Consider the following 461373-nt stretch of genomic DNA (forward strand, 5'->3'; position numbering starts at 1 on the left):
CTCGGCGACCTCCACGTAGCCCTCGTACGGAGTGACCATGAAGCAGGTGTGGGTGAAGTCGGCGAGCTGCGCGGAGGCGCGGCGTACGACGGCCTCGGCGGACGCGCCGACGGACGTCACGGCGATTCCCGAGCCGAAGTCGATGAGCCGGTTCCCGTCGACGTCCTCGATGATCCCGCCGCCCGCACGCGCGGTGAAGACCGGCAGCACGGAGCCCACGCCCTGCGCGACCGCGGCGGTACGGCGGGCCTGCAGTTCCTGCGACTTCGGACCGGGGATGGCGGTGACGATCCGGCGCTCCTGCGGAAGTGCGCTCATGAGGGGCTCCTGGGGGTGTGCGGCCTTACGGACTCTTGCCTTCTTTTCTCGCAGGTTAGGGCCGGGAGAGAGGGGTGGGCATGCTCCATGTGGGCGCTGTCGGGAATTCGGGTTGTCCGCGTTGGACATGGCGGGGGCGGGCGGACGGCCATCACCGGGTTCGGTTCCGCTGCCCGCCCGCGGCCGCGTAAGCGGTGAACTCCCTTGGCGGGGGCGTTAGATTGACCGCTGAGGACGGAACGGCTGGTCAGGGAGCGAGGGCGATGGACAGCGACGGGACGCACGACGCACGGGGCACGCACGCCAATCCTGTGCCGCGTCCGGCGGGGCCACCGCAGGTTCCGGCGATGCCGGCCCGGCCCCCCGCGGCGCCGGATGTGCCACCGCGGCCGGACGGGTCGGCGTTCCTGACATGGCTGCGGGCACCGCGGCCGGAGGTGGCGCCGGGCGTGTGGCGGTTCGGGCACCGGCCCCGGCCGGAGGAGGAGCCCGAACTCATCCCCGCCCGCCAGCTGGTCAGCGGCGCGGTGATCGCCTTCCTCGTCGGCTGGCTGATCTGGTCGCTGCTGTGGAACGGCTACCTCGGCGGCTGGTGGCTGCTCCCGCTCTACGCGATGATCCCCGGCTCCTGGGCGCAGCCCCACAGCTTCGCCTCGGTCGTGGTCGTCTACGCCTACTACGTGCTGATCGCCCTGGTCATCATGATCGGCGTCGGCAGGCTCGGACGGTGGGGGGAGATCTGGCGCCGCTACGGCCCGCCGGCCTGGAGCAGCCGGTCGGCGCCCCGCACCGAACGCCCGCCCGCCCCCGAACAGGACCCTGCCGAGTGGCCCCAGCTGCGCGCCGCCGGAGCCGTCGACGCCGCCGAGCGCCTCGCCGGCGAGGCCCGCTCCGGGCTGATGCGGGACGTGGACCACGCCCGGATCGTGCGCGCCTGGCAGGGCGTGCGCAGCGGCCGGCACACCCTCGCCGCGTTCACCGGAGCCGTGCTCAAGGACGGGGCCGCCGCCTGTCTGCACCCCTCCGGGGAGCGTGACCTGCCGGCCCGGCTCTCCCGGCACGACCTGCTGACCGGGCAGGTACGGCTCGGTATCGCCGCCGACGACCCCCGCAACCCGTACGCCTACCGCGGCGCCGGACTCGGCCTCGACCCCGGGCTGCTCGGCACCTCGCTGCTCGCTGTCGGCCCGGCCGGCTCCGGCAAGACCGGCACCGTGGTGCGGCCGCTCGCCGAGTCGCTGTGCCTGCACGCCCTCGCCGGACGGGCCGCGGTCGTCGTGGTCGGCGCGGCCGGCGCGGGGCTCGGACCGGTCGACGCGTACGACGTCGTCGTACGGATCGGGCATCCGGAATCGGAGTACGACCTGGACCTGTACGGCGGGAGTGGCGACCCCGACGAGGCCGCGGCAGTGCTTGCCGAGGCGCTGGTCGGGGATCTCGCCGATCCGCACCCCGGCAGTGACAGCCGTCGGTCCACGACCGTGCTCGCCCAGCTTCTGGGACCGTTCCGGGCGGTGCACGGCCGCTTCCCCTCCGTGCCGGAGCTGCGGCAGCTGCTCGACGGGGCGCCCGGTCCGCTGGACACGCTGCGTACGGCGCTGCAGGGCTCAGGGCAGGAGTCGCTGCTGCGTGAACTGGACGCGCGAGAGCGGCAGTCGGGGCACCCCGGTGATGTGGCGGCGGTGCTCGCGGACCGGGTGGCGCTGCTCGACCGGCCCGCCTTCGCCACGTTTTTCAAAAGCTCAGCCTTCGACGCGTCCGGACAGTCCAAGCCCTTCTCCCTCAAGGCCCTGGACCACCCGGTGCGGGTCCGTATCGATCTGCCCGAGCGCGGGCACGCGGACGCCTCGCGGATGCTGGCGCGGCTGGTGCTCGCACAGTTCACGGCGAGCGTGGCGATGCGCGAGGACCGGTCGCTGTTCGCCTGTCTGGTGCTGGACGACGCGTCCGGGGTGGTGACCCCGGAGGCGGTGCGCGGGATCCAGCGGCTGCGGTCGGCGAACGCCGGCGCCGTGCTCACCCTGCGCTCCCTGGACGACGTACCGAGGCCCTTGCGCGGTCCGCTGCTCGGCTCCACCGGATGCCGGATGGCGCTGTCCGGGCTCACTCCGTGGGACGGCCAGGACTTCGCCGAGGTGTGGGGCAAGGAGTGGACCGAGGCGCGGGACGTCACCGACCGGCAGATCATCGCCGAGACCCCGGCGGGGAAGGCCCTGCACGTGCTGCGCCGGGTGATCACCGGCAAGGCGCCGACCCAGCGGGCCGTAACCGTCCGACAGGTCGAACGCGAGCGGTGGTCGGCGTCCGAGCTGGCGCACGGAGTGCCGCCGGGACATGCGGTGCTGTCGCTGACGAACGTGAAGGGCGAGCACGCGCCACCGCTGCTGGTGGATCTGAGGGGGTAGGCCCCTCCTTCACCTGTTTCTTGCGAGGAGGCCCCGGCGTTCACGCCGGGGAGGAATCGCATCCGGGTGTCGCGACGCGGAGCGTCGCCGCATCCGGTTCGGGGCGCGGAGCGCCCGCGGCTGTCGGCACCGCCGAGGTGATGCGAACGCGTGTACCCGTGATCGCTGGTCGGGGTGATGGCCGGGGAATCATGGTCCGTGTGTGCGGCTGTCGTACGAATGGTCCTTCGGAGGGTTCGGGACGGCGCGGTGTCCCGGCCCAGGACCATGAGGGGGCGAGATGGCGCGGGTGGAGGCGACTGCGGAGGCCGGGCATGCCCGGTACACCTTTCGGCTGCGCCTGTCGTCCGCCGCCCGTACCGCCCTGGCGGCGGAGTGGGACCGATGCCGTTGGGTGTGGAACGAATGCGCCGCCAAGTCCAGGGCCATACACCTGCACAACAAGGCCACCGGGCAGAAGGCCACGTGCGGTCCGGCTCAGCTCGACAGGATGCTGACCGAAGCCCGCGCCCGTACGCCCTGGCTGCGGGAGGGCTCGTCGGTTGTCCAGCAGCAGGTCATCCGCGACTTCGGCCGCTCCCGCACCAAGGCACAGAAGGACATCAAGGCGCGCCTGCCCATGGCGCGTCAGGCCGGGATGCCGAGGTGGAAGACGAAACGCGAGGCGCTGCCGTCCCTCAACTACACCCGGCGCGGGTTCCGGTTGAAGGACGGCCGGCTGCACCTGGCGGGTGGCATCGTCGTGACGGTGGTGTGGTCGCGGGAACTGCCGGCCGAACCGTCCTCGGTACGCGTCTACCAGGACAGTCTCGGACACTGGTATGGCTCGTTCGTCGTCCCCGCCCAGGTCGAGCCCCTGCCTCGGACCGGCCGTGTACTCGGCGTCGACTGGGGCGTGAAGGAGACCGCGACCACCACATCCGACGCGCACGACCTGCCGCACGCCGAGCACGGCAAGAAGGCCAGGACGAAGCTGACCCGGTATGACCGGATGATGGCCCGCCGCAAGCCGAAGAAGGGCCGGCCCGGGTCGAAGGGCTACCACGAGGCGAAGAAACTGCGGGCGAAGGCGCACAAGAAGGTTGCGAGGCAGCGTCAGGACACCGGCCGCAAGTGGGCCAAAAAGGCTGTCCGCGACCACGATGCCATCGCTGTCGAGGACTTCCGTCCGAAGTTCCTCGCCAGGACCACGATGGCCCGCAAGGCCGCTGACGCCGCCATCGGCGCCACCAAGGCCGCTCTGATCGCGATGGGCCGCAAGCACGGGCGGGACATCCGCCTCGTCCACCCCGCGCACACCACGATGGACTGCGCGCACTGCGATGCGAGAGCCAAGCATCGCCTGCCGCTGGGTGAGCGCACCTACACCTGCACCGTGTGCGGAAACGTGTCCCCGCGGGACAAGAACTCCGCACGCGTCATGCTCGTCCGGGCTGGTCTCAACCCGGCTGGCGCTGATGGCGTAAGACCTCCTGGAGCGCTGCTCCAGGAGGCAGCCTGAGCCAGGAATCCCCTTCCCTTCAGGGAGGGGAGGATTCAAAGCACGCGGTGACCGTACGGTGAGGCAGAATCGGCAGAGGCCGTTCATACGTGGCGGCCAAGAGATCACCCTGTTCGACTGGTCTCCGCAGACTGTCCCGCCGACCTGAAGGCCTCATGCCCCCGACGCTCGCCTCGCTCGTCCACCACTCCGCGCTCAAGCTGACCGTGCGCGCGGGCGAGGACCGCCTGGACGTGCCCGTCCGCTGGGCACATGTCAGCGAGCTGGCCGACCCGGTGCCCTACATGGAGGGCGGGGAACTGCTGCTGATCACCGCGCTGAAGCTGGACGCGGAGGACCCGCAGGCGATGCGGCGGTATGTGAAGCGGCTGGCGGGGGCCGGGGTGGTGGGCCTCGGCTTCGCCGTCGGCGTCAACTACGAGGAGACGCCGAAGGCGCTGGTCGACGCGGCTCAGGAGCAGGGGCTCCCGCTGCTCGAAGTGCCGCGCCGCACCCCCTTCCTTGCCATCAGCAAGGCCGTGTCCGCCGAGATCGCCGCCGACCAGTACCGGGCGGTGACGGCGGGCTTCGCCGCGCAGCGGGAACTGACGAAGCAGGCGCTGACCGACGGTCCGGAGGGCCTGCTCTCCTCGCTCGCCTCGCAGGTCGACGGCTGGACGGCGCTCTACGACGCCTCGGGCGCCGTCGTCGCCACCGCACCGGAGTGGGCGGGCCGGCGCGCCGCACGCCTCACCGCGGACGTGGAGCGGCTGCAGGAGCGGCCGGCGCCGGCGTCCTCGGTGGTCGGCCCTCCGGACAACGAGGACCGCGTCGAACTGCACTCCCTGGGCACCGGGCGGCGGCCGCGGGCGGCGCTCGCGGTGGGCACCGCGGCGGCCCTCGGCACGGCCGAGCGGTACGCGGTCCACTCGGCGATCGCGCTGCTGACGCTGACGACGGAACGCTCCAGGTCGTTCCACGCGGCGGAACAGCGGATCGGCGCGGCGGTGCTGCGCATGCTGCTGGCGGGGGAGCCGGACCATGCGCGTGCCGTCGCGGGCCACCTGTACGGAGGTCTCCTCGACGCCCCCTTCCGGATGATCGTCGCCGAGGCGGCCACGCGGGCCGCCGCCGACCCCGCAGATCCGCTCGCCGCGCTCGCCGAGACCGTGGAGTCGGCGGCCGCGCGCGCGGGGGAGCCCGTACTGGTCGTGCCCGAGGGAGAGCGGCTGATCGTGCTGGCCCCCGACGGAGGTGCGGCGGTCGCCGCGTGCGGTGAGTGCGCGGCGGTCCTGGGGGCCGCGCGGGATCCGGCCGGCGGTGACGGGGACGAGGTCGTGGTGGGGCTGTCGGCGCCCGTGGGGCCGATCGCGGCCGCGGCGGCGTACAAGCAGGCCGAGCAGGCGTTGTCGGTGGCTCGGCGGCGGGGACGGGTGTGCGTGGCGCACGAGCAGTTGGCGGCCGGATCCGTGCTGCCCCTGCTCGCCGACGATGCGGTGAAGGCGTTCGCGGACGGGCTGCTGCGCCCGCTGTACGAGCACGACGCGACCGGGCGGGGCGATCTGGTGGCCTCGCTGCGGGCATGGCTCTCCCGCCACGGCCAATGGGACGCGGCGGCGGCCGACCTGGGGGTTCACCGGCACACCCTGCGCTACCGGATGCGGCGCGTGGAGGAGATCCTCGGCCGGTCGCTGGACGACCCGGATGTACGGATGGAACTGTGGCTGGCCCTCAAGGCGACATCGGTGGGTGGGTGACTCCAGCCCGAAATCAGCCCCTTTGGCGTTTGAGGAGCGGGGGTCCGGGGGTGGAGCCCCTGGGAGGGGAGGGGAGGGGAGGGGACGGGACGGGTAAGGGACGGGTAGGGGCGGCGGGCGAAAGAACCCCCAGTGCGCCCCGCGCGCACCCCCGTGCACTCACCACCGCGCCAAACCGGCGCACCCCAGCCCCCGACCAGTACGCCCCGGACAAGCGCACCCCCGACCCCTCCGTCCTACCGTGGACCCACTACCACCCCGCACACCCCCTAACGCGGAAGGGCCGGACCCGCACATGCCCCAGAGCAACGTCGCAGCCACCACCGCCTTCTGGCTCGCCGGCCGCCAGGCCACCGGCGAGGACACCTTCGACGTCACCTCCCCGTGGGACGGCCGGCTCGTCGGCAAGGTGAGCGTGCCGAGCGACGCCCAGGTCGAGGAGGCCGTCGCCGCCGCCCACGCCGTCCGCGAGGACTTCGCCGCCACCCCCGCGCACGTCCGCGCCGCCGCCCTCGACCACGTCAGCCGTCGGCTCGGGGAGCGCACCGAGGAGATCGCCCGGCTGATCTCGGCGGAGAACGGCAAGCCGATCAAGTGGGCCCGTGGCGAGGTCGGCCGGGCCGTCTCCGTCTTCCGGTTCGCCGCCGAGGAGGCCCGCCGCTTCAACGGCGGCGAGGCCCAGCGCCTCGACACCGACGCCGGCGGTCAGGGCCGTCTCGCCCTCACCCGCCGCTTCCCGAAGGGCGTCGTCCTCGGCATCGCGCCCTTCAACTTCCCGCTCAACCTCTGCGCCCACAAGATCGCGCCCGCGATCGCCGCCGGTGCGCCCATCATCCTCAAGCCGGCGCCCGCCACCCCGCTCTCGGGCCTGGTCATCGGCGACCTGCTCGCCGAGACCGACCTCCCGGCCGGGTCCTGGAGCATCCTCCCGGTCGCCAACGACAAGATGCCGGCCCTGGTCCAGGACGAGCGCCTGCCGGTGATCTCCTTCACCGGTTCGGAGAAGGTCGGCTACGCGATCATGGACTCGGTTCCGCGCAAGCACTGCACGCTGGAGCTGGGCGGCAACGGCGCGGCCGTCGTCCTCGGAGACTTCGCGAGCGACGCCGACCTCGACTGGGCGGCCACCCGCATCGCGACGTTCTCCAACTACCAGGGCGGCCAGTCCTGCATCTCCGTGCAGCGGGTCATCGCGGACGCCTCCGTGTACGACCGCCTGCTGCCGCGCATCGTCGCCGCCGTCGAGGCCCAGGTCACCGGCGACCCGGGTGACGACAAGACGGACGTCGGCCCGCTGGTCAGCGAGGACGCGGCCAAGCGCGTCGAGTCCTGGGTCAAGGAGGCCGTCGAGTCCGGCGCCACCCTTCTCACCGGTGGCGACCGCGACGGCGCCTCCTACGCCCCGACCGTCCTCACCGACGTACCGGCGGACGTCACCCTCTCCTGCGAGGAGGTCTTCGGACCGGTCCTCACCGTGCAGAGGACGGACGGCGAGGCCGAGGCCTTCGCCGCGGCCAACGACTCCAAGTACGGCCTCCAGGCGGGCGTGTTCACCCACGACCTGCAGGCCGCCTTCCGCGCCCACCGCGCCCTGGAGGTCGGCGGTGTCGTCATCGGCGACGTCCCCTCCTACCGCGCCGACCAGATGCCGTACGGCGGTGCCAAGCAGTCCGGTGTGGGGCGCGAGGGCGTGAAGTTCGCGATGGACGACTACACGTACGAGCGCGTGCTGGTCCTGACCGGACTCGCGCTCTAGCTAATGGGAACCATTTTCATATAGGCTCCCGAAGGGGCCCGGCACCGATGCCTTCCGGTGCCGGGCCCCTTCTTCAGTCCGGCCTTCTCCGGACCCTCAACCGGAGAAGCCGACATGCGCAAGCCGCAGGGGGCCGCGCAGCCCGAGGTGTACGTCGCGCACGCCCTCGGCGACGATGCCGGCGCTGAGCGTGGTGTAGGCGTACAGGTCGTCCGGATCGGCCGCGTCCGGTGTCAGCGCGGCGAGCACCGCGCCCCCGTCCAGGGACAGTTCCACGACGCCCTCGCCCGCCACGGTGACCGTCACCTCCGTGACACCGTCCCCGAAGTCGCAGTCGCGATAGATCAGTTCGGCGCTCCGGTCCGGGAGCGGCGTCACCGCGTCCCCCGACGTCTTCGTACGGTCGACGATCGCGGCGCCGCTCTGCTCGTCGAAGTCGGCCGCGTTCAGGCCCTGCCGGAGGACCGGGCGCGGGGCGTCCGGCTCGCCGTCCAGGATCACCGTCGTACGCAGGCGGATGTCCTCGCTGGAGGCGCCGGCCAGGAGGTCGTACGGGCCCGACTGCAGGCGCCATCCACCCCGGGCCACGTCCCAGAACTCGAAGGCGGACAAGGGGACTTCGAAGGACAGCTGCTCCCGCGCGCCGGGCGCCAGCGTGATCCGGCGGTGGGCGAGCAGCTCGCGGCGCGGGCGGGGGAGCGTCGGCTCGACGGCGCGCGTGTAGAGCTGTGCGACCTCGTCGGCCGTGACGTCACCGGTGTTGGCGACCGTGAAGGCGACGTGCGCCGTCCCGCCCTCGACCCGCACCGACAGGTCGGAGTAGGCGAACGACCCGTACGACAGGCCGTGCCCGAACGGGAACAGCGGCGTCCCCTCGAAGTACAGGTAGGTCTGGCGGCCGCCGATCACGTCGTAGTCGAGGAGGTCGGGCAGGTCGGCGTCGCTCTCGTACCAGGTCTGCGGGAGGCGGCCCGCGGGGGAGACGTCGCCGGACAGCACGCGGGCCAGGGCCGTGCCCGCGGCCTGGCCGCCGTGCGCGGTCCACAGCACCGCAGGGAGGGCGGCGGTCTCGACGGCGTACGGATACGCGGAGATCAGCGCGAGCGCCGTGTTCGGGTTGGCGGCACGGGCGGCGCGCAGGATGCGCTCCTGGTGGGCGGGCAGCCGCAGCGTGGTGCGGTCCTCGGTCTCGCGGCCGTTGATGTGCGGGTCGTTGCCCGCGACCACCAGCACCACGTCGGCCTGCGTAGTGACCTGCGTTACTGCGTCCTCGCCGCTTTCGGTCACGATGAGCTCGAACGTTTCCGGATTCTCGTCGGCAACCTTTACTCCGTCCGCGGCGACAGAGACGTGACGACCCGTACCGATGTGCCTGAGGAGGTGCCCGCTTTCATGAGGTTCCAGCCGGAATGTCTCCTGTACGATCCAGCCGCCCGGCTGGTCCGCGGAGGCACGTACGTAGCCGTCCTCGGCCACCGAGAGATAGCGGCCGTCGGGGGCGCGCAGCGTGAGGACACCCTCGCCCCAGTCGACCAGGGCGAACTCGGTGCCGGCGGGGTCGGTGGTGAGCGGGGGCAGGTCGGTGCGGCCCGCGAGCAGCGCCGGGTCGAGGGCACCCTCGGCGCCGCGCACCTCGTCGGTGGCGCCTACGGCCGCGGGCACGTGCACGAACGCACCGGAGGACGTCTTCAGGAGCACCCGGTCCACGCCCTCCGCGAACTCCACCTGCTCGGTGCCGAACCGCTCGTACAGGCCCTCCAGCGGGGTGGAGCGGTGGATGAGGGTGCCGCTGTACCAGTCGCGTTTGCATTCGTCGGCGAGCAGGCCGACCACGGCGAGGCGGGTGCCGGGGGCCAGCGGCAGCAGTCCGTCGTTCTTGAGGAGCACGACCGCCTGCTCGGCCGCCTCCTGGGCGAGCGCGCGGTGGTGCGGGGTGTCGAACTCCGCGGTGAGCGCGTGCGGGTCGTAGGCCTGGTCGAACTCGCCGAGCCGGAAGCGGACGGAGAGCTGGCGGCGGACGGACAGGTCGATGTCGGCCTCGGTCAGCAGCCCGTCCGCATACGCCTTGCTGATCCGCCCGACGATCTGCGAACTGTCCGTCCCGTGATCGGTGAAGCTGTCGACCCCCGCCCGCAGCGAGGCCGCCGTCGCCTCCTCGTGGGTGTCGTAGTAGTGCTCGTGGTCGACCAGGTTCGAGGGCGCGCCCGCGTCCGAGCAGACCAGCAGATCCTCGTCGGTCCAGGCGCGCAGGTGCTCGCGCAGGTACGGGGAGACGTGGTTGGGGCGGCCGTTGACCAGGTTGTACGCCGGCATCACCCCGGCGACCCCGCCCGCCTCGACGGTCTCGCGGAAGGCGCGCAGGTCGTACTCGTGCAGCACGCGGGGGCGGACCGAACTCGACGCGGTGGACCGGTCCGTCTCGTTGTTGTGGGCGAGCCAGTGCTTGAGGACGGGGGCCGTGCGCCAGTAGGTCGGGTGGTTCCCGCGCAGTCCGAGGGTGTACGCGGTGGCGATGGCCGACGTCAGTTTCGGGTCCTCGGAGTAGCCCTCCTCGTTGCGGCCCCACAGGGGGTGGCGCAGGAGGTTCACCGTGGGGGCCCAGACGTTGAGGCCGACGCGGTCGTCGTGGGCGCGCAAGGCGCGGATCTCCTTGGACACCGCCTCGCCGACCCGGCGTACGAGGTCCGTGTTCCAGGTCGCGCCGAGGCCCACGGCCTGCGGGAAGACGGTGGCCGGCCCCATCCAGGCGACACCGTGCAGCGCCTCCTGCCCGGTGCGGAAGGCCTCGATGCCCAGGCGTTCCACCCCGGGCACGAACTGGTGCAGGAAGGAGATCTTCTCGTCGAGCGTGAGCCGCTCCAACAGGTCGTCGATGCGCTTCGCGAACGGCAGTTGCGGGTCGCGGAACGGTGGCGTGGGCGGCGTGTGTGCGGTCACGTGGGGATCCCCTTGGGATGGAGCGGCATAGCCTTTCGAAGCGCTTCGATGCTCATTGGACGTACGGCCGTGTGTCAAGAGACGCTCACCGTCACTTCAAGGGACACATAAGAAAAGGTCAGTTGAGACAGCTCGGAGGAATCTTGGAAGCGACCCTTGTGCACCCCCAGGTGTTCACCTAACCTCACACCACATCGAAGCGCTTCGACTACGAGGCCTCAGGGCATTGATCGTAGGGGCGCTTCAGCTCAGCCAGTTCCAGTCAAGACACCGCAGCCGACGGCCACCGCCGGGTGTCCTGGTGCGCCATGAAGGGTTGACGCAATGACGCCGAACGCCGCTTCCGCTTCCTCCGGGCCCAGCCGGAGAAGCTTCCTCGCCTCCACCGCGGTCGCCACCGCAGCGGTGGCGGGCGGGATGCCTCTGCTTGCCGCGTGTGGGAGTTCGAACGGCGGGTCGGGCGGGGGCACGACGTCGGGGAAGAACGCGAAGAAGATCCTCCCGGCCTTCGTGGCCAGCAATGTGGTGACGCCGGACATCCCGTCCAAGAACGGCTCGGCGATGGGCTTCACCCGCGAGCTGGCGATGGCCGACCTCAAGACGTCCGTGCCGAAGAAGCTCGGCAAGGGCGGCAAGGTGACGATCATGTCGCCGTTCTGGGGCTCGCCGCCGAAGCAGAACAACCCGTACTACACGTCGATGAACAGCCTGATCGGCGTCGACGTCCAGTGGCAGAACCAGGACGGCAACACCTACGACCAGAAGCTCGGTGCGGTCCTCGCCTCCAGCGAAGTCCCCGACGTGGTGGTCATCCCCGGCTGGAACATGGGCGGCAAGATACCCAGCGCCATCACCAGCAAGTTCGCCGACCTGTCCCCGTACCTGTCCGGGGACAAGGCCAAGGATTACCCGAACCTCGCGGCGATCCCGACGGACGCCTGGCAGCGGTCGATCTTCGGCGGCAAACTGCGCGGCCTGCCCCAGCCGGGCCCCTACGTCACGGGCATCATCCCGCTGTACCGCAAGGACATCTTCGACAAGGAGGGTTACAGCCTTCCCAAGTCGGCCGACGAGTTCACGGCCCTGTGCAAGGAGATCACCAACGCCAGGGCCAAGCGCTGGGCCTGCGGCGACATAAAGTGGACCGCCTTCGAGATTTTCGGCGTGCTCTCCGGCTCGGAGAAGCCCCTCGGCTGGAACCTCGCCGACGGCAAGATGACCTACCGCATCGAGACCCCGGAGTACCTCGAAGCGCTGGAGTGGGCCCGCAAGCTGTTCGCCGCCGGGTACGTCCACCCCGACTTCAAGCTGGGCAAGGGCCAGGCCACCGACCCGGGCAGCAAGTTCGGCGCCGGCGAGTTCCTGATCTGGGAAAACAACATCACCAGCTGGTGGGGGCAGCAGTCGGCCCAGGCCACCCAGAACCCGGACTTCAAGATCTGGGGCATGGACCTCTTCGGCCACGACGGCGGCAACCCCACCCTGTGGGCCGAGCAGCCGGCCGGCATCTTCGCCTTCGTCAACAAGAAGGCATCCGAGTCCGTCATCCGGGACGTGCTGGCCGTCGCCAACGTCACCGCGGCGCCGTACGGCACCAAGGAGTGGATGATGACCAACTACGGGGTCGAGGGCACCCACTACACGCTGAAGAACGGTGTGCCCGTCAAGAACGACAAGGGCAACAACGAGGTCCTCAACGCCTACGTCATGGTCGCGAGCCCCGCCGCGACCATCGCCCACCCCGACTACCCGGACATCACCAAGGCCAGCGTCGAGTGGCAGCAGCGGATGGGCGCCTGCACCAAGAAGTCGTCCTTCTGGGGCCTGCAGATCACCGAGCCCGCCCGCTACACCAACCTCTCCAACGACTTCGAGCAGCTCGAGGACGACGTCGTCCGCGGCCACAAGAAGATCAGCGACATGCAGCAGGCCGTCTCCGACTGGAAGAAGCAGGGCGGGGACAAGCTGCGCGACTGGTACAAGAAGCTGCTCGACGACAACGGCTCGGCGAACTGACCCGGTACCGAGGCAAGGAGAACGACCGTGTCCCACAGCACGGTGCCTCGCACCAGGGCCGAGGCGAAGACGAGTCCGACGAAGACCCCGGTGGAGTCCGGCGACGCCACCGGTTCCCGGAAACGGGCCGGAAAGCTCGGCTTCCGGCTGAGGTTCAGACGCGACCGCGTGCTGCTGCTGATGACGCTGCCCGCGCTGCTGCTCCTCGTGGTCTTCAACTACGTGCCGATCCTCGGCAACATCGTCGCCTTCGAGGACTACGACCCCTACGTCAGCGACAACGGCATCGTCTCGATGCTGCACAGCCCGTGGGTCGGCCTCGCCAACTTCCAGCAGATGTTCCAGGACTCGGCCTTCTGGGACGCCGTCCAGAACACACTGGTGCTGTTCATCCTCCAGCTGGTGCTGTTCTTCCCGATCCCGATCCTGCTCGCGCTGCTCATCAACAGCGTGGTCAGGCCCCGGGTGCGGGCGTTCACACAGGCCGTCCTCTATCTGCCGCACTTCTTCTCCTGGGTGCTGGTCATCGCCGTCTTCCAGCAGATGTTCGGCGGCGCCGGGATGCTCTCCCAGCTGCTGCGGGAGCACGGCCACGGCGGCATCGACATCATGACCAACGCGGCCACCTTCAAGTTCCTGATCACCGCGCAGAGCGTCTGGAAGGACGCCGGCTGGGGAATCATCGTGTTCCTCGCAGCGCTGGCCTCGGTCTCCCCGGACCTGTACGAGGCCGCCGCGATGGACGGCGCCGGCCGCTGGCGCCGCATGTGGCACGTCACCCTGCCCGCGCTGCGCCCGGTCGTCGCGCTCCTGCTCGTCCTGCGGGTCGGGGACGCGCTGACCGTCGGCTTCGAACAGATCCTGCTGCAGCGTGACGCCGTGGGGCCGGGGGCCGCCGAAGTCCTCGACACCTTCGTGTGGTGGAACGGCGTCCGCAACCAGGACTTCGGTTACGCGGCCGCCGCCGGACTCGTCAAGGGCGTGGTCAGCATCGGTCTGGTCCTCGCCGCGAACAAGGTGGCCCATCTCATGGGCGAGCAGGGGGTGTACAAGAAATGACCGCGGTCATCGACGAACCGGCGAGCAGGACGTTCAGGTGGGAGGCCCCTGAGCGGCCGGCCTGGGAGGAGGAGCCCTCCAAGGCGGGCGTGGCCGGCAAGGGCGTCGTGCTGGGCCTCGCCTGCCTGGGCGTCCTCTTCCCGCTGTGGATCGTGATCGTCACGAGCCTCTCCAGCAAGAAGACGATCACTGAGGCCGGCGGTCTGGTGATGGTCCCCAAGGACATCACCTTCATCGCCTACAAGGAACTGCTCAGTGGCGGCCAGGTGACCCGCGCGACGATCATCAGCATCCTCGTCACCCTCGTCGGCACGGTGTTCTCGATGACGGTGTCCGTGCTGTGCGCGTACGGCCTCTCCCGGATCGGCTCGCTGGGGCACCGGTGGATCCTGATGATCCTGCTGGCGACGATGTTCTTCAGCGCCGGTCTCATCCCGACGTATCTGCTGGTGCAGTCGCTCGGCCTGACGGATTCGTATCTCGCGCTGATCCTGCCCAGTGCGCTCAGCGTGTTCAACATCCTTGTGCTGCGCGGTTTCTTCATGGGGATCTCGCAGGAGCTCACCGACAGCGCGCGGATCGACGGGGCCGGGGACTTCCGGATTCTGTGGCAGATCGTGATGCCGTTGTCGCGTGCGGTGCTGGCGGTCATCACGCTGTTCTACGCCGTGGGGTACTGGAGCGCCTGGTTCAACGCGTCGCTGTACCTGAACAACCAGGACATGATGCCGCTGCAGAACGTCATGATCCAGCTGGTGCAGAAGCAGGAGGCGCCGGTGGGACTGGGGCAGGCCATCAGGACCGGGCAGCTGTCCGGGCTTGCTGTGCAGATGGCGGTGATGGTGATGGCTCTGCTGCCGGTGGCCGTGTTGTCGCCGTTCGTGCAGCGGCACTTCAAGAAGGGCATGCTCACCGGCGCAGTGAAGGGCTGAGTGGTCGCCCACCGGGCAGGGCTCTTCGGTTGTTTGTTCGGCGGCCGCCGGCCGGTTGTGGCTGGTCGCGCCCACGCGGCTGAGTCGCAGATCGATGCAGCACCGCGCCCTTGAAGGGGCGCTCCCCCATCCCCCTCTTTTTCCAGAGCAACGAGGTATGTGTCATGCACGCGTCCCGCCTCACCAGACGTGCCCTTCTTGCCGGGACCGCAGCCGGTGCCGCGCTCGCCGCCGTACCGTTTCTGCCCGGCCGGGCGCACGCCGCCGAAGCTGAAGCCGGGGCCACCCCCGCCTACCGCTGGCGCAATGCCGTGATCGGCGGCACCGGATTCGTCACCGGTGTGCTGTTCCACCCCGCCGTCCGCGGCCTCGCCTACGCCCGTACCGACATCGGTGGTGCCTACCGCTGGGACGACCGGGCCGGCCGCTGGATCCCGCTGACGGACCACGTGGGCTGGGACGACTGGAACCTGCTCGGCGTGGAGGCCATGGCCGTCGACCCGGCCCACCCGAACCGGCTGTACCTCGCCCTCGGTACGTACGCGCAGTCCTGGGCCGGCAACGGGGCCGTGCTGCGGTCCGAGGACCGTGGGGCGACCTGGAAGCGCGCCGACCTCACCGTGAAGCTCGGTGCCAACGAGGACGGGCGTGGCTGCGGGGAGCGGCTGCTGGTCGACCCGCGGGACAGCGACACCCTGTGGCTCGGCACCCGGCACGACGGACTGCTCAAGTCGACCGACCGGGGCGCCACCTGGACGGCTGTGACCTTCCCGGCCACGGCCGGCGCCACCGGCCAGGGAGTCGTCCTCCTCGTCGCGGCGGGCCGTACGGTCTACGCCGGCTGGGGCGACTCCGACGGCACGGTCGGCAAGCCCAACCTGTTCCGCACGTCCGACGGCACGACCTGGGAGGCCGTCCCCGGGCAGCCCACCGGTACCGCCGCCAAGGTCCCGATCCGGGCGGCGTACGACCGGCACACGCACGAGCTGTACGTGACGTACGCCGACGCCCCCGGCCCCAACGGCCAGTCCGACGGCAGCGTGCACAAGCTGCGTACGACGGACGGCAAGTGGACCGACGTCACGCCGGTGAAACCCGGCGGGGCGACCAGCGACGGCGGGACCGACTCCTTCGGCTACGGCGGGTGCGCCGTCGACGCCCGCCACCCCGGCACCGTCGTCGTCTCCACCAACAACCGCTGGTCGCTGATCGACACCCTGTACCGGACCACCGACGGCGGCCGCACCTGGAAGTCCCTGAAGGACAAGGCCGTCCTCGACGTCTCCGAGACCCCCTTCCTCACCTTCGGCGCCGACAAGCCCAAGTTCGGCTGGTGGATCCAGGCCGTCGGCGTCGACCCGTACGACTCGAAGCACCTCGTCTACGGCACCGGCGCCACCCTCTACGGCACGCGGGACCTCAAGCACTGGGCCCCGCAGATCCGCGGCCTGGAGGAGACGTCCGTACGTCAGTTGGTCTCGCCCCCGGTCGGGGAGGCGCACCTGATCAGCGGGCTCGGGGACGTCGGGGTGATGTACCACGAGCGGCTCACGGCCTCGCCGTCGCGCGGCATGGCCTCGAACCCGGTGTTCGGCACGACGACGGGGCTCGCGCCGGCCGCCGCCAAGCCGTCCTACCTGGTCCGGGCGGGCTGGGGCGACAACGGCAACGGCGCCTACTCGAACGACGGCGGCAAGACCTGGGCACCCTTCAAGGCCCAGCCGGACGTGGCCAAGTCCGCGCCGGGCCCGATCGCCACCAGCGCCGACGCCAGCGTCCTGCTGTGGTCCTTCGGCACGGCCAACCCGGGCTACCGCTCGGCCGACAAGGGGGATACCTGGTCCGAGGTGGCCTCCTTCCCGAAGGGTGCCGTCCCGGTCGCGGACCCGGTCGACCCGGCCCGCTTCTACGCCTTCGACACCACGACCGGCACACTGCACGCCAGCACCGACGGCGGCCGGACCTTCGCCGCGCGGGCCACCGGCCTGAACTCGGGCGACAGCGAGTTCCAACTGGCCGTGACCCCGGGACGCTCCGGGCATCTGTGGCTGAGCCTGAAGTGGAACGGCCTGTACCGCTCGACCGACGGCGGTGCGACCTTCACCAAGGTGAGCAGCTGCTGGGCGTCGTACACCCTCGGCTTCGGCAAGGCCGCCCAGGGCGCCTCCTACCCGGCGCTGTACATGGTCGGCTCCACCGAGACCATCACCGCCGTGTACCGCTCCGACGACGAGGCGAAGACCTGGACGCGGATCAACGACGACCAGCACCAGTGGGGCTACACCGGCGCGGCCATCACCGGCGACCCCCGCATCCACGGCCGTGTCTACCTCGCCACCAACGGGCGCGGAATCCAGTACGGAGAGCCCGTCTGATGCCCCCGAACTCCCAGCCCGGCCTGAGTGACGCCACCCGTGGCCGCATCCTCTTCGGCGGTGACTACAACCCCGAGCAGTGGCCCGAGGAGACCTGGCTCGAGGACGTGCGGCTGATGAAGGACGCCGGCGTGAACTCCGTGACCCTCGGCGTCTTCTCCTGGGCGAAGCTCGAACCCCGGCCCGGGGCGCGGGAGTTCGGCTGGCTGGACCGGCTGATGGACCTCATGCACGACAACGGCATCGGCGTCGTCCTCGCCACCCCCACCTCCTCGCCCCCGCCCTGGCTGGGCCGCCTGCACCCCGAGACCCTGCCCCGCGGCGAGGACGGCCGCACCGAGTGGTGGGGCGGCCGGCAGCACTTCTCTCACTCCAGCGCCGCCTACCGCCGCTACGCCGCCGCCATCACCGAGGACCTCGCCGCCCGCTACGGCGGCCACCCCGCCCTCACCATGTGGCACATCAACAACGAGTACTGCACCTACGACTGGGGCGACGAGGCCGCCGCCCGCTTCCGCCGCTGGCTGCAGCAGAAGTACGGCACCCTCGACACCCTCAACTCCGCCTGGGGCACCGCCTTCTGGAGCCAGGGCTACGGCGACTGGGACGAGGTCCTGCCACCCCGGCACGCGCACTACATGAAGAACCCGGGCCAGGTCCTGGACTTCAAGCGGTTCACGTCCGACATGCTCCTGGAGTGCTACGTCGCCGAGCGGGACATCGTCCGCCGGCACACCCCGGGCCATGTCCCCGTCACCACCAACTTCATGCCGCTGTGGGTCGGACAGGACGCCTGGCGGTGGGCGGGGGAGGAGGACGTCGTCTCCGTCGACATCTACCCCGATCCACGCGACCCCCTCGGCGCCCAGCACGGCGCCCTCGTCCAGGACATGACCCGCTCGCAGGCCCGCGGCCCCTGGATGCTGATGGAACAGGCGGCGGGACCGGTCAACTGGCGCGGCGTCAACCACCCCAAGCCGCACGGTCTCAACCGCCTCTGGTCCCTCCAGGCCGTCGCCCGCGGCGCCGACGCCGTCTGCTACTTCCAGTGGCGCCAGTCCCGGCAGGGCGCGGAGAAGTTCCACTCCGGGATGGTCAGTCACGCGGGGGAACAGGGCCGTACGTACCAGGAGGTCAAGCAGCTCGGCTCCGAACTCGCCAGGATCGGCGAGGAAGTGACGGGCAGTCACAGCAGCGGCGACATCGCGATCCTCCACGACTGGCACTCCTGGTGGGCCGGCGCCCACGAAGGCCGTCTCTCCACCCAGGTCGACTACACCCAGGTCCTCACCACCTGGCACCGCGCCCTCTGGCAGGCCCACCTCACCACCGACTTCGCCCACCCCGAACACGACCTCACCGCCTATAAGTTGGTCGTCGTCCCCCAGCTGTACGCCCTCACGGACGCGGCGATCGACAACCTCCTCGCCTACGTCCGCGGCGGCGGCACCCTCGTCTGCGGCTTCCTGACCGGCGTCGCCGACGAGGACGACCGGGTGCGACCCGGCGGCATGGACCCGCGCCTGCGCGAGCTCCTCGGCATCCGCACGCTGCACGAGTGGTGGCCGCTGGACTCGGGGGAGAGCGCCGAGACCGACGGCTTCCGCGGGACCCTCTGGTCGGAGGAGATCGAGAGCGCCGAGGACACGGCCGTCGAAGCCCGGTACAAGGGCGGCGAACTCGACGGACTGCCCGCCGTCCTGCGCAGGGGCCGTGCCTGGTACGTCTCCACGCTCCCCGAGCCGCACGCGTTGCGCACTCTCCTCGCCCAGGTCGCGGCCGACGCGGGCGCCCGCCCGGTCCTCGACGGCCTGCCCGACCGGGTCGAGGCGGTCCGCCGCGGCGATCTGCTCTTCGTCCTCAACCACGGGCGCGAGACGGTGACCGTGCAGCTGCCGGGCACCCACCACGACCTGCTGACCGGGGTGACCGTCGAGGACGAACTCGCCCTCGGCCGGTACGGCGTGGCGGTGTTGCGGCCATGAACCTCGTCCACGGAACCTGGGAGCCCCGCCCCGCCGGCCGCTGGGAGGACGGCTTCCTGAGCGGGAACGGCCACCACGGCGCCCTGATGTTCGGCGACCCGAACGACGAACGGATCGTCGTCACGCACCACACCCTCGTCCGCCCGAACAGCGGCGAGCAGGCCCGCCCGCCTCAGCTCGCCGCCGAACTGCCCGCCCTCCAGGACCGGTTGCTCGCGGGCGACCTGTACGCGGCCGAAGGCTTCACCGACGGCCGCGACCTGCAGTGGGTGCAGCCCTTCCACCCCGCCTTCCGGATACGGCTGCGCACGGCGCCCGGCGAGGAGCCGCGCCGCTACCGCCGCTCTGTCGACTTCACCACCGGCGTCGCCGAGGCGGTGTGCGAGGGCCGGTGCAGCCGCGTCTTCGTCTCGCGTGCCGACGACGTGATCGTCCAGCAGATCACGGCCCCCGACGTCGACATCGCCCTGGACCACCGGCTGCCGAGCGCACCCACGGGTCTCGCCGTCGGCGACGGGGCGGTCCTCACCGCTGAAGGTGCCCTGCTCACCCTGCGCGTCCGCTACCCCGGCACCGACACGGCGTACACCGGAGTGACGCTCGTCGCGATCACCGGCGGACGCGCGACCCTCACTCCCCCCGGCGTACGGGTCACGGGCGCGGAGTCGGTCCTGCTGCTGACCCGGGTGCTGCGGCACACCGGCGAGCTGGACGCGACGCCCCACACCCGCGCCCTGCGCGCCCTGCTGCCGGACGGCGAGGATCCGTACACCACCCTCCTGGACCGCCACACCGCCCTCCACCGCACCGCATACGAGCGTGTCACCCTCGACCTGGACGCGGACCCCGCCGAACGCGCCCTGCCCGGCTCGGAGTTGCTCGCGCGCCCGGACAGTTCCGCCCTCCTGGAACGCCTCTTCGCCGCCGGCCGCTACCACCTGCTCTCCGCGAGCGGCCTGTTCCCGCCCCGGCTGACCGGCCTGTGGACCGGCGCCTGGAACACGGCGTGGTCGGGGGCGTTCACCAACGACGCCAACCTCAACCTTCAGACGGCCTCCGCGGCCGCCGCCGCACTCCCCGAAGTGACGGAAGCACACGCCTTCCTGATCGCGCGTCAGCTTCCCGACTGGGCCGAGAACGCCCGCGCGGTCTTCGGCGCCCGCGGCGTCGTCGCCCCCGCCCATACCGACGGCGAGTCCGGACTGACGTACCACTTCAGCCGCGAATACCCCCTGCACCTGTGGACGGCGGGCGCCGACTGGCTGCTCAAGCCGCTCGTCGACCACGACGAGACCCGTGGCGAACGCGACCCCCGCACCGCCCACGCACTCGCCCAAGTCGCCCTGTTCTACGAGGACTTCCTCACCCGGACCGAGAAGGACGGCAATCTGGTCGTCGTCCCGTCCTACTCGCCCGAGAACCGCCCCGCGAACGCGAGCTGGGGCGCGGTCAACGCGGCCATGGACCTCTCGGCCGCCCGGCACGCCCTGCTGACGGCTGCCGCCTACCACCCGCAGACCCCCGAAGCCGACCGCTGGCGGGCCCTCGCCGACCGTCTCCCGCCCCACCGCGTCAACGCCGACGGCGCCCTGGCCGAATGGGCCTGGCCCGGCCTCGACGACACCTACGACCACCGTCACCTCAGCCACCTCTACGGCGTCTGGCCGCTCGACGAGATCAGCCCCTACGACACCCCGGACCTCGCGGCCGCCGCCCACCGGGCCCTCGAACTGCGCGGCGCCGAGAACGACTCCGCCCACGGCCATCTGCACCACGCCCTCGTCGCCGCCCGCCTGCGCGACGGCGAACGGGTCGCGCACGCCCTCGGCCAGGTCCTCAAGGGCGACTTCTTCCACACCTCCCTGATGAGCGCCCACTACCCGAACCGCGACGTCTACAACGCCGACGCCGCACACACCCTGCCCGCCGTGCTGATCGAGACGCTCGTGCAGTCGACCCCGGACCGCCTGGTCCTGCTGCCCGCGCTCCCGACGGACTACCCGAAGGGCCAACTTCTCGGCGTCCGTACCCGGTTCGGGGCGGAGCTCGACCTCACCTGGAACCCGCACGAAGCGACCGCGGTGCTGCGCCCCACCCGCACCCACCGCGTCGAACTCAGGACCTTCTCCGGTACCCGACCGCTCGACCTCGTCGCCGGAGAAGACCACGTCCTCCCCCTGGGAGCGTGGTAACCACCCCCGCATTTCCCCCCACCCATGGAAGGGACACCATGGCAGAAAACATTTGGCGCAAGGCCACCATGGCCGTGCTGGCCCCGGCGATGGCCATAGGCGCCACCGTCGGCCTCGCGTCCGCCCCCGCCTCCGCCGCCGTCTGGAACACCTGCGACCAGTACGGCAGCACGAGCCTGGACGGCTACATGCTCTACAACAACATCTGGGGCTCCGGCGCCGGCAGCCAGTGCATCTGGGCCAACTCCGGCACCAACTGGGGCGTCGTGGCCAACCACCCCGACACCGGCGGCATCAAGTCCTACCCCAACTCCGACAAGGTGATCAACAAGTCGATCACCTCGCTCCGTTCACTGTCCAGCAGCTACAACGTCAGCGTGCCGTCGTCCGGCGCGTACGAGACGGCGTACGACATCTGGGACACCAACCACAAGTACGAGATCATGCTCTGGATGAACAAGACCGGAGCCGTCGGCCCGCTCGGCACCTCGCAGGGCAACGCCACGCTGGGCGGTCACACCTGGACCGTCTACAAGGGCAGCAACGGCTCCAACGACGTGTTCTCGTTCGTCCGCACCTCCAACTCGTCCTCCGGCACCGTCGACGTCCTGCCGATCCTGAAGTGGATCAAGGACACCAAGGGCTGGTTCGGCGATGTGACCATGGGCGACTTCCAGTTCGGCTTCGAGATCACGTCCTCGTCCGGCGGCCTGAACTTCACCGTCAACAACGCGACCGTCAGCAGTAGTTGAGTCATCTGCCGGCCGAGTCGTCGACCGACAGAGTGAGGGTGGCCGTTCCGGGCGCGCGACCGGGGCGGCCACCCGCCGTTCACCGGCGTGGGGTTGGATGGCGCCATGCACATTGCCACCCCCCTCCGGTACGTCGTGCCCGCCGGCGCCGCACTCCTGCTCTCCGCCGCGCCCGCCTCCGCGACCCCCGCACCGGTCTCCCCACTGCAGCCGGTCACCTCCCTCGCCGCCGAACGCCTCGCCACCGCCGACCTCGTCGCGGCCGCGAAGTGGGGCACCGACAGCCCCATCGACGATCCGGCCCGCGAGCAGGTCGTCCTCGACTCCGTCGCCGCCGAGGCCCAGCGGACAGGGGCCGACCCCGATGAGGTCCGGCGCATCTTCCGCGACCAGATCGAGGCGAACAAGGTCGTCCAGCGCGGCCTGTACGCCCGCTGGGAGGCCCATCCCGAGCAGGCGCCGACCACCAAGCCGGACCTGAACGTCGTCCGCGAGACCATCAACCGCATCAACACGGACCTCGTCCAGGCCGTCGCCGACTCCACGCCACAGCGCACCGCGCCGACCTGCCGGCCCGAACTCGCTCTGGCCGTCGTAGAGGTCCACCACGACAAGCACCCGGACCTGCTGCACACCCGCGCGCTGGTCCGCTCCCTCGTTTCCGTCTGCAGGGACTGACGCGGAAAAATGCGGCTGGTTCCCCAGGTGAAGGGGGGCCGGCCGCGCCCCTGACGGGGCGCGGGGAACTGCGCGACCAGCCACGACGGTGCCGCACCCGCCCGAGGGCAGGGCGCGGCACCCCCTGCGACCGGCTATTCCGCCAGCGGCAACTGCGCCCCGTCCCGCAGGAACAGCGGGATGCGGTCCAGCGGGGCGTCGACCGTCACGGCCGCACCGCCCTCGTACGTCTCACCGGTCCACGCGTCCGTCCAGGTCGCACCCGCCGGGAGATAGGTCGTACGGGCCGTCGCGCCCGCCGTCAGTACCGGTGCGACCAGCAGGTCCCGGCCGAAGAGGTAGGCGTCGTCCACCGTCCAGGCCGTCTGGTCGTCCGGGAACTCCAGGAACAGCGGCCGCATCACCGGCAGCCCCTCCTCGTGCGCCTCCCGCATCACGTCCAGCACGTACGGCTTCAGACGGTCCCGCAGCCGCAGGTAGCGCTCCAGGATCGCGCCCGCCTCCTCGCCGTAGGACCACACCTCGTTCGGGCCGCCGGTCATCTCCGGGCCGAGCGGCATGCCCGGGTCGCGGAAGCCGTGCAGACGCATCAGCGGGGACAGGGCGCCGAACTGGAACCAGCGGACCATCACTTCGCGGTACGCCGGATCGTCAGGGTCGCCGCCGTGGAAGCCGCCGATGTCCGTGTTCCACCAAGGGATGCCGGACAGGGCCGTGTTGAGACCGGCCGCGATCTGGCGGCGCAGCGTCGGGAAGTCGGTGCCGATGTCGCCGGACCACAGGGCGGCGCCGTAGCGCTGACTGCCCGCCCAGGCCGAGCGGTTGAGGGTGATGATCTCGTCGTCGCCGGAGCCGGAGGCCTGCAGGCCCTCGTAGAAGGTGCGGGAGTTCTCGGCCGGGTAGCTGTTGCCGACCTCCAGGCCGGGGCCCGTCCAGTAGCGCAGGTTCGCCTGGAATCCGGGCTTGAGCTCCGGCTCGCAGGCGTCCAGCCAGAAGGCCGTGATGCCGTACGGCTCCAGGTAGTTCTCCTTGACCCTGGACCACACGAACTCACGGGCTTCGGGGTTCGTGGCGTCGTAGAAGGCCACCTGGACGGTGGAGGCGACCTCCTTGTCGGGCCAGTCGGCGTGCGCCATCGGGCCGTACTGGGTGCCGATGAAGTATCCGCGCTGCTCCATCACCGGGTGGTTCTCGCTCAGCGGCGACACGGACGGCCACACGCTCACCACCAGCTTGATGCCGAGCTCCTCCAGCTCACGCACCATCGCCGCCGGGTCCGGCCACTCGCTCGGGTCGAACTTCCACTCGCCCAGGTGCGTCCAGTGGAAGAAGTCGCAGACGATGGCGGTGATGGGCAGACCCCGGCGCTTGTACTCCCGTGCCACCGCGAGGAGTTCGTCCTGGGTGCGGTAGCGCAGCTTGCACTGCCAGAAGCCCGCCGCCCACTCCGGCAGCATCGGCGTACGTCCCGTCACCGCGCTGTAGCGGCGCTGGCCGTCGGCCGGGGCGCCCGCGGTGATCCAGTAGTCGATCTGGCGGGCCGAGTCGGCCACCCAGCGGGTGCCGTTGTGCGCCAGCTCCACGCGGCCGATCGCCGGGTTGTTCCACAGGAGGGTGTAGCCGCGGCTGGAGGAGAGCACCGGGATGCCGACCTCGGCGTTGCGCTGGACCAGGTCGAGGACCAGGCCCTTCTGGTCGAAGCGGCCGTGCTGGTGCTGGCCGAGGCCGAACAGCTTCTCGTCGTCGTAGGCGGCGAAGCGCTGCTCCAGGCGGTGGTGGCCGCCTCCGACGGCGGTGTAGAGGCGGGAGCCCGGCCACCAGAAGTGGGCGCGTTCCTCCGCGAGGAGCTCGAAGGAGTCCTCGCTGCGCAAAAAGCGGATCTGGCCCTCGGCGTCGACGTGGACGGTCAGCGCGCCCACGGTCAGCTGTCCTTCCGCGTCACCGATCCTCAACGAGCTCTCGGTGTCCGGCGGTTCGTCGAGCAGGGCGCCCGGCAGCCCGTCCAGGACCGGTCCGCCGAGCCGCGTCCGCACCCGGACCGCGTCCGGACCCCAGGGCTCCACACGTACCGTCTCCTGGCGGCCGGTCCACTCCAGGGCGCCGCCCCGCTCGCGGAACGTGCCGATGGTGGGAGACGACTGCGCAAGACTGACCTTGGGCTGAATTTCGGCAGGCTGATTCACGAGGGGTGCTCCTGAAGGGATGCAGACAGGGGCGTGCCGCGCGGGCACGGTTCGGGGGCTGTCAGGAACCCGACGGGGCCGGGCCGGTGCTGGCCCGGACCGTCAGCTCGGGGGAGATCAGAACGACTTCGTCGGTCCCGTGGCCGTCGAGCTTGACGACCAGACGCTCCACGGCGTGCCGGCCCATCTCCTGTGCGGGGATGGCGACGGACGTCAGCCGCACCGATGCCTGGACGGCGACCTGGTCCGGACAGACCGCGACCACCGACACGTCCTCCGGCACGGCACGGCCCTGCTGGCGCAGCAGGCCGAGCAGGGGCTCGACGGCCTGCTCGTTCTGCACGACGAAGCCAGTGGTGCCCGGGCGCTCGTCGAGGATGCGGGCGAGGGTGACGGCCATGGCGTCGTAACCGCCCTCGCACGGCCGGTGCAGCACCCCGATGCCCAACTCCCGTGCCCGGGAGCGGAGTCCGTCGAGGGTGCGCTCGGCGAAGCCGGTGTGCCGCTCGTAGACCCCGGGGGCCTCGCCGATGACGGCGATGTCCCGGTGGCCGAGCATCGCCAGATGCTCGACGCACAACGCGCCCGTCGCCTTGAAGTCGAGGTCGACGCAGGTCAGCCCGCTGGTGTCGGCGGGCAGCCCGATGAGCACGGAGGGCTGGTCGGTGCCGCGCAGCAACGGCAGCCGCTCGTCGTCGAGTTCGACGTCCATCAGGATCATCGCGTCGGCGAGCCCGCTGCCGGTGACCCGGCGCACGGCGTCGGGGCCCTCCTCGCCGGTCAGCAGCAGGACGTCGTAGCCGTGCGTGCGGGCCGTGGTGGCGACCGCGATGGCGATCTCCATCATCACCGGCACGTACATGTCGGTGCGCAGGGGGACCATCAGCGCGATGATGTTCGACTTGCTGCTGGCCAGGGCCCGCGCGCCCGCGTTCGGGTGGTAGCCGAGTTCGCGGATGCTCTGCTCGACCCGCTGCCGGGTGGTCGTGGAGATGGACCGCTTGCCGCTGAGGACATAACTCACCGTGCTCGCCGAGACTCCGGCGTGCTGGGCGACCTCGGCGAGGGTGACCATCCAGCTCTCCCAGCGGTGTGAAGCGCTTCGACAGCGCGTATTGCGAGTATGGGCGGGTGAGGGTGGTTCGACACTAGCTCTACCGGAGGTAGGTGTCCATAGGTCGTCGAAGCGCTTCGACACCTTTCTTTTCCGAGGTGTCGTTTCTGCGGGCGCGGCGGCCTCTCCGGCTCCCGGCGGCCACGGGAAAGCCGTACCCCGAACCGTCCCCCGGAAGGCCCGCCGATGCAACACCGCCGCACCGGGTGCCGCAACCGTGCTGCATCACATCCGCCGGCACCCGTCTGGCGCAACCCCTCCGGCGACGACGGACAGGTCTCCGGAACCGGGTCCGGCACCCGGCTCCTCAAGGGTGCGGGCCGGCTGGACACCGGAGCGTACTCCGTCAACATCGGCCGAACGGCTGCGCAAAGGGTGGTGGGGGCGTCCGGGATCGGGTACATACGATCGAGTAGCACCCGTCGGTAGCCAAACGGCCCATGATCCCGATTCGCGGCGAGGTGACCCTCATGTCCGCCAGCCCCACCACCAAACCCACCGTCTCCGAACGGGAGGCCCGCCAGGTGGCGGAGGCGGCCCGGGAACAGGAGTGGCGCAAGCCCAGCTTCGCCAAGGAACTGTTCCTGGGCCGCTTCCGGCTCGACCTGGTCCACCCGCACCCCATGCCCTCCACGGAGGCCGTGCAGAGCGGCGAGGAGTTCCTCGCCAAGCTCCGCGACTTCTGCGAGACCAAGGTCGACAGTGCGCTGATCGAGCGCGAGGCCCGCATCCCCGACGAGGTCATCAACGGCCTCAAGGAACTCGGCGCCCTCGGCATGAAGATCGACACCAAGTACGGCGGTCTCGGTCTCACACAGGTGTACTACAACAAGGCGCTCGCGCTCGCGGGTTCGGCCTCCCCCGCGATCGGTGTGCTGCTGTCGGCGCACCAGTCGATCGGCCTGCCGCAGCCGCTGAAGCTGTTCGGCACCCCCGAGCAGAAGGAGCAGTTCCTGCCCCGGTGCGCCCGCACCGACATCAGCGCCTTCCTGCTGACCGAGCCCGACGTCGGGTCCGACCCGGCCAGGCTCGCGACGACCGCGGTGCCCGAGGGGGACGACTACGTCCTCGACGGGGTGAAGCTGTGGACGACCAACGGCGTGGTCGCCGACCTGCTGGTCGTGATGGCCCGGGTGCCGAAGAGCGAGGGCCACAAGGGCGGCATCACGGCGTTCGTCGTGGAGACCAACTCGCCCGGCATCACCGTCGAGAACCGCAACGCCTTCATGGGCCTGCGCGGGATCGAGAACGGCGTCACCCGCTTCCACCAGGTCCGGGTCCCCGCCGCTCACCGCATCGGCCCGGAGGGTGCGGGCCTGAAGATCGCACTGACCACCCTCAACACCGGCCGCCTCTCCCTTCCGGCCTCCTGCGTGGCCGCCGGGAAGTGGTGTCTGAAGATCGCCCGTGAGTGGTCGGCGGCCCGCGAGCAGTGGGGCAAGCCGATCGCCCACCACGAGGCGGTCGGGTCCAAGATCTCCTTCATCGCGGCGACGACCTTCGCCCTGGAGGCCGTACTGGACCTGTCCTCGCAGATGGCCGACGAGAACCGCAACGACATCCGTATCGAGGGCGCGCTGGCCAAGCTCTACGCCTCCGAGATGGGCTGGCTGATCGCCGACGAACTCGTCCAGATCCGCGGCGGCCGCGGCTTCGAGACGGCGGCGTCCCTGGCCGCCCGCGGCGAACGGGCCGTCCCGGCCGAACAGGTCCTGCGCGACCTGCGCATCAACCGCATCTTCGAGGGCTCGACCGAGATCATGCACCTGCTGATCGCGCGCGAGGCCGTGGACGCCCACCTCTCGGTGGCCGGCGACCTCATCGACCCGGACAAGTCCCTCCAGGACAAGGCGAAGGCGGGCGCGAACGCGGGCGTCTTCTACGCCAAGTGGCTGCCTAAGCTGGTCGCGGGACAGGGCCAACTCCCGGGCACCTACGGCGAGTTCCGCCACGAGGTGGACCTGTCCCGGCATCTGCGCTACGTCGAGCGCAACGCCCGCAAGCTGGCCCGCTCCACCTTCTACGCCATGTCCCGCTGGCAGGGCCGCATGGAGACCAAGCAGGGCTTTCTGGGCCGCATCGTCGACATCGGCGCGGAGCTGTTCGCGATGAGCGCGGCCTGCGTACGGGCGGAACTCCTGCGCAGCCAGGGCGAGCACGGCCGCGAGGCCTACCAGCTGGCCGACGTCTTCTGCCGCCAGTCCCGCATCCGCGTCGAGGAACTCTTCAACCGCCTGTGGACCAACACCGACGACCTCGACCGCAAGCTGGTCAAGGGCATCATGTCGGGCACCTACAAGTGGCTGGAGGAGGGCATCGTCGACCCCTCGGGCGACGGACCGTGGATCGCCGCGGCGGACCCGGGGCCTTCCGAACACGAGAACGTCCACCGCCCGATCCGGTGATCGATCCATGACGGGACGTCCCTCTCGGCCCCCCGTGCGGGGGATGAGGGGGACGCACTGTCCTCACACACGGTCCTTACGGCAACAATGGAGGGATGAGCGACAGTCCAGCCCCCTCAGGGTCTCTGCCCCACGCCCTGGCCGACCCGCACCTCGTGTACGACCCCGTGGCGGGCGACGGCCCGAAGGACGTGGTGATCCTCGGCTCCACCGGCTCGATCGGCACCCAGGCCATCGACCTCGTGCTGCGCAACCCCGACCGGTTCCGGGTCACCGGGCTCTCGGCCAACGGCGGCCGGATCGCCCTTCTCGCCGAGCAGGCGCACCGGCTCCGGGTGCGGGCGGTCGCGGTCGCCCGCGAGGACGTCGTACCGCAGCTGCGCGAGGCGCTGGCCGGCCTGTACGGCGCGGGAGAGCCGACGCCCGAGATCCTCGCCGGTCCGGAGGCGGCCAACCGGCTCGCCGCGTCCCCCTGCCACACCGTCCTGAACGGCATCACCGGCTCCATCGGCCTCGCCCCGACCCTCGCCGCCCTGGAGGCGGGCCGCACTCTCGCGCTCGCCAACAAGGAGTCGCTCATCGTCGGCGGCCCGCTGGTCAGGGCGCTGGCCAAGCCCGGGCAGATCATCCCGGTCGACTCCGAGCACGCGGCCCTGTTCCAGGCGCTCGCGGCCGGCACGCGCGCGGATGTGCGCAAGCTCGTCGTCACGGCGTCCGGCGGCCCCTTCCGCGGCCGTACGAAGGCCGAACTGGCGAACGTCACCGTCGAGGACGCCCTCGCCCACCCCACCTGGGCGATGGGCCCGGTGATCACGATCAACTCCGCGACCTTGGTCAACAAGGGCCTGGAGGTCATCGAGGCACACTTGCTGTACGACATTCCCTTCGACCGCATTGAGGTCGTCGTGCATCCCCAGTCGTATGTTCACTCGATGATTGAGTTCACCGACGGATCCACGATCGCCCAGGCGACGCCTCCCGACATGCGCGGGCCCATCGCCATCGGCCTCGGCTGGCCCGAGCGCGTCCCGGACGCGGCGCCCGCCTTCGACTGGAGCAAGGCGTCCACGTGGGAGTTCTTCCCGCTGGACAACGACGCTTTTCCGTCGGTGAACCTCGCCCGGCACGTGGGACGGCTCGCGGGCACCGCCCCGGCGGTGTTCAATGCGGCCAACGAGGAGTGCGTCGAGGCGTTCCGCGGCGGCGCACTGCCGTTCAACGGGATCATGGAGACCGTCACCCGGGTCGTCGAGGAGCACGGCACCCCGCGTACGGGAACCTCACTCACCGTGTCGGACGTCCTCGAAGCGGAGACCTGGGCCCGGGCCCGGGCCAGGGAACTGACAGGACAGACGGCGACCGCGGAGGCGCGTGCATGACGACCTTGATGATGATCCTCGGCATAGTCGTCTTCGCGTTCGGCCTGCTGGTCTCGATCGCGTGGCACGAGCTGGGGCACCTGTCCACGGCCAAGCTCTTCGGCATCCGCGTGCCCCAGTACATGGTCGGCTTCGGCCCGACCATGTACTCGCGGAAGAAGGGCGACACCGAGTACGGGATCAAGGCCATCCCGTTCGGCGGCTACATCCGCATGATCGGCATGTTCCCGCCCGGACCCGACGGCAGGCTGGAGGCCCGCTCCACCTCGCCCTGGCGCGGCATGATCGAGGACGCCCGCTCGGCGGCCTTCGAGGAACTGCAGCCGGGCGACGAGACCCGCCTCTTCTACACCCGCAAGCCCTGGAAGCGGGTCATCGTGATGTTCGCGGGCCCGTTCATGAACCTGATCCTGGCGGTGGTGCTGTTCCTCACCGTCCTCATGGGCTTCGGCATCTCCCAGCAGACCACCTCGGTCAGCTCGGTCTCCCAGTGCGTCATCGCCCAGAGTGAGAACCGCGACACCTGCAAGAAGGGCGACGCGGCCTCCCCGGCAGCGGCGGCGGGCCTGAAGGCCGGCGACAAGATCCTCGCCTTCAACGGCGTCAGGACGGACGACTGGAACAGGCTGTCCGACCTGATCCGCGAGAGCCCCGGCAAGAGCGTGCCGATCGTGGTCGAGCGCAAGGGCGAGGAAGTCACCCTCCACGCCACGATCGCCAGCAACCAGGTCGCCAAGAAGGACGCGAGCGGGCAGATCGTCGAGGGCAAGTACGTGAGCGCCGGCTTCCTCGGCTTCAGCGCGGCCACCGGCATCGTCAAACAGGACTTCGGCCAGTCCCTGACCTGGATGGGCGACCGCGTCGGTGACGCCGTCGACTCCATCGCGGCCCTGCCCGGCAAGATCCCCGGCCTGTGGGACGCGGCGTTCGGCGACGGCAAGCGAGCCCCGGACTCCCCGATGGGCGTGGTCGGTGCGGCCCGTGTGGGCGGCGAGATCTTCACCCTGGACATCCCGGCCACCCAGCAACTGGCGATGTTCGTGATGCTGGTCGCGGGCTTCAACCTCTCCCTGTTCCTCTTCAACATGCTCCCGCTGCTGCCGCTGGACGGCGGCCATATCGCGGGTGCGCTGTGGGAGGCGCTGCGCCGGAACCTGGCCAGGGTGCTGCGCCGGCCGGACCCCGGCCCCTTCGACGTGGCGAAGCTGATGCCCGTCGCCTATGTGGTGGCCGGGATCTTCGTCTGCTTCACCCTTCTCGTCCTCGTCGCGGACGTTGTCAACCCAGTGAAAATCACCTAGTCACATGGAGTTTGCGGCGGCCTGCGACGCTCTGTCGCAGGCCGTCTTCCATTGAGTGGGTTTACGGCCGTGCGGGTCCCCCTGCCGAGTGGTTCGAGGTGGGGGAGTGCTGGGGCCTTTGCATGTGCCGTAATCTCGAAGCCTGGAGCCCGTTGTTCCGGGACCGGACCTTGATCCACGACTTGGGGTTGCACAACAGATGACTGCGATTTCTCTCGGCATGCCGTCCGTTCCGACCAGGGTTGCCGAGCGTCGGAAGAGCCGGCAGATCCAGGTCGGATCCGTGGCGGTCGGCGGCGACGCCCCCGTGTCGGTGCAGTCGATGACCACGACCCGTACGTCGGACATCGGGGCCACCCTTCAGCAGATCGCCGAACTCACCGCGTCCGGCTGCCAGATCGTGCGGGTGGCCTGTCCGACGCAGGACGATGCGGACGCGCTCGCCACCATCGCCCGCAAGTCGCAGATCCCGGTGATCGCCGACATCCACTTCCAGCCCAAGTACGTCTTCTCGGCGATCGAGGCCGGGTGTGCGGCGGTGCGGGTGAACCCCGGCAACATCAAGCAGTTCGACGACAAGGTGAAGGAGATCGCGCGGGCCGCCAGGGACCACGGCACCCCGATCCGGATCGGGGTCAACGCGGGTTCACTGGACCGGCGTCTGCTGCAGAAGTACGGCAAGGCGACCCCGGAGGCGCTGGTCGAGTCGGCCCTGTGGGAGGCGTCCCTCTTCGAGGAGCACGACTTCCGGGACATCAAGATCTCGGTCAAGCACAACGACCCGGTCGTGATGATCGAGGCGTACAAGCAGCTCGCCGCCCAGTGCGAGTATCCGCTGCACCTCGGTGTCACCGAGGCAGGTCCGGCCTTCCAGGGCACGATCAAGTCGGCCGTCGCCTTCGGCGCGCTGCTCTCGCAGGGCATCGGCGACACGATCCGCGTGTCCCTGTCCGCGCCTCCCGTGGAGGAGGTCAAGGTCGGCCTCCAGATCCTGGAGTCCCTGAACCTCAAGCAGCGCGGCCTGGAGATCGTCTCCTGCCCGTCCTGCGGGCGGGCCCAGGTCGACGTCTACAAACTGGCCGAGGAGGTCACCGCGGGCCTGACCGGCATGGAGGTCCCCCTCCGCGTCGCCGTCATGGGCTGCGTCGTCAACGGCCCCGGCGAGGCCCGCGAGGCCGACCTCGGCGTCGCCTCCGGCAACGGCAAGGGCCAGATCTTCGTCAAGGGCGAGGTCATCAAGACCGTCCCCGAGTCCAAGATCGTGGAGACCCTCATCGAAGAGGCCATGAAGCTGGCCGAGCAGATGGAGGCGGCCGGCGTTCCCTCCGGTGAGCCCGAGATCTCGGTCGCCGGCTGACCTGCCCCGACGCGTGTCATACGGCCCCGTGCGACGTCCTCGTCCACGGGGCCGTACCGCGTCCGCGCCCTCCGCCCACGCGAGCGAACCCGCCCTCACCGACGGTGACTTCACCACGTACACCGACAACAAGGGTGTGCTGCCCGGATCAAGGACTGCGCACTGCCCGTGAGTGACGGCGGGGCGACGTGGTGTGATATCGGGGACGGTGTGCCCGAAAGCGCCACGGCACACGGTTCGTCGGCCTCGGGCAGGGGGCTCCCCACTCGCCATGTCCGCCTCGGCGTACCCGCCACCCGGTCCGCCGCCACCGTCCCGGACTTCTACCGACAGCCGCACGTCGACGAGATGCAGATCGGCTTCGGCCACCCCGTGAGTCACGGCTTACACCCCTGCTCCACCGCACCGTCCCATCGGGGCGGCGCGGCACAAAATCGGCGGGTACAGTGCGGAGATCAGCAGAACCTCAGGGTGAGGGCCCGCATGTGTTGACGCAGACCACCTCACGGGTGCTCGAACCGAGCGACCTGGACGCCGCGCTCGCCGTCCTCGACCGCGAGCCGGTCACGAACGCCTTCGTGACGTCGAGGGTCCAGGTCGCGGGCCTCGACCCGTGGCGGCTCGGCGGCGAGATGTGGGGCTTCTACGAGGAGGGCATGCTGACCTCCCTGTGCTACGCGGGCGCCAACCTGGTCCCGATCTGCGCCACTCCGCGCGCCGTGCGCGCCTTCGGCGACCGCGCGCGCCGGGCAGGCCGCCGCTGTTCCTCGATCGTCGGCCCCGTGGACGCCACCACCCTGCTGTGGCGGCTGCTCGAACCCAGTTGGGGCCCCGCCCGGGAGGTCCGGTCCCACCAGCCGCTCATGGTCACCGACTGCATGCCCGCCGACATGGCCCCGGATCCCTACGTCCGCCGCATCCGCAAGGACGAGATGGAGACGATCATGCCGGCGTGCGTGGCGATGTTCACCGAGGAGGTCGGCGTCTCGCCGCTCGCCGGGGACGGCGGGCTGCTGTACCAGTCCCGGGTCGCCGAACTCGTGGGCTCCGGCCGCTCCTTCGCCCGCCTCGACGAGCACGGCAAGGTCGTCTTCAAGGCGGAGATCGGCGCGGCGACCGACCGGGCCTGCCAGATCCAGGGCGTGTGGGTGGCCCCCGAGTACCGGGGACGCGGGATCGCCGCGCCGGGCATGGCCGCCGTGCTCCGGTACGCACTGGCGGATGTGGCCCCGATCGCCAGCCTCTACGTCAACGACTTCAACACTCCGGCGCGAAGGGCATACCAGCGGGTGGGCTTCCAGGAGGTCGGCGCGTTCATGAGCGTCCTGTTCTAGAGCACGCTTCACGCTGCTGTTCTGACGCTCGGACGATCCCTGTACGCTCCCCACATGCGTCTTCCCGGTCACGGTCACCGCCGCCACCCCGACGACATCGTGATCGGCCCCCTGGACCTCTCGGCCCACGTCGACGAGGCCCTGGCCGTCCAGGCCGTCGCCTTCGGTCTCGGCGCGGACGAGGTGGCCGTACGCCGTCAGATCGTGCTGCGTCACATGACCTACCCCGGTGCGAGGGCGCTCGGCGCGACCGCCGCAGGACGCCTCGTCGGCTTCGTCTACGGCATGCCCAACGACCGCGCCCACTGGTGGTCCACCGTCGTGGAGCCCTACGTCCGGGCGCGGGGACACGAGGACTGGCTCGACGACTCCTTCGTCATCACCGAGCTGCACGTCCACCCCGGCCACCAGAACCTCGGCATCGGCCGCACCCTGATCACGAACATCACCGGCGCCGCCGCCGAGCCCCGCTCGATCCTGTCGGCGATCGACGGGGACAGCCCGGCCCGCGGCCTCTACCACTCCCTCGGCTACGAGGACCTGGCCCGCCAGGTCCTCTTCCCGAGCGCCCCGAAACCGTATGCCGTGATGGGCGCCCATCTGCCCCTGCGGCGCCGCTAACCGATTTCCACCGGAACCGGCCCCCCGGCTAACCTCCTTGCCATCACCCTTACCCGGCAGGAGTACGAGAACCATGGCGAACGCACCGGTCCAGCGCATGTCCCAGTTGATGGCCAAGACGCTGCGTGACGACCCGGCGGACGCCGAGGTGCTCAGCCACAAACTCCTCGTCCGCGCCGGCTACGTCCGCCGCACGGCCGCGGGCATCTGGTCCTGGCTCCCCCTCGGCAAGAAGGTCCTCGCCAACGTGGAGCGGATCGTCCGTGAGGAGATGGACGCGATCGGCGCCCAGGAGGTGCTGCTCCCCGCCCTCCTGCCCCGGGAGCCGTACGAGGCGACCAGCCGCTGGGACGAGTACGGCGCCGAGCTGTTCCGCCTCCAGGACCGCAGGGGCGGCGACTACCTGCTCGGCCCGACCCACGAGGAGATCTTCACCCTGCTGGTGAAGGACCAGGCGTCCTCCTACAAGGACCTGCCGGTCATCCTCTACCAGATCCAGAACAAGTACCGTGACGAGGCCCGTCCGCGGGCCGGAATCCTGCGCGGCCGCGAGTTCCTCATGAAGGACTCCTACTCCTTCGACACCGAGGACGAGGGCCTGGCCCGGTCCTACGCCCTGCACCGCGAGGCCTACGAACGGATCTTCGAGCGCCTCGGCCTCGACTACCGCATCTGCGCCGCGACCGCGGGCGCGATGGGCGGCTCCAAGTCGGAGGAGTTCCTCGCCCCGGCCGAGGCCGGCGAGGACACCTTCGCGGACTGCCCGAACTGCGACTTCGCGGCCAACACCGAGGCGATCACGTACGAGTTGAAGCCGGTGGACGCCAAGGGCGTGGCCGCCCTGGAGGAGATCCCGACCCCCGACACCCCGACCATCGAGACCCTCGCCGCCCACCTCGGCGTCGAGGCCTCCGCCACCCTCAAGAACCTCCTGGTGAAGGTCGACGGCGAGATCGTGGCGGTCGGCGTCCCCGGTGACCGCGAGGTCGACCTGGGCAAGGTCGAGGCGCACTTCGCGCCGGCGGCAGTCGAGATGGTCACCGAGGCGGACTTCGCGGGCCGCCCGGACCTGGTCCGCGGCTACGTCGGACCGCAAGGACTCGGCGAGAAGGTCACGTACATCGCCGACCCGCGCGTGGCCCCCGGCACCTCCTGGATCACCGGCGCCAACAAGGACGCCACGCACGCCAGGAACGTCGTCGCGGGCCGTGACTTCGAGGTCGGCGAGTACGTCGACGTCGTGGTCGTCCAGGAAGGCGACCCGTGCCCCAAGTGCGGCACCGGCCTGAAGCTCGACCGTGCCATCGAGATCGGCCACATCTTCCAGCTCGGCCGCAAGTACGCCGACGCCCTCAAGCTCGACGTCCTCGGCCAGAACGGCAAGCCGGTCCGCGTCACCATGGGCTCCTACGGCATCGGCGTCTCCCGCGCGGTCGCGGCGCTGGCCGAGCAGACCGCCGACGAGCAGGGCCTGTGCTGGCCGGCCGAGGTCGCCCCGGCCGACGTGCACGTCGTCGCCGCCGGCAAGGCCCAGCAGATCGAGCTGGCGCTGGAGGTCTCCGAGAAGCTGCGGGCGGCCGGCCTGCGCGTCCTGGTCGACGACCGCGCCGGGGTCTCCCCGGGCGTGAAGTTCACCGACTCCGAGCTGATCGGCGTACCGAAGATCCTGGTCGCGGGCCGCCGCGCCGCCGAGGGTGTCCTGGAGCTGAAGGACCGCAGGAGCGGCGAGCGCGAGGAGCTGACCGTGGACGAGGCGATCGCCCGCCTCACCGCGTAAGGACACTCCTCAGGCCGTCCCCGACCGTAGGGCGTGACACAGCGTCACTGCGGCGGGGACGGCCCGGCTCTCAAGGCGACGGCGGCGTAAGCGCCCCTCCAGGGGGCGGGGCTGCATCGACATGCGGCTTCGCCGCGGGGGCGCGAACAGCCACAACGAACACGTACGGAACGGCGAACTCAGAGCCACCCGGCGAATTCCAGCAACAGCTCGGCATCCCTCGGCCGCCCCACCCGAAGCGCACGCACCCCCGACTCCACGGCCCGGAACAGCGTCCAGCCCCGCAGCCGCTCCTGATCCACATCCAGCGACTCGGCCAAGCGCTTCACCCGCCGCCGCGTCGTCGCCGCCCCCGACGGCGAGGCGATCAGGTCCTCCACCCGATCCCGCACCAACCGCGCCAGGTCGAACGCGCACTCACCCACCACCGGATCGGGCCCCACCGCCAGCCAGGGCATCCGTTCACCAGCGAGAACCTTGCTCTGCCGAAAGGTCCCGTGCAGCAGCCGATCCTCGGGCGGCGCCACCAGCAACTCCTCGCGCGCCCCCACCGCGGCATCGACCAGCACCGCCACCTCCGCCACCGCGGACGCCGTCACCCGCATCGCCTCCGCCTGCCGGCCGGTTCGCTCGGCGACGGTCTCGAAGGACTGACCGGCCGGCGGCTCGACCCACAGCCGCCGCAGCGTGCCCGCCGCCTCCAGCAGTGCCTTCGCCTCGGGCAACGACCGCACGGACACATCCGGATGCAACCGCTCCAGCAGCAGCACACCCTGGACCGGGGGCTCGTCCAGCAGCTGTACGGCACCCGACCCGCCCCAGTGCGCGAGAGCGCGCCGCTCGCTCTCCGGGCGGGCCCGGCGGGGGGCCAGCTTCAGCACGGCAGGGGTCGCGTCCGGCCGCCGCACCAGCACGACCAGGCTGCTGCGCCCTCCGGGCACCTGTACCCGCTCGACCGTCAACTCGCGCAGTGCGACGGCCTGCTGGGCCGCGTCGGCCAGCTTCTCCAGCCAGTCGTCGCCGTCCGGTGCCGTCTCACCGAGCGCCCTGACCAGACGCTGCGGCGGTGCGAAAACCATGCGCGAGTCGTTCCCTTCCAGTACGCGTCACGCCGTCGGAGCCGGCGAGGCCGAGGCGGTGGCCGCCCGCTCGGCGAGCCCAGGGAAGGCTACGCTCTCGCCGTTCCAGCGCACCGCCCGCACCGCCGCCTCCCGCAGTGCCCCGGCCGCAGAGCGCCGCCGCTCGCCCCCCGTCGCCCGCACCAGGTCGGAGTACACCCCGGCCACCCGGTTCTCCAGCTCGGCGGCGAGCCGCACGGCCGCGGCCGAGTCCTGCACCGGGAACGGCAGCGCGTAACCCGGCGCCGCGGCGACCGGCGTGCCGCCCAGGTCCCGTACCTCGCGCACCAGTGCGTCACGCCGGGCCCGGTGCGCGTCGTACGCCGAGCGGGCCTCCACGCGCCGGTCCGCGCCGATCCGGCCGCCGACGACCCCGTAGCCGTACACCGCGGCGTGCTCGGCGGCCAGCGCCGCCTGCAGGGCCTTCAGCTCCTTCTGGTCGCTCACTTGGCACCCTCCGTCAGCAGATACGCGTGCGCAGCCCCGGCCGCCGCCACCGAGGCCAGCAGCCGCGCCAGCTCGCCCGGCACGTCCAGGAGCGCCGCCGTCCGCCGGTCGGCAAGCGCACGCTCGGCGGCGGCCAGCTCGGCGAGGGCGTCCTTCTCGCTCACCGGCGCGGCGGCCGAGGGGGACGCCGATGTCTCCGAGGCCGGTGTCGCCGCTGCCGAAGTCTCCGGCGCCGTGCGGGAGGAGGCCTTACGGACCGTGCCCCCGAACGCCTCCGTATGGCGTGCGACCTCCGCCCGCAGCGGTCCCAGCCGCTGCGACACCGCAGGATGCGCGGCGATCACGGCGTCGTACCGCCCGAGCATGCCCACGCTCTCCCGGGCCGCACGCGCGCGTGCCTTCTGGATGACGGACGGGCTGCCACCGGTGCTCTCCTCGGAGTCTTCGGAACCGCTGGAGCAGCCCACCAGCAGGGCGGCGCCGGCGGCCGAGGCGAGCAGCGATCTTCTGCGCGGCCCCGAGGGGGTGCGCGGTGCTGGGGGGTGTGGCACGGGAGACGTCCTCGGGGAGCTCGTACGAACACACGGGCGGGAAGGGCCGCCGGTGATCACGGTACCCGCGCATCCCCTCGACGCACGTCACCGCCTCGACTGCCCAAGAGACGCCCGCCCCACCGGAGGTACACGTGGGCGGCAACACGCTCTGCGACCGGATACCCTTTGACCAGACACGCGACCTTCCCACAACAGCACACGCGGCCGAGGAGTCACCCGGATGAGCACCACCCAGAGCGAGAAGCTGCGAGAGCTTCTGGAACCGCTCGTCAGCTCAGAGGGGCTGGATCTCGAAGAGATCGCAGTGGACTCGGTAGGACGCAAGCGGGTGCTGCGCGTCGTCGTCGACTCCGACACGGGTGCCGACCTCGACCAGATCGCCGATGTGAGCCGCGCGCTCTCGGCGAAGCTCGACGAGAGCGACGCGATGGGCGGGGGCGAGTACACCCTCGAGGTCGGAACCCCGGGCGCGGAGCGCCTCCTCACCGAGCACCGGCACTATCTGCGCGCCCTGGAGCGGCTGGTGAGGTTCCAGCTGGCCGACGGCGACGAGCTGGTCGCCAGGATCCTGAAGGTCGACGACGAAGGCCTCGACCTCGAAGTACCCGGAGTCAAGGGCCGCAAGGCCACCAGCCGCAGACTCGCCTTCGAGGACGTCGAAAAGGCGCGTGTGCAGGTCGAGTTCAACCGCAAGGACAAGAAGGAAGAGGAGGCGTAGCCGTGGACATCGACATGAGTGCCCTGCGGGGCTTGGTTCGGGAGAAGGAGATCTCCTTCCCCCTGCTGGTCGAGGCGATCGAGTCGGCCCTCCTCATCGCCTACCACCGCACCGAGGGAAGCCGCCGCCACGCGCGCGTGGAGCTCAACCGGGAAACCGGCCACGTGACGGTGTGGGCGAAGGAGGACCCCGAGGACCTCGAAGAGGGCCAGGAGGCCCGCGAGTTCGACGACACCCCGTCCGGCTTCGGCCGTATCGCCGCGACCACGGCCAAGCAGGTCATCCTGCAGCGGCTGCGCGACGCCGAGGACGACGCGACGCTCGGCGAGTACGCCGGCCGCGAGGGCGACATCGTCACCGGAGTGGTCCAGCAGGGCCGCGACCCGAAGAACGTGCTCGTGGACATCGGCAAGCTCGAGGCCATCCTGCCGGTGCAGGAGCAGGTGCCGGGCGAGTCGTATCCGCACGGGATGCGGCTGCGGTCGTACGTCGTACGAGTGGCGAAGGGCGTCCGTGGCCCGTCCGTCACCCTGTCGCGCACGCACCCCAGTCTGGTGAAGAAGCTCTTCGCCCTGGAGGTGCCGGAGATCGCCGACGGGTCCGTGGAGATCGCCGCGATCGCCCGCGAGGCGGGCCACCGCACCAAGATCGCCGTCCGGTCCACCCGGTCCGGGCTGAACGCCAAGGGCGCGTGCATCGGCCCCATGGGCGGGCGGGTGCGCAATGTCATGGGCGAACTGAGCGGTGAGAAGATCGACATCGTCGACTGGTCGGACGACCCTGCCGAAATGGTCGCGAACGCGCTCTCGCCGGCCCGGGTCTCCAAGGTCGAGGTCGTCGACCTCGCCGCCCGCTCCGCGCGCGTGACCGTGCCGGACTACCAGCTGTCGCTGGCGATCGGCAAGGAGGGGCAGAACGCCCGCCTCGCGGCCCGGCTGACCGGCTGGCGGATCGACATCCGCCCGGACACCGAGCAGCCCGAGGACCAGCGCGGGGAATAGATCCAAGCCGCGGATGGCTTAGATCACGACAGTTGTATGCGCGGAACTGTTCGATTCTTGCCCCAAAGGGGTGAGGTCGTCAGGGGGAGGTAGACTTAGGAGTGTCTGGCCGGACGCGCGCCCGCGCATGCCCTGAGCGCACCTGTGTGGGGTGCAGGCAGCGAGCGGCCAAGAGGGATCTGCTGCGCATCGTGGCGGTCGAGGGTGAATGTGTCCCCGATCATCGCGGTACGCTGCCCGGCCGGGGTTCGTATGTGCACCCCGCCCAGGTCTGTCTCGACCTGGCGGTACGCCGCCGGGCGTTCACGCGGGCGTTGCGCGCCCCGGGAGCGCTCGACACAAAGGCGTTGCGCCTCTATGTCGAGCAGGCAACACCGTAAGACGCGTCGCACGGAACCCCCGTGCGGCCCTGGTACCCCGCGAGTTGGAAGTAGGTCGAGATTGCGATGAGCACTCGATGAGCACGCGATGAGTACGCCCATGAAGTAGCGACGGTCCGGACGCAACCCGGACCTAAAAGGAGCGAAGTGGCTAAGGTCCGGGTATACGAACTCGCCAAGGAGTTCGGGGTGGAGAGCAAGGTCGTCATGGCCAAGCTCCAGGAACTCGGTGAATTCGTCCGTTCGGCGTCTTCGACCATCGAAGCGCCCGTTGTCCGCAAACTGACGGACGCCCTCCAGCAGGGCAACGGAGGCGGCAAGTCCGCCCCCGCACGCAAGGCTGCCCCGGCTCGTCCGGCAGCCCCCTCTCCCGCGCAGGCAGCCCGTCCGGCCGCCCCGCGCCCGCCGGCCCCCAAGCCGGCCGCCGCCGAGAGGCCCGCGGCTCCCGCCGCGCCGGCCGCTCCCGGCCCCCGTCCCACCCCGGGCCCGAAGCCCGCGCCGCGGCCCGCCCCGGCGTCCCCGGCTCCGACGACGCCCGAGTTCACGGCACCCCCGGCGGCTCCCGCCGCCCCGGCTGCCTCCTCCGGCTCCGGTTCCGCCCCCCGTCCGGGCGCTCCGCGTCCCGCCGGCCAGGCTCCGCGTCCGGGCGCCCGCCCGGAGCGTCCCGGCCAGGGTGGCCAGGGCCGTAGTGACCGCGGCGACCGTGGTGACCGCGGCGACCGCCCTGCCGGTCCGCGTCAGGGTGGCGGCGCTGCGCGTCCCGGTGCCCGTCCGGCCGGTCCCCGTCCGGGCAACAACCCGTTCACCTCTGGTGGTTCCACCGGCATGGCGCGCCCCTCGGCGCCCCGTCCCGGCGGTGCCCCGCGTCCCGGCGGCCAGGGCGGTCCGGGTGCCCCCGGCGGTGCTCCGCGTCCGCAGGGCCAGGGCGGCCCGCGTCCCCAGGGCGCCTCGGGCGGTCCCCGTCCGCAGGCTCCGGGCGGCTCGCGTCCGACTCCCGGCGGCATGCCTCGCCCGCAGGGCGGCGGCCCCCGTCCCGGCGGCGGCCCCGGCGGTAACCGGCCGAACCCCGGCATGATGCCCCAGCGTCCGGCTGCCGGCCCGCGTCCCGGTGGCGGTGGCCCCGGCGGCCGCGGTCCCGGTGGCGGTGGCGGCGGTCGTCCCGGTGGCGGCGGCGGCGGTCGTCCGGGTGGCGGCGGCTTCGCCGGTCGTCCCGGCGGTCCCGGTGGCGGCGGTGGCGGCTTCGCCGGTCGTCCCGGTGGTCCCGGTGGCGGTGGCGGCGGTTTCGCCGGCCGTCCGGGTGGTCCCGGTGGCGGTGGCGGCGGTCGTCCCGGCTTCGGCGGTCGTCCCGGTGGTCCGGGTGGCCGTGGTGGCACGCAGGGCGCCTTCGGCCGTCCCGGCGGTCCCGCGCGTCGCGGTCGCAAGTCGAAGCGGCAGAGGCGCCAGGAGTACGAGGCCATGCAGGCCCCGTCGGTCGGCGGCGTGATGCTGCCTCGCGGCAACGGACAGTCCGTCCGCCTGTCGCGCGGTGCGTCCCTCACCGACTTCGCCGAGAAGATCGGCGCCAACCCGGCGTCGCTCGTCGGCGTGATGATGAACCTCGGCGAGATGGTCACTGCCACGCAGTCCGTCTCCGACGAGACGCTGAAGCTCCTCGCGGACGAGATGAACTTCGTCCTCGAGATCGTCAGCCCCGAGGAGGAGGACCGCGAGCTGCTCGAGTCCTTCGACATCGAGTTCGGCGAGGACGAGGGTGGCGAGGAGTTCCTCGTCGCGCGTCCGCCGGTCGTGACCGTCATGGGTCACGTCGACCACGGTAAGACCCGCCTTCTCGACACCATCCGCAAGACGAACGTCGTCGCGGGCGAGGCCGGCGGTATCACGCAGCACATCGGTGCCTACCAGGTGGCCACCGAGGTCAACGGTGAAGAGCGCAAGATCACCTTCATCGACACCCCGGGTCACGAGGCGTTCACCGCCATGCGTGCCCGTGGTGCCAAGTCGACCGACATCGCGATCCTCGTGGTGGCGGCCAACGACGGTGTGATGCCCCAGACGATCGAGGCGCTGAACCACGCCAAGGCGGCCGACGTGCCGATCGTGGTCGCGGTCAACAAGATCGACGTCGAGGGTGCCGACCCGACCAAGGTGCGCGGTCAGCTCACCGAGTTCGGGCTGGTGGCCGAGGAGTACGGCGGCGACACGATGTTCGTCGACATCTCCGCCAAGCAGGGCCTCAACATCGAGAGCCTGCTGGAGGCCGTGGTCCTCACCGCGGACGCCTCGCTCGACCTGCGGGCCAACCCGGAGCAGGACGCGCAGGGTATTGCGATCGAGTCCCACCTCGACCGTGGCCGCGGTGCCGTCTCGACGGTCCTGGTCCAGCGCGGCACGCTGCGCATCGGCGACACGATGGTTGTCGGCGACGCGTACGGCCGTGTCCGGGCGATGCTCGACGACAACGGCAACAACGTCGAGGAAGCGACTCCGTCGACCCCCGTCCTGGTCCTGGGTCTCACCAACGTCCCGGGCGCAGGCGACAACTTCCTGGTCGTCGACGAGGACCGCACGGCGCGTCAGATCGCCGAGAAGCGTGCCGCTCGTGAGCGCAACGCCAACTTCGCCCGCCGGGGTGTCCGGTTCTCCCTGGAGAACCTGGACGAGGCCCTCGCGGCCGGTCTGGTGCAGGAACTCAACCTCATCATCAAGGGCGACGCGTCCGGTTCGGTGGAGGCTCTCGAGTCCTCGCTGCTCCAGCTCGACGTCGGCCAAGAGGTCGACATCCGCGTCCTGCACCGCGGTGTGGGTGCGGTCACCGAGTCGGACATCGACCTGGCGACCGGCTCCGACGCCATCGTCATCGGCTTCAACGTCCGCGCTGCGGGCCGCGCGGCGCAGATGGCGGAGCGCGAGGGCGTAGACGTCCGGTACTACTCGGTGATCTACCAGGCCATCGAGGAGATCGAGGCGGCCCTCAAGGGCATGCTCAAGCCGGAGTACGAGGAGGTCGAGCTCGGCACGGCGGAGATCCGCGAGGTCTTCAAGTCGTCCAAGCTGGGCAACATCGCCGGTGTCCTGGTCCGCTCGGGCGAGGTCAAGCGCAACACCAAGGCGCGCCTCGTCCGCGACGGCAAGGTCATCGCGGAGAGCCTCAACATCTCCGGTCTGCGTCGCTTCAAGGACGACGTCACCGAGATCCGCGAAGGGTTCGAGGGCGGTATCAACCTCGGCAACTTCAACGACATCAAGGTCGACGACGTCATCGCGACGTACGAGATGCGCGAGAAGCCGCGCGTCTGATCCCAGCACGCGATCGGGGCCGGTCGGCGGGGCAGTTCCCTCAGGGAATTTCCGTCGATCGGCCCCGGCCGTTGCGTGTACGGTTCCCGTATCGGCGTCGAAGCGTGGCGCCCGTACCCCGAACCGGCGGGACATCCGGATACACATGTATGTGGGGACTCTGTCCTTCGACCTGCTCCTCGGCGACGTCCACTCGCTCAAGGAGAAACGCTCTCTCGTCCGTCCCATCGTGTCCGAGCTCCAGCGCAAGTACGCGGTGAGCGCGGCGGAGACGGGCAATCAGAACCTCCACCGCAGGGCCGAGATCGGGCTGGCGGTGGTCTCCGGGGACACGGGACACCTCACCGACGTACTGGACCGCTGCGAGCGGCTGGTCGCCGGACGGCCCGAGGTGGAACTGCTCTCGGTTCGGCGCAGGCTCCACAGCGACGAAGACTGAAGCAAGAAGTAAGCACTTAAGGAGACGGACCAGTGGCCGACAACGCGCGTGCCAAGAGGCTGGCGGACCTCATCCGAGAGGTGGTGGCCCAGAAGCTGCAGCGCGGGATCAAAGACCCGCGGCTCGGCTCGCACGTCACCATCACGGACACCCGGGTCACCGGTGACCTGAGGGAGGCGACCGTCTTCTACACGGTGTACGGGGACGACGAGGAGCGGGCGGCCGCGGCCGCCGGCCTGGAGAGCGCCAAGGGCGTCCTGCGCTCCGCGGTCGGCGCGGCGGCGGGCGTGAAGTTCACGCCGACGCTGGCCTTCGTGGCGGACGCCCTGCCGGACACCGCCAAGACGATCGAGGACCTCCTCGACAAGGCGCGCCAGTCCGACCAGCAGGTGCGCGAGGTCTCGGCGGGCGCCGCGTACGCGGGCGAAGCCGACCCGTACAAGAAGCCGGGTGAAGACGAGGACGACACCGCCGAATGACCCAGAGGAACCGGACGCCCGACGGGCTTGTCATCGTCGACAAGCCGTCGGGCTTCACTTCGCACGACGTGGTCGCCAAGATGCGCGGGATCGCGCGCACCCGCCGCGTCGGGCACGCAGGCACCCTCGACCCCATGGCGACGGGCGTGCTCGTCCTCGGCGTCGAGAAGGCCACCAAGCTGCTCGGTCACCTCGCGCTGACCGAGAAGGAGTACCTGGGCACGATCCGCCTCGGGCAGACGACGGTCACGGACGACGCCGAGGGCGAGATCACGAGGTCGCTGGACGCCTCGAAGGTCACCCGGGAGGCCGTCGACGCCGGGATCGCCAAGCTGACCGGCGACATCATGCAGGTGCCGTCGAAGGTGAGCGCGATCAAGATCGACGGTGTGCGCTCGTACAAGCGGGCGCGGGAGGGCGAGGAGTTCGAGATCCCGGCCCGGCCGGTCAAGGTCTCGTCCTTCGCGGTGTACGACGTGCGTGACGCCGTCGCCGAGGACGGCACCCCGATGCTGGACCTGGTGGTGTCCGTCGTCTGCTCCTCCGGCACCTACATCCGGGCCCTGGCCCGTGACCTGGGCGCCGACCTGGGCGTGGGCGGACACCTCACCGCCCTGCGCCGCACCCGCGTCGGCCCGTACAAGCTGGACTCGGCCCGGACGCTGGACCAGCTGCAGGAGGACCTGACCGTGCTGCCGATCGCCGAGGCGGCCGCGGCCGCGTTCCCGCGCTGGGACGTGGACGAGAAGCGGGCCCGGCTGCTCACCAACGGCGTGCGTGTCGAGATGCCCGAGGAGTACGCGTCGCGCGGCCCGGTCGCCGTCTTCGACCCCGAGGGGCGCTTCCTGGTGCTCGTCGAGGAGCAGAAGGGCAAGGCGAAGAGCCTGGCCGTTTTCGGCTGAGGCTCGGATAGGGCAGGCGGCAGGCGGGGAACCGGGGAACCGGGGAACCGGGGAACGGGGACACCGAGGCTGCCCGCCCGTGGAGCGGCGATCACGGGGTTGCGCCGCCGCTCCACGGTCCCCCTCGGTTCCCCCACCCCTAGGGTGTATCCACCGACCCCCGTCTGTTCACCCGTGCGGGCAGGCGCTCGGAGTGAACCGAGGGAGCGGAAGGGGGCGCGTTCGCCGTGCGATCTGTCCCGCTGATCACCGCGCGCCTAACGTCGACGTGAGGGCACAGGTGTACGGCGGGGAGGTTCGGCCATGGCGGGACGGGGCCCGCGGACCGGGGGCGGAAACCGGCAGGGGGAGGGCGCGCGGACCGGACATTCCGGTGATGCGGACCAGCCGCCCGCCGGTGACGACGCGCTGGTCCGCATCCACGACCTCGCCGGCCGCCCCCGCGGCACCGGCTTCGTGGCCGACCACCACGGCACCGTCATCACCAGCCACGAGGCTGTCGACGGTCTGCCCAGGCTCGTACTGCATGCCGCCGGTGACCGCACCTGCCTCGTGACGGCCGACGCGGTGACCGCGCTGCCCGCCCTGGACCTGGCCCTTGTCCGCACCGAGGGCCTCGGCGTGGACCCACTGCCGGTCACGGTGCGGGACCGGGTCGAGACGGGCACCTATGTGCGGATCGCCGCCGGATGCTGGCGTGAGGCGCGGGTACTCGGTGCCGCCTCCGTGACGTACGCGGCGACAGACCGCTTCCATCTCCTCGACGGCGCACTGGAGTTGGCGATCGGCACGGCCGGCCGGGACGCGCTGCGGCTGGGCGGCGGGGCGGCCGGGGGGCCGGTGCTGGACGCCGGGACCGGCGCCGTCGTCGGCGTTCTCGGCACCGCGCTCCACTCCGGCCGGCGCGACGGCGGATTCGCCGTCCCGCTCCTCCCCGCCCCGAGCGGCCCGCTCGCCGACCTGCTCGCCCGGAACGCGGAGACGGTGCCCGCGTACGGACCCGACCTCAACCTGGCCGGCGTGCTGGAGCTGACGGCCACCTCCGTGGGGCAGGACGGCCCGCCGGGGACACTGGCGGGTTACGTCGGCCGGGCGGACGCTTCGGTCGAGCCGGTCGAACGGGCCGCGGCAGCACGGGAGTTCACCGCCTTCGCGCAGAGCCGGGCCACCGTCCTCGGCCTCGTCGGAGCACCGGGCAGCGGCCGTACGACAGAACTGGTGTCCCTCGTCGCCCGCCGCAACCGGGGCCCCGAACCGGCCCCCACGCTGTGGCTGCGCGGCGCCGATCTGGAGGACGACGACACCTCGATCGCGGACGCGGCCCGCCGGGCGCTGGCCCGCGCCGCCCGCATCGTCACCGCGTCCGGGACGACGGCTGTCGCGGACCTCGGCGACATCACACCGGAACGCCTGGCACAGGTGGCGTTCGCGGCGGACCGTCCCCTGCTGCTCCTCCTGGACGGCCCCGAGGAGATGCCGGCGGTCCTCGCGCACCACCTGCGGAAGTGGACGCAGGGGACGGCGAGTTGGCTGAGGGAGACGGGGGCGCGGTTGGTGGTGGCGTGCCGGGAGGAGTACTGGGAGGGGGCGGGAGCGGAGTTTCCCGCGGAGTTGCTGTTCGGCGGGTCGGTGGTTTCAGCACGTCCGGCGTCTGCGGACGGTGCCGCTCGGCCGGCGGCGGAGGGCCGGGGGCACGGCCTGGGGGAGGGGACGGGCGGGGGCGGCGAGGGCGGCCGTATCGATCAGGGGCTCCGCCGCGGGCCCTGCGTCCGTCTCGGCGACCTGGAGGACGACGAGGCCCGAAAAGCCCGCGCACGCTACCGCATCCCCGAAGGCACCCTCGCCGACCCCGACACCCGCCACCCCCTCACCCTCCGCCTCCTCTCCGAGGTCCGCGCCGCCCTCCCCGACGCCCCGCACGCACGCGTCGACCGCGACGACGTCTTCTCGGCCTACCTGGACCTGATGTGCCTGCGCATCGCCGTCAGGCTGGCCGCCGAGAACGGCCTGCGCGGCACGGCCGTACGCCGCCTCGCCGCGAAGGTCTCCGGCCAGATCCACGAGGCCGCCCGCCGCAGCCTCGGCCCCGGGCAGGGCGAGCTGGACCGGGAGGCGTTCGAGGCGGTGTTCCCGTGGGGCCAGGCTCCCGCGCGGCTCGGCGGCGGCAGCGGCTGGGCGTCCGCCGTCCTCACCGAGGGCCTTGTCATCCCCGCCGGCACCGGCTACCGCTTCGCCCACGAGGAACTCGCCGACTGGATCCAGGGCATGCACCTCGACCTCGACGAAGCCCTGCGCGCCCTGGTCCACCGCAGCAGCACCCCGGACGCCGCCCACCCGGTCTCCGTCCCGCACCATCGCATCGGCCCGGTCGTCCAGGCCCTGTTGCTGGTCGCCCGGCAGTACGGCGCCCCCCAACTCGCCGCTCGGCTGGAGGAGTTGGCGCACGCTCTGGAGAGGGACCCGCACTCCTGGTGGGCCGCCCGCCTGCTCACCGAAACCCTGCTGCGCGTACCGGACGCCACGCCGTACCTGGCGGTCCTGCGGCTGCTCGCCGACCGGCTCGCAGCGGCACGCGGGCAGGGCCGCCCGGAGGCACGGGGTCAGGAGCGCCCCGATCCGCGAGGGCCGGGCCGTCCGGATGCCAGGGAACGGGAGCGTCCGGACCTGTGGGGACAGGGCCGTCCGGATCCCCGGGGACAGGAGCGTCCGGACCCGCCGGAACAGGAGCGCCCGGATCCCCGGGAACAGGACCGCCCCAATCCCCGTGAGACAGACGGAGATGACCGTCCCGGCCCCGCTGTCGCGAATGCCTTCGCGCCCGGCTTCTGGACCGCCCTGGCGATTTCGCGGACCGAGTGCTTGGAGTTGCTTGGCGTCCTCCTCCTCGCCGACGGCCCGCAGGACACCGCCCCCCGTTTCCTGGACGCCGCGAGCGACCTTCTCGCCGCCGACGCCACCGCCGTACAACCCCTCCTCACACGCTGGTTCGACGACGACCGCCCGTTGCCCGCGACCCCGCACGCGACCGTCGCGAACGCGGCGCAGGCGCTGTTGCACACCTATCGGCATCTCGCCCTGGACGACCTGACCGAGGTACTCGTCGAGTGTGCGCACCGGAAGGCGGACGAGTTGCTCGCCGTGCTGGCCGAGGACGAGCCGTCGGCGGTCTGCCGGGCCGTCGACCGGTGGGCGCACGACGAGCGGCCCGCGCGCCGGGTGGCGGCGGTGGCGTACGGCCTGCGTGCCACGCCCCACGTCCGCACCGAGGCCGACCGCGAACTGCTGCGCTACGCGGCCCTCGCCCTGCTCGCCCGCCCCGCCGACAGTTCCCTGCACGGCGGCGCGCTCGCCCTCCTCGTGCGGGACCCACGCACGCGTGCCCGCCATCTCCCGCAGGCACTGCGGCACTTCGCGGCCGGCGACCCGCACTTCCCGCCGAGCGCACTGGTCCCCGCCCTCGCCACGCACCCGGAGCCGGTCCTGGACGCCTTCCGCGACCGGCTGCGCAGGCCGGACGCCGGTCAGGCGCTGCGCACGCTCGCCGACGTCACCACGCCCTCGCTCGCCCGACGGGTCGCCGCCCTCGTGCACGAGGCCGTGGAACGGCGCCCGGAGACCGCCGTCGACGTGGCCGCGTACGTCGACCGGCGCCTCGACCAGGGGCCGTCGGCCAGGGCCGTGCTCTTCCCCCTGGTCACCGGCCTTCTGGACGGCGGTCCGGAAGAGGTCAGGGCCGCACTCGCGGCCGTACTCGCCGCTCCCGGCACCCCCGCCTCCCGCCTGCAGCGCCGCGAACTCCTCGACCTCCTGCTGGCCCACGAACGGGCCCCCGCCGTCCTGGAGGCCCTGCTGCGGGCGGCAGGCCGGTGCGGCGGCGAGGACGTACGCGAGCTCGTGCACCGCAGCGGTCTGCTCCTCGTCCGTACCCCGGACGGCGCGGCCCGGTTCGACCGCGCGCTGGTCGACCTCGGCCGGCAGGTCCCCGGCTTCGCCGCCCGCATGGCCGGCTGGCTGACCGACACCCCGCAGACCTGGGCGGCGGTGGTGGGACCCGGCACCCGCCGCATGATCGAGAACCTGTCCGGCGTACGAGTGTCCGTCTGAGCTGTGCTCCCGCGTGCGTCGGGTCACAGCCCCCATGCCGATGAGGGCGGTCCGCGCCCGGCATGGCACCCTTAGACCTGCGTAAGAGGTCGGTAGACACGGACACGGGTTCGAGGAGCGGTCACAGTGCAGCGCTGGCGTGGCTTGGAGGACATCCCCGAGGACTGGGGGCGCAGCGTCGTCACCATCGGGTCCTACGACGGCGTCCACCGCGGGCACCAGCTGATCATCCGGCATGCCGTGGACCGCGCCCGGGAGCTGGGCGTTCCCTCCGTGGTCGTCACCTTCGACCCGCACCCCAGTGAGGTCGTGCGCCCCGGCAGCCACCCGCCGCTGCTCGCCCCGCACCACCGCCGCGCCGAGCTGATGGCCGACCTGGGCGTGGACGCGTTGCTGATCCTCCCCTTCACCACCGAGTTCTCGAAGCTCTCGCCCGCCGACTTCGTCGTCAAGGTCCTGGTCGACAGGCTGCACGCCAAGGCGGTCGTCGAGGGCCCGAACTTCCGCTTCGGCCACAAGGCCGCGGGGAACGTCGAGTTCCTCGTCGAGCAGGGCAAGGTCTACGACTTCGAGGTCGAGGTCGTGGACCTGTACGTGACCGGTACGGCGGGCGGCGGCGAGCCCTTCTCCTCGACCTTGACCCGGCGCCTGGTCGCCGAGGGCGACGTCGAGGGCGCCGGTGAGATCCTGGGCCGCCCGCACCGGGTGGAGGGCGTCGTGGTGCGAGGAGCTCAGCGCGGCCGTGAACTGGGCTTCCCCACGGCCAACGTCGAGACCCTCCCGCACACCGCGATCCCGGCCGACGGCGTGTACGCCGGCTGGCTGCACGCCCAGGGCGAGGTGATGCCGGCGGCGATCTCCGTCGGCACGAACCCGCAGTTCGACGGCACCGAGCGCACAGTGGAGGCGTACGCCATCGACCGCGTGGGCCTGGACCTGTACGGCCTGCACGTGGCCGTCGACTTCCTGGCCTTCGTGCGCGGCCAGGCGAAGTTCGAGTCCCTGGAGGCCCTGCTCGAACAGATGGCCGAGGACGTGAAGCGCTGCCGGGAGCTGGTGGCGGCCGCCGAATAGCCGTTCCTACGACGCCGAAGGGCGGCCGGAGCCTCACAGGCTCCGGCCGCCCTTCGGCGTTCACCGCTACTGCTGGGGCGGCGGGGGAGGGGTCTGCCCGTCCGGCTGCTGCGGAGGCTGCGGGTAGCCGTAACCGGGCTGCCCGGGGTGCTGCGGGTACGGCTGACCCGGCTGCTGCGGATAAGGCTGGCCGGGCTGGCCGGGCTGGCCGGGCGGATACGCCTGTCCGGGCTGCGCGGGCGGTTGACCCGGCTGGGGGTAGGGCTGACCGGGGGCGTACGGCTGGCCGGGCTGGGGCGGCTGGGGAGCCTGCGGATACGGGCCCGGCTGCCCCGGAACCGGCGGCTGACCGGGGACCTGCTGTCCAGGCATTGGCTGCCCGGGCATCGGCTGGCCCGGCATCGGCTGGCCCGGAGCGTACTGCTGGCCCGGCAGCGGCGGGGCGGCGACCGGCGGCGGGTTGCCGTCACTCGTCCACAGCCCGTGCATCTGCTGGTGCCGTACGAAGTCCTCGGCGACCATCGCCGCGAGGTTGAAGTACGACTCCCGCACCTTCGGCCGCATCATGTCGAGGTCGACCTCGGCACCGGCGGCCAGATGCTCGTCGAACGGCACGACCACGACACCGCGGCAGCGCGTCTCGAAGTGGCTGACGATGTCCTCCACCTTGATCATCTTGCCGGTCTCGCGCACACCGGAGATGACGGTGATGGACCGTGAGACGAGGTCGGCGTATCCGTGCGCGGACAGCCAGTCCAGCGTCGTACTGGCACTGCTCGCACCGTCCACCGACGGCGTCGAGATGATGATGAGCTGGTCGGCGAGGTCGAGCACACCGCGCATGGCGCTGTAGAGCAGACCGGTGCCGGAGTCGGTCAGGATGACCGGGTACTGCTTGCCCAGCACATCGATGGCCCGCCGGTAGTCCTCGTCGTTGAACGTCGTGGAGACGGCCGGGTCGACGTCGTTGGCGATGATCTCCAGGCCGGACGGCGCCTGGGAGGTGAACCGCCGGATGTCCATGTACGAGTTGAGGTGCGGGATCGCCTGGACGAGGTCACGGATGGTGGCCCCGGTCTCGCGGCGCACGCGGCGGCCGAGCGTACCGGCGTCCGGGTTGGCGTCGATCGCGAGGATCTTGTCCTGCCGCTCGGTGGCGAGGGTGGAACCGAGGGCGGTGGTCGTGGTCGTCTTGCCGACACCACCCTTGAGGCTGATGACCGCGATCCGGTAGCAGGACAGCACGGGCGTCCGGATCAGTTCGAGCTTTCGCTGCCGCTCGGCCTCCTCCTTCCTCCCGCCGATCTTGAACCGGCTCGGCGCCGCCGCCGGACGCCCGCTCTTGGCCTTCTGCTTCTTGCTGATCAGCCGGTCGGAGGACAGCTCCACGGCAGCGGTGTAACCCAGCGGCGCGGCACCGGGGTTGGTCATCTGCCGCTGATCGTGCTGAATGGGCTGGGGCCAGGCGGCACCGGCACGGGGATCGACGGGCTGTGGCGCCTGCGGCGCCTGCGGCGGCTGCGGTGCATGTGGCGCTTGCGGCTGCTGCTCGGCGAAACCCTGCGGCGGCTGGGGCTGAGGGGCGTGTGGGGGCTGCGGTGCCTGCGGGGCTTGTGCGTTGGGCTGGGGCTGCCCCTGGGCGGGTGCGCCGGGGTAAGGGAAGCCGTAACCGCCGGGCTGGGCTTGCGGGTTGGGGGCCTGCTGGGTGAACGGCGTGCCCGTGGCCGGTGCGCCGGGGGGCGGGAAGCCGTAACCGCCCGGGGTGTCGGGGGCCGGTGGGGCGGGCTGGGGCTGCCCCTGGGCGGGTGCGCCGGGGTAAGGGAAGCCGTAACCGCCGGGCTGGGCTTGCGGGTTGGGGGCAGGCGGGGTGGTCGGTGCGGATGCGGGCGCACCGGGGTGGGGGAATCCGTAGCCGTCGGGGTCGTTCGACGCGGGGGCCGGGGCGCCGCCGGGATGGGGGGCCTGCACGTTGGGCTGGGGCTGTCCCTGCGGAGGGAAGCCGGGGTAGGGCTGTCCCTGCGGGGGCACGCCGGGCTGCGGCTGGGCCTGCGGCGGCATGCCCGGCTGCGGCTGGGCCTGCGGGCTGGGCGGCTGCGGGAAGCCGTAACCGCCGGGCTGCGCCTGAGGGTTGGGGGCGGGCGGGCTCGTTGGTGCGGGTGCGCCGGGGGGCGGGAATCCGTAGCCGTCGGGGGCGTTCGGCGCGGGGGCCGGGGCGCCGCCGGGATGGGGGAAGCCGTAGCCGCCCTGCGGGTTGGGCGCGGGGGCCGGTGCCGGGTTCGGTTGGTTCCAGGCCGCGGGGGCGGGCTGCGGGGCCTGCGGCTGGAAATGCGGCTGTTGCGGCGACAGGGGCTGCTGGGGCGGCTGTGCCTGAGCCGCCGCGGGCTGCGGCTGCGCAGGCGCCGACGGGTCCTGCGGCTGAGGCTGCTGCGGTTGTGCCGGCCACTGGGCCGCCGACGCGGGGGCCGCCGGCTGGTACGACGGCGGCAACGGCGGGAGCCCGCCCTGCGGTGCCGGCGGTGGAGCCCATGCGGTCGGCGCGGCCTGCGGCGCGCTCTGCGGGGCGTCGGCCGCGCTCGGCACGGCGTCCTGGGGCTCACTGCCCTGAGACACCGCGTCCACGGGTACGACGTCGTCGGGCTCGGCGTCCTCACGCACCGCGTCCTCGGTCACTGCGTCCTCGGTCACTGCGTCCTCGGTCACTGCGTCCTCGGTCACTGCGTCCTCGGTCACTGCGTCCTCGGTCACGGCATCCGAAAGCCCGGTGTCCTGAGGCTCGGTGTCCTGAGGCTCAGTGCCATGCGGCGCTGCGTCCTCTGGCCCGGCCACCGCATCCGCCTCCGCGTCGACGGCAGCCGCCTCGTCCGCTTCCTCCGCCCCGTCCGCCTCGCCCGCACCGGTTTCCTCGGGCTCGATCGCCGAAGGCGCTGCCTCCTCGGAGGGTTCGCCGCCGGCTTCCAAGGAGCTGGAGGAGACCCCGAGTTCGACGGCGTCGGCCGAGTCGGACTCCCCGACCGCGTCGGCCGAGTCGGAGTCCTCCCTCTCATCGTCGTCGACGACCTCGTCCGCGGCGCCGCTCTCCGCGTCCGCGGACGTGTCCGTCACCTCGACGTCACCGCCCGAGGCGCCGGCTGCGGTGTCGGCCTCCGCACCCTCGTCCGCGGCGCCGTCGTCGACGGATCCGTCAGCCTCGTCAGGGACCGCGCTCCCGGTGCTCTCTGCGCTTACTCCGTCGTCCTCGTCCGTCGGCTCCACCGAAGGTTCGGCAGCGGCCGCGGCGGCGCGCTCCGCGATCTCCCGCTTCAGAGCCACGGAGGAGAACCGCATGGTGGCGCCGCTCTCCAGGTCGCCGTTCCCGGCCTCGTCCCCGGAGTCCTCCGCGGAAACGGAAGCCGACGGAGCTGCCGGAGGAGCCACCGGGGGCTCGCCCGGCGCAGCCGGAACTCCCCACTGGGCCTGAAACCCACCGGCAGGAAGGTTCGGTACGGCGGTGGGCGACGACGCATCGCCGGTCGGCTGAGGCTCGAACCCACTCCCCACCGGAAGCTTGGGCATCGCCCCCGGACCACCGCTCGGCGGTCCGGGCGGCGCGGGCGGCGGGTACGGCGCACCCGCGGCAGGAGCCGTCGGCGGTGTGTAGGGAGCCCCCGGCGCGGGCGCCGCAGCAGGGGGCGCGAACGGAGCCCCCGGAGCAGGCGCCGGAATGGAGGCCGGGCCGCCGGACGAAGGAGGCTTCGGCATGGAATGAGCCGGCGGAGTCAGCCCCGGAAGCGAGGAGATCGAGAAATCGGAGGGGGAGCCGGCAGCAGCGGGCGCCCCCGGAACAGCGCCAGGACGGCCCGGAACAGCGCCAGGACGGCCCGCAGCGGCGCCGGTGGCCCCAGGCGCGCCGCCCGCTCCGGACGCCGTAGAACCGGATCCGGCCGCACCGGACCCGCCGGTTCCCGGCTCACCGGCCCCGCCCCCCGCACCGCCGCCCGCGCCCTCGGACGCGTTCTGCGTGTACCAGGCGGGCGGTGCGTAGTCGATGGTGAACTCGCCCGTCGTCTCGATGGCGGACTCCACGTCGGGCTGGTCATCGCCGGGTGTGGCCCAGCCCCCGCGGATCCCGTCCCGATCGCTGCTCACAATTCCTCCTGGTGTGGTCGAGCACCCTCATGCCGTGCAGGGGCGACCATTGCTTGTCGTCCTGTGTCGTTCCGAGGTCGTCCGATTCCACCGGCTTTCCCCCTGAGTGCCGCCACCCGGTCCACGGGTCTGGCGACGCGCCCTCACCCCAGCCTAATCACCAGAAGCCTCACCCCGGCAGGCCCGTCCACTCCTGAGCGCCTGACCACTGCGTCACAACCAGCCCAGAAGTCGCCTACACAGCCTACGTATTGGTGAACAAACCGGGCGATAATCGTGAACCCACTGCACAGAACGTGAAGAGAAGTGGTCGCGGAGCCCCGAACCGCCATGGTCCCCGAACTGCCTTACCCAGCAAGGTCCCTGACCGCGTCCGATCTCACCCGGTCGCGCGAGTGATCATGCCGCCCGGCACAGCAGGGGCGCTTCGGTGACCACTTCACCCCGACGCCGGGGCCGGGGGCAGGACCCGCGCCGTGATCCGCCTGCAGAGCGGCACCTACGTGGGCGAGTGCTCCTACGACGACCACCTCAACACCGAGGACCGCCCGGCCATCGCCGTCAGCGACGGCCAGGTCTTCCTGCGCAGCAAGGACTCGGGCGAGCCGATCAACTCCAACTCGACCATCGGCTTCGGCCTGGCGACCGGGAACACCACCAAGAAGTTCGACTCCGGCCCCGGCTCGCTCCTCTGCCCGGTGCGGATGAGCGGCGACGAGCTGCTCGCCGTGCGCGTGACCGACCAGCACGTCATACCCTCGGGACGCCTCGGCCTGGACCCGCAGAGGGACACCGAGACCCCGCACCTCTACCTCTACTTCGACCTGCCGGAGGAGGCCGAACCTGATGACGATGACGGAGTACAACGACATCGTCGTCCAGGACGGCCGCCTCTTCTTCGGCGTCAAGAAGGCCGACGGCCCCGCCAAGGGGTAGCCCCGGTGGGTGTATCTCGTCCTCGGCATCGAGACCCTCGCCGTGAAGGAGCAGAGACCGCGGCGGTCCCCGACGCCCGCGACGGGGCGGCCCCGCCACCCCGTCGAGTGACGTCTCTACGCGTCCGCCGCCCGGTCCCCGTCGTGCGGCGCCGGCTCCAGGTCGAACTCGCCGTCCCGCGCCCCGAGCACGAAGGCCTGCCACTCGGCCTCCGTGTACCGCAGAACGGTGTCCGGGTCGAGCGACGAGCGCATGGCCACGGCCCCGGCGGGCAGGTAGGCGATCTCGACCCGCTCCTCCTGCTCCTCGGTGCCGGGCGCGCTCTGCCACTCAACGCCGGAGATGTCGAGCGCGTACAGCTCATCGCGCTCCCGCTCCTTGCGCGCCTTGATCTGCTCTTCCGTCTCCGCCATGCCCCAGCGACCCCTTCCCCGCATACGCGTTCCCCGCGTATGCAAACGATCTGTTCGCTCACACTAGTGGCCGCCCCCGCGCCGCCCTCCGGCTTTCCACACCCGGCCAAAGGCGCCCTGACTGCCTGGTACCCTGAGTGACGGCCGTTTGTGTACGCACCCCCGGAGCCCCGCCGGTTCACCTGGCGGCCCCGGAGGCAGCGCCCAGCGGATCCCCGCCTCCCGAGTAACGGAAGCTCCCCCGAGACAAAGACCGGGGGCACTCGGTGGCCACACAGACTACAAGGAGTACGCGTGTCGCTCGACGCCGCTACGAAGAAGCAGATCATCACCGAGTTCGGCCAGAAGGAGGGCGACACCGGCTCTCCCGAGGTCCAGGTCGCCATGCTCTCGCGCCGGATCTCGGACCTGACCGAGCACCTCAAGACGCACAAGCACGACCACCACTCCCGCCGTGGTCTGCTGATCCTGGTCGGTCAGCGCCGTCGCCTGCTGCAGTACCTGGCGAAGAAGGACATCCAGCGCTTCCGTGCGCTGGTCGACCGCCTGGGCATCCGCCGCGGTGCGGCGGGCGCCAAGTAAGACGCCGTGAGGGGAGCGGTTCCCGGAAGAGTGGGGACCGCTCCCTTTGCCGTACGTACGGAAACGTGCGGAGTGTCACTGCCGCTTTGTAGTGTGGTAGCACAACGCAATACGCACGACACCACAGAGTGATGGGCCGTACCCGGAGGGGTAGGCCGCCATCACCAAACGAACGAGGAGAAGCGCTGCCTCGCCGCCGCCGGTCCTCGGTAGTGGCCCCCGGGAAAGCGACCCGGGTGCTTCGATCGAAGACCGGCCCGCACCAGACGGAGCGCTTCTCCGCAACCGTCCCCCTGCCACACGGGCACGAGGGACGAAAGACGACAAGTAACGGAGAAAACGCTAGTGGAGAACGAGACCCACTACGCCGAGGCCGTCATCGACAACGGCTCCTTCGGCACCCGCACCATCCGCTTCGAGACGGGCCGCCTGGCCAAGCAGGCCGCCGGCTCCGCCGTGGCGTACCTGGACGACGACACCATGGTGCTGTCGGCCACCACCGCCTCCAAGAACCCCAAGGACCAGCTCGACTTCTTCCCCCTGACGGTGGACGTCGAGGAGCGGATGTACGCCGCCGGCAAGATCCCCGGCAGCTTCTTCCGCCGTGAGGGCCGTCCCTCCGAGGACGCCATCCTCACCTGCCGCCTCATCGACCGCCCGCTGCGCCCGTCCTTCAAGAAGGGCCTGCGCAACGAGATCCAGGTCGTCGCCACCATCATGGCGCTCAACCCCGACCACCTGTACGACGTCGTGGCGATCAACGCCGCCTCCGCGTCCACGCAGCTGGCCGGCCTGCCCTTCTCCGGCCCGATCGGCGGCGTCCGCGTCGCGCTGATCAACAACCAGTGGGTCGCGTTCCCGACGCACTCCGAGCTCGAGGACGCCGTCTTCGACATGGTCGTCGCCGGTCGCGCCCTGGAGGACGGCGACGTCGCGATCATGATGGTCGAGGCCGAGGCCACCGAGAAGACCATCACGCTGGTCGCGGGCGGCGCCGAGGCGCCGACCGAGGAGGTCGTCGCCGCCGGTCTGGACGCCGCGAAGCCCTTCATCAAGGTGCTCTGCAAGGCCCAGGCCGACCTCGCGTCGAAGGCCGCCAAGCCGACCGGCGAGTTCCCGATCTTCCTCGACTACCAGGACGACGTCCTGGAGGCGCTCACCGGCGCCGTCAAGCCCGAGCTCGCCCAGGCACTCACCATCGCCGGCAAGCAGGAGCGCGAGGCCGAGCTGGACCGCGTCAAGGGCCTGGCCGCCGAGAAGCTCCTGCCGGAGTTCGAGGGCCGCGAGAAGGAGATCTCCGCCGCGTACCGCTCGCTCACCAAGCAGCTGGTCCGTGAGCGCGTGATCAAGGAGAAGAAGCGCATCGACGGCCGCGGTGTCACCGACATCCGCACGCTGGCCGCCGAGGTCGAGGCCATCCCGCGCGTGCACGGCTCCGCGGTGTTCGAGCGTGGCGAGACCCAGATCCTGGGCGTCACCACCCTCAACATGCTCCGCATGGAGCAGCAGCTGGACACCCTCTCCCCGGTGACCCGCAAGCGCTACATGCACAACTACAACTTCCCGCCGTACTCCACCGGCGAGACCGGCCGCGTCGGCTCCCCCAAGCGCCGCGAGATCGGCCACGGAGCGCTCGCCGAGCGCGCCCTGGTGCCGGTCCTGCCGACGCGCGAGGAGTTCCCCTACGCGATCCGCCAGGTCTCCGAGGCGCTGAGCTCGAACGGCTCGACGTCCATGGGCTCGGTCTGCGCCTCCACCATGTCGCTGCTGAACGCCGGTGTGCCGCTGAAGGCCCCCGTCGCCGGTATCGCCATGGGCCTGATCTCCCAGGAGATCGAGGGTGAGACGCACTACGTCACCCTCACCGACATCCTCGGTGCGGAGGACGCCTTCGGCGACATGGACTTCAAGGTCGCCGGCACCAAGGAGTTCGTGACCGCCCTCCAGCTCGACACCAAGCTGGACGGCATCCCCGCGTCCGTCCTGGCCGCCGCTCTGAAGCAGGCCCGTGACGCCCGCCTCCACATCCTCGACGTGATGATGGAAGCGATCGACACGCCGGACGAGATGTCCCCGAACGCCCCGCGGATCATCACCGTCAAGATCCCCGTGGACAAGATCGGTGAGGTCATCGGCCCCAAGGGCAAGATGATCAACCAGATCCAGGAGGACACCGGCGCCGAGATCACGATCGAGGACGACGGCACCATCTACATCGGTGCCCAGGTCGGCTCGCAGGCCGAGGCCGCCCGCGCCACGATCAACGGCATCGCGAACCCGACCATGCCGGAGGTCGGCGAGCGCTACCTGGGCACCGTCGTGAAGACGACGACCTTCGGTGCGTTCGTGTCGCTGCTCCCGGGCAAGGACGGTCTGCTGCACATCTCGCAGATCCGCAAGCTCGCGGGCGGCAAGCGCGTGGAGAACGTCGAGGACGTTCTCGGTGTGGGCGCCAAGGTCCAGGTCGAGATCGCCGAGATCGACTCCCGCGGCAAGCTCTCCCTGATCCCGGTCATCGAGGGCGAAGCGAGCGACGACAAGAAGGACGACACCGACCAGTGACGTCGAGCAGCTCCACGGCGACGGCCCGCACCTCTTCGGAGGCGCGGGCCGTTGCCCGTACCCAAACCCTGATCAAGGGCGAGAACGGCATCGGCACGGTCCGCAAGACCACCCTCCCGGGCGGACTGCGCATCGTCACCGAGACCCTGCCCTCGGTGCGCTCCGCGACCTTCGGCATCTGGGCACACGTCGGCTCCCGCGACGAGACGCCGTCCCTGAACGGCGCCACGCACTACCTGGAGCACCTGCTCTTCAAGGGCACCACGCGCAGGTCCGCGCTCGACATCTCCTCCGCGATCGACGCGGTCGGCGGCGAGATGAACGCGTTCACGGCGAAGGAGTACACGTGCTACTACGCACGCGTGCTCGACGCCGACCTGCCCCTGGCCATCGACGTCGTCTGCGACATGCTGACCGGCTCGCTCATCGTCGAGGAGGACGTCGACGTCGAGCGCGGCGCCATCCTCGAAGAGATCGCGATGACCGAGGACGACCCGGGCGACTGCGTGCACGACCTGTTCGCGCACACCATGTTCGGCGACAACCCCCTCGGCCGCCCGGTCCTCGGCACGGTCGACACCGTCAACGCCCTCACCGCCGACCGCATCCGGCGCTTCTACAAGAAGCACTACGACCCGACCCACCTCGTGGTCGCGGCGGCCGGCAACGTCGACCACAACAAGGTCGTACGGCAGGTCCGCGCGGCCTTCGAGAAGGCGGGCGCCTTCAGGAACGCCGAGGCGGCCCCCATCGCCCCGCGCGACGGCCGCCGCACGATCCGCACCTCGGGCCGCGTGGAACTCCTCGGCCGCAAGACCGAACAGGCGCACGTCGTCCTCGGCATGCCCGGCCTGGCCCGCACGGACGACCGCCGCTGGGCCCTCGGCGTGCTCAACACGGCGCTCGGCGGCGGCATGTCGTCCCGCCTGTTCCAGGAGGTCCGCGAGAAGCGCGGCCTGGCCTACAGCGTGTACTCGTACACCTCGGGCTTCGCCGACTGCGGTCTGTTCGGCGTCTACGCCGGCTGCCGGCCCTCGCAGGTCCACGACGTGCTGAAGATCTGCCGCGACGAGCTGGACCATGTTGCCGAGCACGGCCTGTCCGACGACGAGATCGACCGCGCCATCGGTCAGCTGCGCGGCTCCACGGTCCTGGGCCTCGAGGACACGGGCGCGCTGATGAACCGTATCGGCAAGAGCGAGCTGTGCTGGGGCGAGCAGATGTCCGTCGACGACCTGCTGGTCCGGATAGCCTCGGTCACCCCGGACGACGTCCGCTCGGTCGCCCGCGAGATCCTGGGACAGCGTCCCTCGCTGTCGGTCATCGGCCCGCTCAAGGACAAGCAGGCGGCCCGTCTGAACGACGCCGTCGCCTGACCATCTCCCGGACCTCCGGGACGTTCAGAACTCCGTTAAGGAAGCAAGAAGATGAGCAAGCTGCGTGTGGCGGTTCTCGGCGCGAAGGGCCGCATCGGTGCCGAGGCGGTACGGGCCGTCGAGGCGGCCGAGGACATGGAGCTGGTGGCCGCCCTCGGCCGGGGGGACAAGCTGGAGGCGCTGGCCGAGTCCGGCGCCCAGGTCGCGGTCGAACTGACCACCCCCGCCTCGGTGATGGAGAACCTCGAGTACTGCGTGGGCCACGGCATCCACGCGGTCGTCGGCACGACCGGCTGGACCGACGAGCGCCTCACGCAGCTGAACGGCTGGCTGGCCGAGTCCCCGCAGACGGGCGTCCTCATCGCGCCCAACTTCTCCATCGGCGCCGTCCTCACGATGAAGTTCGCACAGATCGCCGCTCCCTACTTCGAGTCGGTCGAGGTCATCGAACTGCACCACCCCAAGAAGGTGGATGCCCCCTCCGGCACCGCCACGCGCACGGCACAGCTCATCGCCGAGGCCCGCGCGAAGGCCGGTTCGGCCCCGGCACCGGACGCCACGGAGACGGCCCTGGACGGGGCGCGCGGAGCCAGCGTCGACGGCATCCCGGTGCACGCGATCCGGCTGCGCGGCCTGCTCGCCCACCAGGAGGTACTGCTCGGCGGCGAGGGCGAGACCCTGACCGTCCGGCACGACTCCCTGCACCACAGCAGCTTCATGCCGGGCATCCTGCTCGGCGCCCGCCGCGTGGTGACCACCCCGGGCCTGACCTTCGGCCTGGAACACTTCCTGGACCTGGGCTGACACCGCCATGCGAGCCAAGCTCTCCTACGCCATAACGGCCGCCGTCCTGGTCTTCTACTTCGTCCTGGTCGGCAGCCGCGGCGTCATGCTCATCCAGTCCGGCACGATCCTCACCGTCACCTTCGGTGTCGCGGTCCTGATCCTGCCGGTCATCGGCCTGTGGTTCCTGTGGAAGAACACCCAGTTCGTCCGCAAGGCCAACGCCCTCGCCGCCGAACTGGACGCCGCGGGCGGACTGCCCGTCGACGAACTCAGGCGCACGCCCGGCGGCCGTATCGACCGCGACTCGGCCGACGAGGTCTTCGCCAAGCGCAAGGCCGAGACGGAGGCCGCTCCCGACGACTGGCGCAGCTGGTTCCGCCTCGCCGTCGCCTACCACGACGCCCGCGACACCCCACGCGCCCGCAAGGCCATGCAACGTGCCATCGCCTTGCACGACGGCAGAACGGTCGAGGCCTGAAGCACACCGCGGCCGTACGCCGAAGGGGCCGGCCCGCACACACCGCGGGCCGGCCCCTTCGTACGAACACCGGTCAGTCGCGCCTGTGCTCCGCCGCCCATGCCTCGATGGTGTCCGCCGCCCGGTCGAACGATCCGGCCCGCGCAAGGAAGTCGGCGCTGTGCGTGGTCAGCAGCACCGGCGCGTCCTGCGCCGCGCGGTCATTGCGTACGAGGACCAGCGCCTGACCCTGCACTGTCCGCGGCAGCCCGAGCCAGCGCACCGGCTGCTGCACCGTCCGCACGGCGACGATCCGGTCCCAGGGGGTGGTACGCGTGCCGAAGAAGCTCACCTGGCGCAGGCCGCGCGTACTCACCCATGCGCCCACGCGCAGCAGTCGCAGGGCGACCACGATGGCGGCCAGCGCGATGCCGAAGACCACAGCGGCCTCCGGGGCCGGTGCGGTGAACGCGATGATGACCGCGGCGAACAGCACGAACGAGGCGAGCAGCAGCCAGAGCGCCGCTGCGCCCACCCGCCAGGGCCCCGGACGGTAGGGGCGCCGCCAGCGGTCGCGGTCGTCGAACGGCAGCGCGATGTCGTCGGCTGTCTCGAAAGCGCGGTCGGCCGTCAGGAAGGGCAGGGGCACGGTTGGTCCTCACTCAATCCATGCATGGGCTGTGCCCGGTGAGGTTATCCGGCAGTGTCCCCGCTCACCACTCCTGGGGGGCCGGACGAGTCAGTGCCCCTGGGACGCCTGTGACTGCTGAGCCGGTGTCGAAGCGGGGGTGGACAGCGCCGGCGCCCCGAGGACCAGGGAGCCCACGAGTCCGGCCACGATCGTGAGTCCCAGCAGCCAGCGCCCGGCTATCTGACCGGCGGAGGCCCGCTGGCGGGGCGGGGGAGTGACATTGCTGTGGAACCTGTCGGCTTCGGCGACAAAGGCGAACGGGACGGGCTCACGCCGGCGGAACATCGGTGGTGCGTCTCCCCTCGGGGATCGAACGAATCACTGTCATCAACACAGACGAGCGATTGCCCCAAAAGGTGCCCGGTTTCACCGAATTCACAGAACTTCGCCGGCGTATGTCGTGTCCCGCTACCGAACGCCCCGTTGTCAGGGCCGTGCCGTGCCGTGCCGGCACGCGCGGGTCCCGCCGTGGAGTGGGCGCTGCCTGAGCGACGTGGCGGAAGGATCCTCCGAGCCGTGACCGAGACCCCTGCCGCCGACCACGTCCCGTCCTTCCCGCAGCGGGAGATCGAGAGGGGCGGCGAGAAGACGGGGGCCCAGTGGGCCCGGCTCGTGCCGCTGACGCACGCCGCCTTCAACACGAACGGCCGCGTGGCGCCGTAGCACACCCCCGTTCCCCAAACCGGGCACAGATGTACGGGTCGGCCTCGCGAAGTGTCCGTATTGCGGCATTTGGAGAAGTTCATCTAGCCTGATCAAACGGACCCGGTACTGCTTGAACCCCCGAGCAGGCAGTACCGGGCTCCGCATTTGTCCGGACTTATCCCGCACCCCAAGGGCAGACCACTCATTGAGCAGCGAGTAGCGTGTTACCCATGGCTCCGACCTCCACTCCGCAGACCCCCTTCGGGAGGGTCCTCACCGCCATGGTCACGCCCTTCACGGCGGACGGCGCACTCGACCTCGACGGCGCTCAGCGGCTCGCCACCCACCTGGTGGATGCAGGCAACGACGGCCTGATCATCAACGGCACCACCGGCGAGTCCCCCACGACCAGCGACGCGGAGAAATCGGATCTCGTACGGGCCGTACTGGAGGCGGTGGGCGACCGCGCGCACGTCGTGGCCGGAGTCGGCACGAACGACACCCACCACAGCACCGAGCTCGCCCGTGCCGCCGAGAAGGCCGGCGCCCACGGCCTCCTGGTCGTGACGCCGTACTACAACAAGCCCCCGCAGGAAGGCCTGTACCGGCACTTCACGGCCGTCGCCGACGCCGCCGAGCTGCCGGTCATGCTCTACGACATCCCGGGCCGCAGCGGCGTGCCGATCAGCTCCGAGACGCTGGTCCGCCTCGCGGAGCACCCGCGGATCGTCGCCAACAAGGACGCCAAGGGTGACCTCGGCCGCGCGAGCTGGGCCATCGCGCGCTCCGGCCTCGCCTGGTACTCCGGTGACGACATGCTGAACCTGCCGCTGCTCTCCGTGGGCGCGGTCGGTTTCGTCTCGGTCGTCGGCCACGTGGTCACACCCGACCTGCGCGCCCTCGTAGACGCCTTCGTCTCCGGCGACGTACAGAAGGCCACGGAGATCCACCAGAAGCTGCTCCCGGTCTACACAGGCATGTTCCGCACCCAGGGAGTCATGACCACCAAGGCCGCCCTCGCCCTCCAGGGCCTGCCGGCGGGGCCCCTGCGGGCGCCCATGGTCGAGTGCACGCCCGAGGAGATCGCCCAGCTCAAGATCGATCTTGCTGCGGGCGGGGTACAGCTCTGACACCAGACTTGGCACACAGGCTTCACAACTGAATAAGCGGGCCGGTGCCCGCACCCCACAACAACAACTGCTCATGCACGAACGTCATGCGTGCCACGTGCCCATTGGTACGTGGCGCGTGTGGTGAGGAGAGTCTTTTGAGTCATCCGCATCCCCAACTCGGCCTGCCCGCGCCGCTTCCCGAAGGTGGCCTGCGGGTCACCCCGCTGGGCGGTCTCGGCGAGATCGGCCGGAACATGACGGTCTTCGAATACGGAGGCCGCCTTCTGATCGTCGACTGCGGCGTGCTCTTCCCCGAGGAGGAGCAGCCCGGAATCGACCTGATCCTGCCGGACTTCTCGTCCGTCAGGGACCGCCTCGACGACATCGACGGCATCGTCCTCACGCACGGCCACGAGGACCACATCGGCGGCGTCCCCTATCTCCTGCGCGAGAAGCCGGACATCCCGCTGATCGGCTCCAAGCTGACCCTGGCCCTCATCGAGGCCAAGCTCCAGGAGCACCGCATCCGTCCGTACACCCTGGAGGTGGCTGAGGGCAACCGCGAACATGTGGGCCCCTTCGACTGCGAGTTCATCGCGGTCAACCACTCCATCCCGGACGCCCTGGCGGTCGCCATCCGCACCCCCGCCGGCATGGTCGTCCACACCGGCGACTTCAAGATGGACCAGCTCCCGCTGGACGGCCGTCTCACGGACCTCCATGCGTTCGCGCGACTGAGCGAGGAGGGCATCGACCTGCTCCTCGCCGACTCGACGAACGCCGAGGTTCCGGGCTTCGTCCCGCCCGAGCGCGACATCTCCAACGTCCTGCGCCAGGTGTTCGGGTCCGCCCGCAAGCGGATCATCGTGGCGAGCTTCGCCAGCCACGTCCACCGCATCCAGCAGATCCTGGACGCGGCCCACGAGTACGGCCGCAGGGTCGCCTTCGTCGGCCGCTCGATGGTCCGCAACATGGGCATCGCCCGGGACCTGGGCTATCTGAAGGTCCCGCCGGGCCTGGTCGTCGACGTGAAGACACTGGACGACCTGCCCGACAGCGAGGTCGTGCTGGTCTGCACGGGCTCACAGGGTGAACCGATGGCGGCCCTGTCCCGCATGGCCAACCGCGATCACCAGATCCGCATCGTCGACGGCGACACGGTGATCCTGGCGTCGTCCCTGATCCCCGGCAACGAGAACGCGGTCTACCGCGTGATCAACGGCCTGACCCGCTGGGGCGCGAACGTCGTCCACAAGGGCAACGCCAAGGTGCACGTCTCGGGCCACGCGTCCGCGGGCGAGCTCCTGTACTTCTACAACATCTGCCGCCCGAAGAACCTGATGCCGGTCCACGGCGAATGGCGCCACCTGCGCGCCAACGCCGAACTGGGCGCCCTGACCGGAGTCCCGCACGACCACATCGTCATCGCCGAGGACGGCGTGGTCGTCGACCTCGTCGAGGGCAAGGCGAAGATCTCGGGCAAGGTCCAGGCGGGTTACGTATACGTCGACGGGCTCTCGGTCGGCGACGTGGGCGAGCCGGCCCTGAAGGACCGGAAGATCCTCGGCGACGAGGGCATCATCTCGGTCTTCCTGGTGGTGGACTCGTCAACGGGCAAGATCACGGGCGGTCCGCACATCCAGGCCCGCGGCTCGGGCATCGACGACTCGGCCTTCGGCGGCGTGATCCCGAAGATCACCGAGGTACTGGAGCGCTCGGCTCAGGACGGAGTGGTGGAGCCGCACCAGCTGCAGCAGCTCATCCGCCGCACCCTCGGCAAGTGGGTCTCGGACACCTATCGGCGCAGGCCGATGATCCTCCCTGTCGTGGTGGAGGTCTGACAGGCGTACGACCTCTCGTACGCCTGAACTAGGAGCGGGGCGCCTCGATTTGCATCGGGCCGCCCCGCTCCAGTACGTTTGCGGCACCGCCTGAACGGGAACCCGGACGCTTCGCGTACCGGAAGCAGTCCCGATCGGGGCGGGAAATCCGACTCAGAATCTCTGATAAAGTCGGGACCGCCGGAAAGGGAAACGCGGAAGCGGGATCCTGGAAAGCGCCGAGGAAATCGGATCGGGAAACGGTCTGATAGAGTCGGAAACGTAAGGCCGAAGGGAAGCGCCCGGAGGAAAGCCCGAGAGGGTGAGTACAAAGGAAGCGTCCGTTCCTTGAGAACTCAACAGCGTGCCAAAAATCAACGCCAGATATGTTGATACCCCGTCCGCCGGAATTATCCGGTGGTCGAGGTTCCTTTGAAGTAAAACACAGCGAGGACGCTGTGAACGGCTGGGCTTATTCCGCCCGGCTGTTCCGCTCTCGTGGTGTCATCCCGATGACGGGAGAACATTCACGGAGAGTTTGATCCTGGCTCAGGACGAACGCTGGCGGCGTGCTTAACACATGCAAGTCGAACGATGAAGCCCTTCGGGGTGGATTAGTGGCGAACGGGTGAGTAACACGTGGGCAATCTGCCCTTCACTCTGGGACAAGCCCTGGAAACGGGGTCTAATACCGGATATCACTGTCACTCGCATGGGTGGTGGTTGAAAGCTCCGGCGGTGAAGGATGAGCCCGCGGCCTATCAGCTTGTTGGTGAGGTAATGGCTCACCAAGGCGACGACGGGTAGCCGGCCTGAGAGGGCGACCGGCCACACTGGGACTGAGACACGGCCCAGACTCCTACGGGAGGCAGCAGTGGGGAATATTGCACAATGGGCGAAAGCCTGATGCAGCGACGCCGCGTGAGGGATGACGGCCTTCGGGTTGTAAACCTCTTTCAGCAGGGAAGAAGCGAAAGTGACGGTACCTGCAGAAGAAGCGCCGGCTAACTACGTGCCAGCAGCCGCGGTAATACGTAGGGCGCAAGCGTTGTCCGGAATTATTGGGCGTAAAGAGCTCGTAGGCGGCTTGTCACGTCGGGTGTGAAAGCCCGGGGCTTAACCCCGGGTCTGCATTCGATACGGGCTAGCTAGAGTGTGGTAGGGGAGATCGGAATTCCTGGTGTAGCGGTGAAATGCGCAGATATCAGGAGGAACACCGGTGGCGAAGGCGGATCTCTGGGCCATTACTGACGCTGAGGAGCGAAAGCGTGGGGAGCGAACAGGATTAGATACCCTGGTAGTCCACGCCGTAAACGGTGGGAACTAGGTGTTGGCGACATTCCACGTCGTCGGTGCCGCAGCTAACGCATTAAGTTCCCCGCCTGGGGAGTACGGCCGCAAGGCTAAAACTCAAAGGAATTGACGGGGGCCCGCACAAGCAGCGGAGCATGTGGCTTAATTCGACGCAACGCGAAGAACCTTACCAAGGCTTGACATACGCCGGAAAGCATCAGAGATGGTGCCCCCCTTGTGGTCGGTGTACAGGTGGTGCATGGCTGTCGTCAGCTCGTGTCGTGAGATGTTGGGTTAAGTCCCGCAACGAGCGCAACCCTTGTCCTGTGTTGCCAGCATGCCCTTCGGGGTGATGGGGACTCACAGGAGACCGCCGGGGTCAACTCGGAGGAAGGTGGGGACGACGTCAAGTCATCATGCCCCTTATGTCTTGGGCTGCACACGTGCTACAATGGCCGGTACAATGAGCTGCGATACCGTGAGGTGGAGCGAATCTCAAAAAGCCGGTCTCAGTTCGGATTGGGGTCTGCAACTCGACCCCATGAAGTCGGAGTTGCTAGTAATCGCAGATCAGCATTGCTGCGGTGAATACGTTCCCGGGCCTTGTACACACCGCCCGTCACGTCACGAAAGTCGGTAACACCCGAAGCCGGTGGCCCAACCCCTTGTGGGAGGGAGCTGTCGAAGGTGGGACTGGCGATTGGGACGAAGTCGTAACAAGGTAGCCGTACCGGAAGGTGCGGCTGGATCACCTCCTTTCTAAGGAGCACTTCTTACCGATCCCTCCGGGGTGAGGTCAGAGGCCAGTTCATCGGCGAACGTCCGACGGTGGTTGCTCATGGGTGGAACGTTGATTATTCGGTCCGGTTCTCGGGTCGGAGGCTGTGAGTACTGCTCTTCGGAGCGTGGAAAGCATGATCTCCGGGCGGGAGTCGGGTCGGGCACGCTGTTGGGTGTCTGAGGGTGCGAGCGTTGCTTGCCCTTCTGATGCCGGCCCCAGTGCACTCGGACTTAGGTTCGGGGTGGTGGGTGGCTGGTCGTTGTTTGAGAACTGCACAGTGGACGCGAGCATCTGTGGCCAAGTTTTTAAGGGCGCACGGTGGATGCCTTGGCACCAGGAACCGATGAAGGACGTGGGAGGCCACGATAGGCCCCGGGGAGTCGTCAACCAGGCTTTGATCCGGGGGTGTCCGAATGGGGAAACCCGGCAGTCGTCATGGGCTGTCACCCTTGCCTGAACACATAGGGCAAGTGGAGGGAACGCGGGGAAGTGAAACATCTCAGTACCCGCAGGAAGAGAAAACAACCGTGATTCCGGGAGTAGTGGCGAGCGAAACCGGATGAGGCCAAACCGTATGCGTGTGAGACCCGGCAGGGGTTGCGTATACGGGGTTGTGGGATCTCTCTTTTGCGGTCTGCCGGCCGTGAGACGAGTCAGAAACCGTTGATGTAGGCGAAGGACATGCGAAAGGTCCGGCGTAGAGGGTAAGACCCCCGTAGTCGAAACGTCAACGGCTCGTTTGAGAGACACCCAAGTAGCACGGGGCCCGAGAAATCCCGTGTGAATCTGGCGGGACCACCCGTTAAGCCTAAATATTCCCTGGTGACCGATAGCGGATAGTACCGTGAGGGAATGGTGAAAAGTACCGCGGGAGCGGAGTGAAATAGTACCTGAAACCGTGTGCCTACAAGCCGTGGGAGCGTCGGAATGTGCTTGCACATTCTCGTGACTGCGTGCCTTTTGAAGAATGAGCCTGCGAGTTTGCGGTGTGTTGCGAGGTTAACCCGGGTGGGGAAGCCGTAGCGAAAGCGAGTCCGAATAGGGCGGTATAGTAGCGCGCTCAAGACCCGAAGCGGAGTGATCTAGCCATGGGCAGGTTGAAGCGGAGGTAAGACTTCGTGGAGGACCGAACCCACCAGGGTTGAAAACCTGGGGGATGACCTGTGGTTAGGGGTGAAAGGCCAATCAAACTCCGTGATAGCTGGTTCTCCCCGAAATGCATTTAGGTGCAGCGTCGTGTGTTTCTTGCCGGAGGTAGAGCACTGGATAGGCGATGGGCCCTACCGGGTTACTGACCTTAGCCAAACTCCGAATGCCGGTAAGTGAGAGCGCGGCAGTGAGACTGTGGGGGATAAGCTCCATGGTCGAGAGGGAAACAGCCCAGAGCATCGACTAAGGCCCCTAAGCGTACGCTAAGTGGGAAAGGATGTGGAGTCGCACAGACAACCAGGAGGTTGGCTTAGAAGCAGCCACCCTTGAAAGAGTGCGTAATAGCTCACTGGTCTAGTGATTCCGCGCCGACAATGTAGCGGGGCTCAAGCGTACCGCCGAAGTCGTGTCATTGCAGCAATACTCCCAACGGAGGCTGTGATGGGTAGGGGAGCGTCGTGTGCCGGGTGAAGCCGCGCCGGAAGGCAGTGGTGGACGGTTCACGAGTGAGAATGCAGGCATGAGTAGCGATTCACACGTGAGAAACGTGTGCGCCGATTGACTAAGGGTTCCTGGGTCAAGCTGATCTGCCCAGGGTAAGTCGGGACCTAAGGCGAGGCCGACAGGCGTAGTCGATGGATAACCGGTTGATATTCCGGTACCCGCTGTGAAGCGTCAAACATTGAATCAGGCGATGCTAAGTCCGTGAAGCCGTTCCGGACCCTTCGGGGAATGGAAAGTGGTGGAGCCGATAGACCAGACTTGTAGTAGGTGAGTGATGGGGTGACGCAGGAAGGTAGTCCAGCCCGGGCGGTGGTTGTCCCGGGGTAAGGGTGTAGGCCGTGCGGTAGGTAAATCCGTCGCACATGGGGCTGAGACCTGATGCCGAGCCGATTGTGGTGAAGTGGATGATCCTATGCTGTCGAGAAAAGCCTCTAGCGAGTTTCATGGCGGCCCGTACCCTAAACCGACTCAGGTGGTCAGGTAGAGAATACCGAGGCGTTCGGGTGAACTATGGTTAAGGAACTCGGCAAAATGCCCCCGTAACTTCGGGAGAAGGGGGCCATCACTGGTGATTGGATTTACTCCATGAGCTGGGGGTGGCCGCAGAGACCAGCGAGAAGCGACTGTTTACTAAAAACACAGGTCCGTGCGAAGCCGTAAGGCGATGTATACGGACTGACGCCTGCCCGGTGCTGGAACGTTAAGGGGACCGGTTAGTGCGCTTTCGGGCGTGCGAAGCTGAGAACTTAAGCGCCAGTAAACGGCGGTGGTAACTATAACCATCCTAAGGTAGCGAAATTCCTTGTCGGGTAAGTTCCGACCTGCACGAATGGCGTAACGACTTCTCGACTGTCTCAACCATAGGCCCGGTGAAATTGCACTACGAGTAAAGATGCTCGTTTCGCGCAGCAGGACGGAAAGACCCCGGGACCTTTACTACAGTTTGATATTGGTGTTCGGTTCGGCTTGTGTAGGATAGCTGGGAGACTGTGAACTCTGGACGCCAGTTCAGGGGGAGTCGTCGTTGAAATACCAGTCTGGTCGTGCTGGATGTCTAACCTGGGTCCGTGATCCGGATCAGGGACAGTGTCTGATGGGTAGTTTAACTGGGGCGGTTGCCTCCTAAAGAGTAACGGAGGCGCCCAAAGGTTCCCTCAGCCTGGTTGGCAATCAGGTGTTGAGTGTAAGTGCACAAGGGAGCTTGACTGTGAGACCGACGGGTCGAGCAGGGACGAAAGTCGGGACTAGTGATCCGGCGGTGGCTTGTGGAAGCGCCGTCGCTCAACGGATAAAAGGTACCCCGGGGATAACAGGCTGATCTTCCCCAAGAGTCCATATCGACGGGATGGTTTGGCACCTCGATGTCGGCTCGTCGCATCCTGGGGCTGGAGTCGGTCCCAAGGGTTGGGCTGTTCGCCCATTAAAGCGGTACGCGAGCTGGGTTTAGAACGTCGTGAGACAGTTCGGTCCCTATCCGCTGCGCGCGCAGGAATATTGAGAAGGGCTGTCCCTAGTACGAGAGGACCGGGACGGACGAACCTCTGGTGTGCCAGTTGTTCTGCCAAGGGCATGGCTGGTTGGCTACGTTCGGGAGGGATAACCGCTGAAAGCATCTAAGCGGGAAGCCTGCTTCGAGATGAGTATTCCCACCCACTTGATGGGGTAAGGCTCCCAGTAGACGACTGGGTTGATAGGCCGGATCTGGAAGCCCAGTAATGGGTGGAGGTGACCGGTACTAATAGGCCGAGGGCTTGTCCTCAGTTGCTCGCGTCCACTGTGTTGGTTCTGAAACCACGAACAGCCCCGTTACCGGTGATGGTGATGGTGTGGCAGGTTCGACAGTTTCATAGTGTTTCGGTGGTTATAGCGTGAGGGAAACGCCCGGTTACATTTCGAACCCGGAAGCTAAGCCTTACAGCGCCGATGGTACTGCAGGGGGGACCCTGTGGGAGAGTAGGACGCCGCCGAACAATCATTCAAAGGGTTGGATCCTGAACTTCGGTTCGGGGTCCAACCCTTTTTTGTTCTGCGTCACTTGAAGTTCACGTTGCGCAACCACTATCCGAGGCATGGGTACTGCTGCAATGCTCAGGGCCGCCGGCGTGGGTGTCGGTGACGAGGTCGTCGTGCCGGCCTTCGGGAACGCCGAGGTCGCCGGAGCGGTCGCCCTCGCGGGTGCGCTGCCGGTGTTCGCCGACATAGATCCGTTGACGTACTGCCTGGACGCCTCCGCTGTCGAGGCGGCCGTAACTCCGCGGACGGCGGCGATTGTTGTCGTACACCGCTTCGGTCGGCCGGCTGACATCACGCGGCTGCATGGCGTGGGACAGCGGCACCAGCTGCTGGTGCTGGAGCAGGGCGAGTCAGAGGCGCCGTACGACGAGATCGCTCAGCGACGGGAGCGTGCCGCTTATCTCGACGCCAAGTTGAGGGGCGTACGAACGCCCGACGGTGGTGACGGGCACACCTACCAGCAATACGTCGTCCGGGTGCCCGGGAACGGTCGTCCGGACCGGGATGCCTTTGCCCGGGCCGTGCGGTCCAGGGGAGTTGAGTGCCGGGTGCCGGTGAAGACGCCCGTGCACCGGCTGCCGGAATTCCGTCGCTGCGTGTCCCTGCCGGAGACCGAGCGTGCGGCCGATGAGACCCTCGCACTGCCTGTAGACGCCGCGTTGACGAAGCGGGACATGCAGCGGATCGTCGGCGCGTGCAATGCACTGGGCGGACTGCTCCAGCCTGCTTTCTGAGCGGTTGGGAGCAGGTGTCTGTTCGGGGTATGATCTATTCCGTTGCCGCGAGGGAAACCTCGTGAGGCAACAGGCCCCTATAGCTCAGTCGGTAGAGCGTCTCCATGGTAAGGAGAAGGTCAACGGTTCGATTCCGTTTGGGGGCTCCAGCTGGAAGGCCCCGCCCAATTGGACGCTGACTCTGTCGGGGATCTTGAGGATCTCCGGCGGGGCAGCATGATCAACGGGCGTCCTCGGATCTGTTCAGGACCGATGCAGATGTCGAGGTGCCCGTTGTCGCTCCGTGCCCGTTCTGGTGAGCAAGTCCCTTCTCTGACCGTGCGGATGGCGCGAGCGAGCAATCCGGGCGGTACGACGGCGATGTGGGTGAGAGACCACCTGGGCAGGCTGTGGCGTGACGAGGACTTCGCCGACTGGTACCCGCGTGACGGGCGCCCGGGGCTCTCACCCGCCCAGCTGGCCACCGTCTGCGTGCTGCAGTTCCTGCTCGGCCTGTCGGACCGGCAGGCGGCCGAAGCGGTTCGCTGCCGCATCGATTTCAAGTACGCGCCGGCCATGGAACTGGACGATCCCGGCTTCCACCACAGCGTGCTGGCCGACTTCCGCGACCGTCTCACCGAGGACGGCCGAGCCGACCGTCTCCTGGACCTCGCGCTCGCGCGCCTGAAGGAGGCCGGTCTCGTCCGCGAGCGCACCACCCAGCGCACGGACTCCACCCACGTCTTGGCCGCGGTGCGCGACCTGACCCGCCTGGAACTGGTCACCGAAGCTGTCCGCGCCGCGCTGGAAGAGCTGGCCGGCATAGCTCCGCACTTGCTGACCGGCTTGGTCGACGAGGAGTGGGGGCGCCGCTACGGCCGCCCGGTCCGTCTGGGCAAGAACCCCACCCGCCCCAAGACCAGGATCCTCGCCACTGGCAACGACGCCGCCCGGCTAATCGGGCACCTCGGGCAGCACGGGCCGGAACGCCTGTCCGGGCCCCGGGTCCAGGCCCTGCGGCAGATCATGGTTCAGAACTACTACCGCGACGGGGCCGGCCGCCTGCGCTGGCGCACCGCCGAGGACGGCGGGCTGCCGCCCTCGGCCGTCGCGGTTGTCTCGCCCTACGACCCGACGGCCCGCTACGCGCGCCGCGGACATGTCACCCGCTGGAGAGGGTTCGTCGCACATCTCACCGAGACCTGTTCTCCTGACGGCGTCAACGTGATCACCGATGTGGCGACCACCGACGCCACCAGCTACGACGCGAAGGCTCTGCCCGGCATCCACACCCGGCTCAAGCGCCGCGGGCTGCTGCCCGCCGAGCATCTGGTCGACGGCGGCTACACCTCCCTGGTCCATCTGGAACAGGCAGCCCGCGAACACCAGGTCACGGTCACCGGACCACTGCCGGTCAACACCACCCGCCAGAACCGCAGGAACAACGGCTTCGGCCGCGACGACTTCCACATCGACTTCGACCGCCGGCAGGTCACCTGCCCGCAGGGCGAGACCAGCGCAGGATGGCACGGCCCCTACCCGACCTCCTCACCCACCGCGGCACCTCTGATCGTCGCACGGTTCACCAAGAGCCAGTGCCGTCCCTGCCCGGTCCGCACCCGCTGCACGACCACCGCCGACAGCGCCCGGAGCGTGGGCTTCCCCCCGCGAGAACTCCGCGACCTGCAACTCCGCGTCCGCGCCGAACAGCAGACACCCGAATGGCAGGCCCGCTACGCGGTCCGCTCCGGAGTGGAAGGCACCATCAACGAGCTCGCCCACGGACACGGCCTGCGCCGCTGCCGCTACCGAGGACAGCACAAAGCCCACTTACAGCACGTGTTCACAGCCATCGCCGCGAACATCGAGCGCCTCAGCCGACGGCCGCCAACCGGAGAAGCACCTCCGTCCCGGCCGCCGACCGCCTTCCAGAACTACTTGGACCAGCACGGAATCACCCGGCCAAGGTCTTGGCGGTCCGCCAGAGACTGAGCAGACCGCCAAGATCCCGACAGAGTCAGCGTCCAATTGGGCGGGGCCTTCTTCGTGTTCCGGCCTCTGTCAGTCCTTGTGGAGGCCCGGGACTCGCATGGCCAGGATCGCCATGTCGTCGGACGGGGCGTCGGATGCGAAGCGTTCCACCGCGCGCATGATGCGGGCGGCAACCGCGCCCGCCGTCAGGCCCGTGCAGGTGGTGAGGACATCGCTGAGGCCGTCGTCGCCCAGCATGCGGGTGCCCTCGCGGCGCTCCGTGACGCCGTCCGTGACGCACAGCAGGACATCGCCCGGGTCGAGGGTGACCGTCTGCTCGTAGAGCTCCAGGTCCTCCATGACGCCCAGGAGGGGCTGGGGTTCGGCGGCCGGCTCCACTGTGCCGTCCTGCCGCAGGCGGAGCGGGAGGGGGTGTCCGGCGCAGACCACCTTCAGTTCCGCGCTGCCGTCCTCCTGCGGTCGCATCTCGCCGTAGAGAAGCGTCAGGAAGCGGCTGCGGGCGCCCTCGTCGAGAATGGCCGAGTTCAGTCGTTCCAGCACGGCCGGGCCGCTGAGGCCCTCGCGGGCCAGCAGGCGCAGGGCGTGCCGGGCCAGGCCCGTGACCGCGGCCGCGTTCGGGCCCGTACCGCAGACGTCGCCGATGGCGAAGCCGTAGGCGCCGTCGCTGATCGGGAAGAGGTCGTAGAAGTCACCGCCGACCTCGTTGCCCTCGCCGGCCGCGCGGTAGATGACCTCGACCTCGACGCCGTCGATCTCCGGGAGTTCGGGCGGCAGGAGGCTGCGTTGGAGGGCCTGGCTGATGGCCGTGCGCTCGGAGTAGAGGCGGGCGTTGTCGAGGGCGAGCGCGGCTCGGCGGCTCAAGTCCTCGGCCAGTTCCAGGATTTCCTGGCGGAAGTGTTCGTCGGTGGGCTTGCCGAGCGTCAGCATGCCGATGACGCGGTTGCGGGCCACCAGGGGGAGCACGACTGTCTCACCGCCCACCGCGGAGGCCGTGGCGAGCGTGGGGCCGATGCCCGAGGCGATCTGACGGGTCGGACCGCCGCTGAGGCCGAGGCTGCGCATGGAACTGCGCAGCGCTGCCTGGTGGGCCACCTCGCCGGGGGCGGACCAGACGCGGGCACCGGGGGTCGGTACCGGGTCCGGCGGGGGGACCTTCGAGAGCAACGACTTGATGCCGTCGATGAGTTCCTCGTCCTCGTGCAGGACGTACGACAGATATGGCTCTGAGGCCTGGTCGGCGATCGTGTAGACCGCGCACCAGGTGGCGAGTGTGGGGACCGTCATCTGGGCCATCAGGGCCAGGGTCTGGTCGCGGTCAAGGGTGCCGGCCAGCAGGTCGGAGGCCTCGACGAGGAAGCTCAGGGAGCCTCGGCGCAGGCGTTCCAGTTCGCCGAGGCGGGCCGACTCGACCGCCAACGCGATGCGGTCCGCGGCGAATTGGAGGCGCAGGGCCTCCTCGTTCGAGTATCTGCCGGCTCCCTCCGCCGCGACGCCGAGGGAGCCGGTGAGCCGTCCCTCGACCTTGAGGGGGACCGTGACGACCGAGCGCATGCCCGTGCCGCTGAGAAGCGGGACCGCGCCGGGCACGGCCGCCAGGTCGTCGTGGACCGCCGGCATGCGGGCCGAGCCGTAGCGGCCGGGGCCCGCCTCGACGGGTACGCGTGCGAAGCGCTGGCGGGCGGAGGGCAGGCCTGTGGAGGCGCGGACCTCCAACTCCGTTTCGTCGTCCGTCGCGAGGAGCAGGAAGGCGGAGTCGGCGTCGAGCATGTCGCGGGCGCGCTCCACCGTCCGCTGGAGGAGGCCGTCGAGGTCGTCCGGGGCCGGCGAGCCGATGAACACCTCGAACGGGTCGGAGCTCTGGCCGTCGGAGGCGGTCGCCGAGTCGGAGGACGGGATGCGCAGCGGGGTCTGCAGGACGGCCCGTTCGTGTTCCCCGACGAGGAGGCAGACCGTGGACGGCTCGCCGCCCGTGTCGCGGACGCGGAGGTGGGAGGCGTACACCGGAGTGACGCGGCCGCTGGCGCCCCTTATGCCGTAGCTGCCCTCCCAGCGGGAGAGCTGGAGCGCCTCCACGATCCCCGTGCTGGTGCCGGGAGTGTGCGGCCAGGCGGCGAAGTCGGTGAGGGGCTTGCCGGTGACCTGTTCGGCCGGGTAGCCGAAGAGTTCCTCCGCATCCTCGTTCCACGACGTGATCGAGCCGGTGCGGTCGATCTGGATGACCGCCACGCGGACCCGGCCGTCGGCGAGGGGGAGGAGGTCGGAGGGGAGTGAGGGGCCCGCCGCGCGCGTACCGACAGAGCGCTGGGGAAGGTCCAGGTGGAACCAGACCTGCTTCTGCGTCGGCGTGTAGTCGACGCCCCAGCGGCCGGCGAGCGCCGCGCACAGCTGGAGCCCGCGGCCGCCCTCGCGGTCGGGGCTGCCCATGTTGACGGGATGGCCCTGGAGGGGGATCTCGCGCTCCGGGTAGCGGTCGGCCACCTCGATCCGTACACCCTCGTCACTGCGCAGGCACAGCACGTCCGCGGACGTGCCGGCATGCACCACGGCGTTGGTCACCAGCTCGCTGGTGAGGACCACGGCGTCGTCGACGATGTCGGCGAAGCCCCAGCCCTGAAGGGTGTCGCGGACGAAGGAGCGGGCGGTCGCTACCGATCGTCCGACGGGCTCGAAGCTGGCGGCCGCGCGCGCGGTGATCACAGAACTCCTCGTCCGGTTGTCGACGGGCAGGGCTGCCTGGCCGACCGGCTCGTGCCGCTGATGCGGCAGGCCGCCCGTCGGCCGGGGGTCCGGGGGCTGTCCCCCCGGGATCAGTCCGGTGGTCATGTTGTGCGGCCGCCCCTCCGATGCCCGCTCGTGCTCGTGCCACCGCCCAGGCCGGACGGACCGGCGCGGCTGGACAGCCGCATGCAAGGTTACTTACCTTCGCCGTCCATGCGGATGCCGGTCTGCAGTGTTTCCGCCCAGAGGGTGTGCGGACGATGTGCGAAGCTGCCGAACTGTTATGGCCGGGTTCAGGCAGGGTGAAACACTGGGCAAGCTTCTTGTGAAGGTCCGGGCAGGCTGAGTGTCTACCGCGCATGGCGGGCAGCAGCCCGTGGTGTGGCCTGGTTGCATCCGGCAGAACTACGCAGCAGTAACCGGTGCGGCGAACGGTAGTACCGGACCACGGCAGTAACGGTCGACCCCTGCGGGAGGGACACAGTGGAGTCTGGCGCAGCGACGCGGGGCACTAAAACGCGCGCGAAAGGCGGACAGTCCCTGAGTAACCAGCGTAAACCGCGTGGTGGGACCACCGCGGTGGACACGGCGGCCATGAACCGGCTTTTGGCGGCTCTCGTGGCGATGCGCGACGGGAACTTCCGTAAACGGCTCACGGTGTCCGGTGACGGCGTGATGTCCGAGATTGCGGCGGTTTTCAACGAGGTGGCCGACCGTAATCTGCATCTGACGGGTGAGCTGTCACGGGTGCGGCGCATGGTGGGCCGTGAGGGCAAGCTCACCGAGCGGCTGGAGACGGGCGCCTACGAGGGCTCCTGGGTGGCCGCCATCGAGGCGTCCAACGCGCTCGTGGACGACCTCGTACGGCCCGTCTCCGAGGTCGGCCGGGTGCTGTCGGCGGTGGCGGAGGGTGATCTGTCGCCGCGCATGGAACTGCGGACGCAGGCCCAGGACGGGACCGGGCATCCGCTGCGGGGGGAGTTCCTCAAGGTCGGACGGACCGTGAACAACCTCGTCGACCAGCTGTCGACGTTCACCGACGAGGTCACGCGCGTGGCCAGCGAGGTGGGCACCGAGGGCAAGCTGGGCGGTCAGGCACGCGTGCGTGGCATGTCGGGTTCGTGGAAGGACCTCACGGACTCCGTCAACACGATGGCGTACCGGCTTACGGCCCAGGTGCGGGACATCGCCCTGGTGACGACCGCGGTGGCCAAGGGCGACCTGTCCCGGAAGGTCACGGTTCACGTCGCCGGCGAGATGCTGGAGCTCAAGAACACCGTCAACACGATGGTGGACCAGCTGTCGTCCTTCTCCTCCGAGGTGACGCGAGTCGCGCGCGAGGTGGGCACGGAGGGCGAACTCGGTGGTCAGGCGCAGGTGCCGGGTGTGGCCGGTGTGTGGAAGGACCTCACCGATTCGGTGAACCTCATGGCCGGCAACCTGACGGCCCAGGTGCGCGGTATCGCACAGGTCACCACCGCGGTCGCCAACGGTGACCTGTCGCAGAAGGTCACCGTGTCGGCACGCGGTGAGGTCGCGCAGCTCGCGGACACGATCAACCAGATGACCGAGACGCTGCGGATCTTCGCGGACGAGGTCACGCGCGTGGCCAACGAGGTCGGTGCCGCGGGGCAGCTGGGCGGTCAGGCGAACGTGCCGGGCGCGGCGGGCACGTGGAAGGACCTGACGGATTCCGTCAACACGGTGTTCCGGAATCTGACCATTCAGGTGAGGGATATCGCGGCCGTCACGACGGCTGTGGCCAACGGTGATCTCTCCCAGAAGGTCACGGTCGACGTGGCCGGCGAGATGCTCGAATTGAAGAACACCGTCAACGGCATGGTCGACCAGCTGTCGTCGTTCGGCTCCGAGGTGACGCGTGTGGCCCGTGAGGTCGGCGTCGAGGGTGAGCTGGGCGGGCAGGCGCAGGTGCCGGGCGCGGCCGGAACCTGGAAGGACCTGACCGACTCGGTCAACACGGCGTTCCGCAACCTCACCGGGCAGGTGCGCAACATCGCGCAGGTGACGACGGCGGTCGCCAACGGTGATCTGTCGCAGAAGGTCACCGTGGACGTCTCCGGCGAGATGCTCCAGCTGAAGAACACCGTGAACACGATGGTGGACCAGCTGTCGTCCTTCGCCGACCAGGTGACCCGGATGGCCCGGGACGTGGGCACGGAGGGCCGCCTCGGCGGGCAGGCGGTCGTACCGGGTGTGGCCGGTACGTGGAAGGAGCTCACCGACTCCGTCAACGGCATGGCCGGGAACCTGACGGCCCAGGTGCGCAACATCGCGCAGGTGACCACCGCGGTCGCCCAGGGTGACCTCTCCCAGAAGATCGACGTGGACGCGCGCGGGGAGATCCTGGAGCTGAAGAACACCATCAACACGATGGTCGACCAGCTCTCCGGGTTCGCCGACCAGGTGACCCGGGTGGCCCGTGAGGTGGGCACCGAGGGCCGCCTCGGCGGGCAGGCGCAGGTGCCCGGCGTGGCCGGTGTGTGGCGGGACCTGACCGATTCGGTGAACGGCATGGCCGGGAACCTGACGGCCCAGGTGCGCAACATCGCACAGGTCGCGACGGCGGTGGCCCGGGGTGACCTGTCCCAGAAGATCACCGTGGACGCGCGCGGGGAGATCCTGGAGCTGAAGAACACCCTGAACACGATGGTCGACCAGCTGTCGTCGTTCGCGGAGGAGGTCACCAGGGTCGCCCGCGAGGTGGGCACGGAGGGCCAGCTGGGCGGTCAGGCCGAGGTGCAGGGTGTCTCCGGCACCTGGAAGGACCTCACGCAGTCCGTGAACTTCATGGCGAACAACCTGACCATCCAGGTGCGCAACATCGCCGAGGTCACGACCGCGGTCGCCAAGGGCGACCTGTCCAAGAAGATCACTGTTGACGCGAAGGGCGAGATTCTCGAACTCGTCACGACGGTCAACACGATGGTTGACCAGCTGTCCAGCTTCGCCGAGCAGGTGACCCGGGTGGCCCGTGAGGTGGGCACCGAGGGCATCCTGGGCGGCCAGGCGCACGTTCCGGGTGTCACGGGCATCTGGAAGGACCTCAGCGGCAACGTCAACCTGATGGCCAAGAACCTGACCATGCAGGTGCGCAACATTTCCCAGGTCGCGGCGGCCGTCGCCAACGGCGATCTGACGCGGACGGTGACGATCGAGGCGCGCGGCGAGGTCCAGCAGCTCGCCGACACCTTCAACACCATGGTGAAGACGCTGAGTTCGTTCGCCGACCAGGTCACCAAGGTGGCCCGCGAGGTGGGCACGGACGGCATTCTCGGTGGTCAGGCGCATGTACCGGGCGTGGCGGGTACCTGGAAGGACCTCACGGACTCCGTGAACGGCATGGCGTCCAACCTCACCGGTCAGGTGCGCAACATCGCCATGGTCACCACGGCCATCGCCAAGGGTGACTTGACCAAGAAGATCGACATTGACGCTCGCGGCGAGATTCTTGAGCTCAAGACGACGATCAACACGATGGTTGACCAGCTGTCCAGCTTCGCCGAAGAGGTCACCCGAGTCGCCCGTGAAGTGGGTACGGAGGGCCAGCTCGGCGGTCAGGCACGCGTGCGTGACGTGGACGGCACCTGGCGCGACCTCACGGAATCCGTGAACGAGATGGCCGGGAACCTGACCCGGCAGGTGCGCGCCATCGCGCGCGTGGCGACCGCGGTGACCCGCGGCGACCTGAACCTGAAGATCGACGTCGACGCGTCCGGCGAGATCCAGGAACTGCAGGACTACATCAACAAGATGATCGCCAACCTGCGCGACACCACGATCGCCAACAAGGAACAGGACTGGCTGAAGGGCAACCTGGCCCGTATCTCCGCGCTGATGCAGGGCCGCCGCGACCTGCAGGACGTGGCCTCGCTGATCATGAGCGAGCTGACGCCGGTGGTCTCCGCGCAGCACGGTGCCTTCTTCGTGGCGATGACGCCCGTCGACGGCAAGGAACTCAGCCCCGGGGGCGAGGACGCGTACGAGCTGCGGATGCTCGGGTCGTACGGCTACTCGATGGGCTCCATGCCGACGTCGTTCCGGCCCGGCGAGGCGCTGATCGGGACGGCCGCCGAGGAGAAGCGCACGATCCTGGTGGAGAACGCGCCCAGTGGCTACCTGAAGATCTCCTCAGGCCTCGGCGAGGCGCCACCCGCGCAGGTGATCGTCCTTCCCGTGCTGTTCGAGGGCAAGGTGCTCGGCATCATCGAGCTGGCTTCCTTCACCCCGTTCACGCAGATCCAGAAGGACTTCCTCAACCAGATCGCCGAGATGATCGCGACCAGCGTCAACACCATCTCCGTCAACACCAAGACGGAGCAGTTGCTGAAGCAGTCGCAGGAGCTGACCGAGCAACTCCGTGAGCGGTCGGCCGAGTTGGAGAACCGGCAGAAGGCCCTCCAGGCGTCCAACGCGGAGCTGGAGGAGAAGGCCGAGCTGCTGGCCCAGCAGAACCGCGACATCGAGGTGAAGAACACCGAGATCGAGGAGGCGCGGCAGGTCCTGGAGGAGCGCGCCGAGCAGCTCGCCGTGTCGATGCGCTACAAGAGCGAGTTCCTCGCCAACATGTCGCACGAGCTGCGTACGCCGCTCAACTCGCTGCTGATCCTCGCCAAGCTGCTCGCCGACAACGCGGACTCCAACCTCACCCCGAAGCAGGTCGAGTTCGCCGAGACCATCCACGGCGCCGGCTCCGACCTGCTCCAGCTGATCAACGACATCCTCGACCTGTCGAAGGTCGAGGCGGGCAAGATGGACGTCTCCCCGACGCGCATCGCGCTCGTCCAGCTCGTCGACTACGTCGAGGCCACATTCCGGCCGCTGACGGCGGAGAAGGGCCTGGACCTGTCCGTACGGGTGTCGCCTGAGCTGCCCGCCACGCTGCACACCGACGAACAACGGCTGCTGCAGGTGCTGCGGAACCTGTTGTCCAACGCGGTGAAGTTCACCGACTCCGGCGCCGTCGAGCTGGTCATCCGGCCCGCGGGCCGGGATGTGCCCATGGCGATCCGGGAGCAACTGCTCGAAGCCGGGTCGATGACCGATCCGAACGCGGATCTGATCGCGTTCTCGGTGACCGACACCGGTATCGGTATCGCCGCCAGCAAGATGCGGGTGATCTTCGAGGCGTTCAAGCAGGCGGACGGCACGACGAGTCGCAAGTACGGCGGTACCGGGCTCGGCCTGTCGATCTCGCGGGAGATCGCGCAGCTGCTCGGCGGTGAGATCTACGCACAGAGCGAGCCGGGGCGTGGATCGACGTTCACGCTGTATTTGCCGCTGCATCCGAGCGAACTGCCGCCGCAGGGCTACCAGCAGGCACTGCCCGCCCTGGCGGCCGGCGACCTGGTGGTCGCCGCGGATCTTGCCCAGCGCGCCGAGGTGGAGATCGAGACGCCGGCCGAGGTGAAGTCGTACCGCGAGACGCAGAACGGCGCCGCGGCGCTCTTCAGGCGCCGCCGCAGGTCCGGACTTGATGTCGTCCACCGTCTGGCGCCTCAGGAGCAGTGGTCGGCCGCGGAGCAGAGCACGGCGCCCGTTCCGCACCGCGGGATCCGCTTCGGCGGCCAGAAGGTGCTGATCGTCGACGACGACATCCGCAACGTGTTCGCGCTGACCAGCGTGCTGGAGCAGCACGGGCTGTCGGTGCTGTACGCCGAGAACGGCCGTGAGGGCATCGAGGTCCTGGAACAGCACGATGACGTCGCCGTCGTCCTGATGGACATCATGATGCCGGAGATGGACGGCTACGCGACGACCACGGCGATCCGCAGGATGCCGCAGTTCGCGGGCCTGCCGATCATCGCGCTGACCGCGAAGGCGATGAAGGGCGACCGGGAGAAGGCGATCGAGTCGGGAGCCTCCGACTACGTGACCAAACCGGTCGATCCCGATCATCTGTTGTCGGTGATGGAGCAGTGGATGCGGGGGGAGTGACGGGAACCATCGACGTTCACGCGGAGTTGCTGACTCAGTGTGGCCGAAACCGTGTAGAAGTACGGGATCCGGGGAACCTTCTGGTCTCCCGCTACGTTTCTGCTATGTGCACAGTGACATCACGGTGACAGGGTGTGGCGACGGGCGGGGTGCGGCTACGATGACCGGCACAAGGACGGGCGGCGAAAGGGAGTCGTCCCCAGGGGCGGCACCCGGTGCACATCCGGGGCGAGGAGGGCGGGCCATGGTGCAGAAGGCCAAGATCCTCCTGGTCGATGACCGGCCGGAGAATCTGCTGGCGCTGGAGGCCATCCTCTCTGCGCTCGATCAGACGCTGGTGCGGGCATCGTCCGGGGAGGAAGCGCTCAAAGCGCTGCTCACGGACGACTTCGCGGTCATTCTGTTGGACGTCCAGATGCCGGGAATGGACGGTTTCGAAACAGCCGCCCACATCAAGCGGCGAGAACGGACCCGGGACATCCCGATCATCTTCCTCACCGCGATCAACCACGGCCCCCACCACACCTTCCGGGGGTACGCGGCCGGTGCGGTCGACTACATCTCCAAGCCGTTCGACCCGTGGGTGCTGCGGGCGAAGGTCTCGGTGTTCGTCGAGCTGTACATGAAGAACTGCCAGCTCCGGGAGCAGGCGGCGCTGCTGCGGCTCCAGTTGGAGGGTGGCGGCAAGGCCGCGGCCGGCGACGCCAAGGAGCCTGCCGGACTGCTCGCGGAGCTGTCGGCGCGGCTCGCGGCGGTCGAGGAGCAGGCCGAGGCGCTGTCCAAGCAGCTCGACGACGAGTCGGCGGACGCTGCGGCCGTGGCGACCGCGGCTCATCTCGAACGCAAACTCACGGGATTGCGGCGGGCGCTGGACGCCCTGGAGCCGGGTGCCGGCAGCGCATCGTCGGTGCCGTCGCAGAACTGACGTTCAGGCGCGGACCAGTTGCGCATGAGGACGCGTCAGCTCCGCGCCCGTTCCAGGGCGACACGAACGGGTGAAGCAGTGGGCACACGTGTCCGTCGCCGTCTCCACCGGTAACCTCACATCTATGGCCTCACGTCCCTCCGCTGCCAAGAAGCAGCCCGCGAAGAAGGCGGCGGCTCCGGCGAAGAAGGCTGCTGCGAAGAAGGCTCCGGCGAAGAAGGCGCCCGCCAGGAAAGCCGCGGCGAGGAAGTCGGTGCCGCCGCCGAAGCCGGCACCGAACCCCACCGGTGGCATCTACAAGCTTGTGCGCGCCCTCTGGTTGGGCGTCGCTCACGCCGTGGGCGCCGTGTTCCGCGGCATAGGGAACGGCGCCAAGAACCTCGACCCCGCACACCGCAAGGACGGCGTCGCCCTGTTGCTCTTCGGCATCGCACTGATCGTCGCCGCGGGCACCTGGGCCGATCTGCGCGGCCCCGTAGGCGACCTCGTCGAGATCCTGGTGACCGGTGCCTTCGGCCGTCTCGACCTGCTCGTGCCGATACTGCTCGCGGTCATCGCGGTCCGTTTCATCCGCCACCCCGAGCAGCCCGAGGCCAACGGCCGCATCGTGATCGGTCTGTCCGCGCTCGTCATCGGCGTGCTCGGCCAGGTCCACATCGCGTGCGGCGCGCCCGCCCGCAGTGACGGCATGCAGGCCATAAGGGACGCAGGCGGTCTCATCGGCTGGGCTACGGCCACCCCGCTGACGTACACGATGGGCGAGGTGCTCGCCGTACCGCTGCTCGTGCTGCTGACGATCTTCGGTCTGCTCGTCGTCACGGCCACCCCGGTCAACGCCATCCCGCAGCGGCTGCGGCTCCTCGGCGTGAAGCTCGGCATCCTCCACGACCCGGAGGACGACGAGCTCTCGGACGACGAGCAGCGGTACGACGACCAGTGGCGCGAGGCGCTGCCCGCGCGCCCCCGCAGGCGTGGACCGGCCCCGGAGGCGTACGACCCCGACGGTGCCGAGCAGGAGGCGCTCTCCAAGCGTCGCGGCCGCCCCAGGCGCTCCGCGGTGCCGCAGCCGGACATGGGGCGTCAGATGGACGCCGTGGACGTCGCCGCGGCGGCCGCTGCCGCGCTCGACGGTGCGGTCATGCACGGGATGCCGCCCTCGTCGGTCGTCGCCGACCTCACCCAGGGGGTGCGGGTCGGGGATCGCGAGGACTCCACACCGACACCCGTTCCGAGGCCCGTCCCGGCAGCGCGCCCCAAGCAGGAGAAGCTGAAGGGCGAGGTCATGGACCTCACCAAGGCGGCGCCCGAGCAGGTAGACGACCTGCCGCCGCGGGCCGAGCAACTCCAGCTCTCCGGAGACATCACCTACTCCCTGCCTTCGCTCGACCTCCTCACGCGCGGGGGCCCCGGCAAGGCGCGCAGCGCCGCCAACGACGCGGTGGTCGCCTCACTCACGAACGTCTTCTCCGAGTTCAAGGTCGACGCCGCGGTCACCGGCTTCACGCGCGGCCCGACGGTCACGCGCTACGAGGTCGAGCTCGGCCCCGCGGTGAAGGTCGAGCGGATCACGGCGCTGACGAAGAACATCGCGTACGCCGTCGCCAGCCCGGACGTACGGATCATCAGCCCGATCCCAGGCAAGTCCGCGGTCGGCATCGAAATCCCCAACACCGACCGCGAGATGGTCAATCTCGGCGACGTGCTGCGCCTGGCGGCGGCCGCCGAGGACGAGCACCCGATGCTTGTCGCGCTCGGCAAGGACGTCGAGGGCGGCTATGTGATGGCCAACCTCGCGAAGATGCCGCACGTCCTGGTGGCCGGTGCCACCGGTTCCGGTAAGTCGTCGTGCATCAACTGCCTGATCACGTCGATCATGGTCCGCGCGACTCCCGAGGACGTGCGCATGGTCCTCGTCGACCCCAAGAGGGTCGAGCTGACCGCGTACGAGGGCATCCCGCACCTGATCACACCGATCATCACCAACCCGAAGCGGGCCGCCGAGGCGCTCCAGTGGGTCGTACGGGAGATGGACCTGCGGTACGACGACCTGGCGGCGTACGGCTACCGGCACATCGACGACTTCAACGAGGCCGTGCGCAACGGCAAGGTGAAGTCGCCGGAGGGCAGTGAGCGGGAGCTGCAGCCGTACCCGTACCTGCTGGTGATCGTCGACGAGCTCGCCGACCTGATGATGGTCGCCCCGCGCGACGTCGAGGACTCGATCGTGCGCATCACGCAGCTCGCGCGCGCGGCCGGCATCCACCTCGTGCTCGCCACGCAGCGGCCGTCGGTCGACGTGGTGACCGGTCTGATCAAGGCGAACGTGCCCTCGCGGCTCGCCTTCGCCACCTCCTCGCTAGCCGACAGCCGCGTCATCCTCGACCAGCCCGGTGCCGAGAAGCTGATCGGCAAGGGTGACGGGCTGTATCTGCCGATGGGTCAGAACAAGCCCACCCGTATGCAGGGTGCTTTCGTGACCGAGGACGAGGTCGCCTCCGTCGTCCAGCACTGCAAGGACCAGATGGCGCCCGTCTTCCGGGACGACGTCACCGTGGGCACCAAGCAGAAGAAGGAGATCGACGAGGAGATCGGCGACGACCTCGACCTGCTGTGCCAGGCGGCCGAGCTGGTGGTCTCGACACAGTTCGGGTCGACGTCCATGCTCCAGCGCAAGCTGCGCGTGGGCTTCGCCAAGGCAGGCCGGCTCATGGACCTCATGGAGTCCAGGGGCATCGTGGGGCCGAGCGAGGGGTCCAAGGCTCGTGACGTTCTTGTGAAGGCTGACGAGCTGGACGGAGTGCTCGCGGTGATCCGCGGGGAGGCTTGAGAGAGAGCCTGAACGGGCGTGGCGAGCGATGCCCGATCGTGACTCACCCGTAAGGGATCATTGAGCAACCGTTTCCCTTCGGCGTACGTCAAGTTGAGGGAAGCGACAAGCGCACACCCCATCATCGGCGTGTCCGGCCATACCGATGGGCTACAAAGTCCCGCCGCCCGGTTGCCCCACCCATTTGTACCCCCCATAGACTGAACCTCCAGCACAGGTGGCTTAACGCTCGAAAGGCGCCCCCGTGTCCATCGGCAACTCCCCTGAAGACGAGCGTCCGTTCGAAGACGATCGCGAGGAAGCCCGCCTCTCCGTCGGCCATGCCCTCCGGCAGGCGCGGATTGCGGCCGGGCTGACCGTCGACGATGTCACCAACGCCACCCGGGTCCGTATCGCCATCGTGCACGCCATCGAGGCGGACGACTTCGCCCCTTGCGGCGGCGACGTCTACGCCCGAGGCCACATCAGGACCCTGGCCAAGGCTGTCCACCTCGATCCGGCCCCGCTGATCGCGCAGTACGACGCAGACCACGGCGGCCGCCCGGCCCCGACGCCGGCAGCCCCCCTCTTCGAGGCGGAACGCATCCGCCCCGAGCGGCGCGGACCCAACTGGACCGCGGCCATGGTCGCCGCGATCGTCGCCGTGGTCGGCTTCGTCGGGTTCACCGCCTTCAAGGGTGGCGACGACGGCGGAGCGAAGACGCAGGTCGCCGAGGGATCCACGCCCACGACCAGCAAGGCCGCCTCGCCCACTCCCAAGAGCGGCAAGACCGACAACCCCAAGTCCGCCCCCTCGGACAGCGCCATCGCGGCCGCTCCCCAGGACAAGGTGACCGTCCAGGTCAGCGCCGCCGACGGACGCAGCTGGATCTCGGCCAAGGACCACAACGGCCGGCTCCTGTTCGACGGACTCCTCAAGCAGGGCGACTCCAAGACCTTCCAGGACAGCGAGAAGATCAACCTCGTCCTCGGTGACGCGGGCGCGATCCAGCTCTACGTCAACGGCAAGAAGATCGAGGACGACTTCCAGCAGGGCGCGGTGGAGCGCCTGACGTATACGAAGGGCGACCCTCAGGTCGGCTGACCGGATGTGAGCACGGACGGGGCCGGCCGGCCAGGCCAACCCCGTCGACATGGGCTGTCAGTGAGACAAAGTAGTCTTGAGCGCATGCCTGAACGCCGTACCGTCGCACTTGTCACCCTTGGCTGCGCCCGTAACGAGGTGGACTCGGAGGAGCTCGCAGGCCGCTTGGAGGCGGACGGCTGGGACCTCGTGGAGGACGCCGCACAAGCGGATGTCGCCGTCGTCAACACCTGTGGCTTCGTCGAAGCCGCCAAGAAGGACTCCGTCGACGCCCTTCTGGAGGCCAACGACCTCAAGGGTCATGGCAGAACCCAGGCCGTCGTGGCGGTGGGCTGCATGGCCGAGCGGTACGGCAAGGAACTCGCCGAAGCCCTCCCCGAGGCGGACGGCGTGCTCGGCTTCGACGACTACTCGGACATCTCCGACCGTCTGCAGACCATCCTGAGCGGCGGTGTCCACGCCTCGCACACCCCCCGCGACCGGCGCAAGCTGCTGCCGATCAGCCCCGCCGAGCGCCAGGGGTCCGCGGCGGACGTCGCCCTGCCGGGACACGGGCCGGCCGCACCGCTGGCGCCCGCCGATCTTCCCGAAGGCCTCGCTCCGGCCTCCGGTCCCCGCGCGCCCCTGCGCCGCCGGCTGGACGGCGCCCCGGTCGCCTCGGTGAAGCTCGCCTCCGGCTGCGACCGGCGCTGCTCCTTCTGCGCCATCCCGTCCTTCCGCGGCTCCTTCATCTCCCGCCGCCCCAGCGATGTGCTGAACGAGACGCGGTGGCTGGCCGAGCAGGGCGTCAAGGAGATCATGCTGGTCTCCGAGAACAACACCTCGTACGGCAAGGACCTGGGCGACATCCGCCTGCTGGAGTCGCTCCTGCCGGAGCTCGCGGAGGTCGACGGCCTTGAGCGCGTACGCGTCAGCTACCTCCAGCCGGCCGAGATGCGCCCCGGGCTGATCGACGTCCTGACCTCGACGCCGAAGATCGCCCCGTACTTCGACCTGTCCTTCCAGCACTCCGCCCCCGGTGTGCTGCGCGCCATGCGCCGCTTCGGCGACACCGACCGCTTCCTGGAGCTGCTCGACACCATCCGGAGCAAGGCTCCCCAGGCGGGCGTGCGCTCCAACTTCATCGTGGGCTTCCCGGGCGAGAGCGCGGACGACCTGGCGGAGCTGGAGCGGTTCCTGAACGGCGCGCGGCTGGATGCCATCGGCGTCTTCGGCTACTCCGACGAGGAGGGCACGGAGGCGGCGACGTACGAGAACAAGCTGGAGGAGGACGTCGTGGCCGAGCGGCTGGCACGTGTCTCCCGGCTGGCGGAGGAGCTCGTCTCACAGCGTGCCGAGGAACGCGTCGGCGAGACCCTGCACGTCCTCGTGGAGTCCGTGGACGACGAGGGTGTGTACGGCCGCGGCGCGCATCAGGCACCGGAGACGGACGGCCAGGTGCTGCTCACGAGCGGCGAAGGTCTGAGCGTCGGCCGTATGGTCGAGGCGAAGGTGGTCGGCACGGAAGGTGTCGACCTGGTGGCCGAGCCGCTGACGGGCTCGCTCGGGTGTAGTGAGGAGGCGGGCAGATGACCGGAGTACCGGCATCGGCGGCGAACGGCTCCTCCGGCACTCAGGGCGTACCCGCGAGCGCGGCCTCGGGTGGAGCCCCCGGTGTCGTCTCCGGCGCTGCGTCCGGTTCCGTTTCCGCCGACGCGTCCGATGCATCCGACGTGACGTCCGGCAGCGGGAAGCCGGCGCGCGGCGGGAAGGTCGTGGCCGCGGCCGTCAACCAGGCCAGCGTCTGGAACATCGCCAATCTGCTCACCATGCTCCGGCTGCTCCTGGTGCCCGGCTTCGTCGCGCTGATGCTGGCCGACGGCGGGTACGACCCGGCATGGCGCTCGTTCGCCTGGGCCGCCTTCGCCATCGCCATGATCACCGACCTGTTCGACGGACATCTGGCGCGCACGTACAACCTCGTCACCGACTTCGGGAAGATCGCCGACCCCATCGCCGACAAGGCGATCATGGGAGCGGCCCTGATCTGTCTCTCCTCGCTGGGCGACCTGCCGTGGTGGGTGACGATCGTCATCCTCGGCCGGGAACTCGGCATCACGCTGCTGCGTTTCCTGGTCATCCGGTACGGCGTCATCCCGGCGAGCCGGGGCGGCAAGATCAAGACGCTCACGCAGGGCGTGGCGGTCGGGATGTATGTGCTGGCGCTGACGGGCTGGCTGGCCACCCTGAGGTGGTGGGTGATGGCAGCGGCCGTCGTCCTGACCGTGGTGACCGGACTCGACTACGTAAGACAGGCCATTGTGCTGCGCAGGCAGGGCATCGCCGAGCGCAGGGCCGCTCTGGAGGAGACGGACGCGTGAATTCCGCAGCCGCCGAACTGGTGAGACTACTGACGGTGAGGGGCGAGACCCTGGCCGTCGCCGAGTCGCTCACCGGTGGACTGGTTGCGGCGGACATCACAGCCGTCCCCGGGGCGTCCAAGGTCTTCCGCGGCTCGGTGACGGCCTACGCCACTGAGCTGAAGCACCGGCTGCTGGGTGTCGATGCCAGCCTGCTGGAACAGCGCGGAGCGGTGGACGCGCAGGTCGCGGCTCAGATGGCGGTGGGTGTGCGCAAGGCGCTCGGCGCCGACTGGGGTCTCGCGACCACCGGCGTCGCCGGTCCGGAACCGCAGGACGGGAAGGCTGTGGGGACGGTCTTCGTGGCCGTGGACGGCCCCTTCGCCGCGGATTCCGGTTCTGCCGGTGGCGGAAAAGTAGCGGCCCTGCGGTTGAACGGCGACCGTGCGGAAATTCGTATGGAGAGTGTACGGAGCGTACTCGCACTGCTCCTCGAGGAGTTCGCGAGCGAACAGACCGGAAATGAGCTGGCACAGGATACGGAACAGAACGGGGGGTTTTGATGTTTGCAGCCCTGAGTGAACACGACATCGCTCCCCGCACGGCCGCAGCGCGAGGCGGTACGGTGGGGCGTGAAGGATGCGGCTACGCGGTCCGAGGAGGGAGCCACCGATGATTCTGCTCCGTCGCCTGCTGGGTGACGTGCTGCGTCGGCAGCGCCAGCGCCAGGGCCGTACTCTGCGCGAAGTCTCCTCGTCCGCCCGAGTCTCACTCGGCTATCTCTCCGAGGTGGAGCGGGGGCAGAAGGAGGCTTCCTCCGAGCTGCTCTCCGCCATCTGCGACGCGCTGGACGTACGGATGTCCGAGCTCATGCGGGAAGTGAGCGACGAGCTCGCTCTCGCCGAGCTGGCCCAGTCTGCTGCGGCCACCGAGTCTGTGCCCGCGCCGGTTCGTCCGATGCTGGGTTCCGTATCGGTGACCGGCGTGCCACCGGAACGGGTGACCATCAAGGCGCCCGCCGAAGCGGTGGACGTGGTCGCCGCGTGACATTCACGCGCGTGACTGCGTGAACCGACCTGCACGTGCAAGGCCCCGGCCGGGGCTTCTCCAGGAAGAACTGGAGGGGTGCGGTCGGGGTTTTCGTGTTTCCGGGGTGCCTTCCACGGCCGACCGGGTCCGTTTGCCGGTGTGGCCCGGGGCGGTCATGGTGGATGCCTGCGGTTCGGTGCGCCCGTGTGCCGTCGGTGCGCCCTCCCAGTGGGTGACGGCCGCGGTCTAGCGTCGGGGCTGGAGGTGGCGTCCATGGCACGGCCGACAGTACGCCGGGGGGCGGCTCTCGGGCTCGGGATGCTGTGGTGGTGGGCGGTGCTGCGACTGGCCTTCGCGCCCGGTGCCGGGGCGGTGGAGGGCGCGGTCGCGGCCGGCGGGTGGGGGCTGAGCCTCCTGCCGGTGCACTGTGTGCCGAAGTCGCGGGCGGCGGGAGCCGTCGGGGCGGGGCGATGGCGGGGTGCCTGGCGGGCGGCCCGGGCTACCACGGCATCGCCACCCCGCCGTTGGGACGCAGGATCTGGCCCGTTGTGAAGGCCGAGGCGTCCGAGGCCAGGTACAGCACGGCGTGGGCGACGTCTTCCGGTTCGCCGACCCGGCCCAGCGGCGACATACGGGCCATCAGTGACTCGGTCCGAGCCTGCGCTTCGGCCTCGTGGCGGTCGGTCATGGGCGTGCGGATCCAGCCCGGCGCTACCGAGTTGACCCGGATCCCGTACCGGCCCACCTCGTTCGCCAGCGTCTTGGTCAGCTGGACGACCGCCGCCTTGGCCGCGCCGTAGCAGAGCAGGCCCGGGCGGCCGGTGTCGACGGCGCCGGAGGCCATGGTGATGATGCTGCCGCCGGTCTGCCGGTCGAGCATCAGACGGGCGGCCTCCTGGCAGGCGTACAGCACCCCTTTGAAATTGACGCTCAGGACCTGGTCGAGGTCCTCGTCCCGGGTCTCCAGGACCGTGCTGCTGTGCATGATCCCGGCGATCGCGGCCATCACGTGCAGGCGCTCGCAGGACTCCACGGCCCGGCTGAGCTGCGCCCGGTCGGTCACGTCGAGCCGGTGGGTATGGACGGTGCCGCCGCCGTCCTTGATCAGGGTCGCCGTCTCGTGCAGGCCGTCCGCGTCGCGGTCGGCGCAGTGAACGGTGGCGCCCGCCTCGGCGAGCAGCACGGCCGAGGCGCGGCCGATACCGCCGGCGGCCCCGGTGACGAAGGCGGTGCGTCCGGTGAGTTCGTACGCATTGACGGGCATGAGGGGACGGTACGAGGGTTTCTGACGGGTCGTCAATTAGTTGTACGGCGTGGAGTTCCGCCGGGTCGGGTGGTGCTCGGCGCCGGGCCCGTCTGGCAGTTCGGGCACCAGTAGGTGGGGCGTTCGCGGGAGCCGTCGCCCTGGTCGGCCACGCGGACGGAGGCGTGGCAGCGCAGGCAGGGGCGGGGAGCCCGGCCGTACACGAAGAGGTCCTGGCCGCGGCGGCCCGTCGTCGTGCGGACCGGGCGGTCGCGGTTGGCCTCCAGGAGCCTCTTGGCGAGCTCCGGGAGCTTCGCGGTGCGGTCGGCGGGCAGTGCGCCGACGGGGAGCCAGGGGGTGGCACCGAGCAGGAAGCAGAGCTCGCTCTTGTAGACATTGCCGATGCCGGCGAGGTTGCGCTGGTCCAGCAGGGCCTCGCCGAGGGGGCGGGCGGGGTCGGCGAGGACGTTGGCGAGCGCCTGCTCGGGGTCCCAGTCCGGGCCGAGGAGGTCGGGTCCTAGGTGGCCGACGGCGCGCTGTTCGTCGGAGGTGCGGAGGAGTTCGAGGACGGGGAGGCGGTAGCCGACGGCCGTGCGGTCCGCGTTGCCCAGGATCACGCGGATCTGGTGGGACGGGCCGCCGGTCCAGCGCCGGCCGTTCGCGAACACCTTCCAGGAGCCGTCCATCCTCAGGTGCGAGTGGAGCGTCAGACCGCCCTCGATGCGGGTCAGGAGGTGCTTGCCGCGCGGGGTGACGTCGAGGACGGTACGGCCGGTGAGGTCGGCCGTGGCGTACTTGGGCACCCGGAGGTCGCTACGGGTCAGCACCTTGCCGGCGAGGGCATCGTGCAGGCGGCTCGCCGTCTGCCAGACCGTGTCTCCTTCGGGCATGGGTCAAGGGTGGCACGCGTGGGAGGCGTAGCGCAGGGGTCGGCTACCGGCAGGAGTGGGCCTGGCACGGCGTGGTGCCCTCACAGCCCTGCGGGGCGGGCTCATGCGCGTAGCCGCAGGCCGCGGGGGGTCGCGATGAAGCCTGCTCCTTCCAGGAGGGCGCCGATGGGGGACGTCAGGGCCGAGACGCCGTTGACCCGCTCCACCGTGACCGTGCCGAGGGAGCCTGCTCGCGCCGCTGTGGACAGGGCCTGGGCGGCTGCTTGCAGGCGCGCATCGTCGGCCGCGGCGCTGTCCGGGTCGGTGGGCCAGGCGAGCAGTGTCTTGCCGCCGCGCTCCATGTAGAGCGTCAGCTCGCCGTCGACCAGCACCACCAGGGAGCCCGCCTTACGGCCCGGCTTGTGCCCCGCGCCGGTGGGGGGTTCTGGCCAGGGGAGCGCCGCGCCGTACGCGTTCGCCGGGTCGGCGGCGGCCAGGACGACGGCCCGGGACTCGGGGGAGGGGCGGTGGCCGGGGAAGGCGGAACCATAGGCACCGGGGGCGGAGCCCGGGCCGCCGCGGGGGCCGCCTGCGCCGGGGGCGGCGTAGTCGCGAGGTGAGGTGTACTCGTCGCGCGAGCTGGGGGCCGGGGGGAAGCCGGAGTCGTCGGTGAAGCCGGTGAGCTCGAACCCGGGACCGCCGCGGCGGGCAGCGTCGCCGGTCGGGGTGTTGCCGTCCGCCGACTCGAAGCCGGCGGTCCAGTCGAAGGCGTCGGGATCGTCCGGATGGTCCGGGGCGTGAGGTGTGTGGCCGTGGCGCGTGTGGCCGTGGGGCGTGTCGGCATCGGGGGTGTGGTCGCCGGGAGCGGTGAAGGCGTGGGGCGAGCCGAAGGGGGCGGGAGGGAAGCCGCCCGGGGCGCCGTCGGCGGACGGCTGCGGCAGGGCCTCGCCGCGGTCACGGGCGTTCGACACCGCGCGCAGTCGGTCCACCGCGCCGTCCATCGCGAACTGTGCCGCGCCGAGCCCCTCCACCACATAGCCACGCCGCGCCTGGCCGCTCTCCTCGAACGCGGACAGGATGCGGTACGTCGCCGAGAAGCCGCCCTCGATGCCCTCCGCGGAGACTGCTCCCCGGGTGACCACGCCGTGCCGGTCGAGAAGGGCGCGGGCGACGGCGTGTGCGCGCACGGTCGGGTCCGCTTCGCGTGGCGGGAGCAGGGACCAGCGGCCGGCCACGGTCGGTGGCCCGCTGCGGGAGGCGGGGCGCGCGGCGGCAGTGAGGGAGCCGTAACGTCCGCGCGGGACGCTGCGCTTGGCGCGGTGGGCCGTGGAGCCGGCGGTGCGGCCCGAGCCCAGCAGCGAGCGCATGGGGGTCAGCGTGTCGTTCGTGAGGTGTCCGGACCAGGCCAGGTCCCAGACGGTGTCGGCCAGTTGGGGGTCGGTGACGTCGGGGTGGGTGGTCGCGCGGACCTGGTCGGTGATCTGGCGGAAGAACAGGCCGTAGCCCCCGGAGAGGGCGTCCAGGACGGACTGGTGGAGCGCCGTCAGCTCCAGGGGGTGCGGTGGGGGCAGGAGCAGGGGAGCCGCGTCCGCCAGGTAGAGGGAGACCCAGCCGTCCTTGCCGGGGAGGGCCCCGGCACCCGCCCAGACGATTTCTCCGGCGGCGGTGAGTTCGTCGAGCATCGCGGGCGTGTAGTTGGCGACACGGGACGGCAGGACCAGCTTTTCCAGGGCCGACGCGGGCACGGACGCTCCCTGCAACTGTTCTACGGCACGCACCAGTCCGTCGATGCCGCGCAGCCCGTGCCCCTTGCCGATGTGCTGCCACTGCGGGAGGAACTGGGCGAGCGCGGCCGGGGCCACCGGCTCCAGCTCGTGCCGCAGTGCGGCAAGGGAGCGGCGACGCAGACGGCGCAGCACGGCCGCGTCGCACCACTCCTGGCCGATGCCAGCCGGGTGGAACTCCCCTTGTACGACACGGCTGTTCGCGGCGAGGCGCTGCAGTGCGCCCTCCGTGACCGCCACGCCCAGGCCGAAGCGGGCTGCCGCGGTGGTCGACGTGAAGGGGCCGTGGGTGCGTGCGTAGCGGGCGAGGAGGTCGCCGAGCGGGTCCTTCACCGGTTCCGTGAAGGCCTCCGGGACGCCGACCGGCAGGGCTGTGCCGAGGGCGTCACGCAGGCGCCCCGCATCCTCGATCGCCGCCCAGTGGCCGGCCCCGGCGACACGTACCTTGATCGCGCGGCGGGCGCGGGCCAGCTCCTGCGCCCATGGGGGCTCGGCGCCCCGCTCGACCAGCTCGGCGTCGGTCAGGGGGCCGAGCAGGCGCAGGAGGTCGGCGACTCCCTCGGCGTCCTTGACGCGCCGGTCCTCGGTGAGCCACTGGAGTTCCCGCTCCAGCTCGGTCAGCACCTCGGCGTCGAGCAGCTCGCGCAGCTCCGCCTGGCCCAGCAGCTCGGCCAGCAGCCGGGAGTCAAGGGAGAGGGCGGCGGCGCGGCGCTCGGCGAGCGGCGAGTCCCCCTCGTACAGGAACTGGGCGACGTATCCGAAGAGGAGGGAGCGGGCGAAGGGGGAGGGCTCGGGGGTGGTGACCTCGACCAGGCGGACCTTGCGGGACTCGAGGTCGCCCATCAGCTCGACCAGCCCGGGTACGTCGAAGACGTCCTGGAGGCACTCGCGGACCGCCTCCAGGACGATCGGGAACGAGCCGAACTCGCCGGCCACCTGGAGCAGTTGGGACGCGCGCTGGCGCTGCTGCCACAGCGGGGTGCGCTTGCCCGGGCTGCGGCGGGGCAGCAGCAGCGCGCGGGCGGCGCACTCGCGGAAGCGGGACGCGAACAGCGCGGAGCCGCCCACCTGGTCGGTGACGACCTGGTTCACCTCGCCCTTGTCGAAGACGACGTCCGCAGCGCCCACGGGCGCCTGGTCGGCGTCGTACTCCGTGCCCGCCTTCATCGGCTTCTGGTCGAGCAGGTCCAGGCCCATGAGGTCGGCGTCGGGCAGACGCAGGACGATGCCGTCGTCGGCGTGCATGACCTGGGCGTCCATGCCGTACCGCTCGGAGAGCTTGGCGCCGAGCGCCAGGGCCCAGGGGGCGTGCACCTGGGCGCCGAAGGGGGAGTGCACGACGACCCGCCAGTCGCCGAGCTCGTCACGGAAGCGCTCGACGACGATCGTGCGGTCGTCCGGGACGTGGCCGCAGGCCTCGCGCTGCTCGTCCAGGTACGACAGGACATTGTCCGCGGCCCAGGCGTCCAGGCCCGCCGCGAGGAGGCGCAGTCGGGCGTCCTCCTTGGAAAGCGAGCCCACCTCGCGCAGGAACTGGCCCACCGCGCGGCCCAGTTCGAGCGGCCGGCCCAGCTGGTCGCCCTTCCAGAAGGGGAGTCGGCCCGGCACGCCCGGCGCGGGGGACACCAGGACGCGGTCGCGGGTGATGTCCTCGATGCGCCAGGAACTGGTGCCGAGCGTGAAGACATCGCCCACCCGGGACTCGTAGACCATCTCCTCGTCCAGCTCGCCGACCCGGCCGCCGCCCTTCTTGGGATCGGCTCCGGCGAGGAAGACCCCGAAGAGGCCGCGGTCGGGGATGGTGCCCCCGGAGGTGACGGCGAGGCGCTGGGCACCGGGGCGGCCGGTGATCGTGCCGGCGACGCGGTCCCACACCACGCGCGGGCGCAGCTCGGCGAACGCGTCGGACGGGTAGCGGCCCGCGAGCATGTCGAGGACCGCCGTGAACGCCGACTCGGGAAGCGAGGCGAAGGGGGCGGCGCGGCGGACCGTGGCGAGAAGGTCGTCGACCTGCCAGGTGTCCAGCGCCGTCATCGCCACGAGCTGCTGCGCCAGCACGTCCAGGGGGTTGGCGGGGACCTTCAGGGACTCGATGGAACCGGTGCGCATGCGCTCGGTGACCACGGCCGCCTGGACGAGATCGCCGCGGTACTTCGGGAAGACGACGCCGGTGGAGACCGCGCCCACCTGGTGTCCCGCGCGGCCGACGCGCTGCAGGCCGGAGGCGACGGAGGGCGGGGACTCGACCTGGACGACGAGGTCTACCGCGCCCATGTCGATGCCCAGTTCGAGGCTCGAGGTCGCGACCACGGCGGGCAGGCGGCCCGCCTTGAGGTCCTCCTCGACGAGGGCGCGCTGCTCCTTCGAGACCGAGCCGTGGTGGGCACGCGCGATGACGGGCGGCGCGCCCTGCGCCGCTCCGGAGCCGCCCATGAGTTCGGCCGGGGCGTGGTGCTCGTCCAGAGGTTCGCCGGTGGCCCGCTCGTACGCGATCTCGTTGAGCCTGTTGCACAGGCGCTCCGCGAGGCGGCGGGAGTTGGCGAACACGATCGTGGAGCGGTGGGCCTGGACGAGGTCGGTGATCCGCTCCTCGACGTGCGGCCAGATCGACGGGCGCTCCGCGCCTTCGGATCCCTCGGCGACCGGTGAGCCACCCAGCTCGCCCAGGTCCTCGACCGGGACGACGACCGAGAGGTCGAACTCCTTGCCTGACTTCGGCTGGACGATCTCCACCTTGCGGCGCGGCGAGAGATAGCGGGCGATCTCGTCGACCGGGCGGACCGTCGCGGAGAGGCCGATGCGGCGGGCCGGCTTCGGCAGGATCTCGTCCAGCCGCTCCAGGGAGAGCGCGAGATGGGCGCCGCGCTTGGTGCCCGCCACCGCGTGCACCTCGTCGAGGATCACCGTCTCGATGCCGGTCAGCGCGTCGCGCGTGGCCGACGTCAGCATCAGGAAAAGGGACTCCGGGGTGGTGATCAGAATGTCCGGAGGCCGGGTGGACAGGGCGCGGCGCTCGGCGGGCGGGGTGTCGCCGGAGCGGATGCCCACCTTCACCTCGGGCTCGGGCAGCCCCAGGCGCACGGATTCCTGGCGGATGCCGGTCAGCGGGCTGCGGAGGTTGCGCTCGACGTCGACCGCGAGGGCCTTGAGCGGTGACACGTACAGGACGCGGCAGCGCTTGCGGGGATCGGCCGGCGGGGGAGTCGAGGCCAGCTGGTCCAGGGCGGCGAGGAACGCGGCCAACGTCTTGCCCGAACCGGTGGGGGCGACCACCAGCACGTCCGAACCCGCACCGATGGCCCGCCACGCGCCCGCCTGGGCCGCGGTGGGCGCGGAGAACGCCCCCGTGAACCAGCCGCGGGTCGCGGGGGAGAAGCCGTCGAGGGCTCGGTGTGCGGAGCTGACCATGCGTCCATCCTGCACCCGACCACTGACAACTGCTCTGACCTGGGCAGACGGCGGATCGAGCCGATCTGGGGCACGGCCGCCCGCCGTGCGGGCCGTGAACCGCCCGCGGCGAGGGCAGGCGCTCTGGAGAGGCCGCTGGTCAGGCGTCTGGCCGCGCTGCTGCCGGTGGCCCTGCTGGCCGCGCTCACGGCCCGGCAGACCTTCGCGGACGGGCACGCCCTGGTGCTCGACGCGAGGGCCGCGTGGCTTGGCGCGGCGGCTCTGGCGATGGTCCTGCGCGCTCCGTTCCTGCTCGTCGTGGCGGCGGCCGTGGAGGTGAGCGCCGGGGTGCGGGCCATGGGGGGGTTGACGGCCTTTGTGGTCAGCCGACGGGGCGTCCGTGAGCCCTCAGGGTGCGCAGCGCCTCGATGGTCACCATGGGGCGTGCTTCCAGAGCTGTGCCCGGCGCCCACTGGCGCCAGTTGACCGGCCAGCCGCCGTCCGACTCCTGCGCGTCCGCGAGGAAGTCGAGGGAGCGTGCCATCTCGGCATCCGTGAACCACGCGCGCGCGAGGGAGCCGGGAGTTTTCGCGTAGTCGTGTGGAAAGCGGCGCTCGCCCGGGGCGTAGCCGGGCGCGACCGGATAGGCGGCGAGGTCGTCCGGGTCCAGCACCGCGAGGCGGTGGTCGCGCACCAGGCGGCCGAGGCGGTCGGCGGCCGCCTCCGCGCGCGGGCGGTCGGGAGTGGAGTCCAGGAAGGCCACGGCGGCCTCGATCTCGTAGGGGTGGGACTTCTCCAGCGACTCGACCGTCTGCCAGCAGAAGTCCGTGGCCCTGAACAGCCAGGCGTGCCACACCTCGTTGCGGTGCAGCAGGCCCACCACCGGCCCCGTGGCGAGGAGTTCGCTCGGCGGATCGTCCACGATCGGGATGAACGGAGCCGCCGGATAGCCGCGCTGGCCGGGGTGGATCGCCGGCAGGGCGCCGTCCGCCGTGGAGACGGACGTCAGATAGCGGCACACGCGCTCCACACGCTGTCCGCCGCAGCGCCCGATGGAGTCCAGGACACGCAGCGCGTGCGCGGTGTGCAGCGGCTGGCTGACCGGGCCGCGCAGATCGGGCTCCAGCGCGTGGCCGTAGCCGCCGTCCTCGTTGCGGTAGGCGTCGAGTGCCGTTTCCACCGGGTCGGCGCCCCCGTTCAGGAAGTGGTGGGCGAAGAGGCGCTGTTCCAGCACGCGCGCGGTGAGCCAGACGAAGTGCTCGGCCCGGAAGAGCGGCGAGCGTGCCGGGGGCGTGGCAGGGACTGGGGAAGCTCCTGTTTCGGACATGCGTCAGACCGTAGGGCGGAAAGCGGTCTCGGCAAGCGGTCCCGGCTCAGGCCCACCCCCAGGGGCGGGATACTGGAGTCATGCGGTTGACGGTCTTCTGGCAGCGGATGGCGGAGCACTTCGGTCCGGGATACGCAGACACCTTCGCGCGCGACCACGTGATGGCGGAGCTCGGCGGTCGAACGGTGCATGGGGCGCTGGACTCCGGGTGGGACGCGAAGGACGTGTGGCGCGTTGTCTGCACGGTCATGGACGTCCCGAGTGAGAAGCGCTGATCGGGCACGAAGATCGCTGGACGGTAGTTGATTGTCAGACGAGTGGGTGAGACTTGGTCCGTGGCATCCACTGACGAGTCCGGGCAGACGGCCCAGCACGCATCTCCGTTCGGCACGACGCCGCCCGGCCTGCCCCCGGCCGACGCCGGTCCTGGCGGGCGCATGCCGCGCTGGCTGCCGCGTGCCGCGGTGCTCGTGCTCGCCCTCTACGCCGCTCTCCAGCTGGGCACTTGGGCCTTCCACCAGCTCACCGGCCTGCTGATCAACATCCTCATCGCGTTCTTCCTGGCCCTCGCCATCGAGCCCGCGGTGAGTTGGATGGCCTCGCGCGGCCTGCGCAGGGGGCTGGCCACCGGCCTTGTCTTCCTCGCCGTGATGATCATGGCGGCGGGCTTCGTCACACTCCTCGGCTCCATGCTCGCGGGCCAGATCATCAAGATCGTCGAGGATTTCCCGGCCTACCTCGACTCCGTCATCCACTGGATCAACATTCACTTCCACACCGATCTGAAGCGGGTGGACGTCCAGGAGGGCCTGCTCCGCTCCGACTGGCTGCGCAACTACGTGCAGCACAGTGCCACCGGGGTTCTGGACGTGTCCGCCCAGGTACTCGGCGGCCTCTTCCAGCTGCTGACGATCGCACTGTTCTCGTTCTACTTCGCGGCCGACGGCCCCCGGCTGCGTCGCGCGATCTGCTCCGTACTGCCGCCCACACGGCAGGCCGAGGTGCTGCGCGCGTGGGAGATCGCCGTCAACAAGACCGGCGGCTACATATACTCGCGCGGCCTGATGGCGCTCATCTCCGGTGTGGCGCACTACATCCTGCTGCAGATCCTGGGCGTGCCCTATGCGCCCGTGCTCGGTGTCTGGGTGGGCCTGGTCTCCCAGTTCATCCCGACCATCGGCACGTATCTCGCGGGCGCCCTGCCCATGCTGATCGCCTTCACCGTCGATCCCTGGTACGCACTGTGGGTGCTGATCTTCGTCGTGGTCTACCAGCAGTTCGAGAACTACATGCTGCAGCCCAAGCTGACCGCGAAGACCGTCGACATCCACCCCGCCGTCGCCTTCGGTTCGGTCATCGCGGGCACGGCACTCCTCGGCGCAGTCGGCGCGCTGATCGCCATCCCGGCGGTCGCCACACTGCAGGCGTTCCTGGGGGCGTACGTGAAGCGGTACGCGGTCACGGACGACCCGCGTGTCCACGGGCACCGCAGAGGGGGATCGGGGCGCGGCCTGTTCACGCGCGCGGGACAGCTGTGGGCCCGGCGGCCGGGGGCCGACGGGACCGGAGAGGGCGGACAGGGCGGACAGGGCGGACAAACCGAGCTGGCGGAGTCCGGCGCGGGCTCCTCCGCAGGGACGCCGGAGTCCGGCGGGGCCTCCTCTCGAGAGCCGGCGGAGTCGTAGAGGGCCGGCGTGGGCCCGAGGCGCGGTCGGACGGGCAGGCACAAGCGGCTCAGTACGTGAGGACGGCCCACACCCCGGCGCCGATGACGGCGACGACGTAGCAGCCGGTCGCCGTGGCCACGATGCGCCGCCGGATCTGCTCGCTCCAGGAGGTGCGGGACAGCAGCCAGGCCAGCGCCGGCAGGACCAGGACCGCATGCAGGCTGACCCCGTGCAGCGGCTTGAGCGGCGCCGTCGAGTGGTACGCCGCCTCCTGGTGCCCGGTACGGGTGAGTCCCACACCGCGCGCGATCATCGCGGCGCCCGTAGCGAGCGCGACGAGCAGGATCGCGAAGCCGGAACGAACCGCCGCTGCCATCCCCGCGGGGCCCGAGGGCCGGTGCCGGAACGAGGCGAGGGCGAACACGGTGAGCAGCACCACGAGGACGCCGCCGCCCACCGCGAGCATCATGGACACCGCGGTGTCGAACGGCGTCTCCATGTCCAGGTGCGAGGGCACCCGGCGCCAGGCCTGAAGGGTGATACCGCCGACTTCCACGACGCAGTCGGCGGCGAAGACGGTGAGCAGTAGGGCGCGCAGCCGTGGAGCGACGCGCAGATACGAAGTGACCCAGGTGACCGCGATCAGGGTCGCACCGAAGGACAGCCCGAAGGTCACGGGCTTGCGCCAGGAGACGGGCCCGTCCCACGGGCCGCCGTCGACGGCGAACACCGCCAGGTGCACGAGGCCGGAGATGACCAGGACGAGGCCGACGGCGTGGCAGAGGCGTTCCGCCGGTCGCAGTCCGGCCCGCCACGTCGTCGGGGCCGACGGCCGCGCAGGCACCGCTTCCGCTGTCATCGGACCTGCGCTCCTGTCCGCCGGGTGCTCTTCTCGGTCTCCGTCTGCATGCCTTCAGACTCGCGTCGCCGCGCGGTCAGGTCATCGTCCGGCAGAAGACACCCGTCATACGCCAGGAGAAGTACCCCGACCTCGCCTGGGGCCGGGGCCCCAACTCGGCGCGGCCACAGTCTCGGAGGTGTCGCGTGGTGCGCTTGACACAAAAATCGAACATCCATTCTTATGGAAGTTCCGGCGAGGCTCTCTGCGGGCAATTCGACATGGTTTTGACGGAGAAGTGCCCGAGTTATCCACAGGCTGGACGGGCGTCGGGGCGCATTGTCAGTGGCAGGCGTTAGCGTCTTTGACGTGAAGCGATCGACTCAAGCAAACCGGGTGGAACCCATGGCAGGAACCGACCGCGAGAAGGCGCTCGACGCCGCGCTCGCACAGATTGAACGGCAATTCGGCAAGGGCGCGGTCATGCGCATGGGCGAGCGGCCGAACGAACCCATCGAGGTCATCCCCACCGGGTCGACCGCACTCGACGTCGCGCTCGGCGTCGGTGGCATCCCGCGCGGCCGTGTGGTGGAGGTGTACGGACCGGAGTCCTCCGGTAAGACGACCCTGACCCTGCACGCGGTGGCGAACGCGCAGAAGGCCGGCGGCCAGGTCGCCTTCATCGACGCGGAGCACGCCCTCGACCCCGAGTACGCGAAGAAGCTCGGCGTCGACATCGACAACCTGATCCTGTCCCAGCCGGACAACGGCGAGCAGGCCCTGGAAATCGTGGACATGCTGGTCCGCTCCGGCGCCCTCGACCTGATCGTCATCGACTCCGTCGCCGCGCTCGTCCCGCGTGCGGAGATCGAGGGCGAGATGGGCGACAGCCATGTCGGTCTGCAGGCCCGTCTGATGAGCCAGGCGCTCCGGAAGATCACCAGCGCGCTCAACCAGTCCAAGACGACCGCGATCTTCATCAACCAGCTCCGCGAGAAGATCGGCGTGATGTTCGGCTCCCCGGAGACCACGACCGGTGGCCGGGCGCTGAAGTTCTACGCCTCGGTGCGCCTCGACATCCGCCGCATCGAGACCCTGAAGGACGGCACGGACGCGGTGGGCAACCGCACCCGCGTCAAGGTCGTCAAGAACAAGGTCGCGCCGCCCTTCAAGCAGGCCGAGTTCGACATCCTCTACGGGCATGGCATCAGCCGCGAGGGCGGTCTGATCGACATGGGCGTGGAGAACGGCTTCGTCCGCAAGGCCGGCGCCTGGTACACGTACGAGGGCGACCAGCTCGGCCAGGGCAAGGAGAACGCGCGCAACTTCCTGAAGGACAACCCCGACCTGGCCAACGAGATCGAGAAGAAGATCAAGGAGAAGCTGGGCGTCGGCGTGCGGCCCGAACAGCCCACCGCCGAACCGGGGGCGGACGCCGCCGCCGTCTCCGCCACCGCGGACGACGCCGCGAAGACGGTGCCCGCACCGGCGGCCAAGGCCGCCAAGACCAAGGCACCGGCTGCAAAGAGCTGACGTGACACGGCGAACCGACTGGGCCGAGTACGTCCACTTGGATGCTCCGCGTGAGCGAAGGCGGGGAGGCGACGGGGATTACGACGGGCCGGGCGACGAGGCGTACTCGTACGACCCGGCGCACGGCACGGACGGGGGCCGGGGCCGCATCGAGTCGTACAGCTCCGACGCGTCGTACTCCGACGCGTCGCACGACGATGAACAGAGCGGCGGGGAGCGGCCGGACGACGACCGCTCTGCGTTCGGCTCCGACGCATACGGCGGCGGCTCGCGCCGTCGCGGCAGTGGGTCCCACGGCGGTGCGGGGGCCCGTGGTGCGGGCGGTTCCCGAGGGCGTCGGCAGCGACGTCGCGGCGAGTCGTCCGGTGAGGACGGGGGCTCCTCCTCCTCGTCGAGGGCCGAGCAGGAGGAGTCCTCAGGGGACCCGGTCGAGCGGGCACGGGCGATCTGTCTGCGCCTGCTCACCGGGACCCCGCGGACGCGCAAGCAGCTCGCCGACGCCCTGCGCAAGCGCGAGATTCCCGACGACGTGGCGGACGAGGTGCTGTCGCGGTTCGAGGAGGTCGGGCTGATCAACGACAGCGCGTTCGCGGACGCCTGGGTGGAGTCCCGCCACCACGGCCGAGGACTGGCCCGGCGGGCGCTGGCCCAGGAGCTGCGCACCAAGGGCGTCGACTCCACACTGATCGACGCGGCCGTCTCGCAGCTCGACTCCGAGCAGGAAGAGACGACCGCGCGCGAACTAGTCGCGCGCAAGCTGCGTTCCACGCGCGGCCTCGACCGCGACAAGCGGCTGCGCCGCCTTGCGGGCATGCTCGCCCGCAAGGGCTACCCCGAGGGCATGGCCCTGCGGGTGGTCCGGCAGGCGCTGGAGGAAGAGGGCGAGGACACGGAGTTCCTGGGGGACGAGGGGTTCTGAAGACGAGGGTTCTGAGCGGGCCAGGGGCTGTCAAGACGGTGACCACACGAATGCGTGCCGTGCCGTACTCAGTGAAGCGCGACCATCAGGGGCCCGGCGCTGCCGCCCTGGTCCGCCACCAAGCCATGGTGGACGCCACTGAGCACCGGCGTCCACGACGAACGACCGCGACGAACCGCCTACGACGTCACCGGCAGCCCTGCCGCCCTCCACGCCTGGAAGCCGCCGACCAGATCGGTTGCCCGCGTCAGCCCCAACTGGTGCAGAGACGCCGCAGCGAGGCTCGACGCGTACCCCTCGTTGCAGATCACCACGATCCGCACGTCGTGACTCGTGGCCTCGGGCAGGCGATGACTGCCCTGCGGGTCGAGGCGCCACTCGAGTTCGTTGCGCTCGACGACGAGGGCACCCGGAATCACGCCGTCCTGCGTGCGAAGCGCGGCGTAACGGATGTCCACCAGTAGGGCCTCGCCCGCCCGGGCGGCGTCGTACGCCTCTTTCGGCTCGATCCGCTCGTAGCCCTCGCGCACCCGCTCCAGCAGCTCGTCGATGCCGACGGGCTGTCGCCTCTCGCCGCTCGCTTGCCCGTGGGCCGAACCGCCGCCGCTCACTGCCAGTCCTCCGGGCGCTCGACCTGCTCCAGACGCAGGACGGGGCCCACCCGGCTGTAGCGGCGGATCTGTGGCAGCGGCGGGTAGTAGGCGTGGACGGAGACCGCGTGCCGCTCGGTGGACTCGTTGAGCACCTCGTGGACGTGATGACGGCCGAAGGCGCGGCCCTGGCCGGCCGCGAGCCGCCGCTCCCGGTCCACGCCGTCGCTGAGTTCGAGAGTCCTCCAGCCGTCGGCAGGCAGCCGGGCGGTGAGCGAGTTCTCCTTGAGCTCACCGGCCGCCGTCAGGAAGGCGCCGACGGAATCGGCGTGGTCGTGCCAGCCGGTGCCGGTGCCGGGCGGCCAGCCGATCAGCCAGGCCTCGCTGCCGCCGGGCCCGTCCAGACGCACCCAGGTGCGGCCCTCGGGGTCGAGAGGGAGCGAGGCGATCAGCTCGCGATCGGCGGCCATACGCCGAACGAAGTCGAGGAGGTCCGCCTGTGTCGGAGCCTGTGAGGGCGCGGAGGCAGGTGCGGAGGCAGAGGGAACCGGAGAGGGAGAGACAGACACGTGACACCGTCCTGAAGGGCATTCGCGTGGGAGCGCGCGCCAGCAGTGGGGCGCGCAGGAGGAGAGGGATGCGAATTCAGCAGGACGGGCGACACACGCAGCCCGCGTAGCGGACGAGGTCCATATGGACCCTCCGCCACAGGCGCACAAGGGTGTCGGTCACGATCCGGAGTACACCATTGGCGGGGCAGAGCGGTCAACTCACCGTCACTATGTGGACCCCAGGGTGACGGTGAGTGGGGTCACTTCATGGCCGAGCCGACCGTGGCCTCGGTTTTCGCGGGGCCTCCCAGCGTCGCCTCCGCCGCCGCGTAGAGATCGGCCGGCCGCACACCGCCCAGCGCCGAGACCAGATGGCCGTCGGGCCGGACCAGCAACACGGTGTGGGCGGCCGCGCCGGGATAACTCTCGGCGACCAGCAACTCGGCGGGGTACGGCAGCGCGGACACCGCGGCCGCCAGGCGGGGCATGATCCCGGCCGTCACCCAGTGCTTGCGTTCCCACACCCCGGTGCCCGGCGCGATCAGCACCACCAGCAGTGCACCGCGCCCGAGCCGGTCGCGGAGCCGTACGAAGGAACCGTCCTCGGCGGTGACCCGTACATCGGTGATCGCCGCACCGGGCGCCGTAGCCACGGGGACCTCCGCTTCGAGGTGCCGGGGCGCGAGCGGCGAGCCGTCGTACGCCCCCGGGGCACCGAGCGCCCCGCGCCCCAGATGACCGTCCGCGAGCAGGGCGTCGTGGCCACGGGTCGAGCCGGGCACGTACGCGCGCAGCCCTCCGCCGCCGCGCAGTAGCGGCAGCACCTGGTCGGCGGCGCGCAGCCGGCCGGCGACGATCCCGCGCCGCTCCGCCTGGTAGCTGTCGAGCAGCGCCTCGTGCGGTCCGTGGTGCCAGGCGAGCGCCAGCTTCCAGGCCAGGTTGTCGGCGTCCCTGAGCCCCTCGTCCAGTCCCTGCGTGCCCAGCGCACCGAGCAGGTGCGCGGCGTCCCCGGCGAGAAAGACCCGGCCGACGCGCCACCGGCGGGCAAGCCGGTGGTGGACGGTGTGGACTCCGGTATCGAGGAGTTCGTACGCCGGTGCCGAGCCGCCCTTCCAGCCGGCGAGCGTCTCCCGGACGCGCGCCAGCAGCAGCTCGGGGGTGACCAGGTCCTTTCCCGGCGGCAGCAGCCAGTCCAGGCGCCACACGCCGTCCGGAAGGGGGCGGGCGGTCACTTCACCGGCCGAGGGCGTGGACGTCCGCCACGGCGGCATCCGATGGAGCAACGCTTCGTCCGTCCACGGAAGTTCCGTGCGCAGTGCGGCCACGGCGTGTCGCTCCACCGCCGTACGGCCCGGGAAGCGGATGTCCTGGAGTTTGCGCACGGTGGAGCGCGGGCCGTCGCAGCCGACCAGGTAACTGCCGCGCCACCAGGTGCCCCGCGGGCCGCGGGTGTGCGCCGTGACCCCCGAGGGCTCCTGCTCGACGCTGTCGAGGCGGCTGTCCACGGCGAGGTCGACGAGCCGTTCGGCGGCCAGGGCGGTGCGCAGGGCGCCGGTCAGGACGTGCTGGGCGATGTGCAGCGGCGCGGGCTCGGCGGCGTCGCCGAACGTGACCTCGCGCATCACCTGCTTGCGCCGCAGAGACCGCCATCCGGCCCAGTGCGCCCCCTCGCGCGCGAGCGGCACTCCGGTCAGCCGTTCCAACAGGGCGGCGGTGTCCTCGCGCAGGACCACGGTGCGCGCGGGGCGCGGATCGTCCTTGCCTGGCCCCTCGTCCAGCACTACCGAGGGCACTTCCTGACGGGCCAGCGCCAGGGCGAGCGTGAGCCCGACAGGCCCCGCTCCGACGATGATCACCGGGTCCACGGCGCGGCGCCCCCTGCCCGCGGCGGCGTCCTGACGGACCGATGTGAACAGGAAGGTGGAGCAGGGTGCACGATCACAGAACGTATGCAACCCATTGTCGTTGTTTGCGTCAAGTGACGGAGGCAGCGGCGATCAGGCCACTGCCTCCGTGCTGCTCATGCCGTGTGACTGCTCATCAGGTATAGGTCTTGCTGCCGGGGAGGCCGCCGCCTTCACCGCCGGTCCCGTAGGTGCCGCCGATCGCGGCGGGATTGACCTCCACCGTGTCCTCGCCGAGGACCACGCCGGTGCTCTTCTTGCTGCGCCGCAGCCTGCGCTCCAGCCGGCTCGCGAAGCTGGTGAGGAGGAAGTTGACCACGATGTAGATGATCGCCACTCCGATGAAGCTCTGAATGACGTCGGCGTAGTTGGCCGCGAACGTGCTGCGCGCGTTGAGCAGCTCCGTGTAGCCGATCATCACGCCGCCCAGCGCGGTGTCCTTCACGATGACCACCAGCTGGCTGACGATGGCCGGCAGCATGGCCGTCACCGCCTGCGGGAGCAGGATGCTGGTCATCGTCTGGCCCTTGCGCAGACCGATCGCGTGCGCGGCCTCCGTCTGCCCCTTGGGGAGCGCCAGGATGCCGGCCCGGACGATCTCGGCGAGGACCGAGGCGTTGTAGAGCACCAGCGCGGTGACGACCGCGTACAGGGGTCGGTCCGCGCTGCTGACGTTCCCGGAGCGGGCGTAGACCTCGTTGGCGAACAGCATCAGCAGCAGCACCGGGATGGACCGGAAGAACTCGACGACCACGCCGGCCGGGACCCGCACCCACCGATGGTCGGACATGCGCGAGATGCCGAAGAACGCGCCCAGCGGGAGCGCGATGACCATGGAGAGCGCGGCGGCCCTCAGAGTGTTGCCGAGGCCGGGCAGCAGATACGTGGTCCAGGCCTCGGACGTGGTGAACGGCTCCCACAGGGACCACTTCAGCTGTCCCTTGTCGTCCGACTTCTGCCAGACCCACCACAGCAGCAGGGCGAGCAGGACGAGGAAGACCACCGAGAGGAGCAGGTTGCGCCGCTTGGCCCGGGGACCGGGGGCGTCGTAGAGGACGGAGGTCATCGCTTCACCGCCAGTCGCTTGCTCAGCCAGCCGAAGAAGAGGCCGGTGGGCAGGGTCAGAACAACGAATCCGAAGGCGAAGACCGCGGCGATGGCCAGTGTCTGGGCCTCGTTCTCGATCATCGACTTCATCAGGAAGGCGGCCTCGGCCACGCCGATCGCGGCGGCCACGGTGGTGTTCTTGGTCAGCGCGATCAGCACGTTGCCCAGCGGACCGATCACCGAACGGAACGCTTGCGGCAGCACGACGAGCCGGAGGGTCTGACTGAAGCTCAGCCCGATGGCCCGGGCCGCCTCGGCCTGACCCATCGGCACGGTGTTGATGCCGGAGCGCAGCGCCTCGCACACGAAGGCGGCGTGGTAGGCGACGAGACCGAGCACCGCGAGCCGGAAGCCCTGGGCGTCGAAGTTGTCGGCCGCGCCCAGCGTCATGCCGTAGATGTCGGCAAGGCCGAGCGAGGAGAAGACGATGATGACCGTCAGGGGGATGTTCCGGACGATGTTGACGTAGGCCGTGCCGAATCCGCGCATCAGCGGGACCGGACTGACCCGCATCGCGGCCAGCAGGGTGCCCCAGACCAGGGAGCCGACGGCGGACAGGACGGTGAGTTTCACCGTCATCCAGAAGGCCCCTAGGACGTCATAACCTTGAAGAAAGTCGAACACGATCTCCCGCGCTTCCGGGTGGGTGGCGTACGAGGAGGGCGTGGCGCACCGCCGCCGTGATCGCGGCGGGCGGCGGCGCGCCCGAGGAGCCCTGCGGTGGGCCTGGGCCGGGAACCGGCCTTACTTGACGATCACGCCGATCTTCGGCGCGGGCTCGTTCTTGTAGCCGGCCGGCCCGAAGTCGGCGTCGACCGCCTTCTGCCAGGACTTGTCGCTGACCATCGCCGTCAGGGCGGCGTTGATCTTGTTGACGGTCGCGGTGTCGCCCTTCTTGACGCCGATGCCGTAGTTCTCGTTGCTGAGCTTGAGCCCGGCGAGCTTGAACTGGCCCTTGTACTTGTCCTGCGCGGCGAAGCCCGCGAGGATCGAGTCGTCGGTGGTCACCGCGTCGACGGCGCCGTTCTGCAGCGCTGCGATGCACTCCGAGTAGCCGCTGTACTGCTTCAGCTGGGCCTTCGGAGCGATCGTGTCGTGGACGTTCTGCGCCGAGGTGGAACCGGTCACGGAACACAGCTTCTTGCCGTTGAGGTCCGTGCCCTTGCTGATGTCCGAGTCCTTCTTGACCAGCAGGTCCTGGTGGGCCAGCAGGTAGGGACCCGCGAAGTCGACCTTCTGCTTGCGCTCGTCGGTGATCGAGTACGTGGCCGCGATGAACTTCACGTCGCCGCGGGCGAGGGCGTTCTCACGGTCGGCGCTCTTGGTCTCGATCCATTCGATCTGGCTGGGCTTGTAGCCGAGCTTGCCCGCCACGTACGTCGCCACGTCCACGTCGAAGCCGGAGAATGATCCGTCCGGCTTCTTCAGACCAAGGCCGGGCTGGTCGTACTTGATACCGATCTTGATCTTGCCGCCGCCGCCGCCGCTGCTGGAGGAGCCGCTGTCCTTGTTGTCGCTCGACCCACAAGCTGTGGCTGCCACGGCAAGGGCGAGGACGGCTGCCGAGGCGGCGGTGACCTTGCGGAGCTTCATGATGAACATCCTTTGGCTGGTGAGGTGATGCGGACCGGCGAAGCGATGCGGGCCGGCGGTGGCTGGGCGGGGCGAACCGTCAGTGGTGAAGGATCTTCGACAGGAAGTCCTTGGCGCGGTCGCTGCGCGGATTGCTGAAGAACTGGTCTGGCGCAGCCTCCTCGACGATCCGGCCGTCCGCCATGAACACCACGCGGTTTGCAGCCGATCGTGCGAAGCCCATCTCATGGGTGACGACGATCATGGTCATGCCGTCCCGGGCGAGCTGCTGCATGACTTCGAGGACCTCGTTGATCATCTCCGGGTCGAGGGCCGACGTCGGCTCGTCGAAGAGCATGACCTTGGGATCCATGGCCAGGGCCCGCGCGATGGCGACGCGCTGCTGCTGGCCGCCGGAGAGCTGCGCGGGGTACTTGTCCGCCTGAGTGGCCACGCCGACGCGGTCCAGCAGGGCCCTGGCCTTGTCCTCGGCGTTCTTCCTGTCGGCCTTGCGGACCTTGATCTGGCCCAGCATCACGTTCTCGAGCACGGTCTTGTGCGCGAAGAGATTGAAGGACTGGAAGACCATCCCGACGTCGGCGCGCAGCCGGGCCAGCGCCTTGCCCTCATGGGGCAGCGGCTTGCCGTCGATGGCGATCGAGCCCGAGTCGACGGTCTCCAGACGGTTGATGGTCCGGCACAGGGTGGACTTGCCGGACCCGGAGGGCCCGATGACCACGACGACCTCGCCGCGGGCGATCGTCAGATCGATGTCCTGGAGTACATGCAACGCGCCGAAATGCTTGTTGACGCTCTTCAGGACGACCAGCTCGCCGGTTGCGGCCGCGTCTTCCTTGGCCACCGATACTTCGGTCATGGCTCTCTGGCTCCGTCCTCCTCGGTTGCGGAGGACAGTAGTGACGCCCGACGACCAGCGTCATTACATCTGAGGGGAATCTGAGCATCACGATCTGATAGCAATCGGACACGTGTCGTAGCAGTTGGCGCCCGGTCGCGTATCGGCCGGGTAACTAAAGCGGCGTGCAACCGGAACCCGCTTGACGCCGTTGTCGTCCATCAGCGTGACTGCCTTGGTGCACGCGCGCGCGTGCCCGGGTTTTGTATCCATGCTGATCGTACGGCCGATGAACCGAAGGAGGCCCGGATGAGACTGCTCCTCGTCGAGGACGACAACCATGTCGCCGCCGCTCTTTCTGCGGTTCTGGCACGGCACGGTTTCGACGTCACGCACGCGCGTAGCGGCGAGGAAGCTCTCCAGGCGCTGGTTCCCGAGAGTGACGGCTTCGGCGTCGTACTGCTCGACCTGGGGCTGCCCGACCAGGACGGCTACGAGGTCTGCGGCAAGATCCGCAAGCGCACCAGCACTCCGGTGATCATGGTCACCGCCCGCTCCGACGTCCGCTCCCGCATCCACGGCCTCAACCTCGGCGCCGACGACTACGTGGTGAAGCCGTACGACACCGGAGAACTGCTCGCCCGGATCCACGCCGTCAGCCGGCGCACCTCCCACGAGGACGCCGCCGCGGGCGCCGAGAGCGGGCTGCGTCTCGGATCCGTGCTCATCGAGCTGCCCACCCGTCAGGTCAGTGTGGACGGTTCGGTCGTCCAACTGACCCGCAAGGAGTTCGACCTTCTCGCCCTCCTCGCGCAGCGCCCCGGAGTCGTCTTCCGCCGGGAGCAGATCATCAGCGAGGTCTGGCGCACCAGTTGGGAGGGGACCGGGCGCACCCTGGAGGTGCACGTCGCGTCCCTGCGCGCCAAACTGCGCATGCCGGCCCTGATCGAGACCGTACGAGGCGTCGGCTACCGGCTCGTCGCCCCGGCCTCGTAGCGTGCACGGGTGCGTACACGTCTTCTTCCGCTGCTCATCGTCCTGATGGCGGCCGTGCTGCTCGCTCTCGGCATCCCGCTCGCCGTGAGCGTGGCCGCCGCTCAGCAACAGAAGGTCGTCGTCGACCGGATCGACGACACGGCACGCTTCGCGTCCCTCGCCCAGTTCGTCACCGACGCCTGCAGCTCCACGCGGTCGTCGACGGACGAACGCCAGGAAACCCTGGAGAGTGAACTCGCCAGCTACTACGGCGTCTACGGAATCCGTGCCGGCGTGTTCTGCCGCACCGACATTCCCATGGCCCAGGCGCCGGAGACCTTCTTCCTGCCCGAGACAGGCGTCGTGCGCGACGCGTTCAACGAGGCGAAGCTCAGCCGCCGCAGCCATGACCCGAAGCAGGTGTGGCCCTGGCAGCGCAGCCGTCTCGTCGTCGCCTCGCCGGTGATCCGGGACGGCGACGTCGTCGCGGTCGTCGTCACCGACTCGCCCACCGGACAGCTGCGATCCCGGATCCTGCACGGGTGGCTGATCATCGGCGTGGGCGAGATCGCCGCGATGCTGCTGGCCGTAGGCGCCGCGCTCAGGCTGACCGGCTGGGTACTCAGGCCTGTACGCGTACTGGACGCCACCACCCACTCGATAGCGAGCGGACGGCTGAAGTCGCGGGTCGCGGCCGCGGGCGGACCGCCGGAACTCAGACGCCTGGCCCGGTCGTTCAACGAGATGGCGGACAACGTCGAGGACGTCCTGGAGCAGCAGCGCGCCTTCGTCGCCGACGCCTCGCACCAGCTACGCAACCCCCTTGCCGCGCTGCTGCTGCGCATCGAACTGCTCGCACTCGAACTGCCGGAGGGCAACGATGAGATCGCGTCGGTCCGCACCGAGGGAAAGCGCCTCGCGGAGGTCCTCGACGACCTGCTCGACCTGGCCCTGGCCGAGCACAACGAGGCCGACCTCCGGGTCACCGACATCGGCGCGCTGACCGCCGAGCGCGTCGCGGCGTGGACGCCGACCGCCGAGGCCAAGGGTGTGCGCCTCGTGGGCAGTTGCCCGCCGACCACGGCCTGGGCCGACCCGGTCACTCTCTCCAGCGCCCTGGACGCGGTGATCGACAACGCGGTCAAGTTCACGCCCGAGGACGAGTGCGTCGAGGTGACGGTCGTGGCCGACGGCGACGTCTCGACCGTCGTGGTCACCGACAACGGCCCGGGTCTGACCGACGAGGAGCTCGCCCGCGTCGGCGACCGCTTCTGGCGCAGCGGCCGCCATCAGAACGTCAAGGGTTCCGGCCTCGGTCTGTCCATCTCGCGCACGCTGCTCGCGGCGGGCGGCGGATCCATCTCGTACGGCCGCCACGAGCCGCACGGACTGACGGTCACCGTGTCAGTACCGAGGAACACCCCCACGGCCTGACGAGCAGCTCCGGGGCCGGCTCGGCGGCCCGCCCCAGGGCTTTGACGATGACCCAGGGCTGCCGCCCCCTCCAGGGCTGCCGGCCCCCTCCAGGGCACGACGTCGGCCCCCTCCAGGGCTCGACGATCTGCCCTGAGCCGCGACGACCTGCCCAGCTAGGGCTTGACGGACCGGTAGTAGCGCCGGGCGCCCTCGTGCAGGGCCAGCGGGTCGGTGTAGATCGCGGTGCGCAGGTCGACGAGCTGCGCGGAGTGCACGCGCGTGCCGATGCCGTCGCGGCTCCTGATCACCGTGCGGGTCACCCACTCGGTGAGCCGGGGGTCCATGTCCTTGCGCGTCATCAGCAGGTTGGACACCGCCAGTGTCGGCACGGCGACCCCGTTCTGGACGCTGGGGTAGGCCGACTCCGGCATGTTGGTGGCGCGGTAGTAGCGGGTTGCGCCGCCCTGCTCGTGCAGCTTGGCGACAAGGTCGGGGCGGATCGGCACGAAGCGGAAGGTGAAGCGGTCGGCGAGCTGCTGCAGGCCCTGCGTCGGCAGCCCGCCCGACCAGAAGAACGCGTCGATCTTGCCCTGTTTCAGCCCGTCCGGCCCGGTGTCGATGCCGTCGGCGAACGGAGTGATGTCCTTCGTCGCATCGATACCGGCCGCCTTGAGCACCCGGTCGGCGATCAGCCGCACACCTGAGCTGGGCGGCCCTATGGCCACCCGCTTGCCCTTCAGGTCCGCGACGGACTTGATGCCCGAGTCGCGCCCCACGACGAGCTGCACATAGTCGTCGTACAGCCGGGCGACCCCGCGCAGCCGATCGGCGCCGGGATTGCCCGCGAGTTCGTACGTCTCCACCGCGTCGGCCGCGGCGATGGTGAAGTCGGCGCGGCCGTCCGCCACGCGCCGGACGTTCTCCTGCGAACCGTGGCTGGTCTGCAGCTTCACCTTCAGGTTCGGCATGTCCTGGTCGAGGGCGGTGCGCAGGAGCTTGGCGTACTGCTGGTACACCCCGGCCTGTGTTCCCGTGCTGATCGTGATCGTCCCGCTCGGAGCCGCCTCGCCCAGGGGCAGCAGCCACCACAGAAGCAGCCCGAAGGCGACGAAGCCGGCGGCGGCGCCCTGCAGAGCCCGGCGCCGGCCGAACCGGGGGAACAACTTGGACATGCGAGGGATCCTGCCAGCCGGTACGCGATGCTGACCAGGGCAGGGGTCACAACCCGATCACGAAGGGGCGTTGTCAGTGGTGGTCGATAGGGTCGCCGCATGAGCTCATCGCCCGCCGACCTGGTCCGCCAATTCCACCTCGCCGTCGGGTTGGCCGTCCGCGGCACGCCCACCGAGGTCTCGCCCGCCCTGGCGGCCCACCGCGGACAATTGCTCGAGGAGGAGGCTGCGGAGGTCGCCGAGGTCTCGGTCACGGGCCCGCTCGACAAGCTGGCACACGAACTGGCCGATGTCGTCTACGTCGCCTACGGCACGGCCCTGGTCCACGGCGTCGACCTCGACGCCGTGATCGCCGAGATCCACCGCTCCAACATGACCAAGCTGGGCCCCGACGGCCTGGTCGCCCGCAGAGCCGACGGCAAGGTCCTCAAGGGCGAGCACTACGAGGCACCGGACGTGTCGGCGGTGCTGCGCCGGCAGGGGTGGGTGCCCGACGGCGCGTGATCCCGCGGCGTGCCCGCGGCGCCGTCAGTCCCGTCCCACCGACACGCTCGCTTCCGCCGCCCGGGAGGCGTCCGTACGGGCCGCCCGGCGCTCGCTCAGGCGCCGGGCCAGCGGCTCCGTGTAGCGCGCGGTGAGGGGGCCGAGGACGACCAGAATGAGGACGTAGGCCGTGGCCAGCGGGCCCAGGGACGGCTCGATCCCGGCACTCACCGCAAGCCCGGCGATGACGATCGAGAACTCGCCGCGTGCCACCAGCGCCCCGCCCGCACGCCAGCGGCCCCCGACCGAGATCCCGGCCCGCCGAGCCGCCCAGTATCCGGTGGCGATCTTCGTCGCCGCCGTGAGCAGAGCCAGCGCGAGCGCGGGCAGCAGTACGGGCGGGATGCTCGCCGGGTCGGTGTGCAGCCCGAAGAACACGAAGAAGACCGCGGCGAACAGGTCACGCAGCGGGCTCAGCAGGATGTGCGCGCCCTCCGCGACCTCCCCCGACAGTGCGATGCCGACGAGGAAGGCACCGACCGCGGCCGACACCTGGAGCTGCTGCGCGAGGCCCGCGACCAGGATCGTCAGACCCAGCACGACGAGCAGCAGCTTCTCCGGGTCGTCGTTGGAGACGAACCGCGAGATGACGCGTCCGTAGCGCACGGCCACGAAGAGGACCAGCCCGGCCGCCCCCAGCGCGACGGTCAGCGTCACGCTCCCGGCCAGCAGCCCGGCCCCGGCCACCAGCGCCGTCACGATGGGCAGGTACACCGCCATCGCGAGGTCCTCCAGCACGAGCACGCTGAGGATCACCGGGGTCTCCCGGTTGCCGACCCGGCCCAGGTCGCCGAGCACCTTCGCGATGACACCGGACGACGAGATCCAGGTGACACCGGCCAGCACCACGGCGGCCACCGGCCCCCAGCCGAGCAGCAGTGCCGCGACCGCGCCCGGCACGGCGTTGAGCGCGCAGTCGACCAGGCCCGACGGATAGTGCGCCTTGAGGTTGGTGACCAGGTCACCGGCCGAGTACTCCAGGCCCAGCATCAACAGCAGCAGAATGACGCCTATCTCGGCGCCGATGGCGACGAACTCCTCGCTGGCCCCGAGAGGCAGCAGACCGCCCTCCCCGAAGGCCAGCCCGGCCAGCAGGTACAGCGGGATGGGGGAGAGCTGGAAGCGGCCCGCGGCCCGGCCGAGGAGGCCGAGGCCGAGAAGGATGGAACCGAACTCGATCAACAACACGGCGGAGTGCACCCGTTCACTCCCGCCCGAGTATCGCCGCGGCGGCGTCCACGCCCTCGCGGGTGCCGACGACGATGACGATGTCAGCGCCCGCCAGCCGGAAGTCCGGCGTCGGCGACGGTATGGCCTCGGCCCGGCGCAGCACCGCCACCACGGAGGCCCCCGTCTCGGTCCGCATCCGTGTGTCGCCGAGCACCCGCCCGTTCCAGCGCGAGGCCGTGGCCACCTCGATCCGCTCGGCGACCAGGCCCAGGTCGGAGGTGTACAGCAGGCTCGCGCTGTGGTGGGACGGCCTCAGCGCGTCGATCAGGGCGCCCGCCTCGGAGCCGGTCAGCCGCAGCGACTGCGCACAGGACTCGGGATCGTCGGCCCGGTACACGTTCACCGTGCGCGCGCCGTCGCGGTGCGCCACCACGGACAGATGGCGTTGGTCGCGGGTCACCAGGTCGTATTGGACCCCGATGCCCGGCAGCGGCGTCGCCCTCAGTCGTGGCGCAGACACGTTTCTCTCCTTGTTCCGGTTGTTCCGGTTGTTCCGTTGGCACGGTCGTGGTCTGCCGGTGATCAGCCCCGGCCCGTTGGCATGCTTCCATCCGCCCGTACGGTGGCGACATGGGTGACGTGACGGATATACGCGGCCGGGGGCCTACGGCGAGGCTGGCCGAAGCCATGCCGGGATCACCTGTGAGGAGAGGCAGGACCGTGTCGCTGTTCTGGCGGATCTTCTCCCTCAACGCCGCGGGCCTGATCGCTGCCGCAGCCCTGCTGCTGGGCCCGGTCACCGTCTCGACCCCAGTCCTGCCCGCCGAGGCGCTGGTCGTCGGCGTGGGTCTGGCAGCGCTACTGGCCGGCAACGCGATCGTGCTGCGCCTCGGACTCGCTCCGCTACGACGGCTCGGCCGGGCCATGGCCACCGCGGATCTGCTGCGCCCCGGTGCCCGCGCGGTCGTCGCCGGTCCGGCGGAGGCGACCGAGCTGATCACCACGTACAACACGATGCTCGACCGGCTCGAGAGCGAACGCGCGGCCGGCGCCGCCCGTGCCCTGTCCGCACAGGAGCGCGAGCGGCAGCGGATCGCCCGCGAACTCCACGACGAGGTCGGCCAGACCCTGACCGCCGTGCTCCTCCAGCTCAAGCGGGTCGCCGACCGGGCGCCCGAGGAGCTGCGCGGTGAGCTGGGCCAGGCACAGGAGGCGACCCGGGCGGGCCTGGACGAGATCCGCCGCATCGCCCGTCGGCTGCGTCCCGGAGTCCTCGAGGAACTCGGCCTGGTCAGCGCCCTGCGCTCGCTCGCTGCCGAGTTCACCACACACGGACTGACGGTGCGCCACCACGTCCCTGGCGGCCTGCCCACGCTCACCGAGGAGTCGGAACTGGTGGTCTACCGCGTCGCCCAGGAAGGGCTCACCAACACCGCACGGCACTCCGGCGCCGACCGCGCCGAGGTCCGGCTCGGGCCGGTCGCCGACGGCGTCGAACTCCTTGTGCGCGACAACGGCAAGGGCCTCGGTACGGCCGCGGAGGGCGCCGGAATACGCGGCATGCGCGAACGCGCGCTGCTCATAGGCGCCGGCCTCTCGCTCGAACCGGGCCCTGAGGAGGGCACCGACGTCCGCCTGCGCATACCGGTCACCGCGGGCGGCCGCCGATGACGTCCCCAACGATCACGTCCCCGCCGCCGACGTCCCCCGCGCGCGTGCTGCTCGCCGACGACCACGCGCTCGTACGCCAGGGAGTGCGCCTCATCCTGGACGGCGAGCCGGATCTGACGGTCGTCGCCGAGGCCGGGGACGGGGCCCAGGCGGTGGAGCTGGCACGCGCGCGTGAGGTCGATCTGGCCGTCCTGGACATCGCCATGCCCCGCATGACCGGCCTCCAGGCGGCCCGAGAGCTCTCCCGCCGCCTGCCCGGCCTGCGCATCCTCGTCCTGACGATGTACGACAACGAGCAGTACTTCTTCGAGGCCCTCAAGGCCGGCGCCAGCGGCTACGTCCTGAAGTCCGCCGCCGACCGCGACCTGGTCGGGGCATGCCGGGCGGCCGTGCGCGACGAACCGTTCGTGTACCCCGGAGCCGAGCGGGCCCTCGTCCGCTCCTACCTGGACCGTCTGCACCGGGGAGAGGACCTGCCCGCGCGCGCGGTCACCGAACGCGAGGAGGAGATCCTCAAACTGGTCGCCGAGGGGCACACCTCGAAGGAGATCGGCGAGCTGCTCTTCATCAGCGCGAAGACGGTCGAGCGCCACCGCGCGAACCTGCTGCACAAACTCGGCATGCGCGACCGCCTGGAGCTCACCCGCTACGCGATCCGCGCGGGCCTCATCGAGCCATGAGCCCCTGGTTGTCCACAGGCCGACCTGAGGCACTCCCGGCACCGCCTACCCTTGTCACATGAGCAGCATCGACCGGAGCCAGGCAGTGGGCGTGAAGACCTACGAAGTCCGCACCTACGGGTGCCAGATGAACGTCCACGACTCCGAGCGGTTGTCCGGACTGCTGGAGCAGGCCGGATACGTACGCGCACCCGAGGGCGCCGACGGTGACGCGGACGTCGTCGTCTTCAACACCTGCGCGGTCCGCGAGAACGCGGACAACCGGCTGTACGGCAACCTCGGCCGCCTCGCCCCGATGAAGACGAAGCGGCCCGGCATGCAGATCGCGGTCGGCGGGTGTCTCGCGCAGAAGGACCAGGACACCATCGTGAAGAGGGCGCCCTGGGTGGACGTCGTCTTCGGCACGCACAACATCGGCAAGCTGCCGGTCCTGCTGGAGCGGGCGCGTGTGCAGGAAGAGGCCCAGGTCGAGATCGCCGAGTCCCTGGAGGCGTTCCCGTCGACCCTGCCGACGCGGCGCGAGAGCGCGTACGCGGCGTGGGTGTCGATCTCCGTCGGCTGCAACAACACCTGCACCTTCTGCATCGTCCCCGCCCTGCGCGGCAAGGAGAAGGACCGTCGCACCGGTGACATCCTCGCCGAGATCGAGGCCCTGGTCGGCGAGGGCGTCTCCGAGATCACGCTGCTCGGTCAGAACGTCAACGCGTACGGCTCCGACATCGGTGACCGTGAGGCCTTCAGCAAGCTGCTGCGCGCGTGCGGCACCATCGAGGGCCTGGAGCGGGTCCGCTTCACCTCCCCGCATCCGCGCGACTTCACGGACGACGTGATCGCCGCGATGGCCGAGACCCCGAACGTGATGCCGCAGCTGCACATGCCCATGCAGTCCGGCTCGGACACGGTCCTGAAGGCGATGCGCCGCTCGTACCGGCAGGAGCGCTACCTCGGGATCATCGAGAAGGTGCGTGCGGCCATCCCGCACGCCGCCATCACGACCGACATCATCGTGGGCTTCCCCGGCGAGACCGAGGAGGACTTCGAGCAGACCCTGCACGCCGTCCGCGAGGCCCGGTTCGCCCAGGCCTTCACCTTCCAGTACTCCAAGCGCCCCGGCACCCCGGCCGCGACCATGGACAACCAGATCCCCAAGGAAGTCGTCCAGGCGCGTTACGAGCGTCTCGTCGCCGTCCAGGAGGAGATCTCCTGGGAGGAGAACAAGAAGCAGGTCGGCCGCACCCTGGAGCTGATGGTCGCCGAGGGCGAGGGCCGCAAGGACGGCGCCACCCACCGCCTCTCCGGCCGCGCCCCCGACAACCGCCTGGTCCACTTCACCAAGCCCGAGCAGGAGGTGCGCCCCGGGGATGTGGTCACGGTCGGGATAACGTACGCCGCCCCGCACCACCTCCTCGCCGAAGGCGCCGTCCTCGACGTGCGCCGCACGCGCGCGGGGGACGCCTGGGAGAAGCGCAACTCGGCTGAGGCGGCGAAGCCGGTGGGCGTCATGCTGGGCCTGCCGAAGATCGGCGCCCCCGAGCCGCTGCCGGTCGCGACGGGAAGCGGCTGCGGCTGCGACTGACCGGAGCCGAGCGGTACGACTTGCTGATGATGTGGACACGGGGGACGTGCTGATGCCTCGATGGGCGTTGCTGCTGGACAAACCGCCTGGTGAGGGGCCGTACCGCAGACAGTACGAGCTGATGGCGACGATCGACGGGACGCGCGAGGAGGCCGAGACACGGTTCGGGGAGCTGGTACGGCTCTACCAGCCCCGGCATCCGATGTACCCGCTGCGGATGCGGCGGTTCCGCACCGGCGACGGCTGGATGCTGGTCGGGGACGGCTCTTCCGGCGGTGTGTTCACCTACCACTTCATGCTTACCGAGCTGGAATGGGACTCAGGACCGATCACGTACTGAGGCGTACCCTCCCGATCATGCTTGTCGCTGCCGCCGTCTGCCCCTGCCCGCCGCTTCTCGTGCCCGAGGTCGCCGCGGGCGCCGCACCCGAGCTGGTGGTCGCCCGTACCGCGTGCACGGACGCGCTCGGCGTGCTCGCCGCCGCGCGGCCCGACCTCCTGGTGGTCGTCGGGCCCTCCGAACAGAGCGGACGTGGCACGCATCCGCAGGGCACGCCGGGTTCCTTCCGCGGCTTCGGCGTGGATCTCGGCGTACGGCTCGGTCAGGACACAGGTGCGGAGTCCGGGCGCGAGCTGCCGCCGTCCCTCGCCGTAGCCGCGTGGCTCCTGCAGCGCACGGGGTGGTCCGACGCCCCGATCGAGGGACTCGGCGTGGGCGAACCTCTGGCGGCCGAGCGGTGTATCGACGTCGGAAGAGGAATCGCGGCCCGGGCGGGGCGGGTGGCGCTGCTGGTGATGGGCGACGCCAGTGCCTGCCGCACGCTCAAGGCGCCCGGTTACCTCGACGAGCGCGCGGCACCCTTCGACGCGGAGGTCGCGCGTGCGCTGGGGGCTGCGGACGTGGCGGCCATCACGTCAATCGACGCCGAGCTGGCCTACGAACTGAAGGCATCGGGGCGGGCCCCCTGGCAGGTCCTCGCGGGCGCGGCCGAGGGCGCGGACCTCGCCGGCGCGCTGCTGTACGAGGACGCGCCGTACGGGGTGGGATACGTGGTCGCCACCTGGTCGTAGCGGCGACGCGCGGTCCGGCCTCGTAGACGCGGGAGCGGCAACGCACGGGTCTGGCTTCGTAGACGCGGCAGGCCGGGGGAAACGGCGGACGAAGGCCAAGGCATACAGCGGACGGAGTCCGGGGCAAACGGCCCACGGAGGCCAGGCCGAACGGCGGACGGCCGGGAGCCCTCGGGCCCCGCGGCCGTCCGTCGCTGTGCCGCTCAGGAAGCCGGCGGTGGGGAGTCCGGCGGCGCGCTCGTGCCGCCCCCCGTCCCCGTGTCGTCCTTGTGCGCGAGTCGGTCCATGGCGCCCTTGGCCTTGCCGGTCCCGGTCCGGATCCTGTCGCTGTACTTGCCCTTGGTCTTCTCGTCGACCGCCTTCGCGGCCTTGTCGAGACCGTGCGTGACCTTGTCCCCGTGCTGCTGCGCGAGGCCGGAGACCTTGTCCTTGGCCGGGTTGAGCTTGGCCTTCAAACTGTTCAGGAGACCCATGGTCCACCTTCCGTCGTTCCCGGGCTCCGTGCGCCCCAGGGCACCGCGGCCGATGGCGAGAGGCAAAGCGCGCGGACCCGAAGGCTGAGCGCGGCCGGCCTCTCGTCACCGGCGCGCCCCTTCGGCTCACTCGCGCGCGGGCCTGTTACCTGTGGGCGTCCTCACCGGCCTCGCTGTCGGCCGCCTTCTCGGCGGACTGCTGCTGGGGGATCTCGACACCCTCACCGGAGGCGGCCTCGTCGGTCTCCGGCTCAGCCGGCTCGACCTCGGTGCGTTCCTCGGCCTCGGCCGACCCCTTCGCCTTTGCCGCCGTCTCCTCTGCCGCGGGTTCGGCCGTCGGTGTGCCGGCCTGTGCCTCGGCGGTTGACGCCTCCTCCGTGGTCTTCGACCTCCGGAGAAGTCGATCGAAAACGCCCATATCCACTCCATACGTTACTCATGCGGGCGAAATCCCGCGTCGTCCGGTGCGTCCGTTTGCGTCGCCCGGGTCGCCGTCTCCTGGAAAGCGACGGCGAGAACCTCGCAACGGGCAACGACCTCGGCCCCGCGTCGTCACGTAACTCGTTCGAGGAGAGCCTCGGGGGTTTGCGAGACTGATGCAGTGAGCACCGCACCCCCCGCCCCCCGAGTCATCGCCGTCGTCGGACCGACCGCGGCAGGAAAGTCCGATCTGGGCGTTTTTCTCGCCCGGCAGCTCGGAGGCGAGGTCGTCAACGCCGACTCCATGCAGCTCTACCAAGGGATGGACATCGGAACCGCCAAGCTGACGCCCGAGGAGCGCGGCGGCATTCCGCACCACCTCCTGGACATCTGGGACGTGACGGTCACGGCGTCCGTCGCCGAGTACCAGAGGCTGGCCCGCGCGCGGATCGACGCCCTGCTCGCCGAGGGCCGCTGGCCGATCCTGGTCGGCGGCTCCGGCCTGTACGTCCGCGGGGCCGTCGACAACCTCGAGTTCCCCGGTACCGACCCCGAGGTCAGGGCCCGCCTTGAGGAGGAGCTCACGCTGCGCGGCTCCGGGGCGCTGCATGCCCGTCTCGCCGCCGCCGACCCCGGGGCGGCGCAGGCGATCCTGCCCAGCAACGGCCGCCGTATCGTCCGGGCCCTCGAAGTGATCGAGATCACCGGGCAGCCCTTCACCGCCAACCTCCCCGGACATGACTCGGTCTATGACACGGTCCAGATCGGCGTCGACGTGGCCCGCCCCGAGCTCGACGAGCGCATCGCCCGCCGGGTCGACCGGATGTGGGACGCGGGGCTCGTGGACGAGGTGCGCGCGCTGGAGGCGCAGGGCCTGCGCGAGGGGCGTACAGCCGCCCGCGCGCTCGGCTACCAGCAGGTGCTCGCGGCGCTCGCCGGGGAATGCACCGAGGACGAGGCGCGGACCGAAACCGTGCGCGCCACCAAACGCTTCGCGCGCCGCCAGGATTCGTGGTTCAGGCGCGATCCGCGGGTGCACTGGCTCAGTGGGGCTGCGGCGGATCTCACAGAACTTCCGCACCTCGCGCTGGCGTTGGTCGAACGACCGGTCACAGCCTGATCACGTCATGGCATCGGGACGCTCCGGCCGCCGTCCGGGCCTCGGGCGCCGTGCCATCATCGAGCTTCGATCGACCAAGTGGAGTCCTAGTTGGGAGGGCGCGTGGCGATGGAGGCCAGCCCTCGCGACACCGCACAAGGCACCGAGCCCCTCACTGCCGAGAGCGGTGAACCGGAGCAGGACGAGGACCGTCTGAGCCCCGACGGGCCCGAAGAGACGCAGGGCGGAGTGACCGCCGACGGCCCCGAGCCCGACGAGATGTTCGCCGGTGGCCCCGAGGTCGAGGTCGAGCTGCGTCCGCAGCGCCGGCTGCGCATCTGGCAGCTCGCCCCCATCGTCGCCCTGGCCGCCGTCGGCTCCCTGATGTTCGCTTTCCCGCTCGCCTTCGACTTCGGTGACAGCGGGGCCGTGATCGCCATGCTGGGGCTGCTGATCTGCTCCTGCGCGGCCGGCTGGGGAATGACGGCCGCCCGCCGGGTCGGTTACACCTGGCCCGGGCTGCCGCAGCGCGGATCCGGGCGGCGCCCGGACTGGCGGGTGGTCCTCGCGTATGTCGTCATGGTGGCCGCGGTGGTGGTGCTCGCGGTGTGGCGCGTGGCCCGGCTGCGCTGACCTGCACGCGCGCGTGGCCGACGGCTGAGGCCACCGAGGGCGCCGGGGTGGCGCGTACCCACCCCGTACGATCGAGGAATGAGCACGCGGATCGCCTTCCTCAAGGGGCACGGCACGGAGAACGACTTCGTGATCGTCCCGGACCCCGAGAACGCCATCGACCTGCCCCCTGCCGCCGTCGCCGCCCTGTGCGACCGCCGGGCGGGCATGGGCGGTGACGGCCTGCTGCACGTGGTGCGGTCCGCCGCGCACCCCGAGGCGCAGGACATGGCGGCCGAGGCCGAGTGGTTCATGGACTACCGCAACGGCGACGGCTCGATCGCCGAGATGTGCGGCAACGGCGTACGGGTCTTCGCGCACTACCTCAAGCGCGCAGGTCACGTCGGCGAGGGTGATCTCGCGGTGGCCACGCGCGGGGGCGTGAAGAGCGTGCACATCGCGAAGGACGGTGACATCACCGTCGGCATGGGCAAGGCACGCCTCCCCGAAGGGGAGGTCACGGTGAGCGTCGGCGAGCGCAGCTGGCCCGCACGGAACGTGAACATGGGAAACCCGCACGCGGTCGCCTTTGTCGACGACCTCGCGCACGCCGGCAACCTGTTCACGCCGCCGCCGTTCAGCCCGGCCGCCGCGTACCCGGACGGGGTGAACGTCGAGTTCGTGGTCGACCGCGGCCCCCGGCACGTCGCCCTGCGCGTGCACGAGCGCGGCGCCGGCGAGACCCGTTCGTGCGGCACGGGCGCGTGCGCCGTGGCCGTGGCCGCCGCCCGCAGGGACGGCGCCGACCCGGCCGTCACCGGGAGCCCGGCGACGTACACCGTCGAGGTGCCCGGCGGGACCCTGGTGATCACCGAGCAGCCCGACGGCGAGATCGAGATGACAGGCCCCGCCGTGATCGTGGCCGAGGGCGAGATCGATGCCCAGTGGCTGGAAACACTCGCCCGTTGATTCTGCCGCGGCTCGGGATCGCAGGCGTGTGCGCCGGGTGGTGCACGCGTCAACTACCGATACAGCGACCGGGCGTTCGAAACCACGGCCGTCCGCCTGTCATATGGCGCGAAATCGTAAACCTACGGGCCCTCGCTCGATTGGGTGATCCGTTTCACGCTCGGCGAGAGGCGGTCAGCCGCACGTGATGGGCTCGGTAGCATCAAGCACCGGCCCGGACGGGGGACCGTTGCCATCCCCTGAGCCGTGTCCGCCATGGGGCACCCCGTCCGCCGGTCCACGCAGCCGGAGGTGCCCATGAGTGCGGAGGCCACGAATCCCGCGACCCCAGGTCCGGTAACAGGCTCGGCGGCGCGCTGGCGAGCGCGGATCGACCTGCGCCGCCTGGGCCGTGCCGCCCTGCTCGGTCCCGCCACCCGTGACCGGCTGCCCAGCGCCATCGGCCATGTAGTCGAAGCCCACCGGGCCCACTATCCCGGCGCCGACCTCGACCCCCTGCGCCGCGCCTATGTGCTCGCCGAGTCCTCGCACCGCGGCCAGATGCGCAAGAGCGGTGAGCCGTACATCACACACCCGCTCGCGGTGACCCTGATCCTCGCCGAACTGGGCGCCGAGACCACGACTTTGACGGCCTCCCTGCTCCACGACACCGTCGAGGACACGGACGTGACGCTCGATCAGGTCGGCGAGGAGTTCGGGGCGGAAGTCCGCTACCTCGTCGACGGCGTCACCAAGTTGGAGAAGGTCGACTACGGCGCCGCCGCCGAGCCCGAGACCTTCCGCAAGATGCTCGTCGCCACCGGCAGCGACGTCCGTGTGATGTCGATCAAACTCGCCGACCGGCTGCACAACATGCGCACCCTCGGTGTGATGCGCCCCGAGAAGCAGGCGCGTATCGCCAAGGTCACCCGCGACGTGCTCATCCCGCTCGCCGAGCGGCTCGGCGTCCAGGCGCTCAAGACCGAACTGGAAGACCTCGTCTTCGCGATCCTGCACCCCGAAGAGTACGAGCACACGCGGGAGTTGATCGTCGACAACGCCTCCCGCGCCGACGACCCGCTCGCCGAGATCGCCGACGAGGTACGAGGCGTCCTGCGCGATGCCGACATCCCGGCCGAAGTCCTCATCCGGCCGCGGCACTTCGTCTCCGTCCACCGTGTCGCCCGCAAGCGCGGCCAGCTGCGCGGCGCCGACTTCGGCCGCCTGCTGGTGCTGGTGAACGAGGACGCGGACTGTTACGGCGTACTCGGCGAACTCCACACCTGTATGACGCCCGTCGTCTCGGAGTTCAAGGACTTCATCGCCGTTCCCAAGTTCAACCTGTACCAGTCCCTGCACACGGCGGTCGCCCACGCGGACGGCCAGGTCGTCGAAGTCCTCATCCGCACCCACCAGATGCACAAGGTCGCCGAAGCCGGCGTCGTCGCGCTGGGCAATCCGTACGCTGCCCCTTCGGAGGAGCAGTCCCCGGCCGACGGCGAGCGCGTCGACCCCACCCGCCCCGGCTGGCTCTCCCGCCTCCTCGACTGGCAGGAGGCCGCACCCGATCCCGACACCTTCTGGTCCACCCTCCGCGAGGATCTCGCCCAGGACCGTGAGATCACCGTCTTCCGTCCCGACGGTGGCACGCTCGGCCTGCCCGAGGGCGCCAGCTGCGTCGATGCCGCGTACGCCCAGTACGGCGAGGACGCGCACGCGTGCATCGGTGCCCGCGTCAACGGCCGCCTGGCGACGCTGAGTACGGTGCTGCGGGACGGCGACACCGTCCAGCTCCTGATGGGACAGGACCCGGCCTCCGAGCCCTCCAGGGAGTGGCTGGAGCACGCCCACACGCCGGCCGCCCGGATCGCCATCCAGCGCTGGATCGCGACCCACCCGGCGCACGACGACGTGCCGGAGGGGGAGCGGGCCGAGGGGCTGGAGAGGCCGCAGGAGAACGAGGAGGGGCCCTCGGCCGCTTCCAGGCCCGCCGGGCCCGCCGTCGAGGGGTCGCCCACAGTCGAGGGGACCAACCGTCCGACCACCGCCGACATCACCGTCGACCAGCCCGGTGCGACGGTACGCCTCGCCGGCTGCTGCACGCCGGTACCGCCCGACGAGGTGACCGGATTCGCCGTACGCGGCGGTGTCGTCACCGTCCACCGCGTCGAGTGCGCCGCGGTGGAGCACATGAAGAGCGGGGGGCGTGCGGAGGTCGACGTGCGCTGGGGGGACACCACCGAGTGCCGGGTCACCTTGCTGGCCGAATCGTTCAACCGCCCCCACCTGCTGGCGGATCTGACGGAGGCCATGGCCCTCGAAGGCGCCGAGATCGTCTCCGCGACGGTCGAACCCCCGACCCAGCAGCGCGTCCGCCACACCTATACGGTCCAACTCCCCGACGCTGCCCAGTTGCCCGCACTGATGCGGGCGATGCGGAACGTGCCGGGTGTGTACGACGTGAGCCGGGCGCAGACGCCGGGGGTGTGAGAGGCGCCCGGGGAGGCTTCGCGCCGCGCGAAGCCCGCCCGCGCCGGCCGGAGCCGCACACCTGCACCCGATCTACCCGTTCGGGTGGGTCGGACGCGAGTCGTCGCTGTCCAGGGGCCGCGCGCTGATAGCGGTGATCCATGCCGCTCACCCTCCGTTCCCAGGCCGCACACACCGGCGACGACGACACCCGGGCCGACACTCCGGCCCGCCTCCGCCGTCAGCCCTGGAACTCCCGCCGCCTGAAGGCGACCGCACTGCTCGCCTCCGCCGTCTCCGTCTGCCTCCTCGCCGCGAGTGCGCCCCCCGCCCCCCTGGGCGTCGGCGACCGCCTCTTCCCGAACCTCGGCAACCCCGGATACGACGTGGCGTCGTACGACCTCTCGTTCACCTACTCCGGCACCAACAGCAAGCCCCTCCAAGCGGTCACCACCATCAACGCCCAGGTGACCAAGGACCTCGATCATCTCAACCTCGACTTCGCGCACGGCAAGGTCGAGTCGGTCGCGGTCGACGGTGAGCCGGCCAGGTTCGCCGCCGCCGGTGAGGATCTCGTCGTCACGCCCGACGCACCGCTGCCCGAGGGCAGTTGGACGCGGATCACTGTGCGGCACACCAGCGACCCCGTGCCCGCCAAGGGCCAGGACGGCGGCTGGGTGCAGACCGCCGACGGGCTGGCGATGGCCAACCAGGCCGACGCCGCGCACCTGGTGTTCCCGTGCAACGACCACCCCTCCGACAAGGCACTGTTCACCATCCGGATCACTGCCCCGGACGGCTACACGGCCGTGGCCAACGGTCTGGAGACCGACAGGGAGCGCGTCGGCAAGGCGACCACCTGGACGTACCGGACCCGGCACCCCATGGCCACCGAACTCGCCCAGGTGTCCATCGGCCGCTCCACCGTGCTGCGCCGCACCGGACCGCACGACCTGCCCGTACGCGACGTCGTGCCCACCGAGGATCGCAAAGAGCTCGAACCGTGGCTCGCCGAGACCCCCGACCAGATCGCCTGGATGGAGAGCAAGGTCGGCCGCTACCCCTTCGAGACGTACGGCATTCTCATGGCGGAGGCGTCCACCGGCTTCGAACTCGAGACGCAGACGCTCTCTCTCTTCGAAAGAGAGCTGTTCGCCGGGCACACCTACCCCAAGTGGTACGTCGAGTCGATCATGGTGCACGAGCTGTCCCACCAGTGGTTCGGCGACAGCGTCAGCCCGAGCAGCTGGTCCGACCTGTGGCTCAACGAGGGGCACGCCACCTGGTACGAGGCCCTGTACGCGGAGGAGAAGGCCGACAGGCCCATGGAGAAGCGCATGAAGGCCGCGTACGCCGCCTCCGACGGCTGGCGGGACGCAGGGGGCCCACCGGCCGAGCCCAAGGCGCCCGACCCGGGACAGAAGATCAGCATCTTCCGGCCGAACGTCTATGACGGAGCCGCCCTGGCGCTCTACGCCCTGCGCCAGGAGATCGGCCACACCGCCTTCGAGCGCCTGGAGCGCAACTGGGTGAGCCTGCACCGCGACGGCACGGCCACGACAGCCGACTTCGAACGGCTCGCCTCCCAGATCTCCGGGCGCGACCTGAGCGGCTTCTTCAAGGCTTGGCTGTACGGCAAGAAGACCCCGCCGATGCCCGGCCACCCGGACTGGACGTCGACGGCGCCCGACGCCAAGGCCCCGAAGGACGGCAAGGCGGCCAAGGCCGCGAAATAAGGCGATGACGAGACGAGGCGTGCCGTGGGACCATCATCAGGTCCGCGGCTCGGATGCCGGGAATCTCCCGGGCCATCCGAACGTTGTGACCTATGAAGGAATCCCCATCGACGTAAGGATCCAATGACCTCCTCTTCATCCCCTTCCCAGGACCAGGACACTGAGCGCTTCGCGCACACCTACCCCGAAGGTCTTCGGGCCGATGCCCTGATGGAAGAGGACGTCGCCTGGAGCCACGAGGTCGACGGAGAGCGGGACGGCGACCAGTTCGATCGCTCCGAGCGCGCGGCTCTGCGCCGCGTGGCGGGCCTCTCCACCGAACTCGAGGACGTCACCGAGGTCGAGTACCGCCAGCTCCGTCTGGAGCGGGTCGTGCTCGTCGGCGTCTGGACCACGGGGACCGCACAGGACTCGGAGAACTCCCTCGCGGAGCTCGCAGCCCTCGCGGAGACCGCGGGCGCGCTGGTGCTCGACGGCGTGATCCAGCGCCGTGACAAGCCCGACGCGGCCACCTACATCGGTTCCGGCAAGGCCACCGAGCTGCGGGACATCGTCATCGAAACGGGCGCGGACACCGTCATCTGCGACGGTGAGCTCAGCCCGGGTCAGCTGATCCACCTCGAAGACGTCGTCAAGGTCAAGGTCATCGACCGTACGGCCCTGATCCTCGACATCTTCGCCCAGCACGCCAAGTCCCGGGAGGGCAAGGCGCAGGTGGCTCTGGCGCAGATGCAGTACATGCTGCCCAGACTGCGCGGCTGGGGTCAGTCGCTGTCCCGTCAGATGGGCGGCGGCAAGGGCGGCGGCCTCGCCACCCGTGGTCCCGGTGAGACCAAGATCGAGACGGACCGGCGACGGATCCGCGAGAAGATGGCGAAGATGCGCCGGGAGATCGCGGAGATGAAGACCGGCCGCGAGATCAAGCGCCAGGAGCGCAAGCGCAACAGGGTGCCGTCCGTCGCCATCGCGGGCTACACCAACGCCGGCAAGTCCTCGCTGCTCAACCGCCTCACGGGCGCGGGTGTCCTGGTCGAGAACGCCCTGTTCGCGACCCTGGACCCGACCGTCCGCCGGGCGGAGACCCCGAGCGGCCGCCTGTACACGCTGGCGGACACCGTCGGCTTCGTCCGGCACCTGCCGCACCACCTGGTCGAGGCGTTCCGCTCCACCATGGAGGAGGTCGGCGAGTCCGACCTGATCCTGCACGTGGTGGACGGCTCGCACCCGGCCCCGGAGGAGCAGCTGGCCGCTGTGCGCGAGGTGATCAGGGACGTCGGCGCCTCCGGCGTACCCGAGATCGTCGTGATCAACAAGGCGGACGCGGCCGACCCGCTGACGCTCCAGCGGCTGATGCGGATCGAGAAGCGTTCCATCGCGGTCTCGGCCCGCACCGGCCAGGGCATCGCACAACTGCTCGCGCTCATCGACAACGAGCTGCCCAGGCCGTCGGTCGAGATCGAGGCGCTGGTGCCGTACACCCACGGCAAGCTGGTCGCCCGCGCCCACGACGAGGGCGAGGTGCTGTCCGAGGAGCACACCCCGGAGGGCACCCTGCTCAAGGTCCGGGTGCACGAGGAACTGGCGGCCGACCTCGCGCCGTACGTTCCGGCGCCACTCGCCTGAACGCTCGTGGGAAACCGGTTCGAGAGCCGCCGTGCAACAACGACTCTCGAACCGTCGTAGAACGGCCCGAAGGCCCGCACCCTGGAACTCAAGTCACAGGGAGCGGGCCTTCGGCTTCTGGACGGGTCACTGACCGCCGTAGGTCCTGCTCATGTTCTGGTAGAGCGCTTCGGCGTTCCTGCCGAGCTGCGGGCCCGCGAGCCAGGTGTCGTCGGACGGGCCGATGGACGTGTTCGACACCAGTTCGGTCTTGCCGTTCACCACACGGAACCAGCCGCCACCGGACGAGCCGCCGGTCATGCTGCAGCCGATGCGGTACATCGTCGGCAGCGACGTGCTCAGCGAGAGCCGGCCCGGCCTGTCGATGCACTTGAACATCTTCAGACCGCTGTACGGCGGAGCCTGCGGGTAACCCCAGGCGCCCATCTGGCTCACCTCGGTCGCGGACGGCGCCGAGAAGTCGACGTCGAGCGCCGCACCGACCGTCTCCTCCAGCGACTTGGAGCCCTGCTCCGGCTTCACGTGCAGGATCGAGTAGTCGTACGCGGCACCCGCGCCGCCCGTCTCCGAGCCGCCCTTGATCCATTGGTTGGAGGTCGAGGCCCAGTCCGCCCACCACTGGCCGTACGGAGCGATCTGCGAGCTGTCGGCGCTGCTCAGCTCGGACTCCGACTTGCCGAGGTCGTTGTAGGCCGGCACGAAGGTGATGTTGCGGTACCAGCCGCCGTTCTCGCCGGCGTGCACGCAGTGGCCGGCCGTCCACACGAGGTTCGACCTGCCCGGGTGGTTCACGTCCTTGATGACCGTGCCCGAGCAGACCATCGAGCCCTCGGGGGAGTCGAAGAAGACCTTGCCGACCGGAGCGGCGTGCTGGTGGTACGGCGTCTTCTCCGCCGTTGCCTCGACCCGGGCCGGATCCGGGTCGCTCACGCCCTGGTCGGCGGCCGCGTCCTTCGTCGAGACCGTCTTGTTGGCCTCCTTCGCGGACTTCATCCGCTCCGGCTTCCACAGGCCCTTGATCACCGGGTTGACGAAGTCCTTGGCTTCACTGAGCCACTTGTCCTTGTCCCAGTTCTTCCAGCCGCCCTTGGCCCACTGGTCGACGTCGATGCCGTGGTCCTTGAGCTTGCTCGCGATGTCGGCCGGGACCTTGATCTTGCCGTCGCCGGTGGCGGACGCCTGGGACGAGGCGGCGTCGGGCTTGTTGCTCGCCTTGTCGTCGCCCGAGTTGCAGGCGGTGGCGGTCAGCGCCAGGGCGGCGGCGAGGCCGGTGGCGACGAGCGCGGTGCGCCGCCCGCGCCGTGACGAGGCGGGCGTACGTGTGGAACGCATGGTGCGGTAACCCCCGTTGGAGCGTGCATGTCGTGTTCTTGTCAGTTCTGTGCCGCTTCCCAGCGAAGCCGACCCGGGAGCGACACCCCACTATGCCTGTGGAGTTGAGGGCGAACGGGGATGGGGTGGTGAAGGTTTCCGTGAGGCACCCCAGCCCCGCCCGTACCTATCGGCCCGTCACCGGCCCGCGAACTTCTTGCTCACCGAGTCGTACACGCCCTTGGCCACGGCACCCAGGCGCGGGCCTGCCAGCCAGCCCGAACTCACCGGGCCGATCGAGGTGTTGGACACGAGCGCCGGCTTGCCGTCCGATCCGGCCGCCACCCAGCCGCCGCCGGACGAACCACCGGTCATGGTGCAGCCGATGCGGTACATCGTCGGATCCGAGGCGTTGATCGACAGCCTGCCCGGCTTGTCGGTGCACTGGTACAGCTTCTGGCCGTCGAACGGCGCGGCGGCCGGATAACCGGTCGCGGTGATCCCGGCGACCTTCGGCACGGCCGGGGCGTTGAAGTCGACAGGCAGCGCCGCACCGACCGTCTCCTCCAGCGACTTGCCGTTCCCACCCTTCTCCGGCGTCACATGGATGACGGAGTAGTCGTACGAGGCACCGTTGCCGCCCGTCTCGCCACCCTGCTCGATCCACTGGGCCGAGGTCTGCGCCCAGTCGCCCCACCAGACGCCGTACGGAGCGGCCTCCTCCTTGGTGGCGTTCTGCAACTGGCCGGCCGTCTTGCCCGAGTCGTTGTACGACGGCACGAACGCGATGTTGCGGAACCAGCCGCCCTTCTTGCCGGCGTGCACGCAGTGGCCCGCTGTCCAGACGAGGTTCGACTTGCCGGGGTGGGCCGGGTCCTCCACGACCGTCGCAGAGCAGACCATCGTGCCTTCGGGGGAGTCGAAGAAGACCTTGCCGGCGGTCGCCGCGTTGGCGTGATACGTAGGCGCCACGGCCTTCGCGTCCACCGGCGCCGGCGTCGGGTCGGTCACGCCCTGGTCACCGGAGAGGTCGTTGTCGTCGACGCCCTTGTCCGGGTCGTCGGCGTCCCGCATCCGCTTCGGGTTCCACAGGCCCTTGATGATCGGGTTGACGAAGTCGTCGGCCTCGCGCAGCCAGTCGTCCTTGTCCCAGTTCTTCCAGGCCCCGTGCTTCCACTTGTCGATGTCGATCCCGTGCTCTTTGAGCTTGTTCCTGAGGTCGTCCGGGATCTTGATCTTGCCGTCGCCGGAACTCGCCCCGTCGGTGGCGGAGGCGGAGGCTGACGCCTGGCCGTCGGCCTTGGTGTCGCCCGAGTTGCAGGCGGTGGCGGTGAGCGCCAGCGCCGACGCGAGGGCAACGGCGGCGAGAACGGGGGAGACTTTGCCGCGGGCACCCCTTCCCCGGCGAACGGTGATCAACGGCCGTATGGATCGCATGCTCTGACTCCCCCTGGGGTGAACTGAAACAACTGGGCGCTACCGCCGTGATCCCGCGCCCGGCGCAGGTGATCTCACGCGAACGCTGATCTCACGGCTCCTTGGAACGGCCTCACACACTATGCGCTCGCTGTGGGGGACTTCCCACGGAACGGCAACGGTTCCGTCACGGCAAGGATCTTGAAGCAACCCGTAACCCCGTGAGCCATCGGCGGTTGGTAGCGGTGGGGGTTCTGCTGTCCGTGTGCGGTCCCCTGGTGGGAGGACAGGGAGTCGTGGCCGAGTCTGCTTGCGGCGGGAGTACGCCCGAGGGATCTCCTGGGCGGCATGGTGTAGGTGCGGTGTCCGCGACGGCGCGGGGCGTGCACGAGGGGATCCTCCGGCGCCAGTCGGCGCGCGAATCGGCGGCGCGCACCTATGCGCGCGCCCTGCCGATCGTGCCCGTGCGGGCCCGGGGACTGACCATCGAGGGTGCCGACGGCCGCCGCTACCTCGACTGCCTCTCCGGCGCCGGAACGCTCGCCCTCGGCCACAATCACCCCGTCGTGCTGGAGGCCATCCGGAAGGTCCTCGACTCGGGTGCCCCGCTGCACGTCCTCGACCTGGCGACACCCGTCAAGGACGCCTTCGTCACCGAGCTGTTCCGCACCCTGCCGTCCGGACTCGCCGACCACGCGCGCGTGCAGTTCTGCGGACCGGCGGGAACCGACGCCGTGGAGGCCGCGCTCAAGCTGGTCCGCACCGCGACCGGCCGCGCCGGAATCATGGCCTTCACCGGCGCCTACCACGGCATGACCGCCGGAGCGCTCGAAGCATCCGGGGACGCCTCACACACGCGGGTCGCGCGCCTGCCCTATCCGCAGGACTACCGCTGCCCGTTCGGCATCGGCGGCCCACAGGGCGCCGAACTCGCGGCCCGCTGGACCGAGTCCGTCCTCGACGACCCCAAGTCCGGTGTACCGCACCCCGCCGGCATGATCCTCGAACCCGTCCAGGGGGAGGGCGGGGTGATTCCCGCGCCGGACGCGTGGATGCGGCGCATGCGGGAGATCACGGCGGCCCGCTCCATCCCGCTGATCGCCGACGAAGTCCAGACGGGAGTCGGACGTACGGGCGCCTTCTGGGCGGTGGAGCACAGCGGCATCACCCCCGACGTGATGGTGCTCTCCAAGGCCATCGGCGGCAGCCTTCCCCTTGCCGTGGTGGTCTACCGCGAGGACCTCGACGTCTGGGAACCCGGCACCCACGCAGGCACCTTCCGCGGCAACCAACTCGCCATGGCCGCAGGTACGGCCACCCTGACCTACGTCCGCGAAAACCGCCTGGCCGAACGAGCGGCGACCCTCGGATCTCACCTGCTGAACCAACTCGCGACTCTGGCCGGGGAGTTCCCGTGCATCGGAGAAGTGCGAGGGCGGGGGCTGATGATCGGGGTGGAGTTCGTGGGTGGTGAGGCGGGTGGTGGGGGCTTTGGTGGCAAGGAGGCCGGTCACGGGGGCTTTGGTTGCGGGGAGCCCGGATGGAGGGGGCTGAGTGGTACGGGATCCAGTGATGGGGCCGATGTGCCGTCACCCGAGCCGGTTGGGGTTCTTGACGGCGGGGTGACTGAGGCAGCGATGCGAGGTCCCGGCGCGGACGGCCCGCGCCCCGCTGCTCCCGAACTCGCCGCCGCCGTCCAACGGGAGTGCCTGCGACGTGGCCTGATCGTCGAGTTGGGTGGCCGACATGCGAGCGTCGTGCGGCTGCTCCCACCACTGACGATCAGCGACGAACAGGCAGCAGCGGTACTCGACCGACTGGCCGACGCGGTGGAGACGGCAGCCCGCGAGTTCGGGAGCGGTCGGGCAAGGGCCGGTACGACCACTCACGCAGCCACGCGCTTATAGGCCCTCTCGACAGCAACCTCTGTGTCCTCACCCTCACTTGGCCCACAGCCCGTACGACGAAGGCCCGCCTGCCACCGCACGGGCCAGAACCACCCACGAGGATCACCTTGATTCCCACCCCCACCCCCACCCCCACCCCCACCCCCGCATCCGGCGCCGGCTCTCCCACGCTCGACGGAGGTCCCGACGTCGCATCTCCCTCCCATGAGATGAGATCCGACCCGGCGATGCCACCGGTGCCTTGTCGGGAGGGATGGGTCGTGGAGCAGGCGCAGGCGCAGGCGCAGGAGATGGAGCGGGTGCAGGGGCGGGAGCAGGAGAGAGTCCCGGAGCAGCGGAAAGCCCCTGTCGCCGAGTTCCCTCGCCGGGTCCGCGCTGACCTCCTGGAGCACTCCGACCCGGGCACCGCGGCCGAGGTAGCGGCCGTCGAGAACCTGCTGCGCTGCTGGGTGCGCGAATCCGGCATCCAGGCCCCCGACGACGGCACACTTCGTATCCCCCTGCGAGCCAGTGGCACTGCCCTATGCGCCCCGGTCCACTACTGGTCCCCGACGGGATGGCACCGCTTCGGTCTCCCGTCCCTCGCCGACGCCCCCGAACAATCCCCGCCGGCCGACGCGGTCACAGTCGCCGCACTACTCGCCAGGGAGACGCCCGAACGCGGGTACGACACGCCGGCCCAATCCGTGGCTCCGGGGGCTGCAACTGGGCTTGGGGGGTTGCCCCTTGCCTCCTCGGGTTCTGTGACGGTCACCGGATCAACGGCTCCTGCGCCAGTTTCCGCGCCCATGACCAGCACGCCGCCGGCTCCGGGTGCGGAGCCCGCGAAGACAACCGGCACGCCATGGGCGCTCGCCCCGGGACCTGCGGCGACGACCGGCGCCCCATTCCCTCGTGCCTCCATGTCCGCCCCGCCGGCTCGTCCCCCATCGGCTGCCGGCCCCACATTCACCCCCACGCCCGACCTCGTCGTCCGCGTCGCCGACTCCCTCCGTCGCACCGCCACCTTCATCCACGAGCGTCGCCAGTGCCCTTCCGACGGTCCCGACCTCTTCCTCGCGGCCGAGCAGGCGCTCCTGCTCGGGCATCCACTGCACCCGACTCCGAAGAGCCGCGAAGGTCTCTCCCAAGCCGAAGCGTGCCTGTACTCACCGGAGTTGCGCGGCTCCTTCCCCCTCCACTGGCTCGCGGTCACTCCTTCCTTGCTCGCCACGGACTCCTCCTGGACGGAGCGCGGTCGCCGTGTTCCCGCGCCACAGCTCATGGCAAGGCTCTCCGAAACTGAGCCGGCCCGGCCCGATGGCTACGCCCTCCTGCCACTGCACCCCTGGCAACTACGCGAGGCCTGCCAACGTCCAGAGATCACGGCCCTGTTCGACGCCGGACTCCTGCGCGACCTCGGCACGCTTGGTTCCCCATGGCACCCCACTTCCTCCGTACGCACCGTCTATCGGTCCGGCTCCCCAGCCATGCTCAAGCTGTCGTTGGGCCTGCAGATCACCAACTCCCGCCGCGAGAACCTCCGCAAGGAACTGCATCGCGGCGTCGAGGTCCACCGCCTACTGCGCAGCGGACTGTCCGGGCAGTGGCGGGCCGCCCACCCGCAGTTCGACATCGTCCGCGACCCGGCCTGGCTGGCGGTCGACACACCCGAGGGCAACCCCGTACCCGGACTCGACGTGATGATCCGGCACAACCCGTTCAGCCCGTCGGACGACGTCTCCTGCGTGGCAGGGCTCGTCTCGCCCCGGCCTCAGGCACAAACAGGCAACAGCAGCCCGGCGGGCATGGCGCGCCACCATCCGAAGCCGGAGTCGCAGCCCCTGTACTCACGACTGGCCACGGTCGTCACGCACCTTGCCGGCCGAACCGGTCGCCCTCGTGAGGTCGTTGCCACCGAGTGGTTCATGCGCTATCTGCAACAGGTCGTCCGGCCCGTGCTGTGGCTGGACGCGGAGGCAGGGATCGCCCTGGAAGCCCACCAGCAGAACACGCTGGTCCTGCTGGACGCCGACGGCTGGCCCGCGGGCGGCCGCTACCGCGACAACCAGGGCTACTACTTCCGCGAGTCCAGGCGCGCGGAACTCTCCGAGCGACTGCCCGGTATCGGTGAGCGCAGCGACACCTTCGTGTCCGACGAGGTCACCGACGAGCGTTTCGCCTACTACCTGGCGATCAACAACGTGCTCGGCCTCATCGGTGCCTTCGGTTCCCAGCGTCTCGCCGACGAACGGCTGCTGCTCGCAGCCTTCCGCCGTTTCCTCAGCGACGTCGCCTCCGGACCCGCCCGGTTGCACACCTCACTCCCAGCCCACCTGCTGGACTCACCGGTCCTGCGCTGCAAGGCCAATCTGCTGACCCGGCTGCACGGCCTCGACGAACTCGTCGGCCCGGTCGACACCCAGTCCGTCTACGTCACCATCGCCAATCCCCTCCACTCCTGACAGCCGATGCCGACACCGCCGATCATCATCAACTCCCTTCCGTACCTGAGGAACATGCCCCACCTCACATTCTGAGAGGAGCGTCGCCGTGCCTCCCACCGACGCCAGCGCACACGCAGTCACCGCCCCCAGCACCGACACGGGCGCGGATACGAGCCCCCGTACGGCTGACGGCAGTACCGGCCCGGGCACGGACAGCGAGGACACGCTGGATCTGCGTCTGCCGGACGAGCTGGTTGCGCTCTTCGCAGCGGAGGCCGACTCAGGCGAGGCACGGAGTCGGCACGAAGCGATGACTTCGCCCGTCCCTTCGGTCACCGTGGCCGTCGACGACCTCCTCGACCGTGTCGCCGGCTGGGGGCCGGTCGTCACTCCCGTGGGTATGTTCCACCTAGTCCCCGTGCGAGTAGAGCGGGACCTGCCGCTGATCAGCCGCTGGATGAACGACCCCGCCGTAGCGGAGTTCTGGGACCTGTCCGGCCCACAGACCGTGACCGAGAGCCACCTGCAGGCCCAGCTATCCGGTGACGGGCGGAGCGTGCCCTGCCTCGGAGTGCTGGAGGGCACACCTATGAGCTACTGGGAGATCTACCGGGCAGATCTCGACCCACTGGCCCGCCACTATCCCGCTCGACCTCATGACACCGGAATCCACCTCCTCATCGGCGGCGTCGCCGACCGTGGCCGAAAGCTCGGCAGCACCCTGCTCAGATCCGTGGCCGACCTCGCGCTCGACAAGCGGCCTGCCTGCCCACGCGTCATCGCGGAACCCGACCTTCGCAACACCCCCTCCATCGCAGCCTTTCTGAGCGCCGGCTTCCGGTTCTCCGCCGAGGTCGACCTGCCCGCCAAACGGGCCGCCTTCATGGTCCGAGACCGGTCCTTGCGTAATCTGCTATGACGCCGTGCCACAGCGTCGTCACTCTTGGTACACCGCTCAGCCCGATCCGGTTCCCATCACCGTCGAGCCGATCTCCGACCGCGTCGATCGCAGCCGATCGCCCACCCCGTCGATCGCTCACCGAGCGGATCACTCCCGAGCGGATCGCTCAGGCGCCGTGGCGGCCTTCCCCGCGCCCAGCCGCTCTCTCGCACCCGTCCGACCCGCCCAAACCTGGCCCGACCCGCTCTGCCCTGCCCCGGCCCGCCCAGGCCCGCCCAGATCTGGCCCGGCCCACGGCTCCACCACGCTTCATCCCGCACCCCGCCATCCGCCCCGACCGCCCCCGGCGGTCCGCCCCACCTTCCCAGGCAATCCTCCCGACCTCACCTGAGGAGTACTCGGTCTTGATCCGGCCCCTCGCCCCCGCTTTGATCACCCGTTTGTCAGTGCCGGGTCGTAGGGTGGTCGCGCTATGACGAAGCCCTCACTCCCCGAACTCCTGCATGCTGCCGTCACTGCCGTTGGCGGTACGGAGCGCCCCGGCCAGGTGACTATGGCCGAAGCCGTCGCGGAAGCGATCGACGACGGTTCCCATCTGCTGGTCCAGGCCGGCACCGGCACCGGAAAGTCGCTGGGCTACCTCGTGCCCGCGCTTGCGCACGGGGAGCGCGTCGTCGTGGCGACGGCCACTCTCGCCCTGCAGCGCCAGCTCGCCGAGCGGGACCTGCCGCGCACCGTCGAGGCACTGCACCCCTTGCTGCGCCGCCGCCCGGAGTTCGCGATGCTGAAGGGCAGATCGAACTACCTCTGCCTGCACCGTCTCCACGAGGGCGTCCCGCAGGACGAGGAGGAGGGACTCTTCGACCAGTTCGAGGCGGCCGCGCCCACCAGCAAGCTGGGTCAGGACCTGCTGCGGCTGCGCGAATGGTCCGACGAGACCGAGACCGGGGACCGCGACAACCTCACGCCCGGAGTGTCCGACCGGGCCTGGGCGCAGGTGTCGGTCTCCTCCCGGGAGTGTCTGGGTGCAACGAAGTGCGCATACGGCGCCGAGTGCTTCGCCGAGATGGCCCGTGAGCGTGCCAAGCTCGCAGAGGTTGTCGTCACCAACCACGCACTGCTCGCGATCGACGCCATCGAGGGCGCCCCGGTCCTGCCGCAGCACGAGGTACTGATCGTCGACGAGGCACACGAGCTGGTCTCCCGTGTCACCGGAGTGGCCACGGGCGAACTCACGCCCGGCCAGGTCAACCGAGCGGTGCGCCGCGCGGCGAAGCTTGTCAACGAGAAGGCAGCCGACCAGCTCCAGACCGCCGCCGAGGGCTTCGAGCGGCTGATGGAGCTGGCTCTGCCGGGCCGTCTGGAGGAGATCCCGGAGGACCTCGGGTACGCGCTCATGGCGCTGCGCGACGCCTGCCGAACGGTGATCTCCGGGATCGGCGCGACCCGCGACAAGTCCGTCCAGGACGAGGACGCGGTCCGCAAGCAGGCGCTCGCGTCCGTGGAGTCGGTGCACGACGTGGCGGAACGGATCACCAACGGCTCCGAGTGGGACGTCGTCTGGTACGAGCGCCACGACCGCTTCGGTGCCTCGCTGCATGTCGCCCCCATGTCCGTCTCGGGCCTGCTGCGGGAGAAGCTCTTCGCGGACCGCTCCGTGGTCCTGACCTCAGCAACGCTGAAGCTGGGCGGCGACTTCAACGGCGTCGGCGCTTCCCTCGGACTCGCTCCTGAAGGCACAGAGGGAGAGGACCTGCCGCAGTGGAAGAGCGCTGACGTCGGCTCGCCCTTCGACTACCCCAAGCAGGGCATCCTCTACGTCGCCAAGCATCTGTCGCGCCCCGCGCGGGACAGCGACCGCGCGGACATGCTGGACGAGCTGACGGAGTTGATCCAGGCAGCGGGCGGGCGCACCCTCGGCCTGTTCTCCTCCATGCGGGCCGCACAGCTCGCCGCCGAGGAACTGCGCTCCAGGATCCCGGAGTTCCCGATCCTCCTCCAGGGCGAGGAGACGCTCGGCGAGCTGATCAAGAACTTCGCCGCAGACCCTGAGACCTGCCTGTTCGGCACGCTGTCGCTCTGGCAGGGCGTCGATGTCCCGGGCTCCAGCTGCCAGCTGGTGGTCATGGACAAGATTCCGTTCCCGCGTCCCGACGACCCTCTGATGAGCGCCCGCCAGAAGGCGGTGGAGGACGCGGGAGGCAACGGCTTCATGGCGGTCGCAGCCACGCACGCCGCGCTCCTCATGGCCCAGGGCGCCGGGCGCCTCGTACGGGCGTCGGGCGACCGCGGCGTGGTCGCCGTACTGGACCAGCGGCTGGCCACCGCCCGCTACGGAAGCTATCTGAAGGCGTCGCTACCGGAGTTCTGGTACACGACGGACCGCGACCAGGTCCGCAAGTCGTTGGCGGCGATCGACGCGGCGGCGAAGAAGACAGAGGCCGAATGACAGAGGCCGATGCCCGAGGCCGAACGAACGAGACCCGATAACCGAGGTCGAATGATCGAGGCCCAACGACCGAGGCCAAGTGAACAGACCCCATGACCGAGGCTTAATGATCGGGTCGGCCTGTCGCGAGTCGTGGCAGGCCGGCACCGATGCAGAGCCCCCTGGCGGCAGGGCCCGCCGACGGGGCCCGGACAGCACAGGGCCCCGGAACCGGCGCAGGGGTCCCGGGGCCCGGTCAGAAGGCGGTTCCGCACGAACCGCCCGCCGCAGCCGTCACACGCGCCGCAGCACTGCCACCACCTTGCCGAGGATGGTCGCGTCGTCGCCGGGGATCGGCTCGTACGCCGCGTTGTGCGGGAGGAGCCAGACGTGGCCGTCCTCGCGCTTGAAGCGCTTGACGGTGGCCTCGCCCTCGAGCATCGCGGCGACGATGTCACCGTTTTCGGCGACGGGCTGGCGGCGCACCGTGACCCAGTCGCCGTCGCAGATCGCGGCCTCGATCATGGAGTCACCGACGACCTTCAGCACGAACAGCTCTCCGTCACCGACCAGCTGGCGGGGGAGAGGGAAGACGTCCTCGACCGACTCCTCGGCGAGGATCGGGCCGCCGGCGGCGATACGGCCCACCAGCGGGACGTACGACGCGGCGGGCTTGCCGGCGGTGTCGGTGGGCTGCGCGGAGGCGCCCTGGTCGGAGCCGCGGACCTCGTACGCGCGCGGGCGGTGTGGGTCGCGGCGCAGGAAGCCCTTGCGCTCCAGTGCCATCAGCTGGTGTGCGACCGAGGAGGTGCTGGACAGTCCGACCGCCTGGCCGATCTCCCGCATCGACGGCGGGTAGCCGCGCCGCTGTACGGAATCCCTGATGACCTCGATCACCCGACGCTGCCGGTCGGTGAGCCCGGAGCTGTCCGCCCGGATGCCTGGAGGTCGGCCCGGCAAGGAGCGCTTGTGCCCCTCGGGGCTCACGGGTTCATTCATCGCATGCACCGGCTCGAGTTGGCCCTGGGAGCGGTCCTGGGCAGTGATGGTGGCACTGTCTGCGGTCGTGGTCACGTCGGCCCCTCTCGATGGTCTCCCTGCTGGACAACGGTAGTTGCTTTCGAAAGGTTGCGCCAAACACACGTTCGAGTGAAAAACCGCGAACCGCCTGGCTTGATCATGTGTCTGGGTGTATGGCTGACGCGGCACCTGGCGGACAAAGGGGCTTATTCTTGTACTCTTCACCGCCGAGGTGCTGACCTCGTGAGTTCCTGCCCCAGTCTGCCATCCGGTATCCCGTCAACCGGGGACCGGTGGCCATCTCTGCGGGAGCCCCACGGGCCCTCCCTCTGGCGCCCACGTTATCTCCGCATGTGCGGCAAGGGTACGGCTGAGCACCTGCGGATCCCCTCGGCCACGGCGCAGTGGCACATGCCCATGCGCACGCGACACGCGCGCATGACGTGTATGTATCGGCCAATCCCTACATCTAGTGGTTGGATTTCAGCAGCAGCCCAGAAGTTGTGGTCCCCCGGGTCTTCAGGCTCCTGGCGATCGCCTATGCTTGGGGCTGCTTCGAGGGGCCCGTGAGGCCCTGCGAGGCTATTGAGTCTGCTGTGAGGAGGGTTGGGAGTTCATGCACTGCCCCTTCTGCAGGCACCCTGACAGCCGTGTCGTCGACAGTCGTACGACCGACGACGGCACGTCCATCCGCAGGCGCCGCCAGTGTCCGGACTGCTCCCGTCGTTTCACGACCGTGGAGACGTGTTCGCTCATGGTGGTCAAGCGGTCCGGAGTCACCGAGCCTTTCAGTCGCACCAAGGTCATCAACGGCGTGCGCAAGGCATGCCAGGGGCGGCCTGTCACCGAGGACGCACTCGCCCAGCTCGGCCAGCGGGTCGAGGAGGCGGTGCGGGCCACCGGAAGCGCCGAACTGACCACCCACGACGTGGGTCTGGCCATACTCGGCCCGTTGCAGGAGCTCGACCTCGTCGCGTATCTGCGATTCGCCTCCGTCTACCGGGCGTTCGACTCGCTCGATGACTTCCAGGCCGCCATCGCGGAACTCAGGGAGGGGACGCGACCCGCCGCCGCGGACAACGACGACCGCGAGGACACCGCTGCGGGGAGCCAGGAAGACGACCGCGGGCGCGGAGGGACTGCTGAGGTCCCCGAGCCCGCCCACGCCGCCGACTGACCGAGGGCTGGAACGGGGCCAAGGCGCCGGAACCGGCCGCGAGGCGGCGATCGAAGACCTGTTGCGGGCGGCAGTGCGAGAAGCCCGCAGCATCAGACACAACACCGTGCCACGGGAACATCGGGGCACTTCAGGGCGTTTCAGCCCGTAGAGGGAGGCGGCATGACAGAGACGGCGAGCGGTCCGGCACGGAGTTCCCGCGCCAAGGGCGTCAAGGCGACCAAGGGACTGCGTATCGAGCGCATCCACACCACTCCTGGCGTGCACCCGTACGACGAGGTGGCCTGGGAGCGCCGTGACGTCGTCATGACCAACTGGCGCGACGGCTCGGTCAATTTCGAGCAGCGCGGCGTCGAGTTCCCCGACTTCTGGTCGGTGAACGCGGTCAACATCGTCACCAGCAAGTACTTCCGCGGTGCTGTCGGCAGCCCGCAGCGTGAGACCAGCCTCAGGCAGCTGATCGACCGCATCGTGAAGACGTATCGGAAGGCCGGCGAGGACTACAAGTACTTCGCCTCGCCCGCCGATGCCGAGATCTTCGAGCACGAGCTGGCGTATGCCCTCCTGCACCAGATCTTCAGCTTCAACAGCCCCGTCTGGTTCAACGTCGGTACCCCGCAGCCCCAGCAGGTCTCCGCCTGCTTCATCCTGGCGGTCGACGACTCCATGGAGTCGATCCTCGACTGGTACAAGGAAGAGGGCATGATCTTCAAGGGCGGCTCCGGTGCCGGCCTGAACCTCTCCCGTATCCGCTCCTCCAAGGAGCTGCTCTCCTCCGGTGGCAACGCCTCCGGCCCCGTCTCCTTCATGCGCGGCGCCGACGCCTCCGCCGGCACCATCAAGTCCGGTGGCGCCACCCGCCGTGCCGCCAAGATGGTCATCCTCGACGTAGACCACCCCGACATCGAGGACTTCATCGAGACCAAGGTGAAGGAAGAGGAGAAGATCCGCGCGCTGCGCGACGCGGGCTTCGACATGGACCTCGGCGGTGACGACATCACCTCCGTGCAGTACCAGAACGCCAACAACTCGGTCCGCGTGAACGACGAGTTCATGAAGGCGGTCGAGCAGGGCGGCAAGTTCGGTCTGCGTGCCCGGATGACCGGCGAGGTCATCGAAGAGGTCGAGGCCAAGTCCCTGTTCCGCAAGATGGCCGAGGCCGCCTGGGCCTGCGCCGACCCGGGCATCCAGTACGACGACACCATCAACCACTGGCACACCTGCCCGGAGTCCGGCCGTATCAACGGCTCGAACCCCTGCAGCGAGTACATGCACCTGGACAACACGTCCTGCAACCTCGCCTCGCTGAACCTGATGAAGTTCCTGAAGGACGACAGCAAGGGCAACCAGTCCTTCGACGGCGAGCGTTTCGCGAAGGTCGTCGAGCTCGTCATCACCGCGATGGACATCTCCATCTGCTTCGCGGACTTCCCGACCCAGAAGATCGGCGAGAACACGCGCGCGTTCCGCCAGCTCGGCATCGGCTACGCCAACCTCGGCGCCCTGCTGATGGCGACCGGTCACGCCTACGACTCGGACGGCGGCCGCGCCCTCGCCGGGGCCATCACCTCCCTGATGACCGGCACGTCGTACAGGCGCTCCGCCGAACTCGCCGCGGTCGTCGGCCCGTACGACGGCTACGCGCGCAATGCGAGCGCACACAACCGCGTCATGAAGCAGCACGCCGACGCCAACGCCGTGGCCGTCCGCATGGACGACCTCGACACTCCGATCTGGGCCGCCGCCACGGAGGCCTGGCAGGACGTGGTGCGCCTCGGCGAGAAGAACGGTTTCCGTAACGCCCAGGCGTCGGTCATCGCGCCGACCGGCACCATCGGTCTCGCGATGTCCTGTGACACCACCGGTCTTGAGCCCGACCTCGCCCTGGTCAAGTTCAAGAAGCTGGTCGGCGGCGGCTCGATGCAGATCGTCAACGGCACCGTCCCGCAGGCCCTGCGCCGCCTGGGCTACCAGGAGGAGCAGATCGAGGCGATCGTCGCCCACATCGCCGACCACGGCAATGTCGTCGACGCCCCGGGCCTCAAGCACGAGCACTACGAGGTGTTCGACTGCGCCATGGGCGAGCGCTCCATCTCCGCGATGGGCCACGTCCGCATGATGGCCGCGATCCAGCCATGGATCTCCGGCGCCCTGTCCAAGACGGTCAACATGCCGGAGTCGGCGACCGTCGAGGAGGTCGAGGAGATCTACTTCGAGGCCTGGAAGCTGGGCGTCAAGGCGCTCGCCATCTACCGCGACAACTGCAAGGTCGGCCAGCCGCTCTCCGCCAAGACCAAGGACAAGGAGAAGCCCGCGGCCGACACTGTCACCGAGAAGGCCGAGGCGACCATCCGCGAGACGGTCGAGAAGGTCATCGAGTACCGCCCGGTCCGCAAGCGCCTCCCGAAGGGCCGTCCCGGCATCACCACGTCCTTCACGGTCGGCGGCGCCGAAGGCTACATGACGGCCAATTCCTACCCGGACGACGGCCTGGGAGAGGTCTTCCTGAAGATGTCCAAGCAGGGTTCGACCCTCGCGGGCATGATGGACGCCTTCTCCATCGCGGTCTCCGTCGGCCTCCAGTACGGCGTGCCGCTGGAGACGTACGTCTCGAAGTTCACCAACATGCGCTTCGAGCCGGCCGGCATGACGGACGACCCGGACGTGCGGATGGCCCAGTCGATCGTCGACTACATCTTCCGTCGCCTGGCGCTGGACTTCCTGCCCTTCGAGACGCGCTCCGCGCTCGGCATCCACTCCGCCGATGAGCGTCAGCGCCACCTGGAGACCGGTTCGTACGAGCCTTCCGACGACGAGATGGACGTCGAGGGCCTGGCCCAGTCGGCGCCGCGCACCCAGGAGCTGAAGGCCGTCGCCATGCCGCGTGCCGAGGTCGAGGCGGTCAAGCCCGCCCCGATGCAGGCCCACACCAGCGCCGAGCTGGTGGAGATGCAGCTGGGCATCCAGGCCGACGCCCCGCTGTGCTTCTCCTGCGGCACGAAGATGCAGCGGGCCGGCTCCTGCTACATCTGCGAGGGCTGCGGGTCGACCAGCGGCTGCAGCTGATTTTGGGCCAAGTTGCATCGGATGCAACGGGCTGATTGTCCGTTGTAGTCGGCAGGTCGGCTGGATTGAACGCGGTTGTCCTCTGGCTTTGTAACCAGAGCCAGGGGATCACCCAGATTCGTCTCAGCCGCTGTGCGTTGGCGGCTGAAACGGCGAACGCCCAGCCTTGTAGGGGCCGGGCGTTCGTTGCGGCACCGAACTGATGTCAATGCGCTGGGTGAGATCACGCATGAGATCAGCTTCCGGGTCGCGATGCAACTTTGACCCGGAGGGGGGTGTTGATCATTTCAAAGAATCCTCGTCAGACTGGCGCAAAGGCCGCTTCGGCCGCCGCCAAAACGCTGACCAGTAAGAACGCAACCAAGGCGGAGAAGTCCGCTGCGGCGAGCGCGCTGTCGCAGGCGCCTAAGAGCACCGGCCAGACCGGCGCGAAGGCTGCCTCGGCAGCCGGTAAGACGCTGGCCAGCAACGGGGCGACGAAGGCGGAGAAGTCTGCTGCAGCCAGCACGCTGGCGCAGACGCCGCCTCGCCCCAAGAAGAAGTGAAGCGCGGATGCCCGGGGCCTACACCTGGGCATCCGCCCCGTCGGCTGATGCTCTCGATGCTTGGCCTACCGAGTTCGAGGCGAGCTGACTCTTGCCCTCGGGTCGCATCAACCTCAACAATGTTGCAGTGAATGCAACGGAGCCCCGTGGGGCACAGGACGGTAGCCTGGCTGGCTCTGCCCGCCTGGAACTGATCGACGGCGTCGTCCATCTCGTCCCCGAGAGCGCGATGCTGGAGGCCATGTTGCAGGGCTGGGCGCGTCAACAACGCGCCCGGTTCCTGAACGAGGACGGGACTATCAAGCCGCGCCAGGCGATGGTTCGGCGGCTGGTCGACTTCACCAACGAGTACCCGTGGCAGTGGCAGCCGGCTGACGCCGAGGCGTTCATCTCGCATCTGCGGTCACCCAATCGCAGTCGGCCGATCGGCATGTCGACCGGCCGGGGCTACGAGACGACGCTCGCTCTGTTCATGGGCTTCATCGCTGACCGCCGGTACGGCTGGGCGGCGGAGTGCCTGGAGCGGTTCGGCCAGGCGCCGCAGCAGATCTTCCACGAGGACAACCGCGTTGCCCATGTGGCCGAGTACGAGGGTCAGCCGGGCAGACGGCCGCTCACCTACGACGAGATCCAGGCGCTGTTCGACGCCGCCGACGGCCGAGCTGAGGAAGTCCAGACCCGAGGCCGCAAGGGCGCACTGACTGCGATGCGGGACTCCGCCCTTCTCAAGACGATCTATGCCTATGGTCTGCGGCGCAACGAGTCCCGGATGCTCGACCTGCCTGACCTGCGGCGAGCCCAAAAGCGGCCCCAGTACGGCAAGTATGGCGGCATCTACGTTCGCTACGGCAAGGCGTCCAAGGGCAGTCCGCCCAAGCGCCGCACGGTGCTGACGGTCAAGGAGTTCGACTGGATCGTCGAGGTGCTCGACCGCTGGGTCACCGAGATCCGTCCCGCCTTCTCGCCCGGCAAGCTCTCCGCGCTCTTCGTCACCGAGCGCTCCGGCCGGATGTCCCTGCGCGGCGTCAACAAGGCGTTCACCACGGCCAGGGACGCCGCTGGCCTGCCGCCCGAGCTGGACTTGCACTGCCTGCGGCACTCGAACATCACGCACCTCGTCGAGTTCGACTATCCCGAGAAGTTCGTATCTATCCAGGCCGGCCACGACCACGCCAGCACGACCGCCATCTACACCGGCGTGTCCGACGAGTACCGCAACCGCGTGATTCAGCGCGCGCTGAAGGACCGCCACCCCGACCTCTGGGAGACCGAATGATCAAGAAGATGGGGATCGACTGGAACCTGCGCAAGCTCATGGCCAGCCGCGACATGTTCCAGACCACGGACCTGGTCCCACTGCTCGCCGAACGCGGCGTCCACCTCTCCCGTGAGCAGGTATTCCGGCTGGTCACCCAGCCCCCGCAGCGACTGTCGATGGACACCCTCGCCGCACTCTGCGACATCCTCCACTGCACCCCGAACGACCTGATCGAAGTCCAGCCGGTCAACGCCCAGGTCAGCAAGGCCGTCGGCGACACCGTCCGCCCCCTGCCGCAGGTCCGGCGGACCACCATCCGTCGCCCAGGCGAGTGAGCCGCACGCGCGACCAGCGCCGAGCCGAGGAACGCCACGACCGCCGGGGCCGGATCGCCAGCGCGCTCACCACCTCCTTGCCCGGCCTGGACGTGGAGGCCGCGGCGGCAACGCTGAAGGCGGCCAAGGCCGACCGCGGCGTCGCCCTGCGGGAGCTCGACGAGCACTTGGCAGCCCACCCGGACGCGCTCAGTTCCGGCGATCCGCGCTGCCCGGCCGTGATCGTCCGCCTCGCGCAAGCCCTGGTTGCCGCCGGGCACACCGGTGCTACCCCACCCACATGCTCGGACTGCCGACGCACCGGCATCCCGCTGCCCCGCAGCGGCCCCGACGGCCGGATCTGCCAGGCATGCGCTGCCCGAAGCCCCCGGAACAAGAAGCCGTGCGCGCGCTGCGCGCGCACCGCCCGGATCTTCGCCCGCCGTGACGAAGGCGGCATCTGCTACTCCTGCTACCGCACAGACCCGCAGGTCACCGAGGACTGCGTCGGCTGCGGACGCCGGCGGATGCCTGTCACCCGCCGGCCGGACGGCCAGCCGCTCTGCGAAGCCTGCTGGACCCCGCCCGCGCACACCTGCACCGCCTGCGGGAGGGTCGGCCAAGCCCAATCCCTCGGCCCGGCCGGTGCGCTATGCACGACCTGCTACCGCCGCCTTGCCCAGCCTCGCCGGACCTGCGGCAACTGCGGCAGGCACCAGCAGATCGTCCGCCGTGCCACCGCCCACAGCCCCGATCTGTGCTGGAACTGCGCGACCCCGCCCGCCGCCTCGTGCTCCGTTTGCGGCCAGGTCCGGCCCTGTCCCAAGAACTCCCAGGGGCAACTCGTCTGCCGCACCTGCCGGCCCCGCGCCACCACCATGTGCTCAGCCTGCGGACATTCCCGCCCCGCCCACGCTCACTGGCCCCGCGGGCCGGTCTGCGGCGCCTGCTACGTCCGCATCCTCGACCACCCCGAGCAGTGCCACCGCTGCGACGAACGGCAACCCCTGATCGGGCAGGACGAGAGCGACCATGGGATCTGCGGGCCATGCGCCGGGCTGCCCGGCATCTACACCTGCCCGACCTGCGGCAACAGCGGACGTCTCTACGCCGACGGCCGATGCCCCCGCTGCATCCTCTCGGTCCGCCTCGAAGAACACCTATCCGGGCCTGACGGCCAGGTCCCGACCCAACTCCGGCCGCTAAGAGACGCGTTGGCAGCCGCCGAGACTCCCCGCGGCGTCCTGTCCTGGCTGAAACGGAGTCCGAACGCCCGCCTGCTCGGCGAACTCGCCACGAGCGGCAAGCCGGTCAGCCATGACGTCCTGGACGAACTCCCGCCCAGCCGTTACGAGCACTACGTCCGCCAGACCCTGGTCCACACCGGCGTCCTGCCGGAACGTCACGAGGACCTCGACCGAATCCCCGCCTGGTTGGATCAGCTCCTGGCCGACCAGCCCGCCAAACACGCCGCCCTGATCCGGCCGTTCGTCCACTGGTTCCTGCTCAAGCGGGCCCGCCGCCGGGCCACCCACCGAGGACGTCCTGCCATGGCCGGCTCCTACCTCCGCACCCGGATCCGCGTCGCCCTCGAACTGCTGACCTGGCTCGACGAGCGGCAGTTTGCCTTCGGGGACCTCACCCAGGACCGCCTCGACCAGTGGCTCGCGGACGGCAACACACGCAACTACTCCATCCGCTACTTCCTGAGCTGGGCCGCCAAACGCGACCTGCTGCCGGAACTGACCGTCCCGGCCATCCCCCGCCAGGAGCCCGCGAGGATCCTGGACGAGGACGAGCGCTGGCACCAACTCAGCCGCCTCCTGAACGACACCGCGCTGCCCCTGGACGTCCGGACCGCCGGCGCCCTGGTGCTGCTGTTCGGGCTGCCGACCTCACGCATCCGCCTCCTCCACACCGAGCACCTCGGCGAGCACGACGGCCAGACGCACCTGGCCGTCGGTTCGCCCCCGCTGTTGGTCCCGCCGAAGCTGGCCGTGCTGCTGAATCAGCTCGCCGAAGCCCCTATCAGGCAATCCAGGATCAGCGCCGATGCATCAGGGCCGCGCTGGCTCTTCCCCGGCCTGCTGCCAGGGCGCCCGGCCGGACCGTCCGGGTTCAGCCGCAAACTCCTGGACCACGGGATCGATGCCCGACCCGCACGCAACGCGGCCCTCATCGCGCTCCTGGAGGACGTCCCGCCCCCGATCCTGGCCGACCTCCTCGGCCTCCACATCAACACCGCCGTCCGCTGGGCCGACATCGCCCGGCGCGACTGGACCGACTACCTCTCCGCCCGCGACAGCACCCTCACAGATGAGCCGGGCCCGGCAGAAGCGTGAGTCCTCGCACCCCCGCCGCAGTCACCGTCTAGTCAGGAGCCAGAATGGGATTTTCCGAGCTAATCGCTTACCACGTCCTACCGATCGCACGCGCTCAGCGCCTGGCGGATGGCAACTACGCCCGGCCTCAGTGGGTCGGCACCGGCTTCACCTTCGGCGAAGGCACCTTTGTTACCTGTTGGCACTGCGTCGGCGCGGACCTCGCCGACGACGAGGTCTACTTCGCAGCTGGGCGAGAGCGCGGGAACCAGCAGAGCCACCGCAGCTGGCCGATTGAGTTGCGGCAGCTCGCACGCGACGTCAACGGAGCCGATCTTGCCCTCGCGCGGATCGATCCATGGTTCTTGCCCCGGCTGCCCCTCGCCGCCGAACCGCTGCAATGGGGTGATGACGTCGTTGCCCTCGGCTTCCCCCACACCCTGGACACGACCGACGCGGACACCGGGGACAAGCGAATCGAGACCCACGCCCGTGTCTTCAAGGGATACGTCACGCGCCTGTTCCATGACGAATATCAGCGCCAACCCGTCGTTGAACTGAACATTCCCGCGCCGGTGGGGATGAGCGGCGGCCCGCTCTTCAAGGCACAGCAGCCCATGTTTCGGGGCGGCCCGGCGCCGGATCCGTTCGAGTGCTCCGGAGTGATCTTCGGCGAACACTCGCTCCACACGCCTGACGGCATCCACCGGCATGGCACCGCACTCCTTCTAGACACCCTCCGGAACGCCAGCGGGCCTGCCACCGATGGTCTTCCCCTCGCCCAGTACCTTGAGCGACCCGACGCCAAAGCCTCCATGCCCGTGAATACTGCACCCTCCGAATAAGTGCTCGTCCCCGGTACACGGGCCGGGGCCACGCCCCGCCCGACAGGTAGTCCCTGAAGAGGAGGGGGCGCCGACCACGGTCGGTGCCCCCTCCTCGCCGTACGGCGCCGTACGGCGCCGTCAGGGCCGGCGGGCCTGGCCCATCGTTCTCGTGAACGTCGCCGGGTCGTCGTCGTAACCGTGGATGCCGGGGTGGAAGGTCCAGTCGCCGGATCCGTCGCGCAGGAACTCCCCGATGGTCGCCGCCGTCGCTCCGAGGACGCCGCCGAAGTCGTCCTCGGCCAGGACGGTGTAACCCTCGCGGATCCGCAGGCCGGGGTTGATCACGCCGACGAAGGTCCGGTGCACCGAACGCTGCTGAATGACGACACCGATCACCACGCGCGCGTATCGGCCGTCCAGCCGGTCCAGCTCCAGCGTCATGACCTCGTCCCAGCCGAAGCCCTTGCCGTCCTTGCTGTCCCGGTTGAGGTAGATGGTGCCGTCGGGGGAGCGGCTGTCGAAGTGCACCACGTAGGTGGGCTCACCGTACGGATCGTCCGCCAGGTAGGTGGCCGCGACGATGTCCAGATCCGTGGGCGGCTGTCCCGTCGGACTCGGATCCCACTTCAGTGAGACTTCGGCCTTACGTATCCCCTTGTTGAGGCCGTTCACCAGTCTTCCCCTTCCCCGTTGCCCGTGCGTTGTCTCCGCCCCTAACTGCCGGACGGACAAGGCCGGTTGTCCATCCTGCCACGCGCGCGTGCACGTGTGCCGCCGAGCTGTGCGGCTGAGCGTGACCAACGCCATGGTCCGTGGCCTTACCATGGCGCGGTGCTGGTCAAGTGGATTCGCTGCACCGTGGTGGACCGCCGCGGCTTCGAGCGGGGGCAGCGAAAGTGGGCGGGGCTTCTGGGGGAGCCGGGGTTTCGGGGACAAGGTGGTGGCTGGAGCAGGGGACGGACAGGGGTGGCGCACATCTTCGCCTTCTGGGAGAGCCGTGCGTTCTACGACTCCTTCATGGCGCGTTCCCACGACCGCCTGGCGGCGGCCCAGTCGGGCACCTTCAAGAATGCCCAGGTCAAGCTCTTCGACTACCGCTTCGATGTGAAGACCGGCTTCGAACCGCGTTTCACGGACGCCGACCTGGTGCGGGTCGCCCTCTGCCGAGTCCACGAGGACCGTGCCGAGCACTTCATGTTGATGCAGGAAAAGGTCTGGAATCCTGCCATGGCAGGCTCTCCGGGCATGATCAGAGGCCTGTTCGGCGAGGCGCCGGGGCACGAGTTCCTGGTGCTGTCGATGTGGCGATCGGCCGCCGAACACGGCAAGTACCGTACGGAGCGCGTGGAGCGGCTCGCCCTTCGGGCGCAGACGGAGGCGGACGTCGCGTCGCTCACGGGTGACATCGTCGAGCTGGAGCCGACCTGGACGGTTTGACGCTTTGGGTTTGAAATCCGGACCCGCTGATCGTGCGCCCAGGTGTGGCCTGTGGTGCAGGAAATGTGTGACCTGCGCCGTATAGAGGCCCTACGAGTGCTCGATCGGCCGTCATCCGATCTAGGGTTTTGGCATGGCACGACCACGGCGCATCGTCCTTGTCCGGCACGGAGAGTCAACGGGCAATGTTGATGACACCGTTTACGAGCGTGAGCCCGACCATGCGCTGGCGCTGACCGAGCGCGGCTGGCAGCAGGCCGAGGAGACCGGCAAACGGCTGCGCGATGTCTTCGGCCGCGAGCGCGTCAGCGTGTACGTGTCCCCGTACCGCCGCACGCACGACACCCTGCGTGCCTTCCATCTCGACCCCGAGCTCATACGGGTGCGCGAGGAGCCCCGGCTGCGCGAACAGGACTGGGGAAACTGGCAGGACGGCGACGACGTACGCCTCCAGAAGGCCTACCGGGACGCCTACGGCCACTTCTTCTACCGCTTCGTGCAGGGGGAGTCCGGCGCCGACGTGTACGACCGGGTCGGCGGCTTCCTGGAGAGCCTGTACCGCAGCTTCGAGGCACCCGATCACCCGTCCAACGTGCTGCTCGTGACCCATGGCCTGGCCATGCGGCTGTTCTGCATGCGCTGGTTCCACTGGACGGTCGCGGAATTCGAGTCACTGTCGAATCCCGGGAACGCCGAGATGCGGATGCTCGTTCTCGGGGACGACGGCAAGTACGTGCTTGACCGGCCTTTCGAACGCTGGCGAGATCCGGAACCGTACGGGATCACCGGATAGAGTGGCAGAGCCATGACCCCCGATTCCTCTCCCGACGGGCGCCTGGACCGCGCCCTGGCGAGCCTGCGTGGACTCGCGGTCGGTGATGCGCTGGGCTCCCAGTTCTTCGTCCCGGCGAACTACCCCCTGCTCAAGAGCCGAGAGCTGCCGCCCGGGCCCTGGCAGTGGACCGACGACACCGAGATGGCCTGCTCTGTGGTCGCTGTCCTCGCCGCCCACCACCGCATCGACCAGGACGAGCTGGCGCACTCCTTCGCCGAGCACCACGACTTCGACCGGGGGTACGGCCCCGCCGTCAACCGCCTGCTGCGGCTGGTCCGGGAGGGCGGCGACTGGCGTGAACTCGCCGCCGAGCTGTTCAAGGGACAGGGGTCGTGGGGCAACGGGGCGGCGATGCGGATCGCCCCGCTGGGCGCCTGGTACGCGGACGATCCGGAGCAGGCGACCCACCAGGCGGAGATCTCCGCCTACCCGACGCACCAGCACCGCGAGGCTGTCGTGGGCTCCATGGCGGTTGCCGCGGCCGCCTCGCTGGTTGCCGCTCCCGGCGGCCCGCCGAGCCCAGAGGCACTCCTCGACGGCGTGGTCGCACTCATCCCGAAGAGCGCGGTCGGCGCGGGCCTGCGACGCGCGCGGGACATGCTCGACTACGACGACGCCGGCACCGTCGCGGCCGTCCTGGGCTGCGGACGGCGTACGTCTGCCCATGACACCGTGCCCTTCGCCCTCTGGTCGGCCGCTCGGGCCCTCGGCGACTACGCGCACGCGTTCTGGACGACCGCGCAGGTCGGCGGTGACGTGGACACGACCTGCGCCATCGTGGGTGGTGTGATCGCCGCGGGGAAGGTGGGGATGCCGCCGACCGAGTGGGCGGACCTGACCGAGGAACTGCCGGACTGGATCCGAACGGCTGGGTGACGCCTGCCTGGGTCTTTTCCGCGCGGGAAAGCGAGCCGGGCAGAGGCTCCGGCGGGAACTCTCTGTGGATATCGGGAACTCTGTGTAATCGCCTGTCCGTTGTTCTGGCAGCAAGCGTGTGGCACACGCGTCGGCATGTGCGCAGGACACGCGAGGGTTCCCGGGGGTGGTCATGCGGTTCGTGGTGGTGCTGGTGGCGTTCTTGGCCCTCATGTCGCTGCGCTCTGCAGGGAGAGTGCGGATGGCCGGACCGGCGTCCTTGTCATCGGTCCCCTGGACCCGGTCCGGCCATCCGCCGCTGGATGCAGGCGCGGGCGGGTCAGCCGGCCGGCAGTCCCGCCGTGCCGGCGAGCGCGTCCAGGTCGCTCTTGCGGACCCGGATCACGAACCAGGCCGTGCCGAGAGCCAGTACGGCCATGGCCGCGGCCGCCACGAAGCCCATCGAGATGCCCTACGCGAGCACCGCGTGCCCCCACGTGCCGGGCAGCTGATGCGACTTGGCGAACTCAGCCTTCTGCTCCGCCGATCCGTTCGCGAGGAACTTCGGCAGCTGCTTCTCGGCCTCGTCCCTGCTGGCGGAGCCGAAAACCGTCGTCAGGATGGACAGGCCGAGCGAACCGCCCACCTGTTGCATCGCGTTGAGCAGTCCGGAGGCCGCACCCGCCTCGTGCTGGGCGACACCGGAGACCGCGGTGACGGTCAGCGTCACGAAGTTCAGGCCCATGCCGAAGCCGAACACCAGCATCGGGCCGAGCACCCCGCCGGCGTAGGAGCTGTCGGAGCCGATGAGGGTCTGCCAGGCCAGTCCGATCACCGCGAGAGCCGAGCCGGTGAGCATGAACGGCTTGGGCCCGAGCACGGGCAGGAACCGCTGCGACAGACCCGCGCCGAGCGCGATCACGACCGTCACCGGCAGGAAGGCGAGACCGGCCTGGATCGGGGTGTATCCCAGCACGTTCTGCACGAACAGCACGATGTAGAAGAACATGCCGAACATCGCCGCAGCCAGGCTGAGCATGATCACGTACGTGCCCGAGCGGTTGCGGTCGGCGAACATCCGCAGTGGGGTGATGGGCTCCTTGGCCCGGGACTCGATGAGCGCGAAGGAACCCAGCAGGACCACGGCGGCGGCGAAGGAGCCGATGGTCAGACTGTCCCGCCAGCCCTCGTCCGCCGCGCGGATGAAGCCGTAGACGAGGGTTGCCATGCCGGCTGTCGAGGTCGCGGCGCCCGCGATGTCGAAGCGGCCGGTGTGCCGTTCCGACTCGTTGATGTACATCGGTGCGAGCACGGCGATCAGTGCGCCGATCGGTACGTTGACGAAGAGCACCCAGCGCCAGTCGAGCCACTCGGTGAGCATGCCGCCCGCGAGGAGGCCGATCGCGCCACCGCCCGCGGAGACCGCGGCGAAGACGCCGAAGGCCCGGTTGCGCTCCGGACCCTCGGGGAACGTCGTGGTGATGAGCGCCAGCGAGGTGGGCGACGCGATTGCGCCGCCCATGCCCTGCAGGACGCGTGCCGCCAGCAACTGCCAAGGTTCCTGGGCGAGTCCGCCGAGCAGCGAGGCAAACGTGAACAGCAGGATGCCCGTCATGAGGACCCGGCGGCGGCCGAGGATGTCACCGGCCCGGCCGCCCAGAAGCAGCAGACAGCCGAAGGTGAGTGTGTAGGCGCTGACCACCCAGGTGAGGTCGGTGGTGCTGAACTTCAGTGCGTCTTGAATGTGCGGGAGCGCGATGTTCACAATCGTCGCGTCCGGAACAACCGGTTCGTGTGTTCTGAGGTTCCGAGTTCAGCTCGCGGGCTGAGAAAGCAGGGCCGGGAAGGGCGGAGGTCTCCTACGGGGCCTCCGCCCTTCGCTGTGCAGCACCAGTCGCCCGGAGGGGAATGCGAAATAACGCCCTGACCTGAGCTCATCGGTCGGGTGAAACCCGCTTGGGGGAGTGATGGGCGCAGAAGGTCGCACGGACAGGCAGCGCGCGCCGTACGCTCGAATCATGAGTGCCGACATTGGCAAACGGCTTCAGGGAGTTCGCAAGCGGCGCGGCCTGACGCAGCGTCAGCTAGCGAGTGAGTCCGGCGTATCCCTGTCCTTGATCAGGAAGCTGGAGCAAGGGGAGCGTGCTGACACACGCCTGGAGACCGCGCGCCGACTGGCGCAGACGCTACGGGTGCCGACTACCAGCCTCATGGCCGATCACGAGGAAGAGCGGCAGACGGCGCCTGGAGCCGGTGATCGGTGGGAGGCTGTCCGGCGTGCGCTAGTGGCTCCTGTGCGGGCGGACGGGGTGGCCGAAGAGCCGACCGTGACAGGCGGGCAAGAAGCCCTGGAGTCGGCGCTCCCGCTCTTTTCTGGTGATCGTTTCGCAGAGTTGAGCGTGATCCTTCCGCCCTTGCTGCGGGATGCTGATCTCATTGCCGAGAGTGGTCCCGAGGGGCGTGCAGTGCGTGTGCGGCTGTCGCAGTTGACGGGCTGGCTGCTCACCCAGACGAGACAGTTCGAGGCGGCGGACGTCGCCTTGTCCCGGTCCCTGGAGGAGTCCTCGGACCGGCTTCAGGCGGCGGCGACAGTTAGCACACAGTGCTGGCTTCTGCTGAGGCGTGGTCGCCTGGCTGAGGCGCGGGAACTGGCGACCCGGTGGGCGGATGAGGTGGAGCCGCGCATCTCGCGGGCGACTCCAGCGGAGCTGAGCGCATGGGGCTGGTTGCTGCTGCGGGCCTCCGCTGCGGCGATCCGGGACAACCGGCCCGGAGAGGCCGAGGATGCTTTGCGCTACGCCAACTCGGCAGCGGTGGCGATGGGGCGGGAGTTCGCTCCGCGTGACGACTTCTTGCAGGCGTTCGGCCCGGTCACGGTGACCTTGAAGCGCGCCGAGAACGCAATGATCGTCGACAAGCCGGACTTGGTACTCAAGCTCTCGGCGCGCATCCCGACCGGCGGCATGCGGCCCACGTCCAACAACCGCAACCGTCACCTCCTCGACGTGGCAGAGGCGCATGCTCGCTCGCGCGACTACGTGAAAACGGTCGAGGTCTTGCAGCGCATCCGGGCGGACGCTCCTCAGTGGCTGCCCAACCAGCGGTACGCGCGCGACATCTTCGGTCGGGTGATCGCTCGTCGGCGGACCCTCACCACCGACATGCGGGAGCTGGCCGACGCAATCGGCGTACCCGTGTGACGTGGTGTGGTACTTCGGGGCGATGCCGCGCCAAAGTGCCATTGAGGTGTATTCCTTCCGCTACGTAGCGTCATTGCCATGGCGACTCAAGGAACAACAACAATGGCAGGCATCCCTGAGCGCGGCGAGCTGGTGTACGACCCGGTGACGCGCAGAGTCGGGGAGTACCAGGACAAGGCCGGTCCGTACGCGATGCTGCGGCCGGTCGGCGGTGGCCGTGAGTGGGAGGCGGACCCGGACCAGATCCGTCCGGCCACCGCTTCGGAGCGGCTGAGCGCAGGTGTGAAGGCGGCCAACGAGCGGACGGGGCGGGGTCTGTGAGTGTGCGCTCGGTGATCCGTGAGGAGACGTGGACGCTGACGCCGGACCGTGAGCCGGATGCGGAGCCGACCACGTACGCGATGGCGTGTGCGGTGTGTGAGGAGTCCTCGGATGCCAGTGAGGACTTCGCTGATCCGCAGAGCTGGGTGCTGAAGCACTGCGGACAGAACCCGTCGCACCACACCTTCCGCGAAAGCATCGTCCGTCCGTGGCGCACCTGGCGGCACTCGTGATGCGCCGCACCCTGGGCGTGTTAGCCCGCTTCACCGGTCCGCTGATGATCGTCATGATCTCGGGTTCGTGCGGCTTCGTCCTGGGCGTCACCTTCGCCTCCAGCCCCGCACTTCCCTAGTCTCCCGTCCCCGCCGGGCGTAGCCGATTTGAGGTCTCCCCCACTCAGAGGAGCCCTGGCGGGGGCGGGTCTTTGCCCAGGTCATGGCGCGGTTTGGGCACGCCGCCGGCCGTAGAGGCTTTGGGCGGGAGCTGCCATGGGGCGAGTGAACAGGGGGCCTTACGCTCGCCAGCGGATCGGGCAGTCCTTGGAGCTGCCCGCAATAGCCCGATCGGCCCCCTGTTCTTCGAGGCTCGCCCCATGGTGGCTGCCTAAAGCCTCGTAGGCCGTCGGCCCCCAGCCCAAGAGGGTCTGTGCCGTGTACCGGCAGCTTGTCCATGTTCGGTTGCTGAGTGAGGTGTGTATGAAGCGTTGTGATGATTGGTTCGCGCCCCCGCCGGAGACACAGACGATGGCGTGTCGCCTGGCGGGAGTGGAGTTGGACATCGACATGAAGTTGGTGTTGGAGTGCGAACTGTGGGCGGGGCACGAGGGGCCGGATCATGCGGCGGGGATCGTGGAGGCGCAGGAAGAATCTGGCCGTATGACCTGGGTGTGGTGGCGGTCCGGAGTGGAAGTGCGTGATACGTGTCCGGTGTATCGGTTCGGGGATGAGGACCGGGTGGACAACGATGCGTGCGGTCTGTTCGCGGGGCACGAGGGCGACCACAGTTGGCCGGAGCTGGCGTGAGGGCTGGCCGGTGAGTGGCGGTGGCCCGGATCGGTGCCGTGGGTGCTGGAGGCTGTGAGCCTCGGGTCGTCGTCCATGGCGTCGGGGTGGGCGAGTTGGGCTGTGAGGAACTGGCTCACGCTTTTCGGGTCGCCGTGGTGTGCGCCGGGGCGGCGGCGCCCCGTACCGGACCGGCCGAAGGCCGCATGCCGGGACGGGGTGCGGCAAGCCGCCCCGGCGGCGCGCCGAAGGCGCGCCCTGGAAGAAGTAAAGCCAGATTCCGCCACGTCCCGAACCGCTGCCCGCTCCCGTCTCCTCATGGCGCATGGCCCGAAGCGCAACCGGCCGGATAGGCAAACACGGCTCGCCGCTACCGGGATCCTCCGCCCAACTCGGCCCCTGACAGACCCTCAGATCCCTCTAGTGCAAAGGCAATTCACTTGCGCCCTGCGGAGAGAACGTGTCGGCTGACGGAATTCTCATTCCGGTCGATTTCGGTATGGGTTCCGGAAGTTCCCACCAGCCCGGTGGGGTTCATCACGGAAAAATAACAGGCCCCTGGCTGCGGTAACTCATATCATTCAAAGGCAAGTTGACTGCGCCTGACCCGGGCGTATGCACGATACGCGCCCTGTAAGCGCAAAGGAGAGAAGCCATGAACACCCGTTATCTACTTCCTGACTTGAGTCTCTGGAGGCCGCGTCATGTCTGCCGCATCCTGCAACAACAGCACACCTGCAATCCGCCCGTCCGCCGCATCGTCCGCTCCGGCCGGGCGTTCCGACGTCCTGGCGCGCGAACTACGTCTGCAAGCTCTCTCAGAGGCGGACCGTGACCTTATACGCCTCCTGAAGGATCCGCTCTTTTCGCGTTGGAAGGAGCAGATCAAAGCGATTGGCGGCTGCGCCAACCCGATTTACCTGTCCGGCTCGACGGTCACCCATGATGCGGTCACGGGTGAGGTGCTCTCGTCCTATTCGACGGACGGGGAGCCTGGCGAGCGGCTGGCGGTGCGCTGCCGTAACCGGCGTGCCTCGGTGTGCGAGCCGTGCGCGTACCTGCATGCCGGGGACACCTTCCAGCTCGTTCGCGCGGGCCTGTCCGGCGGCAAGGGCGTGCCCGATGCGGTGCGGGATCGTCCCCGGCTGTTCGTCACCCTGACCGCCCCGTCGTTCGGGCCGGTGCACCGGGTGCGCGAGGGGGATCGGTGCCGCCCCCGCCGGGATGATCCGCGCTGCGAGCACGGACGGCGGCAGGGCTGCGGCCTGGTGCACACCGAGGATGACCCGCCGGTCGGACTGCCGCTGTGCCCGGACTGCTACGACTACGTCGGCCATGTGCTGTGGCACGCGCACGCCGGGCGGCTGTGGGACCGGTTCACCACCGCCGTACGCCGCTACCTGGCCTCGGCCGGTGGGGTGCCGCGCTCCAAGCTCGGTGAGCACCTGGTGGTGTCCTTCGCCAAGGTCGCCGAGTTCCAGCGGCGCGGGGCGATCCACTTCCACGGCATCGTGCGGATGGACGGCACGGACGGTCCCGCCTCATCCGCTCCGGCCTGGGCGACAGAGGACGTGCTCTTGGACGCGGTCGAGCAGGCCGCCGCGTCCAGCTTCGTCACGGTCCCGGACTCCGGCGCCTACGGCACGGAACGCGTCGGCTGGGGCGGGCAGTTCGACGCTCACCCCATCCGTCCAGTCGCAGAAAATGACAACCCGTCAGATTCGGCGGTCGCCGGATACGTGGCCAAGTACGTCACGAAGGGAGCGGCCGACACGGGCGCCGGACTGGACTACCGGGTCACCAGCCTGGAGGACATCCGCGCGGCGGTCGTCAACCGCCACGTACGGGCCCTGATGGGTACCTGCTGGCGCCTGGGCGGCCTGGCCGAACTGGAACACCTCCGGCTGCGGTCGTGGGCTCACGCCCTCGGCTATCGGGGCCACATCCTCACCAAATCCCGCCGCTACTCGACCACGTACGGCGCACTGCGCGAGGAACGGGCCGACTACCGAAAGGGCGACACCAAACCCACACGCAGCGCGGACACGGTCACGGAAGCGGCGTGGCGTTACGTCGGTTCCGGCTACACCCGTGGCGAAGCTGACTTTGCCCTCGGCATCGCCGAAGACATCGTCATAAACCGCGAACTCGCCCGAGAGGCGATGGACGATGAAAAGCGGGGGTGGGTGCTGTGAGTAGTGCCAGCAACAGGCCGCCGCGTGGGCCAAAGGTCACGGTGAAATGGCGAGAGGCTGAGTGGGGGCCGGCGGAACGGAGGCGCCTTGCCCGGTTGCTCTTCAGTCGGTTGCATGAACGAGAGGTCGAATCGCGTGCAAGAAAGCTGAGTTGATGCAAGCGAATTTCAACGTACGTAGGATCTAACGGCTAGTCTGGCCTTACAAGAGAACGACCCCGGGAGCGTTGGCAGGCGCTTCCGGGGTCGGGCCAGCGGTGAGGCTGGCCTGCCAGTCGTGAAGGGACTGACATGACGCATGCTCTCACGTCCGCGATAGACGTTGTGGACACGGCCGTCAGTGGCCCTCGGCTCCGCGCTGTTGACTACCTTCGGGTGTCGACTGAGGACCAGGCCAAGGGATACGGCATCACCTACACGGGGAAGAAAACCGCTCGGTACATCGAGCGGAAGGGATGGCGCCACGCCGGGACCTATGCCGACGAGGGAGTGAGCGGGAGCCTCGAAGCGCACGAGCGAGATGGCCTCAAGCGGCTCATGGAGAACGTGCGTGAGACTCCCCGTCCCTTCGATGTCGTGGTCGTTGCTGAAGGCCGCGCGATCGGGCGCACGGGCCGTGCATTCTGGCGCTGGGTCTGGGAGTTGGAAGACCTTGGCGTCTACGTCGCGGTAGTTAAAGGCGACTACGACAATACGACCGCCGACGGTCGCAAGAAAATGCGCAAGGATGCAGATTACGCCGAAGAAGAGCGCGAAGTAATCCGCGATAGGACGCAAGGCGGACTGCAAGAGAAAGCAGAAGAGGGCGGCTACACGGGCGGGACTGTTCCGTACGGGTGGCGAATCAAGAACAAAGGAGTGAAGGGGGATAGTCGCCTCGTTCTCGATGTTCAGATGGATGGCGATTTCCTACATGGTGAGGCTGTCACGCTCCGTCGCGCTTATGCCCTAGTCGTTGATTTTCTAATGACCTGGGAGGAAGTCGCGGGGAAATTGAATCTGGAAGGGTTGCTGACCCGTTCCGGTGCGCCGTGGTCCAGTGAGAACCTGAAATCCCGGTTGATGTCTCGTGCGGCGCTGGAAGGGGTTCAAGTATTCCGGGACGTCAATTCTAGGGACTCTCGATTCGGGCGAGGGGTAAAGGTTGACTCTGAAGGAAGCCCGGTCTATGGGAAGACGGTAACTATCCAGTTGGATCCCGTTTTTACTGATAGTCAGGTCAAGAAGCTTCTGAAAGTGGCGGAGCGGATAGGGAAGCGGCGCGCTCCTCGGGCAGACAAGCTCAGTTATCCGCTTTCCATGCGGATCGATAGCCTCTGTGGCTCCTATTACGTCGGCCGTGTGCAGACTTCCACGGGAAAGCGCACCTATGTTTGTTCAGGGAAACAGGCGAAGTATGCGGGGGCGCCCGTCTGCAAGTGCAGCCAGATTGACGCTGACCAGATCGAGGCTGAGGTTTGGGGGCGTGTTACCAGGCTGCTAGCCAAGCCTGATGAGTTGATGAGCTACGCCGCTGATTGGGTAGACATGACGCTAGGGAACCAATCGGCTCACGAGGATCGGATTGAGGGGCTGGATCGAAGTATTTCGGTGCAGAAAAACGCGATTGCTACGGTCATGGGAACGACCGCAACGCAGGCGGCTGAGATGGGGCTTGAGGGAGAAGCGGCAAAGGAACTCGTCACGCAGGCGGTCAAGCCTTTGAGTGAGGAACTGGGGCGACTCTCAAAGCTCCGAGAGGAAGCGGTGGCATGGCAACTGGAAACGCAGGCTGCCGAACAACGGGCGCGAGATCTGTACTCTCTTGCTGATTTGGCCCGAACCGAGATGCCCAACATGCCGCACGAGGATCAGGCTAACGTGCTTGATTTGGCTGACGTCAGGGTGAAAATCCAGAGCCGCGTGCCGGTTAAAAAGGCTCGCGCGGAGTGCTCCGTTGGTTCGTGGTTCCGTGACTCGGCGCTCGAAATTCCCGTGAGTATTTCTGATGAGGAGTGGGCTCGGATTGAGCCGCTGGTGAAAAAGGCAGGGCGCGGGTCGGGAAAGGCAACTGACCTGCCGCTCAGGGATGCAATCGAGGCCATCCTGTGGAAGGCGCGCACGGCGGAAGGCTGGAAGGCTGCTGCGGAGCGGATGAGCCGTGGGGCGGGCAAGTCCCTCATGGGCCGCTGGAGTAGGTGGGCGCAAGACGGGACTTGGGGTCGAGTGGTCGCCGCTCTGGCCGGTGCACAGGCGGTCCCAGTGCCGGACGTCTCCAACGCCGTTGAGCTACCTGACCTGGAAATCTCCGGGGCCGTTGAGCCTCGCCTCCTTTTGGAGGACTCTGAGAGTCATGACCAGATGGACGCGTCGAGTACCACCATGAGTTGGCAGGCCGCGATGACTGCGAGCGCGATGCCGGGATGCCCGTTCCGGCGAGCCGCACCTGGCTTCTGGTCCTTGATCAACTGAGAGGTTGTCACTATGGGTCCCCCACGAATGCGTTAGTGAACGCTCGCGTTCACTGTCGCGCCAACGGTAGTGAGTCCCCAATAGTGAACGCAAGCGTTCACTTAAATTGGTGTTGCGTGGCGAATCCCCCGATGCTGCCGCGTGGTGCACCCTCGCTCCCGGACTCCCCGCTCCCCCTGCTCGCTGGAGACACTCAGATGGTTACCTCGCGCTGGACGGCCGCCCCCGCTCAGGCGGCCTCCCTCCGTCGGCGCGGCGCCGTGCTCGAACGCGCGATCCTCGATGCCGCCCTGGAGCGACTCAGCACGGTCGGCTGGAGCGGCCTCACCATGGAGGGCGTCGCCGCCGGTGCCCAAACCGGCAAGGCCGCTGTCTATCGCCGCTGGCCGTCCAAGGAGGATCTCGTGGCGGACGCGCTGCAGGCCGGACTGCCACGTCTTGACCAGGCACCCGATCTCGGCAGCGTCCGTGAGGATCTGCTGGCGCTGAGCCGGGACGCCCGGGATGCGATGTTCTCCCGCTCCGGTTTGGCGTTTCGCTCGGTGATTCACGAATGCGACCCGATCCAGGCGGAGCGCTTCCATGCCGTGATCTTCGACGGGATCGTGGAGCCCACCGTCGAACTTCTCCGCGAAGTCATCACCCGTGGCATAGAGCGGAACGAGGTCCGCCCCGATGCCGCGAACAGCTACGTCCTCGATGTCATCCCGGCCACCATGATGTACCGCTCCAAGATGCGCGGGAGCGAATGGGGTGATCGTGATCTCGAGGAAATGGTCGACCAGTTGATGCTTCCGTTGCTGCGGCCGAGCGGTGGCTGAGAGGTGGCCGAGTACGGGTCGTGGAGGTCGTGGCGCCGCTGAGGGAAACCGGGGTGTCGCCGGATGATCCGCGGGGCGTAGGCTTAGCAGGCCATGCCGTACGAAGCACCCACTCACACCGTCGAGCGCTCCCTTCGCGCCACGACCGGAGCGAAGATCATTGCCGGCGTCGACGAGGTGGGGCGCGGTGCGTGGGCCGGTCCCGTCACGGTCTGCGCGGCGGTCACCGGTCTGCGCCGGCCCCCCGAAGGCCTCACCGACTCCAAGCTGCTCACCGTCAAGCGGCGGACTGTGCTTGCCGTGGAACTGCGGAAGTGGGTGTCCTCGTACGCCCTGGGGCACGCCTCCCCGGAGGAGATCGACGATTTCGGCATGACCGCCGCTCTGCGTCTGGCGGCGGTGCGCGCCCTTGAGGCTCTGCCGGTCCGTCCCGACGCGGTGATCCTCGACGGGAAGCACAACTATCTCGGTACTCCCTGGCAGGTCCGTACGGTGATCAAGGGTGATCAGTCGTGTGTGGCGGTCGCGGCGGCCTCGGTGATCGCCAAGGTTCAGCGCGACAAAATGATGGCCGAACTGGGTATCGACCATGCAGACTTCGGTTTTGCGGCCAACGCCGGGTATCCGTCGCCCGTGCACAAGGCCGCACTGGCGGAGCGGGGCCCCACCCCGTACCACCGGTTGTCGTGGGCGTATCTTGATGCGCTGCCCCAGTGGCGGCATCTCAAGAAGGTCCGCAGTTGGGCGGACGGAGGCGTTCCGAAAATCGAGGGTCAGCTGGGCTTCGATTTCTGACGATTCCGCTCGCACTCATGTGCCACCCGCCGATGCGAGCCGTACCAGTGTTTGATAAAAATCAGCTCATGCCTCTCATTCCCGAGGAGCCTCAGATTCACGAGAGTGCCCAGGGTCCCCGCGTCACTCCGGCCAGTGGCCGCACCGCGCCGACCCCCCATCCTGTACCCGGCCCCCGTCCCGCGGCTCCGCCGCGCCCCGGTCGTCCTGGTCCGCTCCGGCCCACGCCGCCGGTGCAGCGCACGTCGCATGACGTGGCCGCGGTGAAGCCCGGACCCTCGGTCCCGGCTGCTCCGGCCGCCTCCGTCGCGGCTTCGACCACCCCGCAGATCCAGCTGATCCCGGCTTCGGCTGACGGTGCGCTCGACGCCGCCGAAGAAGCCGTGGACCTGCTTCTGGACTCGGGGCGCACCCCCGGCGACGTACTGGTGATCACCACCGGCGAACAGCACCCGTGGGCAACCCACGAGCTGTCGTTCGGTGAAACCTCCTACTGGGCGCAGCACGACGCGGGCGACGACGTTTTCTACGCGGACGCGTCTGCAGCCGGTCGCACAGCCTCGCGCCCCGTGGTCGTGGTTGCTGTCAACGGCGGTTCCGGCGCTGCCGCTGTCACTGTCCTGCCGCTGGCCCTCGCTCGGGCCGGAGCCTTGCTGATCGTCTGCGGAGATCCGCAGCAGATCAACTCGGTGCTGGGCGCGGGCGTCTGAGTCCTTTCCGGTACGTCCGCGCGGACGTACCGGAGCGACGTGGGCGCCGCTCCGGCGGCATCGGCACAGCGGGTCTTTTGGCGTGCGCAGAGCACCGGGGAGCCAGGTGTATGCGTGTGTCCGCCGGGCCGTGGCGTGCGACGAGCCGAGGGAGAGCCGGCGCGCGGGTCCGTAGTCCCTCGCTCGTGACCATGAAGCGCGATGCCCCGTCCTGAGCGGGGGCTGCTCGGAATGCCGCCGGCCCTGACTCTCGGACACGGCTTCCCTCTGCGACTCCCCCCGACTGGTGTGCCTTGGACGTTGCGGACCGGGGGGAGCCTTGCCGACCGCGAGACAGAGTCCGGCCGTGTCCTCAGCGGGCTGCCGCGCGGCGCAGTACCTCCGAAGCGGCACCGCCGGTCCGTGGCAGCAGCGGCGGTGCTTCTGACATGCCGAAGGGCTCCGGTGACGAGTCCGCGCTGGGGCGGCGGCCGCCGCGGCCCTCGCCGAGGACCTGCCAGCCGTCCCGGGTCAGAGTGATGTACGCGCCGCAGCGCAGCCCGTGCAGAGTGCACGCGTCGCGCAGGCCCCACATCCAGGCGCCGTCTTCTTCGGTCCAACGCGCGTCGCCCTCACGGCAGTAGAGCAGCACGGCGGTGCGCACCGGTGTGCGGCGCCGCAGGTCGTGGGGGATCACGCGGCGCAGCTGGGCGAGCAGTGTGTTGCGGAACAGCCAGCCGTCGGCCGGAGCCGGTCGGCGCGTGAACGAGGCGCTCGCGCAAAGGCGTTCGTCCGGGTCGAGGACAGCCACGATCGCAGTCGCCGGCCTGGGATGGTGCCGGGAATGGAGGCCGCTGACGACTTCCCGGGGATTGCGCAGCAGGGGGATTCCGGCTGCGGCCCACTCTGCGGGTTCGAGCATGCGGGTGAGAGGGTTGGCGGATGCGGCGGACAGGTCGGCAGACGTCGACGTGGATGCCGCCGATGACGGAGCGAATCCGAAGGTCACGGTCCTCCCTTCGGCTACGCGCCCACACTGCGGGCGGGGTTTTGTTCAGGGGAGCGCACGCCGCAGCAGAGCCCTACCGGACCACGGACGAGCCGTGCGGGGAGCGGACTCCAATTCTTGCTGTCGAACTGGGATGCGGCAACGAGCAATTGGGGCCACTGACCGGAATCTGATGGTGTGTGGTTTATATCCCTACCCAGGGTGTCGCGTCGCGACGCGTGAGACGACCGTTCATCTCACGTTCGTACACCGTTGGGACGGAAGCGGTCCGGGGCGGTGGCCGGCGGATGTGCGGTGCCACGCGGCAGTCAGCCTGAACGGCCAGAACCAGGGGCAACACCCCCTGGGCACCGGCACGTCGGAGCGTGCGGGCCGCGACTGCGAGCGTCCAGCCGGTCTCGGTGAAGTCGTCCACGAGGAGGACGGGGCCGACAGCCTCGGCGAGCGCGGAAGCCAGGGCCGTCGGCACGGTAGCGTGCCCTCCAGTGCCTTCAAACGCTGAACGCTGTTACCGCGGGACACGCGGGGCTCGCCCGCGTAATTCACGGAGCCCAGCAGCGGCAGCCTGTCGACCTCCGCGATGCGCTCACCCAGGGAGTTGATCAGCTGTGGGCGGGTGCGGGAGGCGATGTTGACCACTCCCACCGGGCGCGGTTGCGCGTCCGCAGCTCCCGAGGCCCAGCCGTCACGGCCCTTGGCCCAGTCGGTGAGCACGCCCACGAAGGCCTTCGCCACTTCGTCCGGCACGGGTCCGTCCGGGACCTGCGGCGCGAGCATGGGGCGCAGCCGGTCGCTCCGGCCGATGCCCGACATGCGGCCCAACGCCCGCCTCGGGACGGCCTGTTCGCCGTACCGGGATACGTCCCTTGAGGCCGACGCCGATCGCTGGAAGGCCGGTCGGCCCCATGCGGCGCGGCTTCACCCTCGACGCCCGCCCGGTCGAGATCGATGCCTGCCGCGTCCATAGCGGTCACGGAGATGTCCGTGGTGAATCGCGCGCCCGCGCAGTTGTCGCAGCGGCCGCAGGGCTTGGCGCCCTCGTCGTCGGGCTGACGCGGCAGAAATTGCATACGGCAGAGCGTCGTCGAGGCGTACTCGCTCATCGCCTGCTGCTCGGACTTGCGCTGCCGCGCGACCCACTCGTATCCCTCGGCCTCGTAGCTTCATGGCCGCCCGGCCGCGATCCAGCCGCTCCAGACCCGCTTGACCGCCCGTCCGGGTCGAGAACCGCGTTCGCCGTGGCTGTGGGCGCGAGCAAGGGCACTCCCGGCGGCAGATCGCCGAGCATGGTACGCAACCGTCGGCAGTCTGTGGCGGACGCACTCTTCGTAGGCGCTTTGCCACGGTGGGTGGATTCGCTGATTGTCAGTGCCATCGGGTTGCATGGGGGTATGGACACCCTCGCGCTGCGCACTGAAGCTGACGCCATCCTCGCCGAGCTGATCGGCGCCCCGGGGAGTTCGGCGCGGTTGCGGGAGGACCAGTGGCAGGCAGTGGCGGCTCTGGTGGAGGAGCGTCGTCGTGCGCTGGTGGTGCAGCGCACCGGTTGGGGCAAGTCTGCTGTGTATTTCGTGGCCACCGCGCTGTTGCGTCGGCGCGGGGCCGGCCCGACGGTGATCATTTCGCCGCTTCTGGCGTTGATGCGTAACCAGGTCGAGTCGGCGGCGAGGGCAGGGATCCAGGCACGCACGATCAACTCGGCCAATCCCGAGGAGTGGGAAACGATCTACGGCGAGGTGGAGCGCGGTGAGACCGACGTTCTCCTCGTGAGCCCGGAGCGCCTTAATTCCGTGGATTTCCGCGATCAGGTGCTGCCGAGGCTCGCGGCCACGACTGGTCTCCTGGTGGTCGATGAGGCGCACTGCATTTCCGACTGGGGGCATGATTTCCGTCCGGACTACCGTCGGTTGCGGACCATGCTGGCGGAGTTGCCGGCGGGGGTGCCGGTGCTGGCCACGACGGCGACCGCGAACGCGCGGGTGACCGCGGATGTAGCGGAGCAGCTGGGCACTGGGAGCGGGGACGCCCTGGTGCTGCGAGGGCCGCTGGACCGGGAAAGTCTTCGACTGGGAGTGCTGGAACTGCCGAATGCTGCGCATCGGTTGGCCTGGCTGGGGGAGCGGCTGGGGGACCTGCAGGGTTCGGGGATCATCTACACGCTGACGGTGGCGGCGGCGGAGGAGGTCGCGGCGTTCTTGCGGCAGCGTGGGTATCCGGTGGCTTCCTATACGGGGAAGACGGAGAACGCCGAGCGGCTGCAGGCGGAGGAGGATCTGCTGGCGAACCGAGTGAAAGCGCTGGTGGCCACGTCCGCACTCGGTATGGGCTTTGACAAGCCCGACCTCGGTTTCGTGGTGCACCTGGGGTCGCCCTCGTCCCCGATCGCCTATTACCAGCAGGTGGGTCGTGCAGGGCGTGGTGTGGACCATGCCGATGTGCTGCTGCTTCCGGGTAAGGAGGACGAGGCGATCTGGGCGTACTTTGCTTCGGTGGGTTTCCCGCCGGAGGAGCAGGTGCGGCGCACCCTGGATGTACTGGAGCAGGCGGGCCGTCCGCTGTCGCTGCCTGCGCTGGAGCCGTTGGTTGATCTTCGGCGTTCGCGTCTGGAGACGATGCTGAAGGTCCTGGACGTGGATGGTGCCGTCAAGCGGGTGAAGGGCGGCTGGACGGCGACGGGGCAGCCGTGGGCGTACGACGCGCAGCGGTATGCCTGGGTCGCCAAGCAGCGGGAGGCTGAGCAGCAGGCCATGCGGGACTACGTGTCGACCACGGGGTGCCGCATGGAGTTCCTGCAGCGGCAGTTGGACGACGAGAAGGCGGTCCCGTGCGGTCGTTGTGACACGTGTGTGGGGCCGTGGCTGGACCCTGCGATTTCTTCCGCGGCTCTTGCGGCGGCGACGGGCGAGCTGGACCGGCCGGGCGTCGAGGTCGAGCCCCGCAAGATGTGGCCGACCGGCCTCGCCGCGGTCCGCATGGACCTCAAGGGCCGTATCCCCGCGGGACAGCAGGCCCTCACCGGGCGGGCACTGGGCAGGCTGTCGGACATCGGCTGGGGCAATCGCCTACGGCCGATCCTGTCGGCTCAGGCAGCAGACGGACAGGTTCCCGAAGACGTGCTGAACGCTGTCGTCACGGTGTTGGCAGACTGGGCCCGCTCGCCGGGCGGCTGGGCCAGCGGCGCGCCCGACGCGGTGGCGCGGCCCGTGGGGATCGTCGCCATGCCATCCCTCAGTCGCCCCCAGCTGGTCGGCTCACTGGCCGAGGGCGTGGCCCGGGTCGGTAGGCTCCCGCTGCTGGGCAGCCTGGCCCACACCGCGCAGGCGGATGAGCATGCGGCGCATCGCAGCAACTCCGCGCAGCGGCTGCGCGCGCTGGCCGACTCGTTCACCGTGCCCGACGAACTCGCCGCCTCTTTGGCCGGCACGCCCGGTCCGGTCCTGCTCGTCGATGACTACGCCGACTCCGGCTGGACCCTGGCGGTAGGCGCACGTCTCCTACGTCAGGCTGGCGCCGACCAGGTGTTCCCGCTTGTCCTTGCGTTGGCCGGGTGAGCGAACCAAGGGTTTACCGCTCGGAGTCAGGCCCGAAGAGCGACTCTGGCCTGTACACCCTGTGCGCTTACGAATTATCGTTGGTGGTTCGAGTGCGATTTCGTTTTGCCGGTCGCGCACAGACTCGCTACCGTTTTCCTCTGCGACGAGGGCGTTGTGGCCTTCGCTGACGCGTCGCTTGACCATGGACCACAAGTGCTCTCGCGTGGTGCCGACCGTGCCGAAGCGCTTGGACAGCCACGGAAAGTCGCCCTCCTCAATGAGGATCTCGCCGACCGCCTCCTCCCCGGCGAAGCTGCCAGATATCCGCCTCGTTCCATAACCGCAACCACCCCTCCACGCTCTCCGACCGATACCGCGGAGCCTTCCACGCAGGTCTGAGACAGCCCGCAGGACAGCACTGATCATCAGGGTCCGGCGGCCTCCGGCTGCCGGACCCCCAGACTGTCGCTCATTGCTCCCAGTCCTCCCCGCTTCGCTGCCAAGCGAACGAACTGGGGCGACCAGCAGCCCTGGCCGAATTCACCCAGCCCCATCAGATCCGGATACCTAGTCTGGGAAATGGCCCGTAGGGACTCATGGGATGAGGAGTTCACACTCCTTGATGACCAGTACTGTTCCGTCCTCGCTGAAGACCCGACATTCTCCCTTGACGGTGACGGTGACGCCCAGGGGGACGCTTCGTACAATCCGGAATGATTCCTTGATTCGGTGGTCAAATGGCAGCACGAAGATGGCGAGGTGGGGTCCTCCGGGGACATCTGACACTTCCACCACCGGCGTACCATACTGGCTTTCGCCCGTCCGGATCGAGATTCCCTCGAGAGTGAGGAACTTCCCATAGTAGGCACGCTCGGCGGCGGCGCGATCTGCGGTGAATTCGTTGTGGAGGTCTCGAATCTTCATTGTTTGCTGCCTTCTCTAGTGGCGCGTGATCCTGCTGGTCTTGTTCGAGTTGTCGTCGACTGGTGCTCCGCGCTTGAGATCTTCTGACGTTCGGCCTTCTTTAGGATGTCGCCTGCTGCCGTAATCCAGGTGAATGGGCGGGCGCGGTCGTTCCAGCCGTCGTTGTAGGTGCGGAGCTTGGCGTTGAGGTCTTTGACCGAAGTGCCACGGCGGCTGCCTGGCGGCGGAAGTGGTGGGGTCGCACCGGGCGCCTCCCGTGCACGGTGACGACGCTCGGGGCGATCGGCTTTCTGACGGTCGGCTTCGCCTGCAACATGGTTCCGACGCCGTTCGGTTGAACCACGTGGAACCGAGGCGGGCGGCATCAGCGCCAGGAGACAGGACTGCGGTAGCCGGCCACAAGCTCAAGGCGGCGCCAGCGGGCCTGCGGGCGGCGGTTGCCATGGGCGAACCGCGGAGTGGTGGCACGCTGCGCGGCGGTGCGGGCTGTCAGAACCGCGATCAGCGCGGCGAGTTCCTCTGGAGTGGCATCGCCGTGGATGATGCGGAGGTCCCCCTGGTCCATCTGCTGCTCCTTCGGTGCGCCTCACTGGGGTGGGTTGCCGTGCTTGCGGGCAGGCAGGTCCGCGTGCTTGGTGCGGAGCATCTGCGGGGAGCGGATGAGCCCCTCGCGGGTGGCGGCGGGGTCGATCACGTCATCGACCAGGCCGCGCTCGGCGGCGTAGTAGGGGTGCATCAGCTCGTCCTTGTACTGCTGCACCATCTCCACGCGCTTGGCCTCGGAGGTGCTGGGAGGTGCGTTCGGAGTCGGTGCCCGGGAGGGGCAGCGCGGCTTCTACCCGCCGACGCAGGTCGAGGCCGGTGAACGGGCCAGCCGCGCTGATCACGCCGTCGGGGCGGACCAGGACGGCGCCGGGGGAAACGCAGTCCTGGTCCGCGCAGGTCCGCCGGGGGCGGACCCGAGAGCCGGACGACGAGGGGCCCGCCGTCCGGAGTCGTGGGTTCGAGGCCACCGCCGGTGGCCGTCGCCGGAGCTTCGGGCGCGCGGTCACGCGACGCTCGAGCAATCAGCCGACCGGCGTCTCGCTGGTCGAGATGAGCCTGTGGTACTCCTTGGCGTCCAGGATGAGGGTCTCTTCCGACGGGTCGAAGATCATGCCGTAGACGGCGTGAACACCCTGATAGTCGAGCTGGCAGAACTCCAGCGTCTGCGTGACCGGGGCGAGGTACTCGTCGAGGGACCGTCGGGCGAGGCCTTCCGCTGCGTAGGTCTCCTGAGTGCTGCCGACCGTGACGGCCAGCCAAGCCTTCTTGCCGCTCAGCGCGGAGGCGGAACCGTCGAAGGTGAAGGCGAAACCGTGAACCAGCACCGCGTCGAACCAGGCCTTGAGAATCGACGTCACGTTGTACCAGTAGACCGGGAACTGGAGAACGATGGTGTCGTGCTCGCGCAGCAGCTGGTGCTCGCGTGCGACATCGATGTTGAAATCGGGGTAAGTCTGGTAGAGGTCGTGGACGGTGACGTTGTCCAAGTCCTTTATCTCGGCGAGCCGGGCGGCGTTGGCGCGGGATTCCGTGAGGTTCGGGTGGGCGACAATGACGAGGGTGCGATTTGTGGTCACTGACTGTTCCATTTCTCATGTAGGACGCGAACCCGTGCGAACAGGTCGGCTGTGGCCGCGGTCATGCGTTCTTCTGGAGCGATTTGAAAGGGCGATCGCTGTCGGAACAAGCGGCTGCGTCTCTTAGTAAAGGCGGTCGGTGGTCCGAGCGGCATTTATCACGCAAGATTGACGGACTCGTTCCACCGGAGACGGTCCGGGTGGTGGATGTTCACGCTCACCCCGTGCCCTGCGCCGGAATAAGGGCCCACACGGTCACGGCCTGACGGTGTCGAGTTCGGCGATCGCCTCGGCGGGCAGCTGCAGGTCAGCCGCGGCGATGTTCTCCCGCAGGTGAGCGACGCAGGAGGTTCCGGGGATCAGCACCGTCGACGGCGAGCGCTGCAGCAGCCAGGCGAGCGCCACCTGCTGCTCGGAGGCGCCAAGGCGTCGGGCGACGTCGCGCAGGGCCCGTGACCGCAGTGGGTGGAATCCGCCGCCAAGGGGGAAAAACGCGGCGTAGGCGATGTCCTCCTCGGCGCAGCGATCGACGAGGTCGTCGTCGGCGCGGTCGACCAGGTTGTACTGGTTCTGCACGGTGACCACGGGGGCGATGGCCTGGGCCTGGGTGAGCTGGGCGTCGGTGATCCCGCTGAGGCCGAGGTGACGGATCAGGCCCTGCTCACGCAGGCCGGCCAAGGTGCCGAACGGCTCGGCGACGGAGGCCCCGTCACCGTCGAATGAGGCCGTGCGCAGGTTGACCACGTCCAGGGTCTCCAGGCCGAGGTGCCGGAGATTCTCGTGGACCTGGGCCTTGAGGTCGGCGGGGTCCAGGGAGGTGATCCAGCCGCCGTTGGCGCTGCGGCGGACGCCGACCTTGGTGACGATGTGCAGACCGGCCGGGTAGGGGTGCAGGGCCTCCTTGATCAGTTCATTGACGACAGTCGGCCCGTAGAAGTCGCTGGTGTCGATGTGGGTGATGCCGAGCTCGACCGCTGCGCGCAGCACGGCGATCGCCTGAGTGCGATCCTTGGGCGGTCCGAAGACACCGGGACCGGTCAGCTGCATCGCGCCGTATCCCATCCGAGTGATGCTCAGGTCGTCGGCGAGGGTTAACGTCTGCAGGGCGGGGATACTCATCCGAAGGCCTCTCGGGTCTGATCGCGGCATTGTTGCGGACCGCTCGGCGCGTCCATTGGGGAAGTTTCCGTATTTGCGGCGGAGGCAGGGACGCGGCCGGGTGGCCAAGGGCGCGGGCCCCTGGCCACCCGACCGGTAGAAGACGAGCGCCGCGCCTGATGCATTCACGGCCGCGCCCAAACTTCCTGAAGCAGCATTCAAGCACTATCGGTACACCGGCGGTTCATGCGACGGACGCTGCCGGATTGCTTCCGGCAGCCGCCTTGACGGTGTCACCCTGCGGGAAATTTCGGACCGTCGCGAAGTTGAACGCCTTGTCGCGAATGGTGATTGTCCACGAGAGCCCAGACCTCTCGCCCACGGTAAGTCCCAACACGATGAGCGGCATGTGCCATTCGTACTTCACGAGCGTGCCTTGGTCCGCATGAGCGTCCGAGCCGTCGTGCGCCGATACATTGCCGTAGTTGTTGACGGCGAAGACGTCGGCCGTGGCAATCATCTTCCCGATTCTGGTCTGGCCGGCTTCGATGAAGTCTTCTCGCCGCTCGACGCGAGACAGCAGGTCCATCTGCCGCTGCTCCTCGGCGCGATAGTAGTCACGGATCTGGACTCCCGTGCTTTGCGCGATGACGCTTCGCGGCACCGTCAGGAACTGAAGCGAGTTGCCAAGGGGCAGCTTCGGCGAGTAAAGACTGTTCTTGAGGACGAACATGTTTGCGCTGTCGCGGTCAAGGAAATCCGCCCTCATTTTTTCCAAAAAGGGGCCGATCTTGACCGGCGAGTCAGAGCCTTCGGTGAACGTGACGGGGAGTTCTTTGCTCGCGCCGGAGGGAGAAGTCTGGGCGGGCGGCAAGAAGTCTGCCAGCTCATCAGCCCGGATCCCCAGCTCTGCGAGGCCTTGGGTGATCTGGAAGCCGTCCTGCCGAGTCTTCAGGGTCCTCATCAGCGCCTGATGGAATCGGAAAGTCTTGTATCCGTCTTGCAGCGGAAACGGCACGCACGTAAAGACGCCCTGCAGGTGCGGGTCGGATCGGTAGGTGACGGAAGCGAGCAGAAAGCTGTCGTAGTAGCTTTCGTACTTTTCCGCGAGGAGGCCTTGGAAGGACGAGAGGGGGAAATCCTCAGGAGTGTCGAAGGTCAGCTCCACCAGGTGGCACTTGGAGAAGAGCGGATTTCCCCGAAAGAAGTGCGTCATGGCCTCCTCGAACTCGGTGAGATCGAAGGCCCTGTCAACCTTGTACGTGGAGAGCGCCGGAAAGAACTGTGACGCATCAATGAACGGGAACGTGGTCAGGGAGAGCCGAAGGACTTTGTCGGCGATGGAGAGGGACATTGGGTTTCCTCCATTAACTGGTGTGTGCCGGGAAGCGCCGTCGGCGATTTCTCGTGAAAACGCGCCACATGGTGCCCGGGGTGCACAATGTTGTCGGCGGTTCAAGCAAGTACTGGACTTTCAGGAATTTCTCGGCCACGACCATGTCCGTTTCGGCTGCGGCGAGCACCTTGTCCATGTAGGAGTTGATGAGCCGCACGGGAAGTGGTCTCGCGCCTTCGATCTGAGGCAGGGCCAGGTCACTGCCGGTCGCCATCTTCCAGGCGACGCCGATGGGTTTGGAGGCCTTGCGGAAGAATCGTTGCCCGACCTGATCCAGGTCACCGCTCAGCGAGTCACGCAGCGCCATCGCCTGGAGCGAGGCCACCGTCATCCCCTGGGCGTAGATGGGGTTGAAGCTGGATATCGCATCGCCCACCACCAGCAGCCTGCGCGGGAATCGGGTCAGCTTCTCATAGCGACGGCGCACGCTCGCCGGGAACCGGTGCGCGGAAATCTCGCTGAGCGGCTCAGCGTCGCGGATCGCCGCGAAGACGTGTTCGGGAACCAACGGCCTGGCGAACTCCACCCACCCGGCGGGGTCGGTCGGCGGATGGTGGTCGCGGTAACCGATCAGCGTCAGGACCCAGCGGCCGTCCTCTTCCTCCAGGAATTCCGCGCCCTTGGGGCTCCCCGGTGCGTGCCCGATGATCACGACCTTCTCACGGCCCATCGAACCAGGGGCCGGCCGCAGATACCGGCTGGTGTACATGATGTCGACGTCGATACGCTCCTCGAGCGGCGGCTCGTATCCCATCTCGACCAGCCACTTGGTGGTCCGTCCGGACCGGCCGGTCGCGTCCACCACCAGGTCCGCGGGGATCACGTCCTCAGAGCCGCTGCTCACGTACCTGACACGCACACCGGTGACAGCGCCATTGTCCGGGGTGGTCTCAAGGCCGGTGACCTGGCACTCGTCGATGAGCTTGATCTTCGCGAGATCCCCGATCCGGGCGCGGAGCCGACTCTCCAAATGCGGCCGGCTCGGCTGGTAGGTGCGGGACAGGTCGGCGTACGCGCCGTCCATGCACAACAAGTGCCCGCCCAAGCTCATCCGCAGCTCGGCAGGTCCGTCGATGACGGGCGCGCCACCGGCGACGAAGTCGTCGAGTATCCCGGGGAACAACTCCTCGAAGATCTTCGCACCCTTGGAGAGCAGGCCGTGAGCGTGGCGGCCCTGCGGCACACCTCGCCGCTGAGTCCGCTGCCCCTCCGGCAGCTGGTCACGCTCTACCACCGTTACCCGGTCGAATGCCTCGGAGAGCACCCGGGCGGCGAGTAGACCCGAGATACTCGCTCCCAGCACCACCGCATGTTCACCGATACGCTTCACTGGAATTCCTTCTGGTTGGGCAAGTGTCTTGTGTGGGGTATGCCATGCAAGATATGGGTGATCGCGGCCGATGCTCGGGCGATAGTTTCCCGAATCCTTCGGTATGGAAATCGCCGAGGTATGCGGTGCGCAGCGCCCCGCGAACATAAGTGCCCGATAGGTTTGGCCACCGCACGGGGCGCAGTATTGGCTTATTCGTTCCACCGAGCGCGGCTCGCGTGGCCGAAATTCACGTCGGATGCGAGGCTCCAGCGCGCGCCGACGGCCAGGCCGGCGGCACGGTCCGGGCACCGGTGCCGGTCCGGAGCTCCGGCCTGCCGGTAGTAGTGGTCGCGGGCGTCCCTCATATAGGGGAGAGGAGTGCAGGCCGACGGGCGGGCCGACTCCGGGACGGTCGACTGGCTGGCCGTCGCTCTGAGCCCCGCTCGGTGCACCGCGGCTCGGAACTCGTAACACGATCATGGTTGCGCCTCGTTGATCCTTCGCCAGTAGATAAGGGGGATGCGAGTGAGTCGCGGAGGCCGAGGCGTAGTGCTCAGCGGGTGGCGAGGCGCTTGAACTGATGGAGCGGGGCGAAGGTCCGCTCGACGACGTAGCGGAGTTTGCCGAGGCCGCGGATGCCGGGCTCGCCTCGACGGGAGATGACAGGCAGGACCGGACGCCGGGTCAGCTCGCGTCGGACGTGCCGACTGTTGTCACCCTTGTCACCGGGAGGGGACTCGGGCCGCGGACGGGTCGGCCAGGGCGAGTGCCTGGGTGATGTCGGGGACGTGGCCGCCGGTCGTGATCACTTTCAGCGGCGTGCCGCTGCCGCCGCGGATCAGGTGGTGTTCGCTGCCCGACTTGCCGCGATCGACCGGCGACGGATCAACCCCGGCACCCCTCTTTTCGCCCGCACGCGGGAGAAGTCCACGCAGGCGCGCGTCCAGTCGATCCGCCGGGCCGCGTGCAACTCCGCGAGCAGTATCCGGTGGACCTGGTCGAACACCCCCGCTTCCGTCCACCGGCACAGCCGGCGCCAGCAGGTCTGCCCCGAGCCGAAGCCCAGTTCAGGCGGCAACTGCTGCCAGGTGATGCCCGTGAACAGTACGAACAGGATCCCCTGCAGGCACAGCCGGTCGTCCACCGGCCGCGGTCCCGGGGAGCGCTCCGGCCACGGCGGCAGGACCGGCTCGATCAGCGCCCACAGCTCGTCATCGACCATCCACGGTGCACTCACACCACCACAACGGACGAATCGTCACACCGGGCACGGCCCACCAGCCCACAGCCACAAGATCGTGTTACGAGTACTCGGGCAGAGTCGCGCCCGCCATGGAGCAGATCCTTCAGACGGTGATACCGGCTGGAATTTTTCGGTCAGACAGCGGCGATCGGCTTCCCGTACCAGCCAGGGTATGAACAAGATTCCGCCTACCCGCCGTGCGCGGGAGGGGGGCTCAACGGAAATCTCATGAACCAATCCATGATTATGCTGTTTCGGCGTCGTCATGACTGGTTTTGTCTGCCTGCCCTTTTGTGCGCGTGGTGATCCCGCTTTACTTCGGCACTACAGGAAGAGCCAATGGTCGACATCACCGGCACCGCTGAAACCACCGATACGTTGTCCAGGTCCCGCGGCGACGCGGAACTGCGAGCGAGCAACCGTGCGATCGTGAAGCAGTACATGAATACCCGCGGGGAGGATCGCCTGCGTCGGCACCTTCTGTTCACCGAAGACGGCACCGGTGGTCTCTGGACGACCGAAACCGGGCAGCCGATCGTCATCACGGGCAGAGACCGACTGGGTGACCACGGCCAATGGTCGCTCAAGTGCTTCCCCGACTGGGCCTGGACGAACGTCGAGATCTTCGACACGCAGGACCCCAACCAGTTTTGGGTCGAATGCGACGGCGAGGGAACGATCCGCTTCCCCGACTACCCCGACGGCCACTACCGCAATCACTTCCTGCACTCCTTCCTGTTCGAGAACGGGAAGATCAAGCGCCAGCGCGAGTTCATGAACCCCTGCCAGCAGTTCAGGGCTCTGGGCATCGCCGTCCCTCAGGTCAAGCGGGCCGACATACCGACCTGAACGCCTTTCGCCGGGCGTCTTCTTATCAATCAATGGAGAAGGTCGTTATGGGAAACATCCTTGCCGACATCGAGAGATCCCAGGCGCGCCATCAGCCCGATTGGGACAATCCCGCACAGGTCGAGCTCGTACGAGCGATGCTGTCATCCGTCACACCGCTGGTGACCGCGGCGCAGGTAGAGAACTTCCGCTCCCACCTGGCCCGCGTCGCCACGGGCGAGACGCAGGTGCTACAGGCCGGGGATTGTGCGGAGGACCCGGCCGAGTGCACCGCCGGGCACATTCAAGGCAAGGCCGGACTCATCGACCTGCTCGCCCAGACCCTGGAGACCGCCACCGGCAAGCAGACGCTGCGGGTCGGGCGGATCGCAGGGCAGTTCTCCAAGCCCCGCTCCAGCCAGGTCGAAAAACTCGGCGATGACGAACTGCCATCCTTCTTCGGGCACATGATCAACGGGCCGGAGCCCACCCACGAGAGCAGGCGTCCCGATCCACTGCGCATGCTTACGGGCTACATGGCGGCGCGGGAGATCACGACGCAGCTCGGGTGGGTCGGATCAGCACCTCGGCTTGGCGGGCCGGCTGTCTGGACCAGCCATGAAGCGCTGCTCCTGGACTACGAGATGTCGATGCTCCGAGAGCTCGACGGCGGTCGGCACCTGCTCGGCTCCACCCACTGGCCGTGGATCGGCGAGCGGACCCGGCAGATCGACGGCCCGCACGTCGCACTGCTCGCCCAGGTGGCCAACCCGGTTGCCTGCAAGGTCGGCCCGTCAATGACCGCCGGCGAGATCGTCGAGCTGTGCGACCGGTTGGACCCGGAGCGGGAGCCGGGCCGGCTTTCACTCATCGTGCGCATGGGCGCCGACCTCGTCGCTGACAGGCTGCCCCGGCTCGTCGAGGCTGTGCAGTCGGCCGGGCACCCGGTGATCTGGCTCAGCGACCCGATGCACGGGAACACCGATTGCGCGGCTGACGGCACCAAGTACCGGCTTGTGGAAACCGTCGCCCGGGAAGTCCGCGGCTTCCGGCGGGTCCTGGACCTGGCGGGGGTTCCGGCCGGGGGGCTTCACCTCGAGGCGACCCCCGACGACGTGACCGAGTGCGTGCTGGACACGGCCGAGCTGGGGTCCGGCCCCGTCACCAGCCTGTGTGATCCGCGACTCAACACCCCCCAGGCCATCAAGGTGGTCTCGGCGTGGTCCGAGTACTGAGATTCCTAGAGAGCGAGCCTTGTGATGACGGGAATACCGCCGATCGCGCCTTACAGACTGCCGCCGAGGGATGCGCTGCCGGAAAACACCGTGCGCTGGACCGTCGACCCGGATCGGGCGGTGCTCCTCATCCACGACATGCAGAGCTATTTCCTCAAGCCCTTCGAGGACGGCATGCGCAGCGAATTGGTGAGTAACATCGCCGACCTCAAGAAGCGCTGCGGAACGCTGGGGGTGCCGGTGGCCTACACCGCCCAGCCCGGCGGGATGACGGACCGGCAGCGGGGGCTCCTGAAGGACTTCTGGGGCCCCGGCATGCGCACTGACGAAAGCGAACGCGCGGTCGTTCCCGAAATCGCACCCGACGCGGACGACTGGGTGAGCACGAAATGGCGCTACAGCGCGTTCTTCGGGTCGGAGCTGCTGCAGAGCATGCGCGCGCTACAGCGTGACCAGTTGATCATTTGCGGCGTCTACGCGCATATCGGTGTGCTGTCGACCGCTTTGGAGGCGTTCTCCCACGACATCCAGCCCTTCCTGGTCGCCGACGCGCTCGGCGACTTCTCCGAAGACCGCCACAAGATGACCCTCGAATACGCGGCACGGTGCTGCGCCATGGTGGTCCGAACCGAGGACGTGCTCGCATGAGCGCCTTGCTTGATCAGGTTCTCGCGCTGGAACTACCCGCCTTCGCGATCATCCACCGTCCCGAAAGCGGCTCCGCCGGCACGCTGGACGTCCTGACCGGGCAGGTGACCGAGTACAAGTCACTGGACGACATCCCGCTGGCCGACGACTCCGGGCCGGGTCCCGCGCTCGACACCCTGGTGCTCGTCCCCTACCGGCAACTGGCCGATCGCGGCTTCGCCGCGCGGGACGACGCCACGCCCCTGCTCGCGATGAGCCTCACCGCTCGCGACACGGTGCCGGTCGCCGAAGCACTCGCCGGTTTCCCGCAGGTGCCGACGGAATTGGCCGACGGACACTTCGACGTGGACGACGACGCCTATGCGCAGATGGTGCGCCAGATCGTCACCGAGGAGATCGGTACCGGCGAGGGCGCCAACTTCGTGATGAAGCGCTCGTTCGTCGCGGACATCGGCGACTACTCGCTGACCAGCGCCCTGTCGTTCTTCCGGCGGCTGGTGGAGCGCGAGGAGAAGGCCTACTGGACCTTCATCATCCACACCGGCCGCAACACCCTCGTCGGTGCGACACCGGAGCGCCACGTCTCGCTCGTCGGCGGCACGGCCGTCATGAACCCGATCAGCGGCACGTACCGGTATCCGTCCGGCGGCCCCAGCTTGCACGGGGTCATGGAGTTCCTCGCCGACACCAAGGAGACCGACGAGCTCTACATGGTCCTCGACGAGGAACTGAAGATGATGGCCCGGCTGTGCGATGACGGCGGGCGCGTCCACGGGCCGTACCTGAAGGAAATGGCGCGGCTGGCGCACACCGAATACCTGATCGAGGGCAGGACCAACCGCGATGTGCGCGAGGTCCTGCACGAGACGATGTTCGCCCCGACCGTCACAGGGAGCCCGCTGGAGAGTGCCGCCAAGGTCATCTCGCGCTACGAGCCCAAAGGACGCGGCTACTACAGCGGGGTCGCCGCGCTGATCGGACGGGATGCGGCCGGACAGCAGACACTTGACTCGGCGATCTTGATCCGGACGGCCGACATCGATCCCGGCGGCCGGATGAACATCTCCGTGGGAGCCACACTGGTGCGCCACTCCGACCCGATGGCCGAGGCGGCCGAGACCCACATCAAGCTGGCGACCCTGCTCGACGCGCTCAAGTCCGACCGTTCATCCGGCTACGCGGCCGACCCGGAGGTCCGCGCCGCCCTGGAGCGCCGTAACGAGGGGATCGCGGACTTCTGGCAACGGGACAAGGATGACCGCCCGTCGGCCGGGGCCTCGCTGGACGGCATGACGGCCCTGGTCGTGGACGCGGAGGACACCTTCACCGCGATGCTCGACCAGCAGTTGCGGTCACTGGGCTTGTCCGTGGAGGTCCGCCGCTTCGACGAACCGTACGACGTGGCGGCCTACGACCTGACGGTCTTCGGTCCCGGTCCGGGAGATCCGCGGATGACCTCCCACCCCAAAATCGCCAAGCTGCGGCAGTCGATCGACACCGCCCTGGCGAGTCGCCGGCCGCTGCTGGCCGTATGCCTGAGCCACCAGGTGCTCAGCACGAAGCTCGACTTCGAGCTGCACCGGCGCGAGGTACCCAACCAGGGCGTACAGCGTGAGATCGAACTGTTCGGCTTGCCCGAACGAGTGGGCTTCTACAACACGTTCGCCGTGCACAGCGCGGTGAGCGAGCGAACCGTCGAAGGGATCGGCGTGGTCGAGGTGAGCCGAGACCAGGAGACCGGCGAGGTGAACGCGCTACGTGGGCCGGGCTTCGCCTCGATGCAGTTCCACGCCGAGTCGGTGCTCACCGTAGACGGCCCGCGCATCATCACAGAGGCGATACAGGGGGTGCTCGGGCGATGAGAGTGGATGTCGTCTGGTGGGACCTGGCCAGGTCCCACCAGACCGTCGAATCCCTGGAGAAGGATCTTCGTGACGGCTCCGTCGAGCCGTGGCACGAGGTCAAGGGACTGCGCCTGAAGCTGTGGATCGCCGACCGTGAACGCGGCCGTTGGGGCGCGGTCATGTGGTGGGACTCGGACGTTCCGGCAGATCAGCAGCTGCCCCCCAACCGGGCGGCCGAGCTGATCGGGTACGCACCCGACCACCGCGCCGGCTTCGACGTCGCAGCGGTGGCCGAGGGGATCGACTCGCTCGGCCTCGCCTTCTACGCCGGGCCCTCGGTACCGGCACAAGCCCTGGAGCGCCGGTAAATGCACCGATACATGGTCGTAGACGCTTTTGCCAGCCAGCCCCTGCTGGGCAACCCGGTCGCCGTCTTCTTCGACAGCGAGGATCTGACCGGTGAGACGATGCAAAGCATCGCGAAGGAGATGAACCTCTCCGAGGTCACCTTCGTGCTGCCGGCCGAGCAGGACGGCGACGCTCGGATCAGGATCTTCACTCCGGTGAACGAACTGCCGTTCGCCGGGCACCCGATGCTCGGTACAGCCTTCGCGCTCGGTCGGACCCGGGGACGCGACAGGCTGCTGCTGGAGACCGCGATGGGTGCCATCCCGTGCGAGCTGGGCACCCGCGACGGCGCCCCGTGGGCCCAGATGGAGCAGCCGGTTCCCAGTTCGAAGCCCTACGATCTCGCCACGGAGCTCCTGGCCGCACTCGGGGTCGGGTCGTCGACGGCCCCGGTCGAGATCTACCACAACGGGCCGCGACACGTTTTCGTGGGGCTGAGCGACGTTGAGGCGCTTTCCGCACTCCACCCGGATCACCGCGCTCTCTCGCGCTTCCCCGACATGGCCGCCAACTGCTTCGCCAAGGCGGACGGGGGTTGGCGGACGCGGATGTTCTCCCCCGCCTACGGCGTGGTCGAGGACGCGGCGACCGGTTCCGCTGCCGGGCCTCTCGCGATTCACCTGGCCAGACACGGGTTCGCCGAGTACGGGCAGGAGATCAAAATTACCCAGGGAGTGGAAATGGGACGCCCGTCGGTCATGAGGGCGACCGCCGAAGGGGTCGGCGAGTCAATCAGCTCGGTCCACGTCGGCGGGCACGCAGTCGTGGTTGCCGAGGGGAAAATCAATGTCTAGTGGGGGGCCTTTCATGGACGCCAGTGGATTCGAGTCCCTCAGCGGAAAGGTCGACCTCCCCTTCCCCGAGTACGACAAGCCGCCGGCGGACCCTCTCCAACTGGTGCGCAGCTGGCTTTCCCAGGCACGGGAAATCGGAGTCCGCGAGCCCACCGCGCTGGCACTGGCCACTGCGGACTCCCGCGGCCGCGCCTCCAACCGGGTGGTCGCCATCACCGATGTCACCGACCTCGGTCTGGTGTTCAGCAGCCACAGCTGCAGCCAGAAAGGACGTGAAATCGCGGCTACGGGATGGGCGTCGGGTTTGCTGTACTGGCGAGAGACCGGTCAGCAGATCATCGTCTCCGGTCCGGTCGAGCTGCTGCCCGACGCCGAGTCGGACGCCCTGTGGTCCGCCCGGCCGATTCCGTTGCACGCCATGTCGACGGTCACCGAGCAGAGCGAGCCGCTGGAGGACGTCGAGGCTCTGCGCGCCAGGGCACGCAGCCTGGAACTGACCGGGGAGCCCCAGCCACGGCCGGAGTTCTTCGTCGGCTACCGGCTGCAGCCCGACGTCGTCGAATTCTGGTCCGCGAGCTCGGACCGGCTGCACCGCAGGCTGCGCTACGACCGCGACTCGCTCGAGTGGCGTACGAGCCGGCTGCAACCGTAGCCCCCGCTCCTTCGACAAACCCTCCTGGCGCTCGCCGCCTTTCACGGCTTCGGCGGCCTCTTCGTCGTGCCCGGACACACCCGACCCTTTCCATGAGGAAGAGACAATGCCTCTTACCGCAGACCAGATCCTGGATCTTCCGTTTGACGTCCAGCCCGATCCGGACGAGTTCATCCGCGCCGCCATGGAGTGGCATTTCAATCCCGAGACCGGCTGCAAGTTCTGGCTGGACCGAGCCGCTACTCTCGGCTTCGATCCGCGAGCCGATGTCAAGACGCACGAGGACCTCCGGCTCTTCCCGAACGTGGCCGCGGAGCTTCGTGACGTCCGTGGCGAGGACCTGATTCCCAGGGGATACGGAAATCAGCCCGACGTGGTCGGGTTCTTCGAAAGCGGCGGCACCACCGGCGCTCCGAAGCGGGTCGTTCTGATGCGGGACTGGCTGGACCGCATGGTGAGCTGGAGCAACGCGAACCTTGACCGCCACGGTGTGCCGCGCGGAGGGAACTGGCTGGGAATCATCCCGACCGGGCCGCACGTCGTGGGCACCCTGTTCCGGCAGCACGCCGTGACGCACGGCCGCCATGGCTTCACGATCGACCTCGATCCGCGCTGGGTGAAGCGGCTCATCGCCGACGGCCAGTTCGGGCAGGTCGACGCCTACGGCCAGCACCTCATCGACCAGGCCGCCGAGGTCCTGCGGACGCAGGACGTCGGCCTGCTCACCATCACGCCCCCACTGCTGGAACGGCTGGCCAGGGACGAGAAGCTGGTCGCCCTGGTGAACGAGCGGGTGAAGTGCATCAGGTGGGGAGGCACTCAGATGGACGCCGACTCCCGGCACCTCTTCAAGACCGAGGTGTTCCCCGAGGTCGCGCTGTGCGGCGAGTACGGAAGCACGATGATCATCGGGGTCGCGGGCGAGCGCGCCGGGATCTCCCTCGACGATCCGTGTGTCTTCGACTCGTTTTCCCCCTACGTGACCTTCACGGTCGTCGATCCGAAGAGCCTTGAGCCGGTGCCCTACGGAGAGCGGGGCCGGGTGCTGGTCAACCACGTCAGCAAGTCCTTCCTGCTGCCCAGCAACCTGGAACGTGACCTCGCCACTCGGATTCCTCAGGTGAAGGGCCTGGTCGGGGACTCGGTCGCCGACATCTCCACGGTCGCGGTCTTCGAGGACGAGGACGTCATCGAGGGGGTCTACTGATGATCGACCTGCCCGCGCTCGGCGCAACGGGGGCCTACCGCTCCAGGAACATACAGACGGTCACCGATGTGGCAGGCACTGCCCTGGCGGAACTGAGCCTCGTGCCGCCGCTGTACGTCAACCGCACCATGGCGGCGCTGCGCCGGAGCAGCGTCATGCCGGCCGACGAACGGGCCGACGCGATGATCCGCGCGTCCAAGCTCTTCGAAACCGCGACGATCGACGGCCTGACCGTCGAGGAGTACCAACACGCTGTCAGCAGGGTCGGTGGCGTCCCGATCTCCTCCGTCGTCACGGCGACCACGACGGTCGCCGAGCGGGTGGCGAAGGCTCATGCGAGCGTCCAGTACGCGTGTCCGCGGGGGGCGGTCGACAACTGGCGCGATCCGCTGACGCGGACCGGGCGTTCGGTGTGGACACGGCGCGGAGACGTGTTCGCCGTGCACGCCGCGGGCAACCACCCCGGGACCCACAGCATCTGGCCGGAGGCACTGGCGCTGGGCTACCGCGTCGCGGTCCGTCCGTCGAGCCGCGATCCCTTCACCCCGCACCGGCTTGTGGCGGCACTGCGGAGCGCGGGATTCGCGGACGACCAGGTGGTGCTCCTGCCCACCGACCACGCCGGTGCCGACGCCATCCTGCACGGCGCCGACTTGGGAATGGTGTACGGCGGCGAAGAGGTGACCCGCAAGTACGGCGAGGCCGCGACGGTGCTGCCGCAGGGGCCGGGTCGGTCGAAGATCCTCATCACGGCCGATGTGGACTGGCGTGACCACCTGGACGTGATCGTCTCATCGGTGAGCGGCCACGGCGGGACCGGATGCGTGAACACGACAGCCGTCTTCGTGGAGGGCGACCCGACTCCACTCGCCGAGGCGGTCGCGGCGCGGTTGTCCGCCGCGACCCCCTTGCCGCCCGAGGACGACAAGGCCGTACTCCCCGTACAGCCGGTCGCGGTCGCCAAGGCGATCGAAACACACCTGCTCAAGAAGGCGGCGTGCGCCCGGCCCTGGCTCGGCGGCGACGGCGTCGTGGGCGAACTCGGGGACGGGAGCGCCGCGCTGCTGCCCGCCGTCTTCCAACTCGACGATCCGGCCGCTCCGCAGGCAGGTGTGGAACTGCCGTTCCCTTGCGTGTGGATCGCGCCGTGGACACCCGAGGCCGGCACGGAACCGCTGAAGAACACGCTCGTGCTCAACGCGATGACCCACGACACCCAGCTCGTCGACCGCCTGCTCGACGAGCCCACCATCAGCAACCTGTACCTGGGAAGCCAGCACACCCACTGGATGGATCCCTCGGTACCGCACGACGGCTACCTGGCCGACTTCCTCATGCGGAACAAGGGTGTCATCCGGAACTGAACGTGGTTCTGGCAAGGCTCACGTTCGCACCGTGAGCGCCGTTCCGTGGCGCCCGCGGCAGCTCGCCACCGGAACGCTCCCTCGCACTCCAACGAGACCGAAAGGGTCCTACCGTGTCCCACTCCGTCGAACCGGCCGACGTCCTGATCGTCGGCGGCGGGTCGGCCGGCACAGTGCTCGCCGCGCGCCTGAGCGAGAACCCCGCCCGGCGCGTCGTGCTGCTCGAGGCCGGGCCGGACTACGGCCCCACCCACTTCCCCGACGCCCTGCTCGACGCCAACCGCATCGCCGATCTCGATCACGACTGGGGATACACCTCGCGGGGCGGGCGGCTGAGCCCCTCGATGGTCGCCCTGCGCGGCAAGGTGATGGGCGGGAGTTCCGCCGTCAACGCCGGCGCCGCCCTCCGCGCCCGAGCCCGCGACTTCGCCCGCTGGGCCGAGAACGGGCTCGACGACTGGAGCTTCACCGACGTCCTGCCGTACTTCCGCGCCCTGGAAAACACCCCCACCGGCGAGGACGAGTTTCACGGGCGAAGCGGGCCGATGCCCGTGCGCCAACTGACCGACTCCGAGCTGACCCCCGCGCATCGTGGCTTCATCGACGCCGCAGTCGCCCTTGGCCACAAGCGGATCAGCGACTTCAACGGTGCCGAGCAGGACGGCGTCGGAGCCTTCGCGGTCAACGTCCTCGATGGGATCCGACAGAACACCGCACTGGTCTACCTCACCGCTGAGGTGCGCGCTCGCCCGAACCTCACGGTGCACGGTGCCGTCACCGTCGACCGGGTCCTGTTCCGCGGTGGCGGTGCGACCGGAGTGGTCACCGCCGACGGGACCGTGCACCATGCCGACGAGGTGATCCTCTCTGCCGGGACCTACGGAAGCGCGGCGATCCTGCTGCGCTCCGGCATCGGCCCCGCCGGCGAACTGGCGTCGCTCGGCATCGAGCCCCTCGCCGACCTACCCGTCGGACAACACCTGCAAGACCACCCCTTCTGCCCCGCGGTCTATGCACTCGCCCCGGGGCGAGGGGAGATGGCTCCGGCCCTCGGCGCACTGCTGTGGACCGCCTCCAGCGAGGCCGCGGACGGTGAACTCGACCTGAACGTCGTCGCGGTGCATCCCAACGGGGCTCCGTTCATGCCCGCCGGCGGCGTCATCGCCCTGTCCACGGCTCTCGTGCTCCCCGAGGCGCAGGGCACGGTGCGCCTCGCCAGCCGCGACCCGCTTGCCCAGCCCCTGATCGACCACAACTACCTCGGCACCGAGCGCGACCGCCGACGCATGCTCGAAGGCGTACAAATCGCCCGCCTTCTGGCCCGTGACCCGGCACTCGCGCCGTCGCTCGCCGGCCTTCTGATGCCGCGCGAACTGCCCGACGACGCCGAGGAACTGACGCGGGTGATCGAATCCAGCCTCTCCATCTACGGTCACCCCACCTCCACCGCCCCCATGGGTGGCGCCGACTCGCCTCAGGCCGTCGTCGACTCCCGCGCAGCCGTGCACGGAATCGCCGCCCTGCGTGTCGTGGACGCTTCGATCATTCCGTACGTGCCCTCCAGCGTCACCAACCTCACCACGATGATGATCGCCGAACGCATCGCCCACCTCGTCTACAACCACTGATGACCCTGGGCTGCCGAGAGGCCGGCCAGTCACCTTGATGATTCCGGGGTCGAGCCGCGGGCCCCGCGTACCTGCACGTCACCGCCACTTCCCTCGGCTGAACTCGACGGGAGTTCAGCCGAGGGAAGCCCGGCTCGGGGCGCGGCGAGCGCCGGGTCCGATGGATGCGGTGGTTCTGCGCACTTCACGCAGCCAGGCCACGTCATCAGACCTCTGGCCGAGGAAACGAGGCTCACGCTACGGATCTGCGGGAGTCGGGGGGTGAGATTCCCTCGGACTCCCGACAATTCGCACGATGCTGAAACCCTGGACTGATCGACTGACGGAGGCTCCGAAACCGCGTCAGGCTGAATTGCTACGTCTGGGGCTGCTCTGCAGGAACGGACTGCAGGCTTTCAGGTTCTTCTGGACAGGACTTGTTTCGAGCATACGGATGGAGTCCAGCGCGCTGAGCCTGTCCGCCAGGTAGTCATGCAGTTCACTGGGACTCTTGCACAAGACGAGGGCCACCAGGTTGGTTGGGCCGGTGGTAGAGGCCAGGAAAGCCAATTCCCTGTGTTGGATCAGGGTGCTCGCTACCTGGTTCAGGTGCGCGGGGGCGACAGACATCCACAGCAGGGCTTGCGTGGTGATGCCGTATACCTCCGCACTGATCTCGACGTCGAAGGTGAGCATGCCGCTGGCCTGCAAAGCAGCGATTCGGCGCGTAATGGTCGAGGAAGACTGGCCGGTCTCGGCGGCGAGGCCTGTGTAGCTGATGCGGCCGTTATTCTGCAATGCGCCCAGCAGGTGCCAGTCCGCCTGGGTCAGGGATGAGCGGCACTTGGGCTCTCCGGCGTCATCCGACGAGTCGAGTGCTCGACGCAGTTGTTCCTGCTGCTCGTTGGTGAGAGCGGTGGTGTGCCCCTGCCATGCGGTGGGTCCGCCTAGATAGGTATGCAGCAGGCGGTGCGCCGATACCTCGGCAATGTTGGCCACACGAGGGATCTCGCGGAACAGCAGCGTATGGTGCGCCGCGGAGTTCATGACGAAGCATATTTCGGTTCCCCCGGCCACGAGCCGCACCCAGGTGGTGTCGTCCCGCCGAGCCAGGCTGTACGCGACACTCTGGGCGGTGTTCGGGCTGGCCGTGAGCCTCAGAATCCACTTCCCGTTTGACGGTTGCCGCGGGTTCACCACACCGACAACGCGAAGCGACAGCTCGCTGCTCAGCCGCCCGAAGCGACGGGCGACTGTTTGCGTGGAGACGCCCAGAACCTCGGCGATCCGGCTGAACGGCGCCCGACCGTCGATACGCAGGGCGTGAATGATGCAGTGGTCCAATTCATCGACTGCGGGGACCGTCGGCTCAGAAAAGTCCCCCAATGGCCGTCTAGGGCCATCGACGCTCAGCAAGGCTTGCTCAGCAAGGTTTGCAGCACTAGTTTCCCCCGGATAGCCTAGGACAGGACCTGGTCAATGGACTTGGCTTTCGGCGACGGCGTTTTTCATCACCAGGGCCCCGGTGAGTTCCGTTGCATGGTGATGATCAGTCAGTTCTCGTGATCCGTCATGCTTTGCCGGACTTGGCGCGCGGGAATGGAGTCCACAGTCGTGGTTTCAGGAATACGTGTTTGGTATTTCCGGCCTCGGACGTGAGACCCAGCGGCCTGGTGGTCCGTCAACAGCTGCACTCGTCCGCCGAGTACCGGCATCAGGTCCTGGATGACACCTTCGAGGAGAGGCGCCGCCGGGCCCGCACTGTAAGCTTGCCTGGAAACCCCTTCACCCGGCGCGACCTGGCATTCCAAGCGGTCAAGGCCGAACGATTCGGCAATATCGCACGCAGCCGTTACCACTACACCAGCCCCCCGACCAGCTCCTGAACCACTACGGACCATGACCATCACCACGATGTGGATATCAATAGGTCAAGAGGAACTCGCCAGGGTCCTGACTCATCGTCAGGAATCGGTCGGCGGAATCCACTAGGTCCAATCTTCGGGCGAGTGTACATGTTGTCGCTCTTCGTGGGTATGGCGGTTCGCCACAGGGTCCGCGCAGAAGGGCCCCAGGGAGTGAGCCAAAGATCCATGTTAGCGATTGCACAATCAGCTGCGGTGAGGCGGTCATAACCACTTGTCGGCACTAGGAAGCCGTTGTCGTACCGAACTTGAGCGGTGTGTTCTAGCAGCTCAGGCATGATGTCGGGGTCGGTGGGACAGGCTGGGAGCGTCGGGTTGTCGGGCCCGGTGCCAGAAGCCGGTGGCCGTCTCCTTCTTCTCGTTGGTGAGGATCTCGCTGAAGGCCAGGCGGGAGTGGTCGTCGACGGCGTTGTGCGGGTAGCTGTAGCCCAGGTTGGGTCGGCCGTGGCGGGTGGGGGGCGTGGGGCCGCGGTATGCGGAGCTGTTGCCGCCGCCCTGGGCCCTGCCGTTGACCTTGTGCCCCGCCGCCGTCGGGGATGTTGCCCAGTTTCTTGATGTCGACGTGGATCAGCTCGCCGGGACGGCCGCGTTCGTAGCGGCGCACGACACGGCCTGTGGTGAGACGCCGAGACGCCCTGGTAAGCGGAAAGACGGGCCTCACTCACTCGGTGATCGGCTTGACGTGTCCCTGGCCCGAGTTATCCACAGGGCAAAGCGGAGTATCGCGATCCGCGAGATCGTCTGCGCATGACGAACCACGGCGAAACCACTGGATCCCCCGATAACGGCAACGCCGGCGGACGTGAGGATCGCGAGCCCGACGACGGACACGGCGAGTCGCACGCGCGACGAGAGATGCCCGCCGGTCCGACCTCCCCCGGCGACCATGGCGGCCGCTACGAACACGGGAAGTGCGGCGGACAGGACGCGTACGCCGAGCGCCCGGGCCGCCGCCCGAACCAGGTCGACTGCACTGCCTACGACAGTCACGGCGCCGAGCACCAGGTCACGCTGCGCACGCCGGCCGAACTGGCCGACGCTCTGCCTTATCTGCTCGGATACCGCCCCGAGGACAGCATCGTCCTGGTCGCCCTGCACGACAGGGACAGCCGCGGCCGGTTCGGCGGCCGTGCCCGGCTCGGCATTCCCACCAGCGCCGACGACTGGGCGTCCGTGGCCGAGCAGTTGGCACACGGGCTCGTGACGGGCAGCGAGCGCAGAGGAGCCCGGCCCGAGCAGATGGTCGCCTACCTCTGCCAGGAACCGGCGAAGGGTGAGACAGGACGCCAGGTCATGGAGCGGTTGCGGCCCCTGGCCCAGAAACTGCGCGTCGAGTGCGGTCAGCTCGACGTGCCGGTGATCGAGGCGCTGTGCATCTCGGACGGCCGCTTCTGGTCGTACTGCTGCGTGAACGAGGCATGCTGCCCACCCGCCGGCCTGCCCATGGGGCTGCCCGGCACGTCCGTGCTGGCCGCCGCTGCCACCTATGCAGGCCTCCAGGTGCGTGGCACGCTGCGCGAACTGCGGGCCAGGCTGCTGCCCTGGGAGACCGCCGCGGCTCTGGAGCAGGAAGGCGCCCTGGACGCAGCGAGCATGGCGCTGGTCCCCAGGATTCTCGATGACGCCAGTCGCGCGGGCGTGGCCGAGGAGACACTGGAGATGGCCGCGCTGATCATGCGACGGCTGGCGGCCGCCCCGCCCGTGTCCGGCGCGCTCACAGCGGATCTCCGCGATGACGAACTGCTCGCACACGACGAGGCCGCGACCCTGATTCTCGGCCTGCAGGACCGCGCGACCCGAGACCGCGCAGCCGAATGGATGGAGGGCGAGGCGGCCGCTGCCGCGCTTCGGCTCTGGCGGGCACTGGCACGACGATGCGTCGGGTCCTATGGCGAACACGCGGCGGCGCCCTTGACCCTGGCGGGTTGGGTCGCTTGGTCCACGGGCGACGAACTGGAGGCCAGGGAGGCCCTCGCCATGGCACTCGGCGCGGATCCTTCCTACCTCTTCGCCCGTCTACTGCACCAGGCGTGCAACGAAGGCCTGGACCCGGAGTCGATCCGTCGCTGCTTGCGTGCGGAGCGGAAAGACCGCGAGCGGACGCCGGCCCAGCAGGCGCACGGCGGAGAGGAGATCGCGGGGCCGCCGGCAGTCGAGGCCGTTGAGCCGGTGCCGGTGCCGGCGCCGAAGGGGGCTTCCCGCGCGCGTCGCCGTGGCCGCCCCGGCAACACGGTCGGCAACCAGCCACGTTCGGCGAAGGCAGGGAGCCGGGGGAGTGGCGCGAGCGTTCCTCGCCCGCGGACGCGAGCCGTAGGCGGCACACGTCCGGGCTCCGCCCGCACGGACCGCTCGCGTCCCAGTGCCCCGGAGAAGGATGCCGCTCGCTGTCGCGACGATGGCCCCGGAAGCTTCCAGCCCGGAAGCGACAGCGTCGAGGGGGAGGCGTGAGCGATGCCCGGAGAACGCCGGCGGGGCCGGTCCGATCGACGACGGTCGCAGAACGATCCGCTTGCGGCACCAAGAAGTCGACGGAGGCGATGGGAGCCGTCGCCATTCGGTCGGGTCGGCCCTAAGGGGCGTGACCCGGGGGACTCCCTTTCCGTTCACCTGAGTGGCGGTACGCCCGGATGGCCGTGCCGCCCACAGCCCACGTCCGTCCGGATCCTCCCACCCGGCGCCGCACACAGCCGAGGTGCACCGAGCGCAGAAGAAGCCACCCCATGAATCAGCCGAATCCGTTCTCCGCCGCTGACGACGACCGCTCCGGCGTCGGCCGATCCGGGTTGTCTCCGCGGGCGGGTGCCGAACTGCCGACACACTCGGCCGGCATCGGCCGGTACGAGCCCCGGATCGCGACCGACGCCCCGCGTGTCTCTCCACTCGACGGCCAGACCTGGCGCCCGCCACCGGACGGCCGGGACTGGCGCCCGCCTGCACCGACGGACTGTCCCGGTTCCGGGCCCGACCGTCCCGGGCCGGGGTCCGGGGCAGACGATCAGGACAGGTCTCCCGCCGGGCCGACGGTCCAAGGACGCACCGTCGCTCGACCGAACACCGAGAGCCTCACCACCCCTCGATCGATCGAACAGTGCCCCATCACGGCCCGACCGGCGGACCAGCGCCCGATCGCCGACCGCCCGTGGGACCAGAGCGGCAACGCCGCTCGACCGCCCGCCCCGGGGCGGCCTGCACTGGATCCGCCCGACCCAAGTCACCTTGCGGTCCGGCCCATGCGCTCGGACCGGCCTCCGGTTCGGGCGGCCGATCCTGACCAGCTCTCGACTCAGTCCGCGGGCCGTGATCAATCCAGGTTGCGTTCGCTGAGAGTTGCCCCGTCCCCGTCCCCGTCCCCGTCCCCGTCACCGTCCCCGGGCCCGCTTCCGGCACTTCGCCGGTCGGCTGAGCTGCCGTCCACCCACAACGCCATGATCTGCGTCTCGCTCCCGGGGCTCGCCATCTCGACGGAGCAGGGGCAGATGACCGGTCAGGGGCTGGAGGGGTTCTACCGTGCGGGCAGGCGCCTGCTCTCCCGGTGCCAGGTCCGCGTGGCCGGGCGGGAACCGCTGGCGGTGCAGGCTCGGATGACCGCGGCCGACCGAGCCCGCTTCGTGGGCACACTGCGTGCCTCCCCGCACTCCGGCCCGGACCCGGACGTCGTTGTCGAGCGCTTGCGCCACGCGGACGGGACGGAGCGCATCACCTTGCACAGCGCAGCCCTACGGCCCCTGCGCGTGCCGGTCGAGGTCGCCCTCGGCACGGACCTGGCCGAGCTGGGCGCCATCGCGTCGGGCACGACGCAGCCCGAACTGCCCGCCAGTGTCCACGACTCGGGCCTGCGCTGGTCCTGCCCCACCGGGACCTCGTCGGTCACGGCGGATCCGCCCCCCGCGGACGCGTTGGCCTCCGCGGGCCTCCTGCGCTGGGAGTTCGAGCTGCCCCCTGGCGGCAGCAGAAGCGTCGAGCTGCGGGTGCGGCCGGACGGAGCAGGGTCCGGGCGGGCCGTGGGCCGCGCGCCGACGAGCCCGCTCGCCGCCGCTGGGGCGTCCGGTGACGACCCGAGGATCGAGCCGTTGCTGCGGACAAGCATCGACGACCTCCAGGCCTTGATGCTGCGCGACCGCAGCAACCCCGGCGATCTGCATCTCGCGGCAGGTGCCCCATGGCGCACCGGTCTCGCACCGGCCGACGCGCTCGCCGCGGCGCGGATGGCGCTGCCCCTCGGCACCCGCCTCGCCGCAGGCACGCTGCGTACCCTCGCCCGCAGTCAACTCCAGGGTGCAGGACCTCAGTCCGGGATGCTCCCCGGTCCGCGACGGGACGCGGGCACCCATCTGCCGCCGGGTTGCACCGGCACGGAAGCCACCCTGCTCTTCCCGGTACTTCTGGCGGAGGCCCGCCGTTGGGGGCTTCCCGAACCCGAGACGGAAGTGCTGCTACCGGCGGCCGAGCGCTGTCTGGGCTGGCTGCGTACAACCGTCGGTGACGGCACTTACTTGCGCGACCCGCATCCGAGCGGTCCCGTCCGTTGCGAGATGCAGGCCCACGCCCACCGCGCGGCTCTGCTGGGCGCCGATCTGCTCGACGCGTACGGGAGACCGGGCGGCGCCGAGCTGCGGTACTGGGCGCAGACGCTGCGGACGGCTTTCCGGGAGGACTTCTGGATCGACGACCCGACGGGTGGCCGACCGGCGGCAGCCCGCGCTCCCGACGGCACCCTGGTGCCACACCTGGGCGCAAACGCCGCCCATCTCCTTGACACCGGCCTGCTCGGCGGGGGCGAACTGGCCCCCGGACTGCTCGACAAGGTGCAGACCGAACAACTCGCACGACTGCTCGGCAGCCCGGCCATGGACTCGGGCTGGGGTCTGCGTGGACTGGGCGCGAAGGAAGCCGGATACAACCCGTTCGGCCACCGCAGCGGCGCAGTGCGGGTCCACGAGACGGCGATCGCCGTCGCAGGCCTGGCCGCCGCCGGCTACGAGAAGGAGGCGAGTTCGCTCCTGAGGGGCGCACTGGCGTCGGCAGAGGCCTTCGGGCACCGGCTGCCCGAGATGTACGGGGGCGAGCAACGCACCGACGGCAGCACTCCCCTCCCGCACCCGGCGGCCTGTCGCCCAGCCGCCACCGCGGCGGCCGCAGGCGTGCTGCTGCCGACCACGCTCGCGGGAATCCGCCCCGACGCCCCCGCCGGGACCGTCACGCTGAGCCCCATGCACAGCGCTCCCCTCGGCGAGATCGTCCTGACGGGACTCCGGGTCGCCGGGGCCTCCTTCTCCGTACGTGTCAGCCGGCTCGGCCTCGCCATGGTCGAGGAGGCGGCCGACGGGCTGCAACTGGGCGTGTGACCTTGGACGACGCAGCATCGCGCAACGGCAGGGACCAGATGGGAGGCTCAGATCGGACCGAAGTGGATCAGCCATCGAAGCGGCCGACGAAGAGAGTGTTTATCGTCAAGCAGACGACTATGATCGCCGCATGCCCTACGACCCGTCAGCATTTCCGCCCTTTGCCGTCACCGTGGACCTGGTCGTGCTGACCGTGCGACGTCACGCGCTGTGCGCGCTGGCGGTACGCAGGGGGGAATCGCCTTTCCAGGGGCGCTGGGCGCTGCCCGGGGGCTTCGTACGGGCCGACGAGGATCTGGCGCAGGCCGCTGCACGCGAGCTGGCCGAGGAGACCGGGCTGCGCGCCCACGACCCGTCCGTTCCCGCTCAGGACAACGGCGCTCACCTGGAGCAGCTCGCCACCTACGGTGACCCCAAGCGGGACCCTCGTATGCGCGTCGTCAGCGTCGCCCACCTTGCGCTGGCGCCCGATCTGCCTGCTCCCCGAGCGGGCGGCGACGCCAGCAATGCCCGCTGGGCGCCGGTCGAGGAGCTGCTGCAGCAGGGCGGCTACGGCCGCGACGGCGAACCGGTGGCGCCGCTCGCCTTCGACCATGCGCAGATCCTGTCCGACGGTGTCGAGCGAGCCCGTTCCAAGATCGAGTACTCGTCCCTCGCCACGGCGTTCTGCCCCACCGAGTTCACTGTCGGCGAGCTGCGCCGGGTCTACGAGGCGGTATGGGGCGTGGCACTCGACCCGCGCAACTTCCATCGCAAGGTGACGGGCACGCCGGGCTTCCTCGTCCCCACCGGGGGGACCACCACGCGCCAGGGCGGTCGCCCCGCCCAGTTGTTCCGGGCCGGGGGTGCCACGTTGCTCAACCCCCCGATGCTGCGCCCCGAAGTGTGACGCAGGAGCCCGGGCTCGGCGCGGCCGACTCGGCGGCGAGCGGCCAACACGACTGGAGTGGACCGGTCTCGACCTGCGAAGTGGGCGCGCGATCCAGGAAAAAACGGACATAGCGCGCTATCTTGCTGCGGGTGATCCAGGTCTTCGGATTGACCAGCAAACCCCGCAAGGAGCTTGCGCCCGCCGTCGATGACATCTCCTTCGATGCACGCGCAGGCCACGTCACCGCGTTGCTCGGCCCGACGGGGGCGGGTAAGACGACCGCGCTCAGACTCATGCTCGAGCTCCAACAGGGCCGTGGCATCACCTATTTCAGAGGCCGGCCCCTGCACCGCATCGCCCATCCCTCTCGCGAGGTCGGCGTGCTCCTGGGTGACGTACCGGGACACCCTGCCCGCACGGTCCGAGGTCATGTCCGCATGCTGTGTGCCGCCGCAGGAGTCCCCGTCCGCCGCGCCGACGAGGTCCTCGAAGTGGTCGGCCTCGTCAGTCTGCGCGAGGAGCGCCTCGGCACCCTCTCTCGCGGGATGGACCGCCGCCTGGGCCTGGCCTGCGCCCTGCTCCCCGACCCGCACACCCTCGTACTCGACGAGCCCGCCCATGGACTCTCCACCCGCGAGACCCGCTGGTTGTACGGCATGCTGCGCGCGCACGCGGCCCAGGGCGGCACGGTCCTGCTGACCACGGCCGACCCCAAGGAAGCAGCCGGCAGCGCCGACCGGGTCGTCACACTGGCGCAGGGCAGACTTGTCGCCGACCAGAGCGCCGGCGACTTCGCCCACACCCGGCTGCGCCCCCGCGTCGCCGTCCGCAGCCCGCACGCCGCGCGCCTGGCCGCCCAGCTCACCAAGGAAGCCCGCAGCGCGCGGCGATCCGTCGAGGTCGTGCGTGAGCGAGGCAACCGCCTCTCCGTGTACGGCAGTACCTGCGCCGACGTCGGCGAGACCGCGTTCCGCCACGGCATCCTCGTACATCAACTCGCGGACGAGACCGGGGACATGGGGCCCGGAGCGATGGAAGCGCCCATCAGGGAACCGGAAGCCGCCGACGAGCTGCCGGCACCGGACGGGTCGCGCACCGCGGACCCGGCTCAGAACACTGGCGCGGCACCCCAGCGGGAAGGCACCGAAGCGGATTCTGCGACGCCGACGGGTGCGGCTCCTGAATCGGGCCCCCATGGCGCTTCCCGGACTCAGGGCGACGGGCTGTATGACGACGACCCACTGAATTCGCCCGTCACCGAACCCCCATCGCGCGTGCCGTCCAGCCGGGCCGCGCTGCCGGCCTCGCGCCCCGCTGGTGCGGGCCTCGGCGACGCGTCTCCCCTCCCACCCCCCATCTCCGTCCGCACCGCCCCCAGCCCCCTCCGCCCCCTTCGCTACGAGATCCGTCGTGCTGCCGGCATCGGCACCGGGTTTCTCACCGCGGCCGCTGTGCTCGTCGTGTCTGCTCTCGCCGCCGTCGTCCTGGCACGGATCGGGAACACTCCGCAGTCGCGCCTGCTGGTCGCATGGCCGCGGGAACTGCCGCTTCCTCCTGCCGCGCTCGGTGCGGGACTGCTCGGTGCGCTGGCCTTCGGCGACGAGTTCCGCCACCCCGCGCTGGCGGCGGACCGCGGCACCGTGCCCCGTCGGCTGGGGCTGCTCGCCGCGAAACTCTTCGTCGCCACCACCACCGCGCTGCTGCTGGCCTTCCTCACCGTCGGCTGCGACGCCGAAATGCTCTACCTCGTATACGGACGGGAGCTCACAGAGGTTCCCGGGGACTGGCTGTCGCTCAGTGCGAGTTGGCTCGGACTGGTTGTCGGCTGCGCGTGGGCCGGAGTGCTGGCCGCCGGCGTCTTCCGGTCCACCACTGCGGGACTCGCGGCCGTACTCGCCGTACCGGTCCTCGTTGTCCCCCTCGTACAAAAGGCCTTGGCGGGATCGTCCGTGCGTACGGCGGCCGGGTTTCCGCTGCGGCTGCGAGAGATGTTCCTCATGCAGTGGCCTTTCGGGGGAGAGCGCTATCTGTCCGCCGTCGCGCGCGTGGTCGCCCAACCTGTGGGTGGCGCCCTGACGTTGTCGCTCAGCGCTCTGCTCTGCGCGTATCTGCTCACCACCCTGCGCAGCAGGGCCCGATGACCACGGTTCGCGCGCTTTCGGCGCACCATGTGCGCAACTCCCTGGGGTAAGCCCATTTCTTTCCGATAAGGCGTCAATTGCGACGCGGTGAGCGATCACCCTTTCGTGTGCTTTTCACCAAAGACCTCAAGGGAGTTGAGAACGACGCCGACAAAGGATCCGTGAGTACCCTTGCGCACACCATGATGACCGCCGCCCGCTCCGCAGACTCAGGTCTCGTCGGCCCGGGCGAACTCGACCGCTACCCCTACGCCGAGACCCCCGTGGTCGACCGCGTCGGAGCCCCCGCCTGGGAGAGCACGGACCCGGAGCTGAGCCGCGTCGGGCGGCGTGCCGCAGGCAGCCGGGGGCGCGGGCTGCATGGCCAACTCGTCCAGCAGCTTGGCCAGATGATCGTCTCCGGTGACCTGGGCGCAGACCGTCCGCTGGTGCCGGAGGAGATCGGCCAGCGCTTCGAGGTCTCCCGCACCGTCGTCCGCGAGTCGCTCCGCGTCCTGGAGGCCAAGGGCCTGGTCAGTGCCCGCCCGAACGTCGGCACGCGCGTGCGCCCCGTCAGCGACTGGAACCTCCTCGACGCGGACATCATCGAATGGCGAGCCTTCGGGCCGCAGCGTGACGACCAGCGCCGCGAGCTGAGCGAGCTGCGCTGGACGATGGAGCCGCTCGCCGCCCGTCTCGCCGCCGGGCACGGGCGCGAGGACGTCCAGCAGCGGCTCGCTGACATGGTCGAGATCATGGGGCACGCGATGGGGCAGGGTGACGCCATCACGTTCTCCCGCGCCGATGCCGAGTTCCACTCCCTGCTCATCCAGGTCGCGGGCAACCGGATGCTGGAGCACCTGTCCGGGATTGTTTCGGCGGCCCTCCATGTCTCAGGCGGTCCGATCACCGGCTGTGACCGGCCGAACGAGACCTCGCTGGGGCACCACGGAAGGATCGTCGACGCCCTCGCCACCGGGGACGGCGCGACGGCCGAATCGGCCATGCGTCAACTGCTCACGGTCCACCCCGAGGTGGAGCGCGTGGTGCCCGCGCCGCGCGAACACTGACCGCACACCGCGGGCGGCGCGGCCGGGAGATGTCTCCCCCTCCTGTGGCATCGCTCGGCCGTCGAACCGCCTCCGTCGGACCCCGCAGGATCCGCGAGATCCTGCGGGGTCCGACGGCGCAACAGGCCACGAGGCCCTTTGGGGAGGCCCGGCCTGCCCCATGGATGACCTCATTTGTCTATATCTGACTACTTTTGAGCACTTACGGGGTGTGACTCGGGCCACGCAGAATGGGCGTAACACTCGCGGAGACAGCGCGATGACCTAAGAGGTGACAGCCGAGGAGGGAATACGGACGCCGTTTGCGGCGCTGTGCATCTTCCCGGCCCTCGCCCGCGCCGTCGGCCCAATCCCCAAGCCGGTGGTCGGCTCCTGTCCGCCCGGATGGGGCCGGAAGCCGTTTTCCAACGTTCCGAGAGGTTGTTCGTGTCGGCCAGCACATCCCGTACGCTCCCGCCGGAGATCGCCGAGTCCGTCTCTGTCATGGCTCTTATTGAGCGGGGAAAGGCTGAGGGGCAGATCGCCGGCGACGATGTGCGTCGGGCCTTCGAAGCTGACCAGATTCCGGCCACTCAGTGGAAGAACGTACTGCGCAGCCTCAACCAGATCCTCGAGGAAGAGGGTGTGACGCTGATGGTCAGTGCCGCGGAGCCCAAGCGCACCCGAAAGAGCGTCGCAGCGAAGAGTCCGGCCAAGCGCACCGCCACCAAGACGGTCGCGGCCAAGACGGTGACCGCCAAGAAGGCCACCGCCACCGCCGCCCCGGAGGCGCCGGCCGCCGGCGCGCCCGGCGCGCCCGTCGAGGACGACGCTCAGACGGCCGCTGCCAAGAAGACGGTCGCCAAGAAGGCGGCGGCCACGAAGAAGACCGTCGCCAAGAAGACGGCGGCCAAGAAGACCACCTCCTCCAAGAAGGATGACGGTGAAGTCGTCGAGGAGGAGACGCTCGAGGACACCCCCAAGGGCGCCGACGAGCCCGAGGGCGCCGAGAGCGCGGGCTTCGTGCTCTCCGACGAGGACGAGGACGACGCGCCGGCCCAGCAGGTCGCCGCGGCGGGCGCCACGGCCGACCCGGTCAAGGACTACCTCAAGCAGATCGGCAAGGTCCCGCTGCTCAACGCCGAGCAGGAGGTCGAGCTCGCCAAGCGCATCGAGGCCGGTCTGTTCGCCGAGGACAAGCTGGCCAACGCCGACAAGCTCGCGCCGAAGCTCAAGCGCGAGCTGGAGATCATCGCTGAGGACGGCCGCCGCGCCAAGAATCACCTCCTGGAGGCCAACCTCCGACTGGTCGTCTCCCTGGCCAAGCGCTACACCGGCCGCGGCATGCTCTTCCTGGACCTCATCCAGGAGGGCAACCTCGGTCTGATCCGCGCGGTCGAGAAGTTCGACTACACCAAGGGCTACAAGTTCTCCACGTATGCGACCTGGTGGATCCGTCAGGCGATCACCCGCGCCATGGCCGACCAGGCGCGCACCATCCGTATCCCGGTGCACATGGTCGAGGTCATCAACAAGCTCGCCCGCGTGCAGCGCCAGATGCTCCAGGACCTGGGCCGTGAGCCCACCCCGGAGGAGCTGGCCAAGGAACTCGACATGACCCCGGAGAAGGTCATCGAGGTCCAGAAGTACGGCCGTGAGCCCATCTCCCTGCACACTCCGCTCGGCGAGGACGGCGACAGCGAGTTCGGTGACCTCATCGAGGACTCCGAGGCCGTCGTCCCGGCCGACGCGGTCAGCTTTACGCTGCTGCAGGAGCAGCTGCACTCCGTGCTGGACACCCTGTCCGAGCGCGAGGCGGGCGTCGTCTCGATGCGCTTCGGTCTCACCGACGGTCAGCCGAAGACCCTCGACGAGATCGGCAAGGTGTACGGCGTGACGCGTGAGCGCATCCGCCAGATCGAGTCGAAGACGATGTCGAAGCTGCGTCACCCGTCGCGTTCGCAGGTGCTGCGCGACTACCTCGACTAGGTCGCCCTCGGACGACACCGAAGGCCCGGTTCCCCAGGTGGGGGACCGGGCCTTCTCGTGCTGTAGCGGGTGCGGGGTGCGGCGGACTGGATGACTCTGGGTCTCCCATGGTCCACCCGGAGTGAGGAGCCTGTATGCGTCGTCCCTTTGTCCGTGCGCTGGCCCGGCCGCTGGTCCTTGCGGCTGCAGCCACCGCAATACCTTTGCTCTCCACTGCCTCTGTGGCCGCCGACAGCGTGGTCATAGGCAGTTTCCCGATCGACGTGTCAGCGAGCCCGTGGACCGTGGCGCTGTCCAGTCGTGACCGGTTCGGAGGTACGCGTGCGGGGCAGTTCTGCGGCGGCGTGGCCATCGACCCCACGACTGTGCTCACCGCGGCCCACTGCATGAGCGAGGACGTCCTGGGCGCGCCGTCGAAGCGCGTCACCGACCTCAAGGTCATCGCCAACCGTACGGACCTTCTGTCGAAGGACGGCCAGGAGATCCCGGTACGCGATATCCGGGTGAATCCGGACTACGACAGCGTCAACAACGCCGAGGACTTCGCCATGCTCACCCTCGCCGAACCGCTGCCGCGCAGCTCGGTCATCGGGATGGCGTCCTCCGACGATCCTGCCTACAAGCCCGGTACGAGCGCCGTGGTCACCGGATGGGGAGACCTCACGGGCGGCGGTGACTACGCGCGCAGTCTGCGGGCGACCCGCTTGCACGTGTTGCCCGACGCCAAGTGCGCGGAGGCGTATCCGGGCGGCGTCGACGGCACGTATCTCCCGAAGAGCATGCTGTGCGCCGGGGAGGCGGGAGGCGGCCATGACGCCTGCCAGGGGGACAGCGGCGGCCCCCTCGTCGCCCAGGGGAAACTGATCGGGCTCGTGTCCTGGGGCAGCGGCTGCGGTCGTGCGGGCAACCCCGGCGTCTACACGCGCGTGTCCGAGGCCGTACAGGCCCTGGGGCGGGGCGGTGGGGGGAGTACGCCTCGCGGGGGCGCTGACGCGGGCTGAGCGGCCTTTCGGGTACGAGTACGGGCGGTGCGGTCCCTGAGAACAGGGGCCGCACCGCCCGTAACCGGCCTGTGCCGGAGCTGGCTCGTCGGGTGTGCGAGGTATCAGCGCTCTTCTTCGGACGTGCTTGCGGGAACGGTCGTCAGTCGCTCCGTCTCGTCCTGTATCTCAGCGGCGATCTTCTTGAGTTCCGGCTCGAACTTGCGGCCGTGGTGGGCGCAGAAGAGCAGTTCTCCGCCGCTGAGCAGCACAACGCGCACGTAGGCCTGTGCACCGCAGCGGTCGCAGCGATCGGCGGCCGTCAGTGGGCTCGCGGGGGTCAGAACAGTAGTCACGTCGCCTCTTCTCTAGCTCGACGAGCTGTCGTACCAGGGTCAACATCCAACCAGCCCCAAAACGTTCCCGCCCGGGGCTTTTCCTCGAAAAAATCTCTCGAGGCCGGCTGTCTGCTGCCGGTTGGCGGCGAATGTGCCGTATTGCGTGTCTTTGTGTCTTACGGGTTCGCGCAGTCTGTCAACGTCAGGTCCTCCCGGCTGGCTTGCCGGTTGTTCATGAGGACGTGCCCGGAGCCTAAATGGTTCATGCCTGGAAGGGAACGTGATATGTACTTCACTCCATCGAGGGATCGAACAAGTATACGACCCTGGTCTACTCTTAACTTCACACGAGGGTGGCGTTACAACCGCTCTACCAGGCCTCGGTACCCTCTTGACGGCAACCGAAGCCGAGCCCTTACCCACAAGGGCGCCACCTGAAATTCAGCGAGGAGCGAACCGCGTGACCGCCGAGACGTCCGTGCCGTCCACAGCGCTGCTGGCAGGAGCAGACCGGGACGGTTCCAACTACACCGCGCGGCACCTTCTCGTCCTCGAGGGGCTCGAGGCCGTGCGCAAGCGCCCGGGCATGTACATCGGGTCGACCGACAGCCGTGGCCTGATGCACTGCCTGTGGGAGATCATCGACAACTCCGTGGACGAAGCCCTCGGGAGTTACTGCGACCACATCGAGGTGATCCTCCACGACGACGGCTCGGTGGAGGTCCGGGACAACGGCCGGGGCATCCCGGTCGACGTAGAGCCCAAGACGGGTCTTTCCGGCGTCGAGGTCGTCATGACCAAGCTGCACGCAGGCGGCAAGTTCGGCGGCGGCTCGTACGCCGCTTCGGGCGGCCTGCACGGTGTCGGCGCCTCGGTGGTGAACGCCCTGTCGGCCCGCCTGGACGTCGAGGTGGACCGCGGTGGCCACACTCACGCGATCAGCTTCCGGCGCGGTGTGCCGGGTGCCTTCGCGGCCAACGGCCCCGATGCCAAGTTCGAAACCGGCGGGCTGCGCAAGACCAAGAGGATTCCCAAGACCCGCAGCGGTACGCGCGTGCGTTACTGGGCCGACCGTCAGATCTTCCTCAAGGACGCCAAGCTCTCCCTGGAGAACCTTCATCAGCGCGCCCGCCAGACGGCGTTTCTGGTGCCCGGCCTGACCATCGTCGTCCGCGACGAGTTGGGTCTCGGCGAGGGCGGCAGCAAGGGTGAGGAGTCCTTCCGCTTCGACGGCGGCATCAGCGAGTTCTGCGAGTACCTGGCCACCGACAAACCGGTGAACGACATCCTCCGCTTCTCCGGGCAGGGCAGCTTCAAGGAGACCGTCCCGGTCCTGGACGACCACGGCCAGATGACGCCCACCGAGGTCACCCGCGAACTCGCCGTCGACGTCGCGATGCGCTGGGGCACCGGCTACGACACGAACCTGAAGTCGTTCGTCAACATCATCGCCACCCCCAAGGGGGGCACTCACGTCGCCGGCTTCGAGCAGGCGGTCGCCAAGACGATGAACGAGGTGCTGCGCGCGAAGAAGCTGCTGCGCGTCGCCGAGGACGACATCGTCAAGGACGACGCACTGGAGGGCCTCACGGCGGTCGTCACCGTCCGCCTCGCCGAGCCGCAGTTCGAGGGCCAGACCAAGGAGGTCCTCGGCACCTCGGCGGCCCGCCGCATCGTGAACACCGTGATCTCCAAGGAGCTCAAGGCGTTCCTGACCTCAACGAAGCGGGACGCGGCCGCCCAGGCGCGTGTGGTCATGGAGAAGGCGGTCGCCGCGGCCCGCACGCGTATCGCGGCGCGTCAGCACAAGGACGCACAGCGCCGGAAGACGGCTCTGGAGTCTTCGTCACTGCCGGCCAAGCTCGCGGACTGCCGCAGTGACGACGTGGACCGCAGCGAGCTGTTCATCGTCGAGGGAGACTCCGCGCTCGGCACGGCCAAGCTGGCCCGAAATTCCGAGTTCCAGGCGTTGCTGCCGATCCGCGGCAAGATCCTCAACGTCCAGAAGTCGTCCGTGACCGACATGCTCAAGAACGTCGAGTGCGGCGCGATCATCCAGGTCATAGGAGCGGGTTCTGGGCGGACGTTCGACATCGACGCGGCCCGCTACGGCAAGATCATCATGATGACTGACGCCGACGTGGACGGTTCACACATCCGGACCCTGCTGCTGACGCTGTTCCACCGCTACATGCGGCCCATGGTCGAGGCGGGCCGGGTGTTCGCCGCGGTGCCGCCGCTGCACCGCATCGAGATCGTCCAGCCGAAGAAGGGGCAGGACAAGTACGTCTACACCTACTCGGACCGTGAGCTGCGCGACAAGCTCCTGGAGTTCCAGAGCAAGGGCATCCGGTACAAGGACTCCATCCAGCGCTACAAGGGTCTCGGTGAAATGGACGCCGACCAGCTGGCCGAGACGACGATGGACCCGCGCCACCGCACCCTGCGCCGGATCAACCTGTCCGACCTCGACTCCGCCGAGCAGGTCTTCGATCTACTGATGGGTAATGACGTGGCACCGCGCAAGGAGTTCATCTCCAGCTCGGCGGCGACGCTGGACCGGTCGCGCATCGACGCGTAGCCGCTGCGCTCGGCCTGGTGGGGGAGGGCCGGGCGGGGCGAGGATGGCGGGCTGGGCATGGGCGGAGTTCGGCTGGCTTGACCCCGAGATGTAGCGCTCGCTCGACGGGCCCTGGCTCGGGCGGGCGGCCTTGGTTGGGCCAGGTGTCCGGCCAGGGCCTCGGGGGTCTCATGCCAGGCCCGGCTTGGGGCGAAGGAGCCGGCAGCCTGGCGTGGGCTGGGCTGGGCGCTGAGCTCAGCGGAGGGCTTGCCGGATGCCCGATGCCGTGTGCCGGGTGACGGGCAGGTTGGCGGCCGGGGCGGGGCCCGGGGCCAGCGGGTGGGCTCCACCCGTGGGTGGGTGCCTCGGCGGGTTGCGGATCCACCCACGATCCACCCCGGCTCCGATCTGCTGACCTGCGAATCTCCGTAGCGTCGAAGGCGTCGACAGCACTCGCTGCCGATCCCTCTCTTCGCTCACGGAGGCTCTGATGTCCGGGCTCGTCAACGGGCTGGCGATCGCGGCTGTCGTCGTCGTGGTCGTCGTACGACAGTTCCGCGCCCAGCAGATCGGCACCGGCCGGCGCTGGTGGCTCCTGCCCGCGATCCTTGCGGTCGTGGCGCTGCGCGAGCCCGGCATCGTCGACGTCCACCACCGCGCGGCGTCGATCGCCCTGCTCGGCACCGAACTGCTCATCGGTCTTGCCACAGGGGCCGCCTGGGCCTGGACGACCCGAATATGGGCCGAGCCGGACGGCACCGTGTGGAGCAAGAGCACCAAGGCGAGCGTGACCGTCTGGATCGTCGGCATCGCCCTGCGCGTCGGCCTCTTCGCTCTGGGCGCTGCCGTCGGCGTGCACCAGGACAGCTCCGCCCTGCTCATCGCCCTCGCGGCCACACTCCTGGTCCGCTCCGGCATCCTGGTCTGGCGGGCACAGTCGGCCGCTCCCGCGACGGGTGCGACCGCGGCGTACGGTGACCCCATGGCCCGCCCTGCGCGGAAGGAGCGCGTGTGACGCGGAACGCGTGGATGCGCTGGCCCTCGCGGGAGGCGCTCGGCCGGGAAGGACTCACCCGGCCCCGGCGCCTGCTCGCCCGGGCCGTGCGGCTGCTGGTCCTCGGCGTGCTGCTCGGGGGAGTCTTCAGTAGCGATCATGTGCACGGCTGGAAGGCGGTCGTGGGCGGCGGCGTGGTGCTGGTGGCGGCATTCCTTGCCTGGGCTTTCTTCCGCTTCACGTTTCGGCACCGGCTGTGGCCCTCTCTGGGGTCGCTCGCACTGTTGCAGGGCATCGCGATGCTGGCCCAGTCCTCGGACTTCCGGGTTCCTGCACTCGTCATTTGGTGCGGGTGCGCGGTTGCCTCGTTGGAGCGGCTGCCCCTGGCGGCCGGTCTGCCCGCTGCCGGGGTGGCCCTCGGCCTGTACGGGGTTGTCAACAACGACAATCTGCTGACGACCGCCATCACCGGTGTAGGTCTCGCTCTCGCGGGCTACACCCTGCGCCTCGACGCCGAGGCGCAGGGCAACGCCCAGCGATTGCTCACCCAGGAGAGGGCCGCCCGGGCTGCAGAAGCGGAGTCGGCGGCGCTCGCGGAGCGGGCCCGGATCGCGCGAGAGATCCACGACGTGCTGGCACACAGCCTCTCCGCGCAGCTCGTGCACCTGGAGGCGGCCCGGCTGCTGATCGAGCGGGGCGCCGGCCGGGAGCAGATCCTGGAGCGCGTGGTGGCGGCTCGGGGCATGGCGCGCGACGGTCTCGACGAGACGCGGCACGCCCTGTCCGCGCTGCGTGGCGAGCTCACTCCGCTGGAGGACTTCCTCGCGCAGCTCGTCGGTGCGACGGCGGGAGCCGAGGTCACCATTACGGGTGAGCGCACGCAGCTGCCGGCCGAGGCGTCGCAGGCCGTACGCAGGGTCGCTCAGGAAGCCCTGACCAACGTCCGCAAGCATGCGCCCGGGGCCAAGGTGCAGCTGCGGCTGGACTACAGCGACCAGCAAGTGACGCTGGATGTACGTGACTCCGGAGGTTCACCGGGCGAACTCGCCGGGGCGGGTGCCGGGTACGGTCTGCTGGGCATGCGCGAGCGCGCCGAGCTGCTGGGCGGCTCGCTGGAGGCGGGGCCGGACGAGGAGGGGTTCGTGGTGACGCTGAAGGTGCCCGTATGACGGAAGAGGCGGAGAAGCGGCCCGCGCGTGTGGTCGTCGCGGACGACCAGACCGTCGTGCGTGAGGGCATCGTGATGCTGTTGGGCCTGCTGCCCGGGATCGAGGTGGTCGGCGCCGCGGGCGACGGGAACGAGGCGGTGCAGCTCGTCGCCGAGCTCGCCCCTGACGTGGTGCTGATGGACCTGCGCATGCCCCGCTGCGACGGTGTGGAAGCGACCCGGCGCATTCGTGCTGAGCACCCCGGGACGCAGGTCGTGGTGCTCACTACGTACGCGGACGACGAGTCCTTGTTCCCGGCGTTGCGGGCCGGAGCACGGGGATATCTCACCAAGGACGCGGGAGGGGACGAGATCGTACGGGCCGTGCAGAGTGTGCTGTCCGGGGACGCGGGGCTGTCGCCCAGCATCCAACGGCGGTTGCTGGAGCGGCTGTCCGATCCGGAGCCGCCGCCGGCGACCATCACCGAGGCGCCGGACGGCCTGACAGCGCGGGAGACGGAGGTGCTGCTGCTGATCGCCGAAGGCCTCAGTAACCAGGAGATCGCGCGGAAGCTGCATGTCTCCACCGCGACCGTGAAGACCCACATCAACAACCTCTTCGCCAAGACGGGGCTCAAGGACCGCGCCCAGGCGGTGCGTTACGCGTATGCGAAGGGGCTTGCGCGGCCGCCGGTGAGGTGAGTCACCTGATGGGGTGAAGAGCGCGGAGAAGGAGAGTCGGGGATCTTCCCGTTCTGTCCATCCTTGGGCATGCAGTCAAGCAATGGCCGTCCTCGCGGAGGCGGGGGTGGCGGCGATGGTTCGGCCGAGCCCCGCGAGGACCATGAAACGTCCTTCGACGAGGCACCCGGGGGTGTGAGGTACGACGATCCCTGGTACGACGCACTCGCCTCCGGATGGGGCGAGTTGGACGGCCTCGGGGGACAGGTACCGGTGCCCGATGCCGGTTCTGAGCGGCTGGCGGGCGAGGACGGGGCAGCGGTTGCGTCCGAGGTCTATCTCGAGGTGCAGCGCAGCGCGGCGTTCCAGGAAGTGCGCAGCCGTTACCGCCGGTTCGTGGTGCCGGGAGTCGTAGTCTTCTTCGTCTGGTACCTGGGGTACGTGGTGACCGCCACCAGCGCACCCGGGCTGATGGCGTATCCCGTGGCGGGCGCCGTGAACGTGGCGATGCTCGCGGGGCTCGGGCAGTTCCTCACGACGTTCCTGTTCGCATGGGCGTATGCCCGGCATGCGCGGCTGCGCAGGGACCGCGCCGCGCTCGAACTGCGCTGGGACACGCAGGAACTGACGCGTGGGGCACGAGGTGGTGTGTTGTGACGGGCAACCATCAGACGCTGGCGCTGTTTCTGTTCAGCGCGTTCGTGGCCGTCACTTTGGCGATCACGACGTGGGTGAGCCGCAACCGGCATGGTTCGGCGGAGGAGTTCTACGCGGGCGGACGTCTCTTCTCGCCCATGGAGAATGGTTTTGCCATCGCCGGCGACTACATGTCGGCTGCCTCCTTCCTGGGCGTCACCGGGCTCATCGCGCTCTTCGGATACGACGGGCTGCTGTATCTGGTCGGCTTCTTTGTCGCCTGGTTGCTGGTGCTCTTCCTCGTCGCCGAACTGGTGCGCAACTGCGGGCGGTTCACGCTGGCCGACGTGGTCGCGGCGCGGATGAGCGAGCGACCCGTTCGGATCGCGGCGGGAACTTCATCGGTCATCGTGTCCGTTCTGTATCTGGTGGCGCAGATGGTGGGCGCGGGGAGCCTGGTCGCTCTGCTGCTCGGGGGGACGAGCGGGCCCGCACGAGCCTGGACCGTCATCGGCGTCGGTGCGCTCATGGTCATCTATGTGTCGTTGGGAGGGATGCGGGCCACCACCTGGATCCAGATCGTCAAGGCGGTTCTCCTGCTCGCCGGTACGGTGGCGCTGACCGTGCTCGTCCTGCTCCGGTTCCACGGCGACTTCGACAGGCTGCTGCTGACGGCGGCCGAGCGCAGTGGTCACGGCGACGCGTTCCTGGCACCGGGACTCAAGTACGGCGGAGGATGGACCGCCCGCTTCGACTTCATCAGCCTCGGGCTCGCCCTGGTGCTGGGCACGGCGGGGCTGCCGCACATCCTGTCCCGGTTCTACACGGTGCCCACGGCCCGGGCCGCCCGCCGCTCGGTACTCTGGTCGATCGGGCTCATCGGCGGCTTCTACCTGATGACGATCGTCCTCGGCTTCGGCGCGGCCGCGATCGTGGGTCCGGAGGCGGTACGCGGGTCGAGCGCGGCCGGGAACACGGCGGTTCCGCTCCTGGCGCTCAACCTGGGCGGCGGAGCGGGTTCCACAGGAGGAACGGTTCTCTTTGCGATCGTCGCCGCCGTGGCCTTCGCCACCATCCTCGCGGTGGTCGCCGGAATCACGCTCGCCTCCTCGGCGTCCGTGGCCCACGACCTGTATGCGTCGCTTCGGCGCAGTCACGCCAAGCCGCACAGCGAGGTGGCCGTGGCGCGGATCGCCTCGGTCGGGATCGGCGTGGTCGCGATCGCCCTCGGCCTGCTGGCCCGTGACCTGAACGTCGCCTTCCTGGTGGGCCTCGCCTTCGCAGTCGCCGCGTCCGCGAATCTCCCGGTCCTGCTGTACTCGCTGTTCTGGCGCAACTTCACCACCCGCGGCGCCGTGTGGGCGGTATACGGCGGGCTGATCCCCGCCCTGGGCCTTGTCGTTCTGTCGCCGGTGGTCTCGGGCGGTCCGGAATCGCTGTTCCCGGGCGTCGACTTCCAGTATTTCCCGCTTCAGAACCCCGGCCTCGTGTCGATCCCGATGGGCTTCCTCGCCGGTTGGCTCGGTACGGTCACCTCCGCCGAGATCCCGGACGAGGCCAAGCACGCGGAGACCGAGGTGCGGGCGCTGACGGGGGCGGGAGCGGTGTAGGGACTGCCACCCTCGTCGTCGTACGGCACAACGGGCTGCCGGCGAGCGACGGGGCGGGCCAAGGAACTTCGGGCTATGGGGCCACCCATGCGTAGAGGTGTTCCGGGCGGCCCGTGTCGCCGTATTTCAGGGTGAGGCGGAGGCGGCCGGCCTGTTCGAGGTTGCGGAGGTAGCGCTGGGCGGTGGAGCGGCTCAGGCCGGTCTCGGTGGCGACCTCGTGGGCGGAGAGCGGGTGGTCGGCGTGGTGCAGCACGCGGCAGATGAGGTCGCTTGTCGGCTCCGAGTGGCCGCTGGGCAGGCTCGGTGACGACGTGGCCGGGGTGGTGCGCAGCGCGCCGAAGATCCGGTCCACCTGGTCCTGGCCGGCGATGCCGCGGCCGCCGACCCGATCGACGGTGCGGCGCAGAGCGGCGTACGAGTCGAGGCGGGTGCGCAGGGCGGCGAAGGTGAACGGCTTGACCAGATAGTGCAGCGCTCCGAGGCGCATCGCGGCCTGCACGGTTGTCACATCGCTGGCCGCGGTGATCATGATGACGTCCGTGCCGTGGCCCTGCTCCCGCATGCGGTGGACGAGATCCAGGCCCGTCTGGTCGGGCAGGTAGTGGTCGAGCAGGACCAGGTCGATGGACCCGCGCTGCACGCTGGCGAGTGCCTGGGCAGCGCTGTGTGCGCGGGCGGCGACCCGGAACCCGGGAACCTTTCCCACGTACTTGGCGTTTATCTCGGCGACGCGGAAGTCGTCGTCCACGACCAGGACGTCAATCATCGGGCCTCTTTCTGTCAAGGCCAGGCGGGCCTCAGGCCCGTGTTCGGCTCCGCAGTTGTAGCGCGCGCAAAACGAGCACAACAGGCTGTTGCAAGCAAAAGAACGGCATGCGCTCACAAGGCTGCTGCTGTGCCCCGGGCCACACCTACCGTTCCCGGCCATGAGCGCAGACACCAGCCCCGCCATCCAGCTCCGGGGCGCGAGCAAGATCTTCAGGACCCCGTCGGGGGGTCTGCACACGGCCGTGAGGGAGCTGGACCTCACGGTCGGGCGCGGCGAGTTCGTCGCGGTCGTCGGCCCTACGGGCTGCGGTAAGTCGACCACGTTGACCCTGGTCAGCGGGTTGGAGGAACCCACCGAGGGTGAGGTCCTGGTCGCCGGTGAGCCGGTGAACGGCGTCGGCGACAAGGTCGGTTTCGTCTTTCAGCAGGACGCCACCTTCCCCTGGCGAACCGTCCTGTCCAACGTCATGGCCGGCCCGCGCTTCCGCGGCGTGCCCAAGGCGGAGGCAAAGCAGAAGGCGCGCGAATGGCTGGCCCGGGTCGGCCTCTCGGCCTTCGAGGACCGCTACCCGCACCAGCTGTCCGGCGGCCAGCGCAAGCGCGTCGCGCTCGCCGCGACCTTCGTCAACGACCCCGAGATCCTGCTCATGGACGAGCCCTTCTCGGCGCTCGACGTGCAGACCAGGGCGCTGATGTCGGACGAGCTGCTGGAGCTCTGGGCCGGCACGGGCGCCTCCGTGGTGTTCGTCACGCACGACCTGGAGGAGTCGATCGCGCTGGCCGACAAGGTCGTCGTGATGACGGCCGGCCCCGCCACCGTCAAGCAGGTCTTCGACATCGACCTGCCGCGGCCGCGCAAGGTCGAGTCCGTGCGCCTGGAGGCGCGGTTCATCGAGATCTACCGCGAGATCTGGGAGTCCCTCGGCGAAGAGGTCCGGATCACCCGTGAGAGGGGTGCCGCCCGTGTCGCCTGACGTCCTGCCCGAGGCCCAGATCGCGCCGGCCGTGACCGAGCCCGGCAACAAGACGAACCGCGCACACTCACGCGCGCGGGCCGCCCGTAGACGCAAGATCGTCGTCAACGCCGCCCGGGTACTGCTGCTGGTCGCCGTCCTCGGTCTGTGGGAGGTGCTGGCCCGAACCAAGGTCATCGATCCGTTCAACTTCTCGATGCCCTCGAAGATCTGGGACCAGATCCACACCTGGGTGATGCACGGGACGGCGATCGGGTCCCTCGGCGAGCAGATCTGGTACACGCTGTACGAGGCGCTGCTCGGCTGGGTCTTCGGTGTGATCGCCGGTGTCGTGTTCGGCATCACACTGGGGCGGATCACTTTCCTCGCCGATGTCCTTGGTCCATACATCAAGGTGCTCAACTCGATACCCAGGATCGTCCTCGCCCCGATCTTCATGATCTGGTTCGGCCTGGGCCCCGCCTCCAAGGTCGCGTCGGCTGTCGTCCTGGTCTTCTTCCCGGTTTTCTTCAACGCCTTCCAGGGCGCTCGCGAGGTCGACCGCAACCTCGTCGCCAATGCCCGGATCCTCGGCGCGAGCGACCGCAGGGTGACGCTTCAGGTGGTCGTACCCTCCGCGACCTCGTGGATCTTCACCAGCCTCCACGTCAGCTTCGGCTTCGCCCTCATCGGCGCCATCGTCGGTGAGTACATCGGCGCGACCAAGGGCGTCGGCCTGCTCATCTCGCAGTCGCAGGGAACCTTCAACACGGCCGGTGTGTACGCGGCGATGGTCATCCTCGCCGTCGTGGCACTCGCCGCCGAGGGACTGCTGACCTTCGCCGAGCGCCGCATCTTCCGGTGGAAACCGGCAGGTTCCGACAGCTGAGGCCGAGCCGCCTCTCTTCGCCTCTTTTCTCCCCGCTTCTCCGCTCCCCGCACCGCCCTCTCACAAGGACGTGAACCCGTCATGCGCAAGCCCGTCAGATACACCACCCTGGCCGCCGCAGGCCTGCTCGCCCTCTCGTCCCTCACCGCCTGTGCCAACGACGCGGCCGGCACCGCATCCAGTGGCTCCGGCAGCAAGGGGGACGGCAAGGGCACGAAGGTCAAGATCATGGTCGGCGGCCTGGACAAGGTGATCTACATGCCGGCGATGCTCACCCAGCGGCTCGGCTACTTCGACGCCGAGGGCCTCGACGTGGAGCTGCTGAGCGAGCCCGCCGGTGTCCAGGCCGAGACCGCGCTCGTCTCCGGGCAGGTCCAGGGGGCCGTCGGCTTCTACGACCACACGCTCGACCTGCAGACGAAGGGCAAGGCCATCGAGTCGGTCGTGCAGTTCTCGCAAGCGCCCGGCGAGGTGGAAATCGTCTCCACCGAGGCGGCCGGCGACATCACGTCGCCCAAGGACTTCAAGGGCAAGAAGCTCGGCATCACCGGTCTCGGTTCGTCGACCGACTTCCTCACCAAGTACCTCGCCGTCAAGAACGGGGTGAAGGTCAGCGACTTCACGCCGGTCGCCGTCGGAGCGGGACCGACCTTCATCTCGGCGCTCCAGAGGGGTGCCATCGACGGCGGTATGACGACCGACCCGACCGTCGCCACGATCCTGGACAAGAAGGCGGGCAAGGTCCTCCTCGACATGCGGACTCCGGAGGGGTCCCAGAAGGCGCTCGGCGGTCCGTACCCGTCGTCAAGCCTGTACATGCAGACGGACTGGGTCAACAGTCACCGGGACACCGTCCAGAAGTTGGCCAATGCATTCGTCAAGACGCTCAAGTGGATGTCCACCCACAGCTCGAGCCAGATCGCGGAGAAGATGCCCGCCGACTACTCGCAGGGCAACAAGCTTCTCTACGCCGCGGCCATCAAGAGCACGCTGCCGATGTTCACCGACGACGGCGTCATGCCCAAGGACGGCCCGGAGACCGTCGAGAAGGTACTCAAGGCGTTCAATCCCAACATCAAGAACGCCAAGGTGGATCTGAGCAAGACGTTCACCACCGAGTTCGTGGAGAAGGCCGCGGGCTGAATCCGTATCCACCAGGAGGGCGCGGCCCTTCCCCCGCCCCCACCGGCCGTGCCCTCAGGCGCGGGTCGCCCACACGTAACGGTGTTCAGGGCGGCCCGCGTCGCCGTATTTCAGGGTGAGCCGGGCCCGTCCCGTGCGTTCCAGGAGCTTCAGATAGCGCTGGGCGGTCTGGCGGCTCACACCCGTCCGTTCGGCGATCTCCTGGGCGGACAGCGGGCCTTCAGCTCCCATCAGGGACTGACGCACCAGCTCCGCAGTGGTGGGGGAGTGGCCCTTGGGCAGCCCCGGCTCCGAAGAGGCCGACAGGGCGCCGAAGATGCGGTCCACCTCCGCCTGCTCCGCCTCGCCGCCGCCGTCCAGGGTGCGGCGCAACTGCGCGTACGCCTCCAGTTTGGCGCGCAGGCCCGCGAAGGCGAACGGTTTGACCAGGTACTGCAGCGCTCCGTGCCGCATCGCGGCCTGCACTGTCGCCACGTCGCGTGCCGCGGTCACCATGATCACGTCGGTCTGGTGGCCGCGGCGGCGCATCTCCCGGACCACGGCGAGGCCCGTGTCGTCGGGCAGATAGTGGTCCATGAGGATCAGATCCAGACGGGGCAGCGACTCCACCTGACGCAGTGCCTCGGCCGCGTTGTGCGCCTCGCCGGCGACGTGGAAGCCCGGCACCTTCTCGACGTAGGCGGCGTTGACATGCGCGACCCTGGTGTCGTCGTCCACGACCAGTACCTCGATCATCGCGACTCCTCCTCGGCGGGCATGTCCGCGGTTGCGGTGAGGGCCGGCTCCAGCGCCGGCTCCGTCTCGGTCAGCGCCTCCGGCAGGACGACGGTGAACTCCGCGCCGCCGCCGTGCGCCTCGTCGACCGAGGCGCTGCCGCCCTGCCGCTCGGCGAGCTTGCGGACCATGGAGAGCCCGATGCCGCGCTTGCGGTGCGCGGGCGGTTCCTTCGTGGACCATCCGTCGGTGAAGACCAACTCGCGTTGCTCCTCAGGGATTCCGGGTCCCGTGTCGCGCACTCTGAGGACGGCGGTACGTCCCTCGGCGTGCAACTCGATCTCCACGCGCGCGTGGAGGGTGCCGGCGACCGCGTCGAGTGCGTTGTCCACCAGGTTCCCGACGATCGTGACGAGCCCCCTGGGATCGATCAGCCGGTCCGGGAGCCGTGTCCGGTCGGAGACCCACAGGGCCACGCCGCGCTCGGCCGCGACCGTGGCCTTGCCGACCAGCAGCGCGGCGAGCAGCGGATCCTGGATCTTCTCCGTGACCTGCTCGGCGGTGGCCCGGTGGTCGCCGACCACCTCTCCGACGAAGTCCACGGCGTCGTCGTACATCTCCAGTTCGAGCAACCCCAGCAGAGTGTGCATGCGGTTGGCGTGCTCGTGGTCCTGGGCCCGCAGGGCGTCGATCAGGCCGCGCGTCGAGTCGAGCTCCCGGCCGAGTTGCTCCAGCTCGGTGCGGTCGCGCAGGGTGGCCACGGCGCCACCGTCGTCGGTGGGCATGCGGTTGGCGACCAGGACGCGCTGCCCGCGGACCGTGAGCAGGTCGGTGCCCGTCACCCGCCCGCCCAGGATGTCGGCCGTACGTCCCTCGCCCAGCGCCTCGTGGGGGGAGAGGCCCACGGCCTCGTCGTCGATGCTCAGCAGGCGATGTGCCTCGTCGTTGAGCAGGCGGATGCGGCCGGCGCGGTCCAGGGCGACGACGCCCTCCCGGATGCCGTGCAGCATCGCCTCGCGCTCCGCGAGCAGCGCCGAGATGTCCGAGAAAGCCAGGTCGCGGGTCTGCCGCTGGACCCTCCGGGAGATCACCCAGGCGGCGAGCGCGCCGACGGCCAGGGCGCCGCCGGCGTACGCGAGCAGCTCGGGGATCGCGCCGATGAGCTCGGCCCGCACGCTGTCGTACTTGATCCCGACCGAGACCGCTCCGATGATCCTGCCTTCGGAGTCCCGCAGAGGCACCTTGCCGCGTGCCGAGCGGCCCAGGGTGCCCTTGTCGATTTCCATGACGTGCTTGCCGGCCAGGGCATCGCGGGGGTCAGTGGAGACGAGGTGGCCGATCTCCGACTCTGTGGGATGCGACCAGCGAACCTGGTGCCGGTCCAGCACCACGACGTACTCGGCGTGGGTGGCGAGCCGGATCCGCTCGGCCTCCTTCTGCACCGGACCGGTACTGGTCGGCGGGGTGGTCAGCACGCCCTCGGCGATGTGCGGATCCTGGGCCGTCGTCTCGGCGATGGCCAGGGCGCGGCGCATCGCCTCGTTGTCCAGCTGCTTGCTCAGCGGGGCCAGGAACAGCCCGGTCGCGAGCACCGCGACCCCCGCGGCGATCACCAACTGCATCAGCAGTACCTGCGAGAACACCCGCTTCGGCAGGCCGATGCGCAGGCGGCGTGCGGGGGGAGTACGGCTCATACCCACGACGGTACGTGGACCTGCCGGAACCACCGAAGGGGGTGTGGCATGGATCTCTTGATCAATGCTGGACGAGCAGGTCGAGGTATTGACCGGCCGGGTCAACCCACGAGTGCGGCCGTCCTCGACTCATGCACTGCCAGGACCTCCATGCGAGCGGGCGAGCCCAGAACCGACGTCCCGCAGCTCTCCGGGCGGGCCGGCAGGGACGCTCCCTGGGCGACCTCGACGCGCCACCGGCGTCCGTCCGTGTGGGCGACGGACACCTGCCAGCGCGGCGCGGCCCCGTCCGCCCCTACGATGCTCAGGGCGCCCGCCGCGTACTCGCCCGCGGCCGTGCGCACCGCCAGCTCGGCCGCCTGGCCCGGCCGCTCCCAGGCAGATCCCCCGCGGCACCCCTCCACGACGATGCGGCCCTCCTGGACGTCGCTCAGGATCTCCTTGACGGCGTGGGCCTCGGCGCGGCCGTAGGCGTATCCGTACGGCAGGACGAGCAGCGTGGGAGAGAAGCGATGGCCACCCAGATGAGTGACCTCCCAGACGCCCTCCACCCCGGAGGAGGCCAGCTCTGCTGCGAGCGGCCGGCCGAGCAGCGCGCAGCAGCGGTCGCGCTTGCCGTTGGTGCAGACGAGGGCGAGCGGGTCACCGGTGTGGGGCCGCGCCGCGAGCACCGCGTCGAAGGTGGTGTGATCGCCCTGGCCCAGCGCGGCGAAATCGAGGTCGAGAAGGACCCGTGGATCGCAGGCCGTGGCGGAGTGCAGCCAGGCCTTGCCGGGCATCGTGTGGGCCGCGTACACCTGCCGTGCGGCGGGCGTGCCGAAGTCGGCGTGCCGCCCCGGGCGCCGGATGAGCGCGATGCGTACGCCCGTGTCCTTCGCGGCGCTTTCCAGAGCGCGGCCGACTGCCGGGTCGAGGTGGCTCGACGTGAGCGCGTCGGCGCCCCAGGGGCCCGGCTGCTCCAGCAGCAGCCAGGTCCTCGCTGTGGCCGCGGTTCCCGAAATCGGCTCGTCGAGCTCCTGGGACACGGTCGAGCACGTACTCACAGAGGTGAGCCTAACCTGACTTGGCTCGCGGTGACTTCCAGTCGTGGCCGTGTCCCGTGCGGCCGGGTCCTACTCCGGTGACGGCAGCGGCTGGGGCGGCCTCGGGCCGACGTAGTGGCCGCTCGGGCGCATGCGCAGCGGGCGTTCTGCGTACTCCTCCAGCGTGTGGGCGATCCAGCCCGCCGTCCGAGCCACCGCGAAGATCGTCTCGCCGGCCGTGGAGGGCATGCCCGAGGAGGCGGTGAGGACCGCCAGGGCCAGGTCGACGTTGGCGTGCAGCGACGTGTGGCGGGCGGTGGTGGCCACGACGTCGCGCGCCGCGGCGAGGGCGGGTGCGGCGCCGGGGATCTCCTCCAGGAGGCCGAACAGGACACGCGCGCGTGGGTCCTCGCGAGGGTAGAGCCGGTGGCCGAGTCCCGGAATGCGGCGGCCCGCCCGCAGCTCCTCCGCGATCACGGGGGCCGCGTCGCCCTCTTCGAGCACGTCGAGCAGCAGCCGGTGGGCGAGCCCGCTGGCCGCTCCGTGCAGGGGGCCTTCGAGCACGCCGAGGCCGGCGGAGACGGCCGCGTAGGCGTGAGCGCGGGCCGAGGCGGCGACACGCACCGCTAGGGTCGAGGCGGCGAGGTCATGGTCGACGAGGAGGGCGAGCGCGGTGTCCAGCACGCGCAGCGAGGCCTCGTCCGCCTCCCGTCCGCTCAGTCGTGCCCACAGTCGCCGGGCCAGTGGGCCCTCGTCGTGGTGGCCACGCCGGACCGGAGGCAGGGCGGCGACGAGGGTGGGGATGAGGGTGCGTGCGGTGCCGAGAACGGTGTCCTCGGAGAGGTCGAAGCGCAGCGGGTCCGCGACCGCGGCCGCGATCGCGGCGACCCGCAACCGGTCGGTCGGCCCGGTGTGTTCGGGCAGCGCGGCCACGGAACGGCGGGCGACGGCGACGGACGTTTCGGGTGCCGTGAACTCGATGCCTGGGCGCATCCGGCTGGTCCACAGCCACTCGGCGACCTCTTCGTAGGAGTGGCGCGTGGCCAGTTCGGCGGCGTCGACGCCGCGGAAGTAGTACCGGTCGGGCTCGATGAGTGTGATGCGGGTCCGGACCGAGAGCTCGCCGCCCGTTGCCGAAGTCCCGCTGCTCTCCCGTCTGTTGCGCCGGGCGAGCGTCTCCACTTCCTTGACGTCGAAGGTGCTGCCTCGGCCGCCGGGCACGCGTCGGCTGTCGAGCTGGCCGCGGCTCACGTACGCGTACACGGTCTCGGGCTTCACGCCCAGCAGTTCGGCGGCTTCCTTTGTGGTCAGCCTCTGCTCGGAGCGGCCGGCGGAGGGCTCTTGATCGCGCATGGCATCACCGTATCGGCATAACGATATATGGATTCATGAGAGTGATAAATATTGATTCAATCAATATTGACAGCAATACAGTCAAGCATGGACAGTCTAATCAAGTCCAGGGAGGAATCATGTCCGTCAACAGGTCAGCAACGGCCACCATCGACGTGCCGCGCGGGCTCGCCGGCGTCGTCGTCACCGACACCGAGATCGGGGACGTCCGCGGGGTCGAGGGCTTCTATCACTACCGCCAGTACTCGGCCGTCGAGCTTGCGCAAAGCCGTGGCTTCGAGGACGTCTGGCATCTCCTGGTCCACGGCGGGCTGCCGGACGGGACGCGGCGCGCGGCCTTCACCGCCGAGACGGCGGCCCTGCGGAAGCTGCCCGACGAGGTGCGCGCGGCCCTGCCCGCCGTCGCCGCCGCGAGCGGACGGTCCGGCCCGCTGGCCGGCATGCGCACCGCGCTGTCACTGCTCGGCGCGGCCAAGGGCTTCCGGCCGGTGTACGACCTCGACGCGGCCGACCGCCGCCGGGACACCCTCGCGGCAGCCGCGGCCGTACCGACGCTGCTCACGGCGCTGTACCGGCTGGGCCGGGGTCTGGAGCCGGTGGAGCCCCGAAGTGACCTGACCCACGCGGCCAACTACCTCTACATGCTGACGGGTTCGGTGCCGGACCCGCGGCGGGCCAGGGCGGTCGAGCAGTACTTGATTTCAACCATTGACCACGGCTTCAATGCATCAACCTTCACGGCGCGTGTCATCACGTCGACGGGAGCGGACGTGGCCGCGTGCCTCGTCGGGGCCGTGGGGGCGCTGTCCGGCCCGCTGCACGGTGGTGCGCCGAGCCGTGCGCTGGACACTCTCGATGCGATCGGCACCCCTGACCGCATCGAGCCCTGGATCCGCGAACGGGTCCTCGCCGGCGACCGCATCATGGGCTTCGGTCACGCGATCTACCGGACCGAGGACCCGCGTTCCCGCATGCTGCGCGAGGTGGCCCGGAGTTTCGGAGGTCCGCGCGTGGAGTTCGCCGTGGAGGTCGAGCGTCGTGTCGAGGCGATCCTGGCCGAGTTGAAACCGGGGCGGGAGCTGCACACGAACGTCGAGTTCTATGCGGGCGTCGTCATGGAACTGTGCGGTCTGCCGCGGGAGATGTTCACTCCGACGTTCGCGGCGGGACGGGTCGTTGGCTGGAGCGCGAACATCCTGGAGCAGGCGGAGGACTCGAAGATCATCAGGCCGGTGGCGCGGTATGTGGGGCCGGGGGCGCCGGTGGCGGTGCCGACTGCTTGATGGGCTTTCTCGTCGCGCTATGGGGCTGTGATGCTGACTTCGCCGACTTTCATCACTCTTGGGGGCGTTCATTCGATCCGTGAGGGGCACTCACACCAATCGGTGATAACGAACCCATAAATGGGCGCACCCCGCAGAGGCGGAGCAGAGTTGACTACGGTGCGCACCGTCGGTGGTCTGCCCGGGTGGTCTGCTCGTGCCATGTGGTGGGGTCGGAGATCGACTTTGCGCTCAGGACTGCAAGGATGCCACCGCGCACGTGCCTCAGCGTGCGCAGGCGCTTGCGTGCCTTGTGTGTGCCTGAGATCAAAGGGAATTTGACAGTGAGTCAGATCGTCCGCCGCCTTGGCGTCGCTCCACGCCATCGAGGTAGCACCAACGGGGCCACATGCCCCGATATCTTCGAATTGGCAGATGGGAATTTCGCCATAATCGGTACGGATGTGACCGATTCACTGGAATCCATGCTTCCGCCCGATGCGGCACGTGCTGACTACGAGCGCATTGTCGTGATTTCCCGCGAGACCCTGGTCAAGGCGAAGGCGGATATTCCGGACGCCTAGCCCTGGGGCAGGGAGGGTCGGCCCCGAGCGGTACCGCTCCGGGCCGGTCCTGGACGTCATGGCCCATCCGGTTCGCCCGGCGACTCGCCCACCACCCACCACTCCTCGGTGTCGGCCTCCTCGAGTTGCTGCAGCAGATCGTCGACGAGCAGACCGAGTTCTGCTTCGTCGGTGTCCGCGAGGCTCGCCCGCTGCTGCTGAGTGGTGTACCAGTACTCCCTCACGATCGGGTTCTGGAACATCCCCCGTACGTGCTTGAAGAACTCGTCCCTGCTCAGGTTCCCGATGCGGTAATAGAAGAGCAGGTTGGTGTAGAGCGCGTTGGCGAAGAGATACTGCCGGCGCTGTTTGGGGGAGACGGAAGCCTCGTAGAGGTCCAGCACCTCGGCGAGTTCGGGATCGTCGATTGCTTTGCTCAGCAACTCCCAGTGCTGGCGTTGCTGGGTGGCGAGGTTGGCGTCCTGCTGCGTGTGTGCGCTCCGCTCCAGATGGTCCAGGCGTATGCGCAGCGACTCAAGCGCATGGCGCCGCGCCGCCAGTGTGGCGAGGACGCCAGCCGCCACGCCGATGCCGACCGCGGCGGCGGACCTCAGTCCCCGCGTCCGAAAGTTCTGTGTGGTCATGTCAATCCCCGAATCAGGCGGCCGTCCGCCGGTCGTCGGGGTGCGGGTCGACTGTGGGGGACCGGCGAGCGGTGGGCGGCGCTTGCCGTCTCCCAGGATGCCGAGCGGCTCTGATCGGCAGGGAGGCGGAGAGGCGGCGCACGGAGGGAAGCGAGGGTCGCACACTCCGGCGCCTTCCCCAACGTCTGCCCCGCAAGTGCTGCTAACAATCGTTCACTTCGCAGTGATTGTTCCGGCTCGTATCCTGGTCCGGCATTCAATCCTCGTGCGTGCGCCGGGAGCGCGATCCGGTGCACGCGTCGGTGTCAGAGAGGTCGCACATTGAGTCAGCCGAGCCACAGCCTCCGGCAGATCCCGGTCGTCGTACTCGCCGGATTCCTGGGCTCCGGCAAGACCACCCTCCTCAATCACCTCCTGCACCGCAGCGGCGGCAGCCGTATCGGGGCCATCGTGAACGACTTCGGTGCCATCGAGATCGACGCCATGGCCGTCGCCGGTGCGCTCGGGGACTCCACCGTGTCCCTCGGCAACGGCTGTCTGTGCTGCGCCGTCGACACCGGCGAGCTGGATCTGTACCTGGAGCGGCTCGCCCGGCCCGCCGCCGGCATCGATGTCGTCGTCATCGAGGCGAGCGGCCTCGCCGAGCCGCAGGAACTCGTGCGCATGGTGCTGGCCAGCGAACATCCGGGGATCGTGTACGGCGGCCTCGTCGAGGTCGTCGACGCCGCCGAGTTCGACGACACCCGCGCGAAGCATCCCGAGATCGACCGGCATCTCGCTCTCGCCGACCTCGTAGTCGTCAACAAGCTCGACCGGGCGGCCGACGGGGAAAGCGTCCTCGCGCTCGTACGGTCCCTTGCCGACCGTGCCGCCGTCGTGCCCGCGACGTACGCGCGGATCGACCCCGAGTTCCTCTTCGACTGCCGGCCGGGCGAGGAACGCGTCGGGCAGTTGTCCTTCGACGATCTCAACGACCGTGACGGTCATGCCGAGCACGACCATGCCGGCCATCTGCACGCCGCCTACGACAGCGTGTCCGTCAGCTCCGAAATGCCCATGGACCCGCGCCGGTTGATGCAGTTCCTCGACAGCAGGCCCGAAGGCCTGTACCGGATCAAGGGGTACGTCGACTTCGGCGTGGACGACGTCCAGAACCGGTACGCCGTCCACGCCGTGGGGCCGTTCCTGCGGTTCTACCCGGAGCCCTGGGCGCCCGACGAGAAGCGTCGAACCCAGCTCGTCCTCATCGGTTCCGGCATCGACGCGCCCGCCCTCCGCAAGGATTTGGAGCAGTGCGCGCGCGACGCCCCGCACGCCGCCGACGAGCACGGCATGTGGGGCGTCCTGCGCTACGTACAGGATCCGGGAGAGGACTCCATGGAGCCGGATTCCGAGGCCTAGACCGGCCCCGCCACCACCGCCACCGTCTTCGCCAGGGACACACCCGAGCCGTCGCGGCGCGGGTCGATCTCCGGGAGGTCGGCCGGGGTGCCGTTCTTCTGGGCCGCCTTGGCGGGGACGGCTCCCGCCCAGGCCAGGGACAGGCAGTCCTCGCCCTTGAGGAACCGCTGGCAGCGGACGCCGCCGGTGGCGCGGCCCTTGCGCGGGTACTGGTCGAACGGGGTCAGCTTGGCCGTCGTCTGGACCGAGTCGTCGAGCGTGCCGCGCGAGCCCGCGACCGTGAACACGACCGCGTCCGCGGCCGGGTCGACAGCCGTGAAGGAGATGACCTTCGCGCCGTCGGTGAGCTTCACACCCGCCATGCCGCCCGCGGGACGGCCCTGGGGACGGACCTGGGAGGCCTGGTAGCGCAGCAGCTGCGCGTCGTCCGTGATGAAGACCAGGTCCTCCTCGCCGGTGCGCAGCTCGATCGCGCCGACGATCCGGTCGCCGTCCCTGAGCGTGATGACCTCCAGCTCGTCCTTGTTGGACGGGTAGTCGGGGACCACCCGCTTGACGATGCCCTGTTCCGTGCCGAGCGCGAGGCCGGGGGAGGACTCGTCGAGCGTGATCAGGCAGACCACCGTCTCGCCGTCCTCCAGGGAGACGAACTCCGACAGGGGTGCCCCGCCCGCGAGGTTCGGCGCCGACGCCGTGTCCGGGAGCTGCGGGAGGTCGACGACGTTGATCCGCAGCAGGCGGCCGGAGGAGGTCACCGCGCCGATCTCGCCGCGTGCCGTGGCCGGGACCGCGGAGACGATCACGTCGTGCTTCACGCGCCGGGCGTCGGCGTCCTCCGGGAAGGGCTCGCCGTTCGACGTGCGGGCCAGCAGGCCCGTCGAGGAGAGCAGGATCCGGCACGGGTCGTCCGCGACCTGCAGCGGTACAGCGGCCGCCGGGGCGCCCGACGCCTCCAACAGGACAGTGCGCCGCTCGCTGCCGAACTTCTTGGCCACCGCGGCCAGTTCGGTGGAGACCAGCTTGCGCAGCTCCGCGTCCGACTCGAGGATCCGGGTCAGCTCCGCGATCTCCGCGTTCAGCCGCTCCTTCTCCGCCTCCAGCTCGATCCGGTCGTACTTGGTGAGGCGGCGCAGCGGGGTGTCCAGAATGTACTGGGTCTGGATCTCCGACAGGGAGAAGCGCTCCATCAGGCGCTCCTTGGCCTGCGCGGAGTTCTCGCTGGAGCGGATCAGCCGGATGACCTCGTCGATGTCGACGAGGGCGGTCAGCAGGCCCTCCACCAGGTGCAGACGGTCGCGCCGCTTGGTGCGGCGGAACTCGCTGCGCCGTCGTACGACCTCGAAGCGGTGGTCGAGGTAGACCTCCAGGAGCTCCTTGAGACCCAGCGTCAGCGGCTGGCCGTCCACCAGGGCGACGTTGTTGATGCCGAAGGACTCCTCCATCGGCGTCAGCTTGTACAGCTGCTCCAGGACGGCCTCCGGCACGAAGCCGTTCTTGATCTCGATGACCAGGCGCAGGCCGTGCGCGCGGTCCGTGAGGTCCTTGACGTCGGCGATGCCCTGGATCTTCTTGGCGCCGACCAGGTCCTTGATCTTGGCGATGACCTTCTCGGGGCCGACCGCGAAGGGCAGTTCGGTGATGACCAGGCCCTTGCGGCGCGCCGTGACGGTCTCGACCTCGACCGTGGCGCGGATCTTGAAGGTGCCGCGGCCCGACTCGTAGGCGTCCCGGATACCGGCGAGGCCGACGATGCGGCCGCCGGTGGGCAGGTCGGGGCCCGGGACGAACTTCATCAACGTGTCCAGATCCGCGTTCGGGAAGCGGATCAGGTGCCGGGCGGCCGCGATGACCTCGGCGAGGTTGTGCGGGGGCATGTTCGTCGCCATGCCGACCGCGATGCCCGAGGAGCCGTTCACCAGCAGGTTCGGGAAGGCGGCGGGCAGCGCGACCGGCTCCTGCTCCTGGCCGTCGTAGTTGGGCGTGAAGTCGACCGTGTCCTCGTCGATCGACTCCGTCATCAGGCTCGTCGCCTGGGCCTGACGGCACTCGGTGTAGCGCATGGCGGCCGGCGGGTCGTCATTGCCCAGCGAGCCGAAGTTGCCGTGGCCGTCGACCAGTGGCACGCGCATGGAGAAGGGCTGGGCCATGCGCACCAGGGCGTCGTAGATCGACGCGTCGCCGTGGGGGTGCAGCTTGCCCATGACCTCGCCGACCACGCGCGCACACTTCACATAGCCGCGGTCGGGGCGCAGCCCCATCTCGTTCATCTGGTAGACGATGCGGCGGTGCACCGGCTTGAGACCGTCGCGGGCGTCGGGCAGGGCTCGGGAGTAGATGACCGAGTACGCGTACTCGAGGAAGGAGCCCTGCATCTCGTCGACGACGTCGATGTCGAGGATCTTCTCCTCGTACGAATCGTCGGGCGGCGGGGTCTTCGTGCTGCGGCGGGCCATCGCTGCCGGCTCCTCTTTTCTGGGCGCTCGCCTACGGGTCGCTCACGTCCCCTTCGGCTCACTCTTGCTGAAGCGTGAACAGGATCTGACGCGACCATTGTGGACCGCGGTACTGACAACGCCTGCCAGGACCCGGTGTGGGCGCCCCGGCCGCCGCGCGGGGGTCAACCTCGCTGCGGCTGCCCGCAGGTTACGCGATCCGCTGTGGGCGTATGTCGTCCGGGAACTTCGCCGACGATCCGCACGCTTGCATACAGTGGCAGGACCGGCAGGAAAACCGCGGTTCGAAGCACCGCATCCGCGATCGAAGGGACGTACATGCCCATGGGTCACACGGCCACAGACCAGGCAGGCACCGGGGGCCTGACTGCGACCGAGCACCGCCTGGCCAACGGCCTGCGCGTGGTGCTCTCCGAGGACCACCTGACCCCCGTCGCGGCGGTGTGCCTCTGGTACGACGTCGGTTCGCGCCACGAAGTCAAGGGACGCACCGGCCTGGCTCACCTTTTCGAGCACTTGATGTTCCAGGGCTCGGGCCAGGTCAAGGGCAACGGGCACTTCGAGCTGGTGCAGGGGGCGGGCGGCTCGCTCAACGGCACCACCAGCTTCGAGCGCACCAACTACTTCGAGACCATGCCCACCCACCAGCTGGAGCTCGCCCTCTGGCTGGAGGCCGACCGTATGGGCTCCCTGCTCGCCGCCCTCGACGACGAGTCCATGGAGAACCAGCGGGACGTCGTCAAGAACGAGCGCCGTCAGCGCTACGACAACGTGCCCTACGGCACGGCGTTCGAGAAGCTCACCGCCCTCGCCTACCCGGAGGGCCACCCCTACCACCACACCCCGATCGGCTCGATGGCCGACCTGGACGCGGCGACCCTGGAGGACGCGCGCGCGTTCTTCCGCACGTACTACGCGCCGGGCAACGCGGTCCTGTCGGTGGTCGGCGACATCGACCCGGAGCAGACGCTCGCCTGGGTCGAGAGGTACTTCGGGTCCATCGCCTCGCACGACGGCAAGCCCGCACCCCGGGACGGCTCGCTGCCCGAGATCATCGGCGGCCAGCTGCGCGAGGTCGTGAAGGAGGAGGTGCCCGCGCGCGCCCTGATGGCGGCGTACCGGCTGCCGCACGACGGCACGCGCGAGGCGGACGCCGCAGACCTGGCGCTCACCGTCCTCGGCGGCGGCGAGTCCTCCCGCCTCTACAACCGTCTCGTACGGCGCGACCGTACGGCCGTCGCGGCCAACTTCGGCCTGCTGCGGCTGGCCGGAGCGCCCTCCCTGGGCTGGCTGGACGTGAAGACCTCCGGAGACTACGAGGTGCCGGTCATCGAGACCGCCATCGACGAGGAACTCGCCCGGTTCGCCGAGGAGGGCCCCACCGCCGAGGAAATGGAGCGCGCGCAGGCCCAGTTGGAGCGCGAGTGGCTCGACCGGCTCGGCACGGTCGCGGGCCGCGCCGACGAACTGTGCCGTTACGCCGTCCTGTTCGGCGACCCGCAGCTCGCCCTCACCGCCGTCCAGCGCGTCCTGGAAGTGACACCCCAGGAGGTGCAGGAGGTCGCCAAGGCGCGCCTGCGGCCCGACAACCGCGCGGTGCTCGTCTACGAGCCCGTCGCGGGAGAAAGCGCCGAGGACGCAGATCCCCCGCAGGACCCCGAGGCCGAAGCCACGGTCGAGACCGGCGACGACACCACGGAGGCGGCCAAGTGACCGAGCTCACCACGATGGAGTTCCACCCGCAGCCCCAGGCCGGCGAGGCAAGGCCCTGGGCCTTCCCCGCCCCGGAGCGCGGCGCGCTCGGCAACGGCCTGACCGTCCTGCGCTGCCACCGCCCCGGCCAGCAGGTCGTCGCCGTCGAGGTGCTCCTGGCCGCGCCCCTGGAGGCCGAACCGGCCGGTTTCGAAGGCGTCGCCACGATCATGGCGCGGGCCTTCTCCGAGGGCACCGACAAGCACTCCGCCGAGGACTTCGCCGCCGAGCTGGAGCGCTGCGGTGCCACCCTCGACGCGCACGCCGACCACCCGGGCGTACGCCTGAGCCTCGAAGTGCCGGCCTCCCGCCTCGCCAAGGCGCTCGGTCTGCTCGCCGACGCCCTCAGGGCGCCCGCCTTCGCCGACAGCGAGATCGAGCGGCTGGTCCGCAACCGCCTGGACGAGATCCCGCACGAGCTGGCCAACCCCTCCCGCCGTGCCGCCAAGGAGCTCTCCAAGGAGCTGTTCCCGGCGACCTCGCGCATGTCGCGCCCGCGCCAGGGCACCGAGGAGTCCGTCGAGAAGATCGACTCGGCGGCCGTGCGCGCCTTCTACGACCGGCACGTCAGGCCTGCCACGGCCACCGCCGTCGTCGTCGGCGACCTCACCGGCATCGACCTGGACGCGCTGCTCGGCGAGACCCTCGGCGCCTGGACGGGCTCCAGGGGCGAGTCCCGTCCCGTGCCGCCGATCACCGCCGACGACACCGGACGCGTGATCATCGTGGACCGTCCCGGCTCCGTCCAGACGCAGCTGCTCATCGGCCGCGTCGGCCGCGACCGGCACGACCGCGTGTGGCCCGCGCAGGTGCTCGGTACGTACTGCCTGGGCGGCACCCTCACCTCCCGTCTGGACCGTGTCCTGCGTGAGGAGAAGGGCTACACCTATGGTGTGCGCGCCTTCGGCCAGGTCCTCAGGTCCGCCCCGGACGGCTCCGGTGCCGCGATGCTCGCGATCAGCGGCTCTGTCGACACCCCCAACACCGGCCCGGCGCTCGACGACCTCTGGAAGGTGCTGCGCACGCTCGCCGAAGGCGGGCTCACCGACGCCGAGCGCGATGTCGCCGTACAGAACCTCGTCGGGGTGGCGCCGCTGAAGTACGAGACCGCGGCTGCCGTGGCGAGCACGCTGGCCGACCAGGTCGAGCAGCACCTGCCGGACGACTACCAGGCGACGCTGTACCAGCAGCTCGCCGCCACCGGCACCGTGGAGGCCACCGCGGCGGCCGTCAGCGCCTTCCCGGTGGACCGTCTGGTGACCGTCCTCGTCGGTGACGCGGCCGCGATCAAGGAGCCCGTCGAGGCCCTGGGGATCGGAGAAGTCACCGTCGTGGCAGCCGAGTAGAGGACCGGCGGCGCCGCGCGCGTGGGGGCCCTGGTGACTGATGAGTCACCAGGGCCCCCTAATGTCCGAATTAGGGGAGAGGTTGCCTGTCTGACCTGTGGCATGTACTACAAAAACCGTGATCCGTTTGGGAATTGAAAGTCGCCCCGCTTAGCGTCGTCCGGTCTGTCCGTCAGGCACAGCGCCGCATCCGCGGCACCGGACAGTCATCGCCGAGTCCCCCTATGGCGCGAGCCAGGGGAGCCGGGGACCCATCGCAGTCCCTGGGGTGAATCGGACGCCCGCGCGCAGCGAGGGGGTCCGTAGGAGACCTTCCTGCTCCGAACCCGTCAGCTAACCCGGTAGGCGAGAGGGAAGGAAAGGACCAGCCACCACATGGCGTTCACGCGCGCCACCGGGAAGCACCGTCGTCCCACGCGGATGCACCGCACCACCATCCGCGCCGCAGGGGTCGCGGCTCTCGCCGCCACCGGCGTCGTCGGCGCCCAGGCCGCTCCGGCCCTCGCCGCCGAGAGTTCCGTCGAGCAGACCGGCCTCACCCCTGTCATCACCATCGGCGACACGATCGCGGACAAGATCGACGCCCAGGCCGACGCCCAGAAGCAGGCCGCCGAGGAGACCGCCCGCAAGAAGGCGGCAGAGGAGGCGGCGCGCAAGAAGGCCGCCGCGAAGGCCGAGGCGGAGCGGCAGGCCAAGGAGCGCGCCGCGCGCGAGGCCGAGCGCAAGCGCCTCAACACCTTCGTCGCGCCGATCTCGAACTCGTACGTCTCGACCGGCTACAAGACCGGTGGCTCCCTGTGGTCCTCCGGCAGCCACACGGGCATCGACTTCCACGCCGCGAGCGGCACGGCCGTCCACGCGGTCGGCGCCGGCACCGTCGTCGAGACCGGCTGGGGTGGCGCCTACGGCAACCAGATCGTGATCAGGATGCACGACGGCACGTACACCCAGTACGGCCACCTGTCGTCCATCGGCGTCTCGGTGGGCCAGACGGTCGTCCCGGGGCAGCAGATAGGCGTCTCCGGCGCGACCGGCAACACCACCGGACCGCACCTGCACTTCGAGGCCCGTACGACCGCCGAGTACGGCTCGGACATCGATCCCGTCGCCTACCTGCGCTCGCACGGCGTGAACGTCTGACGACGGATCGCAGGACAACGGCGAAACCCCGGCTCCACGAGCCGGGGTTTCGCCGCTTTCCGTTGCCCTGCTGTCCAAAAAATATCCATGGATTCCGGCCTCCCGTCGGAAATTCCGGCTCTGTGCAATAGAGTCACGGAACACGCGTCAATCATCGACGTTTCACGGGGATTAAGTCGGAGGTCGGTCATGCGTATTCCGGCGCACTCGGTGTGCACGGCGATCCGGGACGACATCGTCGCCGGTGTCCACGAGCGTGGCGGCCGCCTCACCGAGGAAGTTCTGGCCCGCCGCTACGGCGTCTCGCGCGTTCCCGTCCGCGAGGCCCTGCGCACGCTGGAGGCCGAGGGCTTCGTGGTGACCCGACGGCACGCGGGCGCGTGCGTGGCGGAACCGACCGAGCAGGAGGCCTCCGACCTGCTGGAGATGCGCATGCTCCTGGAGCCGCTCGGTGCCTCACGGGCCGCCCAGCGGCGTACCGAGGCCCATCTCAAGGTCCTGCGCGGCCTGGTGAGACTGGGCCAGGAGCGGGCCAGGAGGGGCAACAGCGAGGATCTGCGCTCCCTGGGAAGCTGGTTCCACGAGACGCTCGCGCAGGCCGCCGGCAGCCCCGCGCTGACCTCGATGCTGACCCAGCTGCGCCACAAGATCGCCTGGATGTACGCCGTGGAGGCGCCCGCCGACCCCGTGGAGTCCTGGGCGGAGCACGGTGCGATCGTCGACGCCGTGGCCCGCGGCGACAGCGAGCGCGCGCGGGCGGTCACGACCCTGCACACCGAGCGTTCCAGCGGGGTGCACCGGCTGCGATTCACCCCCGGCGCCGATCGCGCCGACCGTGTGAGGAACTCGCAACATGCCGTAAACATGTCGAGCCTGCGTCATTAACACGGGCGCCGTATACAAAGACAAGAGAATTCGCGGGGGTTTATCCATGCTGCCCGCGATCGGGAATTCCACGGTCTTGGCACAAGAAATGCGAAGAGCTCGCCCGGTAATTCGGACGAGCCCTTCTGCGGTGCCGTGATCAGACAGTCTCGGGGAGCTCCTCGAGACCTTCGGAGACCAGCTTGGCCAGACGGTCGAGTGCGGCGTCCGCACCCTCGGCGTCGGACGCGAGGACGATCTCCTCGCCACCCTGGGCGCCCAGGCCCAGGACGGCCAGCATGGAGGCCGCGTTGACGGGATTGCCGTCGGCCTTGGCGATCGTCACGGGGATACCTGTGGCCGTGGTGGCCCGGACGAAGATGGAAGCGGGGCGGGCGTGGAGGCCCTCGGCCCAGCCGACGTTGACGCGGCGCTCAGCCATGTGATGCTGCCCTTCAGAGTCTCAGGGTTGTCTAGACCAGTTTCCCACAACGTGAAGCATGTCCGGAGCGGTACTTCGTCCCGTCCGGGGCGGGTCGTCGGACCGCGGCCTCGGCCCGACTTGCGTCCTTGTTCGGTTCTCCGCGGACTGCCGTGTTCTCCACAGACTGCCTCGCGCCGTTGTCGGACGCGAGCCGTACTCTGGGGCCCATGCAGACCTCGCCGGACCGGCACGAGTATCCCGCGCACTGGGAGGCCGACGTGGTGCTGCGTGACGGCGGCACCGCGCGCATCCGCCCCATCACCGTTGATGACGCCGAGCGCCTGGTCAGCTTCTACGAGCAGGTGTCGGACGAGTCGAAGTACTACCGCTTCTTCGCGCCCTACCCTCGCCTGTCCGCCAAGGACGTCCACCGCTTCACGCACCACGACTTTGTGGACCGGGTGGGACTCGCGGCCACGGTCGGCGGCGAGTTCATCGCCACCGTACGCTACGACCGCATCGGCGCCGATGGCATGCCTGCGTCCGTGCCGGCCGACGAGGCCGAGGTGGCTTTCCTCGTCCAGGACGCCCACCAGGGGCGCGGCGTCGCGTCCGCCCTCCTCGAGCACATCGCCGCCGTCGCCCGTGAGCGCGCCATCCGCCGCTTCGCCGCCGAGGTGCTGCCCGCCAACGCCAAGATGATCAAGGTGTTCACGGACGCGGGCTACACCCAGAAGCGCAGCTTCGAGGACGGCGTCGTACGCCTGGAGTTCGACCTCGAACCCACCGACCGCTCCCTCGCGGTACAGCGCGCGCGGGAGCAGCGCGCCGAGGCGCGGTCCGTACGGCGGCTGCTCGTGCCGGGCTCGGTCGCCGTCATCGGCACCGGGCGCACGCCGGGAGGCGTGGGCCGCGGCATCCTCGACAACATCCGCGACGCCGGCTTCACCGGGACGCTCCACGCCGTGAACAAGGCGCTTCCCGAAGACCTCAAGGAGCTCGACGGCGTCCCGGCGCACCGCTCGGTGCGGGACATCGACGGGCCCGTCGACCTCGCGGTCGTCGCCGTGCCGGCCGAGCAGGTCCCCGAGGTGGTCACCGAGTGCGGCGAGCACGGCGTACAAGGGCTGGTCGTCATCTCCGCCGGGTACGCCGAGAGCGGGCCCGAAGGACGCGAGCGCCAGCGCGAACTGGTGCGGCAGGCGCGCACGTACGGCATGCGCATCATCGGACCGAACGCCTTCGGGGTCATCAACACCTCCTCCGACGTACGGCTGAACGCCTCGCTCGCCCCTGAGATGCCCCGCCCCGGCCGGATCGGCCTGTTCGCACAGTCCGGCGCCATCGGCATCGCGCTGCTGTCCCGGCTGCAGCGCCGCGGCGGGGGAGTCACGGGCGTCACGGGCGTGTCCACCTTCGTGTCCTCCGGCAACCGCGCGGACGTGTCCGGCAACGACGTGATCCAGTACTGGTACGACGACCCGGACACCGACGTCGTCCTCATGTACCTGGAGTCCATCGGCAACCCCCGCAAGTTCACCCGCCTCGCCCGGCGGACGGCGGCGGCGAAGCCGCTGGTCGTGGTCCAGGGCGCAGGCAGCGCCCCCCAAGGGCATGCCGTGCGGGCGACACGGCTGCCGCACACGACCGTGTCCGCCCTGCTCAGGCAGGCCGGTGTGATCCGCGTGGACACCATCACCGAGCTGGTCGACGCGGGGCTGCTGCTCGCACGGCAGCCGCTGCCGGCGGGGCCGCGGGTGGCGATCCTCGGGAACTCCGAGTCGCTGGGGCTGCTGACGTACGACGCGTGTCTCTCCGAGGGGCTCAGGCCCGCCAGGCCGCTGGACCTGACGACGGGAGCCTCGGCGGGCGACTTCCACGCCGCCCTGTCGCGCGCCCTCGGGGACGACTCGTGCGACGCGGTGGTGGTGACGGCCATTCCGGCGATCGGCGAGGAATCGCCCGGGGACGCCGAACTGGCGGAGGCGCTGCGATCGGCCGCGGAGGCGGTCCCCGGAAAGCCAGTGCTGGTGGTGCACGTGGAGCTCGGCGGGCTCGCGGAGGCGTTGTCGGCCGCGACGAGCACCGCACCGCAGCCCGACACCTCGGCGGCCGGCACCCGCCGGCTACGCCCCTCACAACAACTGCCCGCACCGGTACGGGCACCGCAGCCCACCGCTCCCGACGCCGGCCCCCGCCTCATCCCCGCCTACCCCGCCGCCGAGCGTGCCGTCCGCGCCCTCGCCGAGGCCGTGCACTACGCCCGGTGGCGGCGGGAAGCGGCCGAGCCCGGCAAGGTGCCCGAGTACGAGGACATCGACGAGAAGGGCGCCGCCCGGCTCATCGGCGGCATGCTCGCGCGCGGGCAGGGCCTCACGCTCGGCACCGCGGAGACGCGCGACCTGCTCGGGCGGTACGGCATCGTCGTACGCGAGGCGGTTCCCGCCTTCACCCCGGACGACGCCGCGCGGGCCGCCGCGGGCATCGGCTACCCCGTCGCCCTCAAGGCCACCGCCCCGCACCTGCGGCACCGCGCCGACCTGGGCGGCGTACGGCTGGATCTCGCGGGCGAGGAGCAACTGCGGCGGGCGTACGCGGAGTTGACCGAACTGTTCGGGAAGCCGGAGGAGCTGCGACCGGTGGTGCAGGGGATGGCGCCACGGGGCGTGGACACGGTCGTACGGGCCGTCATCGACCCGGCGGCCGGAGCCGTCCTGTCGTTCGGGCTCGCCGGAGCCGCCTCCCAGCTGCTCGGCGACATGGCGCACCGGCTGATTCCGGTCACCGACCGGGACGCGACCTCGCTGGTCCGGTCGATCCGGACGGCACCGCTCCTGTTCGGCTGGCGGGGCTCGACCCCCGTCGACACACCTGCGCTGGAGGAGCTGCTGCTGAGGGTGTCACGGCTGGTCGACGACCACCCGGAGGTCGTGGCGGTGACCCTGGAGCCGGTTGTCGTCGCACCCCAGGGCCTGAGTGTTCTCGGTGTCTCCGTCCGCCTGGCCCCGCCGCCCGTCCGCGACGATCTCGGCCCGCGGACGCTCCCCGTCTACTGAGACGTGTCACGGAGACGGCCATGACCGGTGCCTCGCAGTCAGTGCACCCCCTTAGGATGGACGTCATGGCCAAGACCAGTACGACGACCCAGGGGCTGCGAGCGGCGATCGAGCGCAGCGGCTACTACCCGGCCCTCGTGGCCGAGGCGGTGGAGGCCGCCGTGAGCGGCGACTCCATCCGGTCGTTCCTGGTCCACCAGGAGACGACGTTCGACCAGAACGAGGTGCGGCGGCACGTGACCGTGCTCGTCCTCACCGGCAACCGCTTCATCGTCAGCCACACCGACGAGCAGGCGGCGGACAGCACCTCCCCGACGCCGTACGCGACGACGTCGACGGAGTCGGTGAAGCTCGGCCGGATCTCGTCGGTCGTGGTCAGCCGGGTGGTCGCCAACCCGGAGAAGTACACGGTGGGCACGCTGCCCCGCGAGGTCGTCCTCACCATCGGCTGGGGCGCCGTCTCCCGCATCGACCTCGAACCCGCCGCCTGCGGCGACCCCAACTGCGAGGCCGACCACGGGTACACCGGCAGCTCCACCGCGGACGACCTCAGCCTGCGGGTCAGCGAGGCCGGGGACGGGCCGGAGACGGTCCGCCAGGCGCTCGTCTTCGCCCAGTCGCTCTCCGAGGCGACCGCGGACACCACCCGCTGATGTCGCAGTCCGCACCCTGGGACACCGATCCGGAACCCCTCGCCGTCGACTCCGCGCCGCTGCCCCAGTACGGCAGCGGCTCCCTCGCCGACCTCCTGCCCACGCTCGCGGCCGGCATGGCCGTACCGGGCATGACGGCCGCGATCACCGAGCTGGCCCCCGCCGACCGGAACTGCGTGTTCCTGATCGACGGGCTCGGCTGGGAGCAGCTGAGGGCGCATCCGGACGAGGCGCCGTTCATGACCTCGCTCCTCGGCAGCTCGCGCGGCGGCACCGGCCGCCCCCTGACCACCGGCTACCCGGCGACCACCGCCACCTCCCTCGCCTCCGTCGGCACCGGCCTGCCGCCGGGCGCGCACGGCCTGCCCGGCTACACCGTGCGCAACCCGGAGACCGGCGAGCTGATGAACCAGCTGCGCTGGCAGCCGTGGACGTCGCCGCGCGCGTGGCAGCCGTACCCCACGGTCTTCCAGCTGGCCGACGCGGCCGGGGTGCACGCGGCCCAGGTGTCGTCGCCCACCTTCCAGAACACCCCCCTGACCAAGGTCGCGCTCAGTGGCGGAACGTTCCACGGGCGGCTGTCCGGCGAGGACCGCATGGACCTGGCGGCCGAGCAACTGGCCGCCGGTGACCGCTCCTTGGTCTACACGTACTACGCGGAACTCGACGGCGCCGGCCACCGTTACGGCGTCGAGTCGGACACCTGGCGCGGCCAGCTCATGCATGTCGACCGGCTGGTCCAGCGCCTGGCCGAGCAACTGCCGCCGCGCACCACGCTGTACGTCACGGCGGACCACGGCATGGTCGACATCCCCTTCGACGAGCAGCACCGCATCGACTTCGACGAGGACTGGGAGCTGCGGGCCGGCGTCGCTCTGCTGGGCGGCGAGGGCCGGGCGCGGCACGTGTACGCGGTGCCCGGCGCCCAGAGCGACGTGCTGACCTGCTGGCGCGAGGTGCTCGGCGAGCAGTTCTGGGTGGCCTCGCGGGACGAGGCGATCGCCGCGGGCTGGTTCGGGCCGCACATCGACGAGCGGGTCCACGCACGCCTCGGCGACGTGATCGCGGCCGCGCGCGACGACGTCCTGATCATCGCCTCCGAGCGGGAGCCGAAGGAGTCGGCGATGGTCGGCAACCACGGTTCGATGACCCCTGCCGAGCAGTTGGTCCCCCTGCTCGAAGTACGCTCCTGAACCCGTCGTCCTCCCTCTTTGCCGAAAGGTGCTCAACTCGTCATGCCCGAGCTGGTGTTCTTCTCCGGAACGATGGACTGCGGGAAGTCGACGCTGGCTCTGCAGATCGAGCACAACCGCTCCGCGCGCGGCCTGGCCGGGATGATCTTCACGCGTGACGACCGCGCGGGTGAGGGGAAGCTCTCCTCCCGCCTCGGCCTGGTCACGGACGCGGTGGAGGTCGAGGACGGGCAGGACCTGTACGCCTATCTCGTCGACCACCTCTCGCAGGGCGGCCGTGCGGACTACGTCATCGCCGACGAGGCGCAGTTCCTGGCACCGGGGCAGGTCGACCAACTCGCGCGCGTGGTCGACGACCTGGGCCTCGACGTCTACGCCTTCGGTATCACGACGGACTTCCGCACCAGGCTGTTCCCGGGCTCCCAGCGCCTGGTGGAGCTGGCCGACCGCGTCGAGGTCCTCCAGGTGGAGGCCCTGTGCTGGTGCGGCGCCCGCGCCACGCACAACGCCCGCACGATAGGCGGCGCCATGGTCGTCGAGGGCGCACAGGTCGTCGTCGGGGACGTCGACCGCTCGGAGGCGGTCGGCTACGAGGTCCTGTGCCGCCGCCACCACCGCCGCCGGATGACGGCGACGACGTCCGGCTCGGCGGCGCTGTCCCCGGACGTGCTGCCGGTGTCGCAGCTCTGAACTGCCTTCCCGCCGGGCGGGCGCCCGTGTCTCAGCGCGGGCTCTCGATCAGGGAGAAGCGTGCTCCCTCGGGATCGGCCACCATGGCCACGCGGCCGTGTGCGCTGTCCCTCGGCGGCTTGAGGACGTGTCCCCCCAGGTCCACCAGGCGGGCGACCGCGTCGTCCGTGTCCGCGACGTCGAAGTACGTGGTCCAGTGCGGGCCCCGGTCACGGGGGAGGGCGTGGCCCACACCGTGGATGCCGGCGACCGGGCGGCCCTCGATGTGCAGCGTCACGTAGTCGAAGTCGGCGGAGACGACCGGCTCCTCCTCGTAGCCGAAGACGGTCTCGTAGAACTTGGCCACGCTCACCGACTCGAAGGTCAGCAGCTCGTTCCAGGCGGGGGTGCCGGGGACGCCCGTGATGGCGGTGCCGTGGTGCCCGGCCGCCTGCCAGATGCCGAAGACGGCGCCGGAGGGGTCAGAGCCGATCGCGAGGCGGCCGGCCTCGGCGGAGTCCAGGGGGCCCACTCCGATCGTGCCGCCGCACAGCCGTACCGTCTCGGCGGTCGCGTCCACGTCGTCCGAGGCGAGGTAGGGCGTCCAGGCGATGGGCAGATGACGGTCCGTCGGCAGCCGGCCGATGCCGGCCACCTCGTAACCGTCCAGCAGGGCCCGCGAGTACGGGCCGAGCTGGTCGGGGCCCGGCTGGAACTCCCAGCCGAACAGCGCCCCGTAGAAGTCCTGGGCCGCGGTCAAGCCGTGCACCATGAGACTCACCCAGCAGGGTGTGCCGGGCGTGTGCCGAGCGTGCGTTTCGCCGTTCGGGCCGGCCGGCTCCCTTGCCTCGGTCATCGTCACTCTCTCCTCGACCCCTCGCGGTGGCCGTGTCGCGTCCGCTCTCCGGATCTCCGTGCCGATGCTCGCACCACCGGTGCTACTGCGCGCTCCGGGCGCGCCGCTTGCCTGGAGGATGCCCGGTGTGCGGTTCGTCGTCCGTTTCTGTGCGATTGCTGATGGATGTCGATCAGCTGTACAGCATGTGCCCGAACCCGTACGCCTCGTGATCGGACCTGCCCGGCGGAGCAGAGTAGCCGGACACGGACGATGCGGCCACCCCGTGCGCAAGGATGGTGGCCATGAACGCCATCATCTCCGCTTCGGAACTCGCGAGCGACCTGGCCGGACAGAACCCGCCGGTACTGCTCGACGTCCGCTGGCAGCTCAGTGTCGCCAAGGCGGCCGGCGAGCCGCCCTTCGACGGCCGCGCCGCGTACGCGGCCGGGCACATTCCCGGTGCCGTCTACGTCGACCTGGACTCGGAACTCGCCTCCGCGGCAGGCGGAGGCGGTCGCCACCCACTGCCCGGCCTCGGGGTTTTCGGCGCCGCGATGCGACGGGCGGGCGTCTCGGCCGGAACACCGGTGGTCGTGTACGACGGCGGGCAGGGCTGGGCCGCGGCCCGTGCGTGGTGGCTGCTGCGCTGGACGGGTCACCCGGACGTGCGGGTCCTCGACGGCGGGTTGCCGGCCTGGGAGGGGACGCTGGAGACATCGGCGCCGACGCCGGCGGAGGGCGACTTCCAGCCGGTTGTGGGCGCTGCGGGGCTGCTGGACGCCGACGGTGCGGCCGCGCTGGCGCGGGCCGGAGTGCTGTTCGACGCGCGGGCGGGGGAGCGGTACCGGGGAGAGGTGGAGCCGATCGACCGGGTCGGCGGGCACATTCCGGGAGCGGTGTCGGCGCCCACGAACGAGAACGTGGACTCCGACGGACGGTTCCTGCCCGCGGAGGAGCTGGCCAAGCGGTTCAAGTCCCTTGGGGCGGCCGACGGTTCGCGGGTCGGCGTGTACTGCGGCTCGGGTGTCTCCGGGGCGCACGAGGTGCTGGCACTGTCGGTCGCGGGGATCGAGGCCGCGCTCTATGTGGGCTCGTGGTCGGAGTGGTCGTCGGATCCGTCGCGTCCGGTGGCGGTCGGTCCGGAACCGCAGTAGCCGGAAGACGGGGAAGGGGTCGCGCTCGAGCAGCGCGGCCCCTTCCCCGTACGAGCGACTACTTGTGCTGACGACCGGTCACTCCTGCTTCTTCCGTCGTGTCCCGAACACGATCTCGTCCCAACTCGGGACCGCGGCGCGGCGGCCCGGGCGGACGCCGTCGGCCTCGGCCTGGCGGTCGGTGGCGCCGACGAGACGGTCGCGGTGGCTGGTGACGGAGCGGGGCATCAGGACGTCCGCGTAGGCGGAACCGGCCGAGGCCGCGGGGGCCGGGGGTTCCTCCGCCGCGGGTTCGGCGGGGGGCTCCTCAGGCGGTGGTGGTGGCGGCGGAGCGGCCTCCTGCGGACGCTCCGGGACCACCAGGTCGCCGCGGAAGCTCGGTACCGCCTCCAACAGGCTGGTCAGCGAGTCCCGTTCGCTCGTGCTCTCCTCTGCGGGCTCGGACGCCTGTGCCGGCAGGCTCGGCCGCTCCAGGGCGCGGTCCAGCGGGCGGTCACGCGGCAGCCGTGCGATGCGCGGTACGAACGGAAAGCTGGGCTCCGGCGAGGTGGCAAGGTCCTCGGACTCGCCGATCAGCGAGCGCGCCTCCTCGTCGACGGCCTGGACGAGCCGCCGGGGCGGGTCGTACGTCCAGCTCGCCGAGTGGGGTTCGCCCGCGACCAGGTAGACCAGCAGGACCTCCCAGGTGCCGTCGTCGCGGCGCCACGAGTCCCACTGCACGGTGTCCTTCTCGGCACCGCGCAGCAGCAGCCGCTCCTGGACGGTCTCGCCGAGCTGGGGCCCGGCGTTCTCGCCGGGCCGACGGACGGGTGTCTTGCGGGCCCGCTCGGCCATGAACGCACGCTCCGCGAGCACGGGGCCCTCGAAACGGCGTACGCGGTCGACGGGGATGCCTGCCAGCTGGGCCACTTCTTCCGCGGTCGCACCGGCACGTATACGTGCCTGGATGTCGCGGGGGCGGAGATGGCTCTCCACCTCGATCTCGATCTGGCCGAGGCGGGGGCGGTCACCGCGGACCGCCGCGCGCAGCCGTTCGTCGATCGGAAGGGTGTACTCCGTAGAGTCGGCAGCCTTCAGCACCAGCCGTGTGCCGTCATTCGAGACGGCCACGACACGCAGTTCGGGCATGGGGACCTCCCGGGTGGTGCCTGCCGACGTCACGTGCGTCGCTGCTTCCGCTAGTCGAGTGTGGCCTGCCCGGGTGCAGCCTGCCACAACCTTGCCGAGTTGCCCGGCGTGTCGGGCACGGGCCCTGGCACGCCGTTATGGCACGGTTACCTATTCGCAACGCTAAGTGACCAACTCCGTCACCCTGTGCAACTTGCCCCCTCCTGGCGGTCCTTCGAGCCGCGGACGCCCTGGCGGGAGACCGGACCCAGGGCTCGCAACAGTACTCCATTCGGGCCACCTGCGTGGATTGGCGCGCCGCTCAACTTCTGCAAGGGGCGGTCCCAGGGCGCCCGTTGAGCGGTTGCCGGAATCCTGGACGTGGCGTAGTTCACGGAACCGCCAGAACCGGAACCAATGCCTACGACCCCAACACCCTGCGCAGGTAGTCGTTCTGGAAGCGCCGATCGGGGTCGAGCCGGTCCCGCAGCGCGGTGAACTCGCCGAAGCGCGGGTAGATCCCGGAGAGGTAATCGGCGTCCCGCGTGTGCACCTTGCCCCAGTGCGGCCGGCCCTCGTGCGCGGTGAGGATGCGCTCGGCGGCGGTGAAGTACGCCTGATAGGGCGTTCCTTTGAACATGTGGACGGCGACGTACGCGCTCTCGCGGCCCGATGCCGTCGACAGCGTGATGTCGTCGGCGGGGGCGGTGCGCACCTCGACCGGGAAGCTGATCCTCAGCCGGGAGCGGTCGATCATCGCCCTCAGTTCGAGCAGCGTCTCGGCCAGGGCCTCGCGCGGGACGGCGTACTCCATCTCCACGAAGCGCACCCGCCGCGGCGAAGTGAAGACCTTGTACGGAATGTCGGTGTACGTGCGCGCGGACAGGGCCTTGCTGGAGATACGGGCGATCGCCGGGACGGTCGCGGGTGCCGTGCGGCCGACCCACTGGGCCACCTGGAAGACGCCGTTGGAGAGGAACTCGTCCTCGAACCAGCCGGCCACGGGGCTCACCGGCTTTTCCGGGCCCGCGCTGCGGTTGTTGCGCTTGGTGTTGGTGCTGCCCGTGTGCGGGAACCAGTAGAACTCGAAGTGCTCGTTCTCGGCCCAGAGTTCGTCGAACTCGGCGAGCACTTGCTCGATGGGCATCGGTTCCTCGCGCGCCGTGAGCAGGAAGACCGGCTCCACGGCGAAGGTGATCGCGGTGACGATGCCGAGTGCGCCGAGGCCGATCCGGGCGGCCGCGAAGACCTCCGGATTCTCCTTCGCGGAGCAACTGAGCACCGAGCCGTCCGCGGTGACCAGCTCAAGTCCCGTGATCTGGGCGGCGATCGACGCGGATTCGCGGCCGGTGCCGTGCGTGCCGGTGCTGGTGGCGCCGGAGACCGTCTGCTCCATGATGTCGCCCATGTTGGTCAGCGACAGACCCTCGCGGGCCAGAGCCATGTTGAGCCTCTTGAGCGGAGTGCCCGCCTCGACCGTGACAGTCATGGCGTCACGATCAATCTTGCGTATACCGGTCAACAGTTGAGGACGGATCAACACACCATCGGTGGCGGCGATGGACGTGAACGAGTGCCCGGTGCCGACGGCTTTCACCGTCAGACCGTCCTCCGCGGCCTTCCGCACGGCCGCGGACAGTTCCTCCACCGAGGCCGGAGCGACCTCCCGCGCGGGGCGGGCCGCGACGTTGCCTCCCCAGTTACGCCACGTGCCGTTCTTCCCGCTCGCTGTGCTGCTCAACGATGCCTCCCCGACGCGGAGCCGGCCTGCTGAGCCGGCGGTACCCCAGAAAACCGACCGCGACCGCGACGGCCCCGGACACCGCCGGAACCCCGTACCCGGCACGCGCGCCGGCCGCGTCGATGACCCAGCCGGCCACGGAGGAGCCGAGCGCGACGCCGACCGCGAGCCCGGTGCTCACCCAGGTCATGCCCTCGGTCAACTGCGCGCGTGGTACGTGCTCTTCGATCAGGGACATCGTCGTGATCATCGTGGGAGCGATGGACAGGCCCGCAGCGAACAGCGCCACGGCCAGAAACGGCAAGTTTCCGACCAGTAGGAGGGGGATCATACTCACGGCCATCGCGCATACGCCCAGCAGCCAGCGACGTCCGGGCGCCCCTTCGAAGTGCCGCAGTCCGAAGACGACTCCGGCAAGGCAGGAACCCGTCGCGTACAGCGCGAGCACGACGCTGGCGGCGGCCTTGTGGCCGCGCTCGTCGGCGAAGGCCACGGTGACCACGTCCACCGCCCCGAAGATCGCCCCGGTCGCCACGAAGGTGGCCACCAGGACCTGCAGGCCAGGAGCGCGCATAGCCGTACCGCCGCCCTGCTTCTCGCGCGGGTGCGGCTCGGGTTCCGTGGCGCGCTGCGCGGTCAGCCAGAAGACGCCGGCCGCCAGGAAGCAGGCGGCGAGCAGCGGCCCCGCCTCGGGGAACCAGGCCGTGGACAGCCCGATGGAGATGATCGGCCCGAAGATGAAGCACACCTCGTCGACCACGGACTCGAAGGAGTACGCGGTGTGCAGCCGCGGAGTGCCCCGGTACAGGGCCGCCCAGCGGGCGCGGATCATCGCGCCGAGGCTGGGCACGGAGCCGATGCCGGCGGCGCACGCGAAGAGCACCCAGTCCGGCCACTCGAAGTGCGCGGCGAGCAGCAGCCCGGCCGCCGAGGCGAGCGCGACGAACGTCGCGGGGCGCAGCACCCTGCGCTGTCCGTGCTGGTCCACCAGCCGGGAGATCTGCGGCCCGATCACCGCGGCGGCGAGCGCGATGGTGGCCGACACGGCGCCCGCGAGCCCATAGCGCCCTGTGAGCTGGGAGATCATCGTGACCACGCCGATGCCCATCATCGACAGCGGCATCCGGCCGAGGAGACCAGCGGCTGAGAAGCTCCTGGAGCCGGGGGCGGCTAACAGGGCGCGGTAGGGGCTGGGCACGGGGTCTCCGGTGGCTACGGCTCAGTAAGGCGCTGACTACGGCTCAGTAAGGTGCGAAGGCGGCTGATACAGCTTACGAGTGGGGTCACCCCAATGCACCCGGTATCCAGCGGGTGAACGCGTCCGGACAGCGGTCCGCCCCCGCTCGTCACCCCGCCGTTTCCCGGCCGTCAGTGCCGGGTGGCAGGATCGACCCATGTCAGACGCGCACGATGCCACCCCCTACGACGCCCTGCTCCTGCTCTCGTTCGGCGGCCCCGAAGGCCCGGACGACGTGGTCCCGTTCCTGGAGAACGTGACGCGGGGGCGCGGCATCCCCAAGGAACGCCTGAAGGAAGTCGGGCAGCACTACTTCCTCTTCGGCGGGGTCAGCCCCATCAACGACCAGAACCGCGCCCTGCTGGACGCCCTGCGCAAGGACTTCGCGGGCCACGGTCTGGATCTGCCGGTCTACTGGGGCAACCGCAACTGGGCGCCCTACCTGACAGACACCCTGCGCGAGATGGTCGCCGACGGCCGCCGCCGCATCCTGGTCCTCGCCACCAGCGCCTACGCCTCGTACTCGGGCTGCCGCCAGTACCGCGAGAACCTCGCCGACTCGCTCGCCGCCCTGCAGGCCGAGGGCCTGGAGCTGCCGAAGATCGACAAGATCCGGCACTACTTCAATCACGAGGGCTTCGTCGAGCCCATGACCGAAGGCGTGCTGCAGTCCCTGGCCGACCTCCCCGAGGACGTCCGGGCCGGGGCGCACATCGCGTTCTCCACCCATTCGATCCCGACCGCGTCCGCGGACACCTCCGGCCCGGCCGAGGGCCACGGCGACGGCGGGGCGTACGTCGAACAGCACCTGGAAGTGGCGCAGCTGATCGCCGACGCGGTCCGCGAGCGCACGGGCATCGACCACCCCTGGAAGCTCGTCTACCAGTCGCGCTCCGGAGCCCCGCACATCCCGTGGCTCGAGCCGGACGTCTGCGACCACCTGGAGGAGCTGCACGGCGCCGAGGTCCCGTCCGTCGTCATCGCCCCCATCGGCTTCGTCTCCGACCACATGGAGGTCCTCTACGACCTCGACACGGAGGCCAGGGCCAAGGCCGAGGAGCTGGGGCTGCCGATGCGCCGCTCGGCCACCGTCGGCGCCGACCCGCGCTTCGCCGCCGCGGTCCGTGACCTCGTCCTGGAGCGGGCCTCGGCGGAGCGCGGCGAGGAGGTCACGCCCTGCGCCCTCGGTGCGCTCGGCGCGAGCCACCACCTCTGCCCCGTCGGCTGCTGCCCGGCCCGTGCCCCCCGCCCGGCCGCCGCGGGCGTCGACAGCCCCTACGCGTGAGGAACCCCGTGACCGAGCCCCTGCACCAGGAACTGCTCACGCTGGCCCAGGAGGCCGCCCGCCGCGCCGGGGAGCTGCTGCGGGACGGCCGTCCGGCCGACCTCGCGGTCGCCGCGACCAAGTCCAGCCCGATCGACGTGGTCACCGAGATGGACATCGCGGCGGAGAAGCTGATCACCGAGCTGATCGCCGCGCACCGCCCGGACGACGGCTTCCTCGGCGAGGAGGGCGCCTCCACCGAGGGCACGAGCGGGATCCGCTGGGTGATCGACCCGCTCGACGGGACGGTCAACTACCTGTACGGGCTGCCTACTTGGGCCGTCTCCATCGCGGCCGAGCAGGACGGCGAGGCCGTCGTCGGGGTCGTCGCGGCCCCGATGCGCGGCGAGACGTACCACGCGGTCCGCGGCGGCGGAGCCCGTGCCACGGGCGCCTGGGAGGGTGAGCGCGAACTGGCCTGCCGCCCGGCGCCGCCCCTCGACCAGGCCCTGGTCTCGACGGGCTTCAACTACGTCAGCGAGGTCCGCACCCACCAGGCCGAGGTCGCCGGGAAACTGATCCCCCTGCTGCGTGACATCCGGCGCAGCGGCTCGGCCGCCGTCGACCTGTGCGACGTCGCGTCCGGCCGCCTCGACGGCTACTACGAGCGCGGGCTGCACGCATGGGACCTCGCGGCAGGCGACCTCATCGCCCGGGAAGCGGGCGCGCTGACCGGTGGACGCCCGGGAGAGCGCCCCGCACACGACCTGACGATCGCCGCCACCCCGGGCGTATTCGAGCCGCTCCAGCGCCTCCTGGAGGGCTTCGGCGCCTGGCACGACTGAGCCCCGGCCGCCGGGTGGCGGCACGGTGGGCGGCAGGCGAACGCCGTCGTACGACAGCACAGCGGGCCCCCGGCGCTGGATTCGCCGGGGGCCCGCTGCCGTGCGTACGCGCTGATCAGACGCTAGACGCCGACCTCCACACCGTGCTCGGCGGCGAGGCGGCGCAGGTCGTCGAGCTCGCCCTGCTCCACCTCGACGAGGAAGTCGTCGCCCTCGTCGCGAGCCCGCGTCAGGTCGGACTCGGTCGTCCTTATGCGCTGCAGAAGTCCTGCGGTGAATGCGTCCATGCTGCGCCCCCTCGTCCTGGGTCGTGGGTCGATGGCACGGGGGTGTGCCGTCCGGAAGGGGCGATCACGTCTCTGCAGGCGCCCAGCGCTGCCGCGCCGGGCGGCGACGGTGCCGGACACCCACGCCCACTCTGCGGAAAGCGGATTGTGCCGTGCCGCATGGTGCCGCGGCACTAGCAGAGCGTGATCGCGGGGTATGAACCGTCCTCCCCCCGCTCCCTTCCACGGAAACCTCAACCCTGCGAGAAAATCCTTCATTCCCGGGTCTCACACCGGTCCTTCATCCGGCCCTCATCCACGGTCCCCCGCCTTACAGCCGACTTATGGCCGAAAAGGGCAGGATGGAGGCACACACTCATGAAGACCCCCTGCCCGCGTGTGCCCTTCGGGCGCTACGCGGGTGGACACAGGAAGGACGTGCGACGTGCGCGTACTCGTCGTCGAGGACGAGCAGCTGCTCGCCGATGCGGTGGCCACCGGACTGCGCCGGGAGGCCATGGCCGTCGACGTCGTGTACGACGGTGCGGCCGCCCTGGAGCGCATCGGCGTCAACGACTACGACGTGGTGGTCCTCGACCGTGACCTCCCGCTCGTGCACGGCGACGACGTCTGCCGCAAGATCGTCGAGCTGGGCATGCCCACGCGCGTGCTGATGCTCACGGCCTCCGGTGACGTCAGCGACCGCGTCGAGGGCCTGGAGATCGGCGCCGACGACTACCTCCCCAAGCCCTTCGCGTTCAGCGAGCTCATCGCACGCGTGCGTGCCCTCGGCCGGCGCACCAGCGTGCCGCTGCCACCGGTCCTGGAGCGCGCGGGCATCAAGCTCGACCCCAACCGCCGCGAGGTCTTCCGCGACGGCAAGGAGGTCCAGCTCGCGCCCAAGGAGTTCGCCGTCCTGGAAGTGCTGATGCGCTCCGAGGGCGCGGTCGTCTCCGCTGAGCAGCTCCTGGAGAAGGCCTGGGACGAGAACACCGACCCGTTCACCAACGTCGTGCGCGTCACCGTCATGACCCTGCGACGCAAGCTGGGCGAGCCGCCCGTCATCGTCACCGTGCCCGGCTCCGGCTACCGGATCTGATGCCCGATGGCCGCAACACCCACTCTCCCCACGGCACCCCCCAAGCCCACCTGGGACCCCAGGAAGCCCGAGCCGCCCTTCCCCTGGCTGCGCCCGACCATCCGCATACGGCTCACGCTGCTGTACGGCGGCATGTTCCTGATCGCCGGCATCCTGCTGTTGTCGATCATCTACCTGCTGGCCGCCCAGGCCCTGCACGAGGGCAACAGCCAGAACTTCCAGGTGACCGGCAGCAACATCGCGATCAGCAGCCCCACCTGTCCGCAGCTCAACTCTGCGAGCTATGAAGAGGTCAGCTCGGTGTGGAAGGCCTGCAATGCCGCCCAGCGTCAGCGCGCCCTGGACGACCTGCTCAGCCGCTCGCTGCTGGCCCTGCTCGGACTCGCCGTCATCGCCTTCGCCTTCGGCTACGCGATGGCAGGCCGCGTCCTGTCGCCGCTCGGCCGCATTCTCCGCACGGCGCGCGCGGTGGCGGGCTCGGACCTGTCCCGCCGGATCGAGCTGGACGGCCCGGACGACGAGATCAAGGAACTGGCCGACACCTTCGACGACATGCTGGAGCGCCTGCAGCGTGCCTTCACCGCCCAGCAGCGCTTCGTCGGCAACGCCTCGCACGAGCTGCGCACCCCGCTCGCCATCAACCGCACGCTCCTCGAGGTCCACCTGTCCGACCCGAACGCACCGGTGGAGCTCCAGCAGCTGGGCAAGACGCTGCTGGCCACCAACGAGCGCAGCGAGCAACTCGTCGAGGGCCTGCTGCTGCTCGCCCGCAGCGACAACCAGATCGTCGAGCGCAAGCCGGTGGACCTCGCCGAGGTCGCCGAGCAGGCCGTCGACCAGGTGCTCTCGGAGGCGGACACCAAGGGCGTGGTGATCCGCGGAGAGCAGAAGCCCGCGGTCGTCCAGGGCAACGGCGTGCTCCTGGAGCGGATCGCCCTGAACCTCGTGCAGAACGCGGTGCGGTACAACGTGCAGGAAGACGGCTGGGTCGAGGTCAACACGGAGGTCCAGCACGGCCAGGCGGTCCTGGTCGTGACGAACACCGGACCCGTCGTACCTGCGTACGAAATCGACAACCTCTTCGAGCCCTTCCGGCGGTTGCGCACCGAGCGCACGGGCAGTGACAAGGGCGTCGGCCTCGGTCTGTCCATCGTCCGGTCCGTGGCCCGGGCCCACGGCGGGCACATTTCGGCACAGCCGCGCGAAGGGGGTGGACTCGTGATGCGCGTCTCGCTTCCGATCTGAGATCATGTCGCCGACACACGGGGATGTTCGCTTTGCGCGGAATTTTCTGGCCGCAAAATAGCGCATCGCATGTGTGATCGATCACAGGGGTGATTTTCCAGCCATCTACTCTCCGTGATCATGGAGGATGCCGGAAAGCCGGGATAATCCGGGTTTTCAGGGGTCCTGATCACGGGAAGTACAGGGTGAGACGCCTTTGAAGAGCGGCATGGGGACCGTGTACGGTCCCGTTCGCCATCCAAGCCGATCACTCTTGAGGGGTCCGGTTGGGTGTCGATTGAGTAACAGACCTTGATGTGAGGCAAAATCTCCGCCTCGGGTCGGGCACAAGTCCGGCCTCTCACGCGTTACGTGCGCTGGAGACACCGCAGACACCCAGAGGGGGAGAGCGACATGGCAACGGATTATGACACCCCACGCAAGACCGACGACGACGTTGACTCGGACAGCCTTGAAGAGCTCAAGGCCAGGCGGAACGACAAGTCGACGTCCGCAGTGGACGTCGACGAGTTCGAGGCTGCCGAAGGCCTGGAGCTGCCCGGCGCGGACCTCTCGAATGAGGAGTTGGCCGTCCGGGTGCTGCCCAAGCAGCAGGACGAGTTCACCTGCATGAGCTGCTTCCTGGTGCACCACCGCAGCCAGCTGGCCCGGGAGAAGAACGGCCAGCCGATCTGCCGCGACTGCGACTGAGGCCGGGTCGGCCGTGACTGGCTCGACCCCTCCTTGGAAGCGCCGCTCCCCCCTGCAGGGAGCGGACGAAGGGCCGTCCGACGGCCCTCATGGCGCGCGTGACGACGAGCGGGGCCCCTCCGGTACGACACCGGGTACCACGGGGTCCACGGGATCGGCCTCGCTCGATCCGAAGGCCGGCCGGGCTGACCTCCCGGCTGTGCCGCAGGCCCCCGCGCCCGGCGCCAGGGTGGAGGTCCCCCCGCTCGGGCGAAGCCGAGGGCGGGGGAGGGTCGCGGTGATCCGCGACAAGGCCGTGGAAGGCGTCCGTAAGGGCGGCAGCGCCGCCAGGGCCGGTTTGGCGTACCTCGCCGACCGCATCATCGATATCGCCCCGAGGATCCCCGTACGGGACCTCGCGGCCCTCCGCAGGCAATTCCCGGGCCTGGGACCCGAGCAGCTCGCGGACAAGCTGGTGGCGGGCGCGGCAGCCGCCACGTCGACGGTCGGAGCGGGGGTCGGAGCGGCAGCCATGCTGCCGGTACCGCCCGCGATGCCGACGGAACTCGCCGCCGAGATCACCGGCGTCGCGGCGATCGAGCTGAAACTCATCGCCGAACTCCACGAGGTCTACGGCGTACGACCGCCCGGCAACCTCAAAGAGCGCAGCACGGCGTATCTGAACTCCTGGTCGGGGGAGCGCGGGATCGAGGTGACCAAGCCGTCGACCGTGAGTTCCGCGCTGAACGGCCACATGAAGCGCGAACTGCGCCAGCAGATCATGAAGCGCATGGTCCGCGACCTGCCGAATCTCATGCCCTTCATGGTGGGTGCCGCCGTGGGGGCGGTCATGAACCGCCGGGACACCAGGAAACTCGCGGCGCGGATCCGTAAGGACCTGAGAAAGATCCAGGTCTCCTGGGACGCGCTTCCCGAACTCCCGCCCCTGGAGCCCGTGCAGGACCCGGTGACGATGGCCGAGATCCGCAAGGAAATCGGGCCCTGAGGGCCCTCGGGGCCGGGAAGGTGCCCCTTACGCCACGGTCTCCCTGGCGGCCTTCAGGGCCTGCGCCAGACGCTCCGGCTCCCGCGTCGACAGATACAGGTACGGCGTCGGGTCCTCGGGGTCGGTGACCATCACGCGCAGGGCGGTGGGGATGTACGCGCGCAGCAGCAGGAACGCGCGCGTGTCCGCCTTGTAGGTGCGCCAGGCGCGGGCCTCCTCCTGGTCCAGCACCTCCGCGTCGCCCAGGGCCGTGACCGGGATCTTCGCCTCGCCCGCGATCAGTGAGCCGCCCACCACACGAATACGGACCGAGCCGTACGAACTCGCCATGACCGCCGTCGCCGCCGTGCCGCCGACCAGACCGCCGAGCAGCGGCAGCGTCCCGAAGGGCAGCAGGACCAGGGCCATCGCGAGGCCGACCAGGAACGAGATCAACCACCACGAGCGAGGGGCGGTGAGGCGTTCTTCGTACGGTGTGGCGGAGAGCTGCATGGAACCAAGCTTGGCACGGTGTCCGGACAGTGCCGACGCGCGGGTAAGGTCTGCGGCTGTGAGTGGTACTTCCCCAGCTCTTAGGCCTCCCGCCGACGCGGTGACACCGGTGCGGCACCCTGATGCTCCCGCGCCGGGTGAGCTGCTCGGTGCCCACTACGAACAGTGTTTCGGGTGCGGCGGCGGGCAGCCCCACGGGCTGCACCTGCAGGCGCGAGCCGGCGAGGGCGTCACCATCACCGCCGAGTTCACCGTGCAGCCCGCCCACCAGGGGGCGCCCGGCCTCGCCCACGGCGGCGTGCTGGCCACCGCACTCGACGAGAGCCTCGGCTCGCTGAACTGGCTGCTGCGGACGATCGCGGTGACCGGGCGGCTGGAGACCGACTTCGTGCGCCCCGTGCCCGTGGGCACGGTGCTGTATCTGGAGGCCGAGGTGACGGCGGTGGCGGGCCGCAAGATCTACTCGTCCGCCACCGGACGCATCGGCGGCCCGGACGGGCCCGTGGCCCTCCGCGCCGACGCGCTCTTCATCGAGGTGAAGGTCGACCACTTCATCGACAACGGCCGCCCGGAGGAGATCCGGGCCGCCATGAACGACCCGGACCAGAGCCGGCGCACCCGCGCCTTCGAGGTGAACCCGTGAGCCGTGACCCCGTGAACGTACTGATCCGGCGCGTCGACCCCGACGTACCCCTTCCCGCGTATGCGCACCCCGGTGACGCGGGAGCCGATCTGCGGACCGTCGAGGCGTGCGAACTGAAGCCGGGCGAGCGGGTTGTTCTGCCCACCGGGGTGTCAATTGCCCTCCCTGAGGGGTACGCGGCCTTCGTGCACCCGCGATCCGGTCTCGCTGCCCGCTGCGGTGTCGCTCTGGTGAATGCCCCAGGGACGGTTGATGCCGGGTACCGTGGGGAGATCAAGGTGATCGTGGTGAATCTCGACCCGCGCGAGGTGGTGCGGTTCGAGCGCTTCGACCGGATCGCCCAACTGGTCGTCCAGCAGGTCGAGAGGGTCCGCTTCCAGGAGGTCGCGGAGCTTCCCGATTCGGTGCGGGCCGAAGGGGGCTTCGGGTCCACCGGAGGTCATGCCGCGGTGGCCGGTACAAGCAGCACAAGCGGTCAGGCCGCCGTAGGCGGCCGGGCGGGTGGGAATCGATACGCTTCGGCCGTATCCGACCGGGAAGGACAGTGACGTGTTCGGACGTCGCAACAAGAAGGGTGCCGCCGAGGACGCGGCCGGCGAGGCCGAGCAGGTCGTCGACAGTGTCGGCGCTGAGGCGGACGACGAAGAGCGCGAGCGCGTGAGGCTCGAGCCCGAGCCGCGGCCCGACGGGCCCTGGGACGACTCGGAGGTGCACGATCCGGCCGAGGGCCGGGTGGACCTGGGCGGGATCTTCGTGCCCGGAGTCGACGGCATGGAGCTGCGGGTCGAGGTCGCGGGCGACGCGATCGTCGCGGCGACCGTCGTGCTGCGCGACAGCGCCATCCAGCTGCAGGCCTTCGCCGCTCCCAAGCGCGAGGGCATCTGGGGCGAGGTGCGCGAGGAGATCGGCTCGGGCATCACCCAGCAGGGTGGGATCATCGACGAGGTCGAGGGCCCGCTGGGCTGGGAGCTGCGCGCTCAGGTGCCGGTGCAACTGCCGGACGGCACGGGCGGTTTCCAGGTCGTGCGGTTCGTCGGCGTGGACGGTCCGCGCTGGTTCCTGCGCGGTGTGATCTCGGGTCAGGGCGCGGTGCAGCCGCAGGCGGCCGGCCTGCTCGAGCAGATCTTCCGGGACACGGTCGTGGTCCGCGGCGAGGGCCCGATGGCGCCCCGCGACCCGATCGTCCTCCAGTTGCCCAACGACGCCCAGATGGTCCCCGAGGGCGTGCAGCAGGAGGAGGGCTCGCGCTTCTCCGGCGGCATGGGACAGCTGCAGCGCGGACCTGAGATCACCGAGGTCCGCTAGGTACTCCACCGGGAGAATCGTTCAGGAGCCGCACCCTTCGGGGTGCGGCTCTTTTGCGTGCGCGACCCCTTGACGATGTATTGGTCGTCGCCTGGGAGACCCTCACTCACGGGGACGATCCGAGCTGACCGAACGTTGAAGGGCCGGGCGCCGGGTGACGGTACCGGCGCCCGGCCGACGACTTCACGGGGGGCGGGGTACATGAGCCAGGTGGTCACCGAGACCATGGTGCGGGTCGAGAACGTCCACAGGTCCTACGGCCATGGAGCGGCCGCCGTGCACGCCCTGCGCGGTGTCTCCTTCGAGGTGCCGCGCGGCGAACTCGTGGCCCTCAAGGGGCGCTCGGGGTCGGGCAAGACCACGCTCCTCAACATCGTCGGCGGTCTCGACGTACCCGACGAGGGACGCGTCACCGTCGACGGCCTCGACCTGTCGGCACTCGACGAGGACGGGCTGCTCGCCCTGCGCCGCGACCGCGTCGGCTTCGTGTTCCAGTCCTTCGGGCTGATCCCGATCCTCACGGCCGCCGAGAACGTCGGAGTGCCGATGCGGCTGCGCCGGACCGACGTTCGCGCGCGCGAGGAGCGCGTCGAGCTGCTGCTCGCCCTGGTCGGGCTCGCCGACCACGCGGCACAGCGGCCCGGCGAGCTCTCCGGAGGCCAGCAGCAGCGGGTCGCCATCGCCCGCGCCCTGGCGAACAGCCCCGCGCTCCTCGTCGCCGACGAGCCGACCGGGCAACTGGACGCGGAGACCGGGCACGCCGTCATGGAGCTGCTGCGGGCCGTCGTCCACAGCGAGCAGGTCACGGCCCTGGTCGCCACCCACGACCCGACCCTGCTGGACCTGGCCGACCGAGTGCTGGAGCTGGGCGACGGGGAGATCGTCGAGCACTGAACCCGTCCCGCGTCAGAGTTGCGTCAAAGGCGGCCCGCCCGCCGGTCCTGGCACTATTTGCCGGGATTGCTGGCCGTAAGGTCGACGCTGCGTGGGTAGCAGTGACCGGAAGACAATGGGGCCATGGGACGCGGCAAGCTTCGGATCTACCTCGGTGCGGCACCTGGCGTCGGCAAGACCTACGCCATGCTCTCCGAGGCGCACCGGCGTGTGGAGCGGGGCACGGACTGCGTGGTGGCCTTCGTGGAGCACCACGGCCGGGCGCGCACCGAGGTGATGCTGCACGGCCTGGAACAGACGGCACGCAAGGAGCTGCAGTACCGGGGGGCCGTCTTCACCGAGATGGACGTCGACGCCGTGCTCGCCCGCAGCCCCCAGGTGGCCCTCGTCGACGAACTGGCCCACACCAACATCCCCGGCTCCCGCAACGCCAAGCGCTGGCAGGACGTGGAGGAGCTGCTCGCGGCCGGCATCGACGTGATATCGACCGTCAACATCCAGCACCTGGAGTCCCTGGGTGACGTGGTCGAGTCGATCACCGGCGTTCGGCAGCGGGAGACCGTGCCGGACGAAGTGGTGCGCCGGACGGACCAGATCGAACTGGTCGACATGTCGCCACAGGCCCTGCGCCGACGGATGGCGCACGGCAACATCTACCAGCCGGACAAGGTGGACGCGGCCCTGTCCAACTACTTCCGGCCGGGCAATCTGACCGCGCTGCGGGAGCTGGCGCTGCTGTGGGTGGCGGACCAGGTCGACGAGTATCTGAAGCAGTACCGCAGCGAGCACCAGGTGTCGAAGATCTGGGGCTCGCGCGAGCGGATCGTGGTCGGCCTGACCGGCGGCCCGGAGGGCCGCACGCTGATCCGGCGGGCCGCGCGTCTCGCCGAGAAGGGCGCCGGCGGTGAGGTGCTGGCCGTCTACATAGCGAGCACCGACGGGCTGACGGCCGCCTCGCCGAAGGAACTGGCCGTGCAGCGCGCCCTGGTCGAGGACCTCGGCGGCACCTTCCACCATGTGGTCGGCGACGACGTACCGGCGGCGCTGCTCGCCTTCGCGCGCGGGGCCAACGCAACCCAGATCGTGCTCGGCGTCTCACGGCGCAAGAGCTGGCAGTACGTCTTCGGGCCGGGCGTCGGCGCGACCGTGGCCCGCGACTCGGGACCCGACCTCGACGTCCACCTGATCACGCACGACGAGGCGGGCGGGGGCCGCGGGCTGCCGGTGGCCAGGGGCGCCCGGCTCGGCCGGTCGAGGATCATCTGGGGCTGGCTGGTCGGCGTGGCCGGTCCGGTTGCCCTCGCGGTGCTGCTCAACATCGTCCAGCTCGGTCTCGCCAACGACATGCTGCTGTTCCTGGCCCTCACGGTCGCGGCGGCGCTGCTCGGCGGCCTGCTGCCCGCGCTGGCCTCGGCCGCGGTGTGCTCGCTGCTGCTGAACTACTTCTACACACCGCCCCTGCACCACTGGACCATCGCCGACCCGAAGAACATCGTCGGCATCGTGATCTTCGTCGGCGTCGGCATCTCCGTGGCCTCGGTGGTCGACCTGGCCGCCCGCCGTACCCACCAGGCGGCCCGGCTGCGCGCCGAGTCGGAGATCCTCTCGTTCCTCGCGGGCAACGTACTGCGGGGCGAGACCGGCCTGGAGGAGTTGCTGAAGCGGGTGCGCGAGACCTTCGGCATGGAGTCGGCGGCCCTGCTGGAGCGGGCCGGCGACCGGGACCCGTGGACCTGCGCGGGCCGCGCCGGGCCCGGGCCGTCCGTGCAGCGCCCTGACGAGGCGGACGTGGAGGTCCCGGTCGGCGACCACATGGCGCTCGCACTGACCGGCCGGGTGCTGCCCGCCGAGGACCGCCGGGTGCTGGCCGCCTTCGCCGCCCAGGCGGCCGTCGTCCTGGACCGACGGCGGCTGCAGGAGGAGGCCGACCGGGCCCGGGCACTCGCCGAGGGCAACCGCATCCGCACGGCGCTGCTGGCCGCCGTGAGCCACGATCTGCGGACGCCGCTGGCCGGCATCAAGGCGGCGGTGTCGTCACTGCGCTCGCACGACGTGGCCTGGTCCGAGGAGGACCGGGCGGAGCTGCTGAAGGGCATCGAGGACGGCGCCGACCGGCTCGACCACCTCGTCGGCAACCTCCTCGACATGTCCCGTCTGCAGACCGGCACGGTCACTCCGCTGATCCGGGAGGTCGACCTGGACGAGGTCGTACCGATGGCGCTGGTCGGGGTGCCCGAGGACGGCGTCGTCCTGGACGTGCCGGAGACCCTGCCGATGGTCGCCGTCGACCCGGGACTGCTGGAGCGGTCGGTGGCCAACCTGGTCGAGAACGCCGTCAAGTACAGCCCGCGGGACGAGGCGGTGCTGGTCGCCGCGAGCGCCATCGCCGACCGGGTCGAGGTGCGGGTGGTCGACCGCGGCACGGGCGTCCCCGACGAGGCCAAGGAGCGCATCTTCGAGCCCTTCCAGCGTTACGGCGACGCCCCGCGCGGGGCCGGCGTGGGCCTGGGGCTCGCCGTGGCGCGGGGCTTCGCCGAGGCCATGGGTGGCACCCTCGACGCCGAGGACACACCCGGCGGCGGCCTCACCATGGTCCTCACCCTCCGCGCGGCAGGACCGCCCGCGCAGGACCTTCTCCACCCAGCGGAAGCGGAACCCGAAAGGCAGGTCACATGACCCGGGTGCTCGTGATCGACGACGAGCCGCAGATCGTGCGGGCCCTCGTGATCAACCTCAAGGCGCGCAAGTACGAGGTCGACGCGGCCCATGACGGCACCACCGCTCTTCAGCTCGCCGCCGCCCGCCACCCCGACGTGGTCGTCCTCGACCTGGGCCTGCCCGACATGGACGGCGTCGAGGTGATCAGGGGACTGCGCGGCTGGACCCGCGTGCCGATCCTGGTGCTGTCGGCCCGGCACACCTCCGACGAGAAGGTCGAGGCGCTGGACGCGGGCGCCGACGACTACGTCACCAAGCCCTTCGGCATGGACGAGCTGCTCGCCCGGCTGCGGGCGGCCGTCCGCCGTGCCGAGCCGATCGGCGCCGGCGAGGACGACGTGACCGCTGTGGAGACGGGCGAGTTCACCGTCGACCTGGCCGCCAAGAAGGTCAACCGGGGCGGGCGGGACGTGCGCCTGACGCCCACGGAGTGGCATCTGCTGGAGGTGCTGGTGCGCAACACGGGCCGCCTGGTGAGCCAGCGGCAGCTGCTGCAGGAAGTGTGGGGTCCGTCATACGGCACCGAGACCAACTATCTGCGGGTGTACATGGCCCAGCTGCGCAGGAAGCTGGAGGCGGATCCGTCACACCCCAAGCACTTCATCACGGAGCCCGGGATGGGGTATCGCTTCGAGAAGTGAACCGCCGGGCGGGTACCGGTTCGAGCGCAGGACCCGCGGGTACGTGCCTGTCAGCGCACCCCGGTACGCTTCAGATATGAGTGCTGTTCCTGGTTCCGAAAAGCCGGTGGGCCGGTTCCGGCGCATGCTTGACCGGCTCTCCTCGTCGCAGGAGGAACTGGAGTCCGAGGAGCTGCGGGAGGACACCGAGACCGCGGGCTGTACCCGGATCGGTGACTGTCACGACCGACAGATCGTTACGGTTACTGGTACCTTGCGCACGGTCACCCTGCGGCCGCGCGCGGGCGTCCCCGCCCTGGAGGCCGAGCTGTTCGACGGCTCCGCCGCCCTGGACGTGGTGTGGCTCGGCCGGCGCTCCATCGTGGGCATAGAGCCGGGACGCAGACTGATCGCATCGGGCCGGATCTCGATGAGCCGGGGCCGCCGCGTGCTGTTCAATCCGAAATACGAACTGAGACCCCTCGGACGGGAGTAGCCGGTGACGTCGCTCGACAAGCCGACCGAAGACACTCAAGCCGACGATGCCCGGGCGGTGACCGAGGCCGCCCTGTTCGAGGCGTTCGGCGGAGTGCGGGGCATGGTCGAGACGGTACTGCCCGGCCTCCTCTTCGTCACCATCTTCACGATCAACAAGGACCTGCACTGGTCGGCGCTCGCCGCCCTCGCCGTGTCCCTGCTGCTCGTGGTGGTCCGCCTGGTCATGCGGGACACCGTCAAGCACGCGTTCAGCGGTGTCTTCGGCGTCGCCTTCGGTGTCGTCTTCGCGATGATGACGGGCAATGCCAAGGACTTCTACCTTCCCGGCATGCTCTACACGCTGGGCCTGGCGCTGGCGTACATCGTCACGACCCTGTGCGGGGTACCGCTGCTCGGCCTGATCCTCGGGCCCGTTTTCAAGGAGAACCTCTCCTGGCGCACCCGCAACCCGGGCCGGAAGAAGGCGTACTCCAAGGCCAGTTGGGCCTGGGGCCTGATCCTGCTCGGCAAGTGCGCGATCCTCTTCCCGCTGTACTGGTGGGCGAACACGGCTCAGCTGGGCTGGGTGCTGGTCGCCCTGAAGATCCCGCCCTTCCTGCTCGCGGTGTGGCTGACATGGGTCTTCCTCGCCAAGGCTCCCGCCCCGATCGACGTCTTCGCCGAGATGGAGGCGGAGGAGCAGGCCGAGAAGGAGCAGGCCGAGAAGGAGCGGGCCGCTGCTGCGGGGCGTGAGGCGAGCGCCGGGCGGCACCGTCGGGAGGCGTAGTGCTCGGCGTCTGCCCGGCCGTCCCTGGGGGCTGCCGCCCCCAGACCCCCGCTTCGGCCTGAACGGCCTCGTCCTCGAACGCCGGACAGGCTGAAAGAACGACGAACGCCGGACGGGCTGAAAGAACAAGAACAAGGGCGCCCCTGGTTTCAGAGGCGCCCTTCGTCGTAGCGGTCGAAACGATCAGCCCGCCGCGTCCTCCCGCCGCACCGACAGCAGGTCCTCCAGCTGCTCCTCCCTGGCCTGCGCTGCGACGAACAGCAGCTCGTCGCCCGCCTCCAGGGAGTCCTCGCGGGACGGGGTGAGGACTCGGGTGCCGCGGATGATGGTGACCAGGGACGTGTCCTCGGGCCACTCGACGTCGCCGACCTGGGTGCCGGCCAGGGCCGACTCCTCCGGCAGCGTCAGCTCCACCAGGTTGGCGTCGCCGTGGCTGAAGCGGAGCAGACGGACCAGGTCGCCGACGCTCACCGCCTCCTCGACCAGGGCGGACATCAGACGCGGGGTGGAGACGGCGACGTCGACGCCCCAGGACTCGTTGAAGAGCCACTCGTTCTTGGGGTTGTTGACGCGGGCCACGACGCGCGGGACGCCGTACTCCGTCTTCGCCAGCAGTGAGACGACCAGGTTGACCTTGTCGTCGCCCGTCGCGGCGATCACGACGTTGCAGCGCTGGAGCGCCGCCTCGTCCAGCGCCGTGATCTCGCACGCGTCGGCGAGCAGCCACTCCGCCCGCGGGACGCGCTCGACCGAGATGGCGGTCGGCGCCTTGTCGATGAGCAGGATCTCGTGACCGTTCTCCAGCAGCTCGCCCGCGATCGAGCGGCCCACCGCACCGGCACCGGCAATGGCGACCCTCATCAGTGACCGCCCTCCTCTTCGGGACCCTTGGCGAAGGACGCCTCGACCTTGTCGACCTCGTCGGTGCGCATCATCACGTGCACCAGGTCGCCCTCCTGCAGCACCGTCTGCGAGCTGGGCAGCATCGTCTCGCCGAGCCGGGTCAGGAACGCCACGCGGACACCCGTCTCCTCCTGCAGCCTGCTGATCTTGTGGCCGACCCAGGCGGCCGAGGCGTGTACCTCGGCGAGCTGGACACCACCGGTCGGATCGCGCCACAGGGGCTCTGCGCCCGAGGGGAGCAGCCGACGCAGCATCTGGTCGGCCGTCCAGCGGACCGTCGCGACGGTGGGGATGCCCAGGCGCTGGTAGACCTCGGCGCGACGAGGGTCGTAGATGCGGGCCGCGACGTTCTCCACACCGAACATCTCCCGGGCCACGCGGGCGGAGATGATGTTCGAGTTGTCGCCGCTGGACACGGCGGCGAAGGCGCCGGCCTCCTCGATGCCGGCCTCGCGCAGGGTGTCCTGGTCGAAGCCGATCCCGGTGACCCGGCGGCCGCCGAATCCGGGGCCGAGGCGGCGGAAGGCCGTGGGGTCCTGGTCGATCACTGCGACCGTGTGCCCCTGTTGCTCCAGGGTCTGGGCCAGAGCGGAACCCACTCTTCCGCAGCCCATGATGACGATGTGCACGACCGTCCTTCCGGTGTCCTAAAACTACTGCTCAGCAAAGGGTCTCAGACCGACGCCAAAGCTACACACGCGCGGTAGGACGTCGGCACCCCTGTGCACGGTTGACGTGCGGAGCGCGATGTCAGCGGCGGCTGATGCTGCGGACGCTGGCAAGTGTCAGGATTCCGAGGCCGACGAGGGCCGCCGCGGCGCCGATCAACTCTGCGGTGGCATGCATGGGAACCTCCGGGGGACGGCGACAAGGCGTGACAGCCGGGGGAAAAAGTGCGGTGCTTGTCATATAGACATGACGCCTTGGCGGCCTGCGGAAACCGCAGCCTGACCCCCCTGTCTTTTCACCCGGAGAGCAGATGTGGGGTGGCAGGTGGTTGGGCACGCGTTCGAACGCCTACGATTACCTGTTGTGTCCAAACTGACCGACGTGCCCAAACGGATTCTGATCGGGCGCGCACTGCGCAGTGACCGGCTGGGCGAAACGCTCCTGCCGAAGCGCATCGCCCTCCCCGTCTTCGCCTCCGACCCGCTGTCCTCCGTGGCGTACGCCCCCGGTGAGGTGCTGCTGGTCCTGTCCATCGCGGGTGTGTCGGCGTACCACTTCAGCCCCTGGATCGCGCTCGCGGTCGTCGTGCTGATGTTCACCGTGGTCGCCTCCTACCGGCAGAACGTGCACGCCTACCCCAGCGGTGGTGGCGACTACGAGGTCGCGACCACCAACCTGGGCCCCAGGGCGGGACTCACGGTCGCCAGCGCCCTGCTCGTCGACTACGTCCTCACCGTCGCCGTCTCGATCGCCTCCGGCATCGAGAACCTCGGCTCGGCGGTCCCGTTCGTCGTCGAGCACAAGGTGCTCTGTGCCGTCGCCGTGATCGTGCTGCTCACGCTGATGAACCTGCGCGGCGTCAAGGAGTCCGGCAAGCTCTTCGCGATCCCGACCTACGTCTTCGTCGGCGGCGTGTTCATCATGATCGCCTGGGGCGCGTTCCGCGGGCTGGTACTCGACGACACCATGCAGGCGCCCACGGCGCACTACACGATCAAGGCCGAGCACCAGGGCCTGGCCGGATTCGCCCTGGTCTTCCTGATGCTGCGTGCCTTCTCCTCCGGCTGTGCCGCGCTCACCGGTGTCGAGGCGATCTCCAACGGCGTGCCCGCCTTCCGCAAGCCCAAGTCGAAGAACGCGGCGACCACGCTCGCCGCGATGGGCCTGCTGGCCGTCACCATGTTCTGCGGGATCATCGTCCTCGCCCTGACGACCAAGGTCCGCATGGCCGAGAACCCGGCCACCGACCTGCTGAAGAACGGCGTCGGGGTCGGCTCCGGCTACGTCCAGAACCCGGTGATCACGCAGGTCGCCGAGGCCGTCTTCGGCAAGGGCAGCTTCCTGTTCGTGGTACTCGCCACGGCCACCGCGCTGGTGCTGTTCCTCGCCGCGAACACCGCTTACAACGGCTTCCCGGTCCTCGGCTCGATCCTCGCCCAGGACCGCTATCTGCCCCGCCAGCTGCACACCCGCGGTGACCGCCTCGCCTTCTCCAACGGCATCGTGCTGCTGGCCGGCGCGGCGACCCTGCTGGTCGTGATCTACGGCGCCGACTCCACCCGGCTGATCCAGCTGTACATCGTCGGCGTGTTCGTGTCCTTCACGCTCAGCCAGACCGGCATGGTCCGCCACTGGAACCGCCACCTGGCCACCGAGAAGGACCCGGCCAAGCGCAGCCACATGATCCGCTCCCGTGCGATCAACACCTTCGGCGCCTTCTTCACCGGCCTGGTCCTGGTCGTCGTCCTCGTCACCAAGTTCACGCACGGCGCCTGGGTCGCGCTGCTGGGCATGTGCATCTTCTACGCGACGATGACGGCCATCCGTAAGCACTACGACGGTGTGGCCGCGGAGATCGCGGCGCCCGAGGGCCCGAGCGACGACAGCGTCCGGCCGTCCCGGGTGCACTCGGTCGTGCTGATCTCGAAGATCCACCGCCCCACGCTGCGAGCCCTCGCCTACGCCAAGCTCATGCGCTCGGACACCCTGGAGGCGCTGACCGTCAACGTCGACCCGGCGGAGACGAAGGCGCTGAAGGAGGAGTGGGAGCGGCGCGGCATCGACGTACCGCTGAAGGTGCTGGACTCGCCGTACCGCGAGATCACGCGGCCGGTCATCGAGTACGTGAAGGGCCTGCGCAACCAGTCCCCGCGGGACGCGGTCTCCGTGATCATCCCCGAGTACGTGGTGGGCCGCTGGTACGAGCATCTGCTGCACAACCAGAGCGCGCTCAGGCTGAAGGGCCGGCTGCTGTTCACACCGGGTGTCATGGTCACCTCGGTGCCCTACCAGCTGGAGTCCTCCGAGGCGGCGAAGCTGCGGGCCCGCAGGCGGCAGGACTGGAACGCGCCGGGTTCGGTGCGACGTGGTCCGGCCCACCACGGCCGGCAGAAGGAGCCCTCGGACTCACCGGGTTCACCGCGTTCGCCGCGCCCGTCCGGCTCGTCCGGCGGCAAGAGCTGACGCTCGCTGGTCAACGGCCGGACGGCGCCCACGTAGACTGGTGGGCTGTTGTCCGGCCGTTTCCCATTCGATGTTGTGGAGTCACCCCGCCATGCAGGCAGAACCGAAGAAGTCGCTGGTGGGGGAGGAGTACGAGGTCGAGATCGGCCCCGTCGCCCACGGCGGGCACTGCATCGCCCGTACGTCCGAGGGCCAGGTGCTGTTCGTCCGGCACGCGCTGCCCGGTGAGCGGGTCGTGGCCCGGGTGACCGAGGGCGAGGAGGGGGCCCGCTTCCTGCGCGCGGACGCGGTGTCCGTGCTCTCGGCCTCCAAGGACCGTATCGAGGCGCCCTGCCCGTATGCCGGCCCCGGCCGCTGTGGCGGCTGCGACTGGCAGCACGCCAAGCCGGGGGCGCAGCGCCGGCTGAAGGGCGAGGTCATCGCCGAGCAGCTGCAGCGGCTCGCGGGTCTCACCCCCGAGGACGTCGGCTGGGACGGCACGGTGATGCCGGCCGAGGGGGACAAGCTGCCGGCGGGCGAGGTGCCGCAGTGGCGGACGCGCGTGCAGTACGCGGTGGACGCCGACGGCAATGCCGGTCTGCGCCGCCACCGTTCGCACGAGGTCGAGCCGATCGAGCACTGCATGATCGCGGCGCCGGGCGTGAGCGAGCTGGGCATCGAGGACCGCGACTGGTCCGGCATGGCGTCGGTGGAGGCGATCGCGGCCACCGGCTCCCAGGACCGCATGGTGATCCTGGAGCCGAGGCCGGACGCCCGGCTCCCCCTGGTCGAACTCGACAAGCCGGTCTCCGTGATGCGCGTCGAGGAGAAGGACGGCGGCATCCACCGCGTGCACGGCCGTGCCTTCGTCCGCGAGCGGGCCGACGGCCGTACTCACCGGGTCGGCAGCGGCGGCTTCTGGCAGGTCCACCCGATGGCCGCCGACACCCTCGTCAAGGCCGTCATGCAGGGCCTGCTGCCCCGCAAGGGCGACATGGCGCTCGACCTGTACTGCGGTGTGGGACTGTTCGCCGGCGCGCTCGCCGACCGGCTCGGCGACAAGGGCGCGGTCCTCGGCATCGAGTCCGGCAAGCGCGCCGTCGAGGACGCCCGGCACAACCTCGCCGACTTCGAGCGAGTGCGGATCGAGCAGGGCAAGGTGGAGTCCGTCCTGCCGCGCACCGGCATCACCGACGTCGACCTGATCGTCCTGGACCCGCCCAGGGCCGGCGCGGGCCGGAACACCGTGAAGCACCTGTCGTCGCTGAGTGCGCGACGCATCGCCTACGTCGCCTGCGACCCGGCTGCACTGGCCCGGGATCTGGGGTACTTCCGGGACGGGGGGTACCGGGTGCGGACGTTGCGGGCGTTCGATCTTTTTCCGATGACGTCGCACGTGGAGTGCGTGGCTATTTTGGAGCCTGCGGACAAGGGTGTCTGACCTGCTGTTTCGTGGTCCGGGTGGGTCGCTCGACCTGTTTCCCTCTGTGGAGCGGGTCGGGCAGACGCACTGCTTGTTCAAACTCGCCTGACCTGCGGTTACAGGGTGTGGCGGGATTCGTTGGCCTGATGTCGGCGACGTGCGTTCGTCACTCTTGACGCTCGAATTCAGTCGTCGATGGGCGTGACCCCTGAGGGAGCCGGGGCCAGTCGGTACCCGCCGTCCTCGCGTCGCACGTGTCCGGCGGTCGGCGGCGGGAAGTGGCTCCCCAGCAGGAGAGTTGACGTACCGGCCAGTGAGCCGAGCACCTGGTTCCGGGTCCTGGCCGCGAGTTCGGGAGCGACGTCCACACAGCTGCAGAGCTCCGGATGCGCCATCTGGACCGGGTGGTGGATGCTGTCGCCGGTGACCAGTGCGGTCTCGCCACGGCTGCTCAGTTCCACCGCTACCTGCCCCGGTGTGTGGCCGGGGGTGGGCAGCAGGCGGATGCCCGGCGCGACGTCCGTGCCCTCGTCAGCGACATCGATGAGGTCGAACAGACCTGCTTCCCGGACGGGATGGACCGAGTCCCGGAACATCTGCCGACGCGCCTCCTCCATGTCGACACCCGCCCAGTAGCCCCACTCGGTGCGTGAGGTGAGATAGCGCGCGTTCGGGAAGGTGGGCACCCAGGCGTCGCCCTCGGCACGCGTGTTCCACCCCACGTGGTCGGCGTGGAGGTGGGTCAGGACCACGACGTCAACGCTCTCCGGCGCGAAGCCCGCCGCCCGTAGCCGTGCTTCGTAGTCGCTGTTCAGGTTGTGCCAGGCGGGGTTGGAGCGCCGCTTCCCGTTTCCGATGCCGGTGTCCACCAGCACCCGCATGCCGTCCACCTCGACGGCGAAGCTGTGACTCGCCAGGCGCAGGATGCCTTGTTCGTCGACGAATTCGGGCCTCAGCCAGGGAGTCCGGCTCACGAGGTCGGTGGTTGCCCCGGGCAGCAGCCACGGACCGGTCTGGGCGGGTAGGACCACTTCGTCGATGCGTCGCACGGTGTGGTTGCCCACCGTCCAGGAAGAGGCGGGGGGATTAGTGGAGTTGGTCGTTTGCGATGAGGTGAACACGAAGACCTTCCTTACCTGTCATGGGTCGCGAGGACGGAGATGTCTGGAGCGGGCGGGTGATGCGGATGTGTAGTTGCTCGTTGCCGGGTGAGAGTGGGAGCCCGCGGTGAGCAGCGCGATGAGGATCGAGGTGTGCAATGCGAACGGCAGGCGTCCGGATGGGGAGGTGCGGGGAGGCGTGCGGCCCGCGGGGACGCTCTGTATGAGGGTCCTTCCCGTTCTAAAAGCGATTGGTTTGCTTTAAGGCACCGTAGGTCCTGCGATCGGCTAAAGCAAATGATTCGCGTTTACGTGGTCGGAGGTCCCGTACAGCCCCGGCCGGTCGCGCCATGATCAGCGAACTCACCCCCCATGAGGCAGCCCGAGGGGCGCTGCGGGCGGGGCTCCCCCTCGGGGGCGGCCGACATGAAGAAGTGGCCGTGACGGCCAACTGCATCCACTCCGTGATCGGCATGTTGCGCGAGCTCGATTTCGGTGAGATCCCTCCCGCGTTCTCCTACCGCGCCGGACAGGGGAACGCCGATGCAACCGTTTGAACTGTCGCTGACCGAAGCCTCCCGTGCGGTGCGCGCACGGGAGCTGTCCCCCGTCGAACTCACCGAATCGGTGCTCGCCCGTATCGCCGCCGTCGAAGGACGGATGGGCGCCTACGTCACCGTCGCCGCCGACGCGGCCCTGGCCGCAGCGGTCCGCGCCGAACGGGAGATCTCCGTAAGCGGACCTCGCGGGCCGCTGCACGGGATCCCCATGGCGCTCAAGGATCTGCTCGACGCGGAGGGGATACCCACCACGGCGAGTTCGCGCGTCCGGGCAGGGCACGTGGCGGAACGCGACAGCCGGGTGGCCGAACGGCTCGGCGCCGCCGGGGCCGTCCTCCTGGGCAAGACGCACACGCACGAGTTCGCCTACGGCCTGACCACTCCGCAGACGAACAACGCCTGGGATCACAGCCGGGTCGCGGGTGGGTCGAGCGGCGGCTCGGCGGTGGCTGTCGCCGCCGGCGGGGCGACGTTCGCCATGGGCACGGACACGGGCGGTTGCATCCGGGTCCCCGCGGCCCTGAACGGCGTGGTGGGCCTCAAGCCGACTTACGGCCTGGTATCACGCACAGGCGTGACCTCGCTGTCCTGGTCCCTGGACCATGTGGGCCCTCTCGCCCGCACCGTCCAGGACGCAGCGCTGGTGCTGTCGGCGACCGCCGGCCACGACCCGCGGGACCCGGCGAGCGTGTCCGACGCCGTGTCGGACAGCTACGTCCGCCTCTGTGCCCCCGCCAACATCACCGGCGTCCCGGCCCTCACCCTGCCGGTCGGTCACGACCACGCCGGACTCCCGATCGGAATGCAGCTGATGGCGCGCCCCTTCCACGACGCGACGGTGCTCCGTGTGGGCCGGGTCTACGAGGAGTCGGTGGCCGGCGCGGGGCGGCTTGCTCCCCTCGCTGCCTGAGAGAAGGCGGACGTTCCGGCCCGGGTATGCGGTTGCGTCGCCGCAGGGGCGTCCACCGTGCTCGGGCGCCCGGATACGCAGCCCTGCGGGTCGCCGACGCCGGCCATCGGCTAGAAGCAACACATTCGCATTAAGGTGGATCGCATGAGTCCCAGGCCCATGGTCCGCCCCGGCGGGCGCAGCGCACGCGTACAGGAGTCCGTCCATGCGGCGGTGCGTGAACTCGTAGGAGAGGTGGGCCGCGACGCGCTCACAGTCCCGATGGTGGCCACTCGGGCGGGCGTGACCCCCTCCACGATCTACCGTCGTTGGGGCGACCTGCAGGAACTCCTGTCCGACGTGGCCGTCGAACGACTGCGCCCGGAAACGGGTCCGGCCGATCTCGGAAGCCTGCGGGCCGATCTCGACGCGTGGGCGGAACAGTTCCTCGACGAGATGGCCTCGCCGCCCGGGCGTGCCTACATCCGGGACGCCCTGCTCGGCGACCCCGACGGCACCAATGCCGGTCAGTGTTCGGCGTATGCCGCAGAGCAGATCGACGCCGTGGTGGCCCGTGCGGTGCAGCGGGGGGAGCCGGTGCCCGAGACGGAACTGCTGATCGACCGTGTCGTGGCGCCGATCATGTACCGCATCCTCTTCCGCCCTGGCCCACTGGACGCCGCATACGCGCGCGCGCTCGTGACGAACGCCGTGTACGCCCCGCAGATCGAGGCCGGCGCCCGCCCCACCCAGGCCGCCGCCCCGCGGCGCTCGAAGAAACCCGACAGCTGACCACTTCGCTCATCGGATGGTCTGACCACCGGGCCGTGGAGGCCAAGCGGCTGGCTCGGTCCGGTCGGCGAGGGCCCGTCAGCGGCGGGCCGCAGACGAAGCCGCCGTAGCCGATCGAAGTGATCACCCCGACCCGGGCGACCGCGTTGGCGGGATCGTCCGAGCCGGCGCTCAGGCTGCGGCGAGCCGAAGTGATCGCGCCACGCGGCCAGGTGCAATTCGAAGCCGAGGTGCACGTTAAGTAAAGGACGAATGTTCTTGTCGTGTCGCTTGTCCGCGGGCGGACGACGGATCAGGCGGCGGTGAAGCCGCCGTCCGCGGGGAGTACGGCGCCCGTGACGAAGGCGGACCGCGGGGAGACCAGGAAGCACAGGACTTCCGCGATCTCGCGGGGCTGCGCCACCCTGCCCAGGGGGTGGACGTCCGCGAAGGACGCGAGATAGGCGCGGCTGTCGGGGCGGAAGGTGTCGAGGAAGTCGGTCTCGACAACGCCTGCGGCGACGAGGTTCGCGCGGATGCCCAGGGGGCCGCCCTCCAGTGCCAGCACCTTGGTCAGCTGGGCGAGAGCCCCCTTCGATGCGCTGTAGGCGACCCCTTCGGGCAGGCCGACCGTGGACGCGTACGAACCGGTACTGACGATGGCGCCGCCGCCGCGCTCCTCCATGGCCCGGAAGGCTTCGCGGGCGAAGAGGAAGGCACCGCGGGCGTTGACGTCCATCACGCTGTCCCAGTCCCGTGCAGTGGTGTGCGTGACGGGCTTGTTCAGGGTGCGTCCGGCATTGTTGACCAGGATGTCCAGTCCGCCGAAGGCGTCGACGGCGGCACCTACCGCGCGGGTGGCGGTTTCTTCCGCGGTGACGTCGCCGGTCACGGTCACGACCCCGGGCAACTCCTCCGAGAGAACGGCGAGTTCGGGACGTGTGTCGAGGGCGACGACGTGTGCGCCGCGGGTGTGGAGGAGGGATGCGGTCTCCTTGCCGATACCGCGTGCGGCGCCGGTGACGAGGGCCGTCTTCCCGGCGAACTCGGCGGCTCCGGTGGACGGGGTCCTGGATGTCATTCGCGTGCTCCCTGGTGGGGTCGGGTCGGGTGTCCGTGCGGTCACGGACGGCTTCGTGGCCGAAAGAGGGGCCGTCGTCCGTGGTCCCGGCTGTCGGGCCGGCGCCGGATGAGGAGTGCGGCGCCCAGGCCGACGAGCACGGTGGCGACGATGACGCCGGTACCGAGGCCGTAGCCCGCCAGGGGGTCGCCCCGGTTCGTGCGCTGTCCGGCTTCGACGACCGCGGTGACGAGGGCGAGGACGACGGCACCGCCGATCTGCATGAAGGTGTTGAGCAGGGCTCCCGCCAGCCCCTGGTCACGGCCCGGCACCCCGGTCACGGCGCTCATGTTCAGCGCGGGAAAGGTCGCCGCGGTGCCGATCCCGTTGACGACCATGACGGGCAGGACCACGGTGAGGAAGGAGCTGTGGGGGCCGATCCGGAAGAACAGCGCGTAGGACAGCGCGAGGAGCAGCATCCCGGCGGCGATCATCCTGTGCGTTCCGAACCGGGCGGCGAGCCGCCCCGCGAACGGCGCCAGCGCGCCGTTGGCGAGGCCCAGCGGGACGAAGGCACCGGCGGTCTGCAACGGCGACCAGTCCAGCACGTTCTGCAGGTAGAGCGTGGCGAGGAACGCGAACGATGTGTAGGCGCCCCACATGGCGAAGATCGTCAGGTTGGCGCCGGCGGTCGTGCGCCGGGTGAAGAAGGACAGCGGGACCAAGGGCCTGTTCGTGCGGGACTCGACCCGCACGAACAGGCCGAGCAGGCCGGCCGCGGCGAAGAAGAGAACGAGGGTGCGGGCGGACAGCCAGCCGTGCGACGGAGCCTGGGTGAGGGCGTAGACCAAGAGCACCAGGGCTCCGGTGGCCGTCAGTGCGCCAGGAACGTCCATCTTCTCGCGAACGCTGCGCCGGGGGTCCGCCGGGAGCAGGCGCAGCCCCGCGAGCAGCGCGCCCACAGCGATGGGCACAGGGAGCGCGAAGACCAGTCGCCACGACAGTTCGGTCAGCACGCCGCCGAGAACGAGTCCACCGATGAAGCCGCAGGCGCCGGCGGTGGCGTACCAGCCGAGGGCACGGCCACGCCGCGGACCCTCCGGCCAGTTCGTGGTGATCAGAGAAAGAGCCGCCGGGGCCAAAAAGCCCGCGGCGACGCCCTTCACCAGCCGCGCCGCGACCAGCAGGCCACCGGTCGGAGCGAGCGCTCCCAGCACACTCACCACGCCGAAGACGGCGACCGCGGTCAGGAACGCGCGTCGCCGGCCGAACAGGTCGGCGACCCGGCCGCCCAGGAGGAGAAACCCGCCGTAGCCGAGGGCGTAGGCGGACACGACCCACTGCAGGGAGCCCGAAGCCATGCCCAGGTCACGCTGGATCGCGGGCAGGGCCACGCCCACGTCGGACAGGTCTATGGCGTCCATGAAATGAGCCGCGCACAGCACCAGCAGGGCCAGGGTGCCGGGTGGCGGGGAGACCTCCGCAACGGCCCCGGTTCCGTCGGCGCCCGTGGCGATCTCGTCGGTCTGTTTCATTGCTCTGCCTTCCTCCGGTGACGGGGCGGCGGCCAGGGGCCCCCACCGCGGCGGACTCCGTATCCGTGATGGTGAGAAACGAGGACGCTGCCGCGCCTTCTCATGAGGGCTTCTCCGTCCGGTCCTCGCGGTAGAGCACGAGGTGTTCGTGGTGGAGCACGCCGTCCCTGATGTCGCCCGTGGCGGTGAAGCCGGTGTCGTCGACGTAGTCGAGGTGGTCGCCGGTCACCGTGTACCGGCCGGTGTACTCGCTGCGCCGGTCTCCCCGGGCCTCGTCGTAGCGCCCGTCCGGCAACAGCTCCTGACGGATGTGACCGTCCGCGGTCACCCACATGCCGACCACGTCGGCATGCCCAAAATCGCGGCCGCTCCGCGCATCGCCTGTCATCACATTGCCTTCCTCGGTGGGTCCGGGTGTCTTGCCCGACCGAGTCTGCGCAGGTCATCGCGGGTGTACCAGGGTGCGCTCTGCCTGGGTGCGGCACACCCAGGCAGAGCGCGGAGCCACTGCCTAGCCTGGAGGCCATGGACGACAACCATCTCGGGGAGTTCCTCCGCGCGCGCCGTGCCCTCCTGCGGCCACAGGACGTCAACATGGCGAGTCACGGCGTACGCAGGGTCGCCGGACTGCGCCGCGAGGAGGTCGCCGTCCTGGCCGGCGTGAACGCCGACTACTACACCCGGCTGGAGCAGGGCCGCGAGCGCCATCCCTCGCCACAGGTGCTGGACGCGCTCAGCCGTGCCCTCCTGCTCGACAGGGACGCCCGCGGCCACCTGCGCCGCCTGGCCGGAGTGTCACCGGACGGCCAAGGCTCCCTCCACACCACCGAGCACGTCAGTCCTGCGCTGCGTCAGCTGATGGACGGCTACCCGCACACCCCGGCGTTCGTGATGAGCCGCACCCTCGACCTCCTGGCCGCCAACGCTCTGGCCGACGCGCTCTACGCCCCCTTCACCCCCGCGGACAACCTGGCCCGCATGACCTTCCTCGACTCAGCCGGACGGGAGTTCTACCGAGACTGGGACCGGGCCGCCCAGGCCGCCGTCGCCAACCTGCGCCAGGCGAGCGGCTTCGACCCCGAGCACCCACGTCTGCGAGACCTGGTGGGCACACTGACCGAACACAGTGCCGCGTTCCGGCGGCTGTGGGCGCAACACACCGTGCGCGGAAAGACCCAGGACGCCAAGCAGCTTCTCCACCCGGATGTCGGCCCTCTCGCCCTCACCTACCAGTCTTTCGACGTCCGGGACGCCCCGGGCCAGCAACTCGTCATCTATCACGCCGAACCGGGCAGCCCCTCCGCGCAGGCCCTGGCCCTTCTCGGCTCCCTGTACGCCGACGGTAGGCGGAACCCGTCCCGTTCCGCCGGACAGTGAGACCCGTGGCGCGCCCCCGAACAGGAGGGTCCGTGCTCGCGGGTGTCTTCGGGCCGGATCAGCCGCTCGGCCGCCCCGCAGCTCAGGCTGATGCGAAACCAGGTGTCAGGCAGGCCAACAACTGGCCGGGCGCGTCTTCCTGGAGGAGGTGGCCGGCGTCATCGATCCAGTGCAGTTCGGCGTGCGGAACGCGTTCGTGCAGCCACTCGGCGTACTCCGGGGGGAGAATGCGGTCCTCACGGCCCCAGAGGATCCGCACGGGAATCGACACACCGCCCAGCAGGTGCTCGTACGCGGCCGTGTCCGCCTGCCTGATCTGGCTGTATTGACGGTAGAACGCCGACTGCCCTGCCTCCCCCCGCCACGGTGCGAGGAACGTGTCGAGGATTCCCGGCCGGAAGCCGGCGTGCGTGGCGTGCCGCAGATGGCTTTTGACCAGCGCTTCGTGGGCGTAGGCCGGAAGCTTGCGGAAGACTTCCTCGTGCTCCAGGAAGAGCCGGAACAGTCCCCGCTCCCACTCGCCGCCGCTCACCGCGTCGAAGAGGGTCAGGTCCCGGTAGTTCCTCTCCTCCAGCAGCAGGGTCCGCAGCGCTACCGCCCCGCCGATGTCGTGAGCCACGACGCTGGGGCGGGACAGCCCCCAGTGGTCGAGGAGCTGAGCGAAGTTCCTTGAGTGAGCCGCCAGGCTCAGGTCCTGGCCCTCGTGCTGCTCGGACTGGCCGAAGCCGAGATGGTCGAAGAAGAAGACCGTGCGGGTACGGGCGAGCGCGGGAGCGATGTCGCGCCACAGGAAGGAGGAGTACGGCGTGCCGTGCACCAGTACGAGAGGGTCTCCGCTGCCCAAGGCCCCCCAGCGCACCACCCCTCCGGGTGTCTCGAATCCCTCGTCCAGTGTCCAGTCCACCACGTCTCTCCTCTCCCGCCTCGTCAGCACCACCTTCCACGCGAAGCGTTCTTCGATGCCTCAACAGCGAGAACCTGCCGCACACCCTGAGCCTCGGGCTCGGCAGCCTCACCTGGACGGCCAGCGCTACGGTCTCCGGCCAGCTTGCTTCGGCGCAGTACGGTCATCCATGGACCGGCTGGTCGTTCTCGACCGGGTGGGGCAGCCGCGAGACACTATCCCTTGTCGGGGTTGAACCACTTCACAGTGCCTGTTGCCATCGGTTCCGTCCCTCGTTCGGTGCCACGGTGCAATCTGCACGCCCCGGCCGCTGCCCGACCGAGCAGGCTGCGGCACGTGCGTCTTTTCCTTCCGGTGCGGCGAAACCCGCGGCCCTCCCAGGGCCTCACCCGTGGGGATGAGCTTCGCCGCGTCACGGCTCCCCTGCGCGGTGGGGCGTGACCCGGCCAGCAGGCAGGCAGTTCGCCACCGCATCTCCGGTGGGGGCGGGCCGGCTCCCGGCGTGAGCCCGGGATACGGGCGAGCCGTGGATACGCCGGGCCCCGGCAGTGTGTGACCGCCGGGGCCCGCACGCTGGCGTGATCAGCCTTGGGCCTGATGGATCTTCCAGTCGGCGACGTTGGAACTGCGGTTGAAGTAGGCGTTGGTGCAGACGTCGTACTTGGAGCCGGTGTCGGAGCTGCCGCCGTTGGTCTCCAGGAAGCCGCCGTTGTCGTCCCAGGTGTTCCAGAGGAGGACCGTGTCGCCGAATCGGACGTTCTGGTCGGCGGGGGCGGGGGCGGAGGTCTGGGCGAAGATCCGCCAGCGTCCGGTTCCCGGTGCGCGGTCCCTGGCCGGGGAGGTGGAGACGTCGTACTTGGCGCCGTCGTTCGCCTGGGTGGTGGTGGGACCGCTGTTGGTGTCGAGGTAGCCACCGTCCCCGCCGTAGAGGTTGCGCAGGTAGATCAGATCGCCGCTGGTGACAGGCTGGCCCGCCGCCTTGCCGGAGGCGGACAAAATCTCCCAGGTCCCGGTGCCCTTCGCGCGGGCCGGTGTGTTGGTGGTCGAGACGCCGTACTTGGAGCCCTGTGCGGGGTTGCCGCTGTTGGTGTCGAGATAGCCGCCCTGCCAGCCGCCGTAGCCGTTCTGCAGGTGGATCTGGTCACCGTACTTGAGTTCGTTCGCCATCTGGAATTCCCCTTGTCCGCCGATGTCTGTCTCGAACCCGGACGGTCCTTAACCGGAAGCCCCTCAGCGCCCCCGCTGCGGGACGCGGCCCCTGCTTCCGTCCAGGCCGGGAGGTCGGGATCCCACGCCGAAGTTCGATGACGAGCGCCATCCCCCGCCCCCCTCTTTGTTCCTGCCGCCCTTGTCCGGCTTTGCCGCCCGAAATGAGTGGCCTAGAACCCGGGGCTCACCCAGTGCGCCATGACTCCCGTACGTCCGTCGCCGTTGCTGAGGACGGCGGTGTTGCCCCCACCGATGCGGTACGCGTGCAGCGTGATGACGTCGTTGACGTCGAACTTCTCCAGGATCGTCTGCCCCGCGGTGGTCTGCATGACCGCGCCGCCGGTGAGGGCTTCCGTGCCGGGGATGAGCTGGCCGTTCCTGAACAGCGCGGTGCGCACGAGCTCACCCGCTCCGCCGGTGTACGAGCGGGCGTGGTAGGAGATCTCCCACACCCCGGGGTGGAGGATCTTGAGTGCCTCGACCTCGGAGATCCGCTCATCGGCGCGATCGGCACCGGAGAGGGGGTGGTTGAAGTCGACCGGGACGGTCTGGAGCCACGTCGAGCCCTTCCGGTAATTCGCTGGAGTCGTCATGCCATTCCATTCCTTCGCCGCGCCGGGATACACACTGACCGTGCCGGGTGCTCATGCCGCCGGCACCGGACCTATGAGAGCGGCGCCGCCCGCGGTCGCGGTAGGCAGCCCAGTGACCGGCAGGCCAATCCCCTCCTTACGGGTTTAATCCGACTTTCCGGTCCTGCACCGAGGGTCTCCCGCACGCAGAAACCCTTCTCCATACAGGCGTTCACCCGTCATAGCGCTCCACAACGGCGGGAATACGGCTCTCCCGCCACCCTTTTCCGTCACCCCCGAGGGTGAACGACACCACGCTCGGGTTGACGTTGGCCCTGCCAGCACGGGCGGTCCCTGTCGGGTTGGTTGGTCCCTGCGAGGCAGGCGTCGACGCGCACGCCCGCGGGGAGTCCACGGCGAGTCCGGCGGCGCCTACCGCTCCCCGCGAGTGACCGCCGAGCTCCGCGGGAAAGGGCGGCGGGTCAACGAAAAGCGGGTCGCCCGGATCATGCGGACGTTCTCCATCACCGGAATCCGCCTGCGCAGACGCGTGCGCACCACCGTCCCGGACCCGGCCACCTCACCGGTCCCGGACCTGTTCCAGCGGGACTTCACCGCCACCGAGCCGGGACGCAAATACATGGGCGACATCACGTATCTCCCCCTGGAAAACGGGGAGTTCCTCTATCTCGCGACCGTGCTGGACTGCTTGGGAAGGGCTTGGTGGTGCGACGTCAGCCGGAGGCGTCGCGTGCGGCGGCCCGGGCCTGAGTGAGGGCCAGGCGTAGGATTCAGTGCCGGTCTGGATGAGGTTGCCGCCGAAGGTGAGCCGGTCGACGATGGCCGCGCAGAGCCGGGGGTCGGTGAAGGTTTTGGTCCAGCCAACTGGGGCAGGCACTTGTTCCCCGGAGGAGATCTGTCCTGCGACCTGCCGGTTTCGGGGTCCTGGGCGTCTCTTTGATGTGTCAAAACTCGGCGGTATCACTCTCCGTCAACACCGGGCGGTGTCGCCGTCGATCGACAACCGGTGTCAGGACTCACCGATAGAGCCGCCCAACCAACACACCAGACGCGCACGAGCTGATCGGCTGCACCATCACGCGGGAAATGATCCGAGCTGGGGGGTGTGAAGGGTTGCCCGCGCCTTCTCACGTCGTAACGCCTGGGCGATGGCGCGCGCTTCGATGCCCGCCTGGCGCAGGACACCCGTGAGGGGATTGGTGTATCCGGCGAAGTAGAGGCGCGGGGCTGCGGGATGGGTCTGTGCTCCTACGGTGAGGGGGTGCCCGTCCTCGTCGAGTACGCCCAGGGATCCGACCAGGTCGTGCAGGTTGGGCCGGTAGCCGGTGGCGGCGATGACGGTGTCGGGTCGCAGTCGGGTGCCGTCGGTCAGTATCACGTCGGGGCCGTCGAAAGCCTGGACGGCCGCGACCGGATCGACCCGCCCGGACCGGACGGCGTCCACGAAGCCGTGGTCGAGCACCGGGTTGATCCCTTCGTGGGCATTGCGGGTGTACAGGCCGATGCAGGGCCGGGACAGTCCCCGTGAGGTCAGGTCGGGCACCGCGAGACGTTGCGTGAGCAGGGAGGTGCGGTCGCGCCACCTGAGGGGGAGGGCCTCCGTCAGCCGGCCGGCCGCATGCCATCGTGCGCTGGAGCGGGGCAGGATGTTGGGTGGGGTACGGACCGCGATCCGTACCCGCCCGGCTCCGGCCCCGGCCAGGACACTCGCGATCTCGGTACCGCTGTTACCGGCGCCGACCACCAGGACGTCCCGCCCGCGGTACGGGGCCGGAGAGCGGTAGTGGGCCGAGTGCAGCAGGGTGCCGGTGAACATCGAACGCCCGGGCCAGCGGGGGAGGTTCGGGGTATGGCAGCGGCCGGTGGCCACCACGACCGCGCCAGTGGGCAGCGGACCGTCGGGGGTGTGGACCAGCCACTGTGCTCCCGAACCGGGCTCGGCCCGTTCGATGCGCTCCACCGGGGTGGTCAACCGGACGTCCAGTCGGTGATGGGCCACGTAGCGCTCCAGGTACCGCACATAGTCGTCCCGGCTCACCCACGGGCCCGCCTGGCGCGGCACCGACAGGCCGGGGAGCTTCGACGTGCCGGGAGTCGTATGCAGGCGTAGGTGGTCATAGCGCTGCGCCCAGCTCGCTCCCACGCGGTCCGACCGTTCCAGGATCACGGTCGGCTCTCCGGAGCGGTTCAGCAGCGCGGCGGCCGCCAGGCCGTGGGGGCCGGCTCCGATCACGATCGGGGGAGCGCTGAGGTCTCGTCGTGGTGTCGGGGGCATCGCCTCCTACAACGGCAGACCGCGGCGCACGTCACGCCCAACTGGCAGGTAGAGAAGTGCGGGTGACCGCCGTTACACCGGTGGTACGGACTCGTTGGGCACCGGGCAGCAGACGTTGTGCGGGGGATCGGTCCGCCCAGGGCCTGACCGTTCGGGTCGGCTCGTTACATCTGTCCGATCTTTCGAGGGGCTCATGTGCAGGCAGTAACGACGCGCCACCGGCCACGGCTGCGGATCAGCGGAGTCCGCAAGGCGTTCGGCGGCAGGCAGGTCCTGCGCGATGTGGATCTTGATGTGTCTGCCGGGACGCTGGTGGGAGTCGTCGGCGAGAACGGGGCGGGGAAGAGCACCCTGTTGCAGATCGCCGTGGGACACCTCGCACCCGACGGCGGAACGGTGGCACGGACCGGGGCGGTGGGGTACTGCCCGCAACGGGCTGTACTGAACGATGCGTTCACCGTCGGACAGCATCTGCGGTTGTTCCAGATGGCCTATCGTCTGCCGACACTGGAGCGCGCCGGCGAGCTGATGGAGCTGCTGGCGTTGACGGGCTGCCGGCGACAGCAGGTCGGCGAACTCAGTGGTGGCACGCGACAGAAGCTGAACCTGCTGATCGCTCTCATGCACGATCCGCAGTTGCTGGTCCTGGACGAGCCCTACCAGGGCTTCGACTGGGACACCCATCAGCGGTTCTGGACCCTGGCCGCCGACCTGCGTGATCAGGGCCGGTCGATCGTCGTGGTCTCTCACCTGCTGCACGACCTGCACCACTTCGACGCGATCGCTCACCTGCGCCAGGGCCGTCTGCACTTCGAGGGGACCGACCATTGAGGCTCTCCTGGACGGCATTCACCGAACTGCTGCGCTGTGCTCTGCTGGGCCACCTGCGCAACCGGCTGGCCCTGGTTCTGGCGGTCGCGTTCATCCCCGTCTGGATCGCGGTGGCACGCCTGTGCACCTCCGACCAAGTGGTGCGCATCCGGCTGGACGCCATCAGCGCCCGCATCTCCGCTCCGGCCAGCCAGGTGGGGCAGGTGGCCAGCGCGCTGGGTGCCGTCACCATGGTCGCCGGCTTCATCACCTTCACCGAGACCTTCCAGTCGCGGCAGATGGACCGCCGTCTGCTGCTGGCCGGCTACCCCCGGCTGCCGATGCTGCTGGCGAAGCTTGCCGCCGTCGCAACCACCGCGGCCCTGCTGGCCCTCTACACCACGATCCTGCTGTGGATCTCCCTGCCCGTACGCCACGCGTTCCCCTTGGCGCTGGCCCTTGCGGGCGCCGGCCTCGTCTACGGCGGCATCGGCCTTCTGCTCGGCTCTCTGGTCCGCGGCGAGTTGGAGGGCTTCTTCCTCATCATCATGCTCAGCCTGGTCGACACCGGCCTGCAGAATCCCGTCTTCAACACGCTCATGGATGTGGCCGGCGTGTCCGCGCTTCCCCTGTACGGCGTGAACCAGCTGGCGCTGAGCTCAGCCCTCACCTCCCAGAGTGCCTGGGCCCATGGCTTGCTCTCCCTCACCTGGTCCGCAGCGACCGGCGCCCTGGCGCTGCTCGTCCTCCACACCCACCGCCCTTCCCGCTCCCCGTGGTCCCGCGGGACGAAGGTCCCGGCAGGGTGATCACGGTGGTCTTCCTCCCGGGCCCTCGTTGCCGGCCCCAGGGGCTGTCCCACCACCGGTGTGCGCAAGGCTGTTGAGGCCGGTGTCGTGCTGCTCCGCATCGCCGTGGAGAGCGCCTGGTGCGCGCCCTGTGGTGACCGGTCGGCGCCTGGCCTTCGGGGTAGTGGCGGAGGGGTGTGGCGGCAGGTCGTCACCCGCCTCCTGACCGGTCCGGGACGCGGTGCTGAATCGCCCGGGCGGCCAGGGTGCGATGACAGATCTTGCCGGTGGGCCCGAGGGGCATCTCCTCCACCACCAGGAGGAGTTCGGGGAGTTTGCGGCGGGCCAGGCCGCGGTTCAGCAGATGGGTGGTGAGGTCGGACAGGCTGAGGGTGGGGGCGCCGGGTGCCGTGCGGAGGCAGGCGCACAGGCGTTCGCCGAGGGCCGGGTCGGGTACCGGGACGCAGACCGCCTCGGCCACCGCTGGATGGCTGCCGAGTTCGCGTTCGACCTCGGCGAGGCTGATGTTGAGACCGCCGCGGATCACGATGCGCTTGAGCCGTCCCAGGACGTGCAGCCGTCCGTGCTCGTCCAGCCGGCCGAGGTCGCCGGTGCGCACCCAGCCGTCCGGCGTGCGGTAAAGGGCGTCCAGTTCAGGCGCGTTGACGTAGCACATCGGCGTCATGGGGCCTCTGGCCTCGATCTGGCCGGTGTGCCCGGTGGCCAGGGGCGTGCCGTCGGGGCCGGTGATCCGGATGCGGGCGACCGTGGGGTCGGGGGTGCCGACGCTGTCGCCGGGAGGGAGGTACTCGCCCGCGGTGTGGCAGTTCACGCCGTCCGAGGAGCCGTAGACGGTCACCACCGGCCGGGCGAACCGCCTGAGGCACGCGTCAGCGGTCGCTGCGGGCAGCGCCGCGCCGCTGGAGACGACGGCACACAGCGACGAGGTGTCCTCCTCGGGCCGGGGCGGGAGGTCGGCGAGCCGGCGGAGCATCGTGGGCACCGCGAAGAGGTGGGTGGGGCGGTGCTCGGCGACCAGCCGCAGCGCGCCCTCCGCGTCGAACCCCGACTGCACGATCAGAGTGCCGCCGAGGACTGCGAGGGTGACGGGCGTGCCGAGGGAGCCGAAGGAGGAGGCCAGCGGGACGAGGACGAGGTGACGGGGCGGCACCGAGGAGTCCGGGTGGAGCGCCCGGACGTAGCGGGCCCTGCCGCCGGCCAGGGCGTGATGGCTGTAGGCGACCATCTTCGGCTCGGCCTCGGTACCCGAGGACACCAGGATGCGGGCGGGGCCGTACGGATCCGTCGGCCGGTGCCGCCGGCCGTGCCGGGCCCGGGGGTGCGGGGCGGCGTGTAGCCCCTGGGTCCGTCCCTCGCCGGGACCGGGTACGAACACGGTGCGCAAGTGGGGAAGGTCCACGACGACCCGCGCCTGAGGCGCCCCGGTGAGGACGGCGGCGCGGGCCCGTGAGCGGGCGAGCGGCGCCCGCAGGTCGTGGTCGTCGCCGCCCGGAGGGAGAGGGAGGGCCACCGCGCCGATCGCGTACACGGCGAGTTCCGCTGCGACGGCGTCGCGTCCGTTGGGCAGCCGCAGCGCCACCACGTCCCCGGCCCCCAGGCCCGTCTGCTCGAACACGGCGGCGATGCGGCGCACCTCGGTGTCGAGGGCCGCGTAGGACAGCACCCCGGCGTCGTCCACCAGCGCCTCACGGTCCGGGTGTTCCCGGACATGGGCGGTGAACAGGCCGTACAGGTCGGTGTCCGGGCACACGCCTGCTGCCACCCAGGCCCGTCGCCGGTCGTGGGGCACGAGGTCGGGGAAGGGGACTCCGGAGCGTGAGGTCCACACCGGTTGCTCGGTATCTGTCGTACCCGTCGTCTCGGGCGCGGTGGGGGCGGCTGTCATGTGAACTCCCACGGTGTGTACGGGCGGGCGTAGCCGCCGGCCGGGTCCGGCGGCGCGACGGCTTTCCGGAAGGCGGCGTCGTGGGGCAGATCGGACAGGTCGGTCAGCACGGGTGTCGCCGTCAGCCCGGCCTCGGTCAGTCGCGCCCGCCACTCCTCGGTCGTGCGGCGGGTGAAGCGGGCCGCGACCTCCCGCGCGGACGCGATGTCGGCGCCGTCCAGGAGGCGGCGCACCCCCTCGGGGTGCTGCCGGGCACGGGGGCCGAGGTACAGGTGGCCGTCCGCCGTGCGCAACGGCCGGTCCAGTGGCGTCCAGCGGACCCGGTGCGCGGCGCGGGGCACCAGGGCGCCCGCGGAGAGCAGACAGGAGTGGACCTGGCTGCCCCGGTGGGTCGCCTCACGGACGGTCAGCGCGGTCAGCACGCCCTGGGCGCACACCAGCCCGCCGAGCACGTCGGTGAGGGTCATCAGGGACGGGGCCGCGGGTTCGTCGGCCGGTCGTACCGCGGCGGCGAGTCCGCTGTGCACCTGGGCGAGGTAGTCGGTGCCCACGGGGGGCCGGTCACCGAAGGCGTCGCCGAAGCCGGATGCCCAGGCGTAGACCAGACCGGGGCTCCCGGGCAGCAGGTCGGAGGCGGCCAGGCCGAGACGGGAGGCTTTCCCGGGGGCCCAGTTGTGCAGGAACACGTCGGCGTCGGCGGTCAGGGTGCGGATGGTGCGGCAGCCCTGTGCGGTGGTGAGGTCGGCCTCGATCACCGGCTTTCCCGCGTTGAGCGCCAGGAACCGGGCCGAGCACTCTCCCGCCAGCGGGGGGAGCCAGCGCATCGGGTCGCCGCCGGGCGGCTCGATCCGTACGACGTCGGCGCCCAGCATCCGCAGGATGTGCCCGGCGAGCGGGCCCTGCACCCTGCGGGTGGACTCCACGACCCGCATCCCGGTCAGGGGCAGGTCGGCGTCGCGGGCCGGGCGCGGGGAGGGGACCTCGGCGGCGCTGTCCGCATGCGGCCCACGGCCCCGTGCAGGTTCCGGCCAGGGGGCCAGTTCCCAGGGCTCAGGGTGGACGGCGGAGGCGGGGCCGGAACGTACGACGAGGAGGCTGACCCCGCTGTGGTGTGCGGCGGCGCGCAGATCCGGCAGTGTGTGACGGCGTGCGGCCTGCCGCAGCGCCTCGGGCAGGGGACAGACGGCGGTGGCGAACCGTTGCTGGAAGGGCAGCCAGCCGCGGCCCGCGACGGCGGGCGCCGCACCGAGCCGGACCCAGAACTCCCGCCAGGCGTCAGGGTCGAGGGTCTCGACCTCCACCCGGACACCGTCGGAGGTGATCAGGGTCGCAAGTCCGCCCGCCTGCCCTTCGGAGCCAGGTGGGAGCCGAGGTTCGGGCGGGCCACCACTCCCCCCGGCCGTCGCGGCGGCGAGGTACTGGCCGACCGCCAGCAGCGCTCCCTGAGCCACCGAGGTCCTCACCTCGCACAGGTCCAGCCCGCGGGCCCGCCCGACGCGCAGGGCGGTGGCGCCCAGGGCGGCGAGCACCCCTGCCACGACTGAGGCGTAGTCGACTGCCAGCGAGGCGGGGCCGCCCGTGGCCCGGCCGTGGACGTGCATCAGACCGCAGGCGGCCTGTACGGCACGCTCGTCCGGCAGGTCCGTTGCGACGGGGCCCGCCCAGTCGATGTGGAGCCGCACCGGGTCCGGGGCCCCCTCCGGCAGGGCCTGTGCGGTGTGCCGCAGCAGACGCTCCGCGACGGTGGTGGCGACGGCCGGCCGGACCTCGGCCCGCAGTCCCGGCGTCACGGTCGCTCCTCGGCGGGCCGACGGCCCTGTACGGAGTAGAAGACACTGGAGGCGGCACGGAAGGACGGGTCCCGCATCAGGTCCCGCACCCGTTCCAGGTCGTCGTCGGTCATGCCCTGGTCCTTGAGCCGGTCCCGGAGGTTGCGGGTGTGGTTCAGTTGGAGCCCCAGGCCGGGGTCCTGTGCGTGTCGTACGCCGATGTGGAGGTGGACGTCGAGGGCGGTCAGTCCGGCCGCCCGCATGGCGGCGGGTGCTTTCCGTGCCCAATTCGGGTCGCTGCCCGCGGCGCGCAGCGCCGCCGTCTTGGCCTGGAGGAACCGGACATACAGCGCCTCGGCCTGTGGGTTCGGGGTGAGCAGCGGCGGTTCGTAGGAGGCGTCGATTTCGTCGATCTGCAGCAGGCCGCCGGGTTTGAGGGCGCGCACCAGCTTGCGCAGGACGGTGTCGCGCGAGGGCACGTGCTGGAGGACCAGGCGGCCCACCACCAGGTCGTAGGCTCCCTCCGGGAGCGGGTCGTGGGCGACGTCGAGGGCAGCGGACTCCAGGCCCGGGCCGGTTACCAGGCCGCGTGGGTCGAGGTCGGTGGCGAGCACGGAGCCGCCCGGTGCGACCCGGTCCGCCAGCCAGCGCGCGATGCTGCCACCGCCGGCACCGACCTCCAGACAGCGCCACCCCGGACCGACGCCGGCGGCGGCCAGCCGGGGCAGGGTCACCGGGTCGTACGCGGCAGCCAGGCAGCGGTGCTGGTCGCGGCTGTGCGCGGTGCCGTTGCCGAAGACCGCGCGGGCGCCTTCCCCGGCGTGGGACGGCTCCCGGGCGTCAGACGGTCGCGGCACGGTGTCGGGAGACGGCTGGGGCACGGCAGGACTCCTCTCGTCACGTGGTGGCCGGTCAGGCCCGGACGTACGTGGTGGTCTGTCAGGTCCAGCGGCCGGTCCCGGTGACCGCGGTACCGGTGAGGTGCCGGGCCAGAGCGGCGCGGCGCACCTTGCCGGTGCCGGTGCGAGGGACCTCGTCCCAGGTCAGGACCGCGGGCTGACGCATCGTCGGCAGCCCCTGGGCGGCCTGTTTCCAGGCATCCGGATCCAGCAGGCCGTCGGCGGTGACCACGGCCGGCAGCGGATCGCCCTCCGGGGCGCCGACGATCACGCATTCCAGGGCCTGGGGCAGCCGCTGCTCCAGCAGGTCCTCGGTCAGCAGGCAGCTCATTCCGGGCAGGGTGTCGGCCTCGCGGTCCAGGACGCTGACGCTGCCGTCGCGGTGGTGCACCCCCACATCACCCGTGGACCACCAGTCGCCGACGCGCTTGGCCTCCCAGCGTTCCTGTTCACCGACGTAGCCCAGGGCGAGGGCCGGTGTGCGGACCAGGAGCAGACCCGGGCGGCCGCGCGGCACCGGGCGCAGTGTGTCCGGGTCCACCACGCGCAGCCGGGTCCTGCCCGGCACCGGACGGCCCAGCCGGCGCGTCGTGGAGGCGGCGTCCGGTGCGAGCGCGGAGCCCCGCGTATGGAAGCGGAACGTCAGCGGTCCGGTCTCCGTCTGGCCCCAGCCCTGCATCCACAGCGGGTGGGCGCGGCGGCTGGCGGTCAGGTACGCGCGCAGGGCGGGCGGGTGCATCGCGTCGTAGGTGCTGATGTAGAGGCGGACACGCCGGAACGGGTTGTCGAGCCGTGCGGTGAGCGGCCGCAGCCGGACGTAGGTGGCGGGCAGCGCCTCCATCACGGTGGGCGGGTACGCCCGCAGCAACGGGTCGGCGGTGTCCGGGTCGTCGCCGGTGAGGACCACGACCCTGGCGGGTGCGAGCGCCGTCACCACCGCCGTCCAGCAGAAGGTGCGCCCGTGCGCGTACGCGCTGGCGTTGCACAGGATGTCGTCCCGGCGCAGGCCGATGCCCGGGTAGCGCACCGCCTCCAGGCGGGCCAGCTTGTGCACGAGGGTCCGCGTGGAATGGACCACGAGTTTGGGCACGCCGGTCGTCCCCGAGGTGTGGTGGATGACCAAGGGCTCGTCCTCGTGGCGCCGTACCGGTGCACCGGGGCCGGAGGCGTCCAGTGCGGCGAGGTGGGTCGCGCCGGGCACGGCGGTGTCGACGGTGACACAGACGGGGGCCGCTGCGGCGGCGTCCCGGCAGCGGGCCAGCACCGCGGAGGTGGTGATCAGCGCGGTCGGCCGCAGCCGGTGCAGCAGGGTGCGCAGGTCCTGGGCGTCCAGCCGGGCGGACAGCTGGGCGGGCACGGCGCCGACGCGGACGGCGGCGCAGGCGAGCAGGTCGTAGTCCCAGTGGTTGTCCTTCACGATGGCCACGCGGTCCCCTGGCCGGACCCCGGCGTCGGTGAGCCGGACGGCGGTGGCGCGGACCAGGGCGGCGAGCTCCGCGACGGTCCACCGGGTGCCCGCCTGCGGGGCGATGTCGAAGGGCCGGTCCAGGTGGAACACGGTCCGGGCGCCGCCCGCCGCCGCGTCGTCGAACAGGGTGCCCATGTCATGCGGTCGCACGATTCTCCTCCGCTCGTTCGGGGCCGGACGGCGGGCGCCGCCTCACCCTGCTCAGGACACGGGACGCGGCCAGCGCACCCGCCCGGACGGCACCCTCGGACGCGGGCCGCAGCATCACCCAGTCGCCGGCGTACTCCACGGCGCGCACCGGGCGGGCCAGGAAGCCGGGGCGTTCCCGCAGCGCCCGCGGGGTGGCTTCCGGCAGGCCGTGACGGAAGGCGTGCACGAGGTGGTGGAGGCGGGCACCGGCGAGGCCCGGTACGTAGCGTTCCGCCGCGTGGGCGAGCACGTCGGCGGCCTCGTCGGGTGAGGCGTCCAGCAACTCGCGGACCCGGCGCGGACCGGCCACGAGGGTGATCAGACCGCGGCCCGCGGGGGCCCGGCCGGGGTCCTTGGCGTGGTCGACGACCACACCGGAGAGCACGTCCTCCTCGACGGCCGGGGTGAGCAGGATGTGCACCGGACGCCGGGCGGGCGGGGCCAGCGGGCGGTCCAGCAGGTAGCTGACCTTCATCATCGGGGTGAAGGTGCAGGCCGTGACGAACGGTCGCTCGTCGGCGGGGGCGTCCGGGCGCAGCGCCACCGCCACGGGCGCCGGTACGGCCAGTACCGCGGCCCGCGCCCTGACCACACCGTCGTCGAACCGCAGGACCGCGTGCTCGCCCGCGTCCGTGACCTCCCGCACGGCGCGGCCGGTCACGACGTCGGTACCGGCGGCCAGCCGGCGGGCCAGGAAGTCCATGCCGCCCCGGTAGGTACGCCAGGTGGCGGGGGAGCCGGCCTCCAGCAGCAGGCTCACCAGGGGGGCGGCGGCGGAGCGGGTGGTGTCCCAGCCGAAGAAGCCCCCCGCGACCGGCTGGAGGAGATAGTCGTGCAGATCGGGGTGGTAGCGGGCGGCCGTCTGCCGCACGGTGGCGGCACCTAGCGGACTGTGCTCGGGGCGGTCGCCGTCGAACCGGGCGCGGCGGCGTCCGGTCCACGCCGAGAAGACGGCCAGGTCGAGCCGGGCACGGGCGGACAGCCCGGCGCCGGTGAACACCGCCGTGCTCTCGCCGACGTCGAGGTGGGCGCGCCCGCCACGCCAGACGGCCACCGCACCGCCGACCCGGGGGACGTCCGCCGGGCCTGCGCCCAGGCGGCGCAGCAGCTCCCAGGTGGCGCGGTAGCCGCGCGACGCCACCTGCTCGGCCCCGGTGTCCACCGTCCAGCCCTCGTGGCGCAGGCTGCGCATCCGGCCGCCCACCTGCGGCAGATGCTCGTAGACGCGCACCGAAAGCCCGGCACGCCGCAGTTCGTGGGCGGCGGTCAGACCGGCGATGCCCGCGCCGACGACCGCGACGTCGACCTCGGGCGTCATCGGGTGGCCCCCGCTGCGACCAGGATGTTGGCCACGGTCATCAGCACCACGCTCAGCCGGTGCACCGCGAAGCCCGTCCGGCGGGCCGTCATGATGTCTCCCCGGACGAATCCCGTCAGGTACTGGCGGGCCCGCAGCGCGGTCGCCGGCAGCATCAGCACCACGAACCACCATGGCGCCACACCGGTGACCGAGGCGACCGCACCGGTCAGGAACTCGGTGACCGACAGGGCCCCGATGAAGACGGCGTTGCCCCGTTCGGACACCAGAGCCGCCACGGTCGGACGGCCCACGGCCCGGTCGCCGGCGACGTCGTTGGTGTTGGAGTAGACCCCGAACATCAGCGGCCCGAACCCGAACAGAACCGCCTGCACCATCAGGAAGCCGGACCAGCCCCCTGCCATCAGGCCGTACGGCACGATCACGAGCACCGCGCCGAGCGCGACGAGGAACACCTCCTGGAAGCCGTGGTAACTGAGCTTCAGGCCGTACGAGTACTGCAGCGACACGACGAACAGCGCGCCAGCCGCCACCAGCGCCCACAGCGGGCGGTACGGCGCCAGCAGGGCGGCGCCCGCCCACAGCACCGCGCCCGCGGCCGCGCAGGTCCAGGCGAAGCGCAGCGCCTGCGGCACCGTCAGCGTCCGGGCGACGAGGGGTTTGCGTGCCTTGCTGCGCAGCGGGTTGTCGGGACCGTAGTTGGCGAGGTCGCTGCCGTCGCGGAAGCCGGTGACGTCGTCCAGGGCGACCATCGCCATGAGGACCGCGATCTCCCCGGCCAGGAACAGCACCAGTACCAGCGCCTGCCGGGCCGTGAAGTCGCCGACCGGGAACAGGGCCGCGGAGAGGGCGAGAAAGATACCGAGGTAGTAGTCGTACACGTCCAGCTTGCCGAGCCGCGCGTAGACGCGCAGCCTGCTTGCGCCGTGGGCGGCGGGCGCGGGACGGCCGGCCGCGATGCTGTCCGTCATGGGTGACCTCTTGGGTTTCTCTGCGTCGGAGTGGGGGTGACGCGCGCCGCCCGGGTGGGAGGGCCCCGGCGGCAGTCGTACGTGCTTTCGTACGTGCTGTCGTACGTCAGGACCGCTCGGTGACGAACGCGCACACCAGGTCGGCGACGCGTTCGACCTGCGCGTCGCTCAGCAAGTGGTGTACCGGCAGCGCCAGATGACGGCGGGCGGCCTGTTCCGCCCGGGGCCATCCGGCACCGGGTGGCGCGTAGGCGGCGAAGGCGCGGTGCGCGGGCAGGGGACGCGGGTAGTAGACGTGCGTGGCCACCCCCCGCTCGGCCAGGTGGGAGCCGAGGGCGTCCCGGTCGGAGGCGAGCACCGTGTAGACGTAGAAGCACCGGCCGTCCCGGTCGGGCGGGGGCGGGACCACGCCGCGGCCGGCCAGCGGCGTGAAGCGCTCGGTGTAGTAGGCGGCGATCTCCGCCCGCCGCGCCAGCCGCTCAGGGAAGCCCGGGTAGCGGTGCGTCTGGAACGCGGCCTGGATCTCGTCGAAGCGGCTGTTGAGCCCGATGGCGTGGTGCACGAAGCGCTGCCCGGCGACCTGGCCGTGGTTGCGCAGCATCCGCACCTTCTCGCCCAGCTCCGCGTCCCGGGTGACCACCACGCCCCCCTCGCCGGGCATGCCGCAGGTCTTGACCTGGACGAAGGAGTAGACGCCGGCCTCGCCCCACAGTCCGGCCGGAACACCGCGCAGGACGCCGCCCTGGGCGACCGCCGAGTCCTCCACCAGACGCAGTCCGTGCCGGCGGGCCAGCTCGACGAAGCTCGGCATGTCGGCCATCACGGAGAACATGTGGGCAGGCATCACCGCCTTGGTCCGCGCGGTGACGAGCCTCTCGGCATGGGCCGGGTCCATGGTCATGGTGTCCGGCCGGATGTCGGCGAAGACCGGGGTGGCTCCGGTGCCGGCCACCGACGCGGCCAGCGGCGCGCACCCGAACGCGGGCACGATCACCTCGTCACCGGGACCGACGTCCAGGGCCCGCAGCACCAGTGTGAGAGCCGAGGTGCCGCTGGAACACGCGACCACGTCGGCCGCTTCCAGGTCCTCGCGCAGCAGATCCTCGAAGGCCGCGGTGCGCCGGCCCAGGATGAACCGCTGCTCCGGGTCCAGGCCCACCTCCCGGACCAGGCCGATGAGCGCGGCGCGGTCGGCTTCGAACAGGGCGGGCGGGAAGAACGGGACGGCGCCAGGGAGCGATACGGTCATACGGTCGTCCTCCTTCCGGCGAGGAAGGAGCGGACGGTGTCGCACACGCGGTCCAGGTCGCCGGGGCTGAGATCGGGGTGGAACGGCAGGGCCACGGCATGCCGGGCCGCCGCCTCGGCGTGCGGGAACTCGCCCGTCCGGTGGCCCAGGTGGGCGAAGGCGGGCTGGTGGGGCAGCGGCACCGGGTAGTAGACCTCGGTGCCGATGCCGTGCCGGTCGAGATGGGCGACGAGAGCGTCCCGGTCCTCGGTCTCGATGAGGTAGACGTAGTACACGTCACGGGAGCCCGGGCCCTCGGCGGTGGTCCGTGGCAGGCGGATGATGCCCGGCACGTCCCGCAGTCGGGCGGTGTAGGCGTCGGCCAGCTCCGCCCGGTACGCGATCTGCTCCTCCAGGAGGGGCAGCTTGGCGAGCAGGACGGCCGCCTGGATGTCGTCCATCTTGCTGTTCACGCCCGGCCACGCGCTGTCGGTGGAGATCGCCGGGAAGTCGTTCAGCGTACGGCCGGTCCTGCCGTGGTGGCGGAGGGCCGCGACGGTGTCCGCCACCTCCGCGTCGTCGGTGAGCACGGCTCCCGCGTCCCCGAGCGCCCCGAGCGTCTTGGAGGGGAAGAAGGACAGCACCCCTCCGGCGCCGTGCAGTCCCGCGTGTACACCGCGCCGGCGCATGCCGATCGCCTCGGCGCTGTCCTCGACCACCGTCAGACCATGCCGGCGTGCGACCGCGGTGACGGCCGCGAGGTCGGCCATCGTGTGGAACAGATGCACCGGCATCACAAACCGGCTGCGGGGAGTGACGGCTGCCTCCAGGGCCGCCGGATCCATCGCGTACGTCTCCGGGGCGATGTCGACGAACTGGGGCCGGCCGCCTGCCAGAACGACGGCCGACGCGGTGGCGAAGAACGAGTACGCGGGCACCAGGACGCCGTCGCCGGGACGCAGCCCACAGGCGCGCAGCAGCAGCACGAGCGCGTCGGTGCCGCTGTTGACGCCGACCACGTACCGCGCGCCGGTGTATTCCGCGAGCGCCGTCTCAAGCTGTCCGACCTGTTTTCCGTGGGAGAATTTACCGCTGTGGAAAACCTCCTCCAATGACTTTTCGACGGAAGGCCACAGCAGTTCGAAGGTTTTGACCTGAGAAAAGAAGGGAATCGCACGCGCCGCACCTTCTGCGGCCGGTAATTCGCCCAATTTCTTCACCGCCCCGTTGAGTTGTGCCGAATATCGACGCTAATGGGACTCGTCGGCCGCAGAGAATGGCAAAGGGGCATCTTCACACGTTGTGAGTAAAGGCCTTCAGTATCTCTTGACTCAATCCTCGCAGGGCGGCAATAGTCCTGCGTCGCAACGGAGTTGACGCACGGAACAGGAGGCCCTGTGCTGCAGCCCCTCGTGGTCGGGCTCGGCCGGTCCGGATCCGGACTGCACTTGAAAACGCTGGCCCGGCTGGCCGGGCAGACCGGAAGCAGGGGTGATCCACTTGTCGCCCTGCCCGCGATCGGCTGCGACCCGCGCGCCGGCGTTCTGCGGCTGACGGCCACCCCAGGTGAGATGACCGTCGTCACCACGCTGGACCAGGCCCTGGAGCGCGTGGACCCCGCCACCGCGGTGGTGCACGTGTGCACGCCGCCCCGGTCGCGGCACGCCCTGATCGCGGAACTCGCCGGGCACGGTTTCCGCCGGATGATCGTGGAGAAACCCCTGGCCGCATCCCGCGACGAACTCGACGCCCTGATCCGGCTCCGCGACGAGCTAGGCCTCGCCCTGGTGGCCATGGCCCACTGGACCGGCTCCCGGCTCGCGGGCCGGCTGCGCCGCCTCGTCCGCGGCGACCAGCTCGGGCCGCTGCGCCGCATCACCGTGGACCAGCACAAGCCGCGCTTCCTGCGCTCCCTGACCACCGACGGGCACCAGAGCGCCCTCGACGTGGAGATCCCCCACTCCCTGGCTCTCGCCCTCGACCTGGCCGGTCCCGCCGAACTGCGCGCCGCGCGCTGCTGGGACCTGCGCTGCGAAGACCGGGAGCTGTCCCGTATGGGCGGTGCCCACCTGGAACTGGAGCACAGCACCGGGGTGTCCACGCTGCTGCGCTCCGACCTCGGCGCACCCGTGCGGCAGCGCAGCGTCGTCTGCGAGTTCGACGGCGGGACGGCCACGGGCCACTTCCCCCTCAGCGAGGACGACGACCACGCCCAGCTCGTCATCACCCCCGTCGGCGGCGATGAGCCCGCGGCACCGGCCGGAGCCCGCGCCACGGGCGGCGTGCCCGGGCCGGGCCGCCAGGTTTTCCGGGACGACGCCCTGACCGACTTCCTGGAAGGCGCCTATCGCGGCTTCCTCGCCGAAGCGCGGGACGCCACCGGCTTCTCGCTCGCCTGCGAGACCACCCGCCTGCTGTGCACGGCCCGGGAGCACTTCGCCGCCGCAACATCCGCCTGCACCGGGAGCCGCTGAGATGCCCCCACACGGCACCGCCGGGCACCTCGTCACGGGATTCGGGCCCCTGGCCGGGATCGGCGACGAGGCGGCGCCCGGTACCGACGGCCAGCTGGCCGCCCTACGGCACCTGGGCTGGAACGCCATCGAACTGCGCATGGTCGACGGCACCGCACTCGCCGACCTCTCCCCGGCCGCCTTCGGCACCCTTACCCGGCGGCTGGAGGACGCAGGCGTCACGGTGATCGCCGTGGCCTCCAGGATCGGCAACTGGTCCCGTCCGATCACCGGTGACCTCGGCGTGGACCTCGCCGAACTGGACGTCCTGGCCGAGCGGTGCGCCGCCCTGGGCTGCCGGCTCGTACGGATCATGTCGTACCCCAACGACGGCCTGACACAGACCGAGTGGGCCGACCGCGTCCTCGCCCGCACCGCCGTCCTGGCGGACCGCGCCGAGCGCGCGGGCCTGGTGCTGGTGCACGAGAACTGCGCGGGCTGGGCCGGGGACCGGGCCGACCGCGCGCTCCGACTGCTGCGTGCCGTCGGCAACCCGGCCCTGCGCCTGCTGTTCGACACCGGCAACGGCGTTCCGTACGGCTACCGCGCGCCGGACATGCTTCAGGACCTCGCCCCCTACGTGGCCCACGTCCACATCAAGGACGCTGTCCGCACCCCGGACGGCACCACCGCCTACACCCTGCCCGGCGAGGGCGGTGCCGAGGTCGCCGCATGCCTGCGGATCCTGGCCGCCCACGGCTACACCGGCGCCCTCTCCCTCGAACCCCACCTCGCCGTGCGACCCCACGACGGCCTGGTCCGGGCCGGTGAAGACGCCGGTGACCTGTTCGTACGGGCCGGGCAGGCGCTCACCCGGCTGCTGCGGACCGTGGAGGCGACACCCGCCCACCCGGACGGTACGGCGTGACCGTACTGTTCACCGACCAGTACCGGAAGCTGCTGCTGGACCTCCTGCGCCTGCCCAGCGTCAACCCTCTGGAGGCGGGGCCGGACGACCCGCCGTCCCGGCTGCCCGACCTCCTCGACCGGTACGCGGCAGCCGCCGCCGACGCGGGGTTGCGCACCGTACGGCTCGCGGCCGCGCCCGCCGCCTGTCTGGAGCGGCCCGGGGTTCCGTCCACCGTCCGGGCCGCCGCGCGCGATCCGCGTTTCCTCGCGGACCAGCCCAGCCTGCTGCTGCGGCTGGGACCCGAGCGTCCCGGCGTGGACACGGTGATGTTCAACGTCCATCTGGACACCGTCGCCGGACACGTCCCGCCCGCCTTCGACGGAAGAAGGTTCACCGGCCGCGGGGCCGTCGACGCCAAGGGACCCGCCGTCGCCCTGCTCGCAGGGCTGCGGGCCGCCGCGTCCCACCCCGCCGTCGGACGGGACGTCACCGTCCTGCTCCAGGCCGTCGCCGGGGAGGAGGGCGGCGCCCTGGGCACCTACGGCACCCGCCCCCTGCTGGAAGCCGGCCACCACGGACGCCTCAACGTGTTCTGCGAGCCGACCGGTCTGCGCGTGCTGCCCCGGGCGACCGCCTCCATGACCGCCCGGATCACCGTCACCGGTGAGGACGCCGTGGACGACCATCCGGACGCCGGACACAACGCCACCGTGCTGCTCGGCTTCCTCGCCCAGCACCTAGCCGCCCACCTGGACGGGGCCGTACCCGGCGCACGGGTGTGCCTGGCCGGGCTGCACACCGGCCGCACGCACAACCGCGTCCACGGCGCCGGCACCCTGCTGGTGAACCTGTCCTACCGCACCACCGCGGACGGCCGCCACCTGAAGGCCGCCGTGACCCGGCACGTCACCGGCGGTCTGCTCCGCTTCACCGAACTCTTCACATCCACCCGGGAGTTCGCCCGCACGGCACGGGACGCGACAGACATCACACGGCTCGGCTGGGACAAACACGGACTGCCCGCGCTGGACGACCGCGATGCCTGGGCCGAGGCGCTCCTGGCGCGCGCGGGAGCCCGGCCGGCGAACGGCGACCCCGGCTTCACCTGCGACGCCATCTGGGCCGCCGGTCTGGACGACGCCTTCACCGCCGTGCTCGGCCCCGGTGACCTCGCCACCAACCACGCCCACGCGCCCGGGGAGTTCGTCGACCTCGCCGACCTGGAGGACTTCGCGGGCGTCATCCACCGCCTGGTCACCCTCTTCGCCGAAGGCCACCGACCCGCCCCTCCCGTAAGGAACCCCGTATGACGGTGTCCACCACCTCCCCGGCAACATCCGACCACGCATCCGTCCTTGTCGGTCACGCCGAGCTGCATGCCGCGCTGACCGGCCTGTTCACCGGCCACGGCATTCCGGCGCCACGGGCCCGGCTCGCCGCCGACGCCCTGTGCCACGGCGACCTCACCGGCCTCGACTCGCACGGAGTGTTCAACCTCTCCCGCCTCTACCTGCCGCTGCTCGAGTCGGGGCGCTGCGACCCCCGTGCCGAACCGCGGACCGTCACCGACCTGGGCGCCTGCGCGGTCGTCGACGCCCGCCGCGCCCTGGGCCTGTGGGCCGCGGCCGAAGCCATGGACGACGCCGTCGCCCGGGCCCGCCGGCACGGCGTCGGCCTGCTGTCCGTGCACGGCGCCACCCACTTCGGGTGTGCCGGCTTCCACGCCGTCCGCGCCGCGCACGCCGGGATGATCGGCGTCGTCGCGAGCAACTGCGGCGGCCAGCGCATCGCCCGCCCGCCGGGAGGCGCGGTGGCCATGCTCGGCACCAACCCGCTGAGTGTCGCCGCACCCGCTCTCGACGGCCACCCCTTCCTGCTGGACATGAGCACCACCGTCGCGCCCACCGGACGGGTACGCGTCGCCGCCCGCCGCGGCACGCCGGTGCCCGCCGGGTGGCTGGAGGACGCGTCGGGCGACCCGGTGACCGACCCGTCCGCCTTCGACCGCGGTGAGGCGTTCCTGCGCTGGCTGGGAGGTACGGCCGAGACCGGAGTCCACAAGGGCTACGGACTCGGTATCGCGGTGGAACTGCTGGCCGCCGTGGTGTCCGGGGCAGCCGTGGGGCCCTCGCCCGCCGCCCTGGAGGGTGACGGCCGGCCGCACGGACGGGACGACGGCATCGGCTTCTTCCTCCTGGCGATCGCCCCGGATGTGCTGCGTCCGGGCGCGGACGTCGTCGGCTCGACCCGGTCCCTGTTCGGCGCGCTCGCCGACTGCCCGCCGGTGCCCGGCGGTGAACCGGTGCGTTACCCGGGGTGGCGGGAGGCCGAACTCGACGCCGAGCGCCGTCGCGACGGCATCCCGCTGCCGGAGCACCTGTACCGGGAACTGGCCGACCTGGGCCTCCTCGGCGGTCCCGGCTCCGGGAACCTGCGATGACCCGCCCCCTGCGGCTGGGCGTCGTCGGCCTCGGGGCCATCTCCCCCTACTACCTGGCCGCCGCCGAACGGCTGCCCGGCTGGGAGCTGTCGGCCGTGTGCGACACGCGCGACCAGGCCCTGGAGCAGTACCGGGGCCAGGCGGCCCGTTTCCGCGACCACAGGACACTGCTGACCCAGGCACGGCCGGACGCCGTGGTGGTGGCCGTCCCCAACCACGTGCACCTCCCGGTCTGCCGAGAGATCCTGGCCGCCGGTGTGCCCGTGTGCGTCGAGAAACCCCTCGCCCTCACCGCCGCAGAGGGACGCCTGCTGGTGGATCTCGCACGGCGTTGCGGCGTCCCTCTGCTGACGGCGTTCCATCGCCGCTACAACGCGGCCGTCCGCGCGCTGGCGCACCAGGCGGCCGGCCGGAAGATCGTCGCGGTTCGCGTGCGGTACCTGGAGCGCATCGAGGAACATCTCGGCGGCGAGGACTGGTACCTCGACCCCGCACGCTGCGGCGGCGGCTGCGTGGCCGACAACGGCCCGAACGCCCTCGACCTGGTGCGGCTGCTGCTGGGCGACGTCACGGTCACCGGCTGCGAGATCCACCGCGACGGCTCGGGCGTCGACCGGCAGGCCGTGATCCGCCTCAACAGCCCCACCCAAGCCACCGCGTCGGTGGAACTGGACTGGTCGTATCGGGGAGAACGCAAGGACATCGAGGCCGAACTGGCGGACGGGGAGGTCCTGCACGCCGACATGCTGGCCGGCCACCCCGGCTTCAAGGCATCGCTGTGGCACGAGTACGAGGCGATCCTCACGGAGTTCGCCACTCTCGCGGGCCGGAGCGCCCCGGTCGGCGAGGGAGCGCACGGCGGCCTGCCGGCACTGGAGTTGGTCGAGGCGGCCTACCGCTGCGCCCGGCCCGCGTCCGATGCTGCGACAGCGGAGGCGGACCGGTGAACCCGGCGGAGGACGGCCCGAAACGTGTGGTGCGCGGGGACCTGGTCAAGGTGCTGACGCACCACCGCACGGACCGTGGGATGCGGCTGGAGGAACACGCGGCGCGCTGCGTCCGCCGGGGCGAGGTGCACGAACTGGTCAGCACCGACCAATGGGACCCGCGCCCCGGCGCCAGGATCGACCGGGTGGGCTTCCTCGGCTTCGCGGAACTGGTGTGCGGCGGCGTGATCGACCGTGGTGACCTGGTGAGCATCGGGGACACGCCGGTCGGCATGGTCCTCGGCTTCGATGCCTGCCACCTTCCGAACCACTACAACATCCTGATCCACACCCCCCGTCCGGTCAGTGGCCGGGACCTGCGGCTGCGGCCCGAGGCCCGTGTCACCTTCGTCCAGGGCCCGGAAGAAGGGGGCCGGGGGCCGAAGGACTGACGCCTTCGGCCCCCGGCCCCCTTCATGGGGTGACCCCCCTGAGCGGATGCCCAGGGGGGTCACCGGGGTTGGTCCGGCAGGTCAGCCGAGAAGCTCGACGTCCAGCTGGCCGAAGTGGAAGTCGCGGAGCGCCCGCAGCAGTTCCTCCTCGGACAGGCGGCCATCGCCGTTCGCGTCGATCTGCCCGAACATGTCACCGGCCCGGCTGTCCGGCACGCCGACGGCGGTCAGCCACGCCCGGAACTCGCGCTGGTCGATCTCGCCGTCGTGGTTGTCGTCGCACAGACGGATCAGCGCCTTCACGATGGGGGAGAGGGCGCGGTTGAAGCTCGCCTCGCCCTCCTTGAACAGCATGTCCCCCGTGGCGTTGAGGAACTGTTCCCGGCTGATGCCGCTCCCGACGGGGACTCCGGCCGCCTGGGCCAGGTGCTCGTAGAGTCCCTGGAACGCGTTCAGGAGTTCCCGCACCTCCGCGGAGTCGGCCTTCCTCCCCAGGTTCTGGGCGATCCGGGCTGCCTCGCCCTGGAAGTCGCTGGATTCCAGCAGACCGTTGCCGTCGGTGTCCCACTTCTCGAAGCGCTTCACCAGACGGTCGTTGGCGACAGCAGTGCTCATGTGTTCTCCTTCTCGGTTCGTCTCGGAGAGATTCCGGACTGCGGCCCCTGGTCAGGGCCGCGACCGCGCAGGGCGCTGCCACTGCGCGGGTCTGTGGGCCGGCGGGACGCCGGCGGGGAGGTGCCGACCGGGGTCGGCGGGACGAGCCGTCGGCTGGGGCGGCGAAAGGGGCCGGAGCCAGTGCCGGACGCGACGGGGGTTGTCAGAGAAGCGTCACTCTGCTGCCCACTGCCTTGCCGCGCGTGTCCAGCACGGCGCAACGGGCTCTGCCCCACGCTTCTCTCGCGTAGCAGGCGTGGTCCTGCAGCAGGATCGCCACATCCGCATCGCGCAGGGCTTCCCGCAGATCCGTGGCACGCGGCAGGGACCGATCGTCCACGCTGAAGTCGGCTGCGTACGGATCGTGATAGAAGACGTCGACCCCAGTGGCGAGCAGCCCGGCGGCCACGGGGCGTGCCGGTGACTCACGGACGTCGGCGACGTCGGCCTTGTAGGTGACGCCCAGGAGGAGGGCACGTGCGCCCTCCGGCCGGCCGCGGGTCTCGGTGAGCAGAGACAGGGCCCGGTCCACGACATGCCTCGGCATGTCGGTGAGGACCTCGTGTGCGGCTGCCAGCATGCGGAAGGGGAAACCCTGGGACTCGGCCCGCGCGGCCAGATAGCGGGGGTCGACGGGGATGCAGTGCCCGCCGACGCCGGGACCGGGACTGAAAGGGGCGAAGCCGAACGGCTTCGACGCCGCGCAGTGCAGAACGTCCCAGACGTCGATGCCGGCCTGGTGGCAGAAGAGCGCCACCTCGTCGGCCAGGGCGATATTGACGTAGCGGTAGGTGTTCTCGAGGAGTTTGGCCATCTCCGCCTCCCGCGTGCCCCGGGCGAGGACGAGGTGGTCCACGAACCGTCCGTAGAACGCGGTGGCGTACTTCACGCACAGAGCGGTGCAACCGCTCACGATCTTCGGGGTGTTGCGGACGCCCCAGACCTCGTTGCCGGGGTCGATGCGCTGCGGAGAGTACGCGAGATGGAAGTCCTCGCCGACTCGCAGGCCGCTGCCGCGCTCCAGCAGCGGTCTCACGACATCCTCCGTGGTGCCCGGGTAGCTGGTGGACTCGAGGACGACGAGCATGCCGGTGCGCAACCGCGCAGCGACGACTCCCGAGGCGTCCCGCACCGCGGACAAGTCGGGTAAGCCTTCCGGTGTGAGGCCGGTCGGGACACAGATCACCACGGTCTGTGCGTCGTCCAGGACCGCGGGGTCGGCCGTGGCGCGGAAGCCTGCGTCCAGCATGGCGGTGACCTCGGCGTCACGGACGCCCCCGACGTGCGAGCGGCCCGCGGTGAGAGCGGACACCACAGTGCCGGACACGTCGTACCCGGCGGTGGTCAGGCCGGCCGAGACCGCGGCTCTGGCGAGGGGTAACCCGACATGGCCAAGCCCCATGACGACAAGGTCGACGGTCATGTGCAGCAGTTCTCCTGGGTGTGGGGGACCGGAGCGCGTGAAACGGTGGTTCAGGCCGAGAAGCTGCCGCTGCCGGGCGCCACGTGCGCCCCGAAGCCCGGCTGCACGGTGAGGCCGGGCGTCAGACAGAAGGGGTCGCCGTACACGGTGACCGGCCGGTCGGTGCGATTCGTCAGCACGTGTGCGTCGGCCGGCAGTTTGTGACAACCATGAGGTTCCGGGTAAACGGTCAGCGGTGCCAGCTCCGTCCGGAACACCACGACCTCGCCGGGTTCCGCCGCCGCGGCTGTACCGGGCGCTGCGGTCCCCGCGAAAAGCGCACAGGTCACGGCGAACAGAAAGATCCGGGCACCACGCATAAGCGGCCTCCTCTGGAATTCTTCGGTCATTTCTTTTTCCTCGGTCGGCCTGGCGGCCAGGTTGAAGGTGGAACGGGGGATGTCGACGAGGTCGGCGTGGTGGTCGTGAGCGCGGTGCGGATCATGGCGGCATAGGCGTCGTGAAAGCCAGGCGGCAGGTGGCTGCGGTAGAAGTCGAGGGCCTGGCTGGTGATGAAGCTGCCGTCGTCGCTGCGGGTCCACTCCTGGTCGCGCATGGAGTGTCACAGTCCGCGGGCTTCGGCTTCCTTCTTGGGCACTCTGCTGTGGTGGTGCGAGTAGAACGACTCACCCCTGCGGCCGTCCTCGGCCATCCAGCCCGGCGGGGTGCCACGGCCTCGCGCAGGAACTCCTTGAGCCGCGGCGGCGGTTGGGGATGCCGCGTGGAGAACGTACCGATGACGCGGAAGAGGTCGTCGGCGTGGGAGATCTGGCCGGAGCTGAGCAGTTCGGCCACAAGGACGTCTGCCGGCGGACCACCTACCCTGTTGGGCCTCGGGCAGGTCTTCGACGGTCATGGGCACGGCTACTTCCCCTTCTGGCGGCCATGTGACGGGAGCGCAACAGCCAAGTCGTGCGGGCGTTCCTCGGGAGGCGGTTGCTGCGCTTCGGCGACTGGAGTCTGTCCGCTTGCTGGAGAAGGATGCGCCGACGGCAGGTGGTGTACACGTGTGAGTGAATGCGTCTGCGGTTGTGGTCAGCAGGCGGCGAGTGAGAGGGCTACGCAGTGCGCGGCGAGGGCCGCCACGGTCAGGGCGTGGAACACCTCGTGGTGGCCGAACCAGCGGGGTGGGGGCGGGGCGTTGGACGGCGTGGACCACCGAGCCCGCGCCAGAGGAGACGGCCGGTGACTATCAAGTGAGCACGGCCGGTGTGCAGGAAACCGGCATCGATGCCTCGATCGGCACCGTCGGCGACGCCCTGGGCAACGCGCGCTCATGGAATCCCGGACCCAGACCCGCCACTACGAAACGGAGGCGGTGACGCACGTATGACGCACGAGGCTCTCTGCACGGCTTCTCTCGCCCCGGACCACCGGCGGGAGCGGGGGACTCGGCCGGTGTCACAGTTCCGCGGCGGGCCAGTCCAGCAGACGGGCGCCGATCACCGCGGTCTGGAGCATGTAGCGATGGGCCGGGTCGGCGGGGTTGGCGCCCGTGAGTTTGTGGATGCGGTCCAGGCGGTACGTCAGGGCGCGCACGCTCAGGGAGAGACGGCGGGCGGCCTCGGCGGCCACGCAACCCGAGTCGAAGTAGGCGATGAGGGTGTCGAGGAGGGGCTCGGCGCCGCCGCGGGCTGTGGTCAGCGGGCCCAGGGTGCCGGCGACGAGGTCGGCCATGGCCTGCCGGTCGCGGGTGAGGACGGGGTAGACCAGCAGGTCGGCGGCGCGCAGGACCGGGTCGTCGAGGTCGAGGCGCTCGGCGAGTTCGAGCGCGTTGAGCGCCTCCTCGTAGGACTGGACGACGCCGCCGGGGCCGGGCTGGGGGCGGCCGATGGCGACGCGGCCGCCGTCGGTGGCGGCGTGCGCCTGCTTGGCGAAGTGGGCGAGCACCTCGTCCTGGTGGCCGGGGGCTATGCACAGCAGCCGGCCGTCCTTGGTGGTGAGCAGGACGCTGCGGTCACCGAACCGCGCGATGACGGACCGCTCCACCTGCCTCGACACCGGATCGGCCTCGCCGTACGCGATCCGGCCCTGTGCGACGGCGACCGCGTGGGCGTGGGACAGGCGCAGGCCGAAGCGTTCGGCGCGCTCTGCGAGGCGGCCCAGGTCGCTGCGGCCGTAGAGGAGGTCGTCGATGAACTCCCGGCGGGCAGCCTCCTCCTGGCGTACGGCGAGCAGTTCGGCGCGCTCGAAGCCCTCGGCGAAGGCGTCGATGACCTGCTGGACGGCGGCGAGCGCCCTGTCGGCGGAGCCTCTCGCGCCGGGCCAGGCCGTGCGGGCGGCGGTGAGGTGGGCGCTGACCAGGGCGCGCAGTCCGTGGCCGGCTTCCGCTGCCTGTTCTCCCAGCGCACGGCGTGAGGCGATCTCGTCGCGAGTGAGGCGCCGACCGGTCGCCGAGACGTCGGCCAGGATGCGGTCGTAACCGTCGAGATACTGCTCGGGAATCTCCCGTTCCGTCACGTCGTCCCCCGCTATTTTGACGCGCCGCTGACGGTTTCTTAGCGGTCACCGGCATGCAGACCCTAATGAACGCTGCCGGAAACCGGCAATGCGCGGGTCGGCGCTCATGGTTGAGCATGGCTCGCGGGGAGCACGGCGGATGGTTCCGATGCCGGACACCGGCAGGTGCCGGCATCGGAAACCGGAGGGGAGCCGTGCACCGTCGGAAGATCACGACCGGCGCGGGCCGCGGGCGGAAAGGGGGCAGCAGGATGCGGATGTTTCTGCTGGCCGCCACCGGCCTGCCCACGATCCTGCCGACCGCGGCGCTCGTCGTGGTCGCCTGCTTCTGGCTGCTGGCCCTCGCGCGGGTCACCGCCGTCGACAGCTTCGACGCGGACGTCGATCTGCGGGCCTGGCGCATGAGCGGGGTGCCCGTTGCCGTCGCCCTCTCGCTGCTGACCGTGCTCGCCTGGTGCTTGAGCGTCTCGGCGGCCGTGCTGCTCACCGTGTTCCGGCCGCAGGGATCCGTCGCCGGGCTGCTGCGCCTGGCCGCCCCCGCGGGAGCGCTGCTCCTCGCCTGGGCCGCCACGTGTCTGATCGTGCGGCCCCTGCACCGGCTCTTCCCGGACGAACCCGCGGTGGCCGTACCCCCGCCGCGAGGCCACGCCGCCTGAGCCGCGCCTCGCCGGACCTCGTCTCCGGCTCCTTCTTCCTCTCGCTCGAACTCCCTTACGCCTCAAGGACGTATGCCATGAATCCCATGACCGTGGGCATCGGCGTGCTCGTCGCCGTCTGCCTGCTCGCCGTACTCGCCGTCTCCCTGTTGTTCCGCAAGGTGGAGCAGGGCAAGGCCCTGATCGTCTCCAAGCTGCGCAGGGTCGATGTGACGTTCACCGGGCAGGTCGTCCTGCCGGTGCTGCACAAGGCCGAGGTGATGGACATCTCGGTGAAGACCATCGAGATCACCCGGGCCGGCCGGGACGGGCTGATCTGCCGGGACAACATCCGTGCCGACATCCGGATCTCGTTCTTCGTGAAGGTCAACAAGACCGTCGAGGACGTCATCAAGGTCGCCCAGGCCGTCGGCACCGCGCGGGCGAGCGACCAGAAGACGCTGCAGGAACTCTTCCACGCGAAGTTCTCCGAGGCGCTGAAGACCGTGGGCAAGCAGCTGGACTTCACCGACCTCTACACCAAGCGCGAGGAACTGCGTTACAAAATCATCGAGTTGATCGGTGTCGACCTCAACGGCTACCACCTGGAGGACGCGGCGATCGACTACCTGGAGCAGACGCCGCTGACCCAGCTCGACCCGGCCAACGTCCTCGACGCCCAGGGCATCCGCAAGATCACCGAGCTGACCGTGGTCGAGCACGTGCGCACCAACGAGGCCCAGCGCACGGAGGAGAAGGAGATCACCCGGCAGAACGTCGACGCCCGCGAGGCGATCCTGGAGCTGGAACGCCGGCAGGCGGACGCCGAGATCAAGCAGAAGCGCGAGATCGACACCGTACGGGCGCGCGAGGAGGCCGAGACGGCGCGGGTGGTGGAGGAGGAGCGGCTGCGGGCGCAGGGCGCGTTCCTGGCCACCGAGGAGAAGCTCGGTGTCCAGCGCGAGAACCAGGCCCGCGAGGTCGCCGTCGCCGCGAAGAACCGCGAGCGGGTCATCGCCGTCGAGAACGAGCGCATCGAGAAGGACCGGATGCTGGAGGTCATCGCGCGGGAACGGGAGACCCAGCTGACGCGGATCGCCGCCGAGAAGGAGGTCGAGGCGGAGAAGCGGGAGATCGCCGAGGTCATCCGGGAGCGGGTGGCCGTGGACTGCACGGTCGCCGAGCAGGAGGAGGCCATCAAGAAGCTGCGGGCCGTGCAGGAGGCGGAGCGGCAGCGGCAGGCGGTCGTCATCGCCGCCGAGGCCGAGGCGCAGGAGCTGCTGGTCAAGGACATCAAGGCGGCGGAGGCGGCCGAGCAGGCCGCCGTGCACCGTGCCGCCGAGGAACTCACCCTCGCCGAGGCCCGGATGAAGTGCGCCGACCTCGACGCCCAGGCCAAGCTGCGGCTCGCCGAGGGTGTCCAGGCCGAGGCCGCCGCCGAGGGTCTGGCCGCGGTGCGGGTCCGCGACAAGGAGGCCGAGGTCATCGAGAAGGCCGGGCGGGCGGAGGCCGAGGCGGCCGAGGCGCGGATGCGGGCCGAGGCGGAGGGAACCCGGGCCCAGGCGCTCGCCGAGGCCGAGGGAATCGGCGAGAAGCTCAAGGCGGAGGCCGCCGGCCTCACCGAGAAGGCGGCGGCGATGGCCGCCCTGGACGATGCCTCCCGCGGCCACGAGGAGTACCGGCTGCGCCTGGCGGCCGAGAAGGACATCCGGCTGGCCGGGCTGGACGCACAGCGGCAGATCGCCGAGGCGCAGGCCACCGTGCTCGCCACCGGGCTGGAGAACGCCGACATCGACATCGTCGGCGGGGAGTCCGTCTTCTTCGACCGGCTGGTCTCCGCGATCTCGTTCGGCAAGGGTGTCGACGGATTCGTCGAGAACTCCGCGACCGCGCGGGCGCTCGCCGGGCCCTGGCTGGACGGCGGCGCGAGCTTCACCGACGACCTCGGGCACATTTTCGGTTCCGTCTCCACGGCCGACGTACGCGACCTGACCGTGTCCGCGCTGCTGATGAAGCTCATGAAGTCGGACGCCGCGAACACCGGTCAGTTCCAGCAACTCCTGGAGAGAGCAGGTGAGTTGGGCCTCGCCGACACGTCCCTCGCCTCCGTCAACGGCTCCGCCAGGGGCTGACCGGCCCGTGGTCCGGAGCCGCCGCGCAGGGGACGGCGGCTCCGGACCACGTGTCTCCTTCGACCTGCTGAGAGGGACCCATGACCACCGGCCAGGACACCGGTACGTACGAGGCGTCGGCCGCGGGCGGGCGGGGGCCGTCGGAGACCCGAACGCACGAGACGCCGGACATCGACGCGTACGCGTTGCTGCGCGACCGCCTCACCGTTCAGGCCGCCGAACTCGCCCGCCGAGCCGCGGCGTTGAACGCCCGACGTGCCGAGGAGTTCGGCTCGTCACGGCTCGAACTGGCCAGCACCGCGCGGTTGCGCACCGAGCACAACTGCGTGCCCCGCGACATCGTCTCCGTCGGTGACACCCTGCTCTTCGGCCACAACGTGTTCCTCGGCCTGAAGCCCGAGACGACGGTCGGCGACGTCCTCGCGCTCCACGACCGCGAGTTGAACCGGCTGCCCGACGACGCCGTGCCCGGACTGCTCGACGACCCTGCGTTCCTCCGCGAGTTCGCCGCCCTCCACCGCTACTACCGTCAGGCCCACCTGCTGCAACTGCGTCGCGTGGAAGGCAAGTTGCTCGCTGTCTTCCAGACCGGCGAGCAGGCCGGCGACATCCGTGTCCTGCGCTGGGCGGTGACCGACGACGGACAGGCCACCTTCCTCGACGCGCGCGGCGACCGCGACCACGTCTTCCCGCCCTCCCACGACGTCGAGTGGACCGTCACGACCCGCGAGGACCACGTCCTGGGCCGCCACCCGCACGTCCGTGTCGAGGGGGAGGTCTTCGTCGAGACCGTCGGCGGGACGCTGACCGTCAAGGTCGAGAACAACACCGAGACCGGCGAGGGAATCCACTCCGAGCCGGTCGACGAGCCGCTGCAGTCCCTCGCCGACGCGGACATCGCGTACGCGCGCGTGGGCACGCTGCTCCTGCTGCGGATCCGCCCCTACAAGGAGGACACCGACCGCCACCTGGTGTTCAACACCCTGACCAGGTCGGTCGTCCGCCTCGACGGCATCGGCCGGGCCTGCCGCCGCCTGCCCGAGGACCAGGGCATCGTGTTCCCCGGCGGCTACTGCCTGGCCACCGGCACCCACAAGACGTACGGCCTCGAAGTCGCAGGGCTGGAGTTCGAGCGCGAGGTGCGCTCCCCGAACGGCGAGGACGTGCTGTACGCCTTCCACGCGCGCGGGGAGGGCCGCAGCCTGCTGCTGCCGTACAACATGATCCGCAAGGAGGTCGCCACCCCGCTGTCCTGCCACGGCTGGGCCCTGTTCGACGACGGCAGGCTGATGGTGCTGCGGGCGGACGGCGACGAAGCACAGCGCGTGCACCCGCTCCAGCTGTGGAACTCGCCCTACGTCTCCGACACCCACGCCGCCTCCCGCCCGGTCGGCGCCGGCCCGCTCGCCCGCGTCGGCAACGCCGACCTGGTACGCGGTATCTCCGACTGTCTGTCCCTCACCCGAGCGGTGGCCGAGACGACACCCACGAGCGAGGTGTACGGGGCGCTGGTCGCCGCGTGCGTCCGAGCGGCCGACGCCCACCACTGGCTGGGCGACCCCGAACTCGGCGATCTGCGCGAGCCGCTCACGCAGGTGCGCGCCACCGCCGACCAGGTGCTGGCCGAGTTCGAGACCGTCCGGGCCCTCACCCGCCGGGCCACCGACGCGCTCACCGAGGCTGCCGCGCGGATCGCCACGGTCGTACGGCGGCTGCGCGGGGAGACCCCGCGCGGCGCCGCCGCCTGGGTCACCGGGCTGACCGAACTCCGGTACGCCCAAGGCCATTTGCTCACCCTCAAGGACATGCGGTACGCCGACACCGCCCGCATCGACGAACTCGCCGCGGACGCGGCAGCCGACCTCACCACCTTCGGCCGGCGGGCCGTCACCCACCTCGCCCGCGAGGACGCCTTCGCCGAGCACCGGGCGGACCTCGAACGGCTCGACGCCGACGCCGAGGCCATTGCCACGGTCGCCGAGGCCGCGCCGGTCACGGCCCGTCTCGACGAACTGGCCGACGGGCTGCGCACGGTGACCGAGGTCGTCGCCGGGCTCGACATCGGCGACGCCACGGTCCGTACCGCCGTCCTGGAGCGGATCGCGGAGGTGCTCGGCGGCGTCAACCGCGCCCGCGCCACCCTAGACGGCCGCCGTCGCGAACTCCTCGACCGCGAGGGGCGTGCCGAGTTCGCAGCCGAGTTCGCCCTGGTCGGGCAGACGGTCACCGGCGCGCTCGCCGCCGCGGACAGCCCCGAGGCGTGCGAGGAGCAACTCGCCCGCATGCTCGTCCAGGTGGAGAACCTGGAGTTCCGCTTCGCCGAGTTCGACGACTTCCTCGGCGCGCTCGCCGACAAACGCGACGAGGTCCACGAGGCGTTCGCCGCCCGCAAGCAGACCCTCGCCGACGCCCGCGCCCGCCGCGCCGAACGCCTCGCCGACTCCGCCGCCCGCGTGCTGCGGACGGTGGCCCGCCGCGCCGGCGCCCTGGCCGACAGGGACGCCGTCGCCACCTACTTCACGTCCGACCCGATGCCGGAAAGGGTCCGCCGTGTGATCGGCGAACTGCGTGAACTCGGCGACCAGGTACGGGCGGAGGAACTCGACGGCCGCCTCAGGGCCACCCGCCAGGAGACCCTGCGCGCGCTGCGCGACCGCACAGACCTGTACGCCGACGACGGCCGCACGATCCGCCTCGGCGCCCACCGCTTCGCCGTGAACACCCAGCCCCTGGACCTCACGCTGGTTCCGCACGGCGACGGCATCGCCTTCGCCCTGACCGGCACCGACTACCGCTCACCGGTGACCGACCCGGACTTCGCGGCCACCCGCCCGTACGGGGACCGCCCCCTGTCCTCGGAGTCGCCCGAGGTCTACCGCGCCGAGCACCTTGCGGCCCGGCTGCTGGACGAGCACGGCCCAGCAGCGCCGGCGGAGGCCGATCTGCCCGCCCTGGTCCGGCAGGCGGCGGACGCCGCCTACGACGAGGGGTACGAACGCGGAGTCCACGACCACGACGCCGTACTGATCCTCATGGCCCTCCTGCGCCTGTCCGAGGGAGCGGGCCTGCTCCGCCACGAACCCGCCGCCCGCGCTGCCGCCCAGCTGTTCTGGGCACACGGCACCACCGCCGAAGAACGTGCGGTGTGGACCCGCCGGGCCCTGTCCCTCGCCCGCGCCCGGGAGACCTTCGGCCTCGCCCCGGCCATCGCCGACCTGGAGCGGGAGCTGGAAGAGGCGATCGGCGGCCCGACCGCGAACGCCGCCGCCTGCTACCTCTTCGAGGAGCTCACCACCGGTCCCGACGGCTTCGTCCTCAGTGCCGGCACCCGCACCCTGCTCGACAAGTTCCGCCGTACAACGGGCACTTCCGCATACGACGACGACCTCGCCGCTCTCGACGCCCCGGCCGCCCGCCGGCAACTGGTCGAGACGTGGCTCACGGCCTACACCACCGCCACCAGCACGGACATCGACCCCGGCGACCTGGCCGAGGCGGTCACGGCGGAGCTCTGCCCGGACCTGCTCCGCTACGAGTCCGACGCACCGCTGACCGAGACCGTCGAGGGCCTGCTCGGCACCCACCCGCGCATCGACCGCCGTACGCTCACCGTCCGCGTCGACGAACTCCTCGCCCGCACCCGAGTGTTCCGCACCCGCGAAGTGCCCGCACACCGTGCCCATCAGCGCCGCCGCACGGCCCTGGTGGCGGCCGAGCGCACGCGGCTCCGCCTGGACGAGTACCGGCCGCAGGTGATGTCGACGTTCGTCCGCAACCGGCTCGCCGACGAGGTCTGCCTGCCGTTGATCGGGGACAGCCTGGCCAAACAGCTCGGCACCACGGGCGAGACCGAACGCACCGACACCGGCGGCCTGCTGCTCCTCGTCTCCCCGCCGGGATACGGCAAGACGACGCTCCTGGAGTACGTTGCCGACCGCCTCGGCCTGCTCCTGGTCAAGGTCAACGGCCCGGCGCTCGGGCACGCGGTCACCTCGCTCGACCCGGCCGAGGCTCCGAACGCCACCGCGCGCCAGGAGATCGAGAAGATCAACTTCGCGCTGGAGGCCGGGAACAACACCCTCCTCTACCTGGACGACATCCAGCACACCTCGCCCGAACTGCTGCAGAAGTTCATTCCGCTGTGCGATGCCACCCGCCGCATCGAGGGCGTACGGGACGGCGAACCGCGCACCTACGACCTCAGGGGCAAGCGCTTCGCCGTCTGCATGGCCGGCAACCCCTACACCGAGTCCGGCAGCCGTTTCCAGGTCCCCGACATGCTCGCCAACCGCGCCGACGTGTGGAACCTCGGCGACGTCCTGACCGGAAAGGAGGACGCCTTCGCGCTCAGCTTCGTCGAGAACGCCCTCACCGCCAACCCGGTCCTCGCGCCGCTCGCCGGCCGCGACCGCGACGACCTCGAACTGCTGGTCCGTCTGGCGCAGGGCGACTCCACGGCCTGCGCGGACCAGCTCACCCATCCCTACGCCCAAGCCGAGCTGGACCGGGTCCTGGCCGTGCTGCGCCACCTGCTGACCGCCCGCGAGACGGTCCTCGCGGTGAACGCCGCCTACATGGCCTCGGCCGCCCAGTCCGACGCCGCCCGCACCGAGCCGCCCTTCCGGCTCCAGGGCTCCTACCGCAACATGAACAAGATCGCCCAGCGGATCCAGCCGGTGATGAACGACGCCGAACTCAGCGCCGTCCTCGACGACCACTACACCGCCGAGGCCCAGACCCTCACGACCGGCGCCGAGGCCAACCTGCTGAAGCTGGCCGAGCTGCGCGGTGCGCAGACCGGTGAACAGGCGTTGCGCTGGGCCGAGTTGAGAGCCGCCTACATCCGCACGCGGACCCTCGGCGGTCCGGAGGACGACCCGCTCACGCGCGCGGTCGCCACCCTCGGCCTGCTCGCCGACCGGATCGCCGCCGTGGAGACGGCGATCACCCGGGCCGCCGACCCGCGCGTCCTGCTCGTCAACCCCGACGCCCGGCACGCGGCCGGGCAGGAGGAGCGGCCATGATGTCCTTCCTGATCCCTCTCGCCGTAGCCGTGCTGATCGTGGCTGCCTGCACGGTCGTGCTGGTCCGCAGGGACCGGCGCCGGATGGAGGCGAGCGCTGACAGCCTGCGGATCGAGGCGACCGCCCACCGCGGCCTCCGCGAGACCAGGCGCCGGGCGCGCGCCTACCAGAACCGGTTCCTGCGTGGGCCCGACTGACTTTCGTCCCGTGCACCGGCGGCGCGAGAATCTGTTCCGAGAGCGGTGTCCATTGCCGGCTCCCGGCAATCTGCCGACCCCGGCGGTGCGCGTAAACGTACGGACCAGGCGGACTCGCCGACCGAAGTGGAGAGAAACCGCGGTATGAGCGATTGGCACAGCTGGGCGGCCGTGGCCGTGTTCGTGGGCGCGTACGTCCTGATCATCAGCGAGCGCGTCCACCGTACGGCCGCGGCCCTCGGCGGCGCCGGCCTGATGCTCGCGATCAGCGCCACCGACGACAAGGCGGCGTTCTACTCCGAGCACACCGGCATCGACTGGAACGTGATCTTCCTGCTGCTCGGGATGATGGCGATCGTCGGAGTGCTGCGGCAGACCGGCCTGTTCGAGTACCTGGCGATCTGGTCGGTCAAGCGAGCCCGGGGCAGACCCTTCCGCGTCATGGCGATGCTGGTCCTCATCACCGCGTTCGCCTCCGCGCTGCTCGACAACGTCACCACCGTGCTGCTGATCGCCCCCGTCACGCTGCTGGTCTGCGAGCGCCTCGGCCTGGCCTCCACCCCGTTCCTGATCGCCGAGGTGTTCGCCTCCAACATCGGCGGCACCGCGACCCTGGTCGGCGACCCGCCCAACATCATCATCGCCAGCCGGGCGGGACTGACCTTCAACGACTTCCTGGTCCACCTCGCCCCGATCGCGGCCGTGCTCACGGCGGTGCTGGTGGTGCTGTGCCGGGTGATGTTCCGAAAGGCGTTCGTGTACGACGAGGAACGCGCCGCGCAGGTCATGACGTTGACGGAACGCGAGGCCATCCGCGATCCGCGGCTGCTGTGGCAGGGCCTGGCCGTCCTGGCCCTGGTCGTCGCAGGCTTCGTTCTGCACCCGGTGCTGCACTACGAGCCGAGCGTCGTCGCCCTGCTCGGCGCCGGACTGCTGGTCGCCGTCTCGAAGGTGGAGACCCGGCAGGTCCTGGGCGAGGTGGAGTGGCCCACGCTCGCCTTCTTCGCCGGCCTGTTCGTCATGGTCGGCGCGCTGATCGAGACCGGGGTGATCGGCGACCTCTCCCGCGGCCTCGCGGATGTCACCGGCGGCCGCGAACTCGGGGCCACCATGACCTTGCTGGGCGGCTCCGCGGTGCTGTCCGGCGTCGTCGACAACATCCCCTACGTGGCCACCATGGCCCCCATCACCGCCGACCTGGTCAAGGACATGGGCGGCGCGGCCGACGGCCACCACGTGCTGTGGTGGGCCCTGGCCCTGGGCGCCGACCTGGGCGGCAACGCCACCGCGATCGGCGCCAGCGCCAACGTCGTCGTCCTGGGCATCGCCGAACGCAACCGGCAGCCCATCTCCTTCTGGCAGTTCACCAAGTACGGCCTCGTCGTCACGCTAGTCACCGTGATGATCAGCGCCCTGTACCTGTGGCTGCGCTACTTCGTCCTGGCCTGACTCCGCGCCGGTGGCGGCCGCGCTCAGGTACTCGGCGTGCTCACTGTGCCGGCCTCGCCCAGAAGCTCGTGCAGCAGGTGCGACGCTGTGATGACCCCGAGCAGATGCGTGCCCGCCTTGTCCTTCGTGGCCACCGCGACCAGGGGGCTGCGCACCCGCGCCATCAGAGCCGCGACCTCCAGGGCGGTGTCGTCCGGGTCGGCGATCGGCGGCGGGGCAGCCGTACTGGACAGGCAGTCGCCGACGCGGCGTCCGGCCAGGGCCTGGCAGAGCCGGTCGGCGTGCTGCTCGTCGACCACCGCCGCGAGCGTGGGGTCCTCGACGACGTAGGCCGGGACCAGAACCTTGACCATCTGGGAGGCGGGCAGGATCGCCTTCGGCTCCCCGCGCTCGTCCAGCACGAGCAGCCCCGGCAGCTTGTGCTCGGCCATCAGCCGCGCCGCGTCCATGGCATCGCTGTCGACGCTCACCGACTCGTACTCCACCGCCAGATCACGTGCCCGCACGGTCGGCTCCCGTCTTCCCGAAACGTCCCTGCGCCCAGCGTCGTACGCGTCCGGTCGCGTACGCCAGGTCATCGTGCAGAAACATACGCAACCTGTACGGCATGCCGGGGGAGATCCACGCCCGCACTCGCAGCCCGGGTAGGCAAGGAAGGCGTCAAGAAAGCGTCAATTGGCTGGTCACGGGCGATACTTGACGGGTGGGAGCCAGATGGCTCCTGGACGGTTCGAGGCGGGGAGGCGACGTCCGGTGAGCAGTGTCGGCAAGGGGCTGGAAAAGGCCGAGGTACGACTGAAGTGGGATCCGAGTCCGCTGGGGGAACCGCCCCGGCACCTCGACATCGTCGCCGCGACCTACTCCGTGGACGACCCCCACGGGCGGCCGGTGTACGTCGTCCACTACGACAGCCGCTCACCCGACGGCACCATCAACATGACCCGGCACAGCCAGACCGGTCAGGGCTTCGGTTTCGTCGAGGTGATGGTTCTGGAACTCGACCGGCTGGCCTCCTCCTTCGGCCGGGTCGTGGTGGGAGTGGTCATCCACCAGGATGGTGGGCGGCGGACTTTCGGCGACATCTCGAATGGCGGGGTAGTGGTCGTCGAGCGGTACACGGAGCTGCTGGTGGACGACTTCGCGCGGGTCGCCGGCTCCACGGCCACCACCGTGGCGGAGTTCGTCAGGGACAGCTCCAAGGGGTGGGAATTCCACGAGATGATCCGCGGCTTCGACAGTGACCCGTTGCCTTTCACCTTGGAAATGGGCGCCGTTCACCGGCCTTCTCCCGGCCCCCTCCCGGGGACGAGTCCGGCGGGGACGGCCTGAGCCCGACGTCCTCCGAGTGCCCCCTCCAGGAGTCGTAGCCCGAGGAGGTTGACAGGACGCGCGAGAGCCCGATCTGGTGCGATACCGCCCGTGCCCGTTCGTCGGCGCGCGTGACGAGCAGCAGGGTGCCGCGTGCACGTGCGGCACGCAGAGCAAGGACGCCAAGGGCATCCAGGCCACCGTCCCGGAGAACCGCAACCTGGTCCCGGCCGGCCGGTTCATGCTGTTCGCGGCCTACGACCAGGGCACACCGTCCAAGGCGGCGCGGACGCGAGAGTGCCCTAGCGGGTCGCGCCGAGGGCATCCAATGCGGCGAGGATGTCGGCGGGCTCGGCGCGGAGGGTGTAGTCGGTGTTGACGAACGCCCAGCGGATGGTGACGTCGCGGTCGATGACGTACGTGGCGGGCAGCGGCAGGGTGCGCGGGTGTCCGTCGTTGACGTGCTGGAGGTCGAAGCCGAGCTTGTCGTAGACGGCGGCGAGGTCGTCGGGGAGGTCGAAGGCGAGGCCGTACTGCTGGGCGGTGTCGGAGCCGATGTCGCTGAGGACGTCGAAGGCCAACTCGTGCTTCTCGGTCAGGGTGAGGGACTCGTCGGGGATCTGCGGGGAGACGGCCACCAGGCGGGCGCCGCGGGCGGTGATCGCCTCGTGGTGCTGCTGGAGGGAGCGCAGGGCGATGTTGCAGTACGGGCACCAGGCGCCGCGGTAGAAGGTCAGCACGACCGGGCCGCGGGCGAGCAGGTCGTCCAGCGCCACGAACTCCCCGGCGGCGGAAGGCAGTCGGAAGCGCGGGGCCGGGTCGCCGACGGTCAGGGCGCGGTCGGCCTGGCCGGAGTGGGCGAGCTCCTGTCCGGCCCGGCGCATGCTCTCCCGTATCTCGGCGGGGATCTGCTGCTGACGGGCCTCGTAGAAGGCGCGCAACTCGGCGTTCAGGGTCATGGGAACGGTCCTCCTGAGGCGCGGATCGATCAACAATCAACTCGGAACGACCGTTCCAAGATAGCGGTATCGGGCTTATCCTGGAACCCTCGTTTCAAGATGGTTGCGCAAGATGGTTGCGCAAGATGGTTGAGCAAGATGTGGAGAGAGGGAGGGCAGGTAACGGCATGCCGGACGTCAAGCACTTCGACCCGGACACAGTCCTGGAGTCGGTGGTCCGGCTGTTCTGGCGCCAGGGCGTGGCCTCCACGGGCATCCAGGACGTGGTGACGGCGACTGGCCTGAACCGCTCCAGCCTGTACGCCACCTTCGGCGGCAAGCAGGAGCTCTACCGCGCCGCGCTGGGCCGCTACCTGGAGCGCCGGTCCCAGCCGGCGTTCTGCCGCCTCGCTGAGGACGAGCGGGGTCTGCCCGCCGTCGCCGACTTCTTCGCCGGGCTGATCGAGGCGCGCTGCTCGGGCGAGTACGCCCGCTGGGGCTGCATGGTCTCCAACGCGCACGCCGGAGCCGAGAACGGCGATCCCGAGGTCCGCGCTCTTCTCGACCGGCATCACCGGGAGCTGAAGGACGCGCTGCGCGCGGCACTCGTCACGGCGCAGGAACGGGGTCAACTCGCTGCTGCCGGTACCGATCCGGACGCGGCAGCCGAGGCGCTGGTGCTGCTCGCCTATGGCGTGAACCTGCGTTCCCGCGCGGGAGCCGACGCCGCATCGCTGCACGCGACGGTGAACACTGCCCTGCAAGCCTTCGGTGGCCGAACCGCCGTCTGACAGGAGGTCGATCTGGCGAAGCCCGTCGGCGAAGCCGGGACCCGATCCTCACTTGGGCGGCAGACCGGCCGCGAACGCGTGTCCCTCGTCGATCCACTCGCCGAGTACGTCGTCCTCCGCCACGGCGGAGCCCGCGACCACGACCCACCCGCGCATCGGGCGGCCCGGCATGTCGAAGATCCGAGCACCCGGCCGAGCGAGAGCTTCTTCCGTGGCGTCCGAGCCGACCCGGACCATGAGGTCGTCGTCGCTCACACCGACGGCCATGTTGCCTCGGAGGAGGAACGCGATGCCTCCGAACATCCGCTTCTCAGTGATGTCGGGATCCGCTCCCAAGCGCTCCCGGATGCGCTCGGCCAGCCCTTGGTCGTACGCCATCACATGCCGCCTTCCAGGTTGGTGAGCCGGCGTTCGAGGTCACGCAGGTCCTCGGCGAGGCTGGAGCGGACCTGGCGGGACATCAGCGGTGCCGCCAGGCGAAGGAGGCCGCCCGGGCCGCCGCGCACCCGGATGCCGGCCAGGGTGCCGCGAGGGTGGGCCTCGAAGGTGTACGTGACGTGCATGGGCATGGGGGCGGCCGTGGCGATCATGTCCAGCAGCCTCGGCGGCTCGTGGGCGGCCACCCGCAGGACGTAGTCGATGCGCCGGCCGAGGAAGTACGCCGTACGGGTCACCTCGGCACCCACTCCGAACCCGCCGCCGTCCGCTTCCCTGGTCAGCTCCGCCTGGCGGATGCCCTGAGTCCTCCCCCATAGCCCTGAACGGGCATGGGAGGTGCCCCCAGGTGTCGTGACGCCAGTCCATGGCGTACGCCGCCACCTGCTCAGGTGGCAGCGGGATCATTCGCCGCACCATCACGTCGATTGCCACGGGGTCAGGATCCCAGCCGACGTCCCAGCGCGCGCGACATCGGTCAGAACGATGACGGATGCCCGACAAAGCGCGACAGATGCCGGACAGGACGACCTCGCCGCGGTCCACGGGCGGGGTCCCGGCCAGGATCTTCAGCAGCGTCGACTTGCCGGCGCCGTTCTCCCCTACGACCGCGACCAGATGTCCGGGGGTGACGGTGAGGTCGGCGCCGCGCCGGACGGGATGCCGGCCGTAGGACCTGTGGATGTCGCGGGCCTGAAGTGCGGGCGTGGGTGCGGGTGTTGAGCCGGGCGCCGTCCGCAGCCTCCCCAAGGTGCGTCTCCTTGTGCTTCCGGTGGTGCCGCGTTCAGTCCGCCCGCGTAGATGCTGGGCGTCTCTGGGCCCAGCGCGACATGCCGTCGGCCGGCAGCGGGTCCGTGCCCAGGACCTCGGTGAGACGGTCGCGCAGCAGGAACAGAGCCAGGTCGTTGGAGAGGAGCAGGGCGGCACGCACCGCCGGGCCCCGTCCGGAGGAGGCCAGTCCGGACTACGGTCATCCGGCCCCATGGTCGTACGCCGGGACGGCGGCGTCGACCTCCCGCAGCCGCCGCGTACGCACTTCCCCTGGGGCTGGGTGCGCAGGGCGGCGACGGGCCCAAGTCCTGTCGGGTGGACTTCGCCCGCAGTGAGCAGCTGCTGCTCCACACCGACATGACGACGCGGCGAGGCTGCTGCTGCGGTACCACGGTCACGGGGAAGGCAAATCTGTTCCCATCGGGTGAGGGGGCACCACCTTCGGCAAGGTAGAAAGGACGTATGCCGGAGCGTGAGAACCCCGCGGGGACCATGGACGACGTCGACGCCGTCACGCGGGCGGTGCTGACCGCCTCCCGGCTGCTGGTGGCGGTCTCCGCCCGTTCGCTCGGCGAGGTCGAGGAGGGGGTGACGCTGCCGCAGTTCCGGATGCTGGTCGTGCTGGCCACCCGAGGGGCCACCAAGCTGGTGACCCTCGCCGACCTGCTCCAGGTGGCGCCGTCGACGGCGATGCGGATGGTCGACCGGCTGATCGCGGCCGGGCTCGCCGACCGGCAAACCAACCCGGACAACCGCCGCGAGACCCTGCTGCAGCTCACCGAGGAAGGTCGGCGCACCGTCGAGGACGTCACCGCCCGGCGCCGGTCCGAGATCGCCGCGATCGTCGCGAAGCTGGGCCCCACGCAGCGACTCGCCCTGATCGAGGCCCTCAACGCCTTCAACAGGGCGGGAGCGGAACCTCCGGCGGCCCCCGCCGCCGACCACCCGGAGCCGCACCCGCTCGGCTGGATCGTGGACGAGGCGATGGTGCAAGACATGTGACCCCCGACGGGGTGGTGTTCCCGGCCGGTCGGCGCCGGTTTCCGGGCGTCCCTTCTCCGAGCCGCGCACTTTTTGCCTAAGGCAAGGGACTTGTGAACGCGGCGCTTCGCTGTCTCGCTCCCATGGCGCAGGCCGGATGGGTGCGCCCGGTCGATCGGCCGCAGGGCGGTCGCCGGAGGCCGCACAGATGGTCTGCGGCGGACAGGGAAAGATGCAGGACCCGTGAGTCGCGCAAAGTAAAGCTTGCATGCTGCCACACCGTGCCGCGTTCGCGGGAGGTCAGCCCACGGTCGGGGATGCCGTGGGGCTGGGGGTGGCGGTGGTGGCCGGGCCCGTCGGTATTCCCTCGCTCGACACGCCGGGCGGCACGGTGAGAGCGACCATGGGCGCCCCCGGCTGCGGCACCGGTGGCGTGACCTGGCTGGAGGGGAGCTTCGGCGGGGTGGTCTCCTGGAAGTTGACCTGGTCGAAGTTGACCAGCCCGGTGTTCTCCATCTGCGTGATGTGGTCCAGGACCACGTCGTTGGCCTGGTCGGCCAGTTGGCGCACGAGGGTGTTCTTGGTGGTGGAGCGGACCTTGGCGATGGTGTTGAAGATCGAGCCGTGCGTGACGCGCAGGATGTTGGCGAAATCGGAGTCGAACTGATTGCCGGTGTCGGACTTGAACGTGTCCAGGAAACCCTGCTGCTGCGGTGTGGGCTGGTTGGGGATGGTGATGTTCAGCTCGGGTGCGATCTTGCGGCAGCTGGCGTCGAGCGCGGCATGCCCGATGACCAGGTGCCGGCCGGCCTCGCGTACGGCCGCGGTCGTCCCCTTCTGCATGGCCAGGTCCCCGGAGGGGCCCTCCCACAGGCCGGCGGAGCGCACGAAGACGACGAAGTTGCGGTCGGCCTCGGTGAGCGGTCCCCACTGGGTGCTTGCGATCACGCGCGCCTGGTTCGCGGATGCGTTCTGGACGCCGAGCACGCTCGGGTAGGCCAGGGCGGCGAGCGTCACGCTCAGCGCCCCGCCGACGAAGACGGTGCCGATCGTGCCGCGTGAGATGGGCATGGTGCCTCCTGGTGCGGACAGCGTGGTCGTCTGCTCGTACGGAGGCGGCACGGAAAGAGAACCTTTGCGCTAGGTAAAGGTTGCATGATGCTAGATGGTGTGGATCATGTGCACGCATAGGTCAACTCGGGCTGAAGTGCAGCCACATCGCCTCTGGGCAGCTCTTTCTGATCTTCTGGGCTTCCTCGGCCGAGGCCGGGGTGTTCAGTCGAGGGCTGCGAGGTGGTCGGCGGCGCCTCCGCGCCACTCGATCATGAAGAGGGTGGCGTCGTCGCTGGTGCGCCCGCCCCGTTCCTTCTTCAGGGTGTGGGAGAGCAGGCGCAGATCCGCCCGCATCCCGTCCGACGGCTTCTGGCCCAGGCGGTTGACGCAGCGGATGAGGCGTTCCTCACCGAACGGTTCCCCACCATCGACACGTTCCTCGATGATGCCGTCGGTGTAGCTGAGAACCCGGTCGCCCCGCTGGAGTGTGTGCTCTCGGATGCGGGGCGTCTCGCCTCCGATGCCGACGGGCAGCGTCGTCGCGCTCTCCAACTGCCGCAGGACCCGGCCCTCGCGGATCAGCAGCGGTGCGGGGTGGCCCGCGTTGACCAGTTCCAGCTCACCGGTGGCGATGTTCAGGTGCATCAGTTGCGCGGTGACGAAGTGGTCGGCCCCGAACTGCCGGGAGATGGCCTGGTCCATGAACGCGTACTTCTCGGCCAGGCTGACGAACACGCGCCGGGCATGACGGTAGGCGCCGATGGCGATGGTCGCCATCGCGGCGGCGTCCAGGTCGTGGCCCATCGCGTCGATCACGGCCATGTGCAGGATGTTGTCGTTGAGGGCGTAGTCGAAGCTGTCGCCGGCGACGCGGTAGGCGGGCTCCAGGATGCCTGCCACCTCGACCTGCGGCACGGTCATCGTCAGCGGCGGCAGCAGCCCCCACTGGATCTCCGCGGACACGCTCATCGGCTGCCGGCGCCGGGCCAGGAAAAGCTGGTCGGTGTAGGCGTTCTTGGTGACCAGCATGTCGGCGACCAGGCCGGAGAGCCGGCGCAGCAGGCGCCGGTCATCCTCGCCGACGGCATCCATGGTCAGGGCCAGCACGCCCACCTGATCGCTGCCGTCCAGCAGCGGCAGATACATCCGCACGCCGCCGCCGGCATGTACCACCTCGACGACGTCCGCGCTCTGGAAGGCCCGCCCGGCCGGGGAGCCGGTCACCGGCTCGGGCGGGCCCACGTGCAGCTTCTTGCCCGGAAGCGGCACCAGCAATTCCTGTGCGTAGTCCTGGAGCAGGATGGACACGTCGTGGCCGCCGATCCTGGCCACCTCTTCCGCGATCAGCGGGGCGATCAGCTGCGGCGGCAACAGCCGTGCCCGATCCAGCAGCATCCCCAGCAGCCGCTCGCCGAAACCCTCGGACCGGTCCACGCTCTCCTCGCCCATGGCCTGGTCCGCCACCACTTTCCTGCCGCCCGCTCCGGTCGCTGTCTGCGCACAATGTGCCTGGTCAAACCGCTGGAGCGGTTCATTACGCCGTGCGCGGCATGTCGGACCCTCTCTTTCGTGTGAGGCACATCGGGTGGCGCTGCCCTTCTCCCGTCAGAGGGCTTGCTCAGGGGGAACGTCGGCGGTGAAGCTGGGGCCTTTGCGGGCCAGTCGTTCGGTCATCGGCGTGCCTGGTCGTCCACCGTCACGTCGAAGTCGTACGTGTCCTCCGTGTCCTCCCAGCCGTGCCCGCCGTCGAGGCGCGCGAACGAGTAGGGGCGCTGGACCTGGTTTGAGTGCATGGCCCGCCTCCTCGGGGCGATCCGGGCATTCGGACCTCTCCCATCCAGCTTTGCACAATGCAAAAGTGGCGAGGTGGAGAGGTAGGTTGACCTGTCAGGCGGCCGCGTGCACCGCGTGCACCGCGTGCACCGCGCGCAGCGCGCTCTGGTGGCTGAGCCAGCCGACCGGCTTGGCGTGGTCGGCGTCGAGCACGGGCAGCCCGGTCCCGGCTACCGACAGCAGCGCGTGCAGGGCCTGGGCGAGCGGCTGGTCCGCGGTGACAGGTGCTGGCGGTTCGGCGAGCTGTCCGACCAGCGTCGGTGCGTCCTCCGGCTGTTCCGCGAGCGCTTCCGCCACCGCCTGTGCGGTGACGACGCCGACGTAGCGGCCGGTGTCGTCGACCACGGGGAGGGCGCCGTGGCCGGACAGGCTGAGCAGGTCGGCGGAGTCCGCGAGCGTTGTGGACGTGGCCAGCGGGGAGGGCAGCGGCTCCATGACGGCGCTCACGTGCTGGGTGCCGATCCGGGCACCGGGGGCCGGGCCGTCGAGGTCGATGCCGCGTCGGCGCAGCTTGAGGGTGTAGATGGTGTCGCGCGAGATCAGCCGGCTGACGGCGGTGGCCAGCACGATCGCGAGCATCAGCGGCAGGATGATCGAGTACTCACCTGTGAGCTCGAAGAGGATGACCACCGCGGTGATCGGCGCGCGGGCCGCACCGGCGAACACGGCGCCCATGCCGACCAGCGCGTACGCGCCTACCGCGCCGGCCGAGTGGGGCAGCAGGTGGTGGACGCCGATGCCGTACGCCGAGCCCAGCATCGCCCCGATGAACAGGCTCGGGGCGAAGACCCCGCCGGAGCCGCCGACGCCGATGGTCAGGCTGGTCGCCAGCATCTTGCCGACCAGCAGCAGGAGCAGGAAGCCGACCGCGTAGCCGCCTTCGGTCGCCTTCTGCAGCACGGGGTAGCCGACGCCGTACATCTGCGGCAGGGTGAGCAACAACACGCCGAGCGCGAGGCCGCCGACCGCCGGGCGCAGCCACTCCGGGCCGCGCCAGAGCCAGTCGCAGGCGTCCTCGATCATGTACAGGAAGCGGGAGAAGCCCACACCCGCGGCCGCCGCGACGATGCCGAGCACGGCGAACAGGCTGTACTGGCCGAGGTGATCGACGTGGAAGTCGGGCAGGTTCAGGAAGGGCGTGTCGCCGAAGGCGGTGCGTCCGATGATGCTCGCGGTGACGCTGGCCAGGACCGTCGCCCCGAAGGCTTCCGCGCTGAAGGTGCCCAGGATCAGCTCCATCGCGAAGAACACGCCGGCGAGCGGGGCGTTGAAGGTGGCGGCGATGCCGCCCGCCGCACCGCAGGCGACCAGGAGCTTCATCCGGCCGTCGGTCGCCTTCGTGACGCGGCCGAGCGTGGAGCCGAGGGCCGAGCCGATCTGCACGATGGGGCCCTCACGGCCCACCGAGCCGCCCGAGCCGATGCACAGGGCGGAGGCGAGCGTCTTGACCACGGCGACCTTGGGGCTGATCCGTCCGCCGCGCTGGGCGACGGCCAGCATCACCTCGGGCACGCCGTGGCCGCGGGCCTCCTTGGCGAACCGGTTCACCAGCGGCCCGTAGAGGAGTCCGCCGATGACCGGGGTGAAGAGCACGAAGTACGGGCCGAGCCAGGGCACGTGCGGATTGGCCGCGCCGGGTGAGGCTGCGTAGTCGGCGTGGCCGGAGAGGAGGTGCGTGAAGGTCTGGATGCACCAGCGGAAGACGACAGACCCCGCCCCCGCCCCGGCGCCGACCACGATGGCCAGGGCCATCAGGCCCCAGGAAGCGGTACGCAGCCCGCCCAGTCTCGGTGCGGGTGTGAAGCTACTCGTTGCGGTGCCGGTCACATGCTGTCCATTCCTTGTCGCCGGTATGGCGCTCATCGCCTCCCCCTTCCTACATTTGCATTATGCAAAACGAGTCAAGGGGGTGCGTCACCTGACCACCTGCGCCCGTCGGGCCGAAGGGCCCCCAGGCATGCGGACGTGCTCGCGGCAGCGTGGCCGGACGGAAAAACCGCGGAGGTGAACCGTGGGTGATCCGGTCTCCTCGCCGCTGGCAGTGGTGGGAATCGACGGCTCCGAGGCCGGCCGGGCGGCGTTGCGCCGGGCGGCCGGGCAAGCCAAACGGCCGTGCTTGCCGACCACTGCATGCGGAGCGGGCCGGAATGGTCTGCGCGGTGTTGTCTCGCCGGCGAGACAGACACAGCATGGGGAGTGCTGCGAGGGTATTCGTGTGCCGCGGCGACGTGGTGTCGGCCGCCGTTCGGATGTCGAGTGTCGGATTGTCTGCACAGGAGAGTCATGGCGAACCCAGTTCGAGGATCAGGGAGATGGCCGATGAGTCGCGGCAGAGAGGCGGCGGGCACGTGACGATCGGCATCGGCGACGGCCCCCTGGCCGTCCGCGGCTATCTCGACGGACTGATCCGGGCGCGACTGACCAGCCCGTTCAGCTGCGATGTCCCGTTGGTCTCGCTCGGGTTCGACTCGCTCGCGGCCATCGAGCTGTGGAGCCGGCTGCGGACCGACCTCGGTGTGGACATCCCGGCCGGCGAGCTGCTGGACCTCACCCTGGATGGCCTGACGGCGCGGGTGCAGGCGGAAGGTGGGTCTGTCGCCGCGTTCGCTGCCGGACCGGTTGCCGGCGGACCCGCCGGGGCAGACCTCGACGACGCCTCTCCGGAGGCGGCCGCGCAGCTGCTGGCGTCCCTCGACGGCCTGGACGACGCGGGGATGGAGCGCCTGGCGGCCGGACTCGGACCCGGATCCGAGACAACCCCCGCGGACTGAACTCGGCCTCCCCGATACGGGCCGTCCAAGAAGTCCCTGTGGTACGACCGGGACTTCACGCTCTTGTGGAGTGGGCAGGCCGCCGGTGAACTCGGCTCGTCGGTCTCCCTCCTGGCGATCCCGCTTGCCGTGTCGTCCTGCTCAAGTCATCGACGCTGGACGCGGCGATCCTGTCAAGCCTCGGCGTGTGCTGCCGTTCCTGCTCTTGCTCCCTCCCGGCCCCGTGTCGTCGTCGACCGCCTCGCCAAAGCACCAGCTGATGATGCGAGCGCCATCGGTCGCTTGCCGCTGCGGGCCTCGATCCCGCCGGCCGCGCTGCCCGGATTGCACCTCACCTTCGCGCAGCTTCTGATCGTCTCCCTGCTCAGCGGGGTTCGGTCTGTCTTCTTCGACATCGCTTATACGAGCTATGTCCCGGTGCTTTAACACACATCCCGTTGCGGAGCCTCGATGAGTTCCTCCTCTGTCTTCCTGAGCGGACCGCAGTACGTGCTGGGGGAGATCGCGTCGCACCATACCGAGACTCCGGATCTGGAGGCGCGGGCCGGAGAACTAGGCGTGCCCTATGCCCCGGACCTCTGGGGCTGGGGCCACGTGCACCGGAGCCACAAGTCGCTTCAGGACCTGGCGGTCGAGGCGGGCAGGGCGACTCTCCGCGCCGCCGGCGTCGACCCCTCCTCCGTCGACGCACTGGTGCTGTGCTGCACCAGTTTTCCAGGGGGGCCGGACAGCCACGGCAGTTTCGTGCAGACCATTTCGGAGGGGCTGGGAACGCGTGAGACCGACTTCCTCGGCATCACGCTCGACCGGTGCACGAACCTGCTGGCGGGCCTGCGAGTCGCCGAGGCCTTCGTCGCCGCCGGAATCCATCGGCGGGTCCTGGTCATCACCACCGATCGAGTCACTGCCGAGGCGGAAAGACTGTCCAAGTTCGCCCTGTTCAGCGATGGCGCGGCCGGTGTGCTGGTGTCGGACACCGACGGGGAGTACGAGATCGTCGCAAGTGCCGCAGCGCACGAGATGAAGGACCTGGACTGGTCGAACCAGATCAGTCCGGACCTCTCCCGCCGCGTGAACACGCAGCTGATGAAAAGTGCATCCATGGGAATCGACCAGGTCGACATCCTCATGCACACCAATATCTTCGAAGCCATCATCGTCATGAAAGAGCTTCAGGCGGGATTTACCCCAGCGCAGTTGTACACGGACAACATCGCACGGGTAGGCCACTGCTTCGCCGCTGACCCGATCATCAACCTGACGGACCTCGCAGCAGCCGGTCGCCTTCGCGACAACGGGCATTATCTGCTGGCCGCCTCGGTTCCAGGAGTGCGGTACGGGGTTCTGCTCTGCAAGCAGACGCGCTAGCACTCGGACCGGCATGATCGGAATGGTCGGCCGGGGCGGCGGCGGCCTTGTCTCGCTGGCGAGACAGGAATTGGCCACACATCGCAGCAGGCTCATGGCGAAGACGGCAGGCGGACCGCGCATCCTGCGGTCCTACGGGTATCCGACACCAGACGATCATCAGGTTCCGTGCTTTCCTGCCGAATCCCCGCCACGTGGTGATCAACCGACATCGGTGAAGTGAAGATGCGCCCAGTGATCGGTGATCCGCGATTTCGCCGTCTGTCATGCCCGTGAGTCCACGGCCATTGTCATTTCCTGATGGGAGGAGGCCCGTCACGGCGCCGATATCGGCGTGGTGCCGAGGGCGGCGGACCTGGCTTGGCTGCGCCTCGGTCGCGTACGTTTCATCGAGCATCGCCTGATCAAGGTGCCGCCGGGCTCGCGGCCGTCTCGACCGATGCTGACCTGCGGATTTGAAGGGGCGATATGAATTACGCGCTGTTCGGTGGTCTCGATGAGGACATCCTGGCGTTGCCGTTCTACGAGGAGCAGCACCGCACGTTTGCCGTGGAACTCGCCGACTGGTGCGCCGGCCACGCCGGTCTGTGGTCACGTCCTCTGGAGCAGACCCCGGAGAAAGCCGGCAGGGAGATCCTGAGCGCGCTCGGCTCCGCCGGATGGCTGGGATTCCTCGATCCCGCGAACGGGTCCGCCGCCGGTGACCAACGCTCGATCTGTCTGGCCAGGGAGATCCTCGCGTACGCCGACGATCTGGCGGACTTCGCCTTCTCCATACAAGCGCTCTCGGCGACCCCGATCGTCCAATACGGAAACAGTGAGCAGCAGCTGGAGTATCTGCCGCGAATGGCGTCGGGCGAGCTGACGGGATCGTTCGCGATCTCGGAGGAGGAGGCCGGATCCGACATCTCAGCAGTCGGTCTCACTGCCGACCGAGTGTCCGACGGCTATCTGCTGAACGGCCGAAAGGCCTGGATCGCCAATGCCGGAATCGCGGATGTGCACTGCGTGATCGCGCGAACGGGCGGGGGACCCGGTGCGCTGGGGCTCACGGCGTTTCTGGTGCCGGCGCGCACGCCGGGAGTCCGGGTGCTGGAGGAGGTGCGGTTGGTTGCTCCGCGCTCGTTCGGACACCTGGTTTTCGAAGACTGCCTGGTTCCCGAATCGAGCGTACTCGGACGCCCCGGACAGGGGTTCGTGGTCGCGACGGACCTGCTGGAGCGATTCCGGATGACGGTGGGGGCGGCCGCGGTGGGATTTGCGCGGCGCGCTCTCGACTCGGCGGTCCAGCGGGCCCGTGAACGGCGGATCCACGGCGGCAGGCTGATGGACCTTCAGCTTGTGAAGGGTGCGCTTGCCGACATGGAAATCAAGCTGAACTCTTCTGCGATGTTGGTCGCGCGGGCCGCATGGGAGCTCGACCACGGAAACCCCGGCTACGCGAAGCACTCAAGCATCGCCAAGGTGGCCGCCACCGAGGCCGCACAGGAGATCGTCGACGCTGCCGTCCAGGTCCACGGGGCAGCCGGCCTGGTTGCCGACAGCGTCCCCGAGCGCTTGTACCGGCAGGTCAGGTCCCTGCGTATCTACGAGGGAGCGTCCGAGGTCCAGAAGCTGATCATCGCGGACGCGCTGGGACGACGGCCGCACGCGGGCCGATCCCGAGCAGCATCCGGACGCGGTGCAATTCGAGTGGAGCGCTGACTTGTCGTCCCCGGTCGTAGCAGTGACGCGGGCAGATCCGTACCCGCGCATCCTGGCTCGCACCGGCTGCCGGGCGCGGAAAGACATCCGATGCATATACGGGGAGAGCCATGAGTGACGAACAGCACTACGAGTGTGTCGGCATAGGCGTCGGCCCTGCGAACCTGAGTCTTGCCTCTCTGTTGCACGGTTGTCCTGGGCTGCCGAACCTCTTCCTTGAGAAGCGTGAGGTGTTCAGTTGGCATGATGGACAGCAGATCCCCGATGCGACCCTCCAGGTGTCCATTTTCAAGGATCTGGTGAGTCTGTCGGACCCGACCAGTCCCTTTTCGTTCCTGTCCTACCTGAAGGAAAAAGGGCGGATCTACCACTTCATCAATGCTCAGTTCAGCGCGGTGCCGCGCCAGGAGTTCCGCAACTACCTGGAATGGGCGAGCCGGCGCAACCAGAACGTGGTGTTCGGCGAGGAGGTCGTGTCCGTCGACTTCGACGGCACATTCGTTCTGCGCACCAACCGGCGCACGGTCACGGCGAACAACGTGTCAATCGGCATCGGCAGACGTGCCTGGGTGCCGGCGGTGGCCCGTGACCACCTCGGCCTCACTCAGTTCCACGTCAGCGATTTCGTGCCTCTCAGCCGCGACTTGGCGGGGAAGAGGGTCTGCGTGGTCGGCGGCGGCCAGTCGGGCGCCGAGGCGTTCCTCGACCTCATCTCGCGTCCGTCCGCTGAGCGACCGCGCCGGGTCTCGTGGGTGTCGCGCCGCCACAACTTCTGCCCCATCGACGACTCGCCCTTCACCAACGACTTCTACATGCCCGGCTACTCGGACTACTTCTCCAGGCTGGACCAGGGGACGCGCGAATCGCTCAACCGGGAGCACGTCCTCACCAGTGACGGCATCTCCGAGAGCACCCTCCGCGAGATCTACCAGCGTATCTACGCCGAGCGGTTCATCCACGGCAACACCGACCTGGTCTCGCTGTACCCGAACCGGAACGTGATCGAGGTCTCCGCCTCCGACAACGCGTGGTCGTTGAAGCTGTACAACAGCAACCATCCGGCGGTCCCCGGGCAGGTCGACGCCGACGTAGTGGTCTGGGCGACCGGGTTCCGCACCGTCGCGCCCGACTTCCTCGCGCCGATAGCGGACCGACTCGAGCGTGAGGGCGACGAGTACCGGATCGACAGTGATTTCGCCGTGAGGTGGGACGGTCCTTCGAACCGAAGCATCTTCCTCCAGAACGCGGCTCTCCAACAGCGCGGACTGGCGGACAAGAACCTCAGCCTGCTTGCCTGGCGAAGCCAGCGGATCATCGACCGCGTTCGATGTGTGCGCAGTGACGATCCGGTCCCTTCGTTCATCGAATGGTCGGCGAAGCTCAGCCCGGACGAAAGGGTGGGCTGAGCCATGACGCATGTCGACTTCGCGGTCGTCGGTGGCGGAGTCATCGGATGCACGATCGCGCGGGAGCTGGTGCTACGGGCTCCGCACGCTTCCGTGTTGGTGCTCGAAAAAGATGCCGTCGGGTCCGGAGCCAGCCGCCGGTCGGCCGGTCTGCATTTCCCTCGCGGCGCGACGGAGCGTGTGCGCCGCATGGCCGGCTTCAGCCAGGCCTACTACAAGTCCCTGCTCGACGCTGATCCGGCGTTGCCCATTCATCCGGTTCCCATGCTGGTGGTGTCCGACCGTGCGAGCGTGGACCTGGTGGAGGCGGCCTATCTCGACGAGGCCGGACTGTCCCGCGTGGACGCGTTGCCGGACTGGCTGCCACCACTGTCGGAAGAGACGGCGGCCTGGACGGGCGAGGGCTGCCAGTACGCCGATGTCGGGGCGTTCACCCGGGCATTGGCCCGGTCTCTGCGGCCACGGGCGAGTTTCAGGGAAGGGGTCTCCGTCGATTCCCTGGACCGGGTCGGGAGCGGCTACGAACTCGGGCTCGGCACAGGAGAACGCGTCACGGCCGACTCGGTCGTGCTCGCTCCCGGCCCGTGGCTGGCCGCACCAGCCTGGCGGGAACGGCTCACCCCCCTGGACACCAGGGTGAAGAAGGTCGTCGCGCTGCACGTCGAACAGCCGCCCGCGGCCGAGGACGGAGTCGTCGTCTTCCACGACGAGGACGCGTTCCTGCTCCCGCTGCACGAGCAGGGGCGTTGGCTCTTCAGCTACACCAGTCAGATCTGGGACGTCGACCCCGACCGGCTCACCGGCAGCGTCTCCCCGTCGGACCTGGCTGAGGCCCGCGAGGTGCTGATCAGCCGCGCCCCCCGCCTGGCCGACTCCGCCCACAGCGGAAGGGTCTTCAGCGACGCGTACAGCGCGGATCGGGAGCCGCTGGTACGCGCTCTGGACGAGGAGGGCCGACTGGTGTTCGCGGGTTCCGCCAACGGCTCCGGATACAGGCTCGCACCCGCCATCGCCGTAGAGGCAGCGCACCTGCTCCGTACGGCCGTTGAGAACCTTTCCGACCAAGGGAGCCACCGATGAACGTGAGCGTCTTTTCCACGGAGGAACTGCACCAGGCATTCGGCATCGAGATGAGCTCCGTGGAGAAGATGAGTGCCGGAGCCGGCTGGGGCCGGGTCGCGCCGGGCGTCACCTCCGATCCACACCAGCACGACGAGATCGAGATGTTCGTCGTGGTCGCCGGAACCGGATGGGTGGCTTTCGACGGTCGGCGTATCCGGGTGGAGCCGGGAACGGTGTGCCAGTTCGAGCCCTTCGAGACACACGTCGTCGAGAACGACGGAGACGTCGACCTGGTCTTCTTCGACCTGTACTGGCGCGACCCGGCGCGCGCCGCCCAGGCCGCGGCGGCAGGCGGTACGCGCCGCCGGTTCCACGAGAGGCCGGTCTTCGTCTTCTCGACCCCGCCCACTCCCAACGGCGACCTCCACCTCGGTCACCTGTCCGGTCCCTACCTGGGAGCTGACGCCTACGTCCGCTTCCAACGCATGCAGGGCACTGAGGCATGGCACCTCACCGGGAGCGACGACTTCCAGAGCTACGTGGTCGACTGCGCCGCCCGTGAGGGGCGCGAACCGGCGCGAACCGCCGAGCACTACAGTGCCGAGATCGCCGAGACGCTCCGTCTGATGGACATCGAGGTCGACCAGTACACAGTGACCAACGAGGACCCCGGCTACCGGGACGGTCTGCGCAGGTACTTCTCGAAGCTGGTCGGCTCGGGGGCGGTTACCGTCCAGCAGACGGCTGCCCTGGTGGACGACGAGACGGACGCCTACCTCTACGAGGTGGACGTCTCGGGCGGTTGTCCCGGATGCGGGGGCGGCACCAGCGGCAACATCTGCGAAGAGTGCGGCGAACCGAACGTCTGCGTCGACCTGGTCAACCCGCGCAGCAGCCGCTCGGAGGCGCCGCCGAAGCAGCAACCTGTCTCACGCTTCGTCCTGCCACTCCACGAGTTCGGCAGCGAGGTCTCCGATCACCACCGTCTCGGCCGGGTCCCGGCCCGACTCCGCGAACTGGCGGACCGGGTGTTCGCGCGTACCAGGCTCGACATTCCCCTGACCCACCCTTCGGACTGGGGCGTCGCGCCCGCGGACACGACGGTGGACGGGCAGGTGATCTGGGTCTGGCCTGAGATGTCCTACGGCTTTCTCCACGGCATCGAGGCCCTCGGCGGCCGTCTGGGCCGTGACTGGCAAGCCGTGACTCCCGAGCAGGACTGGAAGTTCGTCCACTTCTTCGGCTACGACAACAGCTTCTACCATGCCGTGCTCTACCCGGCTCTCTACCGGCTGGCGTACCCGCAGTGGAATCCCGATATCGATTACCACGTCAATGAGTTCTACCTCCTGGAGGGCGGCAAGTTCTCCACCAGCAGGCGTCATGCCATCTGGGGCAAGCAGATCCTGCGACCGGAGACCGTGGACGCGGTGCGCTACCACCTGGCGCTCACGCGTCCGGAGCGGCAACGGACGAACTTCGAACTCAAGGCATACGCGGAGACCGTCCAGCGGGTCCTGGTGGACGGCTGGCAGGGCTGGCTGAACGACCTGGGCGCACGGGTCGCCGGGCAGTACGGCGGTATCGCCCCCGACGCCGGTGTCTGGACTCCTGAGCACACGGCGTTCCTCAACCGCCTGGGAGTACGTCTCGCCGCTGTCGCCGACAGCTTCGGGCAGGACGGATTCTCGCTGAACCGCGCGGCCGCTGAATTGGACGGGATCGTCGTCGACGCTCGGCGGTTCGCTGAAGCAGAGGCACGGACCGCGCTGATCGCCGGCTGGAAGGACGAGGCCCGAACGGCCATCGCGCTGGAACTGGCCGCGGCACAACTGCTGGCCCGCGCGGCCACGCCGATCATGCCTCGTTTCGCCGCGCGACTCGCCCAGGCGCTGGGGACGGCCGACCGCTCGTCCTGGCCTTCCCAGGTCGAGCTGGTTGCGCCCGGCACCCGCATCTGCCTCGAAGAACAGTCCTACTTCGAGGCCCTGCCGTCGGACTGGTCGCTCGCCGAAGGAGCCACGGGATGACGGACTCTGTGATCAACCGCTTGGTGGCGGGGCCGCCGGCTCCCGGCCACCGGATCTCCTTCGTCCGGCTCGGCAGTCTCAGGACGCTGGACCTGACCGAACTGTACGAACAGTCGGGCCATGTCGCCGCCTACCTTCGCAGCCTCGGCATCGAGTCCGGGGACCGCATCGGAATCCTGGCGGCCAACAGCCTGGAATGGGTTCTGCTGGACCTTGCCGCGCTGCGGCTCAAGGTTGTGGTCGCAGGTTTCGAGCCAGGCAAGTTCGCCGATGCCGGAGAGCTGGTGGCACGCTACGGGCTCACGGCTGTGTTCACCGACCAGGACGTGCCGGCGGACGCGCCGGCGGCTGTCCGGACTTTCACCGATGTCGCCGAGGCCGCGAGGCAGGCATGGCCGGAGCCGCCCGGCCCCGTCGTGTACGAGCCCGAGGAGGTGACGACCATCAAGTTCACCTCCGGCAGCACCGGTGCGCCGAAGGGACTCGGGGCCACGGTCGGCAGTATCGACGCGTCGATGCAGGCTGTGCAGGAGATCTTCGAGCACCGGGGCGGCGACAATCTCTTCGTCTTCCTACCGCTGTCGCTGCTGCAGCAGCGGTACTGGCTCTACTCCGCCCTCTGCTTCGGCCACGACGCGACCGTCACCACGTACGAGGCGGCCTTCGCCGCACTGGGCAAGGCCCGGCCGACCGTGGTGATGGGTGTACCGGCGTTCTTCGAGGCCGCCAGGCAGCAGATCAGCCAGGATGCCGCGCGCGCGGACGGCGTCACGCCCCAGGAGGCTCGCCGCGCGGCCGCGCGGCGGCTGTTCGGCGACCGGATCCGCTACCTGTGGACGGGATCGGCGCCGGCGGACAGGGAGGGGCTGCGCTACCTCACCGACGCGGGCCTTCCCATCTATGAGGGCTACGGGCTGAACGAGACGTGCATCGTCAGCAAGAACCATCCCGGTGCTCACAGGGAGGGCAGCGTGGGGAGGGTGCTGCGGGGGAAGGAGGTGCTGTTCGACGAGGACGGCGTGATCCTGGTCCGAAGCGAGCATCCGGTGAACGAGCGCTACGAGTTCGCCGAACCCGGTGACTCCGAGCGGATGTTCGTCGAGGACGGGGTGGTGCGCACCGGTGACCTCGGTTACGTGGACGAGGACGGCTTCCTGTTCATCCGGGGGCGCGCCGACGACGTCATCGTGCTCGGGAACGGCAAGAAGATGATCGTCCGGCCGATCGAGGAGCACATGCGGACGAGTCCGGCGATCGAGGAGTGCGTGGTGTTCTGCCCCGCGCAGACATCACTGGTGGCGGTGGTCTCGCCTTCCTCCGACACGGCCGACCTCAAGGCGATCACCGAACAACTGGCCCGAACCAACGCCTCGTTCGGCCGTGACGAACAGATTCGCAAGGTCGTGGTCGCGAGCCCGCGGCCCAGTATCGCCAACGGAATGCTCACTTCGCAGTTCAAGCCGAAACGACAGGCCATCTTCGCCGCCTTCGAGTCGGAGATCACGAACAACCAGGACGGTATCCATGCCCAGTGACGTCGAGACCATCGCGCGGAAGAACTTGTCGGCCGCGCTCCAGCCGGCCGCGGATCCGCACGAGATCGAACCCGACCTCGCGTTGACCGACTACGGCTTGACCTCGTTGCAGAAGGTCCTGTTCCTGACTCGGCTCTGCGAGGACCTCACGGTCGACCTCGCGAATCTGACCGAGCGCGACGTCGCGGAGATGCGCACGCTCCACGATGTCGTCGACACACTGTCACGCTACGCCGGAAAGGCTGCTTAGAGTGAGTTGGGCAGAGCTGGCCGCGGCCACGCTGGAGAATGACCACGTAAGGCTGCGGCCGATCAGTCCCGAGGACCGCGAGTCGATCCACGACATCGCGATGGACCCGGTGATCTGGCGCTACTTCGTGAGCCTGGTCGAGACGGAGGAGGACTTCGACGCCTTCTTCCAGGGCATGGTCGCCGACCACGCGGCGGGCAAGCGTGTCGTCTTCCACATCACCGACAAGACGACGGGGCGCTGCGCGGGGAGTATGAGCTTCGGCAACCTCTCCGAGGCGGACGCGCGCCTGGAGATCGGCTGGTCCTGGCTGGGCGTCGGCTTCCAGGGCCGCGGCATCAACCGCTGGGCCAAGTACCTCTTGCTCGAACACGCCTTCGAGAACCTGGGCGCCGAGCGTGTGGAGTTCAAGACGGACCAGCTCAACGCGCAGGCCCGAGCGGGCCTGCGCAACATCGGCGCCGTGGAGGAGGGCGTCCTTCGCAGCTTCAACCCGATGCCGGGCGGCAGACGCCGGGACGCCGTCTACTACAGCGTGTTGCGCGGTGAGTGGTCGTGGCTCAAGGACGAGCTGGCCACCAACGCGAAGGTGACCCGTCAGGGCATGGGGGTGTGACCGGCGGAGCGGGCGTCGCCCATCTGCATCTCCGCGGCGATCCCTATGAGGTGGGCCGACAGCACGGGGCAGCCCTCGCCGGTCCGCTGCGCGGCTTCGTCGACGACTCGCTCTGCCGCCTCAACCTGCTTCTGGACGAACCGGTCACGACGGCTGGGCTCGAACCGGTGCTCTCCGCTTTCGACAAGGTGATCACGGCAGAGCTGCCACGGCTGGCCGAGGAGATCACCGGACTGGCCGACGGGATCGGAATCCACCGCGACCAGGCGCTGCTGCTGCAACTGCGCCGGGAGATCCTGGGCTACCGGAAGATCCCGGCGCGAGGCGACTGCACCACCTACGCCAAGGCCGGTTCCCATCCGGTCCTGGCCCAGACGGTGGACCTCAACGGCGACCTGGACGATCACATCAGCGTCCTCGACGTCCGGCTCACAGGTTCCCCGCGCCGGACCCTGGTGCTCAGTTTCGCGGGCCTGCTCGGCTATCTCGGGGTCAACAGCGACGGCCTGGCCGTGGGCCTCAACCTGGTCCTCGGCGGCGACTGGAAACCCGGAGTCCCGCCGTACCTGGCTATTCGCCATGTGCTGGACTCCGCCGCCACCGTCGATGAGGCGGTCGAGTGCCTGAGCGGTCTCCCGTTGGCCAGCTCACGGTCGTTCATGCTCTGCGACGCGGGCAAAGCGGTCTGGGTGGAGGCTCTGGACGGCGGGTTCCGGTGCCTCGAAGCCCAACAGGCCGAGCACACCAACCACTTCCTCCACCCCGACTTCGAACCCTTCGACGAGATCAACGTCTTCGCGCGGAACTCCTCACGCCGGAGGCTGGAGGCGTGTCGCGCCGGTCTCGCCGCGATGGCACCCGCCGCAGGGGTGGAGGAGCATTTCGCTCTGCTCTCGGTCCCTCCCATCCGCGTTGCCGCAACCGGTGACATCCGGTACGAGCGCACCGTCGCCGCGGCCGTCGCATTGCCGGGGAGCGGCCGGCTCTACATCAGGCCCGGTGATCCCGCCACATCTGTCACCAGGGAGTTCACCTTCGCGGACCCGGACTGCCGCACTGCCGGCATTCCCCGGGCGGGCGCAGATGACGCGGGGTGACGTCGAGGGTGCCGAGATGCCGGTCCCCAACCACAAGGACACGGCCGAGCGTCGACCATCCATGCAGACAGGGCTCATGCGACCTCATCTTGATTTTTTCGAACTCCGACGGGCGGGAACATAAACGTGCTCGATGACGAGAACGGGCGATCCGTCGTCCTTGTGAACCACGGGGACCAGCTCACGACGGTCCTGGAGGGACACGCGCCCGAAGCGTTTCCGCAAGGGGGCCTGTCATGAAGGAAGGTGCTGCCGTCAGCGTCGCCGGGACCGATGCCGGGATCGACGTCGACGACCTCTCCAGCCTGCTGATGATCAGGCACTTCGAGCAGACCGTCCTGGACCTGTTCGCGCGCGGGCTGCTGAACGGCACCACGCACACCTGCCTCGGCCAGGAGTACGTGCCGGTGGCCCTGGGGCCGCTGCTGGCGCCGGACGACTTCGTGTTCAGCAACCACCGCGGCCACGGACACTACCTGGCCCGCTTCGACGACCCCGAGGGCCTGCTGGCCGAGATGACCGGCCGCGAGGGCGCCGTCTGTTCGGGCGTCGGCGGCAGCCAGCACATCTTCCGGGGCACCTACCTGTCCACCGGGGTGCAGGGCGAGAGCCTGCCGGTGGCCGTGGGCACGGCCTTGTGGTTCCAGCGGACCGGCCGGCCCGGGATCGCCGTGGCCTACATCGGCGACGGCACCTGGGGCGAGGGCGCCGTTTACGAGGCGTTGAACCTGGCTGCGCTGTGGCGGCTGCCGCTGCTGGTGGTCGTGGAGAACAACGGCATCGCGCAGACCACGCCGACCGCGCGCGCCATGGCCGGCGACATCGCCGGGCGGGCCGCGGCGTTCGGCATCGCCCATGTGTCCGTGACCGGCAGCGACGTCGCCGCGATCCGCGCGCGCCTGGCACCGGTGGTCGAACGGACGCGCACCGGCGGCGGGCCGGCCGTCGTGGAGTTCGCGACCCACCGCCTCGGCCCGCACAGCAAGGGCGACGACACGCGCTCCGCCGCCGAGGTCGCCGCCGAGCGGGAGCACGACTGGCACGACGCCTATCGGCGCCTGGACCCCGACCTGTTCGCCAAGGTCGAGGACGAGCAGCGGACACGGATCGCCGAGGCCGTGGACCGGGTCCTGGCCCGTCCGGCGTCGGTGTGGGAGAGGAGCTGAGCCGTGGAGCGTGTCGCTGAGAACCTGAACCGGGCCCTGCATGAGGCCTTCGCCGCCGACCCCGACCTGTTCCTGCTGGGGGAGGACGTCGCCGATCCGTACGGTGGCGCCTTCAAGATCACTAAAGGACTGTCGTCGGGCTACCCCGACCGGGTCCTGAGCACACCCATCAGCGAGCAGTCGCTGGTGGGCGTGGCCAACGGGCTGGCGCTGTCCGGCGGGCGCGCCATCGTCGAGATCATGTTCGGCGACTTCGCCACCCTGGCCTTCGACCAGATCGTGAACTTCGCGGCCAAATCAGTCGCGATGTACGGCCGCCGCGTCGAGGTCCCGGTGATCGTGCGCTGTCCCACCGGCGGAGGGCGCGGGTACGGCCCGACCCACAGCCAGAGCCTGCAGAAGCACTTCATCGGCGTGCCGCACCTGTCGGTGTACGAGATCTCGCCGTTCCACGACAGTACGGCGCTGCTGGCCCGCCTGCTCGCCGATGGCGAGCCGGCCGTCCTGTTCGAGGACAAGGTGCTCTACACACAGCCGATGCACGAGCCGGGGACGGACGGGCCGTTCGTCGCCGATTTCCCGTTCGGAGCCGGCGGCCCGGCACGGCTGCGGGCGTCGGACGGCGACGACGCGGCCGACTGCGTGATCATCGTGCCCGGCGGCGTGGCCCGGCGGGCGCTGGCGGCGGCCGGGACGCTGTTCGCCGAGCACGAGATCACCTGCGAGGTGATCGTTCCGACCCGGTTGTATCCGTTCGACGTGGAGCCACTGCTGCCCGCCCTGGCCGGCGCCGAGGTCGTGTGCCTGGTCGAGGACTGCGCCGCCGGCGGCACCTGGGGCACGGAGGTCGCCGCGCGCGTCTATGACCGGCTGTGGGGCCAGCTGCGGCGCCCGGTCGTGCTGTGCAGCGCCGAGGCCGAGGTGATCCCGACCGCCGCACACCTGGAACAGACCGTGCTCCCCCAAGCTTCTGACATCCACCGCGCCATCTGGGAGGCGTTGCATGCGTGAACTGCTGCTGCCGAAGTTCAACAACAACGACGAGGGCTGCGTCCTGGTCGGCTGGACGGTCGACGACGGGGCCGCGGTGTCCGCGGACGCGGTCGTCGCCGAGGTCGAGACTGCCAAGGCCCTGGAGGAACTCGTCGCGGACGCGGACGGCGTCCTCCACCGGCTCGTCGAGGCCGGAGCGCACTGCGAGTTCGGGCGGCCCGTGGGGCTGCTGTTCGACAGCCGCCAGGAACGGGACGACTACCTGGCGAGCCCGACGGCCGCCGTCGTGATCACCGCACCCGAGGGTCAGGGCGAGGGCGAGGACCACGATGGCGGCCCGGACCCGATCCTCAGCGACGCCGCGCGCACCCTCGCGCAGGATCACGGCATCCGGACCGAGCAACTGCGCACGCTCGGCAAGCGGGTGGTGAAGGCCTCCGACGTTCAGCGGCTCATCGACCAGGGGGTCATGGACCAGGGGGCGCCGTCCGTGGCGGCCGGGGCGTCCGCGGCGTCTGCGGATTCCGTCGTCGTCAGCCTCAGTCCGCGCCAGCGCGCGGTGGCCGCCGTCGTCAGCGAGGCGCACCGCTCAATCCCGGCCGCCTTCGCCGCGATCGCGGTCGACCTGACAGCGTTCCGCGCCACCCGCGGCGGCGGCGCCCCATACGGCCTGGTCGAGCTCCTGGTCAAGGCCATTGGCGCTCGCCACGCCGACTTCCCGCTGTTCTTCGCCACGCCCGGTGCGGACCACACCCTCACCCTCGCGTCGGCCGCCAACGTCGGGGTCACCGTCGACGTCGGGACCGGGCTGTTCATCCCGGTGCTCAAGGACGCCGCCCACCGTCCGATCGGCGACCTGGCCGACGACCTCATGGACTTCCGAGTCAGCGCCCTGCGGCAGAACTTCCGCGAGGACGCGTTCGCCGACGAGGGCATCACCCTCTCGCTGCACAACGATCCGGACATCATCCTGGCCGCGCCGATCGTCCATCCGGGCCGCACCTGCGTCGTGACCTTGTGCGCCGAGCGGAGCGAAGTCGCGCTGACCGAGGACGGTATGCCGTTCACCCGGCCGGTCACCACGGTCGCGGCCACCTACGACCACCGCTATCTCAACGGCCGCGACGCGGTCCGCTTCCTCACTGCGGTGAAGCAGGACCTGGAGACCGCCGACGCCATCGCCCGGCTTGCGGGCTGACGGGCTGACGGGCTGACGGGAGGGAAACGATGCCACTGCCGTTCTTCGACGCCAGCGGGCCGGCCGGCGCCCGTCCGGACGTGCTGGTGGCCCGGCAACGCCTGAAGGAAAAATGCAGGATGGTGCTCGGACCGGCGGACTGCTCGACGTCGGCTGTCCTGGTCGAAGACTCCATCACCCGCCCTGACCAGGTCGTTCATGCAACTGGTTCGTCGTCGGATCCGGTCGGCCGGCGAGGGGAACGGGATGCCGTTCGCCTCGCCGGCCGATGCGCGGAGCCCGAGCCCTTCGCCTCGGTGGTTGCGCCCGGCTTTGTCGTGCTCGACATACTCGCCCAGGACTTCAGGCGTGCGACGCCGCGCTCGACCGGCGCCCGTGTCGCGGACAGCGCCCGGTTGACGGTTTGCCGGGTCGGCGTCAGCTCACGACCCGGTGAACGTCCGGGGGTGTCGTCACCCACGAACCGGCGCCGATATGGGCCCTGTCGGCGAGGATCGGGACGCCCTGACGCTCACAGATGCGGATGATCCCGTGGGCTCGGGCCGCCGTCGGGTCGTGCCAACGGCCTGGACGGGCAGGCGGGATCCACAACAGGTCGGCTTCACGGAGCACGCTCAGCAGGCCGGGCGCGCGGTGCCGGCGCCGCACGCGTCCTGCAGTCGCTTGAGATAGGTCAAGCCGGTCATGACCTCGTCCGTCGGCAGTCCGAAGTCGATGAGACACGCGATCTCGTCCACGCCGAGCTCCGCGAGCCGCGCCACGACCTGCTCGCCCTTCTCGACCGAGCCGAGCAGGCCGACGTTGTCGAAGTAGTGCTCGAAGGCCCGCTCGACGAGCATGTCGATCTCGTCCGGCTCCAGGTCTCCGGTGCTGAGGTCCGAGGTCAGGATGAGCCCGAGTGAGCTGCGCATGTAGTCGCTCAGCGACGGCCGGACCAGCTCTCGGACCCTGTCGGTGTCCTCGCCGAGGTACGTGTGCACCATCACCGCGACGTGGCCCGGCCAGCCGGCCCCGGCCGCGGCCTTCCGGTACTCGGCGATGTTGTGCGTCAACTGTTCGGGACTCTGGCCGAGCAGGTGGGTGAGGAGCCCGGCTCCGATCCGGCCGGCGCTCCGGAAGGTCTCGACGTCGCCGACACTGGCGACCCAGATCGGCAGGTCGGTCTGGACCGGCGGCGGGAACGACCGCACCTTCACCGGGTTCCCCGCGCCGTCGGTGACCTCGATGGCCTCGCCGCGCCACAGGGCACGCACCTGCTCGATCCGCTCGTACATCTCCGTACGGCGGTTCGTGTAGGCGGCCGGATTCAGGGCGAAGTCGACGGCGTGCCAGCCGGAGGCGAAGGACACCCCCACTCGGCCCCGGGAGATGTTGTCCACCACAGACCATTCCTCGGCGATCCGCAGCGCGTGGTGCAAGGGTGCCACCACGCTGCCCGCCCGGATCTTGACACGCTGCGTCGTCGCGGCGATCGCCGCACTGGTCACCGAGGGGTTCGGATACGTCCCACCGAAGGGGTGGAAATGGCGTTCCGGGGTCCACACCGCCGCCAAGCCGTTCTCGTCGGCGAAGCGGGCGCCTTCCAGCAGCAACCGGTACCGGTCGGCCTCGGCGCCTCCGCTGTCGTTGGCGAAATAGAAGAGGCTGAGATCCATCGTGCGTTCTCCCCAGCGGATACGGATTCGGAGTCGGGGTGTGTGACGAACATGGGTCAGTAAATGCGCCCGCTCCTGATTCATAGCACCCCCGTTCTTCGCGGACACACTCACCGCGGACCGCCGTGGACAACGGCCGACGGAGTGTTGTCTCGCCGGCGAGACAACACGCACGATGGACACGTCCTTCGGGAAATCAGGTTTCGTTCACACAGGAGAGCCGTGGCCAATCCGTGCGAAGACGAGGACGGCGTTCATCTGGTCCTGGTCAACGGCGAGGAGCAGTACTCGCTGTGGCCGGCGTCCCATGCCGTGCCCGCCGGCTGGTCGGTCGCGCACGGCGCGGACACGCGGGCGAACCGTCTTGAACACGTGTCCGCGCACTGGTCGGACATGCGGCCTGCCAGCCTGCGAGAGCGGAACGATGACGTGCGAGAGGTGGTCAGGTGACGGTCGACAGCGGGTTCCGTAACCCCATGGACGAGCTGGTGGTCGGCAAGGTGCGGGAGCTTCTGGGGAATCCGGACATTGGCGTCGGCGACGACTTCCTGGCCGTCGGCGGAAACTCCATCATCGCCGTCCGCCTCGGCCAGGCCCTTCGCCAGGAGCTCGGGATATCCAGGATCACGGGCATTATCCTCAAGAACCCGTTGCTCAGCGACCTCAGTGACGTGCTGAGCGGACTGGTCGGCGAGGCGTCCTGACCATGTCGTGACGGTCGCGTCCGGCCCATATGTTCGCGGTTCGGTGACAGCGCCCTCGGTCAACGGCGCTTCGACCTCTTCTGGAAATCGGCGTCATCCCATTCCAGCCCGTTTGATGTCGTCGCGGGCTCACGTGGCCGACTTTTTCCAGACTTGACAGATCGGTTGGAGTTCCTTCGTGCCCGGAATGCCGTACAACAGTGTTCAGGTGATGTCGGATTCAGACGGTAATGCCTCGACCGGAGGTAATTCGCGAACGGTCGCCGCATCGTCGGCGCAGCGACGGATGTATTTCTCCTGGATCCTGCGGCCAGATGACACCGCCGACATCTGGAAGGCTGTGCTGAGCGTCGGCGGCGACCTCTCCATCGACCGCCTCGAGCGGGCGCTCATGGTGCTGTACCGCCGGCATGGCGCGCTCCGCACGACGTACCTCGAACGGGACGCCGAAGTCCTTCAGGTGGTGCGAGACGCCGACGCATGCGACGAGCGATTGTGGCAGCGGTTGCACGAGGAGCCGGGGCTCCTGGCGTTCACTTCATACGGCGTCGCGGAGTGCACCGTCGAGTCGACGCTGGGGGAGATCGGCGGGCAGCCGCGGCAGGTGGCCGGACGCGCGGCCGGCACTTCGAGGCTCTACATCGTCGATGACCAACTCCAGCTGCTGCCGCCGTTGTTCACCGGTGAGGTGTGCATCGGCGGGCTCGGCGTCGGTCAGGGGTATGCGGGGCAGCCGGCGTACACCAGCGAGCGGTTCGTCGCCGACCCGTTCAGCCCGCTCCCGGGGCAGCGGATGTATCGCACCGGAGACAAGGGCCGGTTGCGGGCCGACGGGCAGCTGGAGTTCCTGGGGCGGGTCGACGACCAGGTCAAGGTCCGGGGCGTGCGGGTGGAACCGGGCGAAGTGGAGGCCGCGTTGCTCGGCCACCCGGGTGTGGCCCGCGCCGCAGTCGTCGCCACCGGCGAGGGCACGCGGAAGGCGAAGCTGGTGGCGTGTGTCGTGCTGGAGGACGCCGGCGGGGACGCGGCGACCACCGCGGGCGTGCGGGAGTTTCTGCGGGACCGGCTGCCGTCCGCGATGCTGCCGGACCGGGTCGAGCTGCTCGACGCCTTCCCGATCACGGCGAACGGCAAGTTGGATTGCCGGGCGTTGGCGGCGCGGATGGCGTCGAGCGATCCACCAGCGGGCGTCAGGCCGTTGGCTGCCGGGCCGTCGAGCGCGGAGCCTGCCGTCGCATCGCCGGCCGACACCCGGGCCCGGCAGCTGTGCGAGATCGTGGCCGATGTCCTGGACCTGCCGGAGGCGGGTCTCGACGACGGCTTCTTCGCCCTCGGCGGGACATCGCTGCTCGCCATGCAGCTGACCAGCCGGGTCCGCAGCGTCATGGGGCGCGAGTTGAGCATCCGCGTGGTCTTCGACGCGACGTCGCTGCGGGACATCGCGGCGCGGCTCGGGGCCGCCGAGAGCAGTGCCCGGCCGGTGCTGCAGCGCAGGGGGACCTCGTGACGGCGGCCGGAACCCGGCCGCGGACCGGGTTCCTGTTTCCGGGGCAGAGCTCTGAGTACGTCGGCATGGGCGTCGAGCTGCATCGCGAGCACGCGTTGTTCCGCGCGGGCATCGACCGGCACGCCGATCAGTTCCGCCGGCTCACCGGCGTCGGTCCGCTCGACGTGTTCGCCGACCCGGCCGCCCAGACTCGGGCCGAGCTGCTCCAGCCCGCGGTCTTTCTGCTGCAGGTCGCGTTGGCGGAGTTCTGGACCTCGTGCGGGGTGTGGCCGGACGCGGTGGTCGGCCACAGTCTCGGTGAATACGCGGCCGCCTGTGTGGCGGGGGTCTTCGGCGTCGAGGAAGGGCTCGAACTCGTCAGCGCCCGCGGCCTGGCCTTCGCGGCCGTGCCCGGCGCCGGACGGATGGTCGCCGTGGGCGGTCCTGACCCGGCGGAGCTGGAACGCATGGTCGCGGCACAGGGCGGCGCGGCGTCGGTGGCCGCGTACAACGCCCCGGAGCGGATCGTCGTCTCGGGGACCGACACAGCGATGGGGGAGTTGGCGGCGGCGTTCGAGCGGCGAGGCTGGCTGACGATCCCGCTGGAGACCACCCACGCCTTCCACTCGGCGCTGGTCGCCCCGGCCGTCCCCGCGCTGGTCGCGGCGGCGGGCCGGATCCGGCACCGGGCCCCGGCCGTGCCGCTGGCGCTGAACCTCACCGGGGGCTGGGCCGCGGGCGGAGAGCTCGGAGCGGAGTACTGGGGCCGGCAGCTCACCTCACCGGTCAGGTTCATGGCGGGAGTCCGGGCACTGATGGACAGCGGCTGCACGGCCTTCTTGGAGGTGGGGCCCGGACGGACGCTGACCACGGCCGGCCGGGCGCAGAGCGACGGGAACGAGCTCTGGCTGGCGGGGTTGTCGCCTCGGACACCGGATTCGGCGACGGCTCTGGAGCACCTGACTCGGTTGGAGGAGGCGGGGATTCCGGTCGACTGGGTGAGGTACCACGCGCCGTTCCGTGCGGCGGGGCGGACGGTCGGTGATCGGCCGGGAGCGGATCGGCCGGCTCCGGCGCCGTCCACCGAGCTGCCGTTCCGGATCGAGCGGGTCGTGATCCACGAGTCGGCGAGCGCTGCGGGGTCCGGAGTCGCGGTGGTCCGGCACCGGGTGGGCGAGACGGCGCGAGAGGTCGTCGACGTCTCGGTCGTCGACGACGCAGGCCGGCCGGTCGTCGAGGTCTTCGGGCTCGAACTCGGGGCGGGGACCGGTGAGGAGGCGGGCGGGCCGGACCAGCTCTCGCCTGAGGAGGCGGAGCGGCTGCTGGCCTCGCTCGACGCGCTGACCGAGGACCAGTTGCACGCCCTCCTGCCTCTGTGGGCAGGCCCAGGCGCTTCCACCCCCGTCGGATCGACCGAGGAGTGACACTCATGACTGACTACGACCTCCGGAAGAAACTGGAGGCGGCGCTTCGGGCACGGGCCGGGCAGGCGCGCACCGAGCATGCGCTCTCGTACGCGCAGAGTTCGATGCTGATGCTGCATCAGATGGACCCGGACAGCGCGTCCTACAACGTCGCCCTCACCGCCCGGTTCACCGGCGGATTCGACGCCGCCGCGTTCCACGGCGCGCTGCAGTCGCTCGTCGGGCGGCACGCGGCGCTGCGCACCACCTTCAGCCGGGCGGGCACGGACGACCGGGACGGCACCACCGGCCGTCAGACCGTCCACGGCTGGCTCGAACCCGACTTCGCCGAACTGGATGCCCGTCAGTGGACTGAAGGAGAACTTCGCGAGGCGGTGCGAGTCGCCTACCGCGAGCCGTTCGACCTCGTGACCGGGCCTCCCCTTCGAGCGCGGGCCTACCTGGTGGCGCCTGGAGAAGCGGTCGTTCTGCTGGCCGCCCACCATGTGGTGTGCGACTTCTGGTCGCTCGGCACCATGCTGGCCGAACTCGAGCAGCTCTACGTCGCCGAGACCGAACGGCGCCCGGCTGGGCTGTCCGGGCGCAACAATCCGTACAGCGACTTCGTCGCGTATCAGCGTGAGCTGATCGCCGACGAACGCGGCGCCCGGGCCCGCTCCTACTGGCACGCCCAGCTCTCCGGTGACCTGGAACTGGCGAAATGGCCCCGGTTCGATCTGGACCCGGCGGACGCCGGTGGCGGCGGTTCGCTCATGTTCCCCATCCCCGCACAACTCGCCGCCGACGTGTTCGCGCTGGCCAAGGCGGAAGCGGTCACACCCTACGTCGTACTTCTGACCGCCTTTCAGGTCCTCGTCGGCCGCTATACCGGCCGGCCTGACGTGCTCGTCGGGAGCCCGTTCGCCGGCCGCACCGACCCGGCGCTGGCCGAATGCGTCGGCAACTTCGTCAACTCCGTCGTGCTGCGTGCGGACCTGAGCGACGCGGTCTCGTTCCGCGAGCAGCTCGGCCGGACCCGCCGCACCGTCGCCGAGGCGTTCGAGCACCAGGACTATCCGTTCGAGCTGCTCGTCAGCGAGCTGGCGCCGCGCCGGGTGGACGGTCGCAATCCGATCTTCCAGGCGATGTTCATCTATCAGAAGTCCGGTCGGCATCCGGCGCACGCCGCCCTCCACGCGGCCGAGGAGGGCGCGGCCCCGGTCGCCTGGGCCGGACTGTCCGCGGCGCCGTTCCCGCTGGACAAGCAGGACGACCAGTTCGAGCTCACGCTTGAGGTCGTCCACGACGGCGACCGGCTCGTCGGACTGCTCAAGTACCGCAAGTCCGTCTTCTCCGCGGCCGCGGCCGGCCGTGCCGCCGAGCACTACGTGACGCTGTTGCGGGCCGCGGTCGCCGGCCCTGACCGCAGTGTCGCGGATCTGCCGGTCCTGAGCGAGGCCGGGCACGGCGTCGACCGGCACCCCGTGCCGGTGTCCGTCGCGTCGGACGACAGCTTGGCGGCCCGCTTCCGGCAGGCCGCGCGGCAGCACGCCGGTCGAACGGCGGTGCGCTGCGGTGGAGACCAGCTCACGTATGCCGAGCTCGACGAGCTGGCCGGGCGCTGGACGGCCCGGCTGCGGGCCGAGGGCGTCGGGCCGGGCAGCCGGGTCGCCCTGCTGCTCCAGCCCTCCCTCGACACGGTGGCCGCGATCGTCGCGGTCCAGCGGGCCCAGGCGGCCTACGTGGTCCTGGACCCGTCCGATCCCGCCGCGTGGTGCCGGACGGTGCTCGACGACAGCGGAGCGCACGTGGTGCTCACCCAGCCGGACCTGGCCGGTCTGCTGGACGGTGCCGCGGTGCCGGTCCTGGTCATGCCGGAGACCGAACTGCCGCCGGCCGGCGAGCCCGGCGCTCTGCCGCGAGCCGGCGACGTGGCCCACACCGTCTACACCTCCGGCCCGACCGGGACGCCCCAAGGGTTCGACGTCGAGCACGGCAATGTCCTGACGCTGCTGGACTCGATGCGTACGCACGCCGCCATCGACGAGAGTTCGGTCGGGGCGTTCCTCCACCCGGCCGGTTCCGATCTGTCGCTGTGGGGCACCTTGCTGGCCGGGGCGTGCCTGGTCGTCGTGGAGCCGGGGGCGGCCCGATCGCCTGACCTCCTCCACACGCTGCTCGTCGAGGAACGGGTCACCCACCTGGTCCAGACCCCCTCCGCCCTGCACGGCCTGTCCGCCGTGGTCCGGCGGACCGGGGCCCAGGGTCTGGCGCTGAGGCACGTCTTCTCGTGGGGCGATCCTCTGCCCGCGCCGCTCGCCCGGACCGTCCGCGAGTGGTGCGGGACGCTGTGGAACACGTACGGCCCGGCCGAGACCACGGTCTGGGCCACCGCGCAGCCCGTCGGGCCCGAAGACTGCGCGGGAACCGGCGTGCCGGTCGGACTCCCGCTGGCGAACGCCCGGGTCCACGTCCTCGACGAGCACGGGCAGCCCGTGCCACCGGAGTTCACCGGCGAACTGCACATCGGCGGACCGTGCGTCGGCCGGGGTTACGTCAACCAGACGCAGCTGACGAAGGAGCGCTTCCTCGACAGCCCGCTCGACCCGCAGGGCCGGCTGTACCGCACCGGCGATCTGGCGCGGGTCAACACCCGGGGGCAACTGGAAGTCCTGGGACGTGTCGACGACCAGGTGACGATCAGCGGGTTCCGGGTCGAGCTGGAAGGCGTGGAAGCCCAGCTGGACAAGGTGTCCGGTGTCAGAAGGTCCACGGCATTGGTCGTCGGCGAGGGCGTCGACGACAGCCGCCTCGTCGCCTGCGTGATTCCCGAACCGGGGTGGAACTTGACGGAAAGTGCCCTGGGAGTGGAGTTGCGTTCCACGCTGCCGCCTTACATGGTGCCCACCGCGATCCGGTTCTTCGACGCGTTCCCGCTCGACGCCGGTCAGAAGGTCGACCGCGCGCGACTGGCCGAGCAGTTCGCGAGCATGGCCGCGCGAACCGGCGTCGCCGTGGCGCCGAGCGACCACGAGCGCCGGGTGGCGGCCGCCTGGCAGCAGGTGCTGCAGCGTCAGGACATCGGCCGCGAGGACAACTTCTTCGATCTCGGCGGCAACTCCATGCTGCTGCTGCAGGTCTACGAACTGCTCACCGGCGACGCCGCGGACCCGCCGTTGAAGGGGTCCGAGATGTTCCGCTATCCGACCGTGGCCAGTCTGGCCGCGCGCCTCGGCGAGGCCGACGCCGCGCCCGCTTCCGCCGGCGGAGGCGGGGGCCGCGACCGGGATCGGACGTCGAGCCGACGCACCCGACTGGCGGACGACACGGTCCGCGGCGCGCGCCTGCGGGCCCGGGAACGGGGAGGGAGGAATGCCTGACGCCGACGAGATCGACGTGACGATCCGGCCGAACGACGTGGCCGTGATCGGGATGCGCGGCCGGTTTCCCGGCGCCCCCGACCTGGACACGTTCTGGAGCCGGCTGCGGGCCGGGGACGAGCTGCTGACCACCTACACCGACGACCAACTCGTCGCGGCCGGTGTGCCCGAGCAGGTACTCCGCAATCCTCGTTACGTCCGCCGAGCGGCCAGCCTCCCCGACGCCTTCGACTTCGACCCCGAGTTCTTCGGCTACACCCGGCGCGAGGCGAAGCTGATGGATCCCCAGCAGCGGCTCATGCTGGAGGTCGCGTGGGAACTGCTCGACACCATCGGCTACTCCGGCGGCGCCGGCGATCAGGCGGTCGGGGTGTTCGCCGGCGCGGCGATGAACACGTATCTGACGAATGTCGTGGCCCGGTCCTGCGACCTGCTGACCTACGACGGCATCGAGCTCATGGTCGCCAACGACAAGGACTATCTGACCACCCGGATCTCCTACAAGCTGGGCCTGAAGGGGCCGAGCGTCGCCGTGCAGACCGCGTGTTCGACATCGCTGGTCGCGGTGCACGTGGCCGCGCAGAGCCTGATCGCGGGGGAATGCGACATCGCGCTGGCCGGCGGCGTCTCGGTGATCGCCAACGCGTATCCGGGCTATGTGTACGGCGAGGGGATGATGTTCTCCCCGGACGGCCGGTGCCGTCCCTTCGACGCGGACGCCGACGGCACCACGTTCGGCGACGGCGTCGGCCTGGTGGCCCTGAAGCGGCTGGCCGAGGCGATCGAGGACGGCGACCGGATCCTGGCCGTGCTGAAGGGCTCGGCGGTCAACAACGACGGGTCCGACAAGATCGGCTACACCGCCCCGAGCGTCGAAGGGCAGCGGGCGGTGATCAGCGAGGCGCACGCGGTCGCCGGGGTGGACGGCGACACCATCACGTACGTCGAGGCGCACGGGACCGCGACCGCCCTGGGCGACCCCATCGAGTTCACCGCTCTCAGCGAGGCCTTCGCCGACGGCGGCGCCCGGCCCGGGCAGTGCGCGCTGGGCTCGGTCAAGGCGAATGTCGGGCACCTGGCCGCCGCCGCCGGGATCGCCGGGTTCATCAAGACGGTGCTGGCCCTGCAGCACCGGGAGATCCCCGGCCACCCGACCTTCACCCGGCCCAACCCACAGATCGAGCTGGCCGGCAGCCCGTTCCACATCAATACGGTGCCGATGGCATGGCAGCCTGGCCCGACCCCGCGGCGGGCCGCGGTCAGCTCGTTCGCCATCGGCGGCACCAACGCGCACGTCGTGCTGGAGGAGGCACCACCGCTGCCCGCGCGGCCGACGCCGGACGCCGGTCCCCGGCTGCTCGCGGTGAGCGCCAGGAGTGACCGGGCGCTGCGCGAGCTGGCCGGCCGGCTGGCCGACGTGCTGGCGCGGCCGGACGCCCCCGACCTCGCCGACGCCGACTACACGCTGCGGGCCGGCCGGCGCGGGTTCGCGCATCGCCGCGCGGTCGTCGCGGACGACCACGCCACCGCCGTGGCCGGACTGCGGGAGATCGCCGCGGGGGCCGCGGCTGCGCCGACGGCGGAGGCCGCCCCGGCCGTGTCGTTCCTGTTCGGCGAGGTCCCGGTCGAGGATTTCCGGCTGCTGGCCGAGCGAGTGCCGGCCGTGGCCGACATCGCGCAACGGTCCATCGACAGCGCCCCGATCAGCGCGCAGAGTCCGCCGGCCGCGCGGGTGAGAGCCGGACTGGCGCTCGCGACGCTGTGGGCCGAATCCGGCGCGCGGCCCGACGCGGTCGGCGGCGCCGGAGCCGGTGAAGTCCTCGCGGCCTGCTTCAGCGGGGTCCTCGACGAGACCGAGGCGCTGGCCCTGCTGTCCTGGCGGGCCGGGCTGCTCGACGGCCCGCCCCAGGTGCGGCCACGGGTCCCGCGCGTCCCGATCCTGTCGGCCGTCGTGGGCGGCGAGCTGCCCGAGTCGCGAGCCCTCGACCCGCTCCACTGGACTCGGGACGTGTGGGAGGGCGGCCGGCCGGCCGAGGCCTTCGGGGGCCGGACTGCGGACGGGGCGACGGTGGTCGTCATCGGAACCCCGGCTGAACCGCTGCCGGGGGACTTCGGCCCGGCCGGCGGCTCCGAGTCGTCGCCGGTGGCGCGGCTCCTCCACGACGCGGCCCGACTGTGGACCGCGGGTGTCCCGGTGAACTGGTCGGACTGGTCAGGCCAGGATCCCCACCGGGTCCCGCTGCCGGCACATCCGCTGAACCGCAGCAGGCTGCGGCTGGACGAACCGGACCAGGCGCCGCCTGCGGCCCCCGCCGCCCCGCCGCGCGGCGAGGAGCTGAAGCAGCTGCTGGCGAAGCTGTGGACCGAGGTGCTGCGCACCGAGGTCGACCGCTACGACCAGAGCATCTTCGACATCAACGACGACTCGGTGCTCGCCGTGCGGCTCGCCCGCCGGATCGGGACGGAGCTCGGCGTCCCCCTGCCGACGATCGATCTGCTGAAGAACCCGACGATCGACCGCCTGGCCGCGCACCTGGCCCGGGTCGGCTGACGTGAACCACGAGGAGAACACCGTGGAGCCACTGCTCCCAGAGGTCGTCGCGATGGTCGGCGGCTATTTCGACATACGGCCGGACGCGCTGGATCCGGACGTCTCGTTCACCGAACTCGGTGCGGACTCGATGGCGCTGCTCGGCATGCTGCGGCTGGTCGAGGAACGCTTCGGCTGCAAGATCCCGCTGCGGCAGCTGTTCGGCGACCTCCAGACGCCCGCCGCGCTGGCGGCGCACCTGGCGGCGAACACGTCGGCCAGGACCTCGCCGGAGCCTGCGGCGACCCCGGCCACCGGTGCTGTGATCGCCGCGGCCTTCGACGTGCCGCAGGCCCTCGCACCCGCGCCGGTGACGCCGGTTTCGGCCGACACCGTGCCGGTGCCCGGAGCCACGACGGCAGTCGAGCGGCTGATCACCGAACAGCTGGCCGTGATGCGAAGCCAGCTCGAACTGCTGGCGGGCGGTGCCGCCTCGGGCGCCGGACCGGTCGTCGTCGAACCGGCGCCCGCAGCCCGTCCGGCGGGGCGACCGGCCTCATCCCGGCCGGCCGCCCCGCTCGCACCCGGTGCGCGCGGCGGAGCCGGCCTCGTGGAGTCGGAAGAGCGTGCCCGGTATCTCAAGGCCTTGGCCGAGCGGTTCGGCAGCAGGACGAAGGGCTCGAAGGAGTTCGCCCAGCGGTTCCGCCCGCTGGTCGCCGACAGCCGCTCGTCCATCGGCTTCCGGCCGACGACCAAGGAGATGCTGTACCCGATCGTCGCCGACCGCGGGCAAGGCGCGCGGCTGTGGGACATCGACGGCAACGAGTACGTCGACCTCACCCTGGGCTGGGGCGTCCACCTCCTCGGGCACAACCCGCCCGCCGTCATGGCGGCCCTGCGCGAGCGGCTGGACCTCGGCTTCGTCATCGCCTCGCGCACCGAGTTGGTCGAGGAGGTCGCCGCCGGCCTGATCGAACTCACCGGTATGGAGCGGGTCGCCTTCCTGAACACCGGCACCGAAGCGGTCATGACCGCCCTGCGCATCGCCCGGACCGCGACCGGCCGCGACGACGTCGTGGTCTTCTCCACCGCCTACCACGGTCACGCGGACAGCGTGCTCGCCGCGGCCTCCTCCGAGAACGGCGTGCGGACCACCCGGCCGATCACCTCGGGCATCCCGGCGCGCGCGGTGGAGAACGTGCACGTACTCGAATTCGGCACCGACGAGGCCCTGGAGTTCATCGACAGGCACGGTCCGCGGCTCGCCGCGGTGATGACCGAGCCGGTGACCCTCCGCACCCCCGGAGTGCAGAACCCCGAGTTCCTGCGCCGGGTTCGGGAGATCACACAGCGGCACGGCACGAAGCTGATCTTCGACGAGATGGTGACCGGTTTCCGCTGCCACCCGGCCGGTGTCCAGGGGCTCTACGGCATCGAGGCCGACCTGGCCACGTACGGCAAGATCATCGGCGGCGGCATGCCGATCGGCGTGATCGCCGGCCGGGGCGGAATCATGGACACGATCGACGGCGGCGTGTGGGACTTCGGCGACGACTCCCGCCCGACCGCGGAGTCCACCTTCTTCGCCGGCACGTTCAGTCAGCATCCGATGACCATGGTGGCGGCCCGGGCGGTTCTGGACCACCTTCGCGGCGAGGGCCCGGCCCTGCAGCAGGACCTCGACCGCAAGACCGAGGTCTTCGCCGACGGGCTGAACGCCGACTTCCGCGAGCTCGACGTGCCGATCGAGGTCCGCCGGTTCTCCTCGTTCTTCCGGTTCGAGCACGAACAGAACATGGACCCCCTGTACTTCAACCTGCTCGACCGCGGCGTGTTCGTCTGGGAGCTGCGCAACTTCTTCCTGTCCACGGCGCACGAGCAGGCCGACCTCGACCACATCAGGGCAGCGGTCCGCGACTCGATCACCGAGCTGCGGGAGCACGGTGTGCTCGGCCCCGGCCGGACGGCCCCGGCCGGGGCCGTGGTGCCGCTGCCCGCGCCGCGCAGCACCCTCGCGCAGCGGCAGCAGGCGGCACTGGACGAGGGCGGTGTGCCGGCGTATCAGATGTCCGTCGGTTTCTGGCTGGACGGCCGGCTGGACCGGGACGCACTGCGCGGCGCCGTGCGGGGCCTGGTCGCGCGGCACGAGACCTTGCGGACCACGCTCGCTGCCGACGGCGTGACGCTCGTCGTGCATCCTGCCGCGGAGACGGTGCTGGACGAGGTTCTGACCGAACACGTCTGCCCGGATGACGGCGACCTCGACCGCTTCCGGCAGTCCTGGGCCGAGCAGCGGCTCGACCTCGCGGCCGGGCCGGTGTTCCGCGCCGCGATCGTGCAGACCGCCCCGGAGCGGCATCTGCTGCTGATCTCCGGGGCGCACGCCGCGGTGGACGGCTGGTCGTTCGGCGTCCTGGTCGACGACCTCGTCGCGCTGTACAACGCCGGCTGCCAGGATGTCAGGCCCCTGCTGCCGCCCGCGGCGCAGTTCCGGGACTACGCCGCCTGGCACGAGCGGGTCGTCGGCGGCCCCGACGCCGCCGAGCACCGGGACTACTGGCGCACTCTGCTCCAGGGCGCGGCGGCTTTGGAGCTGCCCGAGTCCGGAACGTCCGGGCCCTTCCCCTACAGGGCGGTGCGGCACAGCGTCCGGCTCGACTCCGGGTTCTGCGACCGGATGCGCGACAGCGCCCGAGAGCAGGGCGCGACGGTGTTCGCCTACCTGATCGCGGCCTGGGGCGCCGTGCTGCACCAGGCGACGGGGCAGGACGACATCGTCGTCCCGGTCCTGGCCGCCCGCCGCCCGCCGGAGCTGGACCAGGTGGTCGGGTACTGCTCGAACCTGCTGCCGCTGCGGCTGCGACGGGCGGCGGACGTCCTGGCCGCGGACTACGTGGCCGACGTCATGGAACACCTCGTGACCGGGCTCGAGTCCCAGGACCACCCGTTCGCCGACCTGATCACGGAGCTCACGCCCGGCAGTGGCCTGCGCGCCGACCTGCTCGCGACGTCCATCTCGTTCTACCGCCGCGTGGCGGCGCCCCCGATGGACGGGCTCACGGTGTCGGAGGCCGACCCGCTGCCGATCACTCACACCGGCCACCCCCTGGCGCTGAACATCATCGAAGGCGCGGACGGCCTCCGGTGCGACTTCGAGATCGCGACGGACGTCGTCGCCCCCGACCTCGCCGCCGACATCGCGCGCCGCTACCAGAACCTGCTCGCCGGCCTGGTCGCGCACGGCGAGCGCCCACTGGCCCAGCTGGAAGGGCCCGACCATGACGACCTCTGAGCACCACCCCGGACACGACCAAGACAGCCCTCGGAGAAACGGGAGCCGATAGACCATGATCACGGCAGGTTTGAAACTCACGCAAAGCGGCGGCCTCGCGATCCTCGACGAGGACCGTCTGGTGTTCAACGTCGAGATGCAGAAGATCGCCAACGGCGCCCGGTACAGCAACGTCGACGAACTCGACGACCTGATCGGCGTCATGGACAAGTTCGGCCTCAAGGTCGGCGACGTCGACGCATGGGCGTTGGACGGCTGGGACGGCGCCGCCAACGGCCACGTCAAGGTGCTCGCCGGCGGGATCCAGACCGAGGTCCTCGTCGCCTCCTACCGGGAGACCGACCTGGTGCCCGACCCGGCGCTGCCGGGCCACCGCGGCCGGATCGCGATCGGCGGCCAGGCGCTGGACTACGACAGCTACGTCCACGTCGCCGGCCACCTGGCCTCGGCCTACTGCACCAGCCCGTTCGCGCGCCGCGGCGAGCCGTCGATGGTGCTGGTCTGGGACGGCGGCTGCTTCCCGCGGCTGTACTGCGTGGACGCCGACGGCCGGATCGAGGCCGGCGGCGAGGCGTTCCCGCTCATCGGCCACACCTACGCGATGACCGCGCAGTACTGGGGCCCGTTCAAGCGGCAGAACAAGTCGAAGAACGTCGACGACCTCTCCGTGGCCGGGAAGATGATGGCGTACATCGCCATGGGCACCTCGCGGGAGCGGATCAAGCAGGTCTTCCGCGAGGAGTTCTCCGAGTTCTTCGACGCCGACTCGCCGCGGGTGCGGGAGTACCGGCGGACCATCATCGGGTGCGGCAGCACCGGTGAGCCCTCGCACGCCTACGTGCACCAGTTCCTCACCGCCGTGCAGGCCCGCACCGCCGCGCTCGGGGTCTCCGACGAGGACGTGCTGGCCAGCGTCCACACGTTCCTCGAAGAACTGCTGATCGACCGGGTGACCAAGAAGATCCAGGCGTGGAAGGGCGGCGGCGCCTGGAACCTGTGCTTCGCCGGCGGCTGCGCGCTGAACATCAAGTGGAACAGCGCCCTGCGCTCCCACCCGACGATCAAGGCCATGTGGGTGCCGCCGTTCCCGGACGACTCCGGCGTCGCCATCGGCACGGCCTGCCTGGCCGCGGCCGGCGGCTCCGGGCTCCGGCCGATCCAGTGGGGCCCCCGGCTGGGCCCGGCTCTCGAACCGACGCCGGACCTGCCGCGCGGCTGGAGCACGTCGCCCTGCACGCCGGAGGAACTGGCCCAGATCCTGCACACCACAGGCCAGCCCGCGGTCGTGCTCGACGGCCGTGCTGAACTGGGACCCCGCGCGCTCGGCGGACGCAGCATCATCGCCTCGGCGGTCGAGACGTCGATGAAGCGGCTCCTGAACGACGTGAAGAGCCGTGAGCACTACCGGCCGGTCGCGCCCATCTGCCTGGAAGAGCATGCCCCGACCGTCTTCAACCCGGGCACGCCGGACCCGTACATGCTGTTCGAACACTGGGTCCGTCCCGAGTGGATCGACCGTGTCCCGGCCGTCATGCACCTGGACGGCACCGCACGGCTGCAGACCGTCAACGCGTCCGACGACCCGAACCTGCACGCCATCCTGCGCGAGTACTACAAGTGCAGCGGCATACCGGTCCTGTGCAACACGAGCGCGAACTACAACGGCCGCAGCTTCTTCCCCGACGTCGCGTCGGCGATCGAGTGGGGCCAGCTCGACCTGGTGTGGAGCGAGGGCGTCCTGTACCGGCGGGAGGACTCGACGTTCTGAGAGGGCGTTTGAGCTGGGCGGCTTGTCGCTCATGCCTTAGTGGGTTCCTCGCCAGGTGGGTGTCGTTTCGTCCGTCATGCGCTTGGTGAGGTTGCCGACCGAGGTGATGTGGATCATGGCTTCGGGGCTGGTGGTGAGGCTCTCGTAGTCGCGGGCGAGCCGGCGGTGCGTCATGATCCGTCCTCTACAGGGCCCGGCGGCCGAAGGCTGCCGGGCCCTGTAGAGCGGTAACGGTGCGACGGGATCGTTCAGGGAGTCCGTCTCCGCGGGATGACGTCGGGGCCGGTGGGCATCGATGAGCGTGCAGCCGCGGGGGCGGCCGGCAGGGCGACGATGGTGACTGAGGCTTTTCGGTGTGGCCTCTGATCGGGTGACGACGTAGACGTACGCAACGGACAAGGCTCCCGTGCCGTTGAGGGAGACGTTCGACGTCTCAACTCACTGGCACAGGAGCCCTGTTGGTTCCTGTCCTGCCGTACTCGATCGTCGGCAGGACCGTCGCGGCGCCTCCCGTCCGGGGCCCGGAGACGCGCGGGGAGGGGCCGCGGATCAAGCGGGTGTCGACGCGGCGAGGTCGATGCGGCGGGCCAGCTCCTCCACCGTCGTCGCCGCGAACAGGGTGATCGGGGGCAGGTCCACGCCGAAAGCGCGGCGTAGTGCGAACAGGATCCGCAGCGTCAGCAGGCTGTCTCCGCCGAGCTGGAAGAAGTCGTCCTCGGGGGTGACCACGTCGGCGCCCAGCGCCTGTGACCAGATCCGCGCTACACGCTCCTGTGTGGCGGTGGCGAACCCGGCGGGCCGCTCGACCGCATCCGCCACGGGCGCCGGAGCGGGCAGAGCCCTGCGGTCGTGCTTGCCGTTCGCGTTCAGCGGTATCCGTTCGAGCAGCGTGATGGTGGACGGCACCATGTAGTAAGGCAGTTGGGTGCGCAGGTACTGCAGCAGAGCGACCGGGTCCGGGCTGCGTCCGGGTCGCGGCTCGACATAGCCGGCCAGGCGCCGCTCGCCCAGGGCGTCCTCCCGGACGATCACGGCGGCGTCCTGGGCGTCCGGGTGCTGGCCGAGCACCGACTCGACCTCCTCCAGCTCGATCCGGAAGCCGCGCAGCTTGACCTGCCGGTCCACCCGGCCCAGCACCTCCACGTCACCCGTGGGAAGAATCCGCGCCAGGTCGCCGGTGTTGTACAGGCGGGCTCCCGGCCTCTTGGAGAAGGGATGTGCAAGGAACCGCTCGGCGGTGAGCTCGGGGCTCCCCACGTAGCCGCGGGCCAGGGCCAGGCCGCCGATGTAGAGGGTGCCGTTCACTCCGAAGGGCACCGGCTGGAGCCGGTTGTCGAGGACGTAGAACTGGGTGTTGGGCAGCGGGCGCCCGATCGGCACCGGCTCCTCGTCACCGCGCTCGGGCATCGGAGTCTCGAACAGGCTGCTGTCCACGGTCGATTCGGTGACGCCGTACGAGTTGACCAGACGGGTGCGGGGAGGACACAGCTTCGCCAGGTTCCAGTAATCCTGCATGAACCAGATGTCCGCGCCGACGGCCAGCACCTTGAAGTTGTCCAGCATCCGCCCCTGTTCGGCCACATAGGCGCTGAGCCGGCGGATGACGACCGGGACGAGGTCGGCGAAGTCGATCCGCTCCCGCTGGAGCAGCGTGTACAGCCGCGCCGGATCCAGCAGCGCTTCACGGTGGCAGAGCACCAGCGTGCCGCCGGAGCACAGCGCGCGGACCATGTCGCCGGTGAACACGTCGAAGGCGATGTTCGCGGCCTGCAGATGCCGGCGTACCACCCTGCCCAGGCCGTAGACCCGCTCCCAGGAGCGGAAGGCGCTCATCAGGGCGCCATGGGTGAGCATCGCCCCCTTGGCCCGGCCGGTCGAGCCCGAGGTGTACACGAGGAACGCCAGGTTGTCCGCGTTCGGTTCGGCGTGCCGCACCGGCGGGACGGCGGCCGGCTCCTCCTGCGCCGCAACGGCGCCCTCGGCGAGCCAGTCGTCGAGGTAGCCGACGCTCACCCCTTCGGTGAGCCCGGGTACCGAGGCCACCACGTCGCGGCGGGTCAGGAGCAGGCGTACGGAGGCGTCCGAGAGCACATGGAGCAGGCGGTCCACCGGGTGGGCCGGATCGAGCGGCACATACGCGCCGCCCGCCTTGAGGACGCCCAGCAGGGCCGCCACCGAGTCGGGGCAGCGCGGCGCGCAGAGTCCCACCCGGGACTCCGGGCCGACACCGAGCGCGCGCAGCCGGGCGGCGATGATCCCGGCCCGCCGGTCGAGTTCGCGGTAGCTGACCCGGTCCTCGCCGTCCACCACCGCCACGGCGTCGGGGGTGGCGCGGACGTGCTCCTCGAACAGGTGGTGCACACACGTGTCGGGGGCGACCTCGACGGAGATCAGGTTGTCCCGGTTCAGGAGTTCGGCCCGCTCCGGCTCCGAGAGCAGCGGCAGCAGGGACAGCGGCAGATCGGCGTCCGTCACGGCGCCGAGCAGCAGCCGTTCGAAATGGGCGGCCATCCGCTCGATGGTGGCGTCGGCGAACAGGTCGACGTTGAACTCCCATGCGCAGCGCAGCCGGTCGCCCTCGTCGACGACGTGCAGGCTCAGGTCGTGCAGCGCCGTGGTCCGGCCCTCGCCGCCGAACGGGCTGACGCGCAGCCCCGTCGGGTCCGGCATCGGCCGGGGGGCGTCGTGCAGTGACAGCATCGTCTGGAACAGCGGGGTGCGACTGAGATCGCGGTCCGGCTGCACCTCCTCGACCACGCGCGCGAAGGGAACGTCCTGATGGGCGAAGTCCGCGATGCACGCCTGCCGGGTACGGGCGAGCAGCTCGCGGAACGTCGGGTCGCCCGCCAGGTCCGTGCGCAGGGCCAGGGTGTTCGCCAAGAGGCCGACGAGTGGTTCGGTCTCCGGCCGGTGACGGCCGGCCACGGTGGTGCCCACCACGATGTCGTCCTGGCCCGAGTAGCGGTGCAGCAGGGCCGCGTATCCGGCGAGCAGCGTCATGAACAGGGTGGCGTTCGCGGCGCCGCCCAGCTCCCGCAGCCCGGCGGTCACCTCGGCGGACAGGGTGAAGGACCGGGTCCGGCCCGCGTAGGTCTGCACGGTAGGTCGGGTACGGTCGGTCGGCACCCGCAGACTGGGCAGCTCGCCGCTGAACCGCTTACGCCAGTGCGCCGGCCCGTGCGCCCCCCGGTTCGCCGCACCGTCCGTGAACTGCTCGCGCTGCCAGTGGGCGTAGTCGGCGTACTGGACGGCGAGGGGCGGCAGCGGATCGGCGCCGCCGGCGCGGAAGGCGTCGTACAGATGGCAGAACTCGTCCGTCAGTACCGTCATCGACCAGTCGTCGGTGACGATGCGGTGCAGGTTGATCAGCGCGACGGTTTCCCGCTCGGTGAGCGCCACCAGCGTCACCCTCAGCAGCGGACCCCGGCCGAGGTCGAACGGCGCCCGCGCGTCCTGGGCTGCCAGCTGCCGTGCCTGCTCCTCGGCGTCGTCCGCGCCGCGCAGGTCGACGACCCGGGGCTCCCAGACATGGGTGTCCACCGGGGCGATGGTCTGCGCCGGCTCGCCGTCGACCGAGGGATAGCTGGTCCGCAGGGTCTCGTGCCGCCGCACCAGGGCCTGGAAGGCCCGCACCGCCGTGTCCAGGTCCACCGGACCCGACAGCCGCAGCGAGTACGGCATGTTGTACGCCGCGTTCCCGGAGCCGAGCTGGTCCAGGAACCACAGGCGCTGCTGTGCGAAGGACAAGGGGGCGCCCGTGCCCGCCGGGCGTCTGGTGATCCCACCCGGTGCCGCCGCGGTGCGCTCCTCTAGCCGCCGCGTGTGCAGGGCGTTCTGGGCGGGGGACTGCTCGCGCAGCCGCTCCGAGGTGTCGCTCATGCCGTCCTACCTTCGTGAGTGCGTCCCATGCATGCGCGACTTGTGCTATTCGGCACGGGTGCCGTCCTGTGCACGGGCCTTCCGGCCGTTGGCGGCGGCCTCTTTGGCGATGGCGCGGAAGAACTGCGGATAGCTGGGGGAGGTGTGCCTCGCGTACGACAGCGTCAGGTCGTGGCGCTCGCGGAGCTGGTTGATCGGGACGACCATGGCCGCGTGGTGCTCGATGTGCAGGTTGTTGCCGTTGGTGTACCAGGTGCTGAACCAACTGCCGGTGATGGAGCGGGTGTTGGTCAGCACGTCGGTGCTGGAGTTGTCGCACATGATGTGCTCGGGCAGTTCGACGAGGAAGTGCAGGGGCACCGCGACCAGCAAGGGCAACAGCCACACCCACAGCACCAGTTCGCCCTGGCCGAGCACGGTGAGCGTGACGGCCGCGAGGATCGGCAGGATGAACAGCCGGTACTCGGCGATTACTTCACGCTTGCGGGCCGGTGCTATCTGGCCGGAGTCGTAGGTCCAGGAACCCGTCCAGGCGCGCACGACGTCCGCGACCGCGCCACCCAGCCGGCCGAAGGCCAGGGCCTCGCGGACCAGCGCCCCCCAGGTGACAGGCTGACGCGAGTCGAAGCCGAAGAACTCCGAGTCCTGGTCGGTGCCCAGATAGCGGTGGTGCTGCAGATGCAGGACGCGGTAATGGCTGTACGAGACGAGCATGGGCACGCCCAGCGGGACGCCGGCGATCCGGTGCCGTCGGGAGCGCCGGAACGCCGAGTGGTGCAGGCACTGGTGTTGCAGTTCCAGCCAGTGTGCGTACATCGCGCCGATCAATATGACACCCAGCACCCGCAGCGGCCACAGCCCGGTCAACAGCGCGAGCGCCACGCCGAGCGCCCAAAGGGCGTACGCGACAAAGAGTTTGAAGAGGAACGTCCGCTCGTCGACGGCGTTCACCTTGGCCCGTCGGAACAGGCCCTGCGGCGCCGTGCTTGCGTCGGAGGTCATTTTTGGCACCTTCCCCTGTGGCAGCCTCCCGCGAGATCGCTGCGGCAGTCGGGCAGGCATCAGCGACTTCGTGTGGATGAGGCACGAAGTTTGGAAGTGGCGCCCTTCGGCCCCCGAAAGACGGGGAGGGAGGGCGGGTGAATGAAGAAGTGTCGAGCACTCCGCCTGCGTGGCAAGGCGAGGCAACGCGGCGGGGCGCCGGGATGTGCGCCGCGGCGGTGGGCGGTCTGGCCTTTTCGCCGGCCAGATCGCTGAGCGCTTCGCCGAGGTCTCTGAGCGCTGGATTCTTGAAGACGATGCGGACAGCGCGGGGTATTCCAAGTTTTTCGCTCAGGATCTACCCGAGGCGGATGGCGGCAATGGGATTGCCGCCGATTTCCAGGAAATGGCCGTCGATACTGACGCTCGTGTCGTCCAAGAGGGTCCGCACGCTACTGACCACCAGTGCGTCCATAGGATTGCGGAACTCGTTGTCTGTCACCACGTACGTCATATCCCTCTAGCGCGGTTCATCGCCCATCGCCCTGACCAGGCTGGCCGGCCTCATGTCCGTCCAGTGCGCGGAAACGTATTCAAGGCAGTTTTTGCGAGTTTCCTGGCCGTACGCCACCTTCCAGCCGGCCGGTACCGCGCTGAATGCGGGCCACAGCGAATGCTGGTTCTCGTCGTTCACCAGAACCAGGCATGCGCCTTCATCATCGTCGAACGGATTCGCCACGGATTCTCCTGAGAAATCGATCAAACGGCCGTCAGCGTAACAGTGACGATAACCAGCCGTCACCGTAGCGGCAGCTGAGTAACTGGCCTCGCATGGGGAGTGTCTCGCCGGCGAGACACCGGCGTCGGTGTCATGCGATATCGCTATTCCTGATCGCCGCCGGAACGAAGGCAGGCGGCGATGGCGGCGCGGCGAACTGCTGCCTGCCGCGCCACCCGGGTGGTCCGCGCCCAGAGCTCGAACCGAACTCAGCTCATGCAGGCACGGCCTCGCCGGTCATGTCGCCGAGCGCCACCACGATCTTCCGCGGCCCGGTGAAGGGACTGCGTGAGTGCGCCACCAGCATGTTGTCGATGACGAGGACGTCACCCTCCTGCCAGGAGAAGGCGACCGATTCCCGGTCCATCAGGTCGCGGACCTCGTCCACCAGGGCGTCGTCGATGACGGTGCCGTCGCCCCAGAAGACGTTGCGCGGCATCCCCTGATCGCCGCAGATCTCCAGTAGCGAGGAGCGCGTCTCCGGGTCCAGCGACGATGGGTGGTGCAGCGCCAGCTGGTTGAAGAACACGGCCTCGCCGGTCGTCGGGTGGCGCAGCACCGCCTCGGCCTGACGCGAGGTCCGCAGGCCGCCGTCCGGCGTCCACTCGAAGCTCGTCCCCTCCGCGGCGCACTTGCGCTCGACCTCGGCGGGATCTTCGGTGCCGAAGAAGCGCGACCAGCTGACGTCGACGCCTTCGATGAAGTTGCGGACATAACGGAGCTTCTTGGTGGCGAACAGCTCGGCCAGCTCCGGACGCATCCGGGTGAGAACCGTCCGGCAGTCGACGATCGGCGTCTGGCCACCGGACTGCGGGGCCACGATGCACGAGAAGAACTGCCGCATCGGCCACTGCGGCAGATGCGAACTCTCGTTGTGGAACAGGATCGAGAGGTCTTCCGGATACGGCGTCGACTTGTACACGCGGGCCGACTCGCCCTCTCGCGGAAGGTCCCCGTATTCAGGGAAGAGAGTGCCGCAAATCGCCGAGGCGGCCTGTTCGAACTTCTCCACCGAACCGGCGTGGAACCCCCGGAGCAGGACCGCGCCGTGCCGCAGCAGCCGTGCTTCGAGTTCTTCCCGGTTCGCGCGCAGCCAGCCGGGCAGGTCGACGCCGGGACCGGCCGGCGTGATGAGGACGGGGGTCGTCGGTGACTCCGGCAGGAAGCCGATATGCACCGAATCCCCGCTGGGTATCCGCACCTGCCGCCGAGTCGCGCCCAGGAGGGGGCGCGGTCCCGGTGCCCTGGAAGTCGCTTCGTTCATGTCCTGGACCTCATTTCCTCGGCGGTGAACCCGGCCGTGCTGTGTGTCATGCGTCGATCTCCCGTCGGATCAGCTCGGCGAGTTCCTCCACCGCGGGCTGTCGCATGATGCCGTGGTGGGTCGTTGCCACCGAGGCGAAGCCGAGCCCAGGCCCGACCACCGATCCCCAGCCCCACCTACGGTCGGGATCCTGCGGCTCGTCGGCCGGCTCGGCGCGCACCAGCAGCACCGGGAAGTCGGCTCGGCCGAGTTCGGCCTGCTCCTGCACGAAGTAGCGGTCCAGAGCAGTCATGTTGGTCATGTAGACGTCCAGCAGGCTCCGCAGCTCCGCCTCACCGGAGTCGGGAGGCAGCCGCCCGACGTCCTGCATGGCCTTGAGCAGTACCTGATGACCGAGATGACCGAGCGGCGGCCCCTCCGGCAGGTCCAGCTGGTAGTGGAAGGCGAAGCGGCGCAGGAGATAGTCGGCGGGCTGCCGCGCCAGGGCGCTCTCCGCGTCACCGGGGACACCGCAGTTGACGATGATCAGCTGCGCCACCTCGCGCCCGGAACGGCGCAGCGCCTGGGCCGTGGCGTAGGCCATGATGCCGCCGAAGCACCAGCCGATGATCACGGGAGGGGCATCGCCGACGGCCGCGATGTTCGCCGCGTACTCCTCGGCCATGGCGGCGAAATCGTCCTGCGGCGGCCTGCCGTGCAGACCCCAGGCCTCGATGCCGTAGACCGACCGGTCCGCCGGCATCAGCCGGGCCAGCTCCCAGTAGCTGAGCGTGTTGCCGCCGCCGGGGTGGACGCAGAAGACCGGTGCCTGCTCCTGCGGTCCGCGGGCGGCGCGCAGCGGGACCAGGTTGGAGTCCTGGACGTCGCTCCTGCGCACCAGCTCCGCCATCGCCGCGACGGTCGGGGCGCTGAACACCGCGGACATCGGCAGGCGCAGGCCGAAGGCGTTGTTGATCTGGGCCATGAGCTTGATCGCACGCAGCGACTGTCCCCCGAACTCGAAGAAGTCCGCGTCGGGGGAGGAGATGTCCTGGCCGAGGATCGAGGACCAGATCGCCAGCAGACGCTGTTCCACCGAGTCGCGCGGCCGGCCCGCCCGGGCCTTCGGCGGCGCGATCGGTGCGAGGGCACGGCGGTCGAGCTTGCCGTTGCGGGTCAGCGGGAACCGCTCCAGCACCTGCCACCCGGTCGGCACGAGGGCGGCCGGGAGGTGCAGACCGACGGCTGCCCGTACGTCCTCGACGGAGACGTCCACTCCGCCGGCGGCGGTGAGGTAGGCGTCCAGGTGCGTGACGAGTCCGTCGGCGTCCGCGCGCGCCACGACCGCCGCGGCGCCGACGCCGGGCCGGTCCGCCAGCAGCGTCTCGATCTCGCCGAGCTGTACGCGGTATCCGCGCAGCTTCACCTGGTCGTCGATCCGGCCGAGGATCTCGATGCCGTGGCCGGGTACCAGGCGGCCGAGGTCACCGGTCCGGTGGGCGTCCGCGCTGTCCGCCGTACCGAAGCCCGACCCGCCTTCGCGCAACCGCGCGAGGTAGCCGAGGCCCACGCCGGGCCCGCTGATCAGCACCTCTCCTGGGCACCAGGGCGGCAGCGCGGCACCCTCCGCGTCGACCACCGTCAGGACGTTCGCCCCGAGGCCGGAGCCCACCGGGATCGACGAACAGCGTTCATCGATCGAGGCGTCCAGCGGGAGGCATGCGGCGCCCACCGTCGACTCGGTCGGGCCGTAGTGGTTGTACAGACGCAAGGACGGCGCGATCTGTCGCAGCCGCTCGTACAACGGACGCGGCAGCAGTTCGCCGCCGAGCACGAGCACCTCGCTCGGCAGAAGCGCGAGCGGATCGGCAGCCTCGGCCAGCAGCGCGGAGAGGTGCGAGGGGACCAGCTTCATCGCGGCCGCGGGGCTCCCCCGCAACCACTCGGTGAGAGCCGCGGGGCTCGTGGCGGTCTCGGTGGGGATGAGCTGGACGCAGCCACCGCCGGCCAGGGTCGGGAAGACCGCCGTGTAGGCCAGGTCGGCGGCGAGGGTGGAGACCGCCGCGAACTCGGCGCCCTCGGACAGGGCGAGCGTCCCGCCGATCGCCGAGGCGTAGTGCGACAGCTGCTCGTGCCCGATGACGACGCCCTTGGGAAGCCCCGAGGTGCCCGACGTGAAGATCACATAGGCGGCGCCCGTGGCCGCCGCGCCGGAAGTCACCGCGCGCCCCGGGTCGACGACCGCGTCGGCCGTGCACACGATGCGGACGGAGCCCTCGTGATCGGCCTTCGGATCGGGGGTGAGCAGCAGCGCGGGGTCGGCCTCCCGCAGGATCGTCTCGATCCGCTGCTGCGGCCACGTGGGGTCGAGGGGGACGAACGCCGCGCCGGCGAGCCAGACGCCGAGCATCGCGACGACCGTTTCCGCCGAGGCGGGAACGAACAGCGCGACCCGCTGCCCGGCCCGCACGCCGTGCTCGCGCAGCAGGTGCGCCACCGCGTCCGCGCCCTGCGCCGCGTCCCGGTAGGACACGACACTCTCGCCGCAGCGCAGCGCGGGCTGCGCGGGCGTGCGCTCCGCCTGTGCGAGGAAGCGGTCGAGCACCGAGGCGTCCGACGCACGGGGCCCGGCCTCGGCGTTCGGCGCGTTCGGCGCGGTGAGGCGCAGGCCGCCGACGGCGCGCTCCGTGCCACCGGACAGCAGATCGGTCAGCTGATGTCCGAACGCCTCCGCGACGAGGTCCAAGTCGGCCTGGGCGACGCGGCCCGAGCCGCCGACGAAGGTCAGGCGCAGGCTCCGCGACCCGCGCACGCAGTCGAGGTGCAGCGCACCAGGAGCTTCGTGGACGGACGCACCGGCCGAGAGTTCCTCGGCCCACCGGTCCAGGCGGTGCCGGTACGAGAGCGGGCAGACGTCCGCCGCACGGTGTGCGGAGGCCGCGGTCCCCGGGTCGATCTGGTTCTCGATCGCCGCTACGGAGCGGAGCGCGTCCTGCGATGCCTGGAGCGCGTCGGCGACCGGGGTGTCCGCGCCGATCTCCAGCCGCACCGGTACCGGACGCTCCAACAGGCCGAGCACGTTCTCCAGGCCTTCCGTGGACCGGCCGTCGGCCAGCACCAGCACATGGTCGTCGGCGTCGCGGCAGTACCGGCCGTACAGCGAGCGCCAGAGAGCCAGCAGCACCGCCGCCTCGCTCACGCCGCACCGTCCGGTGAGCTCGTCCAGCCGTTCCAGAGCCGGCCCCTCGACGACGGCCGAGGCGCTCACCGGCTCGGCGGCCGCGTCCCAAAGGGCGACGGGAGTGAGGAAGGGCAGCGCCGAGGACGGCTTCGACGACTGCCGCGCCGCCTCGCCGGCCACCGGCGGCTGCGCCGACTCGTCCAGCACCTCACCGAGCCAGGCGGCGACATCGGCGTACTGCAGCACCGCGTCCTCGGCCGGGGCGTCCGTGTCCTCCAGCAGCAGGCCGGCAAGCCGGGTCCAGGAAGCGTCGTCGACGCTCAGCCGCGGCAGGGTGAGCACCAACTGCGTGCCGTCCGGAGCGAGTTCGTGCTCGACGGTCAGCGCGCCCGCACGGAACACGGTGCGATCCGTTCCCGGCTGCTCGATCGCGACCGGACTCACCGGATCCACGACCTGGACGAGCGTGGGCAGCCCAGCGAACTCGGTGTACCGCGTACGCAGGCTCTCGTGCGTCGCGACCGCCGTCGCGATCCGGGCCTCCAGGTCCGGTGCAGGTATCCGGGTGGCGGTGCGAACGGTGCGCACCGCCATGCTCCGGGCCTCGCCCAACCGGGCGAGCTGTTGCGGGGAGAGCTGATAGCCCTCCTCCTGCCAGGTCTCGACGCTCGTCATGATGTCTGCTCCTGAATGGTCATGCGGGCTCCGGAGCGGGGGCCGAGTCGGTGGTGGGGGATGCCTCAAGGCTGCGTACCGCGCGCACGGGTGAGAACAGCAGGGCCAGCGAGGCCAGGAACGTCCCGCCCGCGGCCACCACCACAGCCGTCCGCAGCCCGGTGCCGGACGCGAGCGCACCGCCGAGCAGTGAGCCGAGCGAGTACGCACCCAAGGCGCAGGTACGGGCCGTGGCGTTCACCCGCCCGAGCAGCTCGTCCGGGGTGGAGACCTGCCGGAAGCTGATCACCGTCACGTTGAAGACGGGAACGCTGAACTGGACGACGAAGGAGGAGACCGCGACGACGGCGATCGCCGCCAGTGAGTGGCCGTGTACGGCCGCGAGGACGAGATACCCCAGCCCGGGCATCGCCATCGTCAGAATCAGTGTCGGGCCGACGCCGAACCGTCCGGTCAGTGGGCCGACCAGGAGGACGCCGACCAGGGCGCCGACGCTGCCGACCGCGACGATCAGACCGACCTGCTTCGAGCCCATGTCGAGCACCCGGAGCAGATAGAGGAAGAACACCGACATCAGGGCGCCGGAGAACAGGTTGATGATCAGCGCGGCCGTGGTGAACCAGCGCAGCAGCGGGTGCCGCACGATCGCGGCGAATCCCTCACGGATCGAGGCACGGACCGAGAGGGTCGCCGCTCCGGGCTGAGGCTTCGGCGGCTCGTCGGCCGGCAGTCCCGCCACCGTGAAGAAGGACAGGACGTAGCTCGCCGCGTCCACCGCGATCGCCACCGGTGCGCTGAGCGCGCTGATCAGCAGGCCCGCCGCGCCCGGCCCGACGACCTGCGCCATCGAGTCCGAGAGTTCCAGCTTCGCGTTGGCGTCGCCGAGCCGGTCCCGCCCGATCAGACTGGGTGTGTAGGACTGGTGCGCGAGGTCGAAGAACACGGTCATCACGCCGACGACGAAGACCACGACGAAAAGCTGACCGATGTTCAGCACGTCGAGCCCGTGCGCGATGGGGATCCAGGCGAGGGCCGTGGCGCGCACGACGTCGGCGACGATCATCACGGTACGGCGCGCCCGGCGGTCCAGCATCACGCCGACGAAGAGGCCGAAGAGCAGGAAGGGCAGCGTCTCGAGGGCGACGAGCACGCCGGCTTCCATCGGCGTCGCGTGGAGCAGCAGGACCGCGGTCAGCGGCATCGCGACGTAGGTGATCTGGGAACCGAGGACCGAGGCCGACTGACCTGTCCACAGCAGCACGAAGTTCCGCTGGCGGAACAGCGAAGCCGGCTTCTTCCCGGCGCTCGCGGCATCCTCGCTCATGAGCGCCCCACCGCCTCACGGATCTTGGCTCCCGGTCGGGAACGCCGGGTCTCGGCGCGTTGGTCCATCACAGTCTTCCTATCGGGTCGAATTCGCCGCACGGGTGATCGAGGACATGCCGGGCGGTGTGGGGGCGTGCCTGGACTTCCCCCGGGCACTCAGTCTGCGGCTCCACCGAGCGGCTGTTCCAGCGGAGGACCGGGACGAGCCACCACCCGCCGCCTTCCGGGGCCGAGCCCCGGCCGGGTCTCCAACCGGTCCGGATTCACGTTCCGTTGAGCCGTATCCAGGACTTCGACCTTGCCGATGGGCTGGTCGGGGTCGGAGGTCAGTTCTGCGAGCAGGTGGCTGAGCCGCTCGGCCAGTGCCTGGACCGTGTGGTGGTCGAACAGGTCGGTGGCGTACGCGATGATCCCCGTGATCCCGGTCGGTCGCCCGTCCGGCTCGTACGACCCTCGCAGCAGGAAGTTGAGGTCGAATTTGGCTGTTTCGTGTCCGGGGATCTCGAATTCGCTGGTGGTGAGTCCGGGGAGGTCGAAGGCGGCTTCGGTGTTGGTGTCGAAGGACAGCATGACCTGGAAGAGGGGGTGGCGTGCTGCGGTTCGTGGTGGGGCGATGATCTCGACGAGGTGTTCGAAGGGGAGGTCCTGGTTTTCGAAGGCGGCGAGGTCTGTGTCCCGTACTCGGGTGAGGAGTTGGGTGAAGGTGGGGTTGCCGGAGACGTCGGTGCGCAGGACGAGGGTGTTGAGGAAGAAGCCGATCAGGTCGTGGAGGGCTTCTTCGGTGCGTCCGGCGACCGGTGTGCCGAGGGGGATGTCGGTGGCGCCTGTGAGTTGGGACAGCAGGACGGCCAGGGCGGCCTGGACGGTCATGAAGGGTGTCACGCCGGTCTGTCGGGCCAGTTCGGTGATGCGGGTGTGGATTTGTGCGTCGATGGTGACGGGTGTCTGGGCGCCGTGCTGGGTGGCGGTTGGGGGGCGTGGCCGGTCGAGGGGCAGGTCCAGTTCGACGGGGAGTGCGGCCAGTGCGTCGCGCCAGAAGGCGGACTGGCGGGCGACGGTGCTGGTGGGGTCGTTTTCGGAGCCGAGCAGGTCGCGCTGCCACAGGGTGTAGTCGGCGTACTGGATGGGGAGTTCGGTCCAGGCCGGGGCGGTGTGGGCGGTGCGTGCCGTGTAGGCGGTGGCGAGGTCTGTGCCGAGGGGGCCGACTGACCAGCCGTCGCAGGCGATGTGGTGGACCAGGAGTACCAGGACGTGTTCGTCGGGCCGGGTGGTGAAGGCGTGGGCGCGCAGCGGGATCTCGGTGGCGAGGTCGAAGATGTGTCCGGCGGCCTGGACGGCGAGGTCGGTGACCTTTTCGTCGTCGGTGTCCGTCCAGATCAGGGGGAGGGAGACCTTGTCGGCGGGCACGATGTGCTGGACGGGTTCGCCGTCGATGACGGGGAAGACGGTTCGCAGGCTCTCGTGCCGGCTCACCACGTCGGCCAGTGCCGCGGTCAGCGCCTGCCGGTCCAGCGGTCCGGACAGACGCAGTACCAACGGCATGTTGTACGCCGCGCTCGGCCCCGCCAGCTGACCGATGATCCACAACCGCTGCTGCGCAAACGACAACGGCAGCGACTTCGGACGAACCCCGGCCACCAGCGCCGGACGGGAGGGTCCCGCCTCGACCAGCGCACCGGCCAGGGCGGCGACAGTGGGGGCCTCGAACAACGCGCGGATGGTGATCTCCATCCCGAGCAGGGCGCGGATGCGGGCGACCAGCCGGGTCGCGAGCAGGGAGTGCCCGCCGAGTTCGAAGAAGTGGTCGTCGACGCCGACACAGGGCAGACCCAGCACCTCGGCGAACGCCGCACACAGCATCTCCTCCCGCACGGTCGTCGGAGCGCGGTGAGTCGAGGAGACCGCGTAGTCCGGGACGGGCAGGGCCTTGCGGTCCAGCTTGCCGTTGGCGGTCAACGGCAGCCGGTCCAGGACCACGACCGCGGCCGGCACCATGTAATCCGGAAGCGGCCCCGCGGCATGCCGGCGCAACAGGCCGGGCAACTGTGCGATCTGTTCCGGGGATTGACCCGGGGCGGGTACCACATAACCGACCAGACGCTTGTCACCGGGCATGTCCTCGCGGACCACCGCCACGGCCCGGGCGATACCGGGATACCGGGCCAGCACCGCCTCGACCTCCCCGATCTCGATCCGGAACCCCCGGATCTTCACCTGGTCGTCGGCCCGGCCGACGAACTCGAGGGTCCCGTCCGCCCGCCACCGCGCCAGGTCCCCGGTCCGGTACATCCGCTCGCCGGGCGCACCGAACGGGCACGCCACGAACCGCTCCGCGGTCAGTGCGGGACGGTTCAGGTAGCCACGCGCCAGACCGGCACCCGCCACGTACAACTCGCCCGTCACACCGGGGGCCACCGGTTCCAGGCCGTCGTCGAGCACGAACACCCGCATGTTGAAGGTGGGTCCGCCGAGTATCGGCCGCGGCGTGGACCGCGGCTCGGCGAAGACCTGGTAGACCGTGCACTCCGTGGGCCCGTAGAAGCTGAAGCTGCGGGTGCCCTCACCCAGCGATCCGAGCCACTCCCAGAGCGAGTCGGGCACGGCCTCGCCACCCACCACGAGCAGTGCCGGAGTACGGCGGCCGTCGTCGAACAGGCCTTCCGACACAGCGGCGGCCATGTGCGTGGGGGTCAGCTCCAGGAAGTCGACGTCGTGTGCGTCCAGCCAGGCCGCGAGGAGACCGATGTCGGAGAGCACCTCCGTGCTCACGACGTGCAGCTCGTGCCCCTCCAGCAGGCACGACAGCTGGTCCCACACCGCGTCGAAGGATATGGAGGTGGTCAGCGCGACCCGCAGCGGGCGACTGCCCGACAGATCGGCGGCGCAGGCGAAGACCGACTCACGGTGAACGCTGATGAAGTTGGTGATGCTGTGGTGCGATACCGCCACGCCCTTGGGAGTTCCGGTGGAGCCGGAGGTGTAGATGACGTAGGCAGGATGGGCGGGGGTCAGCGGGCCGGTGCGCTCGATGTCGGTCGGGTCGTGACCCCAGGCCGGGTGCGCGGTCAGCTCGTCCTGGGTGGCGGCGCCGTCCAGGACCAGAAGGGGCGCGTCGGCCGGCAGCCATGCCGCGGTGGCCTGGAGCGTCACCACGTACGACGGCTTCGCGTCCTCGATCATGAACCGGACCCGTTCCTTCGGGTATTCGGTGTCGATCGGGAGATACGCCGCGCCCGCCTTGAGTACGCCGAGCATCGCCACGACGAGGTCGATCGACCGTGGCAGTGCCATGCCCACGATGTCCTCGGGGCCGACCCCGTGCTCGATCAGGTGGTGCGCGAGCCGGTTGGCGCGGGTGTTGAGCTCGCCGTAGGTCAAGGTGGTGCCGTCGAAGACGACCGCGATGGCCTCGGGGGTGCGGGCGGCCTGTTCCTGGAAGAGCGCCGGCAGGGTCGTGGGCGGGACGGAGCGGGAGGTGTCGTTCCAGGTGTGCAGCACCTTCTCCTGCTCCGCGGCCGAGAGCACCGGGACCTGGTCGACCCGCTGGTCCGGGCCGGTGGTCAGGGTGTCGAGGACACGGGTGAAGCGTTCGGCGAGCTGCTCGATGCTTGCATGGTCGAACAGGTCTACGGCGTAGAAGATCTCGCCGGTCATTCCGGCGGCCCGGCCGTGCTCGTCGAAGCGTTCGCGCAGGTCGAAGGAGAGGTCGAACTTCGCCGGGTTGTCCTCGTCGGGCAGGACGCTCGTGCGCAGGCCGGGCAGTTGGAGCACGGGATCGGCGTTGTTCTGGAGCGCGAGCGTGACCTGGAACAGCGGATGGCGGGCCATGGAGCGGGCCGGGGCCAGCTCCTCGACCAGGCGCTCGAACGGCACGTCCTGGTGCGCCAACGCGTCGAGCGCCTGCTCCCGCACCCGGGCGAGCAGTTCGCCGAAGGACGGACCGCCGGACACGTCCGTGCGCAGGACGAGCGTGTTGACGAAGAACCCGACGACGTCGTCGAGCGCGGTGTCGGTGCGCCCCGCCGTCGGGGTTCCGATCACGATGTCCTGGCCGGCGCCGAGCCGGGAGAGCAGCACGGCCACCGCGGCCTGGAGCACCATGAAGACCGTCGCGCCTTCGTCCCGGGCCAGTTCGGCGACCCGGGCGTGCAGCAGCGCGGGGATCTCCAGCGTCACGCTCCCGCCCTGATGCGTGGCCACCACGGGGCGGGCACGGTCGACGGGCAGCGGCAGTTCCTCCGGTATGCCGGACAGCGCGCCGCGCCAGTAGGCCAGTTGCTTGCTCAGCAGGCTCTCGGGGTCGGTCGCCTCGCCGAGCAGTTCACGCTGCCAGAGCGTGTAGTCCGCGTACTGGACCGGCAGCGGCGCCCATCCGGGTTCCTGGTCGGCCAGGCGCGCTGTGTACGCCACCGAGAGGTCCCGGGCCAGCGGCGCCAGCGACCAGCCGTCACCGGCGATGTGGTGCACGAGCAGCACCAGCACGTGTTCGTCCGCACCGGCTTCGAACAGCCAGGCCCGGAACGGCACTTCGGCCGAGAGGTCGAAGCAGTGGCCCTCCGCCTCGCTGATCGACGCGGTCAGGCCGGACGGCCCGACCAGGGCGGCCGGTACCACGGTGAGCACCTCGCCGAGTTCCTCGACCGGCACCACCCGCTGGTACGGCCGTCCCTCGACCGACGGGAAGAGCGTGCGCAGCACCTCGTGGCGCCCGAGGACATCCCGCAACGCCGCGTCCAGCGCACCGGTGTCGATCGCACCGGAAAGCCTGATGACCGCCGGGATGTTGTAGGTGGCGCTCGGTCCCTCCAACTCGTGCAGGAACCACAACCGCTGCTGCGCGGACGACAACGGCAGCGGCTCCGGACGATCCGCGGTCACCAGCGCCGGACGCGAGGGGCCCGCCCCGGCCAGCGCCTTGGCCAGGGCGGCGATGTTGGGGGCTTCGAACAGGGTACGGATGCCGAGTTCGACTCCGAGCAGGGCGCGGATGCGGGCGACCAGCCGGGTCGCGAGCAGGGAGTGGCCGCCGAGCAGGAAGAAGTTGTCGTCGATGCCGACGGTGGACAGCTCCAGGTTCAGCACCTTGGCGAACGCGGCGCACAGGATCTCTTCCTGCACGGTCGTCGGAGCACGGCGGGCGGCCACGACGGCATGGTCCGGTGCGGGCAGGGCCTCGTGGTCCAGTTTCCCGTGATCCGTCATCGGCAGCCGGTCCAGGACCACGACCGCGGCCGGCACCACGTGCGCGGGCAGCAGCCCGGCAGCGTGCTCGCGCAGGATCGCGGGCAGCCGTACGGTGACTTCCGGGTCGAGGCCGGGGGCGGGCACCACGTAGCCGACCAGGCGCTTGTCGCCCGGGATGTCCTCGCGGGCGACGATCGTGGCCTCGGCGACGCCGGGATACCCCGCGAGTACCGCCTCGACCTCGCCGAGTTCGCTGCGGAACCCGCGGGTCCGCGTCTGGTGGCCCGCCAGACCGATGGGCTGGTCGGGGTCGGAGGTCAGTTCTGCGAGCAGGTGGCTGAGCCGCTCGGCCAGTGCCTGGACCGTGTGGTGGTCGAACAGGTCGGTGGCGTATTCGAGAATCCCCTTGATGCCGGCCGGCTGTCCCTCAGGACCGAACCGCTCCTCGAACTCGAAGTTGAGGTCGAATTTGGCTGTTTCGTGTCCGGGGATCTCGAATTCGCTGGTGGTGAGTCCGGGGAGGTCGAAGGCGGCTTCGGTGTTGGTGTCGAAGGACAGCATGACCTGGAAGAGGGGGTGGCGTGCTGCGGTTCGTGGTGGGGCGATGATCTCGACGAGGTGTTCGAAGGGGAGGTCCTGGTTTTCGAAGGCGGCGAGGTCTGTGTCCCGTACTCGGGTGAGGAGTTGGGTGAAGGTGGGGTTGCCGGAGACGTCGGTGCGCAGGACGAGGGTGTTGAGGAAGAAGCCGATCAGGTCGTGGAGGGCTTCTTCGGTGCGTCCGGCGACCGGTGTGCCGAGGGGGATGTCGGTGGCGCCTGTGAGTTGGGACAGCAGGACGGCCAGGGCGGCCTGGACGGTCATGAAGGGTGTCACGCCGGTCTGTCGGGCCAGTTCGGTGATGCGGGTGTGGATGTGTGCGTCGATGGTGACGGGTGTCTGGGCGCCGTGCTGGGTGGCGGTTGGGGGGCGTGGCCGGTCGAGGGGCAGGTCCAGTTCGACGGGGAGTGCGGCCAGTGCGTCGCGCCAGAAGGCGGACTGGCGGGCGACGGTGCTGGTGGGGTCGTTTTCGGAGCCGAGCAGGTCGCGCTGCCACAGGGTGTAGTCGGCGTACTGGATGGGGAGTTCGGTCCAGGCCGGGGCGGTGTGGGCGGTGCGTGCCGTGTAGGCGGTGGCGAGGTCTGTGCCGAGGGGGCCGACTGACCAGCCGTCGCAGGCGATGTGGTGGACCAGGAGTACCAGGACGTGTTCGTCGGGCCGGGTGGTGAAGGCGTGGGCGCGCAGCGGGATTTCGGTGGCGAGGTCGAAGATGTGTCCGGCGGCCTGGACGGCGAGGTCGGTGACCTTTTCGTCGTCGGTGTCCGTCCAGGTCAGGGGGAGGGAGACCTTGTCGGCGGGCACGATGTGCTGGACGGGTTCGCCGTCGATGACGGGGAAGACGGTTCGCAGGCTCTCGTGCCGGCTCACCACGTCGGCCAGTGCCGCGGTCAGCGCCTGCCGGTCCAGCGGTCCGGACAGACGCAGTACCAACGGCATGTTGTACGCCGCGCTCGGCCCCGCCAGCTGACCGATGATCCACAACCGCTGCTGCGCAAACGACAACGGAATCATGCAGGCTACCTCGCTGTTTTCCGACCGCTACCAGTCGCGATCCGCAGCCGATGGCTAAGGCGCCGAAATCACCGGCCACGCGTCGGGCCGCAGCGGGATCGGGAGCCGTTATGTCGGCAGAATTAATTGGCAAAGAGAAAACGGAGTTGTATCGACTTCGCGAGGCTAGCAGCCGGCACTCACCAGGGTGAATGAGTCCCGGGCAGCACTCGACGGAGCCCGGGAGGACTGTCTCGCCGGCGAGACGGGGCAAGCGGCTTCAGCTGTCCGAACGGTGGAATTCCAGGCCGTCGAACTCCCCGCTGCCTCGCCATTTCTGAAGGTGCCGGAAGAAGCCCAGGCCATCGGGGAACTCGTATTCGTCCCAAAGGGAATGCGGACCGAGATCCATTCCCTCGTTGTTGGAGTAGCCGGGGGTGCATTCCGTGCCCAGGAACGTGCGCCACTCCGGGTCGACACCCACATTGCTCATCCAGGCGTCCTCCGCCTGCCGGGTGAGTTCGACGACGTCGGCTCCCGTGGTGACCGCGTGTGAGACGACGGCGGCGACGGTCTTGGCCGCCTCGGACAGGTTGTGCGAGAGGTTGGAGAACCGGGTCCCGCCCGTGAGCGACTGAACGAGGAACGCGTTGGGGAACCCTTGCACATGGAGACCGTGCATCGTGCGCATGCCGTCGGTCCAGTGCTCCGACAGTCGCCTGCCGTCCCTGCCGACGGGGTCGAATCCGGCGCGCCGGGTGGGCGCGGTGCCGACCTCGAACCCCGACGCGTAGATGATGCAGTCCACCTCGTACTCGGTGCCGTCCACCACGACACCTCGCGGCGTGATCCGCTCGACCCCCTTGCCGTCCGTGTCGACGAGACGGACCGTCGGCTCGTTGTAGGCGTTCAGGTACTCGTCGTGGAAGGTCATGCGCTTGCACGGAAGCCAGTACCAGGGCTTGAGAAGTTCCGCGGTCCGTGAGTCCTTGACCGTCTTCTCCACGCGGGCGTGGAGCTGGCCCATCTTCTCCATGTCCGCGTAGTACGCGGCGCCGAGCTCCTCGGACGTGTCCGGGTCCGGGCGTGAGGTCTCTTCGGCGTTGCGCCACATCCTGGCCATGGCGGTCCAGCCGTCGTTGATCAGATCCTCGGCCGGCTGCTCGGCCGACGTCATGTTGGCCGCGTAGTTGTCCAGCCAGCGCTGCTGCCATCCGGGCGTGGCCATCTGCGCGAACCACTCCGGGTCGATCGGCCGGTTGTTGCGGACCTCGATGACGGAAGGCGTGCGCTGGAACACCAGCAGTTCCCGGCATGCGGTGGCCAGGTGAGGGACGCACTGCACCGCGGTGGCGCCGGTGCCGATGATCGCCACCCGCTTGTCCCGCAGGTTGCCCAGCGGTCCGCCGACCGGGTCGCCGGTGTAGGCGTAGTCCCATCGGCTCGCGTGGAAGGCGTGGCCCGCGAAGCTCTCGATGCCCGGGATGCCGGGGAGCTTCGGCACGGACAGGTGGCCGAGCCCCAGGCACACGAACTGGGCGGTGAACTCGTCACCGCGGTCGGTCCGCACCGTCCACAGGCGGGCGGACTCGTCCCAGTCCAAGCCGGTGACCCGGGTGTGGAAGAGCGCTTTCTCGTACAGCCCGTACTGCTTGCCGATGCGTTGGCAGTGCTCCAGGATCTCCGGGCCGCGCACGTACCACTCGGTGGGCACGTAGCCGGTCTCCTCCAGCAACGGCAGGTAGATCATGGACGCGATGTCGCACTGGGCGCCCGGGTACCTGTTCCAGTACCAGGTTCCGCCGAAGTCGCCGCCGGTGTCCACGATCCTGACATCGGCGACCCCCTTCTCCTGCAGGTGGGCGCCCGTCATCAGGCCGGCGAACCCCCCGCCGATGACCGCGACCGTGACGTGGTCGCGGGACGGCTCGCGCTCGATGCGATCGGTGAAGGGGTCCTCGTTCATGTGCGCGAACCCGCCACTGAGGGTCAGATATTGGTCGATGCCGTCCGGCCGCAGTCTCTTGGCCCGCTCGGCGGCGTTCTTCTCGACATGCTCCGACGCCTTGTGCCTGGACATAGAAGTCTCTCCTCCGAATGCATTTCTCCGGCCGTCCGGCCAGGTTCGCCTGCTCGCGGCGATGGAACACGAACGTGAACTGGTGGTGGGGCAGACGCAGTTGGAGCAAACCGCCCAGACCGAACGCCCTCTGAGTACGAACACGTCGCCACCGTCATGCGTCCGCTCTCCTGCCCAGCACGGGCCGGGGCGCGCTGACCTCGGCACTGAGCTGAGCGGCGAGCTCCCCGAGCGACCGCATTTCGAAGAACGCCCGCAGCCGCAGCTCACAGCCCATGACGGCGCGCACCCGACCGATGACGATCATGGCGAGCAGGGAATCTCCGCCGAGATCGAAGAAGTTGTCGTCAACGCCCGTCTGCGGAACGCCGATCACCTCGGCCACGATCTGGCACAGCTGCCGTTCACGGGGGTCGGCGGACGCCGAGACGCTTCGGACGGTGTCCGGCACAGTGCTCGACGGCGCGCCGCCCGACAGTGTCCTGCGGTCCGACTTCCCGTCGGGCGTGGTCGGAAGAGCGGCGAGAACCTGCACCCGGTCGGGCAACAGTGCGGAGGGGAGCCTGCCGCCCAGGAACTCCCGCACGGTGGCGGGCGTCAGCGCGTCCCCGCCTTCGTCGCCGGGCACGACGTACGCCACCAGTTCGGCCATGCGGGTGCCGGCCTGGGTCGCCACGACCGCGGCGTGGGCGATGGCGGGATGCCCGAGCAGCACGCCCTCCACCTCCGCCGGCTCCATGCGCAGGCCGCGGATCTTGACCTGGTCGTCGAGGCGCCCCCACAGCTCCAACTGCCCGTCGGGACGCAGCCGGCCCTTGTCGCCGGTGCGGTACATGCGCTGTCCGGGGACAGGGCTGAAGGGGTCGGCCACGAATCGCTCGCTGGTGTGCGCCGGCTGTCCCGCATACCCCTGGGCCACGCCGAGTCCACCGATGCAGATCTCACCGACGAACAGGGGCGGCAGCAACTGCAACTGGTCGTCGACGACGTAGATCCGGGACGTGCCGGCCGCGCGCCCGGCCACCGGCTTCGGGTGTTCACGAATTTCCGCCCTGGCCGACTCGACGGTGCACTCGTTGAGGCCGTAGGCGTGGAACGCGAGCAGCCCGGGTTGGTCGTGCAGGCGCTGCCACAGCCGGTCGGACGGGCGCTCGCCACCGATCACCACGATCTTCGGCGGGTGCGGGAGCGTCAGGAGGCCGTCCTCGACCAGCATTTCCAGCCGGTCGCTTGCACAGTCGAGTACATCGATCGCCGTTTCGGGATCCGATCCACGGGCGAGGAGCTGATACGGGTCCGTTCGCTCCTCTTCGTCGATCAGCAGCAGCCGGTGCCCGAAGGCGATCATGCCGAGACAGTGGTTGACGAACACGCCGGAGGTCAGGGAACTCAGCGCACCGACATTCACCTGACGGCCTGCGGGCAACCGTGCGTACACCGGCGCCAGTTGGGTGGTGGCGAGCGCGAGAAGGCTCGCCTGATCGATGACCACACCCCTCGGCTGTCCTGTGGAACCCGGCGTGAAGACCACGTAGGCCGGAGCGGCGGCCGGGCGACGCGCGAAGCCGCCGTCGGCCGGATCGTCTCCGGAGGTCTTCTCCGCCTCCGCCAGGAGGGCGGCCGTCGAAACGGTCTCCACGTCGGCGAACGCCTCGTCCGCGATGACGAGAGCGATGCCGGCCTCCTTGAGGAGCAGGCGGCGGCGGAACTCGGGCTGTCGCGGATCCAGCAGCAGGAAGGCGCCGCCCGCGCACCAGGCGGCGAGCATCGCGACGATCAGATCGGCGCGCCTGTCCAGGCAGATCCCCACCACGGTGCCGGTTCGTACGCCGCGAGCCTCAAGGCCCGCGGCCATCTTCCGCGCCCGGCCGGCCAGTTCGGCGAAGGTGAGCCGCGCGCCGTCCGCGACGACTGCCTCCCGTTCGGGCACCGTGGCCGCGGTCAGTTCGAAGAGGTCCCACGCGGACGTGGGTTCCGAGGGAGTACGGCCGCCCTCCGGTTCACCGCTCGCGCCGAGCGCCAGCGTTTGCGTCAGTGCGGCCTGGTCGAGCAGCGGGATGCTGCCGAGCGCGACATCGGGTTGCCGGCTGAGCGAGCCCAGCAGGTCGCCGTAGGCCTGGGCGAACCGCCGCATGGCCGCCTCGGAGAACCGCTGGCGGTTGAATTCGACGTTGAGCGAGACTTCGCCTGCCACGAGCTGTATGTCCAGCGACAGGTCGAACTGAAGCCCCGACAATTCCGTAGGGTCCGGCAGGAGTGTCACCTGGAGACCTTCGAGTGCCCATACGTCGCTCAGGTCGGTGTGGCCATAGGTGATGGCAGCCTGGAACAGGGGGTTGCGGTCGGCGTCACGCTCGGGAGCCAGTGCGCCCACCACCACCTCGAACGGAACGTCCTGGTAGTCGAGTGCATCGTGAACCGTTTCGCTCACGAGACCGAGAAGCTGATCGAAGGTCAGTGCCGAATCCACCCGGCAGCGCAGTGCCACCGTATTGGAGAAGAATCCGATCGTTCCGAAAAGTTCTGGGCCCGGCCGGCCGAGCGTCTGCGTTCCGACCGATATGTCACTCGTTCCCGCCCAACGCTGCAGCAGAACGAAGTATACGGACAGCAGGCCGGCGAACGGGGTCACCGAGCGAGCCCGGCAGAACTCTTCGAACTCTGCCACCACGTTCTGCGGGACGGCGATCGGCAACCTCGATCCGATCATTCCGCCCGGGCTCTCATCTCCGTCCTCGGGCATCGACGCCGGCTGAATACCTGCCAGCTGGCCACGCCAGTAGTCCAGGCCGGCCTCATCCACCTTGGAGGCGTTCTCCGCCAGGCAGAAGTCGGCGTACTGCGCGGCCGGCACCGCGAAGGCGGGTGCGTGCGGGTCGGCGTAGGCGAGACGGAGTTCCTCGGCGAACACCTTCCCGGAAACTTCGTCCGTGATGATGTGGTGGAACACGAAGGCCACCAGGTGGAGGCTCGACGATATCCGTATCACCGACGTTCGCCAGAGCGGGCCCGACGAAATGTCGAACGGGAGGTCGACGACCCTCCTGACCTCGGCGTCTGCCCAGGCTCGGCGCTCGTCCTGCGAGTCGCCCTCGGCCTCCACGAGGTCGATCAGGACCGGCTGCGTGGCGCCGCCGTCCTCGTCGTGCACCTTTTGGAAGACTTCGCCGCCGCGCTCCAGGAATGTGGTTCGAAATGCCTCGTGCCTGCCGCGCAGCACCTGAAGCGCGCGCTCCAGCCTGTCGATGGAGAGATCTCCATCGACGGTGAGAACCGGCCTCCACACGTCAGACGAGTTGTTCGGTCGCATCACCGAGGAGAAGTACATCCTGCGCTGCGGTGATGAGGCGGGAACCATACGCGAATGACGCTTGCCCGCGAGACTGTCACCCTCAAGATCCGGCATATTCAGCCCATGTGTGTGACGTATTCGGGGCACGGAAGCCCTCCCCCTATCGATCGGCCGTTCCTTTGGGAACACCTTATTCTCGGGCTCGATGTTTTCAGGCTCGCTCAACGCAATCGTTCGAGCGTATGCCAGACGGCCTCACCCGCTCCGTATTTAAGCCCGTCGCCGCGAGAAGGAACGTGGACCCAAACATGACGCCTCTTCGGGGCCATATCCAGCCCTGGCGGGGGTAGTTCGCTCCGCTCACGTGTCTCGCCGGCGAGACACCGCCAGGCCGCAGACGCACGCTCGCACCGATCGGCCGGGAACATGACGAATTGTCCGATGGGCGACACGGGCCGGCGTGGAAATGGGTGACGCAAATGGGGCAGCCGGCGCCGGAGCGATTTTGCTTGAAGAAAACCTCTTATCGGTGAACGGCTCCTGGACCCGCGTGGGCTCTCGCGCTCGTGTCGATCCCGGGCGAGTAGCGATATGCGAGTGCGAGTGGCAGTCGCCCTGTCCCCGTGCCGTAGCGGGCGGCCCGCGTATCGCGCACAATTACGCCCTGGATGACGCCCAACTGTTACGGTTGGCCAATACATGCGAAAGCATCAACCAACGGGGGATCGTTGCGCACTGCTATCCTAACAAAGAGGACAAACGAGACAACTGCGCAGAATGTTGCAACGGCAAGCACTGCGGGACAGCTGCTGAGTAAGGGCGTGCAGTTCCACAAGTCCGGCTTGTCGTTCACATCCAGGCAGAGCCTCAATACGTGGGAGCAAGTCGGGACCGGACTGCTATCTTTCGCGGACTCTTCTACCTGGTGGGTCGCCGACTGGCTGGTTTACGGTGAATCCGAGTTCCAGGACCGTTACCACGAAGCCGTCAAGCGGACGTCGCTCAGCTATCAGACGCTTCGTAACTACACGTGGGTCGCGCGCAAGTTCCCGATGACTCGCAGGCGGCAGAATCTGAGCTTCAGTCATCACCTTGAAGTGGTGGCGCTCGATCAGCCGGAACAGGACTACTGGCTGAGGAAAGCGGAAGCGATGGGCTGGAGCAGGAACAAGCTGCGCGGGGAGGTTCGCAGCAGCCTCCGCGTGCGGCAGGGCGAGGTGACCGAGTCCGAGAGCCGCGCTGAGCTGGACAAAGCCGGTCCCGCCGAGGCCAGTTCGGCTTCGGAGCGGGTCGAACCCGGCGCGGCCGGATCCGGCTCGGGTCCGGACCGGGGCGATGCCGGCCCCTCGCCCGAAGCGGGCCTGCTGCACATTGAACTCCCGGCCGAAATCCTGGCCCAGATCCAGACCGCCGCCAGGAAGGAAGGCGCGCCGGTCGAGACCTGGGCGATGGAGATACTGCGGCGGGCTGCCGGCGGGTCCTGAGGCGAGGGTGCCGTCGCACGTCGGGAGACCTCCCGGGTGCCTTCCCGACGTTCGGTGGCCGCCGGTACCGTCCTGAAAGCGAGCCACGGCGAATGGTGTCACTCGCCGTTGGCCAGGCCCAGGTGAACGCCTTCGGTGTCCTCGAATGGATTCGTCGCAAAATATCCTGAAGAACAAACCTGACGACCGGTGCGGAGTGCGCTTGTCCCACCGGCGGGAGAAGGTTTTCACCGGCAGCGCAAACGAGGAATCCTCATTCGTCTGGGCGTGTTTAACCGGTGTCCATGATGATGAAGGCGCTGTTGGGTGAATGGCATTCCAAGTATGAGGATGATAAATGACCTTGTCACTGTTGTGCGTACCCTTCGCCGGGAGCGGCGCCGGCTTCTACCGGGCCTGGCCGAACGGCGGTGAGCAGGGTCTTCGGATCGTCCCGTTGCAGATGCCGGGCCGGGAGGAGCGTTTCCTTCAGGACCCGTACAAGGACGCCGAGGAGGCGGCCAAGGACCTTGCCGGTGCCGCGCTCCGCCTGGTCGGCGGGGCGGAACGAGTGGCGCTCTTCGGGCACAGTCTCGGCGCCGTTCTCGCCTACGAGACGGCTCGTGAACTCCAGGCGCAGGGCTTCACCGCGCTGGAGCACCTCTTCGTGAGCGGGTCCCCCGGTCCCCGGAGCGGTCGCGCCGGGCGGACCGCGGAACTCGACGACGACACCTTCGTGGAACGGGTCGCGGAACTCGCCGGGTACCGGCATGCGGCACTCGACGACCCCGAACTGAGGGAGGCGCTGCTTCCGTTGCTACGGGCGGACGTAGCCCTGCACGAGGACTACCAACCCGTTTCGGACGAGCCGCTGACGCTGCCCGTCACCGCCCTGCGGGGGACGGACGACGCCCTGGTGAGCCGGGAGCAGTGCGCGACCTGGGAGATGGCGACGACCGGGCCGTTCGAGCTGAAGGAACTCTCGGGCGGACACATGTATCTGACCGACAGGGAACAGGAACTGCTCGCTGTCATCGACGCAGCGGCGCGAGGCGCCCGCACATGACGCGCGACAGGAAAAGTGCCGCAGGTGCGGCCCTGGAGGGCCGGACCGTGGTGATCACCGGCTCGGGCCGTGGCCTGGGACGCGCCTGTGCGCTGCGGTTCGCGGAAGAGGGAGCCGACCTCGTTCTGCTCGACGTGGGCGAGGACATCGACGGCGTCCCCTACCCCCTGTCGACGAGCGGTCAGCTCACGCACACCGCCAAGCTCTGCGAGGAGCGCGGCGCGGCGGTGCTGGCGGAGTCCGTCGACGTACGCGGCAGTGTCACCCCGGCCGTCGAGAAGGCGCTCGACCGCTTCGGCCGTATCGATGTCCTCGTCAACAACGCGGGCATCGCCGCCCCTTCGGGAAAGGCCGTCCACGAGATCACCGAGGACGAGTGGCGTCTGATGATCGACGTCGACCTCTCCGGCGCGTGGCGCATGATCAAGGCCGTGGCGCCGACGATGATCGCTCAGCGGCGAGGCAGCGTCATCAACGTCTCATCCACCGCGGGTCTGGTCGGCTACCGGCACTTCGCGGGGTATGTCGCCGCCAAGCACGGGCTGATAGGGCTGACCAAGGCCGCGGCTCTCGACTACGGGCCGCACCAGGTCCGGGTCAACGCCCTCTGCCCCGGCTCCGTCGCGGACGACCCGGTGGTCGACGGCCGGATGCTGTCCGAGATCGCTCGTTCCCTGGACGTGGCCGTGGAAGACCACGAGAGGGTTTTCGTCCAGGCGCAGCCGATGAACTCGCTCATCGCTCCCTCCGACATCGCAGGCGCCGCCCTCTGGCTCGCCGGTGACGATTCCCGTCAGGTGACCGGCAGCGTACTGACGGTCGACGGCGGCTTCACCGCGCGCTGAGCCGCGTCGGCCGACCGTGTTCCCCGCACCCTTCTTGGCGCACCGACAGGAGTTCTCCGATGGCGACAGCCCACTGGTCCGTGCCGCCGCAGTGCCACGAGCAGGCCGCCATGTGCCACAGCCTGACGGTCAGGTGCCCGCAGCCACCCAGCAGCAGTGAGCTGCGGGGACGGTTGGAACAGGTCGGCGAACTCGCCGAAGGCGTGCTGTGGGAACGGCGCACCCGGGAGCGCTCGACGGCACCGGCGGCGCAGCAGTACGCGGAACAGGAAGCCCGCCGGCCACTGCGCGCCACCTCCGGTCCGCGGCTGCGCATCACGCTCGTGCGGCATACGGACCTCGTCGCCGATCTGGTGCTGGTCGCCGCCCGTGACGCCCTGTCCCGGGCGGCACTGAGCGACTTGGCCGGGTTCCTCACCGGCGGTTCCCTGCCCCGGGCAGGCCGGCATGGCACCGCGCGTGAAACGAGCGGGACGGGGACCGCCCCACTCGCGGGGCCGGAGTGGGGCCTCGGCGACCTCGCGCGCCGCGGTCTCGTCGGCGCGGCCCGATTCTCTGTGACGGTCCGCGAAAACCCGGTGGACCAGAAGCTGTTGACTGCCGCGACCGCCATCGTCCTGGCCCGGTACGACGCCGAGGCGACACCGCAGATCGCCCTGCTCGATCCCGACGCGGCAGGACCGGACGCGTTGTCCACGTATGTTTTCAAGTACGACGAGACCATGTCCGTCGCCGGTTTCCTCGCTGGTGGCCCCGAGACACCGGAGCCGGCCGGTGAACCGGCGACAGAACCCGGGAGTGCCCTCGCGATCCCTGTGGGCATGGTCTTCGGCGAGTGGGACGACGCGCGGCAGTACTACCCCTGCCTCGCGCCCGCCTTCCCCCTCACGCTCCAGGCCGAGCAGCGCCCGGACCGGTCCTGGAGCGGCACCTGCTGGTACGAGGAGGGTGCGATCGATCCGCGGATCGCGCGCGCCTTCGCCGAGCAAGTGGCCCATGTCGCGCAGTGGTTGGCGGATCTGGGCGAGTCCGGGGAAGAACTGCCGCTGTCGGCCGTCCCCCTGATGCCGGCCGAACGCGCCGCGGACATCGTGCGTCGGGGAGCGACTCCCCCGGTCGCGACCCCCACGGCCGGTTCGACTGTCCACGGGCGCTTCGAGGACCTGGTACGCCGCCATCCGGACGCGGTCGGCGTCACGGACGGCACCCGCACTCTGACCTATCGCCAGCTCGATCAGCAGGCCGAAATCATGGCCGAGGGGCTGCGCTCCTCGGGGGCGGTGCCGGGGAGCATGGTCGGCGTGTGCCTGGAGCGCGACGCGACCCTGGTCGTCACCTTGCTCGCGATACTCAAGTCCGGCTGCGCCTACGTACCCATGGACGTCAAGTACCCGCACGAGCGCCTGCGTTACACGGTCGGCAGCGCCGGGGTACGCGTCGTCGTCGCCGCAACGGACGTGTTCCCGGTCGTCGAGGGCGTTGCGTCCGTGCCCCCCGAGGAACTGCTCCGGCTCGGCGAGCGGAGCGTCTCCCACGGCCGGACCACACCCTGCGACGAGAACGACCCCGCCTACATCATCTACACCTCCGGATCGACGGGGCGGCCCAAGGGCGTCGTCGTCCCGCACCGCAACGTGCTGGCCCTGGTCGACGGCACGGCCGAGGACTTCGGGCTCGGCGCGGACGACGTCTGGACGATGTTCCACTCCAGCGCGTTCGACTTCTCCGTCTGGGAGATCTGGGGCTGTCTGCTGACCGGCGGGCAACTCGTGGTGGTGCCCTTCTGGATCACGCGGGACACGGGGGAGTTCCACGCACTGCTCGCCGAACGACGCGTCACCGTGCTCAACCAGACGCCCTCCGCCTTTCTGCCTCTCGTCGCACAGGACCGGGAATCGCGCGCCGAGCTCGCGGTGCGCCTGGTGATCTTCGGCGGTGAGCCGCTGGACGCCCGTGAGCTGCTGCCCTGGTTCGCCCGCCACCCGCAGGCGGAGTGCCGTCTGGTCAACATGTTCGGGATCACGGAGACCACCGTGCACGTGACGGCGCAGACCGTGACGCCTCAGGCGGCTCTGCAGGGGAGCCGGTCGGTGGGCCCGGCCCTCCCCGGCTGGTCGGTGTCCGTACGTGGACCGCGAGGAGAGGTTCTGCCGGTGGGAGCGGCGGGCGAGATCTGGGTCGGCGGTGCTGGAGTCGCCCGTCACTACCAGGGGCAGCCGGAGCTCACGGCGCGACGTTTCGTCATCGACCCGGTGACCGGCGAGCGGATCTACCGCAGTGGCGACAAGGGCCGCATGAGGCCCGACGGGTCCCTGGAACACCTGGGCAGGATCGACAGCCAGGTGAAGATCCGCGGGTACCGGATCGAGCCGGACGAGATCCGCAACGTCCTGCTCGGAGCACCGTCGGTCTCCGGGGCGACCGTCGTCGTCCACCACGACGAGAGTGGCGATCGAGCAGTCGACCGGCTGGATGCCTACGTAGTGCTCAAGGGGGACACGACAGTGGCCATGGTTGCGGAGCATGCCAGGCGGCTCCTGCCCGACTACATGGTCCCGGCAACGGTCACAGAACTCGATGCCATCCCTTTGACGATCAACGGGAAGGTCGATGTCGCACAGCTCCCCGCACCGACTGCCCCTCGGCCGGCCGTGGCGGAGTCCCCGGATCCCGTCGAGACCGGGTCCGCCGACCGGCTGGAGCGCGACATGCTGGACATCTGGAGCCGGCACCTGGGTACGCAGGTGGGCCCTGAGGACAACTTCTTCGTGCTGGGCGGCAACTCGCTCCTGGTCGTCCGCGTACTGGCCGAGGTCAAGGAACTCGGTGCACCGAAGATCGCCGTGCGGGACTTCTACCGGAACTCCTTCGCACGACAGTTCATCCAGCTGGTCAGGGAGCGGATCACTCTCGCTTCCGACGCCCCGGCTGCCACTGGTGGCGCGCGGAGCTGACCTCGTCGCAGGGACGGGACCGGCGCTCACTTGACGACGTGCCGTGTGCGGCCTGTCTTGCCTGGTCCGCCCCGCGTGCCGGGTGCGACGGATCGGCTCGGATGGTGCGCGGCAGCGGGGTACGACTCGTCGCGACAGCCTTGGCGATCACCTCACCGGCCGACAACTCGGCGGGAGTTGTGCTGACGGTCGCCGGTCCACCGCCGGTCCTGCGGACCCTGCCGTACGACCCGTTCCAGCGTCTCGGCGAACACTCCGTCATCGGCGCTCTCGAAGCCGCGAGTCGAGGCGACCGCCGCGAAGCGCCGCTCCGGCCCGACGGCGCTGCCGCGAGTCGAGACGGCAGGCGCCGTGCTGGCTGCTGCCGTCCGGGTAGCGGGTGAGCAGCTTCTTTGTGCCGTAGGCGATAGCGCGGTCGCTGTACTGGTCATGGCTACGCTTGGTAATGACACAGGATGCGAACGGCCCGCGTCGGTGGAACGCTCGAAGTCATGGACAACACGCGACTGGTTCCCCTCCCAGGCAGTGAGCGCAGCGCCCACGCGGATGCGCGCTCGACCGGAGCAGTGAGCGATTCGGAACGCATCGAGGTCACGCTGGTCCTGCGCCGTCGCACCGAGATCCCAGATGAGCTGGTCGAAGGACCAGAGACGATCACGCGCGAGGAACTGGCGGCCCGTTACGGCGCCGACCCGGCCGACATCGACATGGTGAAGCGGTCAGCGGAGCAGCACGGGCTGACGGTGACGCAAGCGGATCCGGCCTCACGTCGGGTCAAGATCTCCGGAACGCTCGGTCAGCTGCGGTCCGTGGTGCAGGCCGACTCACTGACCATGGTCACCACCCCCGACCCGGCGGGCGAAGAACGCATGGTGGAGCACCGGCAGCGGACCGGCGACCTGCGCATCCTGCCCGAGTGGGACGGCGTGGTGATCGGCGTGACGGGCTTGGACAACCGACCGCAGGCCCGCCCGCACATCCAGCGCATGAAGGCCCATGCCGTCCACTCGTCGTACTCGCCCGTCGACCTCGGCAAGATCTACCGCTTCCCCCAGGGCACGGACGGCAGCGGTCACACCATCGGCGTCATCGAACTCGGCGGCGGGATCCCGGAGGGCGACCTGGACGCGTACTTCGCCGAGCTGGGCATCCCCACGCCGCGCGTGGACGTCGTCGAGGTGGGCATCGGCAGTAACGCCCCGGGCGACCCGGCCGACGGGGAAGTGATGCTCGACATCGAGGTGATCGGCGCGTTGGCGCCCGGTGCGCGCCAAGTCGTGTACTTCGCGGAGAACAGCGCGCAGGGCTTCGCCGACGCCATCAGCACCGCGGTGTTCGCCGATCCCACGCCCACCGCAGTGAGCATCAGTTGGGGCCAGCGCGAGGACCTGTGGACCGCCCAGGGCCGCGCGATCCTCGACGCCGCACTGGCCGACGCCGGTGCCATGGGCGTCACCGTCTGCGTGGCTTCCGGTGACAACGGCAGCAGCGACGGCGACCCGACGGGCAAGGCGCACACCGACTTCCCCGCTTCCAGCCCCCGCGCCCTCGCCTGCGGCGGTACGCACCTGGAAGCCGACCCGGCCACCAGCACCGTCAGCTCCGAGAGCGTGTGGAACAACGGCAACGGGTCCGCCTCCGGCGGCGGCGTCAGCCTAAAGTTCAACCAGCCCGGCTGGCAGGCGAACGTCGGCGTACCCAACGGCAACGGCCAGGACCCCCGACGCGGCGTGCCCGATGTGGCCGCTGACGCCGACCCGAAGACCGGATACCGGGTGCTCATCCACGGCCGGGACGAGATCATCGGCGGCACCAGCGCTGTGGCCCCGCTCTGGGCCGCGTTGACCGTCCGTCTCTCCGAGGCGCTCGGCCACCCGCTCGGCATGCTCCAGCCCGTGCTGTACGACGGTGCGGCACCGGGGGTGAGCCCGGCCGGCTTCCGTGACATCACCCTGGGCGACATCGGCGACTTCGCGGCCACGCCCGGCTGGGACGCCTGCACAGGACTCGGTGTCCCGGACGGGCAGGCACTGCTGGCCCGCCTCGCCTCGGTCTGACAACCGCACACCCGTGCCGTCCACCAGGAACCCTCTGGTGGGCGGCACGGTGATTCAGGGGGCGACACGCCTCGGCGAGTCGCCGGAGGCGGCAGAGACGCCGCCCTCAGTCGTCGGCTGCTCGCCCAAGCGGCAGGTTGCTACCTTGACCGCCGTCCGCGCGGAATCTGAAGACGTCCAGTGCGGTGAGGGCCACATGCAGTTCCGTGCAGTTCTCGCCGGATTCGAGGTCGCAGTCCAGAAGGCGCTCGATGGTGCGCAGGCGTTGGTAGACGGTCTCCCGCGACAGCCCGCCCCGGCGTGCGGCCGTGGTCTTGTTGCCTGCCGCGTCCAGATAAAGGCGCAGGGTCGTCAACAGCTCGCTGCCGTGCCGGAAGTCGTGGTCGATGAGGCGGCCGAGCCGCCGCTCGGCGTAGTCCTGGATGCGGGTGTCCTCACGGAGTGCGTACAGCAGGCGCCGCAGGCCGATGTCGGACAGCTCGTGGAAGGAGCGGTCCGGAGGGAGGGGCTGGCCGGGTGGAGTGGCCTCGGCGACGCGGGCCGCCTCGTGGAAGGAGCGGGCGCTGTCGCGGAGGTCGGTGACCTCCGAGCCGACGGTCACGATCGCCTGCGGCACCAAGGCACGCGTGGAGCTGCCCACTTGTTCGACGGCGGGCCGCCACGGCTGGGTGGGACGCAGGGCCAGCAGGATGCCTAGACGGCCCGGAGCCAGCTCGCCGACGAGCGCCTGCGCCCCCGCCGCCCGGAGCTCCTGGGAAAGCCGGCCCTCCAGCACCGTGCTCTTGTCCGCCGTGGGGAGGTCGACGAGGAGGGCGCGGTACCGCCTGTCCTCGGTGGGCAGGCCGAGTGCGGCGACGCGGGCCCGGGCGTCCTCGGGTGAGCGGTGACGCTGACCTGCCAGGTCCTGCAAAGCGTTTCGGTGCGCTGTGCGTTCCCAGGGCGTGGGGTGAATGAGGCGGGCGACCGTCAGGGCCATCGCCGTCCGCTCCAGCACGGTGACGGGCTCCGGCGCAAAGGCCGGCCCGTCGGCTCCGGCCGGGAGCATGACCACCCGGCCCCAGCGCTCGCCCTGGTACTCCACGGCAGCGACGAGCCAGCCGGCCGTGCCGCTTGTGCCGGCTCCGAACGGGATCTGCCGGGAGCGCTCCTCCCAGTCGCGGAGAACCTCTTCCACCGTGTTGCCGGAGGGCTCGCACATCAGTGCCTGGTGCATCAGGTTTTCCAGGACGACCGTGTGGCCGCTCATCTCGGCCGCCGCGCGCATCACCTCCTCCGGGCCCGCCCCGCGCAACGTCAGGGTGGTGAACGCCTCGTGGATCCGCTGGGTCCGGCGCATCGCCTCGGCCTGGTTGCCGAGGATGAGGCTGTGCACGACCTGAGTGACCTCAAGGAAGTTGACGTCCTTGGCGAGGGCGATCAGCGGGAGGCCACGGGCGTGGCAGGCGTGGACGAGCGCGTCGGGCGGGCGGTGGTAGCGCCGTACGAGTTCGATCACCAGGGCCGCCGCCGGTACGTCGGCGAGTTCGTCGACGTACCGGCGCACACCCGCGGGGTCGTCCGGCAGGGGCATGCCGGTGGTCAGGACGAGTTCGCCGCCCTTGAGGAAGGAGGCGGGGTCCGTCAGCTCGGTGATGTGGACCCAGCGCACCGGCCGGTCGAGATGGGTGACCCCGGTGACGACGCGGGGCTGTCCGGCGGCCAGGACGGGAAGGGCGAGCACGTCGGCGACGGTCGGCGTGTGGCCTGCGGTGGCCGCGCCGGGGTCGTTCGTGCGCGGTGGATGAGCCGTAGTGCGGTGGTCGTTCACGGTGTCTCCAGGAGCCCTGCTCGCGCGAAGCCGCGAACTCGGGGGACTGCCCGGTCACTCTGACAAGCGCCGCTGACCTGCGCAAGAGGCAGCCCGCAGTGGCTGCCGTGGCGAGAGCGGATGGCTGCCGTGCCGCGAGGCTGACACAACGTCCGGACGCGGTGCCCTGGCTGGACACATCACGCGTTGTGGTGGCCGGGCGCGCTCGGGATGCTCGGTGTGCCGGAGCGCACCACGCAGGTCGCGCAACCCATGACACACGGCCGGGAGACGAACATGACCGCACTGTCGCCGCACCTTCGCCAGGCCACACCCGTGGTGGCGGTCAGGGGCGAGGGCGTCCATCTCTACGGCGAGGACGGCCGCCGCTATCTCGACTTCACCGCGGGCATCGGTGTCACCAGCACCGGCCACTGCCACCCCAGGGTCGTGGCGGCGGCGCAGGAGCAGGTGGGCACGCTGATCCACGGCCAGTACACGACGGTCATGCACCAGCCGCTGCGGCAGCTTGTCGACAAGCTGGGTGAGGTGCTGCCGGCGGGTCTGGACAGCCTGTTCTTCACCAACTCCGGGAGCGAGGCCGTCGAGTCCGCGCTGCGGCTGGCCCGGCAGGCCACCGGCCGCCCGAACGTCCTGGTGTGCCACGGCGGCTTCCACGGCCGTACCGTCGCCGCCGCCTCCATGACCACCTCGGGCACCCGTTTCCGCTCCGGGTTCTCCCCGCTGATGAGCGGCGTGGTCGTCACCCCGTTCCCGACGGCCTACCGCTACGGCTGGGACGAGGAGACCGCGACCCGTTTCGCCCTGAGGGAACTGGACTACACGCTCCAGACGATCTCCTCGCCCGCGGACACGGCCGCGGTCATCGTGGAGCCGGTGCTGGGCGAGGGCGGATACGTCCCCGCGAACCGCGCTTTCCTGGAGGGCCTGCGGGAGCGAGCGGATCGCCACGGCTTCCTGCTGATCCTCGACGAGGTGCAGACGGGCGTCGGCCGCACCGGCCGCTTCTGGGGCCACGACCACTTCGGCGTCACCCCCGACATCCTCGTCACCGCCAAGGGCCTGGCCAGCGGCTTTCCGCTGTCCGGCATCGCGGCCTCCGAGGAACTGATGACCAAGGCGTGGCCGGGCTCGCAGGGCGGCACCTACGGCGCCAACGCCGTCGCCTGCGCGGCGGCCTGCGCCACCCTCGACGTCGTACGCGACGAGAAGCTCGTGGAGAACGCCGAGGCGATGGGCAAGCGGCTGCGGCAGGGGTTGGAGGCGGTGGCCGACCGGACGCCGGGCATCGGCGACGTGCGCGGCCTCGGGCTCATGCTGGCCAGCGAGTTCGTCACCGAGGACGGCAGCCCCGATCCCGAGACGGCCGCCCGGGTACAGCGCGCCGCCGTCGACGAGGGCCTGCTCCTGCTGCTGTGCGGGGCCTGGAACCAGGTCGTACGGATGATTCCGGCGCTGGTGATCGACGAGACGGCCGTGGACGAGGGCATCCAGGCGTGGGCGAGTGCGGTCGAGGCCGGCACATCGGGAGCGGCAGGGCGATGACGGACACGACCACGGCCCTGGAGCCGCTGGTGGTGCGGCTCGCCGAGACCGCTCCCGGCCTGCGGGTGGAGACCGGCGCGGGCCCCACCGGCCTCTACGCCTACGACGCCTCCAACTACCGGGTCCCGCCGCGGGCCGTGGTCTTCCCGCGCAGCGCCGATGACGTGGTCGCGGTGTTGCGGGCCTGCCGCGAGGCACACGTTCCGGTCACCGCGCGAGGCGGCGGCACCAGCATGGCCGGCAACGCGGTCGGGCCCGGTGTCGTCCTGGACTTCTCGCGATACATGAACCGGATCCTGGCCATCGACCCGGTCGCCCGCACCGCGCGCGTCGAGGCCGGAGTGATCCTGGACGCGCTGCGCGGTGCGACCGCCCTGCACGGACTCACCTTCGGCCCCGACCCGTCCTCGCACAGCCGCTGCACCCTCGGCGGCATGATCGGCAACGACGCCTGCGGCAACCGGTCCGTGCGGCACGGGCGCACCAGCGGCCATATCGAGGCGCTGGAGATCGTGACGGCCGACGGCGTGCGGGCCGTCGCCGACCGGACCGGCCTACGCGCGGCCGACCCGGACGACCCGGACGCGGTCGGCCGGGTCGCCCGCCTCGAAGCGGACGTACGACGCCTCATCGGCGGGAACCTGGCGGCGATCCGCACCGAGCTGGGCCGGGTACCGCGTCAGGTCTCCGGCTACCAGCTGCACCACCTGCTGCCCGAGCACGGCTTCGACGTGGCTCGCGCGCTGGTGGGCACCGAGGGCTCCTGTGCGGTCGTCACCGCGGCGACGGTCCGCCTGGTGGCGACCGCACAGGCTTCCACCCTCCTCACCCTCGGCTACGACGACGTGGTCGACGCCGCCGAGGACGTGCCGGAGATCCTGCGCCAAAACCCCACCGCCGTGGAGGGTATGGACGAGGCGATCGTCGCCACCATGCGTGCCAGGCGTGGTCCCGACTCCGTCACCGGCCTCCCCGGGGGGCGGGCTTGGCTGTACGTCGAACTCGACGGCGACGACCAGGCGGCCGTCGACGCCCGCGCCGCCGAACTGCTGGAGGTGCTCACCGCCCGCGGCCGGCTGACCGGCGGGCGGGTCGTGGAGAGTCCGGCCGAGCGGCGCTCGCTGTGGCGGGTGCGGGAGGACGGGGCGGGGCTGGCCGCGCGACTCGTCGACGGCGGGGAGTCCTGGCCCGGCTGGGAGGACGCGGCGGTCGCGCCCGAGGACCTGGCCGCCTACCTGCGCGGCTTCCGCAAGCTGCTGGCCGCGCATGGCCTGACCGGTGTGCTGTACGGGCACTTCGGCGCGGGCTGTGTCCACGTGCGCATCGACTTCGACCTCGCCACCGACACAGGGCGGGCCGCCACCCGCCGGTTCCTGACGGAGGCCGCCGCCCTGGTCGTCGAGCACGGCGGAAGCCTGTCGGGTGAGCACGGCGACGGGCGGGCGCGCGGTGAGCTGCTGGAGGTGATGTACAGCCACCGGCTGATCCGGGCGTTCGCCGCCTTCAAGGAGATCTTCGATCCCGAGGGGCTGCTCAACCCCGGTGTCATCGTGGCCCCGGCACCGCTGGACGCCGACCTTGCGCTGCACACGCCCTCCGAGGTGCTGCCCGTCGACACGCTGTTCTCCTTCCCGCACGACGAGGACGGCTTCGCCGGAGCGGTGCGCCGCTGTGTCGGGGTGGGCCGATGTCGCAGCGACGCCGGCGGAGTGATGTGTCCCAGCTACCGGGCCACGGGGGAGGAGAACGACTCCACCCGCGGCCGGGCCCGCCTGCTCCAGGAGATGGTGCGGGGCGGAACCGTCCAGGACGGCTGGCGCTCCACCGACGTACGTGACGCCCTCGACCTGTGCCTGTCCTGCAAGGCCTGCTCCAGTGACTGCCCGGTCGGCGTCGACATGGCCACGTACAAGGCGGAGTTCCTGCACCACCACTACAAGGGCAGACTCAGACCCCGCTCCCACTACTCCCTGGGCTGGCTGCCCCTGACGTCCAGGCTCGTCGGATACGCGGCCCGCCCGGTGAACGCGCTGCTGCGCGGGCCCGTCGGGAAGCTGCTCGCCCGCCTCGGCGGCGTGACCACGAAACGCCGGATCCCCGCCTTCGCCTCCCGGCGCGCGCTGCGCCGGGGCCTGCGGAAGGCGAGGACCGGTGAACCGGCGAAGACCCTTCTCTTCGTGGACAGCTTCACCCGGGCCTTCCGCCCCGAGGTGGCCGGGGCCGCGAGCCGCGTCCTCGCCGAAGCCGGAATTCCCTGCACGGCGCAGGACGACCTGTGCTGCGGCCTGACCTGGGTGAGCACCGGCCAGCTGTCGATGGCGCGCCGCATCATGGCCCGCACGGTCGCCCGCCTGGACAACGGCGACGACCGGCCCATCGTCGTGGCCGAACCCAGCTGCGCCGCAGCGCTCAAGCGTGACGTGCCCGAACTCCTCGGCACCGACGCCGCCCGCCGTGTCGCGGCCCGGGTCCACACCCTCACCGGAGCCCTGACCGACCTCGCCGCACCCGGCTGGACGCCACCGGAACTGCCGGACACCGTCGTCCTGCAGACCCACTGCCACGAGTACGCCACCTTCCAGGGCCGCCACCCCCGCGACCTGCTGCGCCGCCTCGGCGTAGGGAAGGTCGACGAGGCCGAGGGCTGCTGCGGACTCGCCGGCAACTTCGGCTTCGAGGAACAGCACTACGACACGTCGATGGCCGTCGCGGACCTGGCCCTGAAACCCCGCCTCGACGGGATCGACCAGGACACCCCGACCGTCGTCGTGGCCGACGGCTTCAGCTGCGCGACCCAGATCGACCACCTCGCCGGAGACCAGGGTGTCCGCGCCCTGCACCTCGCGGAACTGCTCGACCCCGCCGCCGACCGGCCCGGACAACCAGGAGAGACCTCATGACCGACACACCCACGCAGTTGTTCATCGGCGGCGCCTGGGTGGACGCCGCGGACGGTGCCACCATGCCCATCGACGACCCGGCGACCGGCGAGATCCTCTGCCATGTCGCCGACGCGGGGCCCAAGGAGGCCCGGCTCGCCGAGGAAGCGGCCGCGCAGGCACAGACGGAATGGGCCCGTACGGCACCCCGGGTGCGCAGCGAGATCCTGCGCCGCGCCTACGAGATCATCATCGAGCGCACCGATGAGCTCGCCCATCTGATGACGTCCGAGATGGGCAAGCCGCTGGCCGAGGCCAGGGGGGAGGTGGCGTACGCGGCCGAGTTCTTCCGCTGGTTCTCCGAGGAGGCCGTCCGTATCGACGGCGGCTACGGCACCCTTCCCGACGGCCGCAACCGCATGCTGCTCTCCCGCCGCCCGGTCGGCCCCTGCCTGCTGATCACCCCGTGGAACTTCCCCCTGGCCATGGGCACCCGCAAGATCGGCCCGGCCATCGCGGCCGGTTGCACGATGGTGCTCAAGCCGGCCCCGCAGACCCCGCTGTCCAGTCTGGCGCTCGCCGCGATCCTCAAGGAGGCCGGGCTGCCGGACGGCGTGCTGAACGTCGTCACCACCTCCCGTGCGGCAGAGGTGTGTGAGCCGCTCCTGCGCGGCGGGCGGATCCGCAAGCTCTCCTTCACCGGCTCCACGGCCGTCGGGCAGCTGCTCCTCGCCCAGAGCGCGGAGGCGGTCGTACGGACCTCGATGGAGCTGGGCGGCAACGCGCCGTTCATCGTCTTCGAGGACGCCGACCTGGACAAGGCCGTGGACGGCGCGATGGTCGCCAAGATGCGCAACATGGGCGAGGCGTGCACGGCGGCGAACCGCTTCTTCGTGCACCGGTCGGTGGCGGAGGAGTTCGGCCGGCGCCTGGCCGAGCGCATGGGCGCGCTCGTCGTGGGCCCGGGCACCCGGGAGGGCGTCGACGTCGGCCCGCTGATCGACAGGACGGGACGCGGCAAGGTGGAGGAACTGGTCGCCGACGCGGTGGAACGCGGGGCACAGGTGCTCGTAGGCGGCCGTACGCCCGAAGGCCCCGGCTGCTTCTACCCGCCGACCGTGCTGGCCGGCGTCGATCCCGCAAGCCGCCTGATGGGCACGGAGATCTTCGGCCCCGTCGCCGCGATCCTCACCTTCGACGACGAGGACGAGGTGGTGAGCCGTGCCAACGACACCCCCTGGGGACTCGTCGGCTACGTCTTCACCGAGGGCCTCGACCGTGCCCTGCGGGTGAGCGAGCGGCTGGAAGTGGGCATGGTGGGGCTGAACACAGGTCTCGTGTCCAACCCTGCCGCCCCCTTCGGCGGGGTCAAGCAGTCCGGCCTCGGTCGCGAGGGAGGACGGGTGGGCCTCGACGAGTTCCTGGAGTACCAGTACCTCGCGGTGCCCGTGGGATGACAGCGGTCTCCCTGCCCGATCCGCGCCTCGACGCCGCACTCAGTGCAGGTGGCGTGCGGTGATCTCGGCCGCGGTGCCGGTCACGAGCCTTCCCAGCTCGGGGCACACCCTGGTTCCTGCCGTTCGGCGGCGCCTACCACAAGGCCAAGGATCGCCTGTTCTGAGAAGGTACCGACACCGGTGACACCACGGGGGCCTTTTGCGCAGCGGCGCCAAAAGGCCCCCCACCATGCCTCCCGAGAGAAGGCCTCCGCCCTCATGACCGTCGTCGGCGGCTCACGAGGATGACTTCCTGGAATGGCCTGGAACGACACGGTGGACGTGGACGTGGTGCCGTACACGACGCAGGGGTGATCCCGGACAACGGGATCACCCCCGCGACAACCTTCCGGCACCGCTACGTCAGTCGCAGTCGCGCACCTTGATCGTGTAGATGCCGCGGCCGTGCGTGGCCGCGTACAGCGACCGTCCGTCGGGGCTCAGCTTCAGTTGGAGCACCGCGACGGCCGGGAGGCTGCCCACGCGCTGCCAGGTCGTGCGGCCCGGCGCCCGGTAGACGACGCCGAGGTCGGTACCCACCGCGAGGCCGCCGTCCGGCGTGACGACCGCGGAGTCGGTCGGCACGTCGGGGAGGTTTCTGGAGATGTCCTTCCAGGTGGTGCCGCCGTCGGTGGACTCGAAGACGTGGCCGACGCCGGCGCCCGGACCCTCGGTCCACTGCCGGGAGAAGCCGTTGACCGTGAGGTAGACATGGCCGGCGTTCTTCGGGTCGATGGCGAAGCCGCTGAGGTAGCGGTTGGGCACGGTCCCGTCCGCGCCCGCGGCGGGCAGGGTGATGTCGTGCCAGCCGGTGCCGTCCGCGTTGCCGACGGAGATGCCGCGGGCGAAGCCCTCGTTGTTGCAGGGGCCGCACCAGGCCGCGTACACCTTGCCGCCCGAGGCCGCGACGGCGGTCGCGGTGCGTCCGGCGCCGAGGTCGTACAGGCTCTTCCACTCCGAGCCGCTGCGGATGGCGTATCCCTTGGTCTGCGCCCAGATGTGCCGGCCGCCCGCGATCCACGTCGAGGAGTTCTTCGCGTCGGCCGCGAGCGGGGCGATGAAGCGGGCCTCGCTGGTCGCGCTGTCGGCCGGGGCGACGTTGTACGAGGTGGCCTTGCTGGGGTCATTGACCCAACTGCCGTCGTTCACGGCGCAGTTCTGGGTGACCTGGAGGGAGAGGTAGACGTACTCCTCGGCGATGTTGCAGCCGTTGGCCGGGTCGGTGAGGGTGTCGCCGCCGTCTCCGCCGAAGTCGGAGCCCATCACCCTGTCGTTGCTGCGCAGGACGGACTGGCCGTTGTCCTGCAGGCCGCCGGTCACGGAGACGCCGCCGTGGTCCAGGTCCTTGCCGACACCCACCGAGTAGTACTGCAGGGTGTCGATCGTGCCGTCGTTGAGTGAGGTCCAGTCGGTGGCGTGGCCGGAGGCGTCCTGAGAGCCGTCCACCGGGCGCTTGTAGACGCCGCCGTCGTTGCCGGCGTAGACGAAGCTCTTGCCGTGGTAGCGGCCGATCGCGACGCCGTGCTGGTCGGAGTGGGTGGTCTGGTTGCAGTCGCCGGTCTGCTTGGCCGGGTCGATGGACCAGCAGGGGAAGGTGAAGTTCCAGTACGGGCCGACGGTGGACCAGGTGCTGCCGCCGTCCTTGGTCTCGTAGACCTCCTCCAGGCCCGCGTAGACGTGGTCCGCGTTCGCCGGGTCGACGGTGAGGAACTGGTTGTACCAGGCCTGTACGCCCGGCATGTAGCCGCTGGTGGTCAGTGCCGAGCCGTCGGCGGCCAGGCCCTTGTAGTCGGCGATCTTCGTCCAGGAGCCGGTGGGGGAGCCGGACTTGGATACGTAGATGCCCTCCAGGCCGCTGTCCGGGTTGGTGTTCAGCTGCTCGGGCGACTGGTCGATGGCGTAGTAGCGGGAGCCGTCGGCGGAACGGGCGAAGGTGACGTTGCCGACGTCGTCCGCGTCGGCGGGCAGGTCGCCCAGACCGCTGGTGACTCGCGTCCAGGTGCCGCTGGAGTCCTTGGCGTAGAAGCCGTTGTAGTCGTCGCCGCTGCGCCAGCCGACCGCGAGGACGACCTTGCGCGGGTCCTTCGGGTCGATCGCGATGTCGTTGGCGATGTTCTTGTACGGGGCCTGGGGGTCGTTCGCCTTCGAACGGCCCGGCAGGTACTCGGGGTTGGGCGCGAACTCCAGCTTCCAGTGGCCCTTCAGCGTCCTGGTCGAGTGGCTCCACACGCCCTCACTGGTCGCCGCCCACACCTTGCCGCCGCCGAAGCGCAGCTCGTGGATGGTGGTGGACTCCAGTTCGTCGCCGCCGACCCGGCCGCGGGTGGAGAAGGCGCCGTGGTGCGGGTGGGACAGGACGTAGACGCCGCTGCCGAGGTAGGCGTCGGCGTTGGTCGTCGCCTCGCCGGTTCCCAGCCACAGCCGTCCGCCGCCGTCGAGTGCGAGCGCGCCGGTGGACTGCGCCGGCAGCCGGTCGCTGATGGGCTGCCAGTGCCCGCCGCCGGACCGGGAGCGCCACACGCCACCGCCCGCGCTGCCCGCGTACACGTACCCGTCGTCGTCGGCGGCCATCGCGGCCATCCGGCCGGTGACGTCGCCCGAGCCGCCGCTGGAGTTGGAGTCGATGTCCCGGTAGCGCGGGTCGTCGGAGTTGTACGGCAGATCGGTGACGTTGCGCCAACTGCCGCCAGTGCTGCGCAGGTTGGTCAGGTCGTTCCAGGCGGCGCCGTACGCGCCGGGCGCGACGACGCCGGGCGAGGTACGCGCCTCTGCGTACTGGTCCGCGCCCTCGGCTATCTCGTCGGCCTCGTTGCCGTCGTCGCCGTCTTCGTTCCCGCCCTTCAGGCTGGGGCTCATGGCACCGGCCGACTGCTCGCGCTGGGCGGCGAGTTGGGCGAGGGCGCGGGCGCCGAAGGGGCTGTTGTTCCGGCCGGACGCGGCGCTTGCGGGTATCGCGATGAGTGCGGCGGTTGCGGCGATGGCGCAGGTCGTGAGCCATGGTCTTCTTCGGGTTGGTGCTGACACCAGATCCTCCAGACGGGCATGCGTACGGTCGTCGCTGGGACCCGATCACGGGTGGGACGGCGTGTCCGGCATTTGGCCAGTCTTTGACTGGAACCTGTCACTTCGTGTACGGGGGTGTCGACCGGGCGAGAGACGGCCGCCTTGCCGGTCTGCTGCTGTCGATTCCGGCCTGGCGCCCCGCCTGCGCCTGAGCCCCGCCCGCCGATCGGGCAGGCACCATGGCTGCCGTCGGCAAGCGCGTCGGCGGATGATGGGAGGCAGGGACGCCGAGGACCGGTGGCCTCACCGAGGAGGGAACCCACGTCCATGACAGCCCCGAAAGCCCAGGCAGAGCCGGCGTCACCGACCCGGATGCGCCCCTGGCGGTTCGTGGTGTGGTTCGGCACGGTCAGCCTGCTCGCGGACTTCGTGTACGAGGGCGCCCGCTCGATCACCGGGCCACTGCTCGCCTCGCTCGGCGCGTCGGCCCTGGTGGTGGGCGTGGTCACCGGCGCCGGAGAGGCGGCCGCGCTCGGACTGCGGCTGGTCTCGGGTCCGTTGGCGGACCGCACCCGGCGCTTCTGGGGGCTGGCGATCGCCGGATACGCGCTGACGGTGATCTCCGTACCCCTCCTGGGCGTTGTAGGAGCCCTGTGGGTGGCCTGCGCTCTGGTGATCGCCGAAAGGGTCGGCAAGGCGGTCCGCTCACCCGCGAAGGACACCCTGCTGTCGCATGCCACGGCCGCGACCGGGCGGGGGCGCGGCTTCGCCGTGCATGAGGCGATGGACCAGGTCGGCGCACTCATCGGCCCGCTCGTCGTGGCCGGCATGCTCGCCCTGACCGGCGGCGACTACGGACCGGCCCTCGGAGTGCTCGCCGCCCCGGGCGTCGCGGTACTGGCCCTGCTGGTCTGGCTGCGGGCGCGCGTGCCCGATCCGGAGGCGTACGAGCAGGAGACAGTGCCTCCCGCGAACGCACCCGCGCCGGACGGCCGCCTGCCGCGCGCGTTCTGGACGTACGCGACGTTCACCGCCGCCACCACCGCGGGCTTCACCACCTTCGGCCTGCTCTCCTACCACCTCGTCGAACGCCACCTGATGGCGACGGCATGGGTGCCGGTGCTGTACGCCGCCGCCATGGTCGTCGACGCCCTCTCCGCACTGGCGACCGGCTGGCTGTACGACCGGGTCGGGCCGCGGGTGCTGGTCGCCCTGCCGGTGCTGACCGGCGCCGTCCCGATGCTGGCGTTCACGAACACGGTGGCGGTGGCCGTGATCGGCTCCCTGGTGTGGGGCGCGGCCGTGGGCATCCAGGAGTCCACGCTGCGCGCCACGGTCGCCGACCTTGTGCCGGCGGGGCGGCGCGCGACCGCGTACGGGGTCTTCGCGGGAGTGGTCGGCGCGGCGAGTCTGGCGGGCGGCGCGGTGACCGGCGCCCTGTACGGCGCGTCGATCCCGGCCCTGATCGGGGTGGTCGTGACCGTACAGGTGCTGGCCCTTGTCCTGCTGGCGGTCACCGGGAGCGGACGGTCGCGTCAGCGCAGGGGCCGAACCGGGTAGATGACGAGGACACGGAGAACGGCGGACACCTCCGCGCCCTCGGGACACTGGCGTTGGGGCGGCTTCCTCTCCTTCACCCTGGAGTTCCGGCTCGGTGGCGGGGACGAGGTGCTCGCCGGCGTGGTGCGTCCCGGAGCCGTCTCGTGGCGGTGGTCGTCCCAACTGCCCGTCGAGGTCCCGGCCTTATCGCGTGACGTGAGTCACGGTCACTTCGGTGAGTCGGGGACCCGGTGTGCGCCCGTACCCCCTGATGACGATCAGACGCCGGGTGCAAAGATTGGGCGCGCTATGACTGTCGGAGGGTGGTGCCGCACGCTGCGGGCCGGTGTGTTCGCCGCCGCCTGCGTGCTGCTGGCCGCCCTCGGCCACGTGACGATGTCCGGCACTCCCGTCCCCTGGTGGACCATGGCCGCCGGCACCGCGGCAAGCGGCATGACCGGCTGGTTCCTGGCCGGCCGTGAGCGCGGACGGACGCTGATCGTCACCGTTGTGGTCGCCGCCCAGGCCGTGCTCCACGAGACGTTCTCCCTGGGCCAGACCCCGATGCCCGGGACAACACCGGACCCCGGTGCCGCACCGGTCGCCATGACCGCCATGACCGCCATGACCGCCATGACCGGCAGGGACACGGGCACCTCCGGTGGCGCATCCATGAGCGGCGTGACACACATGGCGACCGGCTCGGGCGGCATGGGGCACACGCACGCCATGGCCGACATGGGCGGCATGGGCGACGGCGCCTCGTTCGGCATGGTCGCCGTCCACCTCCTCGCGGCGGTCCTGTGCGGGCTGTGGCTCGCCCATGGAGAGCGCGCCGTCTTCGACATCCTGAGGGCCGCGGCAGCCCGGCTGGCCGCGCCGCTGAGGATGCTGCTGGCGCTACCCGTACCCGCCGGCCGCCCGCCTGCGCGCAGGCGCCGTATCGCCGCGCACCGGTCGTCGCCGGCCCGCTTCCTTCTCTGTTACTCCGTCACGTCCCGGGGACCGCCCCTGGGTGCCGCTGTCGTCTGAGACAGCCGGATCGACCGGGGCTCACCCCGCTTCTCGCCATGCCGCGCTCGCGCGTGGATCTCCCCAGGACCACCCGCCACTTCGTGCGGGCCGATGGGCGTGCGACGAGCCCCGGGCATTCGCCGTACCCACCGCGTACGGCCGCACCCAAGTGCCGGAGAGCCCCGCCCCATTGCGGGGCGTCGGCTCCGGATGACCCGAGAAGGACATCACGTGATCACTCCTGTCCTGCCTGCTCCCCGCCGGGCGGAGCGCGCGGCGGCGGACGCCTCCGCCACCGCCTGGGCACTGGCCGCCGGTAAGGGCGACCCCCACGCGGCCGAGCACTTCGTGCGCGCGCTGCACGGCGACGTACTGCGTTATGTCGCCTACCTGAGCGGCGATCCCCAGATCGCCGACGACCTGGCCCAGGACACGTTCCTGCGGGCCCTCGACAGCCTGCCGCGTTTCCAGGGGCAGGCCTCGGCCCGCACCTGGCTGCTGTCCATCGCCCGCCGTGCGGTGGCCGACAGCTTCCGCCGGGCCGCGGTCCGGCCCCGGTCGTCCGACCGGCACGACTGGCAGTCGGCGATGGAACGTTCCCAGCCCCGCGGACTGCCGGGCTTCGACGACGGCATCGCACTCCTCGACCTGCTGGAGACGCTGCCGGACGAGCGCCGCGAGGCGTTCGTGCTGACCCAGGTGGTGGGACTGTCCTACGACGAGGCGGCCGGTTTCATCGGCTGCCCCGTCGGCACCGTCCGCTCCAGGGTGGCCCGCGCCCGGGCCACCCTGGAGCGCCTGCTGCTGGAAGCCGAGAGCCAGGCCGCCAGGGCAGCTTGACGTGCTGGCCGGCGCCTGCCGGGGACGCCGGCCAGCACTCGAACGGAACTCATGGGTTGCATGCCTGCCCCCTGCCCGCATTCCCGTCTGCCCTCGGGCCTCAACTGGCAACGCCCGGACCAGAATTGGCGACTGTCTGGAACTCTGGCCTCGCTGGCGCGGGAGGCGAAGGCGGGCAAGCCGGACGGCGTGGCCGGCGCCTGAGCGATGGCGCACACCCGGCGGAAGGGGGACCGGGTTTACGCGGTGTGGCCGTGGGGCGAGCAGCCCAGCGGGACGGCCGGGCGCGGCAGGAGAGGCAAGGACCCGGACCACCGGCGCAGAGGACCGCCTCCCGGAATGGGCCGCGAGTTCTGTCGCCGGCGACCGACGACAGGCCCGATATCGGGGCCACTTGACGGGGGAGAGGGAGATCACTCCAGGTGGGGCGGTATTGGCCAGGTTCGCGGCACACGGTACCGTCGGTCTGATATCGACGACGGCAAGACGGAAGCCGGTGAGAGTCCGGCACGGTCGCGCCACTGTGTGCCGCCGCCCCGCAGGGGGTGGTGGCGAGTCAGACCCGTAGCCGTCGTCATGTGCACCACCGAGATGGGACGCGAGCTCCCGAGGAGGCCCTGCCATGGCGCAGCATGTCGCCCAGCCGACAGTCACCACCCCCGTCGTACCCGCCAAGCTGCCGCTGAAGGACATAGCCCCCTGGGCCGTCTTCGTCGGCGTCCTGATGCTGGTCCTGCTCTACTTCGTCGGCGCCGAACAGGGCGCCACCTCCGTGTTCAGCGGCACGGACGTCCATGAGTGGGTACACGATGCCCGCCACCTGCTCGGCTTCCCCTGCCACTGATTTGAGGGACGCCGCACACCCATGAACTCCACAACGGTAAGAAACCTCCTGGTGCGGGGCATGCTCGCCGGCCTGGCCGCCGGCGTGCTCGCCCTCGTTGCCGCCTATCTGCTCGGTGAACCGTATGTAGACAAGGCGATCGGCTTCGAGGAGGCGCACTCCCACGAGCACGAGATGGAAGTCGTCTCCCGCTCCCTGCAGTCGACCGCCGGTCTCGCCACCGGCGTTCTGGTCTACGGGGTCGCGTTCGGCGGCATCGCCGCGCTCGCCTACTGCTTCGCCCTCGGCCGCGTCGGCCGCTTCTCGCCGCGGGCGACCGCGCTGCTGCTGTCCGGCTGCGCGCTGCTGACGGTGTACGTGACGCCGTTCCTGAAGTACCCGGCCAATCCGCCGTCGGTCGGCAGCGCCGACACCATCGGCAAGCGCACCACCCTGTACTTCCTGATGATGCTGCTCAGCGTGCTCCTCGCGATCGCAGCCACCATCCTCGGCAAGCGACTCCAGCCGAACCTGGGCACCTGGTGGGCGACGGTGGTCGCGGTTGCCGCGTTCGCCGTCGTGATCGGCCTGGCGTACGAGTTCCTGCCCGTCGTCAACGAGGTGCCGAAGGACTTCCCGGCCACCGTGCTGTGGCGCTTCCGGCTCGCCGCCCTGGCCATCCAGGCCACCCTCTGGGGCAGCTTCGGACTCGTCTTCGGCGAGCTGGCCGAGCGGTTGCTGAACCCGAAGCCCGTGTCGGCGGCCGCGAAGGCGACGGTCACCGCTCCCAGCTGACCATGAATCGAACAGGTGAGAGGGCCCGCGGAACCATCCGTGGGCCCTCTCATCGCCTTGGGCGGCCGTGAGGCGATCACCCTGACCGTGGCGGAGTACGAGCAACTCATCGCCGGCCGCCCTGTGCTCACTGATCGGAAGCGGCGGCCCTCAGCGGGTAAACGACGTCGTGGTCGGACAGGTTGGACGGTCAGACGGGTCGTACCGTCAGACTCAGACTCAGACTCAGACTCAGACTCAGACGAGGTCGAACCGGTCCGCGTTCGAGACCTTGACCCACGCGTCGACGAAGTCCTTCACGAACTTCTCCTTCGCGTCGTCGGCCGCGTAGACCTCGGCGACCGCGCGCAGCTCGGAGTTCGAGCCGAAGACGAGGTCGGCGCGGGTGCCGGTCCACTTGACCTCGCCGGTCACGTCGTCGCGGCCCTCGAAGGTGTTCTGGTCCTCGGAGGTGGACTTCCACGTCGTGCCCAGGTCGAGCAGGTTGACGAAGAAGTCGTTCGTCAGCTTGCCCGGGGTGTCGGTGAAGACGCCGTACGAGGTCTGCTGGTGGTTGGCGCCCAGGACGCGCAGGCCGCCGACGAGGACGGTCAGCTCGGGGGCGCTCAGGCCGAGCAGGTTCGCCCGGTCGAGCAGCAGGTACTCGGCCGGCAGGCGGTTGCCCTTGCCCAGGTAGTTGCGGAAGCCGTCCGCGGTGGGCTCCAGCGCCTCGAAGGACTCGGCGTCGGTGTGCTCCTCCGTGGCGTCCACGCGACCCGGGGTGAAGGGCACCTCGATGTCGTGACCGGCGTCCTTGGCGGCCTTCTCCACGGCGGCGGCGCCACCGAGGACGATCAGGTCGGCCAGGGAGACCTTCTTGGCGCCGGAGTTGAACTCCGACTGGACGCCCTCCAGGACACGCAGCACCTGCGCCAGCTCGTCCGGCTGGTTCACCTCCCAGCCGGCCTGCGGCTGCAGACGGATACGGGCGCCGTTGGCACCGCCGCGCTTGTCGCTGTTGCGGAACGTCGAGGCCGACGCCCACGCGGTGGTGACCAGCTGCGAGACGGTCAGACCCGAGTCGAGCAGCTTGGCCTTGAGGGACGCGACGTCACCGGCGTCGATGACCGCACCCTCGGCCTGCGGCAGCGGGTCCTGCCAGATCAGGGTCTCCGCCGGGACCTCCGGGCCGAGGTACAGCGACTTCGGGCCCATGTCACGGTGGGTCAGCTTGAACCAGGCGCGGGCGAAGGCGTCCGCGAACTCCGCGGGGTTCTCGTAGAAGCGGCGCGAGATGGGGCCGTAGATCGGGTCGAAGCGCAGCGACAGGTCGGTGGTGAGCATCGTCGGAAGCTTCTTCTTCGACGCGTCGTGCGCGTCGGGGATGATCGCCTCGGCGTCCTTCGCCACCCACTGGTTGGCCCCGGCGGGGCTCTGCGTGAGCTCGTACTCGTACTCGAAGAGGTTCTTGAAGAAGCCGTTGCCCCACTGGGTCGGGGTGGCGGTCCAGGTGACCTCCAGGCCGGACGTGATCGCGTCGCCGCCCTTGCCGGTGCCGTACGTGCTCGCCCAGCCCAGGCCCTGGGCCTCGATCGGGGCGGCCTCGGGGTCGGCGCCGACCAGGCTCGCGTCGCCGGCGCCGTGGGTCTTGCCGAAGGTGTGACCACCGGCGATGAGGGCGACGGTCTCCTCGTCGTCCATCGCCATCCGGCGGAAGGTCTCGCGGATGTCGCGGGCCGCGGCGATCGGGTCCGGGTTGCCGTTCGGGCCCTCGGGGTTGACGTAGATGAGGCCCATCTGGACCGCGCCGAGCGGGCTCTCCAGCTCACGGTCGCCGGTGTAGCGCTGGTCGTCGAGCCAGACCTTCTCGGGACCCCAGTACACGTCCTCCTCGGACTCCCATACGTCCGCGCGGCCGCCGCCGAAGCCGAAGGTGTCGAAGCCCATCGACTCCAGGGCGACGTTGCCGGCGAGGATCATGAGGTCGGCCCAGGACAGGCTCTTGCCGTACTTCTTCTTGACCGGCCACAGCAGACGGCGGGCCTTGTCGAGGTTGCCGTTGTCCGGCCAGCTGTTCAGGGGGGCGAAGCGCTGCTGGCCGGCGCCGGCGCCGCCGCGGCCGTCGCTGATGCGGTAGGTGCCCGCGCTGTGCCAGGCCATACGGATCATGAAGGGGCCGTAGTGACCGAAGTCGGCCGGCCACCAGTCCTTGGAGTCCGTCAGCACCTCGGTGATGTCCTGTTTGACCGCTGCCAGGTCGAGGCTCTGGAACGCCGTGGCGTAGTCGAAGTCCTCACCGAGCGGGTTGGCCACGGCCGGGTTCTTGGCAAGGATCTTCAGGTTGAGCTTCTCCGGCCACCACTGGCGGTTGCCGCCGCCCTGGGTGGGGTGAAGGGCACGGTCGTGCGCCACCGGGCACTTCGCTTCGGCGGCGTCGTTCTTCTCGGACATGGGAATCCTTCCGGGGGGTGGGTGCTCAGGCCGTGCGAGCGGTGGAACAGTCGGGGCACAGGCCCCAGTAGATGACCTCGGCCTCGTCGATCGCGAAGCCACGGTCGTCTGACGCGGTGAGACAGGGGGCGTGACCGACCGCGCAGTCGACGTCGAAGACGGCACCGCACGACCGGCACACGAGGTGGTGGTGGTTGTCGCCGACCCTTCCCTCGAAGCGTGCCGGGCTGCCGGGCGGCTCGATGCGGCGTACGAGGCCTGCCGTGGTCAGCGCGTGGAGCGCCTCGTACACGGCTTGAAGGGATATGTGGCCCACCCGGTCGCGTACGCCCGAGGCGATCGCCTCGACACCGAGGTGGTCACCCCGGCGGACGGTTTCGAGCAGTGCGACGCGGGCGGCCGTCACCCGCAGGCCGACACCGCGCAGCTCGTCGGCGGTGGTCGGGGTCCGGGGCGAAGTCATGCGCCCAACCTACCCGCATAAACACGAATGGTTCAAGAAAACGAACGGTACATGTTTGGTGACCGCGCGACGGCTCCCCGGGGGATCCCCGCTGATCGAGGGGTTCGCACCACCGATCACGGAGTTTGCGCCACAGATCAAGGGGTTCGCACCACTGTTCACGCCTACGGGTGAATCAGGGAATGGATGTCCGGTCTGCGGCGGTGCGGTGCGGTGTGCTGGACACGACGTGCCGTGACGGGACGGGACGAAGGGGGAGCGGATCCGTGGATGTCTTCGTGCTGTGTGCCTGGCTGCTGACCGCGGGCCTGGGCGGCTATCTCGCCCTGGTGTGGATCCGGCACGGCGGCCTGCGGCAGCGCACGCCGGGCGTGACGCGGCTGCCGCTGTGGCTCGTCGTGGGGCATGTCGTGCTGGCCGTCACCGGCCTGGCCTGCTGGACGGCGTATCTCGCGGGCGCCGTGCGGGGCACGGCCTGGGCGGCCTGCGCGGTGGTGCTGGTGGTCGCCGCGTTCGGGTTCATGATGCTGCTGCGCTGGCTGCCCAGCTCGGGCCGGCACTCCCGCGGCGGCAGAACCGCCGAGCGTCACTTTCCGCTCACCGCGGTCGTCGCCCACGGGATGAGCGCGGGCGCCACCGTGCTTCTGGTCGTTCTGGTGGTCATGGGACAGGTGTGAGCCGGCTGTTCCCGGGGCCGTCGCTCCAGGGCCGTGAGTCGGCTGGTCCCACTGTCATTGCTCCGGGGCCGTGAGTCAGCTCGTTCCGGGGTCTTCGCTCCGGGTCGCGGCCGAGCGGGAACCGACGAGCAGCAGGCACAGCACGGCGACGCCCGCGACCGCGCCCGTCAGGAGCAGCAGCGGATCGAGAGGGCGGCCGGCGGAGGCGGCGGCGCTCTCGGTGTCCGGCGCGGGCTGGGCCGCCGCGGACGGGACGGGGGAGGAGGACGCTCCCTCTGACGCCGCGGGGGCGGCGGCCTCCCTGGTCGCGGGCCTGGACCGGTCCATGTTCATCGGCGGCATCGCCGATGCGGCGGACCGCCTCGGTACGGCCGTGGGGGCCGGGGCCGGGGCCGGGTGGTGGTGGACCGGCGCGTGGGTGGTGGGGGCGGCGGCCGGCTGGACGACGAGCTGGGCCGTCATGCCCGGGTGCACCGTGCAGAGGTAGCCGTATGTGCCCGCGGCCGTGAAGGTGTGGCTCCAGCTGCCGCCCTTGTTCAGCATCGGGGAGTGGATCGAGGCGGGGCCGGACGTGGTCTTCACGTCATGGGGTGCCTGGTCCTGGTTGGTCCAGGTGACGGTGTCCCCGGCCATGATGGTCAGCGAGCGGGGCGCGAACGCGTAGCCCGACATGACGACCTGGTGCGTGGTGGCCGCCTGCGCCGCCGGGGCGGGCAGCACGGTGACGGGGCCGGCCACGAAGAGGGCGGCCAGCAGGATGCGCGGAACGGTCAGGCGGGGCATGTGAACTCCGCGGCGACGAGGAGCCGGATACCGGCTGCGGGGCGGGTGCGGGGCAGGGTGAGGCCGGTCGTACGGCGCAGTGCGCGGTACGGCAGCCGGAGGGTGCCGAGGAGCAGGAGCCGGTCGGCGGTGCGCTCGACGACGCGGAAGCCGAGGACGGCCGTCGCCGGGTCGCCGGCCAGGGCGAGTTCGCCGGGGACGTGCAGCCGGGTGGCCTCGTCGGTGGGCGTGAGGCTCGTACTGACGAAGGTGAGCACTCTGCCGTTCAGCGTCCGCCCGGCCAGCTCCAGTTTCAGCACGCAGTCGTCGGGGTCGGGCGCCACGGTGAGGGTCGCGTCCAAGGCGGTGAGCCGGCGCCGCAGGGTGGTCAACGGGCCCAGGCGCGCGCTCAGTTCGACGATGCAACGATCCGGGGCGGCGGAGTAGGTACCGGGGGCCGGCAGCCAGTCGGGGCCCGGGCGGGGCGGTGGGAGAGTGGCGGTGGGAAGTGTCTCGGTGGTCATCTCGGCACCTCTGTGGGCGAGCGGAGTGACGGGCGGGGAGAATGGAGGGGCGGCGGGCCGGCAGACTGCGACTCGGCCGGCCCGCCGCATCCTGCTGAAGGGGTCAGCAGGAGTTGGTGACGTAGTTCTCCGTGGGGGCGAGCAGGTGCTCGGCCCAGACGGTGTGCATCTTCACGTAGGCGTCCGGGTTGAGGATGTCCGTGATCTGCTGGCTCAGCGACTCCTCCAGGTGGGCGGAGTTGATGTGCTGGAGCAGCACACTGAGCGTGTCGTCCGAGACGCTGCCGACGCCGTTCACCGCGGGCGTGAGGATCGACTCCAGCCATACGGTGTGCATCTTGATGTAGCTGTCGAGCTTGAGCGCGTCCTGGACCTGCTGGCCCGGAGACTCCTCCAGGTGCGCCTTGTCGATGTGCTGCAGGATCGGCAGCAGCACCTGCTGGACGCTGACGCACTGGTCGCCGCCGCCACCATCGCCTCCGCCGCTGCTGCCCCCGGAGCTGCTGCCCCCGGACGTCGAACCGCCCGTGCTGCCCCCGGTCGAGCCGCCCGTGCCGCCCGTGCCGCCCGTGCTGCCCCCGGTCGAGCCGCCCGTGCCGCCCGTGCCGCCCGTGCCGCCCGTGCCGCCCGTGCCGCCCGTGCCGCCCGTGGAGCCTCCGGTCGAACCACCGCTGGAACCACCGGAGCTGCCGCCGCCGCTGTCGGCGACCACGGTGATCGAGGCCGTCATGTCCGGGTGGACCGCGCAGTAGTACTCGTACGTACCGGCCTTGGTGAACGTGTACGACCAGCTGTCGCCCTTCTGCAGCGAGCCGGAGTCGAACTTGGCGGGGCCGCTGGTGGTGGTGACCGTGTGCGGAGCGGTGTCCTCGTTGACCCACTTCACGGTCTCGCCGACCTTCACGGTCAGCTTCGGCTGGGCGAACTTGTAGTCCTTGATCTCGATGGTGTGGTCCGCCGCGGCGGCCTTGGCGGACGTCTGGCCCATGTCCGCCATCGAGTGCGCCTCGGCCGCGGGCTGGGCGGTCCGCGTGGCCGCGGCCCCGGCGGACGCCTGGAGCAGGCCGAGACCGACGGCGGCCGCGAGGCCCGCGCCCATACCGGTGGCCAGCAGTACCCGGTTGCCCACCCGGGAGCGACGGTGGTGCGGAGGTGCGGTGGTTTCTTCTGTCTGCATGGAGGTGCGTCTCCCTTGTGAAGTTCCTGTGGGTTCCCTGTCGGGCGACAGGGGTGGGACAGGCGCCGGTCAGCGGCCTGGGGCCGAGGTGACCAGCAGACTCGTCGCGGCCAGCACGACGAGGACGAGCCCCGTCTCCGCCGCGACCGAGTGGATGAAGGGCCGTACGGTGGCGCGGTCGCCGCGCAGCAGTACGGCGATGTCGAGCCGCGTCCTCACCCAGCCGCGGCTGCGCTGGGCGATCGCCAGCACCAGGGCCAGTACGGCGAGTTTGAGCAGCAGCAGCCGCCCGTACCCGGTGTCGACCAGGGCGTCGAAGGACCCGACGACCTGCCAGGTGAGCACCGTCCCGGCCGCCACGATCGCGGCCACCGACACCCCGGCCAGCGTGGAGTAGCCGGACACGACGGCCGAAAGCTCCTCGGGCCGCCGCCGGGGCAGCACCCCGAACAGCAGCAGTGTCAGCCCGCCGAGCCACAGCGAGACGCCGAGCAGATGGACCAGGTCGGCCACCGCGCCCCAACCGGGGTGCGTGCCCTCGGAGTTGTGGCCGGTCATGCTCGTCGTACGCAGCAGCCCGACCGTCACCGCCAGAGCGCCCACCCGCCAGCCGGGCGACCGTGCCGTGCCGTTCCCGCCCTGAAGGACGGCGGCCAGCACGATGGCGGCGAGCACCCACATCAGCACCCGGCAGGCGGCCACGACGCCGACCTCGGTGCCCGACAGGGGGGTGTAGGTGGCCCCTCGGAACACGTCGCCGAGAGTGCCCATCGCGCCGTACGCGCTCTGCAGGCCCGGCGTCACCAGGCTCGCCGCGAGACCGACGGCCCAGGACAGCGTGAGGATGCGGCGGGTACGGCGGTCCCCGGCGCCCTGCGGCCACAGCAGCGCGACGAAGGCCAGACCGCCGACGTACAGGGCGAGGGCGAGGTAGCCGGCCCAGCGGGCGGTGATCCAGGCGGTGTGCACCGTCTCGGACGGATGCGGCACCGGTGGCGCGGCGGCGTCGGTGGCCGAGGCCCGCGCGGTGAGGCGGAAGGAGAGCACCCCTGACGTGGTGTGCCCGTCCTCCATGTCGAGGACCTGCCAATTCAAGGTGAGGCGGTCCTGGCCGGAGGTCTTGGGGACGAGGACGTGGACGGCCCTGTCGTCGGCGCCGCGGGTCACGGTCAGCGGCTTGCCCGCCGCCTTGATGTGGACGTCGTCCGGATCCACCGCCTCACTGAAGGCCAGGTTCACGGTCGCCGGGGTGTGCGTGAGCCGGGTGCCGTTCTTCGGGGCCGAGGACTCCAGCTCCGTGTGCGCCGACGCGGGCGGCGCGGCGAGCAGCAGGGCCGCCAGGGCGGCCAGGGCGGCCAGGATCGCGGCGAGCAGGGACGGTGCGCGGCGTCTCACGGCAGTACCTCCGGTATCACCGAGGGCGAGGCGGCCACGCCGACGCAGATCGACGACAGGGGCCGCAGCGGGCTGTCGGTGGACGGCGAGGGAGAGGGAGTGGACGACGGGCTCGCGGAGGCCCCGCCGAGCAGGCCGTCCAGCAGCCCGGTCACCGGAGTGATCACGCCGTTCAACAGCGGCTTCACGAGGCGGACTTCACCCTCGTCGCAGCTGTCCGAGGCCGAGGGGGAGGGAGAGGGGGCCGGCGTGGACAAGGGCGGGGGAGAGGTTCCCGCCGGTCCGCCACCCGTTCCACCCGTTCCGCCCGCACCGTGATCGTGGCCGCCGCTTTCCCCGCCCGTCGGCGAGCCGCCGCCGGTAACGGGAATTCCGGCGCCGCTTTCTCCCGCCCAGTAACCTCCCGCCGAGCCGGACCCGTAATTCCCGGCCGATGTGTCGGGCGGACCTGTCTCCGAACGGGACGTGGGCTGACGGGATGGCGGTGAGGCACCGGAGGCCGGTGGCGACGCGGTGTCGACGGTCGTCGTGCCCGGGGCTCCGATGCCCGAGGCGTATCCGAGGACGACGACGACGGCCGCGACGAGCGCGCCCGCGACGATCTCGTCGCGATGGTCTCCTGGCCAGGATGCCCTGGCGAAGAAGGACATGGTCCCTCCTGACGCTGTGCTTGAACGGCGGTGACCAGGAGTGGACCCGCGGGACGATTCCCGTCCGCTACGCGTCAGTTACTCGGTCGTTTCGTTGCCTCATATTCGACCTGGGGTGGGTTGTGAGAACGGACCTCAGCGCATTAATGCGCGTATTGCGTCCCGTGAAGAAAACGAAGGGAATGTGAATTCGAACGCGCAGGGTATTTCTTCTTCACCGAACCGCCTTGAATGCGTATGCCTCCACTGTCGGTGTGCAGCTCGACGCAGCACGTGTCCGTCCGGGGCTCCACTACGGCGGCACTGCATCGGTTCTCGTCGCGGCCCGTGGCAGCCGGGCCGCATCGGTTCTCGTCACGGGCCGCCCCCGACGACCGCTCCCTGCCTTGCGTGCGGAGCGTCCTGCTGCCCCGCGGGCGCGCTCTCCCCCGTCCGGATCCCGCCTCTCACACCGGCCGCCCCACCCCTGTGCGCCCGGTGTAACCCCTGATGACCGGCTCAGGAGACACCCGTGTAATGGGCATTTCGTACGGTCACGGAAGCTCGACCCGCACGGGACGATCACGAGAGGCAGGGGGTGTCCGTGGCCGCGCCGGACTCGCGGAACGCCGGCACGAGGAAGGTGCGGACGGTCTGCTCGTACTGCGGTGTGGGTTGCGGCATCGTGCTGGATGTCGGGCTCGGACCGGACGGACGCCGTACGGTCCTGAAGGCGTCCGGTGACAAGGAGCACCCGGCCAACTTCGGCCGGCTGTGCACCAAGGGCGCGACCACCGCCGACATGCTCGCCGCTCCCGGACGGCTGACCACGGCCCTGGTCCGGCACGAGCGGGGCGCGGAACCCGTGCCGGACGCCGTCGGGGCGGCCGTACAGGAGACGGCCCGGCGGCTGCGGGCCGTCGTCGACGAGCACGGGCCGGACGCCGTCGCCTTCTATGTCTCCGGGCAGATGAGCCTGGAGGCCCAGTATCTGGCGAACAAACTGGCCAAGGGGTTCGTGGGGACGAACCAGATCGAGTCGAACTCGCGGCTGTGCATGGCCAGCGCGGGCACCGGATACAAGCTGTCGCTCGGCGCCGACGGGCCTCCGGGGTCGTATCAGGACCTCGACCGCGCCGATCTCTTCCTCGTCATCGGCTCCAACATGGCCGACTGCCACCCCATCCTCTTCCTGCGCATGATGGACCGGGTGAAGTCGGCCGGCGCCAAGCTGATCGTCGTCGACCCGCGCCGCACCGCCACGGCGGCGAAGGCCGACCTGTTCCTGCAGATCAAGTCCGGCACCGATCTCGCCCTGCTGAACGGGCTGTTGCACCTGCTGTACGAGAACGGGCACACGGACGCCGACTTCATCGCGCGCCACACCGACGGCTGGGAGGAAATGCCCGCCTTCCTCGCCGGCTACCCGCCCGCCGCCGTCGCCGAGATCACCGGCATCCCCGAGGACGACATCCGGGAGGCCGCCCGGCTGATCGGTGAGGCGGGGGAGTGGACCAGCTGCTGGACCATGGGCCTCAACCAGTCCACGCACGGCACCTGGAACACCAACGCCCTGGTCAATCTGCATCTGGCGACCGGTGCGATCTGCCGTCCGGGCAGCGGCCCCTTCTCCCTCACCGGGCAGCCGAACGCCATGGGGGGAAGGGAGATGGGCTACATGGGGCCCGGGCTGCCCGGGCAGCGGTCGGTGCTCGTCGCCGAAGAGCGGGCGTTCGTCGAGGAGTTGTGGCAGCTGGAGCCCGGCAGCATCCGTGCCGACGGCGTCGGCAAGGGCACCGTCGAGATGTTCCGGAAGATGGCCGACGGCGACATCAAGGCCTGCTGGATCATCTGCACCAACCCGGTCGCCTCCGTCGGCAACCGCAGGACGGTCATCGAGGGCCTGGAGGCCGCCGATTTCGTCGTCACCCAGGACGTCTTCAACGACACCGAGACCAACGCGTACGCCGACATCGTCCTGCCCGCCGCCCTGTGGACCGAGACCGAGGGCGTGCTCATCAACAGCGAGCGCAACCTCACCCTGGCCCGGCCCGCCGCGGACCCGCCCGGCGAGGCCATGGCCGACTGGCGGATCATCGCGGCCGTCGCCCGGGAGATGGGATACGAGCAGGGGTTCTCCTACGACAGCGCCGAGGACGTCTTCGAGGAGATCAAGCGGGCCTGGAACCCGAAGACGGGGTGGGACCTGCGCGGGGTGACGTACGAACGGCTGCGTGAGACGCCCGTGCAGTGGCCCGCGGCGAGCGAGGACGGGCCCGACCGCAACCCCGTCCGGTACGTCGGCGAGGACGGCACCCTCACCTTCCCCACCGCGAGCGGCCGCGCCGCCTTCTTCGCACGGCCGCACGTCCCGGCCGCCGAAATGCCCGACGACGACTACCCGTTCGTACTGAACACCGGGCGGTTGCAGCACCAGTGGCACACGCTGACCAAGACGGCGAAGGTGCCCAAGCTGAACAAGCTCGACTTCGGACCGTTCGTGGAACTCCACCCGCAGGACGCCGACCGGCTGGACATCGCCGAAGGCGACTCGGTGGAGGTGGCCTCGCGGCGCGGGCGGGCCGTGCTGCCCGCGGTGGTCACCGACCGCGTCAGGCCCGGGAGTTGCTTCGCGCCGTTCCACTGGAACGACCTGTTCGGGGAGTATCTGAGCATCAACGCGGTGACCAGCGACGCCGTCGACCCGCTGTCGTTCCAGCCCGAGTTGAAGGTGTGCGCGGTGTCGCTGACCAAGGTGTCGACTCCGGTGACGGTGCGAACGCCGGGTGCGGAAGCAGCAGTTGAAGTGGCGCCAGTGCCGATGCCGACTCCCCTTCCCATGACCGCCGCCGATCCCTTCGGGCTCGCCCCCGCCCCGCCGCCCGTGCTCACCGCGCAGGAACGGCAGTACCTCGTCGGGTTCCTCGCGGGCATCCCCTCCGGCGCCCCGGGCGTGCCCGTACTGCCGCCCTCGGCGCCCTTCAGCCCCGAGCACGCCCTGTGGGTGAACGGGGTCCTCGCGGGGATGTACTCCCGCAGCGCCGAACCCGCCCCGGCGCTGTCGGCTCCCGGCCGTGAGGTGGTGATCCTCTGGGCCTCCCAGACCGGCAACGCCGAGGACTTCGCGGCCGCCACCGCCGAGCGGCTCAAGACGGACGGCCACGCCGCTTCCCTGCTCGGCATGGACGAGGCCGACCCGGCGGCACTGCCGGCCGGCGCCGACCTCCTCCTCATCACCAGCACCTTCGGCGACGGCGACGCCCCCGACAACGGCACCGGCTTCTGGGAGACGCTGGCCGCGGCCGGCACCCCGCGCATGGACGGCCGGCGCTTTGCCGTGCTCGCCCTCGGCGACTCCTCCTACGACGACTTCTGCGGCCACGGCAGGCGGCTCGACCACCGGCTGGACGAACTCGGCGGGCTGCGCCTCACCCCGCGCGCGGACTGCGAGCCCGACTACGAGGACGCGGCGCACGCCTGGCTCGACCAGGTGCTCACCGCCCTGTCCGGGCCACCCACACCCGTATCCGCGCCCGCACGCACACCTATATCCGCACCGGCGCCGGCGCCGGTCGCCCCACGCCCGAGCCGCACGAGGAAACCCGCTCCCGTCACCGCACGTCTCACCGGCAACCGTCTGCTGAGCCTCCCCGGCGCCGGCAAGGAGGTACGCCGCTTCACCTTCGACACCCGCGACAGCGAGACGCCGCTCCTCTACGATGCGGGCGACGCGCTCGGCGTCCGGCCGCTCAACTCCCGTGCCCTGGTGGGGGAATGGCTGGCCGTGACCGGCCTGGACGCGGACAGCGTCGTCGACGTGAACGGCGCAGGGGAAGTCCCGCTCGGTGAGGCCCTGTTGCGTCAGCTCGACATCACCCGCATCACTCCCGACCTGCTTCGATTCGTCGCCGAACGGGCCCACGACCCACGGGAGTTGAAGAAGCTGCTGCGCCCTGACAACAAGGGAGAGCTGGCGAAGTGGTCCTGGGGCCGGCAGGCCGTCGACGTGGTCGCCGAGCACGAGGTCCGAGCCGGCGCCCAGGACTGGGCCGACGTGCTCGGACGCCTGCAGCCCCGCCTGTACTCCATATCGTCCAGTCCGTTGACCGACCCCCACCTGGTCTCGTTGACCGTCTCCGTGGTCCGGTACGAGAACCTGGCCGGCCGCCCCCGGCACGGTGTCTGCTCCCCCTTCCTGGCCGACGCCGAACCGGACACTCCCGTGCCGGTCCATGTGCAGCCCTCGACGCACTTCCGCCCGCCCGCCGACCCCGCAACCCCGATGATCATGATCGGCCCGGGCACCGGCGTCGCCCCGTTCATCGGATTCCTGGAACAGCGCCGGGCCCTCGGCCACCCCGGCCCCAACTGGCTGTTCTTCGGCGAACAGCACCGGGCCACCGACTTCTACTACGAGGACGAGCTGACCGGTTTCGCCGCCGACGGCACCCTCGACCGGCTGGACACCGCCTTCTCCCGTGACCAGCGGGCCAAGGTGTACGTCCAGGACCGTATGCGCGAGCACGGGCCGCTGCTGTGGTCCTGGCTGCGGGACGGTGCGCACTTCTATGTCTGCGGAGACGCGTCCCGCATGGCCAAGGACGTCGACCAGGCGCTCAGGGACATCGCCGTCGTGCACGGGGGGCTGGACGAGACGGGGGCGGCTGCGTACGTGAAGCAGCTCGCAACGGAGAAGCGGTATGTGCGGGACGTGTACTGAGCGGTAGGCGGTCGCCGGCCGGCCGCGGACGCGCCGTGGCTGGTCACGCCGTCGCGGCGGAGCAGCGTATCGACACTGTCCGCGCCCCTTCGGGGCGCTTGGGCTCGGTGTATGAGAGAACTCTCAAAGACGGCGCAGCGGTGGGCGGCCCAGCGGCGTACGGCGGAGGCGGTTCTCGCGCGGCCCGTCACCGAGCGGGGCTTCGGGCCCCGGCACCCGGGCGACGCGATCCTGATCGACGCGGCCGGGACCTGCCACGGCACCCTCTACCTGGGCGCCTTCGACCGACAGCTGGCCGAGGAGGCCGTCTCGCTCGCCCCCGGGCACACCGCCCGCGTCTGCGCGGTGGCCGTGCACGACGACGGGGTGAAGGAGGCCGGCCTGACCTGCGGCGGGCAGGCCGAGATCCTGCTCCAGCCCCTGCCCATCATGCTCAGCCATGAACCCGACGTGGACATCCCCACCCTGCACGCCGCCCTGACCTCGGGCATCCCGTACGTGGGCGCACTGGGCTCACGGCGCACGCAGGAACGGCGTGCCGCCGGTCTGGTCGAGGCGGGCCTCGACGAGGCGCACCTGGGCCGCATCCACGGCCCGATCGGCCTGGACATCGGCGCCCGCACCCCGGCGGAGACCGCGATGGCCATCTGCGCGGAGGTCCTCGCAGCACTCGTGCGTTAGCCGCAGATGCCGGCCGGACGCCGCTTGCCACATCGCACGAGCCCGGCCATGCACTTGGGCGCGTTCCTTGCTGTCCATCATCCCGCTCATCCCACCGGACGCCCTTGAACATAAGGGCCCTTCACATCCGTACCGGTGACCGTGCACTCCAGTGTCCAGCTCGCGGACGCGGCGTCGCCGGGTTGCGGGTCGAGCAACTCGGCGGGCCGCTCCCGGCGCTGCACGGCCACATGGATGTTCGTGTACGACGGGATGCCGTCGTCGGGTCCGCACGCGCGGCCGGGCAGGTCGACTCCGTCGATACGGATGCGCAGTCCGGCCGCCATCCCGTCACCGCCTCGGCTCTTCGCTGTGTGGGTTTGCAGTCTGCACCCGTGCGCTTGGGTATCCGCCGGGCGGGGCCGCAGCCGGGCGTGGCAGTATCGGGCGCCATGACGGCGTCGGCTTCGGTACGCGGGGTGCGCGCGGCGGTGTTCGCCGCGCTGTGCGTGCTGCTCGCCGCCGGGGGACACGCGCTGGCGACCGGGGCGGCACCGCCCGTGTGGGTCCAGGCCGCCGGGTTCCTGCCGGTGTTCGCGGCCGGGTGTCTGCTGGGCGGCCGGGAGCGCTCGCTGCCCGCCATCGGCGCGGGGACGCTTGCCGCCCAGGGCGGCCTGCATCTCGTCTTCGACGCCGTGCGGCCGCACTCCATGGCGCTCATGCAGGGAATGCACGGGATACACGGGATGCATGGGATGCATGGGATGCACGCCATGCAGGGCATGCGCATGGCCCCCACCCAGGCCCTGACACCGCACGCCACCGCCGCCCATGTCGGAGCTGCCGTGGTGCTGACCTGGTGGCTGCGGCGCGGCGAGGCCGCGGTGTGGTCGCTGCTGCGCCGGGCCGCCACGCTCGTACCCGGCCTCGCGGCCTGGTGGCAGGCGCGCGGCGGGGCGTGGCGGGTGCCGGTCGCGCGGGACGCCGTACGGCTGTGCGCCGACGGTGCGTGGCCGCGGCGGCGGCTGTTGCTGCGGCACGCGGTGCAGCGGCGCGGTCCGCCGCCGGGGATGTCGTACGCGATCTGACCTCGACATCCCTTCCCCAGTACGGAGATCCACCCACTCATGTCCACTGCACGTACCGCCCTGCGCCGCGCCGGTGTCGTCACCGCCCTGGCCGCCGCCGGCGTCCTGACCGCGGCCGGTGTCGCCTCCGCGCACGTCACCGTCCACCCCGACAGCTACGCGAAGGGCGCCACGGACGGCGTCCTGAGCTTCCGTGTCCCCAACGAGGAGGACACGGCGAGCACCACCAAGGTGCAGGTCTTCCTGCCCACCGACCACCCCGTCCTCGGCGTGCTCGTCTCGCCGCCGCAGAGCGGCTGGACGGCGAAGGTCACGAACACGAAACTGAAGACACCCGTCAAGACCGACGACGGCACCATCACCGACGCGGTCTCCGAGATCACCTGGACGGGCGGGAAGATCGGCGCGGGCCAGTACCAGGACTTCAACGTCGCCTTCGGTCAACTGCCCGACAACACCGACCAGTTGACCTTCAAGACCCTGCAGACCTACTCCGACGGCAAGACCGTCCGCTGGATCGAGGAGGCACAGTCGGGCGGGGACGAGCCGGAGAACCCGGCGCCGGTCCTCAAGCTCACCGCCAAGGGCGCCGAGGAGGGCGGCACCCCGGCCGCCTCGGCGAAGGCGTCGAACAGCTCCGGCAGCGCCGGCAGTCCCGCGTCGGCCTCCGCCGGCAGCAGCGACTCGACCGCCCGCGGGCTCGGGGTCGCCGGGCTGGTCGTGGGGGTGCTGGGCCTCGCGGCGGCGGCGTTCGCCCTCGTACGCAACCGCTCCAACAGGGCCGAGTAGTACAGCGGCACACCCGCCTGCCCGGACCGCCGCGACCGGACCGGGCAGGCGGTGCTCATACACCCGGGCGGGGAGCGTGCGGCCCGCCCGGCTCCGCCGCCGGCACCTGATCCTGGACGCGGAGTTAACCGTGGACGCGCCGCGTTCGGCCTGGGCCGGAACCAGACGGGCATGATCCGCGGCCTCACCACCGTCGCCGCCACGCTCCGCTTCGTGCGTACGGCGGCCTGACGCACCCCGCTGACCGGCCTGAGTTACTGTCAACTCACCTGACGTACCGTCAACCAGCCTGACGGGCCTGGGAGTCGCCGCGCTCCACCAGCTGGACGTCGGTGCTCGACAGGGTCTGCGGCGTCCCCGTGAAGGCCCGCAGGCGGACGCGGGTGCCCGGTTTGACGGGCAGCGCGTACGTCCCGTCGGCCGGCCTGATCTCCATCCGTACGGTGCTGTGCGCGGGAACCATGGCCGGGCCCCGCACCAGCGACCAGTACTTGCCCGAGCCCTGGTTCGTGGTCAGCATGAAGTGGGGCGTCAGGGCGCTGTCGTCCACATTGGTGACCCGCAGCGTCAGCCGGGAGACGAAGCCGGCCGAGACGCGCCGCACCGCGGCGACCCGCATCTGCAGCGGCGGCGAACCGGTGACCGCCACGGCAGCGCTCACCAGCGCCGGGGAGACCACGAGCGCGGACATCGCGACCAGCGCCGTACGGCGGCGCGGGCCGTTCAGTGGACGCGGCCGCGGCTGCCAGGCGCGGACGAACTCCGACGGGGGAGCGGTGACCGCCGCCGCCAGCCACAGCGGCGTCATCAGGTAGTAGCCGTCCTGGGACCGGGTCGCCAGGTAGAAGGCGCACCAGGGCAGCACGGTCGCCGCGGGGCCCAGACGGCGCATGAACAGCACCAGCAGCGCGAGCAGGGCCGCGGCCAGCAGCAGACTCGCGTGCCCGTACCAGTCGAGCCGGTCGCTGCCGTCGGTGAAGTACAGGGAGACGTCCCCGAGGCCCTGCCCGTGCAGCGTCGCGCCCTGTGTCAGCGGCAGCGCGATGCCCGCGACCCAGGTGCCCGGCTCGCTCACGACGAAGTACGTGTTGATCAGCAGCCAGACGGTGGCGGCGATACCGACGAACCGCAGCACCACCACCGTCGCCGCCCGGCCGCCCAGCTCGCCCCGGCGCATCGCATAGATCCCGGCCAGCAGGAACGGCGCCAGGAACCACGGCAGTTGCTGCGCCGCACACGCGACGCCCAGACAGGCGGCCCGCGCCACACCGGCAGGCCCCAGACGCCCGCCCCGCCCGATCCGCGGCCAGCGCACCACCACCGGGATCAGCAGGGCCAGCGCCGTGATCGCGGGATAGCCGAGCCGGCCGTACGTCGGCAGGAAACCGAAGCCGAGACAGGCCATGGTCGCCGCCGACCGCCACGGCGCGGGGAGCATCCGCCACAGCACGACAGTGCCGACGACGAGCGCACCGGTGCTCACCGCCGTCGCCGGGGCGCCGCCCTGGCCCAGCCACAGCAGGGGTGCGGTGAGGAGGGGGGCCAGCGGCGGATAGCCGTACGTGTAGTCGTAGCCGCCGGTGATCGTCGGGGTGAGGGCGATGCCGTGGCCGAACAGCCAGGGCCACGGCTGCCCGTAGACGGCATGACCCTTGACGAGTTCCTGGGCGGCCTGGGTGGTCAGGAGCGCTTCGTCGGAGCCACCGTGGTCCATGGCCCAGGCGCACAGGGCGAGGGCCACCGCGGTCACCAGGACGCACAGGTCCAGGCGTGCCAGCGAGCGGGCCCGGCGTACGACCAGCGCCAGCACGCCGCACACCAGGATCGAGGCGTAGCAGAGCGAGATCACCGCGGCCACGGGCAGGCGGTGGCTGGCCGCCTGAGTCCACACCGTGCGAGTGCCGATGAAGAGGCTGACGTCTGCGAGCAGCGTCAGGACGCGATGCCACTGCGCCGGGGGTTCCGGGACGGCGGACGCCGCCGACTGCGTCCGCCGACCGGGTGCCGCCAGCTGTGTTTCTGCCAAGTGCACGTGACGGGACGCTAGCCGCGCCCGGTGAGCGGGACGTCGCCGGAGGTGAAGAGTCCGGTGTGAGCCCGGTAAGAAGCCTCGATCGGGCAGGAAACCGGTCATATCTGGCGTTGCTCCGGCGTTGTTCCGTCGCTGTCCGACGCCATCTGTCGCCGCTGGGGCGGTTGTGGCGGTCGCGGACCGTGTCGCTGTTGGGCCGAACGGGTGACTTGGCGTAAGAATTGGCTGGTGCAGGCAATAAGTGCGAGTCAGTTCGGGGGGAGCCGGTGAACAGCCACGACATCACCGATGAACAGTGGCAGGGGCTCGCCCAGGTGGTGCCGCTGCGTGGGCGCGACGCCTGGCCGTCATCGGTGGACCACCGCTCGATGCCGGACGCGGATACGGAGCTGCGGCGCCGTTTCGTGGTCCTCAGGGTCAACGTCTTCGCCGATGCCCGCGAGGTCGCCGAGACCCTGATGGCCGGTATCCCCGTCCTGCTCGACCTCAGCAGCGCCGAGACCGAAGTCGCCAAGCGCGTCCTGGACTTCAGCACCGGAGTCGTCTTCGGCCTGGCCAGCGGAATGCACCGCGTCGACCGCAACGTCTTCCTGCTGACCCCGGCGGACACCGAGGTCACCGACCTGATGGAGAGCGCGCGAGCGTCGGGCACCTGAAGTCTCGTCCCCCGATCGTAGGAAGCTCCCCACGCCGTAACGGTTCACCGCACGAGCGGAGCCCTACGGTCCGGACATGACCATGCCCTCCGCGCCCTCCGCGCCCTCTCTGTCCCCTGCGCCGCCGCAGCCCGTCGGGGATCGACCACGGCCGAGCCGGCCCTGTGCCACCGAGTTGCGGCTGTCGGCGTTTGCCGGGCATCGGCGGGCCGGGTTCGCGCTCGGGCCCGTCACCCTCTTCGCCGGGGGCAGTGGGTGCGGGAAGACGAGTGCCCTGCGGGCGTACGAGGCGCTGGCCCGGCTCGGCGGGGGTGCCGAGGTCGGGGAGGTGTTTCCCGACGCGAGCGCGTGCGTGCCCGATCGGGCACGGCCCGACGCCCAGCGGCGGCGTGGATTCCGTATCGGCTGTACGGTCGACGGGCCCGAGGGCGCGGTCCGGCTCGACGTCGCGGTGCAGGCCGAGCCCGAACTGCGCATCGTGGGCGAGCGGTTGACCGCGGGCGGGCTGGTGCTGCTGGAGACGGCCCTGCGTGATCCCTCCCGCCGTACCGTCCAGGCCGCCTGGCACACCGCCGGTTCGGCATCCGTGACCCGGGCTCCGCTGCCCGACGACAGGCTCGGCACCGCACTGCTGCCGCTGCGCGTGGCCGGCAAGACCGACGGACAGCGCCGGGTGCTCGCCGCCGCCGAACAGATGGTCGTCGCCCTGCGGTCCGTCTTCGCCTGCGATCCCCGCCCCGGCCGGATGCGGGCGCCCGTACCGATGGGCTCCGGCCGGCTCCTCGGTGGCTGCGACAACCTCGCCGACGTGCTTTCGCGTACCCGCGCCGAGTGCGGACGGCGGCACGCCCAGCTCGTCGACGCGGTGCGCGCCGGATGCGCGGGACCGGTCGCCGACATGCTCGCCGAGCCGCTCGGCGACGGAACCGTCCGGGCTCTGCTCGACCGCGGCGACGGCTTCATGACTGCTCTACGGCAGCTGGGCGACGGCGAGTTGAGATACGCGGCCCTCGCCCTGGTCCTGCTGACGGGGCCGGGCGTGCTGGAGGTGGACGCAGCCGGCGAGGTGCCCGCCGCGATGCAGACCCTCACCGTCCTCGCCGACGGCTTCGACCGCTCGCTGGACCCACGGCAGCGGCAGGAACTGCTGCGGCTGGCCGTACGGATGGGGGCGCGCGGCCACATCCGTGTCGTGGCCGCGGTCAGCGACGCGTCCTGGGCGGCCGGGACGGACGGAGTCACGGTGGTACACCTGGAGCCGTGACCGATCACCAGGGCGGACCTCCGCACGAATCCCCGCACGCATCCGCGCACGAGCCCCTCGACGTGGTGAAACTGCAGCGCAGGCTGGCCGACTTCGCGGCCGCTCGCAACTGGCAGCCGTACCACACCCCCAAGAACCTCGTCGCCGCGCTCAGCGTGGAGGCCTCCGAACTGGTCGAGATTTTCCAGTGGTTGACGCCGGAGCAGTCGGCCAGGGTCATGGAGGAACCGGACACGGCACACCGGGTGAGGGACGAAGTCGCGGATGTACTCGCCTACTTGCTGCAGTTGTGCGAGGTGCTGGGCGTCGACCCGCTGGAGGCGCTGAACGCGAAGATCGACCGCAACGAACGTAGGTTCCCTGCGCCTTAGGCGCTTGTCGCGAGGGGGAGTTGCCCAGTCCACTTTCACTCTCCGGAGTCAAATTCCTGCCCGAAACCGATTTCTTGTCCGAAGATTTCCGTCTTCCTCTGGCTTTTCTATCCGCACGCACTCACTCTGGGTAGTGGACACCGGAGTTCGGGCGGACGTGCGGGCAGCGCGTCGTGACAGACGGGGGCAGCGGCATGGACGCTGTGTGGCTCATCGTGACGAGCAGACGGGCCCTGGCAGGGAGCGGCGGTGCGCCGGAGACCATGACGGAGGTGTGGCAGGCGCACGCACTGGCACAGGCGATAGGCAGCCGCCTCGCGGTCTCGGGTCCCCCCGAACTGCGGGGCGAGGCGCTGGGGTTGACGGAGCTGGCGGGCCGCGGCTGCGGCGTCCTCGACACGCCGCACCTCGCCACCGAGGACCTGCGTGCGGCCCAGCTCACCGACCTGGGCGACGCCCGGCAGGCCCTGCTCTGCCTGGGCGGCCTTCTCGGCGAGGTGGGCATCGCCCTGGTGGGCCTCGCCTGCGCCGCGGACGACGAGGGCACCTACTGGCAGTGCATGGAGGCCATCGACGCGGCGGACGAGTCCAGGGACCGGGTGCAGCAGATGCTGCGCAAGCTTGCCGACCGGGACGAGGCACTACCCGAGACGGGCCGCAGGCAGGCACTGCCGGAGCGGGAGGCGGGCTAGGCCCGGCGGCCAGGAAGCGCGGCTGCTGCGCGGCCGGCCTGCTCCGAAACCCGAAGACCATCCGAACCCGAAGGCGAACCCGAAGCCCGAACCCGAAGCCCGAGCCCGAAGCCCGTACGCGAAGCCGGAATCTGGAACCCGCAACCGGTCCGGCCCCTGGTCCGGCCCCCGGTCCAGCCCGAAATCTGTGGCCGACCTGATCAGAGATCCGCATCCGGCCCGATCCAGGACCTACAACGCACCCGGTCCGAACGCACGCCCCCTTCGTCGGATCGGGTCTCAGCCGGCTTCGGTGGCCTCCGTGCCCCGTCCCGCCGACTGCAGGTCCGCGTCGAGGGCCGACAGGTCCGCGTTCAGTGCCGCCATCAGCTCCTCCATCTGCTGCAGCAACCCCTTCGGCTGGCCGCCTCCGCCCTGCTGTGGCACGGACTCTTCGGACATGACAGCCTCCTCGGCCCCGGGCCCCTCGGGGAGGCCGATCGGGTGACACTCCGGCGACGACCGCCGACGCGGGCGCCGGGCGGTCCGGCTCCGCACGAGCCAACGATCACCGTCAGAGCGGGTCACTGGCGTGGGCGTGTCCCGGGCGCGGCATTGACGGATTTTCACCCGACCGTGAAGGGGGGTGCACGGAGGGACCGGTGGGATCGACCGGCACCGGTGCGTGCAGGATGGACGCATGGATCTTCGCATCTTCACCGAGCCCCAGCAGGGCGCCTCCTACGACACGTTGCTCGCCGTGGCGAAAGCCACCGAGGACCTCGGTTTCGACGCATTCTTCCGTTCCGACCACTATGTCCGCATGGGCTCGGGCGATGGTCTCCCCGGCCCCACGGACGCCTGGATCACCCTCGCCGGTCTGGCCCGGGAGACCAAGCGCATCCGCCTCGGCACACTGATGACCGCCGGCACCTTCCGGCTGCCCGGCGTGCTCGCCATCCAGGTCGCGCAGGTCGACCAGATGTCGGGCGGACGCGTCGAACTGGGCCTGGGCGCCGGCTGGTTCGAGGAGGAGCACAAGGCGTACGGCATCCCGTTCCCGAAGGAGAAGGTCGGCCGCCTCGAGGAGCAGCTGGAGATCGTCACGGGTCTGTGGCGGACAAAGACCGGCGACACCTTCGACTTCCACGGCAAGTACTACGACCTCACCGACTCGCCCGCGCTGCCCAAGCCCGCCCAGGACCGGATCCCGGTTCTGATCGGCGGCCACGGCGCGACCCGCACCCCGCGCCTCGCGGCCCGCCACGCCGACGAGTTCAACATGCCGTTCGCCTCGGTCGAGGACAGCGAGCGCCAGTTCGGCCGGGTCCGCGCCGCCGCCGAGAAGGCCGGCCGGCGGCCCGACGACCTCACCTACTCCAACGCCCTCGTCGTCTGCGTCGGCAAGGACGACCAGGAGGTCGCCCGCCGCGCCGCCGCGATCGGTCGTGAGGTCGACGAGCTGAAGGCCAACGGCCTCGCGGGTACCCCCTCCGAGGTCGCCGACAAGATCGGCCGCTATGCGGAGATCGGCTCCCGCCGCCTCTACCTCCAGGTCCTCGACCTCGCCGACCTGGACCACCTGGAGCTGATCTCGTCCCAGGTCCAGTCGCAGCTGTCGTAGCTGTCGCAGCTTTCGCAGCAGCGCCGTGGCGTATCCCTGGCCGGGGACCGGTCAGCGTCCCTGGTGGTCCGTCGTGTGTTCCGGGCCGTCCGTCAGGAACGCGGTGACGGCGCGGTGGTGGTCGGTGGTGGCGGCCACCACCGCGGCCAGGGGCCGGAGGGCGGAGTCAGCAGAGCGGACGCCGCCGTCGAGGTAGCGGCGTACGACGTCCTCAGCGGCGAGCCCGGCGAAGACACTCACGTCGACACCGGCACTGACGACGCGTCGCAGCGGTTCGACCAGCTGGACGAGGTGACCGCGGCGTTGTGGGAGGCCGTGGCGGCCGGCCCGGAGGCGCGCTGAAAAATCTTGAGTGAGTCACCGGCATTCGCTGTACGTTGAGCGGAAGCGCCGCACCGGTGGCGCTTCCGTGGCCGGCCGAACTTCGTGCGGTGCCGCTACTGCGTCGAGAAGGGGCCGGGAGCCGGCGCGATCGTACTGCGCCCTGCTTCGCCCGCATTCCCGCAGTGCGCCGCTGTGCACCGGACACGGTAGACACCCGTAGTCCAGAAGCCATTTCGAGGTGTGCCCACGATGTTCCTGACCATCACCACCACCGGCACCCCGGACCGCCCCGCCACCGATCTCGGCTTCCTGCTGCACAAGCACCCCGACAAATCGCAGGCGTTCTCGACGTCCTACGGCACGGCGCACGTCCTCTACCCCGAGGCGGATGCCCGGCGCTGTACGGCCGCGCTGCTGCTGGAGGTCGACGCGGTGGCGCTGGTGCGGCGGGGGAAGGGCAAGGGGCGTGGAGGGGCGCCCGACGCGGCGCTCGCGCAGTACGTCAACGACCGCCCGTATGCGGCGTCCTCGCTGCTCGCCGTGGCGCTGAGCAGCGTGTTCTCCAGCGCGATGAAGGGCACCTGCCACGCCCGCCCCGAGCTGCCGGCACAGCCGCGCCCGCTGCGTGTCGAGGTGCCCGCGCTGCCCGCGCGCGGCGGCCCGGCGCTCGTACGACGGCTCTTCGAACCGCTGGGCTGGGCGGTCCGCGTCGACGCGGTGCCACTGGACACCGCGTTCCCCGACTGGGGCGACTCGCGGTACGTGCGCCTCGTGCTGGACTCCGAGACGCTGACCCTCGCCGAGGCCCTGCGCCATCTGTACGTGCTGCTTCCGGTCCTCGACGACGCCAAGCACTACTGGGTGGCCGGCGACGAGGTCGACAAGCTGCTGCGCGCCGGTGAGGGCTGGCTGTCCGAGCACCCGGAGCAGAAGCTGATCACCAGCCGTTATCTCTCGCGCCGCTGGTCGCTGACCCGGCAGGCGATGGAGCGGCTGGAGCTAGTGCGGCTCGCGGAGGCCGACGACAGCGAGGTCGAGGAGATCGACAACGCCGTGGAGGCGGAGACCGAGACGGAGGAGAAGCCGACCCCGCTCGCCGTGCAGCGGCGGGACGCGATCATCGCCGCGCTCGGCGCGTCCGGTGCCGCGCGCGTGCTCGATCTCGGCTGCGGACAGGGCCAGTTGGTGCAGGCACTGCTCAAGGACCCGCGGTTCACGGAGATCGTCGGCGTCGACGTGTCGGTGCGCGCGCTGACCATCGCTTCCCGGCGGCTCAAGCTGGACCGCATGGGGGAGCGGCAGGCCTCGCGCGTCAAGCTGTTCCAGGGGTCACTGGCCTACACGGACAAACGGCTGGGGGGCTACGACGCCGCCGTGCTCAGCGAGGTCGTCGAGCACCTCGACCTGCCCCGGCTGCCCGCCCTGGAGTACGCGGTGTTCGGCGCGGCCCGCCCGCGCACGGTCCTCGTGACCACTCCGAACGTCGAGTACAACGTCCGCTGGGAGTCCCTCCCGGCCGGCCACGTCCGGCACGGCGACCACCGCTTCGAGTGGACGCGCGCGGAGTTCCGCGCCTGGGCGCACACGGTCGCCGAACGGCACGGCTACACGGTGGAGTTCGTACCCGTCGGGCCGGACGACCCGGAGGTGGGGCCGCCCACCCAGATGGCCGTTTTCGAGATCGCCACAGCCACCAAGAGCGGCAACGTGAACGAGAGCGGCAACAAGAACAAGAACAGGCACGAGAACGAGAACGAGAACGAGAACCAGAAGGAGGCGAAGGCAGCATGACCGAGACGCAGAACAAGGGACGGGTCCTCCCCGTCACCGACCTCTCCCTCGTCGTCCTCGTCGGCGCCTCCGGCTCCGGCAAGTCGACCTTCGCCCGCCGGCACTTCAAGCCGACCGAGGTGATCTCCTCCGACTTCTGCCGCGGACTGGTCTGCGACGACGAGAACGACCAGAGCGCCACCCGGGACGCCTTCGACGTCCTGCACTACATCGCCGGCAAGCGCCTGACCGCCGGCCGCCGCACGGTCGTCGACGCGACCAGCGTGCAGCAGGACAGCCGACGCCAGCTGATCGACCTGGCCAGGCAGCACGACGTACTGCCCATCGCCATCGTGCTGGACGTCCCGGAGGAGGTGTGCGCCGAACGCAACGCGGGCCGCTTCGACCGGGCCGGCATGCCGCGCCGGGTCATCCAGCGCCACATCCGCGAACTGCGCCGCTCGGTCCGGCATCTGGAGCGCGAGGGCTTCCGCAAGGTGCACATCCTGCGCGGCGTGGAGGACGTCGAGAACGCCACCGTCGTCACCGAGAAGCGCTTCAACGACCTGACCCACCTCACCGGCCCGTTCGACATCATCGGCGACATCCACGGCTGTGCTGTGGAACTGGAGTCGCTGCTGGGCAAGTTGGGCTACACGGACGGCGTCCACCCGCAGGGCCGTACGGCTGTCTTCGTCGGTGACCTCGTCGACCGCGGACCGGACAGTCCGGGCGTGCTGCGCCGGGTCATGTCGATGGTCGGCTCGGGCAACGCCCTGTGCGTTCCGGGCAACCACGAGAACAAGTACGGCCGTCACCTCAAGGGCCGCAACGTCCAGCACACGCACGGCCTCGCCGAGACCATCGAGCAGATGGAGGGCGAGAGCGACGAGTTCCGCGCCCAGGTGCGGACGTTCATCGACGGGCTGGTCAGTCACTACGTCCTCGACGGCGGCAAGCTGGTGGTCTGCCACGCAGGTCTGCCGGAGAAGTACCACGGCCGCACCTCCGGCCGGGTCCGCTCGCACGCGCTGTACGGCGACACGACCGGTGAGACCGACGAGTTCGGGCTGCCGGTGCGCTACCCGTGGGCGGAGGACTACCGGGGCCGGGCGGCCGTGGTCTACGGCCACACCCCCGTCCCGGACGCGACCTGGCTCAACAACACCATCTGCCTGGACACCGGTGCCGTCTTCGGCGGCAAGCTCACGGCGCTGCGCTGGCCGGAGCGGGAGCTGGTCGACGTACCGGCCGAGCGGGTCTGGTACGAGCCGTCGAGGCCGCTGCGGACCGAGGCACCCGGCGGACAGGACGGCCGGCCGCTCGACCTGAACGACGTGCACGGCCGCCGGGTCGTCGAGACCCGGCACCAGGGCCGCGTCTCGGTCCGCGAGGAGAACGCGGCCGCGGCCCTGGAGGTCATGAGCCGCTTCGCCGTCGACCCGCGCCTGCTGCCGTACCTCCCGCCGACCATGGCGCCCACGGCCACGAGTCACCTCGATGGCCATCTGGAGCACCCGGCCGAGGCCTTCGCGCAGTACGCGGCGGACGGGGTCGCGCGGGTCGTGTGCGAGGAGAAGCACATGGGCTCGCGGGCGGTGGCGCTGGTGTGCCGCGACGCCGAGGCCGCGCGCAGGCGGTTCGGTGTCGACGGCCCGACGGGCTCGCTGTACACGCGTACCGGACGCCCGTTCTTCGGCGACGAGTCGGTGACGGAGGAAATCCTCGGCCGCGTCCGCAGGGCGGTCACCGAGGCCGGCCTGTGGGACGAACTCAAGACGGACTGGCTCCTGTTGGACGCCGAGCTGATGCCGTGGTCGCTGAAGGCGTCCGGTCTGCTGCGGTCGCAGTACGCGGCCGTCGGTGCGGCCTCCGGTGCGGTGTTCCCGGGTGCGCTCGCCGCACTGGAGGGCGCCGCCGCGCGGGGCGTCGAGGTCACCGACCTGCTGGGCCGCCAGCGCGAGCGCGCCTCGAACGCGGCCGCGTTCACGGACGCCTACCGCCGCTACTGCTGGCCGACCGAGGGGCTGGAGGGCGTACGTCTCGCACCGTTCCAGGTTCTCGCCGTCCAGGGCCGCAGCCTCGCCGCCCTGCCGCACGACGAGCAACTCGCCCTGCTGGACCGGCTGGTGGAGCACGACGGCAGCGGTCTGCTGCAGACCACCCGGCGGCTCTACGTCGACACCGCGGACCCGGAGTCGGTGCGGGCGGGCGTCGACTGGTGGCTGGAGATGACCGGTCGTGGCGGCGAGGGCATGGTCGTGAAGCCGCTGGGCGCGCTCGTGCGCAGCGAAGGTGGCCGGCTGGTCCAGCCCGGCATCAAGTGCCGCGGCCGCGAGTACCTGCGGATCATCTACGGTCCCGAGTACACGCGCCCCGACAACCTCGTCCGTCTGCGTGGCCGCTTCCTCAACCACAAGCGGTCGCTGGCGATCCGCGAGTACGCCCTGGGTCTGGAGGCCCTGGACCGGCTGGCGGAGGGCGAGCCGCTGTGGCGGGTGCACGAGGCGGTGTTCGGGGTGCTGGCGCTGGAGTCGGAGCCGGTGGACCCACGGCTTTGAGTCATGCGTGAGCCATTCGTGAGCCGCTCACACCCGAGCAGGTCACCGAGTGGCTCCAACGCGCCGTGGAACTGGGCCTGTTGTTCCGTGAGGGGCGCGGGTAGGTCTCCCTGCCCACCTCGCGGGTGCCGGTGCGGACGGACGAGCCGGAGCAGGCCCACGGAACCTTCTGCCACCGGGGCGGGCCCGGCTTCGTCATCGTGATGGACCCCAGGGGCAAGGGGGCGTCGGCCCGCCGCACGTTCGACGCCCCCGACCTGCTCGCCACCTTCGACGCGCTTCAGGAGCCCCACTCCGCCGGCCGGCCTGACCGGCGTCCGGCAGGAGGCGGCGTCACTCCTGGCCGGAGAAGGGGCCGGCTCTGCTCACCAACGGCCGTGCGGTGGCTCCGCCGCCCAGAATCCAGCACTGGCCCGTGCCCTGCACCGGAATCTGACGCGTGGCCGTCCCGTCGTACGACCGGAAGTCCCGCTAGCCGACGAGGCGCAGTGACGTCCCCGCCACGCCCACCCGCACCGACTGCCCCCACGTCAGCTGCAGCGCGTCCGCCTCGATGCCGTCCCCGAACGCGATCAGCCGCTCGGACTCGACGGTGAGGTGAAGGCCTGCGGAGGCGGAGAGCTCGCCGGCCACCAGTGACGTCCCGGTGGCCGGCGACGGCCAGGCCTCCCGTACGAACCACAGCAGCCGGTCGTCGGTGGGGCGGGGCAGGGAGGCCGGGGCGGCTCCCCGCTCCTGCCACACGGACCGGATCCACCCCGTCGCCCCGGTCCCCGTCCCCACCAGCACTCCGGACGAAGCCTGGGCCTCGACGACACCCCCGTCGTCCTCAAGGCCCAGGCGGTATCTGGCCGTCTGGTGTCCGGCGGCGCCCAGATAGATCTCGTTGAGCGCGATGATCCGCTGGGTGTCGTCGGCGACCGCCTCGACCATGGTCAGTTCGTCCACGGCGCTGGTGAGGGCCGCCGGGAGCAGTGCCGCCGCCTCGCCGGGACGGTGGCGCACCAGGACGCCGGGGTTGCGGCCCGGGTCGGTGTCGATGCCCACCACCGGCTGCCCGGCCAGGTACTTGGCGGCGTTCGCCACCAGCCCGTCCTGTCCGACCACGACCACCACGTCCTCGGGCGCGAACAGGAAACGGTCCAAGTCCGCGCGCTCCACCCGGCTCTGACGCCAGGTCAGCGGAATCGCGGAGGCGACTTCGGCCAGCGCACGCCGGGTGCGCCGGTCCCGTTCCGCGACCTCCTCGATGTCCCGTCCTCGGGACGAGAGGAAGAAGGCGGCCTGCCCGTGCGTACCGTGGTGGGCCACCAACTCCTCGTACTCGGTGGTGCGATGGACGAGAACGGCGCGCGGCGCGAGGCTCATCCCTGCCCCTGCCCCTGCCCCTGCCCGCCCAGCCTGGCCAGCAGCCCCGTCAGTACGTCCGGCGAGATGGTCACGCTGTCGATGTTCGGCAGGTTCTCCGCCAGCCGGGATCCGGTGAGGGCGTGCAGGGTCGCCACGTCGACGTCACCGTGCACCCGCAGCCATGCCGCCTGGGCCTGCGCCCGCGCCTCGCCGACCTCGCGTGCCCCCTCGGCCTCCGCCCGGGCCAGCCGCACGGACCGCGCCGCCTCGGCGTCGGCGAGCCGGACCGTCCGTGCCGCCTCCGCCCCCGCCCGTACCGCGTCGGCCGCCGCGTGCTCCTCGGCCTCGCGGCGGCTGTTCGTGCCGCGCTGCTCGACCAACTGCTCCTCGCGGCGGGCCAGTTCGATCTGGCTGGCCAGCTCGTTCTCCGCGATCGCCCGCTCCCGCTCGACGGCCACCGCCCGCCGCTCGTACGTCGCCCGGTCCGCCTCCTGCTGGATCTGCTCGCGGGCCGGTGTGCGCAGGGCTCGCTCCACCTCCGGTTCGGGGCGCAGCGCCACCACGCGCACGGCGACCACCTCGATCCCCGTCGATGGCAGCCGCGGTTCCGCGCCGAGCCCCGCCGCGACCCGCTCCCGCACCGCCGCCACGCCGTCGACCAGCGCCGACGCCAGGGACGTACGGGCCAGGACGTCCAGCGCGTGCTGCTGAGCGGTCTCCGTCAGCAGCGTCCCCAGCTGCTCCAGCGGCGCGCCCCGCCACACCCCCGTGTCCGGGTCGACGGAGAAGTCCAGCCGGGCGGCGGCCAGGGCCGGGTCGCTGATCCGGTACGTCACGGTCGACTGCACCGTCACGTCCTGGAAATCGGATGTACGGCCATGGAAGGTCATCGCCAACTCCCGGTCGTCGACCGGCACTTCGGACAGCGTCGCGGTCAGCGCGCGGAACCAGAAGCTGAGCCCCGGACCGTCGTGCAGCAGCTTCCCGGCGCGATGGTGGCGGATGTGCGCCGTGGGCGCCCCGCGCAGGTGGCGCCAGCCCAGGCGCCGGGTGATGTCGGCCATCGAACCCCTCTTTCTCGTCGCGACGACGATAAGCGGGGCACCTGTTTATCGTCAAGAGGACGAGAACAGGAAAACGGAGAAGAGGGGAACAAGAAAGCGGAGAAAGTGCCGACCGGCGGGTCAAGACGGCCCCCGATGGTCAGGATGGAGGCATGGGATTCCATGTCGACTCCGAGACCGGGCGGCTGCGCCGCGTCATCCTGCACCGGCCGGATCTCGAGCTCAAGAGGCTCACGCCCAGCAACAAGGACGCTCTCCTCTTCGACGACGTGCTGTGGGTGCGCCGGGCCCGCGCCGAGCACGACGGATTCGCCGACGTCCTGCGTGACCGCGGGGTCGCCGTCCACCTCTTCGGCGACCTGCTCACCGAGGCCCTGGAGGTCCCGGCGGCCAGAGCGCTCGTCCTGGACCGGGTCTTCGACGAGAAGGAGTACGGCGTCCTCGCCACCGACCACCTCAGGGCGGCCTTCGAGACCCTCGCCGCGCCGGAGCTGGCCGAGGCCCTGGTCGGCGGCATGACCAAGCGCGAGTTCCTTCAGGCGTACGCGGAGCCGACCTCCGTGCGCTTCCACGTCATGGACCTCGACGACTTCCTCCTCGGCCCCCTCCCCAACCACCTCTTCACCCGGGACACCTCCGCCTGGATCTACGACGGTGTCTCCATCAACGCCATGCGCTGGCCCGCCCGGCAGCGCGAGACGGTCCACTTCGAGGCGATCTACCGCCACCACCCGCTCTTCCGTGACGAAACGTTCCGCGTCTGGTCCGAGGGGCAGGCCGACTACCCCTCCACCATCGAGGGCGGCGACGTCCTCGTCATCGGCAACGGCGCCGTCCTGATCGGCATGAGCGAGCGCACCACGCCCCAGGCCGTCGAGATGCTCGCGCACAAGCTGTTCGACGCCGGTTCGGCCCGGACGATCGTGGCCCTCGACATGCCCAAGCGGCGCGCCTTCATGCACCTCGACACCGTGATGACGATGGTCGACGGTGACACCTTCACCCAGTACGCGGGCCTGGGCATGCTCCGCACGTACACCATCGAACCGGGAGTCGGCGACAAGGAACTCAAGGTCACCGACCATCCGCCCGAGCACATGCACCGCGCGATCGCCGCCGCCCTCGGGCTGAGCGAGATCCGGGTCCTGACCGCGACGCAGGACGTGCACGCGGCCGAGCGCGAGCAGTGGGACGACGGCTGCAACGTCCTGGCCGTCGAACCCGGCGTCGTCGTCGCCTACGAGCGCAACGCCACCACCAACACCCACCTGCGCAAGCAGGGCATCGAGGTCATCGAGATCCCGGGCAGTGAGCTGGGCCGGGGCCGGGGCGGTCCGCGCTGCATGAGCTGCCCGGTCGAACGGGAGGCTGTATAGAAATGCAAATCATCGTATAGAGTTCCAGGTCATACGTTCCCGCATTCCTGGAGTGCCCCCCATGGCGACAGTCCCGACCGCCCTCGCCGGCCGTCACTTCCTCAAGGAGCTCGACTTCTCCGGCCAGGAGTTTCTCGGCCTGATCGAGCTGGCCGCCGAGCTGAAGGCGGCAAAGAAGGCCGGGACGGAGACGCGGTACCTGACCGGGAAGAACATCGCGCTGGTCTTCGAGAAGACCTCGACGCGCACGCGCTGCGCGTTCGAGGTCGCCGCCGCCGACCAGGGCGCCTCGACGACGTACCTGGACCCGTCGGGCTCGCAGATCGGGCACAAGGAGTCCGTGAAGGACACGGCGCGCGTGCTGGGCCGGATGTACGACGGGATCGAGTACCGCGGCCACGGCCAGGGCGTCGTGGAGGAGCTGGCCGCGTACGCAGGGGTCCCCGTGTACAACGGGCTCACCGACGAATGGCACCCCACCCAGATGCTGGCCGACGTGCTCACCGTGACCGAGCACAGCGACAAGCCGCTCAGCGAGACGGTCTTCGCCTACCTCGGCGATTCCCGCTACAACATGGGCAACTCCTACCTCGTCACGGGCGCCCTGCTCGGCATGGACCTCCGTATCGTCGCGCCCCGGGTGCTGTGGCCGGACGAGACGATCGTCGAGGTGGCCCAGCAGCTCGCCGTGGCCTCGGGCGCCCGGATCACGCTCACCGAGGACGTGAAGGAGGGTGTGCGCGGCGCGGACTTCATCGCCACCGACGTATGGGTGTCGATGGGCGAGCCCAAGGAGGTCTGGGACGAGCGCATAGCGCTCCTCGGCCCCTACGCCGTGACCATGGACGTCCTGCGCGCCACCGGCAACCCCGACGTGAAGTTCCTGCACTGTCTGCCGGCCTTCCACGACCTCGGCACCGACGTCGGCCGGGAGATCCACGAGCGCCACGGGCTCACCTCGCTGGAGGTCACCGACGAGGTGTTCGAGTCCGAGCACTCCGTGGTCTTCGACGAGGCGGAGAACCGGATGCACACCATCAAGGCCGTCCTGGTCGCGACGCTGGCCTGACCCTCCGGGGCGGCAGTCAGGCGGACCGCCGCTGCTCGGGCACCACCGGCAGCCGGAACCAGACGGCCTTGCCCGACATGGTCGGCCGATGCCCGCAGGACGAGCTGAGCGCGCGGATCAGCAGCAGTCCGCGCCCGTGCTCCTGCCAGGGATCGGGTTCCTGCCCGCCCGGCCGGGTGAGGTTGTGGGGCGGCGCCGGATCCGGGTCGTGCACCTCGACCTGGCAGCCGCTCGGCAGCAGCTCCACCACGAGCTCTATGGGGGAGTCCCCGGCGGTGTGCTCCACGGCGTTCGCGACCAGCTCCGCCGTGAGCAGTTCCGCGGTGTCGCAGTCGGCCCCGTGATCCAGCTCGGCCAGCGCGGTGCGCACGAGTGCGCGGGCCATGGGCACGGCCGCGGCGGAATGCGGCAGCACGATGCGCCAGGAGGCGCAGGCGGTGGGGCGTTCGTACAAGGCGGGTCCGTTCATGAGCAGGCTGTCCTGCTTTCAACCTTATGGAATGGTACGGCGCGGCCGGCCAAGGCGTCCGGCGGGCGCCGTGCGGGACCTTCGGCCCCGTTGACGAGCGGCTTACCCGTAGGAACGGCTTGCCTCGCGCGGCCGCTCCCACCGTTGCCGCTCTGTCGACGATCCGTGACGGATGTGACCGGGCCGGGTCGGATCCGGTCAGCTTTATCGCGCACTCGTGACGACAGTCAAAGATGGGTGATAGCTTCGAAGGGCAGAGCTCTCAGTACGGCAGTGCCCGCCCCCGAGGAGGCCGCACGTCATGAGTCCCTTCACCGGCTCCGCAGCCCGCACCGCCCGCTGGGAGCACCTGCGCGTAGAGCTCACCGACGGTGTCGCCCGGGTGACCCTGGCCCGCCCCGACAAGCTCAACGCGCTCACCTTCGGCGCCTACGCCGACCTGCGCGACCTGCTCGCCGAGCTGTCCCGCGAGCGAGCGGTACGGGCCCTGGTGCTGACCGGCGAGGGCCGCGGCTTCTGCTCCGGCGGCGATGTCGACGAGATCATCGGCGCGACCCTGTCCATGGACACCGCGCAGCTCCTCGACTTCAACCGCATGACCGGCCAGGTCGTACGTGCCGTACGGGAGTGCCCCTTCCCCGTGATCGCCGCGCTGCACGGAGTGGCGGCGGGCGCCGGCGCGGTCCTGGCCCTGGCCGCGGACTTCCGCGTGGCCGACCCGACCGCCCGCTTCGCGTTCCTCTTCACCCGCGTGGGCCTGTCCGGCGGCGACATGGGCGCCGCGTACCTGCTGCCGAGGGTTGTCGGTCTGGGCCACGCGACCCGCCTGCTGATGCTGGGTGAACCGGTCCGCGCGCCCGAGGCCGAGCGCATCGGTCTGATCAGCGAGCTGACGGACGAGGGCGGGGCGGACGCGGCCGCGATCGCTCTGGCCCGGCGCCTGGCCGACGGCCCGGCACTGGCGTACGCCCAGACGAAGGCGCTCCTGACGGCCGAGCTTGACATGCCCCTCGCCGCCTCCGTCGAACTGGACGCCTCCACGCAGGCCCTCCTGATGAACGGCGAGGACTACGCGGAGTTCCACGCGGCGTTCACGCAGAAGCGCCCTCCCAAATGGAGGGGGCGGTGACCATGACCACCAGTCACCCCCTCCGCGTGGCGGTCATAGGCGGCGGCCCCGGAGGGCTGTACGCGGCGGCGTTGCTGAAACGTCTCGACCCGGCCCGCGAGATCACGGTCTGGGAGCGCAACGCCCCCGACGACACCTTCGGCTTCGGCGTCGTCCTCTCCGACGAGACGCTCGGCGGTATCGAACACGCCGACCCCGTGGTGTACGAGGCCATGCAGAAGGACTTCGTGCGGTGGGACGACATCGACGTCGTGCACCGAGGAGTACGGCACACCTCCGGCGGCCACGGATTCGCGGCGCTCGGCAGGCGACGGCTCCTTGAGATCCTGCACGAGCGCTGCCGCGCCCTCGGCGTCGACCTGCGTTTCCGCTCCGAGGCGCCGTACCCCGACTGGCTGGCCGAGGCATACGACCTGGTCATCGCCGCCGACGGAGTCAACAGCCCCACCCGCGAGGCCCACGTCCACGTCTTCCGCCCTCAGGTCACCACCCACCACTGCCGCTACATCTGGCTCGCCGCCGACTTCGCCTTCGACGCCTTCCGCTTCGAGATCGCCGAGACCGAACACGGCGTGATGCAACTGCACGGCTACCCCTATTCCCGCCCGTCGCCCGGCCACCGCCCCGCAACGGGGCCCTCCGGGCCGGAGAAGGAGTCCCCCGCCTCCACCGTGATCGTCGAGATGCGCGAGGAGGTGTGGCAGGCGGCCGGATTCGCCCACCTCGACGAGACCGAGTCCGTCGAGCGCTGCGCCAAGACCTTCGCGGACGCGCTCAGCGGCCGGCCCCTGCGCTCCAACAAGTCGGCCTGGACGACCTTCCGCACGGTGACCAACGAGCACTGGTCGCACGGCAACATCGTGCTCCTCGGCGACGCCGCCCACACCGCCCACTTCTCCATCGGCTCCGGCACCAAGCTCGCCGTGGAGGACGCCCTCGCACTGACCGCCTGTCTGCAGGAACAGCCGTCCCTGGACAAGGCGTTGGCCGCCTACGAGGAGGAGCGCAGGCCCGTTGTCGCCTCCACCCAGCGGGCCGCCCGCGCCAGCCTGGAGTGGTTCGAGAACCTGCGCCTCCATCTCGACCAGCCGCCCCGCCAGTTCGCCTTCAACCTGCTCACCCGCAGCCGCCGCGTCACCCACGACAACCTCCGCCTGCGCGACTCCCGCTTCACCGGCGCCGTGGAGCACGAGTTCGGCTGCCCGCCCGGTACGCCCCCGATGTTCACCCCCTTCCGGCTGCGCGGTCTGACCCTGCGCAACCGGGTCGTGGTCTCACCCATGGACATGTACTCGGCCACCGACGGCGTTCCCGGCGACTTCCACCTCGTCCACCTGGGCGCGCGGGCGCTCGGCGGCGCCGGGCTGGTGATGACCGAGATGGTGTGCGTCAGCGCCGAGGGCCGGATCACGCCCGGCTGCACCGGCCTCTACACCGGCCGCCAGGGCGCGTCCTGGAAACGGATCGTCGACTTCGTGCACACCCGGTCCCCGGGCACCGCGATCGGCGTGCAGCTCGGTCACTCCGGCCGCAAGGGCTCGACCAAGCTGATGTGGGAGGGAATGGACGAGCCGCTTCAGGAGGGCAACTGGCCGCTGACGGCCGCCTCCCCGCTCCCGTACAAGCCGGACAGCCAGACCCCGCGAGAGCTGACCCGGGCTCAACTCACCGACATCTGCGAGCAGTTCACGTCGGCCGCCTGGCGTGCCGCCCGTGCAGGCTTCGACCTCCTCGAACTCCACTGCGCCCACGGCTATCTGCTCTCCGGCTTCCTCTCACCGCTGACCAACCGCCGCACCGACGCCTACGGCGGCTCGCTCGGCAAACGCCTGCGCTTCCCGCTGGAGGTCTTCGACGCCGTACGCGGGGTCTGGCCCGCGGAGAAGCCGATGACCGTCCGTATCTCCGCCACCGACTGGGCCGAGGGCGGCACGACGCCCGAGGACGCCGTCGAGATCGCCCGCGCCTTCGCCGCGCACGGCGTCGACGCGATCGACGTGTCGACGGGGCAGGTCGTGGCCGACGAGCGGCCGGAGTTCGGGCGGTCGTACCAGACGCCGTACGCGGACCGTATCCGCCACAGCGTCGGCGTCCCGGTGATCACGGTCGGCGCGATCTCCTCCTGGGACGACGTCAACTCCCTGATCCTGGCCGGGCGGGCGGACCTGTGCGCCCTCGCCCGCCCCCACCTCTACGACCCCCACTGGACCCTGCACGCGGCGGCCGAGCAGGGTTACGACGGCCCGGGCGTCTCCTGGCCGGTCCCCTACCGCGCGGGCAGCCGCCGCCCGCAGACCGGTCGGACGGACGCCCCCAAGCCCCGGCTCACGCTCGGTATCTGACCTCGGGTCGCGTGAATGACGCGGGTGGTGGCGCACGTCAGACGCCCGCGAACTCGGCCCCCGCGTCCCTGAGCCGCGCGTGCAGACCCCGGAAGACGGCGGCCGAGCGGACGCCGGGCCAGTCCCCGGGCAGGAGACGGGCGGGCAGCCCGGGGTCGGCGTAGGGAAGGTGGCGCCAGGAGTCGAGGGCGAGGAGGTAGTCGCGGTAGGCCTCCTCGGGCGAGGTGCCGGTTCGGTGCTCCCACTCGTGCAGCACCGGCGCGTGCCGGTCCAGGAACGCCTCGTGCTCCTTGGCGATCGCGGCCAGGTCCCACCAGCGGGCGACCGCCTCCGCGGTCGCCGCGAACCCCAGGTGCTCGCCGCGGAACAGATCGACGTACGGGTCGAGGCGCAGCCGCTGCAGGGTGTGCCGGGTCTCCTCGTACAGGCCGGCAGGGGCGATCCACACCCCGGGTGCCGCCGTGCCGAAGCCGAGCCCGGCCAGGCGGGAGCGCAGCACGTGCCGCTTCTGCCGCTCCGACTCCGGCACGGAGAACACGGCGAGCACCCAGCCCTCGTCCTCGGGTGGTCTGGTGGCGTAGATGCGCCGGTCGCCGTCGTCGAGCAACTGGCGGGCGTCCGGCGAGAGTTGGTATCCGGCCGCGCCCTGCGCCGTACGGGCCGGCGCCAGCAGCCCGCGGCGTTTGAGACGGGACACCGACGAGCGCACGGAGGGCGCGTCCACGCCGACCGCGGCCAGCAGCCGGATCAGTTCGGCGACGGGCACGGGGCCCGGCGCGAAGCGGCCGTACGCGCCGTAGAGCGTGACGATGAGAGACCGTGGTGCATGCTGGTCGGACACGTTGATCATCTTAGGTCGTCGGCATCAGTGCTGGTCACCTTTGGTGCCGCGTTCGACGGCACCTGGGGCCTCCTGGGCAAAGTCACGTTCGGTGCGCAGTCTGAAGCGCTGCAGCTTGCCCGTCGCCGTGCGCGGCAGTGCCTCCAGGAAGACGATCTCGCGCGGGCATTTGTAGGGCGCCAGCTCGGACCTGACGAAGGTGCGCAGCGAGTCGGCGTCCCGCTCGGCGCCCTCCCTGAGGACGGCGTACGCCACGACCACCTGCCCGCGCGCCTCGTCGGGGCGCCCCACGACGGCTGCCTCCACCACGTCCGGGTGACGCAGCAGAGCGTCCTCGACCTCCGGTCCCGCGATGTTGTACCCAGCAGAGATGATCATGTCGTCGGCGCGTGCGACATGGTGGAAGTAGCCGTCGCCGTCGCGGACATACGTGTCACCCGTGACGTTCCAGCCGCCCCGCACATAGTCGCGCTGGCGAGGATCGCTGAGGTATCGGCAGCCGACGGGCCCGCGTACGGCCAGCAGCCCCGGCTGTCCGTCGGGCACGGGCTCCCCGTCCGCGTCCTGCACGCGCGCGTGCCAGCCCGGTACGGGCACGCCCGTCGTCCCGGGCCTGATCCGTTCGTCGGCCGCGGCGATGAAGATGTGCAGCAGCTCGGTGGCGCCGATGCCGTTGATGATGCGCAGCCCGGTCCGCTCGTACCAGGCCTGCCAGGTGGCGGCGGGCAGGTTTTCGCCGGCCGAGACGCAGCGGCGCAGGGACGGGATGTCGTAGGCGTCGAGTTCGTCGAGCATCGCGCGGTAGGCCGTCGGCGCGGTGAACAGCACGGAGACCCGATGCTCGGCGATCGCCGGCAACAGCTGTGCGGGATGGGCCTGTTCGAGCAGGAGCGCACTGGCACCGGCCCGCAGCGGGAAGATCACCAGGCCGCCGAGCCCGAAGGTGAAGCCGAGCGGAGGGCTGCCCGTGAAGACATCGTCCTCATGTGGTTGCAGCACATGTCTGGAGAAGGTGTCGGCTATCGCGAGCACATCCCGGTGGAAGTGCATGCACCCTTTGGGGCGGCCGGTCGTACCCGAGGTGAACGCGATCAGCGCGACGTCGTCGGCCGCGGTGGCGACGGTGGGATAGGGGGTGCCGGGCGCCGCGCGGCGCAGGAGGTCGTCGGGGGCGTCGCCGCCGTACGTCGTGATCCGCAGTCCCGGTATCTCGGCCTTCGCCAGGTCGTCGACGGCCCGTATGTCGCACAGGGCGTGCCGTACCGCGGCGATCTCGCACATCGTGGTCAGCTCGTGCGGGCGCTGCTGGGCCAGCACGGTGACCGCGACTGCGCCCGCCTTCAGCACGGCCAGCCAGCAGGCCGCGAGCCAGGGCGTGGTCGGGCCGCGCAGCAGGACGCGGTTGCCGGGGAGCACACCGAGGTCGCGGGTGAGGATGTGCGCGACGCGGTCGACACGGGCGCGGAGGTCGGCGTACGTCCAGGAAGGGCCGGCGGGGGTGTGGAACACCGGGCGGCCGGGGTCGGCGTGGTCAAGGAGTTCGGCGGCGCAGTTCAGCCGATCGGGGTAACGCAGCTCCGGCAGATCGAAGCGCAGTTCGGGCCATTCCCCGGGCGGCGGGAGGTGATCGCGCGCGAAGGTGTCGACGTGGGCCGAGACGTTCATGGCGGTGCGCCCCCTTGCCGTTCTGGCCGTCGTGGTGGGCTCGCGCCTTGAGCGTATCGTGTTGGTGACGACAGTCAACGGTACGCGATATCGTCGGGGGAGGCGCGGAGGAGAGGGGACCGGCAATGCCCGCATTCTCGCTCGAACCGGAACAGATCGCCCGGTGTGGAGCACTGCGCACCACGGCCGCGGAGCGGCTGCGCCCGCTCGCCGAGAAGGGCGAACCGGGGCACGTCAATCGCGCGCTCGTCGCGGAACTGGGCGCGCTCGGCCTTGTGGAGCGGCTGTTCGGCTCGGGCGCCCTGGAGCTGTGCCTGATGCGGGAATCCCTGGCGTACGTCTGTACGGAGGCGGAGACGGCGCTGGCCCTGCAGGGGCTCGGCGCCCATCCCGTGTACGCCGGCGGCACCCCGGCCCAGCGCGACCGCTGGCTGCCGAAGGTCATCGAGGGCTCAGCGGTGGCCGCCTTCGCTCTGACCGAGCCGGGGGCGGGGTCGGATGCCGGTGCGCTGGGGATGCGCGCGCAGCCGGAGGCCTCGCGGTCGGGCGGCACGGGGCGGGCCGCCGCTGTCCCGCGGGCGGTGACCGGCGAGACGGGGGCGCCCGATTGCGAGGGGAACGCAGGGCCGGACGGCCTGCGGCCGGGTGACGTCCGAACGGCCACGCCCGGCGGTGCGCGGTCCGGCTACGGGCCCGTCGGCTCCGGCGCGTCCCCCGGTGCCGGAAACCGTGATCCGATTCCGGCCGATTCCCTCGCCGCGGAACCCGACGGCCGCGCCGCCTGGCGCCTCACGGGCGAGAAGTGCTGGATCTCCAACGCGCCCGAGGCCGACTTCTACACCGTCTTCGCCCGTACCACCCCCGGCGCGGGCGCCCGCGGCGTGACCGCGTTCCTCGTGCCGGCCGATCGTCCCGGGCTCACCGGCGTGCCCCTCGACATGCTCTCGCCGCACGCCATCGGCGCCCTCGGTTTCGATGCCGTGCCCGTCACCGCGGACGATGTACTCGGCGACGTCGACGGCGGGTTCCGGGTCGCCATGGGGACCCTCAACCTGTTCCGCCCCAGCGTCGGCGCCTTCGCGGTCGGCATGGCACAGGCGGCACTCGACGCGAGTCTCGTGCACACCTCCCAACGGGACGCGTTCGGCGGCAAGTTGAAGGACCTGCAGACCGTCGCCCACCAGGTCGCCGAGATGGCTCTGCGCACCGAGGCGGCCCGTCTCATGGTGTACGCGGCGGCGACGGCGTACGACGAAGGCGCCCCCGGTGTCCCCCGGCGCGCGGCGATGGCGAAGCTGATCGCCACCGAGACCGCGCAGTACGTCGTCGACAAGGCCGTCCAACTGCACGGCGCCCGCGCCCTGCGCCGCGGCCATCTGCTCGAACACCTCTACCGCGAGGTACGCGCCCCGCGCATCTACGAGGGGGCGAGCGAGGTCCAACGAGGCATCATCGCCAAGGAGTTGTACGCCGACCTGGAGGCAGCCGAGTGAGCACCGAGCGCGTCAACCCGCCCGGCCTCTCACCGCCGACGGGCTTCTCCCACGCGGTCGTCGCCACCGGCACCCGCCTCGTCTTCCTGGCCGGCCAGACCGCCCTCGACGCCGACGGCAAGATCACCGGCGACACCCTCCCCGACCAGTTCGAGCGCGCTCTCACCAACCTGCTCACCGCCTTGCGCGCGGCGGGCGGCACTCCCGCCGACCTCGCCCGCGTCACCGTCTACGCCACCGACGTCGCCGCGTACCGCATCCATGCCCCCGAACTGGGCCGCCTCTGGCGGGAGTCGGCGGGCCGTGACTACCCGGCGATGGCGGTCGTGGAGGTGGTACGCCTGTGGGACGAAAGGGCGATGGTGGAACTCGACGGGTTCGCCGTACTGCCCTAGGACCTCAGAAGACCACTTCTGAAACAGGCCCTACTGGCCCGGCAAGGGCTCAGGCGGCGATGGCCAGCCGCTCGGCGGGCACCCGTTGCGGCCCGACGGCCCTGCCGTCGGGCGTCAGCTCGCCCGTGTCGTCGAACACGATCGCGCCGTCGCACAGGAGGCTCCAGCCCTGCTCGGGATGGGCGGCGACGATGTGCACGGCATTGGCGTCGAAGGAAGGGCACGAGGACTGGTGGGAACACATGGCGCACCTCCACGTCGGTCGGGACCCTCCATCGGGCCCCTATGGACAGACCATGCTCCCCTCGCGAACTCATCGGAACGGCCGGACGTGAAGCGTGACAACACGCGGACAACACCCGGACGGTTCAACGACCGTCGATGCGGACTCGCCACCGAGTGGGTGACGGTCACGGCCAGAGGTCCGCCCGGCGGGTACCAGTGGAAGCCCCACCTACAGGAGGTTCCCATGTCCAAGCGCCCCGCCCTGGCCCTCGCCGCCGGTGCCGCGCTGTTCCTGCTCGCCGCTCCCGCCGTCCCGGCGGCCGCGGCCCCGCACACCACGGCCGCCGATCTGCAGGAGTCGGTGACCGTCGACCCGAAGGGCCGCATCGCGGAGGACGGCACCATCACCCTCACCGGCACCTACCGCTGCGTCGGCAGCACGGGCCCGGCCTTCGTCAGCTCCTCCGTGCTCCAGAGCACCTCGGAGTCCTCCGCCAGCCCGAGCTCCACGACCGTGATCCAGGGGATCGGCGGCACCATGGCCGTGTGCGACGGCGTGAAACACCGGTGGGAGAACACCAGCAAGCCCTCGCCGGCCATCGGCCCGGGCACGGTGGGTGTCGAGGCCACGGTCACCGAACTCCGCTTCCACGGCATCCTGCCGCTGCCCCACTTCCACGCCGAACAGCGGCACGAAGTCACCCTGACCAAGGACTGACCGCCGCCCCGTCGCGCCGCCGTACCGGACCGGTCGGCGGCGCGCGGCATGTGGGGCCACGCCGCCCGCGGCCAGGGATGTCTTCAACTTCCCAATCCAGCAAACGGCCCGTGCCGCGCATCTTGTCAAACATTGAACGGACTTCTAAAGTCCGGCGATACAGGGAGCGTGGGACCGCTCCCGCGCCCCCCACGTCATCCGAGCAATGGAATCGCGATGTCATCTGCACTCCTCAGGCCGGGACGCCTGATAGTCGCCGCCCTGGCGGCGCTGTCACTCCTTCTGCTGGGGCAGCCGCAAGCCCACGCGGCGTCCTGGGGAAGCCCCCGAACGGTCAACTCGTGGAACACCATCAACGGACGGTGGACCGCCAACAACGAGCTGGAGACCTACACCCCCGACTGCGTCTGGTACGAGGGCGGCACCCTCGTCATCAAGACCCACAAGTCGGGCGGCACGTACTACTCCGGCCGCGTGGAGTCCAAGGCCCTCTACGGCTACGGCACTTACAGCTTCACCGCGAACATGCCCAACGGCCAGGGCCTCCTGCCTGCGGTATGGGCGGCCTACCTGAATCCGTGGCTGCCCGAGTTCGACGCCGCCGAAATCGTCGGCCAGAACCCGAACACCGTCTACCAGACCTCGCACGACGCCAACAACGCCCAGAACCAGTTCTCGAAGACGAACTCCGCGGGCTGGACCAACGCGTACCACACGTACTCGTTCACCTGGTGGCCCGATCACATCGACTTCGCGGTGGACGGCACCATCACCGGCACCAAGTGGTACACCACCGCCCCGGGCGTCGGGATGCGCTTCATCGTCAACACGGCCGTCGGCGGCGACTGGCCGGGCAACCCCAACGACTCGACATGGGCCACACCGGACGGCGCGAGGTACCTGAAGGTCTCCTCGATCACGTACACCCCGTACGTTCCGTAGGAAGTTCCGCTTCAGCGGCTGCCTTGGAGGCACCCGCCCACAAGGCAGCCCCGGGGCGATCGGCGACCCAGATGTCCCGGAAGAGACCAGCGGACGCGGTGACCTGCCGTGATGGAGAGCCGCGAGGCGCTGAACTGCGAGAACAGCCTTTCGGCTGTTTTCGCTGGAGACCGCTTCGACCGACACCCAGTGCCTCGGCTACGACTGGGCCCAGCGCCTGAAGGCGGCCTGGACGGCCACGGATGACTGCGGGGCCACCCCTGTGCCCGGATCGTCGACCACGGTGGGCGGTCCGTCACCGTACTGGCAGACCTGGAGTTACGACGCCACGGGCGCCCGCTCCCCACCTCCGACCCCAGCGGCGCCTGCGCGCAGGCCGACTGCGACACCCGCAACTGCCCCTACTGCCTCAACCGCACACCCACCGACACCGGCCCCCACTCGCCGGCCCTGACCGACCACGCCGGCTCGGGCAGCACCGTCAACAACACCAAGGCGTACGCCAAGCAGCACAAGGCCAGCATCAGCAACAGTGCATCCGACACCCGGGCGCAGGAGCGCGCCCTGGAACGTCAGAAAGCCACCGCAGATGCGTCAGTCGCCGCCGCCAAGAAACAGGCATCAGGCTTCAGACACCGGCTGCTCAGCCTGGTCGCGGACGTCATCGGCCTCACCGACGCCTACGACTGCTTCACCAAGGTGAGTTCGGTGATGCTGAGGGCGAAGTCCAAGTTCCCCACTCCGTGGTTGGCGAGGCCTACCGTGACCACGCCCGCTCCTTCCAGCCAGTGCGCCATCTTCAGGCCGCCGACGTCCAGCGGGCGCAGCCCGAGGCTCTCGACGAACGCCTCCACACTTGACTTGGCCTGCGCATTGTCGCCCGCGATGAAGACGTCGGGCCGGCCCTTCTCCAGGACATGACGGAAGATGGTGTTGAACGCCTTCACCACGCTGGCGCCGACCGGGGCGGCCTTGGCGGCTTCCTGCGCGATCGAGGTCTCCTCGCGGTGGGCCAGCCCGTCGAACGTGGAGTTGAAGGGGTTGCTGATGTCGACGATGATCTTGCCCGCGAGTGCGTCTCCGTACTGGGCGATGGCCGGCACGACACCGTCGTACAACAAGGCCACGATGACGATGTCCCCGGCCGGGGTGGCGCCCCATTCTCCGGTCGTGGCGCCGTCGCCGAGAGCCTCGGCCAGGTCAGCGGCCTTGGACTGGTCCCGGCCCGTGATCTCGACGGTGTTGCCGCCCGCTATCGCCCGCGCGCCGATGGTGCGGGCCATGTTCCCGGCGCCGATGATGCTGATGTTGCTCATGAGATGTCCTGCCCTGGGTGTGGGTGGTCCGGTTCAGATGGCAGTGGTGCCGCCGTCGGCGACGAGTTCCATGCCGTTGACGTAGCTGGAGTCGTCAGAGGCGAGGAAGAGGGCGGCGGTGGCAATTTCGTCGGGCCTGCCCATCTGGCCGCGGGGGATGAGGGACTCGAACTGGCGCTTGGTGGCCTCGTCGAAGAGCTCTTCCTGCTTCGCGGTGGCGACCTGGCCGGGGGTCAGGACGTTGACGCGGATGCGGCGGTCCTTGAGCTCGTTGAGCCAGATACGGGCCCAGGCCTGCTGGACGGCCTTGCTGCCGGCGTAGACGCTCCAGCCGGGGAAGGCGCCGAGGGAGGCGTTGGAGCCGGTCATGAGGATGGAGCCGCCGTCATTGAAGAGCGGAAGGGCCTTCTGGACGGTGAACAGGGTGCCGCGGGCGTTGAGCCCGAACCAGGTGTCGAACTGGGCCTCGGTGATCTCGCCGAGCGGGGCGGGCTCGCCCCCGCCTGCGCTGGCCCACAACACATCGATGCTGCCCTTCTCCCGCTTGACGGTGTCGTACAGGCGGTCCAGGTCGTCCAGGTCGGCAGCGTCGCCCTGCACGCCGGTGACGTTGCGGCCGATCTGCTTCACGGCCTCGTCCAGGGCGTCCTGGCGGCGGCCGGTGATGAAGACGTGCGCTCCCTCTTCAACGAACAGCTTCGCGCCGGCCAGCGCCATGCCGCTGGTGCCGCCGGTGATGACCGCGACCTTGCCGTCGAGCTTTCCCATAGTCGTTCCCTTGGGTCGATGGTGCCGTGCGCATCTGAGATGACGGTGTTATGTACACCGTCCTGTGTATGTACCGTACGGGGCGGCCGGGCTCGGCGCAAACTATGTACACCGGTCGTTACCCTGTCGGGGTAGCATGGGGTCATGACGGAGTTGGAGAAGGGCCCCACGGGCCGCCGCCGCGGCCGGGGCGCCCGCGAACGCATCCTCAGTGCGTCCCAGCACCTGTTCCGCGAGCAGGGCATCAACCGCACCGGCATGGACCAGCTCTGCGCGGCGGCCGAGGTGTCCAAGCGCACGGCCTACCAGCACTTCAGCGGCAAGGACGAACTCGTCGCCGAGTACCTGCGCCGGTTCGACCCCTCCGTTCTGTCCGGCGTGTTCGACCGCACCGACCTCACGCCCCGCGAACGGCTCCTCGCCGCCTTCGACATCGCCCCCACCACTCCCCTGTGCCCCTACATCGCCGCCGCCGTCGAACTCCACGACCCCCAGCACCCCGCGTCCCGGTACGCACGCGACTACAAGAAAGCCGTCGCCGTGCGGCTCGCCGACACCGCCCGCGAGGCCGGCGCCGCCGACCCCGAACAGCTCGGCGAGCAGCTCGCGTTGCTCATCGACGGCGCTGCGGCCCGCAGCCGGGTCCTCAACGCCGACGCCTTCCCCGCCGCCGCCGCCGTCGCCGCCGTCCTCATCGACAACGCCATTCCCTCCACAACCGGCGATGACCAGCGACAGGAGGAAGCGGCAAGTTAACGTGGTACCTCGCGGCCGGGCTGGACGCGCTGCCGGCGGTGGTGCGCGGCACCAGCCGCCCCGGCAACTGACTCGGACTTCCCGGCCTTTGCGGGACCGGCCGCCCGCTTGCCGAAGCCTGCAGCTCCCGATCAGTGGCCACACTGAAAATGCTCAGTGAGCTGAAGCCCTGCCATGCGCGTCCTGACGGGGCTTCAGTGTGGGGGTGACGGCAGTAGTTGACGGCAACGTCAGCGGGCGAAGGCAGGGCAGGGTGGCAGCGACGCCGATGTCGGCATTGGCCGAGGGCTTCTTTGATTACGACGACGCGTTGCTCCAGGAGCAGGGTGTCTGTCGAGTGCCGGAAGCAGGACGTTCGTCTGCCGGGACCCCTCCCGGACCCCGTTGCCTAATCTCCGCCCATGACAGCTCCACGCAGATGGATCTTGGCTGTGGCCGTGGCCGCAGCACTGTTGACGGCGGGCTGTTCCCGTTCCCCGGACACCGCGCCGCCGAGATCCCTCCCGGCCTCGTCCAGCCCACCGCCCAGCGCGTCGACCGCACGCCCGAGCGCCACGGCAACCTCGGCCTTCTGCCTTGATCTGTCGACCTTCCAGGTCGGCGTCATCGCCTACAGAAGCGAAGTGGGTGCGGCGATTGAGGGGCAGCCGCTGGACTTCAAAGGGCTGCGGAGGAAGGCCGCCTTGATCGCCGACATCGGTGAACGGATGCGGTCGAGCGCGCCGCCGGACATCGCCGAAGAGTTCCGTACGGTGCTCAAGGCGATCGATACCTCGGCGAGCAATCTGAAATCGGACGCGGAGGCGCGTGATGTTCTGGATCCCGTGTACGGCGAGCGCAACCGCCCCGCCTTCGACGCGGTGGACCACTACGACTGCGGCGCCGAAGGCGGGTAACCCTTGTTGGCAGCGCGGCGCGGGTCGTACGACTAGCCAGCTTCAGCGGTTGGGCGTTCCGGTCTGCGGGCGGCAGATGGGACTCGTAGGACACCGGTGACTCCCCTCAAAGCTCGCTCGAGGCGTTCAGCACGGGCGGCCGGCAGGCCGGTCACCTCCAGCACCCAGCGGCGGACCGTGCTGGCGGAGACGCTGTTGCCGCCATCGCCACTTGATCTTCTTGGGGTGGGTGCGGATCAGGTGGGTGATGAACCGTCCGGTCGGCATCTTGTGCGGCCGGCCCCGCTCGGCCAGCCGGTTCCGCCGACTCCTCATCGGCCTGCGCGTTCAACTGGATGAGCACCCGCTCCGCGCAGGCGATTTCCTCCCGCCGAGCGGTGATGCTCCAGTACCTCATCCAGGACCGCTCCTCCCAGAAGTGCAGGCGAGCGCAGCAGGTACGAGCCCTCGCGCGGTGCCGCGCAGTCCTCGGCCGGGACGAGCACGGCGTTGGCATGGGGTGAACCGACGTCCGTCACCGCTTCCTGCCGGGGGGTGGTTCGGGAGGGCTCCCGAGCGGGTCGGGTGAACATGAGGCCGCCGACCGCCTGAAGTCCGATTCCGGTGGCCGGCCGGGAGTTCAGGACAGTCGGGCGGTCTCAAGTGCGCGGTGCGCTCGCCGCCCGGTCGAGGGGGGGAGAACACTGGTGGCAGGGGAGCGGGAACGCGTCATCGCCGGTCGGTACCGGCTGCGGCAACGGCTGGGTTCCGGCGGCAGCGGAAGCGTCTGGCTGGCCGAGGACGAGGAGCTCCGGGCGCAGGTCGCGGTCAAGGAGATCGACGTACCGCACGAGTCGGAGGGCGTCATCGACGACCCCGTCAGCCGCGGACGCAAGGAGGCACTGAGGGCGGCGCAACTGCGCGAGCACCCGAACGTGATCACGGTGTACGACGTGGTGGAGGCCGAGGACCGCCCGTGGATCGTGATGGAGTACCTGCCGGGGACGCGGGACCTGCACGCCGTGGTGAGGAAGCACGGCCCGCTGTCGAGCGACGAGGTGGCGCGGATCGGGGCGGCCGCCCTCGACGGGCTCTCGGCCGGACACCGGCTCGGCATCATCCACCGGGACGTGAAGCCCGCCAACCTGCTGCTGGCACCGGACCATTCGGGTGCCGCCGACCGCCGGGTGCTGCTCACCGACTACGGCATCTCCCTGCGGCCCCGCGAGACCCGGATCACCCAGAGCGGCATGGTGGTCGGCACCCCGGGCTATGTGGCGCCCGAGCGGCTCTCCGGCGGCGAGGCGACTCCCGCGTCCGACCTGTTCTCGCTCGGCGTCACGCTCTACTTCGCCGTCGAGGGCACCGCCCCCTTCGAGCGGGACACGCTCGATGCGACCCTCATGGCGGCACTGGCCACGGATCCCTCCGCACCGCAGCGGGCGAGCGCCCCGCTCAGCCGCGTGATCATGGGTCTGCTGGCGAAGGACCCGCTGGACCGTACGCAGGCGGCCGAGGCGGGCGAACTGCTCGCCGAGGCCACGCAGGCCGAGTCCCCTGCCGTCGGCGCGGGACCCGCCGAGTCCCCGGCGACCGCGACGGACCCCCGCCACCCCACGCCTTTCGAGGGACACCCCCTCACCCCTACCGGGCCCACGTCGCAGGACACCCGCAAGGCACCCGGCCGGCGTACGCCCGTGCTGCTCGCGCTGGTTGCGATGCTGGTCGGGGGAGGCGGGTTCGCGCTGGGTGCCGCCACGTTCCGGGAGACGGGGGACGGGGCGGCGGGCCTGGAGACCAGAGCCAAGGCCGTCGCGACTCCGTCCCCGAAGGTGACCCGCAGCACCTACCCGTACGGCCGGCAGACGGGGCTGCGCGAGGGGCTCGCGCCGGGACAGTGCGTCGACGCCGACTGGAAGGACGGGCAGTACGAGGGGCGACCCGGCCTGAAACTCATCGACTGCTACGACGACGATCCCGAGGGCCAGGTCATCGCGACCGTGGCGGCGGGCGGCGCCGTACAGAGCGAGTGCACCCGGCGCACCGCGGAGCTGCGCAAGACCATGGCCGACCCGGTGCTGTACGTCCTGACCCCCGAGCCAGGGCAGAGCGAGCCACCGGCCGCGGCCTGCCTCCTCTTCCTCCGGCACGCCACCCTCGGCGGCCCACTCGGCGACTTCCGCAAGTTCGGCGACGAGGTCTACATCTCGCAGCTGGGTCCGGGAGACTGCATCAACACCGAGAAGGACAAGGACGGCACGTACACGAAGACCCTGGTGAGCTGCGAGAAACCGCACGACGAGCAGATGGTCGGCTGGGCCCGGGCGTCGGGCGACGGCTCGGCGGGCAGCGTGGACATGGCGGGGCTCTGCGAAGAGAAGTACGGCGTCAACTGGGCGCGCGGCCAGGGACACGAGATGTCGGGCTGGTACTCCACCGACGAGGAGTGGGACGACGGGTTCCGCTACGCGCTGTGCAGCGTGGAGCGGGAGAACGGTAAGCAACTTCCGGGAGGGGTGCTGAAACCGGCGTACTGACCCGCACGCCGGCTCAGGGACCGGGGTACATGGCGGGCGGCCGGGACGGCGGAGATGAGCGACGACGGGCCTGCTGGCGCCGGACGGTTCAGGACCGCATGGACTGGTGGTACTCACCGACTACGGGATAGCCCGGCACATGGCGGGCGGTCCCTCCCACACCCAGGTGCGACAGGTCATCGGCACGCCCGGCTATCTCGCCCCGGAGCAGCTGTACGGCTCTGCCGCCACACCGGCGTCCGACCTGTTCGCCCTGGGCGCCACCATGTACGTTGCGGTCGAGGGAACCGGCCCGTTCGCCGAGGTCGTTGGCCGCGCAGCCACCGCCGTGCCCCGGCCGCCCCGCCTGGCGGGTACGCGCCTCGGCGGCCTGCTCACCCGCCTCCTGGCCACCTCACCGCTGCACCGCCCGGGGCACGGTGAGGTGATGAACGACCTGCGCGAGGCGGCCGAGCGGTAGCCCGGGGAGCCGAACGGGTCAGTCCTTGGGGAAGAACTCCAGCACCGCCGTACCCTCGTGCAGGGACTTCACGCGGAAGCCGAGCTCGTTCAGGCCGCCGGTGCCGCCCTCGCCGACGGACGTGCTCAGGAACATGCCGGAGCCCGAGGACTGGAGCACCACGGCGTCGTCCGTGATCTGCGTGATCCGCAGATCGCTGACGCCGAGCCGACCGTCGATCTTGATCGTCATCGGCTTCGACACGGCGATCTCGCAGCGTCCGTCGAAGCAGGCGCCGGCATCGGTGCCGTCGGCCGTGGCCGATCCGCTCGTGGGGGAGATCGTGGGTGACACCGAGGCCGGCGGCTGCACGGACTCCGGCGGCGCGCCCGCATCGCTCGCCCTCGACGACGTACGCGAGGTCGACGGCTCCGCCCCCTCCCCGGAGCCGTCGTCCCGGCCGCCGTTCCCTCCACAGCCGGAGAGAACCGCCATCAGAGCCAGCGCCACGGCGGCGCCCGTTCGACCTCTGCCAGTGGTCATGGGTCAACCTCTCAACTCGTACGCCTGCCTGCGCTGTTGAGCCCCGGCGAGGGGGCCTGCCTTTTATACGGGCGTGTTGTGGGGAGGGGTCCCGTCGCGGGCGCGGGAACCTGGTGGGTGCCCGCGGGCGCGCCACACCGCCGTCCTCCTGCACAGCGCGCCAACACGATCGACCCGTGCCTGGCCGCAATCGCCCGGCGATCTGCCGCAAACCCTCCGCCCGAGCGCGTGGAAGCGGACACGGGACAGCGGCCGGGCCCTTCGCCTGGTGGACGGCGGGCCCGATCGCCGGCTACTTCCTGCGATTCCAGAAGTTCTCCCACCACTTCACGCGATCCGACGAACTGCGCGGCATCACGGCACGGACCAGCCCAGTCAGAAGGGCGAGCGTCAGCAGACCGACAACGGCCTGCCATGGAGTGTCGGGTGGCAGGAAGCCGACCCCAGACATTTTGGATCTCCAAGGTACTCCCGAACCTGAACAGCGACTGCACTGCTCGAAGCCCCTCCCCAGGGGCGTACACGGGCGGTTCAGGCAGCCAATGTGACAAGGGGAGTGCCCGGGGGTCGCGGTGCGCGCGGGACCGAGGGTGCAGCGAGTCGAAGCACCCCACAGGGGCCGATTCGGTGACCGACATCTCGCAGCTGATGCCATCGCCGTCAACATCACACAGCTCATCAAGACGTGCAGCCACGAGGAACTGGAGAGCCGCGACCCGCGCCTCCTCGGCGGCGATTTCCTCCGTCGAAGGCAGTGCGTCGAAGCGTGACGAGAGGGCGACGAGCCCAGCCGGCGCCGCGGGTGGGACACCCCACACGATCCCGTCATTTACGAGCGGAGCAGTGATCGAGGGTAGACGCGTGGCCTCCTCGACAGAGGCAAGCAGACGCCGAGTCAGCTCGGCGGAGTCGTAGGACTCCCGCGCTTCCCTGGCGAACTTAAGGGCCCGATCCAGGAGCAGAGCATGATGGATCAGCCAGGCCAGGGTCATCGACTTGCCTGAGCCGGTTGTATGCCAGACGATGCCCTGCGACTCCGGCCTCCTCCTCCGCGCGGCGACGGGAGAACTCCCCTCAGGCACGTCGGAGCGCCAGTACCGCTTGAGTTCGACCATCAAAAGACGATCGTGGTCCCGCAGGATGCAGTCCGGCTCGAAATGGTCCGGTCCAGCGGGTGCACGGGTTGGCCGCACACGTCCGAAGGCATCGCGGTGAACCGCGCTATCTTCTGCTGCTCGATCGAAGACGCCGACAGACACACTGGCTGGGCAGTCCGAATGGACGTGGGTCGCCGACAGAGATCGGTGGGATGACGAAGGGGGGCCGGCGGTGGTCTCGACGGAGGACGTCCGTGGCCCGTCCCGCCATGGCGCGCAGCGTGCTGACATTGCCAAGCGTCTGGCCGCGTTGACGGGCTGACGTCGGCCGTGTCTCGCCGTCGCTCGAATCCTGACCCTCTGACGGCGGATCAAAAGTGACCCACTTGGTGATCTTCGCCTGAACCTGATCTTGATCTGAGGTCAGGAGGGAGAGGGTGATCTGCGTGGAGGACTGGGCAGAGATTCGCAGGCTGCACCGGGCCGAGCAGATGCCGATCCGGGCGATCGCGCGGCATCTGGGCATCTCGAAGAACACGGTCAAGCGAGCACTGGCGAGTGACCGGCCGCCGAAGTCCCATCGAGCGGTGGGATGCCGACCGGGCCGGGATGCTCGCCCTGCCGCCCGTCGACCCGCCCGCCTGGTGGCGGATGCAGACCCGGATCGGGCGTGACCACTACGTCCGCGTCGACACCAACGACTACTCCGTGCACCCCGACGCGATCGGCCGCACTGTCACCGTGCTGACCGACAACGCGAGGTCATCGCGCTGGCGTCCGGCGGCGTGATCGTCGCCCGGCACCCCCGCTGCTGGGCCCGCCACCAGACCATCACTGATCCCGACCACGCCAAGGCGGGCAAGACGATGCGCGGGCAGCTGCACCATCAGCAGGCCGTCCGCCGGGCCGCGACCCAGGATGCCTCCGGCCCGCTCGTCGAGGTCGAGCAACGAGAGCTGGGCTCCTATGACCGGCTGTTCACCGTCATCGAAGGCGGCGGCGACAGGGAGGCCGGCTGATGCCCCGCACCACCGCTGCCCCGGCCGAAAGCACCCCAGCGGGCCGCAGGACCGGCTCCCAGACGGCTGCCGACCTCGCCTTCCTGGCTCGCGCGATGAAGGGCCCCGGCTCTGCTGGACGCCGCAGACCGGCTCGCCGAACGCGCCCGCAAGGAGTCCTGGACCCATGCCGAATACCTGGTCGCCTGTCTCCAGCGCGAGGTCTCCGCCCGCGAATCACACGGCGGCGAGGCGAGAGTTCGGGCCGCCCGCTTCCCCGCGATCAAGACGATCGAGGAACTCGACGTCACCCATCTGCGCGGCGTGACGCGACAACAGCTCGCGCATCTGGGCACGTTGGACTTCATCGCCGGCAAGGAGAACGCCGTTTTTCTGGGACCGCCGGGCACCGGGAAGACACACCTGGCGATCGGGCTCGCGGTCCGCGCCTGTCAGGCCGGCCACCGCGTCGCCTTCGCCACCGCCGCCGAGTGGGTCGACCGCCTGGCCGCTGCCCACCACGCCGGACGGCTCCAGGGCGAGCTCACCAAGCTGAGCCGTTACCCGCTGATCGTGGTGGACGAGGTCGGCTACATCCCCTTCGAAGCCGAGGCCGCGAACCTGTTCTTCCAGCTCATATCGAACCGATACGAACGCGCGTCCGTGATCGTCACCAGCAACAAACCCTTCGGACGCTGGGGAGAGGTCTTCGGCGACGAGACCGTGGCCGCCGCCATGATCGACCGCCTCGTCCACCACGCCGAGGTCCACTCCCTCAAAGGCGACTCGTTCCGCATGCGAGGACGCGAACTCGGACGCATCCCCGCCACCACCGACAACGACTGAAACGACCAAGCCGAAGACACCCGGGTCAGATTTCAACCGACCAAATTGGGTCCAGGTTCAGCCGACGCCGACACCGTGAGGTTCTCCGACATGCAGGAGCACGGCCGCGTTCGGGCGGCAGGGCGGGGATGCGGTTCGACGAACTGCTCGACCGACCGACCGCAGCCCAGCGGCGCCGTCTGGTCGACGAGGGCCAGCAGAGGAAGGGGACGGGCGAGGCGATACGCGCCTTGCTGCTGCGGCTCCGGCCGGAACTTACCGAAGCGGTCAAACTGATCGAAGGGGCCATTGAGTCCTGAGACCTTGGCGACTCGCGGGCGGCACAGGAAGTAGCACTGCAACGCGACGCGACTCCGGCCGTCGCACGCATGGCCGGGATGCAGGCTTCACAGTTGGCGGAGTGGGACCCGCCTGCCGAGGAGCTGTACGACGACACGGTGCCCCCGCTGTTCCATATGGCGCGCGGAGGCCGCCATCCTGACGAGCTGCTCGACCTACCGGAGCCGCTTCTGCAGGGCCCTCCCGCCCGCTCCGGCATGCTGATATGAGGACGCCGAGCCGGACAGGGTGCTGCTGACGCCCACTCATGGAGGAGAGATAGGCCAGCTGGCCGTGACGTCCTGTCTGAGATCTCATCCGGACGTGATCAGTCGATGTCCGGATCATCGGTCTCTTCGAGGAGACGGGCCGCGAGGTTGTCGGCCCACTCCACGGCCCAAGCGCGGAGAGCAGTGATCGTGGCGTCATCGAGTCCGTAGGCGGCGAAGGCCTCGTCGTCGGTCCACTCGGCGCCCGTGAGGTTCGACTGCAGGTCCTCGCGCTCGAAGCGGCCGCGGGCGTGGCGGCGGCCGAACTCCTCGAGCTAGGCATTGGCCCAGCGGCGGGAGGCCGCGAACACGTCAATCAGGTCGCGGGGTGCTCCGTGGTCTGCGAGGGCGCGGACCTTGGTCCCGATCACGTCCTCCTCCGCGAGGACGGGCTCGTAGGGGCCTTGGGCGACCGGCCGCCAGAAGATCTCCTTGAGGATGTCGACCTCGCATTCCTGCCGGGTGGCGGGGTCGGACACGGTGAAGCGGGCGGACAGCGGCGCGGTCTCCAGTGCGTGCACTTTCCAGCCGCGGGCTTCCAGGCCGGCGCGGAGCGTGCCGGCGATGTCGGCCATGGGCGCCGGGCTCTCGGTGGCGACGTCGAGGTCCTGGCTGGGGCGGTTGACGAGGCGGTGTGCCCGCACGGCGTATCCACCGGTGAGAACCAGTGGATACGGGGAGCCGAGCGCGATCACATCCGCCAGGAGCCGCGTGTGCAGCTCCGGCATGTCCGTCACGCGGCTACCCGGGTGCCGGAGGCGAGCTGGGGGAAGGCGTCTTCCCATACGGCGCGCACGGTGCGGCCCACAAGGGTGCGCAGCACCGGCCACAGCTGGAGGAGCAGGTCCTGGTTGAGGTAGCGGGGCAGGTCGTCGTGCAGGCCCTCGTGCAGGACGGTGCGGTACAGGCCCATGCGCTGGCGCGGCTTGCCCAAGTCGTATGAGGTCATTCCGGACCAGGCCATGTGCAGCGGCAGATCCACGACACCGTGGGCCGGTCCGCGCAGCTCGTCCAGTGACTCCGGCAGACGGCGGCGGAACTTCTCCCGGTACAGCGCGAGGTCGTCGGCAACCGCGCTCGAGACGTCCCTCGGGGTGGGTGCGGGGTGCTGTGGGCTGGAGGGCATGACTCCATTATGGCGGCCGGAGACGTTGCGAGGGTCGTGATCTGCGAACCGACGTCCGGTGCGAGCGGGGGCGGATCACCCGGTGAGCTGGTTGCCCGCAGTCTGTACTTCAGCAGTCTGTCTTCCGTGAGCTGTGCTGACTTCTGGCAGTCCGCCGGGTGTGCTGGTCCTCCCGTCCTCGGAGGTCGTCCGTTCAGCGGGTTGATGCGTATGGCGGCAAGCATCTGTAGGACTTTCGAGAGGCGGGGCAGAGGGTCCGCTCGCCTTCGGTGGTTCGCACACCGTCAAACGCTGCGATGACGGCGTGAAGGAACGAGTCCAGCACCTCCGAAGTAAATCGGGAATGGCGTCCCGAGAGCGCCTTCCCGCCTGAGGCAGCGCTCAGGGGGGGGCTGTGGCGGTCTCTTCCCGACCAACATTCGCCCCTCTTTTCCCAGCGGTCACGGAACGCGCCGTCCGTGCCCCTCGAGCGCCCCCGTGCGCACTGAGCCGGTCGTTTCGCCTCCAACAAGCTGTGTCTGCGGTGATCCACCGTCCGCGTCCACAGCTTCGATGGGGACAAGATGCCGGAGGAGTGGATACGGGCGCTCGTGGCGGACTCGGATCCGAGTGCAGGGAGCGTCTGCGGGTCAGCGACACGGAGGCGTCCATCAGCCTGCCGGTGGCGAAGCTGGTGGAGACATTCGGGGCGCGCTGGAAGCTGAGTCCTCGCCTTCATCCTGAGTATTCCTTGCCCGAGGCCCGGGTGCGTCCGGATTACGCGGTGGAGACATCAGGGCGCATCACCGGCTTCCTCGAGCTGAAGGCCCCGGGGCACGACGTCACTCCCGACGGCTTCACAAAGCGGGACCGGGAGCAGTGGGCGCTGATGCGCCGGCTGCCGAACGTGCTGTACAGCAACGGTCACACCTGGTGCCTGTACCGAGGCGGTTCGCGGCCTCTGCGCACGGCTCGGCTCGAAGGCGATCTGTACCGGTCCGGCAGCCGGTTGCGTACCAGTGCAGCTGACGGAGCGGCGTTTCGGGATCTGCTGCGGGAATTTCTCGGGTGGCAGCCCCGACGCATCACCACTGTTGGCCAGTTGGTGTCGTCCGGCCAGAGGTCCCAGAAAAGTCCCAGAGGCGCCCACGGGTTCCCTCCTGACCCACATTTCTGCAGGTCAGGAGGGTTTCATGATACTTTTTCTTAGAACCTTCAGATGTCCCGGAAGATCTCGATCTGCGCCCCCACGGAGTTCAGCCGCTCGGCGAGGTCCTCGTAGCCGCGGTTGATGACGTAGACGTTGCGCAGCACGGACTTGCCGTCGGCCGCCATCATCGCCAGCAGGACGACCACGGCGGGCCGCAGCGCGGGCGGGCACATCATCTCGGCGGCACGCCAGCGGGTCGGGCCCTCGACCAGTACCCGGTGCGGGTCGAGGAGCTGGAGGCGTCCGCCGAGGCGGTTCAGGTCCGTCAGATAGATGGCACGGTTGTCGTAGACCCAGTCGTGGATCAGAGTCTTGCCCTGCGCGACGGCGGCGATGGCCGCGAAGAACGGGACGTTGTCGATGTTCAGGCCGGGGAAGGGCATCGGGTGGATCTTGTCGATCGGTGCCTCCAGCTTGGAGGGCCGCACGGTGAGGTCCACCAGCCGCGTACGCCCGTTGTCCGCGAAGTACTCCGGCGTACGGTCGTGGTCGAGCCCCATCTCCTCCAGGACCGCCAGCTCGATCTCCAGGAACTCGATCGGCACGCGACGCACGGTCAGCTCCGACTCCGTCACCACGGCGGCGGCCAGCAGGCTCATCGCCTCGACCGGGTCCTCGGAGGGGGAGTAGTCCACGTCCACGTCGATGTCCGGCACGCCGTGCACGGTGAGCGTCGTGGTGCCGATGCCCTCGACCCGTACGCCGAGCGTCTCCAGGAAGAAACACAGGTCCTGGACCATGTAGTTGGAGGACGCGTTGCGGATGACACTGACCCCGTCGGACCGGGCGGCGGCCAGCAGCGCGTTCTCGGTGACGGTGTCCCCGCGCTCGGTCAGCACGATCGGCCGGTCGGGCCGCACCGCCCGGTCCACCAGAGCGTGGTACTGCCCCTCGGTGGCGGTGATGTCGAGTCCGAACCGGCGCAGCGCGATCATGTGCGGCTCGATGGTCCGCGTGCCGAGGTCGCAACCACCGGCGTACGGCAGCTTGAAGCGGTCCATACGGTGCAGCAGCGGGCCGAAGAACATGATGATGGACCGCGTGCGTACGGCGGCGTCGGCGTCGATCGCCGCCATGTCCAGCTCGGCCGGCGGCACGATCTCCAGGTCGACGCCGTCGTTGATCCACCGTGCGCGCACACCGATGGAACTCAGCACCTCCAGAAGCCGGTAGACCTCCTCGATCCGTGCCACCCGGCGCAGCACCGTGCGCCCCTTGTTGAGAAGGGACGCACACAACAGCGCCACGCACGCGTTCTTGCTCGTCTTGACGTCGATGGCCCCGGACAGCCGACGGCCGCCGACCACCCGCAGATGCATCGGGCCCGCATAGCCCAGTGAGACGATTTCGCTCTCCAGGGCTTCACCGATTCGAGCGATCATCTCAAGGCTGATGTTTTGGTTGCCTCGCTCGATGCGGTTGACGGCGCTCTGGCTGGTGCCGAGCGCCTCCGCGAGCTGCGCCTGTGTCCAGCCCCGATGTTGCCGGGCGTCACGGATGAGCTTGCCGATGCGTACGAGGTAGTCGTCTGCCATGATGTTGAGGCTATCTCAGATATGAGATGTGGCCAGTCAGGAGAGCCGTTCGGGTGACGGCCCGTCAATGCCGCCTTGCGCTACGGGTGCGACGCCATCCGAAAGGTCCGGGCAAATCCATCGATGTCGTACGACGTCCCGTACTGCTGTGCGTGTGCCGCGGACCGTTCCTGCCGCCGGTGGTGAGGGACCAGGACCGCCGGTTGATGTTCAGGCGCACCCCCGGCAGGATCCGGAAGCTCTTGCGAAACGTGAGGGGCATCGTGCCTCCTTCGGGAAAGCGGGCTCACCCCTCGGTTACCCCGGCTTGGCGAAGTGATGGGCGAACTGCGGTCCGTGCGCCGCCCGTCGCTCAACCCGGTCTCGCGGTGGAGTCCAGGAAGGCCGGCTCCCTCCCCGCGCCGAGGCACCGGTCCGGCCGGATGATCGGCGGGTGGGCCAAGGGGGCCAAGTCGTGCCGGACGTCACAACGAGTGACCTGTCGCAGCGAAGGTTGAGTGATTCTCATCGAAGGTTGAGCGATCTTGCCGGACGCATATCGCATTATTCGGGGTCAATGCCGCTTCGACTCGAGGCCGGATTCGTGGTGGGCCTCGCCCGGGCCACCCCAGCGCAGGCCATCACTGCTGTAGTCGTGGCGTTGAGGAAGAGCATGAACGTCCACGACGCGTCGGCGGCGTCGATGCGGCCGATCCGCCTGTTGCCGAGACGTGAGGCGGGCGCTGGAGCCGGGCTTGGTCGCCCAGCTCACCGGGAGATGGAAGACCGGCAGAGCCCCGAACGGCAAGACCATTTGGTGCGACCATGCCCTTCCGAACGGCCGCGCTCAGAGTGTTGCCGCCGCAAACACACAGAGCTGTGGGCACCCAGCGGTCCGGGTGGCCACAGCTTGTGTACAGGCGGTCAGGCGAGGGTGACCTCGACCGGCAGTTTCTTGATGCCGTTGACGAAGTTGGAGCGGACCCGGGGGACGTCGCCGGCGAGGCGGATGCCGGCGAGGCGCGGGATCAGTTCCTCGAACATGATGCGGATCTCGGTGCGGGCGAGCAGGTTGCCCAGGCACAGGTGGGGGCCGCCCTTGCCGAAGGTGAGGTGGTCGTTGTCCTGGCGGGTGACGTCGAAGTCGTACGGGTTGCCGAAGACCTCTTCGTCGCGGTTGCCGGAGGCGTACCACATGACGACCTTGTCGCCCTCCTTCACCCGCTTGCCGCCGAGTTCGACGTCGCGTGTCGCGGTACGGCGGAAGTGGTAGACGGGCGTGGCCCAGCGCAGGAACTCCTCGACGGCGACCGGGATGAGAGAGGGGTCTTCCTGGAGCCTGGTCAGCTGCTCGGGGTGCTGGATGAGGGCCAGCATGGAGTGCGAGATGGTGTGCCGGGTGGTCTCGTTGCCGGCCACGACCAGCAGCAGGAAGTAGTTGTCGAAGTCCTGCGCGGAGAGCGGGACGCCGTCGCGCGGGGTCTCGTTGACGAGTCTGGAGATCAGGTCGGTGCCGGTGCCGCCCCGCCGCTGCCGGGCCAACTCCCGTCCGTACTCGAAGACCTCCATCGAGGCCGGGCTGCGGAAGGGCAGATCCTTGTACTGCTCGCTCTCCTCGCTGTGGAGGAGGACATCGGCGTAGTCGGGGTCCGTGTTGCCCATAATCCGGTTGCCCCAGTCGATGAGCTGCTGGTTGTCCTCCGGGGGGACGTCGAGGAGCCGGGCGAGGACGTTGATGGGGAAGTCGGCGGCGACGTCGGCGACGAAGTCGAACGTGCCCTTGGCGAGGGCCGTGTCCAGCGTCCTGGCGGTCAGGCCGCGCAGGAAGTCGGCGTACTCGTTGATGACGCCCTGGCCGAACTGACGCTGCAGCAGGCTGCGCATCGCGCGGTGGCGTACGCCGTCCAGTTCCAGGATGGAGGCGCGCTTCTTGATCTGGTCGTCGTCGAGTTCTTCGAGGTTGGCGAACTTCGTGGAGGTGAAGGTCTGCGGGTCGCGTCCCACGCGGGCGATGTCCTCGTGCCGGGTGACGGCCCAGAAGCCCTGGTTGGGCTCAGGCTCCGGTTGCCAGTGGACCGGGTCCTGGTGGCGCAGGGTGTGGAACATGCGCCAGGGGGTGACGCCGTCGAGGAACTTGTCGTTGTCGGCGAGGTCGACCTCGTCCAGCGGCATCGGGTCGCCGGGGGCGTGGTGGGTGTCGGTGGTGTTCAGGGTGCTCGTCATGGTGTGCTCCTGGCGGGGTGCTCAGAGGTGGTAGGAGTACTCGGCGAACTCCCAGTCGGTGACGTGTCGTTGGAAGCGTTCGGCCTCGTCGCGCTTGTAGGCGAGGAAGGACGCGGTGAAGTCCTTGCCCAGCAGTTCGATGAGCGCTTCGTCGGCTTCGAGGGCGTCGAGCGCGGCGGTCAGGTTCATCGGCAGGACCTGGGACTTCTCCGGGTCGTAGCCGTAGCCCTCCAGCGGTGCGGGCGGCTCCTTGCCCTCCTGGACGCCGAGCAGGGCGGCGGCGGTGAGAGCGGCGATCGCGAGATACGGGTTGGCGCCGGCGTCGCCGAGCCGTACCTCCAGGCGGGCGCCGGAGCCGCGCTCGGGCGGGATGCGGACCATGGCGCTTCGGTTGTCCAGGCCCCAGTTGATCAACCAGGGCGCGAGGGTGTCGGGCCCGAAGCGCTTGTACGAATTGACGGTCGGGTTGAGCAGCGCGGCGAGCGCCGGGGCGTGCGCGAGGATGCCGGCGATGGCGTGCCGGGCGTTGCCGGAGAGACCGAAGGCGCCGGCCGGGTCATCGAAGACGTTGCGGCCGTCGGCGTCGACGCAGGAGAAGTGCAGGTGGAAGCCGGAGCCGCCCGAATCGTTGAAGGGCTTGGCCATGAAGGTGGCCAACTTGCCTTCCTTGCGAGCCAGTTCCTTGACAGCGGCCTTGAAGCGGAACGCCCGGTCGGCGGCGTCCAGGGCGTCGGAGTGGGTCAGGTTGATCTCGTACTGGCCGCCGTCGAACTCGTGGTTGCCGGTGATGACGCCGAGGCCGAGGTCGCGCAGCTGTCGCAGGGTACGCAGCAGGTGGTTGTCGGGGTCGGCGCGCAGGCCGGCGGTGTAGACGGACCCGGTGACGGTGGGGCTGCGCCGCCAGCCGTTCGGCGCGGTGGCGTCCTCTTCGAGGAGGAAGTACTCCAGCTCCGGGCCGACGACCGGGCTCAGACCCGCGTCCGTACATCGGGCCAGCACCGAGCGCAGCAGATCGCGCGGCGACTCCGCGGCCGGGCCGCCGGTCGCCGGGTCGGTCGTGTCACCGAGACACCATGCGACGCCGGGCTCCCAGGGCACGCGTGCGAGGGTGCTCAGGTCTGGTCGCACGGAGATGTCGGGCAGGCCGGCATCGATGCCGCCCTCGATCGCCACGACGTCGCCGCGCGGGGTGGTGTGGTAGACGGCGCGGCAGAAGGCCAGGCCGTGCTCGCAGGCCGACGGCAGGTGGTCGAGCAGCACGTCGCGGGCGCGGTCGGTGCCGATGAGGTCGGGGTAGGTGACCCGGACCACGTCGATGCCCTCGGCGGCGAGCCGGTCCTGGTGCCGACGGACGGATGGGGTGTCGTGAGCGCTCACCGATGTCTCCTCGGCGGATTCGGGGCACCTCTCGGGCGTCGAGCCCGGGGGGAGGGTGGCGGAGCGAAGACTGGACCCGGGGCGCCGAGCGATGGCGCGGTCGTGAAGCCCCGGTCAATCATTTGAAGCCAAACGGTATGGAGGTGGCCACCTTCCCGCAAGGGGGTGTGGCAAAGAATTTATCCATCCGGATAGGTATTGACCAGAGCGTGGCGGCTTCCTATGTTGTTTGAAGCCAAACGAGTCAGGGGTCCGGCTTCCCGTACCCCTGTGGCTGGGGGCCCGGCCACAGGCCGGGCCCTTCCATCCCGCCCCTGCCCCTCTCTCCCGCCCGCTCCGGCGCACCCACCTTCCAGGAGGACCGGCAATGAAGGTCGTCGTCGACATGAACAAGTGCAAGGACCACGGACAGTGCGTCTTCGCGGCCCCCGACGTTTTCCAGCTGGACGACAACGGACGGCTGGCCTACGTCAGCGACCCGGACGACACCCTGCGCGACGAGGCCGAGGAGGCCGCGGACGTCTGTCCGCTGCAGGCCATCCGGATCGAGGACTGAGCGGCATGACGACGCAGCGCATCCTCGTCGCCGGGGCCTCCATGGGCGGCCTGCGCGCGGCCGAACAACTCCGCGGCGCCGGGTGGACCGGCGCGATCACCGTGATCGGGGACGAGCCCCACATGCCGTACAACCGGCCGCCTCTCTCCAAGGAAGCGCTGGCCGGAAAGGCGTCGTTCGAGTCCCTGGCCTTCACTCCCAAGGCAAGCGCGGCCGACGTGGAGTGGCGGCTCGGTACGAGCGTCACGAGCGCCCGACTCGCCGAGCGGGTCGTCGTGCTCGACAGCGGCGAGGAGCTGCCCTTCGACGGACTGGTCGTCGCCACGGGTATGCGTCCCCGGCGCCTGCGCTGCGAGGGCCCCGCGGTCGGCCGTCACACCGTACGGACTTTCGGTGACGCTCAGGCCCTGCGGGCGGAGCTGGTCCGGCCGGGCGCCCGGGTCGTCGTCATCGGTGCCGGGTTCATCGGCTGCGAGGTGGCCGCCACCGCGGTCGGTCTCGGCGTCACGGACGTCACCGTGGTCGACCCACTGCCGCTGCCCATGGTCGGACCACTCGGCGAGCTGCCGGCCCGCGCGCTGCTGGGGCGGCACGAGGAACGTGGTGTGCGCTTCGCTCTCGGTGCGGGTGTCTCGGGGTTCGAGGGCGAGGAACACGTCACCGGGGTCGTACTGAGCGACGGGACGGTGCTCCCGGCCGATGTGGTCGTGGAGTCGGTCGGCTCCGTCGCCAACACCGAGTGGCTCGACGGCAACGGTCTCGACCTGACAGACGGCGTGCTCACGGACGGGCAGCTGCGGGTCGGCGGACTGCCGTACGTCGTCGCGGTCGGCGACGTCGCCCGCTTCCCCAATGCCCGCTACGACGGCGTACCGCGCCGGGTCGAGCACTGGTCGATCCCCGGCGACACCGCGAAGCATGCGGCCAAGGCACTGATGGCTCATCTCACGGGTGCGGAAGCCGGCTTGCCGCCGTTCGCGCCGCTGCCCACCTTCTGGAGCGACCAGCACGACTTCCGGCTGCAGTCCTTCGGTTCCCCCGTACTCGGCCTCGCCGACATCCGCGTCCTGGCCGGCGATCCGGGCGGCGACATGATCGTCGGTTACCACGCCGACGGCGGGCAGCTCGTCGGCGTCGTCGCCCTCGGTGGCTCAGCCGCCGCCACCGGCGCCACCCGCTACCGCGCCCAGATGCTCAAGCAGCCCGCCCTCACCGCGTAAGGAACCAACGTCATGGCCAGCGTCCGTGGTTACTTCCACCCCAAGACGGCGACCGGATCGTCGTCCCTGATCCCCTCACCCCCCTGGCACTACTCCGGCGACCTGCTCACGATCGAGTACCGCACAGATCCCGCACGTGTACGGGAGTTGCTGCCCGCACCGCTGGGACTCGCCGAGGAGGACCCGGGCGCGGTCGCGCTGATCTGGGCCGACTGGCAGTCCTGCTCCGGTACGAAGGAGGAGCTGCTGGACCCGGTGCGCGCCCAGTACAAGGAGGCCTTCGCCGTCGTCCGCTGCTCGTACCAGGGGCGGACGTACTCGCGCTGCGTCCACATCTGGGTCGACAAGGACTTCGCGATCGCGCGCGGGCTGCACCAGGGCTACCCGAAGAAGCTCGGTTCGATCCACCAGACGCGGCCGCACCCCTACGGTCCGGCCCCGCGCATCGAGGCCGGCGCCCGCTTCGGCGCGACCCTCGCCGCCGCCGACCGACGCCTGGCCCAGACGGTGGTGACCCTGCGCGAGCCGTCCGAGACCAACGGCTTCGTCAACGGCCACCCGATGGCCCACCACCGCTGGCTTCCCTCCATCGAGAACGGCAAGGGCCTCGCGCTCGACGAGTTGATCGAGACCGGCGCCGCGTCCTTCGAGGCCGGACAGCCGTGGGTCGGCGACGCGGAACTGGAGCTGTTCGAGGCGCCGACGGAAGAGCTGGCCCGGCTGGAGATCCGAGAGCCGATCGCCGCGTACTACCGGCAGGTGGGCGTCGTCTGGGACGGCGGTCGACTGCTGGAATCCGGCACCTCCGAGGCCGAGTAACCCCCCTTACACATCAGAAGACCTGGAGACCGGACATGACCGAGCACATCACCACGGTGGCCGGGGTCGCCGTCGACACCCGGCACTGGATCGGCGGCGAACGCGTGGCGTCCGTCGAGACGTTCGCCGACGTGTCGCCGATCGACGGAAGCACCCTCGGGGAGATCTCCCGGGGCACGGCGACGGAGGCCGCGGCGGCCGTCGCCGCCGCTCGCGCCGCCTTTCCCGCCTGGGCCGCCACGTCGCGCGCAGAGCGTGCCCGCATCCTGCACGCCATCGCCGACGGAGTCGAGAAGCGCATCGAGGACCTCGCCAATGTCGAGACGCTCGACAACGGCGCCCTCCTGCGTTCCCACCGCCGCGGTGTGATGCCGCGCGTGGCGCACAACTTCCGCTTCTTCGCCGACTGGCTGCTGAAGCTGGAGCACGAGGACTTCACGACGCACACGAGCGGCTCCGCCGCGGGCCGCGGCCACACCAACCACGTGAGCTGGGACCCGGCGGGCCCGTGCGTGCTGATCACGCCGTGGAACGCCCCGCTGATGCTGGCCACCTGGAAGGTCGCCCCGGCGCTGGCCGCCGGGAACACGGTGATCCTCAAGCCCGCCGAGTGGTCCCCGCTCACTGCTTCGCTGCTCGCCGACATCGCGGCCGAGGCAGGGCTGCCGGCCGGTGTCCTCAACGTCGTGCAGGGATACGGCACCGAGGTCGGCA

359 protein-coding genes, 1 tRNA gene, 3 rRNA genes, 17 pseudogenes and 2 riboswitches (2 of these 382 running past the window's edge) are annotated in these 461373 nt (G+C 70.0%); of the genes and pseudogenes, 240 read left to right on the forward strand and 140 right to left on the reverse strand.

The features are described from left to right. Positions 1-318: the beginning of a 4-aminobutyrate--2-oxoglutarate transaminase gene (gene gabT, locus OOK07_RS31475; RefSeq protein WP_266799814.1), read on the reverse strand. 1017 nt of this gene lie to the left of the window's left edge; 318 of the gene's 1335 nt are visible here — the first part of the coding sequence; its start codon is at positions 316-318; the stop codon falls past the left edge of the window. A 263-nt stretch (positions 319-581) separates the two neighbouring features. On the opposite strand from gabT, the gene OOK07_RS31480 reads away from it, so the two are divergent. The 4 genes from OOK07_RS31480 to OOK07_RS31495 all read left to right on the forward strand — a co-directional run bounded on the left by OOK07_RS31480 (position 582) and on the right by OOK07_RS31495 (position 7716). Further along, positions 582-2723 carry an ATP-binding protein gene (locus tag OOK07_RS31480; protein WP_266685144.1) on the forward strand — a complete coding sequence of 714 codons (2142 nt, stop codon included), beginning with the start codon at positions 582-584 and terminating at the stop codon, positions 2721-2723. 280 nt (positions 2724-3003) lie between these two features. After that, positions 3004-4224: an RNA-guided endonuclease InsQ/TnpB family protein gene (locus tag OOK07_RS31485; RefSeq protein WP_266799815.1), complete on the forward strand. Its 1221-nt coding sequence runs from the start codon at positions 3004-3006 to the stop codon at positions 4222-4224. Between the two features lie 155 nt (positions 4225-4379). Then, positions 4380-5960 carry a PucR family transcriptional regulator gene (locus tag OOK07_RS31490; RefSeq protein ID WP_266799816.1) on the forward strand — a complete coding sequence of 527 codons (1581 nt, stop codon included), beginning with the start codon at positions 4380-4382 and terminating at the stop codon, positions 5958-5960. A 295-nt stretch (positions 5961-6255) separates the two neighbouring features. Then, positions 6256-7716, forward strand: a complete 1461-nt coding sequence (locus OOK07_RS31495) for an aldehyde dehydrogenase family protein (RefSeq protein ID WP_266799817.1) — start codon at positions 6256-6258, stop codon at positions 7714-7716. A gap of 96 nt (positions 7717-7812) precedes the next feature. Here the strand turns inward: OOK07_RS31495 and OOK07_RS31500 are convergent, their stop codons facing one another. Beyond that, positions 7813-10653, reverse strand: coding sequence for a glycoside hydrolase family 3 C-terminal domain-containing protein (locus OOK07_RS31500; RefSeq protein WP_266799818.1), 2841 nt, complete (start codon positions 10651-10653; stop codon positions 7813-7815). Positions 10654-10977: 324 nt separating this feature from the next. Here OOK07_RS31500 and OOK07_RS31505 point away from each other — a divergent pair, with 324 nt between their 5' ends. The 8 genes from OOK07_RS31505 (at position 10978) to OOK07_RS31540 (ending at position 22642) form a co-directional block, all read left to right on the forward strand. After that, positions 10978-12669: an extracellular solute-binding protein gene (locus tag OOK07_RS31505; RefSeq protein WP_266799820.1), complete on the forward strand. Its 1692-nt coding sequence runs from the start codon at positions 10978-10980 to the stop codon at positions 12667-12669. 27 nt (positions 12670-12696) lie between these two features. Then, positions 12697-13728, forward strand: a complete 1032-nt coding sequence (locus OOK07_RS31510) for an ABC transporter permease (RefSeq protein ID WP_266685151.1) — start codon at positions 12697-12699, stop codon at positions 13726-13728. Further along, positions 13725-14660 carry a carbohydrate ABC transporter permease gene (locus tag OOK07_RS31515; RefSeq protein WP_266685152.1) on the forward strand — a complete coding sequence of 312 codons (936 nt, stop codon included), beginning with the start codon at positions 13725-13727 and terminating at the stop codon, positions 14658-14660. The genes OOK07_RS31510 and OOK07_RS31515 overlap by 4 nt, the downstream gene beginning before the upstream one ends. Before the next feature lie 164 nt (positions 14661-14824). Next, positions 14825-17035: a 1,4-beta-glucanase gene (locus OOK07_RS31520; protein WP_266799823.1), complete on the forward strand. Its 2211-nt coding sequence runs from the start codon at positions 14825-14827 to the stop codon at positions 17033-17035. Further along, positions 17035-19020: a beta-galactosidase gene (locus OOK07_RS31525; protein ID WP_266799825.1), complete on the forward strand. Its 1986-nt coding sequence runs from the start codon at positions 17035-17037 to the stop codon at positions 19018-19020. Before OOK07_RS31520 ends, OOK07_RS31525 begins: the two co-directional genes overlap by 1 nt. Further along, positions 19017-21212, forward strand: coding sequence for a glycosyl hydrolase family 95 catalytic domain-containing protein (locus OOK07_RS31530; protein WP_266799826.1), 2196 nt, complete (start codon positions 19017-19019; stop codon positions 21210-21212). Before OOK07_RS31525 ends, OOK07_RS31530 begins: the two co-directional genes overlap by 4 nt. Positions 21213-21250: 38 nt before the next feature. Continuing rightward, positions 21251-21964, forward strand: coding sequence for a glycoside hydrolase family 12 protein (locus tag OOK07_RS31535; protein WP_266799827.1), 714 nt, complete (start codon positions 21251-21253; stop codon positions 21962-21964). A 105-nt stretch (positions 21965-22069) separates the two neighbouring features. Further along, entirely contained in the window at positions 22070-22642 is a 573-nt protein-coding gene (locus tag OOK07_RS31540; protein ID WP_266799829.1) for a chorismate mutase, read from the forward strand. A gap of 134 nt (positions 22643-22776) precedes the next feature. Here the strand turns inward: OOK07_RS31540 and OOK07_RS31545 are convergent, their stop codons facing one another. Further along, positions 22777-24825: a glycoside hydrolase family 31 protein gene (locus OOK07_RS31545; protein WP_266799830.1), complete on the reverse strand. Its 2049-nt coding sequence runs from the start codon at positions 24823-24825 to the stop codon at positions 22777-22779. A gap of 61 nt (positions 24826-24886) precedes the next feature. Beyond that, complete coding sequence (locus tag OOK07_RS31550) at positions 24887-25900, reverse strand: LacI family DNA-binding transcriptional regulator (RefSeq protein ID WP_266799832.1); 1014 nt, start codon at positions 25898-25900, stop codon at positions 24887-24889. 509 nt (positions 25901-26409) lie between these two features. Between OOK07_RS31550 and OOK07_RS31555 the strand changes: the two genes are divergently transcribed. The 7 genes from OOK07_RS31555 (at position 26410) to OOK07_RS31585 (ending at position 36113) form a co-directional block, all read left to right on the forward strand. Beyond that, positions 26410-28344 carry an acyl-CoA dehydrogenase family protein gene (locus tag OOK07_RS31555; protein WP_266799833.1) on the forward strand — a complete coding sequence of 645 codons (1935 nt, stop codon included), beginning with the start codon at positions 26410-26412 and terminating at the stop codon, positions 28342-28344. A gap of 95 nt (positions 28345-28439) precedes the next feature. After that, positions 28440-29723, forward strand: a complete 1284-nt coding sequence (gene dxr, locus OOK07_RS31560; RefSeq protein ID WP_266685162.1) for a 1-deoxy-D-xylulose-5-phosphate reductoisomerase — start codon at positions 28440-28442, stop codon at positions 29721-29723. Then, positions 29720-31024: a M50 family metallopeptidase gene (locus OOK07_RS31565; protein WP_524540328.1), complete on the forward strand. Its 1305-nt coding sequence runs from the start codon at positions 29720-29722 to the stop codon at positions 31022-31024. The genes dxr and OOK07_RS31565 overlap by 4 nt, the downstream gene beginning before the upstream one ends. A gap of 199 nt (positions 31025-31223) precedes the next feature. Beyond that, positions 31224-32381 carry a flavodoxin-dependent (E)-4-hydroxy-3-methylbut-2-enyl-diphosphate synthase gene (ispG, locus tag OOK07_RS31570; protein ID WP_266685163.1) on the forward strand — a complete coding sequence of 386 codons (1158 nt, stop codon included), beginning with the start codon at positions 31224-31226 and terminating at the stop codon, positions 32379-32381. A gap of 485 nt (positions 32382-32866) precedes the next feature. Then, positions 32867-33715, forward strand: a complete 849-nt coding sequence (locus tag OOK07_RS31575; protein WP_266685164.1) for a GNAT family N-acetyltransferase — start codon at positions 32867-32869, stop codon at positions 33713-33715. Positions 33716-33769: 54 nt separating this feature from the next. Then, positions 33770-34336: a GNAT family N-acetyltransferase gene (locus tag OOK07_RS31580; RefSeq protein WP_266799836.1), complete on the forward strand. Its 567-nt coding sequence runs from the start codon at positions 33770-33772 to the stop codon at positions 34334-34336. 73 nt (positions 34337-34409) lie between these two features. Beyond that, positions 34410-36113 carry a proline--tRNA ligase gene (locus OOK07_RS31585; RefSeq protein WP_266799837.1) on the forward strand — a complete coding sequence of 568 codons (1704 nt, stop codon included), beginning with the start codon at positions 34410-34412 and terminating at the stop codon, positions 36111-36113. 179 nt (positions 36114-36292) lie between these two features. Here the strand turns inward: OOK07_RS31585 and OOK07_RS31590 are convergent, their stop codons facing one another. From OOK07_RS31590 to OOK07_RS31600, 3 genes are read right to left on the reverse strand one after another with little or no spacing between them, the layout of a single operon-like run. After that, positions 36293-37192 (reverse strand): aminoglycoside phosphotransferase family protein, encoded by a 900-nt coding sequence (locus OOK07_RS31590; RefSeq protein WP_266799838.1) that lies wholly within the window; start codon positions 37190-37192, stop codon positions 36293-36295. A 27-nt stretch (positions 37193-37219) separates the two neighbouring features. Further along, positions 37220-37678 (reverse strand): ferritin-like domain-containing protein, encoded by a 459-nt coding sequence (locus OOK07_RS31595; RefSeq protein WP_266685169.1) that lies wholly within the window; start codon positions 37676-37678, stop codon positions 37220-37222. Beyond that, on the reverse strand, positions 37675-38229 hold the full coding sequence (locus OOK07_RS31600; RefSeq protein WP_266685171.1) for a hypothetical protein: 555 nt from the start codon (positions 38227-38229) through the stop codon (positions 37675-37677). Before OOK07_RS31600 ends, OOK07_RS31595 begins: the two co-directional genes overlap by 4 nt. Positions 38230-38452: 223 nt before the next feature. Here OOK07_RS31600 and rimP point away from each other — a divergent pair, with 223 nt between their 5' ends. The 9 genes from rimP to OOK07_RS31645 all read left to right on the forward strand — a co-directional run bounded on the left by rimP (position 38453) and on the right by OOK07_RS31645 (position 50626). Beyond that, positions 38453-38950, forward strand: coding sequence for a ribosome maturation factor RimP (gene rimP, locus OOK07_RS31605; protein WP_266799839.1), 498 nt, complete (start codon positions 38453-38455; stop codon positions 38948-38950). A gap of 2 nt (positions 38951-38952) precedes the next feature. Further along, positions 38953-39951, forward strand: coding sequence for a transcription termination factor NusA (nusA, locus tag OOK07_RS31610; protein WP_266799840.1), 999 nt, complete (start codon positions 38953-38955; stop codon positions 39949-39951). Between the two features lie 101 nt (positions 39952-40052). Beyond that, entirely contained in the window at positions 40053-40331 is a 279-nt protein-coding gene (locus OOK07_RS31615; protein WP_266685174.1) for a YlxR family protein, read from the forward strand. A 147-nt stretch (positions 40332-40478) separates the two neighbouring features. Beyond that, positions 40479-43628, forward strand: coding sequence for a translation initiation factor IF-2 (infB, locus tag OOK07_RS31620; protein ID WP_266685181.1), 3150 nt, complete (start codon positions 40479-40481; stop codon positions 43626-43628). Positions 43629-43773: 145 nt separating this feature from the next. Then, a complete protein-coding gene (locus OOK07_RS31625) occupies positions 43774-44067 on the forward strand; it encodes a DUF503 domain-containing protein (protein ID WP_266685182.1) in 294 nt (97 codons plus the stop codon). A gap of 32 nt (positions 44068-44099) precedes the next feature. After that, positions 44100-44546: a 30S ribosome-binding factor RbfA gene (gene rbfA / locus OOK07_RS31630; protein ID WP_266685183.1), complete on the forward strand. Its 447-nt coding sequence runs from the start codon at positions 44100-44102 to the stop codon at positions 44544-44546. Then, positions 44543-45448, forward strand: a complete 906-nt coding sequence (truB, locus tag OOK07_RS31635; RefSeq protein ID WP_266685185.1) for a tRNA pseudouridine(55) synthase TruB — start codon at positions 44543-44545, stop codon at positions 45446-45448. Before rbfA ends, truB begins: the two co-directional genes overlap by 4 nt. Before the next feature lie 303 nt (positions 45449-45751). Beyond that, complete coding sequence (locus tag OOK07_RS31640; protein ID WP_266799841.1) at positions 45752-49552, forward strand: trypsin-like peptidase domain-containing protein; 3801 nt, start codon at positions 45752-45754, stop codon at positions 49550-49552. A 126-nt stretch (positions 49553-49678) separates the two neighbouring features. Next, positions 49679-50626, forward strand: a complete 948-nt coding sequence (locus OOK07_RS31645) for a bifunctional riboflavin kinase/FAD synthetase (RefSeq protein WP_266685189.1) — start codon at positions 49679-49681, stop codon at positions 50624-50626. A gap of 66 nt (positions 50627-50692) precedes the next feature. On the opposite strand, the gene OOK07_RS31650 is transcribed toward OOK07_RS31645, so the two are convergent. The 4 genes and pseudogenes from OOK07_RS31650 to OOK07_RS31660 form a co-directional block, all read right to left on the reverse strand. Further along, positions 50693-54040, reverse strand: coding sequence for a nucleotide-binding protein (locus tag OOK07_RS31650; protein WP_406313388.1), 3348 nt, complete (start codon positions 54038-54040; stop codon positions 50693-50695). 630 nt (positions 54041-54670) lie between these two features. Then, positions 54671-54751: pseudogene (locus OOK07_RS43770) on the reverse strand (SCO5717 family growth-regulating ATPase); the annotation flags it as partial. A gap of 517 nt (positions 54752-55268) precedes the next feature. Further along, positions 55269-55505, reverse strand: a complete 237-nt coding sequence (locus tag OOK07_RS31655; RefSeq protein ID WP_266685190.1) for a hypothetical protein — start codon at positions 55503-55505, stop codon at positions 55269-55271. A 298-nt stretch (positions 55506-55803) separates the two neighbouring features. Beyond that, entirely contained in the window at positions 55804-56100 is a 297-nt protein-coding gene (locus OOK07_RS31660; RefSeq protein ID WP_266799843.1) for a DUF397 domain-containing protein, read from the reverse strand. A 294-nt stretch (positions 56101-56394) separates the two neighbouring features. On the opposite strand from OOK07_RS31660, the gene rpsO reads away from it, so the two are divergent. The 5 genes from rpsO (at position 56395) to OOK07_RS31685 (ending at position 61884) form a co-directional block, all read left to right on the forward strand. Next, positions 56395-56682: a 30S ribosomal protein S15 gene (gene rpsO / locus OOK07_RS31665; protein WP_030945091.1), complete on the forward strand. Its 288-nt coding sequence runs from the start codon at positions 56395-56397 to the stop codon at positions 56680-56682. Positions 56683-57027: 345 nt separating this feature from the next. Beyond that, positions 57028-59244: a polyribonucleotide nucleotidyltransferase gene (locus OOK07_RS31670; protein WP_266685194.1), complete on the forward strand. Its 2217-nt coding sequence runs from the start codon at positions 57028-57030 to the stop codon at positions 59242-59244. Then, positions 59241-60620, forward strand: a complete 1380-nt coding sequence (locus OOK07_RS31675) for a M16 family metallopeptidase (RefSeq protein WP_266799844.1) — start codon at positions 59241-59243, stop codon at positions 60618-60620. The genes OOK07_RS31670 and OOK07_RS31675 overlap by 4 nt, the downstream gene beginning before the upstream one ends. A 51-nt stretch (positions 60621-60671) precedes the next feature. Further along, positions 60672-61424 (forward strand): 4-hydroxy-tetrahydrodipicolinate reductase, encoded by a 753-nt coding sequence (gene dapB / locus OOK07_RS31680; protein ID WP_266799845.1) that lies wholly within the window; start codon positions 60672-60674, stop codon positions 61422-61424. Positions 61425-61431: 7 nt separating this feature from the next. Then, positions 61432-61884, forward strand: a complete 453-nt coding sequence (locus tag OOK07_RS31685; protein ID WP_266685197.1) for a tetratricopeptide repeat protein — start codon at positions 61432-61434, stop codon at positions 61882-61884. A gap of 73 nt (positions 61885-61957) precedes the next feature. Here OOK07_RS31685 and OOK07_RS31690 read toward each other — a convergent pair whose 3' ends face one another. Both OOK07_RS31690 and OOK07_RS31695 read right to left on the reverse strand, forming a co-directional pair. Then, positions 61958-62512 carry an SCO5741 family PH domain-containing membrane protein gene (locus OOK07_RS31690; protein WP_266685198.1) on the reverse strand — a complete coding sequence of 185 codons (555 nt, stop codon included), beginning with the start codon at positions 62510-62512 and terminating at the stop codon, positions 61958-61960. A 90-nt stretch (positions 62513-62602) separates the two neighbouring features. Next, complete coding sequence (locus OOK07_RS31695; RefSeq protein ID WP_266685199.1) at positions 62603-62839, reverse strand: hypothetical protein; 237 nt, start codon at positions 62837-62839, stop codon at positions 62603-62605. A 258-nt stretch (positions 62840-63097) separates the two neighbouring features. Between OOK07_RS31695 and OOK07_RS31700 the strand changes: the two are divergent. The 9 genes and pseudogenes from OOK07_RS31700 to OOK07_RS31740 form a co-directional block, all read left to right on the forward strand. Beyond that, positions 63098-63217, forward strand: a pseudogene (locus OOK07_RS31700) (FAD-dependent thymidylate synthase); the annotation flags it as partial. Between the two features lie 212 nt (positions 63218-63429). Continuing rightward, positions 63430-64329 carry a 4-hydroxy-tetrahydrodipicolinate synthase gene (gene dapA / locus OOK07_RS31705; protein WP_266685200.1) on the forward strand — a complete coding sequence of 300 codons (900 nt, stop codon included), beginning with the start codon at positions 63430-63432 and terminating at the stop codon, positions 64327-64329. Between the two features lie 137 nt (positions 64330-64466). Continuing rightward, a complete protein-coding gene (locus OOK07_RS31710) occupies positions 64467-66152 on the forward strand; it encodes a ribonuclease J (protein ID WP_266685201.1) in 1686 nt (561 codons plus the stop codon). Positions 66153-66657: 505 nt separating this feature from the next. Next, positions 66658-68183 (forward strand): 16S ribosomal RNA (locus OOK07_RS31715). A gap of 317 nt (positions 68184-68500) precedes the next feature. Continuing rightward, a 23S ribosomal RNA gene (locus OOK07_RS31720) occupies positions 68501-71617 on the forward strand. 94 nt (positions 71618-71711) lie between these two features. After that, positions 71712-71828 (forward strand): 5S ribosomal RNA (gene rrf, locus OOK07_RS31725). Together the 16S, 23S and 5S rRNA genes form the textbook arrangement of a ribosomal RNA operon. A gap of 114 nt (positions 71829-71942) precedes the next feature. Then, the gene (locus tag OOK07_RS31730; RefSeq protein WP_266802097.1) at positions 71943-72605 is read left to right on the forward strand and encodes a DegT/DnrJ/EryC1/StrS family aminotransferase; all 663 of its coding nucleotides are present in this window, start codon (positions 71943-71945) and stop codon (positions 72603-72605) included. A 73-nt stretch (positions 72606-72678) separates the two neighbouring features. Continuing rightward, positions 72679-72754, forward strand: a tRNA-Thr gene (locus OOK07_RS31735). A 175-nt stretch (positions 72755-72929) separates the two neighbouring features. Then, the gene (locus OOK07_RS31740) at positions 72930-74576 is read left to right on the forward strand and encodes an IS1182 family transposase (RefSeq protein WP_266802099.1); all 1647 of its coding nucleotides are present in this window, start codon (positions 72930-72932) and stop codon (positions 74574-74576) included. Positions 74577-74645: 69 nt separating this feature from the next. Here the strand turns inward: OOK07_RS31740 and OOK07_RS31745 are convergent, their stop codons facing one another. Beyond that, positions 74646-77399, reverse strand: a complete 2754-nt coding sequence (locus OOK07_RS31745) for a SpoIIE family protein phosphatase (RefSeq protein WP_266799846.1) — start codon at positions 77397-77399, stop codon at positions 74646-74648. A 378-nt stretch (positions 77400-77777) separates the two neighbouring features. Between OOK07_RS31745 and OOK07_RS31750 the strand changes: the two genes are divergently transcribed. The 9 genes from OOK07_RS31750 to OOK07_RS31790 all read left to right on the forward strand — a co-directional run bounded on the left by OOK07_RS31750 (position 77778) and on the right by OOK07_RS31790 (position 92005). Continuing rightward, on the forward strand, positions 77778-83249 hold the full coding sequence (locus OOK07_RS31750; RefSeq protein WP_266685204.1) for a HAMP domain-containing protein: 5472 nt from the start codon (positions 77778-77780) through the stop codon (positions 83247-83249). A 244-nt stretch (positions 83250-83493) separates the two neighbouring features. Beyond that, entirely contained in the window at positions 83494-84174 is a 681-nt protein-coding gene (locus OOK07_RS31755; protein WP_266799847.1) for a response regulator, read from the forward strand. A 124-nt stretch (positions 84175-84298) separates the two neighbouring features. Next, entirely contained in the window at positions 84299-87001 is a 2703-nt protein-coding gene (locus OOK07_RS31760; protein ID WP_266685206.1) for a DNA translocase FtsK, read from the forward strand. Positions 87002-87245: 244 nt separating this feature from the next. After that, the gene (locus OOK07_RS31765; protein WP_266799848.1) at positions 87246-88085 is read left to right on the forward strand and encodes a helix-turn-helix domain-containing protein; all 840 of its coding nucleotides are present in this window, start codon (positions 87246-87248) and stop codon (positions 88083-88085) included. 84 nt (positions 88086-88169) lie between these two features. After that, a complete protein-coding gene (gene rimO / locus OOK07_RS31770) occupies positions 88170-89657 on the forward strand; it encodes a 30S ribosomal protein S12 methylthiotransferase RimO (protein WP_266685208.1) in 1488 nt (495 codons plus the stop codon). Continuing rightward, positions 89654-90445: a CDP-diacylglycerol--glycerol-3-phosphate 3-phosphatidyltransferase gene (gene pgsA, locus OOK07_RS31775; RefSeq protein WP_266799849.1), complete on the forward strand. Its 792-nt coding sequence runs from the start codon at positions 89654-89656 to the stop codon at positions 90443-90445. Before rimO ends, pgsA begins: the two co-directional genes overlap by 4 nt. After that, on the forward strand, positions 90442-90987 hold the full coding sequence (locus OOK07_RS31780) for a CinA family protein (RefSeq protein WP_266799850.1): 546 nt from the start codon (positions 90442-90444) through the stop codon (positions 90985-90987). The genes pgsA and OOK07_RS31780 overlap by 4 nt, the downstream gene beginning before the upstream one ends. 109 nt (positions 90988-91096) lie before the next feature. Beyond that, the gene (locus OOK07_RS31785; RefSeq protein ID WP_016432287.1) at positions 91097-91471 is read left to right on the forward strand and encodes a helix-turn-helix domain-containing protein; all 375 of its coding nucleotides are present in this window, start codon (positions 91097-91099) and stop codon (positions 91469-91471) included. Positions 91472-91726: 255 nt separating this feature from the next. Continuing rightward, positions 91727-92005: a hypothetical protein gene (locus OOK07_RS31790; RefSeq protein WP_266685211.1), complete on the forward strand. Its 279-nt coding sequence runs from the start codon at positions 91727-91729 to the stop codon at positions 92003-92005. On the opposite strand, the gene OOK07_RS31795 is transcribed toward OOK07_RS31790, so the two are convergent. The 3 genes from OOK07_RS31795 to OOK07_RS31805 all read right to left on the reverse strand — a co-directional run bounded on the left by OOK07_RS31795 (position 91953) and on the right by OOK07_RS31805 (position 98757). Continuing rightward, positions 91953-92717, reverse strand: coding sequence for an SDR family NAD(P)-dependent oxidoreductase (locus tag OOK07_RS31795; protein WP_266799851.1), 765 nt, complete (start codon positions 92715-92717; stop codon positions 91953-91955). The genes OOK07_RS31790 and OOK07_RS31795 overlap by 53 nt on opposite strands. Before the next feature lie 32 nt (positions 92718-92749). Beyond that, entirely contained in the window at positions 92750-93586 is an 837-nt protein-coding gene (locus OOK07_RS31800; protein WP_266799852.1) for an Fpg/Nei family DNA glycosylase, read from the reverse strand. 101 nt (positions 93587-93687) lie between these two features. After that, complete coding sequence (locus tag OOK07_RS31805) at positions 93688-98757, reverse strand: ATP-dependent helicase (RefSeq protein ID WP_266799853.1); 5070 nt, start codon at positions 98755-98757, stop codon at positions 93688-93690. A gap of 114 nt (positions 98758-98871) precedes the next feature. Here OOK07_RS31805 and OOK07_RS31810 point away from each other — a divergent pair. Next, positions 98872-99102, forward strand: a pseudogene (locus OOK07_RS31810) (AzlD domain-containing protein); the annotation flags it as partial. A 16-nt stretch (positions 99103-99118) separates the two neighbouring features. On the opposite strand, the gene OOK07_RS31815 reads toward OOK07_RS31810, so the two are convergent. Beyond that, entirely contained in the window at positions 99119-100063 is a 945-nt protein-coding gene (locus OOK07_RS31815; protein WP_266799855.1) for a hypothetical protein, read from the reverse strand. A gap of 80 nt (positions 100064-100143) precedes the next feature. On the opposite strand from OOK07_RS31815, the gene OOK07_RS31820 reads away from it, so the two are divergent. Both OOK07_RS31820 and OOK07_RS31825 read left to right on the forward strand, forming a co-directional pair. Next, positions 100144-100338: a DUF3046 domain-containing protein gene (locus OOK07_RS31820; protein ID WP_266685216.1), complete on the forward strand. Its 195-nt coding sequence runs from the start codon at positions 100144-100146 to the stop codon at positions 100336-100338. Between the two features lie 60 nt (positions 100339-100398). Beyond that, positions 100399-101748 carry an AI-2E family transporter gene (locus OOK07_RS31825; protein WP_266799857.1) on the forward strand — a complete coding sequence of 450 codons (1350 nt, stop codon included), beginning with the start codon at positions 100399-100401 and terminating at the stop codon, positions 101746-101748. A 49-nt stretch (positions 101749-101797) separates the two neighbouring features. Here OOK07_RS31825 and OOK07_RS31830 read toward each other — a convergent pair whose 3' ends face one another. Further along, entirely contained in the window at positions 101798-102589 is a 792-nt protein-coding gene (locus OOK07_RS31830; protein WP_266799859.1) for a hypothetical protein, read from the reverse strand. Between the two features lie 384 nt (positions 102590-102973). Between OOK07_RS31830 and recA the strand changes: the two genes are divergently transcribed. Continuing rightward, on the forward strand, positions 102974-104101 hold the full coding sequence (recA, locus tag OOK07_RS31835; protein ID WP_266685219.1) for a recombinase RecA: 1128 nt from the start codon (positions 102974-102976) through the stop codon (positions 104099-104101). Position 104102: 1 nt separating this feature from the next. Continuing rightward, the gene (gene recX / locus OOK07_RS31840; protein ID WP_266799860.1) at positions 104103-105020 is read left to right on the forward strand and encodes a recombination regulator RecX; all 918 of its coding nucleotides are present in this window, start codon (positions 104103-104105) and stop codon (positions 105018-105020) included. Between the two features lie 179 nt (positions 105021-105199). On the opposite strand, the gene OOK07_RS31845 is transcribed toward recX, so the two are convergent. From OOK07_RS31845 to OOK07_RS31875, 8 genes are all read right to left on the reverse strand, one after another. After that, a complete protein-coding gene (locus tag OOK07_RS31845; protein WP_266685221.1) occupies positions 105200-105631 on the reverse strand; it encodes a rhodanese-like domain-containing protein in 432 nt (143 codons plus the stop codon). Next, positions 105628-106179, reverse strand: a complete 552-nt coding sequence (locus OOK07_RS31850; RefSeq protein WP_266799861.1) for a cupin domain-containing protein — start codon at positions 106177-106179, stop codon at positions 105628-105630. The genes OOK07_RS31845 and OOK07_RS31850 overlap by 4 nt, the downstream gene beginning before the upstream one ends. A gap of 76 nt (positions 106180-106255) precedes the next feature. Further along, entirely contained in the window at positions 106256-106303 is a 48-nt protein-coding gene (locus OOK07_RS43515; RefSeq protein WP_309506048.1) for a hypothetical protein, read from the reverse strand. A 118-nt stretch (positions 106304-106421) separates the two neighbouring features. Continuing rightward, positions 106422-108026 (reverse strand): FAD-dependent monooxygenase, encoded by a 1605-nt coding sequence (locus OOK07_RS31855; RefSeq protein ID WP_266799863.1) that lies wholly within the window; start codon positions 108024-108026, stop codon positions 106422-106424. A gap of 175 nt (positions 108027-108201) precedes the next feature. Further along, complete coding sequence (locus tag OOK07_RS31860) at positions 108202-109131, reverse strand: amino acid ABC transporter permease (RefSeq protein ID WP_266799865.1); 930 nt, start codon at positions 109129-109131, stop codon at positions 108202-108204. Next, positions 109128-109796, reverse strand: coding sequence for an amino acid ABC transporter permease (locus OOK07_RS31865; protein WP_266799866.1), 669 nt, complete (start codon positions 109794-109796; stop codon positions 109128-109130). The genes OOK07_RS31860 and OOK07_RS31865 overlap by 4 nt, the downstream gene beginning before the upstream one ends. Before the next feature lie 120 nt (positions 109797-109916). Beyond that, positions 109917-110765 (reverse strand): glutamate ABC transporter substrate-binding protein, encoded by an 849-nt coding sequence (locus tag OOK07_RS31870; protein WP_266799867.1) that lies wholly within the window; start codon positions 110763-110765, stop codon positions 109917-109919. 79 nt (positions 110766-110844) lie between these two features. After that, positions 110845-111621, reverse strand: a complete 777-nt coding sequence (locus OOK07_RS31875) for an amino acid ABC transporter ATP-binding protein (protein WP_266799869.1) — start codon at positions 111619-111621, stop codon at positions 110845-110847. 288 nt (positions 111622-111909) lie between these two features. On the opposite strand from OOK07_RS31875, the gene OOK07_RS31880 reads away from it, so the two are divergent. Continuing rightward, entirely contained in the window at positions 111910-112596 is a 687-nt protein-coding gene (locus tag OOK07_RS31880; protein ID WP_266685232.1) for a response regulator transcription factor, read from the forward strand. Between the two features lie 9 nt (positions 112597-112605). Continuing rightward, on the forward strand, positions 112606-114009 hold the full coding sequence (locus OOK07_RS31885; protein ID WP_266799871.1) for a HAMP domain-containing sensor histidine kinase: 1404 nt from the start codon (positions 112606-112608) through the stop codon (positions 114007-114009). Between the two features lie 155 nt (positions 114010-114164). Here the strand turns inward: OOK07_RS31885 and OOK07_RS31890 are convergent, their stop codons facing one another. Further along, on the reverse strand, positions 114165-115163 hold the full coding sequence (locus OOK07_RS31890) for a TAXI family TRAP transporter solute-binding subunit (protein WP_266799873.1): 999 nt from the start codon (positions 115161-115163) through the stop codon (positions 114165-114167). 99 nt (positions 115164-115262) lie between these two features. Between OOK07_RS31890 and OOK07_RS31895 the strand changes: the two genes are divergently transcribed. Continuing rightward, the gene (locus OOK07_RS31895) at positions 115263-115667 is read left to right on the forward strand and encodes a pyrophosphohydrolase domain-containing protein (protein ID WP_266685235.1); all 405 of its coding nucleotides are present in this window, start codon (positions 115263-115265) and stop codon (positions 115665-115667) included. 24 nt (positions 115668-115691) lie between these two features. Here OOK07_RS31895 and OOK07_RS31900 read toward each other — a convergent pair whose 3' ends face one another. Both OOK07_RS31900 and OOK07_RS31905 read right to left on the reverse strand, forming a co-directional pair. Further along, positions 115692-116906 (reverse strand): cation:proton antiporter, encoded by a 1215-nt coding sequence (locus OOK07_RS31900; RefSeq protein ID WP_266799874.1) that lies wholly within the window; start codon positions 116904-116906, stop codon positions 115692-115694. 4 nt (positions 116907-116910) lie between these two features. Beyond that, positions 116911-117396 carry a cation:proton antiporter regulatory subunit gene (locus tag OOK07_RS31905; RefSeq protein ID WP_266685238.1) on the reverse strand — a complete coding sequence of 162 codons (486 nt, stop codon included), beginning with the start codon at positions 117394-117396 and terminating at the stop codon, positions 116911-116913. A 200-nt stretch (positions 117397-117596) separates the two neighbouring features. On the opposite strand from OOK07_RS31905, the gene OOK07_RS31910 reads away from it, so the two are divergent. Genes OOK07_RS31910 through OOK07_RS31930 form a run of 5 tightly spaced genes read left to right on the forward strand, consistent with a single transcriptional unit; the run spans position 117597 to position 121874 of the window. Then, positions 117597-118547, forward strand: a complete 951-nt coding sequence (locus OOK07_RS31910; RefSeq protein WP_266799875.1) for a sensor histidine kinase — start codon at positions 117597-117599, stop codon at positions 118545-118547. Next, on the forward strand, positions 118544-119227 hold the full coding sequence (locus tag OOK07_RS31915; RefSeq protein WP_266799877.1) for a response regulator: 684 nt from the start codon (positions 118544-118546) through the stop codon (positions 119225-119227). Before OOK07_RS31910 ends, OOK07_RS31915 begins: the two co-directional genes overlap by 4 nt. A 58-nt stretch (positions 119228-119285) precedes the next feature. Then, positions 119286-120803, forward strand: coding sequence for a tRNA (N6-isopentenyl adenosine(37)-C2)-methylthiotransferase MiaB (gene miaB / locus OOK07_RS31920; protein ID WP_266799879.1), 1518 nt, complete (start codon positions 119286-119288; stop codon positions 120801-120803). A 31-nt stretch (positions 120804-120834) separates the two neighbouring features. Next, the gene (locus OOK07_RS31925; protein ID WP_266799880.1) at positions 120835-121143 is read left to right on the forward strand and encodes a hypothetical protein; all 309 of its coding nucleotides are present in this window, start codon (positions 120835-120837) and stop codon (positions 121141-121143) included. A 17-nt stretch (positions 121144-121160) separates the two neighbouring features. After that, entirely contained in the window at positions 121161-121874 is a 714-nt protein-coding gene (locus tag OOK07_RS31930; RefSeq protein WP_266799882.1) for a class III extradiol dioxygenase subunit B-like domain-containing protein, read from the forward strand. Positions 121875-122077: 203 nt separating this feature from the next. Here OOK07_RS31930 and OOK07_RS31935 read toward each other — a convergent pair whose 3' ends face one another. Then, entirely contained in the window at positions 122078-122347 is a 270-nt protein-coding gene (locus OOK07_RS31935; RefSeq protein WP_266799884.1) for an antitoxin, read from the reverse strand. 145 nt (positions 122348-122492) lie between these two features. Beyond that, positions 122493-122765 carry a hypothetical protein gene (locus OOK07_RS31940; protein WP_266685245.1) on the reverse strand — a complete coding sequence of 91 codons (273 nt, stop codon included), beginning with the start codon at positions 122763-122765 and terminating at the stop codon, positions 122493-122495. Between the two features lie 183 nt (positions 122766-122948). Between OOK07_RS31940 and miaA the strand changes: the two genes are divergently transcribed. The 6 genes from miaA to hflX all read left to right on the forward strand — a co-directional run bounded on the left by miaA (position 122949) and on the right by hflX (position 131254). Next, positions 122949-123887, forward strand: a complete 939-nt coding sequence (miaA, locus tag OOK07_RS31945) for a tRNA (adenosine(37)-N6)-dimethylallyltransferase MiaA (protein WP_266685246.1) — start codon at positions 122949-122951, stop codon at positions 123885-123887. A gap of 108 nt (positions 123888-123995) precedes the next feature. Further along, positions 123996-124499 (forward strand): hypothetical protein, encoded by a 504-nt coding sequence (locus OOK07_RS31950; protein WP_266802101.1) that lies wholly within the window; start codon positions 123996-123998, stop codon positions 124497-124499. Between the two features lie 78 nt (positions 124500-124577). Next, positions 124578-125447 carry a diaminopimelate epimerase gene (dapF, locus tag OOK07_RS31955; protein ID WP_266799886.1) on the forward strand — a complete coding sequence of 290 codons (870 nt, stop codon included), beginning with the start codon at positions 124578-124580 and terminating at the stop codon, positions 125445-125447. 297 nt (positions 125448-125744) lie between these two features. Next, positions 125745-127916 (forward strand): RelA/SpoT family protein, encoded by a 2172-nt coding sequence (locus tag OOK07_RS31960; RefSeq protein ID WP_266799888.1) that lies wholly within the window; start codon positions 125745-125747, stop codon positions 127914-127916. Positions 127917-128056: 140 nt separating this feature from the next. After that, the gene (locus tag OOK07_RS31965) at positions 128057-129631 is read left to right on the forward strand and encodes a M1 family metallopeptidase (RefSeq protein WP_266685249.1); all 1575 of its coding nucleotides are present in this window, start codon (positions 128057-128059) and stop codon (positions 129629-129631) included. 123 nt (positions 129632-129754) lie between these two features. Continuing rightward, positions 129755-131254: a GTPase HflX gene (hflX, locus tag OOK07_RS31970; RefSeq protein WP_266799890.1), complete on the forward strand. Its 1500-nt coding sequence runs from the start codon at positions 129755-129757 to the stop codon at positions 131252-131254. Between the two features lie 126 nt (positions 131255-131380). Here the strand turns inward: hflX and OOK07_RS31975 are convergent, their stop codons facing one another. Both OOK07_RS31975 and OOK07_RS31980 read right to left on the reverse strand, forming a co-directional pair. Then, entirely contained in the window at positions 131381-132586 is a 1206-nt protein-coding gene (locus tag OOK07_RS31975) for a trypsin-like serine peptidase (RefSeq protein ID WP_266685251.1), read from the reverse strand. A 177-nt stretch (positions 132587-132763) separates the two neighbouring features. Next, positions 132764-134002, reverse strand: coding sequence for a trypsin-like serine peptidase (locus OOK07_RS31980; RefSeq protein WP_266799891.1), 1239 nt, complete (start codon positions 134000-134002; stop codon positions 132764-132766). Positions 134003-134343: 341 nt separating this feature from the next. On the opposite strand from OOK07_RS31980, the gene OOK07_RS31985 reads away from it, so the two are divergent. The 4 genes from OOK07_RS31985 (at position 134344) to OOK07_RS32000 (ending at position 141664) form a co-directional block, all read left to right on the forward strand. Beyond that, a complete protein-coding gene (locus OOK07_RS31985) occupies positions 134344-135888 on the forward strand; it encodes a diaminobutyrate--2-oxoglutarate transaminase family protein (RefSeq protein ID WP_266799893.1) in 1545 nt (514 codons plus the stop codon). Positions 135889-136178: 290 nt separating this feature from the next. Beyond that, positions 136179-138332: an IucA/IucC family protein gene (locus OOK07_RS31990; protein WP_266802103.1), complete on the forward strand. Its 2154-nt coding sequence runs from the start codon at positions 136179-136181 to the stop codon at positions 138330-138332. 88 nt (positions 138333-138420) lie between these two features. Further along, positions 138421-139233: a GNAT family N-acetyltransferase gene (locus OOK07_RS31995; protein ID WP_266685254.1), complete on the forward strand. Its 813-nt coding sequence runs from the start codon at positions 138421-138423 to the stop codon at positions 139231-139233. Positions 139234-139687: 454 nt separating this feature from the next. Beyond that, the gene (locus OOK07_RS32000; RefSeq protein WP_266685255.1) at positions 139688-141664 is read left to right on the forward strand and encodes an ATP-dependent DNA helicase; all 1977 of its coding nucleotides are present in this window, start codon (positions 139688-139690) and stop codon (positions 141662-141664) included. 273 nt (positions 141665-141937) lie between these two features. On the opposite strand, the gene lexA is transcribed toward OOK07_RS32000, so the two are convergent. Further along, positions 141938-142717, reverse strand: coding sequence for a transcriptional repressor LexA (gene lexA, locus OOK07_RS32005; RefSeq protein ID WP_266685256.1), 780 nt, complete (start codon positions 142715-142717; stop codon positions 141938-141940). A gap of 562 nt (positions 142718-143279) precedes the next feature. Here lexA and nrdR point away from each other — a divergent pair. The 7 genes from nrdR to OOK07_RS32040 all read left to right on the forward strand — a co-directional run bounded on the left by nrdR (position 143280) and on the right by OOK07_RS32040 (position 152189). Continuing rightward, positions 143280-143840, forward strand: a complete 561-nt coding sequence (nrdR, locus tag OOK07_RS32010; protein WP_266685257.1) for a transcriptional regulator NrdR — start codon at positions 143280-143282, stop codon at positions 143838-143840. A gap of 162 nt (positions 143841-144002) precedes the next feature. Continuing rightward, positions 144003-146906, forward strand: a complete 2904-nt coding sequence (locus tag OOK07_RS32015; RefSeq protein WP_266685258.1) for a vitamin B12-dependent ribonucleotide reductase — start codon at positions 144003-144005, stop codon at positions 146904-146906. Between the two features lie 278 nt (positions 146907-147184). Next, positions 147185-147451: a hypothetical protein gene (locus OOK07_RS32020; RefSeq protein WP_266799896.1), complete on the forward strand. Its 267-nt coding sequence runs from the start codon at positions 147185-147187 to the stop codon at positions 147449-147451. A 127-nt stretch (positions 147452-147578) separates the two neighbouring features. Beyond that, positions 147579-148727, forward strand: coding sequence for a tyrosine-type recombinase/integrase (locus tag OOK07_RS32025; protein ID WP_266799898.1), 1149 nt, complete (start codon positions 147579-147581; stop codon positions 148725-148727). Continuing rightward, on the forward strand, positions 148724-149044 hold the full coding sequence (locus tag OOK07_RS32030; protein ID WP_266799899.1) for a helix-turn-helix domain-containing protein: 321 nt from the start codon (positions 148724-148726) through the stop codon (positions 149042-149044). The genes OOK07_RS32025 and OOK07_RS32030 overlap by 4 nt, the downstream gene beginning before the upstream one ends. Next, complete coding sequence (locus tag OOK07_RS32035) at positions 149041-151365, forward strand: site-specific integrase (protein ID WP_266799900.1); 2325 nt, start codon at positions 149041-149043, stop codon at positions 151363-151365. The genes OOK07_RS32030 and OOK07_RS32035 overlap by 4 nt, the downstream gene beginning before the upstream one ends. A gap of 44 nt (positions 151366-151409) precedes the next feature. After that, a complete protein-coding gene (locus tag OOK07_RS32040; RefSeq protein WP_266799902.1) occupies positions 151410-152189 on the forward strand; it encodes a S1 family peptidase in 780 nt (259 codons plus the stop codon). Between the two features lie 120 nt (positions 152190-152309). On the opposite strand, the gene OOK07_RS32045 is transcribed toward OOK07_RS32040, so the two are convergent. Continuing rightward, a complete protein-coding gene (locus OOK07_RS32045; RefSeq protein WP_266799903.1) occupies positions 152310-152843 on the reverse strand; it encodes a TerD family protein in 534 nt (177 codons plus the stop codon). Between the two features lie 159 nt (positions 152844-153002). Between OOK07_RS32045 and OOK07_RS32050 the strand changes: the two genes are divergently transcribed. The 3 genes from OOK07_RS32050 to OOK07_RS32060 all read left to right on the forward strand — a co-directional run bounded on the left by OOK07_RS32050 (position 153003) and on the right by OOK07_RS32060 (position 155319). After that, entirely contained in the window at positions 153003-153608 is a 606-nt protein-coding gene (locus tag OOK07_RS32050) for a YdbC family protein (RefSeq protein ID WP_266685260.1), read from the forward strand. A 133-nt stretch (positions 153609-153741) separates the two neighbouring features. Beyond that, positions 153742-154401, forward strand: a complete 660-nt coding sequence (locus OOK07_RS32055; protein ID WP_266685261.1) for a histidine phosphatase family protein — start codon at positions 153742-153744, stop codon at positions 154399-154401. Positions 154402-154413: 12 nt separating this feature from the next. Continuing rightward, the gene (locus tag OOK07_RS32060) at positions 154414-155319 is read left to right on the forward strand and encodes an ADP-ribosylglycohydrolase family protein (RefSeq protein WP_266685262.1); all 906 of its coding nucleotides are present in this window, start codon (positions 154414-154416) and stop codon (positions 155317-155319) included. Positions 155320-155638: 319 nt separating this feature from the next. Here the strand turns inward: OOK07_RS32060 and OOK07_RS32065 are convergent. Further along, positions 155639-157084: pseudogene (locus tag OOK07_RS32065) on the reverse strand (MFS transporter); the annotation flags it as partial. A gap of 232 nt (positions 157085-157316) precedes the next feature. Between OOK07_RS32065 and OOK07_RS32070 the strand changes: the two are divergent. The 10 genes and pseudogenes from OOK07_RS32070 to OOK07_RS32115 all read left to right on the forward strand — a co-directional run bounded on the left by OOK07_RS32070 (position 157317) and on the right by OOK07_RS32115 (position 166791). Continuing rightward, positions 157317-158498 (forward strand): helix-turn-helix domain-containing protein, encoded by a 1182-nt coding sequence (locus tag OOK07_RS32070; RefSeq protein WP_266799905.1) that lies wholly within the window; start codon positions 157317-157319, stop codon positions 158496-158498. A 102-nt stretch (positions 158499-158600) separates the two neighbouring features. Continuing rightward, positions 158601-158819 (forward strand): hypothetical protein, encoded by a 219-nt coding sequence (locus tag OOK07_RS32075; RefSeq protein WP_266799906.1) that lies wholly within the window; start codon positions 158601-158603, stop codon positions 158817-158819. Next, a complete protein-coding gene (locus OOK07_RS32080; protein ID WP_266799908.1) occupies positions 158816-159052 on the forward strand; it encodes a DUF7848 domain-containing protein in 237 nt (78 codons plus the stop codon). The genes OOK07_RS32075 and OOK07_RS32080 overlap by 4 nt, the downstream gene beginning before the upstream one ends. Continuing rightward, positions 159028-159171 carry a hypothetical protein gene (locus tag OOK07_RS32085; RefSeq protein WP_266683221.1) on the forward strand — a complete coding sequence of 48 codons (144 nt, stop codon included), beginning with the start codon at positions 159028-159030 and terminating at the stop codon, positions 159169-159171. Before OOK07_RS32080 ends, OOK07_RS32085 begins: the two co-directional genes overlap by 25 nt. Before the next feature lie 418 nt (positions 159172-159589). Next, complete coding sequence (locus OOK07_RS32090) at positions 159590-159841, forward strand: hypothetical protein (RefSeq protein ID WP_266799909.1); 252 nt, start codon at positions 159590-159592, stop codon at positions 159839-159841. A 683-nt stretch (positions 159842-160524) separates the two neighbouring features. Further along, complete coding sequence (locus OOK07_RS32095; RefSeq protein ID WP_266799911.1) at positions 160525-162015, forward strand: replication initiator; 1491 nt, start codon at positions 160525-160527, stop codon at positions 162013-162015. 290 nt (positions 162016-162305) lie between these two features. Beyond that, positions 162306-164210, forward strand: a pseudogene (locus OOK07_RS32100) (recombinase family protein); the annotation flags it as partial. Positions 164211-164662: 452 nt separating this feature from the next. Continuing rightward, positions 164663-165286 (forward strand): TetR/AcrR family transcriptional regulator, encoded by a 624-nt coding sequence (locus tag OOK07_RS32105; RefSeq protein WP_266685264.1) that lies wholly within the window; start codon positions 164663-164665, stop codon positions 165284-165286. Positions 165287-165379: 93 nt separating this feature from the next. Continuing rightward, positions 165380-166081, forward strand: coding sequence for a ribonuclease HII (gene rnhB, locus OOK07_RS32110; RefSeq protein WP_266799914.1), 702 nt, complete (start codon positions 165380-165382; stop codon positions 166079-166081). A 68-nt stretch (positions 166082-166149) separates the two neighbouring features. Further along, a complete protein-coding gene (locus tag OOK07_RS32115) occupies positions 166150-166791 on the forward strand; it encodes a hypothetical protein (RefSeq protein WP_266799916.1) in 642 nt (213 codons plus the stop codon). A gap of 352 nt (positions 166792-167143) precedes the next feature. Here OOK07_RS32115 and OOK07_RS32120 read toward each other — a convergent pair whose 3' ends face one another. Continuing rightward, positions 167144-167779 (reverse strand): hypothetical protein, encoded by a 636-nt coding sequence (locus OOK07_RS32120; RefSeq protein ID WP_266685267.1) that lies wholly within the window; start codon positions 167777-167779, stop codon positions 167144-167146. A gap of 313 nt (positions 167780-168092) precedes the next feature. After that, positions 168093-168990, reverse strand: a pseudogene (locus OOK07_RS32125) (RecQ family zinc-binding domain-containing protein); the annotation flags it as partial. A 180-nt stretch (positions 168991-169170) separates the two neighbouring features. Here OOK07_RS32125 and OOK07_RS32130 point away from each other — a divergent pair. Continuing rightward, on the forward strand, positions 169171-171330 hold the full coding sequence (locus tag OOK07_RS32130) for a RecQ family ATP-dependent DNA helicase (RefSeq protein WP_266799918.1): 2160 nt from the start codon (positions 169171-169173) through the stop codon (positions 171328-171330). Between the two features lie 576 nt (positions 171331-171906). Here the strand turns inward: OOK07_RS32130 and OOK07_RS32135 are convergent. The 8 genes and pseudogenes from OOK07_RS32135 to OOK07_RS32170 all read right to left on the reverse strand — a co-directional run bounded on the left by OOK07_RS32135 (position 171907) and on the right by OOK07_RS32170 (position 178886). Further along, positions 171907-172236, reverse strand: coding sequence for an OB-fold protein (locus OOK07_RS32135; protein WP_266685269.1), 330 nt, complete (start codon positions 172234-172236; stop codon positions 171907-171909). A gap of 364 nt (positions 172237-172600) precedes the next feature. After that, a complete protein-coding gene (locus tag OOK07_RS32140; protein ID WP_266799920.1) occupies positions 172601-172801 on the reverse strand; it encodes an acyl-CoA carboxylase subunit epsilon in 201 nt (66 codons plus the stop codon). Between the two features lie 21 nt (positions 172802-172822). Then, positions 172823-173017, reverse strand: a pseudogene (locus tag OOK07_RS32145) (carboxyl transferase domain-containing protein); the annotation flags it as partial. A 286-nt stretch (positions 173018-173303) separates the two neighbouring features. After that, positions 173304-173858 carry an NAD(P)H-dependent oxidoreductase gene (locus OOK07_RS32150; RefSeq protein WP_266685272.1) on the reverse strand — a complete coding sequence of 185 codons (555 nt, stop codon included), beginning with the start codon at positions 173856-173858 and terminating at the stop codon, positions 173304-173306. Positions 173859-174113: 255 nt separating this feature from the next. After that, positions 174114-174977 (reverse strand): oxidoreductase, encoded by an 864-nt coding sequence (locus tag OOK07_RS32155; RefSeq protein ID WP_266685274.1) that lies wholly within the window; start codon positions 174975-174977, stop codon positions 174114-174116. Positions 174978-175200: 223 nt separating this feature from the next. Next, on the reverse strand, positions 175201-176310 hold the full coding sequence (locus OOK07_RS32160; protein WP_266685275.1) for a hypothetical protein: 1110 nt from the start codon (positions 176308-176310) through the stop codon (positions 175201-175203). A 13-nt stretch (positions 176311-176323) separates the two neighbouring features. Further along, positions 176324-177829, reverse strand: a complete 1506-nt coding sequence (locus OOK07_RS32165) for an FAD-dependent oxidoreductase (RefSeq protein ID WP_266799922.1) — start codon at positions 177827-177829, stop codon at positions 176324-176326. A gap of 673 nt (positions 177830-178502) precedes the next feature. Beyond that, entirely contained in the window at positions 178503-178886 is a 384-nt protein-coding gene (locus OOK07_RS32170; protein WP_266799924.1) for a transposase, read from the reverse strand. Positions 178887-179246: 360 nt separating this feature from the next. Between OOK07_RS32170 and OOK07_RS32175 the strand changes: the two genes are divergently transcribed. From OOK07_RS32175 to OOK07_RS32220, 10 genes are all read left to right on the forward strand, one after another. Next, the gene (locus tag OOK07_RS32175) at positions 179247-179756 is read left to right on the forward strand and encodes a PhzA/PhzB family protein (protein ID WP_266685278.1); all 510 of its coding nucleotides are present in this window, start codon (positions 179247-179249) and stop codon (positions 179754-179756) included. A gap of 47 nt (positions 179757-179803) precedes the next feature. Then, positions 179804-180970 (forward strand): 3-deoxy-7-phosphoheptulonate synthase, encoded by a 1167-nt coding sequence (locus OOK07_RS32180; RefSeq protein ID WP_266685279.1) that lies wholly within the window; start codon positions 179804-179806, stop codon positions 180968-180970. A gap of 24 nt (positions 180971-180994) precedes the next feature. After that, a complete protein-coding gene (locus tag OOK07_RS32185) occupies positions 180995-181618 on the forward strand; it encodes an isochorismatase family protein (RefSeq protein ID WP_266685280.1) in 624 nt (207 codons plus the stop codon). Beyond that, entirely contained in the window at positions 181615-183480 is a 1866-nt protein-coding gene (locus OOK07_RS32190; protein ID WP_266799926.1) for an anthranilate synthase family protein, read from the forward strand. The genes OOK07_RS32185 and OOK07_RS32190 overlap by 4 nt, the downstream gene beginning before the upstream one ends. Further along, positions 183477-183830: a hypothetical protein gene (locus tag OOK07_RS32195; protein WP_266799928.1), complete on the forward strand. Its 354-nt coding sequence runs from the start codon at positions 183477-183479 to the stop codon at positions 183828-183830. The genes OOK07_RS32190 and OOK07_RS32195 overlap by 4 nt, the downstream gene beginning before the upstream one ends. Next, a complete protein-coding gene (locus OOK07_RS32200; protein ID WP_266799930.1) occupies positions 183831-184664 on the forward strand; it encodes a PhzF family protein in 834 nt (277 codons plus the stop codon). 13 nt (positions 184665-184677) lie between these two features. Continuing rightward, positions 184678-185316: a phenazine biosynthesis FMN-dependent oxidase PhzG gene (gene phzG, locus OOK07_RS32205; protein ID WP_266799932.1), complete on the forward strand. Its 639-nt coding sequence runs from the start codon at positions 184678-184680 to the stop codon at positions 185314-185316. 106 nt (positions 185317-185422) lie between these two features. Beyond that, entirely contained in the window at positions 185423-186523 is a 1101-nt protein-coding gene (locus OOK07_RS32210) for a phenylacetate--CoA ligase family protein (protein ID WP_266685286.1), read from the forward strand. Continuing rightward, entirely contained in the window at positions 186523-187887 is a 1365-nt protein-coding gene (locus OOK07_RS32215) for an aldehyde dehydrogenase family protein (RefSeq protein ID WP_266799934.1), read from the forward strand. The genes OOK07_RS32210 and OOK07_RS32215 overlap by 1 nt, the downstream gene beginning before the upstream one ends. Before the next feature lie 113 nt (positions 187888-188000). Beyond that, positions 188001-189515: a GMC family oxidoreductase gene (locus tag OOK07_RS32220; RefSeq protein WP_266799936.1), complete on the forward strand. Its 1515-nt coding sequence runs from the start codon at positions 188001-188003 to the stop codon at positions 189513-189515. A gap of 342 nt (positions 189516-189857) precedes the next feature. Here the strand turns inward: OOK07_RS32220 and OOK07_RS32225 are convergent, their stop codons facing one another. Together OOK07_RS32225 and OOK07_RS32230 are read right to left on the reverse strand one after the other, a co-directional pair. After that, positions 189858-190838 carry an Lrp/AsnC family transcriptional regulator gene (locus tag OOK07_RS32225; RefSeq protein ID WP_266685291.1) on the reverse strand — a complete coding sequence of 327 codons (981 nt, stop codon included), beginning with the start codon at positions 190836-190838 and terminating at the stop codon, positions 189858-189860. A 902-nt stretch (positions 190839-191740) separates the two neighbouring features. Next, positions 191741-192020, reverse strand: a pseudogene (locus OOK07_RS32230) (IS481 family transposase); the annotation flags it as partial. 146 nt (positions 192021-192166) lie between these two features. Between OOK07_RS32230 and OOK07_RS32235 the strand changes: the two are divergent. From OOK07_RS32235 to OOK07_RS32265, 7 genes are all read left to right on the forward strand, one after another. Beyond that, complete coding sequence (locus OOK07_RS32235; protein WP_266799938.1) at positions 192167-193867, forward strand: DUF4192 domain-containing protein; 1701 nt, start codon at positions 192167-192169, stop codon at positions 193865-193867. 977 nt (positions 193868-194844) lie between these two features. Further along, positions 194845-196764, forward strand: a complete 1920-nt coding sequence (locus OOK07_RS32240) for a glycogen debranching N-terminal domain-containing protein (RefSeq protein ID WP_266799940.1) — start codon at positions 194845-194847, stop codon at positions 196762-196764. A gap of 130 nt (positions 196765-196894) precedes the next feature. Then, the gene (locus OOK07_RS32245; protein ID WP_266522494.1) at positions 196895-197653 is read left to right on the forward strand and encodes an NUDIX hydrolase; all 759 of its coding nucleotides are present in this window, start codon (positions 196895-196897) and stop codon (positions 197651-197653) included. A gap of 131 nt (positions 197654-197784) precedes the next feature. After that, positions 197785-199776, forward strand: a complete 1992-nt coding sequence (locus OOK07_RS32250) for an ATP-binding cassette domain-containing protein (RefSeq protein WP_266799942.1) — start codon at positions 197785-197787, stop codon at positions 199774-199776. A 161-nt stretch (positions 199777-199937) separates the two neighbouring features. Then, entirely contained in the window at positions 199938-200825 is an 888-nt protein-coding gene (locus tag OOK07_RS32255) for a FadR/GntR family transcriptional regulator (RefSeq protein WP_266799944.1), read from the forward strand. 426 nt (positions 200826-201251) lie between these two features. Further along, positions 201252-202793 carry an RNA polymerase sigma factor gene (locus OOK07_RS32260; RefSeq protein ID WP_266799945.1) on the forward strand — a complete coding sequence of 514 codons (1542 nt, stop codon included), beginning with the start codon at positions 201252-201254 and terminating at the stop codon, positions 202791-202793. Positions 202794-202927: 134 nt separating this feature from the next. Continuing rightward, positions 202928-203794 (forward strand): serine protease, encoded by an 867-nt coding sequence (locus tag OOK07_RS32265; RefSeq protein ID WP_266799946.1) that lies wholly within the window; start codon positions 202928-202930, stop codon positions 203792-203794. A 104-nt stretch (positions 203795-203898) separates the two neighbouring features. Here the strand turns inward: OOK07_RS32265 and OOK07_RS32270 are convergent, their stop codons facing one another. After that, positions 203899-204129, reverse strand: a complete 231-nt coding sequence (locus tag OOK07_RS32270) for a DUF7455 domain-containing protein (RefSeq protein ID WP_266685298.1) — start codon at positions 204127-204129, stop codon at positions 203899-203901. Positions 204130-204571: 442 nt separating this feature from the next. Here OOK07_RS32270 and OOK07_RS32275 point away from each other — a divergent pair, with 442 nt between their 5' ends. The 6 genes from OOK07_RS32275 (at position 204572) to OOK07_RS32300 (ending at position 211739) form a co-directional block, all read left to right on the forward strand. Further along, positions 204572-206692: a DNA gyrase/topoisomerase IV subunit B gene (locus tag OOK07_RS32275; protein ID WP_266799947.1), complete on the forward strand. Its 2121-nt coding sequence runs from the start codon at positions 204572-204574 to the stop codon at positions 206690-206692. Positions 206693-207161: 469 nt separating this feature from the next. Beyond that, entirely contained in the window at positions 207162-207686 is a 525-nt protein-coding gene (locus OOK07_RS32280; RefSeq protein WP_266685302.1) for a CcdC protein domain-containing protein, read from the forward strand. After that, on the forward strand, positions 207683-208834 hold the full coding sequence (locus tag OOK07_RS32285) for a sensor histidine kinase (protein ID WP_266685305.1): 1152 nt from the start codon (positions 207683-207685) through the stop codon (positions 208832-208834). The genes OOK07_RS32280 and OOK07_RS32285 overlap by 4 nt, the downstream gene beginning before the upstream one ends. Next, positions 208831-209514, forward strand: a complete 684-nt coding sequence (locus tag OOK07_RS32290; protein ID WP_266685306.1) for a response regulator transcription factor — start codon at positions 208831-208833, stop codon at positions 209512-209514. The genes OOK07_RS32285 and OOK07_RS32290 overlap by 4 nt, the downstream gene beginning before the upstream one ends. Before the next feature lie 69 nt (positions 209515-209583). Further along, the gene (locus OOK07_RS32295) at positions 209584-210150 is read left to right on the forward strand and encodes a DUF485 domain-containing protein (protein WP_266799951.1); all 567 of its coding nucleotides are present in this window, start codon (positions 209584-209586) and stop codon (positions 210148-210150) included. Further along, the gene (locus OOK07_RS32300; protein WP_266799953.1) at positions 210147-211739 is read left to right on the forward strand and encodes a monocarboxylic acid transporter; all 1593 of its coding nucleotides are present in this window, start codon (positions 210147-210149) and stop codon (positions 211737-211739) included. Before OOK07_RS32295 ends, OOK07_RS32300 begins: the two co-directional genes overlap by 4 nt. Positions 211740-211812: 73 nt before the next feature. Here the strand turns inward: OOK07_RS32300 and OOK07_RS32305 are convergent, their stop codons facing one another. Continuing rightward, entirely contained in the window at positions 211813-212505 is a 693-nt protein-coding gene (locus OOK07_RS32305) for a response regulator (protein ID WP_266685309.1), read from the reverse strand. A 160-nt stretch (positions 212506-212665) separates the two neighbouring features. Here OOK07_RS32305 and OOK07_RS32310 point away from each other — a divergent pair, with 160 nt between their 5' ends. The 3 genes from OOK07_RS32310 (at position 212666) to OOK07_RS32320 (ending at position 215492) form a co-directional block, all read left to right on the forward strand. Further along, complete coding sequence (locus tag OOK07_RS32310) at positions 212666-213481, forward strand: ABC transporter ATP-binding protein (RefSeq protein ID WP_266685310.1); 816 nt, start codon at positions 212666-212668, stop codon at positions 213479-213481. After that, a complete protein-coding gene (locus OOK07_RS32315; protein ID WP_405670600.1) occupies positions 213471-214349 on the forward strand; it encodes an ABC transporter permease in 879 nt (292 codons plus the stop codon). Before OOK07_RS32310 ends, OOK07_RS32315 begins: the two co-directional genes overlap by 11 nt. An 81-nt stretch (positions 214350-214430) precedes the next feature. After that, positions 214431-215492, forward strand: a complete 1062-nt coding sequence (locus OOK07_RS32320) for an ABC transporter substrate-binding protein (protein WP_266685312.1) — start codon at positions 214431-214433, stop codon at positions 215490-215492. A gap of 54 nt (positions 215493-215546) precedes the next feature. Here OOK07_RS32320 and OOK07_RS32325 read toward each other — a convergent pair whose 3' ends face one another. From OOK07_RS32325 to OOK07_RS32340, 4 genes are all read right to left on the reverse strand, one after another. Then, a complete protein-coding gene (locus OOK07_RS32325; protein WP_266685313.1) occupies positions 215547-216227 on the reverse strand; it encodes a response regulator in 681 nt (226 codons plus the stop codon). Further along, the gene (locus OOK07_RS32330) at positions 216224-217900 is read right to left on the reverse strand and encodes an ATP-binding protein (protein WP_266799958.1); all 1677 of its coding nucleotides are present in this window, start codon (positions 217898-217900) and stop codon (positions 216224-216226) included. Before OOK07_RS32330 ends, OOK07_RS32325 begins: the two co-directional genes overlap by 4 nt. A 101-nt stretch (positions 217901-218001) precedes the next feature. After that, positions 218002-218943: a ferredoxin family protein gene (locus OOK07_RS32335; protein WP_266799959.1), complete on the reverse strand. Its 942-nt coding sequence runs from the start codon at positions 218941-218943 to the stop codon at positions 218002-218004. Between the two features lie 69 nt (positions 218944-219012). After that, positions 219013-220275 (reverse strand): citrate synthase, encoded by a 1263-nt coding sequence (locus tag OOK07_RS32340; RefSeq protein WP_266799960.1) that lies wholly within the window; start codon positions 220273-220275, stop codon positions 219013-219015. Positions 220276-220394: 119 nt separating this feature from the next. Here OOK07_RS32340 and OOK07_RS32345 point away from each other — a divergent pair, with 119 nt between their 5' ends. Together OOK07_RS32345 and OOK07_RS32350 are read left to right on the forward strand one after the other, a co-directional pair. Continuing rightward, complete coding sequence (locus OOK07_RS32345) at positions 220395-221558, forward strand: citrate synthase/methylcitrate synthase (protein ID WP_266799961.1); 1164 nt, start codon at positions 220395-220397, stop codon at positions 221556-221558. A 323-nt stretch (positions 221559-221881) separates the two neighbouring features. Beyond that, positions 221882-222121 carry a hypothetical protein gene (locus tag OOK07_RS32350; RefSeq protein ID WP_266685318.1) on the forward strand — a complete coding sequence of 80 codons (240 nt, stop codon included), beginning with the start codon at positions 221882-221884 and terminating at the stop codon, positions 222119-222121. A 56-nt stretch (positions 222122-222177) separates the two neighbouring features. Here OOK07_RS32350 and OOK07_RS32355 read toward each other — a convergent pair whose 3' ends face one another. Further along, the gene (locus tag OOK07_RS32355; protein WP_266685319.1) at positions 222178-222744 is read right to left on the reverse strand and encodes a DUF6082 family protein; all 567 of its coding nucleotides are present in this window, start codon (positions 222742-222744) and stop codon (positions 222178-222180) included. 321 nt (positions 222745-223065) lie between these two features. Between OOK07_RS32355 and OOK07_RS32360 the strand changes: the two genes are divergently transcribed. Beyond that, a complete protein-coding gene (locus OOK07_RS32360; RefSeq protein ID WP_266799964.1) occupies positions 223066-224145 on the forward strand; it encodes a CobW family GTP-binding protein in 1080 nt (359 codons plus the stop codon). Here the strand turns inward: OOK07_RS32360 and OOK07_RS32365 are convergent. Continuing rightward, positions 224142-226598: a DNA gyrase/topoisomerase IV subunit A gene (locus OOK07_RS32365; protein ID WP_266685321.1), complete on the reverse strand. Its 2457-nt coding sequence runs from the start codon at positions 226596-226598 to the stop codon at positions 224142-224144. The genes OOK07_RS32360 and OOK07_RS32365 overlap by 4 nt on opposite strands. 318 nt (positions 226599-226916) lie before the next feature. Between OOK07_RS32365 and OOK07_RS32370 the strand changes: the two genes are divergently transcribed. The 4 genes from OOK07_RS32370 (at position 226917) to OOK07_RS32385 (ending at position 231721) form a co-directional block, all read left to right on the forward strand. Continuing rightward, the gene (locus OOK07_RS32370) at positions 226917-228311 is read left to right on the forward strand and encodes a M16 family metallopeptidase (protein WP_266799967.1); all 1395 of its coding nucleotides are present in this window, start codon (positions 226917-226919) and stop codon (positions 228309-228311) included. Further along, positions 228308-229696: a M16 family metallopeptidase gene (locus tag OOK07_RS32375; protein WP_266685323.1), complete on the forward strand. Its 1389-nt coding sequence runs from the start codon at positions 228308-228310 to the stop codon at positions 229694-229696. Before OOK07_RS32370 ends, OOK07_RS32375 begins: the two co-directional genes overlap by 4 nt. Positions 229697-229896: 200 nt before the next feature. Then, positions 229897-230059, forward strand: a riboswitch (cyclic di-AMP (ydaO/yuaA leader). 12 nt (positions 230060-230071) lie between these two features. Further along, positions 230072-230836, forward strand: a complete 765-nt coding sequence (locus OOK07_RS32380; protein WP_266799969.1) for a M23 family metallopeptidase — start codon at positions 230072-230074, stop codon at positions 230834-230836. Between the two features lie 189 nt (positions 230837-231025). Next, positions 231026-231721 (forward strand): GntR family transcriptional regulator, encoded by a 696-nt coding sequence (locus OOK07_RS32385; RefSeq protein WP_266685325.1) that lies wholly within the window; start codon positions 231026-231028, stop codon positions 231719-231721. Between the two features lie 139 nt (positions 231722-231860). Here OOK07_RS32385 and OOK07_RS32390 read toward each other — a convergent pair whose 3' ends face one another. Then, the gene (locus OOK07_RS32390; RefSeq protein ID WP_266685326.1) at positions 231861-232142 is read right to left on the reverse strand and encodes an HPr family phosphocarrier protein; all 282 of its coding nucleotides are present in this window, start codon (positions 232140-232142) and stop codon (positions 231861-231863) included. A gap of 209 nt (positions 232143-232351) precedes the next feature. Between OOK07_RS32390 and OOK07_RS32395 the strand changes: the two genes are divergently transcribed. The 4 genes from OOK07_RS32395 to OOK07_RS32410 all read left to right on the forward strand — a co-directional run bounded on the left by OOK07_RS32395 (position 232352) and on the right by OOK07_RS32410 (position 237716). Continuing rightward, entirely contained in the window at positions 232352-235180 is a 2829-nt protein-coding gene (locus OOK07_RS32395; protein ID WP_266799971.1) for a bifunctional acetate--CoA ligase family protein/GNAT family N-acetyltransferase, read from the forward strand. 65 nt (positions 235181-235245) lie between these two features. Continuing rightward, positions 235246-235833, forward strand: coding sequence for a DUF5998 family protein (locus OOK07_RS32400; protein ID WP_266685328.1), 588 nt, complete (start codon positions 235246-235248; stop codon positions 235831-235833). Beyond that, positions 235833-237026, forward strand: a complete 1194-nt coding sequence (locus tag OOK07_RS32405; protein ID WP_266799973.1) for an alkaline phosphatase family protein — start codon at positions 235833-235835, stop codon at positions 237024-237026. Before OOK07_RS32400 ends, OOK07_RS32405 begins: the two co-directional genes overlap by 1 nt. A 42-nt stretch (positions 237027-237068) precedes the next feature. Further along, entirely contained in the window at positions 237069-237716 is a 648-nt protein-coding gene (locus OOK07_RS32410) for a thymidine kinase (protein WP_266685330.1), read from the forward strand. 31 nt (positions 237717-237747) lie between these two features. Here the strand turns inward: OOK07_RS32410 and OOK07_RS32415 are convergent, their stop codons facing one another. After that, on the reverse strand, positions 237748-238551 hold the full coding sequence (locus tag OOK07_RS32415) for a VOC family protein (protein WP_266685331.1): 804 nt from the start codon (positions 238549-238551) through the stop codon (positions 237748-237750). 284 nt (positions 238552-238835) lie between these two features. Here OOK07_RS32415 and OOK07_RS32420 point away from each other — a divergent pair, with 284 nt between their 5' ends. Next, on the forward strand, positions 238836-239687 hold the full coding sequence (locus OOK07_RS32420) for a sulfurtransferase (RefSeq protein ID WP_266799974.1): 852 nt from the start codon (positions 238836-238838) through the stop codon (positions 239685-239687). Positions 239688-239765: 78 nt separating this feature from the next. Here the strand turns inward: OOK07_RS32420 and sepH are convergent, their stop codons facing one another. The 3 genes from sepH to OOK07_RS32435 form a co-directional block, all read right to left on the reverse strand. After that, positions 239766-240815, reverse strand: coding sequence for a septation protein SepH (gene sepH, locus OOK07_RS32425; protein ID WP_266685333.1), 1050 nt, complete (start codon positions 240813-240815; stop codon positions 239766-239768). A 400-nt stretch (positions 240816-241215) separates the two neighbouring features. Then, complete coding sequence (locus tag OOK07_RS32430) at positions 241216-242535, reverse strand: FAD-linked oxidoreductase, L-gulonolactone oxidase family (RefSeq protein WP_266685334.1); 1320 nt, start codon at positions 242533-242535, stop codon at positions 241216-241218. Then, on the reverse strand, positions 242495-243733 hold the full coding sequence (locus OOK07_RS32435) for an MFS transporter (protein WP_266799976.1): 1239 nt from the start codon (positions 243731-243733) through the stop codon (positions 242495-242497). The genes OOK07_RS32430 and OOK07_RS32435 overlap by 41 nt, the downstream gene beginning before the upstream one ends. 196 nt (positions 243734-243929) lie before the next feature. Here OOK07_RS32435 and OOK07_RS32440 point away from each other — a divergent pair, with 196 nt between their 5' ends. Both OOK07_RS32440 and OOK07_RS32445 read left to right on the forward strand, forming a co-directional pair. Further along, entirely contained in the window at positions 243930-245057 is a 1128-nt protein-coding gene (locus OOK07_RS32440; protein WP_266799977.1) for a ferrochelatase, read from the forward strand. Positions 245058-245065: 8 nt separating this feature from the next. After that, on the forward strand, positions 245066-245881 hold the full coding sequence (locus OOK07_RS32445) for an inositol monophosphatase family protein (protein ID WP_266799979.1): 816 nt from the start codon (positions 245066-245068) through the stop codon (positions 245879-245881). A 122-nt stretch (positions 245882-246003) separates the two neighbouring features. Here OOK07_RS32445 and OOK07_RS32450 read toward each other — a convergent pair whose 3' ends face one another. Beyond that, positions 246004-246168, reverse strand: a complete 165-nt coding sequence (locus OOK07_RS32450; RefSeq protein ID WP_266522587.1) for a hypothetical protein — start codon at positions 246166-246168, stop codon at positions 246004-246006. A gap of 424 nt (positions 246169-246592) precedes the next feature. Here OOK07_RS32450 and OOK07_RS32455 point away from each other — a divergent pair, with 424 nt between their 5' ends. The 4 genes from OOK07_RS32455 (at position 246593) to OOK07_RS32470 (ending at position 250166) form a co-directional block, all read left to right on the forward strand. After that, on the forward strand, positions 246593-247246 hold the full coding sequence (locus OOK07_RS32455) for a response regulator transcription factor (protein ID WP_003993508.1): 654 nt from the start codon (positions 246593-246595) through the stop codon (positions 247244-247246). 6 nt (positions 247247-247252) lie between these two features. Further along, a complete protein-coding gene (locus tag OOK07_RS32460; RefSeq protein WP_266685338.1) occupies positions 247253-248491 on the forward strand; it encodes a sensor histidine kinase in 1239 nt (412 codons plus the stop codon). Between the two features lie 393 nt (positions 248492-248884). Next, entirely contained in the window at positions 248885-249181 is a 297-nt protein-coding gene (locus OOK07_RS32465; protein ID WP_005481602.1) for a DUF4193 domain-containing protein, read from the forward strand. Positions 249182-249194: 13 nt separating this feature from the next. Next, positions 249195-250166, forward strand: coding sequence for a hypothetical protein (locus OOK07_RS32470; protein WP_266685339.1), 972 nt, complete (start codon positions 249195-249197; stop codon positions 250164-250166). A gap of 27 nt (positions 250167-250193) precedes the next feature. Here OOK07_RS32470 and OOK07_RS32475 read toward each other — a convergent pair whose 3' ends face one another. Then, positions 250194-250658 (reverse strand): DUF3093 domain-containing protein, encoded by a 465-nt coding sequence (locus OOK07_RS32475; protein ID WP_266799982.1) that lies wholly within the window; start codon positions 250656-250658, stop codon positions 250194-250196. A 58-nt stretch (positions 250659-250716) separates the two neighbouring features. On the opposite strand from OOK07_RS32475, the gene OOK07_RS32480 reads away from it, so the two are divergent. From OOK07_RS32480 to OOK07_RS32515, 8 genes are all read left to right on the forward strand, one after another. Beyond that, positions 250717-251301 carry a PaaI family thioesterase gene (locus OOK07_RS32480; RefSeq protein WP_266685341.1) on the forward strand — a complete coding sequence of 195 codons (585 nt, stop codon included), beginning with the start codon at positions 250717-250719 and terminating at the stop codon, positions 251299-251301. Continuing rightward, on the forward strand, positions 251298-251849 hold the full coding sequence (dut, locus tag OOK07_RS32485; protein ID WP_266685342.1) for a dUTP diphosphatase: 552 nt from the start codon (positions 251298-251300) through the stop codon (positions 251847-251849). Before OOK07_RS32480 ends, dut begins: the two co-directional genes overlap by 4 nt. A 1-nt stretch (position 251850) precedes the next feature. Beyond that, positions 251851-252606, forward strand: coding sequence for a DUF3710 domain-containing protein (locus OOK07_RS32490; RefSeq protein ID WP_266685343.1), 756 nt, complete (start codon positions 251851-251853; stop codon positions 252604-252606). 201 nt (positions 252607-252807) lie between these two features. After that, positions 252808-253500, forward strand: a complete 693-nt coding sequence (locus OOK07_RS32495) for an ABC transporter ATP-binding protein (protein ID WP_266799983.1) — start codon at positions 252808-252810, stop codon at positions 253498-253500. A gap of 123 nt (positions 253501-253623) precedes the next feature. Beyond that, positions 253624-256176: a sensor histidine kinase gene (locus OOK07_RS32500; RefSeq protein ID WP_266799985.1), complete on the forward strand. Its 2553-nt coding sequence runs from the start codon at positions 253624-253626 to the stop codon at positions 256174-256176. Further along, a complete protein-coding gene (locus OOK07_RS32505) occupies positions 256173-256859 on the forward strand; it encodes a response regulator (RefSeq protein ID WP_266799986.1) in 687 nt (228 codons plus the stop codon). Before OOK07_RS32500 ends, OOK07_RS32505 begins: the two co-directional genes overlap by 4 nt. 76 nt (positions 256860-256935) lie before the next feature. Further along, positions 256936-257334 carry an OB-fold nucleic acid binding domain-containing protein gene (locus OOK07_RS32510; RefSeq protein ID WP_266685347.1) on the forward strand — a complete coding sequence of 133 codons (399 nt, stop codon included), beginning with the start codon at positions 256936-256938 and terminating at the stop codon, positions 257332-257334. A gap of 3 nt (positions 257335-257337) precedes the next feature. Then, the gene (locus OOK07_RS32515; RefSeq protein ID WP_266799988.1) at positions 257338-258102 is read left to right on the forward strand and encodes a DUF3159 domain-containing protein; all 765 of its coding nucleotides are present in this window, start codon (positions 257338-257340) and stop codon (positions 258100-258102) included. Between the two features lie 183 nt (positions 258103-258285). Here OOK07_RS32515 and OOK07_RS32520 read toward each other — a convergent pair whose 3' ends face one another. Then, a complete protein-coding gene (locus OOK07_RS32520; protein WP_266685349.1) occupies positions 258286-258963 on the reverse strand; it encodes a potassium channel family protein in 678 nt (225 codons plus the stop codon). Further along, complete coding sequence (locus OOK07_RS32525; protein WP_266685350.1) at positions 258963-259634, reverse strand: potassium channel family protein; 672 nt, start codon at positions 259632-259634, stop codon at positions 258963-258965. The genes OOK07_RS32520 and OOK07_RS32525 overlap by 1 nt, the downstream gene beginning before the upstream one ends. Positions 259635-260037: 403 nt before the next feature. On the opposite strand from OOK07_RS32525, the gene OOK07_RS32530 reads away from it, so the two are divergent. Next, positions 260038-262137 carry an APC family permease gene (locus OOK07_RS32530; protein WP_266799990.1) on the forward strand — a complete coding sequence of 700 codons (2100 nt, stop codon included), beginning with the start codon at positions 260038-260040 and terminating at the stop codon, positions 262135-262137. A 91-nt stretch (positions 262138-262228) separates the two neighbouring features. Beyond that, positions 262229-263557, forward strand: a complete 1329-nt coding sequence (locus tag OOK07_RS32535; RefSeq protein WP_266685352.1) for a class I SAM-dependent RNA methyltransferase — start codon at positions 262229-262231, stop codon at positions 263555-263557. Between the two features lie 167 nt (positions 263558-263724). Here OOK07_RS32535 and OOK07_RS32540 read toward each other — a convergent pair whose 3' ends face one another. Beyond that, positions 263725-264603 carry an MBL fold metallo-hydrolase gene (locus OOK07_RS32540; RefSeq protein WP_266802107.1) on the reverse strand — a complete coding sequence of 293 codons (879 nt, stop codon included), beginning with the start codon at positions 264601-264603 and terminating at the stop codon, positions 263725-263727. A gap of 386 nt (positions 264604-264989) precedes the next feature. On the opposite strand from OOK07_RS32540, the gene OOK07_RS32545 reads away from it, so the two are divergent. The 3 genes from OOK07_RS32545 to OOK07_RS32555 all read left to right on the forward strand — a co-directional run bounded on the left by OOK07_RS32545 (position 264990) and on the right by OOK07_RS32555 (position 266880). Further along, positions 264990-265196: a hypothetical protein gene (locus OOK07_RS32545; protein ID WP_266799992.1), complete on the forward strand. Its 207-nt coding sequence runs from the start codon at positions 264990-264992 to the stop codon at positions 265194-265196. After that, a complete protein-coding gene (locus OOK07_RS32550; protein WP_266799994.1) occupies positions 265183-266109 on the forward strand; it encodes an amidase in 927 nt (308 codons plus the stop codon). Before OOK07_RS32545 ends, OOK07_RS32550 begins: the two co-directional genes overlap by 14 nt. Positions 266110-266253: 144 nt before the next feature. Next, positions 266254-266880 (forward strand): TetR/AcrR family transcriptional regulator, encoded by a 627-nt coding sequence (locus OOK07_RS32555; RefSeq protein ID WP_266799996.1) that lies wholly within the window; start codon positions 266254-266256, stop codon positions 266878-266880. 292 nt (positions 266881-267172) lie between these two features. Here OOK07_RS32555 and OOK07_RS32560 read toward each other — a convergent pair whose 3' ends face one another. From OOK07_RS32560 to OOK07_RS32570, 3 genes are all read right to left on the reverse strand, one after another. Next, positions 267173-267940: an SDR family NAD(P)-dependent oxidoreductase gene (locus tag OOK07_RS32560; protein ID WP_266685357.1), complete on the reverse strand. Its 768-nt coding sequence runs from the start codon at positions 267938-267940 to the stop codon at positions 267173-267175. A 41-nt stretch (positions 267941-267981) separates the two neighbouring features. Next, positions 267982-269454: an MFS transporter gene (locus tag OOK07_RS32565; protein WP_266799999.1), complete on the reverse strand. Its 1473-nt coding sequence runs from the start codon at positions 269452-269454 to the stop codon at positions 267982-267984. A 100-nt stretch (positions 269455-269554) separates the two neighbouring features. Further along, positions 269555-269842, reverse strand: a complete 288-nt coding sequence (locus OOK07_RS32570; RefSeq protein WP_266800000.1) for an Atu4866 domain-containing protein — start codon at positions 269840-269842, stop codon at positions 269555-269557. A gap of 137 nt (positions 269843-269979) precedes the next feature. Here OOK07_RS32570 and OOK07_RS32575 point away from each other — a divergent pair, with 137 nt between their 5' ends. Continuing rightward, entirely contained in the window at positions 269980-270831 is an 852-nt protein-coding gene (locus OOK07_RS32575; RefSeq protein ID WP_266800002.1) for a helix-turn-helix transcriptional regulator, read from the forward strand. An 82-nt stretch (positions 270832-270913) separates the two neighbouring features. Here the strand turns inward: OOK07_RS32575 and OOK07_RS32580 are convergent, their stop codons facing one another. The 3 genes from OOK07_RS32580 to OOK07_RS32590 form a co-directional block, all read right to left on the reverse strand. Further along, positions 270914-271735, reverse strand: a complete 822-nt coding sequence (locus OOK07_RS32580; RefSeq protein ID WP_266800003.1) for an alpha/beta fold hydrolase — start codon at positions 271733-271735, stop codon at positions 270914-270916. 582 nt (positions 271736-272317) lie between these two features. After that, complete coding sequence (locus OOK07_RS32585; protein ID WP_266800005.1) at positions 272318-272902, reverse strand: hypothetical protein; 585 nt, start codon at positions 272900-272902, stop codon at positions 272318-272320. A gap of 212 nt (positions 272903-273114) precedes the next feature. Continuing rightward, positions 273115-273537 (reverse strand): hypothetical protein, encoded by a 423-nt coding sequence (locus OOK07_RS32590; RefSeq protein ID WP_266685364.1) that lies wholly within the window; start codon positions 273535-273537, stop codon positions 273115-273117. Between the two features lie 352 nt (positions 273538-273889). Between OOK07_RS32590 and OOK07_RS32595 the strand changes: the two genes are divergently transcribed. After that, entirely contained in the window at positions 273890-274291 is a 402-nt protein-coding gene (locus OOK07_RS32595; RefSeq protein WP_406313391.1) for an IS3 family transposase, read from the forward strand. Here OOK07_RS32595 and OOK07_RS32600 read toward each other — a convergent pair. Together OOK07_RS32600 and OOK07_RS32605 are read right to left on the reverse strand one after the other, a co-directional pair. Further along, positions 274251-274399, reverse strand: a pseudogene (locus tag OOK07_RS32600) (IS21-like element helper ATPase IstB); the annotation flags it as partial. The gene OOK07_RS32595 and the pseudogene OOK07_RS32600 sit on opposite strands and share 41 nt — an antisense overlap. Before the next feature lie 213 nt (positions 274400-274612). Beyond that, positions 274613-275812 (reverse strand): flavin-containing monooxygenase, encoded by a 1200-nt coding sequence (locus OOK07_RS32605; RefSeq protein WP_266685365.1) that lies wholly within the window; start codon positions 275810-275812, stop codon positions 274613-274615. 195 nt (positions 275813-276007) lie between these two features. Here OOK07_RS32605 and OOK07_RS32610 point away from each other — a divergent pair, with 195 nt between their 5' ends. Next, a complete protein-coding gene (locus OOK07_RS32610; protein ID WP_266685366.1) occupies positions 276008-276643 on the forward strand; it encodes an ABC transporter ATP-binding protein in 636 nt (211 codons plus the stop codon). Next, complete coding sequence (locus OOK07_RS32615) at positions 276640-277431, forward strand: hypothetical protein (protein WP_266685367.1); 792 nt, start codon at positions 276640-276642, stop codon at positions 277429-277431. Before OOK07_RS32610 ends, OOK07_RS32615 begins: the two co-directional genes overlap by 4 nt. Positions 277432-277621: 190 nt before the next feature. On the opposite strand, the gene OOK07_RS32620 is transcribed toward OOK07_RS32615, so the two are convergent. The 8 genes from OOK07_RS32620 to OOK07_RS32655 all read right to left on the reverse strand — a co-directional run bounded on the left by OOK07_RS32620 (position 277622) and on the right by OOK07_RS32655 (position 288270). Continuing rightward, entirely contained in the window at positions 277622-279316 is a 1695-nt protein-coding gene (locus OOK07_RS32620) for a class I adenylate-forming enzyme family protein (protein WP_266685368.1), read from the reverse strand. Further along, positions 279313-281106, reverse strand: a complete 1794-nt coding sequence (locus tag OOK07_RS32625) for a CoA transferase (protein WP_266800007.1) — start codon at positions 281104-281106, stop codon at positions 279313-279315. Before OOK07_RS32625 ends, OOK07_RS32620 begins: the two co-directional genes overlap by 4 nt. Next, complete coding sequence (locus OOK07_RS32630) at positions 281103-281966, reverse strand: class I SAM-dependent methyltransferase (RefSeq protein ID WP_266800009.1); 864 nt, start codon at positions 281964-281966, stop codon at positions 281103-281105. Before OOK07_RS32630 ends, OOK07_RS32625 begins: the two co-directional genes overlap by 4 nt. 58 nt (positions 281967-282024) lie before the next feature. Continuing rightward, a complete protein-coding gene (locus OOK07_RS32635) occupies positions 282025-283602 on the reverse strand; it encodes a class I adenylate-forming enzyme family protein (RefSeq protein ID WP_266800011.1) in 1578 nt (525 codons plus the stop codon). After that, complete coding sequence (locus tag OOK07_RS32640; RefSeq protein WP_266800012.1) at positions 283589-284959, reverse strand: protoporphyrinogen/coproporphyrinogen oxidase; 1371 nt, start codon at positions 284957-284959, stop codon at positions 283589-283591. The genes OOK07_RS32635 and OOK07_RS32640 overlap by 14 nt, the downstream gene beginning before the upstream one ends. Continuing rightward, positions 284956-285930 carry a UbiA family prenyltransferase gene (locus tag OOK07_RS32645; RefSeq protein WP_266685373.1) on the reverse strand — a complete coding sequence of 325 codons (975 nt, stop codon included), beginning with the start codon at positions 285928-285930 and terminating at the stop codon, positions 284956-284958. The genes OOK07_RS32640 and OOK07_RS32645 overlap by 4 nt, the downstream gene beginning before the upstream one ends. Positions 285931-286036: 106 nt before the next feature. Continuing rightward, positions 286037-287179, reverse strand: coding sequence for a DegT/DnrJ/EryC1/StrS family aminotransferase (locus OOK07_RS32650; protein ID WP_266800013.1), 1143 nt, complete (start codon positions 287177-287179; stop codon positions 286037-286039). Beyond that, entirely contained in the window at positions 287176-288270 is a 1095-nt protein-coding gene (locus tag OOK07_RS32655) for a DegT/DnrJ/EryC1/StrS family aminotransferase (protein ID WP_266800014.1), read from the reverse strand. The genes OOK07_RS32650 and OOK07_RS32655 overlap by 4 nt, the downstream gene beginning before the upstream one ends. 285 nt (positions 288271-288555) lie before the next feature. Between OOK07_RS32655 and OOK07_RS32660 the strand changes: the two genes are divergently transcribed. Genes OOK07_RS32660 through OOK07_RS32685 form a run of 6 tightly spaced genes read left to right on the forward strand, consistent with a single transcriptional unit; the run spans position 288556 to position 294339 of the window. Further along, positions 288556-289632, forward strand: coding sequence for a Gfo/Idh/MocA family oxidoreductase (locus OOK07_RS32660; protein WP_266800016.1), 1077 nt, complete (start codon positions 288556-288558; stop codon positions 289630-289632). A 1-nt stretch (position 289633) separates the two neighbouring features. Then, positions 289634-290539 carry a sugar phosphate isomerase/epimerase family protein gene (locus OOK07_RS32665; protein WP_266800018.1) on the forward strand — a complete coding sequence of 302 codons (906 nt, stop codon included), beginning with the start codon at positions 289634-289636 and terminating at the stop codon, positions 290537-290539. After that, positions 290536-291831 carry a M20/M25/M40 family metallo-hydrolase gene (locus OOK07_RS32670; protein WP_266800020.1) on the forward strand — a complete coding sequence of 432 codons (1296 nt, stop codon included), beginning with the start codon at positions 290536-290538 and terminating at the stop codon, positions 291829-291831. The genes OOK07_RS32665 and OOK07_RS32670 overlap by 4 nt, the downstream gene beginning before the upstream one ends. Then, complete coding sequence (locus OOK07_RS32675) at positions 291828-292961, forward strand: Ldh family oxidoreductase (RefSeq protein WP_266685381.1); 1134 nt, start codon at positions 291828-291830, stop codon at positions 292959-292961. The genes OOK07_RS32670 and OOK07_RS32675 overlap by 4 nt, the downstream gene beginning before the upstream one ends. Continuing rightward, a complete protein-coding gene (locus OOK07_RS32680; RefSeq protein ID WP_266685382.1) occupies positions 292958-293908 on the forward strand; it encodes a Gfo/Idh/MocA family protein in 951 nt (316 codons plus the stop codon). Before OOK07_RS32675 ends, OOK07_RS32680 begins: the two co-directional genes overlap by 4 nt. Next, positions 293905-294339, forward strand: coding sequence for a DUF6917 domain-containing protein (locus OOK07_RS32685; protein WP_266685384.1), 435 nt, complete (start codon positions 293905-293907; stop codon positions 294337-294339). Before OOK07_RS32680 ends, OOK07_RS32685 begins: the two co-directional genes overlap by 4 nt. 81 nt (positions 294340-294420) lie before the next feature. Here the strand turns inward: OOK07_RS32685 and OOK07_RS32690 are convergent, their stop codons facing one another. The 6 genes and pseudogenes from OOK07_RS32690 to OOK07_RS32715 form a co-directional block, all read right to left on the reverse strand. Then, positions 294421-294954, reverse strand: a complete 534-nt coding sequence (locus OOK07_RS32690) for an EF-hand domain-containing protein (protein ID WP_266800024.1) — start codon at positions 294952-294954, stop codon at positions 294421-294423. 202 nt (positions 294955-295156) lie between these two features. Continuing rightward, the gene (locus OOK07_RS32695; protein WP_266800025.1) at positions 295157-296416 is read right to left on the reverse strand and encodes a nucleotide sugar dehydrogenase; all 1260 of its coding nucleotides are present in this window, start codon (positions 296414-296416) and stop codon (positions 295157-295159) included. A gap of 50 nt (positions 296417-296466) precedes the next feature. After that, positions 296467-296775 carry a hypothetical protein gene (locus OOK07_RS32700; protein WP_266685389.1) on the reverse strand — a complete coding sequence of 103 codons (309 nt, stop codon included), beginning with the start codon at positions 296773-296775 and terminating at the stop codon, positions 296467-296469. A 26-nt stretch (positions 296776-296801) separates the two neighbouring features. Continuing rightward, on the reverse strand, positions 296802-297011 hold the full coding sequence (locus tag OOK07_RS32705; RefSeq protein WP_266685392.1) for a hypothetical protein: 210 nt from the start codon (positions 297009-297011) through the stop codon (positions 296802-296804). Between the two features lie 479 nt (positions 297012-297490). Beyond that, positions 297491-297675 (reverse strand): annotated as a pseudogene (locus OOK07_RS32710) (hemolysin III family protein); the annotation flags it as partial. 181 nt (positions 297676-297856) lie between these two features. Further along, positions 297857-298915: a PucR family transcriptional regulator gene (locus OOK07_RS32715; protein WP_266800027.1), complete on the reverse strand. Its 1059-nt coding sequence runs from the start codon at positions 298913-298915 to the stop codon at positions 297857-297859. Between the two features lie 251 nt (positions 298916-299166). On the opposite strand from OOK07_RS32715, the gene OOK07_RS32720 reads away from it, so the two are divergent. The 5 genes from OOK07_RS32720 to OOK07_RS32740 all read left to right on the forward strand — a co-directional run bounded on the left by OOK07_RS32720 (position 299167) and on the right by OOK07_RS32740 (position 308352). Continuing rightward, on the forward strand, positions 299167-299571 hold the full coding sequence (locus OOK07_RS32720; RefSeq protein ID WP_266685394.1) for a hypothetical protein: 405 nt from the start codon (positions 299167-299169) through the stop codon (positions 299569-299571). Between the two features lie 77 nt (positions 299572-299648). Next, on the forward strand, positions 299649-301682 hold the full coding sequence (locus OOK07_RS32725) for an SPFH domain-containing protein (RefSeq protein ID WP_266800029.1): 2034 nt from the start codon (positions 299649-299651) through the stop codon (positions 301680-301682). 80 nt (positions 301683-301762) lie between these two features. Next, complete coding sequence (locus tag OOK07_RS32730; protein WP_266800030.1) at positions 301763-306706, forward strand: DNA repair ATPase; 4944 nt, start codon at positions 301763-301765, stop codon at positions 306704-306706. Further along, positions 306703-306903 (forward strand): hypothetical protein, encoded by a 201-nt coding sequence (locus OOK07_RS32735; RefSeq protein ID WP_266800031.1) that lies wholly within the window; start codon positions 306703-306705, stop codon positions 306901-306903. Before OOK07_RS32730 ends, OOK07_RS32735 begins: the two co-directional genes overlap by 4 nt. A 144-nt stretch (positions 306904-307047) precedes the next feature. Continuing rightward, positions 307048-308352 (forward strand): ArsB/NhaD family transporter, encoded by a 1305-nt coding sequence (locus OOK07_RS32740; RefSeq protein ID WP_266685400.1) that lies wholly within the window; start codon positions 307048-307050, stop codon positions 308350-308352. A gap of 23 nt (positions 308353-308375) precedes the next feature. On the opposite strand, the gene OOK07_RS32745 is transcribed toward OOK07_RS32740, so the two are convergent. Beyond that, positions 308376-308858, reverse strand: a complete 483-nt coding sequence (locus OOK07_RS32745; RefSeq protein WP_266685402.1) for a CBS domain-containing protein — start codon at positions 308856-308858, stop codon at positions 308376-308378. Between the two features lie 208 nt (positions 308859-309066). Between OOK07_RS32745 and OOK07_RS32750 the strand changes: the two genes are divergently transcribed. Next, positions 309067-309681 (forward strand): TerD family protein, encoded by a 615-nt coding sequence (locus tag OOK07_RS32750; RefSeq protein ID WP_266685403.1) that lies wholly within the window; start codon positions 309067-309069, stop codon positions 309679-309681. Between the two features lie 76 nt (positions 309682-309757). Next, positions 309758-310039 (forward strand): galactose oxidase-like domain-containing protein, encoded by a 282-nt coding sequence (locus OOK07_RS43775; RefSeq protein WP_406312720.1) that lies wholly within the window; start codon positions 309758-309760, stop codon positions 310037-310039. On the opposite strand, the gene OOK07_RS32760 is transcribed toward OOK07_RS43775, so the two are convergent. Continuing rightward, positions 309963-310619, reverse strand: coding sequence for a peroxiredoxin-like family protein (locus OOK07_RS32760; RefSeq protein ID WP_266800034.1), 657 nt, complete (start codon positions 310617-310619; stop codon positions 309963-309965). The genes OOK07_RS43775 and OOK07_RS32760 overlap by 77 nt on opposite strands. A gap of 167 nt (positions 310620-310786) precedes the next feature. On the opposite strand from OOK07_RS32760, the gene OOK07_RS32765 reads away from it, so the two are divergent. Then, on the forward strand, positions 310787-311389 hold the full coding sequence (locus OOK07_RS32765) for a TetR/AcrR family transcriptional regulator (RefSeq protein WP_266800036.1): 603 nt from the start codon (positions 310787-310789) through the stop codon (positions 311387-311389). Positions 311390-311437: 48 nt separating this feature from the next. Here OOK07_RS32765 and OOK07_RS32770 read toward each other — a convergent pair whose 3' ends face one another. From OOK07_RS32770 to OOK07_RS32785, 4 genes and pseudogenes are all read right to left on the reverse strand, one after another. After that, positions 311438-311767 carry a TfoX/Sxy family protein gene (locus tag OOK07_RS32770; RefSeq protein ID WP_266685408.1) on the reverse strand — a complete coding sequence of 110 codons (330 nt, stop codon included), beginning with the start codon at positions 311765-311767 and terminating at the stop codon, positions 311438-311440. Beyond that, positions 311767-312063: an SRPBCC family protein gene (locus OOK07_RS32775; RefSeq protein ID WP_266802340.1), complete on the reverse strand. Its 297-nt coding sequence runs from the start codon at positions 312061-312063 to the stop codon at positions 311767-311769. Before OOK07_RS32775 ends, OOK07_RS32770 begins: the two co-directional genes overlap by 1 nt. 289 nt (positions 312064-312352) lie before the next feature. After that, positions 312353-312574 (reverse strand): annotated as a pseudogene (locus OOK07_RS32780) (ATP-binding cassette domain-containing protein); the annotation flags it as partial. A 34-nt stretch (positions 312575-312608) separates the two neighbouring features. Next, positions 312609-312755 (reverse strand): hypothetical protein, encoded by a 147-nt coding sequence (locus OOK07_RS32785; RefSeq protein ID WP_266800038.1) that lies wholly within the window; start codon positions 312753-312755, stop codon positions 312609-312611. Positions 312756-313057: 302 nt separating this feature from the next. On the opposite strand from OOK07_RS32785, the gene OOK07_RS32790 reads away from it, so the two are divergent. Further along, a complete protein-coding gene (locus OOK07_RS32790) occupies positions 313058-313597 on the forward strand; it encodes a MarR family winged helix-turn-helix transcriptional regulator (RefSeq protein WP_266800040.1) in 540 nt (179 codons plus the stop codon). 279 nt (positions 313598-313876) lie between these two features. On the opposite strand, the gene OOK07_RS32795 is transcribed toward OOK07_RS32790, so the two are convergent. From OOK07_RS32795 to OOK07_RS32810, 4 genes are all read right to left on the reverse strand, one after another. Beyond that, entirely contained in the window at positions 313877-314647 is a 771-nt protein-coding gene (locus tag OOK07_RS32795; protein WP_266800042.1) for a DUF4142 domain-containing protein, read from the reverse strand. A 204-nt stretch (positions 314648-314851) separates the two neighbouring features. Beyond that, positions 314852-316078 carry a PP2C family protein-serine/threonine phosphatase gene (locus tag OOK07_RS32800; protein WP_266802109.1) on the reverse strand — a complete coding sequence of 409 codons (1227 nt, stop codon included), beginning with the start codon at positions 316076-316078 and terminating at the stop codon, positions 314852-314854. A gap of 221 nt (positions 316079-316299) precedes the next feature. Beyond that, the gene (locus OOK07_RS32805) at positions 316300-316422 is read right to left on the reverse strand and encodes a hypothetical protein (protein WP_266800044.1); all 123 of its coding nucleotides are present in this window, start codon (positions 316420-316422) and stop codon (positions 316300-316302) included. Between the two features lie 94 nt (positions 316423-316516). Beyond that, the gene (locus OOK07_RS32810; protein ID WP_266802111.1) at positions 316517-318214 is read right to left on the reverse strand and encodes a chloride channel protein; all 1698 of its coding nucleotides are present in this window, start codon (positions 318212-318214) and stop codon (positions 316517-316519) included. A gap of 560 nt (positions 318215-318774) precedes the next feature. Here OOK07_RS32810 and OOK07_RS32815 point away from each other — a divergent pair. The 13 genes from OOK07_RS32815 to OOK07_RS32875 all read left to right on the forward strand — a co-directional run bounded on the left by OOK07_RS32815 (position 318775) and on the right by OOK07_RS32875 (position 333658). Beyond that, positions 318775-319233 carry an acyl carrier protein gene (locus OOK07_RS32815; RefSeq protein ID WP_266800046.1) on the forward strand — a complete coding sequence of 153 codons (459 nt, stop codon included), beginning with the start codon at positions 318775-318777 and terminating at the stop codon, positions 319231-319233. A gap of 450 nt (positions 319234-319683) precedes the next feature. Then, on the forward strand, positions 319684-320601 hold the full coding sequence (locus OOK07_RS32820) for a 3-oxoacyl-ACP synthase (protein WP_266685416.1): 918 nt from the start codon (positions 319684-319686) through the stop codon (positions 320599-320601). A gap of 468 nt (positions 320602-321069) precedes the next feature. Further along, a complete protein-coding gene (locus OOK07_RS32825) occupies positions 321070-322305 on the forward strand; it encodes an acyl-CoA dehydrogenase family protein (RefSeq protein ID WP_266685417.1) in 1236 nt (411 codons plus the stop codon). Positions 322306-322415: 110 nt separating this feature from the next. Further along, positions 322416-323711: a lysine N(6)-hydroxylase/L-ornithine N(5)-oxygenase family protein gene (locus OOK07_RS32830; RefSeq protein ID WP_266685419.1), complete on the forward strand. Its 1296-nt coding sequence runs from the start codon at positions 322416-322418 to the stop codon at positions 323709-323711. A gap of 3 nt (positions 323712-323714) precedes the next feature. Beyond that, positions 323715-324791 carry an NAD(P)/FAD-dependent oxidoreductase gene (locus OOK07_RS32835; RefSeq protein ID WP_266800048.1) on the forward strand — a complete coding sequence of 359 codons (1077 nt, stop codon included), beginning with the start codon at positions 323715-323717 and terminating at the stop codon, positions 324789-324791. Then, positions 324788-326803 carry a class I tRNA ligase family protein gene (locus OOK07_RS32840; RefSeq protein ID WP_266800049.1) on the forward strand — a complete coding sequence of 672 codons (2016 nt, stop codon included), beginning with the start codon at positions 324788-324790 and terminating at the stop codon, positions 326801-326803. Before OOK07_RS32835 ends, OOK07_RS32840 begins: the two co-directional genes overlap by 4 nt. Then, the gene (locus tag OOK07_RS32845) at positions 326800-328338 is read left to right on the forward strand and encodes an AMP-binding protein (protein ID WP_266800051.1); all 1539 of its coding nucleotides are present in this window, start codon (positions 326800-326802) and stop codon (positions 328336-328338) included. Before OOK07_RS32840 ends, OOK07_RS32845 begins: the two co-directional genes overlap by 4 nt. Continuing rightward, positions 328328-328588, forward strand: coding sequence for a phosphopantetheine-binding protein (locus OOK07_RS32850; RefSeq protein ID WP_266685425.1), 261 nt, complete (start codon positions 328328-328330; stop codon positions 328586-328588). The genes OOK07_RS32845 and OOK07_RS32850 overlap by 11 nt, the downstream gene beginning before the upstream one ends. A 1-nt stretch (position 328589) precedes the next feature. Then, positions 328590-329204 carry a GNAT family N-acetyltransferase gene (locus OOK07_RS32855; RefSeq protein ID WP_266685426.1) on the forward strand — a complete coding sequence of 205 codons (615 nt, stop codon included), beginning with the start codon at positions 328590-328592 and terminating at the stop codon, positions 329202-329204. Next, on the forward strand, positions 329201-330301 hold the full coding sequence (locus tag OOK07_RS32860; RefSeq protein WP_266685428.1) for a C45 family autoproteolytic acyltransferase/hydrolase: 1101 nt from the start codon (positions 329201-329203) through the stop codon (positions 330299-330301). Before OOK07_RS32855 ends, OOK07_RS32860 begins: the two co-directional genes overlap by 4 nt. A gap of 236 nt (positions 330302-330537) precedes the next feature. Continuing rightward, complete coding sequence (locus tag OOK07_RS32865) at positions 330538-331467, forward strand: thiamine pyrophosphate-dependent dehydrogenase E1 component subunit alpha (RefSeq protein ID WP_266685429.1); 930 nt, start codon at positions 330538-330540, stop codon at positions 331465-331467. Positions 331468-331470: 3 nt separating this feature from the next. Further along, entirely contained in the window at positions 331471-332478 is a 1008-nt protein-coding gene (locus tag OOK07_RS32870; protein ID WP_266685430.1) for an alpha-ketoacid dehydrogenase subunit beta, read from the forward strand. Beyond that, the gene (locus tag OOK07_RS32875) at positions 332471-333658 is read left to right on the forward strand and encodes a 2-oxo acid dehydrogenase subunit E2 (protein WP_266800053.1); all 1188 of its coding nucleotides are present in this window, start codon (positions 332471-332473) and stop codon (positions 333656-333658) included. The genes OOK07_RS32870 and OOK07_RS32875 overlap by 8 nt, the downstream gene beginning before the upstream one ends. A gap of 334 nt (positions 333659-333992) precedes the next feature. Here OOK07_RS32875 and OOK07_RS32880 read toward each other — a convergent pair. Together OOK07_RS32880 and OOK07_RS32885 are read right to left on the reverse strand one after the other, a co-directional pair. Then, positions 333993-334255: pseudogene (locus tag OOK07_RS32880) on the reverse strand (transposase family protein); the annotation flags it as partial. A 17-nt stretch (positions 334256-334272) separates the two neighbouring features. After that, complete coding sequence (locus tag OOK07_RS32885) at positions 334273-335313, reverse strand: MupA/Atu3671 family FMN-dependent luciferase-like monooxygenase (RefSeq protein ID WP_266685432.1); 1041 nt, start codon at positions 335311-335313, stop codon at positions 334273-334275. Positions 335314-335535: 222 nt separating this feature from the next. On the opposite strand from OOK07_RS32885, the gene OOK07_RS32890 reads away from it, so the two are divergent. The 8 genes from OOK07_RS32890 to OOK07_RS32925 all read left to right on the forward strand — a co-directional run bounded on the left by OOK07_RS32890 (position 335536) and on the right by OOK07_RS32925 (position 349876). Further along, entirely contained in the window at positions 335536-335763 is a 228-nt protein-coding gene (locus tag OOK07_RS32890; RefSeq protein WP_266800055.1) for an MbtH family protein, read from the forward strand. After that, a complete protein-coding gene (locus OOK07_RS32895) occupies positions 335760-336017 on the forward strand; it encodes a phosphopantetheine-binding protein (protein WP_266685434.1) in 258 nt (85 codons plus the stop codon). Before OOK07_RS32890 ends, OOK07_RS32895 begins: the two co-directional genes overlap by 4 nt. Before the next feature lie 211 nt (positions 336018-336228). After that, entirely contained in the window at positions 336229-337524 is a 1296-nt protein-coding gene (locus OOK07_RS32900; protein ID WP_266800056.1) for a non-ribosomal peptide synthetase, read from the forward strand. Continuing rightward, a complete protein-coding gene (locus OOK07_RS32905; RefSeq protein WP_266800058.1) occupies positions 337521-338927 on the forward strand; it encodes an acyltransferase domain-containing protein in 1407 nt (468 codons plus the stop codon). Before OOK07_RS32900 ends, OOK07_RS32905 begins: the two co-directional genes overlap by 4 nt. Before the next feature lie 5 nt (positions 338928-338932). Beyond that, on the forward strand, positions 338933-342286 hold the full coding sequence (locus tag OOK07_RS32910; RefSeq protein ID WP_266800059.1) for a non-ribosomal peptide synthetase: 3354 nt from the start codon (positions 338933-338935) through the stop codon (positions 342284-342286). Continuing rightward, positions 342279-344837 carry a type I polyketide synthase gene (locus OOK07_RS32915; RefSeq protein WP_266800061.1) on the forward strand — a complete coding sequence of 853 codons (2559 nt, stop codon included), beginning with the start codon at positions 342279-342281 and terminating at the stop codon, positions 344835-344837. The genes OOK07_RS32910 and OOK07_RS32915 overlap by 8 nt, the downstream gene beginning before the upstream one ends. A 22-nt stretch (positions 344838-344859) precedes the next feature. Next, positions 344860-348108 (forward strand): aminotransferase class III-fold pyridoxal phosphate-dependent enzyme, encoded by a 3249-nt coding sequence (locus OOK07_RS32920; protein WP_266800063.1) that lies wholly within the window; start codon positions 344860-344862, stop codon positions 348106-348108. Positions 348109-348163: 55 nt separating this feature from the next. Next, positions 348164-349876, forward strand: a complete 1713-nt coding sequence (locus OOK07_RS32925) for a carbamoyltransferase N-terminal domain-containing protein (RefSeq protein WP_266685442.1) — start codon at positions 348164-348166, stop codon at positions 349874-349876. Positions 349877-349912: 36 nt separating this feature from the next. Here OOK07_RS32925 and OOK07_RS32930 read toward each other — a convergent pair. The 11 genes and pseudogenes from OOK07_RS32930 to OOK07_RS32980 form a co-directional block, all read right to left on the reverse strand. Beyond that, positions 349913-350059, reverse strand: a pseudogene (locus OOK07_RS32930) (IS5/IS1182 family transposase); the annotation flags it as partial. A 366-nt stretch (positions 350060-350425) separates the two neighbouring features. Then, complete coding sequence (locus OOK07_RS32935; RefSeq protein WP_266800064.1) at positions 350426-353755, reverse strand: non-ribosomal peptide synthetase; 3330 nt, start codon at positions 353753-353755, stop codon at positions 350426-350428. Positions 353756-353800: 45 nt separating this feature from the next. Further along, entirely contained in the window at positions 353801-354757 is a 957-nt protein-coding gene (locus OOK07_RS32940; protein WP_266800066.1) for a fatty acid desaturase family protein, read from the reverse strand. A gap of 337 nt (positions 354758-355094) precedes the next feature. Beyond that, the gene (locus tag OOK07_RS32945; RefSeq protein WP_266685445.1) at positions 355095-355238 is read right to left on the reverse strand and encodes a hypothetical protein; all 144 of its coding nucleotides are present in this window, start codon (positions 355236-355238) and stop codon (positions 355095-355097) included. Between the two features lie 18 nt (positions 355239-355256). Beyond that, positions 355257-355475, reverse strand: a complete 219-nt coding sequence (locus OOK07_RS32950; protein WP_266800067.1) for an MbtH family protein — start codon at positions 355473-355475, stop codon at positions 355257-355259. Positions 355476-355728: 253 nt separating this feature from the next. Then, positions 355729-356778, reverse strand: a complete 1050-nt coding sequence (locus OOK07_RS32955; RefSeq protein WP_266800069.1) for a TauD/TfdA family dioxygenase — start codon at positions 356776-356778, stop codon at positions 355729-355731. 46 nt (positions 356779-356824) lie between these two features. Next, the gene (locus tag OOK07_RS32960; protein ID WP_266800071.1) at positions 356825-360613 is read right to left on the reverse strand and encodes an amino acid adenylation domain-containing protein; all 3789 of its coding nucleotides are present in this window, start codon (positions 360611-360613) and stop codon (positions 356825-356827) included. Positions 360614-360632: 19 nt separating this feature from the next. Further along, positions 360633-361937, reverse strand: coding sequence for an MFS transporter (locus tag OOK07_RS32965; RefSeq protein WP_266685449.1), 1305 nt, complete (start codon positions 361935-361937; stop codon positions 360633-360635). A 158-nt stretch (positions 361938-362095) separates the two neighbouring features. Further along, positions 362096-368731 (reverse strand): non-ribosomal peptide synthetase, encoded by a 6636-nt coding sequence (locus tag OOK07_RS32970; RefSeq protein WP_266800073.1) that lies wholly within the window; start codon positions 368729-368731, stop codon positions 362096-362098. A gap of 259 nt (positions 368732-368990) precedes the next feature. Continuing rightward, positions 368991-370790 (reverse strand): flavin-containing monooxygenase, encoded by a 1800-nt coding sequence (locus tag OOK07_RS32975; RefSeq protein ID WP_266800075.1) that lies wholly within the window; start codon positions 370788-370790, stop codon positions 368991-368993. A gap of 154 nt (positions 370791-370944) precedes the next feature. Continuing rightward, positions 370945-374148: a non-ribosomal peptide synthetase gene (locus OOK07_RS32980; RefSeq protein ID WP_266800077.1), complete on the reverse strand. Its 3204-nt coding sequence runs from the start codon at positions 374146-374148 to the stop codon at positions 370945-370947. Positions 374149-374903: 755 nt separating this feature from the next. Here OOK07_RS32980 and OOK07_RS32985 point away from each other — a divergent pair. From OOK07_RS32985 to OOK07_RS33005, 5 genes are all read left to right on the forward strand, one after another. Continuing rightward, complete coding sequence (locus OOK07_RS32985) at positions 374904-375566, forward strand: LmbU family transcriptional regulator (protein ID WP_266685454.1); 663 nt, start codon at positions 374904-374906, stop codon at positions 375564-375566. A gap of 337 nt (positions 375567-375903) precedes the next feature. Beyond that, positions 375904-376611, forward strand: coding sequence for a thioesterase II family protein (locus OOK07_RS32990; RefSeq protein WP_266685455.1), 708 nt, complete (start codon positions 375904-375906; stop codon positions 376609-376611). Beyond that, the gene (locus tag OOK07_RS32995) at positions 376608-377456 is read left to right on the forward strand and encodes a mycofactocin-coupled SDR family oxidoreductase (protein WP_266685456.1); all 849 of its coding nucleotides are present in this window, start codon (positions 376608-376610) and stop codon (positions 377454-377456) included. The genes OOK07_RS32990 and OOK07_RS32995 overlap by 4 nt, the downstream gene beginning before the upstream one ends. Positions 377457-377515: 59 nt before the next feature. Then, positions 377516-380410, forward strand: a complete 2895-nt coding sequence (locus tag OOK07_RS33000) for a non-ribosomal peptide synthetase (RefSeq protein WP_266800079.1) — start codon at positions 377516-377518, stop codon at positions 380408-380410. Between the two features lie 491 nt (positions 380411-380901). Then, positions 380902-382467: a S53 family peptidase gene (locus OOK07_RS33005; RefSeq protein ID WP_266685458.1), complete on the forward strand. Its 1566-nt coding sequence runs from the start codon at positions 380902-380904 to the stop codon at positions 382465-382467. Positions 382468-382573: 106 nt separating this feature from the next. On the opposite strand, the gene OOK07_RS33010 is transcribed toward OOK07_RS33005, so the two are convergent. Beyond that, positions 382574-384274 (reverse strand): PucR family transcriptional regulator, encoded by a 1701-nt coding sequence (locus OOK07_RS33010; protein WP_266800080.1) that lies wholly within the window; start codon positions 384272-384274, stop codon positions 382574-382576. A 276-nt stretch (positions 384275-384550) separates the two neighbouring features. Here OOK07_RS33010 and OOK07_RS33015 point away from each other — a divergent pair, with 276 nt between their 5' ends. Genes OOK07_RS33015 through OOK07_RS33025 form a run of 3 tightly spaced genes read left to right on the forward strand, consistent with a single transcriptional unit; the run spans position 384551 to position 390155 of the window. After that, positions 384551-385819, forward strand: a complete 1269-nt coding sequence (locus OOK07_RS33015) for an aspartate aminotransferase family protein (protein ID WP_266685461.1) — start codon at positions 384551-384553, stop codon at positions 385817-385819. Next, positions 385816-388719 carry an FAD-binding and (Fe-S)-binding domain-containing protein gene (locus OOK07_RS33020; protein WP_266800082.1) on the forward strand — a complete coding sequence of 968 codons (2904 nt, stop codon included), beginning with the start codon at positions 385816-385818 and terminating at the stop codon, positions 388717-388719. The genes OOK07_RS33015 and OOK07_RS33020 overlap by 4 nt, the downstream gene beginning before the upstream one ends. Further along, positions 388716-390155, forward strand: a complete 1440-nt coding sequence (locus tag OOK07_RS33025; protein ID WP_266685464.1) for an NAD-dependent succinate-semialdehyde dehydrogenase — start codon at positions 388716-388718, stop codon at positions 390153-390155. The genes OOK07_RS33020 and OOK07_RS33025 overlap by 4 nt, the downstream gene beginning before the upstream one ends. 402 nt (positions 390156-390557) lie before the next feature. Here OOK07_RS33025 and OOK07_RS33030 read toward each other — a convergent pair whose 3' ends face one another. Continuing rightward, entirely contained in the window at positions 390558-393218 is a 2661-nt protein-coding gene (locus tag OOK07_RS33030; protein ID WP_266800083.1) for a WD40/YVTN/BNR-like repeat-containing protein, read from the reverse strand. Positions 393219-393524: 306 nt separating this feature from the next. On the opposite strand from OOK07_RS33030, the gene OOK07_RS33035 reads away from it, so the two are divergent. The 5 genes from OOK07_RS33035 to OOK07_RS33055 all read left to right on the forward strand — a co-directional run bounded on the left by OOK07_RS33035 (position 393525) and on the right by OOK07_RS33055 (position 398208). Next, positions 393525-394757, forward strand: coding sequence for an MFS transporter (locus tag OOK07_RS33035; protein WP_266800085.1), 1233 nt, complete (start codon positions 393525-393527; stop codon positions 394755-394757). A 288-nt stretch (positions 394758-395045) separates the two neighbouring features. Then, positions 395046-395768 carry a hypothetical protein gene (locus OOK07_RS33040; protein ID WP_266800087.1) on the forward strand — a complete coding sequence of 241 codons (723 nt, stop codon included), beginning with the start codon at positions 395046-395048 and terminating at the stop codon, positions 395766-395768. 213 nt (positions 395769-395981) lie between these two features. Next, on the forward strand, positions 395982-396590 hold the full coding sequence (locus OOK07_RS33045) for a sigma-70 family RNA polymerase sigma factor (protein ID WP_266685468.1): 609 nt from the start codon (positions 395982-395984) through the stop codon (positions 396588-396590). A 436-nt stretch (positions 396591-397026) separates the two neighbouring features. After that, positions 397027-397178, forward strand: a riboswitch (cobalamin riboswitch). A 34-nt stretch (positions 397179-397212) separates the two neighbouring features. Further along, entirely contained in the window at positions 397213-397434 is a 222-nt protein-coding gene (locus OOK07_RS33050; RefSeq protein WP_266522724.1) for a CbtB domain-containing protein, read from the forward strand. 21 nt (positions 397435-397455) lie between these two features. After that, the gene (locus tag OOK07_RS33055; RefSeq protein WP_266800088.1) at positions 397456-398208 is read left to right on the forward strand and encodes a CbtA family protein; all 753 of its coding nucleotides are present in this window, start codon (positions 397456-397458) and stop codon (positions 398206-398208) included. A 237-nt stretch (positions 398209-398445) separates the two neighbouring features. On the opposite strand, the gene katG is transcribed toward OOK07_RS33055, so the two are convergent. Both katG and OOK07_RS33065 read right to left on the reverse strand, forming a co-directional pair. After that, positions 398446-400638 carry a catalase/peroxidase HPI gene (gene katG, locus OOK07_RS33060; protein ID WP_266685470.1) on the reverse strand — a complete coding sequence of 731 codons (2193 nt, stop codon included), beginning with the start codon at positions 400636-400638 and terminating at the stop codon, positions 398446-398448. A gap of 25 nt (positions 400639-400663) precedes the next feature. Continuing rightward, the gene (locus OOK07_RS33065; protein WP_266800089.1) at positions 400664-401101 is read right to left on the reverse strand and encodes a Fur family transcriptional regulator; all 438 of its coding nucleotides are present in this window, start codon (positions 401099-401101) and stop codon (positions 400664-400666) included. 266 nt (positions 401102-401367) lie between these two features. On the opposite strand from OOK07_RS33065, the gene OOK07_RS33070 reads away from it, so the two are divergent. Further along, positions 401368-401778, forward strand: a complete 411-nt coding sequence (locus tag OOK07_RS33070; protein ID WP_266685472.1) for a hypothetical protein — start codon at positions 401368-401370, stop codon at positions 401776-401778. A 75-nt stretch (positions 401779-401853) separates the two neighbouring features. Here the strand turns inward: OOK07_RS33070 and OOK07_RS33075 are convergent, their stop codons facing one another. From OOK07_RS33075 to OOK07_RS33095, 5 genes are all read right to left on the reverse strand, one after another. Next, complete coding sequence (locus OOK07_RS33075; protein WP_266800091.1) at positions 401854-402561, reverse strand: cupredoxin domain-containing protein; 708 nt, start codon at positions 402559-402561, stop codon at positions 401854-401856. Beyond that, a complete protein-coding gene (locus OOK07_RS33080) occupies positions 402549-403064 on the reverse strand; it encodes a hypothetical protein (RefSeq protein ID WP_266800093.1) in 516 nt (171 codons plus the stop codon). The genes OOK07_RS33075 and OOK07_RS33080 overlap by 13 nt, the downstream gene beginning before the upstream one ends. 103 nt (positions 403065-403167) lie before the next feature. Continuing rightward, positions 403168-404241, reverse strand: a complete 1074-nt coding sequence (locus tag OOK07_RS33085; protein WP_266800095.1) for a cupredoxin domain-containing protein — start codon at positions 404239-404241, stop codon at positions 403168-403170. 69 nt (positions 404242-404310) lie between these two features. Next, positions 404311-405636: a copper resistance CopC/CopD family protein gene (locus OOK07_RS33090; RefSeq protein WP_266800097.1), complete on the reverse strand. Its 1326-nt coding sequence runs from the start codon at positions 405634-405636 to the stop codon at positions 404311-404313. Then, positions 405633-406286: a hypothetical protein gene (locus tag OOK07_RS33095; RefSeq protein WP_266800098.1), complete on the reverse strand. Its 654-nt coding sequence runs from the start codon at positions 406284-406286 to the stop codon at positions 405633-405635. The genes OOK07_RS33090 and OOK07_RS33095 overlap by 4 nt, the downstream gene beginning before the upstream one ends. A gap of 583 nt (positions 406287-406869) precedes the next feature. Here OOK07_RS33095 and OOK07_RS33100 point away from each other — a divergent pair. Together OOK07_RS33100 and OOK07_RS33105 are read left to right on the forward strand one after the other, a co-directional pair. Further along, positions 406870-410985: a bifunctional nitrate reductase/sulfite reductase flavoprotein subunit alpha gene (locus OOK07_RS33100; protein ID WP_266800100.1), complete on the forward strand. Its 4116-nt coding sequence runs from the start codon at positions 406870-406872 to the stop codon at positions 410983-410985. Positions 410986-411096: 111 nt separating this feature from the next. After that, positions 411097-411666 (forward strand): XdhC family protein, encoded by a 570-nt coding sequence (locus OOK07_RS33105; RefSeq protein WP_266800102.1) that lies wholly within the window; start codon positions 411097-411099, stop codon positions 411664-411666. 98 nt (positions 411667-411764) lie between these two features. Here OOK07_RS33105 and OOK07_RS33110 read toward each other — a convergent pair. Continuing rightward, positions 411765-411992: pseudogene (locus OOK07_RS33110) on the reverse strand (DUF5990 family protein); the annotation flags it as partial. Positions 411993-412097: 105 nt separating this feature from the next. Between OOK07_RS33110 and OOK07_RS33115 the strand changes: the two are divergent. Together OOK07_RS33115 and OOK07_RS33120 are read left to right on the forward strand one after the other, a co-directional pair. After that, the gene (locus OOK07_RS33115; protein ID WP_266800104.1) at positions 412098-412733 is read left to right on the forward strand and encodes a hypothetical protein; all 636 of its coding nucleotides are present in this window, start codon (positions 412098-412100) and stop codon (positions 412731-412733) included. 39 nt (positions 412734-412772) lie between these two features. Then, positions 412773-413522, forward strand: a complete 750-nt coding sequence (locus tag OOK07_RS33120; protein WP_266800106.1) for a YcnI family copper-binding membrane protein — start codon at positions 412773-412775, stop codon at positions 413520-413522. Positions 413523-413802: 280 nt separating this feature from the next. Here OOK07_RS33120 and OOK07_RS33130 read toward each other — a convergent pair whose 3' ends face one another. Next, positions 413803-415554 (reverse strand): hypothetical protein, encoded by a 1752-nt coding sequence (locus OOK07_RS33130; RefSeq protein WP_266800108.1) that lies wholly within the window; start codon positions 415552-415554, stop codon positions 413803-413805. Between the two features lie 266 nt (positions 415555-415820). Between OOK07_RS33130 and OOK07_RS33135 the strand changes: the two genes are divergently transcribed. The 4 genes from OOK07_RS33135 (at position 415821) to OOK07_RS33150 (ending at position 418537) form a co-directional block, all read left to right on the forward strand. Continuing rightward, entirely contained in the window at positions 415821-416210 is a 390-nt protein-coding gene (locus OOK07_RS33135) for a cell division protein SepF (RefSeq protein WP_266685482.1), read from the forward strand. 76 nt (positions 416211-416286) lie between these two features. Continuing rightward, entirely contained in the window at positions 416287-417474 is a 1188-nt protein-coding gene (locus OOK07_RS33140; RefSeq protein WP_266685483.1) for an AAA family ATPase, read from the forward strand. Continuing rightward, the gene (locus tag OOK07_RS33145; RefSeq protein WP_266800111.1) at positions 417471-417845 is read left to right on the forward strand and encodes a nucleotide pyrophosphohydrolase; all 375 of its coding nucleotides are present in this window, start codon (positions 417471-417473) and stop codon (positions 417843-417845) included. The genes OOK07_RS33140 and OOK07_RS33145 overlap by 4 nt, the downstream gene beginning before the upstream one ends. Before the next feature lie 194 nt (positions 417846-418039). Beyond that, positions 418040-418537: a DUF6099 family protein gene (locus OOK07_RS33150; protein ID WP_266800114.1), complete on the forward strand. Its 498-nt coding sequence runs from the start codon at positions 418040-418042 to the stop codon at positions 418535-418537. A 279-nt stretch (positions 418538-418816) separates the two neighbouring features. Here the strand turns inward: OOK07_RS33150 and OOK07_RS33155 are convergent, their stop codons facing one another. Beyond that, positions 418817-418978, reverse strand: coding sequence for a hypothetical protein (locus tag OOK07_RS33155; protein WP_266685486.1), 162 nt, complete (start codon positions 418976-418978; stop codon positions 418817-418819). Between the two features lie 238 nt (positions 418979-419216). Here OOK07_RS33155 and OOK07_RS33160 point away from each other — a divergent pair, with 238 nt between their 5' ends. The 4 genes from OOK07_RS33160 to OOK07_RS33175 all read left to right on the forward strand — a co-directional run bounded on the left by OOK07_RS33160 (position 419217) and on the right by OOK07_RS33175 (position 424795). After that, on the forward strand, positions 419217-420140 hold the full coding sequence (locus tag OOK07_RS33160) for an LLM class F420-dependent oxidoreductase (protein WP_266800119.1): 924 nt from the start codon (positions 419217-419219) through the stop codon (positions 420138-420140). Between the two features lie 75 nt (positions 420141-420215). Beyond that, positions 420216-420482: a hypothetical protein gene (locus OOK07_RS33165; protein ID WP_266800121.1), complete on the forward strand. Its 267-nt coding sequence runs from the start codon at positions 420216-420218 to the stop codon at positions 420480-420482. 231 nt (positions 420483-420713) lie between these two features. Then, complete coding sequence (locus OOK07_RS33170) at positions 420714-422255, forward strand: 3' terminal RNA ribose 2'-O-methyltransferase Hen1 (protein WP_266800122.1); 1542 nt, start codon at positions 420714-420716, stop codon at positions 422253-422255. Next, a complete protein-coding gene (locus OOK07_RS33175) occupies positions 422252-424795 on the forward strand; it encodes a polynucleotide kinase-phosphatase (RefSeq protein WP_266800124.1) in 2544 nt (847 codons plus the stop codon). Before OOK07_RS33170 ends, OOK07_RS33175 begins: the two co-directional genes overlap by 4 nt. A gap of 471 nt (positions 424796-425266) precedes the next feature. Here the strand turns inward: OOK07_RS33175 and OOK07_RS33180 are convergent, their stop codons facing one another. Continuing rightward, the gene (locus tag OOK07_RS33180; protein WP_266800126.1) at positions 425267-426163 is read right to left on the reverse strand and encodes a hypothetical protein; all 897 of its coding nucleotides are present in this window, start codon (positions 426161-426163) and stop codon (positions 425267-425269) included. Continuing rightward, complete coding sequence (locus OOK07_RS33185) at positions 426160-427209, reverse strand: SPFH domain-containing protein (protein ID WP_266685492.1); 1050 nt, start codon at positions 427207-427209, stop codon at positions 426160-426162. The genes OOK07_RS33180 and OOK07_RS33185 overlap by 4 nt, the downstream gene beginning before the upstream one ends. A 152-nt stretch (positions 427210-427361) precedes the next feature. Between OOK07_RS33185 and OOK07_RS33190 the strand changes: the two genes are divergently transcribed. Then, positions 427362-428585 carry an arginine deiminase gene (locus tag OOK07_RS33190; protein WP_266800127.1) on the forward strand — a complete coding sequence of 408 codons (1224 nt, stop codon included), beginning with the start codon at positions 427362-427364 and terminating at the stop codon, positions 428583-428585. A gap of 61 nt (positions 428586-428646) precedes the next feature. Beyond that, complete coding sequence (gene argF / locus OOK07_RS33195) at positions 428647-429654, forward strand: ornithine carbamoyltransferase (protein WP_266685494.1); 1008 nt, start codon at positions 428647-428649, stop codon at positions 429652-429654. Positions 429655-429670: 16 nt separating this feature from the next. Here argF and OOK07_RS33200 read toward each other — a convergent pair whose 3' ends face one another. Next, positions 429671-430123 carry an ATP-binding protein gene (locus OOK07_RS33200; RefSeq protein ID WP_266685495.1) on the reverse strand — a complete coding sequence of 151 codons (453 nt, stop codon included), beginning with the start codon at positions 430121-430123 and terminating at the stop codon, positions 429671-429673. Between the two features lie 301 nt (positions 430124-430424). Between OOK07_RS33200 and OOK07_RS33205 the strand changes: the two genes are divergently transcribed. Beyond that, positions 430425-431252, forward strand: coding sequence for an enoyl-CoA hydratase family protein (locus OOK07_RS33205; protein ID WP_266685496.1), 828 nt, complete (start codon positions 430425-430427; stop codon positions 431250-431252). Beyond that, positions 431237-433594: a bifunctional salicylyl-CoA 5-hydroxylase/oxidoreductase gene (locus OOK07_RS33210; protein WP_405670560.1), complete on the forward strand. Its 2358-nt coding sequence runs from the start codon at positions 431237-431239 to the stop codon at positions 433592-433594. The genes OOK07_RS33205 and OOK07_RS33210 overlap by 16 nt, the downstream gene beginning before the upstream one ends. A gap of 37 nt (positions 433595-433631) precedes the next feature. On the opposite strand, the gene OOK07_RS33215 is transcribed toward OOK07_RS33210, so the two are convergent. Together OOK07_RS33215 and OOK07_RS33220 are read right to left on the reverse strand one after the other, a co-directional pair. After that, positions 433632-434444 (reverse strand): PaaX family transcriptional regulator, encoded by an 813-nt coding sequence (locus OOK07_RS33215; protein ID WP_266685498.1) that lies wholly within the window; start codon positions 434442-434444, stop codon positions 433632-433634. 15 nt (positions 434445-434459) lie between these two features. Beyond that, positions 434460-436100 (reverse strand): AMP-binding protein, encoded by a 1641-nt coding sequence (locus OOK07_RS33220; RefSeq protein ID WP_266800129.1) that lies wholly within the window; start codon positions 436098-436100, stop codon positions 434460-434462. Between the two features lie 125 nt (positions 436101-436225). On the opposite strand from OOK07_RS33220, the gene OOK07_RS33225 reads away from it, so the two are divergent. Together OOK07_RS33225 and OOK07_RS33230 are read left to right on the forward strand one after the other, a co-directional pair. Beyond that, complete coding sequence (locus OOK07_RS33225; protein ID WP_266800130.1) at positions 436226-437593, forward strand: acyl-CoA dehydrogenase family protein; 1368 nt, start codon at positions 436226-436228, stop codon at positions 437591-437593. Continuing rightward, positions 437590-437988, forward strand: a complete 399-nt coding sequence (locus OOK07_RS33230; RefSeq protein WP_266800131.1) for a RidA family protein — start codon at positions 437590-437592, stop codon at positions 437986-437988. Before OOK07_RS33225 ends, OOK07_RS33230 begins: the two co-directional genes overlap by 4 nt. Positions 437989-438037: 49 nt before the next feature. On the opposite strand, the gene OOK07_RS33235 is transcribed toward OOK07_RS33230, so the two are convergent. Further along, positions 438038-438232, reverse strand: coding sequence for a DUF5999 family protein (locus tag OOK07_RS33235; RefSeq protein WP_266685502.1), 195 nt, complete (start codon positions 438230-438232; stop codon positions 438038-438040). 225 nt (positions 438233-438457) lie between these two features. Between OOK07_RS33235 and OOK07_RS33240 the strand changes: the two genes are divergently transcribed. Continuing rightward, on the forward strand, positions 438458-438931 hold the full coding sequence (locus OOK07_RS33240; protein WP_266685503.1) for a DUF6299 family protein: 474 nt from the start codon (positions 438458-438460) through the stop codon (positions 438929-438931). 216 nt (positions 438932-439147) lie between these two features. Continuing rightward, entirely contained in the window at positions 439148-439873 is a 726-nt protein-coding gene (locus OOK07_RS33245) for a glycoside hydrolase family 16 protein (protein WP_266800134.1), read from the forward strand. Positions 439874-440553: 680 nt separating this feature from the next. On the opposite strand, the gene OOK07_RS33250 is transcribed toward OOK07_RS33245, so the two are convergent. Together OOK07_RS33250 and OOK07_RS33255 are read right to left on the reverse strand one after the other, a co-directional pair. Then, positions 440554-441189 carry an NADPH-dependent F420 reductase gene (locus OOK07_RS33250; RefSeq protein WP_266800136.1) on the reverse strand — a complete coding sequence of 212 codons (636 nt, stop codon included), beginning with the start codon at positions 441187-441189 and terminating at the stop codon, positions 440554-440556. 33 nt (positions 441190-441222) lie between these two features. Beyond that, positions 441223-441957 carry an SDR family NAD(P)-dependent oxidoreductase gene (locus OOK07_RS33255; RefSeq protein WP_266800137.1) on the reverse strand — a complete coding sequence of 245 codons (735 nt, stop codon included), beginning with the start codon at positions 441955-441957 and terminating at the stop codon, positions 441223-441225. Between the two features lie 144 nt (positions 441958-442101). Between OOK07_RS33255 and OOK07_RS33260 the strand changes: the two genes are divergently transcribed. Then, positions 442102-442713, forward strand: a complete 612-nt coding sequence (locus tag OOK07_RS33260; RefSeq protein WP_266685509.1) for a TetR/AcrR family transcriptional regulator — start codon at positions 442102-442104, stop codon at positions 442711-442713. Positions 442714-443150: 437 nt separating this feature from the next. Further along, complete coding sequence (locus OOK07_RS33265; RefSeq protein ID WP_266685510.1) at positions 443151-443609, forward strand: hypothetical protein; 459 nt, start codon at positions 443151-443153, stop codon at positions 443607-443609. Positions 443610-444028: 419 nt separating this feature from the next. On the opposite strand, the pseudogene OOK07_RS43780 reads toward OOK07_RS33265, so the two are convergent. Continuing rightward, positions 444029-444112 (reverse strand): annotated as a pseudogene (locus OOK07_RS43780) (type II toxin-antitoxin system prevent-host-death family antitoxin); the annotation flags it as partial. Positions 444113-444295: 183 nt separating this feature from the next. Between OOK07_RS43780 and OOK07_RS33270 the strand changes: the two are divergent. Further along, entirely contained in the window at positions 444296-446125 is a 1830-nt protein-coding gene (locus OOK07_RS33270) for a serine/threonine-protein kinase (protein WP_266800140.1), read from the forward strand. 106 nt (positions 446126-446231) lie between these two features. Then, complete coding sequence (locus tag OOK07_RS33275) at positions 446232-446585, forward strand: protein kinase domain-containing protein (RefSeq protein ID WP_266800141.1); 354 nt, start codon at positions 446232-446234, stop codon at positions 446583-446585. Positions 446586-446603: 18 nt separating this feature from the next. On the opposite strand, the gene OOK07_RS33280 is transcribed toward OOK07_RS33275, so the two are convergent. Next, positions 446604-447107, reverse strand: coding sequence for a hypothetical protein (locus tag OOK07_RS33280; RefSeq protein ID WP_266800143.1), 504 nt, complete (start codon positions 447105-447107; stop codon positions 446604-446606). A gap of 1534 nt (positions 447108-448641) precedes the next feature. On the opposite strand from OOK07_RS33280, the pseudogene OOK07_RS33285 reads away from it, so the two are divergent. From OOK07_RS33285 to OOK07_RS33310, 6 genes and pseudogenes are all read left to right on the forward strand, one after another. Further along, positions 448642-448791 (forward strand): annotated as a pseudogene (locus OOK07_RS33285) (helix-turn-helix domain-containing protein); the annotation flags it as partial. A gap of 64 nt (positions 448792-448855) precedes the next feature. Then, positions 448856-448993 carry a Mu transposase domain-containing protein gene (locus OOK07_RS43785; RefSeq protein WP_406312750.1) on the forward strand — a complete coding sequence of 46 codons (138 nt, stop codon included), beginning with the start codon at positions 448856-448858 and terminating at the stop codon, positions 448991-448993. Next, positions 448990-449223 carry a hypothetical protein gene (locus tag OOK07_RS33295; RefSeq protein WP_266800145.1) on the forward strand — a complete coding sequence of 78 codons (234 nt, stop codon included), beginning with the start codon at positions 448990-448992 and terminating at the stop codon, positions 449221-449223. Before OOK07_RS43785 ends, OOK07_RS33295 begins: the two co-directional genes overlap by 4 nt. 114 nt (positions 449224-449337) lie before the next feature. Next, positions 449338-450048, forward strand: coding sequence for an IS21-like element helper ATPase IstB (gene istB, locus OOK07_RS33300; RefSeq protein ID WP_323183046.1), 711 nt, complete (start codon positions 449338-449340; stop codon positions 450046-450048). Positions 450049-450176: 128 nt separating this feature from the next. Further along, positions 450177-450347 (forward strand): hypothetical protein, encoded by a 171-nt coding sequence (locus tag OOK07_RS33305; RefSeq protein ID WP_266800146.1) that lies wholly within the window; start codon positions 450177-450179, stop codon positions 450345-450347. 93 nt (positions 450348-450440) lie between these two features. Continuing rightward, positions 450441-450596, forward strand: coding sequence for a hypothetical protein (locus tag OOK07_RS33310; protein WP_266800148.1), 156 nt, complete (start codon positions 450441-450443; stop codon positions 450594-450596). A 98-nt stretch (positions 450597-450694) separates the two neighbouring features. Here the strand turns inward: OOK07_RS33310 and OOK07_RS33315 are convergent. The 6 genes and pseudogenes from OOK07_RS33315 to OOK07_RS33340 all read right to left on the reverse strand — a co-directional run bounded on the left by OOK07_RS33315 (position 450695) and on the right by OOK07_RS33340 (position 458064). Further along, positions 450695-451363, reverse strand: a pseudogene (locus OOK07_RS33315) (nucleotidyl transferase AbiEii/AbiGii toxin family protein). Between the two features lie 5 nt (positions 451364-451368). Further along, entirely contained in the window at positions 451369-451761 is a 393-nt protein-coding gene (locus OOK07_RS33320) for a hypothetical protein (RefSeq protein ID WP_266800149.1), read from the reverse strand. A gap of 1194 nt (positions 451762-452955) precedes the next feature. Beyond that, a complete protein-coding gene (gene relB / locus OOK07_RS33325; RefSeq protein WP_266685518.1) occupies positions 452956-454485 on the reverse strand; it encodes a type II toxin-antitoxin system RelB family anti-toxin in 1530 nt (509 codons plus the stop codon). Positions 454486-454549: 64 nt separating this feature from the next. Next, positions 454550-454747 (reverse strand): DUF4236 domain-containing protein, encoded by a 198-nt coding sequence (locus OOK07_RS33330; RefSeq protein WP_266685519.1) that lies wholly within the window; start codon positions 454745-454747, stop codon positions 454550-454552. Positions 454748-455388: 641 nt separating this feature from the next. Continuing rightward, complete coding sequence (locus tag OOK07_RS33335; protein ID WP_266800152.1) at positions 455389-456687, reverse strand: cytochrome P450; 1299 nt, start codon at positions 456685-456687, stop codon at positions 455389-455391. A gap of 21 nt (positions 456688-456708) precedes the next feature. Beyond that, positions 456709-458064 carry a glutamine synthetase family protein gene (locus tag OOK07_RS33340; RefSeq protein ID WP_266800154.1) on the reverse strand — a complete coding sequence of 452 codons (1356 nt, stop codon included), beginning with the start codon at positions 458062-458064 and terminating at the stop codon, positions 456709-456711. 367 nt (positions 458065-458431) lie between these two features. Between OOK07_RS33340 and OOK07_RS33345 the strand changes: the two genes are divergently transcribed. The 4 genes in view from OOK07_RS33345 to OOK07_RS33360 are tightly spaced (at most 35 nt apart) and all read left to right on the forward strand, a layout consistent with a single transcriptional unit that may run on beyond the window. Continuing rightward, positions 458432-458620 carry a ferredoxin gene (locus OOK07_RS33345; protein ID WP_266800157.1) on the forward strand — a complete coding sequence of 63 codons (189 nt, stop codon included), beginning with the start codon at positions 458432-458434 and terminating at the stop codon, positions 458618-458620. Between the two features lie 5 nt (positions 458621-458625). After that, positions 458626-459840 carry an NAD(P)/FAD-dependent oxidoreductase gene (locus OOK07_RS33350; protein WP_266800159.1) on the forward strand — a complete coding sequence of 405 codons (1215 nt, stop codon included), beginning with the start codon at positions 458626-458628 and terminating at the stop codon, positions 459838-459840. 12 nt (positions 459841-459852) lie between these two features. Continuing rightward, a complete protein-coding gene (locus OOK07_RS33355; protein ID WP_266800161.1) occupies positions 459853-460659 on the forward strand; it encodes an acetoacetate decarboxylase family protein in 807 nt (268 codons plus the stop codon). Between the two features lie 35 nt (positions 460660-460694). Further along, positions 460695-461373 carry the 5' portion of an aldehyde dehydrogenase gene (locus OOK07_RS33360; RefSeq protein ID WP_266800163.1) on the forward strand. 809 nt of this gene lie beyond the right edge of the window, so only the first 679 of its 1488 coding nucleotides appear in the window; its start codon is at positions 460695-460697; the stop codon falls past the right edge of the window.

Origin of the sequence: Streptomyces sp. NBC_00078 (assembly GCF_026343335.1) — a bacterium.
Taxonomy (GTDB): Bacteria; Actinomycetota; Actinomycetes; order Streptomycetales; family Streptomycetaceae; genus Streptomyces.

What these genes read in the sequence shown, in the direction of transcription:
- OOK07_RS31485 (WP_266799815.1), top strand. Translation starts at nt 3,004, where the DNA reads ATGGCGCGGGTGGAGGCGACTGCGGAGGCCGGGCATGCCCGGTACACC.
- OOK07_RS32235 (WP_266799938.1), top strand. Translation starts at nt 192,167, where the DNA reads ATGACGAACCACGGCGAAACCACTGGATCCCCCGATAACGGCAACGCC.
- OOK07_RS32995 (WP_266685456.1), top strand. Translation starts at nt 376,608, where the DNA reads ATGACGCGCGACAGGAAAAGTGCCGCAGGTGCGGCCCTGGAGGGCCGG.
- OOK07_RS33190 (WP_266800127.1), top strand. Translation starts at nt 427,362, where the DNA reads ATGGGATTCCATGTCGACTCCGAGACCGGGCGGCTGCGCCGCGTCATC.
- OOK07_RS32030 (WP_266799899.1), top strand. Translation starts at nt 148,724, where the DNA reads ATGATCAAGAAGATGGGGATCGACTGGAACCTGCGCAAGCTCATGGCC.
- OOK07_RS32165 (WP_266799922.1), bottom strand. Translation starts at nt 177,829, where the DNA reads ATGTTCGCGGGGCGCTGCGCACCGCATACCTCGGCGATTTCCATACCG.
- OOK07_RS33140 (WP_266685483.1), top strand. Translation starts at nt 416,287, where the DNA reads ATGACCATGCCCTCCGCGCCCTCCGCGCCCTCTCTGTCCCCTGCGCCG.
- pgsA (WP_266799849.1), top strand. Translation starts at nt 89,654, where the DNA reads ATGACCGGAGTACCGGCATCGGCGGCGAACGGCTCCTCCGGCACTCAG.
- OOK07_RS31860 (WP_266799865.1), bottom strand. Translation starts at nt 109,131, where the DNA reads ATGACCTCCGTCCTCTACGACGCCCCCGGTCCCCGGGCCAAGCGGCGC.
- OOK07_RS33250 (WP_266800136.1), bottom strand. Translation starts at nt 441,189, where the DNA reads ATGAGCAACATCAGCATCATCGGCGCCGGGAACATGGCCCGCACCATC.
- OOK07_RS32415 (WP_266685331.1), bottom strand. Translation starts at nt 238,551, where the DNA reads ATGACCGAGGCAAGGGAGCCGGCCGGCCCGAACGGCGAAACGCACGCT.
- OOK07_RS32675 (WP_266685381.1), top strand. Translation starts at nt 291,828, where the DNA reads ATGACGGTGTCCACCACCTCCCCGGCAACATCCGACCACGCATCCGTC.
- OOK07_RS33040 (WP_266800087.1), top strand. Translation starts at nt 395,046, where the DNA reads ATGACTGTCGGAGGGTGGTGCCGCACGCTGCGGGCCGGTGTGTTCGCC.
- OOK07_RS32645 (WP_266685373.1), bottom strand. Translation starts at nt 285,930, where the DNA reads ATGACGGACAGCATCGCGGCCGGCCGTCCCGCGCCCGCCGCCCACGGC.
- OOK07_RS33225 (WP_266800130.1), top strand. Translation starts at nt 436,226, where the DNA reads ATGCCCGCATTCTCGCTCGAACCGGAACAGATCGCCCGGTGTGGAGCA.
- OOK07_RS32000 (WP_266685255.1), top strand. Translation starts at nt 139,688, where the DNA reads ATGACGAAGCCCTCACTCCCCGAACTCCTGCATGCTGCCGTCACTGCC.
- OOK07_RS32355 (WP_266685319.1), bottom strand. Translation starts at nt 222,744, where the DNA reads ATGACCACACAGAACTTTCGGACGCGGGGACTGAGGTCCGCCGCCGCG.
- OOK07_RS32665 (WP_266800018.1), top strand. Translation starts at nt 289,634, where the DNA reads ATGCCCCCACACGGCACCGCCGGGCACCTCGTCACGGGATTCGGGCCC.
- OOK07_RS33155 (WP_266685486.1), bottom strand. Translation starts at nt 418,978, where the DNA reads ATGTCCGAAGAGTCCGTGCCACAGCAGGGCGGAGGCGGCCAGCCGAAG.
- OOK07_RS33035 (WP_266800085.1), top strand. Translation starts at nt 393,525, where the DNA reads ATGACAGCCCCGAAAGCCCAGGCAGAGCCGGCGTCACCGACCCGGATG.
- hflX (WP_266799890.1), top strand. Translation starts at nt 129,755, where the DNA reads ATGACCTCCTCTTCATCCCCTTCCCAGGACCAGGACACTGAGCGCTTC.
- OOK07_RS33175 (WP_266800124.1), top strand. Translation starts at nt 422,252, where the DNA reads ATGACCGAGACGCAGAACAAGGGACGGGTCCTCCCCGTCACCGACCTC.
- OOK07_RS32190 (WP_266799926.1), top strand. Translation starts at nt 181,615, where the DNA reads ATGAGCGCCTTGCTTGATCAGGTTCTCGCGCTGGAACTACCCGCCTTC.
- OOK07_RS32115 (WP_266799916.1), top strand. Translation starts at nt 166,150, where the DNA reads ATGCCTCTCATTCCCGAGGAGCCTCAGATTCACGAGAGTGCCCAGGGT.
- OOK07_RS32420 (WP_266799974.1), top strand. Translation starts at nt 238,836, where the DNA reads ATGAACGCCATCATCTCCGCTTCGGAACTCGCGAGCGACCTGGCCGGA.
- OOK07_RS32155 (WP_266685274.1), bottom strand. Translation starts at nt 174,977, where the DNA reads ATGAGTATCCCCGCCCTGCAGACGTTAACCCTCGCCGACGACCTGAGC.
- OOK07_RS32520 (WP_266685349.1), bottom strand. Translation starts at nt 258,963, where the DNA reads ATGAGGGTCGCCATTGCCGGTGCCGGTGCGGTGGGCCGCTCGATCGCG.
- OOK07_RS31965 (WP_266685249.1), top strand. Translation starts at nt 128,057, where the DNA reads ATGCCGCTCACCCTCCGTTCCCAGGCCGCACACACCGGCGACGACGAC.
- OOK07_RS32320 (WP_266685312.1), top strand. Translation starts at nt 214,431, where the DNA reads ATGCGCAAGCCCGTCAGATACACCACCCTGGCCGCCGCAGGCCTGCTC.
- katG (WP_266685470.1), bottom strand. Translation starts at nt 400,638, where the DNA reads ATGTCCGAGAAGAACGACGCCGCCGAAGCGAAGTGCCCGGTGGCGCAC.
- OOK07_RS31740 (WP_266802099.1), top strand. Translation starts at nt 72,930, where the DNA reads ATGGCGCGAGCGAGCAATCCGGGCGGTACGACGGCGATGTGGGTGAGA.
- OOK07_RS32900 (WP_266800056.1), top strand. Translation starts at nt 336,229, where the DNA reads ATGTCGGATTCAGACGGTAATGCCTCGACCGGAGGTAATTCGCGAACG.
- miaB (WP_266799879.1), top strand. Translation starts at nt 119,286, where the DNA reads ATGAGCAGCATCGACCGGAGCCAGGCAGTGGGCGTGAAGACCTACGAA.
- OOK07_RS31520 (WP_266799823.1), top strand. Translation starts at nt 14,825, where the DNA reads ATGCACGCGTCCCGCCTCACCAGACGTGCCCTTCTTGCCGGGACCGCA.
- OOK07_RS32365 (WP_266685321.1), bottom strand. Translation starts at nt 226,598, where the DNA reads ATGGCCCGCCGCAGCACGAAGACCCCGCCGCCCGACGATTCGTACGAG.
- OOK07_RS32535 (WP_266685352.1), top strand. Translation starts at nt 262,229, where the DNA reads ATGCAGGCAGAACCGAAGAAGTCGCTGGTGGGGGAGGAGTACGAGGTC.
- OOK07_RS31820 (WP_266685216.1), top strand. Translation starts at nt 100,144, where the DNA reads ATGCGGTTGACGGTCTTCTGGCAGCGGATGGCGGAGCACTTCGGTCCG.
- OOK07_RS31515 (WP_266685152.1), top strand. Translation starts at nt 13,725, where the DNA reads ATGACCGCGGTCATCGACGAACCGGCGAGCAGGACGTTCAGGTGGGAG.
- OOK07_RS32700 (WP_266685389.1), bottom strand. Translation starts at nt 296,775, where the DNA reads ATGCGTGGTGCCCGGATCTTTCTGTTCGCCGTGACCTGTGCGCTTTTC.
- OOK07_RS33080 (WP_266800093.1), bottom strand. Translation starts at nt 403,064, where the DNA reads ATGACCACCGAGACACTTCCCACCGCCACTCTCCCACCGCCCCGCCCG.
- OOK07_RS33115 (WP_266800104.1), top strand. Translation starts at nt 412,098, where the DNA reads ATGACGGCGTCGGCTTCGGTACGCGGGGTGCGCGCGGCGGTGTTCGCC.
- OOK07_RS32215 (WP_266799934.1), top strand. Translation starts at nt 186,523, where the DNA reads ATGATCGACCTGCCCGCGCTCGGCGCAACGGGGGCCTACCGCTCCAGG.
- phzG (WP_266799932.1), top strand. Translation starts at nt 184,678, where the DNA reads ATGGACGCCAGTGGATTCGAGTCCCTCAGCGGAAAGGTCGACCTCCCC.
- argF (WP_266685494.1), top strand. Translation starts at nt 428,647, where the DNA reads ATGGCGACAGTCCCGACCGCCCTCGCCGGCCGTCACTTCCTCAAGGAG.
- OOK07_RS32835 (WP_266800048.1), top strand. Translation starts at nt 323,715, where the DNA reads ATGACGCATGTCGACTTCGCGGTCGTCGGTGGCGGAGTCATCGGATGC.
- OOK07_RS32800 (WP_266802109.1), bottom strand. Translation starts at nt 316,078, where the DNA reads ATGGGCGAGGAGAGCGTGGACCGGTCCGAGGGTTTCGGCGAGCGGCTG.
- OOK07_RS33005 (WP_266685458.1), top strand. Translation starts at nt 380,902, where the DNA reads ATGGACAACACGCGACTGGTTCCCCTCCCAGGCAGTGAGCGCAGCGCC.
- OOK07_RS32960 (WP_266800071.1), bottom strand. Translation starts at nt 360,613, where the DNA reads ATGACGAGCGTCGAGACCTGGCAGGAGGAGGGCTATCAGCTCTCCCCG.
- OOK07_RS33235 (WP_266685502.1), bottom strand. Translation starts at nt 438,232, where the DNA reads ATGTGTTCCCACCAGTCCTCGTGCCCTTCCTTCGACGCCAATGCCGTG.
- nrdR (WP_266685257.1), top strand. Translation starts at nt 143,280, where the DNA reads ATGCACTGCCCCTTCTGCAGGCACCCTGACAGCCGTGTCGTCGACAGT.
- OOK07_RS32440 (WP_266799977.1), top strand. Translation starts at nt 243,930, where the DNA reads ATGTCAGACGCGCACGATGCCACCCCCTACGACGCCCTGCTCCTGCTC.
- OOK07_RS32290 (WP_266685306.1), top strand. Translation starts at nt 208,831, where the DNA reads ATGACGGAAGAGGCGGAGAAGCGGCCCGCGCGTGTGGTCGTCGCGGAC.
- OOK07_RS32015 (WP_266685258.1), top strand. Translation starts at nt 144,003, where the DNA reads ATGACAGAGACGGCGAGCGGTCCGGCACGGAGTTCCCGCGCCAAGGGC.
- OOK07_RS32570 (WP_266800000.1), bottom strand. Translation starts at nt 269,842, where the DNA reads ATGACAGGCGATGCGCGGAGCGGCCGCGATTTTGGGCATGCCGACGTG.
- OOK07_RS32280 (WP_266685302.1), top strand. Translation starts at nt 207,162, where the DNA reads ATGTCCGGGCTCGTCAACGGGCTGGCGATCGCGGCTGTCGTCGTCGTG.
- OOK07_RS32240 (WP_266799940.1), top strand. Translation starts at nt 194,845, where the DNA reads ATGATCTGCGTCTCGCTCCCGGGGCTCGCCATCTCGACGGAGCAGGGG.
- OOK07_RS32705 (WP_266685392.1), bottom strand. Translation starts at nt 297,011, where the DNA reads ATGCGCGACCAGGAGTGGACCCGCAGCGACGACGGCAGCTTCATCACC.
- recA (WP_266685219.1), top strand. Translation starts at nt 102,974, where the DNA reads ATGGCAGGAACCGACCGCGAGAAGGCGCTCGACGCCGCGCTCGCACAG.
- OOK07_RS32070 (WP_266799905.1), top strand. Translation starts at nt 157,317, where the DNA reads ATGAGTGCCGACATTGGCAAACGGCTTCAGGGAGTTCGCAAGCGGCGC.
- OOK07_RS32690 (WP_266800024.1), bottom strand. Translation starts at nt 294,954, where the DNA reads ATGAGCACTGCTGTCGCCAACGACCGTCTGGTGAAGCGCTTCGAGAAG.
- OOK07_RS31870 (WP_266799867.1), bottom strand. Translation starts at nt 110,765, where the DNA reads ATGAAGCTCCGCAAGGTCACCGCCGCCTCGGCAGCCGTCCTCGCCCTT.
- OOK07_RS31930 (WP_266799882.1), top strand. Translation starts at nt 121,161, where the DNA reads ATGCTTGTCGCTGCCGCCGTCTGCCCCTGCCCGCCGCTTCTCGTGCCC.
- OOK07_RS33185 (WP_266685492.1), bottom strand. Translation starts at nt 427,209, where the DNA reads ATGGCCGACATCACCCGGCGCCTGGGCTGGCGCCACCTGCGCGGGGCG.
- OOK07_RS31730 (WP_266802097.1), top strand. Translation starts at nt 71,943, where the DNA reads ATGCTCAGGGCCGCCGGCGTGGGTGTCGGTGACGAGGTCGTCGTGCCG.
- OOK07_RS32465 (WP_005481602.1), top strand. Translation starts at nt 248,885, where the DNA reads ATGGCAACGGATTATGACACCCCACGCAAGACCGACGACGACGTTGAC.
- OOK07_RS33095 (WP_266800098.1), bottom strand. Translation starts at nt 406,286, where the DNA reads ATGTCCTTCTTCGCCAGGGCATCCTGGCCAGGAGACCATCGCGACGAG.
- truB (WP_266685185.1), top strand. Translation starts at nt 44,543, where the DNA reads ATGACCCAGAGGAACCGGACGCCCGACGGGCTTGTCATCGTCGACAAG.
- OOK07_RS32460 (WP_266685338.1), top strand. Translation starts at nt 247,253, where the DNA reads ATGGCCGCAACACCCACTCTCCCCACGGCACCCCCCAAGCCCACCTGG.
- OOK07_RS32815 (WP_266800046.1), top strand. Translation starts at nt 318,775, where the DNA reads ATGGCCGATGAGTCGCGGCAGAGAGGCGGCGGGCACGTGACGATCGGC.
- OOK07_RS32840 (WP_266800049.1), top strand. Translation starts at nt 324,788, where the DNA reads ATGAACGTGAGCGTCTTTTCCACGGAGGAACTGCACCAGGCATTCGGC.
- OOK07_RS32810 (WP_266802111.1), bottom strand. Translation starts at nt 318,214, where the DNA reads ATGGCCCTGGCCATCGTGGTCGGCGCCGGGGCGGGGGCGGGGTCTGTC.
- OOK07_RS33305 (WP_266800146.1), top strand. Translation starts at nt 450,177, where the DNA reads ATGCGGTTCGACGAACTGCTCGACCGACCGACCGCAGCCCAGCGGCGC.
- OOK07_RS32095 (WP_266799911.1), top strand. Translation starts at nt 160,525, where the DNA reads ATGTCTGCCGCATCCTGCAACAACAGCACACCTGCAATCCGCCCGTCC.
- OOK07_RS32825 (WP_266685417.1), top strand. Translation starts at nt 321,070, where the DNA reads ATGAATTACGCGCTGTTCGGTGGTCTCGATGAGGACATCCTGGCGTTG.
- OOK07_RS31590 (WP_266799838.1), bottom strand. Translation starts at nt 37,192, where the DNA reads ATGGTTTTCGCACCGCCGCAGCGTCTGGTCAGGGCGCTCGGTGAGACG.
- OOK07_RS31660 (WP_266799843.1), bottom strand. Translation starts at nt 56,100, where the DNA reads ATGGCGGAGACGGAAGAGCAGATCAAGGCGCGCAAGGAGCGGGAGCGC.
- OOK07_RS31685 (WP_266685197.1), top strand. Translation starts at nt 61,432, where the DNA reads ATGCGAGCCAAGCTCTCCTACGCCATAACGGCCGCCGTCCTGGTCTTC.
- OOK07_RS33260 (WP_266685509.1), top strand. Translation starts at nt 442,102, where the DNA reads ATGACGGAGTTGGAGAAGGGCCCCACGGGCCGCCGCCGCGGCCGGGGC.
- OOK07_RS32910 (WP_266800059.1), top strand. Translation starts at nt 338,933, where the DNA reads ATGACTGACTACGACCTCCGGAAGAAACTGGAGGCGGCGCTTCGGGCA.
- OOK07_RS33350 (WP_266800159.1), top strand. Translation starts at nt 458,626, where the DNA reads ATGACGACGCAGCGCATCCTCGTCGCCGGGGCCTCCATGGGCGGCCTG.
- OOK07_RS31785 (WP_016432287.1), top strand. Translation starts at nt 91,097, where the DNA reads ATGATTCTGCTCCGTCGCCTGCTGGGTGACGTGCTGCGTCGGCAGCGC.
- OOK07_RS31805 (WP_266799853.1), bottom strand. Translation starts at nt 98,757, where the DNA reads ATGGTCAGCTCCGCACACCGAGCCCTCGACGGCTTCTCCCCCGCGACC.
- OOK07_RS33245 (WP_266800134.1), top strand. Translation starts at nt 439,148, where the DNA reads ATGTCATCTGCACTCCTCAGGCCGGGACGCCTGATAGTCGCCGCCCTG.
- OOK07_RS32730 (WP_266800030.1), top strand. Translation starts at nt 301,763, where the DNA reads ATGACCACCGGCCAGGACACCGGTACGTACGAGGCGTCGGCCGCGGGC.
- OOK07_RS31745 (WP_266799846.1), bottom strand. Translation starts at nt 77,399, where the DNA reads ATGACCACCGGACTGATCCCGGGGGGACAGCCCCCGGACCCCCGGCCG.
- OOK07_RS33000 (WP_266800079.1), top strand. Translation starts at nt 377,516, where the DNA reads ATGGCGACAGCCCACTGGTCCGTGCCGCCGCAGTGCCACGAGCAGGCC.
- OOK07_RS32055 (WP_266685261.1), top strand. Translation starts at nt 153,742, where the DNA reads ATGGCACGACCACGGCGCATCGTCCTTGTCCGGCACGGAGAGTCAACG.
- OOK07_RS31555 (WP_266799833.1), top strand. Translation starts at nt 26,410, where the DNA reads ATGTCCGCCAGCCCCACCACCAAACCCACCGTCTCCGAACGGGAGGCC.
- dapA (WP_266685200.1), top strand. Translation starts at nt 63,430, where the DNA reads ATGGCTCCGACCTCCACTCCGCAGACCCCCTTCGGGAGGGTCCTCACC.
- OOK07_RS32395 (WP_266799971.1), top strand. Translation starts at nt 232,352, where the DNA reads ATGCAGACCTCGCCGGACCGGCACGAGTATCCCGCGCACTGGGAGGCC.
- OOK07_RS32170 (WP_266799924.1), bottom strand. Translation starts at nt 178,886, where the DNA reads ATGGTCGATGACGAGCTGTGGGCGCTGATCGAGCCGGTCCTGCCGCCG.
- OOK07_RS32200 (WP_266799930.1), top strand. Translation starts at nt 183,831, where the DNA reads ATGCACCGATACATGGTCGTAGACGCTTTTGCCAGCCAGCCCCTGCTG.
- OOK07_RS32340 (WP_266799960.1), bottom strand. Translation starts at nt 220,275, where the DNA reads ATGCGCGATCAAGAGCCCTCCGCCGGCCGCTCCGAGCAGAGGCTGACC.
- OOK07_RS32265 (WP_266799946.1), top strand. Translation starts at nt 202,928, where the DNA reads ATGCGTCGTCCCTTTGTCCGTGCGCTGGCCCGGCCGCTGGTCCTTGCG.
- OOK07_RS32185 (WP_266685280.1), top strand. Translation starts at nt 180,995, where the DNA reads ATGACGGGAATACCGCCGATCGCGCCTTACAGACTGCCGCCGAGGGAT.
- dapB (WP_266799845.1), top strand. Translation starts at nt 60,672, where the DNA reads ATGAGCAAGCTGCGTGTGGCGGTTCTCGGCGCGAAGGGCCGCATCGGT.
- OOK07_RS32245 (WP_266522494.1), top strand. Translation starts at nt 196,895, where the DNA reads ATGCCCTACGACCCGTCAGCATTTCCGCCCTTTGCCGTCACCGTGGAC.
- OOK07_RS32720 (WP_266685394.1), top strand. Translation starts at nt 299,167, where the DNA reads ATGCGGATGTTTCTGCTGGCCGCCACCGGCCTGCCCACGATCCTGCCG.
- OOK07_RS32325 (WP_266685313.1), bottom strand. Translation starts at nt 216,227, where the DNA reads ATGATCGAGGTACTGGTCGTGGACGACGACACCAGGGTCGCGCATGTC.
- OOK07_RS32850 (WP_266685425.1), top strand. Translation starts at nt 328,328, where the DNA reads ATGCCCAGTGACGTCGAGACCATCGCGCGGAAGAACTTGTCGGCCGCG.
- sepH (WP_266685333.1), bottom strand. Translation starts at nt 240,815, where the DNA reads ATGCCCGAACTGCGTGTCGTGGCCGTCTCGAATGACGGCACACGGCTG.
- OOK07_RS32210 (WP_266685286.1), top strand. Translation starts at nt 185,423, where the DNA reads ATGCCTCTTACCGCAGACCAGATCCTGGATCTTCCGTTTGACGTCCAG.
- OOK07_RS32400 (WP_266685328.1), top strand. Translation starts at nt 235,246, where the DNA reads ATGGCCAAGACCAGTACGACGACCCAGGGGCTGCGAGCGGCGATCGAG.
- OOK07_RS31975 (WP_266685251.1), bottom strand. Translation starts at nt 132,586, where the DNA reads ATGCGTTCCACACGTACGCCCGCCTCGTCACGGCGCGGGCGGCGCACC.
- OOK07_RS32725 (WP_266800029.1), top strand. Translation starts at nt 299,649, where the DNA reads ATGAATCCCATGACCGTGGGCATCGGCGTGCTCGTCGCCGTCTGCCTG.
- rnhB (WP_266799914.1), top strand. Translation starts at nt 165,380, where the DNA reads ATGCCGTACGAAGCACCCACTCACACCGTCGAGCGCTCCCTTCGCGCC.
- OOK07_RS33170 (WP_266800122.1), top strand. Translation starts at nt 420,714, where the DNA reads ATGTTCCTGACCATCACCACCACCGGCACCCCGGACCGCCCCGCCACC.
- dxr (WP_266685162.1), top strand. Translation starts at nt 28,440, where the DNA reads ATGAGCGACAGTCCAGCCCCCTCAGGGTCTCTGCCCCACGCCCTGGCC.
- OOK07_RS33205 (WP_266685496.1), top strand. Translation starts at nt 430,425, where the DNA reads ATGAGTCCCTTCACCGGCTCCGCAGCCCGCACCGCCCGCTGGGAGCAC.
- OOK07_RS32505 (WP_266799986.1), top strand. Translation starts at nt 256,173, where the DNA reads ATGACCCGGGTGCTCGTGATCGACGACGAGCCGCAGATCGTGCGGGCC.
- relB (WP_266685518.1), bottom strand. Translation starts at nt 454,485, where the DNA reads ATGGCAGACGACTACCTCGTACGCATCGGCAAGCTCATCCGTGACGCC.
- OOK07_RS32925 (WP_266685442.1), top strand. Translation starts at nt 348,164, where the DNA reads ATGATCACGGCAGGTTTGAAACTCACGCAAAGCGGCGGCCTCGCGATC.
- OOK07_RS31935 (WP_266799884.1), bottom strand. Translation starts at nt 122,347, where the DNA reads ATGGGTCTCCTGAACAGTTTGAAGGCCAAGCTCAACCCGGCCAAGGAC.
- OOK07_RS32450 (WP_266522587.1), bottom strand. Translation starts at nt 246,168, where the DNA reads ATGGACGCATTCACCGCAGGACTTCTGCAGCGCATAAGGACGACCGAG.
- OOK07_RS31550 (WP_266799832.1), bottom strand. Translation starts at nt 25,900, where the DNA reads ATGGTCACCCTCGCCGAGGTCGCCCAGCACGCCGGAGTCTCGGCGAGC.
- OOK07_RS32590 (WP_266685364.1), bottom strand. Translation starts at nt 273,537, where the DNA reads ATGACGACTCCAGCGAATTACCGGAAGGGCTCGACGTGGCTCCAGACC.
- OOK07_RS32845 (WP_266800051.1), top strand. Translation starts at nt 326,800, where the DNA reads ATGACGGACTCTGTGATCAACCGCTTGGTGGCGGGGCCGCCGGCTCCC.
- OOK07_RS31790 (WP_266685211.1), top strand. Translation starts at nt 91,727, where the DNA reads ATGGCACGGCCGACAGTACGCCGGGGGGCGGCTCTCGGGCTCGGGATG.
- OOK07_RS32385 (WP_266685325.1), top strand. Translation starts at nt 231,026, where the DNA reads ATGCGTATTCCGGCGCACTCGGTGTGCACGGCGATCCGGGACGACATC.
- OOK07_RS32195 (WP_266799928.1), top strand. Translation starts at nt 183,477, where the DNA reads ATGAGAGTGGATGTCGTCTGGTGGGACCTGGCCAGGTCCCACCAGACC.
- OOK07_RS31755 (WP_266799847.1), top strand. Translation starts at nt 83,494, where the DNA reads ATGGTGCAGAAGGCCAAGATCCTCCTGGTCGATGACCGGCCGGAGAAT.
- OOK07_RS33215 (WP_266685498.1), bottom strand. Translation starts at nt 434,444, where the DNA reads ATGATCAACGTGTCCGACCAGCATGCACCACGGTCTCTCATCGTCACG.
- OOK07_RS32975 (WP_266800075.1), bottom strand. Translation starts at nt 370,790, where the DNA reads ATGTCCAGGCACAAGGCGTCGGAGCATGTCGAGAAGAACGCCGCCGAG.
- OOK07_RS32865 (WP_266685429.1), top strand. Translation starts at nt 330,538, where the DNA reads ATGAAGGAAGGTGCTGCCGTCAGCGTCGCCGGGACCGATGCCGGGATC.
- OOK07_RS31830 (WP_266799859.1), bottom strand. Translation starts at nt 102,589, where the DNA reads ATGACAGCGGAAGCGGTGCCTGCGCGGCCGTCGGCCCCGACGACGTGG.
- OOK07_RS32795 (WP_266800042.1), bottom strand. Translation starts at nt 314,647, where the DNA reads ATGCCCATCTCACGCGGCACGATCGGCACCGTCTTCGTCGGCGGGGCG.
- OOK07_RS32475 (WP_266799982.1), bottom strand. Translation starts at nt 250,658, where the DNA reads ATGCAGCTCTCCGCCACACCGTACGAAGAACGCCTCACCGCCCCTCGC.
- OOK07_RS33160 (WP_266800119.1), top strand. Translation starts at nt 419,217, where the DNA reads ATGGATCTTCGCATCTTCACCGAGCCCCAGCAGGGCGCCTCCTACGAC.
- OOK07_RS31950 (WP_266802101.1), top strand. Translation starts at nt 123,996, where the DNA reads ATGGAGGCCAGCCCTCGCGACACCGCACAAGGCACCGAGCCCCTCACT.
- OOK07_RS33025 (WP_266685464.1), top strand. Translation starts at nt 388,716, where the DNA reads ATGACCGACACACCCACGCAGTTGTTCATCGGCGGCGCCTGGGTGGAC.
- OOK07_RS33240 (WP_266685503.1), top strand. Translation starts at nt 438,458, where the DNA reads ATGTCCAAGCGCCCCGCCCTGGCCCTCGCCGCCGGTGCCGCGCTGTTC.
- OOK07_RS32650 (WP_266800013.1), bottom strand. Translation starts at nt 287,179, where the DNA reads ATGACCGTATCGCTCCCTGGCGCCGTCCCGTTCTTCCCGCCCGCCCTG.
- OOK07_RS31585 (WP_266799837.1), top strand. Translation starts at nt 34,410, where the DNA reads ATGGCGAACGCACCGGTCCAGCGCATGTCCCAGTTGATGGCCAAGACG.
- OOK07_RS33150 (WP_266800114.1), top strand. Translation starts at nt 418,040, where the DNA reads ATGGACGCTGTGTGGCTCATCGTGACGAGCAGACGGGCCCTGGCAGGG.
- OOK07_RS33335 (WP_266800152.1), bottom strand. Translation starts at nt 456,687, where the DNA reads ATGACGAGCACCCTGAACACCACCGACACCCACCACGCCCCCGGCGAC.
- OOK07_RS32160 (WP_266685275.1), bottom strand. Translation starts at nt 176,310, where the DNA reads ATGTCCCTCTCCATCGCCGACAAAGTCCTTCGGCTCTCCCTGACCACG.
- OOK07_RS33120 (WP_266800106.1), top strand. Translation starts at nt 412,773, where the DNA reads ATGTCCACTGCACGTACCGCCCTGCGCCGCGCCGGTGTCGTCACCGCC.
- OOK07_RS32060 (WP_266685262.1), top strand. Translation starts at nt 154,414, where the DNA reads ATGACCCCCGATTCCTCTCCCGACGGGCGCCTGGACCGCGCCCTGGCG.
- OOK07_RS32970 (WP_266800073.1), bottom strand. Translation starts at nt 368,731, where the DNA reads ATGATTCCGTTGTCGTTTGCGCAGCAGCGGTTGTGGATCATCGGTCAG.
- OOK07_RS32640 (WP_266800012.1), bottom strand. Translation starts at nt 284,959, where the DNA reads ATGACGCCCGAGGTCGACGTCGCGGTCGTCGGCGCGGGCATCGCCGGT.
- OOK07_RS33255 (WP_266800137.1), bottom strand. Translation starts at nt 441,957, where the DNA reads ATGGGAAAGCTCGACGGCAAGGTCGCGGTCATCACCGGCGGCACCAGC.
- OOK07_RS32875 (WP_266800053.1), top strand. Translation starts at nt 332,471, where the DNA reads ATGCGTGAACTGCTGCTGCCGAAGTTCAACAACAACGACGAGGGCTGC.
- OOK07_RS32075 (WP_266799906.1), top strand. Translation starts at nt 158,601, where the DNA reads ATGGCAGGCATCCCTGAGCGCGGCGAGCTGGTGTACGACCCGGTGACG.
- OOK07_RS31895 (WP_266685235.1), top strand. Translation starts at nt 115,263, where the DNA reads ATGAGCTCATCGCCCGCCGACCTGGTCCGCCAATTCCACCTCGCCGTC.
- OOK07_RS31875 (WP_266799869.1), bottom strand. Translation starts at nt 111,621, where the DNA reads ATGACCGAAGTATCGGTGGCCAAGGAAGACGCGGCCGCAACCGGCGAG.
- OOK07_RS32130 (WP_266799918.1), top strand. Translation starts at nt 169,171, where the DNA reads ATGGACACCCTCGCGCTGCGCACTGAAGCTGACGCCATCCTCGCCGAG.
- OOK07_RS32345 (WP_266799961.1), top strand. Translation starts at nt 220,395, where the DNA reads ATGTCCGTCAACAGGTCAGCAACGGCCACCATCGACGTGCCGCGCGGG.
- OOK07_RS31760 (WP_266685206.1), top strand. Translation starts at nt 84,299, where the DNA reads ATGGCCTCACGTCCCTCCGCTGCCAAGAAGCAGCCCGCGAAGAAGGCG.
- OOK07_RS33345 (WP_266800157.1), top strand. Translation starts at nt 458,432, where the DNA reads ATGAAGGTCGTCGTCGACATGAACAAGTGCAAGGACCACGGACAGTGC.
- OOK07_RS31480 (WP_266685144.1), top strand. Translation starts at nt 582, where the DNA reads ATGGACAGCGACGGGACGCACGACGCACGGGGCACGCACGCCAATCCT.
- OOK07_RS32740 (WP_266685400.1), top strand. Translation starts at nt 307,048, where the DNA reads ATGAGCGATTGGCACAGCTGGGCGGCCGTGGCCGTGTTCGTGGGCGCG.
- OOK07_RS31800 (WP_266799852.1), bottom strand. Translation starts at nt 93,586, where the DNA reads ATGCCCGAAGGAGACACGGTCTGGCAGACGGCGAGCCGCCTGCACGAT.
- OOK07_RS32370 (WP_266799967.1), top strand. Translation starts at nt 226,917, where the DNA reads ATGCCCATGGGTCACACGGCCACAGACCAGGCAGGCACCGGGGGCCTG.
- OOK07_RS32965 (WP_266685449.1), bottom strand. Translation starts at nt 361,937, where the DNA reads ATGAGCGAGGATGCCGCGAGCGCCGGGAAGAAGCCGGCTTCGCTGTTC.
- OOK07_RS32310 (WP_266685310.1), top strand. Translation starts at nt 212,666, where the DNA reads ATGAGCGCAGACACCAGCCCCGCCATCCAGCTCCGGGGCGCGAGCAAG.
- OOK07_RS31565 (WP_524540328.1), top strand. Translation starts at nt 29,720, where the DNA reads ATGACGACCTTGATGATGATCCTCGGCATAGTCGTCTTCGCGTTCGGC.
- OOK07_RS32790 (WP_266800040.1), top strand. Translation starts at nt 313,058, where the DNA reads ATGCCGGAGCGTGAGAACCCCGCGGGGACCATGGACGACGTCGACGCC.
- OOK07_RS32495 (WP_266799983.1), top strand. Translation starts at nt 252,808, where the DNA reads ATGAGCCAGGTGGTCACCGAGACCATGGTGCGGGTCGAGAACGTCCAC.
- OOK07_RS33220 (WP_266800129.1), bottom strand. Translation starts at nt 436,100, where the DNA reads ATGAACGTCTCGGCCCACGTCGACACCTTCGCGCGCGATCACCTCCCG.
- OOK07_RS32575 (WP_266800002.1), top strand. Translation starts at nt 269,980, where the DNA reads ATGGACGACAACCATCTCGGGGAGTTCCTCCGCGCGCGCCGTGCCCTC.
- OOK07_RS32735 (WP_266800031.1), top strand. Translation starts at nt 306,703, where the DNA reads ATGATGTCCTTCCTGATCCCTCTCGCCGTAGCCGTGCTGATCGTGGCT.
- OOK07_RS32105 (WP_266685264.1), top strand. Translation starts at nt 164,663, where the DNA reads ATGGTTACCTCGCGCTGGACGGCCGCCCCCGCTCAGGCGGCCTCCCTC.
- OOK07_RS31525 (WP_266799825.1), top strand. Translation starts at nt 17,035, where the DNA reads ATGCCCCCGAACTCCCAGCCCGGCCTGAGTGACGCCACCCGTGGCCGC.
- OOK07_RS33075 (WP_266800091.1), bottom strand. Translation starts at nt 402,561, where the DNA reads ATGCCCCGCCTGACCGTTCCGCGCATCCTGCTGGCCGCCCTCTTCGTG.
- OOK07_RS33330 (WP_266685519.1), bottom strand. Translation starts at nt 454,747, where the DNA reads ATGCCCCTCACGTTTCGCAAGAGCTTCCGGATCCTGCCGGGGGTGCGC.
- OOK07_RS33280 (WP_266800143.1), bottom strand. Translation starts at nt 447,107, where the DNA reads ATGACCACTGGCAGAGGTCGAACGGGCGCCGCCGTGGCGCTGGCTCTG.
- OOK07_RS31540 (WP_266799829.1), top strand. Translation starts at nt 22,070, where the DNA reads ATGCACATTGCCACCCCCCTCCGGTACGTCGTGCCCGCCGGCGCCGCA.
- OOK07_RS31890 (WP_266799873.1), bottom strand. Translation starts at nt 115,163, where the DNA reads ATGTCCAAGTTGTTCCCCCGGTTCGGCCGGCGCCGGGCTCTGCAGGGC.
- OOK07_RS32390 (WP_266685326.1), bottom strand. Translation starts at nt 232,142, where the DNA reads ATGGCTGAGCGCCGCGTCAACGTCGGCTGGGCCGAGGGCCTCCACGCC.
- OOK07_RS31495 (WP_266799817.1), top strand. Translation starts at nt 6,256, where the DNA reads ATGCCCCAGAGCAACGTCGCAGCCACCACCGCCTTCTGGCTCGCCGGC.
- OOK07_RS31940 (WP_266685245.1), bottom strand. Translation starts at nt 122,765, where the DNA reads ATGGGCGTTTTCGATCGACTTCTCCGGAGGTCGAAGACCACGGAGGAG.
- OOK07_RS33180 (WP_266800126.1), bottom strand. Translation starts at nt 426,163, where the DNA reads ATGAGCCTCGCGCCGCGCGCCGTTCTCGTCCATCGCACCACCGAGTAC.
- OOK07_RS32550 (WP_266799994.1), top strand. Translation starts at nt 265,183, where the DNA reads ATGCAACCGTTTGAACTGTCGCTGACCGAAGCCTCCCGTGCGGTGCGC.
- OOK07_RS31880 (WP_266685232.1), top strand. Translation starts at nt 111,910, where the DNA reads ATGAGACTGCTCCTCGTCGAGGACGACAACCATGTCGCCGCCGCTCTT.
- OOK07_RS33020 (WP_266800082.1), top strand. Translation starts at nt 385,816, where the DNA reads ATGACGGACACGACCACGGCCCTGGAGCCGCTGGTGGTGCGGCTCGCC.
- OOK07_RS32140 (WP_266799920.1), bottom strand. Translation starts at nt 172,801, where the DNA reads ATGGACCAGGGGGACCTCCGCATCATCCACGGCGATGCCACTCCAGAG.
- OOK07_RS43785 (WP_406312750.1), top strand. Translation starts at nt 448,856, where the DNA reads ATGCAGACCCGGATCGGGCGTGACCACTACGTCCGCGTCGACACCAAC.
- OOK07_RS32295 (WP_266799951.1), top strand. Translation starts at nt 209,584, where the DNA reads ATGCAGTCAAGCAATGGCCGTCCTCGCGGAGGCGGGGGTGGCGGCGAT.
- dapF (WP_266799886.1), top strand. Translation starts at nt 124,578, where the DNA reads ATGAGCACGCGGATCGCCTTCCTCAAGGGGCACGGCACGGAGAACGAC.
- OOK07_RS32605 (WP_266685365.1), bottom strand. Translation starts at nt 275,812, where the DNA reads ATGCCCCCGACACCACGACGAGACCTCAGCGCTCCCCCGATCGTGATC.
- OOK07_RS33320 (WP_266800149.1), bottom strand. Translation starts at nt 451,761, where the DNA reads ATGCCCTCCAGCCCACAGCACCCCGCACCCACCCCGAGGGACGTCTCG.
- OOK07_RS32305 (WP_266685309.1), bottom strand. Translation starts at nt 212,505, where the DNA reads ATGATTGACGTCCTGGTCGTGGACGACGACTTCCGCGTCGCCGAGATA.
- OOK07_RS33200 (WP_266685495.1), bottom strand. Translation starts at nt 430,123, where the DNA reads ATGAACGGACCCGCCTTGTACGAACGCCCCACCGCCTGCGCCTCCTGG.
- OOK07_RS31990 (WP_266802103.1), top strand. Translation starts at nt 136,179, where the DNA reads ATGGAGCGGGTGCAGGGGCGGGAGCAGGAGAGAGTCCCGGAGCAGCGG.
- OOK07_RS32560 (WP_266685357.1), bottom strand. Translation starts at nt 267,940, where the DNA reads ATGACATCCAGGACCCCGTCCACCGGAGCCGCCGAGTTCGCCGGGAAG.
- OOK07_RS32410 (WP_266685330.1), top strand. Translation starts at nt 237,069, where the DNA reads ATGCCCGAGCTGGTGTTCTTCTCCGGAACGATGGACTGCGGGAAGTCG.
- OOK07_RS31960 (WP_266799888.1), top strand. Translation starts at nt 125,745, where the DNA reads ATGAGTGCGGAGGCCACGAATCCCGCGACCCCAGGTCCGGTAACAGGC.
- OOK07_RS32510 (WP_266685347.1), top strand. Translation starts at nt 256,936, where the DNA reads ATGAGTGCTGTTCCTGGTTCCGAAAAGCCGGTGGGCCGGTTCCGGCGC.
- OOK07_RS32760 (WP_266800034.1), bottom strand. Translation starts at nt 310,619, where the DNA reads ATGACCCTGAACGCCGAGTTGCGCGCCTTCTACGAGGCCCGTCAGCAG.
- OOK07_RS31795 (WP_266799851.1), bottom strand. Translation starts at nt 92,717, where the DNA reads ATGCCCGTCAATGCGTACGAACTCACCGGACGCACCGCCTTCGTCACC.
- OOK07_RS33050 (WP_266522724.1), top strand. Translation starts at nt 397,213, where the DNA reads ATGGCGCAGCATGTCGCCCAGCCGACAGTCACCACCCCCGTCGTACCC.
- OOK07_RS32955 (WP_266800069.1), bottom strand. Translation starts at nt 356,778, where the DNA reads ATGAACGAAGCGACTTCCAGGGCACCGGGACCGCGCCCCCTCCTGGGC.
- OOK07_RS32750 (WP_266685403.1), top strand. Translation starts at nt 309,067, where the DNA reads ATGGCTCCTGGACGGTTCGAGGCGGGGAGGCGACGTCCGGTGAGCAGT.
- OOK07_RS31815 (WP_266799855.1), bottom strand. Translation starts at nt 100,063, where the DNA reads ATGTCCGAAACAGGAGCTTCCCCAGTCCCTGCCACGCCCCCGGCACGC.
- OOK07_RS31625 (WP_266685182.1), top strand. Translation starts at nt 43,774, where the DNA reads ATGTATGTGGGGACTCTGTCCTTCGACCTGCTCCTCGGCGACGTCCAC.
- OOK07_RS31980 (WP_266799891.1), bottom strand. Translation starts at nt 134,002, where the DNA reads ATGCGATCCATACGGCCGTTGATCACCGTTCGCCGGGGAAGGGGTGCC.
- OOK07_RS31640 (WP_266799841.1), top strand. Translation starts at nt 45,752, where the DNA reads ATGGCGGGACGGGGCCCGCGGACCGGGGGCGGAAACCGGCAGGGGGAG.
- OOK07_RS31915 (WP_266799877.1), top strand. Translation starts at nt 118,544, where the DNA reads ATGACGTCCCCAACGATCACGTCCCCGCCGCCGACGTCCCCCGCGCGC.
- OOK07_RS32555 (WP_266799996.1), top strand. Translation starts at nt 266,254, where the DNA reads ATGAGTCCCAGGCCCATGGTCCGCCCCGGCGGGCGCAGCGCACGCGTA.
- OOK07_RS31695 (WP_266685199.1), bottom strand. Translation starts at nt 62,839, where the DNA reads ATGTTCCGCCGGCGTGAGCCCGTCCCGTTCGCCTTTGTCGCCGAAGCC.
- OOK07_RS32500 (WP_266799985.1), top strand. Translation starts at nt 253,624, where the DNA reads ATGGGACGCGGCAAGCTTCGGATCTACCTCGGTGCGGCACCTGGCGTC.
- OOK07_RS32585 (WP_266800005.1), bottom strand. Translation starts at nt 272,902, where the DNA reads ATGGCGAACGAACTCAAGTACGGTGACCAGATCCACCTGCAGAACGGC.
- OOK07_RS32830 (WP_266685419.1), top strand. Translation starts at nt 322,416, where the DNA reads ATGAGTGACGAACAGCACTACGAGTGTGTCGGCATAGGCGTCGGCCCT.
- ispG (WP_266685163.1), top strand. Translation starts at nt 31,224, where the DNA reads ATGACTGCGATTTCTCTCGGCATGCCGTCCGTTCCGACCAGGGTTGCC.
- OOK07_RS32565 (WP_266799999.1), bottom strand. Translation starts at nt 269,454, where the DNA reads ATGAAACAGACCGACGAGATCGCCACGGGCGCCGACGGAACCGGGGCC.
- OOK07_RS32135 (WP_266685269.1), bottom strand. Translation starts at nt 172,236, where the DNA reads ATGAAGATTCGAGACCTCCACAACGAATTCACCGCAGATCGCGCCGCC.
- OOK07_RS32695 (WP_266800025.1), bottom strand. Translation starts at nt 296,416, where the DNA reads ATGACCGTCGACCTTGTCGTCATGGGGCTTGGCCATGTCGGGTTACCC.
- OOK07_RS33065 (WP_266800089.1), bottom strand. Translation starts at nt 401,101, where the DNA reads ATGACTTCGCCCCGGACCCCGACCACCGCCGACGAGCTGCGCGGTGTC.
- OOK07_RS32175 (WP_266685278.1), top strand. Translation starts at nt 179,247, where the DNA reads ATGGTCGACATCACCGGCACCGCTGAAACCACCGATACGTTGTCCAGG.
- OOK07_RS32380 (WP_266799969.1), top strand. Translation starts at nt 230,072, where the DNA reads ATGGCGTTCACGCGCGCCACCGGGAAGCACCGTCGTCCCACGCGGATG.
- OOK07_RS31490 (WP_266799816.1), top strand. Translation starts at nt 4,380, where the DNA reads ATGCCCCCGACGCTCGCCTCGCTCGTCCACCACTCCGCGCTCAAGCTG.
- OOK07_RS32330 (WP_266799958.1), bottom strand. Translation starts at nt 217,900, where the DNA reads ATGAGCCGTACTCCCCCCGCACGCCGCCTGCGCATCGGCCTGCCGAAG.
- OOK07_RS33085 (WP_266800095.1), bottom strand. Translation starts at nt 404,241, where the DNA reads ATGCAGACAGAAGAAACCACCGCACCTCCGCACCACCGTCGCTCCCGG.
- OOK07_RS32040 (WP_266799902.1), top strand. Translation starts at nt 151,410, where the DNA reads ATGGGATTTTCCGAGCTAATCGCTTACCACGTCCTACCGATCGCACGC.
- OOK07_RS32885 (WP_266685432.1), bottom strand. Translation starts at nt 335,313, where the DNA reads ATGGATCTCAGCCTCTTCTATTTCGCCAACGACAGCGGAGGCGCCGAG.
- OOK07_RS32405 (WP_266799973.1), top strand. Translation starts at nt 235,833, where the DNA reads ATGTCGCAGTCCGCACCCTGGGACACCGATCCGGAACCCCTCGCCGTC.
- OOK07_RS32805 (WP_266800044.1), bottom strand. Translation starts at nt 316,422, where the DNA reads ATGCACTCAAACCAGGTCCAGCGCCCCTACTCGTTCGCGCGCCTCGAC.
- OOK07_RS32765 (WP_266800036.1), top strand. Translation starts at nt 310,787, where the DNA reads ATGCCGGACGTCAAGCACTTCGACCCGGACACAGTCCTGGAGTCGGTG.
- OOK07_RS32940 (WP_266800066.1), bottom strand. Translation starts at nt 354,757, where the DNA reads ATGACCTCCGACGCAAGCACGGCGCCGCAGGGCCTGTTCCGACGGGCC.
- OOK07_RS32620 (WP_266685368.1), bottom strand. Translation starts at nt 279,316, where the DNA reads ATGACAGCCGCCCCCACCGCGCCCGAGACGACGGGTACGACAGATACC.
- OOK07_RS32915 (WP_266800061.1), top strand. Translation starts at nt 342,279, where the DNA reads ATGCCTGACGCCGACGAGATCGACGTGACGATCCGGCCGAACGACGTG.
- OOK07_RS33105 (WP_266800102.1), top strand. Translation starts at nt 411,097, where the DNA reads ATGAGAGAACTCTCAAAGACGGCGCAGCGGTGGGCGGCCCAGCGGCGT.
- OOK07_RS33210 (WP_405670560.1), top strand. Translation starts at nt 431,237, where the DNA reads ATGGAGGGGGCGGTGACCATGACCACCAGTCACCCCCTCCGCGTGGCG.
- OOK07_RS32545 (WP_266799992.1), top strand. Translation starts at nt 264,990, where the DNA reads ATGATCAGCGAACTCACCCCCCATGAGGCAGCCCGAGGGGCGCTGCGG.
- OOK07_RS32680 (WP_266685382.1), top strand. Translation starts at nt 292,958, where the DNA reads ATGACCCGCCCCCTGCGGCTGGGCGTCGTCGGCCTCGGGGCCATCTCC.
- OOK07_RS32935 (WP_266800064.1), bottom strand. Translation starts at nt 353,755, where the DNA reads ATGAGCGACACCTCGGAGCGGCTGCGCGAGCAGTCCCCCGCCCAGAAC.
- OOK07_RS31580 (WP_266799836.1), top strand. Translation starts at nt 33,770, where the DNA reads ATGCGTCTTCCCGGTCACGGTCACCGCCGCCACCCCGACGACATCGTG.
- OOK07_RS32990 (WP_266685455.1), top strand. Translation starts at nt 375,904, where the DNA reads ATGACCTTGTCACTGTTGTGCGTACCCTTCGCCGGGAGCGGCGCCGGC.
- OOK07_RS31530 (WP_266799826.1), top strand. Translation starts at nt 19,017, where the DNA reads ATGAACCTCGTCCACGGAACCTGGGAGCCCCGCCCCGCCGGCCGCTGG.
- OOK07_RS32980 (WP_266800077.1), bottom strand. Translation starts at nt 374,148, where the DNA reads ATGGTTCCCGCCTCATCACCGCAGCGCAGGATGTACTTCTCCTCGGTG.
- OOK07_RS33355 (WP_266800161.1), top strand. Translation starts at nt 459,853, where the DNA reads ATGGCCAGCGTCCGTGGTTACTTCCACCCCAAGACGGCGACCGGATCG.
- OOK07_RS31535 (WP_266799827.1), top strand. Translation starts at nt 21,251, where the DNA reads ATGGCAGAAAACATTTGGCGCAAGGCCACCATGGCCGTGCTGGCCCCG.
- OOK07_RS33055 (WP_266800088.1), top strand. Translation starts at nt 397,456, where the DNA reads ATGAACTCCACAACGGTAAGAAACCTCCTGGTGCGGGGCATGCTCGCC.
- OOK07_RS31655 (WP_266685190.1), bottom strand. Translation starts at nt 55,505, where the DNA reads ATGACGTGCTGGTCGGTCACGCGCACGGCGAGCAGCTCGTCGCCGCTC.
- OOK07_RS32770 (WP_266685408.1), bottom strand. Translation starts at nt 311,767, where the DNA reads ATGGCGTACGACCAAGGGCTGGCCGAGCGCATCCGGGAGCGCTTGGGA.
- OOK07_RS31505 (WP_266799820.1), top strand. Translation starts at nt 10,978, where the DNA reads ATGACGCCGAACGCCGCTTCCGCTTCCTCCGGGCCCAGCCGGAGAAGC.
- OOK07_RS32180 (WP_266685279.1), top strand. Translation starts at nt 179,804, where the DNA reads ATGGGAAACATCCTTGCCGACATCGAGAGATCCCAGGCGCGCCATCAG.
- OOK07_RS32820 (WP_266685416.1), top strand. Translation starts at nt 319,684, where the DNA reads ATGAGTTCCTCCTCTGTCTTCCTGAGCGGACCGCAGTACGTGCTGGGG.
- rimO (WP_266685208.1), top strand. Translation starts at nt 88,170, where the DNA reads ATGCCTGAACGCCGTACCGTCGCACTTGTCACCCTTGGCTGCGCCCGT.
- OOK07_RS33015 (WP_266685461.1), top strand. Translation starts at nt 384,551, where the DNA reads ATGACCGCACTGTCGCCGCACCTTCGCCAGGCCACACCCGTGGTGGCG.
- rimP (WP_266799839.1), top strand. Translation starts at nt 38,453, where the DNA reads ATGAGCACCACCCAGAGCGAGAAGCTGCGAGAGCTTCTGGAACCGCTC.